This window comes from Aquimarina litoralis (assembly GCF_039523995.1).
GTDB classification, from domain to species: domain Bacteria; phylum Bacteroidota; class Bacteroidia; order Flavobacteriales; family Flavobacteriaceae; genus Aquimarina; species Aquimarina litoralis.
In genome coordinates, this window is sequence record NZ_BAAAGE010000001.1 from 634,385 (window position 1) to 1,095,757 (window position 461,373).

The 461,373-nt window shown below is 33.0% G+C and carries 376 protein-coding genes and 3 tRNA genes (2 of these 379 only partly in view); 228 read left to right on the top strand and 151 right to left on the bottom strand.

Annotated elements, in window-relative coordinates; translation table 11 throughout:
• The 8 genes from ileS to ABD077_RS02460 all read left to right on the top strand — a co-directional run.
• Window positions 1-1,642, top strand: partial view of an isoleucine--tRNA ligase gene (gene ileS / locus ABD077_RS02425; RefSeq protein ID WP_343910145.1) — the 3' portion only. The gene continues 1,763 nt to the left of window position 1, outside the view; only the last 1,642 of its 3,405 coding nucleotides appear in the window; the start codon falls outside the window, past its left edge; the stop codon is at window positions 1,640-1,642.
• A gap of 4 nt (window positions 1,643-1,646) precedes the next feature.
• The gene (locus ABD077_RS02430; RefSeq protein WP_299604843.1) at window positions 1,647-2,030 is read left to right on the top strand and encodes a TraR/DksA family transcriptional regulator; all 384 of its coding nucleotides are present in this window, start codon (window positions 1,647-1,649) and stop codon (window positions 2,028-2,030) included.
• Between the two features lie 123 nt (window positions 2,031-2,153).
• A complete protein-coding gene (locus tag ABD077_RS02435; protein WP_299604841.1) occupies window positions 2,154-2,687 on the top strand; it encodes an RNA polymerase sigma factor in 534 nt (177 codons plus the stop codon).
• Window positions 2,688-2,697: 10 nt separating this feature from the next.
• A complete protein-coding gene (locus tag ABD077_RS02440) occupies window positions 2,698-3,489 on the top strand; it encodes a HEAT repeat domain-containing protein (RefSeq protein ID WP_343910148.1) in 792 nt (263 codons plus the stop codon).
• A 32-nt stretch (window positions 3,490-3,521) separates the two neighbouring features.
• Window positions 3,522-4,280, top strand: coding sequence for a DUF4097 family beta strand repeat-containing protein (locus tag ABD077_RS02445; protein ID WP_343910150.1), 759 nt, complete (start codon window positions 3,522-3,524; stop codon window positions 4,278-4,280).
• A 33-nt stretch (window positions 4,281-4,313) separates the two neighbouring features.
• A complete protein-coding gene (locus tag ABD077_RS02450) occupies window positions 4,314-5,015 on the top strand; it encodes a DUF4097 family beta strand repeat-containing protein (RefSeq protein WP_343910152.1) in 702 nt (233 codons plus the stop codon).
• A gap of 118 nt (window positions 5,016-5,133) precedes the next feature.
• Window positions 5,134-5,754, top strand: coding sequence for a hypothetical protein (locus tag ABD077_RS02455; protein ID WP_343910154.1), 621 nt, complete (start codon window positions 5,134-5,136; stop codon window positions 5,752-5,754).
• A gap of 43 nt (window positions 5,755-5,797) precedes the next feature.
• The gene (locus ABD077_RS02460; protein WP_299902419.1) at window positions 5,798-6,409 is read left to right on the top strand and encodes a lipoprotein signal peptidase; all 612 of its coding nucleotides are present in this window, start codon (window positions 5,798-5,800) and stop codon (window positions 6,407-6,409) included.
• A gap of 42 nt (window positions 6,410-6,451) precedes the next feature.
• On the opposite strand, the gene ABD077_RS02465 is transcribed toward ABD077_RS02460, so the two are convergent.
• Genes ABD077_RS02465 through ABD077_RS02480 form a run of 4 tightly spaced genes read right to left on the bottom strand, consistent with a single transcriptional unit; the run spans window position 6,452 to window position 9,317 of the window.
• Window positions 6,452-7,024, bottom strand: a complete 573-nt coding sequence (locus tag ABD077_RS02465) for a 5-formyltetrahydrofolate cyclo-ligase (protein ID WP_343910157.1) — start codon at window positions 7,022-7,024, stop codon at window positions 6,452-6,454.
• Between the two features lie 5 nt (window positions 7,025-7,029).
• On the bottom strand, window positions 7,030-8,010 hold the full coding sequence (locus ABD077_RS02470) for a succinylglutamate desuccinylase/aspartoacylase family protein (protein ID WP_343910161.1): 981 nt from the start codon (window positions 8,008-8,010) through the stop codon (window positions 7,030-7,032).
• A gap of 6 nt (window positions 8,011-8,016) precedes the next feature.
• A complete protein-coding gene (gene rimK, locus ABD077_RS02475; RefSeq protein WP_343910163.1) occupies window positions 8,017-8,889 on the bottom strand; it encodes a 30S ribosomal protein S6--L-glutamate ligase in 873 nt (290 codons plus the stop codon).
• Window positions 8,889-9,317, bottom strand: a complete 429-nt coding sequence (locus ABD077_RS02480) for an ATP-dependent zinc protease family protein (protein ID WP_343910165.1) — start codon at window positions 9,315-9,317, stop codon at window positions 8,889-8,891. Before ABD077_RS02480 ends, rimK begins: the two co-directional genes overlap by 1 nt.
• 162 nt (window positions 9,318-9,479) lie before the next feature.
• On the opposite strand from ABD077_RS02480, the gene uvrC reads away from it, so the two are divergent.
• From uvrC to ABD077_RS02530, 10 genes are all read left to right on the top strand, one after another.
• Complete coding sequence (uvrC, locus tag ABD077_RS02485; RefSeq protein ID WP_343910167.1) at window positions 9,480-11,279, top strand: excinuclease ABC subunit UvrC; 1,800 nt, start codon at window positions 9,480-9,482, stop codon at window positions 11,277-11,279.
• Between the two features lie 4 nt (window positions 11,280-11,283).
• Window positions 11,284-13,572: a patatin-like phospholipase family protein gene (locus tag ABD077_RS02490; RefSeq protein WP_343910169.1), complete on the top strand. Its 2,289-nt coding sequence runs from the start codon at window positions 11,284-11,286 to the stop codon at window positions 13,570-13,572.
• Between the two features lie 178 nt (window positions 13,573-13,750).
• Complete coding sequence (locus ABD077_RS02495; RefSeq protein WP_343910171.1) at window positions 13,751-14,908, top strand: homogentisate 1,2-dioxygenase; 1,158 nt, start codon at window positions 13,751-13,753, stop codon at window positions 14,906-14,908.
• A gap of 150 nt (window positions 14,909-15,058) precedes the next feature.
• Complete coding sequence (gene hppD, locus ABD077_RS02500) at window positions 15,059-16,198, top strand: 4-hydroxyphenylpyruvate dioxygenase (protein ID WP_343910173.1); 1,140 nt, start codon at window positions 15,059-15,061, stop codon at window positions 16,196-16,198.
• 403 nt (window positions 16,199-16,601) lie between these two features.
• Entirely contained in the window at window positions 16,602-17,378 is a 777-nt protein-coding gene (locus ABD077_RS02505; protein WP_299604807.1) for a DUF3108 domain-containing protein, read from the top strand.
• Window positions 17,378-18,343: a tryptophan 2,3-dioxygenase family protein gene (locus ABD077_RS02510; RefSeq protein WP_343910176.1), complete on the top strand. Its 966-nt coding sequence runs from the start codon at window positions 17,378-17,380 to the stop codon at window positions 18,341-18,343. The genes ABD077_RS02505 and ABD077_RS02510 overlap by 1 nt, the downstream gene beginning before the upstream one ends.
• A gap of 8 nt (window positions 18,344-18,351) precedes the next feature.
• Window positions 18,352-19,608: a peptidoglycan DD-metalloendopeptidase family protein gene (locus ABD077_RS02515; protein WP_343910178.1), complete on the top strand. Its 1,257-nt coding sequence runs from the start codon at window positions 18,352-18,354 to the stop codon at window positions 19,606-19,608.
• A gap of 4 nt (window positions 19,609-19,612) precedes the next feature.
• Window positions 19,613-21,250 (top strand): glucose-6-phosphate isomerase, encoded by a 1,638-nt coding sequence (pgi, locus tag ABD077_RS02520; RefSeq protein ID WP_343910181.1) that lies wholly within the window; start codon window positions 19,613-19,615, stop codon window positions 21,248-21,250.
• Window positions 21,251-21,424: 174 nt separating this feature from the next.
• Window positions 21,425-24,706 carry a TonB-dependent receptor gene (locus ABD077_RS02525; RefSeq protein ID WP_343910183.1) on the top strand — a complete coding sequence of 1,094 codons (3,282 nt, stop codon included), beginning with the start codon at window positions 21,425-21,427 and terminating at the stop codon, window positions 24,704-24,706.
• A gap of 91 nt (window positions 24,707-24,797) precedes the next feature.
• Window positions 24,798-25,235, top strand: coding sequence for a hypothetical protein (locus tag ABD077_RS02530; protein WP_343910185.1), 438 nt, complete (start codon window positions 24,798-24,800; stop codon window positions 25,233-25,235).
• On the opposite strand, the gene ABD077_RS02535 is transcribed toward ABD077_RS02530, so the two are convergent.
• Window positions 25,232-25,654, bottom strand: coding sequence for a secondary thiamine-phosphate synthase enzyme YjbQ (locus ABD077_RS02535; RefSeq protein WP_343910188.1), 423 nt, complete (start codon window positions 25,652-25,654; stop codon window positions 25,232-25,234). The genes ABD077_RS02530 and ABD077_RS02535 overlap by 4 nt on opposite strands.
• A 99-nt stretch (window positions 25,655-25,753) precedes the next feature.
• Here ABD077_RS02535 and ABD077_RS02540 point away from each other — a divergent pair, with 99 nt between their 5' ends.
• A complete protein-coding gene (locus ABD077_RS02540; protein ID WP_343910190.1) occupies window positions 25,754-26,560 on the top strand; it encodes an HAD family hydrolase in 807 nt (268 codons plus the stop codon).
• Between the two features lie 299 nt (window positions 26,561-26,859).
• Here ABD077_RS02540 and lepA read toward each other — a convergent pair whose 3' ends face one another.
• The gene (gene lepA / locus ABD077_RS02545) at window positions 26,860-28,656 is read right to left on the bottom strand and encodes a translation elongation factor 4 (protein WP_343910192.1); all 1,797 of its coding nucleotides are present in this window, start codon (window positions 28,654-28,656) and stop codon (window positions 26,860-26,862) included.
• Between the two features lie 336 nt (window positions 28,657-28,992).
• On the opposite strand from lepA, the gene dusB reads away from it, so the two are divergent.
• Complete coding sequence (gene dusB / locus ABD077_RS02550; RefSeq protein ID WP_219008246.1) at window positions 28,993-29,985, top strand: tRNA dihydrouridine synthase DusB; 993 nt, start codon at window positions 28,993-28,995, stop codon at window positions 29,983-29,985.
• Between the two features lie 12 nt (window positions 29,986-29,997).
• Here the strand turns inward: dusB and ABD077_RS02555 are convergent, their stop codons facing one another.
• Both ABD077_RS02555 and rbfA read right to left on the bottom strand, forming a co-directional pair.
• On the bottom strand, window positions 29,998-31,203 hold the full coding sequence (locus ABD077_RS02555; RefSeq protein ID WP_343910195.1) for an ABC transporter permease: 1,206 nt from the start codon (window positions 31,201-31,203) through the stop codon (window positions 29,998-30,000).
• Between the two features lie 92 nt (window positions 31,204-31,295).
• Window positions 31,296-31,688, bottom strand: a complete 393-nt coding sequence (gene rbfA / locus ABD077_RS02560; protein WP_299604782.1) for a 30S ribosome-binding factor RbfA — start codon at window positions 31,686-31,688, stop codon at window positions 31,296-31,298.
• Window positions 31,689-31,814: 126 nt separating this feature from the next.
• Here rbfA and mce point away from each other — a divergent pair, with 126 nt between their 5' ends.
• Window positions 31,815-32,216, top strand: coding sequence for a methylmalonyl-CoA epimerase (mce, locus tag ABD077_RS02565; RefSeq protein WP_219008245.1), 402 nt, complete (start codon window positions 31,815-31,817; stop codon window positions 32,214-32,216).
• A gap of 57 nt (window positions 32,217-32,273) precedes the next feature.
• A tRNA-Ile gene (locus ABD077_RS02570) sits at window positions 32,274-32,347 on the top strand.
• Between the two features lie 67 nt (window positions 32,348-32,414).
• On the opposite strand, the gene ABD077_RS02575 is transcribed toward ABD077_RS02570, so the two are convergent.
• Both ABD077_RS02575 and ABD077_RS02580 read right to left on the bottom strand, forming a co-directional pair.
• Window positions 32,415-33,161 carry a LytR/AlgR family response regulator transcription factor gene (locus tag ABD077_RS02575; RefSeq protein WP_343910198.1) on the bottom strand — a complete coding sequence of 249 codons (747 nt, stop codon included), beginning with the start codon at window positions 33,159-33,161 and terminating at the stop codon, window positions 32,415-32,417.
• The gene (locus tag ABD077_RS02580; protein WP_343910200.1) at window positions 33,158-34,156 is read right to left on the bottom strand and encodes a sensor histidine kinase; all 999 of its coding nucleotides are present in this window, start codon (window positions 34,154-34,156) and stop codon (window positions 33,158-33,160) included. The genes ABD077_RS02575 and ABD077_RS02580 overlap by 4 nt, the downstream gene beginning before the upstream one ends.
• Before the next feature lie 234 nt (window positions 34,157-34,390).
• Here ABD077_RS02580 and ABD077_RS02585 point away from each other — a divergent pair, with 234 nt between their 5' ends.
• Window positions 34,391-35,260 carry an ABC transporter ATP-binding protein gene (locus ABD077_RS02585; RefSeq protein ID WP_343910202.1) on the top strand — a complete coding sequence of 290 codons (870 nt, stop codon included), beginning with the start codon at window positions 34,391-34,393 and terminating at the stop codon, window positions 35,258-35,260.
• Window positions 35,261-35,272: 12 nt separating this feature from the next.
• A complete protein-coding gene (locus tag ABD077_RS02590) occupies window positions 35,273-38,905 on the top strand; it encodes an ABC transporter permease/M1 family aminopeptidase (protein ID WP_343910204.1) in 3,633 nt (1,210 codons plus the stop codon).
• A gap of 214 nt (window positions 38,906-39,119) precedes the next feature.
• Here ABD077_RS02590 and ABD077_RS02595 read toward each other — a convergent pair whose 3' ends face one another.
• Window positions 39,120-39,686, bottom strand: coding sequence for an outer membrane beta-barrel protein (locus ABD077_RS02595; RefSeq protein WP_343910206.1), 567 nt, complete (start codon window positions 39,684-39,686; stop codon window positions 39,120-39,122).
• A gap of 239 nt (window positions 39,687-39,925) precedes the next feature.
• Window positions 39,926-42,424 (bottom strand): alpha/beta hydrolase family protein, encoded by a 2,499-nt coding sequence (locus ABD077_RS02600; protein ID WP_343910208.1) that lies wholly within the window; start codon window positions 42,422-42,424, stop codon window positions 39,926-39,928.
• Window positions 42,425-43,143: 719 nt separating this feature from the next.
• Between ABD077_RS02600 and ABD077_RS02605 the strand changes: the two genes are divergently transcribed.
• On the top strand, window positions 43,144-43,317 hold the full coding sequence (locus ABD077_RS02605; RefSeq protein WP_343910210.1) for a hypothetical protein: 174 nt from the start codon (window positions 43,144-43,146) through the stop codon (window positions 43,315-43,317).
• A 17-nt stretch (window positions 43,318-43,334) separates the two neighbouring features.
• On the opposite strand, the gene ABD077_RS02610 is transcribed toward ABD077_RS02605, so the two are convergent.
• Entirely contained in the window at window positions 43,335-43,922 is a 588-nt protein-coding gene (locus ABD077_RS02610) for a riboflavin synthase (RefSeq protein ID WP_343910212.1), read from the bottom strand.
• A gap of 85 nt (window positions 43,923-44,007) precedes the next feature.
• On the opposite strand from ABD077_RS02610, the gene pdxA reads away from it, so the two are divergent.
• The 12 genes from pdxA (at window position 44,008) to ABD077_RS02670 (ending at window position 53,917) form a co-directional block, all read left to right on the top strand.
• Window positions 44,008-45,069, top strand: a complete 1,062-nt coding sequence (gene pdxA, locus ABD077_RS02615; protein ID WP_343910214.1) for a 4-hydroxythreonine-4-phosphate dehydrogenase PdxA — start codon at window positions 44,008-44,010, stop codon at window positions 45,067-45,069.
• A gap of 198 nt (window positions 45,070-45,267) precedes the next feature.
• Window positions 45,268-45,807, top strand: a complete 540-nt coding sequence (locus ABD077_RS02620; protein ID WP_343910216.1) for a YceD family protein — start codon at window positions 45,268-45,270, stop codon at window positions 45,805-45,807.
• Window positions 45,808-45,817: 10 nt separating this feature from the next.
• Entirely contained in the window at window positions 45,818-46,015 is a 198-nt protein-coding gene (gene rpmF / locus ABD077_RS02625) for a 50S ribosomal protein L32 (RefSeq protein WP_027394691.1), read from the top strand.
• A gap of 271 nt (window positions 46,016-46,286) precedes the next feature.
• A complete protein-coding gene (locus tag ABD077_RS02630) occupies window positions 46,287-47,282 on the top strand; it encodes a beta-ketoacyl-ACP synthase III (protein WP_343910219.1) in 996 nt (331 codons plus the stop codon).
• A gap of 28 nt (window positions 47,283-47,310) precedes the next feature.
• A complete protein-coding gene (gene accB, locus ABD077_RS02635) occupies window positions 47,311-47,805 on the top strand; it encodes an acetyl-CoA carboxylase biotin carboxyl carrier protein (protein WP_343910221.1) in 495 nt (164 codons plus the stop codon).
• An 89-nt stretch (window positions 47,806-47,894) separates the two neighbouring features.
• Window positions 47,895-49,247, top strand: coding sequence for an acetyl-CoA carboxylase biotin carboxylase subunit (accC, locus tag ABD077_RS02640; RefSeq protein ID WP_299903102.1), 1,353 nt, complete (start codon window positions 47,895-47,897; stop codon window positions 49,245-49,247).
• 43 nt (window positions 49,248-49,290) lie between these two features.
• Window positions 49,291-50,403 (top strand): NAD(P)/FAD-dependent oxidoreductase, encoded by a 1,113-nt coding sequence (locus ABD077_RS02645; RefSeq protein ID WP_343910224.1) that lies wholly within the window; start codon window positions 49,291-49,293, stop codon window positions 50,401-50,403.
• 14 nt (window positions 50,404-50,417) lie between these two features.
• Window positions 50,418-51,095 (top strand): monofunctional biosynthetic peptidoglycan transglycosylase, encoded by a 678-nt coding sequence (gene mtgA, locus ABD077_RS02650; protein WP_343910226.1) that lies wholly within the window; start codon window positions 50,418-50,420, stop codon window positions 51,093-51,095.
• 108 nt (window positions 51,096-51,203) lie between these two features.
• Window positions 51,204-51,584, top strand: a complete 381-nt coding sequence (locus ABD077_RS02655; protein ID WP_299604756.1) for a hypothetical protein — start codon at window positions 51,204-51,206, stop codon at window positions 51,582-51,584.
• A 179-nt stretch (window positions 51,585-51,763) separates the two neighbouring features.
• A complete protein-coding gene (locus ABD077_RS02660; RefSeq protein WP_343910229.1) occupies window positions 51,764-52,321 on the top strand; it encodes a dioxygenase family protein in 558 nt (185 codons plus the stop codon).
• A gap of 87 nt (window positions 52,322-52,408) precedes the next feature.
• On the top strand, window positions 52,409-52,861 hold the full coding sequence (locus ABD077_RS02665) for a 3-oxoacyl-ACP synthase (RefSeq protein WP_343910231.1): 453 nt from the start codon (window positions 52,409-52,411) through the stop codon (window positions 52,859-52,861).
• Between the two features lie 123 nt (window positions 52,862-52,984).
• Window positions 52,985-53,917: an alpha/beta fold hydrolase gene (locus ABD077_RS02670; RefSeq protein ID WP_343910233.1), complete on the top strand. Its 933-nt coding sequence runs from the start codon at window positions 52,985-52,987 to the stop codon at window positions 53,915-53,917.
• Here the strand turns inward: ABD077_RS02670 and ABD077_RS02675 are convergent, their stop codons facing one another.
• Both ABD077_RS02675 and recJ read right to left on the bottom strand, forming a co-directional pair.
• Window positions 53,918-54,271: a hypothetical protein gene (locus tag ABD077_RS02675; RefSeq protein WP_343910235.1), complete on the bottom strand. Its 354-nt coding sequence runs from the start codon at window positions 54,269-54,271 to the stop codon at window positions 53,918-53,920.
• A 60-nt stretch (window positions 54,272-54,331) separates the two neighbouring features.
• Window positions 54,332-56,017, bottom strand: a complete 1,686-nt coding sequence (gene recJ, locus ABD077_RS02680) for a single-stranded-DNA-specific exonuclease RecJ (RefSeq protein WP_343910237.1) — start codon at window positions 56,015-56,017, stop codon at window positions 54,332-54,334.
• Window positions 56,018-56,144: 127 nt separating this feature from the next.
• Here recJ and ABD077_RS02685 point away from each other — a divergent pair, with 127 nt between their 5' ends.
• Window positions 56,145-56,735 (top strand): carboxymuconolactone decarboxylase family protein, encoded by a 591-nt coding sequence (locus ABD077_RS02685; RefSeq protein WP_219011594.1) that lies wholly within the window; start codon window positions 56,145-56,147, stop codon window positions 56,733-56,735.
• Window positions 56,736-56,813: 78 nt separating this feature from the next.
• Here the strand turns inward: ABD077_RS02685 and ABD077_RS02690 are convergent, their stop codons facing one another.
• The gene (locus ABD077_RS02690; RefSeq protein WP_343910240.1) at window positions 56,814-58,706 is read right to left on the bottom strand and encodes an AAA family ATPase; all 1,893 of its coding nucleotides are present in this window, start codon (window positions 58,704-58,706) and stop codon (window positions 56,814-56,816) included.
• A gap of 97 nt (window positions 58,707-58,803) precedes the next feature.
• A complete protein-coding gene (locus tag ABD077_RS02695) occupies window positions 58,804-59,526 on the bottom strand; it encodes a M50 family metallopeptidase (RefSeq protein WP_343911963.1) in 723 nt (240 codons plus the stop codon).
• A gap of 71 nt (window positions 59,527-59,597) precedes the next feature.
• On the opposite strand from ABD077_RS02695, the gene ABD077_RS02700 reads away from it, so the two are divergent.
• Entirely contained in the window at window positions 59,598-59,924 is a 327-nt protein-coding gene (locus ABD077_RS02700) for a hypothetical protein (RefSeq protein WP_343910242.1), read from the top strand.
• 9 nt (window positions 59,925-59,933) lie between these two features.
• Here the strand turns inward: ABD077_RS02700 and ABD077_RS02705 are convergent, their stop codons facing one another.
• The 4 genes from ABD077_RS02705 to ABD077_RS02720 are packed head-to-tail and all read right to left on the bottom strand — an operon-like array spanning window position 59,934 to window position 62,163.
• The gene (locus tag ABD077_RS02705) at window positions 59,934-60,278 is read right to left on the bottom strand and encodes a HopJ type III effector protein (RefSeq protein WP_343910244.1); all 345 of its coding nucleotides are present in this window, start codon (window positions 60,276-60,278) and stop codon (window positions 59,934-59,936) included.
• A 3-nt stretch (window positions 60,279-60,281) separates the two neighbouring features.
• Window positions 60,282-60,953: a 16S rRNA (cytidine(1402)-2'-O)-methyltransferase gene (gene rsmI / locus ABD077_RS02710; protein ID WP_343910246.1), complete on the bottom strand. Its 672-nt coding sequence runs from the start codon at window positions 60,951-60,953 to the stop codon at window positions 60,282-60,284.
• A gap of 7 nt (window positions 60,954-60,960) precedes the next feature.
• Window positions 60,961-61,308, bottom strand: a complete 348-nt coding sequence (locus ABD077_RS02715; protein WP_343910248.1) for a DoxX family protein — start codon at window positions 61,306-61,308, stop codon at window positions 60,961-60,963.
• A gap of 54 nt (window positions 61,309-61,362) precedes the next feature.
• Window positions 61,363-62,163: a hypothetical protein gene (locus tag ABD077_RS02720; RefSeq protein WP_343910250.1), complete on the bottom strand. Its 801-nt coding sequence runs from the start codon at window positions 62,161-62,163 to the stop codon at window positions 61,363-61,365.
• Between the two features lie 172 nt (window positions 62,164-62,335).
• Between ABD077_RS02720 and ABD077_RS02725 the strand changes: the two genes are divergently transcribed.
• From ABD077_RS02725 to ABD077_RS02740, 4 genes are all read left to right on the top strand, one after another.
• Window positions 62,336-62,983, top strand: coding sequence for a thymidine kinase (locus tag ABD077_RS02725; protein ID WP_299604725.1), 648 nt, complete (start codon window positions 62,336-62,338; stop codon window positions 62,981-62,983).
• Window positions 62,976-64,088, top strand: coding sequence for an alanine racemase (gene alr, locus ABD077_RS02730; protein WP_343910253.1), 1,113 nt, complete (start codon window positions 62,976-62,978; stop codon window positions 64,086-64,088). Before ABD077_RS02725 ends, alr begins: the two co-directional genes overlap by 8 nt.
• 100 nt (window positions 64,089-64,188) lie before the next feature.
• On the top strand, window positions 64,189-64,605 hold the full coding sequence (gene mscL, locus ABD077_RS02735; RefSeq protein ID WP_299604719.1) for a large conductance mechanosensitive channel protein MscL: 417 nt from the start codon (window positions 64,189-64,191) through the stop codon (window positions 64,603-64,605).
• 230 nt (window positions 64,606-64,835) lie between these two features.
• Complete coding sequence (locus ABD077_RS02740; protein WP_343910255.1) at window positions 64,836-65,828, top strand: aspartate-semialdehyde dehydrogenase; 993 nt, start codon at window positions 64,836-64,838, stop codon at window positions 65,826-65,828.
• 77 nt (window positions 65,829-65,905) lie between these two features.
• On the opposite strand, the gene ABD077_RS02745 is transcribed toward ABD077_RS02740, so the two are convergent.
• Window positions 65,906-68,452 (bottom strand): M14 metallopeptidase family protein, encoded by a 2,547-nt coding sequence (locus ABD077_RS02745; RefSeq protein WP_343910257.1) that lies wholly within the window; start codon window positions 68,450-68,452, stop codon window positions 65,906-65,908.
• 143 nt (window positions 68,453-68,595) lie between these two features.
• Here ABD077_RS02745 and ABD077_RS02750 point away from each other — a divergent pair, with 143 nt between their 5' ends.
• The 4 genes from ABD077_RS02750 to ABD077_RS02765 all read left to right on the top strand — a co-directional run bounded on the left by ABD077_RS02750 (window position 68,596) and on the right by ABD077_RS02765 (window position 74,252).
• Window positions 68,596-68,967, top strand: a complete 372-nt coding sequence (locus ABD077_RS02750; RefSeq protein ID WP_299604710.1) for a DoxX family protein — start codon at window positions 68,596-68,598, stop codon at window positions 68,965-68,967.
• A gap of 272 nt (window positions 68,968-69,239) precedes the next feature.
• The gene (locus ABD077_RS02755; protein WP_343910259.1) at window positions 69,240-71,408 is read left to right on the top strand and encodes a prolyl oligopeptidase family serine peptidase; all 2,169 of its coding nucleotides are present in this window, start codon (window positions 69,240-69,242) and stop codon (window positions 71,406-71,408) included.
• Window positions 71,409-71,589: 181 nt separating this feature from the next.
• Window positions 71,590-72,564 carry an ABC transporter ATP-binding protein gene (locus ABD077_RS02760; RefSeq protein WP_343910261.1) on the top strand — a complete coding sequence of 325 codons (975 nt, stop codon included), beginning with the start codon at window positions 71,590-71,592 and terminating at the stop codon, window positions 72,562-72,564.
• Window positions 72,565-72,734: 170 nt separating this feature from the next.
• A complete protein-coding gene (locus ABD077_RS02765) occupies window positions 72,735-74,252 on the top strand; it encodes an Ig-like domain-containing protein (RefSeq protein ID WP_343910262.1) in 1,518 nt (505 codons plus the stop codon).
• Window positions 74,253-74,333: 81 nt separating this feature from the next.
• Here the strand turns inward: ABD077_RS02765 and ABD077_RS02770 are convergent, their stop codons facing one another.
• The 3 genes from ABD077_RS02770 to ABD077_RS02780 form a co-directional block, all read right to left on the bottom strand.
• Window positions 74,334-75,098, bottom strand: a complete 765-nt coding sequence (locus tag ABD077_RS02770; protein WP_343911964.1) for a UDP-2,3-diacylglucosamine diphosphatase — start codon at window positions 75,096-75,098, stop codon at window positions 74,334-74,336.
• A gap of 45 nt (window positions 75,099-75,143) precedes the next feature.
• A complete protein-coding gene (locus tag ABD077_RS02775) occupies window positions 75,144-75,599 on the bottom strand; it encodes a 6-pyruvoyl trahydropterin synthase family protein (protein ID WP_343910264.1) in 456 nt (151 codons plus the stop codon).
• Between the two features lie 71 nt (window positions 75,600-75,670).
• A complete protein-coding gene (locus ABD077_RS02780) occupies window positions 75,671-76,021 on the bottom strand; it encodes a winged helix-turn-helix transcriptional regulator (RefSeq protein WP_343910266.1) in 351 nt (116 codons plus the stop codon).
• 124 nt (window positions 76,022-76,145) lie between these two features.
• Here ABD077_RS02780 and ABD077_RS02785 point away from each other — a divergent pair, with 124 nt between their 5' ends.
• Window positions 76,146-76,991 carry an NmrA family NAD(P)-binding protein gene (locus tag ABD077_RS02785; protein ID WP_343910268.1) on the top strand — a complete coding sequence of 282 codons (846 nt, stop codon included), beginning with the start codon at window positions 76,146-76,148 and terminating at the stop codon, window positions 76,989-76,991.
• Window positions 76,992-77,235: 244 nt separating this feature from the next.
• Here ABD077_RS02785 and ABD077_RS02790 read toward each other — a convergent pair whose 3' ends face one another.
• From ABD077_RS02790 to ABD077_RS02800, 3 genes are all read right to left on the bottom strand, one after another.
• Entirely contained in the window at window positions 77,236-78,003 is a 768-nt protein-coding gene (locus ABD077_RS02790) for an enoyl-CoA hydratase/isomerase family protein (protein WP_343910270.1), read from the bottom strand.
• Between the two features lie 345 nt (window positions 78,004-78,348).
• Window positions 78,349-79,680 carry an MATE family efflux transporter gene (locus ABD077_RS02795; protein WP_299609982.1) on the bottom strand — a complete coding sequence of 444 codons (1,332 nt, stop codon included), beginning with the start codon at window positions 79,678-79,680 and terminating at the stop codon, window positions 78,349-78,351.
• The gene (locus ABD077_RS02800; RefSeq protein ID WP_343910273.1) at window positions 79,677-80,174 is read right to left on the bottom strand and encodes a GNAT family N-acetyltransferase; all 498 of its coding nucleotides are present in this window, start codon (window positions 80,172-80,174) and stop codon (window positions 79,677-79,679) included. The genes ABD077_RS02795 and ABD077_RS02800 overlap by 4 nt, the downstream gene beginning before the upstream one ends.
• 188 nt (window positions 80,175-80,362) lie before the next feature.
• Between ABD077_RS02800 and ABD077_RS02805 the strand changes: the two genes are divergently transcribed.
• A complete protein-coding gene (locus ABD077_RS02805) occupies window positions 80,363-81,163 on the top strand; it encodes a universal stress protein (protein ID WP_343910275.1) in 801 nt (266 codons plus the stop codon).
• Window positions 81,164-81,240: 77 nt separating this feature from the next.
• Window positions 81,241-81,314: transfer RNA gene (locus ABD077_RS02810), tRNA-Ala, on the top strand.
• 119 nt (window positions 81,315-81,433) lie between these two features.
• Here the strand turns inward: ABD077_RS02810 and ABD077_RS02815 are convergent.
• From ABD077_RS02815 to ABD077_RS02855, 9 genes are all read right to left on the bottom strand, one after another.
• Window positions 81,434-83,407: a DUF3857 domain-containing protein gene (locus tag ABD077_RS02815; protein WP_343910277.1), complete on the bottom strand. Its 1,974-nt coding sequence runs from the start codon at window positions 83,405-83,407 to the stop codon at window positions 81,434-81,436.
• 36 nt (window positions 83,408-83,443) lie between these two features.
• Window positions 83,444-85,372: a DUF3857 domain-containing protein gene (locus ABD077_RS02820; protein WP_343910279.1), complete on the bottom strand. Its 1,929-nt coding sequence runs from the start codon at window positions 85,370-85,372 to the stop codon at window positions 83,444-83,446.
• 106 nt (window positions 85,373-85,478) lie between these two features.
• On the bottom strand, window positions 85,479-88,760 hold the full coding sequence (locus tag ABD077_RS02825) for a tetratricopeptide repeat protein (RefSeq protein ID WP_343910281.1): 3,282 nt from the start codon (window positions 88,758-88,760) through the stop codon (window positions 85,479-85,481).
• A gap of 248 nt (window positions 88,761-89,008) precedes the next feature.
• The gene (locus tag ABD077_RS02830) at window positions 89,009-90,013 is read right to left on the bottom strand and encodes a hypothetical protein (protein ID WP_343910283.1); all 1,005 of its coding nucleotides are present in this window, start codon (window positions 90,011-90,013) and stop codon (window positions 89,009-89,011) included.
• Window positions 90,014-90,077: 64 nt separating this feature from the next.
• Window positions 90,078-91,055 carry a hypothetical protein gene (locus ABD077_RS02835; RefSeq protein WP_343910285.1) on the bottom strand — a complete coding sequence of 326 codons (978 nt, stop codon included), beginning with the start codon at window positions 91,053-91,055 and terminating at the stop codon, window positions 90,078-90,080.
• 17 nt (window positions 91,056-91,072) lie between these two features.
• On the bottom strand, window positions 91,073-92,713 hold the full coding sequence (locus tag ABD077_RS02840; RefSeq protein ID WP_343910287.1) for a S8 family serine peptidase: 1,641 nt from the start codon (window positions 92,711-92,713) through the stop codon (window positions 91,073-91,075).
• A gap of 243 nt (window positions 92,714-92,956) precedes the next feature.
• Window positions 92,957-95,098, bottom strand: coding sequence for a prolyl oligopeptidase family serine peptidase (locus ABD077_RS02845; protein ID WP_343910289.1), 2,142 nt, complete (start codon window positions 95,096-95,098; stop codon window positions 92,957-92,959).
• 96 nt (window positions 95,099-95,194) lie between these two features.
• Window positions 95,195-95,386 carry a class I lanthipeptide gene (locus ABD077_RS02850; RefSeq protein WP_343910292.1) on the bottom strand — a complete coding sequence of 64 codons (192 nt, stop codon included), beginning with the start codon at window positions 95,384-95,386 and terminating at the stop codon, window positions 95,195-95,197.
• A gap of 129 nt (window positions 95,387-95,515) precedes the next feature.
• Window positions 95,516-97,138 (bottom strand): helix-turn-helix domain-containing protein, encoded by a 1,623-nt coding sequence (locus ABD077_RS02855; RefSeq protein WP_343910295.1) that lies wholly within the window; start codon window positions 97,136-97,138, stop codon window positions 95,516-95,518.
• A 348-nt stretch (window positions 97,139-97,486) separates the two neighbouring features.
• Here ABD077_RS02855 and ABD077_RS02860 point away from each other — a divergent pair, with 348 nt between their 5' ends.
• The 11 genes from ABD077_RS02860 to ABD077_RS02910 all read left to right on the top strand — a co-directional run bounded on the left by ABD077_RS02860 (window position 97,487) and on the right by ABD077_RS02910 (window position 106,021).
• Window positions 97,487-97,972 (top strand): hypothetical protein, encoded by a 486-nt coding sequence (locus ABD077_RS02860; RefSeq protein ID WP_343910297.1) that lies wholly within the window; start codon window positions 97,487-97,489, stop codon window positions 97,970-97,972.
• 536 nt (window positions 97,973-98,508) lie between these two features.
• Window positions 98,509-99,081, top strand: coding sequence for an RNA polymerase sigma factor (locus tag ABD077_RS02865; RefSeq protein ID WP_343910299.1), 573 nt, complete (start codon window positions 98,509-98,511; stop codon window positions 99,079-99,081).
• 245 nt (window positions 99,082-99,326) lie between these two features.
• Window positions 99,327-99,509, top strand: a complete 183-nt coding sequence (locus ABD077_RS02870; RefSeq protein WP_343910301.1) for a hypothetical protein — start codon at window positions 99,327-99,329, stop codon at window positions 99,507-99,509.
• A 26-nt stretch (window positions 99,510-99,535) separates the two neighbouring features.
• The gene (locus tag ABD077_RS02875) at window positions 99,536-99,733 is read left to right on the top strand and encodes a hypothetical protein (RefSeq protein ID WP_343910303.1); all 198 of its coding nucleotides are present in this window, start codon (window positions 99,536-99,538) and stop codon (window positions 99,731-99,733) included.
• 131 nt (window positions 99,734-99,864) lie between these two features.
• On the top strand, window positions 99,865-100,332 hold the full coding sequence (locus ABD077_RS02880) for a hypothetical protein (RefSeq protein ID WP_343910305.1): 468 nt from the start codon (window positions 99,865-99,867) through the stop codon (window positions 100,330-100,332).
• A 7-nt stretch (window positions 100,333-100,339) separates the two neighbouring features.
• A complete protein-coding gene (locus ABD077_RS02885) occupies window positions 100,340-100,840 on the top strand; it encodes a hypothetical protein (RefSeq protein WP_343910307.1) in 501 nt (166 codons plus the stop codon).
• Between the two features lie 14 nt (window positions 100,841-100,854).
• The gene (locus ABD077_RS02890) at window positions 100,855-101,808 is read left to right on the top strand and encodes an ATP-grasp domain-containing protein (protein ID WP_343910309.1); all 954 of its coding nucleotides are present in this window, start codon (window positions 100,855-100,857) and stop codon (window positions 101,806-101,808) included.
• Between the two features lie 189 nt (window positions 101,809-101,997).
• Window positions 101,998-103,083, top strand: a complete 1,086-nt coding sequence (gene gwsS, locus ABD077_RS02895; RefSeq protein ID WP_343910311.1) for a grasp-with-spasm system SPASM domain peptide maturase — start codon at window positions 101,998-102,000, stop codon at window positions 103,081-103,083.
• A gap of 65 nt (window positions 103,084-103,148) precedes the next feature.
• Window positions 103,149-103,904, top strand: a complete 756-nt coding sequence (locus tag ABD077_RS02900) for an ExbD/TolR family protein (protein ID WP_343910313.1) — start codon at window positions 103,149-103,151, stop codon at window positions 103,902-103,904.
• 141 nt (window positions 103,905-104,045) lie between these two features.
• Window positions 104,046-104,879, top strand: coding sequence for a M23 family metallopeptidase (locus ABD077_RS02905; protein WP_343910315.1), 834 nt, complete (start codon window positions 104,046-104,048; stop codon window positions 104,877-104,879).
• Window positions 104,880-104,893: 14 nt separating this feature from the next.
• Entirely contained in the window at window positions 104,894-106,021 is a 1,128-nt protein-coding gene (locus ABD077_RS02910; protein WP_343910317.1) for a hypothetical protein, read from the top strand.
• Between the two features lie 182 nt (window positions 106,022-106,203).
• On the opposite strand, the gene ABD077_RS02915 is transcribed toward ABD077_RS02910, so the two are convergent.
• On the bottom strand, window positions 106,204-106,794 hold the full coding sequence (locus ABD077_RS02915; RefSeq protein WP_343910319.1) for a magnetosome magnetite crystal formation protein family: 591 nt from the start codon (window positions 106,792-106,794) through the stop codon (window positions 106,204-106,206).
• Window positions 106,795-106,947: 153 nt separating this feature from the next.
• Entirely contained in the window at window positions 106,948-108,651 is a 1,704-nt protein-coding gene (locus ABD077_RS02920) for a helix-turn-helix domain-containing protein (RefSeq protein WP_343910321.1), read from the bottom strand.
• Window positions 108,652-108,978: 327 nt separating this feature from the next.
• On the opposite strand from ABD077_RS02920, the gene ABD077_RS02925 reads away from it, so the two are divergent.
• Together ABD077_RS02925 and ABD077_RS02930 are read left to right on the top strand one after the other, a co-directional pair.
• Window positions 108,979-109,527 (top strand): DUF3575 domain-containing protein, encoded by a 549-nt coding sequence (locus tag ABD077_RS02925; RefSeq protein WP_343910323.1) that lies wholly within the window; start codon window positions 108,979-108,981, stop codon window positions 109,525-109,527.
• A 7-nt stretch (window positions 109,528-109,534) separates the two neighbouring features.
• The gene (locus ABD077_RS02930; RefSeq protein WP_343910325.1) at window positions 109,535-110,014 is read left to right on the top strand and encodes a hypothetical protein; all 480 of its coding nucleotides are present in this window, start codon (window positions 109,535-109,537) and stop codon (window positions 110,012-110,014) included.
• Window positions 110,015-110,208: 194 nt separating this feature from the next.
• On the opposite strand, the gene ABD077_RS02935 is transcribed toward ABD077_RS02930, so the two are convergent.
• From ABD077_RS02935 to ABD077_RS03010, 16 genes are all read right to left on the bottom strand, one after another.
• Entirely contained in the window at window positions 110,209-111,171 is a 963-nt protein-coding gene (locus tag ABD077_RS02935) for a sodium-dependent bicarbonate transport family permease (RefSeq protein WP_343910327.1), read from the bottom strand.
• 21 nt (window positions 111,172-111,192) lie between these two features.
• Window positions 111,193-111,483 (bottom strand): hypothetical protein, encoded by a 291-nt coding sequence (locus ABD077_RS02940; RefSeq protein WP_343910329.1) that lies wholly within the window; start codon window positions 111,481-111,483, stop codon window positions 111,193-111,195.
• A 2-nt stretch (window positions 111,484-111,485) separates the two neighbouring features.
• Window positions 111,486-111,758 carry a hypothetical protein gene (locus tag ABD077_RS02945; RefSeq protein WP_343910331.1) on the bottom strand — a complete coding sequence of 91 codons (273 nt, stop codon included), beginning with the start codon at window positions 111,756-111,758 and terminating at the stop codon, window positions 111,486-111,488.
• Window positions 111,759-112,113: 355 nt separating this feature from the next.
• Entirely contained in the window at window positions 112,114-113,394 is a 1,281-nt protein-coding gene (locus ABD077_RS02950) for an FAD-dependent oxidoreductase (RefSeq protein ID WP_343910333.1), read from the bottom strand.
• Between the two features lie 67 nt (window positions 113,395-113,461).
• Window positions 113,462-113,713 (bottom strand): hypothetical protein, encoded by a 252-nt coding sequence (locus ABD077_RS02955; RefSeq protein ID WP_299900145.1) that lies wholly within the window; start codon window positions 113,711-113,713, stop codon window positions 113,462-113,464.
• Between the two features lie 393 nt (window positions 113,714-114,106).
• Window positions 114,107-117,175 carry a glycosyl hydrolase family 8 gene (locus ABD077_RS02960; protein ID WP_343910337.1) on the bottom strand — a complete coding sequence of 1,023 codons (3,069 nt, stop codon included), beginning with the start codon at window positions 117,173-117,175 and terminating at the stop codon, window positions 114,107-114,109.
• A gap of 427 nt (window positions 117,176-117,602) precedes the next feature.
• The gene (locus tag ABD077_RS02965; protein WP_343910339.1) at window positions 117,603-118,529 is read right to left on the bottom strand and encodes a glycoside hydrolase family 16 protein; all 927 of its coding nucleotides are present in this window, start codon (window positions 118,527-118,529) and stop codon (window positions 117,603-117,605) included.
• Window positions 118,530-118,862: 333 nt separating this feature from the next.
• Window positions 118,863-120,242 carry an endo-1,4-beta-xylanase gene (locus ABD077_RS02970; RefSeq protein WP_343910341.1) on the bottom strand — a complete coding sequence of 460 codons (1,380 nt, stop codon included), beginning with the start codon at window positions 120,240-120,242 and terminating at the stop codon, window positions 118,863-118,865.
• Window positions 120,243-120,344: 102 nt separating this feature from the next.
• On the bottom strand, window positions 120,345-121,547 hold the full coding sequence (locus tag ABD077_RS02975) for a hypothetical protein (protein WP_343910343.1): 1,203 nt from the start codon (window positions 121,545-121,547) through the stop codon (window positions 120,345-120,347).
• A gap of 13 nt (window positions 121,548-121,560) precedes the next feature.
• Entirely contained in the window at window positions 121,561-123,111 is a 1,551-nt protein-coding gene (locus ABD077_RS02980; RefSeq protein ID WP_343910345.1) for a RagB/SusD family nutrient uptake outer membrane protein, read from the bottom strand.
• Window positions 123,112-123,138: 27 nt separating this feature from the next.
• Window positions 123,139-126,291 carry a SusC/RagA family TonB-linked outer membrane protein gene (locus ABD077_RS02985; RefSeq protein WP_343910347.1) on the bottom strand — a complete coding sequence of 1,051 codons (3,153 nt, stop codon included), beginning with the start codon at window positions 126,289-126,291 and terminating at the stop codon, window positions 123,139-123,141.
• Between the two features lie 95 nt (window positions 126,292-126,386).
• Window positions 126,387-129,062, bottom strand: coding sequence for a glycoside hydrolase family 3 protein (locus tag ABD077_RS02990; RefSeq protein WP_343910349.1), 2,676 nt, complete (start codon window positions 129,060-129,062; stop codon window positions 126,387-126,389).
• Between the two features lie 446 nt (window positions 129,063-129,508).
• Entirely contained in the window at window positions 129,509-133,774 is a 4,266-nt protein-coding gene (locus tag ABD077_RS02995; RefSeq protein WP_343910351.1) for a hybrid sensor histidine kinase/response regulator transcription factor, read from the bottom strand.
• A 140-nt stretch (window positions 133,775-133,914) separates the two neighbouring features.
• Window positions 133,915-135,531, bottom strand: a complete 1,617-nt coding sequence (locus tag ABD077_RS03000; protein WP_343910353.1) for a sodium:solute symporter — start codon at window positions 135,529-135,531, stop codon at window positions 133,915-133,917.
• Window positions 135,532-135,929: 398 nt separating this feature from the next.
• On the bottom strand, window positions 135,930-136,778 hold the full coding sequence (locus ABD077_RS03005) for a formylglycine-generating enzyme family protein (protein ID WP_343910354.1): 849 nt from the start codon (window positions 136,776-136,778) through the stop codon (window positions 135,930-135,932).
• Window positions 136,779-136,897: 119 nt separating this feature from the next.
• Complete coding sequence (locus ABD077_RS03010; RefSeq protein ID WP_343910356.1) at window positions 136,898-137,614, bottom strand: glycoside hydrolase family 11 protein; 717 nt, start codon at window positions 137,612-137,614, stop codon at window positions 136,898-136,900.
• Between the two features lie 490 nt (window positions 137,615-138,104).
• Between ABD077_RS03010 and ABD077_RS03015 the strand changes: the two genes are divergently transcribed.
• A complete protein-coding gene (locus tag ABD077_RS03015; protein ID WP_299609902.1) occupies window positions 138,105-139,133 on the top strand; it encodes a LacI family DNA-binding transcriptional regulator in 1,029 nt (342 codons plus the stop codon).
• Between the two features lie 33 nt (window positions 139,134-139,166).
• Here ABD077_RS03015 and ABD077_RS03020 read toward each other — a convergent pair whose 3' ends face one another.
• The 10 genes from ABD077_RS03020 to ABD077_RS03065 form a co-directional block, all read right to left on the bottom strand.
• Entirely contained in the window at window positions 139,167-140,195 is a 1,029-nt protein-coding gene (locus ABD077_RS03020) for an aldose epimerase family protein (protein ID WP_343910359.1), read from the bottom strand.
• Window positions 140,196-140,227: 32 nt separating this feature from the next.
• Complete coding sequence (gene xylA, locus ABD077_RS03025; protein WP_343910361.1) at window positions 140,228-141,553, bottom strand: xylose isomerase; 1,326 nt, start codon at window positions 141,551-141,553, stop codon at window positions 140,228-140,230.
• Window positions 141,550-143,043, bottom strand: coding sequence for a xylulokinase (locus ABD077_RS03030; RefSeq protein ID WP_343910363.1), 1,494 nt, complete (start codon window positions 143,041-143,043; stop codon window positions 141,550-141,552). The genes xylA and ABD077_RS03030 overlap by 4 nt, the downstream gene beginning before the upstream one ends.
• 875 nt (window positions 143,044-143,918) lie before the next feature.
• Window positions 143,919-144,491: a type 1 periplasmic binding fold superfamily protein gene (locus ABD077_RS03035; protein WP_343910365.1), complete on the bottom strand. Its 573-nt coding sequence runs from the start codon at window positions 144,489-144,491 to the stop codon at window positions 143,919-143,921.
• A gap of 11 nt (window positions 144,492-144,502) precedes the next feature.
• Window positions 144,503-146,896, bottom strand: coding sequence for a TonB-dependent receptor (locus tag ABD077_RS03040; protein ID WP_343910367.1), 2,394 nt, complete (start codon window positions 146,894-146,896; stop codon window positions 144,503-144,505).
• Window positions 146,897-146,979: 83 nt separating this feature from the next.
• The gene (locus ABD077_RS03045) at window positions 146,980-147,267 is read right to left on the bottom strand and encodes a hypothetical protein (RefSeq protein WP_343910369.1); all 288 of its coding nucleotides are present in this window, start codon (window positions 147,265-147,267) and stop codon (window positions 146,980-146,982) included.
• 57 nt (window positions 147,268-147,324) lie between these two features.
• Window positions 147,325-148,173, bottom strand: a complete 849-nt coding sequence (locus ABD077_RS03050; protein ID WP_343910371.1) for an alpha/beta hydrolase family protein — start codon at window positions 148,171-148,173, stop codon at window positions 147,325-147,327.
• Window positions 148,170-150,905, bottom strand: a complete 2,736-nt coding sequence (locus ABD077_RS03055; RefSeq protein ID WP_343910373.1) for a PD-(D/E)XK nuclease family protein — start codon at window positions 150,903-150,905, stop codon at window positions 148,170-148,172. Before ABD077_RS03055 ends, ABD077_RS03050 begins: the two co-directional genes overlap by 4 nt.
• A gap of 75 nt (window positions 150,906-150,980) precedes the next feature.
• Entirely contained in the window at window positions 150,981-152,375 is a 1,395-nt protein-coding gene (locus tag ABD077_RS03060; protein ID WP_343910375.1) for an OmpA family protein, read from the bottom strand.
• Between the two features lie 284 nt (window positions 152,376-152,659).
• Window positions 152,660-155,812: a UvrD-helicase domain-containing protein gene (locus ABD077_RS03065; protein WP_343910377.1), complete on the bottom strand. Its 3,153-nt coding sequence runs from the start codon at window positions 155,810-155,812 to the stop codon at window positions 152,660-152,662.
• Between the two features lie 198 nt (window positions 155,813-156,010).
• Between ABD077_RS03065 and ABD077_RS03070 the strand changes: the two genes are divergently transcribed.
• Complete coding sequence (locus tag ABD077_RS03070) at window positions 156,011-156,619, top strand: superoxide dismutase (protein WP_343910379.1); 609 nt, start codon at window positions 156,011-156,013, stop codon at window positions 156,617-156,619.
• Window positions 156,620-156,887: 268 nt separating this feature from the next.
• Here ABD077_RS03070 and ABD077_RS03075 read toward each other — a convergent pair whose 3' ends face one another.
• A complete protein-coding gene (locus ABD077_RS03075) occupies window positions 156,888-158,786 on the bottom strand; it encodes an amidophosphoribosyltransferase (protein ID WP_343910381.1) in 1,899 nt (632 codons plus the stop codon).
• 104 nt (window positions 158,787-158,890) lie between these two features.
• Window positions 158,891-159,820 (bottom strand): PfkB family carbohydrate kinase, encoded by a 930-nt coding sequence (locus ABD077_RS03080; protein WP_343910383.1) that lies wholly within the window; start codon window positions 159,818-159,820, stop codon window positions 158,891-158,893.
• A gap of 272 nt (window positions 159,821-160,092) precedes the next feature.
• On the opposite strand from ABD077_RS03080, the gene ABD077_RS03085 reads away from it, so the two are divergent.
• Window positions 160,093-161,151 carry a matrixin family metalloprotease gene (locus ABD077_RS03085; protein WP_343910385.1) on the top strand — a complete coding sequence of 353 codons (1,059 nt, stop codon included), beginning with the start codon at window positions 160,093-160,095 and terminating at the stop codon, window positions 161,149-161,151.
• A 102-nt stretch (window positions 161,152-161,253) separates the two neighbouring features.
• Here ABD077_RS03085 and ABD077_RS03090 read toward each other — a convergent pair whose 3' ends face one another.
• From ABD077_RS03090 to purN, 3 genes are all read right to left on the bottom strand, one after another.
• Complete coding sequence (locus tag ABD077_RS03090) at window positions 161,254-161,859, bottom strand: START domain-containing protein (RefSeq protein ID WP_343910387.1); 606 nt, start codon at window positions 161,857-161,859, stop codon at window positions 161,254-161,256.
• Window positions 161,860-161,964: 105 nt separating this feature from the next.
• Window positions 161,965-162,600 carry a ribonuclease H1 domain-containing protein gene (locus tag ABD077_RS03095; RefSeq protein WP_299609868.1) on the bottom strand — a complete coding sequence of 212 codons (636 nt, stop codon included), beginning with the start codon at window positions 162,598-162,600 and terminating at the stop codon, window positions 161,965-161,967.
• A gap of 43 nt (window positions 162,601-162,643) precedes the next feature.
• A complete protein-coding gene (gene purN / locus ABD077_RS03100; RefSeq protein ID WP_343910391.1) occupies window positions 162,644-163,222 on the bottom strand; it encodes a phosphoribosylglycinamide formyltransferase in 579 nt (192 codons plus the stop codon).
• Between the two features lie 179 nt (window positions 163,223-163,401).
• On the opposite strand from purN, the gene ABD077_RS03105 reads away from it, so the two are divergent.
• The 5 genes from ABD077_RS03105 (at window position 163,402) to pyk (ending at window position 167,767) form a co-directional block, all read left to right on the top strand.
• Complete coding sequence (locus tag ABD077_RS03105; protein ID WP_027394586.1) at window positions 163,402-163,635, top strand: acyl carrier protein; 234 nt, start codon at window positions 163,402-163,404, stop codon at window positions 163,633-163,635.
• 18 nt (window positions 163,636-163,653) lie between these two features.
• Window positions 163,654-164,907 carry a beta-ketoacyl-ACP synthase II gene (gene fabF, locus ABD077_RS03110; protein WP_343910394.1) on the top strand — a complete coding sequence of 418 codons (1,254 nt, stop codon included), beginning with the start codon at window positions 163,654-163,656 and terminating at the stop codon, window positions 164,905-164,907.
• 2 nt (window positions 164,908-164,909) lie between these two features.
• A complete protein-coding gene (rnc, locus tag ABD077_RS03115; RefSeq protein WP_343910396.1) occupies window positions 164,910-165,647 on the top strand; it encodes a ribonuclease III in 738 nt (245 codons plus the stop codon).
• Between the two features lie 198 nt (window positions 165,648-165,845).
• Window positions 165,846-166,340, top strand: a complete 495-nt coding sequence (locus ABD077_RS03120; RefSeq protein ID WP_343910398.1) for an IPExxxVDY family protein — start codon at window positions 165,846-165,848, stop codon at window positions 166,338-166,340.
• The gene (gene pyk / locus ABD077_RS03125; protein ID WP_343910400.1) at window positions 166,340-167,767 is read left to right on the top strand and encodes a pyruvate kinase; all 1,428 of its coding nucleotides are present in this window, start codon (window positions 166,340-166,342) and stop codon (window positions 167,765-167,767) included. Before ABD077_RS03120 ends, pyk begins: the two co-directional genes overlap by 1 nt.
• Before the next feature lie 69 nt (window positions 167,768-167,836).
• On the opposite strand, the gene ABD077_RS03130 is transcribed toward pyk, so the two are convergent.
• The 14 genes from ABD077_RS03130 to ABD077_RS03195 all read right to left on the bottom strand — a co-directional run bounded on the left by ABD077_RS03130 (window position 167,837) and on the right by ABD077_RS03195 (window position 185,547).
• Window positions 167,837-168,247 carry a response regulator gene (locus ABD077_RS03130; protein WP_343910402.1) on the bottom strand — a complete coding sequence of 137 codons (411 nt, stop codon included), beginning with the start codon at window positions 168,245-168,247 and terminating at the stop codon, window positions 167,837-167,839.
• A gap of 19 nt (window positions 168,248-168,266) precedes the next feature.
• Complete coding sequence (locus ABD077_RS03135; protein ID WP_343910404.1) at window positions 168,267-169,718, bottom strand: PAS domain-containing sensor histidine kinase; 1,452 nt, start codon at window positions 169,716-169,718, stop codon at window positions 168,267-168,269.
• 43 nt (window positions 169,719-169,761) lie between these two features.
• Complete coding sequence (locus ABD077_RS03140) at window positions 169,762-170,157, bottom strand: DUF2721 domain-containing protein (RefSeq protein ID WP_299609852.1); 396 nt, start codon at window positions 170,155-170,157, stop codon at window positions 169,762-169,764.
• Between the two features lie 60 nt (window positions 170,158-170,217).
• Entirely contained in the window at window positions 170,218-170,919 is a 702-nt protein-coding gene (locus ABD077_RS03145; RefSeq protein WP_343910406.1) for a hypothetical protein, read from the bottom strand.
• 59 nt (window positions 170,920-170,978) lie between these two features.
• On the bottom strand, window positions 170,979-171,317 hold the full coding sequence (locus tag ABD077_RS03150) for a zinc-ribbon domain-containing protein (RefSeq protein ID WP_343910408.1): 339 nt from the start codon (window positions 171,315-171,317) through the stop codon (window positions 170,979-170,981).
• 109 nt (window positions 171,318-171,426) lie between these two features.
• Complete coding sequence (locus ABD077_RS03155) at window positions 171,427-171,972, bottom strand: hypothetical protein (protein WP_343910410.1); 546 nt, start codon at window positions 171,970-171,972, stop codon at window positions 171,427-171,429.
• 125 nt (window positions 171,973-172,097) lie between these two features.
• Window positions 172,098-172,721: a hypothetical protein gene (locus ABD077_RS03160; RefSeq protein WP_343910412.1), complete on the bottom strand. Its 624-nt coding sequence runs from the start codon at window positions 172,719-172,721 to the stop codon at window positions 172,098-172,100.
• 23 nt (window positions 172,722-172,744) lie between these two features.
• Window positions 172,745-173,290, bottom strand: coding sequence for an SIMPL domain-containing protein (locus tag ABD077_RS03165; RefSeq protein WP_343910414.1), 546 nt, complete (start codon window positions 173,288-173,290; stop codon window positions 172,745-172,747).
• A gap of 439 nt (window positions 173,291-173,729) precedes the next feature.
• Window positions 173,730-174,236: a hypothetical protein gene (locus tag ABD077_RS03170; protein ID WP_343910416.1), complete on the bottom strand. Its 507-nt coding sequence runs from the start codon at window positions 174,234-174,236 to the stop codon at window positions 173,730-173,732.
• Between the two features lie 11 nt (window positions 174,237-174,247).
• The gene (locus ABD077_RS03175) at window positions 174,248-175,552 is read right to left on the bottom strand and encodes a tetratricopeptide repeat protein (protein WP_343910418.1); all 1,305 of its coding nucleotides are present in this window, start codon (window positions 175,550-175,552) and stop codon (window positions 174,248-174,250) included.
• Between the two features lie 453 nt (window positions 175,553-176,005).
• Window positions 176,006-177,271 carry a helix-turn-helix domain-containing protein gene (locus ABD077_RS03180; protein ID WP_343910420.1) on the bottom strand — a complete coding sequence of 422 codons (1,266 nt, stop codon included), beginning with the start codon at window positions 177,269-177,271 and terminating at the stop codon, window positions 176,006-176,008.
• A gap of 195 nt (window positions 177,272-177,466) precedes the next feature.
• The gene (locus ABD077_RS03185) at window positions 177,467-181,375 is read right to left on the bottom strand and encodes a hybrid sensor histidine kinase/response regulator transcription factor (protein ID WP_343910422.1); all 3,909 of its coding nucleotides are present in this window, start codon (window positions 181,373-181,375) and stop codon (window positions 177,467-177,469) included.
• Between the two features lie 81 nt (window positions 181,376-181,456).
• Complete coding sequence (locus ABD077_RS03190) at window positions 181,457-182,587, bottom strand: helix-turn-helix domain-containing protein (RefSeq protein WP_343910424.1); 1,131 nt, start codon at window positions 182,585-182,587, stop codon at window positions 181,457-181,459.
• A gap of 104 nt (window positions 182,588-182,691) precedes the next feature.
• On the bottom strand, window positions 182,692-185,547 hold the full coding sequence (locus tag ABD077_RS03195; protein ID WP_343910426.1) for a VPS10 domain-containing protein: 2,856 nt from the start codon (window positions 185,545-185,547) through the stop codon (window positions 182,692-182,694).
• A 136-nt stretch (window positions 185,548-185,683) separates the two neighbouring features.
• Here ABD077_RS03195 and ABD077_RS03200 point away from each other — a divergent pair, with 136 nt between their 5' ends.
• Together ABD077_RS03200 and ABD077_RS03205 are read left to right on the top strand one after the other, a co-directional pair.
• Window positions 185,684-186,976, top strand: coding sequence for an aminopeptidase P family protein (locus ABD077_RS03200; protein ID WP_343910428.1), 1,293 nt, complete (start codon window positions 185,684-185,686; stop codon window positions 186,974-186,976).
• Window positions 186,977-187,123: 147 nt separating this feature from the next.
• Window positions 187,124-187,498, top strand: a complete 375-nt coding sequence (locus tag ABD077_RS03205; RefSeq protein ID WP_343910430.1) for a VOC family protein — start codon at window positions 187,124-187,126, stop codon at window positions 187,496-187,498.
• Here ABD077_RS03205 and ABD077_RS03210 read toward each other — a convergent pair.
• Together ABD077_RS03210 and brnQ are read right to left on the bottom strand one after the other, a co-directional pair.
• Window positions 187,495-188,835, bottom strand: coding sequence for a cytochrome-c peroxidase (locus ABD077_RS03210; RefSeq protein ID WP_343910432.1), 1,341 nt, complete (start codon window positions 188,833-188,835; stop codon window positions 187,495-187,497). The two genes, ABD077_RS03205 and ABD077_RS03210, sit on opposite strands and share 4 nt — an antisense overlap.
• A 130-nt stretch (window positions 188,836-188,965) precedes the next feature.
• The gene (gene brnQ, locus ABD077_RS03215) at window positions 188,966-190,246 is read right to left on the bottom strand and encodes a branched-chain amino acid transport system II carrier protein (RefSeq protein ID WP_343910434.1); all 1,281 of its coding nucleotides are present in this window, start codon (window positions 190,244-190,246) and stop codon (window positions 188,966-188,968) included.
• A gap of 58 nt (window positions 190,247-190,304) precedes the next feature.
• On the opposite strand from brnQ, the gene ABD077_RS03220 reads away from it, so the two are divergent.
• Both ABD077_RS03220 and ABD077_RS03225 read left to right on the top strand, forming a co-directional pair.
• Window positions 190,305-191,078, top strand: a complete 774-nt coding sequence (locus ABD077_RS03220; protein ID WP_343910436.1) for an alpha/beta fold hydrolase — start codon at window positions 190,305-190,307, stop codon at window positions 191,076-191,078.
• A 227-nt stretch (window positions 191,079-191,305) separates the two neighbouring features.
• Window positions 191,306-191,575 carry a hypothetical protein gene (locus ABD077_RS03225; protein WP_343910438.1) on the top strand — a complete coding sequence of 90 codons (270 nt, stop codon included), beginning with the start codon at window positions 191,306-191,308 and terminating at the stop codon, window positions 191,573-191,575.
• Window position 191,576: 1 nt separating this feature from the next.
• Here the strand turns inward: ABD077_RS03225 and thiL are convergent, their stop codons facing one another.
• Window positions 191,577-192,623, bottom strand: a complete 1,047-nt coding sequence (gene thiL, locus ABD077_RS03230; RefSeq protein WP_343910440.1) for a thiamine-phosphate kinase — start codon at window positions 192,621-192,623, stop codon at window positions 191,577-191,579.
• A gap of 81 nt (window positions 192,624-192,704) precedes the next feature.
• On the bottom strand, window positions 192,705-193,226 hold the full coding sequence (locus tag ABD077_RS03235) for a hypothetical protein (protein ID WP_343910442.1): 522 nt from the start codon (window positions 193,224-193,226) through the stop codon (window positions 192,705-192,707).
• A 174-nt stretch (window positions 193,227-193,400) separates the two neighbouring features.
• Between ABD077_RS03235 and ABD077_RS03240 the strand changes: the two genes are divergently transcribed.
• The 11 genes from ABD077_RS03240 to sufD all read left to right on the top strand — a co-directional run bounded on the left by ABD077_RS03240 (window position 193,401) and on the right by sufD (window position 206,495).
• Window positions 193,401-194,627 (top strand): choice-of-anchor B family protein, encoded by a 1,227-nt coding sequence (locus ABD077_RS03240; RefSeq protein WP_343910444.1) that lies wholly within the window; start codon window positions 193,401-193,403, stop codon window positions 194,625-194,627.
• Between the two features lie 33 nt (window positions 194,628-194,660).
• Entirely contained in the window at window positions 194,661-196,091 is a 1,431-nt protein-coding gene (locus ABD077_RS03245; protein WP_343910446.1) for a choice-of-anchor B family protein, read from the top strand.
• A 222-nt stretch (window positions 196,092-196,313) separates the two neighbouring features.
• Window positions 196,314-198,800 carry a choice-of-anchor B family protein gene (locus tag ABD077_RS03250; protein ID WP_343910448.1) on the top strand — a complete coding sequence of 829 codons (2,487 nt, stop codon included), beginning with the start codon at window positions 196,314-196,316 and terminating at the stop codon, window positions 198,798-198,800.
• Window positions 198,801-198,816: 16 nt separating this feature from the next.
• Window positions 198,817-200,184, top strand: coding sequence for a hypothetical protein (locus tag ABD077_RS03255; protein ID WP_343910450.1), 1,368 nt, complete (start codon window positions 198,817-198,819; stop codon window positions 200,182-200,184).
• Window positions 200,185-200,205: 21 nt separating this feature from the next.
• The gene (locus tag ABD077_RS03260; protein WP_343910452.1) at window positions 200,206-200,955 is read left to right on the top strand and encodes an MbnP family protein; all 750 of its coding nucleotides are present in this window, start codon (window positions 200,206-200,208) and stop codon (window positions 200,953-200,955) included.
• Window positions 200,956-200,967: 12 nt separating this feature from the next.
• Window positions 200,968-202,020 (top strand): cytochrome-c peroxidase, encoded by a 1,053-nt coding sequence (locus ABD077_RS03265; RefSeq protein WP_343910454.1) that lies wholly within the window; start codon window positions 200,968-200,970, stop codon window positions 202,018-202,020.
• Window positions 202,021-202,149: 129 nt separating this feature from the next.
• Window positions 202,150-202,479, top strand: coding sequence for a HesB/IscA family protein (locus tag ABD077_RS03270; protein ID WP_343910456.1), 330 nt, complete (start codon window positions 202,150-202,152; stop codon window positions 202,477-202,479).
• A gap of 44 nt (window positions 202,480-202,523) precedes the next feature.
• Complete coding sequence (gene sufB, locus ABD077_RS03275) at window positions 202,524-203,969, top strand: Fe-S cluster assembly protein SufB (protein ID WP_343910458.1); 1,446 nt, start codon at window positions 202,524-202,526, stop codon at window positions 203,967-203,969.
• 25 nt (window positions 203,970-203,994) lie between these two features.
• Window positions 203,995-204,375, top strand: a complete 381-nt coding sequence (locus tag ABD077_RS03280) for a hypothetical protein (protein ID WP_343910460.1) — start codon at window positions 203,995-203,997, stop codon at window positions 204,373-204,375.
• Between the two features lie 51 nt (window positions 204,376-204,426).
• The gene (gene sufC / locus ABD077_RS03285) at window positions 204,427-205,179 is read left to right on the top strand and encodes a Fe-S cluster assembly ATPase SufC (protein WP_299609783.1); all 753 of its coding nucleotides are present in this window, start codon (window positions 204,427-204,429) and stop codon (window positions 205,177-205,179) included.
• A 2-nt stretch (window positions 205,180-205,181) separates the two neighbouring features.
• Complete coding sequence (sufD, locus tag ABD077_RS03290) at window positions 205,182-206,495, top strand: Fe-S cluster assembly protein SufD (RefSeq protein ID WP_343910463.1); 1,314 nt, start codon at window positions 205,182-205,184, stop codon at window positions 206,493-206,495.
• Between the two features lie 63 nt (window positions 206,496-206,558).
• Here sufD and ABD077_RS03295 read toward each other — a convergent pair whose 3' ends face one another.
• Window positions 206,559-207,911, bottom strand: a complete 1,353-nt coding sequence (locus ABD077_RS03295) for a serine hydrolase domain-containing protein (protein ID WP_343910465.1) — start codon at window positions 207,909-207,911, stop codon at window positions 206,559-206,561.
• Window positions 207,912-207,989: 78 nt separating this feature from the next.
• On the opposite strand from ABD077_RS03295, the gene ABD077_RS03300 reads away from it, so the two are divergent.
• From ABD077_RS03300 to ABD077_RS03325, 6 genes are all read left to right on the top strand, one after another.
• Window positions 207,990-209,204 carry an aminotransferase class V-fold PLP-dependent enzyme gene (locus ABD077_RS03300; RefSeq protein ID WP_343911965.1) on the top strand — a complete coding sequence of 405 codons (1,215 nt, stop codon included), beginning with the start codon at window positions 207,990-207,992 and terminating at the stop codon, window positions 209,202-209,204.
• A 94-nt stretch (window positions 209,205-209,298) separates the two neighbouring features.
• The gene (locus ABD077_RS03305; RefSeq protein WP_343910467.1) at window positions 209,299-209,721 is read left to right on the top strand and encodes a SufE family protein; all 423 of its coding nucleotides are present in this window, start codon (window positions 209,299-209,301) and stop codon (window positions 209,719-209,721) included.
• A 52-nt stretch (window positions 209,722-209,773) separates the two neighbouring features.
• Window positions 209,774-210,100: an SUF system Fe-S cluster assembly protein gene (locus ABD077_RS03310; protein WP_299609769.1), complete on the top strand. Its 327-nt coding sequence runs from the start codon at window positions 209,774-209,776 to the stop codon at window positions 210,098-210,100.
• A gap of 48 nt (window positions 210,101-210,148) precedes the next feature.
• Window positions 210,149-210,589: a PaaI family thioesterase gene (locus tag ABD077_RS03315; protein ID WP_343910470.1), complete on the top strand. Its 441-nt coding sequence runs from the start codon at window positions 210,149-210,151 to the stop codon at window positions 210,587-210,589.
• Between the two features lie 4 nt (window positions 210,590-210,593).
• Window positions 210,594-211,103 carry a DUF2480 family protein gene (locus tag ABD077_RS03320; RefSeq protein ID WP_343910472.1) on the top strand — a complete coding sequence of 170 codons (510 nt, stop codon included), beginning with the start codon at window positions 210,594-210,596 and terminating at the stop codon, window positions 211,101-211,103.
• Between the two features lie 195 nt (window positions 211,104-211,298).
• Window positions 211,299-212,249: a DUF3078 domain-containing protein gene (locus ABD077_RS03325; protein ID WP_343910474.1), complete on the top strand. Its 951-nt coding sequence runs from the start codon at window positions 211,299-211,301 to the stop codon at window positions 212,247-212,249.
• 59 nt (window positions 212,250-212,308) lie between these two features.
• Here ABD077_RS03325 and ABD077_RS03330 read toward each other — a convergent pair whose 3' ends face one another.
• Window positions 212,309-212,740 (bottom strand): GNAT family N-acetyltransferase, encoded by a 432-nt coding sequence (locus tag ABD077_RS03330; protein ID WP_343910476.1) that lies wholly within the window; start codon window positions 212,738-212,740, stop codon window positions 212,309-212,311.
• 259 nt (window positions 212,741-212,999) lie between these two features.
• Between ABD077_RS03330 and ABD077_RS03335 the strand changes: the two genes are divergently transcribed.
• Window positions 213,000-213,923, top strand: coding sequence for a DUF3078 domain-containing protein (locus ABD077_RS03335; protein ID WP_343910478.1), 924 nt, complete (start codon window positions 213,000-213,002; stop codon window positions 213,921-213,923).
• Between the two features lies 1 nt (window position 213,924).
• Here the strand turns inward: ABD077_RS03335 and ABD077_RS03340 are convergent, their stop codons facing one another.
• The gene (locus ABD077_RS03340; RefSeq protein WP_343910480.1) at window positions 213,925-215,268 is read right to left on the bottom strand and encodes a TlpA family protein disulfide reductase; all 1,344 of its coding nucleotides are present in this window, start codon (window positions 215,266-215,268) and stop codon (window positions 213,925-213,927) included.
• A 400-nt stretch (window positions 215,269-215,668) separates the two neighbouring features.
• Complete coding sequence (gene hflX / locus ABD077_RS03345; RefSeq protein ID WP_343910482.1) at window positions 215,669-216,877, bottom strand: GTPase HflX; 1,209 nt, start codon at window positions 216,875-216,877, stop codon at window positions 215,669-215,671.
• A 120-nt stretch (window positions 216,878-216,997) separates the two neighbouring features.
• Between hflX and ABD077_RS03350 the strand changes: the two genes are divergently transcribed.
• Together ABD077_RS03350 and ABD077_RS03355 are read left to right on the top strand one after the other, a co-directional pair.
• Window positions 216,998-217,972, top strand: a complete 975-nt coding sequence (locus tag ABD077_RS03350; protein WP_343910484.1) for an endonuclease/exonuclease/phosphatase family protein — start codon at window positions 216,998-217,000, stop codon at window positions 217,970-217,972.
• Between the two features lie 416 nt (window positions 217,973-218,388).
• Window positions 218,389-219,117: a hypothetical protein gene (locus ABD077_RS03355; RefSeq protein WP_343910486.1), complete on the top strand. Its 729-nt coding sequence runs from the start codon at window positions 218,389-218,391 to the stop codon at window positions 219,115-219,117.
• An 83-nt stretch (window positions 219,118-219,200) separates the two neighbouring features.
• Here the strand turns inward: ABD077_RS03355 and ABD077_RS03360 are convergent, their stop codons facing one another.
• Window positions 219,201-220,700, bottom strand: coding sequence for a DUF5689 domain-containing protein (locus ABD077_RS03360; RefSeq protein ID WP_343910488.1), 1,500 nt, complete (start codon window positions 220,698-220,700; stop codon window positions 219,201-219,203).
• Between the two features lie 29 nt (window positions 220,701-220,729).
• The gene (locus tag ABD077_RS03365; protein ID WP_343910490.1) at window positions 220,730-223,729 is read right to left on the bottom strand and encodes a TonB-dependent receptor; all 3,000 of its coding nucleotides are present in this window, start codon (window positions 223,727-223,729) and stop codon (window positions 220,730-220,732) included.
• A gap of 126 nt (window positions 223,730-223,855) precedes the next feature.
• Here ABD077_RS03365 and ABD077_RS03370 point away from each other — a divergent pair, with 126 nt between their 5' ends.
• Window positions 223,856-224,908: an endonuclease/exonuclease/phosphatase family protein gene (locus ABD077_RS03370; protein ID WP_343910492.1), complete on the top strand. Its 1,053-nt coding sequence runs from the start codon at window positions 223,856-223,858 to the stop codon at window positions 224,906-224,908.
• A 73-nt stretch (window positions 224,909-224,981) separates the two neighbouring features.
• Here the strand turns inward: ABD077_RS03370 and ABD077_RS03375 are convergent, their stop codons facing one another.
• Window positions 224,982-225,269: a hypothetical protein gene (locus tag ABD077_RS03375; protein ID WP_343910494.1), complete on the bottom strand. Its 288-nt coding sequence runs from the start codon at window positions 225,267-225,269 to the stop codon at window positions 224,982-224,984.
• Between the two features lie 96 nt (window positions 225,270-225,365).
• On the bottom strand, window positions 225,366-227,216 hold the full coding sequence (locus tag ABD077_RS03380) for a cation:proton antiporter (RefSeq protein WP_343910496.1): 1,851 nt from the start codon (window positions 227,214-227,216) through the stop codon (window positions 225,366-225,368).
• A 326-nt stretch (window positions 227,217-227,542) separates the two neighbouring features.
• Here ABD077_RS03380 and ABD077_RS03385 point away from each other — a divergent pair, with 326 nt between their 5' ends.
• The 6 genes from ABD077_RS03385 to ABD077_RS03410 all read left to right on the top strand — a co-directional run bounded on the left by ABD077_RS03385 (window position 227,543) and on the right by ABD077_RS03410 (window position 237,005).
• Entirely contained in the window at window positions 227,543-228,403 is an 861-nt protein-coding gene (locus ABD077_RS03385; RefSeq protein ID WP_343910498.1) for an MBL fold metallo-hydrolase, read from the top strand.
• Window positions 228,387-230,090: a S8 family peptidase gene (locus ABD077_RS03390; RefSeq protein ID WP_343910500.1), complete on the top strand. Its 1,704-nt coding sequence runs from the start codon at window positions 228,387-228,389 to the stop codon at window positions 230,088-230,090. Before ABD077_RS03385 ends, ABD077_RS03390 begins: the two co-directional genes overlap by 17 nt.
• 6 nt (window positions 230,091-230,096) lie before the next feature.
• The gene (locus ABD077_RS03395) at window positions 230,097-231,944 is read left to right on the top strand and encodes a M1 family metallopeptidase (RefSeq protein WP_343910502.1); all 1,848 of its coding nucleotides are present in this window, start codon (window positions 230,097-230,099) and stop codon (window positions 231,942-231,944) included.
• A 215-nt stretch (window positions 231,945-232,159) separates the two neighbouring features.
• On the top strand, window positions 232,160-234,868 hold the full coding sequence (locus ABD077_RS03400) for a T9SS type A sorting domain-containing protein (RefSeq protein WP_343910504.1): 2,709 nt from the start codon (window positions 232,160-232,162) through the stop codon (window positions 234,866-234,868).
• Between the two features lie 96 nt (window positions 234,869-234,964).
• On the top strand, window positions 234,965-235,345 hold the full coding sequence (gene rnpA / locus ABD077_RS03405; protein WP_343910506.1) for a ribonuclease P protein component: 381 nt from the start codon (window positions 234,965-234,967) through the stop codon (window positions 235,343-235,345).
• Window positions 235,346-235,382: 37 nt separating this feature from the next.
• A complete protein-coding gene (locus ABD077_RS03410; protein ID WP_343910508.1) occupies window positions 235,383-237,005 on the top strand; it encodes a S41 family peptidase in 1,623 nt (540 codons plus the stop codon).
• A 61-nt stretch (window positions 237,006-237,066) separates the two neighbouring features.
• Here ABD077_RS03410 and ABD077_RS03415 read toward each other — a convergent pair whose 3' ends face one another.
• The 3 genes from ABD077_RS03415 to ABD077_RS03425 all read right to left on the bottom strand — a co-directional run bounded on the left by ABD077_RS03415 (window position 237,067) and on the right by ABD077_RS03425 (window position 238,776).
• Window positions 237,067-237,516 (bottom strand): GNAT family N-acetyltransferase, encoded by a 450-nt coding sequence (locus ABD077_RS03415; RefSeq protein ID WP_343910510.1) that lies wholly within the window; start codon window positions 237,514-237,516, stop codon window positions 237,067-237,069.
• 12 nt (window positions 237,517-237,528) lie between these two features.
• A complete protein-coding gene (gene rpiB, locus ABD077_RS03420; RefSeq protein ID WP_343910512.1) occupies window positions 237,529-237,960 on the bottom strand; it encodes a ribose 5-phosphate isomerase B in 432 nt (143 codons plus the stop codon).
• 576 nt (window positions 237,961-238,536) lie between these two features.
• The gene (locus ABD077_RS03425; protein ID WP_343910514.1) at window positions 238,537-238,776 is read right to left on the bottom strand and encodes a DUF2007 domain-containing protein; all 240 of its coding nucleotides are present in this window, start codon (window positions 238,774-238,776) and stop codon (window positions 238,537-238,539) included.
• Between the two features lie 474 nt (window positions 238,777-239,250).
• On the opposite strand from ABD077_RS03425, the gene rnr reads away from it, so the two are divergent.
• The 3 genes from rnr (at window position 239,251) to ABD077_RS03440 (ending at window position 242,934) form a co-directional block, all read left to right on the top strand.
• A complete protein-coding gene (gene rnr, locus ABD077_RS03430; RefSeq protein ID WP_343910516.1) occupies window positions 239,251-241,455 on the top strand; it encodes a ribonuclease R in 2,205 nt (734 codons plus the stop codon).
• Between the two features lie 67 nt (window positions 241,456-241,522).
• Entirely contained in the window at window positions 241,523-242,197 is a 675-nt protein-coding gene (locus ABD077_RS03435; RefSeq protein WP_343910518.1) for a head GIN domain-containing protein, read from the top strand.
• Between the two features lie 41 nt (window positions 242,198-242,238).
• Window positions 242,239-242,934: a LysE family translocator gene (locus ABD077_RS03440; RefSeq protein ID WP_343910520.1), complete on the top strand. Its 696-nt coding sequence runs from the start codon at window positions 242,239-242,241 to the stop codon at window positions 242,932-242,934.
• 35 nt (window positions 242,935-242,969) lie between these two features.
• Here ABD077_RS03440 and ABD077_RS03445 read toward each other — a convergent pair.
• Together ABD077_RS03445 and folB are read right to left on the bottom strand one after the other, a co-directional pair.
• Window positions 242,970-243,040, bottom strand: a tRNA-Cys gene (locus tag ABD077_RS03445).
• Between the two features lie 54 nt (window positions 243,041-243,094).
• Window positions 243,095-243,451 (bottom strand): dihydroneopterin aldolase, encoded by a 357-nt coding sequence (folB, locus tag ABD077_RS03450; protein WP_299609700.1) that lies wholly within the window; start codon window positions 243,449-243,451, stop codon window positions 243,095-243,097.
• 152 nt (window positions 243,452-243,603) lie between these two features.
• Here folB and ABD077_RS03455 point away from each other — a divergent pair, with 152 nt between their 5' ends.
• On the top strand, window positions 243,604-245,652 hold the full coding sequence (locus tag ABD077_RS03455; protein WP_343910523.1) for a glutamine--tRNA ligase/YqeY domain fusion protein: 2,049 nt from the start codon (window positions 243,604-243,606) through the stop codon (window positions 245,650-245,652).
• A gap of 70 nt (window positions 245,653-245,722) precedes the next feature.
• Here ABD077_RS03455 and ABD077_RS03460 read toward each other — a convergent pair whose 3' ends face one another.
• From ABD077_RS03460 to ABD077_RS03480, 5 genes are all read right to left on the bottom strand, one after another.
• Window positions 245,723-246,232 (bottom strand): hypothetical protein, encoded by a 510-nt coding sequence (locus ABD077_RS03460; RefSeq protein ID WP_343910525.1) that lies wholly within the window; start codon window positions 246,230-246,232, stop codon window positions 245,723-245,725.
• Between the two features lie 287 nt (window positions 246,233-246,519).
• A complete protein-coding gene (locus ABD077_RS03465; protein WP_343910527.1) occupies window positions 246,520-247,464 on the bottom strand; it encodes an SPFH domain-containing protein in 945 nt (314 codons plus the stop codon).
• A 64-nt stretch (window positions 247,465-247,528) separates the two neighbouring features.
• Window positions 247,529-247,708: a DUF4177 domain-containing protein gene (locus tag ABD077_RS03470; protein ID WP_343910529.1), complete on the bottom strand. Its 180-nt coding sequence runs from the start codon at window positions 247,706-247,708 to the stop codon at window positions 247,529-247,531.
• A gap of 122 nt (window positions 247,709-247,830) precedes the next feature.
• Window positions 247,831-249,342 (bottom strand): glutamate--tRNA ligase, encoded by a 1,512-nt coding sequence (gltX, locus tag ABD077_RS03475; RefSeq protein WP_343910531.1) that lies wholly within the window; start codon window positions 249,340-249,342, stop codon window positions 247,831-247,833.
• Between the two features lie 98 nt (window positions 249,343-249,440).
• On the bottom strand, window positions 249,441-250,481 hold the full coding sequence (locus ABD077_RS03480; protein WP_343910533.1) for an alkane 1-monooxygenase: 1,041 nt from the start codon (window positions 250,479-250,481) through the stop codon (window positions 249,441-249,443).
• Window positions 250,482-250,582: 101 nt separating this feature from the next.
• On the opposite strand from ABD077_RS03480, the gene ABD077_RS03485 reads away from it, so the two are divergent.
• From ABD077_RS03485 to ABD077_RS03540, 12 genes are all read left to right on the top strand, one after another.
• Complete coding sequence (locus tag ABD077_RS03485; protein WP_343910535.1) at window positions 250,583-253,954, top strand: hypothetical protein; 3,372 nt, start codon at window positions 250,583-250,585, stop codon at window positions 253,952-253,954.
• Window positions 253,947-254,369 carry an rRNA maturation RNase YbeY gene (ybeY, locus tag ABD077_RS03490; protein ID WP_343910537.1) on the top strand — a complete coding sequence of 141 codons (423 nt, stop codon included), beginning with the start codon at window positions 253,947-253,949 and terminating at the stop codon, window positions 254,367-254,369. The genes ABD077_RS03485 and ybeY overlap by 8 nt, the downstream gene beginning before the upstream one ends.
• Before the next feature lie 79 nt (window positions 254,370-254,448).
• Window positions 254,449-256,320, top strand: coding sequence for a tRNA uridine-5-carboxymethylaminomethyl(34) synthesis enzyme MnmG (mnmG, locus tag ABD077_RS03495; protein ID WP_343910539.1), 1,872 nt, complete (start codon window positions 254,449-254,451; stop codon window positions 256,318-256,320).
• Window positions 256,317-256,799 carry a hypothetical protein gene (locus tag ABD077_RS03500; protein ID WP_343910541.1) on the top strand — a complete coding sequence of 161 codons (483 nt, stop codon included), beginning with the start codon at window positions 256,317-256,319 and terminating at the stop codon, window positions 256,797-256,799. The genes mnmG and ABD077_RS03500 overlap by 4 nt, the downstream gene beginning before the upstream one ends.
• Window positions 256,800-256,921: 122 nt before the next feature.
• The gene (locus ABD077_RS03505; protein ID WP_343910543.1) at window positions 256,922-257,767 is read left to right on the top strand and encodes a class I SAM-dependent methyltransferase; all 846 of its coding nucleotides are present in this window, start codon (window positions 256,922-256,924) and stop codon (window positions 257,765-257,767) included.
• A 228-nt stretch (window positions 257,768-257,995) separates the two neighbouring features.
• Complete coding sequence (locus ABD077_RS03510; RefSeq protein WP_343910545.1) at window positions 257,996-258,526, top strand: OmpH/Skp family outer membrane protein; 531 nt, start codon at window positions 257,996-257,998, stop codon at window positions 258,524-258,526.
• A 757-nt stretch (window positions 258,527-259,283) separates the two neighbouring features.
• Window positions 259,284-261,335 carry an Ig-like domain-containing protein gene (locus ABD077_RS03515; RefSeq protein WP_343910547.1) on the top strand — a complete coding sequence of 684 codons (2,052 nt, stop codon included), beginning with the start codon at window positions 259,284-259,286 and terminating at the stop codon, window positions 261,333-261,335.
• Window positions 261,336-261,338: 3 nt separating this feature from the next.
• Window positions 261,339-264,722: a PorP/SprF family type IX secretion system membrane protein gene (locus ABD077_RS03520; RefSeq protein ID WP_343910549.1), complete on the top strand. Its 3,384-nt coding sequence runs from the start codon at window positions 261,339-261,341 to the stop codon at window positions 264,720-264,722.
• 56 nt (window positions 264,723-264,778) lie between these two features.
• Window positions 264,779-279,718, top strand: a complete 14,940-nt coding sequence (locus tag ABD077_RS03525) for a T9SS type B sorting domain-containing protein (RefSeq protein WP_343910551.1) — start codon at window positions 264,779-264,781, stop codon at window positions 279,716-279,718.
• 5 nt (window positions 279,719-279,723) lie between these two features.
• Window positions 279,724-280,701 carry a PorP/SprF family type IX secretion system membrane protein gene (locus ABD077_RS03530; protein ID WP_343910553.1) on the top strand — a complete coding sequence of 326 codons (978 nt, stop codon included), beginning with the start codon at window positions 279,724-279,726 and terminating at the stop codon, window positions 280,699-280,701.
• Between the two features lie 385 nt (window positions 280,702-281,086).
• Window positions 281,087-281,665 (top strand): hypothetical protein, encoded by a 579-nt coding sequence (locus ABD077_RS03535; protein ID WP_343910555.1) that lies wholly within the window; start codon window positions 281,087-281,089, stop codon window positions 281,663-281,665.
• 258 nt (window positions 281,666-281,923) lie between these two features.
• Window positions 281,924-287,728, top strand: coding sequence for a PA domain-containing protein (locus ABD077_RS03540; RefSeq protein ID WP_343910557.1), 5,805 nt, complete (start codon window positions 281,924-281,926; stop codon window positions 287,726-287,728).
• 59 nt (window positions 287,729-287,787) lie between these two features.
• Here the strand turns inward: ABD077_RS03540 and ABD077_RS03545 are convergent, their stop codons facing one another.
• Together ABD077_RS03545 and ABD077_RS03550 are read right to left on the bottom strand one after the other, a co-directional pair.
• Window positions 287,788-288,174: a DoxX family protein gene (locus ABD077_RS03545; RefSeq protein ID WP_343910559.1), complete on the bottom strand. Its 387-nt coding sequence runs from the start codon at window positions 288,172-288,174 to the stop codon at window positions 287,788-287,790.
• A 90-nt stretch (window positions 288,175-288,264) separates the two neighbouring features.
• The gene (locus ABD077_RS03550; RefSeq protein ID WP_343910561.1) at window positions 288,265-289,419 is read right to left on the bottom strand and encodes a DNA polymerase III subunit; all 1,155 of its coding nucleotides are present in this window, start codon (window positions 289,417-289,419) and stop codon (window positions 288,265-288,267) included.
• A gap of 339 nt (window positions 289,420-289,758) precedes the next feature.
• On the opposite strand from ABD077_RS03550, the gene ABD077_RS03555 reads away from it, so the two are divergent.
• The 6 genes from ABD077_RS03555 (at window position 289,759) to ABD077_RS03580 (ending at window position 300,465) form a co-directional block, all read left to right on the top strand.
• Complete coding sequence (locus tag ABD077_RS03555) at window positions 289,759-290,946, top strand: phosphoglycerate kinase (RefSeq protein ID WP_343910563.1); 1,188 nt, start codon at window positions 289,759-289,761, stop codon at window positions 290,944-290,946.
• Between the two features lie 219 nt (window positions 290,947-291,165).
• Window positions 291,166-292,791: a LysM peptidoglycan-binding domain-containing protein gene (locus ABD077_RS03560; RefSeq protein ID WP_343910565.1), complete on the top strand. Its 1,626-nt coding sequence runs from the start codon at window positions 291,166-291,168 to the stop codon at window positions 292,789-292,791.
• Between the two features lie 31 nt (window positions 292,792-292,822).
• A complete protein-coding gene (locus ABD077_RS03565) occupies window positions 292,823-293,302 on the top strand; it encodes a T9SS type B sorting domain-containing protein (RefSeq protein WP_343910567.1) in 480 nt (159 codons plus the stop codon).
• A 117-nt stretch (window positions 293,303-293,419) separates the two neighbouring features.
• Window positions 293,420-294,403: a DUF4837 family protein gene (locus tag ABD077_RS03570; protein ID WP_343910569.1), complete on the top strand. Its 984-nt coding sequence runs from the start codon at window positions 293,420-293,422 to the stop codon at window positions 294,401-294,403.
• Window positions 294,404-295,153: 750 nt separating this feature from the next.
• Complete coding sequence (locus ABD077_RS03575; RefSeq protein ID WP_343910571.1) at window positions 295,154-298,144, top strand: carboxypeptidase-like regulatory domain-containing protein; 2,991 nt, start codon at window positions 295,154-295,156, stop codon at window positions 298,142-298,144.
• 194 nt (window positions 298,145-298,338) lie between these two features.
• Window positions 298,339-300,465, top strand: coding sequence for a Tex family protein (locus ABD077_RS03580; protein ID WP_343910573.1), 2,127 nt, complete (start codon window positions 298,339-298,341; stop codon window positions 300,463-300,465).
• 76 nt (window positions 300,466-300,541) lie between these two features.
• Here the strand turns inward: ABD077_RS03580 and ABD077_RS03585 are convergent, their stop codons facing one another.
• Together ABD077_RS03585 and ABD077_RS03590 are read right to left on the bottom strand one after the other, a co-directional pair.
• Window positions 300,542-300,883, bottom strand: coding sequence for a hypothetical protein (locus ABD077_RS03585; RefSeq protein WP_343910575.1), 342 nt, complete (start codon window positions 300,881-300,883; stop codon window positions 300,542-300,544).
• Between the two features lie 497 nt (window positions 300,884-301,380).
• Window positions 301,381-301,572 (bottom strand): twin-arginine translocase TatA/TatE family subunit, encoded by a 192-nt coding sequence (locus ABD077_RS03590; RefSeq protein WP_299609150.1) that lies wholly within the window; start codon window positions 301,570-301,572, stop codon window positions 301,381-301,383.
• A 211-nt stretch (window positions 301,573-301,783) separates the two neighbouring features.
• Between ABD077_RS03590 and ABD077_RS03595 the strand changes: the two genes are divergently transcribed.
• The 38 genes from ABD077_RS03595 (at window position 301,784) to purD (ending at window position 347,641) form a co-directional block, all read left to right on the top strand.
• Window positions 301,784-302,653 (top strand): M23 family metallopeptidase, encoded by an 870-nt coding sequence (locus tag ABD077_RS03595; protein WP_343910580.1) that lies wholly within the window; start codon window positions 301,784-301,786, stop codon window positions 302,651-302,653.
• Between the two features lie 9 nt (window positions 302,654-302,662).
• Window positions 302,663-304,162 carry a GH3 auxin-responsive promoter family protein gene (locus ABD077_RS03600; protein ID WP_343910582.1) on the top strand — a complete coding sequence of 500 codons (1,500 nt, stop codon included), beginning with the start codon at window positions 302,663-302,665 and terminating at the stop codon, window positions 304,160-304,162.
• Window positions 304,163-304,188: 26 nt separating this feature from the next.
• Window positions 304,189-305,880: a DUF6909 family protein gene (locus tag ABD077_RS03605; RefSeq protein ID WP_343910584.1), complete on the top strand. Its 1,692-nt coding sequence runs from the start codon at window positions 304,189-304,191 to the stop codon at window positions 305,878-305,880.
• The gene (locus ABD077_RS03610) at window positions 305,881-306,876 is read left to right on the top strand and encodes a hypothetical protein (protein ID WP_343910586.1); all 996 of its coding nucleotides are present in this window, start codon (window positions 305,881-305,883) and stop codon (window positions 306,874-306,876) included.
• A 13-nt stretch (window positions 306,877-306,889) separates the two neighbouring features.
• The gene (gene rfbB, locus ABD077_RS03615) at window positions 306,890-307,903 is read left to right on the top strand and encodes a dTDP-glucose 4,6-dehydratase (protein WP_343910588.1); all 1,014 of its coding nucleotides are present in this window, start codon (window positions 306,890-306,892) and stop codon (window positions 307,901-307,903) included.
• Between the two features lie 60 nt (window positions 307,904-307,963).
• A complete protein-coding gene (gene rfbA / locus ABD077_RS03620) occupies window positions 307,964-308,821 on the top strand; it encodes a glucose-1-phosphate thymidylyltransferase RfbA (RefSeq protein ID WP_343910589.1) in 858 nt (285 codons plus the stop codon).
• Window positions 308,822-308,823: 2 nt separating this feature from the next.
• On the top strand, window positions 308,824-309,366 hold the full coding sequence (gene rfbC, locus ABD077_RS03625) for a dTDP-4-dehydrorhamnose 3,5-epimerase (protein WP_343910590.1): 543 nt from the start codon (window positions 308,824-308,826) through the stop codon (window positions 309,364-309,366).
• A gap of 61 nt (window positions 309,367-309,427) precedes the next feature.
• On the top strand, window positions 309,428-310,474 hold the full coding sequence (locus ABD077_RS03630) for a YveK family protein (protein WP_343910591.1): 1,047 nt from the start codon (window positions 309,428-309,430) through the stop codon (window positions 310,472-310,474).
• 14 nt (window positions 310,475-310,488) lie between these two features.
• A complete protein-coding gene (rfbD, locus tag ABD077_RS03635; RefSeq protein ID WP_343910593.1) occupies window positions 310,489-311,334 on the top strand; it encodes a dTDP-4-dehydrorhamnose reductase in 846 nt (281 codons plus the stop codon).
• 4 nt (window positions 311,335-311,338) lie between these two features.
• Window positions 311,339-311,686 (top strand): hypothetical protein, encoded by a 348-nt coding sequence (locus ABD077_RS03640; protein ID WP_343910595.1) that lies wholly within the window; start codon window positions 311,339-311,341, stop codon window positions 311,684-311,686.
• A gap of 31 nt (window positions 311,687-311,717) precedes the next feature.
• Window positions 311,718-312,743: a mannose-1-phosphate guanylyltransferase gene (locus tag ABD077_RS03645; RefSeq protein WP_343910597.1), complete on the top strand. Its 1,026-nt coding sequence runs from the start codon at window positions 311,718-311,720 to the stop codon at window positions 312,741-312,743.
• Window positions 312,744-312,750: 7 nt separating this feature from the next.
• Window positions 312,751-313,830, top strand: a complete 1,080-nt coding sequence (gmd, locus tag ABD077_RS03650; protein WP_343910599.1) for a GDP-mannose 4,6-dehydratase — start codon at window positions 312,751-312,753, stop codon at window positions 313,828-313,830.
• A gap of 13 nt (window positions 313,831-313,843) precedes the next feature.
• A complete protein-coding gene (locus ABD077_RS03655) occupies window positions 313,844-315,007 on the top strand; it encodes a DegT/DnrJ/EryC1/StrS family aminotransferase (protein ID WP_343910601.1) in 1,164 nt (387 codons plus the stop codon).
• Between the two features lie 15 nt (window positions 315,008-315,022).
• A complete protein-coding gene (locus ABD077_RS03660; RefSeq protein ID WP_343910603.1) occupies window positions 315,023-317,758 on the top strand; it encodes a polysaccharide lyase family 8 super-sandwich domain-containing protein in 2,736 nt (911 codons plus the stop codon).
• Window positions 317,759-317,773: 15 nt separating this feature from the next.
• Window positions 317,774-318,703 (top strand): GDP-L-fucose synthase family protein, encoded by a 930-nt coding sequence (locus ABD077_RS03665; RefSeq protein WP_343910605.1) that lies wholly within the window; start codon window positions 317,774-317,776, stop codon window positions 318,701-318,703.
• Between the two features lie 30 nt (window positions 318,704-318,733).
• Complete coding sequence (locus ABD077_RS03670; RefSeq protein ID WP_343910607.1) at window positions 318,734-319,348, top strand: DNRLRE domain-containing protein; 615 nt, start codon at window positions 318,734-318,736, stop codon at window positions 319,346-319,348.
• A 44-nt stretch (window positions 319,349-319,392) separates the two neighbouring features.
• Entirely contained in the window at window positions 319,393-320,688 is a 1,296-nt protein-coding gene (locus tag ABD077_RS03675) for an O-antigen ligase family protein (protein WP_343910609.1), read from the top strand.
• Complete coding sequence (locus tag ABD077_RS03680) at window positions 320,685-322,160, top strand: oligosaccharide flippase family protein (protein ID WP_343910611.1); 1,476 nt, start codon at window positions 320,685-320,687, stop codon at window positions 322,158-322,160. Before ABD077_RS03675 ends, ABD077_RS03680 begins: the two co-directional genes overlap by 4 nt.
• 1,139 nt (window positions 322,161-323,299) lie before the next feature.
• Entirely contained in the window at window positions 323,300-324,490 is a 1,191-nt protein-coding gene (locus tag ABD077_RS03685) for a glycosyltransferase family 4 protein (protein ID WP_343910613.1), read from the top strand.
• Window positions 324,471-325,673: a hypothetical protein gene (locus ABD077_RS03690; protein WP_343910615.1), complete on the top strand. Its 1,203-nt coding sequence runs from the start codon at window positions 324,471-324,473 to the stop codon at window positions 325,671-325,673. The genes ABD077_RS03685 and ABD077_RS03690 overlap by 20 nt, the downstream gene beginning before the upstream one ends.
• Window positions 325,663-326,409, top strand: coding sequence for a glycosyltransferase family 2 protein (locus ABD077_RS03695; RefSeq protein ID WP_343910617.1), 747 nt, complete (start codon window positions 325,663-325,665; stop codon window positions 326,407-326,409). The genes ABD077_RS03690 and ABD077_RS03695 overlap by 11 nt, the downstream gene beginning before the upstream one ends.
• Before the next feature lie 77 nt (window positions 326,410-326,486).
• Window positions 326,487-327,779, top strand: a complete 1,293-nt coding sequence (locus ABD077_RS03700; protein ID WP_343910619.1) for a hypothetical protein — start codon at window positions 326,487-326,489, stop codon at window positions 327,777-327,779.
• Window positions 327,780-327,795: 16 nt separating this feature from the next.
• A complete protein-coding gene (locus tag ABD077_RS03705; protein ID WP_343910621.1) occupies window positions 327,796-328,893 on the top strand; it encodes a hypothetical protein in 1,098 nt (365 codons plus the stop codon).
• Between the two features lie 18 nt (window positions 328,894-328,911).
• A complete protein-coding gene (locus ABD077_RS03710) occupies window positions 328,912-330,060 on the top strand; it encodes an MraY family glycosyltransferase (protein WP_343910623.1) in 1,149 nt (382 codons plus the stop codon).
• Window positions 330,057-331,385, top strand: a complete 1,329-nt coding sequence (locus ABD077_RS03715) for a UDP-glucose dehydrogenase family protein (RefSeq protein ID WP_343910625.1) — start codon at window positions 330,057-330,059, stop codon at window positions 331,383-331,385. The genes ABD077_RS03710 and ABD077_RS03715 overlap by 4 nt, the downstream gene beginning before the upstream one ends.
• Before the next feature lie 214 nt (window positions 331,386-331,599).
• A complete protein-coding gene (locus ABD077_RS03720; protein WP_343910627.1) occupies window positions 331,600-332,943 on the top strand; it encodes a lipopolysaccharide biosynthesis protein in 1,344 nt (447 codons plus the stop codon).
• Between the two features lie 134 nt (window positions 332,944-333,077).
• The gene (gene wecB, locus ABD077_RS03725; protein WP_343910629.1) at window positions 333,078-334,178 is read left to right on the top strand and encodes a non-hydrolyzing UDP-N-acetylglucosamine 2-epimerase; all 1,101 of its coding nucleotides are present in this window, start codon (window positions 333,078-333,080) and stop codon (window positions 334,176-334,178) included.
• Window positions 334,179-334,186: 8 nt separating this feature from the next.
• Window positions 334,187-335,266 carry a glycosyltransferase family protein gene (locus ABD077_RS03730; protein ID WP_343910631.1) on the top strand — a complete coding sequence of 360 codons (1,080 nt, stop codon included), beginning with the start codon at window positions 334,187-334,189 and terminating at the stop codon, window positions 335,264-335,266.
• Between the two features lies 1 nt (window position 335,267).
• On the top strand, window positions 335,268-336,656 hold the full coding sequence (locus ABD077_RS03735; protein WP_343910633.1) for an O-antigen ligase family protein: 1,389 nt from the start codon (window positions 335,268-335,270) through the stop codon (window positions 336,654-336,656).
• Window positions 336,646-337,446: a glycosyltransferase gene (locus ABD077_RS03740; RefSeq protein WP_343910635.1), complete on the top strand. Its 801-nt coding sequence runs from the start codon at window positions 336,646-336,648 to the stop codon at window positions 337,444-337,446. Before ABD077_RS03735 ends, ABD077_RS03740 begins: the two co-directional genes overlap by 11 nt.
• Before the next feature lie 101 nt (window positions 337,447-337,547).
• The gene (locus tag ABD077_RS03745) at window positions 337,548-338,633 is read left to right on the top strand and encodes a hypothetical protein (protein ID WP_343910637.1); all 1,086 of its coding nucleotides are present in this window, start codon (window positions 337,548-337,550) and stop codon (window positions 338,631-338,633) included.
• 10 nt (window positions 338,634-338,643) lie between these two features.
• Window positions 338,644-339,777, top strand: coding sequence for a glycosyltransferase (locus ABD077_RS03750; protein ID WP_343910639.1), 1,134 nt, complete (start codon window positions 338,644-338,646; stop codon window positions 339,775-339,777).
• A 71-nt stretch (window positions 339,778-339,848) separates the two neighbouring features.
• Window positions 339,849-341,189, top strand: coding sequence for an undecaprenyl-phosphate glucose phosphotransferase (locus ABD077_RS03755; protein ID WP_343910641.1), 1,341 nt, complete (start codon window positions 339,849-339,851; stop codon window positions 341,187-341,189).
• A gap of 90 nt (window positions 341,190-341,279) precedes the next feature.
• Entirely contained in the window at window positions 341,280-342,599 is a 1,320-nt protein-coding gene (locus ABD077_RS03760) for a UDP-glucose dehydrogenase family protein (RefSeq protein ID WP_343910643.1), read from the top strand.
• Entirely contained in the window at window positions 342,596-343,576 is a 981-nt protein-coding gene (locus ABD077_RS03765; RefSeq protein WP_343910645.1) for a UDP-glucuronic acid decarboxylase family protein, read from the top strand. The genes ABD077_RS03760 and ABD077_RS03765 overlap by 4 nt, the downstream gene beginning before the upstream one ends.
• A gap of 6 nt (window positions 343,577-343,582) precedes the next feature.
• Entirely contained in the window at window positions 343,583-344,935 is a 1,353-nt protein-coding gene (locus tag ABD077_RS03770) for an exopolysaccharide biosynthesis polyprenyl glycosylphosphotransferase (protein ID WP_343910647.1), read from the top strand.
• A gap of 31 nt (window positions 344,936-344,966) precedes the next feature.
• Window positions 344,967-346,274 (top strand): O-antigen ligase family protein, encoded by a 1,308-nt coding sequence (locus ABD077_RS03775; protein WP_343910649.1) that lies wholly within the window; start codon window positions 344,967-344,969, stop codon window positions 346,272-346,274.
• 95 nt (window positions 346,275-346,369) lie between these two features.
• Complete coding sequence (gene purD / locus ABD077_RS03780; RefSeq protein WP_343910651.1) at window positions 346,370-347,641, top strand: phosphoribosylamine--glycine ligase; 1,272 nt, start codon at window positions 346,370-346,372, stop codon at window positions 347,639-347,641.
• Window positions 347,642-347,718: 77 nt separating this feature from the next.
• Here purD and ABD077_RS03785 read toward each other — a convergent pair whose 3' ends face one another.
• On the bottom strand, window positions 347,719-347,949 hold the full coding sequence (locus tag ABD077_RS03785) for a DUF6341 family protein (protein WP_299609030.1): 231 nt from the start codon (window positions 347,947-347,949) through the stop codon (window positions 347,719-347,721).
• Between the two features lie 113 nt (window positions 347,950-348,062).
• On the opposite strand from ABD077_RS03785, the gene ABD077_RS03790 reads away from it, so the two are divergent.
• The 4 genes from ABD077_RS03790 (at window position 348,063) to ABD077_RS03805 (ending at window position 351,192) form a co-directional block, all read left to right on the top strand.
• The gene (locus tag ABD077_RS03790; RefSeq protein WP_343910654.1) at window positions 348,063-348,983 is read left to right on the top strand and encodes a DUF6427 family protein; all 921 of its coding nucleotides are present in this window, start codon (window positions 348,063-348,065) and stop codon (window positions 348,981-348,983) included.
• A gap of 128 nt (window positions 348,984-349,111) precedes the next feature.
• Window positions 349,112-349,315, top strand: coding sequence for a DNA adenine methylase (locus ABD077_RS03795; RefSeq protein WP_343910656.1), 204 nt, complete (start codon window positions 349,112-349,114; stop codon window positions 349,313-349,315).
• A gap of 178 nt (window positions 349,316-349,493) precedes the next feature.
• A complete protein-coding gene (locus ABD077_RS03800) occupies window positions 349,494-350,102 on the top strand; it encodes a DUF4254 domain-containing protein (RefSeq protein ID WP_343910658.1) in 609 nt (202 codons plus the stop codon).
• A gap of 10 nt (window positions 350,103-350,112) precedes the next feature.
• Window positions 350,113-351,192 carry a glycosyltransferase family 9 protein gene (locus ABD077_RS03805; RefSeq protein ID WP_343910660.1) on the top strand — a complete coding sequence of 360 codons (1,080 nt, stop codon included), beginning with the start codon at window positions 350,113-350,115 and terminating at the stop codon, window positions 351,190-351,192.
• On the opposite strand, the gene ABD077_RS03810 is transcribed toward ABD077_RS03805, so the two are convergent.
• Genes ABD077_RS03810 through ABD077_RS03825 form a run of 4 tightly spaced genes read right to left on the bottom strand, consistent with a single transcriptional unit; the run spans window position 351,179 to window position 354,939 of the window.
• Window positions 351,179-351,778, bottom strand: a complete 600-nt coding sequence (locus ABD077_RS03810) for a biliverdin-producing heme oxygenase (RefSeq protein WP_343910662.1) — start codon at window positions 351,776-351,778, stop codon at window positions 351,179-351,181. The two genes, ABD077_RS03805 and ABD077_RS03810, sit on opposite strands and share 14 nt — an antisense overlap.
• Complete coding sequence (locus ABD077_RS03815) at window positions 351,778-352,317, bottom strand: response regulator (RefSeq protein WP_343910664.1); 540 nt, start codon at window positions 352,315-352,317, stop codon at window positions 351,778-351,780. The genes ABD077_RS03810 and ABD077_RS03815 overlap by 1 nt, the downstream gene beginning before the upstream one ends.
• Window positions 352,318-352,328: 11 nt before the next feature.
• A complete protein-coding gene (locus tag ABD077_RS03820; protein ID WP_343910666.1) occupies window positions 352,329-352,730 on the bottom strand; it encodes a response regulator in 402 nt (133 codons plus the stop codon).
• Window positions 352,723-354,939: an ATP-binding protein gene (locus ABD077_RS03825; RefSeq protein ID WP_343910668.1), complete on the bottom strand. Its 2,217-nt coding sequence runs from the start codon at window positions 354,937-354,939 to the stop codon at window positions 352,723-352,725. The genes ABD077_RS03820 and ABD077_RS03825 overlap by 8 nt, the downstream gene beginning before the upstream one ends.
• Before the next feature lie 310 nt (window positions 354,940-355,249).
• Here ABD077_RS03825 and ABD077_RS03830 point away from each other — a divergent pair, with 310 nt between their 5' ends.
• A complete protein-coding gene (locus ABD077_RS03830) occupies window positions 355,250-359,272 on the top strand; it encodes a CheR family methyltransferase (protein ID WP_343910670.1) in 4,023 nt (1,340 codons plus the stop codon).
• Window positions 359,247-359,687, top strand: a complete 441-nt coding sequence (locus tag ABD077_RS03835) for a response regulator (RefSeq protein ID WP_343910672.1) — start codon at window positions 359,247-359,249, stop codon at window positions 359,685-359,687. Before ABD077_RS03830 ends, ABD077_RS03835 begins: the two co-directional genes overlap by 26 nt.
• A 4-nt stretch (window positions 359,688-359,691) precedes the next feature.
• Here the strand turns inward: ABD077_RS03835 and ABD077_RS03840 are convergent, their stop codons facing one another.
• The 3 genes from ABD077_RS03840 to ABD077_RS03850 form a co-directional block, all read right to left on the bottom strand.
• Entirely contained in the window at window positions 359,692-360,099 is a 408-nt protein-coding gene (locus ABD077_RS03840; RefSeq protein WP_343910674.1) for a response regulator, read from the bottom strand.
• A 354-nt stretch (window positions 360,100-360,453) separates the two neighbouring features.
• Window positions 360,454-360,669: a BLUF domain-containing protein gene (locus ABD077_RS03845; protein WP_343910676.1), complete on the bottom strand. Its 216-nt coding sequence runs from the start codon at window positions 360,667-360,669 to the stop codon at window positions 360,454-360,456.
• A gap of 70 nt (window positions 360,670-360,739) precedes the next feature.
• Window positions 360,740-361,792: a 2Fe-2S iron-sulfur cluster-binding protein gene (locus tag ABD077_RS03850; protein ID WP_343910678.1), complete on the bottom strand. Its 1,053-nt coding sequence runs from the start codon at window positions 361,790-361,792 to the stop codon at window positions 360,740-360,742.
• Between the two features lie 201 nt (window positions 361,793-361,993).
• Here ABD077_RS03850 and ABD077_RS03855 point away from each other — a divergent pair, with 201 nt between their 5' ends.
• The 4 genes from ABD077_RS03855 to ABD077_RS03870 all read left to right on the top strand — a co-directional run bounded on the left by ABD077_RS03855 (window position 361,994) and on the right by ABD077_RS03870 (window position 365,386).
• A complete protein-coding gene (locus tag ABD077_RS03855; protein WP_343910680.1) occupies window positions 361,994-362,332 on the top strand; it encodes a PadR family transcriptional regulator in 339 nt (112 codons plus the stop codon).
• A 2-nt stretch (window positions 362,333-362,334) separates the two neighbouring features.
• On the top strand, window positions 362,335-362,955 hold the full coding sequence (locus ABD077_RS03860) for a hypothetical protein (protein ID WP_343910682.1): 621 nt from the start codon (window positions 362,335-362,337) through the stop codon (window positions 362,953-362,955).
• Window positions 362,956-363,209: 254 nt separating this feature from the next.
• Window positions 363,210-364,685 (top strand): DUF5687 family protein, encoded by a 1,476-nt coding sequence (locus tag ABD077_RS03865; RefSeq protein ID WP_343910684.1) that lies wholly within the window; start codon window positions 363,210-363,212, stop codon window positions 364,683-364,685.
• Between the two features lie 5 nt (window positions 364,686-364,690).
• Window positions 364,691-365,386 carry an ABC transporter ATP-binding protein gene (locus ABD077_RS03870; RefSeq protein WP_343910686.1) on the top strand — a complete coding sequence of 232 codons (696 nt, stop codon included), beginning with the start codon at window positions 364,691-364,693 and terminating at the stop codon, window positions 365,384-365,386.
• A gap of 67 nt (window positions 365,387-365,453) precedes the next feature.
• Here ABD077_RS03870 and ABD077_RS03875 read toward each other — a convergent pair whose 3' ends face one another.
• Together ABD077_RS03875 and ABD077_RS03880 are read right to left on the bottom strand one after the other, a co-directional pair.
• Entirely contained in the window at window positions 365,454-368,093 is a 2,640-nt protein-coding gene (locus ABD077_RS03875) for a carbohydrate-binding protein (protein ID WP_343910688.1), read from the bottom strand.
• A 151-nt stretch (window positions 368,094-368,244) separates the two neighbouring features.
• Window positions 368,245-369,732, bottom strand: coding sequence for a T9SS type A sorting domain-containing protein (locus tag ABD077_RS03880; RefSeq protein ID WP_343910690.1), 1,488 nt, complete (start codon window positions 369,730-369,732; stop codon window positions 368,245-368,247).
• A gap of 261 nt (window positions 369,733-369,993) precedes the next feature.
• On the opposite strand from ABD077_RS03880, the gene porW reads away from it, so the two are divergent.
• The 21 genes from porW (at window position 369,994) to ABD077_RS03980 (ending at window position 391,132) form a co-directional block, all read left to right on the top strand.
• The gene (porW, locus tag ABD077_RS03885; RefSeq protein ID WP_343910692.1) at window positions 369,994-372,633 is read left to right on the top strand and encodes a type IX secretion system periplasmic lipoprotein PorW/SprE; all 2,640 of its coding nucleotides are present in this window, start codon (window positions 369,994-369,996) and stop codon (window positions 372,631-372,633) included.
• A gap of 25 nt (window positions 372,634-372,658) precedes the next feature.
• Window positions 372,659-373,075 (top strand): bactofilin family protein, encoded by a 417-nt coding sequence (locus tag ABD077_RS03890; RefSeq protein ID WP_343910694.1) that lies wholly within the window; start codon window positions 372,659-372,661, stop codon window positions 373,073-373,075.
• Window positions 373,047-373,274 (top strand): AtpZ/AtpI family protein, encoded by a 228-nt coding sequence (locus ABD077_RS03895; protein WP_343910696.1) that lies wholly within the window; start codon window positions 373,047-373,049, stop codon window positions 373,272-373,274. The genes ABD077_RS03890 and ABD077_RS03895 overlap by 29 nt, the downstream gene beginning before the upstream one ends.
• Before the next feature lie 25 nt (window positions 373,275-373,299).
• Complete coding sequence (locus ABD077_RS25215) at window positions 373,300-373,677, top strand: DUF6168 family protein (RefSeq protein WP_425545853.1); 378 nt, start codon at window positions 373,300-373,302, stop codon at window positions 373,675-373,677.
• A 122-nt stretch (window positions 373,678-373,799) separates the two neighbouring features.
• Entirely contained in the window at window positions 373,800-374,873 is a 1,074-nt protein-coding gene (atpB, locus tag ABD077_RS03900) for a F0F1 ATP synthase subunit A (RefSeq protein ID WP_343910698.1), read from the top strand.
• A 36-nt stretch (window positions 374,874-374,909) separates the two neighbouring features.
• Window positions 374,910-375,098, top strand: coding sequence for an ATP synthase F0 subunit C (gene atpE, locus ABD077_RS03905; protein ID WP_299608973.1), 189 nt, complete (start codon window positions 374,910-374,912; stop codon window positions 375,096-375,098).
• A 91-nt stretch (window positions 375,099-375,189) separates the two neighbouring features.
• Entirely contained in the window at window positions 375,190-375,690 is a 501-nt protein-coding gene (locus tag ABD077_RS03910; RefSeq protein WP_299608969.1) for a F0F1 ATP synthase subunit B, read from the top strand.
• A gap of 8 nt (window positions 375,691-375,698) precedes the next feature.
• Complete coding sequence (atpH, locus tag ABD077_RS03915) at window positions 375,699-376,226, top strand: ATP synthase F1 subunit delta (RefSeq protein WP_343910702.1); 528 nt, start codon at window positions 375,699-375,701, stop codon at window positions 376,224-376,226.
• Between the two features lie 77 nt (window positions 376,227-376,303).
• Window positions 376,304-377,881, top strand: a complete 1,578-nt coding sequence (gene atpA / locus ABD077_RS03920) for a F0F1 ATP synthase subunit alpha (protein WP_299608963.1) — start codon at window positions 376,304-376,306, stop codon at window positions 377,879-377,881.
• A 37-nt stretch (window positions 377,882-377,918) separates the two neighbouring features.
• Window positions 377,919-378,779, top strand: a complete 861-nt coding sequence (atpG, locus tag ABD077_RS03925; RefSeq protein WP_343910705.1) for an ATP synthase F1 subunit gamma — start codon at window positions 377,919-377,921, stop codon at window positions 378,777-378,779.
• A 187-nt stretch (window positions 378,780-378,966) separates the two neighbouring features.
• The gene (locus ABD077_RS03930) at window positions 378,967-380,901 is read left to right on the top strand and encodes a PPC domain-containing protein (RefSeq protein WP_343910707.1); all 1,935 of its coding nucleotides are present in this window, start codon (window positions 378,967-378,969) and stop codon (window positions 380,899-380,901) included.
• 105 nt (window positions 380,902-381,006) lie between these two features.
• On the top strand, window positions 381,007-381,660 hold the full coding sequence (locus tag ABD077_RS03935; protein WP_343910709.1) for a hypothetical protein: 654 nt from the start codon (window positions 381,007-381,009) through the stop codon (window positions 381,658-381,660).
• The gene (locus tag ABD077_RS03940) at window positions 381,645-382,163 is read left to right on the top strand and encodes a hypothetical protein (RefSeq protein WP_343910711.1); all 519 of its coding nucleotides are present in this window, start codon (window positions 381,645-381,647) and stop codon (window positions 382,161-382,163) included. Before ABD077_RS03935 ends, ABD077_RS03940 begins: the two co-directional genes overlap by 16 nt.
• 31 nt (window positions 382,164-382,194) lie before the next feature.
• The gene (locus ABD077_RS03945) at window positions 382,195-383,646 is read left to right on the top strand and encodes a lipopolysaccharide biosynthesis protein (protein WP_343910713.1); all 1,452 of its coding nucleotides are present in this window, start codon (window positions 382,195-382,197) and stop codon (window positions 383,644-383,646) included.
• Window positions 383,647-383,677: 31 nt separating this feature from the next.
• Window positions 383,678-384,112, top strand: a complete 435-nt coding sequence (dut, locus tag ABD077_RS03950; RefSeq protein ID WP_343910715.1) for a dUTP diphosphatase — start codon at window positions 383,678-383,680, stop codon at window positions 384,110-384,112.
• Between the two features lie 26 nt (window positions 384,113-384,138).
• On the top strand, window positions 384,139-385,155 hold the full coding sequence (locus ABD077_RS03955) for a sugar phosphate nucleotidyltransferase (RefSeq protein ID WP_343910717.1): 1,017 nt from the start codon (window positions 384,139-384,141) through the stop codon (window positions 385,153-385,155).
• A gap of 5 nt (window positions 385,156-385,160) precedes the next feature.
• Entirely contained in the window at window positions 385,161-386,537 is a 1,377-nt protein-coding gene (locus ABD077_RS03960; protein WP_343910718.1) for a tetratricopeptide repeat protein, read from the top strand.
• A gap of 6 nt (window positions 386,538-386,543) precedes the next feature.
• The gene (gene lolB1, locus ABD077_RS03965; protein WP_343910719.1) at window positions 386,544-387,317 is read left to right on the top strand and encodes a lipoprotein insertase outer membrane protein LolB1; all 774 of its coding nucleotides are present in this window, start codon (window positions 386,544-386,546) and stop codon (window positions 387,315-387,317) included.
• Entirely contained in the window at window positions 387,314-388,543 is a 1,230-nt protein-coding gene (locus ABD077_RS03970) for a murein hydrolase activator EnvC family protein (protein WP_343910720.1), read from the top strand. The genes lolB1 and ABD077_RS03970 overlap by 4 nt, the downstream gene beginning before the upstream one ends.
• Before the next feature lie 183 nt (window positions 388,544-388,726).
• Entirely contained in the window at window positions 388,727-390,355 is a 1,629-nt protein-coding gene (locus ABD077_RS03975) for a T9SS type A sorting domain-containing protein (protein ID WP_343910722.1), read from the top strand.
• Window positions 390,356-390,358: 3 nt separating this feature from the next.
• Complete coding sequence (locus ABD077_RS03980) at window positions 390,359-391,132, top strand: TSUP family transporter (protein WP_343910723.1); 774 nt, start codon at window positions 390,359-390,361, stop codon at window positions 391,130-391,132.
• A gap of 3 nt (window positions 391,133-391,135) precedes the next feature.
• Here ABD077_RS03980 and ABD077_RS03985 read toward each other — a convergent pair whose 3' ends face one another.
• Entirely contained in the window at window positions 391,136-391,645 is a 510-nt protein-coding gene (locus tag ABD077_RS03985; protein ID WP_343910724.1) for an acyl-CoA thioesterase, read from the bottom strand.
• 204 nt (window positions 391,646-391,849) lie between these two features.
• Window positions 391,850-392,893: an HU domain-containing protein gene (locus ABD077_RS03990; protein ID WP_343910725.1), complete on the bottom strand. Its 1,044-nt coding sequence runs from the start codon at window positions 392,891-392,893 to the stop codon at window positions 391,850-391,852.
• 197 nt (window positions 392,894-393,090) lie between these two features.
• Between ABD077_RS03990 and dprA the strand changes: the two genes are divergently transcribed.
• Window positions 393,091-394,194, top strand: coding sequence for a DNA-processing protein DprA (gene dprA, locus ABD077_RS03995; RefSeq protein ID WP_343910726.1), 1,104 nt, complete (start codon window positions 393,091-393,093; stop codon window positions 394,192-394,194).
• A 3-nt stretch (window positions 394,195-394,197) separates the two neighbouring features.
• Here dprA and ABD077_RS04000 read toward each other — a convergent pair whose 3' ends face one another.
• Entirely contained in the window at window positions 394,198-394,902 is a 705-nt protein-coding gene (locus tag ABD077_RS04000; protein WP_343910727.1) for an SGNH/GDSL hydrolase family protein, read from the bottom strand.
• Between the two features lie 179 nt (window positions 394,903-395,081).
• Between ABD077_RS04000 and ABD077_RS04005 the strand changes: the two genes are divergently transcribed.
• The gene (locus ABD077_RS04005; protein WP_343910728.1) at window positions 395,082-395,249 is read left to right on the top strand and encodes a TIGR04149 family rSAM-modified RiPP; all 168 of its coding nucleotides are present in this window, start codon (window positions 395,082-395,084) and stop codon (window positions 395,247-395,249) included.
• Between the two features lie 209 nt (window positions 395,250-395,458).
• Here ABD077_RS04005 and ABD077_RS04010 read toward each other — a convergent pair whose 3' ends face one another.
• The 5 genes from ABD077_RS04010 to ABD077_RS04030 form a co-directional block, all read right to left on the bottom strand.
• Window positions 395,459-397,615, bottom strand: a complete 2,157-nt coding sequence (locus ABD077_RS04010) for a hybrid sensor histidine kinase/response regulator (RefSeq protein ID WP_343910729.1) — start codon at window positions 397,613-397,615, stop codon at window positions 395,459-395,461.
• Window positions 397,616-398,047: 432 nt separating this feature from the next.
• Complete coding sequence (locus tag ABD077_RS04015) at window positions 398,048-399,145, bottom strand: glycoside hydrolase family 3 N-terminal domain-containing protein (RefSeq protein WP_343910730.1); 1,098 nt, start codon at window positions 399,143-399,145, stop codon at window positions 398,048-398,050.
• Window positions 399,146-399,164: 19 nt separating this feature from the next.
• Window positions 399,165-400,013, bottom strand: a complete 849-nt coding sequence (locus tag ABD077_RS04020) for a sulfurtransferase (RefSeq protein WP_343910731.1) — start codon at window positions 400,011-400,013, stop codon at window positions 399,165-399,167.
• Window positions 400,014-400,016: 3 nt separating this feature from the next.
• The gene (locus ABD077_RS04025; protein WP_343910732.1) at window positions 400,017-400,478 is read right to left on the bottom strand and encodes a nuclear transport factor 2 family protein; all 462 of its coding nucleotides are present in this window, start codon (window positions 400,476-400,478) and stop codon (window positions 400,017-400,019) included.
• Window positions 400,479-400,494: 16 nt separating this feature from the next.
• On the bottom strand, window positions 400,495-401,490 hold the full coding sequence (locus ABD077_RS04030; protein ID WP_299900575.1) for an NAD(P)H-dependent glycerol-3-phosphate dehydrogenase: 996 nt from the start codon (window positions 401,488-401,490) through the stop codon (window positions 400,495-400,497).
• A 125-nt stretch (window positions 401,491-401,615) separates the two neighbouring features.
• Between ABD077_RS04030 and ABD077_RS04035 the strand changes: the two genes are divergently transcribed.
• From ABD077_RS04035 to ABD077_RS04065, 7 genes are all read left to right on the top strand, one after another.
• Window positions 401,616-402,539: a nicotinic acid mononucleotide adenyltransferase gene (locus ABD077_RS04035; RefSeq protein ID WP_299608914.1), complete on the top strand. Its 924-nt coding sequence runs from the start codon at window positions 401,616-401,618 to the stop codon at window positions 402,537-402,539.
• 341 nt (window positions 402,540-402,880) lie between these two features.
• The gene (locus tag ABD077_RS04040) at window positions 402,881-403,093 is read left to right on the top strand and encodes a hypothetical protein (protein WP_343910734.1); all 213 of its coding nucleotides are present in this window, start codon (window positions 402,881-402,883) and stop codon (window positions 403,091-403,093) included.
• 107 nt (window positions 403,094-403,200) lie between these two features.
• Entirely contained in the window at window positions 403,201-403,737 is a 537-nt protein-coding gene (locus ABD077_RS04045; protein WP_343910736.1) for a 3-hydroxyanthranilate 3,4-dioxygenase, read from the top strand.
• Between the two features lie 161 nt (window positions 403,738-403,898).
• Window positions 403,899-405,452, top strand: a complete 1,554-nt coding sequence (gene amaB, locus ABD077_RS04050) for an L-piperidine-6-carboxylate dehydrogenase (RefSeq protein WP_343910738.1) — start codon at window positions 403,899-403,901, stop codon at window positions 405,450-405,452.
• A gap of 167 nt (window positions 405,453-405,619) precedes the next feature.
• Window positions 405,620-406,006, top strand: a complete 387-nt coding sequence (locus ABD077_RS04055) for a hypothetical protein (protein ID WP_343910740.1) — start codon at window positions 405,620-405,622, stop codon at window positions 406,004-406,006.
• 88 nt (window positions 406,007-406,094) lie between these two features.
• On the top strand, window positions 406,095-409,781 hold the full coding sequence (locus ABD077_RS04060) for a T9SS type A sorting domain-containing protein (protein ID WP_343910742.1): 3,687 nt from the start codon (window positions 406,095-406,097) through the stop codon (window positions 409,779-409,781).
• Window positions 409,782-409,861: 80 nt separating this feature from the next.
• Window positions 409,862-410,353: a hypothetical protein gene (locus ABD077_RS04065; RefSeq protein ID WP_343910743.1), complete on the top strand. Its 492-nt coding sequence runs from the start codon at window positions 409,862-409,864 to the stop codon at window positions 410,351-410,353.
• On the opposite strand, the gene ABD077_RS04070 is transcribed toward ABD077_RS04065, so the two are convergent.
• The 4 genes from ABD077_RS04070 to ABD077_RS04085 all read right to left on the bottom strand — a co-directional run bounded on the left by ABD077_RS04070 (window position 410,350) and on the right by ABD077_RS04085 (window position 415,202).
• Window positions 410,350-411,477: a TFIIB-type zinc ribbon-containing protein gene (locus ABD077_RS04070; protein WP_343910744.1), complete on the bottom strand. Its 1,128-nt coding sequence runs from the start codon at window positions 411,475-411,477 to the stop codon at window positions 410,350-410,352. The two genes, ABD077_RS04065 and ABD077_RS04070, sit on opposite strands and share 4 nt — an antisense overlap.
• 93 nt (window positions 411,478-411,570) lie before the next feature.
• Complete coding sequence (locus tag ABD077_RS04075; RefSeq protein ID WP_343910745.1) at window positions 411,571-412,707, bottom strand: SPFH domain-containing protein; 1,137 nt, start codon at window positions 412,705-412,707, stop codon at window positions 411,571-411,573.
• Between the two features lie 179 nt (window positions 412,708-412,886).
• A complete protein-coding gene (locus tag ABD077_RS04080; protein ID WP_343910746.1) occupies window positions 412,887-413,432 on the bottom strand; it encodes a hypothetical protein in 546 nt (181 codons plus the stop codon).
• 81 nt (window positions 413,433-413,513) lie between these two features.
• On the bottom strand, window positions 413,514-415,202 hold the full coding sequence (locus ABD077_RS04085; RefSeq protein WP_343910748.1) for an ABC transporter ATP-binding protein: 1,689 nt from the start codon (window positions 415,200-415,202) through the stop codon (window positions 413,514-413,516).
• 125 nt (window positions 415,203-415,327) lie between these two features.
• Here ABD077_RS04085 and ABD077_RS04090 point away from each other — a divergent pair, with 125 nt between their 5' ends.
• Genes ABD077_RS04090 through ABD077_RS04105 form a run of 4 tightly spaced genes read left to right on the top strand, consistent with a single transcriptional unit; the run spans window position 415,328 to window position 418,377 of the window.
• Entirely contained in the window at window positions 415,328-416,797 is a 1,470-nt protein-coding gene (locus ABD077_RS04090; RefSeq protein ID WP_343910750.1) for a sensor histidine kinase, read from the top strand.
• Window positions 416,798-416,809: 12 nt separating this feature from the next.
• A complete protein-coding gene (locus ABD077_RS04095; RefSeq protein WP_299608883.1) occupies window positions 416,810-417,016 on the top strand; it encodes a DUF4177 domain-containing protein in 207 nt (68 codons plus the stop codon).
• Window positions 417,017-417,031: 15 nt separating this feature from the next.
• Window positions 417,032-417,814: an enoyl-CoA hydratase/isomerase family protein gene (locus ABD077_RS04100; protein ID WP_343911966.1), complete on the top strand. Its 783-nt coding sequence runs from the start codon at window positions 417,032-417,034 to the stop codon at window positions 417,812-417,814.
• A 5-nt stretch (window positions 417,815-417,819) separates the two neighbouring features.
• Entirely contained in the window at window positions 417,820-418,377 is a 558-nt protein-coding gene (locus ABD077_RS04105; RefSeq protein ID WP_343910753.1) for a hypothetical protein, read from the top strand.
• Here the strand turns inward: ABD077_RS04105 and nadD are convergent.
• The 8 genes from nadD to hemH form a co-directional block, all read right to left on the bottom strand.
• Window positions 418,368-418,949 (bottom strand): nicotinate (nicotinamide) nucleotide adenylyltransferase, encoded by a 582-nt coding sequence (gene nadD / locus ABD077_RS04110; protein ID WP_299900610.1) that lies wholly within the window; start codon window positions 418,947-418,949, stop codon window positions 418,368-418,370. The two genes, ABD077_RS04105 and nadD, sit on opposite strands and share 10 nt — an antisense overlap.
• Window positions 418,950-419,003: 54 nt before the next feature.
• Entirely contained in the window at window positions 419,004-419,576 is a 573-nt protein-coding gene (gene gmk, locus ABD077_RS04115) for a guanylate kinase (protein WP_299608875.1), read from the bottom strand.
• A gap of 76 nt (window positions 419,577-419,652) precedes the next feature.
• Window positions 419,653-420,519, bottom strand: coding sequence for a YicC/YloC family endoribonuclease (locus tag ABD077_RS04120; protein ID WP_343910756.1), 867 nt, complete (start codon window positions 420,517-420,519; stop codon window positions 419,653-419,655).
• Window positions 420,520-420,621: 102 nt separating this feature from the next.
• Window positions 420,622-421,191 (bottom strand): GNAT family N-acetyltransferase, encoded by a 570-nt coding sequence (locus tag ABD077_RS04125; protein ID WP_343910758.1) that lies wholly within the window; start codon window positions 421,189-421,191, stop codon window positions 420,622-420,624.
• Window positions 421,192-421,743, bottom strand: a complete 552-nt coding sequence (locus ABD077_RS04130) for a CopD family protein (RefSeq protein ID WP_343910760.1) — start codon at window positions 421,741-421,743, stop codon at window positions 421,192-421,194.
• Window positions 421,744-421,746: 3 nt separating this feature from the next.
• Entirely contained in the window at window positions 421,747-424,854 is a 3,108-nt protein-coding gene (locus tag ABD077_RS04135; protein WP_343910762.1) for a VPS10 domain-containing protein, read from the bottom strand.
• Between the two features lie 158 nt (window positions 424,855-425,012).
• Entirely contained in the window at window positions 425,013-426,401 is a 1,389-nt protein-coding gene (locus tag ABD077_RS04140; protein ID WP_343910764.1) for an MATE family efflux transporter, read from the bottom strand.
• Window positions 426,402-426,404: 3 nt separating this feature from the next.
• The gene (gene hemH, locus ABD077_RS04145) at window positions 426,405-427,439 is read right to left on the bottom strand and encodes a ferrochelatase (protein ID WP_343910766.1); all 1,035 of its coding nucleotides are present in this window, start codon (window positions 427,437-427,439) and stop codon (window positions 426,405-426,407) included.
• Between the two features lie 226 nt (window positions 427,440-427,665).
• Here hemH and ABD077_RS04150 point away from each other — a divergent pair, with 226 nt between their 5' ends.
• Window positions 427,666-427,839, top strand: coding sequence for a hypothetical protein (locus ABD077_RS04150; RefSeq protein WP_343910768.1), 174 nt, complete (start codon window positions 427,666-427,668; stop codon window positions 427,837-427,839).
• Between the two features lie 10 nt (window positions 427,840-427,849).
• Here ABD077_RS04150 and ABD077_RS04155 read toward each other — a convergent pair whose 3' ends face one another.
• Entirely contained in the window at window positions 427,850-428,740 is an 891-nt protein-coding gene (locus tag ABD077_RS04155; RefSeq protein ID WP_343910770.1) for a helix-turn-helix domain-containing protein, read from the bottom strand.
• A gap of 199 nt (window positions 428,741-428,939) precedes the next feature.
• Between ABD077_RS04155 and hemA the strand changes: the two genes are divergently transcribed.
• The 10 genes from hemA (at window position 428,940) to ABD077_RS04205 (ending at window position 437,800) form a co-directional block, all read left to right on the top strand.
• On the top strand, window positions 428,940-430,190 hold the full coding sequence (gene hemA / locus ABD077_RS04160; protein ID WP_343910772.1) for a glutamyl-tRNA reductase: 1,251 nt from the start codon (window positions 428,940-428,942) through the stop codon (window positions 430,188-430,190).
• On the top strand, window positions 430,190-431,104 hold the full coding sequence (gene hemC, locus ABD077_RS04165) for a hydroxymethylbilane synthase (RefSeq protein ID WP_343910774.1): 915 nt from the start codon (window positions 430,190-430,192) through the stop codon (window positions 431,102-431,104). The genes hemA and hemC overlap by 1 nt, the downstream gene beginning before the upstream one ends.
• Window positions 431,105-431,767 carry a uroporphyrinogen-III synthase gene (locus ABD077_RS04170; RefSeq protein ID WP_343910776.1) on the top strand — a complete coding sequence of 221 codons (663 nt, stop codon included), beginning with the start codon at window positions 431,105-431,107 and terminating at the stop codon, window positions 431,765-431,767. It begins immediately after the preceding gene.
• A complete protein-coding gene (gene hemE / locus ABD077_RS04175) occupies window positions 431,764-432,789 on the top strand; it encodes a uroporphyrinogen decarboxylase (RefSeq protein ID WP_343910778.1) in 1,026 nt (341 codons plus the stop codon). Before ABD077_RS04170 ends, hemE begins: the two co-directional genes overlap by 4 nt.
• Before the next feature lie 46 nt (window positions 432,790-432,835).
• Window positions 432,836-433,285 carry a DUF6973 domain-containing protein gene (locus ABD077_RS04180; protein ID WP_343910780.1) on the top strand — a complete coding sequence of 150 codons (450 nt, stop codon included), beginning with the start codon at window positions 432,836-432,838 and terminating at the stop codon, window positions 433,283-433,285.
• A gap of 31 nt (window positions 433,286-433,316) precedes the next feature.
• Window positions 433,317-434,675 (top strand): TrkH family potassium uptake protein, encoded by a 1,359-nt coding sequence (locus ABD077_RS04185; RefSeq protein ID WP_343910782.1) that lies wholly within the window; start codon window positions 433,317-433,319, stop codon window positions 434,673-434,675.
• A gap of 59 nt (window positions 434,676-434,734) precedes the next feature.
• Window positions 434,735-435,526, top strand: a complete 792-nt coding sequence (locus tag ABD077_RS04190) for an EI24 domain-containing protein (protein WP_343910784.1) — start codon at window positions 434,735-434,737, stop codon at window positions 435,524-435,526.
• A 93-nt stretch (window positions 435,527-435,619) separates the two neighbouring features.
• Window positions 435,620-436,522 (top strand): oxygen-dependent coproporphyrinogen oxidase, encoded by a 903-nt coding sequence (hemF, locus tag ABD077_RS04195; RefSeq protein ID WP_343910786.1) that lies wholly within the window; start codon window positions 435,620-435,622, stop codon window positions 436,520-436,522.
• Window positions 436,523-436,683: 161 nt separating this feature from the next.
• Complete coding sequence (locus tag ABD077_RS04200; protein ID WP_343910788.1) at window positions 436,684-437,301, top strand: hypothetical protein; 618 nt, start codon at window positions 436,684-436,686, stop codon at window positions 437,299-437,301.
• Window positions 437,302-437,404: 103 nt separating this feature from the next.
• On the top strand, window positions 437,405-437,800 hold the full coding sequence (locus ABD077_RS04205; RefSeq protein WP_343910790.1) for a hypothetical protein: 396 nt from the start codon (window positions 437,405-437,407) through the stop codon (window positions 437,798-437,800).
• Here ABD077_RS04205 and ABD077_RS04210 read toward each other — a convergent pair.
• The 6 genes from ABD077_RS04210 to ABD077_RS04235 form a co-directional block, all read right to left on the bottom strand.
• Window positions 437,793-438,311, bottom strand: coding sequence for a GNAT family N-acetyltransferase (locus ABD077_RS04210; RefSeq protein ID WP_343910792.1), 519 nt, complete (start codon window positions 438,309-438,311; stop codon window positions 437,793-437,795). The genes ABD077_RS04205 and ABD077_RS04210 overlap by 8 nt on opposite strands.
• Before the next feature lie 30 nt (window positions 438,312-438,341).
• Entirely contained in the window at window positions 438,342-439,850 is a 1,509-nt protein-coding gene (locus ABD077_RS04215) for a carboxypeptidase-like regulatory domain-containing protein (RefSeq protein ID WP_343910794.1), read from the bottom strand.
• A 175-nt stretch (window positions 439,851-440,025) separates the two neighbouring features.
• Window positions 440,026-441,534: a carboxypeptidase-like regulatory domain-containing protein gene (locus tag ABD077_RS04220; protein WP_343910796.1), complete on the bottom strand. Its 1,509-nt coding sequence runs from the start codon at window positions 441,532-441,534 to the stop codon at window positions 440,026-440,028.
• 197 nt (window positions 441,535-441,731) lie between these two features.
• Window positions 441,732-445,331: an ABC transporter permease/M1 family aminopeptidase gene (locus ABD077_RS04225; RefSeq protein WP_343910798.1), complete on the bottom strand. Its 3,600-nt coding sequence runs from the start codon at window positions 445,329-445,331 to the stop codon at window positions 441,732-441,734.
• A 2-nt stretch (window positions 445,332-445,333) separates the two neighbouring features.
• Window positions 445,334-446,215 (bottom strand): ABC transporter ATP-binding protein, encoded by an 882-nt coding sequence (locus tag ABD077_RS04230; RefSeq protein WP_299608820.1) that lies wholly within the window; start codon window positions 446,213-446,215, stop codon window positions 445,334-445,336.
• A gap of 78 nt (window positions 446,216-446,293) precedes the next feature.
• Window positions 446,294-447,382, bottom strand: coding sequence for a serine hydrolase (locus ABD077_RS04235; RefSeq protein ID WP_343910801.1), 1,089 nt, complete (start codon window positions 447,380-447,382; stop codon window positions 446,294-446,296).
• Window positions 447,383-447,532: 150 nt separating this feature from the next.
• Here ABD077_RS04235 and hemB point away from each other — a divergent pair, with 150 nt between their 5' ends.
• The 10 genes from hemB to ABD077_RS04285 all read left to right on the top strand — a co-directional run bounded on the left by hemB (window position 447,533) and on the right by ABD077_RS04285 (window position 456,676).
• Window positions 447,533-448,507, top strand: a complete 975-nt coding sequence (gene hemB, locus ABD077_RS04240) for a porphobilinogen synthase (protein ID WP_343910803.1) — start codon at window positions 447,533-447,535, stop codon at window positions 448,505-448,507.
• A gap of 17 nt (window positions 448,508-448,524) precedes the next feature.
• Entirely contained in the window at window positions 448,525-448,905 is a 381-nt protein-coding gene (locus tag ABD077_RS04245) for a tellurite resistance TerB family protein (protein WP_343910805.1), read from the top strand.
• A 10-nt stretch (window positions 448,906-448,915) separates the two neighbouring features.
• Complete coding sequence (locus ABD077_RS04250; RefSeq protein ID WP_343910807.1) at window positions 448,916-449,314, top strand: c-type cytochrome; 399 nt, start codon at window positions 448,916-448,918, stop codon at window positions 449,312-449,314.
• A 41-nt stretch (window positions 449,315-449,355) separates the two neighbouring features.
• Window positions 449,356-449,829, top strand: coding sequence for a DinB family protein (locus ABD077_RS04255; protein ID WP_343910809.1), 474 nt, complete (start codon window positions 449,356-449,358; stop codon window positions 449,827-449,829).
• Window positions 449,830-449,906: 77 nt separating this feature from the next.
• Window positions 449,907-451,025, top strand: a complete 1,119-nt coding sequence (locus ABD077_RS04260; protein ID WP_343910811.1) for a CNNM domain-containing protein — start codon at window positions 449,907-449,909, stop codon at window positions 451,023-451,025.
• Window positions 451,025-451,501, top strand: coding sequence for a methylated-DNA--[protein]-cysteine S-methyltransferase (locus tag ABD077_RS04265; protein WP_343911967.1), 477 nt, complete (start codon window positions 451,025-451,027; stop codon window positions 451,499-451,501). Before ABD077_RS04260 ends, ABD077_RS04265 begins: the two co-directional genes overlap by 1 nt.
• Entirely contained in the window at window positions 451,501-453,456 is a 1,956-nt protein-coding gene (locus ABD077_RS04270; RefSeq protein WP_343910813.1) for a tetratricopeptide repeat-containing sensor histidine kinase, read from the top strand. The genes ABD077_RS04265 and ABD077_RS04270 overlap by 1 nt, the downstream gene beginning before the upstream one ends.
• Before the next feature lie 3 nt (window positions 453,457-453,459).
• A complete protein-coding gene (locus tag ABD077_RS04275; RefSeq protein WP_299900669.1) occupies window positions 453,460-454,218 on the top strand; it encodes a LytR/AlgR family response regulator transcription factor in 759 nt (252 codons plus the stop codon).
• Between the two features lie 600 nt (window positions 454,219-454,818).
• Window positions 454,819-455,973, top strand: a complete 1,155-nt coding sequence (locus tag ABD077_RS04280) for a serine hydrolase domain-containing protein (protein ID WP_343910816.1) — start codon at window positions 454,819-454,821, stop codon at window positions 455,971-455,973.
• Window positions 455,963-456,676, top strand: a complete 714-nt coding sequence (locus ABD077_RS04285) for a 3'-5' exonuclease (RefSeq protein ID WP_343910818.1) — start codon at window positions 455,963-455,965, stop codon at window positions 456,674-456,676. The genes ABD077_RS04280 and ABD077_RS04285 overlap by 11 nt, the downstream gene beginning before the upstream one ends.
• A gap of 28 nt (window positions 456,677-456,704) precedes the next feature.
• Here ABD077_RS04285 and ABD077_RS04290 read toward each other — a convergent pair whose 3' ends face one another.
• Window positions 456,705-457,394, bottom strand: coding sequence for a TapB family protein (locus ABD077_RS04290; protein WP_343910820.1), 690 nt, complete (start codon window positions 457,392-457,394; stop codon window positions 456,705-456,707).
• Between the two features lie 127 nt (window positions 457,395-457,521).
• Window positions 457,522-458,250, bottom strand: coding sequence for a metallophosphoesterase (locus tag ABD077_RS04295; protein ID WP_343910822.1), 729 nt, complete (start codon window positions 458,248-458,250; stop codon window positions 457,522-457,524).
• A 203-nt stretch (window positions 458,251-458,453) separates the two neighbouring features.
• Here ABD077_RS04295 and ABD077_RS04300 point away from each other — a divergent pair, with 203 nt between their 5' ends.
• Window positions 458,454-459,620 carry a hypothetical protein gene (locus tag ABD077_RS04300; protein ID WP_343910824.1) on the top strand — a complete coding sequence of 389 codons (1,167 nt, stop codon included), beginning with the start codon at window positions 458,454-458,456 and terminating at the stop codon, window positions 459,618-459,620.
• 49 nt (window positions 459,621-459,669) lie between these two features.
• On the opposite strand, the gene ABD077_RS04305 is transcribed toward ABD077_RS04300, so the two are convergent.
• Window positions 459,670-460,806 (bottom strand): ATP-binding protein, encoded by a 1,137-nt coding sequence (locus ABD077_RS04305; RefSeq protein WP_343910826.1) that lies wholly within the window; start codon window positions 460,804-460,806, stop codon window positions 459,670-459,672.
• An 87-nt stretch (window positions 460,807-460,893) separates the two neighbouring features.
• Window positions 460,894-461,373 carry the 3' portion of an SDR family NAD(P)-dependent oxidoreductase gene (locus ABD077_RS04310; protein WP_343910828.1) on the bottom strand. 270 nt of this gene lie beyond the right edge of the window, so 480 of the gene's 750 nt are visible here — the last part of the coding sequence; its start codon lies off the right edge, out of view; it ends in the stop codon at window positions 460,894-460,896.

Here is a 461,373-nt window from a genome sequence, read left to right on the forward strand (position 1 = left end):
TATTTTAGTCTCTCCATCCGGAAAACCAATGAAACGCGAAAGCGATCTTATCGATGTGTGGTTTGATTCTGGTTCTATGCCCTATGCACAATGGCACTATCCTTTTGAGAATAAGGAAAAAGTAGAAGCTGGAGAGCGAAAAGCTGATTTCATTGCAGAAGGTGTGGACCAAACTCGTGGATGGTTCTATACACTGCATGCAATAGGAACAATGATTTTTGATGATATCGCATACAAAAATGTTGTTTCTAATGGTTTAGTATTAGATAAAAATGGGCAAAAAATGTCCAAAAGACTTGGTAATGCTGTTGATCCTTTCGAAACATTAAAAACCTATGGTCCGGATGCTACCAGATGGTATATGATTAGTAATGCAAATCCTTGGGATAATCTTAAATTTGATTCTGAAGGAATTGGTGAGGTACGTAGAAAATTCTTCGGAACCTTATATAATACCTATTCGTTCTTTACGCTCTACGCGAATATTGATAATTTCAATTATTCCGAACCAGAAATACCATTAGCAGATCGTCCAGAAATAGATCGCTGGATTTTGAGCGAACTGCATACACTAATCCAAAGTGTTGATGAATACTATAATGATTACGAACCTACAAAAGCAACAAGAGCTATTTCAGATTTTGTGCAAGAAAACTTAAGTAACTGGTTTGTACGTTTAAGTAGAAGAAGATATTGGAAAGGTGATTACGAACAAGATAAAATCTCAGCATATCAGACATTATACACTTGTATGCTAACAGTTGCAAAACTGGGAGCACCGGTAGCACCATTTTTTATGGATCGCTTATATAAAGACCTTGTTGCTAATTGCGCACAAGAATCTTTTGAAAGTGTGCATTTATCGAATTTCCCAACATTTGATGCTAGCTACGTAGACAAGGCTTTAGAACATAAAATGCAAAAAGCACAGTCTATTTGTTCTTTGGTTCTTTCGTTACGTCAGAAAGAAAAAATAAAAGTGCGTCAACCATTACAGCGAATTATGATTCCTGTTCTTAATGATGCCGATAAAGCTGAGATCAATGACATTGCAGGTTTGATTAAAAGCGAGGTAAATGTAAAGGAGATAGAGTTATTAGACGATGCTTCTGGTATATTAGTGAAACAAATTAAGCCAAATTTCAAAAATTTAGGCCCTCGTTTCGGTAAAGATATGAAGTTGATAGCCAGCAAGATACAGTCTTTTGATCAGGAAGCCATTAAAATTCTTGAACAAACTGGTAGTTTTGACTTAGAAATTAATGATAAAATGATTACTTTAGGTACCGATGATGTAGAAATCAGTTCCCAGGATATTGAGGGTTGGTTGGTTGCAAATTCTGGATCCCTTACCGTTGCTTTGGATATTACCATTACTCCAGAACTTAAAAAAGAAGGAATCGCAAGAGAGCTTGTAAACAGAATTCAAAATATCCGTAAGGATAGCGGATTAGAGGTGACTGATCGTATAGAAATTGTAATTAAGGAAAATAAATCTATACAAGAAGCCGTAGCGACCAATGAGACCTACATCAAGAATGAAACCTTAACCGATACAATTGAGTTTGCAACAGATGTAATAAATGGTACAGAAATTGCGTTTGACGACATTGCGACCCAATTGGTAATAAAAAAACAGTAATTGTATGGCAGAAGATGTAAAAGTAAGGTACAGTGACTCCGATCTAGCAATGTTTAAAGAAATCATTGTGGAAAAGATGGAGAAAGCTAAGAAAGATTTGGAATTACTTCGAAGCGCTTACAAGAATGATGGTAATAACGGTACAGATGATACCTCCCCAACATTCAAGGCTTTTGAAGAAGGAAGCGAGACTATGTCTAAAGAAGCAAATACGCAGTTGGCTATTAGACAAGAGAAATTTGTGCGTGATTTAAAAAACGCATTACTACGTATTGAAAACAAAACATATGGTATTTGTAGAGTAACAGGAAAGTTAATCAACCCAGAAAGATTAAAGCTTGTTCCGCATGCTACACTTAGTATCGAAGCTAAGAATATGCAGAAATAAATATCAAAATATTGTACATTTAAAATGCTTTCCAAATTGGAAAGCATTTTTTTTATGTCCTAATGTAACCTTTTTAAAAAAGACAGGTATTAATAATAGAAGCTAACCAAAAAGAGTAACATCTTGAAAAATTTAACTGACGAAGAATTAATGATTCTGGTATCTGAAGATAATTTGGATATGATGCGTATCCTGTTCGAACGATACCATATTAGAATCTTTAATTTTTTACTAAAAATGACGAACGATAGAGATGCCAGTCAGGATATTGCTCAAGAGGTTTTTTATAAAGCAATCAAGTATAGAAAGTCTTACAATAAAGGAAAGTTTTCATCTTGGATTTATACGATCGCCAGAAATATTTTTTCTGATCATTATCAAAGTAAAAAGAATAAGGATCAACGATTGGATGAAATTGAATATAAAACAGAACAAGAAGGATCTAATGGAATCGAAAAAGACGAAATTAAAGAACAACTAAACCAAGCTTTAAAAAAATTAAATAAGAGTGATAGAGAATTAGTGATCATGAATCGTTATCAAGGAATCAAGTATCAAGAGATTGCAGAAATAACAGGTTCTACAACTGGAGCAGTAAAAACCAAAGTACATCGTGCGATTCATAAGCTAAAAGATCATTACCTACAAAATATATAACACCATGAATATGGATTGCAAACAAATAAAAGAAAAGTTGATCGATTATATCGATAAGAATCTAGATCTAAAAGAGTATGATGCCATTACAGCACATCTTTCTTCTTGCCCTGACTGCCAAGAATCCTTAAACGAATTACAACAAATTTTTAAAGGAATTGAAAATGAAAAAGACGAAGTACCAGATCAAAGCCTTAAAACCAGTTTTGAAGAAATGCTACTAACCGAAAAAGCATTATTACAAGATTCAAAGGTAGTTTCATTACATCAACCATCTAAATCACATTGGAAAACAGCTATTCAGATTGCAGCTACGATTGCATTAATAGTTTCTGCATACTTCTTCGGAAAGCAACAAAATCAGGAATCATTTTATGAGGAAATGGCAGTGTTGCAAAAAGAAAAAAAACAACTAAAACAAGAAGTGACTATATCACTTATCGAAAATGAATCTGCGAGTAAGCGTTTACAAGCTGTTAACTATGCCGAAGAATTCGAAAAACCTAGTAATGACATATTAAAAGCTTTAATAAATAAAATGTTTTATGACGATCATATCAATGTGCGACTGGCTGCAGCAGAAGCACTAGCTAAGTTCTCAGACTCAGAAATGGTTCGTAAATCATTTATAGACGCTTTGGAGATTGAAAAAGATCCAGGCATGCAAATTGAATTAATTCAAATATTAGTTTCCATTCAGGAAAAACGCGCAGTTCCTTCTATGGAAAAGTTACTTCAAAATGAAGAAACACCAAGTTATGTAAAAGATCAAGTAACCATTGGTCTTCCTAATTTAATTTAAAATTTCAATCAAAAAACATTAAAAAAGAACAGATGAAACATATAGCAATCGCAATAGTACTTTTTATTACTATCGGACAATTAAAAGCACAAGAAAACTATACCCAATCTTTGCAAGGAGTAAAAACAGCAGTTGTCGGTTCTGCATCAGGTGTGATTATCAAATCACACGAAAAAAACGAACTTATTATTGTTGGAGAGGGCAGAAAGATGCCAGAAAAAGCAAGAGGCTTAAAAGCTGTTTATGCTGGAGGAAGTGATAATACTGGGTATGGAGTATACGTACAAAAAGAAGGAGGCACCTTAGTGATCAGAAATCTCAAAAGTGCTTATACTGGTATTTTAGAAATCTTTCTTCCAAAAAGTATCAATATTAAAATAGAAAAAAGCAATCTTGGACGGATTGTAGCAGAAGGATTTTCTTCGGAAATAGAAGCTTTAACAAATGTAGGTAACATTACATTCAAAAACGTAACAGGTCCTATCGTAGCCAAAACGGCCACTGGAGAAATTAATATTGTATTTGACAAAGTGAGCCAAAGTTCTCCTATTTCATTAGTTTCTGCTACGGGTGCCATTGATGTTAGCCTTCCATCCAATACAGCAGCAAATTTAGAACTCAAAACAACCATGGGAGAAATTTTTACAGATTTTGACATTAAATTTCCTGTTCCAGAAAGCGATATGAAACTAGTTAGTGGTAAAAGAACAATAAAAACCGAACTTAACGATGGTGGTGTAGAAATTAGCCTTAGATCTTCCACCGGAAATATTTATCTAAGAAAACAATAAAGAGGTCAAACATCAATCAAAAAATCAATAATCATGAAAAATTTCGTAATCCTTATTGCATTTTGTTTCATAGCTATTCAAACGAATGCACAAAAAGTAATTGAAAAAGAAATAACAACGTCTTCTAATCAAATTCGTATAGAATTCAAGTTCGCTGATGATATAGTTATTAAAACCTGGGATAAAAGCAACGTATATGTAAAAGCAGAAGTAGACATTAACAATGGAGAGTTTAATGATTATTTCGAACTTACTATAGACAACTCCTCTTCCTTTTTAAATATCGAATCTAGTTATGGTGATTTATTCAAAAAATGGAATAAAAACAAAAAAGGTAATTGGGGACCTTGTAATAACTTAGAGATGGATGCCAACTATACTCTGTATATCCCAGAAAACATGCGTTTACGTGTTAAAAGTATCTCAGGAAGTGTAGTCTCAGAAAACTACAACGGAGAATTGGAGATAGATATCATTAGTGGAAATATAGATATCAAAAAGTATCAAGGAGATTTAACTCTTAAAACAATCAGCGGCACTATCGATGTGCACATTGCCAAGTCGAGACTTAGAGCAGAAACTGTTACAGGAATGATCTATTCAGATAAAGATCTAGAGTTTGATCAAGGAAAAAATCGAGTTGTGGGCAGTAAAGTAACCGGAACTTTTGGAGATATTAAAAGTGAATTGGAACTCAAAACTGTAAGTGGTGATATTTTTATACGAAAGCAATAATCGATTTTCTTTGTAAGAACACTGATTGTAAGATACTTACAAAACAACACAGTAAAACATCAAAAATTAAAGTTTAGCAATATTGATTGCATCAAGAAAAAAGCTACCTTAGAAATGTATGAGGCGGCTTTTTTCTTTTTTTGTATTACTATTATTTTGGATACCTGGATTTTCGCAATCCACCTTTGATAAAACAATTGATGTAACAGATATATCTGAAATCTTTATTGTCTTAGACAATACTTTTCAGATAGAAGTTATTAATACCTCCGAAAATAAAGTTATCGTTAGTGCCATTTCAGAAGGTGAATATCAAAACAATGTACTAATCAATGTAAAACGCACTCAGAACACCTTGTTTATAGAGGATGATATCCAACCATTTTCCGAAAAACACAATGACAAATTAAGCGCACATAAGGTAATAGCCCTAAAAGTTAAGATACAGCTGCCTCGTCATTTAGATACTACTATTACCTCAAAACTGGCGTCTTTAGACTTAAATGGTTCATTAAAATCATTATTTGTAGAACTAAGTTCTGGAGATTGTTTAGTACAAAAATTTATAGGAAATGCTGTAATCAATACCTTAGGAGGAAATATCGAACTCCACACAAAAAATGCAAAGGTCAAAGCGATAACAAAATCCGGTGTAATTTCCTCAGATAAAATTTCTGGAAAGCATCAAATTGAGCTAAAATCCATAACAGGAAATATAAGTGTCTACAAAACAAAATAAAACACTATTTTTGTCCGTCACTATTCCGAAATCAAAGAAATTTATGTCTTTAAAGAAATCTATTTTAGTCATTATCGTGGTTCTGCTAATTGATCAGATTTCCAAAATATATATCAAAACTAACTTTTCATTACATGAAGAAGTCCCTGTTTTTAGTTGGTTTCGAATTGTATTTGTAGAAAATAAGGGTATGGCTTGGGGGTTTGAACTTCCTGGTAATTATGGTAAGCTCGTGCTTACTTTATTTAGATTAGTGGCAATAACAGGTATTGGATATTGGCTTTATGATTCCGTTCGTAAGAACAGCCCTAAAATTTTAACTTTTTGTATCGCTTTAATATTTGCTGGAGCTTTCGGAAATATTATTGATTCTATATTTTACGGTATTATTTTTAACGAAAGTACTACCACACAAATAGCACAATTCATGCCCGAAGGTGGCGGCTATGAAAGTGTTTTTTATGGCAAAGTAGTAGATATGATACAATTTACGTTTTATGATGACATCCTACCTGAATGGATTCCTTTTTGGGGAGGAAAGCACTTTTCTTTTTTTGATCCTGTTTTTAATATTGCAGACTCAGCAATTAGTATTGGTGTTTTCTTATTACTAGTCTTTAATAAGAAAGCTTTTCCTAAGAAAGAAGAAGCTTAAATTTCTTTTTAGCTTCATTCCATCAGTTACATAGTAGTGTTCTCATTTTTTACTGAAGTCATAAATTTTTTGTGGTGTAACACAAAAATCTAATGCAATGTCGGTTGGCAATACATCTTCAATTTCTTCTTCAGCAGAAAAAAAGGAAAGTCCTATTTTAATAGTTTCAGTTCTACATTTGGATAAAAACTTATCATAAAACCCTTTACCATAACCAACTCTATTTCCTAGCTGATCAAAAGCCAAAAGAGGCACAAAAACTACATCAATCTTAGATTCTGGGATAGGAATACCATCTACAGGTTCTGGAATCCCCCACTGATTTACCTTTAGAATAGTATTGTCAGTAAGTAACATATGTTCCAAACTATTATCCTTAAAATCACTTTTAGAGACCACAATATTCTTATCCTTTCCCTGAAGAATATGTAATATAAATTCTGTATTAATTTCCTTCTGTTTTTGAATAGAAAGAAAAATATGGTAAAATGATTTTTCCCATATATCTAACTGTAGTAAATGATTCGAAATATCCAAACTAAGGTCATCTATCTGATCATCTTCTAACTTTGACCTCAGCGCTTTGTATTTTGCTCTCAATTCATTTTTATTCATCTTTTTTAAGAAGCTAATTGTGTCGTAATTCTGAAAATAGCATCTCCTTTATAAACAATAGGAGCTTCATTCACATTAATAATATACCCTTGATTTGGTGCCTTTACCACATGTCTCATTTTACCATAAGGGTCTGTGATCGTGGCAAGATGTTCTCCTTTTTCAACTAATTTCCCATAGGGTATTTTAATATGCAGTAATCCACTATATTTTGCACGCATCCAGGAACTTTTTTCTACAATAATTGTATCTTTTTTATCTGGGTAAGATAGCTCCACAGAAGGTTTCAACATTTCTAAATGATTAAGTATTCTAAGCACTCCTAAAACCCCTTCTTTGGCAATATCTCTATTACTATTTTGGGATTTCCCTCCTTCGAATAGTAAAATATCAACTCCTTTTTTTGCGCAAGTACCACGATACGATCCCTCCAAATTTTCGGATAATAAAATAAAAGGAGCATTAAAGACTTTTGCTAAGTTCATTAATCTTTCATTTTTTCCATCTACTCTAATATGGGGAGCGTTAAACCTACTGCCACCACCAGTATGAAAATCCAAACAAAAATCTGCTACAGGTAAAATCTCGTTGACAAACTGATATGCAAAACGACTTGCCAAAGAACCATTCTTAGTCCCAGGAAATACTCGATTAAGATCCCTTCCATCTGGAAAAAAACGATTCATACTTAAAAAACCAAAAACATTAAGTAGAGGAATACATATGATAGTCCCTTTTGCTGGTTTATTGATTTTTTTAGAAATAATTTGTCTTACGATCTCTACACCATTAATTTCATCTCCGTGAATTCCTGCTGTAATCAAAACCGTAGGCCCTGATTTTTTAGAACGTTCGATAATAATAGGAATTTCTACTTTAGTAGATGTATAAAGGTTAGCAATATTAAAGTTAATAGTTTTACTTGTTCCCAGCGGAATATTTTCTCCTAATATGCTAAGAACATCGGTTTCTTCAGTCTTTTTCATATAATTCTAAACACTTCGTTCTATAAAACGAATGATTGTTTTAGCGATATCTTTTCCAGTAGCAGTTTCAATTCCTTCTAATCCTGGTGAGGAGTTCACTTCTAAAATTAAAGGACCTCTTTCGCTCTGAAGCATATCTACTCCTGCCACACCAAGTTTTAATGCTTTTGCCGCTTTTATGGCTGCGTTCTCTTCCTCATCGGATAACTGAATAATCTGAGCACTTCCTCCTCTATGAAGGTTGGATCGGAACTCACCTTCTTTACCTTGTCTTTTCATCGCGCCTACTACCTGACCATCCACCACCAATACTCGAATATCTGCTCCTTTGGCTTCCTTGATATACTCCTGAACAATTACTCTAGCTTGCAAACCATTAAAAGCTTCCAGTACCGATTCTGCTGCCGTTTTAGTTTCCGCCAAAACAACCCCTAGACCTTGTGTACCCTCAAGCAATTTTATAATTAATGGTGCTCCTCCTACATGGGAAATCACTTCCGAAACATCTTTGGAATAATTCGTAAATACGGTTTTTGGTAATCCCAAACCAGCTTTAGATAGAATCTGAAGACTTCGTAATTTATCTCTGGAATTTACCAGCGCTTGTGATTGTACAGTAGTAAAAACATTCATCATTTCGAATTGCCTCACTACTGCTGTACCATAAAAAGTAATAGAAGCTCCTATTCTAGGAATTACTGCATCTACATGATCCAGTTTCTTACCACGATAATAAATCTCTGGTTTTTTCTTCTCAATAATAATATCACAATTTAATGGATCAATGACTTGTACATTATGCTTGCGCTTAATCGCCGCCTGAACTAATACGTTAGTAGAATACAAACTCGTACTGCGGGACAAAATTTTTATATTCATTATGATTTTACGTTATAAGACTGATCTTCTAATTGCGGATCTACCAAAAACTTTCCGCTAAGAAATTTACGACCAATTAAAACTGGAAAACGCATATCGTCTCGAGAAGATAATGTTAATGTTATAGGATGTGTCTTATTAAATAATGTGATTTTGGTTCTAATAGCATACCTCACTTCTACCTTTCCATTGCTACTTTTTACAGCGGTAATATCATAATTTTTAAAAGTGAATTTTTTACCATTATATTCAGGATGAGTAGGATCCAAAAATCGACACTCTAAGATTTGACCAACTTCTTTAATCTCTTTGCAATGAATAGATGAGGTGTACGCTCCTGTATCAACTTTTACATCAATATCGCACAAATCCAAAAGCGGAAAATCCACCTTATCTGTTCTTCCAATTATTTTTTTCTGATCTTTCAAAAAAGTACCTTTAAAACAATATAAATACTAAAGTAATAAAAAACCAGATTCATTTTATAGGATAACACTTTTAATACTTAAATTCATTTCTTGTTTTTAACATAATAATATTATGAACCGTATTTATTAATGCTAACAAAGCATTAAATTTACATTTGGAATATGCAACTACCTTCATTAGAAATACAACTTAAAACTTTACCAACAGGACCAGGAGTTTATCAATATTATGATAAAGATGACACGTTATTATATGTTGGAAAAGCAAAAAATCTTAAAAAAAGAGTTACCTCTTACTTTACCAAAAATCACGATAATTATAAGACAAAGGTATTGGTTAAAAAGATCTGTACCATACGTCATATTGTTGTAGAAACGGAGACTGATGCGTTACTCTTAGAAAACAATCTCATTAAAAAACATCAACCTCGTTTTAATGTGATGCTCAAGGATGACAAAACGTATCCTTGGATTTGTATTAAAAAAGAACGCTTTCCAAGGGTCTTCCCTACCAGAACACTTATAAAAGATGGTTCTGAGTATTTTGGGCCTTACACAAATTTTAAAACAGTAAACACCTTATTAGATCTTATAAAAGGGCTCTATCAACTAAGAACTTGTAATTATGATCTATCACAGCAAAAAATTGAAAGTGGTAAATATAAAGTATGTCTCGAATATCATTTAGGAAATTGTAAAGGACCTTGTGAAGGATTACAAGATGAAAAAGAGTATCATGAAAATATTGAGGCCATCAGACAAATTGTAAAAGGTAATTTTAAAGATTCACTGAATAGGTTTCGTAAACAAATGGTGATGCATGCCGAAAAAATGGAGTTTGAAGATGCACAACAGATAAAAGAAAAAATTGAAGTTTTAGAAAAATACCAAGCGAAATCTACTGTGGTGAATCCAAAAATTAGCAACGTAGATGTATTTTCTATTATTTCTGACGAATCCTACGGCTATGTCAATTTTCTTCAATTATCCTATGGTTCTATCATAAGGTCTCACACTACAGAAATTAAAAAGAAGTTAGAAGAAACTGACAAAGAACTACTAGAACTCGCTATTATAGAATTAAGACAACGATTTAATTCGAGATCTAAAGAAATATTTGTACCCATTGATGTGGATTTGGGCGAAGATCTGAAAATTACAATTCCTCAGCTTGGCGATAAAAAGAAAATTGTAGACTTATCATTACGTAATGCCAAATATTATAGACAAGAGCGATTTAAACAAATTAAAATCATTGATCCTGATCGCCATGTAAAACGATTGATGGCTCAAATGAAAAAAGATCTTCGACTACCTGAAGAACCAAGACATATCGAATGTTTTGATAATTCTAACATCCAAGGAACCAATCCAGTCGCAGCTTGTGTAGTCTTTAAAAATGGGAAGCCTAGCAAAAAAGAATATCGGAAATTTAATATCAAAACAGTAGAAGGACCTAATGATTTTGCTTCTATGGAAGAAGTAGTTTACCGAAGATATAAAAGACTACTAGATGAAGAGCAACCATTACCACAACTTGTGATTGTAGATGGTGGAAAAGGGCAATTGTCTTCTGGATTAAAAGCTTTGGAAAGTTTAGATCTAAGAGGAAAAATAACCATTATTGGAATTGCTAAAAGATTAGAAGAGATCTATTATCCTGGTGATTCGATACCATTATATCTAGATAAAAAATCAGAATCTTTAAAAATTATTCAGCATCTCAGAAATGAAGCGCACCGTTTTGGAATTACTTTTCACAGGCAAAAAAGAAGTAAAGCTGCCTTAGACACCGAACTTGATACCATCCCTGGAATTGGAGAAAAAACTGTTGTAGAATTGTTGAAACATTTTAGATCAGTAAAACGAATACGCGAAGCCACAAAAAAAGAACTTATAGAAGTAGTTGGTAATTCTCGCGCAACCAAAGTGTATAATTATTATCTTTCTAAAAAAGAATAAACCTTTGATCTGGAGTACCTCAAATAAGATTCTAAAGACATCATTGCTGATTACTCTACTTTTTGCTTCCAACAATATATCCGCGCAAGAAGTAAATGATTCTATTGTCTATAATATTAAGGAAGATCAAGATGTTAAAGTTGGATTAGTACTAAGTGGAGGTGGTGCCAAAGGACTTGCTCATATCGGAGCTTTAAAAGTAATCGAAGAAGCCGGAATAAGAATAGATTATATCGGAGGAACCAGCATGGGTGCCATTATAGGATCTTTATACGCTTCTGGATATAATGCCAAAGAATTAGACTCTATTTTTAAAACAGTTGATTTTAATGTATTAATTCAGGATGATTTACCAAGAAAAGCAAAAACCTTCTATGAACGCGAAGATTCTGAAAAATATGCATTAACATTACCTTTTGATGATTTTAAAATTGGATTACCTCAAGGGTTATCCAAAGGACAGAATTTTTTTAATGAATTTGCTCGATTAACATCTCATGTTCATGAAATAGATGACTTTAGCAAACTTCCTATTCCTTTTTTCTGTATGTCTACAAATATTGCTACTGGAGAGCAAATTTTATTAGACAAAGGTTATCTGCCCGAAGCAGTTTCTGCGAGTGGCGCATTACCTTCTATTTTTAGTCCCATAGAATTAGATGGAGTTTTAATGACCGATGGTGGAGTTTCTAACAACTATCCTATTAAAGAAATCCGTGCAAAAGGAGCTGATATTGTAATTGGTATTGATGTACAGGACAGTCTTATACCACGTAATCAACTTACCTCAGTTACGAACATCATGTTACAAATCAGCAATTTCAGGACGATCAATGCCATGAAAACTAAAAAACCCGAAACAGATGTGTATGTAAAACCTTCTATTACGGATTTTAACTTAATATCATTTGACCAAGCTGATAAAATTATTGCCAATGGAGAAAAAGCAGCATTTGAGAATTATGAAAAATTAAGAGCTATAAAAAGACTACAGAAATCATCAAAACCTAGAACACTAATTCCTAAAAACTCAGATACACTTCTTATAAAAAGCTTGGTAATTTATGGAAATAAAAGATACACCAGATCCTATATAAAAGGAAAGCTTAAGCTAAAACTAAAAAACCCTAAACTTACTACTTATCAAAGGTTGTATGAAGGCATCAATAACCTATCTGCTACTGGAAATTTTGATAGAGTCAGTCATCGTTTAATAGATAAAGAAGACGGTAAAGAATTAGTTCTTAACGTAAAAGAATCGGATAACACGATGTTGTTAAGGTTTGCACTTCATTATGATGATTTATATCAAACCGCAGCTCTGGTAAACTTTACTAAAAAAAGCCTATTATTTAACAATGATGTTCTTTCATTAGACGTCGCATTAGGCGACAATATAAGATACGACCTCGATTATTATATAGACAAAGGTTTTTATTGGAGTATTGGTGTCAAAAATAGTCTTAACCGGTTTAATAGAAATGTAGCATACGAATTAGTAAGAGAAGATTTTAATTTACCAGATATCGAAGTAAATAAAATCAACTTAGATTATTTAGATTTCAAAACACAAGTTTATGCTGAAACACTTCTAAACCAGACCTTTTCTTTAGGTCTTGGCGCAGAATATAGAAGGTTTAGGCTTATTTCAGAAACTATTGGAGAGGATGAAGATCAATTACCAAGAGTGGTTTTTGACAATAGTAATTATTGGAGTGTTTTATCCTATTTAAAATTTGACAGCTACGACAATAAGTATTTTCCTTCTTCAGGTTTTTTCTTCGATGGAAATATTAATTATTATTTGATTGATGATAACCCAAATAGTCAGGATAGTAATTTTGTAATTGCCAAAGCTGATTTTGGTTATGCCTTTAAACTTCTTAATAAAACCTCGGTTAACCTTGGATTAAGTGCAGGTAATCGATGGGAGGAACAAAACATCAGAAGTCTTAACTTTTTTGTTGGAGGTTTTGGTGCAAGAATGATAAACAATAACATCCCATTTTATGGATACGATTTCTTAAGTATTGTTGGAGACAGTTTTATTAAAGCAAATATGTCTCTAGATTATGAAATATTTCCAAAAAATCACCTCAATATAGCGGCAAATTATGCCAATGTGGGGACGAGATTATTTGATAATGGAGGCTGGTTTGAATCTCCAGAATATTCTGGATATGCATTGGGTTATGGCTTAGAAACTTTTGCGGGTCCTATCCAAGTTAAATATTCATTTTCTCCAGAACAAAAAGAAGGAGAATGGTATTTTAGTATTGGTTTCTGGTTTTAGTAAGAAATACCATAAAAGAAAATAAATATTTACGATATTTGTAATACTATGACTTTGTATTGGCAGGATTTATTATTGCTATTACACTACCTTATTAAGCGCAATCCGGAATAAGGTATCAGATTACTATTGCATTACTTTTTCAAACTTATTAGTTAACAATATAATCTTAAAAATCATGCCTTTTTATCATTCTTTGGGTACTATACCACCTAAAAGACATACCATCTTTAGAAAGCCAGATGGAAATCTTTATTACGAACAATTATTCGGAACAATTGGATTCGATGGAATGTCCACCAATCTATACCATCATCATCGACCTACTCAAGTAAAAGAAATTAAAGGAAGCTATAGTGTAGCTCCCGAAATTGCCATTCATAATAATATCAAATCATATCGATTACACGGATTTAAAGTCCATCCAGAAAAAGATTATTTAGAAAGTAGAAAAAATGTACTTACCAATAGCGATGTGAGTATTATTCTGTCTTCTCCTCAAGAATCTACCTCTGAATACTTTTATAAAAACACGGATGCGGATGAATTAATTTTTATTCATAGAGGAACTGGTAAATTTAGAAGCCATCTTGGAAATATTGATTTTAAGTATGGAGATTACATCCTAATACCTCGAGGAACGATTTACAAATTAGATTTTGACACATCGGATAATCGTTTATTTATTGTTGAATCCAGAAGACCTATTTACACTCCTAAGAGATATAGAAATTGGTTTGGGCAATTATTAGAACATTCTCCTTTTTGTGAGCGTGATCTTCGTGCTCCATATGAACTGGAAAGTAATGACGAAAAAGGTGATTTTCTGATCAAAGTAAAAAAGCAAGACGAAATTTTTGATATGATTTATGCTACACATCCTTTTGATGTCGTAGGATATGACGGATTTAATTTCCCGTATGCATTTTCTATTCATGATTTTGAACCAATTACCGGAAGAATTCACCAACCACCGCCAGTGCACCAAACGTTCGAAACAGATGCATTTGTAGTATGTTCATTTGTTCCGAGATTATACGACTACCATCCAGAAAGTATTCCTGCTCCCTACAACCATAGCAACATCGATAGTGATGAAGTTTTATACTACGTAGATGGTGATTTTATGAGTAGAAACGATATTGCAGCAGGACATATTTCTTTACATCCAGCAGGGATTCCGCATGGACCACACCCTGGAGCCGTAGAAAGAAGTATTGGAAAAACCAAAACAGATGAACTTGCTGTTATGGTTGATACCTTTAAACCTCTTATGGTTACTAAAGAAGCAATGAAAATAGCAGACGAAGATTATCATAAATCTTGGTTAGAATAATTTAAGTTTAGGTCTTTATGTTGAATTATAGAATTGATATTTCTGCCCATCTAAGGGCAATGTGGTAGTGTAAAAAGCATTTGGAAATCAAAAAATCTGAATCAAATATGGTACACCCTAAAATTTCTAATTAAAATTTAAAGCAATATTATGTCAACAAATATAACCTCACAAAATTTAGAAAAAATAATCCCAGACGCTGAAGACTTCTTACCACTTTTAGGTACTGATTATGTAGAACTTTATGTAGGTAACGCCAAGCAAGCTGCTTATTACTACCAAACTGCCTGGGGTTTTCAACCTATTGCATATGCAGGACTAGAAACAGGTTTAAAGGATCGAGTTTCATATGTTTTAAGACAAGATAAAATTACCCTTGTTCTCACTTCACCATTACAACCAGACGGCGAAATTAACAAACATATAAATGCCCATGGAGATGGTGTAAAGGTAGTTGCACTTTGGGTTGATGACGCTACTAAAAGCTACGAAGAAACTACCAAAAGAGGCGCAGAATCTTACATAAAGCCTACCACTAAAGAAGATAAAGATGGTACTGTTGTCTTTTCTGGTATACACACTTATGGAGAAACTGTTCACATATTTGTGGAACGCAAAAATTACAACGGAGCTTTTCTTCCAGGATATAAAGCTTGGGACAAACCCTACACTACCAAAGATACCGGTCTGAAATATATTGACCATATGGTTGGAAATGTAGGGTGGAATGAAATGAATAAGTGGTGTGAGTTTTATGCAAAAGTTATGGGGTTTGCACAGTTAGTATCTTTTGATGATAAAGATATTTCTACAGAATACACTGCCTTGATGAGTAAGGTAATGAGTAATGGGAATGGAAGAATTAAATTTCCAATTAACGAACCCGCTGAAGGAAGAAAAAAATCTCAGATAGAAGAATATATTGATTTCTATAACGGTGCAGGTGTACAACATATGGCTCTGGCTACTGATAACATAATTGAAACCGTATCTTCTCTTCAGGATAGAGGTGTAGAGTTTTTAACGGTACCTGCTACCTATTATGAGACTGTTTTGGATAGAGTTGGCGAAATTGATGAAGATCTAGAACCTTTAAAAGAACTAGGTATTTTAATAGACCGTGATGATGAAGGGTATTTATTACAAATTTTTACCAAACCTGTTCTTGATCGTCCGACAATGTTTTTCGAAATTATTCAACGAAAAGGAGCTCAATCTTTTGGAAAAGGAAACTTTAAAGCATTATTCGAAGCTATCGAAAGAGAACAAGAACAAAGAGGAACTTTATAAATTCAGATTTTTCGTTAATTTCCTTTAAACATTTTAGTTAAGCTATGTTAATAAATTGAGATTATTGAAAAATAATGGATTTCTGCCTAAATTTTTGTTAAATATCATAATAAAAAAACGTTTTCGTTTGATAATTATGCAAAAAAAGCGGATGTTTGTATCATAAGCGGAGTGGTTACCGCTTATACCAAAAACAATAATTATTCTCATAATTTAAGTTTTTAGTTGGTTAATAAAAGTAAAAGAGAGCTGTGGTGGCTCTCTTTTTTATTACTTTTTTTTCAATATTTAGTAATACTCCTTGCTTTTATCTGTTTATATTATGTAGTACTTTTGGAACGGATATTGTAAAAGTCTCATTAGTAGTACCTATATGCAATTAAACAACACCCAAAAATTAGTTATGAAAAGATATATTCTTTTATTGGTTGTCTTATCGACATGTATCTTAAACGCTCAGGATAGTCATAAGTCTTTTGATGATGGAGAATGGTTTAAATTTAAAATCAGATATGGAGTTTTTACAGCCAGCTATGCAACTTTAGAAGTAAAGAATGAAATGTTTAAAGGAAAGCCAGTACATCATATTGTTGGAACTGGAAAATCATCTGGACTTTTAAGTGTGTTTTTTAAAGTAGAAGATTACTATGAAACTTACATAGACAGAAATGAAGTAAAACCTTATCGTTTTATTCGTAAAATAAATGAAGGAGGGCATATCAAAGACATAGAAATTGACTTTGATCACGAAAGCAAAAAGGCTTTAGTTTTTAACAAAAAGTATAATACTAAAAATACGTTTACCATTAAAGACAACATACAGGATATGATGTCTTCCTTTTATTACTTAAGAAATAATATTGACGTATCTTCGCTTAAAGTTGGCGATGAACAATTTGTAAATATGTTTTTCGATAATGAAAACTACTTGTTCAAGCTACGCTTTTTAGGAAGAGAAACAGTAAAAATGAATGGTAACAAAATACGCTGTTTAAAATTTCGTCCAATAGTTCAGGCAGAACGAGTGTTTAAAGAAGAAGAAAGTCTAACGGTATGGGTAAGCGATGATGATAATCGTATGCCAATTAGAATAAAAGCAGACATTCTGGTAGGATCTATTAATGCAGATTTGATAGCGTATAAAGGATTGAAACATCCTCTTAAAATTGTTATAGATTAATGGACGAATCCATACAACCAGAAATTGCTGAAAAAATAAAGCAGCTCGAAAAGAAATTTAAAAACTCTGGTCAAGATTTAGGATCTTATCTAGATGGTCTTTTACATGATCGATACCTTACGTATTGGGACTACATCCATTTAGACACCTTACTAAGTTTACAAATACCTCGAACTCACTTTCCTGATGAAGAAATCTTCATCATGTATCATCAGATCACTGAACTGTATTTTAAGTTGATTATACACGAATTAAAACAGATCATTGATGATAAATTACAAACAGCTGAGTTTTTCACTAAGAAATTAAATCGAATCAACAGGTATTTTAGAGTATTGATTGATTCCTTTGATGTTATGATTAAAGGAATGGATAAGGATCAATTCCTAAAGTATCGAATGTCTTTATTACCAGCTAGTGGATTTCAGTCGGTTCAATTTAGAATGATTGAAATCTATGCAACTCCTTTGGCAAATCTTGTGAATGCCAAGGAAAAAGCACAATTTTCTGAAGACGATCCCTTAGAAGATGTTTACGAACATTTATACTGGAAATCTGGAGCAACGGACATAAAAACCGGTGAAAAAACACTGACTCTTAAGCAATTTGAGTACCGTTATACACCTAGAATGATGCGTATCGCACATCAAGTAAAACAGAGTACCATTTACCATAGATATCTGGAACTTCCAGAAAAAGAGCAAAATAATGTGCACCTTATTAATGCATTGCGTACTTTTGACACCAATGTAAATATTAATTGGTTATTAATGCATATGGGAGCCGCCTACAGGTATCTTAATAGAGATCAAGGTGAGGTATTAGCTACAGGAGGAACTAACTGGAAAAAGTTTCTACCCCCAAGTTTTCAAAGAATTATGTTTTTTCCTAATCTTTGGAGTACAGAGGAAAAAGAAAATTGGGGTCAGCAATGGGTTACCCATCAATTTAATACCACAAAATAAAGTCAGAGTTGAAGAATTTAGGTTGTATACTACTTGTTTTGGTAGTATTTATTTCATGCCAAAAAGAAAAGAAAGAACCCGTAGTTGTTGTTCCAGAAACAAGTAAAGAAATAGTAGAACCTCCTATCATCAAAGAATTTGGATATAATCTTAACGACTTTACTGTTGTTAGAGATACTGTTCGCCCAGGAGATAGTTTTGGAGCTATTTTAGATAGCCATGGAATTACTAGAGCTAAAGTTTTTGAAATTTCAAATAAAATAAAAGATACGTTTAACGTTGCAAGAATTACCGCAGGTAAAGCCTATACCGTTCTAAAATCAAAAGATACTACAGAACAAGCTCAAGTATTTGTGTATCAAAATGGGTTAATAGATTATACAGTTGTAGATTTTAGAGATAGCATTGTCGCGAGAAAAAGCGCTAAACCTGTTAAAATTGTAGAAAGAATAGCATCAGGAACTATAGAAAGTAATCTTTCTCAAACTTTTGACGATATGGATTTAAGCTTTCTTGTTGCCTATAAAATGGCTGATATTTATGCCTGGACGATAGATTTTACGAGACTACAAGCAGGAGATCGATTTAAAGTTATTTATACCGAAAAGTTTATTAATGATACCGTTCCAGCTGGAATCGGAGAAATCAAAGCTTCTTATTTTGAGCATCGAAGCAAACCTCTTTATGCATTCCGATTTAAAGATGATACGATCAATAACTCATCAGATTATTTCGATCAGGAAGCCAATAACTTAAGAAGAGCTTTTTTAAGAGCGCCTGTTCAGTTTAGTAGAATCTCTTCTAGATACAACCTTAAGCGCAGAATAAAATATTACGGAAACAAAATAAGACCCCACCGAGGAACAGATTTTGCAGCTCCAATCGGAACACCAATTTTAGCTACTGCAGATGGAACTGTTACCAAATCCGAACGTAGAGGAGGAAATGGTAAATATGTGAAAATAAGACATAATGCTACCTATGAAACACAATACCTTCACATGAGCAAAAGAGCTGTAAAAGTAGGTGAATTTGTGCGACAAGGAGAAGTTATTGGGTTTATAGGTATGACCGGAAATACAAGTGGACCTCACGTGTGCTATCGCTTCTGGAAAAACGGTAGAGAAGTAGATCCATTTAAAGAAGACTTACCTTCATCTAAGCCACTACAAGATAGTTTAAGACCTGCTTTTTTTAAGCACATAGAACCGATGAAAACAAAATTAGATAGTATCATTTTTAAACCAAAACAAGAAATATTGTAACCACATGGCATTACCAACTATTAATCCCACCACCACCAAAGCCTGGGAAGCACTTAAAAACCATTATGAGACGATCAAAGACACTCATCTAAAAGATCTTTTTAAAAAAGCTCCTAATAGAGCAGATGTGCTTTCGATAGAATGGAACGATTTTTATATAGATTATTCCAAAAATCGAATCGATGAAACAACTAAAAAATTATTAATCGATCTCGCAAAAGAAGTACAACTTGACAAGGCGATTCAAAGCTATTTCGGAGGAGAAATTATTAACGAAACCGAAGAAAGAGCTGTTCTGCATACTGCACTTAGAGTTCCTTCTGACCAAATTGTTGAAGTAGCTGGCAAAAATGTTGTAAACGAAGTATCAGAAGTAAAAAATAAAATCAAAGAATTTTGTAATCAGGTAATTAGCGGAGATCTAAAAGGATATACCGATAAACCTTTTACAGATATTGTAAATATAGGTATCGGAGGATCTGATCTTGGACCTGCTATGATTACAGAGTCCTTAGAATACTATAAAAACCATTTAAACCTTCATTTTATTTCTAATGTAGATGGTGATCATGTACATCAAAGACTAAAAGGACTTGATCCAGAAACTACTTTATTTGTTGTAGTATCTAAAAGTTTTGGAACACAAGAAACATTATCAAATGCAATTACAGCGAGAAACTGGTTTATAAACCAGGCTTCTTCATCTGCAGTTGGCAAGCACTTTGTTGCCGTTTCTAGTAATGTGCAAAAAGTTGTAGATTTTGGAATAGAAGAAACTAACATTTTCCCACTTTGGGATTGGGTTGGTGGCCGTTTCTCTTTGTGGAGTGCTGTTGGACTATCTATTAGTTTATCCATAGGATATGAAAATTTTGAATCCCTGTTAGAAGGTGCTCACCAAATGGACGAACACTTCAAGACAACAAATTTCGAAGAAAACATTCCTGTTATTCTAGGGCTATTAAGTGTATGGTACAACAATTTCTTTGAAGCAGAAAGCGAAGCCATAATACCTTATTCTCAATACCTTCATAGATTACCGGCATATCTACAACAAGGAATCATGGAAAGTAATGGTAAAAGTGTGGATCGTGCAGGAAACCCTATTAGCTATCAAACAGGAACTATTATTTGGGGAGAACCGGGAACCAATGCCCAACATGCATTTTTCCAACTTATTCATCAAGGTACCAAATTGATTCCTGCAGAGTTTATTGGATTTAAAAATCCTTTATTCGGAGACAAAAGCCATCAGGATAAGTTAATGGCTAATTTCTTTGCTCAAACAGAGGCTTTAATGAATGGAAAAAATAAAGAAGAAGTTTTAGAAGAGCTACAATCTAAAAATCTTTCCGAAGAAAAATTAAACCAACTTGTTCCATTCAAAGTTTTCTCTGGAAACAAACCTACAACTACTGTTCTAATTGATAAACTTACCCCAAAAAGTTTAGGCGCTTTAGTTTCTATGTACGAACAGCGAATTTTTGTTCAAGGAGTCGTTTGGAATATCTTCAGTTATGATCAATGGGGCGTAGAACTAGGTAAGCAATTGGCTACAAACATTTTAAATGAAATCGATAATTCGCAGATTTCTGACCATGATTCGTCTACGAAAATGTTAATTAAAAAATACTTAAGCTAAGCATTTTCCGGTTAACAACTTTTTGATATTTCCAATCAACTGAAAACCAATGTTATAAAAATTTGAGTTACCTTAAAACCGTTAAAATATTATGTAAAAATTTTAACGTTTAGATAAACTTAGATTGCACAAAGATTCGTTCTTTTGCGCCAACAATTAACTTAATTCATTATAATGAAAAAGATTACATTTTTATTCGTTGTAATTCTTTTAGCAACAGTGGTAGAAACTTTTGCGCAAGGAGTTACAACATCGTCGATTAATGGTAAAGTTACCGACAATAACGGCGGGGCATTACCAGGGGCGACTGTGATAGCAGTTCACGGTCCTACAGGTACGAAGTATGCTACAACAACTGATTTTGATGGATTTTATCGTATTCAAAATATGCGTGTTGGAGGACCATACAGAATCACTATCACCTATGTTGGATTCAACGGATTTGTACGAGATGGATTATTTCTTCAGTTAGGACAATCCGAAAGAGTAAGTAAACAGCTGGATGAAGCAACAAGTGAGTTAGATGAAGTTATAATTACTGCAACAGGGAACAGTATTTTTGATTCTAACAAAACAGGAGCTGGTAGAAAAGTATCACAACGAGAAATCAGTACATTGCCAAATACTTCAAGATCGGTTGCCGAGTTTGTAAGAGTTACTCCACAAGCTCAGTTAACTGAAGGGAATGATGGATTTTCCATATCTATTGCTGGACAAAACAATAGATTTAATGGTATCTATATTGATGGTGCTGTAAATAATGACGTATTTGGATTAGCCGGATCAGGAACCAATGGTGGGCAAACTGGAATAAATCCATTTTCAATTGATGCTATAGAATCTTTTCAAGTAAACGTAGCTCCTTTTGATGTAAGACAATCTGGTTTTGCCGGTGGTGCAATTAATGCAATTACCAGATCAGGATCTAACAATTGGGAAGGATCAGCTTACACCTTTTTTAAGAACCAAGACTTGGTAGGTAAAACTCCTGTAGATCTAGTAGGAGAGGGAGAAGAAAGAGAAAAAACTGGAGACTTTACAGCTTTAACTTATGGAGTTAGAGTAGGAGGTCCAATTGTAAAAGATAAGCTATTCTTCTTCGCAAATTTAGAAAGAGTTGACAATGAAACTCCTGCTCCTTTTAATATATCAAATTATAGGGGTAATTCAAGCGCTCAAGATCTTGCCAATCTTAGACAAACTATTTTAGATCGTTATAATTATGATGTCGGAGGATACGAAAACAACGCATCTACTTTATTAGGAAACACATTTACAGTTAGATTAGACTGGAATATCAACGATAACAACCAGATCTTTATCAAAAATAACTATGTAAAATCTGAAAACCTTGAAGGAAGAGGATCGTCAAACGGAACAATCAACTTTAGCAATGGATCAGAATTTTTTACTAGTGTTGCGAATACAACAACTTTAGAATGGAACTCTTCAGTAGGAAATAAGTTTTCTAATAACTTAATTTTAGGATATTCTATTGTTAGAGATGATAGAGATCCTGATGGAGATCCGTTCCCTACTGTATTTTTAGATGATGGAGACGGTGGGATTAACTTTGGTGCTGAACGTTTTAGTACAGCAAACCTATTAGATCAAGATGTATTTACTTTAGCGGACAACTTTAGTATCTATGCTGGAAGACATACAGTAACAATCGGTACGCAAAATGAATTTGCTAAAACAAAAAATTTATTCTTCAGAAATAACTTTGGACGTTACAGATACTTCGATGTTTTTGATGACCTAAATAATGATGGAGAAGATGAATTTGTGCAAAGTGGTGTTACTAGTTTCTTAAATAATGAAGCTGTAAGTAGATATGATTACAACTACTCATTAATTCCTGGCGGAGGAATTGGAGATGCTTCAACAGGTGCTGCAGAATTCCAACGTTTAGTATTAGGATTCTATGTACAGGATGAAATTCAGTTTACTGATAACTTAAAAGTTACAGCTGGTTTAAGAGTAGATATTCCTTTCTGGGAAGATGGATTAGCCAATGAAGATTTTAACACTAGAACTGTTGCATTATTAGAAGCGAATGGTAAAGATCTTCAAGGTGCTAGAGTTGGTAAAGCTATAGACCCAAGAGCTCATCTTGCTCCAAGAATTGGTTTCAACTGGGATGTAAAAGGTGATAATACCACTCAGATTAGAGGTGGTTTAGGAATATTCACATCTAGAGTACCATTAGTTTGGGCTGGTGGAACCTACAATAATAATGGAGTTACACAAGGTGTAAGTGACGCTAGAGATTTTACAGATGATATATTCTTTAATCCAGATGTAAATACACAACAAAGACATATTGCTGCAGGACCTGGTAATTTTGGTGGACAAATCGACTTGTTTGCGCCAGATACTAAACTGCCACAAATTATGAAGTATAATCTTGCAATTGATCAAAAATTACCTTGGTGGGGATTAATTGTTTCTGCTGATTTATTATATCAAGATAATATCACTCAATTACAGTATGAAAATCTAAACATTAGAAACACTACTGAAACCTTAAATAATGGTCCTGATGACAGACCACGTTATAATCTTTTTGATAGAATTGATAATACATATGGTTCTGGTATTTATCTTGCTTCGAATACAGGAGAAGGGTATTCTTATAATGCTGCAGTAACTCTTACGAAACCTTTCCAAAATGGTTTCCAAGGTAGTCTTTCTTACTCTTATGGAGATTCTAAGAATATTTTTGATGCTACATCTTCACAAAACAGTTCACAATGGAACAACCAGGTAACTGTAAATGGTAAAAATGCTAGAATTCCTTTGGCTCGTTCTAACTTTTCGGCTGGTCATAGAATTATTAGTAATGTTTCTTATGAGTTAAAGTGGAATGAAAATATCAAAACAACAATAGGATTAGTATATGAAGGATCACAAGCTGGACCGTTCTCATATACCTACGGAAACGAAAATGATGAGTTAATTCTTGCGGATGATTTTGATGATGGTGCTTTGATCTATGTTCCGAACAACGCAAATGAAATTCGTTTTGCTGGAACTCCAGAAGAGCAAGCTGCACAATGGGAAGCTTTTAATAACTATATTGCTAATGACGATTACTTAAGCGACAGAAGAGGACAATACGCTGAGCGTAATGGAGATAGAGGTCCTTGGAATCATATATTTGACCTTAGGTTTATTCAAGACTTCTCAATGAAGATTGGTAATAAAACACATGGATTACAGTTTACTGCGGATATCCTTAATTTTGGAAACCTATTAAACAAAGAATGGGGAGTAAGGAAGTTCATATCTAATGAAGTAAATCTTTTAGATGTAGTAGACATAGATGCAAACAATGTTCCTACTTTCAGTTTAAATCAAAACGTCGTTGATGATGTTGAACAAATTGATGATTTTGGTAATCAATCATCAAGATGGCAAATGCAAGTTGGTTTAAGATATATCTTTAACTAATTTTTATAATACCATAATAAAAACCTCGCTTTAATTGAGCGAGGTTTTTTTATACATAATGTTTACCTTTGGATAAACTAAACATATCATTATGTACGAAGCAATACAAATCGTTCACTCCTATTGGGCTTATCTAGTCGTTCTTGTAGTAACATTAGCTACTTTTAATGCCTTAATCGGTTTTTTTACCAAAAGAGAATATGCACCAAAAGACTTTAGAATATCTCTTTTTGCTTTAATTGTAACACACATACAATTACTAATAGGAATTGTTATATTTTTTGTTTCTCCAACCATTATGTGGTTTAAAGATGTTCCGGTAAAAGATATTATGGGAGACCCTCTGGTTCGTTTGTACAATGTAGAACATCCAACTGTAATGATTTTAACAATTGTATTTATTACGGTTGGTTATTCCAAACATAAAAAGAAACTAACCTCTACACCCAAATTTAAAATGTTGGCTATTTTTTACACGATAGCCTGGATATTGATGCTATCGAGAATTCCTTGGGCAAATTGGTTCTAAGAACCAAAAGCGGTTAGTACTAATTTTCTAGAGCCTCCATAATCTCTGTGCTCGCAAAGATAAATTCCTTGCCACATTCCTAAATTTGGCCGTCCCGCCGTTATTGGTAATTGCACAGAAGTTCCCATTAACGATGCTTTAATATGAGCGGGCATATCATCTGCACCCTCATAGGTGTGTAGATAGTAGGGTGCGTTTTCTGGAACCATTTTATTCATATGACTTTCAAAATCCTGTCGCACAGTTGGATCTGCATTTTCATTAATAGTAAGACTAGCAGAAGTATGTTTGATAAAAACCTGTAATTGCCCAATTGCTATTTTACTAATCTCAGGAATTTCCGAAAGCACTTCTTCTGTAATTAAATGAAAACCTCTTGGATAGGGCTTCAGACTTATTTCTTTTTGAAAGAATTTCATATGGTAATGATTAAAAAAGCAATTTAATACAAATTTTACAGTAATAATCGAACTCCTTATTGTAAACTCTTATACCTTTACGTAGTTTAAAAACCTTGTATGGACTTATCCAAAATAAAATTAGTAGCCACAGATATGGATGGTACGCTTCTCAATTCTAGAGGAGAAGTAAGCCAATCCTTCTTTTATTTATTTGATGAATTAAAAGAACTAGATGTTACTTTCGTTGCTGCCAGCGGGAGACAATATTATAGTATTCTGCATAAATTAAACGCAATCAAAGATGACATGATTGTTATTGCAGAAAATGGTGCTTTGACAATGCATAGAGATCAGGAATTACAAACAACCGAAATTGATAGAGACACCTATTTAGAACTATTAGAAATCACCCAAAAACTAGAAGGATCACAGGTAATATTATGTGGTCGTAAAAAAGCTTATATCGAAGATTATGGAAAACCTTTTGAAAATATGCTCAATGAATTTTACGGCAAATATGAGATTGTAAAAGATCTATCCGAAGTTATTGATGATCAATATTTAAAAATTGCCATTTGTAATGAAAAAGGTTCTGAACAATATTTATATCCTGCTCTAAAACATCTAGAAAACAGATTAAAAGTAAAAGTATCTGGTAAAGTATGGCTGGACTTATCTCATAACAACGCTAATAAGGGACACGCACTAAAGAACGTTCAAAAAAGCTTAGACATCTCTACAGATGAAACTATGGTTTTTGGAGATTACAATAACGACTTAGAAATGATGTCTAGAGCCAAATATAGTTTTGCTATGCAAAATGCACATCCAAATGTAAAAGAAGTGGCGAATTACATGACCAAAAGTAACGATGAGAACGGAGTAGAATATATGCTTTCTAAAATGATAGAAGCTAAAAAATAAACTACACTACAAAATATATTTTGATAAGATTATCCTGTATAATCGATCTTAGGATATGCAAGCTAATACAATAGATATAATAAAGAAGTAAACGTATATCGGTTGTCTTGTTAAAAACTTCTGCATAATAATAGGGGTTATATTAATTAAGTTTTAATGAATAGAGGAACTATATTAGTAATCTATATCCATAGCAAAGATATAAAAAGAAAACAAAAAAACGCATTTTAGCTTAAAAAAATGCGTTTTATCGATATTTTTATTATTTAAAAAGAAGTCTTTTTCTTACTTTATATGATTTAATCGTTCAGTTTTAAAACTGCCATAAAAGCTTCTTGCGGTATTTCCACGTTACCAACAGCTCTCATACGCTTCTTACCTTTTTTCTGCTTTTCTAATAATTTACGCTTACGAGAAATATCACCTCCATAACATTTTGCTGTTACATCTTTACGAAGTGCTTTTACGGTTTCTCTAGCAATAATTTTAGCACCTATAGCAGCCTGAATAGGTATATCAAATTGCTGTCTCGGTATTAATTCTTTTAACTTCTCGCACATCTTTTTACCAATATCATATGCATTATCCTGATGTAATAAAGCGGATAAAGCATCAACCGTATTTGCATTTAATAATACATCTACTTTTACTAGTTTAGATGCTCGCATTCCGATAGGCGCATAATCAAAAGAAGCATATCCTTTGGACACCGTTTTTAATCGATCATAAAAATCAAATACAATCTCCGCAAGTGGCATGTCAAAAGTAAGCTCCACTCTCTCTGTGGTTAAATAGGTTTGATTTGTAATTTCACCTCGTTTTTCTATACATAAAGACATCACAGGTCCAACAAAATCCGCTTTGGTGATAATGGATGCTTTAATGTAAGGCTCTTCTACTCTATTCATTTTTGATGGATCAGGAAGATCCGAAGGATTATTTACAATAATAACCTCATCGGGTTCTTTATTGGTAAACGCGTGGTACGATACGTTAGGTACCGTAGTAATTACAGTCATATTAAACTCTCTCTCCAAGCGCTCCTGAATAATCTCCATATGCAACATTCCCAAAAATCCACATCTAAATCCAAAACCTAAAGCTGCAGAACTTTCTGGTGTAAACACCAAAGAAGCATCATTTAACTGTAATTTTTCCATAGACGCACGAAGTTCTTCATAGTCCTCGGTGTCTACTGGATAAATACCTGCAAATACCATTGGTTTTACATCCTCAAAACCTTCAATCGCATTCTGAGTAGGTGTTTTAGCATCCGTAACAGTATCTCCTACCTTTACTTCACGAGCATCTTTAATACCTGTAATCAGATATCCAACATCTCCTGTTTTAATAACTTGTTTTGGAACTTGATTTAATTTCAAAGTTCCTATTTCATCAGCAAAATAGTTTTTATTAGTAGCTACGAACTTAATCTGTTGCCCTTTTTTAATTTCACCATTAACTACTCTAAAGTATGTTTCTACTCCTCTAAATGGATTATATACAGAATCGAAAATCAATGCTTGTAATGGTTCATTTGGATTTCCTTCTGGTGCTGGAACACGCTCGATGATGGCTTCTAGAATTTCTTCGATTCCAATTCCAGTTTTAGCACTGGCAGGTATCACCTCCTCAGGATCACAACCCAATAGATCTACAATATCATCAGTAACTTCTTCAGGATTCGCACTTGGTAAGTCAATTTTATTTAAAACAGGGATAATTTCTAAATCATTATCCAGTGCAAGGTATAAATTGGATATCGTTTGTGCTTGTATACTTTGCGCAGCATCTACAATAAGCAAAGCACCTTCGCAGGCCGCGATAGACCTAGAAACTTCATAAGAAAAATCTACGTGTCCAGGAGTATCAATGAGGTTTAGAATATATTCTTCTCCTTTATACGTATACTCCATCTGAATTGCATGACTCTTAATCGTAATTCCACGCTCGCGTTCCAAATCCATATTGTCCAACAACTGATTCTGAGCTTCTCTAGCGGTAACAGAACCCGTGTAATCCAACAATCGATCAGCAAGTGTACTCTTACCATGATCAATATGCGCAATAATGCAAAAATTTCTTATGTTCTTCATCATTCTTTTTTTTGGCGGGCTAAACCGGGCTATCCGTTATATCTTTTTTGTTTCCCATCGCTTATTTCTCTTCAAAACAAAAAAGGATATCACTTCTATCCCTGCCCGAATACATTCAATGTTTTACAAGTCCAATCTCTGTACAATTCACAGAAAATTAAACTCCACAATGTGGATAAATCATTGAGTCTGCAAATATAATCGATTTTAGAAGGTTTATATCATCAATACTTGATTTTTAAATGATTCTAGCCTCAGATTTAATCTTTGAATGAAGATTCATTAGAATTCGTACTTTTGCAAAGAATTACGTTTAATATTTATCAAACAAAGGTTTTGGCAAAGATAGGAGACATTGATGTAGGAGAATTTCCTTTACTATTAGCACCGATGGAGGACGTGAGTGATCCACCATTTAGGGCATTATGCAAAGAACAAGGAGCAGATGTAGTATATACCGAATTTATATCTAGTGAAGGATTAATTCGAGATGCAGCAAAGAGTGTAATGAAGTTGGATATTTATGAAAAAGAACGTCCGGTTGGCATTCAAATTTTTGGAGCCAACCTAGATTCTATGCTCAAATCTGTTGAAATTGTAGAAGCATCAGGACCAGATATCATAGATATTAACTTTGGATGTCCCGTAAAAAAAGTAGTCAGCAAAGGAGCTGGAGCTGGTATATTAAAAGATATAGATCTAATGGTTTCTCTGACCAAAGCAATGGTCGAACATACCAAACTACCCGTAACGGTAAAAACCAGATTAGGTTGGGATCATAATTCCATAAAAATTGTAGAAGTAGCAGAACGCTTGCAAGACGTAGGCTGTAAGGCCATTTCTATTCACGGCCGCACAAGAGCCCAGATGTATAAAGGAAATGCAGATTGGAAACCTATTGCCGAAGTAAAGAACAATCCTAGAATGCATATTCCTGTTTTTGGGAATGGGGATGTAGATAGTCCTGAAAGAGCCGTAGAAATGCGTGACCAGTATGGATTGGATGGTGCAATGATTGGTCGTGCCAGTATCGGATATCCTTGGTTCTTCAAAGAAGTAAAACATTACTTCAAAACAGGAGAACATTTGCCACCTCCAACTATCGAAGAACGCGTAATTGCAGCACGCAGACACTTGCAAATGTCGATCGATTGGAAGGGAGAAAAACTAGGAGTTTTTGAAACAAGAAGACATTACACCAATTACTTTAAAGGCATCCCTCATTTTAAAGAATATCGTACCAAAATGGTAACTAGCGATGATTCCAAAGATGTATTTGCTGCTTTTGATGAAGTACAGGAAAAATTTGCAGGATTCGAGTTTGCGTAAACACAATTATTACTAAAAACTCACTAAACGTTGATTTATTCTACTAGAAGCTAGTAACGATGCTACTATACCTATTACAGTAATGGTAAGAAAGACTATAATAAAGCTCATAACTGTAATTTTAGTAGGATACGGAAGGGAAGGGGTAATCATCAATAATCCAAACTGCTGTTGACACACAATGATGATAAAACCTAAAAGCAACCCTAACAATGTTCCTAGAATGGTCATTAAAGAACCTTGAAAAAGAAATACCTGTCGGATTTTAGGTAAAGTAGCACCCAAATTATACAATGTTTGTATGTTCATCTTCTTATCGATGATCATCATAATAATGGCTCCTGCTACGTTAAACAAGGCTATAATTGCTATTAAGGTGATTACTAAATACGAAGCTAAATTCTCTGTATTAAGCATTCTGTATAAAGTGTCATTCAATTGAATACGGTTTTTTACAATAATCTTATCTTCAAAAAGAGCAATCATTTGTTCTCTAACGGTATCTTCATCAGTTCCAGGAGATAGTTTCAATTCGATATTCGTCACTTGATCTTTCGGCAAGTTTAAAAGTTCTCTCGCTTCGTTAATAGTAGCAAAAACATACTTCTTATCGAGATCTTCATTTACCGTATATATTCCAGTATTTACAACAGCTTTTTTTCGAAATGCCTTCGAAGGGTCCTTTGGGATTCCCTTACCTGGTTTCGGAACATAGATATTTAGAAAGTTTGTATAAATCTGCTCCACTCCCATTCCAAGTTCTTTACTAATCCCATAACCTGCTACTACTTGCGCATCATTACCAGTTAGCCACTCTCCTGCAAATACAATACTATCTGTGGCAATTACTTCTTTATAATTGGTATCCACACCTTTTATAAAACCTGTTTTTTGTTTGTCTTTAAATTCTAAAAAAACACGCTCTTCTATAACTTCCGAAAAACTTAGAACACCTTCCAGATCAGATAATTTCTTTTTGTGATCTTCTGTAAATGTAAATGTCTTTCCATTAGAAGGAAACAACTTTAAATCCGGATCAAAATAAGAAGAAAATTGCAAGCTAAAATCCTTAAGTCCAGCAAAACCACACAATACCAGAAACAACGACATAGCTCCTATAACTACACCCGCTGCTGCAATTCCAGTAATAATATTAATTGCATTACTGCTTCCAGGAGAAAACAAATAACGTTTTGCTATGTAAAAAGGAAACTTCAAATTTTTAGTACAAAATCTTAATCAACTATTTTTTTAATAAAGATAATAGATTATGTGGTTATGACCGATTTTATTTACATTAACTTAAATAATTACTTTTTCTTGCGTTTTGGCAATAGATCAGGATTCTCTAAAGGATTGTCTTCTCCCTTAATTGCTTTCTCGATATTATCTATATATTCTAATGAATCATCAATGAAATAGGACAACTCGGGCATGCGACGTAATTGATTTTTTGTGCGTTGTGCCACCTGATGTTTAATTTGAGATTTTACCGCATTAACTTCTTGTAATACTTTTTCTCCTTCATTATGAGGGAATACACTCATATATACTTTAGCAATGGATAGATCTGTGGTAACACTTACCTTGGTAACAGAAACCAAAATCCCTTGTACTCCAGCTTCACGTAAAGCAAGCTGTATTACATCTGCTACATCACGTTGCAATACGCCTCCTATTTTTTTCTGTCTGTTTGTCTCCATAGGTACAAAAATAGCTATTTATGTGATGTATTGATTTTCTTTTGATAGAAAATCCTTTGCATACAGCTATTTTGTACTTTTATCCTCGTTATCTAATAATTACTAAAATTTAAACTTGTGAATCATATCAACAAAATTGAACATATAGGCATTGCTGTAAAAGATATCGAAAAGGCCAATACATTGTACGAACAATTACTTGGTGTTGCTCCATATAAAGAAGAAACGGTAGAAAGTGAAGCGGTGATTACTTCTTTTTTTAAGGTTGGCGAAAATAAGATCGAGCTTTTGGCGAGCACCAGTGAAGATGGTCCTATTGGAAAGTTTATTGCTAAAAAAGGCGAAGGTATACATCATATCGCTTTTGATGTAGACGATATTGAAAAAGAATTAGAAAGACTCGAAAAAGAAGGATTTCAATTGATCAATAAAACCCCTAAAAAAGGAGCTGATAACAAGCTAGTTGCCTTTGTACATCCTAAAACAACAAATGGTGTTTTGGTAGAGCTTTGTCAAGAGATCAATTAAATTATAAAAAATGTTTGGCGTGTTTATATCAATTACTTAAATTTGCCCTCCGTTTTAGGTCCCATAGCTCAGCTGGTTAGAGCACCTGACTCATAATCAGGGGGTCCTTGGTTCGAGCCCAAGTGGGACCACGTAGTGGAAAAGCCTTTGCAAATTGCAAGGGCTTTTTTTATTGAATACTATAAAGTTAAACCAAGCCTATTTTAAAAACTTAGCCAAATTTTGTTTGTAAACACTCCCAACAGGAATATGTTTGTCGCTAATTTTTATACGATTTCCTTCGATAAAATCAATTTTTCTAATCGCAATGATATAGGAACGATGAACCCTTACAAACAAGTTTTGAGGTAGTTTATTTTCAAAATTCGTCAGTCGGTCTAAAGTAATAATGGTCTTATCTTCTACATAAATTTTTACATAACTACCAACACTTTCTAAGTATAAAATAGTATCAAGAGCTACTTGATGTGTTTTTTTATCTCCTTTAATAAAAATATGCTCTTCATGATCATTGACAGAACTGGAATTGACTTTAGGTGAAGTATTAACTGTCATCTCAAGCTCACTTTTGCTTTTAGAAGTCTCTAGTAATTTTTTTTGTTGAGCCGCTTTATTAACAGCTTTTAAAAAACGTTCAAAACTAAAAGGCTTTAGTAAATAATCCTGAATAGCGAGCTCATATCCCTCCATTGCGTATTCCTGATATGCCGAAGTAATAATAATCAAAGGAGGATTGGTTAATGTTCTTAAAAAGTCCAAACCTTTTAATTTTGGCATATTTATATCTAAAAATATCAAATCAACCTGATTTTCATTTAGATAATTAATCGCCTCAAAGGCAGAATAACACTCCTTTTCGATCTCTATAAATGAAAGATTATCACAGTAATTATTAATGACGCTATGCGCAAGTGGTTCATCATCTACTATTAAACATTTCATCATACATATAATTTTAAGTGAACACTAAATAGCGTTTCGTTTCTAACAATTTTAAGTTCGTGCGTATCAGGATATAGCAATGCTAATCTTCTTTTTACATTTTCGAGACCGATTCCTTTTTCATGTTTTTCTGCAGTAGTACCAAAATTATTTTCAATATAAAAATGAAGTGCATTCGCTTCATGTTTTAAACTGATATTAATAAACGCCTCTTTATCTAATAAATCAAAACCGTGCTTAAAAGCATTCTCAATAAACACGATTAAAATCATAGGCGCAATTTTAATATTGGTATCTTGAATGTCATTTTTTAAAGTAATCACACCTCTTTTATGATGTCTCACTTTTTGTAATGCAATAAAGTTTTCCATATAAGTCACTTCACCTTCTAACGAAACTTCTTGTTCCTTGCAATCATAAATGGTATACCGCATCATTTCTGACAGCTTCAGGATGACAGAAGGTGTTTGATCCGATTTTTCTAAAGACAATGCATATAAATTGTTGAGTGTATTAAAGAAGAAATGAGGATTGATTTGATTTTTTAAAGATGACAGTTCTAAATGTAATTGATCATTCTCTATTTGTTTGATTGTCGATAATTGAATAAACCATCGATATGCGATATGAAGTAATGTGGTAATAATTAACAATAAGATGGTTCCTATAATACCAACGCCATAATTTGGTTTTTCATCCGGTTCATTAAACCAATTTCGATCCATCCAAGGTTCTCCAAACCCTAATACAAAACCCCAAATAGCCACTAAAGCAATAACTATAATTCCATACATAAGGTATTTCTTTTTGACTAGAAAATTCGGAATCAACCAATAGATATTGAAATACACTGGTGGTGCTAACAAAAGAAAAATACTTGATGCAGTTTGTAGAAAAAACTCAGGCAATGCATCCACCGAAAGGTTTTCTTTTGAAGAAAAAACCATGAGCATGGATAGTAGAATAGCCATACTTAATAATAGTATTAGATGTATCACAAAACGCTTTTTATGTATCGTAATCATATGACAAAAATAGAATTCACTACCTGAACAACCTATTCTAATCAATGAAAAGCTAAAATTCATCCATGAACTTATGGTTTTTGTAAATGAACTTAGTTGATTGATGATTCACACCTTTTTACGATCTAAAAGGAGGAGTTCGATAAATTAAATAGTTAGAAATCAGCAATTAGAATTTATTTGTTTCCTAATCAAAAACGGAACAAAATGAATCTAATACTCAACAATTTAAATAAAACCTATGCTAACGGAGTCAAAGCGTTAGACAATCTTTCATTAGAAATATCTAGCGGTATGTTCGGCTTATTGGGTCCTAATGGTGCGGGAAAATCATCCTTAATGAGAACCTTATCCACATTACAAGAAGTGGATAGTGGCTCGGCATTTTTAGGAGAAATAGACATCATAAAAAACCCTATCGCTCTGAGAAAAGTACTGGGATATCTACCACAAGAATTTGGTGTTTATCCCAAAATTACAGCTAGGCAATTGTTAGATCATATAGCCATACTAAAAGGAGTATCTGCAAAAAAAGAACGCAAAGAACTTGTAAACTACTTATTACAGAAAGTAAACCTATATGATAAACGCAATAAAGAGGTAAAAGGATTCTCTGGAGGAATGAAGCAAAGAATCGGTATTGCACAAGCACTAATTGGCAATCCAAAACTAATCATTGTCGATGAGCCTACTGCAGGTTTAGATCCAGGCGAAAGAAATAGATTTCATAATCTTTTAGCCAAAGTTGCTAATGATGTTGTTGTTATCCTCTCTACCCACATTGTTGAAGATGTTAGAGAACTATGTCAAAATATGGCGATCATGAATCATGGCCAAATAATTTGTCATGGCAAACCTCAACAAGTTATTGATGAACTACATAATAAAGTTTGGGAAAAACTCATTCACCATCACGAACTGGAAAGCTATCATAACACCCATACTGTAATTTCTAATAAAATGGTTGGAGGGAAACCTTTAATCCATGTTCTCAGCGATGAAAAACCATCAGAAGGTTTTCAGCAAGTATCTCCAACACTAGAGGATGTGTTCTTTTCGAAAATTAACAATAATTAAAATCCCACCACTATGACTATGTTTAAAGCATTCTTTTTACAAGAAATCATCACTGGTTTTAGAAGACCTATGCTGTATATATTCTTATTTATTTTTACCGCGATATCCGCAATAGGTGCCGTTAATTTGGATATTACATTTGGAGGCGCCACCGGCACTGTTTTCAAAAATGCTCCGTATGTAATTAGCATGTATACCGCTAATCTGAGTATCATCGCACTGCTCATTGCAACAGCATATTTTAATAATGCTGCGCTAAAAGATTATCAAAACAATTTTGCAGGAATCCTATTTAGCACATCCATACATAAAGCAAGTTATTATTTCGGTAGATTTTTGGGTAGTTTATGTTTAGCAACAATTCCTTTATTAGGTGTTTTTTTAGGATTTGCTATAGGTACACAAATAGGTCTGGAATATGGAATGGAAGCCACTAAAAAGATCGGCGCTTTAGCTCCTTATGTATTTATCAATAACTTCCTATTGTTCGTTTTGCCAAATATTTTTGTTTTTGGAGCGATCATTTTTGCGATTGCCAACAAATGGAAAAGCACCATCATTTCATTTATTGCTACGATTATCATCATAGTGTTGTATTTACTTTCTGGCACTTTTATGAATGATATTAGCACAGAAGGTTTTGCTGTATTGACTGATGTAACAGGATTAAGAGCATATACTATAGATACCAAATACTTTACTCCAATAGAGAAAAACACAGAAGTAGTCTCTTTTTCTAGCTGGTTGTTTATCAATCGAATGCTTTGGATATCTATAGCAATAGCCACTATAATGATTTCTTATTTTTCTTTTTCGTTTGTTCAAAAACAACAAAAAATCAAACGATCAAAAAAGAAGGTTAACCCTACCAAATCTTCGCAAACATCTTATTTGCCTACCATCAATAGACGTTTTGATATTCATACATTCTGGTTGCAATACAGTAGTTTTTTTAAGAGTAATCTCTATACGATTTTAAAAAGCAACACCTTCAAAATACTACTCTTTTTTGGAGCGCTTATTTTACTAAACAAATTAGTAAATGGATTCGAATATTTTGGATTACAGTCCTATCATGTAACGAGTAAAATAATAGCTTTTAATCGACCTATTAGTATGATCATGGGAATGATTATAACAGTATTTTTTAGTGGTGAATTGGTATGGAGAGAAAGAAAAAGCAACATCAGTCAGGTAATTGACAGCACTCCTCATTCTTCATTAACCGTTCTTTTGGCTAAAATTAGTTCATTAATCGTGACCAGTATATTGTTTGATATCCTATTAATTATCATAGCCATTTTATATCAACTATTTAATGGATACACCAACTTAGAGATCACTGTATACCTACTAGATTTTTTATATACTGGATTACCCACTTATGTTATTTGGTCATGTATCCTCATCAGCCTGCAAATCTTTATCAACAACAAATATCTGGCATATTTTATTTCTATACTGCTCATTTTCCTGATTGAGTTTTTGGTGATCGATATTTTCGGAATCAAATCTTATATGCTAAATCTTGGGTTTTCGCCTAGCTATACGTATTCTGATATGAATGGATTTAGTCGTGTTGTAGTTGCAAAAAACTGGCTCAATCTATACTGGATGCTTTTTGGTTTCTTGTTAGTCACCATTGCTAGTTTATTTTGGATCAGAGGTACTATTAAAGGAATCAAAAACAGGTATAATGTTGCCAAAAAATACATTACCAAAAGATATGCGATTACCTTCTTAACATGTTCACTATTATTTGGAATCATTGCCAGTTTTGTATACTACAACACACAGGTGATCAATACATACCATACCATTACAGACATCAAAAAAATGCAAGCATCGTATGAGAAAAAGTATAAAAAGTATGAACATATTGCACAACCCAAAACCATTGCCATCAAATATGGAGTGGATATCTATCCAAATAAAAGAAATGTAAGTACTACATCCGTTTTAACAATTCAAAACAAAAGCAATACTCCAATCGACTCGCTACATTACTCCTTGTTCTATTTTATAGGAGAAAGGAATGCAGAGGATGTACAGAAATCTAAATGGATCAAAAAACTACATATTCCGAATTCAAAATTAGTGCTGAATGATGAAGAATTAGGATATCAAATTTTCCAGCTCGAAACTCCCTTAGCACCCAACTGTAGTATGGATATCATTTTAGATACAGCATATATCAGTCGTGGTTTCGAAAATGAAATCTCCAATATCAGAGTCGTCGAAAACGGAACTTTTTTTGATTCTATGCATTTATTACCATCAACAGGATATGAATCGTATAATGAGCTAACGAACGAAACAGATCGGAAAGAAGCAGGATTACCACCCAGAAAACCAACAACCACTTTAGCCGAAAAGGATTCTGAATATCTACAAGAAAATTACATTAGCCGAAAAGCATCGGATTGGATTACTATAGAAACCATCATCTCTACGGCAGATGATCAAATCGCAATTTCGCCAGGTTCATTAGTGAAACAATGGAATGAAAATGGAAGAGCTTATTTTCATTATAAAAATGATCATCCATCCTTAAGCTTTACCAATTTTATGTCGGCAAGATATGAGGTTGCCAAGAAAAAATGGAATGATATTGATGTAGAAGTATATTATGATAAATCACATCCTTACAATGTTGCTATGATGCAAGAAGCGGTAGAAAAATCATTAGATTATTATAGTAAGAACTTCGGACCTTATTTTCATAAACAAGCAAGAATCATAGAAATACCAAAGTATTACAATTTTGCACAAGCTTTTCCAGGCACTATGCCTTATACCGAAGGAGGAGGATTTATTACCAATCTCTCTAATAAAAATGACAATAATATTATTTACGCTATTGTTGCTCATGAAATGGCGCATCAATATTGGGCACACCAGCTTATTGGTGCTAATGTTGAAGGAGCAACGATGTTATCCGAAAGTTTTGCAGAATATTCTGCACTCATGGTGATGAAAAATGAGCTAAAAGATGATATGAAAATGAAGCAGTTTTTGGACTATGATTTTGAACGTTATTTAAAAGGAAGAAGTAACGAAACTCAAAAAGAAGTACCCTTACTAAAAGTAAAAGATCAAGGGTATATTCATTATGGCAAAGGAAGTTTAGTGCTGTATGCATTACAAGATTACATTGGCCAAGAAAACTTAAATGAAGCGCTCAGAACATTTCTCAATGCCTATAAATACAAAGAAGGACCGTATCCAACAACTTTGGATTTTATATCCTACTTACAACCTAAAATTCCAACGCATCTGCAGTATCTACTAACAGATTGGTTTCATGAAATTACCTTATATGAATATAGTTTAGCGAAGGCTTCCTATAAAACCTTACCCAAAGGAAATTATGAAGTAGCCGTAGCGATCAATGCTTCCAAAATTAAGGTGGATAGTCTTGGTAACGAAACTAAAGTGCCTCCACATAATTGGGTAGACATCGGTCTTTTTGCTGAAGATAATGAAGAGTTGTTAGTTTCTAAACGCGTTTTGATTGATCAGGAAGAAATGAGTTTTACGTTTGAAATAGACCAGATTCCTGCAAACGCGGTGATCGACCCAAAGCGATTATTAATCGAACTAAATATTGAGGATAATACATATCCAATAGCAAAAAGTAAGTAATTGTCTGTAAAGATTTGTTTCCTCCTAGTCGCAATCTATTTTTAAACAAAAGAGACTATTTTAAAAAGCGATACATCATTGTCAAACTGAGCCTGTCGAAGTTTTTGAACTACAGAGCTTCCAATATGTCTTCGACAAGCTCAGACTGACCAATACAAGTTTGTATTATTTTTAGACCTCTTTTTGTATTCTCTACGAATTACAAATAGTGTAATTATCTATTAATAGGAAAAGAAACTCCTATAGCAAAAGCTCCATTAAATTGTTCTAAAGAAGGATAGAAGTAATAGGATAGTCCCACATCAAAATTATTATTACGTCCTAATGCCAATCCCAATGAAAAAGGTATATGAAGGGTTACACCACTCTCTTTTTCATTGATTAGTGGAGTGACTGTTTCAAAAGATCCTATAGAAGCTCCTAATCCTAATTCTACATAGGGAGCAACCCACGGAATAGGAATCGCGACTTTAGTTTTTCCTCCAACAAAAAATGCTTTAGTAGAAGCTCTTGCTCCTACAAGATTTCCCGAAAGACCATCTTCATCCGTAGAAGTATTGATATAACCAGCATACGGTCTAAGACTAAACCATCTTTTTGGTGCCCATACATATTCTGCTTGTATATAAATACCATTCCCAAATACATCCACATCTTCGTTTGGAGTGGTAATTCCCAAACCTATCGATGCATTTATATATGTTCCTGTTTGTTGCTGGGAAAATACAGTTTGTATAAATATCAACATTATTATTACTGAATATCCGGTGAGTTTTTGCATGGTTTTGCGATTTGTGTTTTATAATAAATGAATTGGTATAGGTAAGTATCATAAATAGGGAAAATGTTACCCTACATAGCTATAATCTTACAACAAATATTGATTAATTTCTTTACTGGAAATAATAGAATTTCCATTACTTTTAGTTGATTAATCATCCCTCAATTTAAAAAACGGGTTCAACCCTTCTAGTCAAACCCGTTTTATATTTTAATATTTAGGATTATGTTTATCCTAGATTATTTGTCAATTCTTTCTTTGACTTCTTTTATATTTCCTTGTTTTTTGACATCACGATTTTTCACGTATTTATCAAACCAGTTCATTTGTTCCCATAATACATGTTCGATCGATTCTTTTGCTCTGTAGCCATGGTCTTCAAATGGTAATAATACCAATCTGGCAGTTCCACCAGAACCTCTTACCGCTTCATAAAATACTTCTGACTGGAAAGTTAGTGTACCTGGATTCGAATCATCATCTCCATGGATAATCAAAATTGGTTCATTTACTTTATCCGCAAAAAAGGTCGGAGAGCAATCGATATAGGATTTGGTAGCTTCAAAAAGAGAACGTCGTTCTCCTTGAAATCCAAAAGGTTGATTGGTTTTGTTATACGAACCACTACGGGCAATTCCTGCACAAAACAAATCTGTATGCGCTAATAAATTAGCCACCATCAAACCTCCATGGCTATGACCAATTACACCAATTCTATCAGGATCAGCGATTCCCATATCTACCGCTTTTTTAACTGCTGCCTCTGCATCTGCTACTAATTGCGGAACAAAAGTATCATATACTGTTTCAGGATCTCCAATCATTGGCATCGCTGTATTATCTAAAACGGCATATCCTCTCATCAAAAAGTATTTATGTGATGCTCCCCAAATTCTCATAAAACGATTCGAAGAACCTCTCACTTGTCCAGCAGTCTTCGCACCCGAATATTCTAAAGGATACGCATATACCACCGTTGGTACTCTAGTGCCTTCTTTATAACCCGGAGGTAATAGTAACTGGAAACTTAATTCTACACCATCATCTCTTTTGTACTTTACAATCTTATTTTCAATCTGTCGTAACTCAGGACTTGGATCTTCAAATTTTGTAATAGGTGTTGATGTAATAGCTTTGGTACTTTCTCCTTTTTCGGCTTCTATAGCTTCTCCAAATTTTCCAAGATGAAAATTAGGTACAGTATTAGAGGATTCGGAACTCATGATAAAGCTATTATCATCTTCTCCAAAACCAACAAAGTATTCATATTTGTCTTTTGGACTTCTAAAAATTCTTTCTACTTCACCGGTTTGAATATTTCTTTTATCCAAAAATGGGCGATCTCCTTCTTTGGTTCCTCCATTCCCCCTAAAATACATAAAATCATCTTCTACTTTGATCACATATCTACCATTTTCTAATTGTGTAAAAAGAGGATATCCTGGATTATTATACCGATCATTTTCGTTTAGATCAAACCATTGTTTAGCAGTTCCTTTGTTTACATCAAGCAACCATACATAACGCCATCTTTTCATACGCTCTCGCTGAGATAATACCAACATTCCATCAGGACCCCACCAAGTGGATTGTATACGGTGTTCTGCTTTAAATACTTCTACCGGTTCACCGGTAAAAGGGGCTTCCCATTTCATCAGTTTATCTCTAAAATCAACTTTTGCTACTGGATTACCTCCATCTAAAGCCTCTTTCCAAAATAAAGTATGTGGCGCTGTTGCTTGCCAGTTTACATTACGAGGTCCTGTATTGACTCCATGTGTTGGCACTTCATTGGCAATAGGATGATTTACAATTGTTTTCACCAATTTCCCTTTAAGATCCCATACTTCAATATCATTAGCAAAACGCCACCAAGCCACTTCATGTGACCATGGTTTTTTTAACCTTTCTACCAATAGGTATTTTCCATCTGGAGAAGCATTAGCCCATAAATAAGAAGCTGCGGGTCCGACAACCTCCATTTTCTTGGTTTTGGTATCATAGATCACCAATTCACTCTGCGTATAATAACTAAACAGTTCGTCATCATAAGCAGTTTCTAATAAGTTTCTTGATTCATAGGTAGATCTTGCTTTTGCACCCGCGTCTTCTAAGATTTTTGGTCCTTTCGGTATGGTAGATTTTTGTGGAGCAGCTCCACGATTAGGAATTTTTCTCAACAATAATTTTTGCTGATCTGGTAACCATTTCGCGGCCTGATCCATCAATGGATTGAGGGTAACTCCTGGTACTTTTTCTACGGTACCATTGATATCCCCCATCCACAATTCGATGCGATCTTCAAATCCTACTGCAATGGCAAAACGTTTTCCATCTGCATTCCAAGAGGTACTCATTACCTCAGCTCCTGCAGGAATTTTTAGTAAAACGATCGAACCATCTTTGATCGTAAGTATTCTAGGATTCGTACCTCCATGTCTACCGTGATAGTAATTGTTTTTTGGATTTACACGAATTCCTGCCAATTTTAACATGGGTCCTGCAAGCTCAGACAAGGTTGGGTATATAATAGGGTCTGATAACAGAATATGTGTTCTTGCCGGAGAGATCGATGTTCTGGGCAGTTGTGGTGCGTGTAAAATTTTAAGAATGTCTTTATCTGGAGATTTCCAGGAATTGTCATTGGCCTCAGTATTTTGTTCCTGAGCCGTAGTGAGCTGACTTGCCAATAAGCAAATACAAGCCATTGATAACAGTGTGCGCGTGATTTGATTCATGAATTTATAATTAAAGAATATTGTCCTTTTATTAGTGTTCTGAAGGTAAGAAATGTTACCCGCATATTCTAATTATTTTAGACAAGCAGAAAGAATCCCACGAACTTGTATATGTTTTCTTACAAAAAGATACAGTATTGCTTATTTTTTGAAAACCAATAGTTTAGAATGCTCTTGATAGAAATCAATGAAAAACAATTCCAATTTTTATAATAGGATATTTTCTTTTATGATGTAGTTTCCATCTCAGAGATAAACGAATACACCTCAAATTATTCTTAAACAAAGTTATAAAAGTGCTTTTTTAGTCAGTTTTGTTTATCTTTAATAAGTGTTTTACTAGGAGAATGACCTAATTAGTTAAACAAAATACAATTTAACCAATATGGCAAGTCGATATTATATTCCCGGGAATATAATCCGTGCCTTCTAAAAATTAGCACAAACTAGGGGGTTGTCAGTTTTTGACAACCCTTTTCTTGTAAAACACTTTAGACTCTATATACAAGACAAACTTGCTTTTAAGCGTTATTTTATTGAGCAATTACAGCTAAAAACCAGTCCTTTAAGTAATTATTGTTAATAAAACCTGATAAAATAATTTTTTCAATTCGAATGTCTATTCTAAATTTACATCCAAAGATCACTACATTATGGTATGTTTTTTGGGGAAAGGACAATCATAATGATTTAGGGAATACAAATGAAAACTTGTGATTATGCAGTATAAAGTAATTGATACTAAAAGCCAGCATTTTGGAAAAGTATTAGATTTCGAATCTTGCGCAAATTCCAATGACTTGGGAGGAGTAATTTTAAAAATAGATGAAAATTCGTTCTCTTTATTTCGTTTTAGTGAAGTAGAAAAGATTGATACTATTTTAGCAAGCTAGCGAGGTTTTGTTGAAATCTATGATAGCTCTGTAATTCTTTTTACATATTTACCGATAACATCAAATTCTAAATTTACAACAGTACCCACTTTAAAGGTATTGAAATTAGTATGTTCATATGTAAAAGGTATAATCGCTACGCTAAACGCATTTTTTTGAGAGTTTACAACCGTTAAACTCACACCGTTTACGGTAACAGAACCTTTTTCTATGGTAATATTACTAAGAGCAGGATCGTATTCAAAAGTAAAATACCAGCTTCCATCTGCTTCCTTAATTTCTGTACAGGTAGCAATTTGATCTACATGACCTTGAACAATATGCCCATCTAAACGAGCTCCAAGTTTCATACCACGCTCTAAATTCACAACACTTCCTGCAGTTAAGTCTTTCAAATTGGTTTTATCCAAAGTTTCCTTGATAGCAGTTACCGTATATAAATCATCCTCTATAGATACCACGGTAAGACATACTCCATTATGAGCAACACTCTGATCAATTTTTAACTCAGAAGTAAAACTCGAGCGAATGGTAATATCTAAATTTTCTTGATCCGTTGAAAGATTTGCAACAATTCCTAATTCTTCGATGATTCCGGTAAACATAAATGCGAATTATTTAATTAAATTTGTGTCCTCAAATTTGAAGTCATTTATACACTTCAAAAATACTTATAAAGTAGTTTACATAATGAAGAAAGAACAAAAAATAAGATTAGGAATTTCTATAGGTGATCTAAATGGTATCGGAAGCGAGGTTATTCTAAAAACTTTCGAGGATAATCGAATGTTAGACTTCTGTACTCCTGTAATTTTTGCTTCAGTTAAAATTCTTTCTTTTCTTAAAAAGCAATACAAAATCAATACAAACCTACATGGTATTGACAAAACTTCTCAAATTTTAGACGGAAAAATCAATGTGCTTAACGTATGGAAAGAAGGAGTTGATATAAATTTCGGTAAAGAAGATGAAAAAGTTGGTGCTTACGCCATAAAATCATTGAGAGCATCAACACAAGCTCTAAAAAATGACGAGATCGATGTACTTGTAACTGCACCTATTAATAAACATAGTATCCAATCCGAAGATTTTAATTTTCCCGGACATACCGATTATTTAAACCAAGAGCTTCAAGGAAATAGTCTTATGTTTATGATTACTGATACCTTAAAAGTTGGGTTACTTACAGACCATGTAGCAGTTAAAGACATTGCAAATACAATTACCCCAGAACTTATCGAACAAAAAGTAGACACTATTTACAATGCTTTGCGACAAGATTTTGGAATTAGTAAACCTAAAATTGCGGTGTTAGGTATCAACCCACACAGTGGAGATAACGGTGTCATCGGAAAAGAAGATGATGAAGTACTAAAACCAACGATTAAAAGAATTAACGAATCCGGTAAACTTGTTTATGGACCTTATGCTGCTGATAGCTTTTTTGGATCTAATAGTTACAAATCATTTGATGCTATTGTAGCATCCTATCATGACCAAGGACTGATTCCTTTTAAAACGTTATCTTTTGGAAAAGGCGTGAATTATACTGCCGGATTAGACAAAATACGCACTTCGCCGGATCATGGAACTGCTTTTGAAATAGCAGGAAAAAACAAGGCAGATAATGGATCTTTTAAAGAAGCTGTATTTGCTGCTTTAAAAATTTATAAAAATAGAGAAGAATATAAAGAGCTCACTAAAAACCCATTAAAAAAACAACCGAGAAAACCTCAGTTTAAAGGGAATTAAGAATTCATAGTTTGGTAAGGTATTGGAGATAAATAAATTGAAAAAATCGATACTTATTTGTTCAAATACTAAAACCTAACGAAGTAAATTCTAACTTTCTGATATAATTTTATTTACAAAAATGCAATCATAACGATTTTTTGTTATCTTTGCACCCGCCTTTTACCAAATTGGTAAAGACTTGAAACTGATGATGAAATGAAACCACTAAAAGAGTATACTATTCCTTTTGTTGGATTGAAGCTAGGATTACATAGTTTTGAGTATGAGATTGGCGATACGTTCTTCGAACATTTTGAGTATGATGAATTTAATACATCTGCTATAAAAGTAGATTTGGAGTTTAACAAGAAAACAACAATGTTAGAACTTCGATTTACTGCTAAGGGTACAGTAAATGTTAATTGTGATGTTACTAATGAACCTTTTGACCTACCAATAGAAAATGAGTTTTTTCTGGTAGTTAAGTTTGGTGAAGAGTTTAATAATGAGAACGAAGAAATTCTTATTATCCCGCACGGAGAATATGAAATCAATGTGCAGCAATACATATATGAACTTATTGTACTTGGGGTACCTTCAAAAAGAGTGCACCCTGGTGTCGAAGATGGAACGTTAAAATCGGACATACTTGATAAACTAGAAGAATTAAGTCCAAAAGAAAAAACATTAGAGAATGATAACGAGGAGATTGATCCTCGTTGGGATAAATTAAAAAACTTATTAAACGATAAATAATAGCTAAGCAATGGCACATCCTAAGAGAAAAATCTCCAAAACTAGAAGAGATAAGAGAAGAACACATTATAAAGCTACTGTACCACAAATAGCTACAGATCCTACAACAGGAGAAGCACATTTATACCACAGAGCTCATTGGTTCGAAGGTAAATTATATTACCGTGGTCAGGTAATTATTGACAACACTGAAGAAGAAGTAGCATAAGCATACTGTTAAAATTATAGAAGAACTCTCACAAAAGTGAGAGTTTTTTTGTTTTTAGTTGAAAATCTGTCAAAATCCAGTTATTTTGCGCCATATTTGCAAGTAATTTAGTATTTTCAACCACTTTTTTACACGTGTTGTGTGAGAAGTAAGAAAATGATCTAATCAATTTATTGATGCTAATTTTTTTAAAGCAAGCATGCCTAAAGGAGATTAGCAAATTCTATCTGCTATTTTATCATGATAAAACGCAGATGACTAAAATAAAGATATGAGTAAAACCACAGCCGCTATAACAGCTGTAGGCGCTTATGTGCCGGATCATGTGTTATCTAATGAGATGTTAGCAACCATGGTCGAAACAAACGATGAATGGATCACCACTCGTACTGGTATTAAAGAACGCAGAATACTAAAGGAAGAAGGTAAAGGAAGTTCTTTCTTAGGTATTAAAGCAGCAGAAGATTTAATTGCTAAAAAGAATCTCGATCCCAAAGAGATTGATATGGTAATTTTTGCGACTGCTACTCCAGATCTTCCCGTAGCTGCAACCGCAGCATATGTTGCTACAGAAATAGGAGCAATCAATGCTTTTTCTTATGACTTACAAGCCGCATGTTCTAGTTTTTTATATGGAATGTCGACTGCAGCTAGTTATATAGAATCCGGAAGGTATAAAAAAGTGTTATTAATAGGAGCAGATAAAATGTCTTCTATTATTGATTACACAGATCGTACTACTTGCATCATTTTTGGAGATGGTGGTGGTGCAGCACTTTTTGAGCCAAATGAAGAAGGTTTAGGCTTACAAGATGAGTACTTACGAACCGATGGTGTAGGACGTCAGTTTTTAAAGATTGAAGCAGGTGGTTCTATCTTACCTCCTTCAGAAGAAACAGTTGCAAAAAGACAACATTTCGTTCAACAAGATGGGAAATCTGTATTTAAGTATGCAGTGTCCAATATGGCCGATGCAAGTAGCAAGATTATGGAACGCAACAACATTACTGGTGATGACGTAGACTGGTTAGTTGCACACCAAGCCAATAAGCGTATTATTGATGCTACGGCCAATCGAATGAATCTAGATGAGAGTAAAGTTCTGATGAATATACATAGATATGGTAATACTACCTCAGCAACTTTACCTTTATTATTAAGCGATTACGAAAAACAACTCAAAAAAGGAGATAATATAGTATTTGCCTCTTTCGGTGGAGGATTTACTTGGGGTTCTATTTATCTAAAATGGGCCTATAATTCCTAAACAACTAAAACACACAATACCCAACATTATGGATTTAAAAGAAATTCAGAATTTAATTAAATTCGTGGCCAAATCTGGGGCTAGCGAAGTAAAATTAGAAATGGAAGATGTGAAGATTACGATCAGAACAACTTCAGACGACAGTAAAGAAACAACAATTGTACAGCAAATACCAATGGGTAGTGCAGTGCCTGCTCCCCAACCAGTGACACAAGTACAAGCTACCGCTCCTGCAGTTGCAGAAACTCCTGCTACCAGTAGCAAAGAAGATGACGATTCTAAATACGTTACAATAAAGTCTCCTATCATTGGAACTTTTTATAGAAAACCATCACCAGACAAGCCTACCTTTGTTGAAGTTGGTGACAGTGTGAAAGAAGGAGATGTCCTTTGTATTATCGAAGCAATGAAACTTTTCAATGAGATTGAGAGTGAAATTTCTGGTAAAGTTGTAAAAGTATTAGTGGATGATAATTCTCCTGTAGAATTTGATCAACCTTTATTCTTAGTAGACCCATCATAACCCAATTTTAAAATTCCAATAAAACAAATCTCTAGATTCATTTATCGAAGCTGGGATTAGGAATTTGAGGTTTTTAAATTTAGAACGTTATGTTTAAAAAAATTCTAATTGCCAATAGAGGTGAGATTGCAATGCGTGTAATCAGAACCTGTAAAGAAATGGGTATTAAGACTGTAGCGGTCTATTCTACTGCAGATGCAGATAGTTTACATGTTCGCTTTGCTGATGAAGCTGTGTGTATAGGACCTGCTCCAAGTACAGAATCATATCTTAAAATGTCCAATATCATCGCTGCTGCAGAAATAACAAATGCAGATGCGATCCATCCAGGATATGGATTTTTATCAGAAAATGCTAAATTCTCAAAAATCTGCGAAGAGCATGATATTAAATTTATCGGCGCTAGTGCGGAAATGATTGAGAAAATGGGAGATAAAGCCACTGCAAAATCAACGATGATTGAAGCTGGTGTGCCATGTGTTCCCGGAAGTGAAGGTGTAATTCCTGATTTTGATACTTGCCTAAAAGTTGCCAAAGAAACTGGATATCCAGTTATGCTAAAAGCTAGTGCTGGTGGTGGTGGTAAAGGAATGCGTGCTGTATGGAAAGAAGAAGATTTATTACCTGCTTGGGAATCTGCTAGACAAGAAAGTAAAGCTGCCTTTGGTAATGATGATATGTATATGGAAAAGCTTATCGAAGAGCCAAGACATATCGAAATTCAAGTAGTTGGTGATAGTAATGGTAGAGCTTGTCACCTATCAGAAAGAGACTGCTCTGTACAAAGAAGGCACCAAAAACTAACCGAAGAAACACCTTCTCCATTCATGACAGATGAATTGAGAGATGAAATGGGTCTGGCAGCAATCAAAGCAGCAGAATATATCAAATATGAAGGTGCAGGAACTGTTGAGTTCTTAGTAGACAAGCATCGTAATTTCTACTTTATGGAAATGAATACTCGTATCCAGGTAGAGCATCCTATTACAGAGCAAGTAGTAGATTACGATCTTATTAGAGAACAAATATTAGTAGCTGCAGGAGTGCCAATTTCTGGTAAGAATTATTACCCGCAATTACACTCTATAGAATGTAGAATTAATGCAGAAGACCCTTATAAAGACTTCCGCCCATCACCTGGAAAGATTACAAACTTACATCTTCCTGGTGGTCACGGAGTACGAATAGATACTCATGTGTATAGTGGTTATATTATTCCACCGAATTATGACTCTATGATTGCCAAGTTAATTACTACTGCCCAAACTCGTGAAGAAGCGATTAATAAAATGAAAAGAGCTCTTGATGAATTTGTAGTAGAAGGAATAAAAACTACGGTTCCATTCCATAGACAATTAATGGATCATCCAGATTATGTAGCTGGAAATTATACCACCAAGTTTATGGAGGATTTTGAAATGAAAGAACCAACAGATAACTAACTAACTTAGGGCCTCAGAAATGAGGCTTTTTTTATATAAAAATATGAGCTTTAGCTATTGGGAATATAAGACTTGGTTGTCTAATGTAGATTTTACCATTATCGGTAGTGGAATTGTAGGGCTTAATTGTGCGATTGAGCTTCGCAAAAAATTTCCAAAAGCTAAAATTCTTATACTCGAAAAAGGAATACTACCTAATGGTGCAAGTACTAAAAATGCTGGATTTGCTTGTTTTGGAAGCCTGTCTGAAATCCTTGACGACTTGCACTCCCATTCTGAAGAAGAAGTTTTACAGTTAATTCAAAAAAGATATAACGGACTCCAATTATTACGAGAAAATCTAGGAGATACTGTAATCGATTATCAACCCAATGGAGGATATGAACTTTTCACAAATGAGGACCACAACCTATTTGAAACCTGTCTTTCAAAAATTGACGATATCAACCATCTCTTGAAACCCATTTTTAAAGGCAATGTTTTCGCAACCGAAACAAACATTTTTAATTTCGAAAAAATACAGCCTGCTTACATCGTAAATCAATTTGAAGGGCAAATTGATACAGGAAATATGATGCAAGCATTATTGCATAAAGCTCAAAAAACTGGAATTCTAATATTAAATAATTGTACAGTAGATGCTATAGAAGATCTCAATGAGCGCGTTGAAATAAAAACAGAACAATTTTCGTTTACTACTAACAAAGTATTGATTGCTACCAATGGTTTTGCATCTCAATTAGGAATTGAAGAAGTACAACCAGCTCGTGCACAAGTCCTCATTACCAAACCAATCAAAAATTTACATATCAAAGGAACCTTTCATCTAGATAAAGGATATTATTATTTTAGAAATATTAATGATAGAATATTGTTTGGAGGAGGTAGAAATTTAGATTTTAAAACCGAAGAAACTGTTGTATTCGGACAAACGGAATTGGTACAACAAACATTAGAACAAATTTTACAAGAAACTATTTTGCCCAATATTAATTTTGAAATCGATCATCGTTGGAGTGGAATTATGGGAGTTGGGAACCAAAAAAAGTCTATTGTAAAACCTATATCCAATAACATCTTTTGTGGTGTACGATTAGGCGGCATGGGAGTAGCTATCGGTAGTTTGGTTGGTAAAGAATTAGCTGATCTTTTATAAGAACCTATATCATAATGTTCAAAAAAGTATTTCGTTTTATATACAAAAGCATCTTAGCTTTTATGCTTATTAGCGTATTATGGGTACTTGTGTATAAGTGGATAAACGTTCCTACAACTCCTTTAATGGTTATTAGAAAGCTACAATCTACTGAAGAAGTTACAGCTAGACACCAATGGGTTCCTATTTCCAAGATTTCTAAGAACCTTCTACTTGCTGTTATCTGTAGTGAGGATCAACATTTTTTAGAACACAGTGGATTTGATACGGAAGCCATACAAAAAGCAATTGATGATCATAAAAACGGTAAAAAACTCAGAGGAGCAAGCACCATCTCGCAACAAACAGCAAAAAATGTATTTCTATGGCCACAACGTAGCTGGATTCGTAAAGGATTAGAAAGTTATTTCACATTTTTAATAGAAGTCTTTTGGAGCAAAGAACGCATTCTGGAAATCTATCTGAATTGTATTGAAATGGGCGATCACATTTATGGAGCTGAAGCTGCTGCTGAATTTTGGTTTAACAAAACTTCTCAAAATCTAAGTATCGATGAAGCAGCTGCCATTGCAGCAATTCTTCCAAACCCTAGAAAATATCTTGCGTATCCTCCTTCGTCATACATCCAACATAGAAAAAAATGGATTCTCCTACAGATGCGCAATTTTGGTCCCTTTTCGATCTCCGAATAAAAAATTTTAAAAAATAATTCAAATCAGGTAGGGTAAATCGCAAGTCTTCTGTTTTAGAGTAGTAAAACTTTAAAACCACATAAATTAACAATTAAAACAAATTAAAAAATGAAAAAACTTGCACTAATCTTAATTTCTTTAGCAGTACTGACTTCTTGTAGCAATGATGACGATGCTACTCCTGAGGCTATACCTGTTACAGTAACATTAAAAGCTGTTGTAAGCGGAGCTCTTAATAACTCACCAGTAATCCAATATAGAGATGCTTCGGGAGATTTAAAATCTGAAACCTTAACTGTAGGTACTTGGGAAAAGTCACTCAATGTAACTAGTGGTTATAATTTATTTCTAAAAACCACAGGAACTATCAATGGAAGTGTTGAGATTACAGCATCTGCCGAAGGAGAAGGGATTTCTTTTGATGATAGCAAATCTTCGACTGCAAATGTTGATGTGGATTTTGAACTTGAGATTTCCAAAACCTTGTAATTATAACATTATGTGAATACTACCTAAATCACATCGTTAGATCAAGGAATGAAAAAGCTAAAACTTAATAAAGACTTACTAGTTGATAAGTAATACAGGAAAAAGTGGAAAAGCATAGGATTACTTTGTCCTGTAACGAAGATATATTAGAAAATAAAACCCGTTAAAGCCCTAGTACTATGGAAAACACCCACAGACATACTCCTGTATTTGAAAAAAATAACTTGATCATTCCTTTTTATTTAAATAATAATTATAAAAATCAATTATCGAATTATTCAGAATATTCTAAGGTAATCGATCTTAATCCCACTAGTCTTCCTGGAATTCCTTTGGTAATTTCAGGAAGAATATATTCTAAAAACAAAGAAGCAGTGCCGAACGCGAAAATTGAAATTTGGCATAGTACTGATACAAATGCTTTTCAAAATGAAAATAATTTTCACTTCGCTTCTCCAAGAACATTATCAGGTTGTCTAAGAACTAATAAAAATGGTGTCTATTCGGTAAAAACGATTCGTCCTGGAGTGCATGGATATAGAGCGAGACACTTTCATTATAAAATCTCGGCAAAAGGTTATCGCACCTTACAAACTCAAATTTACTTTAAAGATGATCCTAGAATTTTAATTGATGAAACAGCCATGATCGCTGAGGATTGTAGAATCATAGATTTTTCATATAATCAAATAGGAATTATGGAAGGAACAGTAGACATCTTTTTGCCAAAGATTTAAAAAAATCATTTTTCTGGTTTGATGAAGTAATAATATTTGTTCAATACCAGAGGTTATTCTATATTGAGTTTCCTAAATTCTATTTTTTTGAAAAGTATTAAAGAGATATTATACGATCATTGTCATCAGTTTGTAGAAGAACGACTTAATCGTATTCATGATAGGATGAATAGTATTCAGGAATCATTAACCTCCGAAACAAAAAGTACTGCTGGTGATAAGCACGAAACCGGAAGAGCTATGCTTCAGCTAGAAAGAGAGAAAACCGGAGTGCAATTATCAGAAGCCAAAAAATTAAACGAAATTTTATCCAAAGTTGATATCTCTTCCAGCTCTAGTGTTGCTCATTTGGGAAGTCTAGTAAGAACCAGCACTGGAAATTATTTCTTAAGTATTTCCGTTGGCGAAATTATTATTGATAAAGTAGCATATTTTGCCATTGGTATCAATACTCCAATAGGTAAATTACTGCTAGGAAAAACAATAGGAGCTCATTTTCTTTTTAATGGAAAAAATGTAGTGATAGAACATATCAATTAACTGATCCATTAAAACAATTCTCAATTCTTATAAAATCCTTAAAACCTACAAGAAATTTGTTAAATGTAATGGTTTAAAAAAATCATTTTAAGTAAATTGCTACTTCACAAATTATCAGTCTGGATGAAAAAACTTTCTCTATTACTTCTTATTGTTATCATTGCTTTTGGGTGTAAACCTTATCAAAACACCAAAATTAGGAAAGGTCAAATGACATATTCGGAGTTCAGAGCTGAACAGCGATCTTTTCCAACTAAAAATGGTATCATAAAGTATATTGATAGAGGAAATGGCCCTGTAATTGTGCTACTTCATGGAGTACCAACTTCGGGCTGGCTATATCGTAAAATGATTGACCCTCTTGTAGCTGGTGGGTATAGGGTAATTGTTCCGGATATGCTAGGATATGGTTCTAGTGATTCTCCAGAAGGGTATAAGATCTATAGCGAAAAAGAACACGCAAAAAGATTGTTAGATCTTATGGATGGTTTGGGAATAGAGTATTGGTCTCATGTGATGCACGATGTTGGAGGTGTATGGACATGGGAACTATTTAACCAAGCACCTAATAGAATCGAAGAACTTATTGTTCTCAATACCTTATTATACGAAGAAGGTTTTTATCCTCCGATACGATTTAGTCCAGGTCCAGCTGCCAAAGCAGCAATGTGGTCTTATCGCAACGGTGTTACTACGAATACGTTACTTAAATCACTTTTTAAGGAAGGCCTAAAAGAGAACACCCTAAATGAACTCGATGTAGAAGGATATAAAACCCCACTATTAGAAGGAAAAACCAATGGGATGTATTATTTCTTTACTAGAACCTGTAACTATTTCCCAGATTACTCCTTGGTTTTTGAAAGTATCGATATTCCTGTGGCAGTTATTTGGGGGATTCATGATACAATGCTGCAATGGACTCCACAACAAACCAAAGTAACGAATGCGCTTAAAGTTGATGAAGCTGACATTCATTTTATTGATGAAAAACACTTTATTCAAGAAACTAAAGCAGAAGAGGTAGCCTATAAAATCCTGGATTTTCTTAAATAATTAATTCAGCCCAGTAGTAGTTACCCATTGTTGTAATTCTATTCTAAAAATAGTTCCATTTATCAATTCCTGTATTTGCTTCAGTTCCTCTTTGTTTACTGCCAAATCAATCTTGTCAGAAGGTGTTCTTAGAAGAAGAGATCTACAATTATGGTGACTAGTACATTGACTACAACATTGCGATTGTTCTGTAATACTACATGCATCTGAAAAATCTTTTAATTCATTGAGCGTAAGCAAAAACCCAATATCTCTAAATACCAATTGTATTTTTGGCAATCCTTTAGGTTGTTGTTTTTTCCAAAAAAAAGATATCCCAACTTTATTACTGTAAATTTTATCTATAGCACCCATTTCGAATCATATTTGATTCAAAAATATTAATTATTTATAATTAATCTAAATAAAAACAAGTTAAATTATATCTTTTAGTTTTAATTGTAATGACACGGTACCATTCCATTCATTTTCATCAACTGTATAGGCAATCTTCGCATGATGACTACTTGTGATTAATTCCTTTTTTGGACCCAAATTAAAACCTATTGCATCTATAGCCAATCCATTTTTTTGCACTTTACATTTCAAATGCTTTTCATCTGCACCAACACACCTTGCATATCCGGTATCCTTAACACCTTCTGTCATAAAAACAGGTGTCATATTTCCAGGGCCAAAAGGAGCAAACTGTTTTAGAATTCTAAAGAACTTCGGTGTTATTTCATGGAATTCTAGCTCAGTATCTATAGTAATTTCTGGAGTCAAAAGCTTTTTATCAATTGAATTGGCTACTACTTCTTCAAATTTTTGTTTAAAAAGCTCATATTGTTCTTCTTTTAATGTTAAGCCTGCTGCATATTTATGTCCTCCAAATTGTTCTATATGTTCCGAACAGTTATCCAATGCATTATACACATCGAATCCTTTTACAGACCTAGCAGATGCTGCTAACTTTTCACCACTTTTGGTAAAAACTAATGTGGGTCGATAATAGGTTTCTGTCAATCTAGAAGCTACAATTCCTATAACTCCTTTATGCCAACTTTCATTATAAACCACAGTAGTAAACCTATGTTCTTCATCATTATCAACAATCTGTTCTAAAGCGGCTTTGGTAATACTCTTATCAGTATCTTTTCGTTCACTATTATAACTTTCTATCTCAGCCGCATATGCCAGAGCGAGTTCAATATTATCTTCTTTTAATAAGTTTACGGCATGCAATCCGTGTTTCATTCTGCCGGCAGCATTAATTCTAGGCGCAAGAATAAATACTACATCTGTTATGGTAAAAGTTTCCTTTTTTACCTGTGCTAACATCGCTTTAAAACCTACTCTTGGATTTTGATTAATTGTTCTTAATCCGTAATACGCTAACACTCTATTCTCTCCAGTAATCGGAACGATATCCGCTCCTATTGCAGTTGCTACAAGATCTAAATAAGACTGCAGATCATAGGCTGTTTGTCCTTTCTTACTAGCGATTGCCTGAATCAACTTAAATCCTACACCGCAACCACATAATTCTTTATAAGGATAAGCGCAGTCCACTCTTTTAGGATCTAAAACCGCTACAGCTTCAGGAATAGTATCACCAGGTCTATGATGATCGCAAATAATAAAGTCAATACCTTTGGATTTAGCATACGCAACTTTTTCAATTGCTTTGATACCACAATCCAATGCTATAATCAGTGAGATGTCATTATCAGAAGCATAATCAATCCCTTGAAAAGACACTCCATAACCTTCGGCATATCGATCAGGAATATAGGTTGTTACCTGTGGTGTAATAGTTTCCAAATAAGAAGACATTAATGACACAGATGTAGTTCCATCTACATCATAATCTCCATACACCAAAATATTTTCCTGATGCACAACTGCTTTTTCAATTCTAGCAACTGCTTTATCCATATCCTTCATTAAAAAAGGATCATGTAAATCCTCTAAAGAAGGTCTGAAAAAACACTTAGCATCCTCAAAAGTTTCAATACCTCGTTGAACTAATAAAGAAGCAATAATTTCATCGACATTTAGAGCTTTGGCTAAGTTAGTGGTAACTGTGCTCGAAGATTTTGGTCTTAGGGTCCATCTCATTGGCAATATCCTTCCTAAATAATTTAAAAATCCAAAGTACAAAAAACATCTTTACTCCTTCTTGTTTGACTTGAGTTTTGTATTTTGCTTTGCTAAATTTCAATTAATTCAAAAAATATATATACCCATGCCATTAGTAACACCTTTATCTGCTGATCATGATTTAGAAACAAAAGAACTTGCAGAATTCTTCAATGAAACTTTAGGGTTTTGTCCTAATTCTGTATTAACGATGCAAAGAAGACCAGCCATCTCTAAAGCTTTTATAAACCTTAATAAAGCTGTCATGGCAAATGAGGGTAGAGTAACTTCAGCTCTAAAACGTATGATCGCATGGGTAAGCAGCAATGCTACTGGTTGCAGATATTGTCAGGCACATGCCATAAGAGCTGCAGAACGATATGGTGCAGAACAAGAACAATTAGATAATATCTGGGAGTATAAAACTCATCCTGCTTTTAGTGATGCTGAGCGTGCAGCCCTTGATTTTTCCTTAGCTGCTTCATTAGTTCCAAATAATGTAGATGAAAGTATTAAAGAAGAATTATACAAATATTGGGACGAAGGAGAAATCGTAGAAATGCTTGGGGTGATTTCTCTATTCGGTTATCTAAATCGCTGGAATGACTCTATGGGTACTACCGTAGAAGAAGGAGCTATCGAATCTGGAGAAAAATATCTGGGTAAACACGGTTGGGAAAAAGGAAAGCACTTGTAGGATTTGTTAGATGATCGGATATTTAGATTGTTAGAATATATAGACCTGTCAGGTTTTAGAAACCTGACAGGTCTTTTTTTAAGTCTTGGGTTTTATAAAATTATAGAGATTTTCAATTAATTTTTTCAAAATATCATTTTCTTCAATAAAAACCTCATACTTATATTCATCATTATTAATAACAAAATCACAAAGTTTTCGTTTGTACTCAGGCTTTATCGTTCCTGAATCGGACTTTACGTCAAATGGTTTTATGTCTGCTTCGGAAATTCCATTATTTTTTAAAAGATCGTATAAAAAACTTCCTAAACCAATTCCTTGGTAGTCATTCATTTTAAACGAAATACTTTCTAGACTCTTTAAATGTTTATCTTTGTTTTTAATCAAATTAGGTAGAAAATCCTTTAATATTTTGACTGGTAGTAGATTTTCAATCTCCTTAACTTCTGTATTTTGATAGAGGAAATTTTCAATTTGTTCAGATAGTTTTTCTAGTTCGAATCTTCTTTTTGCTTTTGCCGAATCTACTTGCGGATTATCATTATCCGCTAAAAGATAAATGTGATTAGATAACGCAAACGAATTAATTTGCTCTCTTACTTCTTCAGGACTCTCAAAGTTTTCATCAAATAAATAATGAGCAATTAAATTCCCTCCATATTCAAAGAAAGCATAATCAATATCCTCCTTTAAGCTAGATTCTTTATAAGTTTTTAACCATTTAGAAATATACTTGCGATCTGTTGGTCCTTCTACCCATATGGAAGAATTTGCGATTAAAACAGATGAACTTGTAACGCCCAACAAATCCAACGCTTCCTTAGACGGTTTTATATTAGTTTTCACATCTATTATTCCTTTGTTTTCTTTTTTAAACTGAAAAATGGAAATATCATCATTAGCTAAAGATTGATCTAAAAAATGATTAGAATGTGTAGAGAAGAATAGCCTAAGGTTTTTCCTTTGTATATACTCATTATTTAATATCGTATCCAAAAATATCCGCTGATAACCAGGGTGAAGATGTGTTTCCGGTTCTTCAATAAACAACCACTCATTCTCTTCCGCCATAAAAATTGGAAAAAGAATTAAAATTAAAGATTGTATTCCATCACCTATATTAAATAATTCGTGTTCCTCTTCCCCAACAGAATACAGTAAAGTTCTATTATCTCTATAAGCGGTGATCTCAACTGATTGATTGTTGAAAAAGCATTTGGATAAAAAACTTTCAAATTTTTTCTTGTTATTTTTTTTGTTTAAACGGGATTCTTGCAAATCTTTAATTTCAGAATAAAGTTCCAATCCATTAAAAACATTACCGCTAATTCCATAACTATTTTCTAGTGCCTCTAAAAAATTTTTATTGGTTATTCCTGGATAGGAATTTGGGCATCTAAGAATTGGAATGTATGTTTTTTTGAATGGTTTATTTTCAACGCTATATCTAATTTTAGGGTCTAAATACAATACGGATTCTACTGCAGAGACAAGATTGGTATATTTTTTTATATTAACTTCCGACAAATTGTCTTTCCAAGATTTTATATCCTCAATGATTGAAGTTTTATTTTTATAATTCAAAATACAATTAAAAGGTTCGGACAATTTTAAAGATTTCAAATTTTTAATAATTTCAAACTCTTCTACATCAAATTGTATTTTTTTTTCTAAATCTCCAATAAGATAATTTATATTACTTATTTCATCAATTAAACATAAATTATCATTCTTAGTTAAGTTTATATTTATGGGTCTTAGTTTAAACAATCCTCTAAGGAATCTGCTTTTGCCAGAATTATTAGCACCTATAAAGAAATTAACCTTACTAACATTTGGCAATATTTTTATAGAATTCGTTATATCATCTTTATCAATAAATAACTTATCATTAATTCTATATCTGGGACGATATAATTCTTCGGGGATCTCATCATCTGACAAATCATGATACTCAACACTAATATTCATACAATCTTAATATTTCAACAATAAAGCTTGAAGATATTAAAACCGAGGTTATGATCTAAATTTTCCCCAAAAAATTATATCATTGATTATTTAGACATTATGAATACCATTCTATTTTCTTAAAATAATACTGGAAACTTTTCCAAAGAAGATATATACTTATTAGAATTATGAATACTGCCCATATCCAATATGTCCCAATGGTGTTTTCTGCTATGGCTTGAGTGTCGGATATCTGAATAGCACCATTTCTCTCGAACTGTTTGGTAAACAGATAATCCAATTGCAAGTATGTTCCTAATACAGATTGCAACCCTAAAAATAATATTGTTATTACCTCCAATTTTCTGTTTTTGAATAGTGTGATAATGAAGAAAAACACTGCAAAACCGCTCATCACTGCAATACCCCAAACAGATCTGATCCACAACAATAAAGAAAGTATGATCAATCCTATCAGAATCCTCAGAGCAATCATGGAACTTTTATGCGATTTTGCAGAGGCAATTAATAGTGCTCCAACAACTGCTGGGCCTAATAATCCTCCTGCTGCTACTAAGGCATTTCCTAGAGATGAAGACAAATAACTTCCTCCCAAATGATAATAAGCAACACCTCCTCCGTTTTCATAGATTTCTAAATGTTGAAAACTGCCTCCCAAAATTACTGCTGTTAGACCATGACCCATCTCATGAAACCATGTTCCCAATAATATAAACGGATACTGAAACCATCCAAAATATGGCAATTTCCATAGTATGATAACTACTACAGCAACGACAATTATGGTATAATCAAAACGTTTAGAGATAGTTGTAATTTTTAAATTATTTTAAAGTCTTTAGATTACAAACCAAAATATGTACTTTTATATTTCTTAAAACACCACTTATGAGTTCTTCTTTACACAAATATTCAATTTTCATTTTAGCTTGTATGCTATCTATTGGTATCTATGGACAAGAAAAAGTTACAGAGACTCAAAATTTTCCTGAAGTTACAGCTAAAAAAGCTGACAAATATTCAAAAATGCCTATACATAATCCTGATTATGCATTGGATGAGCAGATAAAACATTCTTTGATAGACGATACACCTAAGGTAATGCCAATTTTTAAACCTTATCTTTCTTTAGATTTTAAATCTGATTCAAAATTTTCCTTTGCTGACCTGAAGACTGTGGAAGAAATCAAGAAGCGTTTAAAAAAAGGAAAATAGAGTGTGCTACTATATTTTTTCGGTTAATGCCTGATCATTAAATGATAGTTGCTCCCATCCAGTTTTCATAAAATTACGAATATTTTGATGGTTATCACCATCTGGATTTTGTAGTACATCTTTATAATGTTCTCCAAAACAGTACAAGGTTTCTTGTTGAGTAAGTTTTTGCAATCTTGCGAATGAAAACAATTTACAGGATCCAGAATTTTGTCCGGCTTCATTAACTATTTCACCATTAATAAATGAAACAGGTGTGAAGTTATAATTGGTATCGATAACATGCATCGTTTCTTCGAATACAATCGATTCCGGGGTTTCACGTAGTTTATCTATAAATTCTGTAGTGGTCATATTTTATTTTTTTCCAGCAATTACAATAACAATTTCTCCTTTAGGCGGTTTTATCTCGAAATGTGACAATACTTCCTTTGCCGTTCCTCTTACTGTTTCTTCATGAAGTTTACTTAGTTCTCTGGATACCGAAACCATGCGGTCCTCGCCAAAATAGGTTACAAAGTTTCCTAAAGTTTTTATGAGTTTATGTGGTGATTCATAAAATATCATAGTTCTACGCTCTTCTGCCAAAAGCTGTAATCGAGTTTGTCTTCCTTTCTTAACTGGAAGAAATCCTTCGAACACAAACTTATCATTAGGTAATCCACTATTTACCAAAGCTGGTACAAATGCTGTTGCTCCAGGCAAGCATTCTACTGGAATTTCATTTTCTACACAAGCTCTTGTGAGCAAAAATCCAGGATCACTAATCGCAGGTGTTCCTGCATCACTGATTAAAGCAATGGAATCCCCACTTTGCAATCTTCTTACAATACTGTCTACCGTTTTATGTTCATTATGCATATGGTGACTATGCATAGGTGTTACTATCTCATAATGCTTAAGTAGTTTACCACTGGTACGTGTATCTTCGGCAAGAATAAGATCAACTTCTTTGAGCACTTTGATAGCTCTAAAAGTCATATCCTCGAGATTACCAATTGGTGTGGGAACTATAAATAATTTAGACATATGAATGTTATGATCTTACTTTTTTACCAGTAGCATATGATATTACCAGAAAAATTAATCCTAAAGTAGCAAACAGGCCTTGACCATCATCTTTCATATAATGAGCAGTAAACGCTAAAGTCATATCGAAAAAGAATCCAGCGTACGCCCATTCTTTTAACCACTTAATTTTATTGGTAAGAATAACGACAATCCCACCTATTTTGGCAATTGCTAATGGAATTACTAAATATGTTGGATAATCCAAATTTTCGAAAAAACCTCTCACCATCTCTGCTTCCCTAAAATACATCTGTGCAGAAAATAACATAATTCCACACATGGCCACAGTAGCTATCCAATAAATGATTTTCATATAAACTCTTTTAACGATGAAGAAGCTTAGTTACAAAAAAACGATATGCCTTACTTAAAATTCATATTTATTCGTAACAATTTCCATAAATCGTTCTTCGTATTCGCTTTTTCCTTCCCAATTGTTATAATCAGGTTTCACCATGTTCTTTATAAACTGAGTTGCCCCACTTTTACTATTTAATGTATTTAATTGGGAAAGAACACGATTATAATCTGTAGAACTGCCATCAAACAAATGTTTTATAAAAGCCAAGCGATCATTTAATCCGATATGAATTCCTCTTTTAAGTTGGTCATTTAATGATTTAGGTTTGTCATCTTTAGTATTCAAGTTATCCAAAATTGGCATACTTTGCGGCACTGATCCTATATCTTCTTTATCATTTTTTTCATAAACTGGTTCTGATAAAGAGACATTCTCTTCTGTAAACTTAGGCGCCGGAACAAAAAGATCTTCAGTTACTTTTTCATTAATTTTCTCGATAATAATCTCTGGTTTTTGCTCTTCTACATCTTCTTTAGGAGTTTCGAATGTTTTATTACCCAGATTAAACATCGTCTCAGAAGGTTCTTCCACTTCCTTATTCTCGTCCAAACTTATAATAGGTTTGGGTTTAACTTCTTCTACAATTTCTTCTTTAGTTTCTAACACTTTTTCTTCCTCTAAAGCACTCGTTATCTGACCTATGGTAGGTTGTATCCCAGCAAAATGAGATTCTGCAAAATTTAAAATACTCAGTTTTTCATATAACTGTCTAGCCTCTTCTTGCAATTGTGGCAAAGTTGATCTATCTTTAAGCTGTAATATCCTGTGAGCAATACTTATGAGTTCTGCTTCCAACTTCTTCTTCATAACTTTCTTATTCGTTTGGGCTATACTAGTTGTTTTTTAATAAATTTACCTCATCTTAAGAACAATACCTTCATTAAAATCAAAAATGAATATAAAAATTAGATTCATTTCCGAATTAATTAGGTTTTGTTAAGGAGTAGGGTTTCTTTTAAACGATGGTGAAAAATACAAAATGTTTCTCGAAAATACAGTAAATCATAAAGAGCAATTTGGTTGGATAGAGGTGATCTGCGGTTCGATGTTTTCGGGTAAGACCGAAGAATTGATCCGTAGACTAAAACGCGCACAATTTGCAAAACAAAAAGTAGAAATTTTTAAACCTGCAATAGATGTGCGTTATGATGACGAAATGGTGGTGTCTCATGATGCTAATGAAATTCGATCTACTCCTGTTCCCGCTGCAGCAAACATCAGAATTCTAGCAGACACCTGTGATGTGGTTGGTATAGACGAAGCTCAATTTTTTGATGATGAAATAGTAAGCGTTTGTAATGATCTTGCTAATAAAGGTATTCGAGTAATTGTAGCTGGATTAGATATGGATTTTAAAGGAAATCCTTTCGGACCAATGCCTGCTCTTATGGCAACTGCAGAGTATGTAACAAAAGTACACGCCGTTTGCACACGTACGGGAAATCTAGCCCAGTATAGTTACAGAAAATCCAAAAAGGATGATCTTGTACTGCTAGGAGAAACAGATGAGTATGAACCTTTAAGTCGTGCAGCATATTATAAAGCTTCTCTAAAAGAAAAAGTAAAAGGGATAGAGGTAACAGATCCGAAAGAATTAAATAAAAACTCAGAAAAACCAGATGAATAAGGTAAAAGAAACCGTTCTTGAAATTAATCTGGTTCATCTTACTCATAATTACAACTATCTAAAAAGTAAGCTACAGCCAGAGGTTAAATTATTAGCTGTTGTAAAAGCTGCTGGTTATGGAAGTGATGCTGTGATAATAGCGCGACATCTCGAAAAAATTGGAGTTGATTATTTCGCTGTTGCCTATGTTTCGGAAGGTATTGCTTTGCGCGAAGCTGGAATAAAAACACCAATTCTGGTATTACATCCTCAACCCGTAAATTTCGCTTCAGCAATAAAATACAATCTTGAACCAAATATATATAGCGCTCGAATTTTAAAAGAATTTATTAAAGTAGCTGAATCAGAAAATCAAAAAGGATATCCAGTGCACCTAAAATTTAACACTGGGTTAAACAGATTAGGCTTTTGGGAAAATGATGTTGATTATATTATGGATGCATTAGAAGCAACAGAATCTATTAAAATACAATCAATATTATCCCACCTTGCTGCCAGTGAAGATCATAACGAAAAAGAGTTTACCATTACTCAAATTAATTCATTTAAAAAAACATCTTCGGAAATTGTTAAAAGACTTGGCTATGAACCCATAGTACACCAATGTAATACTTCGGGAATATTAAACTATCCCGAAGCTCATTTTACAATGGTTCGTACAGGAATTGGTTTATACGGCTACGGAAATGAAGATATTTATGATCGCCATCTAAAACCTGTAGCTTCCTTAAAATCTGTTATTTCACAAATTCATACGTTGGAACCAGGAGAAACACTAGGATATAACAGAGCCTATACTTCTGACGGATATACTAAAACTGCTACCATTCCTTTAGGACATGCAGATGGTATTGGCAGACATTATGGAAACAAAAATGGGTTTTTTACCGTAAATGGACAAAAAGCATTTATTGTGGGTAATGTATGTATGGATATGATTATGATAGACATTACAGGTATAGATTGCAAAGAAGGAGATGAAGTGATCATCTTTGATCATACAGATACAGCAGCATCTATTGCCGAAAATGCTGGAACCATCTCTTATGAGTTACTTACAGCTATCTCTCCAAGAGTAAAACGTGTTGTTATCGACAATAATTGATCTTCGTCGAAAAAAAGCCTTTACAGACTATAATCAATACCAAATTTGTTTCTTAATTTTTGTTAAATTAGTAGCATACTAATTATCTAAACTAAATAAAATGGGATTTTTTAAGGATTTTAAATCTTTCTTACTAAAAGGAGATATCGTGTCATTAGCTACTGCTGTAGTAATTGGAGGAGCATTTAATAAAATTGTAGGTTCTGCCGTTGCTGATATCATTATGCCAATTGTTGGAATTATAACAGGAGGAACTGATTTTACGCAAAAATTCATCGCGTTAGATGGCGGAGAGTACGCTAATCTAGCAGCAGCTAAAGAAGCCGGAGCAGCTGTAATGACCTATGGAAATTTAATCCAAGCGATTATAAACTTCATTATAGTGGGTCTTTTTATCTTTATCGTTCTTAAAGCTTACGAAAAAAGCAAGAAAAAAGAGGAAGAAGCAGCACCGGCACCGGCAGGTCCTACTCAGGAAGAATTACTTGCTGAAATCAGAGATTTACTTAAAAAATAAATCATACTCTAAATTTGAATTATCTATAGCTACCGCTATACTACATATTCTAACTAAACCGCTCTCTAAAGGAGCGGTTCTTTTTACAAATTGTATATTATATAACAAATTGTTTAAATCAATATTATTTCAATAAAAACTATAATTCTATTATAAATAATCTACACCTTTGCTGGAATTAAAAAAAGACCGATTTTTGTGTCTCTAAAAGTCATTAATAAATAAAGCTGATGAAAGTAGCTGTTGTAGGTGCCACAGGTTTAGTAGGTACCGTAATGTTAAAAGTATTAGAAGAACGTAATTTTCCTGTATCGGAATTAATTCCTGTTGCCTCAGAAAGATCTGTAGGGAAAAAAATATCTTATAAAGATCAAGAATATACGGTTGTTGGCCTTGCCACTGCTGTAGAAATGAAACCTGATGTGGCTTTATTTTCTGCTGGAGGAAGTACTTCTTTAGAATGGGCTCCTAAATTTGCTGAAGCAGGAATTACCGTAATCGATAATTCTTCTGCTTGGAGAATGGATCCTACTAAAAAATTAGTGGTACCAGAAATTAATGCAAAAGATCTAACTAAAGACGATAAGATTATTGCTAATCCTAATTGTTCTACCATACAATTAGTAATGGCACTTGGTCCATTACACTCAAAATATGGAATCAAGCGTGCTATTATATCTACGTATCAGTCTATCACTGGTACTGGAGTAAAAGCCGTGCAGCAATTAGAAAATGAATATGCTGGCGAAAAAGGAGAAATGGCATATCCTTATCCAATTCATCGAAACGCAATTCCACATTGTGATGTGTTCCAGGAAAACGGTTATACTAAAGAAGAGATGAAGCTTGTGAATGAGACTCAAAAAATTCTTGATGACAGAACCATTGCTGTAACCGCAACTGCTATTCGTATCCCAGTGGTTGGCGGGCATAGCGAAAGTGTAAACCTTGAGTTTGAAAATGAATTTCAAGAAAGTGATATTCGTAAAATTTTAAATGATACCTCTGGCGTAACAGTACAAGACAACCCAGATACGAATACGTACCCAATGCCAATTTACGCAGAAGGAAAAAATGATGTTTTTGTTGGAAGAATTAGAAGAGATCACTCCAGAGAAAATGCTTTAAACATGTGGATTGTAGCGGATAACCTTAGAAAAGGAGCTGCTACTAATGCCGTTCAAATTGGAGAATATCTGGTAGAAAATGAATTAATAGGTTAAATAACCAACTATTTTTATAAAAAACCCTTGTTATGATTCTATAACAAGGGTTTTCTTTTTCTACTAATATAAGTCTCTTATTCTCTTACATTCGGAACATAAACATGTTCCCCAAAAAATAAAGCATTCAGGAATAAACGATCTGTTCCATACCATGATCCCCTGAAATTAGGATTATCTGCAAATAAAATTACTCTACCACTTCCTATACTACTTACCACAATAGAGGCAGAAGGTTTCAAATAATTCTCATAATTATTGCTAGAGATATACCCATCGATATGTGCATTCTCTGTGTATTTGGCTACCGTAGCATAAGGGTTCTTACTAGGAGCAATAAAAACCGAATTATTCTTGTAAACAGGAACTGATTTATTTCTATAACCAAAACCTAACGGATGCGTTATATCCAAATCAACTTCGAAAATAGCTCCTCCTACACGTTCTCTACCAATATTTTCACCTGCGTCTACATATGGCAATCGTTTTGTGATTTTTTGTTTAGCACTATCTTTTGCCTTTGTAGTAAGCACCTCACTCACCATTTTCTTATCGATTGCCCACTTAGAAGCATTCCCAATCGTGACCAAAGTATTTCCATAAGAAATCCACTCTTTTATCCTTTTTTGCTGAAGAGAATCTAACTGATGATATCTTCCAGAAACCATTACTAATGTATTATAATCTTTTAATGGCACTGAATTAAACATATTTAATTTTAACTTAGTAATAGGCATATGAACTCTTGTATCCAATAGATGCCATACTTCACCTGCTTCATAAGAATATACACCATCTCCAATTAGTAATAAGGCCTTTGGTGTATCCAATTTTCTAAAATTACCACTTCCTAAATCAATTCCTGAAGTACTAAATCCGGTTTCCGTACTATAGATGGGCACATTAAATTTTTCCTGAGCATTTTTTAAAATACGAAACACTTCATCTTTATTCTTTTTCTGTTTGCTTACTGGAATAAGAATACTTCCATAATTAAAACTCCTATTTCCTTCAGAAGTTTTGATGGTAAAAGGTTTAAAAGCTGATGCCACGAGTAATCCTTTAGACTGCATATAATATAAAGCTGCTGAGGCATTATAATCGTCCCAATCTAGAATATAAGCATAGTTCGATTTTGAAAAATTCGAAGTTTTTACAATTCCATCAGTACTCGTTACTTCAGCTCCAGTACGCAAGGATTTTACTCCTTTGTATTTTATATTGTAAAAATTAGCTAAACTCCAAGCGGAGGCATCATAAAAAACGCTATCTCTATATTTATTATAAGTTTCAAAAACAGTTTGCACCATTCTCTTTTGAGGTTGTTTTACAGGAACAACATATCGATCACCGCTCTTATATACCTTGATTTTATGAAGTAATAATTTATCTATAAAAGCTTTGTTTCTATTTTGATCATAAAGGTCTCCAAATTCATATCCCGCAAAACCATTTTGAGAACCTCCTACTTCCGAAGATTTAAAAAAGTCTTGCTGATATTTACGCAAGGTCGCTTTATTCTCTACCGCAGCTTTAATAGTTGCTATACTAGAAACGTACTGATTACGAATGGTGAAAGGAAAGGAAATGGTGCCATATTGGGTTTTCTGCAAATGACCTCTGGAACTTGCCTGTTCAAATAGCAAAGCTAAAGCACCTTGTAAATCTGGATATGAAGATCCATAACCGGGATATGTTCCATCAAATGCTTCTTTGGTAAAATAAAAAGATCCTATTCGATCCAAAGCACTAGAAAAATAAGGTGCAAATAGATTATTCAAATCTTCATAATTTTCTTTAGGCATTATGGGATCCAAAGAACCAATTGGCTTCATGGGTTCAAAAAAATAGGTGCTATTTGTACCCATCTCATGGAAATCAGTTACTACATTAGGATACCATTCATGATACCAAGTTAATTTTCCACGACTTTCTGGATGAATTCCTAACAACCAATCTCTATTAAGATCAAACCAATAATGATTAGTTCTTCCACGAGGCCAAGTTTCATTATGCTCTGCATCAAAAGGATCACTTACCAACGGTGACCCTTTAAACTGGTTCGCCCATTGTGTATGTCGATCGCGTCCATCCGGATTTATAGTCGGATCAATAAATACAATTGCATTCTCTAAATACGTTTGTACTTCTGGGCTATTAGATGCCACTAATGTATATGCTGTTAGTAATGCTGCTTCGCCTCCAGAGGGCTCATTACCATGAACATTATATCCCAATTGTATAAAAACTGGCACCTCATCATAATTAGTAGGATTATTTGTAGGTTTTGTAAAAGCTAAATGCTTTTTTTTAATATCCTCTAGGTTATTTAAGTTTTTTGGTTTGGAAATAGTGAGTATGATCAATTTTCTATTCTCATAAGTTTTCCCATAGGTTTGTATAGATGCCCGATCGGATAATTCCGCCAATTTGGTAAAATAGGCTAAAATTTGATCATGTCTGGTATGCTGATCTCCTATTGGGTATCCTAAAAACTCTTCGGGTGTAGGAATTTCAGATAAAAAAGGTGCTTGATCTTTCAAAAAATAGTCTTGCCCAAATGTGGGAAATAACACTAAAAAATAGATCAAAGAAGTAAGTACTAGAAGTTGTGTGAGCTTCATTATAGTAATATTAAAAATTAAGTTAATTAGTTCTTTCTCAGAAAGTGTAAGATATTTTTTTAGCTCCGGTTTACAACAACATTTGTAAGGTTTTTAACATTTCTCCTTCTAATACCTCAACTTAATCATAAATAAATACAACAATGAATACTAAAATAATTTTAGCCCTAAGAATATTATTAGGAGCTTTATTGATCATCTTTGGAAGTAATAAATTTATAGGCTTTTTACCAGATTTTGAATTTGCAAATCCAGAAGCTGGTGTTCTTTTTGGAGCATTAGCCAATAGTTATATTCTTAAAACTGTTGGACTCATAGAAATCCTAGTTGGTCTTTTATTAGTAAGCAAAAAAGCAGTGCCATTTGCTTTGGTACTAATGGCTCCAATCTCTGTAAATATTATATTATTTCATGCTACTTTGGATCCAGCAAATATAGGCCCTGGAGCATTTGTTTTTCTTGCGAATGCTTTTTTAATATATAAGAATTGGAATGCTTACAAAAGTATGTTCTAATCAACTACTTATAAACTTTTTACTAGTATAAAAGTAATTTTTTTCGTTTCTTAGAGGACGGAATTTTCCGACTGCTCTACTACAATGATCAACCGAGTTGCTAAACCCCAAAGCAACGCTTTAAATGTGTAATCACTATATGATCGTCGTTAGAGCAGTTTTTTTATATTTTATTTAGCACTTTTCGGGAATAAGTTTTAATAGTTTTGTGACTTGCCTACCCTGTTGTTTAAATACTATGTATATAGTATGAATTTATAAATTAGCTCATCATGAAAAAAACTCTTTTATTAGTTTGTTCGATTGTATCTTTACTTGGATGCAAAAACGAAACAAAAGAAGAAACTATCAAAACCACGATTGCATTGAATTATCCAGAAACTAAAAAAGTAGATACTGTAGATACGTATTTCGAAACAGAAGTTAAAGACCCTTACCGATGGTTAGAAGATGATAGAAGTAAAGAAACTGAAGATTGGGTTAGCGAGCAAAACAAAGTTACTTTTGGATATTTAGATAGTATTCCATTTAGGGATCAATTAAAAAAACGTCTTTCTAGTTTATGGAATTATGAAAAAGTAGGTGCCCCATTTAAAGAAGGTGATTATAGTTATTTTTATAAAAACGATGGTTTACAAAATCAATATGTGATCTATAGATTTAAAGAAGAAGGTGATACTCCTGAAGTTTTTTTAGATCCTAATACTTTTAGTAAAGATGGAACTACTTCCTTAGGAGGTATTAGTTTTTCTGAAAACGGGAAATTACTTGCTTATTCTATTTCTGAAGGTGGTAGTGATTGGAGAAAAGTCATCGTTAAAGATGTAGAAACCAAAGAAATTGTAGAAGACACTCTAGTTGATATCAAATTCTCAGGAATGTCATGGAAAGGAAATGAAGGTTTTTATTACTCTAGCTATGATAAACCCGAAGGAAGTGAGTTATCTGCTAAAACAGACCAACATAAAGTATACTATCATAAATTAGGAACTCCACAAAAAGAAGATCAACTCATATTTGGTGGAACACCAGAAGAAAAACACCGTTATATCGGTGGAAATGTTACTAAAGATAATCGTTATTTGATTATTTCTGCAAGTACATCTACATCTGGAAATAAGCTTTTTATAAAAGACCTTACGAAACCTAATAGTAAATTAGTTACTATTTTAGACAATACAGAAAGTGATACCTATATCATAGAAAATGTTGGATCTAAACTTTTTTTAGTAACCAATTTAAATGCACCTAACAAAAAAATTGTAACAGTTGATGCCGCTAATCCTACTCCAGAAAACTGGAAAGACTTTATTCCGGAAACAGAAAATGTATTAAGTCCTGGTAAGGGTGGTGGATATTTCTTTGCTGAATATATGGTAGATGCAGTATCTAAAGTTTTACAATATGATTATGAAGGCAAATTAGTTCGCGATGTTGAGCTGCCAGGTGTAGGAAGCGTTGGAGGGTTCGGAGCTAAAAAAGAAGAAAAAGAACTATATTATTCCTTTACGAATTATAAAACTCCATCAAGTATCTATAAATATAATATTGCCGAAGGTACTTCTGAGTTATACCGTAAACCTAAAATAGATTTTAACCCGGACAATTACGAAAGTAAACAAGTATTCTACAACTCTAAAGACGGCACTAAAGTTCCTATGATTATTACCTATAAAAAAGGAACAGAACTTACAGGAAAAAACCCAACCATTTTATATGGATATGGTGGTTTTAATATATCTCTTACTCCTTCCTTTAGTATTGCTAATGCAGTATGGATGGAGCAAGGCGGTATCTATGCGGTAGCAAATCTAAGAGGTGGTGGTGAATATGGTAAAAAATGGCATGTAGCCGGAACTAAAATGCAGAAACAAAATGTATTTGATGACTTTATTGCAGCTGCAGAATATCTTATCGAAAACAAATATACTTCTAGTGATTATCTAGCGATACGAGGAGGTTCTAACGGTGGATTATTAGTGGGAGCAACGATGACACAACGCCCAGATTTAATGAAAGTAGCTTTACCTGCTGTGGGAGTTCTAGATATGTTACGTTATCATACTTTTACTGCTGGTGCTGGTTGGGCGTATGATTATGGAACCGCAGAAGACGACAAACAAATGTTTGAATATCTAAAAGGATACTCTCCTGTACACAATGTAAAAGAAGGTGTATCCTATCCAGCAACAATGGTTACCACTGGAGATCATGATGATCGAGTAGTACCTGCACACTCATTTAAGTTTGCCGCAGAACTACAGGCTAAACAAAAGGGTTCGAATCCTACCTTGATCAGAATTGAAACCAATGCAGGTCATGGAGCAGGAACACCTGTAAAAAAGACCATAGAACAATATGCTGATATTTTTAGCTTTACGCTTTTTAATATGGGATATGAAGTTTTACCAGAACAAGTAAATGAAGAAGTAAAAGGATAAAACCTATAAATTATTCTCTATAAAAATAAAGAATCCGTTTTCTAAAAAGAAACGGATTTTTTTATTGAAGTTATTTATATTTGAAATAAACCATAAAAATTAGGGCAAAACACACCTTAAATGATTTTTTGGTGATTCCATCTGACAACCAAAAAAACAACACATATAAAACAGATGAAATATGCTAACAGTTGAAAACCTATCCTTTGCTTATGATACCGTTCCGGTGCTAAAAAATATTAGTTTTACCATCCAAAAAGGTCAGCATATTGCTCTTATCGGTGCTAGTGGTTGTGGAAAAAGTACTTTATTAAAAATTATCTATGGCCTTATGGATGTGGATGAGGGTACTCTTTTTTGGGATGATCAGCAAATTTTAGGTCCAGCATATAATTTAGTGCCAGGACAAGAAAACATGAAATTTCTTTCTCAAGGTTTCGAATTACAAGCCTTTAGAACCGTTGAAGAAAATATCGGCCAATATTTATCTAATTTCGAACCTGAACTAAAACGAGGACGAGTAAATGAACTGTTAGAAATTGTAGAGATGACTGCTTTTGCTAATACAAAAGTAGAAAACCTAAGTGGAGGTCAAAAACAAAGAGTCGCACTAGCTAAGGCGCTTGCCAATAGGCCCGAAGTATTATTACTAGATGAACCTTTTGGAAATATTGATAATTTTAGACGTAGTTCCCTAAGAAGAAATCTTTTTGCTTATCTAAAAAGAAATAAAATCACTAGTATCACCGCTACCCATGACAAAACGGATATCCTTTCCTTTGCAGAAGAAACCATCGTAATTCATAACGGTGAAATCATTGAAAAAGGAAATACACTAGATATCTATAACAATCCTAAAAACTACTATATCGCATCACTTTTTGGTGAGGTAAACGAATTACCTATCCAAAGTGTACTTCCAGAAAAACAAGACTCCGGCATCTTACTTTTCTATCCGCATGAATTACAGATTATCGATAACGCTATTCTTACAGCAAGAGTAAAGAAGTCATATTTTAACGGAAATCATTATCTAATCGAAGCTGTTTTTAAGAACAGCATCATTTTTATTGAACATCCTAAATTCATAGAAAATTCTAAGGAGATTGGCATACAAATTTCAGCAGAAATTGTGGATGCCAGACTTCAAATGTAAATAGCCTATAAACTCCTATAAGCAACACCCACTAATTCATCCTTTACGGATTCTATTTTTCGCATCTTAGATTCATAAGGTTACAGTATCTTTAAAATTGGTCGAATTTATATTTCTTCCGAATAATTATTGTTACCTTATAATAACCTATACTTTTAAAACCAATAACTATGAAACGTAAACTATTAATTTTAAAAATATTAGCATTCCTATTTGTTGCTAATAGTACCAATGCTCAGCAAAATGTACCAGATACCGGTTGTACTGGTCAGGACACCTATGATCAAGGAGTAAGAATAGTTCCTAATGCAAATTCATGGAAGGATAGTTATCAGGCAAATGGCTTTTGTTTCTGTAAATCTTCCTTTGATCACGGCGTAGGTAATTTCAAAATTACTATCAATGGACAAGGCAGAAATATCAAAGATATCTGTGATGAGCTTAAGAAACATCCTTTTTATAGAGATCTTGCCAATGGAGACCCTAGATATAATACCATACAATGTGGTAATGAACCGGGGCATGATGATGCGATTACTATACAAGGTAAGAGAATTAAAGATGAAAAAGTATGTCCTGGTCGTGTAGATCAAGGGAGTCAAGGTTGCCAATGTAAAGGTCCAAAATTTGATATGGAATGGTTGCGTTCCAGACCTAGATTTGGTGGTGGTGGAGACGGAGACAATACTGGTCCAAGTGTTTCTTTTAGTACTCCTGCAAGCAATGCTTCTTTTACAGCTCCAGCTACCTTACAAGTAATTGTCGTAGCTACAGATAGTGATGGAGTGAGCAATGTACGTCTGTATTTAAATAACTCTTTTATCAGACAAGAAAACGTAAGTCCTTATACTTGGAATAATAACAACCAAGATAATGCACTTAAGAATTTATCGGCAGGAACATATACACTAAAGGCCGAGGCCACAGATGCTAAAGGTGCAAAAACTACTGAAACGCTAACCTTTACCGTAGGTGATGACAATGGTGGTGGATCTAATGATGATGTTGTTTCCATTTTAGGACAAACCATCAACAAATATGTCAGTTCAGAAAACGGTAGTGCCTCTATGAATTGTAATAGAAACTCAGTAGGAACTTTAGAGCAATTCATTATGGAACCAGCAGCAAACGGAACTGTAAGTTTTAAAGGAAATAATGGAAAATATGTTAGTTCTGAAAATGGTGGTAAACCGATGAACTGTAATAGAAATGCCGTGGGATCTTGGGAACGATTTACTTTGGAATCCTTGGGAGGAAATGTATATGCCATTAAAGGAAATAATGGAAAATATGTAAGCCATGAAAATGGTAATAAAGCTATGAATTGCAATAGAAATGCCGTCGGTACTTGGGAACGATTTGTTATAGAAGGAGTAAGTGCTTCTAGAATACGAGAAATCACGAAAAATAGTGAAGCTAGTTATTCGGTGGATATTTATCCACTTCCTATACAATCTGATAATATAACACTTAACATCTCGTTATCTAAAAAAGTAAGTACTGCTAGCGCAGAAATTATAGATCTTAAAGGAAATCGCATTGCTTCAAAAAATCTGGGAAGTATAGCTTCTGGAACAAAATCGATAGAGATGAACGACCTTAATACATCCAAATTATCAACAGGATTGTATATACTAAAAGTACGACTAGATAATACTGTAATTACTAAAAAGATAGCAAGGCAATAGTATTTCCTTGAACTTCTACCCTACAAAGCGGATAGTCACTTTATGATTATTCGCTTTTTTATTGCATCTAAACTCTGCAGACTATTCGGGTAAGGTATACTTTTCTAACTCCATTTCATTACCATCAAAAACAGCATAGGTATAATGTATAATCCAATCCCCTAAATTGGTATATTTCGAATTGTCTTTAAGATCAATCTCCATAGGAAGATGTCTATGACCAAAAACAAAATGATCTGTATGTTTTGTTTCCAACTTTCGCTTACAATACTGCACTAACCATTCATTGTCTTCTCCTAGAAAAGTAACGTCATCATCTCCAGAAATTAATTTATTTTTTACCGAAAGATATTGTGCTAATCGCACACCCAAATCTGGATGTAACCATCTAAAGAACCACTTGGCTACAGGATTTGTAAACACTTTTTTCATTCGTTTGTATCCTTTATCGCCTGGACCAAGTCCATCTCCATGACCGATTAAAAAAGTAGTGCTGTTAAAGCTAAATTCTTGTGGTTGATGATATACGGGAATATTTAATTCTTCCTCGAAATATCCATTCATCCATAGATCGTGATTGCCTACAAAATAGTACACCGGAATTCCTGCATCAGTAATCTCGGCGAGCTTACCTAAAGTTCTGGTAAATCCTTTAGGTATTACTGTTTTATATTCGAACCAAAAATCGAAAAGATCTCCTAATAAAAAAATAGCAGCAGCATCTTTCTTTACCTCATCCAACCATCGTACAAAATTTTGCTCTCTCGGAAAGCTTTTCTCCTTTGTGGGAGCTCCCAAATGATTATCTGATGCAAAATATATTTTCTTACCTTCCGGTAAACTTATCTTTTTCATTAGTTTCTATAGATACTATAAGGTGAAAAATATTCCTTATTCGTCATTATCTGATGCATACCACTCTGCATAAGAAGTTTCAGTTTCTTGAAGTTTTAAGGAGTGTAACTTTATATTTTCAGGAAGTTTAGCTTTTATTTTAGCCGCAAAATCGATGATCATGTTTTCGGTAGATGGTTGATAATCCACCAAAATAACATGATGTCCTCTTCTTTTTAACTCTTGAGCTAATTCTAAGTGCGGGGTGTTTTTATTAAAAATAGTAGCATGATCAAATACATCTTCGATATCCTTCTTTACTATTCTCTTTAGATCTCCAAAATCCATAACCATTCCTAACTTTACATGAGATGTATCTGTAATGGGTTCTCCTATAACGGTTACACTTAACTTGTAACTATGCCCATGTAGGTTTTTACATTTACCATCATATCCATACAACGCATGCCCTGCTTCGAAAGTAAACTTCTTGGTAATTCTAATCTTACTCATTTTTTGATCTAACTTTTTTGCAAAGTTAGTGAAGATTATTTTCTATTCTATTTTAAAACGTAAATTAAGAGCTATTTGCTAGTGATTGTTTGTAAATGTCCTGTACCCCAATTTGCCATTTCATTGAGTACAGGAGATAAACTTTTACCATAATCAGATAAACGATACTCTACACGTGGAGGAACTTCGGGATATATTTTCCGTATAATTATACCATCCGTTTCCAACTCTCGTAATTGCTGGGTCAACATTTTCTGAGTAATCGTTCCCAATCTTTTCTTTAATTGACCAAAACGCAATATTTCGTTGTTTTGTAATTCCCATAAAATACCAGGCTTCCATTTACCTCCAATAACGCTAAGTGTTGTCATTACCGGACATTTAATTGGACCTTCGCATTCTTTTTCTGATAAAAAACTCATAAAATTTTATTTTGAAAATACTGATAATCAATATTAGTATATAAAAAGAAACTACTGCACTTTTATGTACCTACTTGCACTAAGATACTAATGTATTTACCTTGTTACAAAAAAGATCATCATTATGTCAACTTATTTTATTACCGGTGCTACAGGTACTATAGGAAGAGAAGTAGTAAACAACCTACTTACTAAAAAGGAACAGGTAATTGCAGGTACACGAAATACTCAAAAAGTCCAAGACGTTTTTGAAAATTCGGTTACCGGAGTATACTTTGATTACGAGGATAAAACATCCTATCAAGAAGTTTTACAGTCAGATGGAATCTTCTTATTAGGTCCTCCATTAAATCCTGGGCTTTATGAATTACTAGAACCTTTTGTGGATTATTTACAAGAAAATTATAAAGGAAGACTCATATACTTATCGGGAAACGGTATGGAAAATCTTGAAGAATTACCTTTTCACAAAAAAATGGAAGAAAAATTAAGAAACTCTTCTTTACAGTGGAATATCGTACGTCCTGGATTTTTTATGCAGAATTTCGGTAACTATGAGCGAGAGAATATACAAGATCGTAACATTATCTTTTCTCCTGCTGGAGAAGGAAAATCATCCTTTGTTTCTTCGAAAGATGTAGGAAATGCTATTGCCAAATTACTTACAGATCAGAACAGAATCAAAGAAACTCATGTACTAACAGGAGCAAAAGCATATTCTCATTTTGATGTGGCCTCTATGCTAAGTAATCTATTAGGAAGAGAAATTACCTATCCTAATCCTGATGAAAACACTTATAAACAGGTATTAAAAGAATCTGGTGCTCCAGATTTTATTGCAGATTATATGATTCCAGTTTATGGTATGATTAAACAAGGAAAAGTAAGCGAAGTAACAACAGCTATAAAGGATCTCACAGGGCAAGAACCGGAAAGTTTAGAAGAAGTTTTAAAAAGAGATTTCTTATAAATAACCAGATATATCAGGCTGTCTAAAAAGTATTGAAAACACGTATTGTCAGTCTGAGCCTGTCGAAGACAAATTGAAAATCAACTGATTAAAAACTTCGACAAGCTCAGTTTGACATTATAAAGTTACTTTTTAGACAGCCTTATCTTCTCCTTCTTTTATTGTAGAAATAAACGACTACTAAGATGATTCCCATAATTATAAATAATCCGTTCCCTCCTAAAAAATTAAGTATTTCCATTTATTATTTTTTAAACTTATGTAAAGCGTTTTTGGTAAACTCAGACAATACCAATTCTCCAGAAACAGCAGCTCTTTCTATCAACAGATCACTCCAATGATCTGTTCCTACCCAGGTTACTTTTTTCATTTGCTGTGTAGCTTGTGGATTATAGCTCGCTAATTTTTCGGCAAATAGTTGTATTTCCTTATCTAGTTCTCCAATCGTTTCGAAAACTCTGGTAAACAATCCACGTTCTTTGGCCCAATAGGCATTTTTCCATTGAGATGCGTCCCAAGCCAAAGCTTCAAAAGCTGCCAATCCTATTTTTCTGGATACCGCAGGTTCAATCACAAAAGGACCAATACCTATGGTTAGTTCGCTTAATTTAATAGCAGCTGCTTCTGTAGCCATGCAGTAATCACAAGCCGCAGCCAATCCTACTCCTCCTCCAACTGTTTTGCCTTGTATTCTACCTATGATCGGTTGCTTGCACCTTCTCATCGCATTAATTACATTGGCAAATCCAGAAAAAAACTGTTTCCCTTCTTCTAGATTGGTAATGGCAATCAATTCATCAAAAGAAGCCCCCGCACAAAAGGCACGTTCTCCTTCTGATTTTAGGATAATCACATGTACAGATGCATCATTGGATAAGGTATCAAATGCTTTGGTTAATCGCTCTAATAATTCTGATGGAAACGAATTGCTAGATGGATGTCCAAACTCTATGGTAGCAATATGGTTTTCGGTATGTGTATACAAACTTCCATTAGTTCGTGTAGTAGTCATTCGGTTTTGATTTTTGATAAAAATAGGTAATATTCCTGATTCATATCATTTTGATCAATTCTTTTGTTTTTATTACAACCCTTTTCTTCACTTCTTCTAACTCCAAAATAACTTTTAAGAAAAAAGTCGCGTTAGGAATTGTAATGAAAAGCCCGACCCGATAGGGTAACGCCCAATCACAACACAAGACTATTCTTACAAAACCCGTAGTTCTACTTATTTATGTTTTCTGCATCATACAGTACTTTTAATTCATGGAAAAAAAGTATCTGGTAAAGTTTAGGTGGGTTGCTATACTGATCTGTTTGTATGTGGTTATTGTAATGGCTATTTTAAAATTCGCATTTAGCTAGTGGCCAAAGGGTAGTACTTTCGTCTAAACTTAATCAATAATGCCAATCCTCGTATAAACATCCATACTGTAATGGCGATCCATACACCATGGAGTTTCCAATCCATATACCTGGCAATCATAAGAGTAGGTATAAATCCTAAAAAAGTAGACCCTAATAGTACATTTCTTAAGAAACCTGTTTCACCCATTCCTTTAAATATTCCATCACCGACAAAGGCTACTGCATTAATTGGCAGGGCGATAACTACAAGGTAGAAGAAGCTTTTAAAAATAGTGATTACTTCTGGATCTTTGGTAAAAATAAGCCCTAACCGCTCTGGAATGAGTACGGCTACGCCCCCTAATATACTAGCAACGATAATTCCATACAGATTTACTTTTTTGGACATGGCAATCAGGTTTTTGTAATCCTTTGCTCCCAATAATCTTCCGCCCAATATATTACCTGCACCGCCATAGCCATCAATGAAAAAAGCGAAAAACAACCACAATTGTATAGCAATACTATGTGCTGCAATATAATTGGTTCCAATACTAGTTGCTTCTCTGGCTGCCAGAATTATGGTGGTGTTTAGCGCAAAAGAACGAATGAACAAATTAAAACTCATGATCATAAATCGTTTCATCTCGGGATGCCATAGTTTTTCTAATCGTAAGGAAACGTCAGTTTTCTTCAATAACAAAATCAGAGATAAAATGGCCATAAGTACCTGAGAACATAAACTGGCCCATGCTGCTCCTTCTAAATACATAGGTTCTAAAATTCCTTCGATTCCATAGACCAAAACAATATCGAATATGATATTGGCAACCACTCCTATTAAGGCAATGATCATAGGCCAAAATGTATTTTGTAATCCTCTGAATATCCCGAAAATCGCAAAAATAAATAAGGTAAGTGGAAATCCCCAAACCCTAATTCTGTAATATGAAATACAATAATCGAGCACTACACCTTCTGCTTTGAGGAGTATAAAAATCTCTTTGATAAAAGGAACCGTGGCTAATAAAATTGCAATACTCAATCCTATATTAAAAAGGATTGCTTGCGCTGGTAATGTTTTAACTTCATCTAATTTTCCTGCTCCAAGATATTGAGAAATAATAGCTGAAATCACTGCTCTGGTTTGTGCCAATATCCAAATAAGTGCGGATAAAAATGATCCTACGATACCTACTGCAGCGAGTGATTCTGTGCCATGTACTGGAATATTACCCACAATAGCAGTATCCGTAGCGGATAATACAGGCTCTGCGATTCCTGCGATAATCGCCGGAACGGCAAGTTTATTAATATTTTTAAAACTTATGATACTACTCACAATACCAATTCATAACAATAAAAAGGATGCTCACTTTGCTTAGGAAAAAATATATTCCCTAATCGCTGATATCCTCGGATTTCATAAAACTTGTGATTTCTTTTGTTCTGGCTAAATGTATCTAAGCGTACCGATGCATACTTCTTTTCTTTTGCCTGAGTTTCTGCCCAATTCATTAACTGCTGAGCATATCCATTACCCCAATAATCCGGATGTACTGCTAATCTATGGACATATAGGCTATTCTCATTTTCTGTTAACCACTGTATAGGAATATACTCATCGTCCATCAGCTCTGTAAGTACAATGATACCTTTGACATGACCTTCTTCGAGAACATACAATTCCTCTAATTCAATATCTTTTTCGAAACGTGATCGGGTAGGATAGTGTTCGTTCCATTGATAAATTCCTTTGGCAATCATTGCTTTAGCACAAGCTTGTGTTAACTTGTGAATCGCATCTAAGTCTGAAGGTGTCGCTTTACGAATCATAATTTTTATCAAGTGGCAAAAATACAAACTATTCTCTCGAAGAGAAGGTTTTAGAAGGCAGCATAATTTATTTTAAAGAAACTTTAAGAAAAGAAATAACAATTAGCTGTGCTATCTATAGACAAAAAAGCCTTTTAACTCATCAAAAGTTGTAATTTTGCTCCCTAGAACACAAATCAGGCTTAGTAATGAAAAACATCCTAGTCCCATTAGGGTTATCCAAAGATTCTGTAAGTATTGCACGATTACAATATGCAATTGATTTTGCAAAAGAGTTAGGCGGAACGGTATATGCAGTACAAGTATTTAAGGAGTTACCAAGATCTGGTAGTCTTCCTTCGGTAAATGAGACGCTAAAAGATATTTCGGCAACTACAATTGAAGAAAAACTAGCACAGGTAGACAAAAAAGGTGTTACTGTTACTGCACTTCCGCTAGAAGGAGATTTATTAGAAGCCATTCCAGAATTTAATCTAAAACATTCTATTGATTTGATTGTGTTAGGTGCGGAGAGTGATGATATTAAAATGCCTTATTTTTTGGGCGAGACTTCCGGGAGTTTGGTTAAGAAAACAGAAATTCCGGTATTGATCATTCCTGAAAATTATGAGTTCAAGCCGATTTCTAAAATATTAATGGCTATTAAGTCTGGTGTTATCAAAAAAGAAACAACTTTAAATCCCATTAAAGAGATTCTAAGTACGTTTAATGCTGACATCAAATTGTTGCAGGTTAAAACGGCAGAGTATTTACCAGAAGATTCGGAATTTCAGAAAGATTTAGCAGCGCTGATAAGTTCATATAAATCATCCGAAAATGGTACTTTATTCCAAGGGGTTTTAGAACACCTTAATGAAAACAATCCTGATTTACTTTGTGTTTTGCGACGTAATAGAGGATTTTTTGGAAAGCTTTGGGAGGATAACAAAGTGCTGAAAAAAGATTTTGAAAGTAGGATTCCGTTGTTAGTCCTGAAAGGAGCTTACTAGAAAGATTTGGGGATGTAGCTTCCTCCTCCGCTACGCTGTGGCGGACAAGCGCTTCGCTCCATCATATTAACAATTTTGGGGATGTAGCTCAGCTGGCTAGAGTGCTTGACTGGCAGTCAAGAGGTCGTGGGTTCGAGTCCCATCTTCTCCACAGATGTATAAAAGCCTGCATAATATGTGCAGGCTTTTTTGTTTTCTAACCAAGGGAATTTTTGCTTGTATTAATACCTTTTCATATAAGAACTGGTATGACTTTAGGTTGTCTAGTATTTAAATCTTTTCTAATACCAACGTAACTTTATTAAAATTAGCGGCGCTATTGATGACCTTTCTGTAGTCTTCATATAGTGCAACATCGATAATGTTTTGATTATAAAATTCTTTGATCGATACGATCAGTTGATTGTCTTTTATCTCGTAAGAGGATGAAAACATAAACAACTCTTTATCGTCCTTGTTATAAGATTCATTGATATTAATCTTATCCAAGTTTTTGAATTGATATCCTGTAGGGATGTCCACGACAATCTTTCGATCGTAACTTCTTTCGAATTCATTTTCTGCGGGAAGCTGTCGTACTTTTTCCTGATACATCTCTTGCTGCGGACCGATGATAGAGCCGATCTTAAACAGGTATTTATTGCCCGCTTTATCTACATAATCTTCAGATTTTAGGTCTGCGATAATCTGTAGTGGTTTGGTTCCAAAGTCTTTAGAAGATGCATTCAGTGCTTTCTTTTCTACAATTTCGATATTAGGATTGATAGATTTAATTACACTTTCAATCATTTCATCCTTGTTTTCCTCTTTGGCAATATCCATAAATGGCTGTATATACACTGCATAATATCCATCCATAACACGATCCATTTTTAGGTCTGTTACCGTGAGATCATCTGGATCAAAACTAACATTCATCACTAAATTATAATTGGTCTTATCATAATTTACTGGTTTGATATATTTAACGCTCCCTACTCCCGATGTAAAACCTCCTAAGGTTACAGGTTTAATAAATAACCCATAATTATCGGTAAAAAATCCAGGCGGGAATCCCAATCTAGACTCTATTTTGGTAGGAGCCATATACATCTTAATCTTAGGAAAGTAGATCAGTGTTTCTAACAAAAAGTTGTACGCCTCAAACCCTTTATCAAACTTCATTTCTCTTCTATCGGTAGTGTATACCAGTTGATGTTTAATGTTTAGGACTTTGCTCAGAGCAAGGTATAGCTTTACAACACCTCTTTCATTAGCCACTTTATTGTCTAATATACTCGAAACATCTTCCAGATCTTCTCGATTTACACTGGCTACATATATATTCGCTTTGATATAATTCTCTAGCGCTCTAATTTTTGTAGCGGTATCTTCATGATCCGCATCCTCGATAGATTTTATAAACTTTGTTATCTTTTTATTGAGCTTTTCATCTACTTCTGGAAATAAGTTTTTATAAATATTTTGCGAGCCTACTCGATACGAAACAATATCATTAGCCGGATTATTGGTGTTTTTCTCTAATTTATAGATCAGATATTTTTTCATGGCTCCATAAGGAGCTTGCTCTTCATTATCAATTGCCTCTAAGGTATCCAGCTCTAGTTTCCAATGATTTTTATCTGTGTTGGTAGTATCCTGAATCACATCGGGAAGCCCATTATAACTTTTGGTTTTAAAGATTAGATTGGTAGGTGCCAACAATTCGAAACTTACATTCTCTTTTTCGAAATCCGATTGTAAGGTTACTCTTTTTCCTGTGTACCCTGGATATCTTTTTACCACAAAAAAGTACTCTATAAAACCTCCTTTTTCTACTCCTTCCAAGGCGTAATATTTTAAGGTACGTTTTGTTTCTTCGTCTTTAGAAGTTAGAATTTTAGAATCATCCAACTCTATAATTTTACCCGATTTAGTAATAACACGGGCTTTATTGGTTACTACTTCGGAGTTGGGGCTCGAAGGAAGATATACCTTGTTATATTTCTCGATATTATCATTAGAATTAAGCCAATACAGCTTATGGATCAGCGCATATTCTACAAAGCTATCGTCCTTCAAAAAATAGAATTCGTTAACTACCTTATCTTTAAAAGCTACGATATCCTTATCCTCATATTTTTTCAAATCAATATTTGTTATTGGATCGTCATCCCAATCGTAGGTTGTATAGTAAGGTTCTTTTTGACTCCACAAATTGCTGGTCAAAAGAATTACAATTGCCAAATATTTTAGTTCTTTCATTTATAATTTTTTAGTTGTCTAATGTGCTGGATTTGTTTACTTTTTATCTTTCAGAATCACCACTTCTTTAAAATTTTTCTCAATCTTTTTAATCAAATTATTGAACTCTTTTTGCTGAGAAACATCTAATAAGATAAAATCCTGATTCATTTCTAATTCATACAGAATAGAAGACCCTTGTTTGGTATAGGTGATGGAACACTGAAAAAAATCATTCTCAATAGAAAAACTTTCAGGAATGTAGGATACTTCTTTATCCTTTGGGATTTCTAGTACCGTTACATTTTTGGTATAGGATTTATATCTATATTCTCTTGCGCTTTTTCGGTCTTTCTTCAGTTTAAAACGACTAATCTCTTTATTGAGATTTAGGTTAATATAGGTTTCATTATCCAAGGTAGTCATGTAATCCTTGATATTGAATGCATAGTTGATAGTAAAATCCTTATCGTAGTCGTACTTATTAATTTCTTCAAAACTTTCGATCAAAAACTTATTGCTTCCTTTTCTAAGTTCTCTGGTATAAATCGACTTTAGATTCTCTTCTTTTTTCTCTCTCTCGAAGGCATTAAAGAAATCTATTTTAGAATATCCAGATAGTTTAAAACTTCCTTTCCCTTTTATCGTTTGGTCTTCAATTTTTAAATAAGTAGAATCGATAAGCGTATTTCTTTTAGCATCTATAACCGGTACTTCTTTGATCTCAAATTCATTTTCGTTTACTGCCACTAATGCTTCTTTTCCCTGGATAAAAGAAGTCGGTAAATCGATAGGAATGTATCTTCCTGTAGCATCTAGATAATATATATCATCACCATCTTTGTAGGTAAGAATCATATGATTATCTACAGAAGGAGTAGGAACCTCTTCGTACTTATAGGGTATGCTACGCGTACCAATCCAGGTTAAGTTTCCTTGCAGGCCTGCAATTTCGAGCATTTCTTGCAGTATACTAGAATTATCCTTGCAGTCTCCATATTTTTTATTAAACACATCATTAGCTTGCCTGGGAACAAAACCTCCTAAAGCATATTCGAAAGCGATGTATTTTATGTTTTCCTGAACCCAATAGTAAATGGCTTTTACCTTTTCGAGATCCGTTTTCTTATCCTGCGTAAGTTGTGCTACGATCTTTTCTAGTTCCTGATCTGGTTCTGATTTATTGATATCTTTTACTAGAGAATAATACCAATCATATAGGTTTGATACTTCGCCCAGCACTTTTACTTTCTTTCCTTTGGATTCATATTCTGTGATCATCGGAATCAAATGTGGTAGTGTACTTCTAAAGTTAGGAGCACCAGGTTCTATTTCGAATTTATCCATTTGGTTTACTTCCCAGGTATATACTTTCTTTCCTCGTTTTTCGGATTCTGAAAAATTTATCGGAAGTTCTCCTATATTAAAATCCTTAAACTTCATAGAGATATTCTTATCCACAGTAATTGTCAGTTTACTTTTTACTGTTGGGTTAAAATCTGCAAAAAAGAAGGTTCCTAGAAATCGCGGATTCTTAATCTTTTCTACATACTTAAGTTTGGATTTAGAGCCTGGTTGTAAATTGGGATAAATAAAATTAATGGACTTAGAATCATCGTAGAAGCTTTGGTCCATCTCATCTTTGGTTACAAAATCTTCTACTTTGATCGTATTATACTTCCCATTTTCATATACCATAGAAGCTGCTTCTATCTCTTCTACTTCTAAAAAAGTAGAATAGTTAATGGATTGTTTTGATTGATAGGTTGCTGCGGTATCTAGGTATAGATTCTCTTCCATTACTTCTTGTGTAATCAGAATCTCTCCATTCTTCAGGCGAATATCTACGTTTCTCTCTTCTAACAATTTTACCGAATATTCTTCGGGATATTTTGCTTTGTATTCTTTAAATAAAGGTGAGGCACTTTGCGCATGTCCTATAAAAGACAGCAGTAGTACCAACACTACTAATTGATTTCTAAGCATATTTTTTATTTTATTGGCACCGCCAAAGGGTATTATACCCAAAAGCCTGCTCTGAAATTAAAAGTTCATGTCCTACAAATGTATCCTGTTTTTGCTCTGAAGTAGTTTACTTTGTAGCTACGTCATTGTAATATACTTTTTCTTTGGTTAGTTTTCCAGCTTTATCATAATATAATGCTTTTCCGCTGCGTTCATTTTGGCGATATATTACCTCTTCTTTGATCTTCCCATTTGGATGATACTTTTTGTATACTCCGTTTAATAGACCATGATCATAGGTCATTTCTTCTTTTACTTTCCCATCGGCATAATATTTAGTGTATTTCCCATCGATATTTCCATATTTGTTCTCACTAATTCGTTCTAACTGACCAGAGTAATAATAGGCTTTAAACTGATTTACAAGCACTCCATTTTTAAACTCTCCCTCCATAGAAGGTTTTCCGTTATCGAAATATGCTTGCAGCTTTCCGCTATAATTATCAATAGGTATCATCGGTAGTAGCTTGCCCTCTTTATCATGATAGCTATACCCTATAATATTATCCAAATGATAATAGCGAACTACCTGTAATTTTCCTTCTGGACTATAAAACTCTCGCTCTCCATACATTTTATCATCGATATACGGAATTTTACGAATTAGAATACCTTCTTCATTATACGATTCATACACTCCGTTTAATTTTCCGGATTCGTAAGAAAATTTCTCATTAATTGTGCCATTTTCGTGATAGGATGTCCATGTTTGATCATATTCTCCATGAAAATAATGCCCTTTTCTATTTATTTCTCCACTATCATAATACCAAGTCCATGAATCGTGTGGCCTATCATTTAGGAAACTACCTTCGATCACTATTTTACCATCAGTATTGTATTTGGTATATTTTCCATTTTTTACACCATATACATATTCGGTAGTGGATTGGGTTTTTCCGTTGTATCCTTTTATAGAAACGGTATAGGATTCTTTGGTAGGATCATAGGTTACTTCTTGTAATACACTGCCATCTGGATGGTACTTTTTTTCTGACACTATATTGCCATATGCATACATACTGGTGGATAGTAATTTTCCTTCTACTCCATAAAATTTCTGTGTGCCGTGTTGTTTTCCTTTGTGATAGAAATTTTCTCTTTTCAGCGTTCCGTCTGGATAGTAGGATTTCCAATCGCCATAAATCAGATTTTTCTGATACCAACCATGCTCTGCCAGCGCTCCATTCTCATGATATCTGCGGTAGTATCCATGAATAGAATCATTTTTATAAGGTGTTATTGATTCTTCTTTCCCAGATCTATAATAGTTATAGTTATCTCCTTGTACCTTATTATCTTCATAAGGTACTTTGTTTGTCATATACTCTTCAGAATAGTATTTCCATTCTCCTACTTTTCCTCCTTTGATATCATATAAACCTTCGGTAACTAAGCTTCCTAAAGGGTCATATCCTTTATAATAAAACTCGCCTTTCTTTTTTCTTCCTTCGCCAATGATCTCCTTGTTTTTATTGTAATATTTAAACGCGATAAACTCATCATTTCTATAGGTAAAGTCGTAGTGTAGCTTTCCGTCTAGATCATACTCCAAATAGGCTTCATTAAGTTCTCCTTTTTTATAGGTAATAGCATTCATTAAGGCTCCGTTTCTATGATATAACTTCCAGTTACCATCATAATATCCTTGTGCAGTAACACCTTCTTCAGATTTTTGTCCATTTCGATAGTAGGAGACATAAGGTCCGTTATACAATCCTTCTTTATACTCGTATTCGCCCATTAACTCTCCTGTATGGTAATACAATTTTTCTGTGCCGTTTACTTTACCATCCAAGAAAGAATGTTTTTTAAACAAAGAACCATCTACATAATATTGTCTAAGCTCTCCTACAGGTTTCCCATCTTTATACATCAGCTCATAATCCTTTGCGCGCTCACCGATTTTATGATACGAAAGGTATTTACCATCCAGCACTCCGTTTTTAAACTGTTTGTGTTCTATGAGTGCTCCTTTATCGTTGTATTTTTTATAGTCTCCGTTTAATTCTCCTGCTACATAATTACATTCGATTTCCTTATTTCCGTTTTTATAAAAATAGGTATACTGTCCTTCTAGCTTTCCGTCTTTATAATGCTCTGATTCAGAAATATTCCCCGATGCATCATACCATTGCCAATCTCCTGTGCGTACCCCATCTTCATTAAATTTTCCGTTTCCTATGCGTTTTCCTTTCTCATCATACACTTCCCAATTTCCTATCTTTTTACCTTCTTTCATGATCCCTACAGCTTGCAAAAAGTTATAGTTTTCGTACGCATAGGTGACCTTTTGTTTTTTCCCTTCGAATACCTCTTCATTATCTGCCTCCATAATGGCCTGCCACTTATCATACGCCACATCGATAAAAGATGTAATCTCCTCTACATTCTTATCTACGATTTTCTTAAAATCTTTATTCTGAATACTATAAGAAATGGTATAGGTAAAAGCATCGAAATGGTTATTCTCTGTGATCCAATTAAAAAATGGCACATATTTACGATCCCAAAACCCTCCATTACCTTCATAATCCTGTAATTGCTCTAATAACGCTTGATTCTGACGCGTTAATCCAATATTGATTTTATTATTTAGTTTAAAATCCTTGTTCATCGCCATTCTACTATCTAACACCAAATCAATATCTTCGAAAGTTTCATCATCCTCAGAAATGGTAATATCTAAGGCTTCTATGTCATTTTTCTGTGAAACTAGGTTATTAACCAGATTAAGTACGCTAAACGAATTTTCTCCATCTGGATTTAAAATCAGATATAGGTTAAAAGCCATCAGTGCTTGTGCTATCTGACCTTCTTTAAAAGATAGTTTACCGATCTCCAGGTGACTTTTCGCATAGAACGGATTGAGCATTACCGATTGTTTATAGTTTTGTAATGCCTTTTCCCATTGTTCCATTTTCTGATATATATATCCCAGATTGTGATACAGCACATTGTTTTTAGGATAGTGTTTAAGCGCATTGGTATATACTTCTATCGCCTGTGGATATTTTTCTGCTTGTATGAACGCCAATCCTTTGTTTAGATAAAAGGAATACTGCTCTGTAGTATCCTCGGCTTGTAGTCCCTGATCACAGATGGCCACTACCTCATCATATTTTTCTAACTGCAGTAGGTAATAGGATTTGGTCACCAAATTAGCGGTATAAATAGAATCGTTTACACTAATCTTATCGAGCTCGGTAAGAATGCCTTCATAGTCTTCTTTTTCTTCTAACTCATATAAGCGTTCTAATATCTGATTATACTCTACTAATGGAATCTCTTCCTGACCATAAAAAATACTCGTGGTTATGATGGCGATGATCACTATTATTCTCTTCACACGTTTACATTTTAGTTGTTACTTGGTTATATGCGATTTTATACCCTATTTAGGGTATGGAAAAGAGTGATGCGATATACTTAGTACATCTGCATACTTTTTTGGTTATTATTTCCCCATTATAATAAGAAAAAGTTTCCCCTTTCTAAAACATAAGGCCCAAAATATTTTGCTTTTCCCTTTATAGTAAGTATCAAAAACCGAGATAATGTTACTATAAAATGGCTTGTTTTTTTGGTGGGAGTTAATTAGTTCTCTACATGAATATTTACAAACTTTAGTCCTTTGTGGTTGGATGATGACAGTACTAAGGTGTCTTGTTCTATCTTGTAGGAGTACAATTCTTTTTGAAAAGGTGTAGAATTATTAATCGTATGGTAATAGTTTCTGATCTCTTTTTTTAAGTTTTTGTCTTGTTGTTGCGCTACCGATACCTTAGCTATACTATCTAGTACAAAATAATTAGCCTCTTCTGAATAGTGACGTGCTTGTAATTGTATTGTTTTTGTTACAGTATCTATTTCGATACTTCCGAAATAGATATTTTTAGCAAAATCTTTAATTTTTAATCCATTATCATAGTCAAAAGTTACTTTGTACAATCGATGTGAATGATCTTTATCATCAGTTACATTTCGCCATACACCAAACAACTCGTTTTTGATAAGAAAATTCTGCTTGCTCTCGTATATATCATTATAGGCATACCAGATCATGACTGGAATAATTAAAAACTTCAACCTATACGCCTGTCTAAATTTGGAAGGCAATATTTGTGGGATGCGTTGAATTTTTTCTAAAGCTCTTAGAAAATACGTCTTAAACCCTTTCCAGTCTGAGAACAGTAAAAAGAATCCTAGTGTAGTAAGTTTAGCTGCATGCCATAAGGCTCCATCGATCTCATAAAAAATATCTACTAATAAAATATTTACCATAAAGCTGAGAAACAAGACGACTCCTAATCGTACTGTTTTTCTAAAGAGCAGTAAAACCCCAGCTGTTATTTGTGTATAGGCAATGATTAATCCGTAGGTGCGAGAATACCCATAATAATACCAGGTAAACAGTAGTCCATTAAAATAATCCAAACCCATGTCAGAGGCATAGCTAAGCCCCATATTAAACTGTGTTTTCAAAATCTTAGTAAAAGCATATGAAAACATATTATAAGCAATGTAATATCTAGCGATAACTCTTAGGACATACAGGATATGAGTTTTGATAAACTGTAAAATGGTTTTTATTGAGCTCATGATAACGTTAATAAAATTTGTTTTACTTCTTTGGCAGAAAGCTATTTAGATAATTTCAACCTAATCAATTTCTATTTGTTTTTCTAAGCAATTTAATATCAATTTGTTGATTAAGATTTTCACCTTTTAGATGTAAAGTATCTCCAGATAATTTGTATGCTAAAGTTAATTTATAAGGTTCTAGGTTATACTTTATGAGATAGTTATCAATTAATTTAGATTTTTCGATTTGTCTATAATATTCTTCTTTTAATCCTGAATTTTTCATTTCTTCCTCAATAAAATGATCAAGTTCCTTCGGGTCATATTCACCATTAGCTTTTATCATACATCTTTGAGTATCAAGACTAGTAATTGAACCTTTGAAAAGTTTATTTGAAGAATTCTTAATTGCAAATTCACTTTTTATATCAAAATAAACTTCTTTAATATTCCCGGGAGTCTCTGAGGGGATTACTTTCCATATACCGTATAGTTCGTTCTTTTTGAGACCTTCGGATTCAGCCTTATTCATAAAAAAATAAACCCCTACTAATAAGGAAGGAAGAAAGATCCATTTTAACTTTCTAATCCTAAAAAAAACATTTGAGGACTTTTTTTCATTCCCTAAAAAGTCATTCCCCCTAAAAAAGCGTTTAAAAAACTCCCAGTCAAATGCAATTAATAGTATTGCAATTATTAATAACAACGTAGAAATAATTTTAAGAGATATATTAAAATCAAAAATAGAATTAATCAAATTTATGTGAATCAAATATGGAACTACTATAACTAACCCTATTCTTTCAGTTTTTCTAAAAAACAGAAAAGTACCTAATAATAATTCCAAAAAAGCTATACTATAAACATAACTAGGTGAGTATCCAAAAAAATACTTAAACAAACGGTTTGAGGTTAATTCAGATAACGATAATTCCTCTATGACCAAAGATACGTTAAACTGCAGACCTAATAGTTTAGAAAATGCGAATAAAAATAAAAATAAAATTAGTACATATTTTACAATTTGTTTAATAATATATTTGACCATAGTCTTTTTCATATAACCACTTCCTAAAGTTATTTATTAAATGATTTTGCCATTTTCAGTGCACTATATGCATTTACGATTTTTCCTGTTTTAGACAATTCAGAAAAAGGGATTGTTATCGTATTATTTTTACTTTTCTCAATTTCTACATCTTTATTAACCGTAGTTCCTGACCTAAGAATAATCTCTTTTACTTCAGAAGCTTTTAAATCTGGATAATAAGATCGGATTAAAGCGGCAACTCCAGATGTTATCGCACAAGCATCAGAAGTTCCACTAGAAAAACGATAGTTGCCCTGTTGGGAACTAGTGGTGGTATAAATTTTTACTGCCGGAGCCATAATATCTACATTAGACCTACCATAATCAGAGTATTTATATGCCAAATTCTTGTCAAATGAATAAGAAGTACCTCCTACTTTTATAAAATTATCTGTTACTTCTTGTTTATTTAAATCGACATCATCTGGATAATCATCAATATAAGGATCATCAAGATTTAAAGCATTATTCCCTGAGGAGTTAACAATCAATACATCTTTTTGTTCTGCCCATTTAATAGCGTCTAATATCCATTGTGGATGTAAAGAAAATTCTTTACCTGTGCTGATATTTATTATTTTGGCTCCATTATCGGCAGCGTATCTAATTGCCAAAGCCATATCTTTATCCTGTTCATCTCCCATCGAGGAAATACTTAAAGGCATTATTTTTACATTTTCTACAATACCATCTATTCCAATATTATTATCTCTGGTAGCGGCAATTACTCCTGCCATCAAAGTTGCATGCTCAAGAAAATCTATATTTTTATTCACAATAGGGCTGCCATAAACTATATCCGCTAGATTTTCTAAATCATCCCCAACTAATTTGCGATCGTTATATTCCAGGTTTAACAGTTTTTCTAACCTTTCATAAGCTTTTCTTGCATATTGATCTATCCACTCCTTAGTAATGTCATATTTTATTAGTCTATCCAAATATTCAAAACCTCTTTTTTTACTATCATCTGACTTAAATATATTTTTAAGACTATCTACTTTGCTCTTCTCCTGTTTCCCTCTAGGAAATTCCATTTTAAAAACATCCCTTACATAATCATAATCCTCAATATGTTTATCGATATAGGTTTTTCTTTCAAAAGCATATTTCATCTGCTCTTGATATTTTTTATATGCTTTTAAATATAATTTATAGATATCTTTCTGGTCATTAGGTATTTCACTGTATATTTTACTAAAAAAAGAATTATTGTATTTCTTCAGAATTCGGGTATATTCATAGTTTACAAATAGTTCACTATCACCCTTTTTATTAGTAATAAAATTCCAACCTTGTATATCATCTACATATCCGTTTTGATCATCATCGATATCATTATTAGGGATTTCATCTTTGTTTTTCCAAATCTTATTTTTTAAATCTTCATGCTGGATATCCATCTCTGTATCTATTACGGCTACAATCACCTCTTCTGATTTCTTATTTTGTAATAGTTCGTTGTAAGCTTTATGAAGACTAATACCTGGAATACTATCATCAGTAAGATCCTTTAGATGCCAACCTTTAAGGTCTGTTTCTGCAATTTCCGAACCAGAAGGTTCTTTCCTTTGTGCACAACTGGCTAATAGAATTAATAGTGATAAAACTAATATATACTTATGCATTGTTTTGTTTTTTAACCTAACAGTCTCGATCTAGTAGAATATCATAGCAAATTTTCTCCTAATAATCTATGGTTTATTTTGTGATTTTATCTATTAGTAAGTGTGCTAAGATAGGATTATGTTACCCCAAATAGTTTATTTTCCTTGCAGTTATTCTTTCTTAATCTCCCTGATATATTAGATCTATCATAACAAAACCAGTATCTGTCAATACTGGTTTTTATTTTAGCTTATTTATTAATGTTAATCTTTCGGCTGATAATCTGGATGACCAGTTTGCCAAAAGGCGAAAGATAAGGACTCTGCAATCATACGATATTCTTTTTCTTTAGGAGATAGCAGACCATGGCCAGAATCGAATTCTGTTTTTATTAATATCTGACTATCAGAACTATTCGATTGTTGTAATTTAGCTCCAAATTTAAAAGAATGCCAAGGAGGAACTCTTGAATCATTTATACCTACTCGCAATAATGTAGCAGGATATTGAACATTACTTTTTAAGTGATTAAAAGAATCCATTGCTAACAAACCTTTTAATTCTATAGAATCTTTTGCTGTCCCAAACTCTTTAGCACTATTTGCTCCATTAATACCTTCTTCAATCCGTTCCATATTGAGCATTCCTCTATCGATAATAACTGCATTATATAGATCAGGCCTTTCAGTCATTGCTCTTCCAATTGTAATACCACCTGCACTACCACTCCAGATAGCAATTTTTCCTTTTGAGCTATACTTTTTATCTATAAGATATTCCGTACATGCAATAAAATCTTTCCAAGTATTGGGTTTTGTTTGTTTAAATCCACCTTTGTACCAAGAATCTCCTTTTTCTCCTCCTCCACGAACGTGAGCTAATGCATAGATTCCTCCTTCTTTCGCATAAAGTAAAAACGGATAGTACGCATTGGGAACCATAGAAGAACCATAAGAACCATAGGCTCTCATTAATACTGGATTAGAACCGTCAAATTTTGTTCCTTTTTTATATACTAGAGATAAAGGGACTTCTTCACCATCGTGAGATTTAACATTTAGTTCTTCAACTACCAAATCATCAAAATTACTTTTTGACGACGATACTTCAGGAAAAAGATCTATTTTCTCTAAATTATTATCAGTATGATTATATACATATCTTTCAGTTGAAGAAAGCCAGCCTTTAATAGCCACAATAATATCTTTGCCTTTCTTATATAATTTAATATCTGCTGATGGTCTAGGAAGAATTATTTCTTTTTCAATACCTTCAGAATAAGAATATAACTTAGCTTGAACACCATTTATAACAGCTGCATATAGTAAGCCAAAATCTGTATTTAAAAAATATTTAATTATTTCATTCTTTTTTTCTGGAATAATAATACTATTTGAATTCAAAACTGGATTGCTAATCAAGGTTTTTCCTATATGAAAATTTGGTGTTCCTTTTGCCGATAAATAATATATCGTATCTCCAATTATATTAAATCTACGAATCTTATCATTTTTTTTAAATAGTCCTTTCCATTTTTTTTTATAATTTGAAAAATCACTTATTGAAGTAGAATATGCATCATAATAGGGAGTTGCTCCGGCAACAGTGCTAATAGCATATTGAGGGAATTGATTTAAAATAAATACGTGAGGAAAATCTTCCGATTCGATAGGGATTTGAGGATTATTTTCTTTTGAAAATATTTCAACAACATCCTTATAAGAACCAACAGTATACCTCACTACTTTGGTGTTTTTTAATACATTATCATCATCGTAAGCAGTTACCGGAATATAATCATAGATCACTGTTCTATTATCAGACATCCATCCTATACCTCCACTTAATGAAGACGGGGAGGCATTTTTCAATAAATCTTTTAGAAGTTCTTTTTTCTTTAAGTCGTAAAAAACAATTTCCGAAAATTCATTACCATTTTTCTCTAGACTAATGGCTACCAGAGTTCCATCCCAATTAGGCTTAAAGTAATTAATAAGATAATCTGCTTCCGCTTTTTTATAATTGTTAGGATCAAAAACTAATATCTCTTTGCCGTTAAGGCTATCCCTACAATATAACTTTGTTGTCTTTTCATCGGAGTTACTTTTTAAATAAAAGTATCGATTATTATTCGTAAATTTTATATTGTTAACTCTGAATTTTTTTGATTGACCATATCTTTTTTGTTTGTTTACTAACTCTTCAACATCAGGAAGTTTATGTAATACATTTTCAGCTTTAACATTTTGATTTTTTATCCAGTTTATAACAGTAGAATCATTAAGGTTTTCTAGACGCTCAAAATTATTTTGCATAATTTGACCATTAATCTCATCATATTGTTTTTTACAGCTTACGTTTAATAATAAAAATAATAGATAATAAAGAAAAAATAACTTTTTCATATTGATTTAAAATTGAAACTAATAAATAACTTATTAAGAAATAAAACTAGACTTAATCGATCTTTTATATTAAGCCTAGTTTGTTTTTACAAATTCTTATTCATCAGGACAATTTCCATCCATAGAAATTACAGTTCCAGCATTTTCACTACAACCTGATCCCGTGTCTCCAGTGTCTGTTGGAAGTGGATTATTATCTCCTCCTCTTATTTTAAGTTTTTGAAATGCATTGAGTTTAGATATTCTAGTCTTACGTAACTCTAATGGATTTTGTTTCGGTTTTTTCATCATTTTTATTAATTATTATTTCTTTTGTAAAAGTATAAACATCTTTAACAATGTTAGTGGTTTTTGCAAACTAAAAGATCAAAATTTATAAATTTTGATCTTAACCAAATCCATTTAACATGTTGTAAATCAATGTTTTTCAATATTTTTAACATACGCTGCTGGATTAACTCCAGTTCTCTCATTAAAAGCAGTCGCAAAAGACTGAATATTATTGAATCCTATTTCTTTAGCAATTGATTTTATAGAATATTGTCTAAACCTTGAGTCATTATTAATCCTTTCAATGCAATAATTAATCCTTAAATCCTTTAAATAAGTGGCAAAATTTTTATTCTTAAATTTATTAATGATAAAAGAAAGGTAGGTCGAGTTGGTTTTTAACATTTTTGCAACTTTCCCTAATGTCAAGTTATTTTTAGTGAACTCTAAGTTATTTTCAAACGTCTCCAACTTTTTTAATATATTTTTTGCTAACTCATCTGATATATCAAGGTCTTTGGATTTCTTTTCTTTTTGTGAACGTAACTCCGTAATAGTTCTTGTTTTTTCACCTAATTCCTGTTTATGTTGGCGATTTCTTTTTCTTAAAAAGTAAAGAAGCACCAAAACAATGGAAATTGTAAGTATGGTTAAAGCTATGATTGTAATTCTTGATTTTTTCTTATCATTATCTAACTTTTGAACAAGCTCATTTCTTTGACGTATTAGACCTGCCTCATCATAATTTTTAACAATTGTATTGTTTAATTTATTGTGCTTTTTATTGTAAATACGATCATATGAAATTAATCTTTCCATTAACTTTAATTGCTCTGTATTATTATCAACATGATTGTAATGATCTATTAGAATAGTAAATGCATCTCGAATTTCTGGCACATAATTTAAACTATCCGTTTTACTTATAACAGTTTTCAAATTATCTAATCCCTCTTTTTTTTGTTGTAATCCAATGAATGATTTACCAAGATACATTTTGGCTATAGAGATATTAGCTGATTTTTGTCTCTTTGACAATAGCAAATGTGACTTTTTCAAGGTATCTAAAGCCATAGAATAATTCTGTCTCAAATATAAATTAATACCATAACCAAGCAACAAATCGGGATAGTAAAAATTAGTTTCTTCATACCCTGTTTTTTCCAAACCTCTTCTCAGATATGTTGCTGCTGAATCAATCTTACCTAAACGATTATATACATCAGAGATTTTGTATAATGAAGCAATATAGTGTGGTTTATACTCTTTTAATGTATCTTGTTTTCTGATATACTGTAAATTTTCTTTAAATACTTCCAACGCTTGAGTACTTTTTCCCAGAATATTTTTTAAAAGAGCAATATTATGTCGTATTGCTATCACATTGGGCATATCGTTTTTTAATTCTGCAAATCTTAACCCCTCCAAATATGATGTTATAGCCAATTCATCTTTATCTAATAAATCTAAAGAATAACCTTTATATAAATAACCTCTCGCAGGATACTTAAAATAATCTTTGTTTTCAGTTATAGCAATAATGGAGTCGGAATATTGCAACATAATTTGAGGATTATGAAGATACATCCTTCCAAAATAAAAATATCCATGAGCAATGTGTAAAGTGTCTTGTTTATCTTTTGCTTTTTTCAAATAAGTATTTGCATAAGATATTGCCTTTAAAGAATCTTTTATGTTCTCATAAAATAATGTTTTAAGTACTTCATAAGATTGTTGAGCATTCTTTTCTTCAACTAAATCTCTATTCACTTTTTGAGAGAATGCAGCAGAACTAATACATGAGATAAATAGTATTAAAAAATAATTAAGAAATGTTATTATAAATTTACTATATGCAATCATATTAGAATATTATTTAAAGCCTATATGCATTATACTTTTTAATTATATTTAAATACTAATAATCATAATTTAACACTGAATTTTAGAGATCAAAATTTATTAATTCTGAACTCAAAATTCATGAATCTAGACCATCTCCCCTTGCACTAACGTAATTCTCGCACATATATTTGTCCTAACAAAAACGTAGTTCAAAAAATCTGATCAGTTACAAAACTACAGTAAAAACCAATAGTAACTTTATAGAATTCCGTAATGGCATTAGAAAATTTAATAAGCATTAGCTTTACAGAAGAAGAATTAACTCAGCTAGATGGGCATTTACTGGGCATTCGCCAGATACTTACTGGTAAAACAGTAAACCTTACTCCTGATCAGCGCAGACAATACGGACGTATTGCCAATCAGAACAAACTAATTGTAGACAAAGCCAAAAATTATATGGAGCAACATCCTAATTGGGTTCCTAGTTTTATCGACAAAGAAGAGTTTGACAAAGATTATCTGGCACGTACACAAGTAGAAAACAGAGTGCAACTCCTAGAAAATCTAACCCAACAACTGGTAGATACCAAAACCCTCTTAGATCATGATAACTATACCAATGCGCTAAGTTTTTATCGCATGAGTCGTTATCTAGCCGGTGAAAATGAACCGGGTGCTAAATCAGTATATGAAGATATGAAGGTGTTGTTTAATAAGACGACATCCAGTATCGATACCACGGATACAACCTCTTAACACCATACATAGCGCTGGTGAGTTAGCCAATAGATCACTTGCCATACCACTCATAAGGAAGATATCAATAGTTGTTACCCCTCCTATGAGCACTTCGAAGGATCAACATACTATTTCGAAGGATTAAATTACTAGTACGAATCCCAAGAAATAGGGTTGATAACCCGTACATCGAAACTTATAAGCCATCGAATACCGCTTATAAGTATCAAATCGATCCTTAGAAGTGCTTGCTACAAGGGTAATACCCAGTAAAATGATTCTTATAAATAGTAATTCAATCCTTAGAAACAGTTTGCCATGGGGTACACCCCTTAGGCAGATGGGGTATATAAAAATATAACAAGATAAATGAAAAAGTAAATAGTACCTGAGAAAGTAACATAGAAATATAATGCATTCGCATGTGGTACAACATACAATTACATAAACACAACAACACATAATCACGCAATATCTGTAGACAACATAATGTCACTCGGAGTATGAAAAAACACTCTGACAAGATTGGTGTGACAAACAACGTATAGGAAAACATGAACTCAACAACAAACAAACACATCATAGCAGGGATTATCACAGGGGATCACCAAGTGCTAAAATCATTTTATAAAAAAGACTTACCAGCGGTAAAAAAGTATATCCTACGCTATCAAGGTACTATAGAAGATGTAGAAGATATTTTTCAGGAAGCAATGGTATTGCTATATCACAAAGCTCGCTCTGGTAGCTTAGCCTCTTTAGAATCTTCTATACACACCTATTTTATTGGAATCTGCAAAAACAAATGGAGAAACCAATGGCGCAGACAGCATGTATTAGCATTTCAGGAACTTCATGAAAACCACACCCTAGACCCTTCGGAATCTGTTATAGAACGGATAAGTAGAGCTGATGAGCAGGATCTATTTAATAAACATTTTACACGATTAAGCACCCAAAGTAAACAGCTATTGCAACTCTTCTTTGAAGGAAAAAGTATGAAAGAAATTGCCAGTTATTTTGGACTAACGGAAGGCTACACTCGCAAAAAGAAACATATTCATAAAGAACGATTAACCCAAATGATCCAAAAAGATCCTGTATATGCAGAATTGGTAGTGAGTTAGGTACTGGGTATGAGGTTTTAGTAGTTGGGTGTTAGGTGTCGGGAAACAGAAGTTAAGGAGTTAAGAATTAGGAATTATGAGTGATTAGTATTGAAAAGCTAATGAATCCAAAACATCTAATTATCAAAGCATCCAAAGATCGAACAATCTAAAAATCTAAAATAAACCGTAGCGCAACGGACCAGGCGGAAACCGAAAAGCCTTTTTAATAGAGTAGGTGCAAATTATTTTAATATCAAAACAACATGGAAAAATTTGAAAGTTTAAAAATCGAACAAAACGGATTGAGCAGTATCTATGGCGGTGTCAGATATATTGACACTTCTTTTGGAAGCGGAGATACAGCACAATGCGACTGCTTAGAAGACTCTAATGATAATGGAAAACCAGATCCAGGAGAGTGTATGGAAATAATTGCTTGTGAATAATGTATTAACTATTAAATCAAATATGTATGAAACGAATTAAAGATTTTCAAAATTCTGAAATGAGCGGTGTTTCCTTAAATCAAATTAGAGGAGGTAATGAAACTTCACACACTGGTTTAAACTCTGATGGTCAATATACAGACGTATGGGAAGATAGTAATGGAGATGGAAAATTTGGTGTAGGAGATATGTTCTGCTTCGTAGAACCATATAATGCTCGCTAAAAACTGTTGAGATGTGTAATAAAAAAGAGGTAAGTATATTCTAGATATTTGCTTATCTCTTTGAATAATAAACTACATTTACAAGAATCCATCTTTTAAAATTTAAAAATATGGCATCAAAATGTCTTCTCATGTTATTTATTTTTTTTACAGCTTCCTGTGGCAAGCCACAACCTACCGATGAAGAAATCGAAAAAGCTTTTCAGGAAATTAATAACGAAAAACTTTGGAAAGAATTGGAAGAAATGGTCTCTAATGATCAATACTATAGAAATCAAAAAAATGGACTCGATAAAAATGCAAAAGATTATCAAATAAAAAGGGATTCATTAATCAAGTTAAGATACCAAAACGATCATACAAATACTAAACGGATTATAGAGATCACTGAAAAATATGGGTTCCCAAATTCAGATAGAACAGGAAAACCTATTGCTCCATGGATATTATTTCATCATGCGCCTGTGGAATACCACGACCAAATTAAACCCTTAATTGAGCGTGAATTTAATGCTAAAAGAATGGATAGTAATACCTATAGATTGCTTAAATGGCATGTAAACGGTAGAATAGGACATCCAGATGAAATAGAATTATAGATAATACATGAAAACATATATAATATTTAGTCTTTGTTTGCTAATCCTAATTTCTTGTAAGCAACATATACAAACAAATGAAGACGTAGAAACCGCATTTCAGAGTCTTGATAAAGTAAGACTGCAAGAGGAATTATCAACAATGGTAAAAAATGACCAACGATATAGAAAACCATTAGACTCTTTATATAGAATTGGAAAACAACCTCCTGAAAAAGAATGGGACTCGCTTTGGAGTATTCAAGAACAGCTAGATGATCAAAATACACAAAAACTCATCATTTTCACTGAACAATATGGTTTTCCTAATCCTCAAAGAAGTGGTAAGCCTATTCCGATTTGGTTGATATTTCAGCACGCAGATGAAAAATACTGTGATCAAATGATGCCATTATTAGATCGTGAGCTAGAAGCAAAGAGAATCACTCCACCAGAATATCACCTAATCCGATGGAATTTAGAGGGACGACAGGAATTATTACCTCTCAAAATTGTAACTAAAAACTAAAAAACATTCTTATTATGGTACTTGTCATTGGTGATACTAGCGATATCACCACTAATATTGCTATGGAGTGGATTCGTCATTACACCAAAAATGTAAAACGAATTAACTTCTCTGACTATACTCCATTAGATAGTCTTAAAATCACAAATCAAAATTGCACTACAAAAATTGCAAGTATTGATACAAGCAAAGTTGAAAAAATATGGCACCGTCGTGGAAGTATACGTTTTTTACCAAGTACACTTAGAAATACGAACTCATCTTTATACACCTATCTAAAAAAGGAGGAAGATAGTTTATTAAAATCGTTAGAAGATATTCTTGGTGATACTAAAGAATATATTGGTAGTTATCATAAGGAGGTTGAAAATTATAAAATTGATTATTTGCTAAAAGCAAAAGATTGCGGTATTAGAATCCCGGATACATTAATAACAACTTCTAAAAAAGAATTACAATCATTTTTTAATACTTATGATCAAATTATTACCAAAGACATTCGGTATGGTATAAAGATAAAAGCTCAGGATTCTGGGATATATTCAGGAGGTACCTTTGTGGTTTCTGAAGATATTATTACCTCCATGAAAGAACATTTTGCTCCCACATTGGTACAAGAAAAGATTGAGAAAACGTATGAAATCCGAGTTTTCTTTTTTAAAACCACCTTGTACCCTATGGCTATCTTATCACAAAACGACTCCAAAACTTCAGTCGATTACCGTAATTATAATAGAGAAAAACCAAATAGAAATGTTCCCGTTCTTTTACCAAAACACATTGAACAACAAATACTAAACTTTATAAAAAAATCTGGACTCTCTACTGGATCTATAGATCTTATCGTAGACAAGTCGGACAATTATATATTCTTGGAAGTAAATCCGCAAGGGCAATTAGACTGGGTTTCAAAACATTGCAATTATTACATCGAAAAGAACATAGCAGAATATTTAGTTTTCAAATAATCAATATTAAAGTAATATGGACCAAATAAAGAAAATACAACCCATCTTGCCCCTTACGTTTCAAAAAGCAGAAATTAAAAAAAATAGAAGTTTCAAACTACAAAATAGTACAATTGCAATTGATTACATAGATACAGATGCAATGACTCCTTATAATTTTTATAGACCCATTTCTAAAATTTTCACCCTATGAAAGTTGAACAAGAAACGCCTTTTAAACTTATTGCAAATTGTATTCCTGTAAAAGGAGCTAAAAGAAGTTCTATCTGTGATCTTCATAGAGGGTCCATACAATTAATTCCTAATGATCTATATAAGCTAATAAAAGAACATGAGGGTAATACCATTGTAGAAATTAAAAAGAAATATGACCATAAGTATGATACCATAATAGATGAATACTTTGAGTTTTTAATTGATCATGAGTTTGTATTTTTTACTACTACTCCAGAATTATTCCCGAAAATGTCAATGAATTGGTATCAACCAAATACAATTACTAATGCAATTATAGATGTCGGAAAACAAAGTGATTATGATATACATCAAGCTTTAGAAAATCTAAACGAACTTCGTTGTAAACATATTGAATTTCGTTTTTTTAAAAAGATTTCTCTCAAAGAAATTAAAACAATTGTAGCATTTTTAGATGATATAAAATCATCTATCATCTCGATAGATTTTACAATACCTTTTGACAATAATTTTAAGATTGAAACAGCTCAGGATTTTATGTATACGTATGCTAGAGTTTCCTCTTTTAGATATTACGGAAGTCATGAAAACAAATTCATCGCTCCAATTGATAATAGAAGAGGATATATTATTATTACAGATACTATTATCAATAACGAAAAATGTTGCGGAGTTATCGACTCAAGTTTGTTTTCCGTGAATATTAATACATTCACAGAATCACAACAATTTAATTCCTGCTTAAACAGAAAAATTTCCATTGACACCAATGGTCATATAAAAAACTGTCCCTCTATGATGAAAAGTTATGGGAGCATAAAAGCTATAAGTCTAAATGAAGTAGTTGAACAAAAAGAGTTTAAAAAGTATTGGAATATCTCTAAAGATAAAATAAATGTATGTAAAGATTGTGAGTTTAGACATGTCTGCACAGATTGCAGAGCATATATCGAAGATCCTGAAAATCTTTATAGTAAACCTCTTAAATGTGGTTATGACCCTTATACCAATACATGGCAAGATTGGTCACAAAATCCCTTAAAGAAAAAAACCATAAAACATTATGAACTTATAGGGTAACACTTTTCTCCTTTATGACACTAAGTAACAGTATACACTTAGATAAAAATTCTAACCCCTATGTTATGAAACATTTGATACCAATTTTCTTTTTACTTTTTATATTCCAAGGTTATGCGCAGCTACCTGATCAAATAGAATTACCGAAACATCGAGGAAAGAAAATAACATATGAACATGAGTTTGCTAAAGCCTTTCTGTATGTGAGTAGTGATAATCGTATGTATGATTTACTAGGTGAACAAATTAAAAATCCTAATGTGATCACCGAAAAACTCAAAAAAATACCAAAAGAAAGTATACATGAGGTCTATATTTTTGCAGATAAAAGAGCTGATTATAAAACTATCGATAAGATAAAAGCCGCAGTAGCCAGATCAGGGATTGATCAGGTAGTACATATGATGCGATTCATATCCGGTTTCAGGTCTGCTTTTGGTTACACAAATAAATTGGATATCCCCAAAAAGGTATTGGACACAAAGAAAACTGCTATTCCTACTACAAAAGAAAAATACAAGAAGCTATCTTATCAGCAAATAAGAATACAAGGAAATAAAAAAGTGAGATTGTTAAACGGTAAAGAATTGGAAATTGATAGTAAGGCCTACAAAAAAATGATCAATTCATCAGATTTGATTGCAGTAGATTATGCATCAAACTTACTTTATGAAGATTATATTTTTTGGTTAAACAAAACTCAAAAAGTTTTAAAAAAGCAGAAAAAAGAGAAGCCTACCCGCATTACAGAACAACTGGTAACGTTGATGAAGTATAGTAATCAAAAAGAAGTAAAAATAACTAGAAACCCAGAGGAATAACTACCGTTTTACCAATAAGAGAATTGTTAGTGCCATCGATAATTTTTGTTTACGCTACTATCGTAAAACTATGATACATTTGCCCATTGAAAAACTAATCCTCTACACTAACCCAAAACCAAAAACTCCGAATAGAAAAATATGATACTAAAAAAACAAAAAAATAATTGGTTGCTTACCATCATGCTATTGTGGTGTGCTATGAATATGAATTCTCAGGAAAAATTTACACCTTCTTACGAAAGGATAACAAATGGGTATAAAATCATAGCCGATAATCCTAACGTTTATCCTATTACAGTACAATTTGAATTTAAACTAAAAAATCTAAAACCCACTACCGGAAAGCAAGATACCTTTGTAGTTCCTGCAAATTCTAAAAATTATGAAATCACCCAATTACTTTGCATAAAAAAAGGGAAGTCCTATACGTTTTCTTACAGCACAAGATATCAGCAAGGAGATCATTTTTTAACTAAATATGATAAGGAATTTGCATACCATTTACCTTTTTCTAAAGATGAAACACATATACTTTATCAAGGATATGATGGTGATTTTTCGCATCAAAAAAAGAATGCTTTAGACTTTACTATGGAGATAGGCACTAAAATCATGGCTGCCAGAGGAGGAACCGTAGTTAAGGTAATTGACTCTAATGATAAGACTTGTCCAAAACCCAAGTGTATGGAATACAATAACTATATCAGAATTTTTCATGCCGATGGAACCTTTGCTGAGTATTTGCATATCAAAAAAGATGGTGCAGTGGTAAAAGTAGGAGATCGAATTGAAAAAGGACAACTGATCGCGTTTAGCGGAAATGTAGGTTTTTCTACTGGGCCTCATTTACATTTCGAAGTATATTTTCAAAGATTAGGGGAACGAGAAAGCCTGAAAACAAAATTTGTAGTAGCTACAGAAGATGCTATTGAAGAACTTGTAGAAAAAAAGGAGTATACCCGAAAATTTTAATCTTGTTATAAGAAATGATGAAAAATATAGCATTGTTTTTAATCTTAATACTGTTTTCCTGTCTGACAAAGGCGCAAAAAGGAGATCGGATTACTATTATAGAGCAACCATCTGATGCTACGATATTAGATATAGTTCCTAAAGAAAATGTAGTTTCTTCTTATAAAGTATCTAATGTAAGACGCATGTATAACAAAGATTCTATCCAAAATGAAGTTAAATTCGAGTTCTTACTTAAAGAAAAAGTAATATCCAAAAATGAGACATCAAGTATCGTAGAGTGGCAGCTAAATCAGGAAGTTTTTAAATATCAAATTTTTACACTTCCTACTTTCAATGCATTAGAAAAAGAGCATCATCCCTTTAAAATCAGATTCGAAATAGGACATCGTGGTGAATTACTAAATATTGTAAATTGTGAAGAGGTACGCAATTATATTGTACAAATGTATAATCTTAATGATGCAATCGCAGATACTATCGAAGGTTTTGTTTTCACTTACGGATATCATTACAAACAACCCTATAAAGAAGATAACACCTGTTTAAACACTAAGAAATTATTTAAAATGATTCTTTTTGATGTGTTTTATGGTTTACACGGAATGCCCCTGGCAAAGGATACATCTTCTTATGTACAGGTAGCAGATACGACATCGATGACTAATCATTATTGGAGAATAAATGGTTATCAACATATTAAAACATCACAAATAACTAAAAATCAGTATAGAATTGAAGATTTATACTACGACAAATCTCCAAAGGCAATAGAAAAATACATATCCGAAAGATCTCCTAAAAACAAAGAAAATGACTCCTTTTCTAAAGAGATGGCAGCATTCTTAACAGCTTTAATGACCGATTTAAAAAACAAAGCCAAGGAAGAAGGATATTCAGACAAGCAGATAGATTCGATTATTTCAGAAATTGAAAATGAACCAATTACACCCTTCACAAAAAAGAAATTCGAGTTTTACAAACCCTTTATTCCGAAGGAAAGATATGTGATTTACAATAGTAAAAAAGAACGAGTAGAAAAAATATACGTAGAAATCAATTCGGATTTTAGCAATGATGAGCTTAGTTATGTTAGATTACAACATAGAATGATGTGTATTGAAAGAGTAGATACTCCTTAAAACTATCTCTAGTTCATATGCTTATGCTATTCCATTTTAGATATGTCTAAAATAAGAGTGTTAAAAACGCAAAGTGATAACAAAAACACCTGCAATCCTAACTACTCTTACCCAAAATCATAAACAGTTTTCTAAGCAGATCTCATGGAGTACAAGATGGTCTACATATTCTAAATCAAACACTATTTCAATAATCTCACCGAAGGATACCAAACGTTTTTGCTTTTAAACATCAGTATAGCGTTGACTACGATAAAGGAAATATTGATAAAATATAATCCTAAAAACAATACAATTATTGGTAAGGAATCAAATGAACTTAGAAAATCTAACTCGATTGTTATGACTCCAAACATTGCCAAAATAAAAAACAAATATGCTAAAAACAGCACTACAGACCAGGTGATCTGAAAATTTAATAGCTTCTTTCCATACGTATCTGCCCCTTTTATTTTATTGCGTTTTGCGATCCACAGAACTAGTGGTGCAATGATGCCTAATAGTGGAAAAATCAGAAACGATAAAGGAGATAATCCCAATAACAAAAGAAATCCTTTATCTTCTTGCTCCGACCAATCTAACAGTTCATCTGGTGATGTTTTTAAGGCGATGGATAATCTTTTTAACGTTTCTCCTCTGGGTTCTGATTCTCCATTTTCGATTCTTTGTACCGTTCTTAATCCTAGATTGGTTTCATAAGCTAATGTTTCCTGAGAAAATCCATGACGTACTCGTAGCTCTTTAATCTTTTTTGCAAGGTTTGCATTTTTCATAATACTAATTTAAAAATTCAACGGTACAAATCTAGAAACGGTCGGTTGTATTGGTATCGCCACTATTACGTCAAATCTACGTCAATTACGCCAAACGTTGATTTTATTGACTTTTTTGATCATCATTACATTCAATAGCACACCTATTCATTTTTATTGTTTCAATAATTCTTTGATAAAATAGGAAGGATAAATACCTGTGTTTTTATAAAAAGCTTTTGAGAAAGACTCCGGATTATTAAATCCTATTTCCTGAGCTAAGGCTACTACGGTATATTTTCTAAAAATGGGATCATTTTTTAATTTATCAATAACATAGGCTACACGAAGGTCGTTGATATATTGAGCAAAGTTTTTTCCTTTGTATTTGTTAATCACTTTAGAAAGATAATTGGAATTAGAATCAAAGCGTTTGGCAAGATTGACCATATTTATATCTGGATCTAAGTATTCTTGTTTATCCTCAAACTGCTGTAAGCATTCTAATAAATGGGCTATAATTTCTTTGCTTATAGCTGCAGTCGCATCTTTTGTATTTGCTTTTTCATTGGTATTAGAAGATTGATCCGCCACCAGTTTTAAAAATCGCTTTTTATACAAGCGTTGTCTGTAAAAATAAAATCCAGCAACTCCTAATGCTAGTAGTAAAAGGCCAGAGATAATAATGTTTTTGGTAGATATTCTGGTATTTTCCTTGGCTAAGGAAGCAATTAATTTTTCTTTTTCTGCTAATAAAATCGGGGTATCAAATTCTTTAGATATTTTAGTATTTAAATTTCTAAAATTAGTACTTAAAATACTATCACTATATAAAAGTCTGTTTATATAAAAAAGCTGATTGTTTTTGTCTTTTTTTGATTTATAATACTTGATAATATGCTGGTATGCCGGTCTTATTTCGGCGGTTAAATAACCCGTATTTTGAACTACAGAATCTACTTTTTTAAAATAAGTAATTGCTTTCTCCTTTTCAAACAAACCAAGATGAGATTTACCTAAATAAAAGTAGATTTCTATAATATCGGATGTATCATAATGATAGATATTCTCAGGTTTTTTAAATTCTGGCAATGATTGATTAAGATTGTATATCGATTCTTTAAAATTTTCCTTATAAAATTCATTGACCCCCTTATTGAAGAAAAACATAAATCTATTAGGAAATCCAATCGCCAACTCCATCCCTTTTCTATTCAGTGAAATCGCCGAATCTATCTCTTCATTTTTTCGATAAATACTAACTAGTGTAGATAATGTATTAAGATACCTTAAACTATCATTCCAAAATCTAATATTATTTGATTCTTCGAATTTTAGGTATTCTTTAAAAATTGATTTAGCTTCATCATAATTTCCAATTTTTATTTTTAAAAGACCTATATTATGTTTTGCAATCCATTCATAATGGATATCTTCCTTTTTCTTAGACCAATTAAGTGCTCTAATATAATTATCCAAAGCAATATTAAACTTCCCCTTTCCTTCATATGCTACTCCTTTTATTATGTAAGCTAAAGTTGGGAAGTATTTATTTTCAGTACTCTGTGTTATATTAATTGCGCTGTCTAAATATTGAATTTTGTGTTCAAAGCTATTAGAATCAAAAGAAGCCATCGCGCAATATCCATAAGCTAGCTTATAGTCTATATCATCAATTTTTGCTTTCTTCAAATAAGCTCTTGCGAATATCTTAGAACTTACCGTATCTATATCCAAATTACGCTCATAACCCTCATAAATAATAGAAGAATCCAATTGTACAAGAGAATCAATATCTGATACAACTAATGAGTCAACTGATTGCCCCATCGCTAAAAGAGTAAATAAAAAGAATAGTATGCTTAGCTTTTGCCTCATAATCCTTGGTTGATTTTGTATGCGTCAAAAGTATTTAATTTCGTTTATGAAGATTGGCGTTTATGGGATAAATCGATCAAAAGCTAGTCGATATTTATGAAAAACCGGTTGTACATCTATACCATGCATGGTATCATACACCCTTGATCAGATAAGAATAACCAATTATTCCCCAAAAGCGGGTAACAAATTTGCCTAAAACTACACTAAAGTAATAGAAACGAAACGTATTACTCATTAATGAAACGAGCCATAACAAAACTTTTACTACACAAAAGCATGAGTATTGGTGCGTTACAGGTGACTTTTACAACAATACTATAAAACATGCAACACAAACTCATGATCCTAGTACTCTTATGTACTACCCTAATGAATGCTCAAAACACCGATGCTGAAACCAGTAAACACTTATTAAAAGGAAATCTGCTAATTACTCCTAGTCTAGAATATGAAAAAAGAGTAACGAATGCTACCACCCTAAGTCTGCAATTAGGTGTAGAACTGGGAACGATAGAAAATGAAATTCTGGATGAAACCCGAGTCGTATTTTATCCTACGCTAGATATCGATTACCGATATTATTACAACTTTAGAAGACGCCAAGAAAAAGGAAAAAATACTACTCATAACTCGGCAAATTATTTTGGATTGGCCAATTCTTTTTCGAATGCCAATACTATTTTTAGTGATCGCAATCCTAGAGATGCTTACTTTGTTACTATTGCCGGAGTTTATGGTTTGCAACGAACCTATTGGAAAAAACTAAATCTCAGATTCGAGTTTGGAGCAGGGTATGGATTTAGTGATATTCAGGAAACGATACTTCCGGTAGTAAATTTCTCTTTGGGATGGGTATTGTGGAATCAATCATAGTAAGAAGATGAAGCAAGAACAACAACTCTTATATAAGGTAATGCGCCATTTTGAAGGAATGCAAAAAATGGAAGTTTTTGATTTTCTACATAAGATCGAAGTAGTATTACATTATGCCAAAAACCCTTTGCGCTTGGAGCATCTAAAGAACATTATTTCTTCTAATATCAATGAGGAAGGAGCTATACATCCTTTTGGGTTTACCATTTTACCCAATGGTAATTTCTGTGAGCTCGAAGGTGCTAATGATTGGATTCATATCTATAAAGAAAATAAAAGAGGTTGGAGTCGATGTATTCCATGGAACACCTATTATTTTAAAACCAAATATGCACCTCTAGAATTAGTAAAGCTTACCAAAAAACATCTGCAAGAAAATGTACATAATACCAAACATGAACATGAGGTAGGAGCATTTTTGGCGGTTTATCATATTACTAAAAAAGACCATGCCAGTGGTAAAATGTCATTGCTGGAGATTGTTTGATTTTTGTAGGTTGGAAAGTTAGATCATTGGATTGTTAGCGGAATAGAATGTTCGACTTTTTTTAGATTCATAACTCTCCTGTTTGCTAATTCGCACAGCCCTAACCCCTCCTTCGACCACACTCAGTACGAGTCTTAAGAGGGGAATAATTTCTTTCTACTTTGTACCTAATACTCGCATCTTTCTTTTTGCTACTAAAAACTTTGAATGACATACATATAAATCGGCATGCCTAAAGTAATATTAAATGGAAATGTAATTGCTAATGCCATTGGCAGATATAAACTAGGATTGGCTTTGGGTGCTGCAATTCTCATCGCTGCTGGTACAGCAATATACGAAGCACTTGCTGCCAAAATAGCTAGTAAAAACCGATCTCCGTCATTAGATAAAAATACTCCCGAAATCTTTGCTACAAATAGACCATTTATCAACGGAATGATGATAGAAAACAAGAAAGCAAACCATCCTTTTTTTAGTAATGCCCCGATTTTTTGTCCGCTGGTAATTCCCATATCTAATAAGAATACTGCCAAAAATCCTTTGAAAATATCTGTTGTAAATGGCTTGATTCCTTCTGCTTGTGCATCGCTGGCTATAAAACCGATCACCAAACTCCCTAGAATCAAAAGAACACTTCCGTTGGTAATGGCATGCTTTACCAATTGGAATAACTCACTAGCAGATTTTTTTCCGTTAGAATATAATCGTAGTAATAATACTCCGATGATAATAGAAGGAGCTTCCATAAGTGCCATCACTGCCACCATATGTCCTCCAAAATCTATTCCTTCCATCTCTAGAAAACTCACTGCCGTTACAAAAGTAACCGCACTTACAGAACCATAGGCCGCAGCAATTGCACCTGCATTTTCTACCGTAAACTTTAATCTTAAAACAAAGAATGTATACACAGGAACTAAAAGTGCCATGACAATTCCGGCAACAATAGCATAGGTAATATCCACATTATACGAACTGTGCGCTAACTCTTGCCCTCCTTTGAAACCGATAGAGAGCAAGAGATATAATGAAATAAATTTGGAAGAGTTTTGAGGAATTTTAAGATCACTTTTTACTTGCGAAGCGATAATTCCTAATACAAAGAAGAGTAGTGCTGGATTGGTTAAATTATCAACCAAAAGATGTAAATTCATCTCTAAATATTAAATAAGGAGTTAGTCAATAATTTCAATGTTTAAAACACCACTTATTTTCACTCTCTTACCACCTAACATTGCTTCTTTATAAATAGGTTTGAAATTTTCTTTTTCCTGTAATAGCTGAGATACTCTGCTGTCATCAAAGTTCGTATCGCTATGCATATCTCCTTCGCAAATGGATAGCCTGTGTAACTTATGAAAATTTACTTTTTCTCTGATTAAACTATTAATCACATCTGATGCTTCTGATGGTGTAAATACTCCATCTACCAATTGTACCTTGTGTGTAACTTCTGTAGATACCATAATTATTCTGATTTTGATTTAAAATTATTCTTTGATTTAAATGCCACGAAAGCAACAAGTCCTAGTATTGTTCCAACTTTTAGAAGCTCTGAAAACAATGCACTATTTGCCATATAACTCATTACAGCGACAACTGCATACAGCAAAACGAATGCAACCAGCGCAATGATTTTGGAAAAAGTAAAGAGTTTGGATTTGTTGATTTGAAGTGTGAGTATCGATTTTTCGTTATGAACTTGTATCGCACTCGAAGACCATTTTATATCTGTTTCCATACTAATAGCTTTTTGATATTATTACTATGTTCTGGGTGTAAAATTACCAAGTCTAATTCATATGTTTTTATTTATATTTATAATAAGAAGCATAAAAATTATTTATGTATATTTAAAAACCATAAAAATACGCTTAGTAAAAATACACTTGTAAGTAATTGAAAAACAAAGATTTAATCTGAACGAAAGACCACTGATGAATTATGAAATACTGTCTATGATTTCCCGAAAAAATTAAAGTAATACGTCGCTAAAAAAATTGAAATTGTATGAAAACCTATCCATTTTCATCTAAATTTTTCAAATTCATGCGAATAAAAAGGAGTACTAAAGGTATTTTTATGAAGTACCAGATTTATATGGAATCTGAGGTAAGTTCTTCTATTACGATTCCATTTTCTAAAGCATCAATAACTCCCATTGCGGCTCTTTCTCCAGATATCATTGCAGCATTTAGAGAGCCATTAAGTTGCTGATCTCCTGCAATAAAAATAGTGGGTGTTAATCGAGTTTCTGAAGGTAACATTTCATACTGTAGATTCGTGATATCAGGTAGGGCATGAGAGATATCGTATCGCTTTATAAATCGATCTACTTGGATAGAACAGTGCTCTGCCAATTCTGCTGTAACCTTTGCTATCAATTCGGTTTCTGATAAGTTATGTGATCTAACTACCGTTACCGACAATAGTTCTTTGCCAGAAATGGTATTAGGTTGTAAAACCGTTGGGTAACAGATATTATTAATTAGCGTTTCCTTATGAGGTATAAGGCCTATTAGTGGTTTATGAATTACTCGATCTTTTGTTTCGAAATAAAGCGTATCACAACTTTTCCAGGTGATTTGCTGATTTTTCAGGTTCGGAATTACAAAACTAGGTTCTGTAGCTATAATGGTAAAATGGCTTTCGATTTCTTTCCCTTCTGTAGTCAAAATTGTACCCTCTGCTACTTTTTCAACTCTTGTATTATATATAAACGAAGTATGATCTAGTGCAGAGACCAATTGATTTGTTATTTCTCCAATACCCAATTTAGGGATAGCGGCATTACCATCTCCAAACATTTTATAAACAAACTTGAACATTCTAGAAGAAGTCTGAAGGTTCTCTTCTAAAAAAATTCCTGTAAAAAAAGGTTTAAAAAACTGATGGATGATCTTATTAGAAAACCCAAAATCTTCTAAAAATGATACCGTGGTTTGTTCTCTTTCTTCGAAGATCTCATGAATGGTTGTTTTTTTTAAAATCTGATTGAGTTTTAAAATCTTTCTCTTATCAGAAAAGCTACCAATATTTGCAGTAATCGTAGGCCATAGTAATGATAGATCTCTCAGAGGATCTCCAATAATTTTCTGTTTGCCATCTTCAAATATTGTGGCCCCTGGTAAAAACTCCTGAAGCGCTAATCTATTAAAATCTAAATATTGTTTTGCTGCTGGATATGAGGTAAGTAATACTTGAAAACCGTGATCAATAGCATATCCTCCTATCTGATCTGTTTTTACTCTACCACCACAACTATCTTCTGATTCGATAATAACGGGATGATACCCAGATTTTTCCAGAACTTGCGCTGCAATTAAACCACTAATCCCAGCTCCAACAATATGAACTTTATATTCAGATTTTTTCAAACTTTTTATTTTTAATTGGTTTTAGATCTACAAATAAGCAACGGGAAATATTATCCCTCTCAGAATACTAGTTCATTCTTAGATTGAAATCTAATATTCTACGGATATTCCTTTTGTACTTATTTCTGCAGTTTTTGATGATCCTTCGTTTTATGATATTGTTTATCTCTCCAGGCTGCACCCATTCCATAAGACCGTAATTGAAAATATTTTTATCATAACTATGTCGAATCATCCCGTTTTTGTAAAACGTGTAACTATCCTCTAGTCCTTTTTTTCCTATTACAACAGTACATAATTCTTCTAATCCTTCTTTCATTTTGTTTAATATTTTTCATTTTACATTAAACAAAAATACAATAATTGCATTAGATTTAAAAATAGGAAGCATGGAGAAACGCTACATATAAATTTGTTTAACAAATATTTACCATTCGTTTTATCGCTGAAATAGGTAAAAAGAGATCAACTAAAAAGGAGTCTTCTTTGAAGTAAAAAATGATACGCTCATATCAAAGTTTCTTATCCGCCATAAGACTCCTAAAAAACAAACAGGCTGTCCAAAAAGTAACTTTATAATGTCAAACTGAGCTTGTCGAAGTTTTTAATCAGTTGATTTTCAATTTATCTTCGACATGCTCAGACTGACAAGTACGTGTTTTCAATACTTTTTAGACAGCCTCTTTGAATCCGTGCTATAATAGGTTCTCTATTAATGAACAATGACTTTCTTAACAATAGGCTTTTGCTTATTATTCACCTTGATGATATAGACACCTTTGCTAAGATTATTGAAACTGTATTCCGTTTGTTGAATATCAGATATACTTCGTATGGTTCTGCCTGAAATATCAAATAGTGTAATATTTCTGATACCATTATATTCGGATAACTGAAGATTTACGGTTCCCTTGCTTGGGTTAGGATACACTTGTACTGTAACTGCTTCATCTTTTACAATCGTTTCATCTACTGCTCGCTGGTCACATCCCGAAGCGAAACTGATCCAATCTAATTGAATATTCCTACTTGCATTATGAAAATACAGATATACTACATGATTCCCTGAAGCAGATACATCAACAGTTTTCTCTACATAAGTATTCCAACTTCCGGTACTTTCTGGGTAGATTTCTGCAATGGTATTGCTCTCCTGATTGTTATCGAGCCTGATTTTCATATAGCCATTTTCGTTATTCCCTTTGGAATATCTGAAGGTAAACTTACCACCTGATACATTTACATTATCAAACTTTAACCAATGCGAATACCCAATATTGGTCATTACTCCATTCGTATTGGTCAGCTGATAAAAATTCTCTACATGATCCTCTGCTTCTATTTTGTCACATGTAGTACCACCTCCAGAATTATCGGATGCTTCAAATTTTATCCAATTCACATTGTACAATCCTCCGGATATATCTAATCGCAAAACCTGATTTGCATTTCCATTGGTGATTTCGACATTAGGTATGATAACATCTTGCCAAGATTGCCATCCATTGGTATTCGGGATTTGGGCAGATCCTAAAACGGATGTTCCTAATTTTAGCGCTATTGATTTCGTATTACTTTGGGTACTGGCTACTCTTAAAACAATATCATAAGTTCCCGTACTAATACTACCAATAGTATACTCTAACCACTCTCCATTAGCAGTCCAGCCTACATTAGTACCTCCATTGGTATCACTGGTATTTTGTATATCTACTCCTTCATTAGCTCTTCCTTGTCCTCCATTATTACTAGCATCGGCATCATTATAAGCAATTCCTTGTCCTCCGTTATCATAATCTTCTGCCTGAATGATTCCAGGAATGCTATGGCTTGTAAAAGGTGTCTGTATTGGATCTACCGGATCACCTTCAGCAATCACTACACTTCCTAAATTAGTAGGACAATCATTGTTACCCCAACGCACCCATACGTTATAATTACCTGAAGAAAGATCATTAAATGTTGCAGATCCTGCATTATCATTTACTTGTAATGGATACGTTGTACCGCCATCGTTACTAAACTCTATAGCACTTCTCCCAGAAACATCCGAGAACGTAAAGGTAATTTTTCCATCATTTGCGCCTAGCGTTGTTTCATTTGTAGCACTAACGGTAGCCGTGGGAAACGGAGTACCGTTACAATCGGGAATATCAATACCATCAGAAAAAGCTTTAAAGTTTCCTGATAAGTGCATAAAACTCATCATATATAATAACCCGTCGTAGTATCTATATTGACCTGCCGGAATAGGGGTATCAAAAAACTCATCGATAAAAGGCCATACTTTTGCATCTTCTAATGCCAAAGCTCCTACAGCATTACAAGCTACTAATCCTGGAGAGTGATCATTATTTCTACTAAAAGATCCATCCAAAGTCCATAAAGAACTATATCCAGGTTTATCTTTAAAGAAATCAATCTGATTATCAATCAACGGCTGAATACTATTTTTACTTTTCTGAAACCATGCAAAGTCAAATCCCATATTCATAATATTTCTCCAGGCATCGAACTCAAAATTACCATGGTTTCCTTGGTTTACTGGTGTACCATCAAACTCTGAATAATCAGGCATTAATCCTGTTTGTGGATGTGCCGCTCTGGGCAATAAATACGTTCTACTTACATTGGCCATCTCTGCCCATAATTGATTGTTATTGTCTGCTTCTAACGCCCATATTTCATAAAAAGCTGGAAGGTGATACGATGGATCTGTAAAACTGGCCGAATTACCACAAATTCCAAATACTATTTGTCGCTCGTCTAGATCTACCAGACCTGTTGGACAAGATCCTGTACTAGGCGCTGGTTTGTTTAGCATACTATCTAAAATGTAATTTGCTTCTGCTCGGTAATTAATACCTCCTGTACTACCCCAAAGTCTATCGGCAAAAAACAAAGCGGTTACAAAATACTCCTCACCATCAGGTGCAGAATTCTGGTCAATCATAGAAAAATTAGTTCTATTTAATTGCCAGGAAAATAAACCTTCTCTTTGAGTACCTTCGGGATGCTGACTATATCTTTTGGCAAAACGCCATAGGTTATCAAACTCAGCCTTTTTACCTAATTGTACACAGATCATCATTCCATAAGACATTCCTTCAGATCGAATATCATTATTTCCTGTATCTAAGATATACGCCATATCATTTCCTACTTCGTAATAAAGCCGTTCATTGTTGCTATCACCGTTAACGAAATATTGATCCCAAATAGCATTCATTTTCTGCGCTACTGCAGCTTCTGTTTTTCCGGATTCTACAAACATATTTCTATAGATTCCAGATTCAAACGATGGTACTGATGGAATTACTGGAGCCGATCTCGGTGGTGGTGGAGATCCTAAAAAAGTAAAAGTGATCCGATCCAAAAAGGTATCGTTAGATCCATTATCTGTAGTTAATTCTAAGGCTAATGTAACAGGATTTGTACCTGATATAGTCACCTCTTTTGTGCTGGTGGACGTTGATGTTCCAGAAAAAGCAAATGAGCCCAAACTATTTCCGGCAAGCATTAAATCGATCCTAGCTTCATTGTTATTGGAAGAAGCTCCTGTAATTTCTACACGGTACAAACCGGGAAGTGTGGAAAGATTTACGGTGCCTTCTGCTTTATCTCCATTGCCATAAAAAGCAACTCCATTAAATGGTGTATCAATAGCTCCGGCATACGGGCCACCAATATTTAGATCTTCGATCTGAATTGTGACTTGCCCTGATACCACCATGACACAGAGCAATAATAATGTGAATAGATTAGTTGTAATTGTTTTCATAAGAAGTTTGTGTTTTAGATAATTAGTTGACCTAAAACTATTATATTTTCTTTCAAACAATTAGTTGGTAATCAAATCCTTAGAAAAAGCGTTAAAAAATTGAGGAAGTAACAAGAGGCTCTTATCTATTAATTTTGCTAACAAATAACGCAAATATTTGATATTCAAGTATTTATTGTGTTGTTTTTTGATGGAAAATTTAGTTTTTTTTTACGAAAACGTTTTCGTTAAAATTTTTACCGATTTCACTATTGTTTTCCTTTATCTAATGGATAAATTTTGAGCCATTTTAGTAGTTATTTAAGCGGTTATAGTGTAATAAAACTCTCAATTAAACGGAATAATATTTATTACATAAATAGGAGGAAAAGCATTTGCAAATTATGGACAAGCAAACGCTTTTCTAAATAAAAAGAAACCTTAGAGACTATATGTTTTTTTTATCCACTCGTACCCAATCAACCCACATAAATGTATTTTTAAAAAGATTGATTCTACCGTTATCAAAAAGGGAATTGTCCGATCCAATGTGCATATTCAGAATTACGTTATGAGGTCCAAAGTTCTCTAATTTTAAATTTGGATTTACCCAATTTCCGTAGTTGGCTACCTGATTATTATCTACAAATACATCTATATATACATTCCCGTTCTGGTTAGTCCAATACATATCATATTTATGCCAGTTGTTATCATTCAAATTATATTTACGCTCCGCACTAGTTCCCATTTCATTTTGCAAGAAGTTTCTTCCGTAGAATAAATTGCTAGAATACTGGCTCCATCCACCGAATGTAAAGCCTTCCATAATGTCAATTTCGCCATGTTGCGGCCATACGCTTTCATCAACCGTCCAGAAAGCTGGCCAAGCTCCATAGGTGTCTTTAAATTGTCTAGTTGCGTTATTATAATCCTGAGCTGTAAATTTTATCATTGCAGATACCCGATACTGCTCATTTCTTTTTGGTTTAAAGTTGAATTTTGACTTTACATGACCCGACTCATAACTATTGTTATTTACTTTATAAGATCGTAATCGAAGACAACTCCTATTATCAAAGTTTTGGATAGAAGAGTTCCAATATTTATAGGCACAAATTCTGGAGTTATAATCATTTCTGCCATGTGTTCGTTCCCACTTGTTTAAATTTCCTCCTTGGTTAAAATTATCAACAAAAACATTGGTCCATTCGTTGTTTTTATTAGATAAGGTATCGCTTTCGCCATCACCATACTGTACGATTAGGTCATTTTTAAGGTCTTCTGAAGTTTGATTTGATCGTTCATCTTTATCACAAGATATAAAGAAGATACTACACATACACCATAAGATAGTTGTTTTAAGAGTTTTCATAATTTATTAATTTATATTGAGTTAGTATTTTTTCGAATTATCATTATCCATGTTACATATCACCAAACACTGATGATTATGTAAAGTGTAATTTTTTAACAATTTAAAAACACAAGTCTCAAATTAATGATTCAAAAAAAGCATATACTATAATATTTGCTGCATTTGTGTGCTAAATTGTAGTAGATAAAAGAAGAAAATATATTCTGTACTCGTCTGGCGTTCATTCCTAGTAGTGAATACTTTTTATACTTACATTTTTTTAGAAAAAAGAAACCCTGTAAACTATATTAATTTACAGGGTTCCTTCGGTTTTAAGGATATATGTGCGTGTTATAGTCCTTCTAAAAATCCTAAATAGGCAGGTTTTCTTTCAAATGATTCATCGAATAAAAGAGGCCATTCTGGTCTTCCATTATTCTCTGGAATTAACCAGGTATCATCATCCTTTAATCCCCAAACAGTAATAGCATATTTTTTATTCTGCGGAATCGCATTAAAAATCTCGACTACTTCTCGTACTCTCTGTCTTTGCGCCTGAGATCGCTCTTCTGTAAGATCTGTTAAATCATTCGCTGCATTCAATTTTACATCTAACTCTGCAAAATGTACCAATACATCTTTTGCTACTAATTCATCCGTAGCTTGTTGTATTTCTTCTTTGGTTGGGAAGTTATAATCAATATGCATTTGATATCCAACACCATCTATAAGATCGCTTGCTAATAGATCATCTACCATATCAAGTACTTTTCCTCTTTTTGTACCATCGAAGGTCATATTGTAATCGTTGTAAAACAATTTTACATTGGGGTCGGCCGCTCTCGCAAAAGCAAAACATTTCTCTACATAATTATCTCCCATTCGCTGCAAGAATAATGTATTTCTCCATTGGATACTCGCATCATCATCGATTGCTTCATTTACAACATCCCAAGAATTAATTCTACCTTGATATCTTGTAAATACATCTGTAATGTACTGTTCTATTAAGTCTTCGAATTCTTGATCTGTTCCGGTAAAATTCTCTAAAGCTTCCGGAATACTTCTATGCCATATTAATGTATGTCCATGTACATTTAAATTATTATCTTCTGCATAATCGATTAACGCATCAATTTTACTCCAATCATAAATAATATTCCCCGAACCATCTATCCCTGTAAAAATAGACGCCATTTTCATATCATTTTCAGCGGTAATACTACTAAACTCCGTAGTATAAAGTTGATCATAAGCAGCGATGTTTGTTCTAGCTTCTGATACTGCTACACCCACAAAGAAATTATTTTCGGTAGCTGATTTTAGGGTTACATCTTCAGGGAACTCTTCATTAGTTTCTACACTTATGGTATTAGAATTTTCTGAAACTTCACCATTAACTATTGCTCTTACTCTATAGTAATATTGAGTGTTTAAAGACAAACCTGATATATCCTGAAATAACTGATTTACTGCCAAACTTTCGTATCCCTGCACAAAAGATCCAAAATTAGGATCTGTTGCTACATCCAACTCATACCCACTAGCCAGAAACACATTATTCCAGTTAGCTGTAAAACTAGTAAAGTTAATTTCAGAAGCTTCTTCTGCAACTGGTGGGATTGCTGAAAAACTTAATGTATTATCATCATCAGAACAAGCCACAAAACTCATTAATGTGATAAAAATTAAGGTATAGAAAACCTTAGTGTATACTTTTTCTATTTTCATAGTAATTATTTTATAGAACACATATCCAGAGGAGTACGACCTATTAAATTATATATGATTCCTCCGGACATGCATTACTGTTATTTTATTTTGAAAAGGGCTTTAGTCTAGCTCTAGCACTTCTAGTCTAAGATTATCGTATCTATATCCTGAAGGTACCACTCCTGTGTCTCCCTCATGACTGATTTGCATTCTTATAGCTACTAGCGTAGCAGGATTAGGATCCCCCATACTTTGATTATTAACATCGAAGCCAAAACCAAAATCGGATAGTCTTAATCTTAGTGTTTGCCATCCTGATCCAGTTAGTGGTACTTTAAAAATCCAGTTATCGGTAGTTGCATCTTTTAGAATAAACTCCATAACAGTTCCTGGATAATCATCTCCATTAATATCGAGAACAACAAAAGCATTTTCAGAATCCGTGGAGGTAGTTACAGGTGCTACTTCTTGATGTCCACTTCCTGTAAATCCGTCAGTACCTGTGTCATCCCAAACAAGTTCTGCTCCACCGCTTCCATCTACTCCTAAACCGTTACTAATTTGGAATATATTATCACCGTAACTAAACCAATCTGCATTATAATCATTATTAATATTTGGTATTCCATTTCCATCAAAATCACTGAATAAGATCTGAACTACTCCCCCAACGATTGGTAAATCTTTAGAAACCATTCCTCCAGCTGTAACTACTGTAAATTCTGTAGTTTCTGTTTTTCCTTCTGGGAAAGTAAACAAGATTTCTTGTGGAGAAACTACTGTAAAATCACCTACTGATTCTCCATCAATAAGTACATCTTCTACATTAAAAAACCAATTTCCAAATGCTCTCATTTCTACACCTGCTTCTCCTTTTGATGGTGAAAATGTGTCCGCTACCGTTAAGGTAGGAGCTGGTTGCTTAATGGTAAACTCTGTGGAAACAGATTCTCCATAAAGGTTTGTAAAGGTTACAGTCTGATTTCCAAAACGACTCCCCTGATCAGCATCAAACGGAACATTAAAAAACAATGCTACACTAGAATTTAATGTAGAGTTAAAAAAGGTGTTCACTGTTCCATCGAAGATAATTTCCTTCATATCATTCAATCCAGTACCTTCTACTCTCACTAGTTCTGCTGGAAATCCTTCATTGATAGCAGGTTCGTCTCCCAGTGATACTATATTTACTATTTGTGGATCTCCAAATTGAAGTCCATCTCCGTTATCATCCCCACAGGATGATATACATATCAATAAGCTAACTACTGAGCACAAAACAAGTAACTTCTTGATATACATCGTTTCTTTATTTTTTTTCATCATTACTTATTTATTAGTCATTAATTACGTAATCTACTGCAGGACTCGCTGTATCTATAAATGATAACTCTGCAGATGGGATTGGCAGCAAAAAGTCATTATCATCAATACCGTCTATAAATAGAGATTCCACATTAAAGGGAACCAAGGTATTCACTGTTCCTCTATCTTGATTTCTAATAATGTCTTTTGCCGTTTCTCTGTCCATTCTTACTAAATCCAACCAGAATTTACCTGCTTCAAAAGCAAATTCGATTCTTCTTTCATCCATAAGAGCTTCTCTTGTAATCATCCCTTTTTCGGATAATCCGGCTCTTCTTCGTATTTGATTAAACGCATCTACAGCAGCTGCATCTCCAGTGGAATCAGCATTACCCATTATGGCTTCGGCATAAATCATCAATACATCTGCATATCTCATTAATTGAGTACTCATGTCGGTTCGCATAAAAAACACATTGGGATGTTCTTCTAGAGAACCAACTACATATTTTCTATATCTTAATCTGGTTGAAGAATCATCTCCATTTTCTGGGAATGTCCACCCTCCTTCACTAGTTAATAACTCAGGATAGAACCTTCCAGGTTCACAAATAATCCATTGTCTACGCAGGTCTTCTTCTCCAGAATCCGTAATCTTATCAAAGGATTGAAACAAATCGATACTCGGGGATACAGAACCAAATGAACCATCATTACCTATGACATCATCGCTTGCTATAAGATATGCCTGATTGGTATTCTGAATACCCCATAATCCATTGATAGATGTCCAAACCCATCTATAGATCCCTTCTCCATTTACACTCGCCGAAGGGTCAATAAACTGATCTTGATAATTAGGTTGTAGACTGTGTATTCCACTATCTATAACCATTTGGGCATAGTCTCTAGCATTATCATAATCTTTTAGCGTTAAATACATTTCTGCGAGATAAGCCCAAGCTGCTGTTTTACCTACTCTTATGGATCCTGCAGAACTTATAGGCAATAATTCTGCTGCTTTTTGTAAATCATTCTCTATAAAAGCGTAAATACTAGAAACTGTATTTAAAGGATACAACGTAGAAGTATCTGAAGTTACCTCATCGATCACTGGAATTTCTCCCCATAAACGCACCAAATAGAAATACGAAAAAGCTCGAACAAATCTTGCTTCACCTTCTACCTGATTTCTGACATCTTCAGAAATCTCCTCATTTAATGGTTGACTTACTACTTTTAATAATTGATTGGCATCTGCAATTCCTTTGTAGAAACCTTCCCAACCTTCCAATAACACCCCGTTATTTACTCCCACAGAGAACAATCTCCACGGCGCATCTCCCTCAAAACCAATAGAATTACCAGATAACATATCCAAAGAATACATAAACTTATCATTGGTAGTAAAAAAGGATTGCCCATACAAAGAGTTCGCACCTGCTAATAACTGCGCATCTGTTTGATAAAAATTATTTTCTGTAATAGCATCTACTACTTGACTTTCTAAAAAATCTTCACCACATGATGAGAATAGGGTCAATACGATAGCACACGTAAAAATTCTCTTAATACTTTTCATACCTAACATATTATTTTCTTTTTCCTGTTAAAATTGTACATTAAGTCCCAGTGTCATTGTTCTTGGAACTGGATATCGACCAAAATCTATACCTTTAAATATCGCTTGTTGATTAAGTGATCCTACTTCAGGATCATATCCCGAATAATTAGTAAATGTGTATAAGTTTTGAATCGTAGCATATACTCTTATCTGATCGAAAAACTTATTTTTTTCTCCAAATGTATCTTTAGGTAATGTACACCCTAAAGTCACGTTTTGAATTCTTAGATAAGAACCGTCTTCTATAAATCTATCAGAAACTCTATTGTTTCCATTTTTATCTCCATCAGAATATCTTGGTAAACTCCCATCGGTATTGGTAGCACTATATCTATCAATTACGGAAGTAGCTTGATTGGCATTAAATCGATTTACACCTTCAATATACGTTCTGGTATAATTATAAATATCATTTCCATAAGTTCCCTGTAAGAATATCGATAAATCAAACATTCCATAGCGGAAATTATTAGTGATACTATAGGTAAAATCTGGATGTGGATTTCCTATAAATGTTCTATCATTATCATCAATCACTCCATCATCATTTAAATCTTTAAATCGTACATCTCCCAGCCAAGTACCATTGGCCTCGTTCACTGAACTTTCTGCAGGTATAGCAGCAGGTTCAGACCCCGTTAGATCATCAATATCCCTAAAAAGTCCATCTGTTACAAAACCAAAAAACATCCCTATAGGTTGACCTACTTCTGATCTAGTTAAATCAGCAATAATCTCCTCATCCCGTAGCGTACCTATAAGAGCATCTCCATCACTAGATAATTCGGTAATTTCATTTCGGTATAAACTAAATACAATATTAGTGTCCCAACTAAACTTTTCGTTGGTAATATTCTTCGTGTTTAAAGTAACATCAATACCATCATTAATCATTTTACCAAAGTTTTCTACAGGTGAGTTTATTCCTATAAAAGATAGGGTATTTAAGCTTCCTAAGAACCCGGGAACAGGTCTGGTAGCCAAGAAATCTTTAGATGTCTTTCGATATACATCTACATCTAATCTAATATTGTTATCTAAGAAACCTAGTTCTACTCCTAAGTTAGGAGAGATTAAGGACTCCCATTGCACATCAGGACTACCAAAATTAGCTAAACTAAATCCTGGGCCAAGCGCAGTATTTTGGTTTCTAAGAAAGCTTAAGAATAAATTATCTCCAATGTCCTGATTTCCACTAGTACCATATCCAGCACGAATTTTAAAATAACTCCAAGCGCTAGAAATACTTTCCATAAACGGTTCATCACTAATCACCCAAGCAGCTGATACCGAAGGAAATAACCCATAACGATTATTTGATCCAAACTTTGAAGACCCATCATATCGTAAAGAAGCTGAAAATAAATACTTTGAATTATAATCGTAATTAATTCTACCAAAATAAGATAATATAGAACTTGTTCCTTCAAAAGATTCTGACAAGGATGTCTCGGCATCTCCAGTATTTAGACCGGGAACATCATTACTTGGAAAGTTAGATCTTTGTCCCGATAATCCCTGAAATTGTACCTTCTGAGCTTCTGTTCCCAATAAGATATCAAAATTATGATTTCCAATACTAGGAGTATAGGTTAAATAATTTTTGAATAGATAATATAAGCCTTCGTTGGCTCCTCTGAATGAAGAATTTAATCTATTAGAAAGTGATCCAAAATCAAAAGTTGGGAAAAAACTTTCTGTTTTAGCAGTATTGTAATCGTATCCTAAGTCAGATCTAAATTTAAGATTGCTTGCTAATCTTAAATCTAAAAAAATATTTCCGTTTACCTTAAATCTTTCTAATGTACTATTTCTTATTTCTGCAGCTGCTACAGGATTTAATGCTCCCGTATTTCCTAAACCGTTTTCTGGAGAACCAAAGGTTCCATCCGGGTTTCTAACGGGCACATTAGGAGTCTGTCTTAAAGCATTGACAATAGTACCGTTTCTAGAGTCATTTAATCCTATTTGCTCTAATGAACTGCTTAGGTTAATATTATGCCCAAACTTAATCCAATCATTATACTTGTAATCTAAGTTTAGTCGCATCCCAAATCTTCTAAGTCCCGAATTAATTACAATACCCTCTTGATCAAAATAATTCGCTGAAGCATAGAATTTTGTTTTTTCTTTACCTCCAGAGATCGATAACTGATGATTTGTTATTGGTGCAGCTCTAAAAATAGCTCTTTGCCAATTTGTTCCATCTCCTAAAATACTTGGATCTTCAAATTGTGGTGCTGGTGGCAAATTCGTTGATGGTGATTGTCTAACCTCGTTGGAATATGCCGCAAACTCTCTAAGATTCATCATATCCAATAATTTAGGTACCGTTTGGATACCACCATAGGTCTCATAACTTATTTTAGCTTTTCCTGCTTTTCCTCTTTTGGTCGTAATTAAAACCACACCATTAGAAGACTGGGAACCATATATGGCTGCAGCCGAAGCGTCTTTTAGTACTGTAATCGACTCAATATCATTAGGATTTAATGCTGATAGAGGACTCAAAGCAGTTTGACCTCCTGTTCCTCCAAAACGAGAAAAATTAAAGGAATTATTTTCTGAACTTTGAACGTTTACTCCATCAATAATATATAATGGCTCATTAGACCCTGTAACCGAAGTTGTACCTCGTATTCTTACTGACACGGCTCCTCCAGGTCGTCCTGTACTTCTAGTTACATTAACACCAGACACTAATCCTTGGATTCCTTGATCAATATTAGTAACTGTTTGTTTTTCCAAAACGTCTCCACCAATTATAGATACAGCAGAGGTAAGATCTTTTTTCCTACTTTGTCCATAACCAATAACCACCACCTGTTCTAAATCTGTAGTTTCTTGAATCATTACGACATCAATTTTCTCTTGTTGCACAACAATTTTCTCTATTGTTTGCATCCCTACATAGGAAAACACTAAAACATCTCCAATAGATATTCCAGTAATTTCATAATTTCCATCAAAGTCTGTTAAAACACCTTTATTGGTGTTTTTGACCGAAACGTTAACTCCTGGTAGGGGCAAACCAGATTGATCAGTGATTGTACCACTAATCACACTTTCTTCTTGCGAAAAAACATGCTGTGTCCCAATTATAAACAATGCAATAATTGCGAGTTTAAGTTTTATCATATATAATTTATTAAGGTTATACTTACTTTTAAAACCAGAACACACTTAAATTTAGTAAGAATATTCTGATAATTACGTTAAATTTTAAGTTTTCTTTAACTTTTGATTTTTACTGTTTTCGTTAAGATTTGTGTCGTACTTGTTTTTATTTTACCAAGACTACTTGGTTGTTTTCCTCCAATATGTAATAGAATATCTCCTGATATAATTTGCTCTTGTCCATCTGTAGTAATCCAAGCATACTGTTTCGGACTAACTGTAAAACTTACTTTTTTGGTTTCCCCAGCTTTAAGGTTGATTCGTTGAAATCCTATAAGAGAATGCGCTGCTCCTTTATACTCTTCATCATTATGTGAGATATATAATTGAACCACCTCATCTCCCATCATCTCTCCTGCATTTGTAACCTGTACGGTTACATTTATATCTTCATTCGCCTTAATTGTTTCTGGAATTTCTACGTTAGCATATGTAAAGTTGGTATAAGACAAACCGTGCCCGAATGGATATAAAGGCTCTCCTGTAAAATACTTATACGTTCTATTGGTCATATCATACGATTTGAAATCTGGAAGATCTTCGACAGATTTGTAAAAGGTTACAGGAAGTCTTCCTGCAGGATTATAATCTCCGAACAAGACATCTGCAATAGCTTTACCTCCAAACTCTCCAGGATACCATGCTTCGAGAATAGCAGGAATGTTTTCATCTGCCCAATTAATAGCAAGTGCACTTCCATTCATCAGCACTAATACCGTTGGCTTTCCTAATGCATGGATCTCTTTCATTAAATTTATTTGTGATTTTGGTAGTGAAATTTCTGACCTGTCACCTTTATCAAAACCTTCTAAGACTACTGGCATTTCTTCTCCTTCGATATCTGGAGATAGTCCAAGACATAACACAACAACTTCTGATTTTTTTGCCGCTGCTATTGCCGGAGCCAAAAGGTCTTGATCTAATTTGGCCCAAACTAACTGTGCCTGTGGATCTGTATGATAATTATAATAGTCGATTTTTATATCATAAGATTCTCCTGCTACCATATTCATATCTAAATACTTCATTTTTGGTTCATGGTCATCTTTAAAATCAACTCTCAACGAATCGTTTACATACAATTTACCAGCACTACTAGCTCTTAATCCTACTCTATAGTTTCCACTTTCTTCTGGAACAATTTTTCCTGTCCACCTCACAGAGAAATTATCAGAAGTAGCATTTTCAAATGGTTTTTTAGATACCCATATAAAGTTTACGATACTGTCGTTTCTGGTTACCTTTGGGGTTCCTTTCCATTCCTTGTTATCAAAATATTCTCCTTTTAATCCATTAGTATCACCATTCTTAAGTACCGAAGATGGTATCGGATGTAATAAAGGCCAACCTTTTGCTATATGACTTCCACTAGCATAGTTTATTTGGGCATTTGGAAGTTTATCTTGAATCGCTTTTAAGGGTGTAATATTATTTAAAGGAGTTCCATGATAATTTCCTAGTAATACTTGTGTTGCATTTGCATTAGGTCCTATTACCGCAATTGATTTAATATCTTTCTTTAAGGGAAGTGTGTTATTCTCATTTTTTAATAACACCATAGATTCTCTTGCCGTTTTTTCGGATAACTGATAGTGCTTTTCACTACATACAACATCATACGATATTTTTGACCAAGACACCATTTCTTCGGGATCAAACATTCCTAGTTTAAATCTTGCTTCCATTAACCTAGCTAAAGCTCGATCTACTTTATCTTCATCTACTAACCCCTGAAGTACTGCATCGTTTAGATTGGGATCAAAAACATCTCCACAATTAAGATCCGTTCCTCTATTTACCGCCAGAGCAGAAGCCTCGGCAGGGGTTTCGACTAATTCATGCTTATTTGGTTCCCAAAAATCATTGATTGCCCAACAATCCGAAACCACATAACCATCAAACCCCCACTCTTTTCGAAGTATATCATTTAATAATAAATTACTTCCACAACAAGCTTCATCTCTATACCTATTATATGCACACATTACTGATTGTACATTAGCTTCTTTAATTGCAGCTTCAAATGCAGGCAAGTATGTTTCTTTTAAATCTCGATCAGATGTATGGTAATTATCTTCATGTCTTGATTTTTCAGGACCGCTATGCACCGCAAAGTGTTTTGCTGTTGCTACTACTTTGAGATAATTTGGGTCATCTCCTTGTAAGCCTTTGATAAAATTAACTCCCATTCTACTAGTGAGGTAAGGATCTTCTCCATAAGTCTCCTGACCTCTTCCCCACCTAGGATCTCTGAAAATATTGATATTAGGAGTCCAAAAAGTCAATCCCTGGTAAATCCCTCTTCTATCTTCTTTGATAAATCGATGATGTTTAGCCCTTGCCTCATCAGAAATTACAGTACCTACATCAAATAATAATGGTGCATCCCAAGTTGCTCCCATCCCAATCGCCTGAGGAAAAACAGTCGCTTTTCCTGCTCTAGCTACTCCATGCAAACATTCGTTCCACCAATTATAAGCAGGAACCCCTAAACGTTCTATAGCGGGAGCGTCATATCGCATCTGTGATACTTTCTCTGAAAGTGTCATATGACTGATTAAATCATTTACTCGCTCACTTGTAGACAATTTAGGGTCCTTATATTTATACTCCTTTTCTTCCTCTTTCTTCGTACTACAACTGATACTCAATTGAAGAAGGATACATACTATAAGGAGGTTATTGATCTTATAAAGATTTTTAAAGATTTTTCTGGAATTCGTGTTTGTCATTATTATTTATTAAACAGATTGTTTTTTATGAGATTAAATCAAGGATGAAAACAAACAATCCCAACACCACTACTATCAAGAATATCTCGGCTAGAATTTTAATGTTAGAGTATTTCTTTCTCATCCTAATTAAACAATTAATAAATTTTTAACAATTTATGTACAGTATCAAAAAAACAGTAGTACATATAAAGCATATACTAAAACATTTGTTGCATTTTGCTCCTAAAACGCCTGTTTTACAACATTCTAAGTAATTTTTGCCTCAATCGTTATAGTGTATGGCTTCTATTGTGAAGGAAATTATTAAGAAACGAAGTTTTGTTTCTCTTTTTTGATGTTTTGGCAAATACAAAGGAGCTCTATTAAAAATATCTCAACAAAAATGAAATCTGGAAAATAGTAAAGACTTGGGATAATGTTAGTGATGTTTTAAAGTAAGATTACTATTCATTCACACTAACTTCTGTAGGCAATATCCCAAATTGTGCTTTGAAACATTTTGTAAAATAGGAGGGAGAGGAGAAACCTACTTTATAGCAAACTTCGCTAACATTAGTAGAACCACTTTCTAAAATTTCCTTTGACTTTTGTAGCCTTATGTTTCTTAAAAACTGATTCGCCGTCTGCCCAGTAAGTGTTTTTATTTTTCTATAAAACTGACTTCTACTAAGATGTAATTCTGATGATAAAGACTCTACACTTAAATTAGGATCACTCAGATTCTCGTAAATATGATTTAAGACTTTCTGAATAAACTCCTTATCTAATGATGTATTATGCTCATTGATTTCTGCATCGCTGATATCACCAAAATATTTATTAAAAAGTATTTGTCGAATGGTAAGCATTTGAGTTAGATATGATTTCAACACCCTCATATCAAATGGTTTGTTTAGATAAACATCTGCACCAGACTCTATACCTTTTAATTTATCATCTTCCATAGTTTTAGCTGTAAGCATAAGTATAGGAATATGACTCGTTTTTATATCTTTTTTTATCCTGGAGCAAAATTCAAAACCATCCATTTCGGGCATAATTACATCTGTAATGATAATATCTGGTGCCTCTTTCTTAGCTATTTCCAGACCTTCATTTCCGTTTTTAGCTTCATACACTTTATAGTGGTTGCTCAATTCATTTTTAAGGTAATTTCTTAATTCTGTATTGTCTTCTACGATAAGTAATCTATTGGATTTTTGTTCCTCTTCTATTTGCTCTTCTAAGCTCTGATTATGAACATGACTTATGAACTTAGTCTTTAATAATACTTCGGAATCTTCTTCTCCAGAGACTACTTCACTTTCCTTAAAATGTGATTTACCTAGTGGCAAGGTTACCGCAAAAGTAGTTCCTTTATTTACTACACTATCTACATCTATCTTACCTTTGTGTAATTCTACAAAACTTCTTACTACTTCTAGACCAATTCCTGTACCCCCATAATACCACTTGTTTAAGTTATCAACCTGATAAAATCGCTGAAATATTTTATCTACTTGTTCCTTTTTAAGTCCTGGTCCAGTATCAGAAATACTGATCTGAAAGCTTTCGTTAGATATGTTATTATCAAGATTATCCAAAAGCAGTTGCCCCGATTTTTTGATTCCAACTGTAATCTTACCTCCTTCTGGAGTTACCTTAAATGCATTAGACAACAGGTTAAAAACAATTTTTTCGAGCATTCCCACATCTACCCATGCAGTAAGCTCATTAACTTCTTTTTGAATATCGAGCGTTATTTCTTTATGCGAAGCTTCTATTAAAAAGTAACTTACTATATCTCTGATGAATGCTATGATATCAACTTTCCTTGCCTTAACATTTAGTTTATTAACCTCTAATTTTCTATAATCCATTAACTCATTTATTAATCGATATAATCGATCCGTATTTTTATGGATTACTAAATGTTTTTCAGTGACTTCTTTAGGAAGATTTAGTTTTTCGTTTTTAAGTATATCTTCTATAGGATTAATGATAAGCGTTAAAGGAGTTCTAAACTCATGAGATATATTGGTAAAAAACTGTAGCTTCTTATTATTTAACTCCTCTTCTTTGGCTCTTTTTTCTCTTTCGTATTTTATTTGTTGTTTTTCTTTAATTCTATTTTGGGTAACTTTATTAAGTATGTATATGCCCAGTAAAAACAGTAAAATATATGAGAATAAAGCAATATTAGTTTTCCACCAAGGAGGTAGGATTTTTATATAAAGTTGTAAAGGTGTTTCGCTCCACTGGCCATCATTATTAGCAACTTTTAAATTAAAAGTATAATCACCTGGATCTAGATTTGTATAAGTTGCACTCCTCATATTCCCCACATAATTCCAAGAATCATCTGCTAATCCTTCTAGATAATAGGCATAAGTGTTTTTTTCTGGACGTGTATAATTAATTCCTGTGTATTCTATGGTAAAAACAGACTGTTCATTACTTAATGAAATACTATCAGTTTCAGAAATAACTTTAGTCAATGGGGATTCAGGATCATTAAGATTTACCTTTTTATTAAATAACTTAAAATCCGTAAGATGTAATTCTGTGGCGCTATTATTAGTTTCTATACGTTCTGGATTGAAATAATCGATACCATCATAATTCCCAAAATAAATAGTTCCTTGTTTGTCTATAAATGCTGCATTAAAATTAAAATCGTTAGATAATAATCCATCATTAATGTTGTAATCTGTAATGTTTCGATTCTTAAGATCTAATTTATGAATTCCGGTATTTCCACTAGTCCAAATATTATTATTCTGATCTTCAATAATAGCAGAAACATTTTCATCTTCCAATCCATATAATTCGTCATACCAAGTAAAACTATATTTTGTAGGATCGTATCTACATAACCCTCCACCTCTGGTTCCAAACCAAACAGAACCATCTGAAGCTTCAAAAATCGATAAGATATGATTAATGTTTGTTGCATTTTGGTTATCATTCTTCATATTACCGCCTAAGAATCTTACGGAAAAACGACCATCATCTTTTTTATTGGCTATATACAAACCGTTTGTTGCTCCTATCCAAAGATTGTTATTAGAGTCAACCAGTACTTTACGAATGTCGCTCGTATGAATTCCATAGGTTGTAAATCCAACCGAATTATGATGCACGAACTTGGAGGTAGATGGATCATATGACATCAAACCTCCAAAAAAGGTTCCGATCCAGATAATACCTTCTTTATCTTCTGCAAAACTTATGATACTATTAGACGAGAGATCTCCATTTGTATTTTCTCTCGTATAATTAATAAATCTAGTTGTTCCTTTTTTGAGTAAAAACAGACCACCACTCCAACTACCTGCCCATACATTTTCCTTACTATCAATAAAAATAGTCTGAATATCGTAAGAAGTCAGGTTTAAATAGTCTTTGGTATTGAGTTTATTAATATGGATAAATTTCTGCGTCTTGGGGTTGTATACATCTATTCCTCCACCATCTGTACCAATCCAAAACAGACCTGATGCATCCTGAACTATTCCTGTTACAGATCCTGACTCTAAAGAATTAGGATTACTGGTAAGACTTTCGATATTTTTGAACTTGTCATATAATTTATCATAAACAGCAATACCTTTATTATAATACCCCAACCATATCCTTTCATTACGATCTAAATACAACGACCATATAGAATTTGACCGAATACTATTTTCATTGTTCTTGTCAAAAAGATAATTTTTAATGATGACACCTTTATCGGTAATATGAAATAATCCGTCATTTTCGGTACCGATAAGAATAGTACCATCGGAATTGGTAATCATCGATAAGATTTTCTTTTTTGAAAAAAGAAAATTCTGAATTGTAAAACTATTTGAATGAATCCTATGGATATTATAGACGCCATCTGATATAGATCCTAGCCAAATATCATCATTAGCAAAAAGAAGTTTCTGCAGAGGTATGTCAATAGATGCTTTCCCATTTTCTGTTTCAAAAGTAGCCAGGCCTAAGGTATTTGAAACGGGATCATATTTTCTTAAACCGTAATTAGTTGCAGCATATAAATTTCCTCTTTGGTCTACTTTTAGGTCATTAATATCTAATAGACTCCCTTTATCGAGGTTTACGTTCTTAATTCGTTCTACGGTTTTCGTTTCAGGATCTAACTTAATCAAGCCTGTTTCGAAAGTTCCAACAAATAAATTTCCTTCTACATCCTCAACAATACTGCTGATTGCAATACTAGCTTGCTGTAATTCTCTTAACTGCTTTAGTATTTTGATTCTGATAAAATGATCCCGTTCTCGATCATAAAGGTCTAAACCATTTTCAGATCCAACCCAAAGTCTATTCTTTTTATCTACATAAGAACAATAAATAAAACTACCTCTTAAGGATGTGGTGTCTTTTAGATTGTGTTTGTAGGACACATAATCAATTCCATCATATCTCTTGATTCCGGCTCCTGCGGTTCCGATCCAAATAAAACCATTCTGATCTTGATTAATTACTGGAACTGCTATTTTAGAAACACCATCTTTGACACTTACAAAATCAAAATGCTCAGATTTTTCTTGTGCTGTAATATAGTTTACAGAAGAAAAGAATAATAGTACATTTAGTATGATCCAGTTAATATGTTCTAACTGGTATAACTTTTTAAAATAACACGTAGCATCTTCCTTGTCAAAACCCATTGACGTTTTTGTTTGTTCTCCTAAATCTAATAAAAAATGTTCTCTTTTCATTTGTAATTGAAAACAACTTGAACTTTATTTCTAGCCGATATATCAAAAAAGTACTATTCTAAAAATAGAATATTTTTCACTTTTCTAAAAAAAAGCTTGAAAGAAGCTGTCTCCAATTGATACACAAATAGGCTTGGTTATCACCCTGTAAAATAAGTTAATATAGAAACAACTACCACTACTAGCAGTACAGACAAAGCAATGTCAATTCCTGTATAACTGTTTTTTGTTTCATTCTTTTGTTCTGATGATAAGGTTCCAAAAGCAAGACCTCGAATGGTAGCATAATCTGGTGCTGTAGTTATCAAACTAGTGCCTATACATACAATTACCGAAAAAATAAACATAAAGATTGCCATATGAGCAAAATTGATGGTTGCAAACTCATAAGCAACGCCTGACAAATCATCTTTTATAATCTCTGAGGTTATTCTGAGTGCTGCAACCAAGAGTCCAGAAAACAAAGTTACTATTGCTGCTTTCGAATTTACCCTTTTCCATATAATCCCCAGAATAAATACAGCTGTTATTGGAGGAGCTATATAAGACTGTACACTTTGTAGATATTGATATAAAACTCCTCCTCCTATTTTATTCATAATCGGAATCCATATGATTCCCAATACTACAACCAAAGCAGTAGCAACTCTTCCGATATTCAACAAATCCTTTTCTGGGGTTTGAGGTTTTAATTTTTTATAAATATCAATAGTAAATATCGTAGAACAAGAGTTAAAAACAGATGCTAAAGAACTCATCAGTGCCGCCATCAAACCTCCTGCTACGAGCCCTTTTAAACCGGTTGGCAATAACGTTTTTACCAATACAGGAAATACCTCATCTGCTTTATCATAAGACAACACTCCTTGTTTAGCCAGAGCAAAAGCTATGATCCCAGGTATTAAAAAAATAAAAATTGGTAATATCTTAAGATATGCTCCGAAAATTGCTCCACGTCTCCCAATTTTTATATTATTTGCGGCTAAGGTACGCTGCACTATATACTGATCAGTACACCAATACCAAATACCCACAATTGTTCCTCCAAATAACAATCCTGTCCATGGGAATTCTGGATCGGACATAGGCCTCCACATATTAAAATGATCAGATCCTGCAGTTGCTTTTAGATTTTCCCATCCACCGACTTCTTGCAATCCTAAATAAGTTATAATGATAGAACCAGCTATTAACACGACTGTTTGTAATGTTTCTGTATAAATTACTGCCTTCATCCCTCCGACAATGGTGTAGGCTCCCGTAAAAACTACGATACCAATAGCTCCATACCAAAAAGGAATCCCTAATAACTCAGATACCACAATACCACCTGCATAAATGGTCACAGAAACTTTAGTTATTACATATCCCGCTAATGAAAAAACAGATAGGAACCAACGTGATCTGCTATCAAACCTTTTCTCCAAAAATTCGGGCATTGTAAATACTTTGCTTCTCATGTAGAAAGGCAAAAACAACCATCCTAGCAATAATACAATCCATGCATGCAATTCGTAATGTGCCATAGGCATACCAGATTCGGCTCCAGTACCTGCTAATCCCACAACGTGCTCAGAACCTATATTAGATGCAAAAATAGAAGCTCCAATTACAAACCAACCTACATTTCGACCTGCTAGAAAATAATCTGCAGTGTCCTTATTTCTTTGTAATATCACCCATACAGCTACTCCAATAAGTGCTAAAAAGTATACTCCTAATACCACCCAATCCAATTGTTCTAAAACTGATTCCATAAATTGTTTTTGGTTATTATATAATTTAATGTTGATTGTTAATTTCAGTAATTTACAAGTAGACAAATGCTTTATATTCCCTTTTGAACAAAAAGGAAACATCATCCAAATGTTGCACTATCTTTAATTTCGAAAAGAATAGTTTAACAATTCATCTAATTTTTACTTAAAATTTTATTAAAGTCAAAACTATCTGTTGGGGTAGCAAACAGGTAGAAAATTTGAAGCGAATGTTGTAAATTATGAAGCATTCTACTCATATATGATAGTTTAAAAAACTATTTATCAGATTTCTATTATAAGGAAGTTTTCAGAATCTGTAATTAGGATGCTTTTTATAGTCGATCCAATTTTATTATCTAGCCATTATAAGTCCAAAAATTTATCATTTTTAAAATCTAACTTTTGTTTCTGCAGATACGAAAACCTTGATCAGGTCCGATGCCACTAGCCTCGAAGTAATCTCGATCACTATTTTTAAAATAAACTTCGAGACCAATCCATCCACCGCCTCTTTGAGCGCGAAATAACCCTCTTGGTATCCGCTCATCTTCATACCAATCATCACACCATTCTCTTACATTTCCAGTCATATCATAAACGCCTAATTCATTTGGTTCTTTATTATTGATAATATGTGTCCTACATTTATTTTTTTCTATAATTATATAATTCCATTGTTGGTCTAAGATAGTATCACCACTATTTCTCCAATACCAAGCGATATCATCGATCTTATTGCTACCGCTATAGATATAATTTTTACTTTGTTGTCCGCCACTCGCTACATATTCCCATTCGATTTCGCTTGGTAAACGATAACCATTTGCCTTTGGATTTCTTTTCACTAACCACTTGATACTATCAAATTGGGAAGTATTAAAAGAATCTGTAGAATCTTTGTAGATTTTATAATATGGTACCAAACCTTTTTGCTCACTTTTTTTGATACAAAACTCAACACAATCATACCAACTTACCATTTCTACAGGCAAACTATCACCTTTAAATTTGGATGGATTGGTTCCCATAATTGCTTTCCATTCTTTTTGCGTCACTTCATGTGCTCCAATATAAAAGTCTTTTACAGATACATTTTTATTATAAAGATTTGACTTGTTATTCTTAACAGAACCACCCTTTATGAATACCAAATTATCTATATCATTTTTATTAAAATCTTCTTGGTTACAGGAAAGGCATACGATGATTATTCCAAGAAAAAAATAACTAAAACCCTTTTGCATATTCTCAATTAAAAATGAATTCTTATTGTTATTTTACTTAATGTGTTTAAAACAAAAAACATAAGATCTATACTCTACAGAATATGGATCCTATGTTTTTAAATCTAATTATATATAATCTACCATATACTGGCGTTGATTCTTCCCCAACCTCCTGTATAAGATTCAATTCCAAATACTTGATAGTCAAAATTTCTTAGATTACCCTGATGACCACCATGCTGATTCCAATGGTTAATATGTGCTTGCATATTTACTTTCTGATTAGACCCTGTTGGAGCATTTCCGTGTTCACTAATATATTGGTAGAATGTTTTTGTTCCCAATATAGATGGAGCATTCGATCTTAATTGTTTTTTGAATTTGTAATTCTTACCGTTGACTCTATAATTTCTATTCTGATTTTGTCCAGGAATACTTCCTTTTTCAACCACGTAGTATTCCATCAATGGTGTTTGCGTCCAACCATATACACCAACAAAATTGTATGATCCTTGTAGGGTTCCTATATTATAATTTATAGTTCTACCATTCCCAGTACGCCATCCTTTTCCACCAACAATATCTTGATTATCCTTATATTCAATTTCGAAATTACCACTATATTGGTTTGCATACGGAAAACGCAATCTACCCCAACCACCTTCTTTATAAATTGTCCAGAAATAACCTTTGTTATATCCATCTGTTCGGTTATCGCTAATATATCCGTTACTATCTATTGACTTTTGTTCTAGTTCTGCAGTTTCTGGAAGATTATCTGCATTTAAATCATCAGAACAACCAGAAAATAAAAACAAACAAAACAAGCAAGAAATACATAAATAAGTTTTCATAATTATATACGTTTTAGTTAAAATAATCCACATCTAATTATCTGCGCAGAATGATTATAAATATGAATGAATTTGTGTTAAAAATTTAGTTAATGCTCAAAATTATGACTCTATAATCGAATAGTTGTTAATAAGCATAGTTTAATAGCAAATTCTACGAAAACTTTTCGTAAACACGTAAACCCCTATAAATCAAATAAATGTTTCTTAATAATTTCGGTTTACACCTATATTTCACTTGTAAGAATAATCCTTTCCATTTATTAATTGCTTAAAAATAAAATACCAACAAGTATTTAACTCTTTCTCAAAAGACTTCTAAAATATTTGAAGCAATATGTGGAAATTTTGTTGCAATCTGAATATGACATCATTGTAGATCGAATTATTAAGATTATTTTACAAAAAGGGAAGTTTACATGAATTTTTATCAACCTTTTGTCCCTATTGGTTTTTAAAAAAGTAGAAGTAAAAAGTATTCACTATCGTCATGAAAAAAAAGAGAATTACATTAAAAGATATTGCTAAAGAATTCAACGTTTCTATTGCTACAGTCTCAAAAGCTCTCAATGATAGCTATGAGATTAGCACCAGAACAAAATCTATGATTCAGGAATATGCAAAAGAATTAGAATACAAATCAAATAATAGCTTTTATAACAACGACAAACAAAGAAATACCAAAACAATAGGAGTGATTATTCCTAATATGCTCAATCATTTCTTTACCAAAGTATTTGTGGGTATCGAAAAAATTGCCACTCAAAAAGGATATAACCTCATAACTTGTATCTCAAATGAATCCCTAGAAAAGGAAATGACAGTAATGGAGCTTCTAAAAAACTCTGATCTAGATGGATTCATTTTATCTATTGCAGAAGAAACTCAAATTAAACAAGATTTTAAACATTTTCAGAATGCAATAAATCAAGGTATTCCTATTGTAATGATTGATAGAGTAACTGATGAGATAGAATGTGATAAAGTTATAGTTAATGATGAAGAAGGTTCTTATAATGCTGTAAATTATTTTATCAAAACTGGTTGTAAAAACATTGCAATTGTTTCTAACATTCATAAACTTAGTGTTGGAAAACTTAGGCTTAGTGGTTACAAAAGAGCCTTATTAGAAGCAGATATTCCTATTGATGACGACTATATTCTAAAAGTTGATGAGTTTAATGATGTTGATACATTACTAAAAATACTATTAGACTCGAAAAAAGTAGATGCGATCTTATGCCTAGAAGAAGATTCTGCTATTAGTACTCTTAAAATGGTACTATACAAAGGATATAAAGTACCCGAAGATATTTCTATTATTGGATTTACGAATGGTGTATTACCTCGCCATGTCACACCTTCTATTACTACCGTTAGTCAACATAGTACGTATCTTGGAGAAGCTGCAGCCAAAATATTAATTGATAAAATAGAAAACGAAAATATAGAAACTTCGCATACTACTAAGGTCATTAAAACAAATCTTATAGAAAGAGAATCTACCAGAAGAATGTAATTATAGCATTGAGCAATAAAAACTCTCCTAAATTTATATTGCTAAAAACTTAAAAATAGTTCTATTCTCATATTTGTCATTTGCTTTTACCAAAGCAGATGGAAAATGATGGTGGTTTGGAGCATCAGGATAATTTTGGCACTCAAAACAAATCGCAGGGAAGCTACCATATATCGATTGATTTTTGAAATTCCAATCAGGAAAACTTTCAGGAGTATAGATAACTACCGCAGGTTGATTCGTCCTTACTTCCATTTTTAACCCACTTTTATCAGATACTAAACTAATTTTTGGAACTTGACTATCCACTTCTTTATTAGTTGAACTAAAAACAAAAGTGTCATCAATGAGTCCATAATTTTCCAAGCTTTGTAAACTCTTAGGTTCCAAAAAATCATACGGAGTTCCCATTACTGATATTAATTTTCCGGTTGGCAATTGAAGTGCATCAACTTCTAAATAATCTGAACAACTTAGTTGCAAAGAATGGTCTAAGATACTTCCTGATCCATCTAAATTAAAATATGCATGATTTGTTAAATTAACAAAAGTATCTCTATCTGTAGTAGCATGATAGGTAATAATGAGTTCATTATCATTAGATAATTGATACATCACTTTTACCTTTAGATTTCCTGGATATCCTTCTTCTAGATGCTTGCTTTCATAAGAAAAAGTAATGGTATTATCTCTTGTACTTTCTAACTTCCAAAACTTTTTATCAAACCCTTTTAAACCGCCATGCAGATGAACTTTATTCTCATGATATAATACATACTGTTCATCGCCTATTTCAATCCCACCTTCTCTAATTCTACCAGCATATCTCCCTATCGAGGCGCCTAGAAACTTTGCACTTGGATGATAGGAAACCTCTTCATAATCTGCTACATTATCTAATCCTGCAATTACGTTGATCAACTCACCCTTTTTATTCGGAATCTCCAGACTTACTATAGATGCTCCATAGTTAGTTACTGTTAATTTAGCACCATTTGCATTACCAAGCACTAGCGAAACGCAATCTGGATCATCCGACGTATATAAGGTATTTTGTATCATCTACATCTATTATAGAAATCGATTGTTTTTGATTAAATATATTGATTGATAATATTCTCGAATAATTCTTGTTTTCCGCTTGTTAAGGAAATTTCACCATTATCCAAAGCAATATTATAAAGATCATTTAATTGTAATGCTCCACTTTCGAATTCTTTCCCTTTTCCTCCATCGAAAGAACTATATCTATCTTTTCTTAATTTGTCATAAGAGGATGATGTAATAATTTTATCGGCTGTTATTAGAGCTCTTGCAAAAATATCCGCTCCTCCAATATGCGCTAAGAAAACATCTTCTATATCTGTTGAGTTTCTTCTGATTTTAGCATCAAAATTAACTCCTCCACCTTGCAACCCACCTGCTTTTAAGAAAACTAACATTGCTTCGGTAACTTCCAAAATATTATTCGGAAACTGATCTGTATCCCATCCATTCTGATAATCTCCTCGATTGGCATCGATACTTCCTAACATACCAGCACCTGCAGCGACTTCTATCTCATGCTGAAATGTATGCTGCGCTAACGTTGCATGATTTACTTCGATATTGATTTTAAAATCCTTATCCAATCCATGTTCTTTTAAAAACCCTATAGATGTTGCTGTATCAAAATCATATTGATGTTTTGTAGGTTCCATTGGTTTCGGTTCTATAAAAAATGTTCCTTTGAAACCTTGAGATCTTGCATAATCCTTGGCCATTGTTAAAAACTGTGCCAAATGATCTAATTCTCGTTTCATGTCTGTATTTAGCAACGACATATAACCCTCTCTACCACCCCAAAAAACGTAATTTTCTCCGTCTAGAGCTATGGTTGCATCCAAGGCTAATTTTACTTGTGCACCAGCTCGTGCTAACACTTTAAAATCTGGATTGGTAGCCGCACCGTTCATATATCTTGGATTCGAAAAACAATTTGCCGTACCCCAAAGTAGTTTTATTCCAGATTCTTTCTTTTTCTCCTTGATATATTCTACAATCGTAGATAATCTCTTTTCTGATTCTAATAATGTAGGTGCTTCCTGTACAAGATCAAAATCATGAAAACAAAAGTAATCAAAACCCATTTTGCTAATGAATTCGAAAGCGGCATCTGCCTTATCTTTTGCAGCTTGAATAGGGTCTGAAGACAAATCCCATCCAAAATTTTGAGTTCCCCAGCCAAATGGATCCGATCCCTGTCCACAGAAGGTATGCCAATAGGCAATCGCAAATTTAAAATGTTCTCTTAATGTTTTTCCAGCTACAACTTTTTCTGGATCATAATATTTAAATGCTAAAGGATTATCAGATTCTTTTCCTTCGTATTTAATTTGATCGATCCCTTTAAAATATTCTTGGTTTCCTAGTAGTATCATTTTTTGTGAATTAAAATTCTATTAAGTTCGTTTTTCCATTTTTCATATGCTAATTGATAATCTTCACTATTTTTAAGTGGGTGAAAAGTCATCACCTTATCATTTTTAGCAATTGTTTTCTCAAAGCTATTACTGGTATTATGGGTTCTTCCAACAGCTCTTGCTGCTCCAATAGCACCAGTAGTATTATAAATTTCTATTTCTTGATTGATTAAGGTGGCTATCGTATTAGAAAATATCTCTGATCTAAATAAGTTATCATTTCCTGCTCTTAGCACTCGTATGTCTGCTCCATCATTCTTTAGGATCTCCATACCATACACAAAAGAAAACGCTATCCCTTCTAATGCTGCTCTACATATATGTGCTTTGGTATGTTTATTAAGGTTTATATTACACAATTGAGTCCCAATAGTGTTATTTTCAAACATCCGCTCGGCACCATTACCAAAAGGTATCAACTGCAAGCCATCGGCTCCCACGGGAGCTTCTGCAGCCAGTGCATTCATGGTTTGATAGGAATCTGATTCTAAGTACAGGTTATTCTTAAGCCATCTATATTGAATTCCGGCACCATTAATACATAATAATTTTCCTATTACCGGCTTATCAGTTTTATAATTTACATGCGCAAAATTATTATACTTCACCGGCTCGTTGCCTTGTAGCTTATCTGCAACGGCATAAATAACGCCTGATGTTCCTCCGGTGAGCGCTACTTCTCCTGGATTAAAAACATTTAAGGATAATGCATTATTGGGTTGGTCACCTGCTCTATAAAAAATAGGTGTGCCTTCTTTAAGTCCACTTTCTTTAGCTCCTTTGGCACTGACCCTACCTTGATTAGAGAACGTATCTACAATATCAGGAATAAGAGTTGGATCAATATCATAATAGTCTAAAAGCCATTCAGCTGGTTTTTGAGATACATAATCCCAAAGTATCCCTTCTGATAAGCCAGATATTGTGGTACAAATAGTATCCGAAAACTTATACGCTATATAATCTCCAGGCAACATAAATTTGTAAACTCTTTTATAGATCTCGGGTTCGTTGTCTCGTACCCATTTCAATTTAGAAGCTGTAAAATTTGCTGGAGAATTGAGTAAATGCTCTTTGCATTTCTGAGCTCCTAGGTCTTCAAAAGCTTTATTACCAATAGCAACCGCTCTACTATCACACCAAATAATAGAATTTCTTAATAACTTACCATCATGATCCACTAATACAAGCCCATGCATCTGATAGGAAATTCCAATACCTAAAACCAATTCTGAAGAGATCGAATTTTCTTTTAATAGTCTTTTGCTTGCAATACATAACTGTTCCCACCAATAATCAGGATCCTGCTCAGCCCAATTACTATTAACAGAGATAATGTTCATTTCCTGTTCTGGTTCATGAATAGAGGCTATGTTTTCACCTGTAGTAGAATGAACTAAAGCAGCTTTTATCGATGAACTCCCAATATCGAATCCTATATAATACATATGCAGGTAAACTTGTTGTTTGTAAAAATCTAAAATCCTTAAAGTATTACTGCTATGGGACTTAAATTATGAACGAAAACTACTTAACAAGTTTTCGTAAAAAATGAAAAATTGTGAGTATAGATACTAAAAGAGAATCTCCTAAAAACGTAACTAAATATATTATGAATTTGTTTTCAATTACGTAAACTTAAAAATACCACTTTATGAAGAAAAAGTTATTATAAAAAAAACAACCCCTAGGTTAACTACTCCTAAGGGTCTGAATTGAAACTAAATTATAATATTTAACACAAACTCAACTTATACAATAATTATGATTGTTTCAATTTTGCTGTTTTTTCGATTAGGTTTTTACGCCGCGAATATAAGATCAAATCTTTATATATTCGAGCAAATTTTAAGTGGTAATGCACATTTAACGATGCCATAATATCTCTTTAAAATTATTGAGATTAACCCACTAAAAATCAGCGTTTACTATATATTAGTATCTTTTGCAGCCATTTTGTTACCATATTCTCAGTTTTTTTTACCTACAAACCCAAAAAATTATTAATTTTTTAATAAAATTTAAGCAAAGTTTATGCCGAATCTTACTTATAATGGTTAAAAATTCCTCAAAAAATAACCCTTAATATTTTTTATACTAAGGGTTTTAATTGAAACAAATCTGTACTAATAATAAATACACAAACTCAACTTTATTATTTATACGTATGATTTATACTGTTTCAATTTTAATTGTGTTTTTGGTAAGATAAATCAAGACCCTCGAGGTAACTACTCCTCAAGAGCCTTGACTTGATAAACAGTTTGTTTTGCAACAAACTCAACTAATCTGTAATAGCTTTGATGATTATGGTATCTAATTATTATTCGATAGTAAGATCAAAAGACTGAGCAATATCAGTATCTCCACCAGCATCAGCTAAAGTTCCATCATTTGGTTTTGTAGGCATATGACGTAAGGTAATAGTTAAACTACCTGTACTAGCAACTGTAGTAACTAATTCAAAAGCTAATCCTACAGGATTTGTACCAGTTAATGGTGGATAGTCAGCTTCAGTATCAGTAGCTGCAGCTGTAGCATTAAGAGTACCTGCTACTTCAAAAAAGAATTGGTGCTCATCTGCTTCCTCTTCTATTTCTTCGTTAATCTCTTCAGCTGGCGTTTCACTTTCGTTTAGTAATTCTATCGCACCTGTATACGTAGTATTCGCTGCTAAAGATCCTGATACTTCTACAACTGGTGCATTAGGTCCGTCAGGTCCATCAAGATCACGTGATGTTAAAGTAACTACATCTGTTCCCGCCGTTAAAGTAACTGTCATTGTTGTGATTACTTCTTCTTCATTTACTACAACAGGGTTGTCATCATCATCTGAACATGAAGATGCGAATAAGCCTGCAATTGCTAACATTGATAAAAATTTACGTGTGTTCATCATTTTAAAATTTAATAGTTAAAAGTTAATCTCAATAAAAAGTTCCGCCCCACTTCATCCGCGAAAAAGCGCTGACGGTTTAAATAGTTTCTATATCTATTATTAGTAATATTATTTATGGTAACACCAATATTTAATTTGTTCTGTTTAATAAACGGTACTGTCATATCTGCATTTAGATGCAAAAGATGATAATCACTTGGTGGTGTATTAATTTCTAGAAGCACATCTTCTTGTTCCTGTGGTGAAAAAACCATGATATTGTCTGGAAATTCATTTTGTCTAAATGTATATTCACTTTCTAGACTTACTACTAGGTCATTCCAATTCTCTTTATGAAAAATTAGTGCATTGCTTACATTAGCCGCTGGTATATTAATCAGAGGAATTTCTGTTTCAATATCTCGCCCTTTTACTAAAGAAAAACTATGGTTGGTTTTCCAATTAGGAAACCATTTTTTATTCAGTTTAGCATCAATTCCTAATAACCTAGCATTTGTTTGTCTATATTCCCAAACTGGAAATGCTCCTCTAATCGACAATTCTACATCGGTGGGCTCTAAAACAATATAATCATTAATAAAATTAGCATATGGAGCTATTTCCCAACCCCAATTTTCATCACTCTTTTGAAAAGAAAATGAAACTTTGTGAGAAGTCTCTTGTTCTATTCTTAAATCTCCTAATTCTATTCTGGAAGCAGAATGATGCAAACCATCACTAAATAGTTCAGCAGGATTCGGAGCTCTTTGAGCCAATGCATAATTACCTCTTAGTTCATAGCTTTCTCCAAAAACATAATTAAAACCTATTGTTGCTGAAATGCTATGATATTCAAATTTAGGATTTGTAAGCCATTGCGTACCTTCATCAGCAATGATAAGATCATTAAACTCTTGGTCATAACCTCGCTCTTCCCATCTAGTTTTTATATAAAACTTTTTAGCGTCTATTTGGTTATAATCATATCTAACCCCTGCATCGATAGTTACATTATCATTGAGGTTGTATTTCCCAGTTACGAATAATCCCGCATCATATTTATCATAATCCGGAATTAACCTTCTTGCTCTTGTGCTGGGATCGGCAAAATTATCCTGATAACGTACTAATAATCCGAAATCTAAATTGTAATCAAATTTAGAATCCAATACGAAATCAGAAGTAAGTGTATGTGTAGTAAGTTCTAAATCTAAACTAGGTATTTTTCTTAATTCTTCCGTTTGTCTAATATCAAACTCAAAACGCTGATTATGTTGAAAATCATATTGTGTGGTCCATTTGCCCAATTTTTCGAAGCGTTTAAAGTAGCGCAGTCTCCCCAAATGATGGGTGACGTCTTGTTTTGGGTTATCAATGGTATATGTAAAATCGTTTATCACAGAAGGTTGTCCGCTATTTATTGATTCTATCAGATCATCTGCATTTCCAATATGAGATGCCGCCAGAACGCCTATTTCATTTTGGTAGTAAGAATAATACACATCCCATCCATTAGTAAATTTATTATTTCCAAAAGATAAAGATCCACCTCTCTCAAAAATACCTGTATTAGACAAAACATAATCAGGAGCTTCTACATCACCAAACTGTTTTAGGGTTCCTTGTGCCTTTAAAAACCATCCTGATTTGTATCCTTTTATAATTTCAGAGGAAACCGTTGTTCCTCTTCCGTTAGAAGCACCTGTAATGATTGTTCTTCCTGTTAATGTATCTTTTGCAGGAACTTTATTAGGCTCCATAACTATAACACCTCCAATAGCATCTCCTCCATAGCGCAGTGCTGCTGCTCCTTTAACGACAGTAAGGTTGCCTGCTGTATTGATATCTACATTGGGGGCATGTTCATCTCCCCATTCCATATCTTGCATTCGAACACCATTATTCATTATTAGCACTCTACTTCCGCTTAAACCTTGTATAATTGGTTTTACAATAGTAGAACCAGTATTCAGCGATGAAACCCCTGTAATTTCCTTAAGAGCATCTCCTAGGGCTGCACTGCTATATTTCTCTATAACATCCTTACTTATTGTCTCTTCTTGAGCAGAAGATGTTTTGGTACGCTTTTTACCAGAAACTTTTACTTCTTGCAATTCGTCTAAATGGTGTTCTAAATAGAAATCTTTCTTAGTTACTTCAGCTACGTCTAGAGTAATCACTTGCGAATTACAATTTGGATGCGAAATGGTAAAAGCATACGCAACAGGACATAGATCAGAAATTATATAATTTCCATCTTTATCAGTGACAATGGTTTGATCGTTAAATGTAATAGTTGCATCTTTTAGGGGGACACCATCATGAAAATCGATTACTCTTCCTGAAATACTAATTGTACAATCCTGAGCTTTCGAAATAAGAGTCCCTAAAATCGATACTAACACTAATGTGTATCTTTTCATGGGTAAAAATAAAACTGAAACTTGCTATCAATACAAGAGGGTAATATCCAAGATATAATGGTGGATATTATGACATAGAGGTATTATACAACAGGAGGAGCTTTGTTGGTTGGTAAGCATCCAAAATAAGAATCAAAATATCTGTTTACATAATTTGTTTTAACAATACCCCAAGAAACCACTTTTGGTTCTGGGATATCAATATCAGAAGAAAATAAAACATAATCATCTTCTGCTTGATCTAAAGTTAACAAACACAATGCACATTCAGAATCTGTATCTTCATGACCGATTATGTGCAATTCTGCTAACTGAATTACACAAAAAAGTGCCAGAAAAACGGACGCAATTATGTGTTTATTTGACTTCATGACAGCAAATAAACGAAAAAAACTTTAATAGATTTTATTTTTTAACCCCAATTCCTGTTAAAATGAAGTGAATTCTATGGATTTTTCAGTAATTATTGTTAAATCTTTAGACATTTTATGGTGGTTCCAAGGATGTTTTGCACCAAAAACATGATCTGCTTCATTAACCAAGAATAACTCACTTTCTGGATTCCATGTGTGTATTTCTTTTGCTTCTTGAACATCAACTGTAGGATCGGCAGTACCATGAATAATCAAATGAGGGATTCTAATGTTCTTTACAGCCCTAGCGATAGTAAGTCTTTCTTTATTTTCTTCATAAGAAGTATAAAACTGAAATTCGTGTGGCATTTTTTGCTTCGTTCTCCCATTCTCTATATAATATACTCCTTCTTTCTTCCAACGATCAAATACCTCTCCTTTTGGGAACCTACTTTCATAATCAGAAACACTAGCCCAAGTGATTAATTTTGAAACTCTTATATCTTCTGAAGCTTTGATTGCCGTAATCCCACCAGCTCTGGAATGCCCTATGAGAATGATTTTTTGAGTATTGATAAACTTTTTGTACAAAGAACCTGAAGCGGCAACCCAATCTAACACCGAGCAAAGATCATCTAACTCGATCAGATAATTATTCTTTCCGAATGCATTTAGATCAGGAAAATCTATAGGTTCTTTGATGGTTCCCCCATTATGAGAAAAATTAAATTTTATAAAGAAAAAACCTGCTTCTGCAAAATTCTCCGCAACTAAATCCCAAGCTCCCCAATCTTTAAAGCCTTTATAGCCATGACAAAAAATCACTACAGCTTGTTCCTTTTTCGTATCATCATAAAATACATCTGTAAGAATTGGTTTGTTATGTTTTCCTTGTACTATCTGATTCTTTACTCTTGTTATCATATTTCTTTTTCTATAAAGGGAAGATCCAAATTAGAGATTTCTGAGATCAATTTTTTGAGTTCGAGTAAGTATTCTTGAAATACTTCGGATGTAACTTCATAATCTACTTTACCTCTTACTGATCTTTTAGTTCCAAATTTCAAAAACCCTTCTTTAAGATTTTTGAATGAAATGATTCCTGCTTTAAAAGGTTCTGATACATTATTCTCATTATATTGCATATAAGCATATGCCAATACTTGTACAGCCTTACTGTATTTATAATCTTCTGTAAGCATGTTCCAATCCATTAATACTACATCGCTTTTTTGAACTTTTCCGGTTTTGTAATCAATAATTCTCAATTCTCCATCCAATTCGTCGATACGATCCACTTTTCCTTTTATAAAAACAGGAAAATCAAGCTCAGGAATCATAAGCTGTGTTTTCAAGTTACTTTCAATTGCAATAATTTTTAGTGTTGATCCTGATGTTAATAGCTTCTCTTCAGACTTCAAAAAATTATAGATATACCTCTTAGCTACTTCAAAAATTAGCAAATTTTTACCTTGTGTAATATCTAATTTCGAATACTCTTTACGAAAGTGGTATTTAATTTCCGTATCAATCTGACCTATCATTGCCTTAATATCCTGAACAGAAACAAATTTATTTTCTAAGGGTTTATATAGATTTTCCAGTGCGTTATGAATTACTGTACCTAAAGTATTTGCCGCAATCGTTTCTTCTACCTGATCACTTTCCTGAATTCCTAATATATATTTATAATAAAAGTCTATAGGATTCCTAATATAAGTAGTCAAAGCAGAGGGAGATAATCCATTAAGCGCTAATTCCTTTATTTTAGCAAGAATAACCTGGTCTTTTTTTATAGTGATTGGTTCTGCTTGTAATTTAGGTATTTCGGAAGATGCTATATAATTGGATATATTATGATTATCAATCTTGTCTATCTCCAATTGATACACAAACCTACTTTTTTCTCCTCCCCCAACTCCTTCGTCCTCGGTATTATAAATGAGATATACTTTTTTAGCTCTCTGAATTAAGCGATAAAAATGGTAGGTATAAATTGCATCTTTTTCCTTATATGTTGGCAAATTGTATGCCCTTTTAAGATCATAAGGTATGAAAGAATTCATGTTTTTTCCAGCTGGCAACACCCCTTCATTAACAGAAGTTATAATTACCGTCTCAAAATCTAAACATCGTGATTCTAGCATCCCCATTAGCTGCAAGCCTCTAAAAGGCTCGCCTCTAAAATCCAGTGTGTCTGAATTCACAACATCTTTGTACAAATAATATAAAGATGCTATTGTATTCACATATTGATATGTACTGCAAAGTGTCAGTAATCTATTAAATACAAGATGAAAATGATAGACATACTCAAGCTCCATCGAATTTTGCTCCTTGTCTAGGTTACCTTTCAATAGTTGAATAATTTTTCTACAATTTGCTAAAGCTTCTTGTGCATTTTTCCAAGGAGAAAAAAGCAATTCTATAACGACTTCTTTAGATTTTACTATATCACTTTGAAGCTTTTCTAATGATATATATACTAAATTCTCTTTGGTAATTTTACCAATAAGATGGTTTCTTACATTTCCTAATAACCATTGCGAAGCTTGATTATTTAATACTTCTAAAACTAGTTTATAATACAATCCTTTAGGGTGCGTTGTTTTATGAAGGGCAAATAGTAACTCGAAAAAAGATGAAACGGGAACCTCCTTTAACGGCAATCCCATGGTTATATTTAATGAATCGATAGAATCTGGTAATGAATTAAGTACAGGTAACAACAATGATTCATCTGCTAATACCAATGCTGTTTTTTCCAGGTCTTTTTGTGGGATACCGTTTAATATTTTACCTGCTAACTTTGCTTGCCCCACATTCTTAGGAACACCAATAAGATTAATCTCTTTATTCGATGAAAAATTATCCCGTATCCATTTAAAAGGATGTTCTTTGTAATAGTTCCAGTTGTTTTTATAATCTCTTAAAAACAAGGAAGCTTCATGATATCTATTGTCTACAAAAAACGAATCTGCATCCCAATATATATCAGCAATATTAGCTTCTAACAGGGATTGAAAAATAATCTGCTCTGCATTATTTAAGGCATTAAAGCCTACTAAAATATGTTTTTGCTCAGCATGTTTTATATAATCGAATATATTTTCTGAAGCTCTTCGATACAACAAACCTTGATAACCAACCTTCCTATTCAAAAGCTTATCTTTAAAGTTGTTGTAATAATCATATAGATTGTTCCAAAAACTTATGTATTTCTGTATGAGTTCTGTTTTCTCCTTTTGAAGATACCAATGATTCAAATCCTGAATACTGGATAGATAAGAAAAAAAGCTTTTTTGATCTATACAATATCTATCGATTTCATTAAAGTCCTGTATGAGTGTTTGCGCCCAACTACTAAATACTTCTAGATTTTCCTTATCAAGATGTGTATGTGTTGTAAGATAAGTTTCATAAAAATCAAACAATGTTTGGATAGCATCTATCTGGCGTAAACCCGATAATTCTGTAATAAATTCTTCTATACTTAATATAATCGGAGCAAAAAATGTTTTATCTACATGCCTTTTTAATAATTCACGTTTGAGAAAAAGTCCTGCTCTTTTACTAGGAAGAATAAAAATAAGATCACTTACATGATCATTCTTTTTTTCGATCTCCGATATGACTTCTTTTAAAAAACTATCCACTTACTAAAAATAAAAAACGTCCCGAATAATCGGGACGTTTTATATATGTATTTATTAATACTTACTAAAGAATAGTTACTTTACTAAGTTGATTTCTACACGTCTGTTTTGAGCTCTACCTTTTCTAGTTTTGTTAGAAGCGATTGGTCTTTCTTCTCCATAACCTACAGCAGATAATCTAAACTGATCAATACCATTTTCAGTTAAGAAAGTTTTTACAGCGTTAGCTCTTGAATCAGATAATCTCTGATTAGCTTTAGCAGCACCTTGGCTATCAGTATGTCCTTCTACAGTAAATTTAGCAGTAGGATACTCTTTTAAGATAGCGATGATATCATTAAGTACTTTCACAGACTGATCTTTGATAGTTGATTTACCAGAATCAAATAATACCTGAGCAGCATACTCATTTAATGTTTTCTGGATCTCTTCAGTTACTTCAGGACATCCGTTGTTAGCAACAGTACCAGCAACATCTGGACAGTTATCATCTTTGTCTAATACTCCGTCACCATCTTTATCTTGGTAAGGACATCCGTTGTTTGCAGCAGGACCTGCTTCGTTTGGACAACCATCTTTAGAATCAGTGATTCCATCACCGTCAGCATCAGGACATCCATTTAAGTTAGCTAAACCAGCAACAGTAGGACACTCATCTTTAGGATCAGGGATTCCGTCACCATCAGTATCAGCACATCCGTTAAATTCTGCAGTACCAGCTACATCTGGACAATCATCTTTAGCATCAGTGATTCCGTCACCGTCAGTATCAGGACATCCGTTAAATTCTGCTAAACCAGGAACATCGATACACTCATCATCTTTGTCAAAAACACCGTCTCCATCAGTATCTTTTCCTCCGAAAGCGAAAGTTAAACCAGCAGAGTGTTGGAAGTGAGTAGGAGGATAGTTTCCGATTTCATAATCTTCGAACACATGCTTATATGTTGTTTGTAAGTTTAAAGCTAAATTTTCAGTTAACCACAAATTAACACCTAAAGAACCATTTAAAGTTCCAGCACCGATTTCATCAACCCAAGTGTAACCTCCACCTACACCTAAGTAAGGATCGAACCATTTAGATTTTAAAGCGTTTTTGAAGCTGTAGCTAATTCTACCGTCAGCAGCGTAGTATGATAAATCATCAACGGTTTGATCAATACCTTCAGCTGTCTCTCCAAATTTCTCAATTCTGTTAACTGTACCTGCAACGGTAAATGTAAATCCATCTCCTATATATCTTCCAATCGATAATTTAGAAACAGATGGAAGAATATTCCAGTGGTCACTAGCGTTAAAAAACTCGTCAAAGATCTCCCCTTGTACAGGTAAATCTCCTCCGGTAGGAAATATATCAACAGCATTAACGCCAATCGATACAGCCCAAGGGTTGTTTTCATCCTGTGCATTCGCAGTACTAAACCCAAGTACTAATAACGAAGCCACTAAAAATCTGCTAAGATGTTTCATATTCAATAATTTAATTTTTAAGTGTTAATTAGAGCAAATGTAATATGTTAAAAATTACTGTCAAAGACAAAACTAATAAATTTTTCTTAATAGGCCAGTGTATATCGACCTTTGCGAAGTTTTTAAGGTTTAATTTTACCTATTCGTGAACCCCTCAAATGTGAAAAAAACCACCTAATTAAGTAAAATTTAAAGCTATAATTTTCTTAATTACGCTACAATTATAAGATAAAAATATTTTTTATCAGTAAAATTCTACTAGTAATTGCGAAAATAATTGTTAATTATACATATTTTAGAATGATTTTATCGTTGAAATACACTAAAATCTTATTTTCAACCTCATATCCCATTTCCTGAAGGAGAAAACCGTAAGTTTCTATTTGCTTTGAATGCGCCGAATTATATTCTCCTGTTTTGTAATCCAGTATTGTCACTTTATTCTCAGAATCTATTTGTACTCTATCTGGTCTATATATATTACCTCCTGAAATAATATCTCTTTCATTTAGTATAGTATATCCTTCAGAAAAATATGTACGTAAATTAGGGTGTTCTATCACCTTTTTAATGTCATTATATATTGAACTCTTCTCCAAATGATTAATTACTCCCGTTTCGAAGGCCCTTTCTACCGCTTTATCTATATCTCCATGAGTAACAATAGAAGCCATCATTTCATGAATGATATTGCCTTTTTCGATAGCCATTTCTTGATCCGTATCCCAAAGCTTGCTAGCATTGGTAACAATATTTACTTTATATTTCTTTCTGGAACTTTGTAGATTACTAAGCGTAAAGTTTTTTGTTTTAGCAATATTTAATTGTTCTTCTTGAAAAGGTTTTTCATCAATTCCAAAAGTATAAATAGATTCTTCATCATTCCATTTACCAATATGTTTTAGATAATTGATAAGCTTACCAGAAAATTTATTAGGATTGGTTTCTCCTTTAGAATTTATTTCAGTTTTAGAAATAATATACAATTGTTCTTCTGCTCTTGTTAATGCAACATATAAGAGATTAAATGCATCTAATTCTAATTGCGATTGACGTTCTTGAACTATTTTTGTTCCTTTAGTTCCAAGTTCTGATAATTCCTTGTTATAACTTATAAAAACTTCTTCGAAAGCATTGAAGTCTTTTTTTGATACTGACAACCAAGTTTTAGGTTCAATCTCTCTATATATATCGATATTCGCATATGGATAAATAACACAAGGAAATTCTAATCCTTTGGATTTATGTATGGTCATAATTCGAATCGCCTCTTCTCCTTCGGGAGCTATGATACTTAGCTTTTCCTTTTTCTGTTCCCAATATGACAAAAAACCAATGATACCTTCGGCTTGCTTTTGAGTGTATCCAAAAACCGTGTCTAAAAAAAACTGAACATAAGCGGGTGATACCTTAGATAATTCAAAAGAGTTAATGATATATTCTACCGCTTCGTAAAAAGGTTTAATTTCTAATTGATAAAAGCTAAATTCAATTCCTAAAATCTTCAATTCATCACAAAATTCCTGCCGACTATTAAAAATCAGTTTATCAAAAAAACTATGTTTTTGTTCTATACAATATTGCTCTGCAATAAAATATAATATATTAGTTTTAGCTGAAAGTTCATGGGGATATATGAACCAAGTGAGCATATTAATTATAAAACCAACTCTTGGATCATTTTTAAGCAACAAAGTTTCGGAAGAAACAATCGGAACACTTTTTTCCGTTAGAAAATCTGCTATTAACGTCCCCTCTTTTTGTTTTCTTGTTAAAATACAAATCTCATTTAGCAGATATCCTTTTTCTTGCAGCTCTAAAACATACTCATATACTTTTTCGGGATAAACCTCATTCTCCTCCGCAATATTGTTGGCTGAAATAAAAGAAAGATGTACAAAACCCTGTTTCTTAGCATTGTACTCTTGATTATTTCCTAATAGATATAATTTTTTATGAAGATCATTACTAAAATCATTCGATAAAAAAGTAAAGAAGTCATTATTGAATTTTATGATTTCTTGATGGCTCCGATAGTTTCTTGGTAAATTTAGGACCTGTTTTTCTTGTACTGAAAACGGATTATGATCTAATGACAAATCAATAAACTGTTCTGCTTTTCCACCTCTCCACCTATAAATTGCTTGTTTAGCATCTCCAACAATTGTTACTTGCCCTCTCTTACCGCTTAACGTTTCTGAAGAAATAGCATTATCAATTAAAGGTATTATGTTATTCCATTGCAATTCGGAAGTGTCTTGGAATTCATCTATAAAATAATCTCTATATCGTTCTCCAAGGCGTTCGTAAATAAAAGGTGCTGGTTGATCCTGGATAGCTTCACTAATAATTTTATTGAATTCAGAAATTAATAAAATACTTCTTTCTTTTTTTATTTCCTGAAGTTCTTTATTAATGAGATTTAGTACAGAAAGGGGAATTAAATTTCTGATAATATTATCATACAACTTTATATGTACTATTTGCTCTTTTGTGCCTAAAAAAGCACGTTCGATATCATCCCGAAGACCGTCTATACTTCTCTTTTTATCATCCTCTAATTTAGCATTGTAGAATGACGCAGAATGAATATTTTGTTTCCAAGCGGCTTTAAAATCAACTTTTATGTCTCCTTCTGCTAATTTTTTAAAATGCCCTGGAATTGATCCTCTAGTAAAATCTTTATGTTCTAGACCTTGCTCTTCTATCTTTTGTAAAACATCCTCAGAACTCGAGATAATATCCGTTTTTAATTTAGAAATTTTTTGTCCCAGACTTTTCTTAAAACTTTCAAAATCCTCAGAGGTTTTTTGAGCAAGTTTATCCAGATGCATTCTATCATTCTCACTAAACAATAAGCGCGCTACTTTGTTTAATTCTACAGTAATATCCCAATTTTTATCGTCTTCCAATTTACTAAGCGCAAAATCGATAATAATATCTGTTAACATTTTATCGTCACCAACCTTAGCAATAACAGCATCCACGGATTCTTCAATCAAGGATTCTGTATCCATTTCAATTTCAAAATTCATAGGAATCCCTAAATCCCGAGCAAAAGTGCGGATAACTCTATGAGTAAAGGTGTCAATAGTGACAATATCAAAAGCAGCATAATTGTGTAAAATACTTTTGAGAATTCTATCTGATTTTTGTTTTATGATATGCTGTTCAATTTTTGTTTCCTGAACAATATCATTTAATAAGTATTCATATTTAGCTACTGGATTTTCCTGACTTATTCCAACAAGATTTTCTAAAACTCTTGTTTTCATTTCTGCAACTGCCTTATTTGTAAAAGTAATTGCCAAAATATTCTTATAAGTATCCTTAAATTCTCCTGTTAAAAGAGCTATTAGGTAAGCTTTAACCAAAGTATAGGTTTTTCCAGCTCCAGCAGCAGCATTATAAATTGTAAAAGGGTACTTAGAATTCAATAGCTTGTTTTTTTACTAAAGTATCAAAAAAGACTATTTTTCAAACAGGAATCACTCGTAAAAATGAATTAGACTACAATATTAATTAATGGAATGTAAAAATTTTGATTTAATTAATTTATAACAAATATTAATTTTTATTCATAACTCTTATTCCTAACTTTGGTTTCATTTTTCTTATTAACTAAAAAATAGATTATGTCATTTGAATTACCAAAATTAAACTATGCCTTTGATGCATTAGAACCTAATATAGACGCACGAACAATGGAAATTCATCATGATAAGCATCATGCTGGATATACAAGTAAATTAAATGCTGCTATTGCCGGTACAGATTTAGAAGGCAAGACTATAGAAAATATCCTTATCAACCTTGATATGTCTAACGGTGCTGTTAGAAATAATGGTGGAGGATATTATAATCACTGCTTATTCTGGGAAGTAATGTCTCCGAACGGAGGAGGAGTTCCATCTGGAGAACTTGCAGAAGCTATCAATAGCGCTTTTGGTTCATTTGATGCATTTAAAGATGCTTTTTCTAAAGCTGCAGCAACACAATTCGGTTCTGGATGGGCATGGTTATGTGTTCATGAAGGAGGTAAAGTAGAAGTATGCGGAACTCCTAATCAGGACAATCCACTAATGCCTAATGTAGGTTGTGGTGGAACTCCAATTCTTGGTTTAGATGTATGGGAGCATGCATATTACTTAAATTATCAAAATCGCAGACCAGATTATATTAGTGCATTCTTTAATGTAATCAACTGGGATGAAGTTTCTACTAGATATGCTCAAGGGAAGTAATATCTAATATATACTACAAAACAAAAAGAGTCATAATAATGTTATGACTCTTTTTTATATATCAATTTTTACAAAATGTTCTAAAATAAAAAAAGGTGGAAAGTCCACCTTTTTTTGCCCCAAATCTACCATGAACTTAACCTACTTATGCTATGGCTCTGCTAATATAAAGCGTTATTTCAATGTGGAAAAATGTTTTAGATGAAAAGCCAAAATACTTGTTGAAATACACAAATTAACTGATTTTAACAACAAGATATTTTATTTTTTAATAGGCTCTTTCATCTTTTCCTTCGAAAAAGTTTATAAATGCCTTATTTACAACTCGATTCCCTCCTGCAGTAGGATAATCTCCAGTAAAGTACCAATCGCCTAGGTTTTTAGGACATGCCTTATGAAGGTTGTCCACGGTTTGATAGATAATTTTTATTTCTGCGCCAACAGTCTCATCACTTAAAAGTTCTGCAATTTTATCACTTATTTCCTGATCTGTGAACCCTTCATATATTTCTTTTACAAAATTATGAACTTTTTCATCTGCTAAGTTTTCTTGTGCTTTACACTTTTTATAAACTTCTTCTACTAATCTATAATTACCATTTTCTTTTAATAACTCTAAAGAAGCCTTAAAAGCAATTAAACCTTCTAGTCTGGCCATATCAATTCCATAACAGTCTGGATAGCGTATTTGTGGTGCCGAGGATACCACTATAATCTTTTTTGGTTTTAACCTATCGAGCATTTTGATAATACTCTTTTTAAGCGTCGTTCCTCTAACTATACTGTCGTCAATAATTACTAAATTATCTTCCGACTTTACTACCCCATAGGTAACATCATATACATGCGCAACTAAATCATCTCTACTACTATCCTCGGTAATAAAGGTTCTGAGTTTAGCATCTTTTATTGCCAATTTCTCCGTTCTCAATCTTGCAGATAGTATTTCGGATAAACGTTCATCAGTCAATGAATCTTTTTCTGCAAGAATCGTCTCGTTCTTTTGTTTATTAAGTTCGTCTTGGGCGGCTTCTACCATTCCGTAGAATGAAGTTTCTGCAGTATTTGGAATAAAAGAAAATACAGTATTTACGGTATCATGGTCTATTTCTTTTAATACCTGTGGCATAATAAGCTTACCAAGATTCTTTCGTTCTTTATATATTTCTGCGTCACTACCTCTAGAAAAATAAATACGTTCAAAAGAACAAGCTTTTCGTTCTAACGGATCTATAATTTTACTTATAGATGTTTTTCCATTTTTCTTAACTATAATTGCTTTACCAGGGTCTAATTCGATTACCTGATCAAAAGGAACATTAAACACTGTTTGAATAACAGGTCTTTCGGAAGCAACCACGACTACTTCATCATCTTGATAGTAATACGCTGGTCTAATTCCTGCTGGGTCTCTAAGAACAAATGCATCTCCATGACCTAACATTCCTGCCATAGCATACCCTCCATCCCAATCTTTAGAAGATTTCTTTAAAATTTTAGCAACGTTTAATCGCTCTACGATTTGTGGAGAAGCATCTACTTTACTGTATCCTTCTTTCTTAAGCTTTTTATATAACTTGGCAACTTCAGAATCCAAAAAGTGACCAATTTTTTCCATTACTGTTACGGTATCCACATGATCCTTAGGATGCTGCCCTAATCTCACTAGATTTTCAAATAAGACATTATTATTTGTCATATTAAAATTACCTGCGACGATAAGATTACGATGCATCCAGTTATTTTGCCTTAAAAAAGGGTGCACACTTTCTACACTATTTTTGCCAAAAGTCCCATAACGTACATGGCCTAAAAGAACTTCTCCTATATACGGTATATTCTTTTTTTGTAAATCAACATTATCCGTATACTCTGGATGTTCTACCAACTCTTTGTTAATTCGATCATTAATCTGAGAAAAAATATCCTGAATAGGCTGGGAAGCACTTGATCGAACTCTACTTATATATCTTTCTCCTGGTGGTCTGTCTAATTTAATACTTGCAAAACCAGCACCATCTTGTCCGCGATTATGCTGTTTTTCCATCATGAGGTACATTTTATTAACTCCGTAAAATGCACTACCATATTTCTCCTTATAATACTCTAATGGTTTCAGTAATCTTATAAATGCTATTCCGCATTCATGTTTTAAGGCATCACTCATTGTATTCCAAAAATTCTATTGTTGTGTTGTAGTAGGTTTACTCTAAATAAATCATTAATTAAAAAAAGCCCTTACTAAAATCGAAAAGGGCTATTTATGGTAAACTATGATAATTCTATTTCGAATTGTGTTAGCTCTTTAAATTGCTTAAGTCGTTTTTGAACTTCGTCTCTTTCTAAATTTTCCATTCTTTCCGTTCCAAATTTCTCTACACAGAACGATGCCAAATTGGATGCGTGAATAATCGCATTTTTCATGTTCTCAAAAGAAAGGTTTCCTGTTTTGGTTAAATACCCTGCAAAACCTCCTGCAAAAGTATCACCTGCTCCCGTAGGGTCAAAAACCTCTTCTAATGGCAATGCTGGTGCAAAGAAAATTTGGTCTTTATGAAATAATAAAGCCCCATGTTCTCCTTTTTTAATTACCACATATTTAGGACCCATTTTCTCTATTGCTCTTGCAGCCTTAACCAAAGAGTACTCTCCACTTAATTGTCTAGCTTCTTCATCATTTATGGTAATAACATCTACTTTAGCAATAACTTTATGCAAGTCATTTATAAAAGCATCCTCCATCCAAAAATTCATAGTATCTAAAATGGCCAATTTAGGCTTCTCCTTAAACTGTTCTAAAACACTAAGCTGTACCAAGGGATTTAAATTTCCTAATACCACAATCTCTGCATCCTTATAATTTTCTGGAACCACTGGTTGAAAATCTGCCAATACATTTAGTTGTGTCTCTAAGGTATCTCTAGAATTCAAATCATTATGATATTTACCACTCCAGAAAAAAGTTTTACCTCCTTCTACAATTTCTATTGCAGATGTATCAATATTTTTTGCTTCTAATGTTTTAAAATAATCCTTAGGAAAATCTTCTCCTACCACAGAAACTATTGCAGATGGAATGTTAAAGTTGGAAGCAGAAAGTGCAATGTACGGAGCCGCTCCGCCTAATATCTTATCTGTTTTGCCAAAAGGTGTCTCAATAGCATCAAAAGCAACGGAACCTACAATAAGTAATTTACTCATAAAATAGCGTAATAATTTTTTGCAAATATACGCTTTACTTTTTACTAAAAACTTTAAAACTATTACTTAGATATGATGCCGTTTTTTATGCAACAAAAAGCCTTGTTTAAACCTTTTTTATATTACATTGCGGCTCATATTTATTTTAAATAGTTTCTACGGATACGCCATAATGATTTTATGTTAAAAACTTCTTTTCTTTCAAAAAAACTTGTGTTCCTACTAAAATAATGTTAAATTTGTCATAACTTTAACATAAACTCAACATAATTATGAAAAAAAGTAAGATAGCTAGACTTGCGCTAGCTGCCCTAATCTCCTTTTCTCTAACTAACTGTGAGAAAGACACAGAAGATGTATTAGAGACGAACGAAATCGACTTTTCAAAATCTGCACATGTATGTATTGCTAAATGGGATGCTCCTAATGGTGCTAAGGCAACTAGTGTAAAGGCTAAACAATGGGAAACTGGACAAACTATTCGTGTAAAATTTTTAAATGGAAATAGTTTTGTACAATCCAAAGTAAGACAGTATGCAGTTGAATGGGAAAAGTATGCAAATTTAAAATTCCAATGGGTTACCTCTGGAAGTGCCAATATAAAAATTGCCTTTAGAGAAGGACAATATGCCGATGAAGCAGGTTCTTGGTCATACCTAGGAACAGATTCTAATAGTTATGCACATAGTATGCACTTTGGATGGTTTAACGATAGCACTAGTGATACTGAATTTAGAAGAACAACTATTCATGAGTTTGGTCATGCTTTAGGATTAATCCATGAACATCAAAATCCTGTTGCTGGAATTAACTGGGATAAAGATGCTGTATATGCATATTATGCTGGTGCTCCTAATTACTGGTCACAAGCTCAAGTAGACAACAATCTTTTTAGACGTTATGATGCAAGTATCAGTAATTATAGTGAATATGATCCATTATCAATTATGCATTATCCAATTCCTGCAGAACATACTCTTGATAGAGTTGCCGTAGGATCAAACTCGCAATTATCTGCAACTGATAAAGCATTTATTGGAACAATCTATCCATTTCCAGATTCTGGAGATATCTGCGCGGGTGTAGCACCTTATAACGGAAACACTTCATATTCTACAGGAGATAAAGTAACTTATAACGGTACACTTTACCAAAGAACTAGTACTGGGTGGAGTAATCTTGGTGAATGTGGTAGCTCGGATCCTTGTGACGGTGTAGCTCCTTATAACGGAAACACATCGTATTCTGTTGGTGACCAAGTAACTTATAACGGAACTCTTTATCAAAGAACTAGTACCGGATGGAGTAATCTAGGACCTTGCGGTGCATAAAAAACAAAGAATAATTCATACAAAAGCTCTAGATACAGATCTAGAGCTTTTTTTATATCAAGTTTACCTTCGAAATATAATTCTAATTTAAACGTTGATTCTTCAAGAATTTAGATTTTCTAAGGTACTTTTAAGATTTTTAAAAGTTCTAAATGGTCCAAGTACTAATAATGAATTCGTGATAAACGAAGGTAAAGTGCCTTCAGGGTTAACATAAAGTTGTTGAGTGACTTGAACATAACCATTTTTCTCTTCTAATAGCCAATGTCCTACCAATTCCTGAACTCTAAGTGTATTTTTTACTTCTGGAACCTCTGTTGATGCAGAACTAATACTTAATTCTACTCTATTATTAGAAATCTTATTCAATTTTAATTTAGAAACCACATCCCTATCCGTCATAGGCCAAGGAAAATCATTCTTTACATAAAAAATATAGTCTTTATTGTCAGATACCTTAACCAAATGACTAACTCCATCTTCGCAGTTGTGATTATACCGTGGAGCCGTTAACAACTCTTGCATTACCTTATCCAACGTAGTTTTAATAGATGTTACCGCTCTATATTCTTTATATCGGCTATTTTCATAATTTCTAACCCATATTTTTATTCCTTCACTATCCTTAGAAAGACTCCAATCATCTTGACTCCATATGGTTAGCGGAATCAAAATGAATAAAAAGAAAGATATATTTTTGATATTCATTTTTTTCATTTCTAAATCATTAGGTTCACTACTCGATAATGATTTAGTAGAAAAAGAATAAATTGAATTACAAAAGGGCCTTGTTAAAGTAGGTTAAATAGGAATTTATTTCCTTCCAAAATCCGCTGGGATCTCACCCCAAGCTTTTGTTTCCCATTTAACAATTTTCGTTGTATACGTGTTTTCTTTAAGCCATATGATCGCCCGATCAACTAAATCAAACATTTGTTTATTTTTAGAACTTCTCTTTAGTTTGGTCTTGCAAGTTTTTTGTTTTACCCAACCCATCGCTATTTTAGAATCCGTATATAAAATCCGATCACTCCCTTTCTTTTTAAGGTATGCAAGACCGTGCACTAACGCCAAAAACTCACCTATGTTATTTGTCCCCTGAGGAAAAGGACCTTGATGAAAAAGTTGTTTTTCTGTCTGAGTATCTACACCTCTGTATTCCATTTTACCCGGATTCCCACTAGAAGCCGCATCAACTGCAATAGAATACAAATTAGGCTCTCCAATTTTTGATAATTGTTCTGGAGTTAAAGAAGATTTTGGCTTGCTTTTTCCTCTATAATCTTCATAATTCCCATTATAAGCTTTTTTGGCTAGGTCAAAAGATTCAAAAGATTTGTATTTAGCATTTGCATACCCTTTTACAGCAGCTTTACAATCATCCCATTTGTTATAAATCCCAGGCTTGTGCCCTTCCCAAACGACATAAAACTTTTCCTTTTTAGCCATGTTTCTAATAACTATAAATGTACTTTTAAATTAAAACTGATTATCAGATTTCCTCTCTTAATCCTAAAACCTTTTCTATAACGACAGGAAAGTATTTATATTCTAAAGTATGGATAGCCTTTGCCAAATCCTCTGCAGTATCCTTTTCGTCTATAGCAGTTTCTGCCTGAAAAATAATTCCACCCTCATCGTAGTGTTCATTTACAAAATGAATGGTAATACCACTCTCTTTTTCCTTATTTCTAATAACCGCTTCGTGTACATGACTTCCATACATCCCTTTTCCTCCATATTTTGGCAATAATGCAGGATGAATATTAATCACTTTATCTGGGAAAACATCAATGATTTTTTTAGGAAATATCCATAAAAAGCCTGCCAATACAATGATATCCGGTTCGGCATCTTTTAGCACATTTAATACATCATTAGAACCATAAAATGACTCTTTGTCAAAGTGCAACGCCTTTACTTTAAGGTCATGAGCCCTTTTTAAAACTTTGGCACGCAGGTTGTTAGAGAACACATGTGTTACCTCGGCATTCTTGCGTTCTTGAAAGTACTTAATAATATTTTCGGCATTGGTACCGGATCCGGAAGCAAAAATTACAATACGCTTCATAGTTATAGAGTGTTAGTTTAGAGAGCACAAAAAAAATAATTATTATCCATTTTTAGGCAGCAAAAAGCCAATACTTCCATATATTTGATAAAATACAAATACATTTTTAGAGGATTATGGGGTTTTAAAATAAAGTTTTTTATTTTTGCGACCTAATTAAAAAATTAAAATTAAACATTATGTCAGACATTGCATCAAGAGTAAAAGCGATAATCGTTGACAAATTAGGAGTAGACGAAAATGAGGTTGTAACTGAGGCTAGCTTCACAAATGACCTAGGCGCTGATTCGTTAGACACTGTAGAGTTGATTATGGAATTCGAAAAAGAATTCGATATTCAAATTCCAGATGATCAAGCTGAAAACATTGCAACAGTTGGTCAAGCAATATCTTATATTGAAGACGCAAAGTAAATAACTTCACAACATTATATGAATCTTAAGCGAGTTGTAGTCACAGGACTAGGGGCATTAACGCCCATCGGTAACAATATTTCAGAGTATTGGGATGCTTTAGCAAACGGTAAAAGCGGATGCGCTCCTATTACTTATTTTGATACTGAAAATTTCAAGACTAAATTTGCTTGCGAAGTCAAAAATTACAATCCCACAGACTATTTTGATAGAAAAGACGCACGCAAATTAGATAAATTTGCGCAGTACGCTATTGTTGCTTCTGAAGAAGCTATAAAAGATGCTGCTATCGACCTTGAGAAGGTTGATAAATTCAGAGTGGGTGTCATCTGGGGTGCTGGTATAGGTGGATTAGAAACTTTTCAAGAAGAAGTTATTGGATATGCTAATGGAAATGGAACTCCTCGTTTCAATCCTTTCTTTATACCAAAAATGATCGCCGATATAGCTCCAGGACATATTTCTATAAGAAATGGTTTTATGGGACCAAACTATACTACTGTTTCAGCCTGTGCTTCTTCTGCAAATTCAATGATAGATGCTTTAAATTATATTCGTTTAGGGCATTGTGATATCATTGTTACAGGAGGAAGTGAAGCAGCTGTGACCATTGCTGGTATGGGAGGATTTAATGCTATGCACGCACTTTCTACAAGAAACGAAAGTCCAGAGTCTGCTTCCAGACCTTTTGATGCAACCAGAGATGGTTTTGTATTAGGAGAAGGTGGTGGTGCTCTAATTCTTGAAGAATATGAACATGCAAAGGCAAGAGGTGCTAAAATCTATGCAGAAGTTGTAGGTGGTGGTATGTCTAGTGATGCATATCATATGACAGCTCCTCATCCTGATGGAATAGGAGTAGAGCGTGTAATGCTCAATTGTTTGAGAGATGCAGGTGTTCAACCAGAACAAGTAGATGCTATAAACACTCATGGAACATCCACACCATTAGGTGATGTTGCAGAATTAAAAGCAATTACTAAGGTATTTGGTGATCACGCGCAGAACATTAATATAAATTCAACAAAATCTATGACCGGACACCTATTAGGTGCTGCAGGTGCTATCGAAGCCATTGCTTCTATACTTGCAATGCAAAATAGTTTGGTGCCTCCGACCATCAATCACACTACTGTGGATGAAAACATAGACCCTACATTGAATTTGACCTTAAACAAAGCTCAAAAGCGTGAAATTACATACGCTATGAGTAATACTTTTGGTTTCGGAGGTCATAACGCATGTGTGTTATTTAAAAAATTAGACGAATAATAATGAGTGTTATTCGCAACATACTAAATTCCCGCTCTGAGAAGAACGGGAATTTTTTTTCTAAAATCCAAAACATATTGGGTTTTAAGCCAAAAAGCATTGGGCCTTACGAAAAGGCTTTTACTCATAGATCCTTAAATCTTAAAGACAAAAAGGGAAATGCAATAAACTATGAGCGTTTAGAATTCCTTGGTGACGCTATGTTAAGTAGTGTTATTGCTGCCCATTTATTTAAAGAGGTTCCAGAAGGAAATGAAGGATACCTTACCAAAATGCGTGCTAAAGTAGTAAGTCGCAAACACTTGAATGAACTAGGCAAAGATCTTAAGTTAATAGATCTTGTTCGTACTAATATTCCAAAATCACAATTTGGTATTAATATCCACGGTAATCTCTTCGAAGCTTTAATTGGAGCCATTTATCTCGATCGAGGATTTGTTTATTGTGAACGTTTTATACATGAATCCGTTATCAATCCATATGTTGATATAGAAAGTTTAGAAGGACAAATAATTAGTTACAAAAGTTTACTGATAGAATGGTGTCAAAAGGTTAAAAAGAATTTTAACTATGAAATTTATGAAGATACCGGAAAAGACGAAATGAAACATTTCGCTGTAAAACTCTGGATCGATGATAAAGTAGTAGCAAAAGCCAGAGCAACTTCAAAGAAAAAAGCTGAAGAAAAAGCATCCAAGAGAGCTTATTTCGCATTTCAGTCAAAAATCAATTTCCCATAAAATCTAACTTTTCTTTCATTTCTGTCTTATTAAGCTGTTAATAGACTATTAAATTCTCATTTTGCAGCAAGTTTAAGGTGTAGATTCCTAAAAGATACTAACTCAATCGTTTTCGTATAATATCTTTATCTTTTATTAAACTTCTAAGGAGATTTTATTTGTATATTTCTCGATAATTTTGGAAAAATGTAAATTCTAATGGCAATCCAAAGGCTGGTTTTAGATGATGTTATTGATGATGATTATGAGCTTATTGCCGTTCATAGTTCAATAGCGACTTACAGATTGGCTTTTATTTTAAATAAACATCTAGACTTACGACTTTTCAGAAAAAAAGAAGATATAAATTTTGAACATGAGACCCATACGGCAAGTTTTCCGATGTTTCAGTATCATGATCAATTTAGATATAATATGTATAGTCTGTTGGGAAATAAATTTAAAACAAAAATTAAATCCGATACGATAGCAGCTGAAGGCTTGTTTGCATCAACTGCTGCAGAACGAGCTATTACAGAATATCTAATTCCTGAACTAAAAAATGTAGATTACTTTTTAAAAGTAGAAGCTGAAACTTCCCAATTTTCAAGTAAAGCTCTCATAGAAAATCTACTTACTATTCCACAAATTGTAACCGCTTACGCCGTGGATTATACTCAACTAAAATCAAAGAACAACTTAATATTTGAATAATGCCAAACTCCAAAAAAACTAAGATAGTGGCAACGCTTGGACCCGCTACAAGCACGAAAGATGTACTAAAAAAAATGCTAGAAGCTGGTGTAAATGTTTTTAGAATCAATTTTTCGCATGCTGATTATGAAGATGTAAAAGAGCGAGTAAAAATGATTCGTGACTTAAATGCCAAACATGGGTTTAATGCTGCTATTTTAGCAGATCTACAAGGTCCAAAATTACGAGTTGGTGTCATGAAAGGTGATATTATTGTTAATGATGGAGATCATATAAATTTTGTTACTGGAGAACCTTTTGAAGGAACTTCCGACAGTGTTTATATGAACTATGCAAACTTTCCAAAAGATGTAAAATCTAGTGAACGAATTTTATTAGATGACGGTAAATTAATTTTTGAAGTTGTTTCTTCTAATAATAAAGACACAGTAAAGACAAAAGTAATTCAGGGAGGTCCTTTAAAGTCTAAAAAAGGAGTTAACTTACCTAATACAAATATCTCTTTACCTGCGCTTACAGAAAAGGATGTAAAAGATGCAATTTTTGCTTGTAGTCTAGAAGTAGATTGGATTGCATTATCATTTGTTAGACATGCTCAGGATCTTATAGAATTACAAGACCTTATAAAGCAACACAGCGAACATAAGATTCCGATTGTAGCAAAAATCGAAAAACCAGAAGGTGTAGAAAATATAGATAAGATTGTTGCTTATTGCGATGGACTTATGGTTGCCAGAGGAGATCTAGGTGTAGAAATTCCTGCTCAAGAGGTTCCTTTAATTCAGAAAAAGTTAGTGCTTAGAGCTAAAACGGCTAGGATACCTGTTATTATAGCAACGCAGATGATGGAAACCATGATTGATAGTTTAACCCCAACTCGTGCAGAAGTAAATGATGTTGCCAACTCGGTAATGGATGGCGCTGATGCAGTTATGTTATCCGGAGAGACTTCGGTAGGTAAATATCCTGTACAAGTTATAGCAACTATGACTAAAATAATTAATAGTGTAGAAAACTCTGAGCTTATTCAGGTTCCTCAGGATCCTCCTCATATAAGAACTAATCGATTCATTACTAAATCTATTTGTTACCATGCCGCACATATGGCTAATGACATTAATGCCAAAGCTATCTGTACGTTAACTAATAGTGGTTATACCGCTTTTCAGATTTCTGCCTGGAGACCAGGAGCTCATATTTTAGTATTTACTAGTAACAAAAGAATATTATCACAACTAAGTCTTCTTTGGGGCGTTAAAGCATTTTATTATGATAAATATGTAAGTACTGACGAAACAGTTCATGACGTTAATAATTTAGCATTAGAACGAGGTTTTGTAGAAAAAGGCGATATGCTTATCAATCTAGCGGCCATGCCTGTAATAGAAAAAGGAATGGTAAATACTTTAAGAGTATCACTTATGTAAAAGAATCTCTTTATCACATAAAATAAACAAAACGACTTCTGATGATTATAATTCAGAAGTCGTTTTATTTTAGGCTGAAGCATTAAAAATACCTTCTAGATCTTCTATAGTTATGGGTTTAATTAAGTAATCTTTTACACCTTTGATTCCTTTTGCTTTATTAATATCTACTGGATTGATAGAAGAACTCACAATATACAGGGTAATCACTTTACCAAACTTATTTTTTATTCCACAAAATTGTTCTAAAAACTGCCATCCATCCATTACTGGCATATTAAGGTCAAGAAATATTATTTCTGGAAGATTTTCCTCATCCATATTACTTAAGATAGCTTCAAAATAGCTTAATGCTTCTTTTCCATTCTCAAAAACTAATAAGTTTTTGCAAAGATGTTTTGCTTCAATTATTCGTTTTACCAAATTTACATAGACACTATCATCATCGATGATACATGCTATTCCTATTTTATCGCCCATTATATAAGAATTGTGTGTTTTAAAATTTTATAGTAAATGTCGTTCCTTCATTTACCTCACTATCAACTGTGATAGTTCCATCCAAAGATTCCACTTGATTTTTGGTCATAAACAACCCAATACCCACTGCATCTTTATTATAGTGGAACGTCTTGTACATACCAAATACTTTATCCTTAAAAAGAGTCAAATCAATCCCTCTTCCGTTATCAGAAACTTTTAAGTACGCGTTTCCATTCTCGTTATATGTTTTAATTACAATCACAGGATCCCGTTCTGGATGTTTATACTTTATAGCGTTGGTAATCAAATTCAGTAAAATACTTTCTAAATAAGCTGGTATGTAATCTATTTGTTCTACTTCGGTAAAATCTGGTCGAATTTGACAATTACTGTTACTAATCATATGACTAATTCCATTAACTACTAACTTTAGTGCCTCATTAAAGTATACAACAACTCGTTCTTGTTTATTGTTTGTTTGTATAGTAACCACCTCATTTAGGTGTTCTATAGTAGTATTTAGATTATCAGAAATTGTCTTTACTTCCTTAATGAGCCCTTCTTTCTCTTTAGGATCTTCTATATCTTCTATGAGTTGAACTAATAGTGATAAGTTGCTTGTATGAGATCTAAGATTATGAGAAACAATATGCGCGAAGTTAAAGAGTCTAGAATTCTGAGCGGCTATAATGTCTACCGATTTCTGTAAACTTATTTCTTTTCTTTTGATTTCATCTATATCCTGAAAAACACCTCGAATACCAATTATTTCTTTCCCTTCATTGTAAATCGGTTTCCCGATTGCTCTTGCCCAAAACTCTCTTTTATTAGCTGTGACCATTTTAATTTCTGTATTAAAAGGAGTTCCCATCATAGCGCAATTAAAAAAACAATCCGCTGCTAATTGTCTATGATCCTCGGCATAATAATCTGCAGAATCCTTTAAAGAGGGTTTATAATCCTCTGGGTATTCTAAAATCCGATAGGTCTCAAAATCCCAATAACTTTTTCTTTTCTGAAAATCCACATACCAACTCCCTGTAGAAGTCATCTGTGCAGTCTCTTTATAATAAAAGTTATCCTTTTTTATCGTTCGGTCAGGCTCTATGTTAGTTTCGAAAAAAAATAAAAACTGTATTCCTGCTTTTATGTTTACAGGTAGTTCATCATTCGTAGCACATCGAAAAAATAGATACTGTCCATTTTTGTTACGAATCTTAATGTGCTGTTTAAAATTGGTGTTATTATTTCTGTAGTTAAGAAAATTGTCTCTAAATAAGGCTACGTCTTCTTCGTGAATGAGTTTTGAGATAAAATAATCAAAATTGGGCTTCACATCTTCTTTGGAATATCCCAATACTTCATAAAATTTATCTGACCAATTTTCTCTATACGGATCCTTTAACAATTGCCAATAACCCGTATTGAAATCTTGCATTACGTTATTAAAAAGTTCATTCTGGAGCATTCGAGGTTGGTTAAAATAAATATGTCTAACAAGATAAGAATTTCTAGTTATTTTCCTCTATTCTGTCTAACCTTATTGATAATGCTTTAGTGGAAATTTGCACTTCTATAAACGATAAAAAAAGTGAAATCATAAGTGCAAAAAGACTGATTCCAAATATTAAATTTGCCAAACTGTTTTTCTCAACATACAATAAAAACATTGTAATTACACTCGTAAGAAAGCTAATAATCGCTATGGCTTGCATATTTCTTATAAGCCATAATCGTTTTCTCAAATTTTTAATCTGTAATCCTGTATTCTTCGATCGAGAATCTAAATACTCCTTATGTAATTGTCTTATGAGTGCTGCAATTGCGAGATATCTAGCGTTATATGCCAGCATCGTAAGAGAAATTGCAGGAAAAAGTAATGCCGGAATACCCATTGTAAGTGTCATAACCAAATGATTTTAGACACTAAGGTACTTTAATTTTATAATAGAATTGCCTAAAATGGATTAGTCGTTCTCAAAACTGAATAGACCCATCACATTTTCAAGTTCGTTATCTTGATTCAACCCTGTTCCCCATCGACCACTAAAATCTCCATTAGAGGCATACATATATCCAACCATTACAATTTCTTGTGGTGGTGTGTCATTGGTAGAAAAATTAACAATTACGGTAGCGCCATCAGCTGTCCAAGTTCCTGCGCCTTCAAAATTAGATTCATCTAATGCTGTTAAACTTGCCGTTCCATCCTCAGATAATAGCATACTGGTATCATTAATAATTTCTGAAAAATTCGGTTCATCAGAAGTATCCGTGTCAAACCCACCAATAAAGAGACCATTTTTAAAATTATTTATCATTGTAATCCTTGTAGTAGCTGTTTGAGTAGCATTAACAGCTGTGATAATAATATCTTTCTCTCCTAAAGGTACTCTGTTATCCCAAGAGATAACTCCAGTGAGTTTGTCTATAAAAACCACTCTACCCACAAAGTCATCATCGCCAGGCGTGGTTAATGTTGTCGCAGAAAAAGTGCCTTCATTCCCAGACCAATTTATTTGAGGAGCAGTAGTTTCTCCTGATTGCCGAAATGTAATTTCGATGATATTTTGATCATAATTAATATTTAAATTGTTTGAAGAGTCATCATCATTACTACAACCAATATGTAAACTAATTAGCAATAGACTTACTAGTATTTTTTTCATCTTTTTTTGATTTATTTTTAATAAGCAATATGGAAGGCCTAATTGTCATAAAAAATAGACTAACCTTGTAGTTTCACAGATAATGCAGCCCAAACAATTGCAACTAGAAGTATGGCTAAACCTACAAATTGCCACAGTGGGCCTTTTGCTTTATTTTTTAATATATTAAACTCTTTTCGTATAGGTGTAGGCATTTCTTTCGTGTAAAGAACATTTTTGCAATGCTGACATTGAGACAATCCCTTTTTTCCTATTGGGAATAATGGAATCCAGAAAATATGAGCATGTCTTCTATAAACACTTAAAACTAAAGATCCTTGTGTTCCACAATTTGGACAAACGGACATTTCTGATCTTTCTGATTTTAGGTGTACTGATTTACTTCCATAAATTATCATCTTCTTCGTTTTTGGTGTTTGATTGTTAAAAAGAAAATATAGTTTTACAGATCTAACAAAACTCCCCAAAGTTCAACTTTAGGGAATTTTAAATAGTAATCTCCAGTATTTATTTTATATCAAATAGAGCTGCTATTTCCTCGTATGACATTTTCTCAAAATCCTGAGCTGACCTTCCTGCTACTTGTCCTCCAGGAATGATTATATATCTAAACGCATCATTTAAGAATGGTGCTCCAATATTATTCGTGCCTACACCTTCTACCCCTATGTTAAGTGTTCCAGCATTGATTACTCTGAAGAAATAATTCTCATTTAATATACCATAAAAAGTAACAGGAACCTGATAGATCGTATTTGAAGTACTTCTGGCATATACTAAAATTGTACCTGAATCTAAGATTTCCTGAGTGATTTCAGGAGCATCAATATTAAAAGCGTCAAAACCATCAGTAATATCATCTTCAAATTCAGACGCTATCCAATCTGAGTAAATAACATTAGCTGTTCCAGGATCTCCTTGATCCCCTTGCGGCCCTTGATCACCTTGTGGTCCCTGTTCACCTTGCGGCCCTACAGCTCCATCTTCTCCTTCACAGGAAATAACACTTGCAGATAGTAATATAACTAATACACATCCCATTAAATTTTTCATTGCTTTCATTTTAAAAAAGTATTTAAAGTTAATGGTACAAACTTAATTAGGTGTTGTTTTAAGGATGTCCGAAATATTTGAAATTCAATAAATCCGGACTTTTTTAGGGGTAAACACCTGAGATATTATTGATATAATTCTCTACAAGAAATCAACTGTTTTAAAGCAGTATCTAATTGATATTTCTTCCACAACGGAATATCTTTTTCTATGGTCAAAGGGTTTTGCTTAGACTGGATATATTCTTTTATGGAAACTACAATAGGGTCATTGTTATCTTCAATTTTAAGTATAGATTTTCCGCCAGGAGTACTATAATTTCCTTCATACTCATAACAAAATACAATAACACTATCTCCTTCTTTAACATCTACATCAGCAAAACAATCTGATATTACATAGTTTTGTTCAAGATATGAGCCGTTTGTGGGCTCTACAGAAGTAAGAACTTCATCCACTCTTATTACTCCTTTCCGAGCTGTGTAGTGAGGTTGTTCTGTTTTATTATAGATCTTATCCACTGTCCCTAAAAAAACCAAGCTATATTTTTCACCACAATTTCCAATAAACGGACCACTTTGTGGCCACCAATATGTATATCCAATCTTTAGGGTGTCTTTTAAATTAACCTCCTCTGAAGTTGATAAAACTATATTCTTTTTAAGCTCTCTTTTAGATTTTTTGTTTTCACACTGAATAAAAAGAAATGACACGCAAACAATAGACGCAAGAACCCTGATCAACTTCATTTTTTGATATATAGCTAAAAATATCATTTAAGAGAAAAAGTTACCGTAACATAATACTTTATTGGCGTTTTTATTGCCATCGAATTAAAATATTTCTGCTTATTATTATGGTTTTCAATTTTAATAATCTCTCCAATATTTCCCCCAATATTCTCAGCAATTTTAGTGGCCGAATTTCTGGCATCATCAATAGCATCTTTACTCAGTCTTCCCATTTCTTCATGGGTCATTTCTTTAGATATAATATCAACTTTTGTATTTGTAACGCCTTCCATACTCTGACTCAAAACCAATTTTACTTCATCTAAAGAGGTTGTTTTATAAAAATAAAACCTCGATGTGTTATAGCTATACGAAGTAATCCTATACAGCTCATCCTCTTCAAAACGACTAAAATCGATATTTACTTTACTTAATGAAGCTGCAAATTCTTTAGCTACATCATCTACTGTCTTTCCTTTTATATTTCTGTAACTATCTCCAACAATCTCTCTAAATTCTACATTTACAATATACTCTTTAGTCTCAGTTTGTATATTAGCTTCTCCTATTACTGTTATTGAATTCATCTTTTGTGCATTTAAAATAGTTTGACATACAAGAAGAATAAGTATTGTTATTTTAATAGATCTCATAATTTTCGATTTAAGTTTTTCCTTTATTTTTAAGTTTCTTTATGGCGTAACAGTTTTTTCAATACACCATTCTTCATTTAAATTCTTATGGTGTTGTATAAATCTTGGATTTCCCAATTGTAGAGGACAAAGTGCTATATTTTGATCATTATTGACTTGAAGTTCAACTCTAATTCCAAAACCTATTGTTGCTAATAAACTACCCATTTTGCACTTGATCTCCTTTATAAATAGTAACCTCCACTACATGATCATATATGATAAGCCAAATAGAATTGTTATTTGGTTTTATTTAAATTTCAAAAGCAAAAATAAAATCAAGCCTTATTTTACATGTCCAAGAAGTTTGAATTTCAAAGAATTCGGATAGTATTCAGTTCTTATCATGAACGGCTTTCTTTTTTAACCACACGTAGATTTTCATTTTATTTACCAGATCTCTGCGCTGCCAAATCGGATTCTCGACACAAAGGCTTTGACAGTGTTCTGGTTTGATCTGTACAGTTTTACTCTCAAAACCTTCTCTATTTTTGACTTGTGTATCTTTTATGGTAATAAATTTTCCATGTAAATTTTGAGCATTTTCAACAAATTTTAACACGTAATAATCATGATATGAAGGGAACTTTCTTAAACCAGGATGATTTGTTATCACCTCATCAATTTTTTGTGCAACCATAAATTTCTTCTTCACATTTTCAACTCCATTAGCATCTGTAATATTAATTGTTACGCCATGAATTTTTTCTCCTGTTTTAATATCACTAACATCTATTATTATAATTGAAGACATATCCCAGAAACAATGCTGTGCCTGAGATCGGCAAACACCTATGAATACCATACATAGCATTACATATTTCATTTTAAAATGTTTCATCTCTAAGAAACTTAGTTCTTCCGGCTTTTTACAACGTAGATAAGAATCATCATCAAAACCGGAATTATAAAATAAATCGCGATAGGTATTTTTGATCTATTAGTGTTTTTTTCGGTTTGTTTTATTTCAGTAATCACATCTTCTTTACTTGCTATAGCTTCATTTAACACGAGAGTGTCTTTGGGAAGGTTTTTTAGAGTGTCTGATGTCTTAGGTTTATACTTATTATAATGACTTTCTACTTTTTCGGTTGGAGTATTTGCTTCTTGTTTTATTTTTCCTACCAAAGGTTTTTTGTAATACTTTTTCGAAAACTCGACCTCTGGGTTTTTTCCATTTGTTATCCATCCTATTTCGGTCTCACGTATTTCTTCATAATACTTTTCTCCTTCTGCAATTTCTTCTTTTAATGATTTTTCTAATGCATCGATCGTAAATCGACTTCCTCCTTTTTTGGTGTATTGGTAATAAAGTGTAAGTGCAATTTTTTGATCATATAATGACTTTGTGGCTTTCTCTTTACTGTGAAAGGAAGCCTTAAAATACGCTCTGGTAGCTAACTGTCTTGCTCCCTTTTTCCAACCATCGGCCATTAATAAATCTCCGAGTGCTTCTAGCAAAACAGGTGAGTCGTAATTCCCGAACTTCATCATCCCCATAACTCCTTTAATTGCTTTTTGAAGCTCTTTATTGGGTAGTGATTTACTTTTTAAATTATCTCCACTCTTGTTATAGTATTTGTTACTTAAAAAAGAATAAAAATTATTAAAAGTCTTTATCGGAAATGTTCCTCTAGAAGTATCAAATCCGGGAGATAACGGTAATATGACTTTTCCATTTTTCATTTTACTTTGTACATATTCTACAAGATATTTTTGATAGATCTCTCTCCCAAAGTGAGCATCTGGATTTATAGTAATTGCCTTATCTATAAATTCAATTCCCTTTTCTAATTGACCATTATGGATATAAAAAGTACCGAGATTAGCATATGTTGTATAATTATTCGGAGCAATCTTATCCTTCATTAGAATAATCTGAATTGCTTTAGAGTCATTTCCAATTTTAGAATAAGCAACTGCAAGATCATCGTATAATTCTAGGCTATCAGAAAACGTTTTAAGCTTTTCTTCTCTGTCTTCTATTCTCCATCGATAAAACTCTGGAGAATGCCTCAAAAATTTTCCAGATATTAATTCGATTACATCAGGAAATTGCATTCTCTCCATTTCGACGGTGTCATAATCCCAGAAACAAGAATATCCAAAAAAACTAGTGGAAAAAGCACAAATCACAAATAATATAAATCTTCTCATATGCAAACCTTATTATTTTCTTAGGTTAAATAATCTTGTAATCTTCGCTTAAATTATTATCCTCTAATTTAAAAAAGGACCCTCAATAAAAATAACTAGAATATTTAATGAGGATCCTATAGTAATGAAAAGCGATTGGACAAAAAAACCTGTCATTACAAACTGCTTTTGCACAAAAAATAACCTAACACTAATTAATACCATCTCTACCGTTAAATTACCCAATTAAAATGTGTCTTTTTGCACTCTACTTCAAAATAAAAATGACTCGTAGCTTTGGCTATGACTAATTTTTCTTTTTCCTATATCACAAAAATCCATTATTTCTCTTATGCGTAATGTAATATCAGAACTGGTATAAAAATGCATGTTATCTATTAACCAGACTAAAAATAATTCTTGTTATAGAATTTAATGTCCCGAAAGTTTGACTTTCAAAAAAACAGGACACTTTTAACCATTTTTTCTATAATCACTTGGTGATATACCGGTAAGCTTTTTAAACGCACTGTAAAATGTAGACTTCGAATTAAATCCAGATTCTAGTGCTATTCCTATAATCGTATAGTTTATAAAATTGTGATTTCTCAATTTCGCTTTTGCATCTTCAACTCTGAAGGTATTGATATAATCTGCAAAATTTTTCCCAGTTAATTTATTTACTAGCTGAGACAAATAATTACTGCTAATTTTTAACTTTTTAGCTACACTGTCTAGTCCTAGATGAGGATCTTGATATATTTTAGCTTCTCTCATTAAAAACTCCAATTCTTTATAATAAATATTATCATCAGTAATTCTGCAAGAAGTATTATTACTACATATTTGTTTTAGTTTTTTCTCAGTAAGCTTGGCAATAAGGTGAAATAAAAATACATGATCATCTGTAAAATAGTCTCGTTCAGAATGTTCAGAATCCAAAATGCCAACAATAGCACCATCAATAAAAATAGGAACCGATAATTCTGATAAACGCGAAACATCATCCACTATATATGTAGCATTTGTTCTAAGATCACCTATTCGCTGGTAGTTTTTAGATTGTGCCACAGCACCAACGACACCATCTCCCACTTTTATTTTTATCGGGCTAACAATTTTCTTTTCGCCATTATTTTTATTCCCAAAAGCAGCTTTTTGAATCAGGTATTCTTTTTCTTTATCGAGCATATAAATCACACAATCTTCTAGATGAAGGTGAGCGATACAATTTTCTACAATATCCCAAAGAACATCATTTACATTATTTTTTTCAAAAAGAGAGGTAGCAAAGTAACTTAATACGGATATCGTTTGGATCGGTGCTCTTTCTAATATATTACTGTCAAAGTCTAAAAACACTTCTTCGAGGTATGGAATGCTTGTTATTTCTTTCGTAGATTCTGGCTCTTCTTGTTTCCCTAGCACATCATTCACTTTTCTTCTTGACTTTGTTACAGAAATTTCGTGGTACTTGTGAAACGGAGATGTAGTCCTCTTTTGCGTCGGATCAAATTCTCTATTTATGTTTTGTAAGACAAAAAGAGGAATGTAACGATCTCTAAACAACCAAAATATCACAAAAGAGATCAAACTAATTACGGTATAGGTAATTAGAGTAAAATCTAACTCTCGAATATTATGTTTTGATATTTTAATAATTATAAATAATAGCAATAATCCAATTAATCCATGAATCGAATTAACAATCCTGTTGTTTTTGTTTTCCTGAATATTCATAACCTTGTTTTTTGTCCTTTACAAAATATGATCTTGACCTTAAGGAGATCTTAAAAATCAATACATCTGATTTTGTCGCTTTAATTATAACAACTAAGGTAAAACGAGATTAAAAAATTGTATTGTACTATGGTTACATAAACTTGTACTCTGGTTACATATAGCCCAAAAACACAGTAAATAAAGGGATTCTAACTATTTGCTTCTAAATTCTGAAGGTGGTTTTCCAAACTCTTCTACATATACTCGTGTAAAATATGCAGGATCTTTGAAACCCGTTTGGTATGCAATCTCGGATATAGATAGCTCATTTCTTAATACGAATTCATGTGCTTTTTGCAAACGAATTTTTCTTATAAACTTAGTTGGTGGTAACCCAGTCAAATTTTTAATTTTTCTAAATAAATGAACTCTACTGATGTGTAATCTTTCTGCTAATCGAGGCACCCCAAATTCGTCATTATCCAACTCCTCTTCAATAATCTGCACAACACCTTTCATAAAATGATCAATCTTTTCATTTTCTGAGGTTATCGTTGTGTCACCTCTTTGGTATTTTTCCTGTAGTTTTTTTCGTGTTTTGATCAGGTTATCAACTCTAATTAGTAATTCGCTTCTATCAAAGGGTTTTGTTAAGTATGCATCGGCTCCAATTTTCAGACCTTCTAACTGATTCGACTGCCCTGATTTTGCAGTTAGTAAAATAAAAGGAATGTGATTGGTTGCTAGATCATTTCTGATTTCAGTTCCTAATCTAATTCCATCCCATTCTGGCATCATTACGTCAGATATTACGAGATCGGGAATATGTTTTTTGCATAGCTCCCATGCAATAAGTCCATTTTCTGCTTCGATAATTGTAAAATCTGGAGATAAACAAAAATGAACATACGATCGTACCTCTTTATGATCTTCGGCTATAAGTACCATAGGTTTATCAGGATCGATAACAAAATCATCTGTTTGCTCTACGGTTTTATTGCTTTCGGGCACTAAATCCAAAGGTGCGGTTATTCTAAAAGAAGTTCCTCTTTCTTTTTTACTATCAACTGTAATTGTTCCTTTTAACAATTGAATTAATTCCTTTGTTAGCGTAAGTCCTAACCCAACACCTTCAGGATTTTCGGTGTTTTCTTTAGAGAAAGGATCAAACATTTTAGAAAGAAACTGTTTGTCAATTCCAACTCCAGTATCACTAATATCAATTTTGACTGTATTATTAATTTTATTAATATTTATGTCAAAAGAAACAGTTCCGTCAATGCGATTGTACTTGATAGCATTAGAAATTAGATTAGAACTGATCTTTCTCCATTTATCTTCATCAAAAGATGCAAAAACGGATTCATCTGAACTTGTAAATTTTAATTCAATACTTTTCTGATCAGCTAATGAGGCAAATGAGTTAAAAAGGTACTTTTGGAAAGCGATAAAATCTCCGTCACTCGCATGAATCTCCAACTGATTGTCCTGCATCTGAGCAATTTCTAAAATCTTTTGAACTTGATTAGATAGATGATGGGTTTGATTTTCAATCTGAGAGAGATGTCCATTGGTATTCTTTTCTGAAGAATTAGTCAGTTTATCTCTAATTTGATCAGTTGCCCCTAAAATTACTGTAAGAGGTGTTCTAAATTCATGAGCAATCTGATTGAACCACCGAGTTTTAGATTGAGATAAGTCTTTTATAAACTCTTTTTCTCTTTCGGCAAGTTTTCTCCTCAATTGTATTTTATAAAATGCAAAAACGATCAATAACAATAAAGAACCGTATAGCAAGTAAGCAAGATTCGTTTTATACCATGGTGGTATTACTGATAATACAATACTATCTCCTATTGCCCAAGCATCATCTATATCAAATGCCTTAACCTTTAGAGTATACTTCCCTTTTGGTAGATAAGATAGCCTAACAACTCCATCAAGTTGAACGGGAAGCCAATCCTGATGAAATCCTTCTAGCCAAAATTGATATCTAACATTTTGTGATCTTTCGAAGGTTAAAGCCCGAAAATCAAATGTAATACTCTGATCTTCTGGATATACTTTAATTTCATTATCAACTAATCCTTGTTTTTTGGGAAACTTAGATACTATAGTTGTATCAGATCTGAATTTCGTGTACGATAACCAGGCTAGGTTTGGTTTTTTTTCAGTTGAAAAAGTCAACCGATCGGGATGGAAATATTGAATACCTCCTTCACTTCCCATCCATACATAACCTTCTTCATCCACGTATGCAAAACCTAAAAGCATAGAGTTATCATACAATCCATCTTGAGTGTCATATGTTTTAAATGTATCTTTATCTGGATCATAAGAGATGATTCCATGACTTATACTACTTAACCATATCACACCACTCTTATCACTAGTAACGTTTAAAATTTTATCATTAGGCATTTTACCACTTCGCAAAAACCTTTTAAACTCTCCGGTTTTTGGATCTAAGCAATTAAGGCCTCCATCAGTTCCTATCCAAAGGAATCCCTTTTGATCCTGATGAATAGATTGAATTAAATTAGAGCTTATACTTTTTGGATCATTTATATCATGTCCATATCGTATAAACTTGACTTTACTGTCTTTTGTAATCTTACTTGCATCTGAAAATTTTAATATTCCTTTCCCTATACTTCCTAACCAAATATTATCTTGATTATCCGGATACAACTCAATTATTCCAGTATTGTTTTCGAAGACAGGAATACCAAAATACTCTTGGCTTTTAAGATCATAAATAATGATATTATCCCATTGACCTATCCACAACCTTTGATTCTTATCTTCAGTAATTTTCCAACTAACACTTAAAGGAAATTTTAAATCTGATAAATAAATTGGTATGGTGCTTTCGTTGTTCGGATTTATTTTTAATAAAGCCGTTTGATCTTTGTCGTCTCTTCCTAAAGCATATAAAAATCCATCACTAGCACAAATTATAGTATTTACTGTACTTTTTTGAACTTTTTTGGGAGGATTGGAAGGGTCTTTATCCCAAGAATAAATACCATCACCTAGTGCAAACCATATTTTATTACCACATTCTACAACTTGCCTCACCTGCCCTAAAGTTCCTAAAAAAGGATGCCTAAAAGGCTTATGAGGTATTAATTGAAATGCTCCTAAATTGGTGCCAATCCAATAATTGTCTTCTCTATCTTGGAATATACAATTTGCCTTAATCTTTTTAGAAGATTTAATATTTAGCAATTCTTGTAAAGGCATTACCACTTGATGCTTAAAATCTGGAGAAAACTTATAGATTTTATCTCCCCCGTTTACCCAAACATATCCTTTTTTATCTTTAAAAATAAAAGGACGTTCTCTCACACTGGTTCTATATTCAGATTCGAAGCCTAATTTTTGAAGGTTCCAAATCGTATCGGATTGCCTCGCTATAAATAGTTCTTTATTAGAATATAATAAGAAACTATCTTTAGAAATAGCAGAGATATTTTTATATCTGTTATTCGGTAAGTTTTGTTTAAAAACTGTATCGCCATCTACGACAAATATTTCTTTGGATATTTGTGTAAGTATATATTTTGATCCATCCTCCGCAATACTAATATTAGAAGAACTTTTATCATAAAATCTTCTTACTGTACTATCTTTTAAATTATAACGGTATATCCCTGCGGTAGAAGAGATCCATAGATTTTCTTTAGCATCCTTCACTATATTGTTTACAATAGAAATATCATCATCTAATGTATCCTTGGAGCTAAAAAGAGAATCAAAATTTTCCTCGTATAAATTCACAATATTTACTCCTCCTCCGAGAGTTCCTAGATACAACTTATCATCTCCTTTTAGCTGAGTGATGCATCGAACCCAATTAGCCCGTAACGTTTTTGCATCTCCAGGAACGTAGGTAAATAATTTAAATCTTTTGCCGTCAAAACGATTTAATCCATATTGAGTAGCAAACCACATAAAACCATCTTGATCCTGATAAATATCTGAAACCCAATTATTAGACAGGCCATTAAAATGAGTATAAGGTTTCACATGATAGGTTACCTCTACTTGCGCAGAAATAGCTATGCTAAAAATTAGAAAACAAGCATTTAATAATATGATTTTATATAGGTACTTCATTAAGGTTTTTACGTGGAAAAAATTACCGCAGATCTATAATTATCAATCTTTTAGTGTAAAAGAACAACTTTTTTTACAAAATCATTTAGTTTCTAATACTGTTGCCCTGTATTCTTTAGGAGAAATACCTGTATATTTTTTAAATGCAGAATAAAATGTTGACTTAGAGTTAAATCCAGAATCTAAACCAATTGCAAGTACAGTATAATTGGAGAATTTTGGGTTTTTGAGTTTAGATTTCGCATCTTCTACTCGAAACTTGTTTACATAATCTACAAAACTAGAACCATTCAATTTAGTAATCATTTGAGAAAGATACTTACTGCTAACCTTTAGCATTTTTGATATCCCTTCTAACCCTAAACTTGCGTCTCTATAAATCTTAGCTTCCTTCATTAAAAAATGAAGTTCTTTAAAATATACATCATCATTAGTAATGTTTGATGTGTTTTTTATATCAATCTGGGCAAGTTTTTTTGCCGTTAACTTAGCTATTAGTTGAAAGAGTAATATATGATGTTCATTAAAAAAACCTTCTTGCGAATGTTCTGAATCTAGCACTCCAACCACCTTATCATCGATTTTTATTGGAACTGCTAGTTCAGAATTACGACTAATATCATCAACAACATACCGATCATCGTAATTCACATTATAAATACACTCATACTCTCCCGATTGTGCCACTTGTCCAACGATTCCCTGACCCAACGAAATTTCAATCGGACTTAATATCGTTCGCCCTCCTTTATCTTTATTACCGTAAGCTGCTTTTTGGATCAGAACTTTTCTCGAATTATCTAATATATATATCACGCAATCTTCTAAATGCAGATGAGAAATACAGTTCTCCAAAATATCCCAGAGAACATCATCTAGATTGTTCTTATCAAATAAAGAGGTAGAAAAATAACTGAGTATACCTGTTATTTGGGATGGCTTATCATAATGAATTAACTCTAATTCTTCTTCAGAAAAAATGTGGTTTAATCCAGACATCCTAAAATTCTGAATAGCTTTTTGAACAGCTTCAGATTCCTCAGTGCTCTTTGACTCAGATTTTTCGATAGAATTATTAGCTCCTAAAAATCTATCTATAAAAGAGCTAGTTTTGTTGTTTTTTTGATATCTATATAACCACCAACATGCTAAAACAAAGGCTGCTAAGCATACAAAAATAATTGTTGCATTATGTAGTAGGTTCGTGTTCATTATGTTGGTTAATAAACGTTTATACAAAGAAATAAAAATAAATTACCTTCTATGCACTTGTGAATATAAATCCTCTACCTAATAAATGCAAGTTTATTTGTAGGTTATTTTACTTCAAAAGGAACCTTTTCCACTTGCCCTCCTTTGTTTATAACTACCTCATACTTTCCTACAGGAAGGTAATATTTTCCATTTTTCTTTTTAGAAACTTCCTCGTCTGGGAACTCTTTTAATAAAGCTTTTCTTCCTTTTTCCGAAATTGTAAGATCATACTCAGCATAATTAAGCCCTTTATCCGAATCTGAATAAAACTCTCTTAGTGTTTTGCCATTAGGAGTATTTATCTTTATTGTAACAGACGCTGCACTATTCGTATAATACTTTACTATTGTAGAAGGTTCATATGCTTCTAACCATTTACTCCAAGAGCTACCCCATCTTGGAGATGCTTTTATCGAACTCATTGGAAAAAGATACAAACTTGATGTAAGCACCTTAGAACTTAACTTTTGTAGTGGCTCTATATTTGTTTTGTAAATACTTCTTCCGTGAGTTCCTAAGAGCAGATCATTTGCTTCTGGTTGTATAACAATATCATGAACAGCTACGTTCGGAATTCCTTTAGAAAAAGCCTGCCATGTCTTTCCCCTATCTAATGAAACATAGGCTCCATTATCAGAACCAACATACAAAACATCCTCATTCTTTGGATCTTCTTTAATCACATTAATCGAGGAGATTGGTAATTCTTTTCCTATGTTTTTCCAAGTTTGTCCATAATCATCACTCATATATACATAAGCACTAAAATCATCCCAGCGATATCCATTAAAGGTCACATATACACGTTCTTTTTTATGAGAAGAAGCGATAACCCTCGATACCCATAAATCTTTTGGTAAACTATTAGAAATTTTAGTCCAATTGCCTCCAGAATTTTTGGTTACATACACTAATCCATCATCACTTCCAGTATATATTAAACCGAACTGAAATATAGATTCTGAAATAGATGTTAATGTTCCGTAAGCTACATTTCCTTTTTTGCCTCCATTAGTAAGGTCTCCAGAAATTGCCGTCCACTCATCTCCTTGATTCATGGATCTCATTAATTTATTTCCTCCAAAGTACAAGATATCTTGATTATGCGGAGACAGTAAAATTGGTGTTTGCCAATTAAATCTATAAGGAGACTCTCCCAACTCATGTTTTGGTTGGATGTATATTTGCTCATCCGTAGATCTATCTAATCTAAAATAGTTTCCAAATTGGAATCCAGTATATACAATATCACTATTTCGATTATCGATTTGTACTTGCATTCCATCTCCACCCATAATACTTTTCCAAGGATAATGACCACTTTGATGCCAGGCTACATTTTCTTTTGCTCTTACAGATCCAACCCAAACACCATTATCCTGTAATCCTCCATAAACGTTATACGGTTTTTCGTGATCTACATTTATTGCATAAAACTGTCCTACACTTGGCTGGTTTGCTTTTATCCAATTTTCTCCATCATCATAGCTAATATTTACACCTCCGTCATTTCCATTAATAAGATGATTTGGATTTTTTGGATTTATCCAAAGCGCATGATGATCTGCATGCACGTTCTCTGCACTTATACTTTTAAAGGTAGCTCCTCCATCTTTTGATTTTAAAATAGGCACTCCAGAAATATAGATATGATCTTTATTTACTGGATTCACCTGTATCTGAGCAAAATAATATCCATAACTGTAAAAAATATCATCTAAATATTCTGTGTGTGTTTTCCCCCAGCTTTTACCGCCATCATCACTTCTATAAACTTCAGCACCGATTACGGGCGTATCAAAAAGTGCAGCATTTGCATTTTCTAAATACTTGGCAAGATCAATAGGTTTTACAGAACCGCTACGAACCATTTGCTTCACGTTTTCTGCTCGATATTTTTCTTGGAAACCGTTTGTTTTTAGATATCGATTTAGTTTTTTATCCTCTAAATTTAAAAAAGTATCAACGGACATCGTTTTAAAATCATCTTTGGTAAGCCCTGTACTTTTATTTGTTTCTTTTCCTTTGTCTCTTCTGAATTGACTGTCGTGTACAGCATAAACTGTATTTTCATCAAAAACAGCTAAACCTATTCTTCCTACTCCATTTCCTGTTGGGAAACCACTTCCATCTAATGAAATTTTATTCCAAGTGTTCCCCGCATCTGTACTCTTGTAAATTCCAGAGCCAGTTCCGTTTCCTTCAAAATTCCATGCTTTTCGATCCTTATCCCAAGCTGCAGCGTACATAATATTAAAATTACCTGGTGCGTAAGCAACATCAATAATTCCGGTTTCATTATTTACAAACAATGTTTTGTTCCAAGTATTACCTCCATCATTTGTTTTATAAATGCCTCTTTCATCATTTGTAGAATATAAATGACCTGTAACTCCAATAACTACCTCATCAGAATTATTTGGATTGATAATAATTCTTCCTATATGATGTGAATCAATTAAGCCTACATTTTTCCATGACTGCCCTTTATCATCAGATTTAAGAATTCCAATTCCGGCATAAGAAGATCTTGATGAATTATTTTCTCCAGTACCTACCCAGATCGTTCCTTCTTTCCAATCTACAGCAATATCACCTACATTAATGGTTTCTGCATTATCTAAAATTGGTTCGAATGTTGTTCCGTTGTTTTTAGTATACCATAATCCTCCCGAAGCGTAACCAACATAAAACTCAGCTGTATTTTGTGGGTTTACATCTACATCTACTACACGACCACTCATTACCGAAGGACCAATGTTTTCGAACGGAACATTTTTTACAATTGATGATTTTTCTAATTGTGCTTTCTGTAGCAATCCTTTCTGTATCTCTTGCGCATTCGTTGCATTTTGTTGAGAGAATGAAGAAATACTTGCAAAAAACAGCAATAAGATAGTTGAGATGTGTGTTTTCATGATGATCGAAATTTAGTTGGCTGAAAGTATAGAATGCTAAAGTAGTGTCAAAATTTTTAGATATTGTTTAACAATACATCTTTTTGGCTTTAGTATTTTTGAAATCACATAATATACATTAAAGACTTTATATCAAATGAAATATCACCAAATAGATAAAAATCTTTTCATTAAAAATAGAAAGAATTTTGCAGCACAGATGAAACCAGACAGTATTGCGGTTTTTAATAGTAACGACATATATCCTATTAGTGCTGATAGCACAATGCCTTTTGAGCAACACAGAGATATTTTTTATTTAAGTGGTGTAGATCAAGAAGAAAGTATTTTGGTGTTATTCCCAGATGCTCCACACGAAAAGCACCGTGAAATGCTTTTTCTCAAAGAAACAAGTGAACTTATTGCTATTTGGGAAGGAGAAAAGTTAACGAAAGAAAAGGCTTTTGAAACTTCTGGAATCAAAACAGTGTATTGGTTGCAGGATCTCGAGAAAATCTTTTTTGAAATTATGACACAATGCGATACTGTTTATGTTAATACCAACGAACATTACAGAGCTAATGTAGAAACAGAGACAAGAGAAGATCGTTTTACCAAATGGTGGAAAGCAAAATATCCTGCTCATTCGGTAGCAAAGAGTAATCCAATTTTACAAAGATTACGTTCTGTGAAAGATCCTATTGAGATTGACCTTATGCAAACCGCCTGTAATATCACTGAAAAAGGGTTTAGAAGATTACTCAGTTTTGTAAAACCTGGTGTTTGGGAATATAATATAGAGGCAGAACTATTGCATGAATTTATTAATCACAGATCTAAAGGTTTTGCGTATACACCTATTATTGCTAGTGGAAACAATGCTAATGTTTTACATTATATAGAGAATAATCAGCAATGTAAGGAAGGGGAGCTTATATTAATGGATATAGCTGCTGAATATGCTAATTACTCTAGTGATTTAAGTAGAACTATTCCTGTTTCTGGTAAATTTACAGATCGTCAGAGAGCTGTATATGATGCTGTATTACGAGTAAAAAATGAAGCTACCAAAATGCTTGTGCCTGGAACGATCTGGGCTGATTATCATGTAGAAGTAGGAAAAATTATGACTTCAGAGTTATTAGACTTAGGACTAATAGACAAAGTAGACGTTCAAAATGAAAATCCAGATTGGCCAGCATATAAGAAATACTTTATGCATGGAACCTCTCATCATATAGGTTTGGATACTCATGATTATGGAATTCTAACAGAGCCGATGCAAGCAAATATGGTATTTACAGTGGAGCCAGGTATTTATATTCCTGATGAAGGTTTTGGAATACGATTAGAAGATGATGTGGTTATTCAGGAAAAAGGAGAACCTTTTAATTTGATGGCTAATATTCCAATAGAAGCTGATGAAATCGAAGACTTAATGAATAAATAATAAACAAAATACACGTATAGAACGTAAAACCCTTGGTGACTTTTTAATCATCAAGGGTTTTTTATGATCTTATTTTGAAAATTTAGAGAATATTTATGTCTGTTTATTCGTTGGATATAAAATATTTAGAGAATACCAATGCAACGAATGAAAATTACAGCAGGTCATCAACAAGCTATGCCATATCTAGTTGTTGAAAATGCGGATGATTTTATTGATTTTATAAGAAAAATATTTAACGCACAAGAAATGATGCGCAAAGTTGATACTTCTTATAAAATTGAACACTCCGAAGTAATGATTGGTGATGCTACCATCATGATTACTGAAGCTTCCAAAGCCTATCCTGCTCAAAACACATCTATGTATGTTTATGTTAAGGATACTGATCAAACATACTTTAATGCTATAGATGCAGGCGCTACTTCGATGATGCAACCTATGCAAGAAGATCATGGAGCTCGAGCTGCAGGCTTTAAAGATCCTTACGGTAATACTTGGTGGATTGCTACACTAAATTAATCACATCCTAAATCTTCCCGAGATGTATCATCATTATTTGGAAAACAACTTCCAGAGATAATAGCATCAGGAACATATCTATTCAATTCCGGATCTCGTAAACTGTTGGTTATAAATGCTGTCATATCATTTATTTCCTCCTCGGTAAGATTAATTGTTCCAAATTGAGATGCCAAATTTTCTAAAGGTACTTCCGCTTTTTGAGGAACACCGTTGTTTTTATACTCTATTACTTCTTTTACAGATGTAAAAGTTCCTCCATGTCCATAAAAACCATTATCTACTAAATTATATAATGTTGGTGTTTTAAATTTATAATAATCATCTGGATTATTGGTAAAACCACCTCTTCCTTTTTTTACTTTATCCATATTGGCATTAAACAATAATAAAGCATCGCTGGTATTCGCAAAATCATCCATTCCATACGCATGAAAACCTTTGTCATTTAGTGCAGGACCCGTATGACATTCATAGCATTTTCCTTTTCCAAAAAACACGATCGCACCTTTTTTCTCCGTCTCATCTAAAGCATTGGAATTTCCTTTTAACCAATCCTGCCAAGGAGATCTATTTGCTAATAGAGTTCTTTCGTATGCTGCCATCGCCAAAGCTCCATTATGTTTAGTATATCTTTCATTTTCTGCTACATCTGGGAATGCAGCATCAAAAAGTTCCTTATAACCAAAAGTATTTACAAAATCATCATCTATTTGTAGTCGATGTACTTTCTGACCTTTAATTGCCTGAACCTCTATTCCTTGTAAACCTAAGAAATTCTCCTCAATCTCAGTCCAACTAGCTTCTGTCCCTGCATTTGTTCCGGTTCCACCAAACTGACCATTCCAAAGCATCACATCCTGATAGGCTACGTTTAAAATTGTCGGTGATTTAATTGGTTGTACATCTATTGAATCAACTGGAACTGAAGTATTCACAATTCTCTCTTCACCTCTTATTCCAAAACCAATACCACATTCTCCTATTCCCTGTCTGATACCTGCTCCAAAACCTGCTGCGGCTTGATGACAGGAAGCACAAGAATAAGTTCCTTTCATAGCATCCATTTTAGGAACTCCTCCAGTAGCCGTTTCATGAAGTAGTTGTTTACCTAAAGCCACTTTTTCCGAAGTAATTGGATTTAAAGGATCTTGTGGAATATTAGCATAATCATCACTCTCTGGTAGTATAAAAAAAGACACACCTTCTCCATCAGAAGCATTATCCAAAGCGTTTAATAATTCAGCATCTAAATTAGACGTAATCGGAATATAATCATCTTTAGTACAAGACGATATCAGCAATATAATTGCTGAAAAAAAAGTTAGTTTTTTCATTAGTTTTTGTTTTCCCTGTTGTTATAAATCCCCAATTCTTTTTAACCTCTATTCTTAAATAAATGTTAAAGAGCGCGAATTTAATAAAAAAACAAATCATAAAGATCTTTTAATGCTTAAAAAACTATACTTACTGTTTAGCATTCAGAAGTTTGATAAAAATTGTACTAATGATAAAAGTTGTTATTGCTGGTAACAACCATGCGAGACTATAGATACCAAGTGGAATAATTTCTAGAATTGGTTGAACTTGATCTTTGAAGCCAATCGAAGCCAAAAAATCTGGCAAACTAAATAATATGGTTACCAAAACTACAGATCTAAAAACAGCAACAGGAGCTAATTTGTCTGGTAAAACATTTAATAAGATTAATACAATAGTTATTGGATAAATAAACATTAATGCGGGAATAGCTACTACAATGATATCATGTACATCAAGCTGTCCCATAACCACTCCAAGAACACAACCAACCACTGCAGTTATTACATATGCTTGATGAGATTCTTTAAAAACACCTTTAATAAAATCTGCAGTCCCTGTTACAATACCTACTGCTGTTGTAAAACATGCTAAAGACACTAAAACACTTAAAAAAGTACTTCCAATATTACCTAAAGTTTGTAAACTCAACCCTGATAACAATTCAGTTCTACTTATTTCTTTTTCAAAAGTTCCATTAAAAAGTGCTCCATTAAATATTAATCCTGCATAAACGATAAACAAACCAATACCAGCAATCAATCCTGCATCTCTAATTAGTCTTCTATTCTCTTCAAAACTTTGTTTTCCTTTCAATTTAAGTGAGATAATAACCACTCCTCCGACAACAACAGCCCCAATAGCATCAAAAGTTTGATACCCTTCTAACAATCCCTTTATAATGGGTGTTTCAAAATCTGAAATATTCATAGGTACATGTTCAGAAAACATTCCAATACATATGATACTTAGAATTACTATAAATATAATTGGAGTCAAAAACTTACCTAGTATAGTAAGAATTTTAGAACGATTAAGTACAAAAAATAAAACAATACTAAAGTAAACACTACTTGTTACCAGAGAGCTAGATCCAAAAAAAGGTTGAATAGCCATTTCATGTGTAACCGACGCAGTTCTTGGTGATGGCAATGAAATGGAAATCGCATATACTGTAAAACAATATAATAAACTAAATGTAGGTGAAACCTTTTTAGCAAAATCTAACATTGTTCCTTGTAACCTCGCATGAGCAAAAATACCAAGCAATGGTAACAACACTGCAGAAATCACAAAACCTATCGTTACCAAAAACCACATATCTCCTGCCTTAAAACCAAGACTTGGTGGTAATATTAGATTACCAGCTCCGAAAAACATAGAGAACAAAGCAAATCCAGTAATAAAAGTTTCTTTATTTAGTCTCATTTGGTTAGGTTTATGTTGTTTTGCAAATAATATGAAAGTTGAAATATAAAATTTCCAGATGACATTAGCATATAAAGGAATTGAAATTAATTATAACATTACTGGGAAAGGTACTCCTTTGGTTTTATTACATGGTTTTCTTGAAAATCTAAAAATGTGGGATGAAATTATTGCAGATATTTCTAAAAAATATACTTGCATTACCATTGATTTATTAGGCCATGGAAATACGGATTGCATTGGTTATATACATAGAATGGAAGATATGGCTCATGCCGTTAAAGCTGTATTGGATATTTCTATAAACACACCCCCTGTATTCATAGGTCATTCTATGGGTGGATATGTTTCCTTAGCATATCTCGATTTGTTTCCTGATAAAATATCAGGACTAATTTTATTGAATTCTACTTCATTTCCTGATAGTGAAGAACGAAAGATAAATCGTAGTAGAGCTATTTCTATTGTTAAAAAAAATCCCAACGCCTATACCAGTATGGCGATCGCAAATCTTTTTGCTGAAATAAATCGTGAAACCTATAAGAATGAAATCGAAAAAATAAAAAATGAAGCCTCTAGAACTCCTCTTCAAGGAATAATAGCTGCCTTAGAAGGAATGAAAATTAGAAAAGACCATACCGAAACATTACATAAATTTGAAGGTGATAAAATCATCTTTAGTGGAAAAAAGGATCCTGTTTTATCTTATCAACAAAGCGTAAACGAATCTGAACTCTGTAAGACAAATTTAATAGTATTAAATGGTGGGCATATGTCACATATAGAAAACAAACAGGATGTCATCAAATCATTACTCGATTTCTTGCCATAAAAAATAGATTATTTCCGCTTTTTTTAACAATTTAACAACTTACAAAAAACACCATGTGAAAATCATAATTTTATCGATGAAATACATTTTAATGGGGTAAAGTTGCTATAAAATACACTTTTTGATCAAAAAAAAGCATTTTTACAAAAAATTTTCTTACAAATTATTGTTAATAACTAAAAAAATGTTATTATTGTATTGATTATGAACTTTTAACCCCCACAAAAATGAAGAAACATACCCCCCGTTCGTCATTCTCCGTATCAAAAATGTATTGCGCTTTATTCGGTCATAATTATGTAATGTCTAAGCATGTTACACACCACATAAAAGAATATACTTGTACTCATTGTGGTGAACAAGCTACTACCAATAGCAGAGGAAGATTGGAAGTTATGACACCAAAATTAAAAGAGATCAATGATGCTTTAGCTTCTGTTCATGAAAAAAAGATAGCTAAAAGTAAAAATAAAATAAACCTACAAGCTGCCTCTTAAACTATTCTTTAATAGGATTCCATCCTTGTGCAGTTAATTGTATTTTTTCATTGGCTCTAGTTATTAGACCCATTCCACTTTTTTTATCCGCTATATGACCTATAACTGTAAGATTAGGGTTTGCTTTAATCTTTGGAAAATCTTCTTGCTTTATTGTAAACAGTAATTCATAATCTTCACCTCCACTAAGAGCAACAGTTGTGCTGTTTAATTTAAATTCCTCACACGTAGAAATAACAACAGGGTCTAAAGGTATTTTTTCTTCATATAAATGTACTCCAACTTCTGATTTTGTGCACAAATGAATAACTTCAGAAGATAAACCATCACTTATATCAATCATACTTGTTGGTTGTACATCTAAGGCTTTTAAAAGTTCTATAATATCTTTTCTTGCCTCAGGTTTTAATTGCCTTTCGATTAAATAAGAATACTGATCTAAATCCGGCTGAGAATTAGGGTTGGCTTTATATACTTGTTTTTCTCTTTCTAAAATTTGTAATCCTAAATACGCAGCTCCTAAATCTCCAGAAACTACTAATAAATCATTTTCTTTAGCACCATCTCTATATACAAGATCTTCTTGATTCGCATAGCCCACAGCAGTAACGCTTATCATTAAACCCGTTGTAGAGGAAGTGGTATCTCCACCTACCACATCTATCTTATATATCTTTGCAGCTGTTTGGATTCCGGCATACAATTCTTCTAATGCTTCCAAAGGAAACCTATTAGAAACAGCGATGGAAACCGTAATTTGTGTAGCAGTAGCATTCATTGCATATACATCAGATAAATTTACCATTACTGCTTTATATCCCAAATGCTTTAGAGGAACATAAGAAAGATCAAAATGTACTCCTTCGATTAGTAAGTCTGTAGTTAAAACACATTTTTTATCTTTAAAATCAAGTACTGCAGCATCATCTCCAATTCCTCGAATTGTAGATTCATGGATAATTTCGAAATGCTTACTTAAATGGTCTATCAATCCAAACTCTCCTAATTCCGCAAGAGAAGTTCTCGGTGTATTTTTATCTTCAATCATACCTGCAAAGGTAGGCAACAAAGAAATTGTATGACATAAAAAAATCCCGAAAAATCGGGATTTCAACATTTAAGAATCTAATTACAGACATTCCCGATCATAATTAATTGCTTCCGTATTCTGAATAATTCCTGATTTATCAATAAACGGTGTATCCGATATAATAGTTACTTTATAACTTCCTTCAGGTCCGGCACTTAATCCCCAATCTCTCGCAACCGAGAAATTATAAATGGCTGTTTCGCTTATAGTAATATTCGTAAGCGAAATTTCTTCGTTCTGATCTGTACAACCATAATAACTTACCTCCCCATTATTTAATAAATTAGGACCTCCAAATTGTCCAAAATCTACCGATAAATCTAAAGATACTGTTGAATTTCCAGTAACATCCTCTACACTAATAGATATTTTAGAGTCTTTTTTTAATTCAAATTGATAAATATGCTCACATGTCTGTCCAAATTCACATAACCACTTTCCCTCTTTTTCCACTAAAGTAACTTCTGGAGTAACTGTAGCTATATCGTCGTCTTTAGAACATGCTATATTTAAAACTATCAAAGATAAAATCCATGTCTTTCTCAAAATTCTTGTGTCCATTTTTTTGATTTTTTTATCGTTTAACGACCTTATATCAACAGTGATTAATTTTTGTTACCTTTTCCAGACATTTTTTAGAAAAAATAAATCGCATATATCTATTAATAGGTTTTTTAGGGTATTCTCGAAGTTATCTGTTATATATATGCATCCTCATTATTTAATAAACTATTTATGAAAAAAGTCTTCAATTTATTAATAAGCACTACGATCTTATTATTATTTCTGAATTGTAGTAATGATGATGATAACAGTAACCCGACAACACCTATTGATCCTATCGGCTGTTCAAACGAAAGTGATGGAGGTATTTATGAAAGCTGTGGTATTGATTTTGTATCATCAATCTCGCTGTCAGAAATGAATGCATCTGAAGGAAATGATAGTTGGGGGTGGACAGATACAACTACAGGAAAAGAATATGCCATTATGTGTCTGGATAATGGGACTGCTTTTATTGATATATCTAATCCCGAAAATCCTATATACCTGGGAAAATTACCAACAGCTACTAACAACAGTCCTTGGCGTGACGCAAAGGTATATCAAAATCATGCTTTTATAGTTAGTGAAGCTTCTGGTCATGGAATGCAGGTTTTTGATTTAACAACCCTTAGAAATGTAACCAATCCTCCACAAACGTTTACTGCTAATACGACTTATACTGGTTTTGGAAATGCGCACAACATAGTAATAAATGAAACGTCTGGATTTGCATATGCGGTAGGAACTTCTACCTTTAGCGGAGGCCCACACTTTGTAAATATTCAAGACCCTACAAATCCAGTTGCAGCAGGTGGTTTTATTTCTACAGGAGGTGATGCCTACAGTCATGATGCGCAAGTGGTCACATATAGCGGACCTGATACAGATTATACGGGAAGAGAAATTCTAATCGGCAGTAATCAAATCGAAATTGTCATAGCAGATATTACTGATAAAGATAATCCACAGACTATATCTACTATTAACTATGATAACATAGGATATACACACCAAGGTTGGTTTACAGAAGACCAAAGATTTTTCCTGTTAGGTGATGAATTGGATGAATCTAGTGTTGGTTTTAATACCAGAACTGTAGTATTTGATTTTGAAGACCTTGATAACCCAAGATTCCATATGAATTATTCTGGCACTACTCCAGCTATTGATCATAATGGATATGTAAAAGGAAATAAATTTTATTTAGCAAACTATACAGCAGGTATAAGAATTATAGATATTTCTTCAATCGCATCACAATCAATGACAGAAATTGGTTATATAGACACCTTTCCATCAAATGATAATACCGGTTTTAGTGGAGCTTGGAATGTGTATCCATACTTTGAGAGTGGAAATATTGTCATTAGTGATATTAATTCTGGATTTATACTTGTTAAAGAAAGTGAAAACTAAAGACTAACTCAACAAATTCTTAAAACTAACTCAATGAAAAAACTACTTTATTTAACGCTACTACTACTTTCATCCTTACAGGTTTACTCACAAACTACTTGTGATAATGGAATAGCCGGATCATTTCCTTGTAATAATTATGATCTTATGTCTGAAATTTCTTTAGCTACCATGAACGCTAATTCAGGGAATGATAGTTGGGGGTGGACAGATCCTACCACAGGAAATGAATATGCTCTTATTGGATTAAATAACGGAACTGCTTTTATTGATATCTCAGATCCTATAAGTCCAATATATTTGGGTAAACTACCAACCGCTACAACAAATAGTTCTTGGAGAGATGTAAAAGTATATGAAAATCATGCTTTTATTGTTAGTGAAGCTTCTAATCATGGAATGCAAGTTTTTGATCTTACCCGACTAAGAAATGTAGCAAATCCTCCACAAACCTTTACTGCAGATCAAAGATATACAGATTTTGGAAATGCTCATAATATAGTAATCAATGAAGATTCTGGGTTTGCATATGCTGTTGGGACTTCTACCTTTAGTGGAGGTCCTCATTTTGTAGATATTAGAGACCCTAAAAATCCTGTAGCAGCAGGAGGTTTTATTTCTTCAGGAGGAGATGCATATAGCCATGATGCCCAAGTAGTTACTTATAATGGTCCAGATGCTGATTATACTGGAAGAGAAATATTTATTGGTAGTAATGAAATAGAAATTGTAATTGCTGATATTACCGATAAAAGTAATCCTACCACGATTTCTACAATTAGTTATTCTAATGTGGGATATACGCATCAAGGGTGGTTTACTGAGGATCAACGCTATTTTCTCTTAGGAGATGAATTTGATGAATCTAGCGTAGGATTTAATACTAGAACAGTGATCTTCGATTTTGCGGATTTAGATAACCCTTCTTTTCATATGGATTATTTTGGTCCAACACCTGCCATCGATCATAATGGGTATGTAAAAGGAAATCTATTTTTCTTAGCGAATTATAGATCAGGACTTCGAGTAGTTGATATTGCGGATATTGCTAATAAGAATATTTCTGAGGTTGGATTTTTCGATACTTTCTCTTCTAGTGATAGTGCTTCTTTTAATGGTGCTTGGAATGTATATCCTTATTTTGATAGTGGGAATATTGTGATTAGTGATATTGAAAGAGGATTCTTATTAGTTAGAGAAAGTAATACGCTAAGTGTTGTTGATAATTTTGAAAGAAATTCAGGTTTTGCACTTTACCCAAATCCCGCTCACTCTAGTGTTACTATACGAAGTGGTAGTTCCAATAGTCTGGAAAAGATAGAAATTTATAATGTTTTAGGTAAAAAAATAACTCAAATTGATAATCTAAACAGTGGTAAAAATGTTACGCTACCTTTAGATTATTCACCTGGGATGTACTTGGTAAAAATTAACGATACTACTAAAAAACTAATCATAAATTGATTCAAAAATTTTAACTAATTGTTGATTTTAAAAAACACAAAAGGTTTAATAATTCATAAAAACAAAAAACAGCATAATAGAATTAAATGCTGATTATAAGATGGTTAAACCAGCGAAATAGTGCGGAAAGCTAGGAACGATTTTGGGATTTTTTAGTTTAATTTTGTGTAAATGGCTAGTTTTTAAAAAACTAGAATAACTAACTTCTAATTACACAAACTCATGAAAAAACTCACCCTAGCCTTAGGCTTTGTGGTATTCACCACTATTTGCCAAAGTCAAACACCATGTACCAATGGATTTGCTGGTTCTTACCCTTGTAACGACTATGATCTTATGTCTAGAATTTCACTTTCTCAAATGAGCGCAAGTTCAGGAAATGATAGTTGGGGATGGACAGATTCTCAAACATCTAAAGAATATGCTATTATTGGCCTCAATAATGGTACGGCATTTATAGATGTTTCTAACCCAACCAATCCTGTTTATCTCGGAAAATTACCCACAGCAACGGGTAATAGTTTATGGAGAGATGTAAAAGTTTATAGCGATCATGCTTTTATAGTAAGTGAAGCATCTGGTCATGGTATGCAGGTTTTTGATCTTACCAGATTACGTAATGTTTCCAATCCACCTGTTACTTTTTCAGCAGATAGTAGATATACAGAATTTGGTAACGCTCATAACATTGTTATCAATGAGGATTCTGGATATGCCTATGTTGTAGGAGCACAAAGAGGATCAGGACCCTACAATGGCGGACCGCTGTTTATAAACATTCAGGACCCTAAAAACCCAGTAAACGCTGGTGGATTTTTATCCGGAGGACAAAGAGCATATACTCACGATGCTCAGGTAGTTACATACAACGGTCCTGACTCAGATTATACTGGTAGAGAAATTCTTATCGGTAGTAATGAAATTGAAGTAGTCATAGCAGATATTACCAACAAATCTAACCCTGTAACTATTTCTACCATTCGATATTCAAATATTGGTTATGTTCATCAAGGTTGGTTTACCGATGATATGAGATACTTCTTATTAGGAGATGAAACAGATGAACAAGGAGTAGGTTTTAATACTCGTACCATTATTTTTGATTTTCAAGATTTGGATAACCCTCAACAGCACATGATCTACAATGGGCCCACGGCGGCTACAGATCATAACGGATATGTAAAAGGAGACAAATTTTATTTAGCAAATTATAGAGCTGGATTTAGAGTAATTGATATTTCGGATATTGGAAATACCAATATTAGTGAAGTCGGATTTTTTGATACTTTTCCTTCAAGTAATAGCGCTTCTTTTAATGGTGTTTGGAATGTATATCCCTATTTTGCTAGTGGAAATATTGTCATTAGCGATATAGAAGGAGGTTTTTTCTTAGTAAGAAAAAGTGAACCAGGAGATGGTGGAGGAGATGATTGTTCATCCGTAGTTACTAACTTCCCATTCGAAGAAAGCTTTGAGTCTAGCTTTGGAGCTTGGGAAAATGCTTCTGGAGATGATCTTAATTGGACAAGAGATTCTGGAGGAACTCCGTCTAATGGCACTGGTCCAAGTACTGCTGCGGATGGGAATACTTATATTTATGTGGAAGCTTCTGGGAATGGAACAGGTTATCCAAATAAAAGTGCAATTCTAAATTCTCCTTGTCTCAATTTCACTAACCTTTCATCCCCAGCTCTTGATTTCCAATACCACATGTTAGGTAGCGCAATTAATTCTTTATCAGTAGAAGCGCGAGTGGATAATCAAGGGAATTGGTCTTCAATTTTTAGTAGAAATGGAGATCAAGGAAATAACTGGAATGCTGCAAACGTTGATCTTTCTGCGTATGCTGGTGAAGCCAGTGTACAATTACGTTTTAGTGTATTAACAGGAAGTGGGAATCAAGGATGGCAGAGTGACATTGCGATTGATGCCATTAGTATTTCTGATGGTACTAATCCTCCTCCAACCTGTGATAGCATAGATTTTAGAGACTTCCAGATTAATTCATTCTCTAATCAAGATGCAGCTGGAGATTTTGAAGTAAGTAGCAGTGGTATTTCTCTTTCTTTAACCAATAATACTTGGAAATATATTCCTTATGATTATACAGTTACTCCTAATACTGTTATTGAATTCGAATTTAGAAGTTCTTCGCAAGGAGAAATTCATGCTGTAGGTTTCGAAAATGATAACAGTTTAACCTCTAGTAGATATTTTAAAGTTCACGGAACTCAGAATTACGGTGTTACCAATTACGATAATTATTCAGGTAGCGGTTTTACAACTTATGTGATTCCTGTAGGAAGTTTTTATACGGGTACCATGGATCGTTTGGTATTTATAAATGATAACGATAGTGGTTCTGGTAATACTTCAGATTTTTCGTTTGTAAAAATTTATGAAGGCTCTTGTACAAGATCTAATAGTGAGCAAGTGGTAACTGCTAATATCATTCCTGTTTTTGGTGATGAAGACGAAGATATTTTGGCTTTAAAAATGTATCCAAATCCAGTATCCGGACAGACTTTAGAAGTATTTTTAAATACGGATCAAACTGCATCTTACGAAATTATATCTGTTTCAGGACAATTGATGAGTCAAGGAACCGTTACCAAAACAATAGATGTTTCAGGTTTGAATCCTGGAGTGTACCTTTTAAAGTTTTTTAATGATACCAACCAAGTTATTAAAAGATTAGTAAAAAGATAAAAATCAACAATAACAAATGCGAAATATTAAGTTCTTTTATAAAATCCTTTTAGTTTTTATCACTTCAATTTCCGTTGGGTGTAGCAGTGATGATGGAGGTACTGATCCTACAATTCCTATCAACCCCGATGATGGTTTTCAGGGAACCGTAGATTGGATTAAAACCTTTGGAGGAAGTCAGGAAGACGAAGCGCTATCTATAGTACAATCTGCCGATGGAGGATATGCCGTTTTTGGATATACCCAAAGTACAGATGGAGATATTACAGATAAAACCGCAACCGATAGTGATTTTTGGGTGTTAAAACTTACTGAAGATGGTGTCATAAGTTGGAGTAAAACCTATGGGGGTACTGGAGATGATCGAGGAGAAAAGATTATACAAACAGCAGACAATGGATATGCTTTGGTTGGATATAATAGAAGCAACGATGGAGACGTAACCGAAAATGCAGGGTTGCAGGACTATTGGATCGTAAAAATAGATGCTTCAGGAAACCTACAATGGGAGAAATCTTTTGGGTTTCCTGGTATTGATCGTGCATTTTCGGTAGTCCAAACAAATGATGGTGGTTATTTTATCACAGGATTTTTAGACGTTACCGCTAGTAATGGCGATGGAAACGATAATAAGACTTTTTTCGAAAAACATGGCGTTGGAGAATTTTGGGGTATTAAACTAGATGCCTCTGGAAATACAGAATGGAGACGTTATTTTGGAGGAACAGATAATGATCGTAGCTATGATGCTGTGCAGACCGAAGATGGAGGCTACCTAATGATTGGCTCTTCAGAAAGTGTGGACTTTGATATTACCAACAGTCAGGGAAGCTATGACTTTTGGTTAGTTAAAGTAAATTCTGAAGGAACAAAAATCTGGGAAAAATCATTCGGCGGTACCGAAATTGATGTGGCATATGCCATTGCTTCAGACGGAAATGGTAAATATGTTATTGTCGGTGACGCTCGTAGTAATGATGGTAACATAACCAATGCCAATGGAAATGCTGATTTATGGATGATTCAGATTGATGGAAATGGTAATCTTATTTGGGAAAAATCTTTAGGAGGAACCCAATTCGATACAGGAAGAGGAATTTATCCCATACAATCCGGAGGCTTTGTAATCACTGGAAATTCGCGTAGCAATGATATTGATGTGGACCAAAACAAAGGACAAAGTGATGTATGGACTATGTTAATTGATAACAACGGAAACGTCATCTGGAAAAACTCTCTTGGAGGAACTGAAGAAGAATTTGCCACAGGTGTCATCCAAACATCGGATAATAAAATTGTTGTGGCAGGAAGTTCTGCTAGTAATGATGGTGATATTACGGAAAATAAAGGGGCAAAAGATGCCGTTATCATAAAATATAAATAAACTAAAATTAAAACCTCACACATGAAAAAAATCATATTTGCACTACTGGCTTTAACTATTGTATTTGCCTGTAAAGATGACAATGAAACAGATACAGTAGAAGCTGGAACTATAAATCTAGAGTTTGCTAATACTATCGACAATAATCCCATTGTACTCAACTCAACTTCGTATAGTAATCAAAGTAACGAAAGCTATACTATTGCGGAATTGAAGTATATCATTAGTAATATTGTTTTCATAAAGGAAAATGGTGATGAATTTACCTATCCAGTAGCCGATAGTTACTTTTTAATTAATGAAGAAGTGCCTGCTTCTAAACAATTCGAACTTAGTAGTATTGACGCTGGAGTATACACCAAAATCAGATTTGGTTTTGGAGTAGATCAAAGTAATTATCCATTAAATGGAGTTGCTAATTTTATACCTACTGCAGAAGAACAAGGAATGTTATGGTCTTGGTCTGCAGGTTATAAATTTCTTAAATTTGAAGGCTCATATACTCCTCAAGGCGGAACCGCGAGTGATTTTATTTTACACATAGGTAGCCATGGAGAAGCGCTAGATAATTATAAAGAAATAACATTAGACTTAATTAGTCCTATTAACGTTAATGGAAATACATCAACAATTAACATTAATGCTGATGTTGCTAAAATATTTGATAGCACGAATACGCATTCATTAGAAGATAAAAGTGATATTCAGGTAGATCCAGAAAACGCACCAAAAATCGCCACGAATGTGCAAACTATGTTCGAAATTCAATAAATAAACTGATAGATGAAATATTTTGTATCAATAGGGATTTTTATATGCTTCTTTACTTCTTGTAGTTCAGATAAAGGAGAATATATCCCTATTGATCAAAATCCAAAACTAGAATTCGAAATTCCATCTAATTTTCCAGATCTTGATTATGATTTAAGTTCTAATCCTCCTACAGAAAAAGGATTTGAGCTTGGTAAAAAACTATTTTATGATGGCAGGCTGGCTTCAGATGGTGTTGTTTCTTGCGGGTTTTGTCATATTCAAGATTTTGCGTTCACACATCATACCCATATCGTAAGTCATGGAGTGGATGGTGCATTGGGAACACGAAATGCACAACCTTTGCACAACCTTGCATTTATGAAAGAATTTACTTGGGATGGAGCTGCCATGCATTTAGATCTACAACCGATAATACCCATAACTGCAGAGGTGGAAATGAATGAAACCTTTTCAAGTATCATCAAAAAAATTGAAGAAGAGCCAGAATACGTTCAACTATTTGAACTAGCTTTTGAAAATAAAGAAATTAATTCTGAAAACATCCTTCGGGCACTCTCACAATTTATGATTATGATGGTTTCCGCAAATACCAAGTATGATAAAATCGAGCGTAATGAAGGTGCTGTTTTTACAGAACAAGAGGCGGCTGGTTTCGAACTATTTAAATCTAAATGTGCCTCTTGCCATGCTGGAACTTTGTTTACTGATCAATCGTACAGAAACAATGGTCTTCCGATCGATGCACAATACAATGATATAGGAAGAAAAAGAGTAACAGGTTTAGAGTCTGACATCTACAAGTTTAAAGTACCAACACTAAGAAATATAGAGCTTACATTTCCGTACATGCACGATGGAAGATTAAAAACATTGCAAGATGTTTTGGATCATTATAGTGATGGTATGGTAGATTCTGAAACCTTGGATCCTACTTTCAAAAATTCAGACAATACGATTAAAGGAATTCCAATGGGTCAAGAAGAAAAAGAACAGATTATTGCCTTTTTAAAGACTCTTACAGATGATGATTTCCTAAATGACAATCGCTTTTCCGAATTTTAATCTCCTTTTTTATATTATAATAGATATTGCCTATTCTAATATATGTTAGATAAATGTTAGGTTATGTAAATAAAACCTACATATGTAGTATATTTGCAATCAATTTAGAATTAATCTATTTATAAGAGTATGATTAAGGTATCAGATAAAGCTAAAAAGAAAGTCGTAGAGTTGATGACAGATGATGGGTACGATGTTTCTTCCGATTATATTCGAGTAGGCGTTAAAAGTGGCGGATGTTCCGGCTTATCATATGACTTGAAGTTTGATAAAAATCAAGAAGAAGGAGATAAAGTTTTTGAGGATAATGGTGTTAAAATAATTGTCGACAAAAAAAGCTTTTTATATCTCATCGGTACTACATTAGAATATTCCGGAGGACTCAATGGAACCGGATTTGTTTTTAATAACCCAAACGCTAACAGAACTTGCGGTTGTGGAGAAAGTTTTTCCCTTTAAACATTTAAAATTTATCCTATAAGCATTGCTTGGGATTTCGTAAGATGGCATATACTGAAGACGACTTAAAAAAAGAACTAGAGACCAAAGAATATGAGTACGGATTTTATACAGATATAGAATCTGATACCTTCCCTGTTGGTTTGAATGAGGATATTGTTCGTGCAATTTCAGAAAAAAAGAATGAACCAGAGTGGATGACCGAATGGCGATTAGAAGCCTTTCGAGTTTGGGAACAAATGGAAGAACCAGAATGGGCTAATGTAAATTACGAAAAGCCTAATTTTCAGGATATCTCCTACTACTCTGCTCCTAATAAAAAGCCAAAGTATAATAGTCTTGATGAAGTAGATCCAGAACTATTGGATACTTTTAAAAAACTTGGAATTTCTTTAGACGAACAAAAAAAATTAGCTGGAGTAGCAGTAGATATCGTTATGGATTCTGTTTCTGTAGCTACTACGTTTAAAGAAACGCTCGCGGAAAAGGGAATTATATTTTGTTCCATTTCTGAAGCTATACAAGAACATCCAGAACTTGTAAAAAAACATATTGGTACTGTTGTGCCACAAAAAGATAATTTCTACGCGGCATTAAACTCAGCTGTTTTTAGTGATGGATCTTTTTGCTACATCCCAAAAGGAGTTAGATGTCCTATGGAATTGTCTACCTATTTTAGAATCAATCAGGCAGGTACTGGTCAGTTTGAAAGAACTTTAGTGGTAGCTGATGAAGGTAGTTATGTGAGTTATCTTGAAGGTTGTACAGCTCCATCAAGAGATGAAAATCAATTACACGCAGCAGTAGTAGAACTAATAGCATTAGATGATGCTGAGATTAAATATTCTACCGTTCAAAACTGGTATCCAGGAAATTCTGAAGGAAAAGGTGGTGTATATAATTTCGTTACCAAACGTGGTATATGTGAAAAAAATGCCAAAATTTCATGGACTCAGGTAGAAACAGGATCTGCTGTAACATGGAAATATCCTTCTTGTGTTCTAAAAGGAGATAATTCTGTTGGAGAATTTTATTCCATTGCTGTGACAAATAATTTTCAGCAAGCGGATACAGGAACGAAAATGATTCATTTAGGAAAAAACACGAAAAGTACTATTATTTCTAAAGGTATTTCGGCCGGAAAATCCCAAAACAGTTATCGTGGTTTAGTGCAAATTAATAGCAGAGCTACAAATGCTAGGAATTTTTCTCAATGTGATTCTTTATTAATGGGCAATGAATGTGGAGCACATACGTTTCCTTATATTGAAGCGAAAAACAAAACCGCTCAAATAGAACATGAAGCGACTACAAGTAAAATTGGTGAAGATCAAATATTTTACTGTAACCAAAGAGGAATCGATACAGAAAAAGCAATTGCTTTAATCGTAAATGGTTTCAGTAAAGAGGTTTTGAACAAATTACCTATGGAATTTGCTGTAGAAGCTCAAAAACTTTTAGAAATTTCTCTAGAAGGTTCTGTTGGATAAAAGTGTAACTAACAAACTCACATAAATGAAAAAATCATTTCTTCTTATCATCTTAAGTCTTTTAATTTTTTCCTGTAAAAACGAAAAATCACAATCCTCAGATGGAGAAACCACTTTAATTCGTGGAGAATTCATCCTAATTGATGATGCAGGTGTTATAAAAGGAAAAGACTTTATATATGGTGTGGTTATAGACGATATAGCCAAAGAACTGAACAGTAAAGTAAAACCATTACAAAGAGAAGAATATGATATGGTTCCTGTAGTTGTAAAAGGGGTTATAAAAGAGAACAAAGGTGAAGGATGGCCGGAAATTGTTGAAATAAAAGAAATCGTAGGTGTGAGCGAGCCAACCTCAGAATTACCAACAAAAATAAAATCTTCAGAAACCGCAGGACAAGAATAAACGGTACTGAAGATATAATGATTAAAAAACTATTTAAAAGAAAGATACGAAATGTTAGAAATTAAGGATTTACACGCTAGCGTTGAAGATAAAGAAATTTTAAAAGGTCTTAATCTTGAAGTAAAGGCCGGAGAAGTTCACGCAATAATGGGTCCTAATGGTGCTGGAAAAAGTACCTTAGCAAGTATTGTTGCTGGAAAAGAGGAATATGAAGTTACCGAAGGTTCTATTCTTTTAGATGGTGAAGATATAGAGGATCTAGCAGCCGAAGAAAGAGCACATAAAGGTGTTTTTCTTTCATTTCAGTATCCAGTAGAAATTCCTGGAGTAACGGTTACCAATTTTATGAAAACCGCTATCAATGAAACCAGAAAGGCCCAAGGATTAGAAGAAATGCCTGCAAAGGATATGCTTAAAAAAATTCGTGAAAAATCCGAATTACTAGACATCGATCGTAAGTTTTTATCTCGTTCACTTAATCAAGGATTCTCTGGAGGAGAAAAAAAGCGTAATGAAATTTTCCAAATGGCAATGATGGAACCTAAACTAGCTATTTTGGATGAAACAGATTCTGGACTAGATATCGATGCTTTACGAATTGTAGCAAATGGAGTTAATAAATTGAAAAGTAAAGACAATGCCGTAATTGTTATTACACATTACCAAAGATTGTTAGATTACATAGTTCCTGATTACGTACACGTTTTATACGATGGTAAAATAGTAAAATCAGGAACCAAAGAATTGGCCTTACAATTAGAAGAAAAAGGATACGATTGGATTAAAGAAGAGATAAACGCATAGTTATGGAGCTGAAAGAAAAATTAGTATCTTCTTTTCTTGCTTTTGAAAACACTGTAGATGTTGATGCTCCTGTTCACGATATCAGAAGCCAAGCTATCAAAGTATTTGAAGAAAAGGGATTCCCAACAAAAAAAGAAGAAGCCTGGAAATACACCTCGCTGAATGCAATACTAAAACATGATTATAGTATTTTTCCAAAAGAAGAAAATGCGTTAGAATTTAAAGATGTAAAGAAGTATTTTCTTCACGATTTAGATACTTATAAGATTGTGTTTATTGATGGTAAGTACTCTTCGCATTTATCAGAAACTACACATGATAAAATCGATGTGTGTTTAATGTCCTCGGCATTAAGTCATGATAAGTATAAGCCGGTTATAGATAATTATTTTAATAAAGTTGCTCAAAAAGATGGGTTAACTTCTTTAAATACTGCTTTTTCTAAAGAAGGAGCTTACATCTATATTCCTAAAAATAAGCTAGCAGATAAACCGATTCAAATTATTCATTTCTCTACAGGAAAAGAATCATCGCAACTTTTACAACCTCGTAATTTAATTGTTGTTGAAGAGAACTCACATGTACAGATAATAGAGCGTCATCAGAGTTTAACACCCAATCCTGTATTGACAAATTCGGTTACAGAAATTTTTGCTGACAAAAGAGCCATTGTAGACTACTACAAAATACAAAATGATAATGAGACTGCTTCTTTAATAGACAACACGTATATACAGCAGCAAGCACAAAGTATCGCATCAGTTCATACGTTTGCTTTTGGAGGTAATATAACTCGAAATAATTTGAATTTCTACCAGCAAGGACAAGGAATAGATTCTATCCTTAATGGAGTTACTATTCTCGAAGGAAAACAACATGTAGATCATAATACGCTAGTACATCATACAGAACCAAATTGTGAAAGTCATCAGGATTATAAAGGAATCTTTGATGAAAAAGCAACGGGTGTATTTAATGGTAAAATCATCGTAAATAAAGAAGCGCAAAAAACTAATGCTTTCCAATCTAATAATAATGTTTTATTAAGTGATAAAGCAACGATCAACTCTAAACCTCAATTAGAGATTTTTGCAGATGATGTAAAATGTTCTCACGGTTGTACTATTGGTCAATTAGATGAACAAGCATTGTTTTACATGAGATCCAGAGGTATTGGAGAAAAAGAAGCAAGAGCATTGTTGATGTATGCCTTTGCCAATAATGTATTAGAAAGTGTAAAAATACCTCAGCTAAAACAGCGAATCAATAAATTAATTGCCAATAAACTAGGAGTAAATATTGGTTTTGATTTATAATATAAACGGAACAATCTAAATAAAAACCTCTTCTAAAATGAAGAGGTTTTTTGTTTAAAACTATTATTTTATTGCATCATTGATGTCTCGTAGAAATGTATTAAAATCTACATCCATTTCTCCTCCTAAGCCAAAACGAACGACAACTAAATCTTTAGATGGAATTATAAAAACTCGTTGTCCCTGAAATCCATTAGCAGAATACATATCTCTAGGTGCATCAGGATAATATCCTCCAGAATTTAACCAAAAATGCCCTCCATAATCACCTTCAGAAGTGGGAGTTGGTGCAGTCACATAATCCACCCATTCTGGATTAAAAATTTGTTCTCCATTCCAGTTACCTCTATGTAGGTATAGCAATCCAAATTTTGCCCAATCCCTTGGTGTACCCCAAGCATAAGAAGAACCAACATAATTTCCGGCCATGTCTGTTTCTATCAGCATAGAATGCATTCCAATTTTGTCTATAAATTCGCGATACGGAAAATCAAGATATTCTTGATAACTATTAAATTGCTGTCTGAGAATGCCTGATAATAAATTAGAAACTCCTGAAGAATAATACCAAAACTCATTCGGCTTATGGATCGCTTTTTTGAAAATTTGAGGTTTCGTCATATCCTCATCCAAGTATAGCATTGTTGTTGCATCAGATATAGACCCATAATCCTCATCCCAAGCCAAACCACAATTCATCTGTAATAAATTATTGATCGTAATTTCTTTTCTATCATCATTTTGCCATTCTTTTATTGGCGCTTTATCCGCTATATTTATTTTACCCTGCTTTTGTAAAATTCCGAAGTTAGTTGCTAAAATACTTTTAGTCATAGACCATCCTAAAAGCACCGAATTTTTATCATACCCTTCGGCATACTTTTCTTCAATGATCTGGTCTTTATAAAGAACTATTACTGCTCTAGTTTTCTTAATACTTTCTTCTTGTGTATCAAATACTGTAGCAACCGAACTTTTTATTTTGTTATAATCAACGTTAGCAAAAACTGTATCGTTCTGGGGTAAGTTTCCATACGGAAAAGGCAAGTTTGTCTTAAATATGGTTCTTTTTGGCTTGGCATAGGGTGCTGTTATATCAAAACCATCATTAATCAATACGCTTCCTAATCCTTCTCTATAGATAGCTTTTCTTTGATTTAATCCAAAAACAGAGGCTACTGCAGATTTTTCATTGGTGTCTACTTCATCTTCAGCCAAATGAACCGGAGCAAAATTATTATCATTGATGTCTGTAAACTCTACAGAACGATTTCCGATAAAAACAGAAGAAGCCATATTTTTGGCAGAATATCCCGAAAGTATCGTAAGCTTAGGGTAATTCCAAAAACCCGCAATCAGAATAAGCCCAACCAATCCAATAAATATAAAACCTAAAATCTTTTTAAATCTTTTCATTGTGTGAAGTGTTAAATCCTTTTAAAAATAAGCAATATCACTTAGAAATAGTTCCTATTTTTGCAGAAAGAAATTGATATGTTTGATGTACAGAAAATACGACAAGATTTTCCTATTTTAGATAGAGAAGTAAACGGAAAACCGCTTGTATATTTTGATAATGCCGCCACCTCACAAACTCCTCAAATAGTGATTGATGCCATAGTGGATTATTATAGTAATTACAATGCTAATATCCACAGAGGTGTGCACACATTATCACAGGAAGCTACGGATGCTTATGAAATTGCTCGTAAAAAAGTAAAAGAACATTTTAATGCAAAACATTCTTACGAAATCATATTAACCTCTGGGACTACCCATAGTATTAATATCGTAGCTACTGGTTTTTCCAACTTACTAAAAGAAGGTGATGAAATCATCGTTTCAGCTTTAGAACACCATTCTAATATTGTTCCATGGCAAATGCTTTGCGAAAGAACCGGAGCTGTTCTTAAGGTGATACCAATGAATGAAGAAGGAGAACTTTTGATGGATGCTTATGATCAATTGTTATCAGAAAGAACCAAATTGGTTTTTACAAATCATATTTCTAATGCTTTAGGAACCATTAATCCTATTGAAGAAATAATAGAAAAAGCCCATAAAGTTGGAGCGGCAGTATTAATAGATGGCGCGCAATCTTGTCCTCATATCAAGCCAGATGTTCAAAAACTAAATGTTGATTTTTATGTAGCCTCTGCACATAAGCTTTGTGGACCTACGGGCGTTGGTTTATTATATGGAAAAGAAGAGTGGCTTAATAAATTACCTCCTTACCAAGGTGGTGGAGAAATGATTGATCAGGTTACGTTCGAGAAAACAACCTACGCTGGTCTTCCTCACAAATTCGAAGCAGGAACACCTAATATTTGCGGAGGTATTGCCTTTGGGGTGGCGTTAGATTATATGAATAGCATTGGTTTTGAAGCTATTGCACAATACGAAAAAGAACTGCTAGACTACGGTACAACGAAACTTCTTGAAATCGAAGGTTTAAAAATCTATGGAACTTCTAAACATAAAACTTCGGTAATTTCCTTTAATGTTGGTGATATCCACCCGTATGATATTGGTTCTATTGTGGATAAATTAGGTGTAGCAGTACGTACCGGTCACCATTGTGCGCAACCTATTATGGATTTTTATAAAATACCAGGAACTATTAGGGCTTCATTTTCTTTCTATAATACAAAAGAAGAAATCGATATTCTTGTAGAGGCAGTTAAAAAAGCGAAAATGATGCTCAGTTAGCATTAGACTGAATCGTTAATACTATCTTATGATTCGCTGAAAGTGTTGAATAGCAAGTATTCTTGTTGTATTTTTGTAAAAAAATTATAGAAATATGTCTATACAAAGACTTCAGGAAGAGATTGTTGATGAATTTAGCATGTTTGATGATTGGATGCAACGCTACGAATACATGATTGATCTTGGTAAATCCCTTCCTCTGATCGAAGAAAAGTATAAAATCGATGAGAATATCATCAAAGGATGCCAAAGTAATGTATGGGTTCATGCAGAAATGAAAGATGAAAAGATAGAATTTACGGCAGATAGTGATGCTATTATTACAAAAGGTATCATTGCGATTCTGATTAGAGTATTTTCTGGTCAGCATCCAAAAGATATCATTGATGCAGACACTGCTTTTATCGATGAGATTGGACTAAAAGAACACTTATCACCTACCAGAGCCAACGGATTGGTAAGCATGATTAAGCAATTAAAAATGTATGCTGTAGCATATCAAACTCAGTTAAATTAATTCGTCTTTTATTAATTAAGTTTATTTAGAAAAAGACGACTAAAAATATACTATGAGCGAAACCCATATAGATACCGCAGAACTAGGAGAAAAAATCGTAAGAGTACTTAAAACAATCTACGATCCAGAAATTCCTGTTGATATATACGAACTAGGATTAATATATGATGTGTTTGTGAATGAAGATAATGATGTAAAAATCCTTATGACATTAACTTCTCCAAATTGTCCAGTGGCAGAATCTCTACCAGAAGAGGTTAGAGAAAAAGTAAAATCATTAGATGCAGTTAATGATGTAGAGTTAGAACTCACTTTTGAGCCTACTTGGTCTCAAGATTTAATGAGTGAAGAGGCAAAATTAGAATTAGGAATGCTGTAAGTAAAGCTTCAAAAAACCATTCTCTCGCATAGCTGATATACAGTAAAAATGAATCTGGAGCATTATAGTAAATTAGAAAAGATGTATCTGAATGCAAATATCAATACAAACATCTTTGATACCACAACAGTTAAGATTTCTGAAGGAATATCAGAAATTGGACTGACTATATCCGATAAATATTTTCATGCACTAGGTGCAATTCATGGTTCTGTATACTTCAAATTATTAGATGATGCAGCGTTTTTTGCTGTAAACTCTTTAGTTGAAGATGTTTTTGTACTAACTACATCTTTCAATATAAATTTAGTGCGTCCTGCAAACAAAGGAGATATTAAAGCTATTGGGAAAATAAAATTCCGATCTCCAAACCTTTATGTTGCAGAATCCGTGTTATATAATGAAGACGGCAAAGAAATAGGTTTTGGAACTGGCAATTTTGCCAAAAGTAAAATAGCGCTAACCGAAAAAATAGGATATAAAATCTAATACCATGGCAGAAGAAATCATTAATAGAGTTGCAAATAACAAAAATCTTATTACCATCGATCTAGAGGATTATTATCCAGAAGGAGATCGAGTAGTATTTGATATAAAAGATTGGCTTTATGAAGGTTTTATTCTCCGCGAAAAGGAATTTAGGCAGCAAGTTTCCGAACATGATTGGAGCCAATACCAGAACGCGTATGTGGCGCTACATTGTTCTAGTGATGCTATTATTCCTGGATGGGCATATTTATTACTCACAACTAAGTTAACTCCGTTTGCCAAACATGTGGCAGTAGGATCATTAAAAGATCTGGAGACTATGCTATTTTCTGATATCATTCGTACACTCGATATCTCAGCATATCAGGATAAGCTATTAATCATAAAAGGTTGTGCTAATAAACCTATTCCCGAAAACGCTTACATACAACTTATCCAAAAATTACAACCAATTGCCAAAAGTATTATGTACGGTGAAGCGTGCTCCTCCGTACCTCTTTTTAAAAGAAAATAACAACTTCATCGTTAAAAAGTGCTTTTTATCGAAAATTCACTCCCGAATACTATTCTTTTATATCGAAGCGCATTACTTCGATTATATTTGCCAACGCAAAATTTTGCATAAACCTTGAACTTGTTTTACCAAAGTTTATTACTAAATTTAGAATATCCTTTGTGATAAACAAACTACTTAAAACTATTATTGATTATGAAAAAAATCGTATTCACATTTATCTTTCTAGTAGCAGGAATCCAAATAGGGCTTGCACAAACAGAAGAAGAATTGAAAACAACCTTAGCTGCAAAAAAAGATTCTATTGCTGCAATACAGGGAAGAGCTGATGCTATCCAAGCACAACTAGATGCTTTACCAGGATGGAAAATCGGTGCTTTTGGTACTATTGGAGGAAGTATTTCTGGGTTCAGAAACTGGTATTCTCAAGGAATTCCTGATAATGATGCTGGTACTATCGGTATAACAGTTAACGGTTATGCTAATTTACTACAGGAAAAATATTTTTGGAGAAATAGTGCTAATGTGAATCTAGCATGGGTAAAATTAGATGATAAAAGTAATGATGACGATACACCTCCAGGAGATGATGAAGATTTTAGAGAGGCTACAGATGTATTTACCCTAACATCATTGTTCGGATACAAACTTACAAATACATTGGCGGTTTCTACTTTAGGAGAATATAGAACTACTGTGCTTAGTAATTTCAATGATCCTGGATATTTAGATTTAGGTGTGGGTATTACCTGGACTCCAATTAACAATCTAGTAGTGGTAGTGCACCCATTAAACTACAACTTTGTGTTTAGTAAAGGGGCGTCTCAATATGAATCTTCTTTAGGTGCTAAAATTGTAGCGGATTATACACGTAAATTTGGTGCCATTAACTTTAAAACCAACTTATCCGCTTTTGTAAGCTATGAAGATCAGGATTACTCTAACTGGACATGGACAAATTCTTTCTCTTATACCTTCTGGAAAGCCATAGGTGTTGGATTTGATTTTGGACTAAGAAAAAACAAACAAGAAGCTTTTAATAATGCTTTAACTTTGGATCCACTGCCAACTCCAACTCCAACGCTGGAGAACACAGATAATGATTTACAACATTTTTGGAATTTAGGATTAAGCTACTCATTTTAAGTAAAAAATAGCATAATAAAAAAAGGTCAACTTAAAAAAGTTGACCTTTTTTTATTATGCTATTTCACGAGTTTCATATAAAACTCATATGAATCTTCATCATAGATGGAAAAACCATTGCGCTCGTATAGAAACTTTGCTGGATTTTCTTTTAGTACTTTTAGTCGTATCTCTTTATTAGTCGCTACAGATTGTTCTATGACATTATTAAGCACATAATTTCCAATTCCTTTTCCCTGTAATTTAGGTGTTATCTGAAGTTGAAGAATTTCGATACTACTATCTGTTTCGATATATTTTAGTACTCCTATCTTTTCTTTCTTATATAAAATTATTTGTGCCTTATCAAAATGAACTCTTACTCTTGCTAAATGCTGTTCTTCTGATAAAAACAACCCTGCTTTTTCCAAATGTTCCATCATCGTTTGCTTTCTTAGTTCCAGCAAAAAAATAACATCATCATCCGTAGCTTTATGCAGTTCAATGTTCATTTTATTTCTAGTTTATTTTTCAAATACATGCATACTAATCTAAAAAAATAATAGTTTACATAATACAATCACTGCTACATTAGGTATTAGGTTACGTCTATATATTTGAATAAGCTATACGCATAAATTATATTTGTGCCCATATCCATTGTTACCCATGCGCAAGATTGTTGTATTTATTTTTCTATGTTTTTTGCTGATTGACACGTTTGGTCAAGAAAAAAAAGAGGTAAAACAACTAGATTCTATACAAGTTCGATTGGAAAGATCATTGGATAGTTTACTCCAAAACACCCCAAAAGAATTAAATGTTATTGTTCTTAAAAAACTCTTGAACAAACTAAACCCTAAGCCTGTTAAAAAGCCTCATATCGGATGGAAATCCTTCGGAAAGTTTTCTTTCTTTTTTAATCAATCTGCATTTAATTACGATTGGCAAGGTGGAGGAACTTCTAACGTAGCAGGAAACCTAGCGCTTAATTATGAGATTAACTACAAAAAGAACAGTTTAACATGGGACAATAAAATTTTAGCAGATTACGGTCTTACTTTTCTTAAAGGTGAAAATTTTGCTCGCAAAACCAATGATCGTCTAGAAATCAACTCTCGTTTAGGACAGAGGATTGCAGAATCCTATTGGAACTACTCCTTATTTGTAAATTTTAGATCTCAATTTGCTAAAGGATATAGTTTCTCCAAAGATCCTGAAACCGACGAAACCATTCGTACCGAGGAGACTCATTTTTTCTCTCCCGCTTTTTTACAAATAGGTCCAGGATTACTGTGGAAAAAAAGCGATAACCTAAACATTAACATAGCACCCGTAACCTCTCGTATGATTTTCGTAGACGATCAGTTTACCACTACTCCAGATTATGTGGATGGAGATTATTTTGGTGTAGACGCTGGCAAAAGCTCGCGATTTGAGTTTGGAGGATCTTTAGCAGCTTATGCCAAGTTTCCTATTCTCAAAAACATAACGATGGAACAGATCCTGAATTTGTACTCTAATTATATCGAGGATCCTTATAATATCGATATTGATTACACGCTAAACATCAACTTAATCGTAAATAAATATATCTCTGGTAGTTTTGCATTCCAAGCCATCTACGATGATAATGCGACAAGCGGATTCCAAATCAGAGAAGTGCTGGGACTAGGATTAAACTATGAGTTCTAAATTAATTTTTTCTCTGTGCTTCTAGAGCATTTATTGTTTCTATAAGTTCTATTGTTCTATTCAATCCTTTTTTGCCCACTCCTCTATATAAGATCTTTAAATCCTTATCAATTAACATAAACGTGGGATAATTATCTACACGTAATTTACTAACAATCTTGGTATGTAATAAACTATCATTTCGCACGCGCTCTACAAACATATGTGTCCAATCCAGTTCTTTTTCTTTGATGTATTGTATACCAGGTTCTTTTTCAAAATCAAAATCTATACCTAGCATAGCCACATTAGGATAACTCTTATGAAACTCTTTTAAATCTGGTGTTAGTTTTAAACAAGGAACACACCAAGTACCCCAAAAATCTATCAATAAAAGATCCTTATCATTTAATAAGTGAGAAATACGTTTTTTGTTCCCCTCTATATCGGTAAAAGCATAATCTCTTAAAGTTTGATCTCTTTTATATCCATGCGGTAATGAAGTAATATCAAGTGTTTTTAGATACACTTTATCCAATGCAGCACCTACACTATCTATTTTAATAAAATGAGAGCCCAGTTGTAAAGTGTCTCCTTTTTCAAACTCTTCGTATTTATCCATATTCCTTCTAGAATAAAACGGGTTACCTTTTTCTGCGAAAATAAAATCCACATCTTCATCATACAATTCAGCTGCTATTCTAAAAGAGTCTTTCTCAATAGAAAAGTTTCCTAATAAATGTTCTGATCTTGCTGCTACCAATAGCAAATCATAATATCTCTTTGTAGCATCAGAAATGTCCTTATCTGAGTAGAAATAATCTTTATAGGGAATCAATCGCACATACTGATCTCTATCTCTAATTTTATTTTTATAATATCTTTTATACTTTAGGTGTAGTAAAGGAAAAGAATCTCTAATACCTGCATCACCTCCTGTCTTTTTTCTTAATTCCGCATCGAAAACATACACCTCGTCATCACTAAAGTCGAAATTATGATTCATATCCAAAATCATAATTTGAGAATCTCCATCTAGTCCCGAAATTCCATAAATCCGATTTGTTAAAGCAGCATATTCTGTAGAATCAATGAGTTTTTTTTCTAATAATGCGGTCATTTTTTTTCTACTATTAAAACCAAAAAATTGTGGAGAATAATATGTTAATTCGGGAACACCTTTAAAGTTTTTGGGCAAAGAATCTATATCGCTAAAAGGCTGTAAGACATTTCCAAAAGGTCCATTACCCGTTTTTTTTATTAAATCAACTACAATGGATGTATTTTTACTAGTCTTTGTTGATTCTTCCTTATTACAAGAAAAACATATAATCAAAAACAAGAAGTATAATTTTCTAGAATTCATATACTTATTTTTTTAACCCAATAATTTATGGTGTATAGGGTTCGCTTTTTAAATAAAAGTAAACAATAATTTACGTATTCGATAAACACATCTATTTAATCTTATTTAAAAAAATAAATGTGTCGTTATATAACCTGTTCTTTGGGTTTAAAATCCTCTTTAAATCATTAAAGTAACCTGATCATAAAACCCAAAATTTCCCGTTACATATTAGTAAGTGTCTTCAAAAGAATAGATGTTACCCCTAGATGGGTAATTTTTATAGAAGTATTTTGAAAAAGGGAATTTTTAGATCTTATCTCTCTTGAAAATAATGCAAATTTCTTCCTGTAAAACTCCAAGACATCACTGTCTTTCAAATTTTATAGCTTCAAAAATAAATAAGAATTTCCAGTAAGAATCACTCCTCCACAAACTCTGGATATAAGAAGTTGTTATAAGGAAAACGGGTTACATGAATATCTCTTACCTCTTTATAAACTCTTTTTCTAAAAGAGTCCATATTTTCTTTATTAATGGCAGATATAAATAAGGCATTATCTCCTATCCTACTCATCCAAGTTTGTTTCCACTCTTCTAGTGTATAGTGAACTTCTGTTTTTTCGGTAGTAAGATCATCCTCATCAATAGTTTTATGCTCGTATGCATCTATTTTATTAAACACCATAATCGTAGGCTTATCCATACTTTCAATCTCACCTAAGATTTTGTTTACAGAAGCGATATGATCTTCAAACTGACCATGAGATATATCTACGACGTGGAGTAATAAATCCGCCTCTCTCACCTCATCTAAAGTACTTTTAAAACTCTCTACCAATTGTGTTGGAAGTTTTCTGATAAACCCTACGGTATCACTTAATAAAAAAGGAAGGTTGCCAATAACCACTTTTCTTACTGTAGTGTCTAAGGTTGCAAAAAGTTTGTTTTCGGCAAATACATTACTTTTTGCTATTACATTCATTAGGGTAGATTTACCCACGTTCGTATATCCTACCAAGGCTACTCGTACCAATTTTCCACGATTACCTCGCTGTGTAGCCATTTGTTTATCGATCGTAAGTAGTTTTTTCTTTAATAAAGAAATACGATCTCTTACAATACGTCTATCGGTTTCGATCTCCGTTTCTCCTGGTCCGCGCATTCCAATACCTCCTCGCTGACGTTCTAAGTGAGTCCATAAACCTGTTAATCGTGGTAACAAATATTGATACTGCGCTAATTCTACCTGTGTACGGGCATAACTTGTCTGAGCACGTTGCGCAAAAATATCTAGAATCAAGTTTGTTCGGTCAATGATCTTAGCTTTTAGGATACGCTCTATATTACGCTGCTGAGCAGGCGTTAATTCATCATCAAAAACAACAGTTCCGATATCATGTTGTTCTACATACGCCAACACCTCTTCCATTTTACCCGATCCGATAAATGTTTTAGAATTGGGTACCTCCATTTTTTGAGTAAATCGCTTCACCACTTCTCCACCAGCAGTATAGGTAAGAAACTCTAACTCATCCAAAAACTCTGTTAGCTTTTCCTCATCCTGATTCTTCGTAACAATACCTATTAGTATTGCTTTTTCGTATTTTGCTTTTTCCTTTTCTAACATCTGCGCCTAATTTTCCTGCGATCTACTTCTTATGTGCTGTTTCAACAATTAATCTACAAAGGTACAATATTGTATGCATTTGAATTTGTACTTTAGGCCTCTACAATAAATTTTTATTTCATGTCTTCGAAGCCTTATTTCAAAAAGAAAGATACAAACCTACATACCATTGCTTTTTATAATCTAGAAAACTTATTTGATACCAAAGATGATCCTAATACTTTGGATGATGATTTCTTACCTGATTCTGAAAAACGATGGAATAAAAAAAGGTATGAGAAGAAGCTATTTAAACTAGGGACCGCTATTTCTAATATTGGATTTGCCAAGTCTGGTAAAGCTCCTGTGATTTTGGGAGTAGCAGAAGTAGAAAACAAAGCTGTTTTAGAAGACCTTGTAAAAACAAAGCACCTGATTCATAAAAACTATGGTGTAATCCATCACGAATCTCCTGATGAACGTGGAATAGATGTTGGTTTGTTATATCAAAAAGAAAAATTTACAGTTACACATTCAGAAAGTGTTCCTTTACTCGTAATGAATGATCATGGAGAAAGAGATTTTACTCGCGATATTTTGTGGGTAACAGGAGAATTGCAGAACGAGGAAATTCACATTCTGGTAAATCACTGGCCGTCTAGAAGAGATGGAGCTGAATTAACAGCTTATAAACGTATTGCAGCTGCAGAAAAAAATCGTGAAATTATTCATCAAATTACCGAAAAAGATCCTAATGCGAAGATTATTATCATGGGTGATTTTAATGATGATCCTAATAATGAAAGTGTGAAACAACATCTTATTGGTCATGATTTCTATAATCCAATGGAAAGATTACACACTAGATTTCGGGGAACATTAAACTATAAAAACCAATGGAATCTATTCGATCAAATCATTTTTAGCAATAACTTCCATAAGTTCGAAAAAGGAACGCATAGTTTTGCTGAGGCTAACATCTTTGATGATAGTTTCTTAAAGATCTACAAAGGACGATACAAAGGCAAGCCCTTTAGAACCTATGCTGGTGGAAAATATAAAGGTGGTTATAGCGATCATTTTCCTGTTTACATATATCTAAAACACCATATGTAATTCCCATACAAAAGCACCCAACAAACACCTTTTTTCTGTAAAGTTATTTCACTTTAAAACGTCGGGACATAAACCCCTTTTTGTTCTGGTAACAAACCCTTTATTTATTTTTAAACAATTGATATTCAATATTTTATTTAGCGGAAATTTCCGCTAAATAAAATATCTCTTTTGCCAATTATACTTACCACTCTACTTTTGGATCCGAATTCAAAAAGAAAATTATGAGTTCACATTTTACTTAAAATGAAAAGAATAGTATTAAGATCATCCATCTCATAGGATTAGAAACATAAAAGGCACCAACAAAAGTTTCAACAGCAATAATCTTCTTTTCAATTAAAAAGTAAAAAATAAGGATACTAAGTATCCAAAAAACTAAACAAGTCAATTAATTATTCTTAAAAACCAAACAAATGAAAAAGTTATTTTATGCATTACCAATTTTTGGATTATTATTCTTTGCTTCCTGTGATAAGGACGAATCCAATGAAATCATTGATGAATCAGCGATAACATCTGATTTTTCTTTAAAAGACATCTATGATTTTCAAAAAGATGTCACGATCAGCTCAGAAGAAGGTAGTACTGGAGTGGTAAGAATTTATGCAAATAACCAATCAGCATTATCCAATTATTCTACTGAAAACCTTAGTTTAATGGAAATTCATTCTAATGAAACTTTACAAGAGAGCCTAGTACGTCATAACATCATGGATCTTACAGAAACTACTATAGATTCTGAAGAAGGAGATGCTAAAGATGCCTCTTTTGAAGAAACTGGTAATGATATCGCCTTTGAATTAGTAAAGCTTACAAAAGCAAATCCAAACTCAAAATATGCGATCAACTTTAACCATCCACAAACGAGTATTGCAAAAGCTGGCTGGAACTATTACACACATTATAGCTCTGTAAATCAAGCTCAAATAGCAGAGATTGCTAGACATTCTGTATGGAGAAGAGTATATTATGGTCTAAAATATAAGGCTAATAGTGGAAGTAGTTGGGCAACTATTCAGAATGAATGGAGAAAAATAAACAATAACCAAAGTTTCTCTCACACTAAGAATCCTTGCTACCAGTTTAGATTCCGTGTAAAAACTAAGAAGAACAGTGCTTATTCGGTAACATTTGATTATTAATAAAATAATTAAAACCAATAAAAAACACCCTTAAGAAGCTTCTTAAGGGTGTTTTATTATTGCTATCTCGATTAAAGAAACTCTTAATTTCCTGAGATCTCTATGTTATCGATATGATATCTTGTAGTTGCACCTGGATCCCCTCCAACATATCTAAAAGCAACATGAATAGTGTCACTAGTCAAACAAGAGATATCAACAGGATCTACTGCTTCAAAACTTCCAAACCCTCCGCTTGGACCTCGAGGTATTTCAACATTGAATCTTTTCCAAGATGTTGTTATTACATCTCCTGTAAAATTCTCTGCAATTAGAACTTCAAGAAGAGTTGTTCCAGTATCAAAATTAGCCTGAACTTCAAATGATAAAACTTCATTAGCTGATCCACTTAAATTAATTTCTGGTGTGACCAACCAAGTATCAACTGAACTTTCATTCGAGCTAAAAGAATTAATTTGTGCGTATTGATTTCCACTAAAACTACCTACTTCATATAAAACTGATCCTCTAGAAATATTTTGATTTACCCATCCATTACTCAAAAGATCATCAATACTTAAACCAGTAAATTCCTCTTCAAAAACAATATTTGAGCCTCCAATATTATTAGTAGGACATTCTGAATCTTCAATAATTAATTCAATATCACAACGCTCCTCATTCTCAAAAACTAATCCCGTTACATCATTAAGCACTAAATTAAAAGTGTCACCAAAGAAGTTCTTAGTTAAAACTCCTTCAAAACTTCCTTTCTGTGATGGTAGTGTTAAAGACTTAAAATCTGCAAAAGTACTTGTGCTCAAAACAGCAGTAGCGCCAGTATCACAACTTTCTAGGTTTCTTTCTCCATCAAACTCATCACTTGGCTCACCTGCAAAAGTTAAAGGACTATCTCCAAAGACATCATCTTTACCGAATTGAACATTATTAATGGTTACAAACAAGTTTGTTAAATCGTCTGAAAAGTCTTCAAAAGTGATTTCTAAAGGTGTAATTTCTGCAACTTCAGAAGATCTAAGAATAACCTCTTCTTGAGAAAAAGAAGGAATCTGATCTACCTCATCACCAGAAAGTACTCCAATAGTAAAAACACCATTTTCTATACCTACAGATAAACCATCTAACTTTACAAAGATCTTACGTCCAAATTCATAGCTTGTAAATAATGGATTTACATCAATTGCTAATCTCACTCCTCTCGTAGGACTATCTGGTCTATCTTGTAAAATTAACTCTTCAAAAAAGTTCCCTGCTTTATCCGTTGATATTACATAACCTGACATGAATCTAGGGTTATTTGGATCATCATTTTCGTAGGTAAATTTAGTCTGTAACCTTAGCGCTTCTATTGCTTCTACATCAAAATCACTATCAAAATCTAAACCTGCATCATCTACAGCATCAGCAAATTCTTGAAACCAAGCATCGTAAACACTAGATAATAATAAAGGTGTACTACCATTTAAGTCTGGTTCTTCAATATCCAATGCGGGTGTTCTAAAATCATCGTCTTGTACGCAAGCAGTCATCGTAACTGCTAAGACTAAAACACTTATTAGTTTCTTTAAATTAATTGAATTCATTTTATAATATTTTTTTGTTGTGTTCATCATTAAAATCTTACATATACATTTAGGTAGTATGAAGTACCAAATCCATAGAAATATCTAGGTCCAAAAACTGGTGTATCACGCTGAGCTTCTTCTAGTGCTAATCTATAATTTGCATTTCTAGCCTGTTCAAAACCGCCCGTTCTATATTCTTTGTCAAATATGTTATTAATAGTGGCAAAGAAACCTATGTAATAATCTTTTACTTTCCAAGATTTACCTCCTACTGCATTTACAAGGATATAGTCATCGAATTGCTCTTGTCTTAATAACTCTCTTGCAATGTTTTCATCATAATCATTAAACGGTAATCCGTCTACATCTTGATTAAAGTTTGATGATCTTGCAAATGGACTTACATCTATATATGCATTTGAAAAATAGTTTGCTGTTGCTCCAAACCACCAGAATTTTGGATCTCTATATTCAAAACCAAACTGCGCAGCGTTTTGTGGTCCCCCAGCAATACGATAATCCTCTAGAGAAGATTTTCCAAAATAACGTACTCTGTCCAGGTTTCCTGTAGTTTCTCCCAAGAAATCACTACTGGTACTTGCTACAAACAAATCAGGATCGTTAGCATATGTAAACTGTCCTATAGCCGCTGCTCCTTTTAGTTTAATCGTAGGAGTAATTTGATACTCGATACCTAATTCTGCTCCTATATGCTGCTTATCTACACCAGTTAGAATCTCCTGTACAAATCCAACATCAGATCCAGAGATTGCTTGAGTGAAAAAGAAAGATAATTCTGTTGCATCCTCTATCTTCGTATAATATCCTGTTAACCTTGCTTTTAATTTCGGGGTTCTTAAGATATAACTGGCATCAAAAGACTGAACTTTCTCACTTTCTTGTTCTGATGAACCAATTCTAATACTTTCTAAGTTTCCATCCAGAACTTCTTGCTCTTCAAAAGCTCTTTCTGCACGTATCAACTGATCAATTGTTCTGTTATTTTGTCTTGAATTTGCAAAAGAGTTACGAATCGTTGGAGCCTTTGTAAAATACGTTCCATTGATATCTATTAAGTTACGCCCATTTATTTTATAGGTGAAACCTCCTTTTGCACCATAATTGGTAAACTCTAATTTATCACTCTTACCAAAAGATCCTAAACGTCCTTCACCAGGAAAATATCCATTTTCGAATAATCCGTTTCTTTGGTAACTTGTTTGAGAAACATTTGCTCCTACAAAAAAGTCTACTCTATTATATTTAAATTGTGCTTGTGCAAATCCACTAACCACATCAGCATCAATTTCGTAATTATAGTCGTATCGATCACCTACTCCAACAACTCTGTTACGGTTTCTTAAATCACTCTGTGCTCTATCCGCCAATTCTTCTGCAGAAAGTCTATCTTCTGGTGCTACATCATTATCTTGTTGAGCTCCGAACAAATCAACATCTAAAAAACCTCTTCCTCCTAATAAATCGGTTACTTCTGCAAAATTCTCACTTTTTAAGGTTCTATAGTTTAAAGCAGCATTTAATGTAATATTATCTGTCAATTGACTGTTTAATATCGAATTAAAAGTCCACTGAGTATCATCTATTCTATCTTCATATAAGATATAGGTAGAATTCACACCTCTTTGTGAGTTTAATTGATTTGTTTGTATTAACTGATTCCAATCTAATTGACCATTTCTAATAAATTCTTGTTGTGCTAAGAAAGCCTTCTGAAAATCTAAGGGTGTAAGGTTAGGGCGACTCAGAAAAGAACTTGGTAAGAAACTTGGGTGAATCGGGTTTGTATCTTGGCTTGCTCCACCTCCTGGATAATAATCTACTCCATTGAAATTCCTTAATTCGGTTCCTCCATTATCGATTCGGCTATTTCCTATTTTACCTGTTTGATAACCTACATTGGTATTTAAAGTTGTTTTATCACTGATATTCCAAAAGTGATTTAACATAAAAACTGGTTCTTCAATTTCTCGAACTCTTGAGTTCTTCTTTTCTCCATCAAAATATCCCCAGTTTGGATTGTATTGCCTTCCTTTTAGTCTAAAAACTTCTTCGGTAATTGCAGTCGATCTACCTCTTCTGTTTGGAGTATAAAAACTAGTTACATTAATGCTGTGTTGGTCATTAATCTTTTTCTCTACTGCAGCAAAAATGGAATTAGCATCGTATAAGGTTCCTTCGATATACCCTTCATTACCCATTCTTCTAGCCAACGAAATAGTATATGCCCAACCATTACTCATTAATCCAGAGCTATAGCTACCCATAATTCTACCAGTGTAGCTTCTATTGGAAGCAGCATATGATAATCGACCTCCTTGTCTGTATTGAGAAGCTCTCATAATAATATTAGTCGATCCAGCTAGATCACCAAATGTATAATCATTGGCAGAAATTCCCATGGAGAACTCCTGATTACGCTGAACATCATTTAGTCCACCCCAGTTACTCCACTGTGGTCTTCCATCGTTCAGTTTGTTCATTTCAATTCCGTTGATCAATACCTTAGCATTTTCGTTACCAAGACCTCTTGGTCGGAAAAATGTAGCGCTAAAATCAAACGCTGCCGCACTAAGGAAAACATCTCTAGATGCTTGCAATAAACCTGATACATTTGCCGATGCATCGTCATCACCTTCATCTAATTCATTATCCGTAAGGCTTATCGTACCTATCTGGATTTGTTCCTGATTTACATCATAATTTAGATCTATTGTTTTTAGATCTAACACACTTCCTTCATTAATAATTATAGGAAAACGCTTGGTAATATATCCATCCTTGGATATAACAGCTATTTGTTCTCCTAATGGTAGTTGTACGCCTCCAAAATCAAACTCTCCTAGATTATTAGTGGTTGCCGAAAGCAAAGTTCCTTCAATCGTAATAAGTACTTGAGTTAGATTTTCATTGGAAGATGCGTCAACAATTTTACCCTTTAATCCTGTTTGCTGTGCATTGGTCATAGCAACAGAACTTAAAAAAATCATTAAAAAGAAAAGATTCTTTTTGAGTTGTGACACTTTCATTCAATAATTGTTTTAGTTAAAAAATTAACATTTCTGCCGCGCAAAAGTACATGTTTTAAATAGAAAAGCTAATTTTGGCTCAAATTTTGGAATGCATTTTACAATAAGTTAATAATCAATTACATAATGAACGCAAAATATCTATTCATTTTTGCTTTTGTACTTAGCCCCTTGTTTACTATTCTTTCTCAAGAAAAGAAAACGTATAAAGTTAATACAATTGCTTTTTATAATGTAGAAAATCTTTTTGATACTCTGGATGATCCTATTACGTATGATGATGATCGTACTCCGAATGGGAAAGACCATTGGACAGAAGAAATTTACAAAGACAAACTTAAAAATATGGCTAAGGTCATTTCCGAAATAGGAGCTAACGTAACAAAAAACGCTCCTGCGATCTTGGGAGTTGCAGAAATAGAAAACAGAAAAGTTTTAGAAGATTTAGCAAACGAGCCTGTTCTTCTGCCTAAAGATTATGGAATTGTACAATTTGATTCGCCAGATCGAAGAGGTATTGATGTTGCATTATTATATCAGAAATCACTATTTAGACCAGTTAATACTAGTGTGCATGAGTTGGTGATTTACAGTAATAATGATGCCAAAAAGCGAGTGTATACAAGAGATCAATTGCTGGTAAGCGGATATTTAGACGGTGATTTAATACATGTAATTGTTAATCATTGGCCTTCTAGAAGTGGTGGAGAAGCAAGAAGTCGATATAAGAGAGAGGAAGCTGCCGCTTTAAACAAAAAGATTATTGACTCCTTATTTGATATAGATCCATACGCCAAAGTTATTACCATGGGTGATCTTAATGACGATCCGGATAATGACAGTGTGAAAAAAGTATTAGGTGCAAAATCTGAGAAAAAGGACGTAAAATTAAAAGGCTTATATAATCCAATGTACAATATGTCTAAAAAAGGAATTGGTTCACTTGCCTGGAGAGATAGCTGGAATCTTTTTGATCAAATTATTGTTTCTAAAGGATTATTAGACAAAGATTATAGTTCGTATAGATATTACAAAGCCGGAGTTTTCAATAAAAATTATCTAGCTAATCCGAGAGGAAGGTATAAAGGTTATCCATACCGAAGTTTTGCTAATGGAGCATATACAGGAGGATATAGTGATCACTTTCCTGTTTATGTATATCTTATTAAAGAAAATTAATCGATAATAAAAGTATAAGTATTAAAAAAAGGAGGCAAATAGCCTCCTTTTCTAAATATATCATATATACATTTTAGTTTCCTTGTCCAACAGTAGAACAATCTTCTGGTAATTCAGCTAAAATTGCATCAAAAGCACCATCTCCACATTCACCGCTCTTATAAGATTCTATAGCTGCTCGAGCTGCTTCACATAATGAACTAGAAGAAGTATCCGCATTATAAGCGTCTATAGATTCTTGAACATCTTCTCTTAATGCATCTCTAGCCTGATCACAAGCAAAATCTACAACATCATCCGCACCACAAGAAGTGAATCCAATAGCCATACCGAAAACGGCAACTAACATAAGTTTTTTCATAATTTGGGTTTTAAAATTTAAATGTGAGCGAATATAGAGTAATATTTTATAATTAACAAAATATTTTGTTAATTTTGAGTATTTTATCGAATTTTCCTACTTTTTATCGATCAAACCTACTTCCTCTACATCTATAGGTTTGCCTATATAAACTAAGAAACTACCCTCATTGATTTGTTCCATTTTTTCGCTATAGGCCGAAATAATTCTAATAGAATTGTTTGCTCCTTTTATAAAAAGAGGAATAATATCTTCGTCTTCTTTTGTTAACTTAATTAATGAATCGTATTGTGTTTCATCATTAATTTTAATCTCTTGAATACTTGGATATTTTTCCGCTAGATTCATCAACGTATTATAATCGTCTGTATGCGAAAACAAACCTTCATCAGGATTATTATTAGGATCTTTCATTTCCTCAGAACTTACAAGTCTAAAAGATCCATTTTCGCCAAACTGATCTTTAAATTGTTGGATCGCAAACTTATTAATATCACTGTTACCAGTAAGTGCCATCAAAAACCCGATATCATTTAATTCTATATTGTTTTTTAATTGGTCATTATAAATACTTCCTTCTAAAGCTTCAAGACCTAGACTTTTGGCTTTCTTTACATTTTCTCTATTACTATCTACTAATACAACATGACGTTGATTCTTTTTTAAATACGAAGCGATTAAACGGGAAACCTTAGAAGCTCCTATGATAAGTATCCCTTCCGACTTTGTTAGAAATACACCAGCTACCTTAGCAAACAATCTTGCAGTTGTAGCGTTTAAAAGAACAGTTCCCAAAACTATCATAAAAACTAATGGTGTAATATATTCCGCTTCCGGAATACCGTTTTTAGCTAATTTTAAGCCAAATAAAGAAGCAATCCCAGCAGCTACTATCCCTCGAGGACCTACCCAACTTATAAACAATTTCTCGTTTGTTTTTAATCCTGAATTCATCGAACTCAGAAAAACTCCCAAAGGTCTTACAATAAAAACAACTGCCGCAAAAAGTAAAATAGCATCCCAATTAAATATTAATTGTAATTCTTCTATGTTGATATTTGCAGAAAGAAGAATAAATAAGATCGAAATTAATAATACACTTAATGATTCTTTGAAGTATAATAATTCATCAAAATTAGGTAGGTTAATATTTCCTAAAACCATACCCATTACTACTACGGATAATAAACCCGATTCATGAGCAAATACATCGGATAAAACAAACACTCCTAAAACCACAGCAAGGGTGAAAACATTTAATAGATAATGCGGAATTATTTTTCTTTTGATTCCAAAAGCTAAAGCATACGCAAACGTAAAACCAAATGTAAAACCAAACAAAACAATCTTACCAAATTCTATAAATGCCTTTTTGGTAAAGGCTTCTCCTTCACCAACACTAATAAATTCAAAAACTAATACCGCAACTAAGGCGCCTATAGGGTCAATTAAAATACCTTCCCATTTTAGAACTGCAGAAATATCCTTTTTTAGAGGTATATTTCTTAAAATAGGAGTAATTACCGTTGGGCCTGTAACAATAATAAGAGATGAAAATAAAAAGGAAATTGGCCAACTAAGATCGAAAATATAGTGCGCTGCAAATCCAGCTCCAAAAAATGTTACCACAACAGCAACTGTAATGAGTTTTAAAATTACAGGACCCACATTAAGAATTTCATCTCTTCTAAGCGTTAATCCTCCCTCAAAAAGTATAATACTAATCGCTAAGGACACAAAATAAAATAAACTCTCTCCAGGAAAAAGTCCTTCGGCACCATTATAAATAGGCTGTATCAGTTTTGTACCATCCTCGGTATATAATGTTGCAATTGGTCCTACTAAGAGACCAATAAGGATAAGAGGTAATATTGCAGGAATCTTAAATTTCCAAGCAACCCATTGTGCCAAAATTCCTAAAATTATAATACCGGCTAATTCAACCATGTTGCATTTATAAGTGTTACGATTAGCAAAATATGAGATTTTTTTTAGAAATTCATACCGCAAATCAAATTTATGATTGCTTAAAAGGTTTCCAAACTTTTTTTAGAAATATCAACCTTAGTGATCTAATAGATTACTTTCGCAAAAAATGTATAGAAATAAAGACCTATTTTATGATTATTGCAGTAAATCTTGGAAAGATTGTTAAAAAGTCGAAAAATTAAATACTGATCCTTAACATTTTTTCTATTTTGCAAAAATTTTGAATCCACTTTAGAATATATATAATTAGTGAATTTGATTTCTAAAACTAATCTTATCAGCAGATGAAACTACACGCTGTAAAAGCAGGAAACTTTAAACTAGATGGAGGAGCAATGTTTGGTGTTGTTCCAAAAGTTTTATGGAATAAAACAAACCCCGCTGATGCAAACAATTTAATAGATATTGCCGCCAGATGTCTCTTAATAGAAGACGGGAATCGATTAATTCTTATTGATTCTGGTATGGGAAATAAACAATCTGATAAATTTTTTGGTTATTATTCTTTGTGGGGAGATGATAATTTAGACAAATCATTGAAAGAAAAGGGATTCCACAGAGATGATATAACCGATGTATTTATTACTCATTTACATTTTGATCATTGTGGAGGTGTAGTAGTGTGGAATAAAGACAAAACAGGTTATGAAATAGCATTTAAAAATGCTAAAATATGGAGTAATGAAAATCACTGGAAATGGGCTGTCGAACCTAACGCTAGAGAAAAAGCATCTTTTCTATCAGAAAATATATTACCCATTCAACAAAGTGGTCATCTTAACTTTATTTCTAGAACTGGAGAAACCTTCCAAAAAGAAACGGAATTAGGTTTTGGCGTACTATTTGCTGATGGTCATACAGAAAAACAAATGATTCCTCATATAATATATAAAGAGCAGACTATCGTATTTATGGCAGATCTATTGCCTACTGCTGGTCATATACCTTTACCTTATGTAATGGGGTATGATACTAGACCTCTATTAACATTACCTGAGAAAAAACTATTTTTGGAAAATGCGGCTAAAAACAATTGGTATTTGTTTATGGAACATGATGCGCATAATGAAATAATAACTGTACAACAAACCGAGAAAGGTGTACGATATAAAGAAACATTTACTTGTAATGAAATATTTAATTAAAAATGCTATGAACCCTAAGTCTAATAAAAAAATTTTTGCTTCCATTGCCTCATCAATGTTGTTTGTAAGTTGTGGAGCTCCTACAATAATTTCTACTCCTATAGAAAATATTGATACAGTTCCTTTAAAAAACATTGTTTTAACCGAAGCACAACTGAAAAACTGGAATTCTGCAGATTTAAAAAAAGACACAATTCCTGGAATGAGTGTAAATAGAGCTTACAATGAATTACTTAAAAACAAAAACGGACAAACGGTTATTGTTGCTGTAATTGATAGTGGTGTTGATATTGAACATGAAGATTTAGATGGTGTTATCTGGACGAACCCGAAAGAGATTAAAAATAATGGTAAAGATGATGACAATAACGGATATATTGATGATATACATGGTTGGAACTTTCTTGGAGATTCTGAAAACGAAAACCTTGAATACACTAGAATCGTAAAAAAACTAAAACCAAAATTTGAAGGAAAAAACTTTGCTTCAGTAAGTGCTTCTGATAAAGAAGAATATCAAACATATATAGAAGCTAAAGCACAACTAGAAGAAGAGTATCAAAAAGCTGTTGGGACCAAAACTAGATATGAGCAGATTATACAGCAGGTGAAACCTTCTCATGAAAAAATAGCTGAAGTTTTAGGAAAAGAAGATTATAATCAAAACGAACTCTTAGGTGTGAAAGCCGAAACCCCTCAAATGCAACAACAAGTTGCTCTGTTATCTCAAATGTTTGGTTTTTTACAAAAAGGAGAAACAATTCCAGATCTGATTCAGAATATAGAAGGAGGTATCAAACATTTTTCCGAACAATTAAACTATCATCTAAACCTAGATTTTGATGGAAGAACAATTGTAAAGGATAATGTAGATGATATTACAGACGTTACTTATGGAAATAACAACGTTATGGGACCTAATCCAGATAAAGAAGGAATAAAACACGGAACACATGTGTCCGGTATTATTGCAGCAGAACGTAATAATGGAAAAGGAGTTAATGGAATTGCTAAAAATGTAAAAATTATGGCAATTAGAGCTGTTCCCAATGGTGATGAATATGACAAAGATATTGCACTTGCTATAAGGTACGCAGTTGATAACGGAGCTAAAGTAATTAATACTAGTTTTGGAAAATACTTCTCTACACATCCTGAGTGGGTTAGAGAAGCCATAAAATATGCTGATGAAAAAGATGTTTTAATTGTTAATGCTGCAGGAAATGAAGGTTTAGATCTAGATCAAAAAGCGGTATATCCAAATGATCAAACAGATAATACCTCTGAAATTTCCAATAACTTTATCACAATTGGTGCTTTAAATTACGAGTACGGTTCTAATTTAGTAGCTAGTTTTTCTAATTACGGGAAAAATAATGTAGATGCTTTCGCTCCAGGAGTAAAAATATGGGCTACTACTCCATCGAATTCTTACGAATATCTCCAAGGTACCTCAATGGCTGCTCCTGCAGTTTCAGGTGTGGCGGCATTAATTAGATCTTATTATCCAAAATTAAAAGCTACACAAGTGAAACAAATTTTAATGGATAGTGGTTTAAGTACAACCGCTACGGTTGTTGTAGGATCAGACGGTATCAAATCTGATAAATTTACCGAATTATCCAAATCCGGTAAAATGGTTAACTTATATAACGCCCTTATTTTGGCTGAAAAACTATCAAAATAAAACAAAATGATCTCTAAAATAATCTCAATTGGATTTTTAATATCCATTTTCAGTGTAAAAGCACAAAATAATACAAGCTACTGGCAACAACACGTTGATTATAAAATGAACGTGGATATGAATGTAAAAAATTTCCAGTATACTGGAACCCAAGAGCTAGTTTATACTAATAATTCTCCAGATACACTAGATCAGGTTTTTTATCATTTATATTTCAATGCGTTCCAACCAGGAAGCGAAATGGATGTAAGATCCCGAACTATTGCCGATCCTGATCCTAGAGTTATGGATAGAATTAGCAAACTATCTCCAGAAGAAATAGGATATCTTAAAGTATCTTCCTTAAAGCAAAATGGAAAAAATGTACAATATGAGGTTGCAGGAACTATTTTGGAGGTACAACTCAATAAGGCAATCGCACCAGGAGAAAAGGTCACCTTCTCAATGAAATTTAATGGTCAAGTTCCTAATCAAATCCGCCGTTCTGGACGTAATAGTAAAGAAGGTGTCGCCTTATCTATGACGCAATGGTATCCTAAAATTGCCGAATATGATTTCGAAGGATGGCATGCAGACCCATATATAGCTAGAGAATTTCATGGTGTTTGGGGTAATTTTGATGTAACTATTAACATTGATAAAAATTATATTCTAGGAGGATCAGGTTATCTTCAAAATCCTGAAGAAATTGGACACGGATATGAAAAACCTGGAACCAAAGTAAAACAAAAAGGAAAAAAACTTGCTTGGCATTTTATTGCTCCAAATGTTCACGATTTTACTTGGGCAGCGGACCCAGAATATATTCATGATGTAGTACAAGTTCCTGATGGTCCTGTTCTTCATTTCTTATATAAGAAAAGTGATGATAAAGCATTTATAGAAAACTGGACAAAGCTACAGCCTAAATCAGTTGATTTAATGAATTATTTTAGTACAACGATAGGAAAATATCCATACGATCAATATTCGATAATACAAGGAGGAGATGGTGGAATGGAATATGCCATGTGTACATTAATAACTGGAAAAAGAAGTTTTGGTAGTTTAGTTGGCGTAACAGCCCATGAAATGGCACATGCATGGTTTCAACATATTTTAGCAACAAATGAAGCTAAACATGAATGGATGGATGAAGGGTTTACTAGTTATATTTCCACTTTAGCAATGGATAAGGTAATGGGACAAAACAAACCAAATCCTATGAAAGGTATGTATCAAGGATATTTTCAATTGGCTACTTCCGGAATAGAGCAACCACAATCAACTCATGCTGATCGTTTCTCTAGAAATGGAGCTTATGGCGCATCTGCTTACGCAAAAGGTGCAGTTTTTATGGCACAACTTGGATATGTTATTGGACAAGAAAACCTAACCAAAACTATTAAAAAATACTATGATCAATGGAAATTTAAACATCCAACACCCAATGATTTTAAACGTATTGCAGAGAAAATTTCAGGAATGCAATTAGACTGGTATTTAACCGATTGGACGCAAACTACAAACACCATTGATTACAGCATTAAAGACGTTTCAGAAAAAGGAAATACTACATCAATAACCTTAGAGCGTTTAGGATTAATGCCAATGCCTATAGACCTTTATGTAGAATATAATGATGGTAGCAAAGAATCATTTTATATTCCTTTAAGGATGATGAGAAAAGAAAAAGAAAACCCTTTTCCTAAAACAAAAAGAGCTGTTCTATCCGATTGGACATGGACTCACCCAACATATACTTTTAATATTTCAAAACCTAAATCTGACATAAAATCACTGAAAATTGATATTACAGAGCAAATGGCGGATGTGGATAAAAAAAATAATGAATATTCTCCAACGGAACCATAAATACTAAAAGTTGGTTTTTTAAAAAGCAAAACCCAGAATTGATGATTTCAATTCTGGGTTTTTACTTTGATCTCATAAAATTCTTACTTTTTTTTAGGGATTTTATAAAGTAAGTTGTTATATCTAAGCACTTAATAAATAAATTTAACTAAGTAAAACACAATAATTTGTTATTTTTGATGCGAAAAATTGAAAAAATGATAAAATCATTACCTATGAAAAAAGTAAAATTACTTATTCCTATTTCATTAGTATTGGTTTCTGTTGCACTTTTATTTAACAATGAAAATAAAAATGAAATAGACAACCAAACATCCAAAGTGTTCGTTCCTTTTAAAAAGGAGGGCCCTAAAAAAATGAAAACACTTGAAGAACGTCGTCGTTTTGCAGAAGAAAGACGTAAACATGAATTTGATTTACAAGCGAATCCTAAAACTGGAAAAATTCCAGTTGAAGAAAAACAAAGTGAAATCTTCGTCTCTAACCAATTGATGGTTCAATCAAAAAATGCAAAATCTGCAAGTAATACTTCTTATATTTCAAGAGGTCCTTCTAATTTAGGTGGAAGAACAAGAACTATCGTATTTGATAGATCTGATAATACTGGAAACACTATCATTGCCGGAGGGGTAAGTAGTGGTGTATTTAGGACTACTGATGGAGGAGCGAACTGGAGTAAGGTATCTTCGAATAATGAAATTCATAACGTTACCACTATAGTACAAGATCCAAGAAACGGTTTTGAAAATATTTGGTATTATGGAACTGGTGAAAGTTTTGGAAATTCTGCTAATGCTGATGGCGCTGCCTTTTTAGGTCAGGGTATATGGCAATCTACAGATAGTGGACAAAGCTGGACTCAATTACCTAGTACAGCATCAGTTCAAGAACAAAATGATTCTCCATTTGATTTTATGTTTAAAATAGCGGTTCATCCAACTACCGGAGATCTTTATGCGGGTGCTGGTGGTGCTATAAGAAGATTCGATGGTACTGATTGGACTGTTGAATTAGATTCTGGTGGAAATTTCTTTTCCGATGTTGTAATAACAAGTACTGGAATAGTATATGCTTCTTTTTCAGGGAACTCCACAACTGCTAATGGGGTTTGGCAATCACCAACAGGTATAGGCTCTTACACTAGAATAGGTTCTAATGTAACACCTGGTTTCGGATCCAATGGTAGAGCAGTGCTTGCTGTAGCACCATCCAATGAGGATATTGTTTATCTTTTACACACTTCTTCTGGTCTCTTTGAAGCTGGTTTATGGCAATGGAATGACTCTACAGATACATGGACAAATAGAACAAACACTATGCCTGATGAGCCAGGTGGTGACTTAGCAGGAAATGATCCTATTGCTGTACAAGGCGGTTATGATCTTGTTGTTGGTGTTAAACCAGATGACGAAAATTTTGTTCTTATCGGAGGAACAAATGCTTATAAGATTGAAGACATCACAACTGATGCTTCTTTTACAAGAATAGGTGGGTATAGAAATAATCAAAGTTATGCATTGTATGATTTAGGAATTGATGCAGACGAACATCATCCAGATATTCATGCATTTGCTTTTCCTCCAAATAATCCAGATGTTTTATTTACCGGAACTGATGGAGGAATTCATAGAACTGATAATATTAATGCAGCTACTGTTTCATGGACTAACCTTAATAATGATTATCAAACCTACCAATATTATCATGTAGCAACAGATCCGAGAGCTACATCCGATATTGTTATTGGTGGAGCACAGGATAATGGAACTACCGGTGGTGGAATAAGTTTTGGTCTTCCGGATGCTACTACAATGTTCGACATTGCCGGTGGTGATGGTGTTGCTGTTGGTGTAGCACCAAGTTTGTATTATTTAGGTGTTCAACGAGGTCCTGTTTTTAGAGTGTCAACCTCTGAATTTTCGGAAATTACTCCAGAGGGTATTATTGTTACAGGACAAAATCCTAGAAGTCAGTTTGTTACTTATTTTTATTTAGATGAGAGTAATAATAATGCCTTATATTATGCTGGACTAAATACTCTTTTTTCTACTTCGGATGCCAGTAATGTTACAGCTACTACATGGAATGACTTAGGAAGTCTTCCTTTTGGAGAAAATATCAAACAAATGAAAGCTACTTGGGGAGCATATGATGCATCTTCCAGTTATTTATTAGTTGGTGGAAATCAAGGATCTTTATTTAGATTAAATGATCCTCAAAATGCTACAGCTTTCACTGATGCTGTAGAAATTACTCCTCCGGGTAGACTTGAAGGAACTGTAAGTGGTATTGCAATACATCCAACAAATAATGATATTGTGATGGTAACCTATTCTAATTATGGAATTACAAATATTTATATTACTACCAATGCAACTTCTGATACTCCTACATGGACAGTAGCCGAAAGAAATTTAGATACATTCTCTATAAGATCAGCAGCTATAACTGAAATTGGTAGTGAAACAAGATACTTTGTAGGAACCGCTAGAGGTTTATACAGTAGTTTAGACCCAGTAAATGAAGATTGGGAAATTGAAGCACCTAATCAAATTGGTTTTGCTGTAGTAAGCGCCTTAGCTTATAAGCCATCAAATAATACATTACTTATAGGAACCCATGGAAATGGAATGTATGAAGGAACAATAGAGGCAACTCTTTCTGTAGAAGAATTTGATACTACTGATTCAAAATTTGTTTTTTGGCCAAACCCAGCCAAAGATGTTATAAATGTTGAAGTAGAAAGTACTTTTGTTAAAGGCGACTTGGATTTTTCTGTTTTCTCTTTTGACGGTAAGGAGATAAAAACAGGTGTTTTAAACAGTAACAAACAAATAAATGTAGATAATATACCTCAGGGTAATTATATACTTCAAATAAGATCTGATCAAACAGAAAAAGCTGTAATTTTTAATAAAAACTAAGTTTTAATAAAACTATTTAAAAAACCATAGTACCAATTAGTGCTATGGTTTTTTTTATGAGAATATCTCAACTCTTATCTGTACATTTACAAGGATATGACAAGAACTTTTGGCTCCAAAGAACGATTAAAAAGTAAAAAAGAGATTGACCTAATTTTTTCCGAAGGTAAGTCTATTGCTAAATATCCTGTGCGTCTCATATATAGAAAAACTTCATCAACAAATGAGCCTTCTATTAAGACAACTGTATCGGTTAGTAAACGCAATTTTAAAAAAGCTGTAGAAAGAAACCGTATAAAACGTTTGCTACGCGAAAGTTATCGAAAAAATAAGTATCTTGTGATCAATAACACTTCTCATCACTTTACTTTTATGTTCTTATATACAGGAAAAGAAATGCCTGATTGTATGCTAATAGAATCTAAAATAAAAGAAATACTACAAAAGTTCGTTGTAAAGGAAATAGAGACTTCTTAGTTTTAATATCCTTTCATTTATTAAAAAAATAAAAAGTATGAAAAAGAAAATCCTTTATTCTACCCTTGCTATAGCTATTTTATTTTCGACTTTCAGTTTTAAATCTGATTTTTTTGAAATAGCAAAGCAGATTGAAATTTTCACTACTATGTTTAAAGAATTAAATATGAACTATGTAGATGAAACCAATCCCGCAGAGCTTATGGATACTGCTATAAAGGCAATGCTAGATGATTTGGATCCATATACCAAATATTGGAATGAACAGGATGTAGAAGCTTCTAAAATTAGAAATGCTGGAGAATATACAGGTATTGGTGCTTCGGTGAAAACGGTAAAAGATAAAATAATCATTGTAGAACCTTATAAGGATTATCCAGCGGACAAAGCCGGTCTTAAAGCTGGAGATGAGATTATTAAAATTGGGGATGTAACAGTATCAGATTTTGAAGAAGATGCCGGAGAACTTCTTAAAGGAGCAAGTGGTACCGAAGTAGAAATTAGTTATAGAAGACAAAATCAAATTAAAACAACCACACTAACTAGAGAAGAAATAGAAGTAAAGGCAGTACCGTTTTTCACTTTGCTAGATGATAATTCTGGATATATCGTACTATCTAAATTTAATAACAAAGCCTCATCAGAAACTGTAGCTGCTTTAAAAGATTTAAAAGCCCAAGGAGCCAATAAGATTATTTTAGATCTTCGAGGGAATCCAGGTGGTTTATTAAGTGAAGCTATAAACGTAACAAATATTTTTGTACCGAAAGGAGAGTTAATTACAACTACAAAATCTGTAGTAAAAAAATATAATAAAGAGTATTTTACTAAAAAAACTCCTATTGATACCGAAATCCCTTTAGTTGTACTGGTAAATGGTCGGAGCGCTTCTGCAAGCGAAATTGTTGCAGGAAGTATTCAAGATTTAGACAGAGGAGTAGTAATAGGAGCCAGAAGCTTTGGAAAAGGATTGGTCCAACGACCAAAAAAGCTGACTTACGGTACACAACTTAAAATTACCATATCTCGATACTATACACCAAGCGGAAGGTGTATTCAAGCACTCGATTACTGGAATCGTGATGAAAATAATAAGGCAGTTAGAATAAATGAAAAAGATTTTAAAGCATTTAAAACAAAAAATGGAAGAACTGTTTATGATGGAGGAGGAATCCAACCAGATATTGAAATGGAAACTTCTAAATTTAGTAATATCACAACTTCCTTATTACAATCAGACGCCATATTTGATTATGGAACAAAGTATTATTATGAGCATCAGAACATGGATGTTAACAACTTTAAGTTTACCGATAAAGATTATGAAGACTTCAAAAAATTTGTAAAAGAAAGTGGTTTTGATTATGAAACTCAAACTGAAAAGTCTCTAAAAAAATCCTTAGAAGTTGCTAGAAGAGACAAGCTGGATACTGATATTAAAGAGAGCTATAATGCGTTACTTGCTACCATAAAAACATCTAAAGCAAAAGGGTTAGATACTTATAAAACTGAAATTGCAAACTTGCTTACAGACGAAATTGTAAAACGTTATTCTTATAGAGAAGGACTATATAATTATTATATCAATAATAATCCCGAAATTAAAAAAAGTAAAGAAATATTGGGTAGTAAATCTAAGTACGAAAGTATATTAAAATAGTTAGTAAACCTTAAAATTAAGCATATAAAAACCCAGCCTTCTTATAGCTGGGTTTTATTTTTTATGAAGTTATCATTGCTATATGAGGAATATCATCTTCTAAATACTCTTTACCTTGTTGTATAAATCCATGTTTTTCATAGAATCTTTTCAAATAACATTGCGCGGAGATCTTTATTTTATTAGTCTTATAATTTTCTTTTATAGCAGAAATACTTTGCTTAATAAGATCATGACCATAACCATATTTTCGTTCTTTTTCTAGAACTACTACTCTACCTATACTAGCTTTATCGAAATAATCACCAGCAGCAAATATTCTTGCATAAGCCACGATATTTTCATCCTTATATCCTATAACATGAAGTGCTTTTTGGTCTTTATTATCTATATCTTGATAAACACAATCTTGTTCTACAACAAAGACTTCTGCGCGTAAGCGCAAAATTTTATACAACTCCTTAGTTGACAATCCATCAAAACGCTTAATTTCAAAATTTATATCACTCATAAAAGAAAATGATTAACACATAGAAATCTTATTTACTCTATTCTCGTGTCTTCCACCCTCGAAATCAGTAGCTAAAAAAGTTTTAACCATTTCAATCGCCTGAGGTAACGATGTATATCTAGCTGGTATACTGATCACATTAGCATTATTGTGTAAGCGTGTCAATTCCGTTATTTCTTTGGTCCAACATAAACCAGCCCTTACATTTTTATATTTATTTGCTGTCATAGAAACACCATTTCCACTTCCACAAATAAGTATTCCATAATCTACAGTACCATTATCAACATCTTTCGCAACCGGATGAACAAAATCTGGATAATCTACGCTACTATTTTCATCTGTTCCGTAATTAACAACTTCTATTCCTTGTGATTTTAAATAAGTTATTATTCCGAATTTATATTCAGTTCCTGCGTGATCATTTCCAATAGCTATTTTCACAACTTTTAAATTTTTATTTTATTAAAGATTTTAGATTTATTATTTGAAAACAAAGATACTTCAAACAAAAAAAGTAAACTTCAAAAAATCAATAAATTACCTTAACGTTACCTCAATGTTAATAACTCCTTACCTTCTGTTAACATTGGATGTGAATAAATAGTTGCTAAATTAAAGAAACTTTATTTGGACATCTTAATTTAAATTAGAATACAAAGGTCTTGACATCAAATCAAAATTTATTAATGACTTTTTCTTGTGAAGTTTTTAAACATTAAGTTATTGTTATCAACTATGATTTTTCAGTAAAAGTATCAATAAAAAGATGTGTTTATAAACTATGAACATCTGTTAATTAAAATTAATTTTAATAAGATTATCAAGTATTTAACCTTTTTATATGTTGTTAATATATTTCTGAAAAATCAATCTAACTTAAAAAACAAAAAAAAAATACAAAAGTTATACCGCTATCAACACTATATTATAATCATCATTTTTATTTTAAATTTTAAAAAAAGAAAAAGATATATATATGATATATGTTGAAAACTATAAAAAGTATGGATAATAGAACTAGATAATTCTTAGATGAGAATTTGTGTTAAGATCATCTATGATTTTTTGAACCCTTATTTTATCCTTGGGATGGATTTTTAGATGGATTCCGCCAAGAGCGTTCGAGTAAAATGGAAAGACACCAATCATTGTTTCATTCTCAAAAAAATAAGAAATTCCTTCTCTTTCCAAAAGAAGTCGTAATATTGCATAATCGTTTGGATATGTAAAGGTTGCTATAGTTATAAAATCTTTCATGAAAAAAGTCCAGATAATTGATGATTTACAATATACAAATTATCTAAAAAAAGACTTAGTTGATTTGTGTTGCTTCCTTATCGGATAGGATCGTACCGTTTATTTCTGATTTTTTATTGGTATCAGTATGTTCGTCCATTGTGTTCCCAATATATACTGTAGCATAATATAAGCCTAATAGGAATATTAGGGTAAACAGAAATATTATCTTATGAATTTTTTTGACTTTAGGTATCATACTACTTAGTACCAAACGAATAATTAACAATCTTCGTATATTAAAATTAAGTAAATTTTAAGAAAAATAACAAGATTTGTTTAAATATTTTAAACGTAAACATTTGATTTACAGATATAATATTTTTTTAACTTTAAACAAGAATAAAATTTAATATTAAATAAAAGTTTATATGGAAAACAGCGAACCTTAAAAGATAAGCTGTAATTTTATATGATAAAATTTAAAAGACATTAATGAAAAGAAAAAGAAGAAGAGGAAGAAGGAAAAAGTCTCCCAAAATTGAAAACATTACACAAGGAATACTTAAGATACTTAAATCAGAACCTAACAAAACTTTTAATTATAAACAGATTGCCGGCAAGTTTGGTGTTGATGATCCTAGTAGTAGGAATCAAATAATTAAAAAGTTAACCCAATTAGCGGCCAAAAAAGAGATAGAGGAAGTAGATAGAGGAAAATTCAAAATAGTTCCTAATATTAACACTTTTACAGGAGTATTAGAATTAACTTCTAAAGGAACAGGATATGTTATCGTAGAAGAATTAGAAGATGATATTTTTGTACCAAATAATAATCTTAACAAAGCGCTAAATGGTGATGAGGTAGAAGTTTATGTATATAAAAGAAAGCGTAGAGGTAAGAGCGAGGGAGAAATTTCTAGAATCATATCAAGAAGTAAAAATGAGTTTGTCGGAGTTATAGAAATACAGAAGAACTATGCATTTGTAAATATGCAGGATTCTAGAATGTATACAGATATTTTTATCCCTAAGAACAAGATAAAAAATGCAGAAGATGGAGATAAGGTATTAGTAAAACTCGAAGATTGGCCAGAAAAAGCAGATTCTCCATTTGGAAAAGTGGTGAAAGTTCTTGGTAAACCAGGAGAACATAATACAGAGATTCATGCAATCTTAGCGCAATATGGGTTACCGTATGAGTTTCCATCCGAAGTTGAAAATTATGCAAATGAATTAGATACTTCCATTCAGGAATCAGAAATCAAAAAAAGGAGAGATATGCGTAAAACACTAACGTTTACTATCGATCCTAAAGATGCTAAAGACTTTGACGATGCACTTTCTTTTGAAATACTAGAAAATGGAAATTACGAAATAGGAATTCATATTGCAGATGTTTCTCATTACGTAAAACCAGGAACTATTCTGGATGACGAAGCTTATGAAAGAGCTACATCAGTGTATTTAGTAGATAGAGTAGTTCCTATGTTACCAGAAGTATTATCAAATAATGCTTGTTCGTTAAGACCTCATGAAGAAAAGTATACGTTTTCTGCTGTTTTTGAATTAAACAATAAAGCAGAAATTATAAAACAATGGTTTGGAAGAACAGTAACCTATTCGGATGCACGTTTTGCGTATGAAGAAGCACAACATATCATCGAGACTGGTAAAAACAGTATTCCGAAAGATATTTCGTTAACTGGAAAAGCATATAGTGCAGACCAAAAAATCGCCGATGCTATATTAAAACTGGACGAATTAGCAAAAATAATGCGGACTCAAAGAATGGGTAAAGGAGCTATTTCTTTTGATAAAGTCGAAGTTAAATTTAGTTTGAATGAAGAAAAGAACCCTGTAGGGGTGTTTTTTAAGACTTCTAAGGACGCTAATAAGCTTATTGAAGAGTTTATGCTATTAGCTAATAAAAAGGTCGCAGAATTCGTTGGAAAACAAAATCCAAAGAAAACATTTGTATATAGAGTACATGATGAACCTAATGATGAAAAACTTGCTGCTTTACAAAACATAATTGGAAGGTTTGGATATAAATTGGATTTGCGAGATCGAAAAACAACCACAAAATCATTAAATGGTTTGTTAAAAGATGTTCAAGGAAAAAAAGAACAAAATTTGGTCGATACCCTTGCAATACGAAGTATGAGTAAAGCAGAATATACTACTCATAATATTGGGCATTATGGATTAGCCTTTGATTATTATTCACATTTTACTTCACCAATTAGAAGATATCCTGATGTTATGGCACATCGTTTGTTACAACATTATTTGGATAACGGAAAAACTGTTGCAGAAGAAGAATATGAAGAAAAGTGTAATCATAGTAGCTCAATGGAGAATTTAGCGGCTAGTGCCGAAAGAGATTCTATTAAATATATGCAGATCAAATTCATGAAGGATCATGAAGATGAAGAATTTTTAGGCGTAATATCTGGAGTAACAGAGTGGGGGATTTATGTAGAAATTATAAATAATAAATGCGAAGGAATGATCAGATTAAAAGATATGAATGATGATCGTTATATTTTTGATCAGGATGAATATGCTATTATTGGCCAGAGTTCTAAAAAAATGTATCAGTTAGGAGATGAAGTGTATGTAAAGGTTAAGAATGCAGATCTAGTGAAGAGACATTTAGATTTTACATTGCTTGGTAGTAAAGAAGAATTAGAATAAAATAAATGTAATGATCGTTTATTAAAATAAAAATCACACAATTATCAAATTTAAAAGTAATAGGGAAATGAAAAAAGTAATAATTCTAACATTCTTATTAGTAGTATCAGGACTGCAAGCACAAAAAGTAATCACTAAAAATGTCGGTGATTTTAGTGAACTAAAAGTTTTTGATAAGATCGAAGTAAAATTATTAAAAGGTTCAGAAAATAAGGTCGAAATTTCTGGGATTAGTAGGAGAGAAGTAGATGTAGTACTTAAGGATGAAGTATTAAAAATAAAAATGTCATTAAGTAATACTTGGGATAATAATAATACAGAAGTAGTTGTGTATTATAAAGAAATATCAAAATTGGATGTGAATGAAGGAGCAAAGATTCGGGTAAAGGAGATTATCTCTGCGGATGAATTAGATTTACGAGCACAAGAAGGAGGTGATATCTATGCGGAAATTAAAACTGGTAGATTGTTAGCAAGAGCTGTTAGTGGTGGTGGATTGCATTTGGAAGGAAGTGCCGAAGAGCAAGAAGTAACTGTAAAAGCTGGAGGACAATTTATGGGAGAGGATTTAAAAACAAAAAGTACTCAGGTAAAAATTAGTGCAGGAGGAAGAGCAAATGTAAATGCAAGTGAATATGTAAAGGCTAATACAGCAGCTGGTGGAACTATTAGAATTTATGGAAATCCGGAAGAGGTCGATGGAAAAAAAGTTTTTGGAGGTAAAATTATTAAGGTAAACTAAGTAGTATTTTCTAACTTTGTAAGAAATATATCTACTTTTTTATGTTTCAGGATGCTCAAGCAGCAATATTTTTAGGTTTTATACTTGCCTTTTTAATTGGACCTGTTTTTTTTGTTTTATTAGAAACTGCCGCAATCAAAGGGTTTAGAGCGGCTTTGGCTGTAGATCTTGGAGTTATTTTTGCAGATATTGTCTTTATTTTAATCGCATATTTTAGTACAAATCAGATATTAGAAAAAATAAAGGATGATCCAGCGCTTTTTGTGTTTGGAGGAATGCTTTTAGCAACTTATGGTGCTATATCTTTTATCAAAGAGCGAAAAAATTATAATAAGCTTAGAGATACCTCCGTAGAAATTATTAATAAAAACAACTATCTAGTACTTTTTATAAAAGGTTTCTTATTAAACTTCATTAATATTGGTGTTTTAGGGTTTTGGATCGGTATCATTGTAGTGGCCGGACCACAAATGGATATGAATACGAATAGAATCATTGTTTTTTTTGCAATGGTTTTAATAACCTATTTATTCGTAGATATACTTAAAATGCTACTTGCTAAGAGATTAAAAAGAAAATTAACACCTAAACGTACTTACTTGATTAAAAGAGGTATTAGTATGATTATGGTTGTTTTTGGAATTTTTTTAATTGTAAAAGGAGTACTTCCTGATACAATGGAGCAGAAAATTCAAGATAGAATAGAGAAAATTACACCAGATTCTGGTTTTAAATAAAAAAAGTCCTGTTATTTTAACAGGACTTTTTTTTGAGGTGTCGAGCGGATTCGAACCGCTGTAGATGGTGTTGCAGACCACTGCCTAGCCACTCGGCCACGACACCCTTTTTAATCTTAGACGGCAAATGTAAAAAAATTTATGAATACTTCAGATGTATTTATCTTTTTTTACTTCTGGTAATTGTAACCATTTGTACATTTCCGCCAATAGGAGGATTAATTTTAGAGACATCTACCGTTGCTTTTTCAACCAATGGTAACTCTTCTAATATACGATTTAAAATTCGTTCAGCGGCATGTTCTAGTAGTTTAGAACGTATAGCCATTTCTTCTTTTACTATAAGATTAAGATGCACATAATCAACAGTATCTGAGAGCTGGTCAGAATGAGCCGATGTGTTCAAATCAGCTTTAACTTTTAGATCAACCCTATAATCAGAACCAATTTTTTTCTCCTCAACAAGGCATCCATGATATGCATAAACCTTGATATTTTTTAGTGTAATTAATCCCACAAATTTTTTTTACAAAGGTAATAGAATCTTTGTAAAGAATATACAAGGAAATACCCCTTTTGCATTAGGTTGTTGAAGCAATTAAACAGTAATTATATAATTGTTGTGTATCATTAGAAATATTAGGTAGTTTTGTGTTTTATTTTTATCAAATGACAGAAGAAAAAAAATCACTTAATTTTTTAGAACATATCGTAGAAGAGGATTTGGCTAATGGAATGGATCAGGAAGATTTACGTTTTCGTTTTCCTCCAGAACCAAATGGATATTTACATATAGGTCATACTAAAGCTATCGGAATTAGTTTTGGTATGGGTTTAAGATATAATGCTCCAGTAAATTTGCGTTTTGATGATACTAATCCTGCTAAAGAAGAGCAAGAATATGTAGATGCTATAAAGGAGGATATTAACTGGTTGGGTTATCAATGGGATAAAGAATGTTACTCTTCTGATTATTTTCAGCAATTATATGATTGGACGGTTCAATTAATAAAGAATGGAAAAGCTTATGTAGATAGCCAATCTTCGGAGGCTATTGCAGAACAGAAGGGTACTACAACAGAACCTGGTATTAATAGTCCATTTAGAGATAGAACGGTAGAAGAGAATTTAGATCTATTCGAAAGGATGAAAAACGGTCATTTTGAAGAGGGAGAACATGTTGTTAGGGCCAAAATAGATATGTCCGATCCCAACATGCTGATGAGGGATCCTTTAATGTATAGAATACTTAAAAAATCTCACCACAGAACGGGTGATAAATGGTGTATTTATCCTATGTATGATTGGACACATGGGGAAAGTGATTATATAGAAAATATATCACATTCTTTATGTTCTCTAGAATTTAAACCACATAGAAAATTGTACGATTGGTTTTTGGATCAAGTGTATGATAATGCAAGTATTAGGCCTAAACAACGGGAGTTTGCTAGACTAAACCTAAGTTATACTATTATGAGTAAACGTAAGTTGCTTAGATTGGTGAATGAAGGTGTAGTGAAAGGATGGGACGATCCTAGAATGCCTACAATTTCTGGATTACGAAGAAGAGGATATACTCCAGCATCAATTAGAAAATTTGTAGATACTGTAGGTGTGGCAAAAAGAGAGAATGTGATAGATGTATCGCTACTTGAATTTTGTGTTCGCGAAGATTTAAATAAAACAGCACCAAGAGTAATGGCGGTTTTGGATCCGGTAAAGCTAGTTATCACTAATTATCCTGATGGTGAAGAAGAATGGTTAGAAGCTGAAAATAATCCAGAAGACGAAGCTGCAGGAAGTAGAAAGGTACCTTTTTCTAAAGAATTATATATAGAGAGAGAAGATTTTAAAGAAGAAGCAGGACGAAAGTATTTTAGGCTTACATTAGACAAGGAAGTACGACTTAAAAACGCATATATTATCAAAGGTGAGAACGTTATAAAGGATAGCAATGGAGTAATAACTGAAATTCATTGTACGTATGACCCTAAGAGCAAATCAGGTAGTGGCACAGAAGAGTCTAAACGTAATGTAAAGGGAACATTACATTGGGTATCTATACACCATTCCATTCCAGCGGAAATAAGGTTGTATGATCGTTTATTTAACGATGAAGCTCCTGACAGTCACAAGGAAAAAGATTTTATGGAATTCTTGAACCCAAACTCTTTAAAAATAATTACGGGTTATGTAGAGCCTAGTTTAAAAGAATCAACACGTTTAGAAAGATTTCAGTTTCAAAGATTAGGTTATTTTAATGTAGATACTGATAGTACTTCGAATAGGTTAATTTTTAATAAGACTGTTGGTCTAAGGGATACTTGGGCTAAAGTTAAACCGGCTACACAGAATACTAGTACAAAAGCTCAAAAGCCTCAGAGTATAAAAATTGAAGTGTCTGCCATTAATGAGATTAAGAGAGCAGGGAAGAAGTATACAAACTTACCAGAAGATAAGAGAGAAGCTCTAAAATCAAAGATTTTGGTTGCTGCTAAGGATGTAGACATTGATGAATTAATTCCTTTGTACGGAACAGCTGCTAAGAAAATTGGAACAAGAATAGTAGTAACATTGGCGCTAGGAGTGGTATTGGAGGAAAAGGGTATTATGCCAGATCAAGATGCTATTGATTTTATAAAAAGAGGAAGAGATGATGCAAATGAGTTATTAAAAGCAGTGGCTGAACAAGTATCAAGCAAATTGGGACTATAAAGTTTTGATTACTTTTATAAATAAAAAAAGACGGATGATAGTCCGTCTTTTTTTGTTCTAATGTATGCTGTTAGAAATCTGCAATTTGCTCATCTTTAGGAATTTCTATATCCGTGTTGAAATTTCGAAATACCTTTTTAGTATCCTCATCGTCTAATAATTTGTTAGCATCTATAAAATACCATTTTTCTTTTTTCTTATTAAAAAATCCGAATAAAGAGGATTTAAATATCACGGTACGACCATTATAGTCCATTTCGATAGTATTTTTTACTAGGCAACGATATTCTTTTTTTTCTTTTCGTATATCAGTGACTTCATCAACTTGTGAGCTAACAATTTTAATTTTTTGAGCACTCATAGTTCTGAAGGTATCTTCTAAGTCTTGTTTCAATTGTTGGTTTCCTATTTTTTTCGATATTTTAGGATGTGTATGAAGCAAGAGCGTATTAACATCTTTTTTAACTGATGCCTCAGATACAATCTTGGCATCCCGTAGAGCTAGTTTTTCTAATTTGGACATGCTTTGGGAAAAAACACTTCCAGAAATAAATAGAAAGAGGAGTAAGTAATTTTTCATGACTTGCAATTATAAATGACTGTTTTTTTTCTTAATAAGAAAAATTTATTAATTATTTTTCTTAATTATTTTTATCTATTATAAACGGGTTTATATAAAAGACTATGAGCTTGAATAAAAGTTGCATAGTATGATTTTATATCTTTTTTCTTAAATGCGCTTAAAACCGTTTATTTTAGTTCTTATACAAAATTAGTAATTTATCTCATTAGATATTTTGAAAATTTGTAAAAAAATAAAATCCGATCACTAATGATGATCGGATTTTATTTTGTAATAAAAAATTCTTATTCTTCGGTATTTTTTCTACCAATACCTTTTTTGGCATTTTGGCGTTTCATTTCTTCTCCTATTTGGTTGGATGCTGTAAAGGATGCAATCATATTGTTCAGCATATCACTTCCTGCCTGTGGAGAGTTTGGTAGTAATATTAAATTACTATTAGTTTCTTCACCTATAGATTGTAAAGTATCATAGTGTTGGGTAACAACGATTAAAGCAGAGGCTTCCTGAGAATTGATTCCTACATTGTTTAAAACATCTACACTTTCTTCCAAACCTCTAGCAATTTCTCTTCGTTGATCTGCTATACCTTGACCTTGTAACCTTTTACTTTCTGCTTCAGCTCTAGCTTTTGCTACAATCTTAATACGTTCTGCTTCAGCTTCATATTCTGCAGCAACTTTTTCTCTTTCAGCGGCGTTAATTCTATTCATTGCTTCTTTTACCTGAAGATCTGGATCAATATCAGTAACAAGAGTTTTTATGATATCATACCCATAATTAACCATCGCTTCATTTAATTCTTGTTTTACAGCGATAGCAATATCGTCTTTTCTTTCAAAAACATCGTCAAGTTTCATCTTTGGTACTTCGGCACGTACTACATCAAACACATAAGATGTAATTTGATCATGTGGATTTTCTAGTTTATAGAAGGCGTCATAAACCTTATCTTTTATAACTTGAAATTGTACTGATATTTTTAAGCGTACAAATACGTCGTCCTTAGTTTTTGTTTCAACAATAACGTCTAATTGCTGTATCCTTAGATTGATACGACCAGCTATTCGATCAAAGACCGGAATTTTGAAATGTAAACCAGAATTGCGAATACTTAAGAATTTACCAAATCTCTCAACAACTGCAGCGGTCTGTTGTTTTACGGTGAATATTCCGGATATAAGTATGATAAATCCGAATATAATTATGGGTATAAAATATAGAGTCATTTGTTTTCAGATTAAATGTTATTAGATACTTTGAATTTACTAATTAATTGTAAATAGATAAATTTTATTTTGCAATAGTAATCATGGCAGTGGACATTCCAGAACTACTCGAGGTACCGAATGCTACAGAAATAATTTCCCATCCTTCTTTGGACGCTTTGTTAAGGGTATCTTCTACCTGTTTGCGTAGTTTTTCGGTTGACCAAAGATTGGATATTTTAAGTACTTTATATTGTTTTTCCATAGATGACAAAGTTTAAGATCGTTACTTTATCTGTATAGTTTTGGCCATAAATGTTACAAAATGAAATAAAATAGCCTGTTAAATTTATAACAGGCTATAGTAGATAACTTGAAAAATGGTAATTATAATCTTTCTATCGTTGCTTCAATTCTTTTAATAGTTTCTTCTTTTGAAATGATCGACATGATGTCAAATAGGTCTGGACCTTGTAAGGATCCAACTAAGGATATTCGGAGAGGCATCATAATTTTACCAAAACCAATTTCTTTCGATTTAATCCAACTTTTAACAATGTTGGAAACATTCTCTGATGAAAAATCACTAATATCACTTAAGATTCTTGTTAGTTCGTGCATGAGAGATGCTGTGTCTTCTTTCCATGCTTTTTTAACTGCTTTTTCATCACATTCAGAAGGAGCAATGAATAAGAATGAGCTAAGATCCCAAAGATCATTTGTAAAAACAGCTCTTTCTTTAATGAGACCAACAACTTTTTTTAAATCAAAGGAGGAAGAGATATTCTTCTTTTGTAGAATATTTTTCAATTGTTCCACGTGTAGAACTTCATCTGTATTCTGAAAATGTTGTTGTTGAAACCATTTTGTTTTTTCAGGGTCAAATTTAGCTCCAGCTTTATTTACTCTCCCAAGATCAAATGCTTGGATAAGTTGTTTTAGGGAGAAGATTTCTTGTTCCGTACCGGGATTCCATCCTAAGAACGCTAGCATGTTAATAACTGCTTCAGGTAGATAACCATCTTCTCTATATCCAGAGGCGATTTCTTTTGTTTTTGGATCTATCCATTGCAAAGGAAACACGGGAAAACCTCCTTTGATACCATCTCTTTTTCCTAATTTACCTTTTCCAGTAGGTTTTAGGATAAGTGGTAGGTGAGAAAAACTAGGAGCGTCCCATCCTAATGATCTATACAATAGTACATGTAATGGTAGAGAAGGTAACCATTCTTCGCCACGAATAACATGAGTGATTTCCATTAGATGATCATCTACGATATTAGCTAAGTGATACGTTGGCATACCATCACTCTTAAAAAGTATTTTATCATCAAGTACATTGGTTTCTATAGTAATCGTACCTCTTACTTCATCTGTAAGTTGAAGAGTTTCGTCTATTGGACACTTAAAACGAATAACATAAGGATCTCCAGAATTAATTTTTTTGGATATTTCATTCTCGGATAATGACAATGAGTTATTTAATTTTTCTCTATTATGCCAATTGTAAATGAATGTCTTTCCGTTTTCTTCATGTTCTTTACGATGTAGATCTAATTCTTCTGAGGTATCGAAAGCATAATAGGCATGACCATTTTGGATAAGTTGGTCTGCATACTGTTTATACAAATGTTTTCGTTCGCTTTGTCTGTAAGGACCATAGTTGCCTTCCTTTCCAGGGCCTTCGTCAAAAGGAATATTACACCAGTTTAGTGCGTCAATTACATAATCTTCAGCTCCTGGAACGTAACGATTTTGATCTGTATCTTCTATACGAAGAACAAAAGTTCCTTTATGTTTTTTAGTAAATAAGTAATTAAATAAAGCAGTTCTTACACCACCAATATGTAGGGGACCGGTAGGACTTGGAGCAAATCGTACACGTGGTTTGTTTGTCATAGTTAAATGTTTTAAACCGTAAGGTTATAAAAGAAATGACAAAGATACGATCTTATGAAAGTGTACAAAAAGGATTTAAAACAATTAATTATGAAAGGTCATATTGGTTTCATTTCACGTGGAACACGTTTATTCATTAACATAAACCATAATGGAGGAAACAATGAAAGTACCATCGAGGTCGGATAGCCAAAGGGTAGTTGTGGACTTTGGTTATGGTGATCAAGAATCTGATATTTTTTAGAAGCTCTATAATGATGATCACTATGGCGAGTAAGTTCAAAAAGAAGAATACGGCCTAATAGATGATTGGAGTTCCATGAATGTATTTCCCGAACTCTTTCGTAACGTCCAGAATTAGTTTTCTTTCGAATAAGGCCATAATGTTCAATGTAATTAATAGTTTCTAAAAGCAAAAAGCCAACAGTACCACAAGATATAACAACCCATAGACCTGTTAAATCGAATGTTAAATAGGTTATACCTAGATAGCATGTTGTGATAATCATATACCAAAACATATCGTTTTTGAATGATAGAAATGAACGATCATTTTTTTTCAGAAGTGTTCGTTGGATTTTCCAAGCACTAAGGTATTGTCCGATTACAGAAGTAATCCAAAAAATGTATACAGGTTGATTATAACGAGCTGTAGCAGGATCATCTGTGGTGGCAGCTTTTAGATGGTGACCAAAATTATGTTCTATATAAAAATGCATGTATAACGACGGAAGTAGAAGAGCTTTAGCGATGAATCTTTCGTTAGAAAATCTATGTCCCAATTCATGACCTACGTTTATTCCATTAGCACCAAGAACTATTCCTGTAGATATAATAATTCCTACAATTTCAAATGTTTTTAACTCATTGGAGGAAATCGTATAAAGAGCATAAAATAGTATTAAATAAATCAAAGGGAGGTTTATATATAAAAGCCAATCGAATAGTTTTTTTTTGGATTTGGTTAATCTAGTATTGGGGTCTAAATTTTCTTCGGATGATGGAGTAAAAAGTTCAATTATTGGTATAATACCAAAAACATAGATAGGGGTTAGGTAGGTATAAATATCCATGAGATAGATACTTAAAATTGCAACTAAGGGTATGCTATAAGCAGATATGTATTTAAGATCTTTCATAACAAGTTATAATCTAGGGTTTTGAATTATAATAAATATAACAAATCTATAAGAAATAAAGTTGTAGTTTTATAAATTACTGAAAAAGAATACGTGAAGTTATGAGCAGTTTTGAGTTAATCAAAAATAAACTAGAAAGTTTTATTAGGAAATATTATACGAATGAATTGATTAAAGGTTTAATTCTCTTTGCTGCTATTGGGTTATTGTATTTCTTGATTACTTTGTTAATTGAGTATGTTTTTTGGTTAAGTAAACTTTGGAGGACAATATTATTTTGGATGTTTATTATTGTAGAGGTAAGTCTGTTTTCGAAGTTTATAGTGATTCCTTTATTTAAATTATTCAAACTTACTAGAGGTATTGATTACGAAAGAGCATCTAAAATTATAGGAGATCATTTTCCAAAAGTAAATGATAAATTATTAAATCTATTGCAGTTAAGTGAAAATAATTCTTCATCTTCTTTATTGTTAGCGAGTATTGAGCAAAAATCCCAAGAGTTAAGTCCGGTTCCATTTAGAACAGCTATAGATTTCAAGAAAAACGCAAAATATCTAAAATATATGGCTATTCCAGTTTGTGTTTTTTTACTAGTAAGTATATTTAATAAAAACAGTTGGTATTCAGAAAGTTATAATAGAGTGGTTAACTATGGGACGGCATATGAACCGCCTGCGCCGTTTCAATTTTTTGTAATAAACGAGAACTTGAATGCATTTGAGAATGAAGATTTTGTTCTAAAGGTACGTACTAGTGGCGATGTGATTCCAGAAAGTGTGAGTATCAATTATGAGGGAGAAACTTACTTTTTGAAAAATAATAAAGAAGCGGAGTATGAATATACTTTTATTCAACCAAAGAAGTCAGTTAGTTTTAGGTTGTCTGCAAGTGACGTGCTTTCTAAGGATTATGAGTTAAATGTTGTTCCCGTACCAACCTTGTTGGATTTTAAAATGAATTTAGATTATCCTGATTATACACAGAAAAAGGATGAAAGCTTAAATAGTTCCGGAAATGCAATTGTCCCAGAGGGAACGAAGGTATCTTGGTCGGTAAATACTAGAAATACTGAGTATGTTAACATGATTTCGAAGGATTCAGTAATAACTTTTAGAAAGGATAAATCTACGTTTAGATATGGAAATAGATTATATGGAAATTGGGATTATCAGATAACATCGTCTAATAAAGATATTAAGAATTATGACAATTTATCTTTTAGTATAAACGTAATCAAGGATCAGTATCCTGAAATCAATTTAAGTTCAGAGAAGGATAGTATAGATAATAGTACACTTTATTTTTTTGGTAGAGTAAGCGATGACTATGGTTTAAGAGGTTTGAATTTGGTGTATTATAATAGTGATAAAGATGATGTAAAAATAAGGAAAACGATAAGTATTAGTTCCGCTACTTTCGATGAATTTATATATGTCTTTCCTGGTGATTTGGATTTGGATAACGGGGTTAATTATGATTTTTATTTTGAATTATATGATAATGACGGTGTGAATGGTAGCAAATCAACAAAAAGTCAAGTGTTTAGTTTTAGGAAATTAACCAATTTAGAGGAGGATAAGAAAAGACTAAATGAACAAAATGAGGCTATTTCTGGTCTGAATAAATCATTAAAGAAATTTAAGGAGCAGGAAAGTGATTTAAGTGAATTGAGTAAAATTCAGAAAGAGAAGAAACAATTAGATTTCAATGATAAAAAGAAATTAGAGGATTATCTAAAGAGACAAAAGGAACAGGAAAAGATGATGCAAAACTTTTCTAAAAAATTAAAAGATAATCTTGATCAATTGGATGAGAAAAAAGAGGAGGAACCTTTTAAAGATGCGTTAAAAGAAATGATGGAGCGTAATGAGGAAAAGCTAAAGAAAAATGAAAAATTATTAGAAGAGATAAATAAGTTGTCAGAGAAGATCCAGAAGGAGGAGTTAACAGAAAAATTGGAGGAGCTGGCTAAAGAAAATAAGAATTTGAAGAAGAATTTAGAACAGCTTTTGGAGCTTACTAAGAGATATTATGTTATTCAGAAACACGAAAAGTTAGTAGAGGAGTTAAATCAGCTTGCTAAAGAACAGGAAGAGTTATCCGAAAAGGAAGAAGGAAACACTAAGGAAGAACAGGATAAACTAAATGAAAAGTTTGAGAAGTTTCAGGAAGAAATGAAGGAATTGAGAAAGGATAATGAGAAGTTGAAGAAACCTATGAATTTAGATCAAGAGCAAAAAGAAGAAGAAAGTATCAAGGAGGAACAGGAGAACGCTAGTGATAATTTAGATAAAAAGAAGAAGTCAGATGCGAAGAAAAATCAGAAAAGTGCTGCTCAGAAAATGAAACAAATGAGTAGTGGAATGCAGATGCAGATGCAAATGTCTGGTGGAGAACAGCAACAAGAAGATATGGAAATGTTAAGGCAAATTCTGGATAATCTAGTAGATTTTTCAATAGAACAAGAAGGGCTAATGAAAGGTTTCAAAGGAATAAATAATAATAATCCAACCTACTCATCAAAGTTGAAAAAGCAGAGTGTTTTAAGAGAGAACTTCATCCATATAGATGATAGTTTATATGCATTGGCGTTACGGCAACCAAAGATATCAGATGAGGTAACTAGTAAATTAACGGATATAGAATTTAATATTGATAAATCATTAGAACGTTTGTCGGAGAATCAAGTCATACAAGGAACAGCAAATCAGCAGTACGCAGTAACAGGTTCAAATGATTTGGCTTATTTTTTAAGTAAGGCGTTAGATCAAATGCAAAACAGTATGTCAGCTTCTGGAAAGGGTAATAGTGGTGATTCAAGAGGATTTCAGTTACCTGATATTATAAAAAAACAAGGTGAATTGAATGACCAGATGAAGGAGGGAACTGAGAAAGGCAAGAAGCAGGGTGAACAACATGGACAACAAGAAGGTCAGTCCAACCAAGGTGGTTCAGGGGAGAATGGAGAAAAAGGCAAAGGAGAAAGCGGAAAAGAAAAAGGAGAAAATAAAGGTGGAAAAAATGGTAATGGAGAATCTGATAGTGAACAAGAGATTGATAATGGAGAATTGTATGAGATATATAAACAACAACAGCAATTAAGAAATGCGCTACAGGATAAACTTAAAAAAGAAGGGATAGGAGGCAGTAAAGGTAGCGCGTTGTTAAAGAAAATAGAGCAAGTGGAAAATGAGTTATTAGAAAAAGGATTTAATAACAACACTCTTAGTAAGATGTTGAATCTAAAACATGAGTTATTAAAGCTAGAAGACGCTACATTGGAACAAGGAGAAGAGGATAGAAGAGAAAGTAAAACAAATCAAACATTGTTTAAAAACGACGCAAACAGTCAACTTCATAAGGCGCAACAATATTTTAATACTACTGAGATATTAAACAGACAAGTGTTACCTTTGCGGCAAAATCACAAAAGAAAGGTTCAAGAATATTTTAAAAAGGAAAATGATTAATTTTTTTTATGAATCGGTAAGCACGAAAATTAATGAGACGCCTACTGTAAGTTGGTTGAACAGAGTGGCTGTTTCCGAGAAGAAGTCAATTGGTGAGATTAGTTTAATATTGTGTTTAGATGATTATTTATTGGACATTAATCAGAAATATTTAAACCATGATACGTATACAGATATAATCAGTTTTGATAATACGATGGGTAATGAACTGTCTGGGGATATTTTTATATCTGTAGATCGGGTAAAGGAGAATGCTGAAATTTTTGATATGAATTTTGAGGAAGAATTAAGACGGGTTATGGTTCATGGACTGTTGCATTTTTGTGGTTACAAAGACAAAACGGAAGATGAAAAATCAGTTATGAGACAAAAAGAAAATGAAAAACTAAAGATGTTCCACGTGGAACATCTTTAGTTTGTTTTTCTAATTTGTTCCACGTGGAACAAATTTTAAAATAGTTAAATGTTCCACGTGGAACAAATGTAAGTGAAATATGTTTGATAAAGAATATGATGTAGTGGTTGTTGGAGGAGGACACGCAGGAAGTGAAGCTGCGGCGTCAGCCGCTAATTTAGGTTGTAGCACATTATTAATTACAATGAATTTGCAAAACATTGCTCAAATGAGTTGTAATCCGGCAATGGGTGGCATAGCAAAAGGACAAATAGTAAGAGAGATTGACGCTTTGGGTGGATACAGTGGAATTGTGAGCGATAGAACTGCTATACAGTTTAAGATGTTGAATAAATCAAAAGGCCCAGCTATGTGGAGTCCAAGAGTCCAAAGTGATAGAATGAGATTTGCAGAAGAATGGAGGTTGCTTTTAGAACAAACACCAAATTTGGACTTCTATCAAGAAATGGTGAATGGATTATTGATCGAAGGAGGAAAGGTTGTGGGTGTAAGAACATCATTGGGAATTGAGGTAAAAGCCAAAACCGTAGTGTTAACGAATGGAACTTTTTTGAATGGTTTGATTCATATCGGAGAAAAACAATTCGGAGGAGGAAGAGCAGGAGAAAGAGCTGCAACTGGTATTACAGAGCAGTTGATAGATTTGGGTTTCGATTCGGGAAGAATGAAAACCGGAACGCCACCTCGTGTAGATGGAAGATCTTTAGATTATTCTAAGATGATGGAACAACCAGGTGACGATAATCCAGAAAAGTTTAGTTATTCTGATTTATCAAAACCACTTACTGAACAAAGGTCTTGTTTTATGACATACACTTCTCCAGAGGTTCACGATTTACTTAGAGAAGGGTTCGATAGGTCTCCAATGTTTAATGGAAGAATTAAAAGTATCGGACCTAGATATTGCCCTTCAATAGAAGATAAGATTAATCGATTTGCCGATAAAGAAAGGCATCAAATGTTTATTGAACCAGAAGGGTGGAATACAGTAGAGGTATATGTAAACGGATTTTCTACATCATTACCGGAAGATGTTCAGTTTAAAGCTTTACGTTCGGTTGTGGGGTTTGAAAATGTAAAATTCTTTAGACCAGGTTATGCAATAGAATATGATTACTTTCCACCTACGCAGTTAACACATACTTTGGAAACAAAGTTAATTGACGGTTTGTTTTTCGCAGGACAAATTAATGGAACTACTGGATACGAGGAAGCAGCTTCTCAGGGTTTAATGGCAGGAATAAATGCGGCGCTAAAAGTTAAAGAAGAGGAGTCATTTATTTTAACTAGAAGCGAAGCTTATATTGGAGTTTTAATTGATGATCTAATAACTAAAGGGACGGAAGAGCCATACAGAATGTTTACATCAAGAGCAGAGTATAGAACTTTATTAAGACAAGATAATGCAGACTTTAGGTTAACTCCTGTTGCTCACAAGATCGGATTGGCTTCCGATGATCGTTTATTAAGAATGGAAGAAAAGCAAAAGAAGTCCGATAATTTTGTTCAGTTTTTTAAGGAGACAAGTGTAACTCCGATTGAGGCGAATCCAGTATTGAAGGAAAAAGGATCTTCTCCGATAAACCAAAGTGGTAAAATGTTTAAGATTTTTGCACGACCTCAAATAAATTTAGAAGATATGAGACGCTTGGAAAAAGTAGCTGACTATATTGAAAAAAATGAATTAGACAAGGAAGTGTTAGAACAAACAGAAATACAGGTTAAATATTCAGGTTATATAGAAAAAGAAAAAAATAATGCTGATAAATTAAACCGATTGGAAAACATTAAGATTCCAAAAGACTTTGATTATACTAAATTGAAGTCATTATCTTATGAAGCATGTGAGAAGATGACGAGAATTAAACCTGCTACGATTTCTCAAGCATCAAGAATTAGTGGAGTATCGCCTAGTGATATATCAGTGCTTTTAGTTTATATGGGTCGATGAGTGATTTTGTAATATGTAAACAAGAAAGAGCGTTAAAGGCAAAAATATTGGTGACAATCGTTTTTGTTTTTTCTGTTTTGATGCTTCTTTTTGGAAAAGAAGAATTGTGGTCAAGAATATGGTTGGTTGTGTTCTCTTCTCTTTTTTTTGGCTTTTCAACCTCTTATAAGATTGATAGGGATTTTGAAAATTATAAATTGTTTTCTGTGTTTGGTTTGGTGTTTTTTAAAACAAAACTGAATTTGGATTTTCCAGATTATGTTTCAGTGTTTTCGGGCAGTTTTGTTCAGAATAATGATTGGAGTTCAGTAAGTGCCATTGGAACAAAAGAAAGACATAATAAATACGTTGTTCGTTTTTTTAAGGAAAATAAAAAAACAACGTTGTTTCGGTCTGAAAAATATGATAAAGCTTTAAAAAAAGCTAATGAGTTAAGTAAACTTTTAAATGTTGAAGTTTTTGATGCTACAAAATCTTAGTTCCACGTGGAACATTCAATACTTGATTATAACTTTTGATATATATAATAAAAACTAATATCATGTCAATTGGTGAAGATTAATAGAAGTAGTTAAGGATTTTAGTTGGTTTAGAATAAATAATGAATAACGAAAAAGAATATTATTTAGAATGTAAAGATTATACAGTTTCAGGAGAGCTGTTTAAATTGTATAAAGATGAAAAATATGATATGCTTGTAACTGTTCCTAAACCATCCGAAGATGTCTTAGGGAGATATTATGAAAGTGATGATTATATTTCTCATACCGATTCAAAAAGAACATTTTTCGAAAAACTATATCACCTTGTAAAGAGTTACTCATTAAGAAAAAAGGTTCGTCTAATAACTGAATTAAATAATCAGCCAGGCACGCTACTAGATATTGGTGCAGGAACTGGAGATTTTTTGATGCAAGCCAAGAAACAGCGATGGGATACAGTAGGGGTTGAACCAAACGATCAAGCTAAAAAACAAGCAAAAAGTAAAGGAATATTGTTAGAAGCGACGACAGCTAACTTATCTTCGAATAATTTTGACGTGATTACCATGTGGCATGTTCTTGAACACGTACCAAATTTGTCTGCTCAAATTAAAGAATTAAAGAGACTCTTAAAACCAAATGGTTACCTTATTATTGCTGTTCCTAATTTTAAGTCGTATGATGCGCAATATTATAATTGTCATTGGGCTGCCTATGATGTGCCTAGGCATTTATGGCATTTTTCTGAAAATGCGATAGAAAACCTTTTTCAGGAAGAAAAAATAAAACTTCAAAAAACATTACCGCTGTTGTTCGACTCTTTTTATGTCTCATTATTATCGGAAAAATATAAAAATGGGAAAATGAATTTTATAAGGGCTATTCGACGAGGTTTTGTTTCTAATCTTAAAGCACGAAGATCAAAGCAGTATTCTTCTCATATTTATGTGCTAAAAAACGATTAATTTGTTTTTTTAGGTTTTTTAAAGACGATTTAAGGACTTTAGTTATCTAACCCATAGGAAATTTATAAAAACAGCTTAAAAAGCTTTATTTTAAGTCTTTTTTAATTGATTTTGATAATTACAAAAGACTTAGTAATTGTTTTTTCTTATGGTGAGTTAATTTGATGATGTTAAAAGGATAACATATACTGAACTTTGATATTTTTGCGCAGAACTAAATTTAGAATAATGAGAAAATTTTTATGCATCGCTATAGGGTTACTTGTAATGACTTCATGTAATCAGCAAACCGAAAAAACAGGATTTGTAAATAACACAAAAGTTGTTTCAGATTTTAAAGAAATGAAAGCTGCTAAAGAAAAATGGACAAAAAAGAATAATGAAGTAAGAGCAGAGTTAGAAGAAAAGGCAAAACAGTTTCAAATTGAAGTTCAGGGATATCAAAATATAATGAAATCCATGACACAGTCTAATAGAGAGAAAAAAGAGCAGGAGTTAATGGTAAAACAGCAAACACTGCAAAGGGAACAGCAAACTAGAATGCAAGAGATTCAAAAAGGTAGTCAGACTGAAATTGATTCAATAATTGCTAAGGTTGAAGATTTTATCAAAGATTATGGTAAAAAGAATGGGTATACTTACATCTATGGTGAAACTGAAGTAAAGAATATCTTTTATGCGAAGGAAGAGTTAGACTTAACCGATAAAATTATTACTGAACTTAACGGAGAAAAGCCTTCAGGAGAAAGTAAAGAATAGTACCAAGTTAAATAAGGTATCAAACCCTATAATATTGATTATAGGGTTTTTTTATGTCTTGTTTTTAACAAACTAATTATAATTGTTTTAGGATTAGAGATAATTCATTGGTGTTTTTACTTGTATAAATGTGCAACATCAGGTTCGAGCTTTTGTTTAATTTACTAGTATAAACATTGTTTTTACGTTGTTAAGCATTCGAATATACATGCTTAAAACGGCTTAACAGAATACATTATTATCATAATTCATTAAGGGAAATTTCCCTTCTTTTTTGTTAATAAGATAATGTCTAAATGATTTATAAAAATATGTTCGAAAAGCGAATAAAAAAAAACACTTAATCGGATAAAGTTGCCGTTTTTAGATTTTTTTTGATCCTACAAAATGTCAGAATATCAACTGTTTTTTTAAGAAATTTGAATTAAAAATTTACTATTATTCAGAATTATCTCTGTTTTTTTGTCTTTTTAGGACTACAATTGTTTTTTAATTAGTATATTTAAGTAATTGGTTAATAGTTATTTACTGTATTAAAGAACATTGTAAGACTACGGTTTTCACACATGTAATTATTGTCTTCAATTTTTAGTAAGAATATTATTACAAAAAAAAATGAAAATTTGGTTTGATATAAATTTTTAATTTATAATTTTATGACTTTAGTATATTTATATTAACAATATTATTAACAAACGCCCCAAATCGTTTGATTAGTAGTGCATATTTTCACACGTATTTAAGTGATATAATCGCTATGAAAAGGAAACTTAACTTAGTCTTCGTCTTGATTGTTTTGGCTCTTGGATTTCAGGAAGCTTTAGCCCAACGAAATATTGAGGCTCCTACTTTGGTATCAGGTGCTCAAGCTTGTGGTACGCTGACAAATAGTTTTGATTTTACTGCAGACATGTCCGCAGGTGTTGCGCTACCTTCAAACAATCAGTTCATTTTACAACTTTCGAATCCTTCCGGAAGCTTTGCAAATGCATCGGAAATTACAGATTTAGGCACAGCGGATGGTCCTAATGAGGCAAGTGGAGCGGGAACCGTTATAGAATTCTTCAATGTTAATGTGCCCCAGGATGCAAATAGTGACGATTATAGATTAAGAGTTATCGCTACTGAAGCTAGTATTATTAGTGATATTTCTGAGCCCATACCTTTTCATTTTTTCGATGATGATAATCTTTTAATTCGCCTGAATGGTGGTGATGACATTATCTTTTGTAATGTAGCGTCTTTTGCGAAACAAGTTTCTGTTGTCGTTTTGGATGAAAATGATAATGAGGTAGATGTTAATAATTTTAATTGGGAATGGTTGAGAGATGGAGCGTTAATTCCTGGAGAAAATAATCCTACTTTATTAATAACCGAAGAAGGTGATTATCAGGCAAGAGTTTCTGTAGGTTTATGTAATAACGTTTTTGTTTTTAATAAATCTAATAGAATATCAGCTTCTTTAGTTAACACAAGTGACATTTCAATTATTACAACGGCACCGGATTTTTCTTTTTGCCCAGATGAAACGAAAGTATTACAGGCTAGTGATATTGATTTTTCTTATAGTTATCAATGGATCAAAGATGGTGTGGAATTAGATGGAGAAACCTCTCCAACTATTACTTTACCCGATAATGATTTTGGTGGTGAATACACTTTAGAAATTGAACTAAGTGAAGATTGTATTTTAGTTACAAATCCAGTAACAGTTACAAATGAAGGATCAAGTATTACGACTCCTTTACCGCCAGGATTGGTATTGCTGCCAACACAAATATTAACATTAACTGTAGAAACGGATGCCCCAGTAGGAAGTACATTTAGGTGGATACGCGATACTAATATTATAATTCAAGGAATAACTACCGGCTCAACCATTACTTTTGATGTTCCGGCTAATGGAGTAGGAGACTATAGATTAGAAATAGATGCTTTATTTCCAGATGACCCTTGTATGTCTGAACTAGTAACAGAAACTGTTGTCGTCGCAGCAGAAAGATTTGATATAACGATTGCTCCTGGAGAGGTCGTCGATTGTGATCAGGACACCATTACTATTTCGTTAGAAGAAATGGTAGGTATAACATCCACGGGCGATCGCGTTCCTTTAACCACAGAACAATTTAGCTTTTTTGATTTCGAGTGGTTTAATGATGGAGTCTCTACAGGTGAGACTTCTTTGTCGTTAGATGTTTCTCGTGCTGATAATGGAGGAAGTTTCGAATTGAGGGCTATTTTTAGTCCTGGAGGTTTACCAGACACTGTTTCTAACAATTTACCTATTGAGTTTTTATCTAATAGTATTGTTCTAGATATTAATCCTCCTGTATTGGAAGCTGGACAAACAGTTACTTTAACAGCACCGGCGAGTACTAATTTCACGTATGAGTGGTACGTAATTCAAAACGGTACAGAGGTATTAATCGATGGAGAGACAACCAATACGTTAACTGTTTCTGAAGAAGGAGATTATTTTGCAAGAATTAGCTCTTCTTTATGTACTACGGACACATTAATCGCAGAGGTTAGAGGTCCGGGCGCATTGTCAGAATTAATACCTAATGTTGTAACACCAGGAGGAAATGCTGCAAACAACGCTTGGGTATTACCAAATTCTTTTACCGACAATGATGTTGAAGTAAGTATATATTCTTCTAACGGACAGTTAGATTTTCAAAAAAATGGTGGTTACAACGCTGATTGGCCAAATGAGTCCGCCTCACAAGCAAGTGAACTTATTTACTATTATATAATATCAAGAAGTAATACAGTAGTTAAAAAGGGGACAATTACAGTAATGAGATAATTTATGATAAAAAAAATACTCTATATATCTATTTTCATTTTTTGTGCACATCTAATATCTGCACAAGATGGATCTTCCAATACATCAGGTATATTACCTTCAGATATTCCGTTACATAACTCCTTAAAATATAATAGGTTTTTGTTTAACCCTACATTCTCTTTGGTAAGAGAAAACAAAAATTCTATAAATATCTACAATAGAAACCCTCGCTCTAGTTTTAGCGATAATTCTCAGACATATTTTCTTAATTATTCCGCGCGATTTGAGGAAAAAACAGGAATTGGAATCGGATTATTTCAACAAAATGTCGGAATTTTTAGGTTTTTTGGGGCTACGTTGAACTATGCTTATAACCTAGAGTTAAATAGAGATATGAATTTTACTTTTGGTGTTAATTTAAATTATTCTCAAAGTGCTTTAAAGAGTAATTTGGACCAAGCACAAGCAGATGATGATATCATAAATAACTACGAAAATAGTTCTGTTTTTCTTCTTAGACCAGGTGTGAATTTTAATTATGGAAATTTTGATGTTGGAGTTTCTGTTGGAAATTTGGTTACCTACAATCTTACTGCTAGTGAATTGCTTACAGATAATTTTGAATACTCAGGGCATGTAATGTATACTACCGAGTTAGATTGGAGAAGAACAGAGAATGAGTTAAGAGGTATGGTATATGCTTCTAAACCAGGAGAACAAGATTTGAGATACGGTGGAAATGTTTTATTTGAAATTCCAAAATATGGATGGGCACAATTGGGATATAACAGTTTTTATGGAGGGTCAATAGGTATAGGAGCTAACATCACTAAAGTGGTTTCTGTTGGGTATACTGTAGAACCTGGAATTGGTGGAGATGCTAGTGTATCAGAGTTCGGTGCTACTCACGAGTTTGGTTTAGCATTTAATTTTGCCAAGGAAGAACGTAGAAGAAAAAGAAGAAACATATCATCAAAAAGTTCTTTACAAAGAGATTCCGAAATAAGAAGATTAAAGAAAGAAATTTTAGATCAAAATAAACTAATAAGAGAACTTCAAAGTACTAGAAATGACTCTCTAAGTCAGGCACAACGAGCTATGAATAAATTAGAGAGATCAATTCAGGAAGCAAAAGAAGAAGAAGCTAGAAAGGCAAGAGAGCTTGCTTTACAAAGAGAAGAAGAAGTAAAATTATTAAATAAGAAAAAAGAAGAAGAACTTGCCGCTCAGAGGAAGTTAGAGCTAGAGATGACGGCTCAAAAAGCCGAAGAAGAAAGATTGGCAGCTCAGCGGAAAATCCAATTAGAATTGGCTGAACAGAAAAGAGCTGAAGAAGAAAAACAGGCTCAAGAAGTAGCGGCTAAAGAAGCTGAAGAAGCTAGAATCGCAGCAGAGGAAGAAGCAGGTAGGCAAGCTGAAGAAGCCAGAATAGCTGCTGAAGAAGCTGCTAGAGAAGCTGAAGCAGAAAGACAAGAGGCAGAAGCAGAAGCGGAAGCTGAAGCGAAAAGACAGGCTGAAGAATTGGCTAAGGAAGAAGAAGCTCGACAAGCACAAATTGCAGAAGCTGAAGCTAAACAGAAAGCTGAAGAAGAAGAACGAATAGCAGCACAGAAAAGGCTTGAGGTAGAAATGGCTGCACAAAAAGCTGAAGAAGAACGATTAGCATCTCAGAGAAAGCTTGAACAAGAAATAGCTGAACAGAAAAGAAGAGAAGAATCTCAGAAAACGTTAGAAAGAGAAGTTTCTGTACAAAAAGATAAAGAAGCAGAAGAGGAGAGATTACGTCAGGAGGCAGAAGCTGCAAGATTAGCAGAAGAGGAGAGATTACGTCAGGAGGCGGAAGCTGCGAGATTAGCAGAAGAAGAGAGATTACGTCAGGAGGCGGAAGCTGCGAGATTAGCAGAAGAAGAGAGATTACGTCAGGAGGCGGAAGCTGCAAGATTAGCAGAAGAGGAGAGATTACGTCAGGAAGCAGAAGCTGCAAGATTAGCAGAAGAGGAGAGATTACGTCAGGAGGCGGAAGCTGCAAGACTAGCTGAAGAAGAGAGATTACGTCAGGAGGCGGAAGCTGCAAGATTAGCAGAAGAGGAGAGATTACGTCAGGAGGCAGAAGCTGCAAGATTAGCAGAAGAGGAGAGATTACGTCAAGAAGCTGAGGCTGCGAGATTGGCTGAGGAAGAAAGACAACGTCAGGAAGCAGAAGCTGCAAGATTAGCAGAAGAGGAGAGATTACGTCAGGAGGCAGAAGCTGCAAGATTAGCAGAAGAGGAGAGATTACGTCAGGAGGCAGAAGCTGCAAGACTAGCTGAAGAAGAAAGATTACGTCAAGAAGCTGAGGCTGCGAGATTGGCTGAGGAAGAAAGACAACGTCAGGAAGCAGAAGCTGCAAGATTAGCAGAAGAGGAGAGATTACGTCAGGAGGCAGAAGCTGCAAGATTAGCAGAAGAAGAGAGACAACGTCAGGAGGCTGAGGCTGCAAGATTAGCAGAAGAAGAGAGACAACGTCAAGAGGCAGAAGCTCAAGAGGATAATGGAGAAGATCTTGAACAGATTCAGCGAGAAATCGATAATAGTAGTAGAATTACAGATAGATTGATCGCATCTAGAGACTCCTTATTAACATCTTCTAAAAACCTAGACAAGAGAGAGTTTAATAGACTATTGGAATCTCTTGTAAATATGAGTGATGAAGCTGAGCAGGTGAAAAATAATCCTGATCCTAGTAGTTCAAAAAAATTAACTTCTAGAAATAGATTTATCAAGTTTGCCGAAGCTACAAGACCAGAAGCTAAATATGCGACCAAATATATTCCAGGATATCCAGAAGGGTTCTATTTGATAGGAAATGTCTTCAGAGGTGGAGTGTATGCAGATAGTTTTACGAATAAGCTAAAAGATCTTGGATTTAATGATGCTCAGGTGATATTGAACCCAGAAAATCAATATCAATATGTAGCAATTACGTATTATGCAAACAAGGAAGAAGCAGCCGAAAACTATTTAAACAATATTGGAAACAAATACTTTGGTGATATGTGGATCTTGAATATTGCTAAAAGTAGAGTGGAATCATTGAAGAGATTAGTACAAGAATCACGTATCATAAAGGATACCGTTAAAGACGATACCGTATTAACAGAGAACCTGTCATATATCGGAGGGCATAATATTGAAAATGGATATTATTTAATTACTAATATTTTTAAAAGAGAAAATTATTTTGAACGAGGAATGAATAAGCTTAAGTCTCAGGGGCTAGAGCCTAAGTTTTTCAGGAATCCAAAAGACAATTACATATATGTGTATTTAGATAGGTTTGATAGTATTGATCAGGCAAAACAGAGTTTATTCTCTAATGTAAATAACACATACGATGGAGATCTATACATTTTAAAGATACAATAGTGAGTAGTACCCCAAAATATACTAGAATGAACAACACAACTCAAACAAAGCAGCTTATGAAAACACTATTACCCAAAAAAGCTGTACTAATAATAGCGGTGATTATTATTAGTACCATAAGCAAGATGAACGCGCAAGTATCCGTTGCTTTTGATACTATACCACGAGCCCAGTTTAATAACCTTAGGGGTAACATGGTAATGGCCGGTAATGATATTGTCGGTGTTATAGAAGACTCGGGAGGTACTGTTTTTACAAATCCTAACAGAAATTACAACGGAACGCAGAATAATGGTGATTATGTCACAGCTTTTATAGATGTGGATAATGATCCAACTACCTTTAGTTCTAGTGAAGCAGGTTTAACAGTGCCAAGAGAAGATTGTAGCCGATTGGTGTATGCTGGGTTATATTGGTCTGCGAATTATTATATGGCCAGAGTAGATACTCCTGTTAATTTTACGGATAATGAAATATCTTCTAATTCAGCTACTGGAACAGCTTTTATCATTAATAATGGCCCTTTAGCAGAAATGTATACGGCTAGAAACTCAGAGTTTGATAATGATAATTCGGATATAGAATATGATCCAGTAACTTCATATTTGGTGGTAGCACAACCAGTGAATGGTTGTGGTATTACTAACGCCACTGAGTTAGCTGGTAATATTGCAGTTATAAGAGATGGTGGTAGCTGTTCCTTACGAGAAAAAGTAGTAAATGCTGAGAGTGCAGGAGCTGTTGGAGTTGTAATAGTAAACGATGGTGGGTTGTTGCCAAGAATGACAGGGAACGGACCAGCGATTAATATTCCATCAGTTTCTATCGGAAATGATGATATCAATAATGCAAATTTCACGGGAGGTGATTTAATACCTTTATTACAAGCACAAACCAATGTCGTATTAGCAACCTTGTCATCAAGTGGTGGTAATGATTGGCTTTCTAACCTTCCTCTTACGGATCCGAGAAAACAGGGTCCTGCTGATTTTAGAGATATAAAATTTAAGGTGCCAGGCGGTTCTTATGTAGATGTAACCGCTAGTAGCGTCGTGTTTGATGGATATCGTAATACACCTACAAATCCATTAGGAGATGTTGCCAATGATGAGGTGCCATATGTATGTTATGCAGATGTAACAGCCTTATTAGATCCAGACAATCCATTTGGTACGTATACAGTTGCAAATATGAATGCTACGCAAGGTTTTACCAGTGGAGGTGATGGAGCTTGTGGAGGATGGTTCTTAGTAGCGTTTTATGAAGATCAACAGGAAACGGCTAAATTCATTAGTACAGACGATGGTTTTGTTCAGATTTTTAGTGGTCAGGATCCCTTACGTTTTTCGTATAGTGGATTTACCACGCCTACTGGAATCAATGAGCCTGTTAGTGTACGATTTGGTACAGCTTCACTAGAAGGAGATACGAGTTTAGGGGGGGATGAATTAAGAATCGTGAATACTGCAGGAACTACCACTGCGTTAGGACAAGGAGCTGCTACAGCAAATCCAACAAATAACTTCTTTAATGGATCCATATCTGTAGATGGTGTTTATACAACAAATAGAACACCGAATTCTCAGAATACACAGGGGTTTGATGCAGATTTATTCGAATTACCAAATGATTCCAAAGATTTAGTAGATAACGGCCAAACATCGGCCACATTTGAGCTATTTACAGATCGGGATCGATATAGTGTGTTTTTCAATGCATTTTCCGTAACTATTATCGAACCAGAATTACGGATCATTAAAAGAGTCTTTGAGTTAGATGGATCTACCGAGATAACAGGTGGAAATGTAGAGTTAGGTGATGAGATATTCTATGATTTAGAAATTGAAAATATAGGTAATGAAGATTTTGTAGATGGAACAGTTACAATTACAGATGTTCTTCCTGCAAATACTAATTTATTAGGAGTAGTCGATGCTACTTTACCTCCAGGAGTTACGTATACGGAGATATCACCAGGGGTTTTACAATTTAATATTCCAGCAGATCTGGTAGAAACACCTAACGATGCTCCTGTTGGAGATGGAGATGCCCCAATTTTTATAAGATTTAGAGCACAGTTGGTTAGCAGTTGTGAGGAACTTAGAGATGCATGTTCTGATGTAATTACGAACTCTGCAACAGCAACGTACACTGGAGCGCAATCAGGAACCATGGGAAGTACTACAAGTAGTTCTCAGGTGGGAGTCTGTGGTGATCAACAAAATGAAGCTTCGAACATACTTGTTAATATACCAGCATGTCAGTTAGATGTTACTTTTTGTGATGATGACTTATTATTAGTCGCAGGTACAGGTTATAATCAGTACACATGGTCTGGACCTGGGATTACAACGCCTGTGGTAACAAATGTTAATTTTTACCAGGTTCCAAATCCACAAACAGGAGTATATACTGTGCTTAAGGAAGATACAGATGGGGTTGACCCTAGTTGTATGTCGCTTACAGAAGAATTTACAGTAACTGCTTTTAGAGATATTACAAACCCAGTTTTAGATTATGTAAATGGAACTACTATTGTAACAGAAGATTGTAGTGGTATACCGATTCCACAAATTCTATTATGTGGTGATCAAACACAATTATTAGAAACTAATTTTGATCCATCTACTTTAGATGATATTTCATGGCAGAGACTAACTCCATCAGGGTCTTGTGTATTAGATCCAAATGATCCATGTTCTTTGTTAGATGGTAACTGTACGGATGCCAATTGGGTAGAAGTAACAGGCGGTGATACACCAAATTATACTGTTTCGGAAGCAGGAGACTACAGAATCTTAGCAGAATTCGATGGAGGATGTATCATTCCTTTCTACTTCAGTGTGTTTAAAAATGATTACCAACCGGATTTAACTATGAATCCTATAGAGTGTGGTAATGATGGTAGTGTTAGTGTGGTTAATGTACCTACAAACTTTGCATTCAGTTTAACTCCTGGAGGCCCATATACAAATACTACAGGAGTTTTTCCAATATCTACTGCTGGTGATGTAACTGTATATGCAATCGATACTACATTCCCTGGATGTGAGTATTCAGAGACGATAAATGTACCTTCTATAGATCCAACTTTTAGTGTAACTGGAGTTGATCCTAGTTGTGTAAATAATGATAATGGTACAGGTGTTGGTAGAATTAATATCAGCGTTACCGGTGGTATACCAGAGTATCAATATACCATTTCTAGTCCTGCGTTAGGAGCTGCAGATCCAATAATAGTTCCTAATAGTAGCGCCAATAATGGTAATTATACACAGAATAATTTACCTCCTGGAACTTATACTGTTGAGGTAATTTCAAACAGACCAACACCAGAATGTATTTTTGACGCAACAGTTACCATCAATCCGGCCCCAGCTTTTGATGCAGAGGTGGTATTATTAGCTCCTGAAACTTGTGATAGTGGAGCATTGGTACAAGTAAACGTATTAAATGGTTCAGGGAATTATTTATTTGATAATGGAGATGGAAATTTCGTTGCTTGTAATATTTTTGAAATACCTTCTCCTGCTGATCCATCTGCTACGTATACTTTTAGAGTAAGTGATCAAAATATTCCTGGTGGAACGGCTGCTTGTATCATATCAGCAAGCATTGACAATATTACACCGTATGAACCTATAGTAATCGATAATGTTACTGTTACTCAGCCCGCTTGTCCAGGAGACACTGGTCAAATTCAGGTAGATGTTTCACCGACAGTAGCAGGTAGATTATATACATATCAACTTTGGGATTGTGCAGGTGACCCTAACTGTGGGAATGCAGATCAAACTACTTGGGATATTACTTTATGGACATTAGTAAATGAAATAGCATCCACAGGAAGTCAAACGATTACTTTTACGGGCATACCAGATGGTAATTCTTATGCAATTGCAGTTTCACATGCAAACACAACACCAACCATAAATAATCCGAATTGTACTTTCCCAGCACCGGAACCAACTATATGTCCGGTAAGGGAATCTATTTTTGCAATTACTTCACCTGCTGGAATTACAGCTGACGTAACTTTAGACAGACCATTAAGCTGTATTGTCGGAAGTGAAGATGCATTGATAGAAGTTGATAATATTGCAGGAGGATCAGGAACATATGAATGGAGTTTGGATAATGTTACTTTTACCAATGTTACTACCACTCCTTTTACGATTCCTGTAAGTACCGATGGATCTTATACAGTGTATATAAGAAATCAAGGTTCAGCAGATTGTGCAGTTCCTTTTCCAGTAGATGTTCCCGCATTGGTTCCAATTACATCAATTACGTTTACTCCAGGTGATGGAGATTGTAATAGTCAAAGCTCAGAAGTTACCTTTGAAGCTCAACCTGCATTATCTGCAGCGGATATTGCGGCAGGAGTTGTATATGAGTATGATGTGTCTCCCGATCCTGCAACAGGAGCGGCGGCAACTGGAAATACAGGTTTTTTAACAACTAATACCTATACAATAACACAAGGAATTACGTATACGGTTACTGCAAGAAGAAGTGATGATCAATGTACATTTAGTGATGATTATAGAGTAGATGTTATAGATCCAATAGAGATTACTAATGCTGTGGAAACAACACCTGTTGTTTGTGTCGGAGATAGTAATGGAGCTTTATCTTTTACGGTTACGAATAGTACTTCTTTTGATTATGTTGTGACATTAACATCTAGTGGAGCAGTTGTAGATTCAGGAAACGGAATTACTACGAGTCCTGTAAGTGTAACCGGACTAGCTGCTGGAAATTACACAATAACTGTTACGGATACCAATCCAGGTGGATCAGGTTCTCCATTAAACTGTTCAGATACGGCAACTGTAGATGTAACCGAACCTGCAACACCACTTACTTTTACTACGGCAGCAACGGATACAAATTGTGGAGCCAATACAGGTACAATTACTGTTACGGCTAATGGTGGTAGAGGAAATTATCAATATAGATTGGTAAATAGTGGAGGAACGGTAATTGTTGATTATCCAAACACTAACAATACTTTTACAGGTTTAGCAGCTGATACATATACTATTTTTGTTAGAGATGGTAGTAATCCTGCTACAGCTTGTGAGATTAGTAATACAGAGACTATTGGAACATTTGCTTCACCTACTATAGCATTAACAGCTGGAGGAGATGTATGTTATGATGGAACGGATCAGGCAAGTCAAATAATTACAATAACTCCAGGAATTGATCCTCCTCTTGGTCCATTTGAATATATTTTGGATAGAGGTACAGGACCAGAAACTCCGGTAGCGATTACGTTAACAACACCACCTTATACATTCGAAATAACAGGATTGACCCCTGGAAATTATACAGTATTTGTTAGAAATACGAACACACAATGTATTACGAATACAGAAAATTTCACAATAAATCCTGAACTTACAATTACAGCAGTTCTAGATAAAGATATCGACTGTAATGGTGATGCTGAAATATCATTTACAGCAGCAGACGGAAGTGGAACATATACTCAATATGACTTATATGTTCAAGGAACACCTCCTGTTTTATCACAGGCTAATATTACATCTGTTCACACAATAGGAACACCTGGTATTTATTTGGTACAGGTAATTGACGATTTAGGATGTACAGCATTTTCTAATCCAGTTACAGTTACTGCTTACGAAGCATTAGCGGCTACACCTTCAGTTACGAATCCAGATTGTCCTGCAGATGGAGGATCAATTACGATTACAACAACAGCAGGTGAAGGACCATTTACTTATGTGTTAGATGGTACTACAACGATTGGCCCTACTAGTGATACTTCTGTAACCTTTAATAATGTTGCAGTGGGTACACACACGGTAGTAGTAACTGATGGTTCAGGAGCAACTCCTGCTTGTACCTTAGATCTTACAAACATTCAAATAACTGCGCCCACACCAATCTCAACTACTGCTAGCGAAACGCAAGAGTATCGTTGTGATGTGGCTGGATCGAGTACGACACCTCAGTTAGGAGAAATCACAGTGGTAGTACCAACTACAGGAACACCACCTTATGAATATAGTATCGATGGAATAAACTGGCAGGCATCCAATGTATTTACAGGTTTAACAGATGGTATTTATACAATTCAGGTAAGAGATGCTGCTACGGTATCATGTCCAGTTACCTTAGCACCAGTTACAATAGATCCATTAGTACAGGTTACTGATTTATCTTTTGCAGTAACACAAGTACAATGTCCAGCACTTACGGGAGATGTTACTATTACTCCTACTTTAAATGGAACAAGTACTGTAGAATATGAAATTACAGCTCCTATAACTGTAGGGCCTCAAGCTTCAAATGTGTTTACTGGCCTTACTTCGGGAACTACCTATACATTCTTAGCAAGAACGGATGTTGATGGTTGTGTATATACAGAAACATTTACTGTACCTACAGTTGATTTTATAGCAGTTAATGCTACTATTGTAAATGAGCCTTTGTGTAATGGACAAAGTAATGGAGAATTGTCTTTTACTGTTTCAGGAATTGATTTAGTTACAGAAACTTATGCATATGAAGTTTCTCTTGGAGGAACAATTGTAGCACAAGCTACGGGTCAGAATACTGCAACTATCCTTACAGGTGATATTTTAGCGGCTGGAACTTATGACATTTTAGTTACCGACGAAAGGACTAACTGTACAGATACTGCGCAGGTGATCATTGGAGAGCCTGACGTTATCACCTTTACAATTGATCCTATTGATCAAGATTGTGTTACAAATACAAATACAGTAACCATTAGTAATGTAATGGGTGGTAGTGGAGTTGGTTATACTTGGGTGCTTAATGATTCTGGAGGAACTCCAGTAGGCCCAAGCCGACCAGTTACAGATCCTTATCTTAATGTTCCTAACGGAACAGGATATGAAATTATAGTTACAGATAGTAATTCTTGTGTATCTGCACCTCAGAATTTAGATATTAATCAATTACCACAAATTGCCGCCACGATAGATGCTGGTTCAGATTTCTGTTTAGATGACGGCGCGGTGAGTTTTACCATAAATATAGATGGAACAAATTCTGGAACACCAGATTACATTTATAATGTTTCACTTGGAGGAACAATAGTAATACCCGATACCAATGTAGGAGCATTAACTACGTTTACTACAACACCTGCATTAACGCAAGCGGGTACATATACAATTACAATTACTGATAGTAATGGATGTCCTGTTACACTTACAGAGACTATAGAAGAAGCTGTAAGCTTAGATGTTACTCAAGTTGCTGATATAACTTGTGATGCCTCAGGTAATCCAGTGGATGCTTCTTTCTCATTCGTGGTAAATGGAGGATACACACCATATGATATTGCTGTATCATTCAACGGAGGAGCATTTGTTGATCATATTACAAATGGAACAGCGCCATTTGCTAATTATGTGGCTACTTCAGGAGCTGGAACATACGTTTTCAGAGTTACTGATGATAGAGGATGTTCTTTTACAACGTCTCCTTTTACAGTAACAGATCCAGTAGCTCCGACAATTACTGCACCAACGGTAAATGTAGATTGTTTTGGAGATACAGGAACAGCTGTGATAACGGTTACAGGAACGGAAACCCCTTATGAAATTGATTTCGGCAATACAGGAACGTTCGTGGCAATTACAGGTACGCAAATAACCTTCCCTAATTTAGCAGAGAATACTTATAACTTTACCGTAAGAAGCAGTAGAGGGTGTTTATATCCTGGAACAGTAGAAATTGCCGCTCCAGATGAGATAGTGGAAGTAAGCAGAGTGGAAACACCTGTTACTTGTGGTGGATCTGTAATAGTAACAGATTTAGGTTCTATAGATTTAGTAATATCAGGAGGAACAGGAACTTACACTTATACACTGGTTGAGGCAAGTAATGTATCTGTTAGGCCTTTAGTACCCGCACCTACTGATGTTTCTACACCAAATCCAGTTAATACTGGTACATCAGTTAGTTTTGATGGACTAGATTTTGGTCAATACTTTATTTTTGTAGAAGATGCAAACGGTTGTGTTTCTAATCCAGACCCTATTGGACCATTTGATATTTTCTCACCTATAAATGATTTAGATCAGGTAATTACTCCTTCGGCAACATGTCCAGGTGGAGTTACATTTGACATAGAAATTGTTGGAGGTTCTGGTATAAATCCACCAGCAAATCCACCACCAGGGTTTGATATTCGTATTGTAGGAGAGCCGTCACCAGGTTTAGGAGATTTTGTTCCTTTAAATGATCTTGTGACTGGACCAACAGCGGTGGATGCAAATACACCGATAAGAAACCATAGATATACAGGATTAGATTTTAATAGAACATATATCTTCGAGGTTAGGGATAATGCTACCAATTGTTTGTATCAGGAATTGGTTGCACCAGAAGCACCGCCATCCGCTCCAAATATTGATAATTTTGTAGCTACTGATGTAACTTGTAATGAGACACCTGCTTTAGATGATGGACAAATTAGTTTTGAGATTTCAGGGTACGATGCTACAGTTACGCAGGTTTCTTGGGAGGTATTTAATCAATTCACAAATGTTTCATTAGGAGCAGCCTTTTCAGGAACTTCAGCAGTTGTAAGTCCTGCGGCTCTTCCAGTGACAATTTCTAACTTCCCTCCAGGAAATTATTACCTGGTAATTAGGGAAGATAATGGAACTTTATGTCCAAACAGACAAGATTTTGTGATTGACATTCCAGATCCTTTAACTTCTGTAGCTACCAACCTTACTGCTGCTAATAGCTGTGGAACAAACGCACAAGTAATTATGGATACAGATGGAGGAACACCTTTTGCCATTCCTCCGACAGCAGATGGATATACATACGCAGTAGTAGCAGATGGAGCAGGTGACCCAGGAACATATCCATTAAATAGCAATGTAATTGATCTAGGTAATGTTGCCGGTGACTTTGACATTTGGGTAGCTGATCTTAACGGATGTAGTTTTGGCCCAGTAGATGTTACTGTGGTGGTAAACCCATTACCAACGGTAGTTGCTAGTTTTATTGATGATTGTGCATACGATAATAGTAATGTAATTGATGTAGATGGAACAGGTTTAGGAACATTATTGTATCAAATAGATGGAGGTACTGCTGTTACAGGTAGTATTGATAACAATAACCATGAGTTTATAGTGTCTACACCAGGAACCTATACAATTACAGTTACAGATGAGTCGGGTTGTTCTGCAAGTACAAGTGTTACAGTATATGATGAATTAGTGATTAGTGCAGCATTTACTACTGCACCAGATTGTGAGAACTCAAATGGTGTTATTACCACTACATTAGTTTCTGGAGTTGTACAAGGTACATTAACATATGTATTACAAGATGGAACAGGAACGCCGACAGGAAATACTACTGGAGATGTAACAGGAATTTATACAGGTGTAGCACCAGGTGATTATATTGTTGTTGCTACGGATGATGGAAGAGGAACAGCTCCTTTCTGTTCATTCTCAGCACCAGTAAGTATCGACGCACCTACACCTCCGGTATTAGTTCCAGAAACAACTTTTGTTACTTGTATTGGTGATACGGATGGAGTAATTACTGCAGCGTTAACAGCTGGTTCTACGGATTCTGATCCAGCAGTAACATATGAATATGAAATTATAGCAGGTCCAGTTACAAGACCATCGCAGACTAGCCCAGTATTCTCAGGTTTAGGTATTGGTACGTATACAGTGCAAGTAACGGTTACTAAACCAAATGGAGCACTAGATGTTATATGTATAGATACAGAAGATTATATAATCGATCAACCTACACTTGCTACAGCTAGTGTTACTTTAGAGTCTCCATATGGATGTACTGGGGCTGATATTAACTTACCTGTAATTACAGTAGATAACTTTAGTGGTGGTAATTCACCATATACTATTTCATATACAGATCCATCTGGAAATGTGGTGGGTCCTGTAGATCCTGCAACATTAGATACAGATTCAGGAACAGCAGGTATTCAGATTATAGCAAATGAAGCAGGTAATTACACATTCACAATCTTTGATACGAATGATTGTCCGAATGTATTAGCGCCATTCCCAATAGCTCCATTCCCAGTAATGACGGATGCAGTTGTTAATCAGGTAACACCAATTGATTGTGCTACTAATACCGAAGAAGTTACCGTTACGGTAACTGGAGGAACAGGACCTTATGATTTTGTTGAAATTAATGGAGCAGTTCCTTCTCAATTAGGAGTTGCATCAGGAGGTGCTACTACCACTAGCGCATCATTCTTCCTTCCTGGAGTTGGTAATTATATCTTTAGAGTTACAGATACAGGAACAGGTTGTTCTATTGAAACGGCACCTTATGAAGTATTGCCATATGATACTATAGAAGCAAATATCGCTGTAGTTACTCCAGATATCTTATGTTTTGGAGATGCTACTGGAAATATTGAACTAACAGTGACAGGGCATACAGGTCCTTATAATTATACAGTAACAAATACTACAACAGGTACTGTTACTGGGCCTATAGGAGCTGATACAACAGTACAAAACCCAATTACGATTACTGGTCTCGAAGCTGGTAATATTCAGGTAACTATAGTGGACCCAGCTTCTAGCTGTGATGATGATTCAAATGTTGTTACTATTAACCAGCCTACAGAAGTATTATTAAGCTTGGTTTCTAATACAAATGCTAATTGTAATAGTGATGGAAGAGTTGTTGTAGAGGCAAATGGAGGAACTTCTCCTTACACATTTACTGCAACCGATGTACCTTTTGGAGGAACATTTACAGCTACGAATAGTACTGGAGAATTCTTACTTCCTGCAGCACCAACTACTGGAACAACCTATAGAATTTCTGTGGTTGATGATAACAGTTGTACATCTAATCCTGCATCAATTGATGTATTGGTGGAAAGAACAGATGATCCAACATTGAATCCATTAACGGTGGATGATGTATGTACTCATGACGGTAGCTATGTGATCACTGCAACAGCAACAAGTAATGTGCCTGCACCACCAGGAACAGGTGCTTTAAGGTTCCAGTTAGATGGAGGTACCATAGTAGATGCAAACAATGGATTAAATTCTCATTTGTTTACAGTCTCTACACCAGGAACGTATCAGGTTACTGCTTATGATGAGAATAACTGTCCGACAAATACAGAATCGATTACTATTTTACCAGAGTTGATTGCTTCAGCGGACTTTACAGGAGATCCTGAATGTAGAACAACAAATAATGGTGAAATTACAGTAACAGTATCAGGAGGTTCTGATTTTGCTACAAACCCAGGTAACTTTACATTTACTTTAAGAGATGAAGCTACGAATGCGATTGTATTAGGACCACAAGTTGGTAACATTATATTTACTCCTGTGGCGGCTGGTGATTATGTAGTAGAAATTACAGATATTAATATACCTGGAGTTTCTCCTTCAGTTCCTTGTACCATAATTGTTGATGTACCTGAATTACCGGTACCGGTGGATCCTATTATTACAGCTGTGGGAGATGCCGTATCTTGTGTGGGTGCTACGGATGGGATAGTTACTATCACATTAACGAATCCAATTCCTGAAGATGCTCCTTATACTTATCAGTTATATGTTGATGATGGTACAGGAAATCCTGATTTAGCTCAACAAATAGGAACCGATCAAATAGACGATCCTATATTTACAGATGTGCCGGTAGGAGATTATGTGGCAGTGGTTACCTCTGATAGATCTTGTGCGGGTCAAGCAACAGTTAACGTTGCAAATGCAAGTCAAGTAACAGCAGTTATTACACAGAGTACTTATGGTTGTGCAGCGGATAATAGCGAGATATTCCCTGTGATTACAGTAACTATTGAAAACGGAACACCACCTTATTCTGTTACTTATGTTACACCATCAGGTAATACAGTTACAGCTGTAGATGTAGCAGATGCTAATGGAAACCCTGCAGATGGAGTACAGTTCGAAATTACTGCAGATGAAGAAGGAGATTACTTTATAACGGTAACGGACTTTAATGGTTGTAGTACAGCACCAAATCCTACGATTACAGAAACGGTGAATCCTTTCCCGATTATGACAAATCCTTCTGTGGCAATTGTTACGGATATTACTTGTGCGGTTGATGAAGAGGTTGCTGTAACTGTTGTTGGAGGTTCAGGGGACTTCTTGTTCGAATTGGTTGATAATACTGGAGCGGTGATTAATCCACCTGCACCTGTAGATACCCCAGCGGGAACATTTACTGCAAACTTTACACTACCAAGAACATTAGGTATATATACCTTCAGAATCACAGATCAAATAACTATGTGTACAATTACAGTAACGCATGAATTAGATGAATTTGATTTTATTGAAGTAATAGCTGCGCAAGAAACTCCTGAGTCATGTTTTGGAGATGCAGATGGTACAATTAACATTTCAATTACCGGATATTCCGGACCATATAACTTTACAATTCTTGATGAGAATGGAAACCCAACGGCATTTACCGGAACAGGAGATACAACAACTGATCCAGATCCTTATGTATTGCCAGTTACATTACCTCAAGGAGTATATATTGTAGAGATTACCGAGACCGCAGATCCATTATGTATTGAAAGGTCTAACGCAATAGCAATTATGGGACCAGCGGCACCAATTGTTACCGCAATATCTCCGATCAATACGGTAGAATCATGTATGCCTGGAGGTGATGGATCTTTCCAAGCTTCAGTTACTGGAGCGCAAGGGACTGTTACTTATACATTAACGCCAGGAGGAGTATCTAATACTACTGGATTGTTTGAGAATCTAACTGCAGGTCTTTACACAGTAACAGCTGAAGATAGCCAAGGATGTACAGATGATGAACAGTTTACAATTCAATCACCAAATGCTATTATAGTAGATCCAATAGCAGATAGTAGTGTAACTTGTTTTGAAGATACAGACGGAAGTATTACTGTAGTAGCTAGTGGAGGTCAAGGACCGGGAACATATTTATATACGTTAACATTCCCTGATGGTGTTACTACGAGTGGACCACAGTCTATTAATGTATTTAATAACCTAGGAGCAGGAACATATACAATTACAGTTTCAGACAACTTAAACTGTACTGCATCCACTACAGCGATTATAAATGAGCCTAATGAAGTTACGGTTAGTATAGATAGTGTGACAGAAGTTACCTGTGATATTAATACTGTCGATGTAACGATAAGTGGTACTAGTGATGTTGCTATTTCCGAGTATTATTATGTTGATCAGGACGGTAATGAGGTTTCTAACGGTGGATCAGGAGTATTTATTGGTCTTGTAGAAGGAGAATATCAATTCTTTGTAGAAGATGTGAACGGATGTAGATCACAATTATCATCACCAGTACCTGTAATTCCTATTAATCAAATAGCTATTACATTAGACACAACTGCTGCAAACATTAACTGTTTCAATGAGTCTACTGGTGTGATTGACGCAACTGTTACTGGCGGAATTGGAGACTACATATTTGAATTAACAAATAATACAACTGGTCAGACCTGGGGTCCACAGATTGATAGTGAATTCACTGATTTACCACCTGGTAATTATACATATGTGGTAAGAAGTGATAGAAACTGTGTTGCTCAAGAGAATTTTGATATCATTAACCCTGCGGAGTTTGAGAATATTCCTCCACAGGTTATAGATGTTGTTTGTTTCGGAGAGGATAATGGTTCGATAACTGTTTTTGCAGCTGGAGGAACGCCTTCATATTCATTCGCTATAAGTACTGATCCAGGTCAGTTCTTTAATGATGAATCTGATGGAGCTGTAGATGGACAGCATACATTTACGGATCTAGCACCAGGTATGTATCAGGTATTTGCTCAGGATTCTAATGGATGTGGTCAGGTATATGATGTTACTATTGGAGAGCCTACTCAATTAATGGCTAATATTGTTGGAGCAATCACTCCAGAGACATGTGCAGACGCTAATGATGGAGCGGTTACCATAGAAGTAACAGGAGGTACACCACCTTATTCTACAAGTCTTACAAATAACAATGATTTTGTAGAAGGAGTATTTACCTTTATGGATTTACCAGGAGGTATCACAACAATTTATGTACGTGATGCAAACAATTGTCCTGTAACGCTTCCAGTTGATATTCCGGAAGGTGCAATCCTTAATGGAGTGATGAGCCCAAGATTGGATTGTCCTATAGTAAATACAGATGGTAGTATTAATCAGCCACCGGTATATTATATAGATGTTATTTTAGGAGATAATTCGGTGAATACTGACATTATTTACAATCTAGTTTCTTTAGATGGAGGAGTTAGTCCGGGTGATAGTTTAGATCCAACATTTATTGTACAACCAGGTCAATATCAAGGTACAATGACGTATACACCTACAAATTGTGTGTTTGATCTAGGTACAATAACAATAGAAGAATATGTTCCGTTATCTACGCCAGTTGCTCAGATGACAAATAATCCTCAAGATCCAAACGAATATGAAATTACCGTTACAGGAGGAAGTGGAGATTATACATTCTTCTTAGCAATTATTCCAGAGGGTCTTACTGTAAACGACCTTACAGATGCAGATTATCGAGAATTAGATGATAATATTTTCTCTATTGATGAAACTGCAGATTACGCTATACGTGTTGTTGATAATTTAGCGTGTGAGGCAATAGGAGTTCAGAGATTAGAGTTTATTAACATTATTATTCCTAATTACTTTACCCCAGATGGAGATGGAACTAATGATGCTTGGTACCCTAGACAGGATCCATTTAGAGACCCATTCTTCTTTGATGACATGGAAGTTAGAGTTTTTGATAGATACGGTAGATTATTAGCCGAATTTATTGGAGACCAAGGACCAAACAACGGATGGGAAGGAGTTTATCAAGGAAAAGAATTGCCGTCAGGAGATTATTGGTTTACCATTATTCTAAATGACGTCGATAACAGAGAATTTACAGGTCACTTTACTTTATATAGATAATAAACATGAGAACGTACACAAGACATATAAAGATAGCTATCGTTCTGATGGTAGTTATAATTGCAAATAAGAGCTACGGTCAGGAGTTTTTTGCGCCTGTTCAGAATCAATATATTGCAGATAACCCTTATTTAATATCAAGCGCGTATGCAGGTATAGGTGATTGTTGGCAGGTAAGAGCATCTGGGTTTGAACAATGGGTTGATATTGCGGATGCCCCAGGAACGCAGTCCTTATCTATAGATGGCCGAATATCAGATAGATCAGGTGTCGGAGCTATTCTATTTAATGATAGAAATGGTGCAACCTCGCAAAAGGGTATTCAGTTGTCATTTGCACACCATTTAACATTAAATGAGTATACCAATCAGTATTTGTCTTTTGGTATTAGTTATAAGTTTACCCAATTTGGAATTGATACATCTCAGTTTAATGACGGTGATCCAAATTTACCACCAAGTGAAGTATTACCAAATGTAACGGTGAACAATTCTAATTTTGATATAGGTGTTTTGTATAGATTAGGTAGGTTTTTCTTAAGTGCGAATGCAGTAAATCTATTACAAAAGCAAATAGATGATTTTAACCCAACAGAGCCTTCAAGTATTCAGAATTATTATGTGTATTCTGGATATACTTTTTATGATCGCTTTAGTGATATAGAAGTGGAACCTACAATACTATATCAAAGTTTTGCTGGTGATGGTAGAAGTACGGCGGATTTAAACCTAAAGGTTAGAAAGCTGCATAGAGGTGATTACTATTGGGCAGGAGTTAGTTTACGATCACTGGTAGATCAAGATTTCAAACCTTTATCAGTGTCACCAATGATTGGGATCAAAAAAGCTAATTTTTATGTAGCATACGGGTATCAGGTAAATGTTAATGAAGTTTTTGATGCAAGTAATGCAGCAGGATCACATATGATTACATTAGGAATTGACTTTGGATGTAGACAAAGTAAGTGTGGTTGTACATACTAGAAGAATATAATTTTAAAAAATAAAAAAGCACCGTTTAAGGTGCTTTTTTATTTTTTAAAAGATTAAGGTTCCTGTTTTAGGATAGCGATGGATCTTAAAAATCTTAAAAAATTTTATTATAACTACTTGGTCGAGAGTTTAATCATAATAGAAAATTAATATAGGAAAGCTGTAAGGTTATTTTAAGGGATATGATACTAAAATTCAAAATATTAATAGTTGTTTTAAAATATTAAAGATCAGATTCTAATAAAGATTTTTTTAATGATGATTTTAGAAGAATGTAATTAAACATTTTTTAAAGTTCTTTTTGGAATATTTTGGGGAATTTTCCGGTATTTGTGTTGAGATATCTTAATATAATAATCTTAAAACCCGAAGAATCATGAAAATTAAATCTTTAAGAAATGTTGGAATTCTATTAGTTTCTCTGTTTTGTATGTATAGTTGTGAAATAGAAGAGAGAGCACATAATGAGGAGTTAAATATTTTGGAACTCGAAAATAAATTAATGCAAACAGTTTTGCCCCAAGATTCCAAGTTACAAGCGTCTAATTCTGTTTTTAGTTATTGGTTTAAAGGAGGAACGACTGTCGAATTAGATGCTAATGGTAAAGTTAAAAAAGGAACACTATTAAATAACACTTGGTTAAGAGCATCAGGATCGAATATTTTTATGTGGTTCAAAGCTAACACTATTGTTGTATTTGAGGGAGATGCTAATGCTAGCTTAAAAGAAGGCGTATTGTTAGAAGATACAAGACTAAGTAGATCGGGACCAAAATATGATATTTGGTTTAAGGGTGGTCAGAGAGTAATTTTTGCTACGGGTCAAGAAGGAAGAGTGAGAACAGGAACGCTAAGGAATAGAACTATACTTCCTAATTCAAATAATATTAGCGTTTTTTATGAATCCATGACAGAATTAACTTTTGATGATTTCGGAAGAGTTATAAACCAATGAAAAGTTTTCTCTAACACCTAATTATTTAATCACCTATGAAAATTTGAAGTAATTATTTTAGAGTTGTTTTAAGTTTTCATAGATGATTTAAAGTAAAAAAAGGAGAATCTGTATTAAAACCAATGAAGATAAAAGCGAATTTCATATTATGTAATTAATCGAAATTTTTAGGTAACATTTTCCTGTTTTTTGACACTAATAAAGGATTCCTGAAACAATCAATAAAATTGATACACAACAACTAAGAATTTTTATCATATGAGTATATTATTACGCAACAAAATTTTAGTAATCATATTATTCCTTGGTGGAGTAATTTATAGCCAAGAAACTGTTCCTTTTTCTAATAGGATATCGTTTCCTAACATAAAAGGAAATCTTACTGTTACTGGGAATGATATTGTGGGGGTTATTGAAGATGCAAATGGCACTAGCTTTACCAATCCAAACAGAAGTTATAACGGTACTGATAACAATGGTAATAATGTTACTGCTTATATCGATGTGGATAACGACCCAACCACCTTTAGTTCTAGTGAAGCAGCCTTAACAGTGCCACGACAAGATTGTAGCCAGTTGGTATATGCTGGATTGTATTGGTCGGCGAATTATTATATGGCTAGAGTAAATACTCCAGTTAATTTTGCGGAAAATGAGATAGCTTCCAATTCAAATACAGGAACGGCATTCATTGTTAACAATGGTCCTTTGGCTCAGCAGTATGTAGTTAGAAACTCGGAGTTTGATAATGATACTTCGGATATCGAGCGTAGTCCTGTTTCTTCCTATCTGGTGGTTGCTCAGCCTGTAAATGGATGTGGTATTACAAATGTAACAGAGTTATCGGGTAATATTGCTGTAGTACAAGATGGAGGTAGTTGTTCTCTACGAGAAAAAGTTGTAAATGCTCAGAATGCTGGTGCTGTAGGTGTCGTTATTGTTAATGATAATGGATTGCTACCAAGAATGATAGGAAATGGACCAGCGATTAATATTCCATCGGTTTCTATAGGAAATGATGATATTAATAATGCTAATTTCACTAATGGGAATTTAATTTCATTACTTCAATTGGAAACTAGTGTTGTGTTAGCAACGTTGTCATCAAGCGGTGCTGATGATTGGATTTCTAATCTGCCCCTTACAGATCCAAGAAAACAAGGTCCAGCGGATTTTAGAAATATAAAATTCAAAGTACCAGGAGGTTCTTATGCAGATGTAACAGCAAGTAGTGTTGTATTTGATGGATATCGCAACACACCTACAAATCCATTGGGGAATGCAGCGAATGATGAGGTGCCTTATGTATGTTATGCTGATGTTACGTCCTTGTTAGACTCCGATAACCCATTTGGTACGTATACAGTGGCGAATATGAATGCTACGCAAGGTTTTACCAGTAGTGGTGATGCAGCTTGTGGAGGATGGGTATTGGTTGCTGTTTATGAAGATTCTAGAGATCAGAATAGATTTATTAGTGTAAGCGATGGGTTTGCACAGATATTTAGTGGAAATGACCCAATAGAATTTAGTTTTAGTGGATTTACCACTCCCCCAGGCAATCAACCAGTAGATGTGCGTTATGCTGTAGCGTCTTTGGAAGGAGATAAAAATTTAAATGGAGACCAACTGCGAATTCTAAGTACAAATAATAATCTAATAGCTTTAGGAGAAAGTTTGGGAACAGTAAATCCATCCGATAACTTTTTTAATAGTTCTATTTCTTCAGATGGTGCTTTTATTACTCAGAGAACACCAAATTCAGAAAATACTCAAGGATTCGATATAGATATTTTTGATCTGCCAAATGATAATAATGTTCTCGTAGGTAATGCACAGACTTCAGCTACGTTTAATATGATGACGGATCGAGATCGATTTAGCGTGTTTTTTAATTCATTTGCAGTTACAATAATGGAGCCTGAGCTTAGAATTGTTAAAAGAGTGTATGATACTGATGGTGTAACTAATATTACGGGTGGTAACGTAGAGTTAGGGGATGAGATATTCTATGATTTGGAAATAGAAAATATTGGAAGCGAAGATTTTGTTGATGGATCCGTTACTATAACAAGTAAACTACCTGATAACACAAATCTACTTGAAGTTGTAGATGCTAGTTTACCTCCTGGAGTGACTTATATAGAAGAGTCACCAGGCGTTTTACAATTTAGTATTCCTTCTAGTATAGTGGAGTCATCTAATCAAGATACACCAATCTTTATAAGATATAAGGCGGCAATAGTTTCAGGTTGTTCTGAATTAAGAGAAGAATGCTCTAGTGAAATTATAAATGAAGTATCTGCTTCTTATACTGGATTGTTTTCTGGAGTAAGCGCGCAAACTAGTAGTATCTCTGGAGTTGGAGTTTGTGGAGAAGCTATTGCAGATATACCTAATATTTTGATTAACGTTCCTCCATGTGAAAAGGACATCAAGGTTTGTAGTGAAGAAATTATACTAGAAGCAAAAACTGGTTTTGATCAATATACATGGTCTGGACCAGGGATTACAACTCCAATAGTTACTCAGGTCAACTTTTTACAAATTCAGAACCCATTGTCTGGAGTTTATAGCGTTATTAAAGAAGATATTGATGGTACTCAACCACAATGTTTAACTGCAACAGAGATTTTTAATGTTGAGGTTTTATTCGAAACAATTCAAAATCCAGTACTAGCTTATGTTAATGGAATCGATGTTACCGCAGAAGAATGTAATTTTACTTCTATTCCACAAATATCATTATGTGGAGATCAAAACTTTTTAATAGAAACAAATTTTGATACATCCAGTCTAACAAGTATTTCTTGGCAGCGATTAATTCCTTCAGGAGCTTGCGTATCAGATCCAAACGATCCATGCTCTTTGTTAAATAATAACTGTACTGATCTTAATTGGGAAGAATTGCCAGAAGGGAATACTCCTAATTATACAGTAAGTGATGCAGGTGATTATAGAATTGTTGCCGAATTTGATAGTGGATGCCTTATACCATTCTATTTTGGAGTGATCAAAAACGATTTTGAATTAGATCTAACTATGAATCCAATTCAATGTGATATAGAAGGAAGCGTTAACGTAATTAGTGTACCTGAAAATTTTGCGTTTAGTTTAACTTCAGGAGGTCCATACACAAATACGACAGGGGTTTTTCCAATTGCCACTGCAGGTGATGTTACCGTTTACGCAATCGATACAATTTTTCCTCAATGCGAATATACAGCAGTTATTAATGTACCTAGTATTGATCCAGTAGTATCCGTAACCGGTGTAGATCCGTTATGTGGAGAACAGTTTGGTAAAATAGAAGTAAGTATTGTAGATGGAACACCTCCCTATACATTTACGTTAGAAGGAATAACCCAAATAGGACCTACACAGGATAACACCGTTGTATTTGATAATTTAAATGGAGGAGATTATCAGGTTCAGGTTTTGGACGCTAATCAATGTGAAACTTTCGAAAGTGTTACTATTAATCAAGAATCTTCGATAATACTGGAGGTTTCTAACATTATAACACCTGTAACTTGTGGTGGATCTACGATTGTAACAGATTTGGGATCAATAGATCTTGAAATTACGGGTGGAATAGGGGATTATGTGTATACTTTAGTAGAAGCGAGTAATCTTTTTGTGAGACCTCTAATTCCGGCAGTTACAATTTCGGCAAATCCAATTCAAACTACATCTACAGAGGTTCGTTTTGAAGGACTTAATTTTGGAGAATATTATATTTTGGTGAGTAACACGGGTGATACCACTGAGTGTAGTCAGGTAACCTTTGGACCTTACGATATAGCATCACCACCTGATGATATACTAACCACAATTACGGTGTCTGCTTCCTGTGCACAAGGAGTTTCTTTAGAGATTATGGTTCAAGGAGGCTCAGGAATTGCTCCACCAACCAACCCACCTCCTGGTTTCGATATACGACTTGTTGGAGAATCAAGCCCTGGTCTTGGAAACTTTATACCACTTAATGATTTAGCTGGTGGATCTACCGCAGTGGATGCCAATACACCAATTAGAGATCATCTATATGAAGGATTAGCTTTTCATAGAAGCTATACAATAGAGATAAGAGATAATATTACTAATTGTATATATAGAGAAGAGATTTCTCCAATTATCCCTCCATTTGGACCAGATATTGTGAATTTTTCAATTACCGATGATATTTGTAATCAAGTACCTGGTTTTGGCTCTGGAAAAGTTGATTTTGAAATTTCTGGATATGATCCTTCTGTATCACAACTTTCTTGGGAAATCTTTGATCAAGTAACAAATGTATCTTTAGGAATAGATTTTACAGGGAATAGTACTAATGTTTCCGGGTCAAATATTCCTGTAGTGATTTCAGGTTTACCAAAAGGTCAGTTTTATGCGCTAGTTAGAGAAGATGATGGAACTATGTGTCCCGCAAGAAAAGATTTTGAAATTTTATCATCGGATATCGCAATTCCTATTACAGCTGATGTTGCAATTACTCAAGATTATAGTTGTAGTGCATCCGGTAGTATAAACGAACCGCAATTTGGAGAAATTACTGTTTCTAATCCAACAGGAGGAAATGGTCAGTACGAGTATAGTTTGGATGCTATAAATTGGTCAACAAATAATCAATTTACAGGGTTGATCGATGGTGTATATTCTATATTTATTAGAGATACAAATACAATAAATTGCCCTGTAAGTTTAGGAGAAATCACTATAGACCCACTTAATCAAGTTATTGATCTTGATTTTTCTGCTTCTGAATTTTTATGTGACAACCCACTTATTACAATTACCCTTACACCTACAGGAAATGGTGGTTCAGATAATTTTGAATATAGAATAAGTGATCCAGTGTTAACTCCTTGGCAATCTTCAGAAGTATTTGTAGATCTAGAACAAGGAAATACCTATACTTTTGAGGCGCGAACAGAAGATAGTTGTGTTTATTCAGAAGATTACACAATAAACTCTATTGATCCACTTCAAGGAACATTGACAATAAATAGTGACGTTCCATGTTTTGGAGGAACAGGTGGAATTGTTAGATTAGCTGTTTCTGGTGGAATACCTCCGTATTCTTTCACATCTTCTATAAATCCTGCATTGTTTTATACGGATAGCTCGGATGGAATAGAAGGAGAACATACTTTTGTTGATATTCCTGCTGGATCTCATGAATTCTTAGTTCAAGATAGTCTAGGGTGTAGTTTTATTATACCCGCTATGATTTTTCAACCATCAGCAATTGTAATATCGAATGAAAGTAATGGAATAGGGGAAATTATTGTGGATGCTTCAGGAGGAACACCTCCATATTCATATGAACTGCTAGCTGCTGATGGGGTAGAAGTAATTTTTCCGATACAAGGAAGTAATAGCTTTTTAGTAGATTCTTCAGGGGATTATATCGTTAGGGTATTAGACGCGAATAATTGCGAAAGTAGCGAACCTATTACGGTAGAAATTAATGATGATAACCCTCTTATCGATAACGCAGATGAAATTCTTTTTTGTGCTCTCACAGGACAAAGCTACCCTGTAATTAATATAGTAAATGAGAATGGAGAGGTTGTCGATGTGCCATTTACCAATGTATTATCAATTGTATGGCAGCAATTGGACGAGATTAATTGTAATGTTTCTTTTGATGAGAATTGCCCAACAACCGATGATAGTTGTAGTTCTGATTGGTTTGATATCGAAATAGGTCAAAATTGTACAATTACGGAGTCTGGTCAATATAGAGTAGTTATTACTTTCATTACAAGATCAAAAAGGCAAAGTATCAAAACATATTATTTTAGAGCGGATACAAACACATTAAGCGTGGATGAAGAAGAGATTTCCAAAATTAACTTTTATCCTAATCCAGCAAATGCATTAGTAAATATTAATGCAACTGTAAAAACGGTGAGAGTTTTTGATATGTCAGGGAAACAAATTTTAGAAACGAATCAAAACACCTTTAATATAAGCCATTTAGAAAGTGGAGTATATTTTACAGAAATTGAAACTGTTTCAGGCGGTAGGAAAATTGTAAAATTACTAAAGGAATAAAAACAAACTAAATATAGAACGAATAGAAAGAGCATCCAGTGGATGCTCTTTCTATTTTATTAAGAGTGCACTACGTATAGTCCAAACACAGCTACTATAAAATAACAAGTGATGGTTAGTGCGCCTTGGTAATCTTTTGCCACTCTTTGTCCAAAAAGAAGCATTAATAGCGTAATACAGGCTAAAAACATTGCAGTGATAGCAAAACTTGTTTGATTATCAGAAATCAATTGATAGATACCTAAAACACAAAATACAGCGGTAACAACTTCGATAAGCAGAACGGTTCCTAAAAGTAACGGGACTAAATTCGCCAAGAAAGTGGCCGAGAAATGCTCTTTTAACCAACTAAGGTTTCCTTTCCAGTCAACTAATTTATCAATACCAGATTGTAAAAAGGTGATTAAAAGGAATAATAAAATAGTGATGGAGACAATGTGAGTCATAAAATTATCCATAAGCCGAATTTGTTTTTGATGTGTAAAAAAGTCTAAAATCGTAATAAACGATAACAATAAAAAATATTAGTAAGAACCTTATGCAGGCTTTTTATGCAGTAACCTTGTAAGTTTAATAGATAGGTCTGTTAAAATAATTTTAGCATTTCCATTTCTTTCTATGTGATAAATAGCATCCTGAAGCTCTTTACTGATATCCATAATATTAGCACCATGAATAAATGGAGCAAAATTTTGAAGTTTAAAACCATTGGTTTTAGGTTCTAAAAACACAAGATCCTCAGCTCCATAATTTAGCAACAATGCTTGTCTAAAAAAATCAAGGCAATAGTTTAAAAATTTTTTTTGTGTTTCTCGTCCAGCACCAGCAATAGACTCACTCCATTTTATTAAATCATTGACAGCAGATTTATTTCCTTTGGCTCTAAAAGCTGTTCGTACCCATTGTATAAACCAGTCTTCAAACTGTTCATCACCACCATCTTGATGTAATAAATGTAACGCTTTATTATAATCACCATTCGCCTGATGCGCTATTTTTAATGCTTCAGTATCGGAAATATTTTCCGAGGTTTTTAGTGCATCTTGTATGACTTGCTCTCCCAATGGAGGGAAATGTAATACCTGACATCTGGATCTAATAGTCTGTATAATTTGTTCTTCTTTTTCAGTAATAAGAATAAAAACAGTTTTTTCGGGTGGCTCTTCTATCAATTTCAGTAGTTTGTTAGAAGCAGCAATATTCATTTTATCAGCCATCCAGATGAGCATCACTTTATAACCACCTTCATAACTCTTTAAAGAGAGTTTTTTAACTACTTCTAGTGCTTCATCCACACCTATTTGACCCTGCTTTTTTTCGATTCCAAGTAAAAGGTACCAATCAAATATACTTCCGTAAGGTGTTTCTTTAACAAAGGTTCTCCACTCTTCTGCAAAATGATTTGCAGTAGGATGCTTTTTAACCTTATCATTAGTAGCCACAGGATAAGCAAAATGTAAGTCTGGATGTGCTAAGTGATTAAATTTTACATTGCAGGCTTGGTTGCCTCCAGTGTTTTCACCTTCTGTATTTTGACATAGGATATATTGGGCATAGGCAATCGCCATGGGTAAAGTCCCACTTCCACTAGATCCTACAAAAAGCTGTGCATGAGGAATACGACCCCTTTCTACACTGGTAGTAAGATAACTTTTGATGTGTGTAAGCCCTAATATTTCTGAAAAAAGCATAAGGCAAATATAAATTAATAATGTTCAATTTGTATGGATGATGAAGGATATAAATGGAATGTGATTTTTTCATTGAAAACCATCTTTTTGCTAAAAATCGATAAAAGTGGAAGTTTGAGGAAAAATACCATCATTTTTTACCATAGTTTTTAAGGTTTTTGACGAAATAAAATTATTTTCGTTTGCGAAAAATCAATCCAATCTGATGAAACGAAGATTAAGAAATTTAAAAATTGATTTTTAAAAGAGAATAGTTAAATTTTTTAATGAGAGAACGAAGTGGTTACACACGTTCTCAATTTTATAATTAAATTAAAACAATTACTAAAATTTAAACGTGTGAAAACAATAAATGATTTCAATTTCGAAAATAAAAAAGCATTAGTTCGAGTAGATTTTAATGTTCCCCTAGATGAAAACTATAAAGTAACTGATAATACTAGAATACAAGCCGCCAAACCAACTATTATTAAGGTTTTAGAAGATGGTGGTAGTGCAGTATTGATGTCCCACTTAGGTCGCCCAAAAGGAGTACAAGAAGAGTTTTCATTACGCCATATTATCGAAGAGGTGGCAGACGTAATAGGTGTACAAGTAAAATTTGCAGCTAATTGTGTTGGAAAAGAAGCAGAAGACGCCGTTGCGCAATTAAATCCAGGTGAAGTATTGCTATTAGAAAATCTTCGATTCCACAAAGAAGAAACTGCTGGTGATGCTGGTTTTGCAGAAGAACTTTCAAAATTGGGAGACGTTTATGTAAATGATGCGTTTGGAACTGCTCATAGAGCACACGCGTCTACAACAATTGTTGCTCAGTTTTTCCCAGAAAATAAATGCTTTGGAAACTTACTTGCAAAAGAGATAGATAGTATTGACAAAGTACTAAAAAGTGGAGAAAAACCAATAACAGCTGTTCTTGGTGGATCTAAAGTTTCTTCAAAGATTACAATTATAGAAAATATCTTGGACAAAGTGGATAATCTAATTATTGGTGGTGGTATGACCTATACCTTTATCAAAGCTCAAGGAGGACAAATTGGAGATTCTATTTGTGAAGATGATAAACAAGAATTGGCTTTAAATATTCTTAAACAAGCGGAAGAAAAAGGTGTTCAAATACATCTACCAGTAGATGTAATTGGCGCAGATGCATTTGATAATGGCGCAAACACAAAAGCCATGAGTGTTGATGCAATTCCGGATGGATGGCAAGGATTAGACGCTGGACCAGAAACACTAAAGAATTTTCATCAGGTAATATTGAATTCTAAAACGATACTTTGGAATGGTCCATTAGGGGTTTTTGAAATGGAAAACTTTGCAAACGGAACCATTGCTTTAGGACATTCCATTGCAGAAGCAACCCAAAATGGAGCTTTCTCTCTAGTAGGAGGTGGAGACTCTGTAGCTGCAGTGAAGCAATTTGGTTTTGGAGACAAAGTTAGTTATGTTTCAACTGGTGGTGGAGCTATGTTAGAAAGTTTGGAAGGAAAAACACTTCCGGGTATTGCTGCGATAGGAAATTAACAAAAGGCATAAAACCCTGTAAGAAAAGTCTTAATAAATACAAAAGTTATTAAAAATCAGTCACTTCGACTGATTTTTTTGTGTTTTTAACTTGTTGATTTTTTGGATTTTAGAAAAAAAATACGATTTTCGCAGCAGTGTTGTTAATAACTTGTACAAACATTATATAAATCGCTCCAAAATATACGTTAATTGGAGTACTCGTAAACAATATTCGAAATGATAAAAAATTGTTGGTTATACCTTGGTTTTCTTTTTTGTATGGCTTCTTATAGTCAGGATACTATTCCGACTTCAATGTCTAATTCAGAAGCTTCCAAAACATTAAAATTGAATAAAGAACTAACAGTTAAAAAAAATACTATTAGGGTAATAGATACCGTTCAAACGACTACCACCGTAGGTGAGCTGAAAACTACCACCTTTACCAAAACAAGTGTAAAAGATAGTGTACAATATACAATCGAAGATCATCCTCAATTAGCAAAATTAGACTCTATCTGGAAACAGGAAATGTATAATTCTAGTTTGTTTGATACCATTTATAAATCGGTTACTGAGTTAACGTATGAACCAGTGGAGTATGTTGATCTTCCAACGGATACACTAAAAGCTAGGTTAGCCGAATTAAATGCTCGAACTCCCTTTAATGTAGAATATAATCCTTCTTTAGAGAGCGTGATAAAAAGATATCTAAAGAATAGACATGAGCATTTAGAAAGACTTATGGCATTGAGTGAGTTTTATTTTCCATTATTCGAACAGGAATTAGACAATCAGAATATTCCTTTAGAAATAAAATATTTAGCCATTGTTGAGTCTGCATTAAAACCTAGAGCAAAATCTAGAGTAGGTGCTACAGGATTATGGCAGTTTATGTTTGGAACAGGAAAAATGTTTGGATTAGAAGTAAGTTCATATGTAGATGAACGTATGGATCCTATTATGGCTACACAAGCTGCTTGTAAATATTTAGCCAGTTTGTACCGTGTCTTTGGAGATTGGGATCTTGCGTTGGCTTCTTATAACTCAGGACCAGGGAATGTAACCAAAGCGATTAGAAGAAGTGGAGGATACACCAATTATTGGAATATTCGTCATAACTTACCGAGAGAAACTGCAGGATATCTACCAGCATTTTTGGCTACGATGTACATTTTTGAATATGCCGAAGAACATGGATTTAAACCTAAAAAACCTGAATTTGCTTATTTCGAAACTGATACCATAAAGGTAAAGCAAATGATTACTTTAGATCAGGTATCTGAAGTTATGGATATTGATATCGAAGAGTTACAGTTTCTAAACCCTTCTTATAAATTAGATATCATCCCACACATAAAAGATGAAAACTACGTGTTGAGATTACCACTGGATCAAGTTGGTAAATTTGTATCTAATGAAGATCAAATCTATGCATTAGCACAAGAAGAATTTAATAAAAGAGAAAAGCCTCTTCCTAAGTTTTTTGAGGCTAATGATCGTATTCGATATAGAGTACGTAGTGGGGATTATCTAGGAAGAATTGCTCGTAGATATGGTGTACGAGTAAGCCAGATAAAACGTTGGAATGGATTAAGAAGTAATAATCTTAGAATCGGACAACGACTTACAATTTATCCAAGAAGGCCAGTAATAGATAGACCTAAAAAAAGCACTTCTAAAAAAGCTGTTGCCACAGTTAATACTGGTAGTTCAGAAACATATACCGTAAAATCAGGAGATACCTTATGGAGCATTTCTCAAAAGTTTAAAGGAATTTCTGTAGAAAATCTCAGAAGCTGGAATAACATCAGCGGAACCGGTATAAAACCGGGAATGAAGCTGAAGCTTTCTAAATCTTAAAATTTCTTATTAATAATCTCTTACTAAATATATGAAAAGACTATTATTAATAGTAGCGTCCTTTATTGTTATAACCAGCTGTAATAGTGGTGATGATAGAATTGAAGAAAAAAATTGCTGTTCGCAGGATTCATATGTTATTGAAGTAAACAATCTGCCAGAAGGTAAAGATATTGAAGCTCCACAATATTTTACTCCGAATGGAGATGGATTTCATGATATCTATTACTTCTCAGGCTTGGAAGAGTTTCCGAACAATTCGGTTAAGTTTTTTCTAAATGAAAATTTGGTTTTTGAAGCAGATAGCTTTAGTATTGAAGATAGTCAGAGTTTTAGCCAAACTATTATAAACGAAGATTTTGATACTCGAGTATATAGGTTTGAACTAGAAATAGATGAAGGAAATATCTTTAAAGCGATAGGTTATATATGTGCAATTAAGGTTCGTACAAATGAAATCAGTTGTCGTTTAGAAGACCCTGAAGACCCAGACCCTGTTATTCTTGATTAAGCAAGATTTTAATATTTCACAATACATTGGAACGGTTTATGATGTTATAACCAGAACTATTTTGGTTATCTAGATAGTATTTTTTTAATATTACCTTATCCCAAGTATATTTGTATTATGAAAAAACTTACACTCATCATATTTTCAGCTGTATGTCTGTTTAGCTGCAAAGAAACTAAAAAGGATTCTTCAGAAAAGATAAATGGTTCACTTGCCCAATCAATCGGTAAAATTAATGAACTAGCCGTAGTTGTTGATAACGATATATGGGCTGGTAGCTTAGGAGACTCTATACGTAAATATTTCGGGGCAGAAGTACCAGGTCTTCCTCAAGAAGAGCCTTTATTTTCTATGAAACAAATTCCCTCTGATGCCTTTACAGGATTATCCAGAAGATATCGATTGTTCCTAAAAGTTCAGCAAGGAGATGAGTCAAAGGTATATCGAGCTAATAACAAATATGCCACACCTCAATTAGGATATGTGATTACGGGAACAACTGATGAGGAGATTGTTAAACTAATCCGAGAACGATCGGCAGATATCGTTGCTAATTATAAGAAAGTAGAGACAAAAGAGAAGCAATATCGAATTAAAAAATCCTTAGAATATATTCCTCAATTAAAGGAAAAAATGGGAATTACACTAAAGATGCCTTCTGCCTACAGAATTGCTAAAGAAGAGGATAAGTTCTTTTGGTTACGAAAAGATGTGACCAATGGGGATATGAATTTGATGATTTATGAATTACCTATGAGAACTGTACCCAAAGATTCCAATACGATAGCCAAAATTATACAGATAAGAGACTCAGTGGGTATGCTGAAAATACCGACAAATTCCGGGAAGTTTATTACGGAAAAGGCGTATGCTCCATATTTATATGAAACCACGTTAGATGATAAATTTACGTTTGAAACAAAAGGTACTTGGGAAATAAAAGATCGATATATGGCAGGTCCATTTGTAAATTATGTAATAGATGATATCGCTAATAATAGACAATTGGTGATCGAAGGGTTTGTATTAGCACCATCGGTAAGAAAAAGAGATTATATGTTCGAATTAGAAGCAATTATTAAGAGTATAAAATTCGAATAGAAATTAGTAACACTATGAGTATTAAAAAAGCCTTCATTCTCAATGAAGGCTTTTTTAGTTTATACCCTTTGTTAATTTAATCCGTTTTATGTAATAAAATTTCGTAATAAAGTTTTGAGGTGCAATAAGTACTGGCTTTTTCTTTATTTCAGCATAGTAGTTTATTCTGAGCTTGAGGGCTATGGTTAGATCAAAAAAAGTAGTGAAGTGGTAGTATTTGCAGTAGCTCAAAGATAGAATAGGTTTTCTACTGCATAAAAAGGGTTTAACGTAATAACTCACGATAAGATACACTTATTTAAGAAAAAATGAACTTACGGAATTCCGTAAGAAGTTACCGAGTAGATGCTATAGTTTTGCCAAGCCTTATAATAGAGGTTTCTCTCTTTTAACAGTAGATAACAATTTTGAAATGTTAAAATTTCAAGTTTATGGTAACAACTTATTTTAAATAGACATATAAGAGTAGAGATTTTTTTTAAATCAATTATAAACAAAAAAGTAAAATAACAAACAATCAGTAAGTGGTTAACAAATGAAAACCACTAAAAATATAATTGGGGAATGCTTTGTATGATTACCTATGCAACAAGTATTGCATAAGTCAACAAACCTCAACAGAAGTTAAATGAATTAAGAGGTACCATTGTATTAAACTGGAATGCGATATCTTTGAATTTTATGGATAAACATATTCCGAAAGAAAATATATAGTGGATTACTTTTAAAAAAAGAGTGTAATTACATAAGATGATACTAACAAGATCAAATATAATATTTAGCCTCATACTTACCTTGCTTATAAGTGCCAGTATCTCGGCGCAATATCAGATTACTATAGATGCGTTTGTAAAGGATAGCAGTACTCAACAACCAATACCTTTTGTTAATGTTGGATTTATAGGAAAAGGAATTGGGACAGTAAGTGATCAGGATGGACGCATTTTTCTTCAGTATGATGAAGGGAATCTGAAACCAAGCGATATCATACAGTTCTCTAGCTTAGGATTTGAAACCGTGCAGTTGTCCATAAATCAGATGTTCGAAATGCTCACAAAAAGCAACACCATCTTTATGAAACCAACAGTTTATGAGTTGGAAGCTGCTGAGGTAGTAGCAGAAAAAAGAAAGAAAAAAACTATTGGAAATGCTTATGAACATACTGGAATCATTGGATATTGGAAAGAAGCACAAGCCTTAGGAGGAGAAATTGCTACAAGAATCAGAGTAAGGCATAAAAACACTAAACTATTAAAACTTAAATTCCATATTCATGAGAATATATCCGATAGTCTTTTAGTACGGGTTAATATATATGAATCTAAAAAAAGAAAACCAGGCAAAAACATATTAACAAGTAATATTTATCACACGATTACGAAAAAGAAAGGAGAAGAAACCATTGATCTTTCTAGATATAACATTAGAGTGCATGATGATATTATAGTAAGTCTGGAGTTAATCAAGGTATATGGAAAGGAAATAGAATTTTCGATCAGCGCTTCTCCAGTGGGAAGGTCATATTTGCGATATATAAGTCAAGATGTTTGGAGAAATTTTAGAAACGTAGGAATGGCGTTTAGGTTAGACATCTCGTACCCTGGTGGAAAGGAAAAATTAAAGAAACGAGAGACTCCAAAAAACATAGTAATGTATTGGGATACATCAATGTCAGCTTCTAAAAATGATGTGGATAAAACTATAGAGTTTCTTAAAAAGTATCTAAAAAAGATAAAAAACACCACTATCACTTTTGTTACTTTTTCTGAAAAAATCCATAAACAGCAACAATTTAGTATACAAAAGGGAAATGGCGATGAGCTATTCAAAGTAATTCGAGAACTAAGCTATAACGGAGCTACAAATTTTGAAGTATTATTTAAAGAAGAAGCACTACCAGATCAGTATCTGGTAATTAGCGATGGGTATGCTAATTACGGCAAATCAAATGTCATGTATGATGTCCCGGTTTTTTATATCAATCATATGGCCGATGCAAATGACCAATCATTGCAAAAAGCAGCAATACTAAGCGAGGGATATTATATCAATCTAAACAAAATTAGTGCAGATTTAGCAATCTCAAACATTTTAAATGAGGTAGATGATACCGTTATCTATGATAATGACAACACAGAAGAACTGGTTAGCGGGATAGTATCTTCTAATGGTGTACCAGTGCAAGGCTGTAAAGTATCCGTAAAAGGAAGTTTGATTCAGACATCTACAAATGCGCAAGGAGCATTTACTATCAATGCTAAAAATCAAGATATCCTACGTTTTGAATTTTTTGGATTAATACCTCAAGAAATTACCTTGGATGCCAGAAAAACAATTTCCATCGATCTCACTTCACAGTATACTGTTTTAGAAGAAGTAGCAATTGATACTAAAAAAACATCTTCTAATGATGAAGAATTTGATACTGGTAGTCAAAAAATAAAGAAAAGAGCCTTAGGATATGCAACCTATACTTTAGAGGCGGATGAATTCCCTAAATCGGCTATTTATTTAGCGGATTTGATCCGAGGAAGATTTCCGGGAGTACAGGTATCAGGTTTTGGAAACGATGCTACCTATCTGATAAGAGGAAATAATTCATTTTTTAATGACAGACAGCCTTTGTTTGTGGTGGATGGCGCCATATTTCAGACAACACCTATATTTTTACAACCAGCCAATATCAAAAGAATATCAGTAATCAATGGTTTAGCAGGTGCTACACGGTATGGCGAAGCAGGAAGAGGAGGCGTTTTTATTATAACTACTACATTAGAAAATAATGTTAAAAATGAAACACCTGTAAATGATTTACTTGTAAAAGGAAATGATTACAATAAATCTACATTTTTACTAGATCAGAATAAAAATCGACCTTCTTATCTAGACACTCTATGGAATAGCACATCATATGTAGAAGCGAAAAAAGTATATTATGAATTAAGAAAAGAATATGAGACTAGTATACCGTTCTATATGTATTGCTCTTCATATTTTAAAATATGGGATATACCTTTTTCAAATGAGATCTTATCTAATATAGCAGAAATAGGACAGGATAATCCACAAGCATTAAGAGTGTTAGCTTTTTCGCTTGAAGCGAATAAAAAATACAAGCATGCAGAGGTAATTTACGAACGGATAAAGGTATTAGCACCTTATGAAGCACAATCGTATTTAGATTTAGCAAGAATTTATGCGGTCATAAAAAAATACCAACCAGCATTTGAGATTTATAAAAAAGTTTTAAGAAACGAAGAATCTGGAATAGATTTTAAAGGAGTAACCGAACAAGCAGAATCAGAAGTAAGACGATTATTGAGTTTATATAGAAATGAGATTACGTATCAGGATGTACCAAAAAGGTTTTTAAAGTTAAAAGAAGTTCCTGTAAGATTAGTATTTGAGTGGAATGACCCTCAATCAGAATTTGAAATACAGTTTGTTAATCCAAAAAATAAATTTTACGAATGGCAATATGAGTACAATAGTAATAAAGAAGAAGTATTGGCAAACATACAATCAGGTGTGTTTTCCAAAGAATTTACTATAGACAAGGCAATACCAGGACAATGGATTATTAACATTCAAGCCTTAGGCGAATTTTCTAAAATAAATCCTGGATATATAAAATATACGGTATATACAAACTACGGCACAACCTATGAAACTAAAAAAGTACAATGTATATCATTATACAATCAAAAGGAAAAGGTAACATTAGATAAAATTCCATTGTAATTATATAAACTTGGTTATAATATATTTTGGTTTTTTGACATAATGAATGATGAATTGTTGTAACACTTTTTGGTAAGGGTGTAATGCTTAACTCCAAATAGTTTATTATCGAATAAAAATAAATCAGATGAAGCTTAATACGTTTTGATTTTAGGCTACGTTTACAATATATTTAGCGGTTCAAAATATAATCCATGAATATTGTTTCTTATATCTCTAAACAGCTACCTATTTCCGAAAAGCAAATTTCTAAAACCATCGAACTATTAAATGATGGAGCTACAATTCCCTTTATTTCCAGATATCGTAAAGAAGCCACAGGAAACCTCGATGAGGTAGCAATAGGAGAAATTGTTAAGCATAAAACAGCGTTTGAAGCACTCCAAAAAAGAAAAGAAAGTGTTTTAGCATCGATAAAAGAACAAGATGCACTTACTGCAGAATTACAGAAACGGATAGAAGTTGCCCAAACGCTTTCTGAGGTAGAAGATTTATACCTTCCTTATAAGAAAAAGAGAAAGACAAAAGCTTCTGTTGCTAAAGAACAAGGGCTAGAACCTTTGGCAAAAGTGATCATGCAACAACGAGAGGAAGAAATCCTCTATGTTGCTTCACAATATCTTAATGATACAATTGTAAATGAAGAATTAGCCTTACAAGGTGCTAGAGATATTATAGCAGAGTGGGTTAATGAGGATGAAAAAGTAAGAAATAGACTAAGAAGGCTATTTCAACGCAAAGCCGCTATTACATCTACAGTAATTAAATCAAAAAAAGAAGATGAAGAAGCTCAAAAGTATCAACAGTATTTTGATTGGGAAGAACCGCTTCATAAATGTCCTTCGCATAGATTACTGGCAATATTAAGAGCCGAAAATGAAAAAATAGTAAGAGTTAAAATTACTGTTCCCGAGAATGATGCATTGGATATTATCGATGATGTTATGATAAAATCTAATGTAGAAGCATGTACAGACCAAATGTTTTTGGCAATTGCGGATGCTTATAAAAGATTATTAGCTCCTGCAATTTCTACAGAAGTATTGAACCAGTCCAAAGAAAAAGCAGATGATAATGCGATTAAAGTATTTGCTCAAAACCTAAAACAATTGTTATTAGCTTCTCCATTAGGACAGAAAAGAATATTAGCATTAGATCCTGGATTTAAATCAGGATGTAAGGTGGTTTGTTTGGATCAGCAAGGCGATTTATTACACAATGAGAATATATATCCACATCCTCCACAACGAGAAACCACCAATGCAATAAAGAAGATAAAATCACTGGTGAACGCTTATAAAGTTGAAGCCATTGCTATCGGAAACGGCACAGCGGCAAGAGAAACAGAGGCATTTATTAAGAAAATACCTTTCGAAAACCAAATTCAGGTTTTTATGGTAAATGAGAGTGGAGCTTCAGTATATTCAGCGTCTAAAATTGCCAGAGCAGAGTTTCCTAATTACGATGTTACGGTCAGAGGAGCTGTATCTATCGGAAGACGGTTAGCTGATCCATTGGCGGAATTGGTAAAGATTGATCCGAAAGCGATAGGAGTTGGGCAATATCAGCATGATGTAGACCAAACAAAACTCAAAAATGAATTGGATACTGTGGTAATGAGTTGTGTAAACAGTGTTGGTATCAATGTAAATACAGCAAGTGCCCCTTTATTAAGTTACGTATCCGGAATAGGAGAGAAACTTGCAGAGAATATTGTGAGCTACAGATCAGAAAATGGCGCATTACAATCTAGGGAAGAATTGAAAAAAGTTCCTAGGCTAGGAGGAAAGGCATATGAACAAGCAGCAGCATTTTTAAGAATAACAGAACCGAGTCACCCGTTGGATAATTCCGCTGTGCATCCAGAGCGATATAAGTTGGTTTCCAAAATGGCTAAAGATGTTGGAATACCGCTAAAAGAATTGATTGGTAATAAAACAGCAATTGCCAAAATTCAATTAAACAATTATACATCAGAAGATGTAGGCCTTCCAACATTAACCGATATTATTAAGGAATTAGAGAAACCTGGAGTAGATCCTCGAAAAAAGGCAACAATTTTTGAGTTTGATCCTAATGTAAAAACAATTAATGATCTCAAAACTGGAATGAAAGTACCTGGAATAGTAAATAACATTACTAATTTTGGATGTTTTGTAGATATTGGAATCAAGGAAAGTGGCTTAATTCATATTTCTAAATTGGCCAATGAATATATAAGTGATGTAAATGCCGTTGTACAGTTAAATCAGCAACTGATGGTAACTGTTTTGGATGTGGATTTAAATAGAAAGAGAATTCAATTGTCACTGGTAGATTAAATGTAGCTAGAATTAAAGCAAAAAAATACTCCTTTCGTTAGAAAGGAGTATCAACTATATTTTTTATATCTCTTTATTATGGTAACAAGCCCACAGTTGCGTTAGTAACAGTGCTTCTTGTGTTTTGTTCTTTGTTGATTATGTTAGTTAATCTTGTTGTCTTTTTAGTATCAGTATTAAAACCGTTTTTTTCTAATAAAAGGTTATAAAATTCTGTCTTAGTAGTATTAGTAACTTCTTTTTTATCTTCTTTGATAGTAATGTCAAAGTTATTCGCTTTAATTAATGCTTTGTAAAAATCTGTTTTAGAAGACTTTACTTCTATAGAAGTATTTGTAGTTTCTATTTGAGCAGTCTCTTGTGCTGAAATAGTAGCGAAAGAAAATAAAATTGCGATTGTAAAAAATATAGTTTTCATAGTTTGGGGCTTTATGAAGTTACTTGTTTGATATACTCAAAGTTAAGACGAAAAAACAGTGTCACAAAACATATGATAAACTTTTAGATAAAGTGGTTTTTAAATTCGATGAAATACACAAATTTTATGGTTTTACCGTAAAAACAAAATGCTTTTTGCCCTAATTTTCTGATTATCAAAGAACAATTATCCAATAAATCGGTACTTTTATTTCGCTAAAAAGTAAATTATCATAGACATACCGTTTTTTTACAAAAAATTAAGAACTGTAATTTTTGGATTACTTAAAATATTTGTAGTTACGTTAATTCCTAAATTGTAGATTGATCCTAAACTAAGAGGTAAAGGATTACAAAACTCAGATCAAATGGTAGATGTGATAAATGAATAAGAACCGATTTGGGCAGCTCGATTAGAATAGCTTACAATATATATACTACAAAAAAATGCCCAGCTTTCTAGCTGGGCATTTATATAATAGATAGTTGTAGAACTATTTATTTCTTTTCTTCAATCTTGTTAGGATCTTCATCTTCTTTAGAAGCATCTTTAAATTCTTTAATACCGCTTCCCAGACCTCTCATCAATTCTGGAATCTTCTTTCCTCCAAATAAAAGTAAAACTGCAGCAACAATTAGCGCAATTTGCCAAGGACCTAACATTCCTAAAAATATACTTAATGACACCATGTTCTTTAATTTAGATTACAAAGTTAACAAGATTTACCTAAAAATGACCTTTTTAAAGCACGAAAAGATAGTTTTAAGATAATATTCACAGCTTGTATCAGTACTATTCACTTCTAGATAACGTTTTAATATAAACTTTAGCATTTTTATCCGTTAAGAGAATATGTATATTTGCGTAACTAATGGAACTGCGGAGATAGCAGACTAATCTATGGCTAAAAAGAAAAAAGAACAAAAGAGAATTACTAAGAAGTTACTAAACAAATATAGATTAGTAATTCTTAATGAGGACACTTTTGAAGAACGAATATCTTTTAAACTTACTAGGTTAAATGTTTTTGTATTGACGAGTATAACATCGATTATTTTAATTTCATGCACGACTATTTTGATTGCATTTACACCATTAAGAGAATATATACCAGGATATTCTTCCACTTCTCTTAATCAAAAAGCTACGAGATTAGTATCTACAGCGGATTCCTTGGAAACGGTACTAGCAGTAAATCAAGAATACTACAATTCGATTAAGAAGGTACTAACTGGAGATGTAAAAACAGTTGAATTTGATATTGATTCTGCAGTACAATCACAAAAACTAAATCCTGATGAGGTAGATTTAAATCCTTCTGAGCAGGATATGCAATTACGAGAAGAAGTTTCTAGAGAAGATAAATATAGTCTTTTTGAAAGTGAAAAATCTAGTACTGATTTTTCGCTATTTCCTCCGGTAAAAGGTAGTGTGACGTCTGGTTATAATGTAAACGAAAGACATTATGCAATTGATGTAGCTGTGCCAAAAGATACCCCAATAAAGGCAGCGGCTGCCGGAACTGTAATTTTTGCCGAATGGACTGCTGAAACGGGACACGTTATTATTTTAGAACATGGAAACGGTTTACTTACCGTTTATAAACATAATGCGTCATTAACGAAACAACAAGGTGAATTAGTAAAAGCTGGAGAGGTAATCGCAACAGCGGGATCAACTGGAGAACTTACTACAGGTCCTCACCTGCATTTCGAGTTATGGAGAGATGGATACCCTACAGATCCGTCGAAATTTATTGATTTTGAATAAAAACATACAATGTCTATTAAATCATTTGGGGCAAAGATTTTTGCAAAACGTATTCGTAAAAAGATAGATAAATGGGCTAATAATCCAATAGAAACTCAAAAAAGAGTATTCGAAGAGTTATTAAAATCAGCAAGTAATACAGCTTTTGGTAGAGATCACAACTTTACCAAAATTCATACACATGATGATTTCGTAAAAGAAGTCCCAATCAGAGATTATGAACAGTTACGTCCGTATGTGGATAGAGTGGTAGCTGGTGAAGATGATATCTTATGGCCTGGAAAGCCTATTTATTTTGCAAAAACTTCGGGTACGACTAGTGGAGTAAAATATATTCCGTTGACTTCTGATTCCATGCCAACGCATATTAAGGCTGCCCGGAATGCCATTTTATGTTATATCGCAGAAAGTGGAAAAGCTTCTTTTGTAGATGGAAAAATGATATTTCTTCAAGGAAGTCCAGAGTTGGTAGAGAAAAACGGAATTAATTTAGGACGTCTATCAGGGATAGTAGCGCATTATGTTCCAAAATATCTTCAGAAGAATAGACTTCCAAGTTGGGAAACAAATTGCATCGATGATTGGGAATCAAAAGTTGACGCTATTGTAGAAGAGACTGCAAATGAGAATATGACAATCATTAGCGGAATTCCACCTTGGGTGCAGATGTATTTCGAAAAGTTGCAAAAGAAAACTGGAAAATCAATAGGTGAACTTTTTAAAAACTTCGAATTGTTTATTTATGGAGGAGTAAATTTTGAGCCCTATAAAGCTACTTTTGAAAAGTTGATAGGAAGAAAAGTGGCAAGTATCGAGTTATATCCTGCTTCAGAAGGTTTTTTTGCTTTTCAGGATGTTCAAGGCGAGAAGGGAATGTTACTTCAATTAGATTCAGGAATGTTTTATGAATTTATAAAGGCAGATGAGTTTTTCGAGGAAAACCCAAAAAGAATTACCATAGCAGATGTAGAGAAAGATATAAATTATGTGATGCTTATTTCTTCTAATGCAGGTTTATGGGCTTATAATATCGGCGATACAGTAATGTTTACTAGTACTTCACCGTACAGAGTTATCGTGTCTGGTAGAATTAAACATTTTATTTCGGCTTTTGGAGAACACGTGATCGGAAAAGAAGTAGAGCAAGCTATGAAAGAAGCTACTGAAGCTACAGGGGCTGTAATTAAAGAGTTTACGGTAGCGCCTCAGATTAACCCAAAGGATTCCGAATTACCATATCATGAATGGTTTATAGAGTTTCAAGAAAGTCCAAAAGATATAGCAGGACTAGAAATCCAAATAGACAATGCTTTACGCAAGCAAAACACCTATTACGATGATTTAATTACTGGAAATGTACTGAGAACATTAAAAGTTCGATCCGTACCAAAAGATGGTTTTAATGAGTATATGAAATCTATTGGAAAACTTGGTGGTCAGAACAAGTTACCTAGACTTTCTAATGATAGAAAGATTGCAGATTCCTTAATGACTGGTATAGGTAAATAAGTTATATATTTGTTAGGAAAAATTTTATGACAAATCTCAAATTAAAAGGAAGAACAAGAGCACAAGAAAGTTCAAGTGCCATAGAACGCATGTACATAACAATGCGACATCTATTTAATAGAGGTTTTTATAAACCAATGGGAGTTTCTGGAGATACTTTAAGAGAAGGATTACTGACACTTCGACCAGAAATATATGGTTCAGTTGCCGAAGAAAAGGTAGAATTAGATGGATTATTGTACGTTATTGATCGATTGCCAATAGGAATCGAAGAATGTCGTTATATTAATCTTACAAGTGAAGAAGGATATAAAAATTCTCATTTTAAACCAATTGTTCCACCAAAACGAAGAAGAAATTGCTACAGGATTGATGAGGAACAAATGAATATTGAGATCACTAGAGGAAGATCAGAAATATATGATATTCTTACACATCTTACTTTTCTATTCATAGAATCGCATAAAATCATGAATCGTGTAGTAATTAATGAAGAAGGAAATGTAACCAGAGATTGGGATAAATTAGAAAAAGCAGTCACTTCCAAAAAAGATCTTACGAAATCTGAACGTGAGGTAGTGCTCACCCATACAGCCAATATATTGGGAAGGACTTTTCAAGAAGTTACTTCGATTTACAATAGTTTTTCTTGTCCAGAAAATAAAGAGCGTTTTATACACATTATTTATTGGTTAGGTAAACTGGCTATAGATGAATCAGTAAACGAAAATAAAAGACTAGTAACCTTTACTCCTGTATTAAGAGAGCGTTTAGGGCATCATATTCATGGAGAACGATGGGCGAATACTATAAAAGGTAAATTACAAGAATTAAATTTAATAGATCGCCCTATACATATTATAAGTGCAAATATGCATAGTGTTATGAATACTATGTACGCTCCTTTAGCACTTAAAACAGAATTAAAAAACAAATCTACTTTTGATATCTACGAATTATTAAGCCAGGATAAGAATGATAAGCTTAGAGCTAAGGTAGAGAAACTAGCACTCCAGAAAGGAATGACTTTTCTAGAAGACGAAAGTGGAACCAATATTGATGTTCAAATTTTCGATACTTCCAAATATAGAAATGGTGTTTTTGAAACAAACGTTTCAAAAAAAGATAGTGAAAATATGCCCGTTATCATCGTAATGGATTACGCATTTGGAGAACAAGCATATGAAACAATGGATGAGCTTTTAAAACCCTTTGAACAATCAGAGAGTAGAAAATACTTAAATGTTAAATCTGTTTCCTTAATGGGAAAAGCAGGTATTCTAGAAGGAGGCAAAGGAGACATTATGATTCCGTCTGCTCATGTATTCGAAGGAACCGCAGACAATTATCCTTTTGACAACGGATTGAAAAAAGAAGATTTAGAAGGTCATGGAATAGATATTTACGAAGGAGCAATGATTACGGTTTTAGGAACCTCATTGCAGAATAGAGACATCCTGAAATTTTTTCATGAATCTACCTGGAACGTGATCGGTTTAGAAATGGAGGGTGCGCATTATCAAAAAGCGATACAATCTGCTTCAAAATTAAGAGGAAGTATCAGTTCTGATGTAAAAGTAAATTATGCATATTACGCTTCTGACAACCCTTTAGAAACAGGAAGTACCTTAGCATCTGGAGGATTAGGTACAACAGGAGTAAAACCTACATATCTAATTACTGAGAAAATATTAGAGCAAATATTTAAGAATCATTAAATGAATATAGAATCTACAGAAGAAGTTAATCTTAATTACATATTTAAGAAATTAGAGAAAGCATTTAAAGCATTTCTAAGAGTTTGTATTTCTATAGTTCAGTTTTACAAAAAGAAATGGTTGTTATTTCTGGGAATAGTAATTATTGGTTTTATTATAGGGTATATTTTGGATAGTAAATATGGGTATTCTAAAAAGTATACTCAGGAAATCATAATCGAACCAAAATACGAATTGAAGAAGTATATATATGATTTTGTAAACTCCTTGAATGATAGAATTAAGGAACCATCTTTTTTAGAAAATCTAAAGTTAGATAGTGACTTAGTAAAAGACCTTATATCAGTTGAAGTTACTCCTGTTATAAGAACAATGGATATCTTAGATAAACTGAATATTAGATATGAGAGTGAAGAAGATTTTCATGAAATTATTAAAGGGTATGATGCTAATATTTTAGAAAATGAAGCATATACTAACTTTTATAGATATCATAAGTTAACATTTAGTTTTAAAACTAATGATAGTAAGAATGAAATCCTTTCAAAAAAGATTCTAGAATATATAGAGTCTAACGTTTATTTTAATAAACTCCTTGCTCAGAACATTAAACAGACAGAAAAAAATTTAAAGAAGAATAAGGAAATATTAAAGTACTTAGATAACTATTTAGAGAAACTAAGTAAAGCGCCTCATAAACAAGGTAAAGATATCATTATGATAGGAGTTGAAAATGAATCTGAGTTATTACCTACTATTTCTACATTATTGGCTAGAAAACAAGAATTGTTAAATTCAATCACAAATCAAGAAAATATATTGGTATTTGATAGTGAACTATTTGATATCGTGGAAAGAGGTGAGATTGTTTTATTAAGAAAAGGTATATCAAGTAAGATGATGGTAAAAATTCCTGTACTGTTTTTCTTAATAGTATCATTTCTTTTTTTAATCAAAAATTTACCTAATAGGATAATACAATATATTAATAGTTAAAACTCTCGATACATTGCTAAAAGAAGTCATTTTAATAACGGGTGGAGCAGGGTTTATAGGATCCAATTATTTAAATCATAAATCTAATGAGAAAGAAATAAAGATTATCAATTTAGATAAACTTACGTATGCAGCTGATTTAAATAATATTGAGGTAGCTGATGATTGTGATTATACCTTTGTTAAGGGTGATATCTGTGATTTGAGTTTGCTAGAGAGAATTTTTGAAGAATATAACATCAACAAAGTAGTCCATTTTGCTGCAGAATCTCATGTTGATAATTCGATAGCGAATCCTGATGAATTCATACAAACAAATATTATAGGCACCTTCAATTTATTACAAGCGGCATTTAGGAATTGGATGGATGCACCTAACGTATTTAAAAAAGGAAAAGAAGACTGTAGGTTTTTACACGTTTCTACAGATGAGGTGTATGGTACTTTGGGAAAAACTGGCTTATTTACTGAAAAAACTTCTTATGCCCCTAATAGTCCATATAGCGCATCCAAGGCATCTTCGGACATGTTGGTCAGAAGTTACTTTCATACATATGGATTACCGGTAATTACAACAAATTGTTCCAATAACTATGGACCTAGACAGCATAAGGAAAAACTAATACCTACAATTATTAGAAAAGCGTTGGCTAAGGAGAATATTCCAATTTATGGAGATGGAAAAAACGTTAGAGATTGGCTATATGTTCTAGATCATTGCAAAGGAATTGATTTAGCATTGAAAATAGGAGAGCTTGGAGAAACCTATAATATTGGAGGGAAAAATGAACGAGAGAATATCTATATAGCCAAAACTATTTGTAAAATTCTAGATACAATAAAACCGCTAGAAGATAAAAGTTCTTATTTAGACCTTATTACTTTTGTGACTGATAGGCCAGGGCATGATTTTAGGTACGCAATTGATGCTTCTAAAATTGAAAACGAACTAGGATGGAATGCAAACGAAAATTTCGAATCTGGAATTGAAAAGACTATAAATTGGTACTTAGAAAAGTTTCGATAATATTTTAAAACCTATTTATCTATAATTATTTGGAAGATAAATAGAATAAAAGCACCTAAAATGAAAGGAATAATACTAGCAGGAGGTTCTGGAACACGATTACATCCGCTTACATTAGCAATTAGTAAGCAGTTGATGCCAGTATACGATAAACCAATGATTTATTATCCACTTTCTACATTAATGTCTGCAGGAATAAAAGAAATTCTAATTATTTCTACCCCATTGGATTTACCTCTATTTGAGAAATTATTAGGTGATGGTAAGAAGTATGGATGCGTTTTTGAGTATGCTGTACAAGAGCAACCTAACGGATTAGCAGAAGCATTTATTATAGGAGAAAATTTTATCGGAGATGATAAAGTAGCATTAATTTTAGGAGATAATATTTTTTACGGATCTGGGTTAGAAAAGCTTTTAGAAAGCAATAATAATCCCAATGGAGGTATTATTTATGCTTATCACGTGCAAGATCCAGAAAGATATGGTGTAGTGGATTTCGATAAGGAAGGAAATGCAATATCGATTGAAGAAAAACCAAAACTTCCAAAATCCAATTACGCTGTTCCAGGCATTTATTTTTATGACAATGAAGTTGTATCCATAGCAAAAAATATAAAACCAAGTAGTAGAGGAGAGTTAGAAATAACAGATGTCAATAATGCTTATTTGCAAAAAGGAAAACTTAAAGTAAGTATATTAGATAAAGGTACAGCATGGTTAGATACAGGAACATTTAATTCACTCATGCAAGCTTCTCAGTTTGTTCAAGTAATAGAAGAGCGTCAGGGGTTAAAAATAGGCGCCATAGAAGAAGTAGCATACAATAAAGGATTTATAACCAAAGCTCAGCTAGAAACGTTGGCTAAACCGTTAATAAAGAGTGGTTATGGGAAATATTTATTACAATTGGATTAAGTATGGAGATTGAGAAAACCCCTTTGGAAGGATGTTTTGTCTTAAAACCAAGGGTTTTTAAAGATGACAGAGGCTCTTTTTTTGAGAGTTTTAATTTAAGGACTTTTAAAAAAAGTACAGGCTTGGAGGTTGATTTTGTTCAGGATAATCAATCAATTTCCTCAAAAGGAGTATTAAGAGGTTTGCATTTTCAGAAAGGAGAATATGCACAAGCAAAGTTGGTTCGGGTAACTAAGGGTAATGTGTTAGACGTAGTGGTAGATTTAAGAAGGGATTCGACTACATTTGGGAATTACTTTTCCATAGAATTAAATGATCAAAACAATTATCAATTATTTGTTCCTAGAGGTTTTGCTCATGGATTTGTTGTGTTAAGCAATGAAGCTATATTTAACTATAAATGTGATAATTTTTATCATAAAGAATCAGAATCCGGAATTAGGTTTAATGATCCTGATCTTAACATTAATTGGAAATTAGATAAGAGAGAGGTTCTTTTGTCAGAAAAAGATCTAATTTTACCTTTTTTCAATGAACTTTTTTAGATATAATTTTTACATAACATAAAAGCACTTACATTTGCTTAGATTTTTATTTTTATAATAGATGAGTACCAAAGAAAACGCTTCGGAAGAAATAGACTTAGGACAATTATTTAAATTAATAGGTAGCGCGCTTAATAAATTATTCTTATTTATTGGAAAGGTTTTTAAGGGAATATTTCGTGGGATTATTCTTTTTCTTTTATTTATCCGAGTACATTTTTTAAAGTTTGTGTTAGCCGGTGCTGTTGGACTTGCCGTAGGTTGGGTTGTGGACTTTATGTCAAAACCGGTCTATCAGTCTTCTATGATTGTTGAACCAAACTTTAATAGTGCTCAACAACTATATAATAATATTGAATTTTATAATGAACTTGCCATAGAAGGAGATTTCAACAACCTAGCTGCAGCATTAAAAATCTCCAACCAAGAAGCTAGTAGTATTAGAGAAGTATCTATTGAATCTTTTACCGATGACAATCAAAAATTAAAACAATTCAGTGATTTTGTAGGAACTCTGGATAGTATCTCTAGAGTAAATTTGAGTTATAAAGAATATTTGGAGAATTTTAATAACATTAATGCTAAATTTCATAAAGTTATAATTAAATCATTAGATCCAAAAGTTGCTAAGAAATCTCAAAATGCTATAGTAAGATCAATTTCAAATAATGAATATTATAAATTACAAAAAAGTACGTATGATTTAAATCTCAAATTGGATGATTCTATAATTAGAAAGCAACTTGAAGAAGTTGACTCTCTAAAGTCTTTTTATCAAAAATTAAAATTACTAGATATTCAAAAAGAACAAGCCTCTTCTAATACTAGTATTAATTTAACTTCTGAGAATAATGATCTGGATAGGTCTGAAATTACGCTACTAAAAGAGTCCAAAACATTAAGCAAAGAAATATTAGCGATAAATAGTAGAAAAGCTAATACGAAGGAAATAATTAATGTTATTTCTAACTTTCCTGACAGGGCGGTATTGTTAAATGATCTTCTTACGCAAAAAAAAGTGTTATTGCCAATTCTTTTTATTGGATTAATGTTTTTGGTTTTAGTAGTACTAAGATTAAATAAATATTTGAAAAATTATAATCAATAGATTTTGATTAATCAATGAAGGTTCTAGTTACAGGTTCGAATGGTCAGTTGGGAAAATGTATTCGTTTATTAGGGAAAAATCATCCGAAGATTGATTTTTTTTTTAATACTTCTCAGGACTTAGATATTACTAAAAAAAATGTTCTAGAAGATTATTTTCTAAGAAATAATATTGATTACGTAATAAATTGTGCGGCATACACCAATGTAGAACAATCAGAAAAGGAACCTGAAAAAGCTATGTTGGTCAACGGATTAGCTGTGAAAAATATAGCTGAGGTTTGTCTAAAGTATGACGTTATTCTAATTCATATTTCTACAGATTACGTTTTTGACGGAAATACAGACATTCCTTACACTGAAGAAAATGTACCAAAACCTATTAATGAATATGGAAAATCGAAGTTATATGGAGAAAAATATATTCAAGAAATACAGGAAAAGTATTTTATAATTCGAACTTCTTGGTTGTACTCCCAATTTGGTAAAAACTTCTACAAAACAATATTGGAAAAGTCAAATACTCAACAGAAATTTACGATTACTACGGCAGAAAAGGGAACCCCTACAAATGCCAATGATTTAGCAAGTTTTTTACTTGGAATTATAGAGGAAAGAAGTGCGAATTATGGCATTTATCATTTTAGTAATCTCGGAGAGGCTACATGGTTTGATTTCGCTAAAGAAATTTTGAGGTTATCGAAGAAACTGGAAGGAATAAAACTTGAAAAAACCGATAATTACCCTACTTTTGCAAAACGTCCTGAATATAGCGTTTTAAGCAAGGAAAAAGCCATAAAAAAATTTGATGCAAAAATTTTGACTTGGCAAGAATCCTTAAAAGAATTAACGACGAATTAGAGTTATGTTATACCCATTAAAATTTCGACCAATTTTAAAAGAAAAAATATGGGGATGGGATATTTTGAAGGCATTATGGAATAAAACTTCAAAAAACAATAAAGAAGTTGAAACTTGGGAACTTTCAACTTTTAAAAATGAGATTCCGGATTTCAAGAATGTAAGTTCAAAAGGAGAAAATTTACTTAAAAGAGATAAAATCAAAAAATGTGGTTCGTATTCTAGAAGAGTAAATAAGAAACGCACCATTGGCAAAGGAATACTTATCGAAGATATTCAACAAACTTTAAATATTACCTATCACTTTAACAATGGAAGGCAAAAAACACCCTTGAAAATACCGCGGCAATAGAATTTCTTGAGATCTGATTAAATAAATAGAGATGAGTAAGATAGTAAACGTAATACTTAGTGGAGGTTCAGGAACTAGACTTTGGCCATTATCAAGAAAAAGCAAACCAAAACAGTTTCTAAAAATTTTTAATGATCAATCACTATTTCAACATACAATAAAAAGGAATACATCATTGGTGGATGACTTCTTACTAATTACTAATAAAGATCAGATAGTAGAAGCAGCGGAACAAACTAAGGAAATTGATCAAAATTTTTCTAAAGTAATTATAGAACCAGTAGGAAGAAATACAGCTCCAGCAATCGCCTTAGCTGCTTTTAGTTTAGAAGCCGAAGACATATTATTTGTGACTCCATGTGATCACATGATTCCCGATGATGATATTTATAGATTAAATTATAACAAGGCTATAGAATTAGCTCGAAAAGGGAATTTAGTTACTTTTGGAATTAAACCGTATGGGCCTGATACAGGTTTTGGATACATTGAATATGAAAACGAAAATGTGATAAGTTTTAGAGAAAAACCGGATTATAAAACAGCTAAAACATTTTTCGAGTCAGGACAGTTCTTGTGGAATAGCGGAATGTTCTGCTTTAAGGCAGAGGTTTTTCTTGAAGAGCTTCAAAAATATAATCCAGCAATTTTTGAAAAAAGTAAGGAAGCTTTTTTTTCTATTAAGGAAGGATATGTAGGAGAGAAAGAAATGCTAGCAATTCCTGAGGATAGTATTGACTACGCTGTTTTCGAAAAAAGTAAAAAGATTAAAACAGTACCATCAAGTTTTGACTGGACTGATCTAGGAACGTTTGATTCGTTGATCACTTATGTACAGAAAAATATCAATGAAGTGGATTGTATTAATAAAATAGATGGTGTTGATACAACCAATTCTTTTTTTGTCGGCACTAAGAAAGCTTTCGGAATTAAGGTTTCGGATTTAATTGTTGTAGATACTGATGATTGTATTTTGATAATGAATGCAGGACAAAGTCAGCAAGTGAAAGCATTATATAATGAGGTTAAAGAAAAAAATAAAGAGTTAATAAACTAATTTAGAAATGAAAAAAGCATTAATTACTGGTATTACGGGTCAGGATGGTTCGTTTTTAGCAGAATTTCTAATAGAAAAGGGATATGAAGTTCATGGTATTATTAGAAGAAGTTCATCCTTTAATACAGAAAGAATAGAACATTTATATATTGATGAGCTAATTAGGGATCTGCATTCCAAAAGAAAGCTGAAGCTGCATTATGGTGATATGACAGACTCTTCGAATTTGATTAGATTAGTTCAGCAAATTCGCCCGGATGAAATTTATAATTTAGCGGCGCAATCTCATGTAAAAGTTTCTTTTGATTTACCAGAATATACGGCCGAAACCGATGCCGTTGGAACACTTAGATTGTTAGAGGCAGTTAGGATATGTGGTCTTGAAAAAACCACAAGAATATACCAAGCATCAACTTCTGAGTTATACGGTAAAGTTAGAGAAATACCTCAAAAAGAAACTACACCATTTCACCCTAGGTCACCTTACGGAGTTGCAAAAATTTATGCGTTTTGGATTACCAAAAACTATAGAGAATCATATGATATGTTCGCAGTTAATGGAATCTTATTTAATCACGAATCTGAGAGAAGAGGTGAAACGTTTGTAACCAGAAAAATAACTCTTGCTGCTGCAAGAATTGCTGAGGGAACTCAAGAAAAGTTATATCTAGGAAACCTAAATTCCCTTAGAGATTGGGGATATGCAAAAGATTATGTTGAATGTATGTGGTTAATGTTGCAACACGATACTCCTGAAGACTTTGTTATTGCAACCGGAGTACAGCATTCTGTTAGATATTTTTCCGAGCTTGCTTTTAAAGAAGCGGGTATAGATATCGAATGGCAAGGAGAAGGTATTGATGAAAAAGGTATTTGTAAGAAAACTGGCAAAGTATTGATTGAGGTAGATCCAAAATATTTTAGACCTGCAGAGGTTGAAACATTATTAGGAGATCCAACGAAAGCAAAAAGTATGCTAAATTGGAACCCTAATAGAACTTCGTTAGAAGAGTTGGTTAAGATCATGATGAAAAATGATATCCAATTGGCAAAGAGAGAACATTCAATAAAAAAATCATTCGATTAATATTATATATAATATGCGTTATACACTATCAGATAATACTTGGGACAATAAAGAGTATGAAGCTCTTCAGGAAGTTATCGATTCCGGGTTTTTCTCAATGGGAGAAAAAGTAAAAGCGTTTGAAGAAGCTTTTGCAAAGAAATTTAACGTTGAATATGCGGTTATGTCTAACTCTGGGTCATCTGCGAACTTGTTGGCGATAGCAGCTTTGGTCTACTCAAATAAACTAAAAAAAGGAGACGAAGTTATTGTTCCCGCTGTTTCTTGGAGTACAACTTATTATCCATTGTCGCAACATAATCTAAAACTTAAGTTTGTTGATATTGATCGAGATACGCTTAATATAGATATTAATAAACTCGAGGAAGCAATTACTCCTAATACTAAGGCTATTTTTGCAGTAAATTTATTAGGAAATCCAAATGATTTTGATGCACTACAGAGAATATGTGACCAGCACAATTTGATCTTGGTTGAAGATAATTGCGAGTCAATGGGAGCAAATTATAAAAACAAGCCTCTAGGAACTATAGGAACGTTAGGAACCTTTTCTACATTTTATTCTCATCATATATGTACCATGGAAGGAGGAGTTACCGTAACCAATGATAAAGAACTATATCATTATATGTTATCCATTAGATCTCATGGTTGGACTCGTCATTTACCCGATGATAGTGATATATATACCAAAAAAGATGATAGTTTTTATGAGAGTTTTAATTTCATTATGCCAGGCTACAATTTAAGGCCTATAGAAATGGAAGGCGCTTTAGGAATTGAACAGTTAAAAAAGCTAGATACCATTATTGATCAGCGTAGAGAAAATGCTAAATATTTTAAAGAACAAATAAAAGATCTAGAAGGTTATATAACTCAGGATGAAATTGAAAGTAGTTCCTGGTTTGGATTTGCTATTTTGATGTCTGGAAAAAATAAAGGAAAACGAGCAGAGCTTATAAAGGTGTTAGATGCAGCTGGGATTGATGTACGACCAATTGTAGCAGGTAATTTTACCAGAAACAGAGCAATTGAGTATATGGATTACGAAATATCTGGAAATTTAGAAAATGCCGATTACATACATGAAGAAGGTTTTTTTGTTGGCAATCACTCCAAAAATAACTTTGATCATATTGATAAATTGATCAGCTGTTTGAAAGATTTTAATAAATAATTAAGCGCCTAACTTGTGCCTAAAGAACATTTTAAAATTTTATTCTTTGGTATTTTTTCATCGATATTTCTTTCTGCAGTAGGACAAGAAATAAAAATAGACTCTGTCTATGTTGGAAATTCAAAGATTGAATTAAAAAATAGCATTGAGTGGACTTATGAAAAGGGAGATACTTTACATTTTTTTATTGTAAAAAAAGAACCTAGCGAGTTAACTGATTACAAAAGAGATACATTTAGCTTTGTTGTTGAAAATGTATCTAATTTAGGCAACAAGTTTGAAGTGCTATTTGGTGGTAAAGACAATAAACCTGTCTTTTCTTTTGAGTTTAACAATAATTTTATTGGTAAACGAAGGGTTATTAGAAGCTTTAGATACGATATGAACAAAACTAATATAAAAGATGTCGTTTCTAGAATAAGTATCGTTACCAAGGAATCAGAAGGAGCAATAAGATTTATATTACCTCTATTACATACAGCAAGGTCTCAAAAAAGAATAAAAACAAATTACAACAATGGAGTAAAAGGTTTTTATAGTGATACTACATATCATTATTATTACAATAAGTCTATTGATGATCATTCACAAGAAAAAAGTACGGATGAGTATGATTATCTGAAGAAAAGATATCTAGACATAATTTATGGATATATTCCAGGAGTTGATTGTAATACTGAACCTAAAATAAAGACGGTAAAAGAGGATGTAATCAATCGTTTAAAGGATTTACTGAAAAACAATAAAATTCTTACACCTGAGAATGTTGGGTTGGATATATCTTTAATTTCTAAAGCTTTACATTACAATAATGGACAAAATTCGAAGCGTAGTGTCGAAATAATTTCCCAGATAATTGAACAAGTTTTTTATAATGGGTTTAGCGATAATACTCAGGATTTATATGGTCAACATAAAATTAGGGAGTATTTTCAGTCTTTGTTATTGACATATCCTTATTTGAATGATAAAGCACAGAATTTAGTAAAGAAAACTTTGAAATGGCATTTAAAAATAAATTCCATTTTGGAAGAAAATCCGAGAGTTGAACCAACAACGTCAGACTTAATCAGGAATAGGTATTTTTACATGCTTGGATATATTCTAGTGATTGAAAAAAACAAAAGTCTTTACCTTAGTAAATTCTCAGACCATTTGTCTTTTCTATTATTGAGTTCAAACTTTAATTCATGGTTAAAAAGAGATGGATCAACATTTCACCATAAATCTCATAATATTCCTTATGCCTATTCTCTAAATGATCTGAAGCTTATTTTAGAGATTTTAAATGGCACTAAATATGAATTGGAAGAACAAGAACTGAATAAATTCGCAGATGCTGTCATATCTACATTTGTGATGTCTAAAAACAATTATTATACAAATAATATAAGCGGAAGACATCCATTTGATACTGAAAATCCTGTTTGTCTAAAATCGTTAGAATCTTTATTACATTTTAACATTGACAATGAAAAGAAAAAGCTTGTCAAAAAAATATTAGAAGACGGCAATAATTTGGAAGGTTTTTGGGCTTTTAATTATAGCAATTTGGCTATATATAAAAAAAACAACTTTCATATTGCAGCCAAAGGTTTTTCTAAGATTTTTTGGGGATCAGAAATTTATAAAGAAGAAAATAGATATGGAAGATATCAGGGATATGGAACCTTGGATATCATAGGTAATGAAGGGTTTGAGAAAAGTGGATTTTCGCACAAAGGTTGGGATTGGAATAGGCCTCCAGGTTCGACGACTATAATTCTTCCTTGGGAAACATTAGAACCAAGCAAAAGCAGGGTAGATGAATATTCTGAAAAGAATTTTGCAGGGGCATTATCATATGGCGAGATAGATGAATTAGAAGTAAGAAAAGCAGGAGTTTTTGGTTTTGATTTTGAAGAAAAATTAAGTTCAAGTCATCATAATACTTCATTTAACTTTAAAAAATCATATCATTTTTTTGACGATTTTGTTGTTGCTTTGGGAAGTAATATAAATGCAGATACAGATGAATATGAAGTAAATACCAATATACTTCAAAAAAAGTCTTTTGTCTCTAGCAAATTATATGTTAATGATATTTTGATAAAACAAAATGATAGTCTAAGTTTTAAAAATGAAACACATGGTAATTTGATAATAAGTGGCGCAAAGGAATCTTATATTTTGTTTGATTATAATGAATTAGTGATTTCGTTATCAAATCAGGGTTCATATCTTGATGATAAAACAGAGTATAATTATGATATTTTCTACAATGCACGTATCAACCATGGAAAATCCCCTAAAAACAATGGTTATGAATATATGATTCTTTTAAAAGAGTTGGATTATAGCGGTTTTAGGAAAAATTATAATCTTTTACAGGAAAAGCCATATATGGTATTACAAAAGGATAAAAAAGCACATATAATCCATATAAATAGGGCGAAAAGGTTTAATTATGTGATTTTTGAGCCTTATCTTTCTAGGCTTGAAAATGATGTTTTATTGTCAACGTCTTTAAGTGCTTTAGTATCTGCAAAAATCAACGAAACGGTGGTTGAAGTTTCTGTAGCTGTTCCTTCGATCAAATTTAACAAAGATAACGGAGTAAAAGAAGAGGAGATTTTACTAAAATTCAAAGGAAAATATAAAGTAAGAAATAACGAAAAAATAGATGTCTCTTATGATTTGGATAATAATACGATTGTAAAACTATTATGTTCTGAAGGTAGAGAGTCTCACTTTAAATTGGAAAATTACTAAAAGAATAAAAGGTCGATGAATATCAATTCAAAAATTTATGTTGCAGGGCACAATGGAATGGTTGGATCTGCTATTATAAGGCAGTTAAAAAAAGAAGGCTATACCAATATTGTAGTTAGAAGCTCTTCAGAACTTGATCTGAAAAATCAAAAAGCGGTTAATGACTTCTTTATTGAAGAACATCCAGAATATGTTTTTTTAGCGGCAGCCAAAGTCGGTGGTATTGGTGCAAATATTGAGAATCCAGCAATCTTTTTGTATGATAATTTAATGATCAATTCAAATGTTATACATGCAGCTTATCAAAGCAAAGTAAAGAAGCTATTGTTTTTAGGAAGTTCCTGTATTTATCCAAGATTGAGTTCTCAACCTATGAAAGAGGATTATTTGTTAGACGGCAAACTTGAACCTACAAATGAAGGGTATGCTTTGGGTAAGATTATTGGGATAAAATTATGTGAATATTATCAAAAGCAGTACGGATGTAATTTTACTTCTGCAATGCCACCTAATTTATATGGAGAAAATGACAATTTTAGTCCAGAACATTCACATGTAATTGCAGCTTTAATACGAAAATTTCATGAAGGTAAAGTACAAAAAAGTAAAGAAGTAATTATTTGGGGTACAGGTAGTGCCAAAAGAGAATTTCTATATGTTGATGATGCAGCAGAGGCTTGTTTATTCTTGATGAAAAATTACAACACCTCTGATCATATTAATATTGGCTCTGGTGAGGATATTAGTATATATGACCTTGCAATTGTCATTAAGGATGTTGTAGGGTATGAAGGAGAAATTGTAAAAGACACTAGTAAACCTGATGGCATGCCTAGGAAGCTAATGGATAATTCAAGAATTGCTAGTCTAGGATGGAATCATAAAATAAGCCTAAAAGAAGGGATTAGAAAGACATATAAGTTTTTTCTGGAAACGTACAATTAAAAAAATAAATTCTTAAACACCTAATTAGTTATGAGAGTACTTCATTTTATTTTAATGATCGTTACTGTTAGCTTTTTATCTTGCAAGGATGATACAATTCATCAAGTATATCAACCAAATGCCGAGGATGGAAAGGATGCTGTAATTTCTGAAGCTTATGGAAATAGAAATTATTCGAAACTTGATAAACTTCATCTATTATCCTTAACCGTTCAAGATACAATTGATAATGATAGTAGATTTTTATTAAGGATAGGTTTTTCAAACATTCCTCAAGAAGCTATTATCGATTCTGCGTTTATTCACTTATCAGCCATCGAACCTGGTCATTTTGGAAAGAATAATGCTTTTCGAGTAGAGGTTATTAAACAAGCATGGAGAAATGATGAAGTAAATTGGGATAATCAACCAAAGACATACAATGAAACTCATATCTCTGTACCTGCAACAGATGATAAATTAAAAAATCAAAAAATTGATGTAACTAAATTTGTATCCGATGTTATTAAAAACAAAAGACCTAATATGGGATTACTTTTTAGGTTAGAAAGTGAAGAAAAGCCTTACAAAGGTGTTAGGTTTTATTCAAGCAATACAAAAGAAGAGTCTAAAAGACCTAAATTAGAAGTTTATTACAAGTTATAATCAAATTCAGTTGAAGACATCAATTTTCCTTGCAAAGTGATCAGATGAAAAGAAATATTTTTAATAAGGAAAAGGCAGTATTTCTTTCAGAAAAAGTGCCTTTTTTTTTGTTTTGCTTTATATGTTTACTACCGATACTTGAGGTCACTCTTGTTTCTAAAGGATTGTTATTCTTTTTTGCGACAGGTATATTATTAAAATATAAAACCGGATTTAAAAATTTAACCAATATTCCTAAAAAACATTTGATTATAAATGTTGCTTTCTATGTATTATTAATCATTACTATATTGTATTCATTTGATACGAAACAAGGTTCAAAAGCTATAGTAAGACAATTGAGTCTTTTCCTTTTTCCTTTTATTATATTTTATTTTTTGGATCTATCTAAAAAGCAAATCATACAGTTGGCAAAGGTTTTTGTTTTTGCCAACGTTATTTCTTCTCTATATCTCATTATATATGTGATTAATTATTATGGAATAGATAACATTGATGGAGTATTGTCATTTTATTCTGGTTTGGATTTTAGATCGGCTATAGAAACAGATTCTTATAAAGAATGGCATCCCGCTTATATTGGGGCCTTTATCATGGCCAGTATATTGATATTAATACATGGGATTTACAGTACTACCAGTAAAAAAGTAAAACTGTCTAACGTGGGGCTAATTGTTTTTTTCATTAGCATGCTATTGCTTCTAAACTCAAGAACCGCATTCTACTCTCTAATAATAATAACTCCAATACAGTTGTTATTAGAAACCAAATCGCTAAAAAATAAAATTGTCATGTTTCTTGTCTACCTGGTTTGTATTGGTGTTTTAGGGTATTTTGTTGTAAACGAATATAGTTTGTATTACCGATTATTATTACAAATCGAAAAGGCTTATGATTGGTTAATAACAGGCGAAATTCTTGAAGTGGCTGTAGACCCAAGATATTATATTTATCAATGTAATTATGAGCTTTTTCTCGAAAAACCTTGGTTAGGTTATGGAATAGGGGATATACAATATAATTTGAATAATTGCTATCTTGATAATGAGTATTTTAAATTATATAACAATGAATTTAATTCTCATAGCAATTATTTCTTTCTACTACTCTCGGGTGGTATTCTGATCTTAGGTTCTTTCCTATTTTTAATTATTCATAATATAAGACATAGTATTCGCAATAAAGACTATCTATTTTTTTCATTTTTGATATTGTTTCTTTTAGTCGGCATTTCTGAGAGTTTTTTGGTGCGATTAAATGGAATTCTCTTTTTTTCGATATTTAATTCTGTTTTGTACTATAGAAATCAAATCCTAAAAAAACAAGATTGCCTCAGATGAGCATAAAGAATAATTTATATAATATATTTGGAGGAGCAGGAAGGGCTGTAATTTTTCTATTCACCATACCGCTGATGGTAAATTATATGGGAGTAGAAAAATTTGGTATTTGGGCATTAATTACCTCAGTTGGTCACTTTGCATTGTTGTTGGATGTGGGTATAGCTTCCACTACAATGCACTTTGTTTCTAGAATTAACTCTTTTAAAAACTCTTCGAGAAGAATTGAAGAAACAAACAATATAGTTCCCGTACTATTTGGTATCAATACTGTTTTTGCTGCTATAATATCTTTCGTTTTTATTTTCTTCACAGAAAGCGTAGCTACCTTCTTCTTGTCTAAAAATTTGATAAATGATTCTTTGCTTTTAGCTATTAAAGGAATTGGTTTGTATTCTTCAACCGTGCTCACGCAACATTTTTTTTCAGGAATAATTCAAGCTAATAATCAGTTTTTGCTGGTTAACATTATCAAATTTTTTAATATCCTTACAACCAACGTAGGTCTGTTAGTTTTGAGTTATCTTAAGAAAGATTTCTATATTCTTTCATTTTACATGTTTTCTGTTAGCTTTATTATTCTTGCGGTCTATGTGTTTTTAGCCTCTAAAAAGATCAATTTTTTAAACATAAAACCTGTTTTTAGAGCAGAAAAAATCAAAGAGATTTTTACATATTGTGGAGCAACCTGGTTAGGATATTTAGGAGGTGTTCTATTTACCCAATTAGATAAAATTATCGTAGGAAAAGTGTCTAATGAACAGATCGTAGGAGTATATGCTGCAATTATTTCCATCACTAGTTATATAAGTTCTATAGCTACGGTCGGTTTGCAACCTATTATTCCAAAGCTAACTCAGTTATGGGTAGGAATAAAAGAAAAAAGGAAAGAATTTGTTGAAGAGTATAAATTGGCTTATCAATTTAATACGTTTATTGTTATTTTCATGTCTTTGTTTTTGCTGGTGGCATTTAAACCATTATTGACCTTAGTGATGAAGATAGACATTAATGTATATCCAGAAGCCGTTTTAGGGTTTCAATTGGCGATTATTATTTACGCATTAAACTCTTTAAGCGTACCTGGATTTTATACTTTAATGGCAATTAAGAAAACTAAACATTTGGGAAAATGGCAAATAACAGGAGCTGTATTTGCATTATTAAGTATTTATTTTTTAGGTAAAGAATATGGTCTATATGGTGTAATTCTAGGTAATTTTGGTTTGATTATTACAGTTATTTTTAACAATATTACCTCAAGAATTGTTACCGAGAATTCCTTTAGATGGGTTCGATTTATATATCAGCCACTTTTAATTTTTCTTTTTGTAATCGTCTTGAAGTTTATCTTTAATAACATCTATTTAGATGTATTGATTACGATCATTGCTTTGGGCTTATTGGTGGCATGGTTTCTAAATCAGCATAAGGAAATTTATTTAAAAATTAAGAAAATCATAGGAAAGTAGTACTTAATGGGATATTTGAGTAAAATAAAATCAATATTGTGTTCAAAATCGTTTTGGTGGATTCTGATTTTAACGTTTTTGCTCTACGGTTTTTCGTATAGATTTCCATTAATATTTTATATAGCTCCTTTATCGGTATTTATAGTTTACTTTCTGCTTAATTTTAGGAAGAAGTTGTCATTATCCTTAGACGCGGTGATTTTGTTTTTTCTAATGGCTGTTTTTGCCATTTTATTGTTTGTAGGAGGTGTTGTTCATTTAGATTTTGATATTAGAGTAAAAACGACCACTTATGTTCTTTTGTTTCTTTTCCCATTATTTCTAATTTTTTATAATGAGATCAAAAAAAACCCAATACAAGTCACTAAAAGGAATTTACTTTTTTCATATTTCCTAATTAGTATTTTACTAATGACACTTTATTTTAATGGATTTATTGCAAGTAATCGTTACCAACATGTAGGTAATGCCATTGGAGCTACAAGTATTTTATTTTTTACACTGAAAAACAAAAAAATGAAATGGGTTTTATCCCTAATTTGGATATTTTTTCTATTATTAGTTGGTTCAAGACAAGCTTTAGTGGGCTTATTATTCTCTGGTTTAATATACATATTCGTTTCAAATTATAAAGTATTTATAACTTTTATTGTATCGTGTTTTCTAATTCTATTGAATAAGGATTTTCTTCTAAAGAATATATATGTGCTTGCTACAAAGTACAATGCCGTAACCATAAATAGAGTAATTCATGCAATCTATAGTGGGGGAGGTAAAAGTGTAGACACTAGGCTGAGTGTTTATTCTAGCTTAGTGGAAAAAGTTGGCTTTTTTCCAAATTTTACATTTTCTCAAACAGATGATTCTTTGTTACCACATAATTTTTTTCTTGAATATTTTATTGTTTGTGGAATACTTATAGGTTCTGTTTTTTTACTATATATCTTATTTTTAATAATTAGATCTATTATGGTAAATAGGTACTCTGTTTTAGTCTATTTCTCGTTATTCTATTTTATTTCTTTTAATGTTTCTACGGGAATAAGCGCTTCAAAATATTTTATTTATTACTGCTTTTTGTTAATTGTGTTGTTGGAAAATAATAGAATAAAAAAGAAGTTTCAAAAAAAATCCAAACAATGAAAATACTTTTAGTAAGTCCTAGCACCAGTAATTCGGGTCATGGTGTTATATACCTAACAAAACTATATGAAAATATAGCAAAAAAACATCAGGTTAAGGTTTATGTGCCTAATGACACAAAATTAAAGTCAGATGATTTTAATGGAGGAGATTTAATTAAAAGCACTATTGAATTTTCTTTTACATCTAGAGAGAAATATGCGAAATATGGTAAATTAGGTCAGATAATAAGAGGATTTAATAGACTAAGAACTGGAATTTCTTTTTTTAAAGGCTTGTTAGAGTTTGTAGAGAAAGAGAAATTTGACGTGATTCATGTCTTGGATGCAGAGTATGTTTCGTATATTTATTTGGCGAATAGAATTAAGAATATTCTAGGGACAAAATTGATATATACAATACACGCTTCTGATTTTAATTTTCAATCTATTTCTGTAAGTACTATATATAAATCAATTGTAGGGAGGTTTCTAAAGAAAGCTTTGGTAAATACAGATTATGTAGTTTGTCATGGAGATTGGATAAAAGAACGATTGGTAAAGTCTTTTCCAAAGATTGAACAAAAAATCTTGGGATATAACTATCCTAGTAATGAATATAAGGAGTATAATAAAGCAGAAATAAGGAACAAATTAGGTATTGATCAGGAAGCTAAAATAATTTCTTTTTTAGGAATGATCCGAAGGGATAAACGAATAGAATTTGCGTTTGAGGTTATAAAATTGTTACCACAAGAATATAAACTGCTGGTTGCTGGTTCACTTTCTGATTATAAAGAGGAGTATATAAGAAAGATGATGAAAGAGATGGGAATAGAAGAAAAAGTAATATCAGATTTTAGATATCTTTCGTTAGAGGAATTTGATTATTATTTTAAAGCAGGTAATATATTTCTTTCAACACATAGCGATAAATTTCCTTCTGCTAGTGGTCCAGTAAGTGATTCAAGAACCTATGGTCTTCCGGTCGTAGTAACTCCAGGTGGGCAGTTAGAGCAATATGTAAATGCAGAAAAAGTTGGGATTGCACCTAACGGTTCTAGTCCACAGGATTTTGTGGATGCTATTGAGGATATTTTTGGGAATGAAGATTTATATACAAAGAAAGTAATAGAGGCGTCAAAAAGATTTTCTTGGGAGTCTTTTGCTAATAAACATGTCGAAGTCTATGAAAAAATTTGTAAATAGTGAGAACAGACTAAAAACATTTTTTGCCTTACTTCTACCATTATTTTTTTCGTATGATTTTATTGCTAAAGTTTTCTATAAAAATGAGGTTACTCGGCTATTTTATGATTATGCTGTGGCATTTAAAATATGTTACATAGTAGTTGGGTTGTTTTTATTCAGGAAATTGATTACCTACAATACTAAAACTTTATACGTAGCTTTTGTATTAGGTATTTGTTATCTTGTTAATCAGCTATTATTGTATGATTTTTTAGATACTAAAAATATATTATTTAATGGATATTATTTTTTAAGCTGTTTTTTTTCTGTTCTTTTTATCGCATTCATAAGTTCGATCAAAGCAGAAGTTCTTAAAAAAGTAATTGATTTTTTTTTAATATTTATAACACTCAATTCTATAGCCGTTTTAGCTGGTTTTATATTTGAAATCAATATTTTTAAAACCTATTTTCGAGGAGATAGATTTGGATACCAAGGATTTCTATTGTACCATAGCGAAGCTGGTTATATCTATTTTCTGAGTTTAATCGGATACGCTCATAAATATGGGAAGGAAAAAAAAGCAAAATATTTTGGAAATATAATATTGATATTTTTTACCGTTTTTTTGATAGGAACTAAAAAGGCAATTTTTTCAGCAGTACTATTTCTTATTTATTTTTTAATAGCAAACAAACATCTTTTCAAATCCAGATTGTTCACTTTTTCTTTTCTTGTTGCCCTTGCAGGAATCGTAGTAGTTTTACAAAATTTGTGGGATAAATTGCTACATAAGTTTATTTTAATATATCAACACCAAAATTTAGTATCTGCTCTTCTTTCTTATCGAGAAATTACATTAAAGGAACATGCCATCCCATTTATGACGGAGAAATGGAATTTTATGAATTATATAATAGGAGGTCCATTATTTAGTAGTGTTAGAGTTGAATTAGAGCTTTTTGATATTTTCTTGTTTTTTGGTATCCTAGGTGTTTTATGCTATGGAGTTATTTTGGTAAAAGTTCTTAAAAACACAAACAAAAGAATATTGCATTTTAGTACTTTTGCGTTGCTAATAGCGACGTTATTTTCAGGGAATCTTGTATCAAGCATGAATGTTATGTTACTGTATTCCATGATGTACGTTTTTATTAATTCCAACGACAAGAATTTTAGGGATATTTCAGATGAATCATAAAGTAACCATAATTACTCCATCATACAATTCTGCAGAATATATATCAGAAACTATAGACTCTGTTATTAAACAAACCTATGAAAATTGGGAAATGTTGATAGTAGATGACTGTTCTAAAGATGATTCGGTTGCTATTATAAATGATTATTGTTTATTAGATAATAGAGTAAGACTGATACAGCTTGAAAAAAATGGAGGAGCTGCAGTAGCAAGAAACAGAGCTATTAAAGAAGCACAAGGAAGGTTCCTTGCGTTTTTAGATAGTGATGATCAATGGCATCCGAAAAAACTGGAAAAACAGGTTGGAATGATGGTTAATAAAAATATTCCTTTCACTTTTACATCCTATCAATTGGTGAGTGAAGAAGGTGAATTAGGAAGAATAATTAAATCCAAGGCGGAGGTATCTTATAGGAATGCAATAATGTCAAATCCCATAGGCTGTTTAACGGTGGTTATTGATATAGATTTTTTTGGAAAAGTTTACATGCCACTTATAAAAAAAAGACAAGATTTGGGATTATGGTTAAAGCTTTTGCGAAAAACTAACGCAATAGGAATTGATGAAAATTTGGCATTGTATAGAGTTAGAAAAGATTCTATTTCGTCGAATAAGTTTAAACTGGTAAAGTATCATTGGATTTTATATAGGGAACATGAGAAAACTTCTTTTTTAAAGAGTATATATTATGTGTTATATTACTCTGTTTCCAAACTATTAAATATTTTACGCTAAACTTAAAGCAAAGTGAATAGTCTATGAAATATTATTCCCATCTTTGCAAGGCACAATAAATTGTTGAAAATTTTTAGATGAAAAATAAATTAATATTATTGGGTTTAAATGAGTTGAATTTCGATTTCATTAGGCACTATATTGATTTGGGGTATTTGAAAAACTTCAAACGAATATTTGAAGAATATGGATATTCGGAGACTACCTCAGAGGATGAATACAAGTTACTTGAACCGTGGATACAATGGGTTACTATACATACAGGTAAGAAATATAGTGACCATGAGGTGTTTAGGTTAGGTGATATTGTGAATAGAAAAGATTTAAAACAAATATTTGAAATAGCTGAAGAGAAAGGATATAGCGTTGGTGCGGTTAGCCCTTTTAATGCAGATAACCGATTAAAAAATCCGAAATTTTTCGTACCTGATCCTTGGACACAAACATCTCCATCTGGCGAAAAATTTGTTAAGGAGGTATCAAAGGCAGTTTCACAAGCAGTAAATGACAATGCGCAAGAAAAAGTTTCCAAAAATTCTATCCTTGCAATATTCAAAGCCTTTTTAAGAGCAGTACCCTTTTCTTCTTATGGCCAATATGTAAAATTAGCAGCTTCTATTAAATCTAAAGTAGGTATTAAAGCCGTAGTTCTTGATAAACTGTTAGGGGATATTTTTGTACATCAATGGAAGAAACATTCTCCGGATTTTTCGAATTTATTTTTAAATACAGGTGCTCATTTTCAACATCATTATATGTTTAATTCATCAGCATATGATGGGGAATTTAAAAACCCTAAGTGGTATTGCCCAGAGGATCAGGATCCTCTTTTTATGATTTTGGATGAATATGATAAAATTATAGGGAGGTTATTAGAGTTAGAAACTCGACTAATTATTTGTACCGGATTACATCAAAAACCGCATAAGCATAATACTTTTTATTGGAGATTAAAAAACCACCAGCCTTTTCTTGAAAATGAACTTGGAATAAAAGGTATTCAAAAGCTTACTCCTAGAATGTCTAGAGATTTTTTAATTGAGTTTGGATCCGAGTCAGATGCTTCTGTAGCTCAAAATATTTTGGAAAAATATGTTTCTGAAAAGGATGGAGCTAAGATTTTTACAGTTGATAATAGAAAAGAAAGTCTGTTTGTCGAACTAACATACCCTAATGACATTGATGATCATTTTTCTATTATAGGTGATAATAAAATTTCTAATTTTAGAAAAAATATCGCATTTGTAGCTATAAAAAATGGAGAACACCATACCATTGGTTATTACATTGATACAGCAAATAAAGTGAAGACCGCGGAACAAAATATCCCATTAAGTCAAGTTTTTGATAATATGGTGGCAGCTTTATAAGTTTAATTTTTTTAGAATGAAAGTATTTAGGTTAATCGTTGTTTTATTTGTCCTGATTTCCTTTCTTAGTGTTTCCTGTGAGAAAGAAAATGTAGATATTCCAGTAATTGGTGATGAAATTGATCAAGAAGAGGATGATCAAAATGAAGGAGACGAAAATGGCGATACCAATAATGAAGAAAATATAGAGACTCTGAATCTCTTAGCTAATACGATTAAATTCTATGATCATGTTTACGGAGGTGGTGTTAGAGAAATAGATATATTAAGTTTTGCCGAAATAGATTTGCCAGAACAAAGCGATGATAATTCAAATCATACATTTACAGGAGTTTTAGGAGGTTCGAGCAAAGTATTTGAGAAAGTTGGTTTTAATTTGAGGCTTCAAAATTTTCAAGATCAATTTGGTTACGAGGGCGCAATATTGCGATTTAAAGACAACCATGGAAATATTTCCGAAGACTTTTATTTTATTGATAAGGAATCTTTTACTGGTACACCCAGTAATCGCCGTTTTGATATATGGGTCTCTTTTAATAATAAAGTATTACCATTAAATGAATTCAGTATTATTTCAACGCCCGTTAAAAATGGAAAGTTGGTTGGTACAAAAGAGTTAGAAATTAAGGTAAAAAAACTAGCTGGAGAACCAAGTATGAACGGAGACTGGAGCGCCGAAAAATTGTTTGCCGATAGTATGATTTATTGGTCAACCTATGTGAGAACTTATTATCCAGAAGTCGAAGAATGTTACACCTACGATACAGGTCCACCAGATTTTAATGATATAACTGTATGTAACACAATGAATTTTACTAATTTAACTTTGTCAGAAGACGGTAGTTTTGTTATAAACACTAGTTTCGATGGTCAAGAAAAAATAAGTAATGGATATTGGGTTGTTTTAGAAAACAATGAGATGCTTTTTATTGCAAAACGTTCTGCTGAAAATATAAATTATCAAATTTTAAGTGATTTTGAAGGCTCTACTACTTTTAAATTCAATCAAGATTTGTTAGAAATAAATGAATCTTATACAGATCCTGATAGAATTGAATTTTTCCCAAATGATAGATACAATAAAAGAATTACGACTTACAAAAAAGTCGATTAAATAAAACAGATCGAAGTTTTGCCAATATATTATCCAATATTATTTTTTTGTGGGGCTTACGTATTAACATTTTTTACGATACCAAAGATTATTGGTTTAGTAGAGAATAAAAAGTTAATGGATGAACCGAACAATAGAAGTTCACATCAAAAAAAAACCCCTACGTTAGGAGGAGTTTCTTTTTTCTATACATTAATATTTACATTGTTTTTTTTGAAATATTGGGATCAGGAATACGAAACGATATATTTCATCCCAGGATTGACAATTTTATTGATTATTGGGTTAAAGGATGACTTATTGGTTTTGTCTCCGTACACAAAGCTTGCTGCTCAATTATGTGCAGTAGGTTTTTTGTTAATGAATAATAATTTGGTAGTTCATTCGTTAAATGGATTTTTAGGAATAGGAGAGATTCCTCTATATTTATACTACTTGATTGCAGGATTCTTTATGCTTACTATAATTAATGCCTATAATTTAATTGATGGAATTGACGGATTAGCAGCAATTGTAGGTATTGTAATCTTGGTGTTGTATACCACTATTTTTTATGTTACAAAACATTATTTCTATATGATTTTATCCCTGTCATTAAATGGATCTTTAATGGCATTTTTGGCTTTTAACTTATCTTCAACACGTAAAATTTTTATGGGTGATACTGGATCGCTTATTGTTGGATTTATAATTAGTATACTTACAATTAAGTTTTTAAGTTTAACTCCAGAGAATTATGAAGATTTACCTTTTTTATTGGAAAATGCTCCATTAATTGCAATTAGTATCCTAATAGTACCGTTGTTTGATACGGCACGGGTTTTTACAATTAGAATAGCCAATAAAAAAAGTCCGTTTTCGCCAGATCGGAATCACATACATCATATTTTAATTGATTACTTGTCGTTATCACATAGAAATGCAAGTTTAATAATCGGAGGGTTTAATTTATTGTTTATTGTTTTATTTGTAGGTTTAGCTAGTACTTCAAAAAATCACTATTTATTAGTTGTTTTAATTTGTTTTATTATTGGTTTGGCTTATTTATTTTTCAGATTGGATTATAGTATAACGAATATAAAAAGAAGAGTTTCTTTTAGGAAAAAAATGAAAAATTTCACTGGCGAAGTGAAACATGGTAGTGAAAAAATAAAAAGAAAAAAATGAAAATATCAGTAATAGGCACGGGTTATGTTGGTTTGGTAACGGGTACTTGTTTGGCAGAGACGGGTAATGAGGTAGTTTGTGTAGACATAGATGAAAACAAAGTAGAAAGGATGCGCAATGGTGAGGTTCCGATCTATGAGCCTCATTTGGATGTACTTTTTGAGCGTAATATAAAGGCGAATAGATTGCAGTTTAGCACCTCACTTAAAGAAGGTATTGATCATGGTGACATTATTTTTTTGGCATTACCTACTCCGGAGGATGAGGATGGTTCGGCTGATTTGTCTTATGTATTAGGCGTATCAGATGAGATAGGTAAGCTTCTTTCAGGTTATAAAGTTATAGTAGACAAGAGTACGGTTCCTGTAGGTACAGCAGAGAAAGTTAGAGCAGCGATATTAAAGAATTCCAAGTTTGATTTTGATGTAGTATCGAATCCAGAGTTTTTAAGAGAGGGATTTGCGGTGGATGATTTTCTAAAGCCAGAGCGTATCGTTGTAGGTTCCTCTTCTGAGCGAGCTACGGATCTTATGAAGAAGTTATATAAGCCTTATGTACGGTCAGGGAATCCGATCATAGTTATGGATGAGAAGTCTGCAGAGCTTACAAAATATGCGGCGAATTCATTTTTAGCGACCAAGATTACGTTTATGAATGAGATTGCTAATTATTGCGAGAAGGTAGGGGCAGATGTAGATAAGGTTCGTATAGGTATGGGTACAGACTCTAGGATTGGTAAGCGATTTTTATTTCCTGGTATTGGTTATGGGGGTTCCTGTTTTCCAAAGGATGTAAAGGCATTGCATAAATCGGGTAAGGAGGATGGCTATGATTTTAAGATTTTGGAGTCGGTTATTGATGTTAATCAAAAGCAGAAGTTGTCCTTACTTCCCAAGATTGAATCGTATTTTGATGGTGATTTAAAAGGGAAGACGTTTGCTATTTGGGGTCTTGCATTTAAGCCAGAGACGGATGATATTCGCGAAGCTCCATCATTGGATATTATATCGAGTTTATTAGATAGAGGAGCAGCGGTACGAGCCTTTGATCCAGAGGCTATGGATAATGTTTCTCGCCGATATGGAGATAGGATTACATTTTCAACATCTATGTATGATGCTTTAGAAGGCTCAGATGTTTTAGTGATATGCACAGAGTGGAGTATATTTAGGACTCCTGATTTTAATAAGATAAAGAATAGTTTAAGGTATCCTGTTATTTTTGATGGAAGAAACCTATATGATCTTATGGATATGGAAAAAGAAGAAATCACATACTTCTCCATTGGAAGAAAGCCAATAAAGAAAACAACCCTTGTGCATTAAGTTTGCTTAAACACAAAGTAAATTATTTGAAAAGGACCTTTTATTCATAGTCGAATTGTTATAATGATAAAATTGAAAATGAATCTAAGGAATAATCTCAAACTAGTGTTTTCTATAAAACGGTTGTTTTACTTTACAAATATTAAAATAAAACATATTGTGAGTTGATTTATATGTTATTAGATTAAGTATTGAATAGTTTTTTTTAATTTAAATGGTAAAATTTATAAAAGAAAAATTTTATAACCTAACCAAAAATGAGTTTTTCAAACATGTTATAACATTAGTTTCTGGGACATCAATTGCTCAGTTTATTCCAATACTTATTTCTCCTTTACTAACTAGATTATATTCCCCAGAGGATTTCTCTATTTTAGGTATATATATTAGTGCCTCAGTGATTTTATCAGAAGTAGTTACTGGCAAATTCGAATTGGCAATAATGAATACTGATAATAAAGATGAAAAAACAAATGTGATATCTCTCACTGTTATTGTTATTAGTTTTTTTAGTCTGTTTTTTGGGATTTTATTTTTTATTTTTTTAGAAAAAATACCGTTTTTCAACTTTTCAGAGAAAGGGTACTGGAATTATTTATTGATACCGACAGTTTTTTTTCTGGGAATAACAAAGCTTTTTACCTTTACTAATATTAAAAAGCGACAGTATAAGCTGATATCTGTGTCTAAAGTGGGTAGGTCGATAGTTCAATCTACACTACAATTGAGCCTTTATTTGTTAAAATATTTGGGATTGATTTTAGGTTTTTTTATTTCTTCAATAGTAGAAGCTATACTTTTACTAAAGGGGAATAAAAAATTTATACAGAGAATAGAATATTCAGTAGCAAAAGCCACAATAAAGAGATATATCAAATTTCCTTTATTTGATATGCCATCAAGCCTTTTTAATATTGGAACTATTCAAGCTCCAATACTATTAATACCAAGTTATTTTGGGTCAGTATATGGCGGACTGTATTTTCATGCATATAAAGTTTTGATGACACCAATATCCATTATGGGTGGTGCTATTGGTCAAGTTTTTTTTGAACAGGGTTCCTTATTAAAAAATGACCCAAAGGCATTTTCTAATCTTGTATTTAAAACACATAAACAATTATTTTTTTTATCTTTTATACCCTTAACATTACTATTTGTTTTTGGAGAAGAGATATTTTCATTTGTCTTTGGAGATGAATGGAAGGTTGCTGGAAATTATGCAAGTGCTATTATACCATGGGCATTCTTTAACTTTTTGGTATCACCAATAACTTTTATTATTACTATTAAGGAAAAGCAACAAATAGGTTTCGTGTTTCTTTGTATAATGTCTGCGCTAAGATTAGTAGCACTTTTACTTGGTATTTTATATTTTAAAGATTCGTATATAACAATAATGTTATTTAGCTGTATAAGTGCAATAAGTTATTTTAGTTATGCTACTTTTATGATTCATAATTATACTACCATCAATATTTTGAAATACTGGTCTATTGTTATCTTTTATGCATTACCATTTTACTTAGCAGTAATCTCTTTAAAGTACTTTCTATAAATTATTGAATATAGCACTATATTCGCACCAATGATCAAAAAACCACTTTATAAATATTATTTTCTATAAGGTCTAATAACAATAAAAAAAATAACGTTATTATTGTTTTAATATGATACTTAAAAGGAATTAAAATGAAAGAAAGGCACGTGATAAAAATTATAACCATCATTGGAGCGAGACCACAGTTTATTAAAGCAGCCACAGTATCAAGAGTTATAAAAAATTTTAAAGACGTTTTTGAAATTATAGTTCATACAGGTCAACATTATGATGATAATATGTCTGCTGTCTTTTTTGAAGAGATGGATATTCCTAAACCACATTATAATTTGGAAATAGGAAGTGGAAATCATGGTAAACAGACCGGAGATATGTTAATCGAAATTGAAAAGGTCATCTTAGAAGAAAAGCCCTCTTTGGTTATGGTTTATGGAGATACAAATAGCACAATAGCAGGAGCTTTAGCAGCAACTAAGTTACATATACCAGTTGTGCATATAGAAGCAGGTTTAAGATCTTTTAATAAAAAAATGCCAGAAGAGATTAATCGAATTTTAACGGATCATGTTTCGGATATATTATTCACGCCTACAAATACAGCAGTAGAAAATTTGGAAAAGGAAGGTATTTCTGGTGATAAAGTTTATAAAGTTGGAGATGTAATGTACGATGCAGCTTTGTTTTATACAGAAAAAGCTAAATCAAATAGTAAAATTATTGAAAGATTAAGTTTAAGAGATACCGATTTTGTTCTAGCTACTGTGCATAGAGCTGAAAATACGGATAACAAAATACGGTTATCTAGAATATTCAATGAATTAGACGAATTAGCAACCAAAATCAAAGTAGTTTTGCCGCTCCATCCAAGAACTAAACAAAAAAAAGAGGAGTTCAAAATAGTGACCAAAAATGTTACTTTTATCGATCCAATAGGTTATATAGACATGGTGATGTTACAAAGAGCTTGTAAAATGATTATTACCGATTCTGGAGGTATACAAAAAGAAGCATTTTTTCATAAAAAGCCATGCATTACATTAAGATCAGAAACAGAGTGGATAGAGTTAGTACAATCTGAATGTAATTTTTTGTGGACAGAGGAATTTAATTTGATTAATTTATATGATAAGTTGATTGGAAAAAAATTAAATTTATCTCACGATTTTTATGGAGATGGAGATGCGGCTTCATTGATAATTGACCGAATTGTAAAGAACTATCAGCAAAGATAATTTTCCTAATGAAGATTCTGTATTTAGTAGATTTCGATATTAATTCCCCAAGCGGTATTTTAAATAAAATTATTCAACAAACTACTATTTGGAAAAAAAATGGACATCAGGTTCAAGTTTTGTCAACTAAACCTTCCAGAGGTATTAATAATAGTGAAATTATCGATGTTGAAAGAAAGAGTTACTATTCTAATAGAAAAAATAGTTCTCTAAATAATTACTTATTTAAGATAAGAAATTCAAACCGTATAAATGAGGATATAAAAAAATATCATCCTGATATAATTTATTACAGACAAGGAATATGGTACCCAGGCGTTACTAAAATTTTTAAAATTTATCAGGTTGTTATGGAAGTCAATACTAACGATTTGATAGAAATTCAAAATGAAACCTTGCCAAGAAGATTAATATATAAGTTTGGAAGAAACAAAATATTAAATCATATGAATGGTTTAATAGCTGTTACTGATGAATTAAACAAATTATATAATCATATAAAGATTCCAAAAGTTACAATAGGTAATGGATATTTATTCGATAATAATCCGATAAAAAAGAATAAAATATATGATAAACCTCAATTGATATTTGTAGGTAGTCCAAATTGTCAATGGCATGGAGTTGATAAAATTTATTATATGGCTAAGAAGTTACCAGAATTTGATTTTCATATAATAGGTATAAAAGAAAAAACTGATATAAATAATTTGAAATTCCATGGTTATTTGGCGTTGGAAAAAATAAAGGAAATATACGCATATTGCGATGTTGCTATTGGAAGTTTATCGCTTTATAAGGCAGGAGTTAATGAAAGTTCTACATTAAAATTACGTGAGTATCTTTGTAATTCACTTCCTGTTATACTTGGAGGATATGATGTAGATATGAAAGGTTCAGATTATATTTTAGAATTACCAAATAAGGAGAACAATGTAACAGATAATATTTCATCTATTAAAAAGTTTGTACTTAATTGGTCAGGAAAAAAAATGGATAGAACCGAAATAATTGAGAAACTTAGTTATGAGACTAAAGAAAACAAAAGATTGGGATTTCTATCGCGGTTCGTAAACGAAAACAAATAATTTGAAAAACCTAGAAAAGATTATTATTCAGGCTTTTATTTTTGGCTTGTTTTTAATTCCCTTTAATTCATATAAAGGCCTATCTTTTATGGGTGAGTTTAGTCAAGATGCTAATGCACTAATATTAATATTTGGGGTTTTACTTTTGTTTTTTAGATTTATTTGGACAAGAAAATTAAGTTTTCCAGTTTCTAGTTTTACCTATCATATATTTCTTATGTTTCTTTTATGGATTATGATAGGCTTTATAATTAATTTGCCAACCATTAGTACTAGTTTTTTTAAACAAACATCAGGATATAATAGGTTTTTACGACAATGCTTTTCCTTGATGCTATCTAGTGTTTTGTTTTTCGCTTTGTTTTATAATGTAATGGGCTATGTAGGAAAGGATAAAATATTAAGATTAATTAGAAGAATTTTTTTATTTTCATTGATTATAGTATCCGCCTATTCGGTTTTAGAAGTGTTGATTCTTAGAGCTGGATTTACTCGGCTAATTCCCATCATAGCTTTATTTGATTACTTGCCTTTTGTTAATCCTCGTTTAGATTATAATAGTCACCGGTTGAGTTCAATTACTTATGAACCACCTGCTTTGGCCATGTACTTAATTACAGTTGCTGCCTGGATGTTTTCATATATTATAACGCAAAAAGGGGTTAAAAGATTTATACCTTCTTTTTTAGTTCTTTTCTTAGCTATTGCTTCTGGTTCTAGAACATCTTTAGTAGTAATTTTATTTCAACTACTACTTTTTTTAGTTCAAATATTTCATTTAAAGAAGTATCATAATCTTATTATGAACGGGTTAAAAATATTCATAGCTTCGTTTTTGATTTTATCTATAGTTAATTACAAGACTCTAGAAAAATTCATATCTGAAAAAGCAACCTCCTTAAATTTCACAAATGTTAATAACAATTATTCTAATCAATCACGGTTAGGAATACAGTATACATCTTTGTTAATATATAAAGAAAACCCTGTGTTTGGAGTAGGGTATGGACAACAAGCTTATCATGCAAAACATAAATATCCATATTGGGCAGTCAAAAACAATTGGGAGTTTGATCGAAAATATCTTAATGAAAAATTAAAATCATTCCCCCCAGGTTACAATATGTATACCAGAATTTTGGCAGAGACAGGTACGATCGGTTTATTATTATTTTTAGGATTTATCAGTGCTTTTTTCTATCAAGCTAATGAACTTAAAAAAGATCCAAAAAATAAGGTAGTTAGTACCATAATAATTGTTTCTTTGGGAGGTTATGTTTTAAATTGGATGCAGATAGATTCATTTAGAATGTATGGTGTTTGGTTATGTTTAGCATTACTTTGCTTTTTTTATAAATTTCACGAAAAAAATAAAACAAATGTCTGCTAAAATAGTTGTTTTAATTCCTTATTATGAAAATAGGTTAGGGTTAATTGATGCTATTAATTCTATACAAGAATCATTTCCTGTGGATCTCATGATTGTTGACGATGGAAGCATAAAAGAACCATTGCAGGTTGATGAAGCGTATAAAATATATGGGGATCGAGGTACAATTATATACGACGTTCTTCCAAAAAATAGAGGAATAGAGAATGCGCTAAATATGGGCTTACAAAACATTTTGGAGAGGGATTATAAATATATAGGTAGACTGGATTGTGGAGATAGATTTCATAAAGGCAAACTTGAAAAACAAATTACTTATTTAGAGGCTAATAAAGAGGTAAAATTGTTAGGTACTTGGGCAAATATTATAGATGATAAGGAAAATTTTATTTACATAGAAAAGCACCCTGTATACTATAATGAGATAAAAAAAAAGATCTATTTAAACACTACATTCATTCACCCTTCAGTAGTTTTTGAAAGTGCTATTTTGTCTCAAATTGGTCTTTATCCTGTATCCTATCCAGCAGCAGAAGACTATGCTTTTTTTATGAGTATAGTAAAAAAATATAAGTCGGAAAATTATCCTGAGGTTTTGATGGATTATGTAGTAGACCCAAACTCAATATCTTCGTTAAAAAGAAAAAGACAAGTAAAAAGTAGAATAAAAGTCATTTTGGAAAATTACTATCTAGGGTGGTACCCCAGCTATGGCTTAATCAGAAACATTTTATTACTTCTAATATCTAGAACGGCTAGTAATAGAATAAAATCGATTATAAGAAAGTGAGACAATCGTTACTTATTAAAGTTTATTTAGGCCTGTTCTGTATTCTTCTGTTTTCACTTCCTTTTAGCGATTTAGCAACATCTTTGCCCAATATTATTTTGGTGACACTATCTGTTTTATTTCCATTTTGTCTTAAAACGGCTAAAAAAGAAGATTTTAAAAACCAAACTGTTTACATATATATAATATTAATACTGTATCTTACTTTTAATATTTTAGGATTTGGTGATCTAAAATCCGAAACATCTCAACTTGGAAAGTTATTTCTTCCAATCGCGTTGTTTATCTTGGCTGTGCCATTAAAGAGTTACTTAAGTACTTTAAAATTAGTTTTTATATCAGGAATATTCTTAGCTGTTGTTATTTCGTTGGTATCTATTTTTATATTCATATATGATTCGGGAGATTTTAGTTTTAGTTCTGGAAAAGCAATTAATGAAGTTTTAATTCTCGAGAGAGTTTATATTGCTTTTTTCTGTGTTTTAAGTTTTATACTTTCCTTAGACCTGTTGCAATCTTATAGAAAGCTTCTATCAATTAATATTTTGGTCTTATTTGTTTTTGTTTTGATGATTGCGGCTAGGATTGCCATAATTACAATTGTTATAATTGCTTTTCTGTATATAATTAAAATACTTGATACGAGAAGAGTTCTATTGATATTAGGTTGTGGAGTATTGTTGATTACTGGGTTTTTTATGATAAATAAGAATTTGCAGAATCGATTTTTTTACAAAGACCAGAATAATTCTTTTATAGAAAATTTAGCTATTTGGGAGCCTAGAATGGTTATTTGGCCTTGCGTCTACAAAGTCACTAAGAATGACAGTTATAATTTTATGAATGGATTGGCATCATATAATTTACAAGAGAAAGAACTATTACATTGTTATAAAGCAAGTATAGATAATGAAGAAAAGAAAAATTGGTTTTTATTTATAAAATATAATACACATAATCAATTTCTAGATTTTTTACTAGTCTCGGGAATTTTAGGTTTACTTTTTTTTGTTCTAGTTTTTGGAAGCACTTTTTGGAGTAACAGGAATGATTTTTTTTCATTTTCATTGGTTGTTTCATTTGTACTTTTGGGGTTAGTAGAGAATTATTTGCACAGGCAAGTAGGCGTATATTGTTTTGGAATATTTCTAATTTTTCTTTTAAAAAATCAAAAGGAAATAGAATAAATAAAATTTTATGGATAAAATAAAAGTTGGTCACGTATTAAATTCTGTTGGTGGAGTAGATGTGTCTTTGAGGTTAATTCTTGAAAATATTGATGCTGAAGTATATGATAGCTTTGTTATTCATGGTCGAAAAGATACTTCTAGGGCATATGTCGATATAAATAAAAAAAAGGTAAAAGACTATAAGATCCCTATTTTACGGGATATTAGTATTATTAATGACATTAGATCAATTATTCATACAGCAAAAATTTTTAGAGATGAAAAGCCAGATATTGTGCATGCACATAGCGCAAAAGGAGGGCTTATAGCAAGAATGGCTTCTGTTTTTTATAAAGTAACCATTTTACATACTCCACAAGCATATTCCTATTTAAGTACGAACAATAGTTTTAAGGAATGGATGATTTTGAATATAGAAAAATTCTTAAAAAACATAAATTCCGTCTTAGTGGCATCCTCAAGATCTGAATTGAAAAGAGGATTGGAAGAAGTAGGTTATAAAAAGGAAAAAACAGAGTTGTTTAACAACTCTATATTACCCATAGAAAATCTAGAAAATGACATTAAGTATCCGGTAAGTTGGCCAGATGATTATATATGTACTGTTGGTCGACCATCGTATCAAAAGAATATTGAAATGATGATTGAGGTTATAAAAGAATTAAGAAATGATATTCCTTCGATCCATCTAGTTTTGATGGGAGTTGGGGAGTACTACCCTAATCTGAAAAAAGTAGAACAATTGATCAATGAATATAATCTAGAGAACAATATTACCTTAGTCAAATGGATAGATAGAAAAGAAATCTTTAAAATAATTTCTAAATCTAAGTTGTATATTTCTACAGCTAGATATGAAGGTTTGCCATATTCAATTATAGAAAGTTTGGCGTTATCAAAGGCATGTGTTGTTACAGATTGTGATGGAAACAGGGACTTAGTAATAAATGAGTACAATGGATATGTAATTAAAAATAATGATATTGTTGAAATGTCAAAAAAGATTTATCTTTTATATACAAACGAAAATTTGAGAAATGAAATGGAACAAAATTCTAAAGAATTGTTTCAAAAGGGATTTAATTTACAAGAGAATATAGGTTTAATAGAAGATATATACCAAAAATATGCACGTATTTAATCATAATTAGATAATTCTATTTACTTTTATTCGTTTGAATTAATAGCACGTAAACAGCTATATACTATTCCATGAATAAAAATCGATATTCTAAATATATTCGCCCTATACTATACTGTATTGATTTATTGATTATATATTTATTGTCATTTTTTCTTTTAACAAGGAGTATTAAAGATCTGATTTTTTTTGTTTTATTTTGGATCTTGCTGTCAATTTTACTTTCATTTTATAAAGTATATCGTTTTACCAAAATTATTGATATTATAGCTTTATTATTTCGGCAAACAGTAATTCTGGTTTTATTAATTACAAGTTATCTATACCTTTCTAAATCTGATATTCCTTGGATTAGTATTTTAGGCTTTTTTATTTGGCTTTTTATAACATTAAATATTTGGAGAATTTTTCTATATGAAATTTTTAAAAGATATAGAATTATTACTGGCAGTAATTATAGAAGTGTTATTGTAATTGGCGCAAATGAATCCACAAAAAAACTAACAAATTTTTTTAATACGATGCCCGGATATGGCTATCGATACAAAGGTTTTTTTACAAATCAAGAGATAACAAATAAAATAGGAACTATTGAACAAAGTTTTGACTATATAATGGACAAGGAGATTGACGAAATCTATTGTTCATTAGATGAGTTAAATGATGATATGGTGAAAAAGTATATTGACTTCTGTGATGTTCAAATGAAAAGCTTGAAGTTCATACCAGATACTAAAGAGATATTTTCTAAAAATTTACATCTTAATTACTATGATTTAGTTCCAATAATTTCTTTAAGAGAAATTCCTCTTGATGATCCAGTAAAGAGTTGGGCAAAAAGACTTTTTGACTTTGTTTTAGCTTTAATAGTAATGATTGGTATTCTTTCATGGCTGATTCCGATTATTGCAATCATCATTAAACTAGAAAGTAAAGGTCCGGTGTTTTTTAAGCAAAATAGACCTGGAATAAAAGAAAAAGGTTTTTTTTGTTACAAGTTTAGATCAATGCATTTAAATTCAGTTTCCGAAAATTCTGCTACTAGAAATGACCCTCGTACTACTAGAGTTGGAAAATTTATTAGAAGAACAAGTATAGACGAGCTACCTCAGTTTATTAATGTATTGTTCGGAGATATGTCGGTTGTTGGTCCTAGACCACATTTATGGAAGCAAAATGAATTGTATGGCACTACAATTTCAAAATATATGGTTCGGCATTTAGTAAAACCTGGTATTACCGGATTAGCTCAGGTCAAAGGATATAGAGGAGGTATTGAAACTAAAGAAGATATTGTTAACAGAACTAAATACGATATCTTTTATATAGAAAACTGGTCGATACTACTGGATATTTATATAATTGTACAAACAATTATTAATGTTTTTAGAGGCGAGGAAAAGGCCTATTAAAAATTATTAAAGTATTAAACATAATATTTTATTCAAAAGGCTTGAAAAATCATTATAAAACACGATTTTTGATCCTAATTTTATTCTTACATGAAAATATCAGTAATAGGCACGGGTTATGTTGGTTTGGTAACGGGTACTTGTTTGGCAGAGACGGGTAATGAGGTAGTTTGTGTAGACATAGATGAAAACAAAGTAGAAAGGATGCGCAATGGCGAGGTTCCGATCTATGAGCCTCATTTGGATGTACTTTTTGAGCGTAATATAAAGGCGAATAGATTGCAGTTTAGCACCTCACTTAAAGAAGGTATTGATCATGGTGACATTATTTTTTTGGCATTACCTACTCCGGAGGATGAGGATGGTTCGGCTGATTTGTCTTATGTATTAGGCGTATCAGATGAGATAGGTAAGCTTCTTTCAGGTTATAAAGTTATAGTAGACAAGAGTACGGTTCCTGTAGGTACAGCAGAGAAAGTTAGAGCAGCGATATTAAAGAATTCCAAGTTTGATTTTGATGTAGTATCGAATCCAGAGTTTTTAAGAGAGGGATTTGCGGTGGATGATTTTCTAAAGCCAGAGCGTATCGTTGTAGGTTCCTCTTCTGAGCGAGCTACGGATCTTATGAAGAAGTTATATAAGCCTTATGTACGGTCAGGGAATCCGATCATAGTTATGGATGAGAAGTCTGCAGAGCTTACAAAGTATGCTGCGAATTCATTTTTAGCGACCAAGATTACGTTTATGAATGAGATTGCTAATTATTGCGAGAAGGTAGGGGCAGATGTAGATAAGGTTCGTATAGGTATGGGTACAGACTCTAGGATTGGTAAGCGATTTTTATTTCCTGGTATTGGTTATGGGGGTTCCTGTTTTCCAAAGGATGTAAAGGCATTGCATAAATCGGGTAAGGAGGATGGCTATGATTTTAAGATTTTGGAGTCGGTTATTGATGTTAATCAAAAGCAGAAGTTGTCCTTACTTCCCAAGATTGAATCGTATTTTGATGGTGATTTAAAAGGGAAGACGTTTGCTATTTGGGGTCTTGCATTTAAGCCAGAGACGGATGATATTCGCGAAGCTCCATCATTGGATATTATATCGAGTTTATTAGATAGAGGAGCAGCGGTACGAGCCTTTGATCCAGAGGCTATGGATAATGTTTCTCGCCGATATGGAGATAGGATTACATTTTCAACATCTATGTATGATGCATTGGAAGGAGCAGATGTTTTAGTGATATGCACAGAGTGGAGTATATTTAGGACTCCTGATTTTAATAAGATAAAGAATAGTTTAAGGTATCCTGTTATTTTTGATGGAAGAAACTTATATGATCTTATGGATATGGAAAAAGAAGAAATCACATACTTCTCCATTGGGAGAAGAGATGTAAAAGTTATATCATGAAAAAAATTTTAATTACAGGAGCAGCGGGTTTTTTAGGATCGCACCTTTGTGATCGATTTATAAAAGAAGGTTATCATGTGATTGCTATGGATAACCTAATAACTGGAGATCTAAAAAACATCGAGCATTTATTCAAACTTAAAAATTTCGAGTTTTATAATCATGATGTTTCAAAATTTGTTCATGTTCCTGGTGATTTAGATTATATCTTGCATTTTGCATCTCCTGCAAGCCCCATAGATTATCTTAAAATCCCTATACAAACACTAAAGGTTGGTTCATTAGGAACACATAACCTTTTAGGATTAGCTAAAGAAAAAAATGCTAGAATATTGATTGCTTCTACAAGTGAAGTGTATGGAGACCCACTGGTTCATCCACAAACTGAAGATTATTATGGTAATGTAAATACTATTGGACCTCGTGGAGTGTATGATGAGGCTAAACGATTTCAGGAATCAATAACAATGGCTTATCATACCTATCATAAAGTAGAAACAAGAATCGTACGAATTTTTAATACGTATGGTCCTAGAATGAGATTGAATGACGGAAGAGTTGTTCCGGCTTTTATTGGGCAAGCATTGCGCGGAGAAGACTTAACAGTTTTCGGAGATGGTTCCCAAACTCGTTCTTTTTGCTATGTAGATGATTTGATAGAAGGGATTTACAGATTGTTATTTAGCGATTATGTATTTCCTGTCAATATTGGTAATCCTAATGAAATTACAATAAAGGATTTTGCCGAAGAGATAATCGGACTAACCGGAACGGACCAAAAAGTAATATACAAACCGCTTCCAGTTAATGACCCTTTGCAAAGACAACCAGATATCTCAAGGGCAAAAGAGATTTTAGATTGGGAACCTAAAATTGATAGATCAGAAGGAATGAAACGCACACTGGAATATTTCAAAAGCCTTTCAGAAGAAGAGTTATATCGAAGTGAGCATAAGGATTTTTCATCTTATTCCTGATCATAAATGCACCACAAAAGAGGAGGATACTCATACTTAATAAGACCAATACTTCTTGTAATTGATCTAATCATTGTATTAACCTCTTCCTTCTTCTTTTTAAATGAGATTGCGAATAATCAATTATATCTGTTTTTATCGTTTACATGGTATATATCTGCGTATTTATTAAATTTTTATGAAGTATATAGGTTTACCAAAGTACTAACTATTATTTCTCTTTTAATAAGGCAAGGTTTACTCGTTCTTGTACTTCTTTTCGCCTATTTTGGGATACTTAAAATAAACGTTTTTTCTATAAAAGACACTTTTTACTTTGTATCAATTGCTATCTTTTCTATTGGTATTATTAAGGTTATTACTTATTATGCATTAAAAAGATATCGCTCTTATCTTGGGGGAAACAATAGAAGAGTTGTAATTATTGGAAATAACAAAAGTGCACAACAACTAAATGTGTTTTTCGAGAAAAGAAAAGATCTAGGGTACCAGGTCTTGCAAGTATTTTCAGATGAATTGACAAATAAGATAGAAGATAGTTTTAGGTTCTTAAAGAATGAAGACGTAGATGAAATCTATTGTTCGATAGATGAGATTTCGGATGAAGATGTAAACGAATATGTAAAATATGCTGATCAGAATTATTGTGTTCTTAAGTTTATACCAAATTCACAAAGAATATTTTCTAAACGATTGAAAACAGATTATTATGAGTATCTACCAGTTCTTTCAATCCCAGAAGTATCATTAAATAACGCTACAAATAGAGCAATAAAAAGAGGATTTGATATTGTTTTTTCTTTAACCATTATAGTTTTTATACTGTCTTGGTTAATTCCTTTGTTGTATGTTTTAATTAAGTTTGAATCAAAAGGTCCATTAATCTATAGACATAGACGCAATGGTATAAATTATAAAGAATTTGTATGTTATAAATTTAGATCTATGAGAGATGAAAATTTCTCGGATTTGGTTCAGGTAAAAAAAGACGATCCTCGTGTTACCAAAATAGGAAAATTTATTAGAAGAACGAGTATAGACGAACTCCCACAATTTTTTAATGTGTTTTTTGGGGATATGTCAGTTGTAGGTCCTAGACCTCATATGATTTCTTATACCAAAGATTACGGTAAAAGAATTGATAAATACAATTTTGTTTTTAGACATTCTGTAAAACCCGGAATAACAGGAATGGCTCAGGTAAAAGGATATAGAGGTGAGGTCGAGAATGATGAAGATATTGTGAATCGTATTAAGTACGACATATTTTATATAGAAAATTGGTCGTTATTACTGGATTCTAAAATAATTTTAGACACCATAGCTAATCTAATTAAAGGTCAGGAAAAGGCATATTAAATAGTTGTTATCATTTGATGAAAGAATAATAATGAGGTTTAGCAAAAAGATAATAGAGCTTTCAGAAATGTTTTATAAACATGATGATGATATTGTACTTACAATTTTCTGGAACAGTCTTTACATAGCATTTTTGTTACTACCTTTAGGAATTAACCTTCCAACTCCTTTTTTTATAGTTTCAATAATACTTGGTGTTGTAAATATATTTAGGTCAAGAAGAAAGTTTGACTTAGATAATAAAATTGTATTACTGTTTCCATTGTACTTTATAGTCATGGTGCTAAGTTTGATTTATACAGATAATCTTTCATATGGATTAGACGTATTGCAAAGATCTGTCTCGTTACTCTTATTTCCCTTGATTTTTCTTTTTGTAAAAGAGGATGCTTCCTCAGTTAGAAAATTATTTGATTTTTTACTTTTAGGGTTGATTATTTCTTTTTTTGTCAATTTATCAATTGCTTTAAATAATTCCGCATCCATTATCAAAGAAGGCTTAATAGCTAAGGTATCCATAAAGGATCTTACCTCGTTTTTAGATGCAATATTGAACGGGTGGAACTATTTGATAAAGAACGAGTTTTCTAAGTTAATAAACCCCAGCTATCTCTCGCTATATATATTACTGGTATTGAGTTTTTATTTAAAAAAGAGTTTAGAAACGAGACTTAGAACAACTATCGTAGTAATATTATTTTTATATCTTTTTCTACTAGCTTCCATAGCAGCCTATTTGATATTATTTATGATGTGTTTACTACTTATTTTTAATATTCCTGATAGAAGTAGAAAACATACTATGATCATTATGTTTTTCCTGGGAGTAATGGTTTTTCTTAATAACCCAAGAGTATTTGACTTTTATGCAAAGGTTAAAAGTTTTGGTATTTCTATCGTGCATTCCAATTCTACTTCAGAGAAAGCAAGGTTATTATCATGGGATGCAAGTTTTAAACTGATAAAAGAAGCACCTTTATTGGGGTATGGTATAGGAGATGCTAATGATGTTTTGATTAAAAAGTATAATGAGCTGAATTATACGTATAATTTGGAAAATAAGTACAACGCCCATAACCAATTTCTTCAAACATTTTTACAAACCGGAATCATTGGAGTCATGGTACTCTGTGGTATTTTTGTTGTCCTTGCGATTCGAATGAGAAGAAGTCGAAATGAGTTTTCTGTTTTTCTGATTCTTCTTATTTCACTTGTCTTTGAATCTATGCTGGTTCGGTTTAATGGAGTTGTATTTTTTTCGATAGTTATGCCATTATTACTTAAGAAGAGAAGTATTCTTAGTAGCAGGATCATCCGTAATAATTTGGTAGCGTCATAAATATTAAAATAGCTTTTAAAATAATTAGTAAGACAGTAGTTAATAAACTATTTTTGAGGCCTGTAAAAATTAGCCAAAACAATAACCCATAAACAATGAATATTTTAGTATTAGGATCTGGAGGTAGAGAACACACTTTTGCATATAAAATTGCTCAGAGTAATTTATGTGAGAAGTTATTTGTAGCACCAGGTAATGCAGGAACTGCAGTTATCGCAACAAATGTATCAATTGCTGTAACCGATTTTAAAGCAATTAAAGACCTGGTATTGAAAGAGAACATAGAAATGGTTGTTGTAGGTCCAGAAGATCCATTAGTACAAGGAATAGCTGATTTTTTTGCTGAAGATGATGATCTTAAAAATATTGCTCTTATAGGCCCTTCTAAAGAAGGAGCAAGATTAGAAGGAAGTAAGGAATATGCCAAGGAATTTTTATTTAGACATAATATTCCAACTGCTGCGTATCAGAGCTTTATATCGGATACCGTTGATGAAGGAAAGCAATTCTTGGAAACACTACAACCTCCTTATGTTTTAAAAGCTGATGGGCTTGCCGCTGGAAAAGGAGTGCTTATTCTTCAGGATATTGATAAGGCTAAAGCAGAGCTGGAAAACATGCTCACAAACAAGAAGTTTGGAGCAGCAAGCGAAAAAGTAGTCATAGAAGAGTTTCTTGATGGAATTGAGTTAAGCGTCTTTGTATTAACCGATGGTAAAAACTATATCACGCTACCAACTGCAAAGGATTATAAGCGTATTGGAGAAGGAGATACTGGATTAAATACTGGTGGTATGGGAGCTATTTCTCCAGTTCCATTTGCGAATAGTTCTTTTATGAAAAAAATAGAGGAACAAATAGTTAAGCCTACCGTAGATGGTCTTGCTAAGGAAGAAATAGATTATAAAGGGTTTATATTTATAGGATTGATAAAGGTTGGTGATGATCCAAAGGTAATCGAGTACAATGTAAGAATGGGAGATCCAGAAACTGAAGTAGTATTACCAAGAGTAAAAACTGATTTGGTTTCTCTTTTTAATCATGTGTCCAACCAGACATTAGACAAAATAGATGTTGAGATTGATCCAAGAAGCGCTACTACGGTGATGACAGTTTCTGGAGGCTATCCAGAAGCATATGAAAAGGGAAAAGAAATTACAGGTATTGAGAAAATAAAAGATTCTATTGTTTTTCATGCAGGTACTACCATAGCAGATGATAAAGTAGTAACAAATGGAGGGCGAGTAATAGCAATAACTTCTTTTGATGATGATTTTAGAAAAGCTTTGGAAAAATCATATCAAAGTATTGAAAAACTTAATTTCGAAAAAATGTACTACAGAAAAGATCTAGGATTCGATCTATAAAACAGGTATAGAAATAATGAATAAAAAAAGCTCAATGTAAATAAACATTGAGCTTTTTTAGTTCGTATGTAAATAATTTAATCCAAAAATGAATGAGCCTTAGGGTCTCTATCTTCTTCATTGTTGTCATTAAATTTTTTCAACTCCTTCATCCAATAAAGAAAAGCTACAAAACCGATTAACATAAATAACCAGTTTATAATATTAGCTGCAGTCCAACTTTCTAATTCTAAAGCTCTAAGAGCATCAAGAGGTGCAAAAAGTACATCTACAAATAAAGATTGTATAGCTTCAAAAAAATCTTTCATAATATGATCTTCATTTTCATTATAAAAAGCTAACAAAAAACTTTTTATAAATTAGTAATATTATAGTTCAAAACAATAATCTATTGTCTGACGCAAAAATATAAAAAATAGTAGTGTTATCAAGCTTTTTTAGTAAATCAAAACCGATAAATTTTATAATAGTAGGCTTATATATGTTTTTGCTATACGTAACAGCGTATTATAAAACAGATTTTAGTCTAGATTATATCAGTATTCTAATGTTCTTAGGAGGTAGTGTTGTCTATATTTTGGCAATGCTAGTATTAAACTTAGTTACTCAGAAAAACGATTTAACCCAAAAAAGTACAAACACCATATTACTTTTTGCTTTTCTAACAGCTTTATTACCCAATTCGCTGATCAACCCTTATATTTTATTAGCTAATTTATTGGTAATTCTAGGTATTAGAAGTACACTTAGTCTTAGAAATGGGAAACATATAAAATCTAAAATTTTAGACGCTTCTCTCTTTATAAGTTTGGCATCTGTAGCCTATTTTTGGAGTATTGGTTTTATGATTTTTGTGTTTTTAGGTATTCTGTTTTTTGAACCCAAAAATTATCGGAACTGGCTCATACCAGGAATTTCTTTAATAGCTACTTATGTACTTTCTAATTGCTTTACTTTATTAGTATATGACAATATTTTTACGATTTTTGACTATGTAGATCCAATATCATTTTCCTTTAACAATTATATAAATCAACAAAGCGTTTTTTCTGTAGGAGTTATTGCCATATGTGCCTTGTTTTTCTTTACCATATACTTTTTAAGGTTTAACCGAAAGTCGACAAAACTGAAACCCATTTTAAGATTAATTATATCACAATGGATAATCGCTTTGGCGATTATAGCGATCGCTCCAAATAAAAACACTTCAGAAATAGTATTCGTGACAGCTCCATTGGCAATTATAGGTACTACTTATCTGGAGATGGATCAAGGTAAACTTGTAAAAGAAATTAATATTTGGATATTTCTTCTATTGCCATTTGTTATCCTATTGTTTTGAGTGATGTTTATTAAATTTTTATCCTATATAATTCTATACTAGCATAAGCCTACAAAAAAGTAACATTTCAAGTTTCTGTAATTAAAAAGTTTATCTGGGAGGATGATGCTAAATTTCAGGATAGTAGTATGTTTATTAAATCTATCAGAGGAGATATTTTATATCTGGATTCACCTTATAATTTTAGGCAATATGGATCAAATTATCATATTTTAAATACTATCGCAAAATATGATACCTTTGTGCCCGTTGGAAAAACGTGTTACCATCATATCAAAGATCCAACTATTGTAAAAAGTGAAGGTATTAGCAGTTTATGGATAGCTAATTAAAAATGCTAAATTCGAATATGTTTTCCTTAGTTATAATAATGAAGGATTGATGGCGACACCAAAAAATAAAACAAATAATGGAGCTTTATCGGGGATGTGATTTAATAATAACGAAAATAGAAATCATAAAGCCTCAGTAACTAAAGAATATTTATACATCTTAGAAAAATAAAACAACATGTTTACAAATAAAGCAAATAAAATTTTTAAAGAAGTTATAGAAAAGTATCATGTGAAGGATCATGTGGATCAAGAATTCTCTAATCCTTACGATAGCAAATCGGAACAAATAGAGCATTTGTTATATCGCAAATGTTGGATCGATACTGTGCAATGGCATTATGAAGATATTATCAGAGATCCAGAAATTGATCCAGTAGCAGCTTTAAAGCTAAAAAGACAGATTGATGCCTCTAATCAGGATAGAACTGATATGGTGGAGTATATCGATAGTTATTTTTTAGAAAAATATAAAGAAGTAGTTGCCAAAGAAGATGCTACTATTAATACCGAAAGTCCAGCTTGGGGAATTGATCGTTTATCAATTCTAGCACTAAAGGTATATCATATGCATGAGGAAACAGTAAGAGAAGGAGCCTCTGATTCGCATAAAGAAGCGTGTCAGAAAAAGTATGATGTATTATTAGAACAACAAGTAGATCTTTCTACAGCAATCGATACTTTACTAAGTGATATTGAAAATGGTGATAAGTATATGAAAGTATACAAGCAGATGAAAATGTATAATGATGATGAGCTAAATCCTGTATTACGAGGAGAAAAATAACATCCTTTTTTTGAGCAAAAAAAAGAACATACAAGAAAATAGTAAAGCCCTTTCTAAGAAGGGCTTTGATGCACATATTCTTGTGATTCGATTATCTGCTATGGGAGATGTAGCCATGACAGTTCCTGTATTACGAGCTTTCCGCGCGGCATATCCTAATGTTAAAATTACGGTACTTACAAGAAAATTTTTCGAACCTATTTTTTCAGATATAGAAAATGTAGACGTATATCATGCAGATGTTACTGGAAAACACAAAGGAATTTTTGGGTTATCAAAGCTTTCTAAAGAACTTAGAAGGACAGGAATTACGGCAGTGGCTGATTTGCATAATGTGCTAAGATCTAATGTGTTAAAAAACTTCTTTGCGTTAAGAGGAATCAAAGTAGTACAGATAGATAAGGGAAGAGCTGAGAAAAAAGCGTTGACCAGATCTGAAAACAAAGAGTTCAAGCAACTAAAAACAACCCATCAACGATATGCAGACGTTTTTGAAAAGTTGGGATATCCCATCGATTTAGATCATCATTCGTTTCCAGAAAAAGCTGCGTTAACCCCAGAAATAGTTGAGCTCACAAAGAATTCTGGCAAAAAATGGCTTGGGATAGCACCGTTTGCCCAATACCAAAGTAAGGTATATCCATTAGAACTACTGATTGAAGTAATAGAAAAACTAAATAGTGAAAATACCTATGAGATCCTAATGTTTGGAGGTGGTAAAAAGGAAATAGCGATTTTAAATAATATCGAAAGTAAGTACCAAAATGTGATCAATGTGGCAGGTAAGTTATCTTTTGAAGATGAATTAAAACTTATCGGTAATTTGGATGGAATGCTATCAATGGATAGTGGTAATGCTCATCTAGCAGCTATGTTCGGAATTCCTACCATCACACTTTGGGGTGTAACGCATCCCTTTGCTGGTTTTATGCCTTTTGGGCAGCCTATGGAAAACGCAATATTACCCAATCTTGCAAAATACGATCAAATTCCTACTTCTATCTATGGCAATAAGTTCCCTCCAGGATACGAAAAAGTAATGTATTCTATCCAACCAGAAACGGTGGTTGAAGCCATCAAAAACTTGTAATTGTTGTTGACGGTGCATAATCCACATTCTGATATTTTTTAAAACACATAAATGCATTTTTAGCAGCTAATGCACCGTGTTGTTGCTGTTCTTCAGAGAATGATAATTCTTCTACTACTTTCGTAAAGGTTTTCCAACGGGTTAATGATTGTTCCGGATTTTTTCCAAAAAAATGAAACTCTTTTACCTCTTCTAAATGCTTACAATTTTTCAAGCGTTTAGAAATTAATAAACCCCCTAGCATAGAACCTTCAATCACATATAGCGCTCCAATAAGCGCCGCAGTCGAGGACACAGAAAATGAAAATTCTTCATCATTCAATAGATCATGATCCGATAAATAGGCTATGTCTTTGTGCAAAGCATCACTTTTTTCATTAGAAATAAAAGATAACAATGTATCAGGAGCTAATTGCTTATTTGCTATTAGCTGTTGTTCTATTTCCAAATAACTGTAATAATTCTGTAGTAAGAAATGAGTATACTTTTCTACAGTAATGGATTGATCTAATATAAATCGGGCCAAACTATTTTTTTCTACTTCTTTATGAAGCTGATCGGTTTCTTTTTTTAAAAATGACAGCATTAATCTTTTAGGTAATTATATTTCTCTAATGTTTTTTTCATTTCTAGATATCCTTGCATAATGGCTTCGTTATCTCGTTTAGCATTTTCGATAAACATTTGCATGGCTTCTAATGTTTTTTCATGACCAGCAGGTAAGGTTTCGGCTTTTTTACTGTTCGCAATCTTTTGAAAATAAGGCAAAAGCTTTGTAGAGAGGGATTTTATATGTTTTTTTAGGATATAACCTGTAGCACCACTAAGAATAGTTTCTGCGGCTAACTCCTCGTCATAAATAGTTCCAGTTACAAATATAAAGTGGCGTATAGTCGTTTCTTTATTTACATAATCCAATACTTCCATACCAGTAAAACCATTTAGTTTGTAGTCAGAAATAATCACGTCCGGATCAAAAAAATGTACAGCTTGTGTAAATTTTTCGAATGTATCGACTTTGCGAATATCAGGTTTTTCTAAAATCTTATTTAGATGGTATTCTATAAGCGAAGCATCGTTGATATTGTCTTCTACAACTAATATTTTAAACTTTTCTTGGATCATTGTTTACAGTTTTAACTCCATTTATTGACTATTTTTGGCAACTCTTCGTTTAGTTTTAGGTATGTTCTAGGTTTTTCTACATAATCATCGCATCCATATGCTCTTGCCTTTTGCTTATCATCTTCTCTATCCGAAGAACTTAGCATTACTACAGGTATATGCTGGTATCTACTATCTCTTTTTAAATCGTTTAATAAATCCAATCCATTCCCTCTAATAAGTTTTATGTCCAATAAGATTAAGTTTGGAAGATTTTCCTCTTGGTATTTAGACGCTAGATAATCTAAGGCTTCATCAGAACTAGGTGTAAAATGTACTTTATGGTCGGGAGTATTTTTTGCAAAAACTCTCTTCATAAGCATGACATCGTTTGGATTATCTTCTACCGAAAGTATGTGATGTTGTTTATTCATGAGACTTTAAATTAAAATAAAACGTAGTTCCTTCATTGAGTTTACTTTCTACCCAGATTTTACCTTTGTGTTTATCGACTACCCGTTTAGCAATGGCTAAGCCAATACCCGAACCACTATATTCATCATTTACCAGTCTATTAAACACACCAAAAATGGTTTTTTGATGTTTCATGTCGAAACCTATTCCATTATCTTTTATGTAATAAATTGTATCTTTTAAGTGGCCAATATTTACCAAAGGTTTTTCCTTCTTAGAGGAATATTTCATAGCGTTTTCTAATAAATTTTTGATTAAAAGAGTGGTAATTGTTTTATCACCTTTTAGGTCAGGCATAGCTTCCTGTATTTCCACCTGAACATTTGGATATATATTTTCGAGATCTACTAACAGGTCTTTGGTAAGTTTTATAAGTGAAAAATGCCTATATTCTACAGGCTTTTTTCCAAGACCAGAGTACTCTAGAATATCATCGATTAAAGTATTCATCTTTTCTACAGAATCGATAATCGTTTTTACAGAGTTTTTTCCAAAATCATCCAAACTATCAAAATATTCTTCTTTGATGATGTGTGCAAAACCATCTATACCTCTTAAGGGAGCACGCAAATCATGGGATACACTATAACTAAAGGATTCTAATTCATCATACGCCATTTTTAGGCGAGCATTCAACTCCTTAACTTCATTGTATTTTTCGATAATAATATCAGAGATACTTTTGTTAAGACTTTTTACTGCGGCTATTTCGTTATCGGTCCAAGGTTCTGAGATTCCTTCTTGTTCTATAGACCATTTTTCAAAAGATTTTCTAGGCGACAAGTGAACGTCTTCATCTATAGAAACAGCCTTTTCTGGATTACCAGCCCAATCTACATTCTGAATAACTTCTGGCTTAAACCAAATGAGCGCATCTTTTTTAGCTTTAGATATAAATTGACATAGTACTCCAGAGGCTATATTTTTATACGCTTTAGCTGTTTCGAACGCTCTACTAATTGAATTAGTTTGATAAAAATTTTCAGTTGTTTGTTCACTAATAAAGTTGATAAGATCTCTTATTTGTTCAATTTCAGGACAAGTACCAATTAACGTAATATCATTATCGATACAAATAGCAGCTCCAGTAGAGTGCGTAAGATCATTAAGAGTAATATCAAATCTGGATAATCCTAATACGATGTCTTTTTCTCTGGTAATTTGATCTATTAAGACACTTCGCGTAATAGAACTCTTTTGTATTTGGTCTAAAACGTTGTTTTTAGAGTCTAATTGAAGACTCGTAGAGAAAATCTGTGCTAAGAATTTACAGCTTAAACGCTGGTAAAAATTGATAAACTTCTGGCTGTAATGATGACAAGCAATAAGTCCCCAAAGAGTGTCATTAAATACAATGGCAGCTGTTAGAGTAGCACCAACTTTCATGTTTTGGAGATACTCAATATGTATAGGAGATACTGCTCTTAGTTCTGATTTGGATAAATCTAAAGGAGGCAGATCAATATTTTTCGTATTTGTGATAATCGGAGTAGAAATTTCATTGACATCATCAATAATTCGCACTCCTTGCTTTAGAAATAATTTACGCGCTTGTTGTGGTATATCTGTTGATGGATAATGCAATCCTAGCCAACTTTCTAAATGTTCCTCTTTGCTTTCGGCAATAATGCTTCCATTCCAATCCGCATCAAACTGATAGATCATAACACGATCATATCCAAGGTATTGTTTGATCAACCTAGCTGCTGAGTTACATTTTTCAGAGATATTCTTCTCTGTATTAATTTTTGTAGCTATTTCCGATAACTGAAGTTGGTATTCAAAAGGATTTAATGCAATCGAATTTGGTTCTAGTTCAATGATATATTCAGTAGCATTTTTATGAGTAATCAGAGTTATCGGCGCTTTATTAATATGAACTTCTTGGTATACAACATCCTTTGTTTCTAATTTGTTTAGTATAGCATGGATATCGATATTGTGAGTTTCGAATAAAAATTCAATGGGTTCATTAAAAATAGCGTCTACACCAATCGAAAATAAATCGACTATATTCTGACTATAACGTAACAATTTCCTTTCTTCGAAACTACAAGTCAGGAGAAACCCTCTTTTTTGTATGTTTCCTATAATATGAATAGGTTCCTTATCACAATTGGTAAGGTCAATTTTTTTAGGATAAAGTTGTGAAGGAGAAAAAGTTGACATTTTTGATAAATTATTTTTAAAAGTATGAATAATCTTGAAATAAAAAAACAAATTATGTTGACGGAAAATTCCCTTGTGATTCTGTTTTCCTGCTTTAGAAAATAAATGATTTAATTCTCTATAAATGCTTATTCATCAATAATAGTAAGGTTTATCCGTAAATTTTAAAATGTTAATAAAAATTTAGGATAAAAGTTAGTATCTTAGGGTAAGATCTCTGATCTAAATTACTATACTTACCCCGATTTTTTGAACATTAATTTTTGTCGATTTATTTTCTATGGTAAAATCTGAGAATAAAGGAAATGAGATGAGTACTAATCAATCATTTCCTATTATAGGTATTGGAAGTTCTGCCGGTGGTTTAAAAGCATTAGAAGAATTTTTTGATCATTGTCCGTCCGACACTGGTTTTGCCTTTGTGATTGTACAACATCTATCTCCAGATTACAAAAGTTTGATGCCCGAACTCCTTTCGCGACATACTAAAATGAAGGTGGCAGAAGCTCAGAGAAATGAGAAAGTGAAACCGGATCATGTGTATCTCATTCCAGGAAATAAAAACATTATCATTAGAGATGGTTATTTGGTACTTACGAAAAGACCACCAAACAATCAGATGAATTTTTCGGTAGATATTTTCTTTAAATCACTAGCTGTAGAAAAAAGGGATAAGGCAATTTGTTTTATTTTATCGGGTACAGGTTCGGACGGTACCAAAGGAGCAAAGTCGATTAAAGAGGTAGGAGGAACCTTGTTTGTACAAAGTCCTGAAAGTGCCAGATTTGATGGGATGCCAAGAAGTGCCATTTCTCAAGGGTTAGCAGATTTTGTTTTATCGCCAGGAGAAATGCCAGCAGAATTGGTGGATTTTGTAGCTCATGATAGCTTTAATATCAGTTCTGTCGATGATCATATAGAAGGTGCTCAATCTTTAGAACGAATTCTTAAAATGATCAAAAGTTATGTAGGGTATGACTTTCTCTCCTATAAAAAGCCAACCTTGTTTAGAAGGACGGCAAAAAGAATGAGTATTACTAAAAATAAGACAGTTGCAGACTATATTAATTATCTCTACGAGTATCCTGAGGAGAAATTTATCTTAGCAAAAGAATTTTTAATAGGAGTGACTAAGTTTTTTAGGGATCAAGAGGCATTTGATGAACTGAAACAAAAGGTGATCCCTAATATTGTTAGAGCGAAACAGGGTAGCGATGAACCTATTAAGGTTTGGGTAGTGGCTTGTTCTACAGGAGAAGAAGCCTATTCTATAGCGATACTATTAGAAGAGTATTTTTATCTAACAAAACAAAAAGGTTCGTATAAGATATTTGCTACGGATATTAATGAAAAAGCGGTAGATATTGCTTCTAAAGGAGTATATAAGGAAAGTATCGCTTCTGAGATACCTCAAACACTATTAAATAAGTATTTCACAGTAACAGAGAACTCTTATCAAATTAACCCTGCGATACGAAGTAACATCATATTCTCTAAACATGATATATTACAAAATCCTCCTTTTAATAAAATGGATTTGGTGTCTTGTCGTAATATGTTGATTTACATGAATAGCGAAATTCAGTTGAAAGTATTAACCAGTATTCATTTTGCTTTAAATGAAAAGGGATATCTGTTCATAGGAAATTCTGAAAATATCGGATTACTAGATAAAAACTTTGATGAGGTTAGTTCGAAATGGAAAATATATAGAAACCTAAAACCAGGCAGACTCGTAAGTCAGTACAATAATGATATTTGGAAAATAGGTGTCAATGCTATCGACTCACGTAATGGTGGTAAAAAGGAAAAGGTTTTTGATAAAATGATTAAGTCCATTAATTCTATGTTAATGGAAGATTTAGGTGTGGTTTGTGCCTGCGTTGATGAAGGTTTTGAAATTATACAAGCTTCTGGGAAATTGAAAAAATATATCGAATTTCCAGAGGAAGGATTTACCAATAATTTGATGAAAATGTTGCCGGACGAATTGGCAATCCCTCTAACCACTATGATCAGAAAAATAGGGAAGAGTGATAATAATTCCAACTCTATAGAACGAATCGTAAAAATTTTGCAAGAGGATATCCTAAAAGAAATTAAACTTGTTGTTAAGGAGTTAAGCTTAGGTTCGGTATATAAAAAAAGCTATCTGATCTTATTTTTTGAACAGAAAGGAATAGAATTAAACGATTTAGGAGAAAATGTAGTGCCATCGGTTTTTGCTAAAACAGCAGAGGTAGAAGAGTTAAAAGAGGCATTGACAGAAACCAGAGAGAATCTTCAGTCTACGATAGAAGAGCTGGAAACTACGAATGAAGAGATGCAGGCAACCAATGAAGAGTTGATGGCATCGAATGAAGAGTTACAAAGTACTAATGAAGAATTACAATCCTTAAATGAAGAATTACATACTGTAAATGCCGAATTACAGGAAAAAAACACACAACTTTTAGAATCTAATTCTGATATCGAAAACCTGATTAAAAATGTAAATATCGGAACAGTGTTTCTGGATCGTAATTTTAATATCAGGAAGTTTACGCCAGCGATTCATCAACATTTTCAGTTGAGAGTAGAAGATATAGGTAGGCCTATCCATCATTTTTCAGGTACGCTAGGAGGACAAGATTTAATGGAATTGTCCAAAACAGTAATTAATACGTTACAATCGTATAAAAGAGAAGTGCAAAGTGCAGATGGCACTTGGTTTTCTATGCAGATCTTCCCGTATAGGAACCAAGAACACGTGATTAGAGGAGTGGTGATTAATTTTATAAATATCCATGAAACCAAAACTGCATTAAAGGAAACAGCAAGAGCCAATGAGTTTTTAACACACCTGATAGATACCAATCCAGGGATTATCTATATCTATGATTTGGTAAAAAAACAAAATATTTATTCAAGCGATAATATTGCTAAAATTGCAGGATATACTGGAGATGAAATTAGAAAATTGGGTGCGAATCTAGCGGAAAAATTATTTCATCCAGATGATTTAAAAGCTATTGAAAAGCACCATAAAAGGCTAAAGTCACTAAATGATGGTGAGATTTTGGAAGTGGAGTATAGGATAAAACATAAGATTTCTAAGGAACCTATATGGATTTATGCTACTGATAAGGTCAACGAACGTGATGAAAATGGCGATGTAATATCTGTATTAGGATTAGCTCAGAATATAGATAAGGTAAAAAGTTTGCAATCGAAGCTGATGGTAAGTGAATCTAGATTACAATTAGCGATAAAAGGAAATCGTGCGGCCTTATGGGAATGGAGTGATTTTATAAAAAATAAAGCTTGGTGGTCCAAAGAATTCTACCAGCTATTAGGATATGATGCTAAATCATTAAAACTATCTTTTTCTTCGTTTATCAATCTAATTCATCCCGAAGATATTACCAAGTTTAGAAAGAGTCTAGAGGAACAGGTAGAGGAACAAGAAGGATTAGACGAGGATGTTCGAATTAAGACGAAAAATGATGGATATCGATGGTATAGAGTAAATGCTAAAGCGCAAAAAGAAATAAACGGAGATATACAAAAGATTGTAGGAACCCTTATCGATATTCATAGCAAGAAACAGTCCGAAAACAAAATGAAACAGCTTAATGTAGAGCTGGAACGATTTGCCTACTTAGCAAGTCATGATCTTAAAGAACCGCTTAGAACGGTGACTAGTTTTACAAAATTATTTAAGCAAGAGTATAGTGAGGTTCTGGATGAAAATGGTCACACCTATTTAGATTTTATAGAAAATGCTTCTGGTAGGATGATCACACTTACCAATGATCTGTTACAGTACTCTCAGTTAGATGATAAATCCCTAAGTTTTGAAACAGTAGATTTGAATCAAATCGTAAAAGAAATTTTGCAGGATTTACAAAAAACAATTGATGATAATAAAGCAAAAATTTTGGTAGAAAAACTCCCCGAAATTACTTGTGATACGGTTCAGATACGTCAGTTATTTCAGAATTTAATTTCCAATAGTCTAAAATATAGAAAACCTGATGTGGCACCGATCATTCAGATTGGTTCTGAGCCCAAAAGAAGAGATTATCAGTTTTTTGTAAAGGATAACGGAATTGGAATTAAAAAAGAATATCACGAAAAGATATTCGAAGTTTTTAAACGTTTACACAGCCAGGAAGAATACGAAGGTACTGGTATCGGATTAGCGAATTGCAAGAGGATAGTAGATAATCATAATGGACGAATTTGGGTAAAATCCGCTTCGGATAAGGGCTCTTCCTTTTATTTTTCCATTGCCAAATTAACTTTAGATAAGAAACATGAAAAAGATGAATTGCATACTGCTGGTAGATGATAGTAAATCCACTAATTTTTATAATAAAAAATTGATAGAAATTAGTGGAGTTGCTGATCAAGTTTTTGAGGCTTATAATGGTCTGGAAGCGTTAGATTATTTAAATAGAACAGGAAAATTCGAGGGCGGCGAAGACGAGTTTCCACGTCCCAATGTTATTTTTCTGGATATCAATATGCCTAAAATGGATGGCTTTGAGTTTTTAGAAGAATATGCTAAACTACCTAAAGAAAGGAGAGGAGATATACTATTAGCATTTCTTACAACTTCTAATTGGGAAAAGGACCGAATAAAAGCTTTCGAAAAAGAAGAATTAGTGCATGATTTTATAGAAAAACCATTAGAAGAAAAGACATTAAAAAGAGTATATGAATTCTATGTTAGTAATCCAGATTTTCATATTGTAGATGCGTAAAAAATTACACAGTTTTTAATAAAGTTGATTTATAGGTTTTATTTACAAAATCATCGATAAATAAATTGTCAATTTCAGAAATGTTGCTTGCTGTAACGTTAGGATAGTTATTGATTTTTATCTCTTCTTCAATATCAAGTTCATTCTTAGTCATTAACACAATATGAATATAGTCGTTGTTATTTTCTGCGCAAGCACATTTTTCTAAGAATTCCCAACCATTAATATTGGGCATATCTTTATTAATTAATATATACACAGGCTTTGAAATAATAGTGTGTAGAGGAGTTAGATAATCGCAAGCATCCTTGGTGTTTTCAAAAAACAACCCTTTTGATATATTATGGGATTTTTCTATATGTTGTGCTAGAAAAAAGTTGGATATTTTGTTGTTGTTGATTACGATAAACATCTGTATTACTTTTATTATCAGAAAGATAGTTGTTGTGTCCTTTTTCCAAGAAAGGGAAAATATAAGAAACACAAAATATCGATAAAAAACAAATTTTATCGATAAAAAACAATAATTCTGTTGCTACATATCCGAATTTTGAAAGAAAGCCAAATTATCAATCAGCTTCCAAAGATTATGGTTTTCAATCGTAATGGGAGAATTGTTACGGACCTTTCTGTACAGTAAGTTTTCGATGATTAGGTCTTCAAACTTGATTTGCATTAACTGATTGGTTTTTAGATCGCCCATATTCCAATTCGGAAACCTTCTTGCATGAAATTGATCATCATAAATACACTCTAAAATTTTATGTCATGTATCTTTTTTCAGGTTCTCTAGTAAAGTATTTACATCATCAGGTGCTCCTTCTAAATATTGAAAAAAGTGATTTTGTTTGTAGTAAAGAAATCCCGTGATACCGTGATTTTTATTTTCTTCTTGTGCTTTGTAAACTAAATGTTTTAAAGAGGTCTCATTAAAAGATTCGTTTTCAATACTTAAATACAGGACACAAGCCAATGGAGCCATAAAAAGATGATGTAATTAGTGGTTTAATGTTATAAAAAGACCGAGTAAAGATCTTTATATAAAGATACTCTTAAACATCATCAAAATCAACTTTTATCGTAGATGATGTTGGATATGCCTGGCATGCTAATACTAATCCTTCTTCTAGTTCAGCATCGGTAAGTATACTATTCTTACCCATTACCGCTTTACCTTCGGTTATTTTGCATATACAAGAACTACAAACTCCTCCCTGACATGAGTACGGTGCATCTATATCTTCTTCTAGAGCAGCATCCAGAATGGTTTTTTTCTGATCCATAACAAAAGACGACTCTTCGTCATCAACCAATATCGTAATTTTTGTTTGACCATCTAAATCAGCTTCTATTTCTGTTGTTTCCGCGCTGCTGGTAAATAATTCGAAATGTATGTCTTCGTTGGCGATATTATTTTCGGTTAAAACCTCAGTAACTGTGTTGATCATAGTTTCTGGACCGCATAGGTAGAAACTTTTAAAAGTAGTATCCTTAAACTTATTTTTAGTGATAAAATTTATGGTAGACTTTTCTATTCTTCCGAAACGAGCGCCGTCTTCCTGACTTCTACTATAAAAGAACTCTATAAACAATCGATTTGGATAGTTGGCTTGTAGTGCTAAAAGCTTTTTGTGAAAAATAGTTTCTGTTGGATTTTGATTACCGTATACTAACACAAAGCTACTATTAGGCTCTTCTTCCATAACACATTTGATCATACTAATGATTGGGGTGATTCCACTTCCTGCTGCAAACGCTGCATAATGATTTTGAGCATTTGGATTAGATTCCAATAGAAAAGAACCTTCTGGAGTATGCACATCCAGAGTATCACCAATTTTTAGTTTATTATTAGCGATCGAAGAAAAGGTACCTCCTTCAATTTCTTTTACTGCTACACGAAGAGATCCACTTTTGGGTGCCGAACATATAGAATAAGCTCTTCTTATTTCATTCCCATCTACTACGGTCTTAATAGTAATATATTGTCCTGCGATAAAATTGTACGCATCGGACAGCGTGCTGGGAATATCAAATTCAATAGAAACAGCTTTAGGAGTTTCGCGAGTAATATCTTTGATAGTTAGTGTGTGAAAATCTGACATAGCAATAAAGTAAATAGTAAGTCGAAAACTTTTTAAGGTTTTTCAGATGAGCATATTAGAATTCTAATTTCTCAATATTAATTTTTGCGCAAAAATACTAAATGCAAAACACCATAGAGTGGTTTTGGGATAAATTTATATACCTAAAAAACTTATGCATAAGAAAATTATGTATATATTTGTAATCTAATAAATAGTGTTATGGGCAATTCTAAATTATATAAAGGTAGTTTAAACACCATTATTCTGAAGCTTTTGGAAGAAAGTGATAAAATGTATGGCTATGAGATTACACAAAAAGTAAAAGAAATTACTAAGGGAGAATTAAACATCACCGAAGGTGCATTATATCCAGCATTACATAAATTGGAAGCAGAGGGTCTATTGGATGTGGAAATGCAAAAAGTGGATAATCGATTGCGCAAATATTATAAATTAACCGAAAAAGGAACCAAAGAAACGGCTAATCGCTTAACAGAATTAGAAGATTACATTCGGACAATGCAAACAATTATTAACCCAAAGTGGAGTATAAGTTAATCATGAGAAAACTAACTTTAGAAGACATACAATTTATAGATACATATTTGCGGAATTCAGATATACACTATGAGGATGTAAGAATTGAAATGATCGATCATGTAGCTTCAGAAATAGAGTATAGAATGAATGAAGGAGATACAAGAGATTTCTATCATATTTTTAAAGAGTATATGGTAGAAAATAAAGCTTCATTGTTGAAAGAAGGAAGTAAACCATTTAATTGGAAGATTTTTAAAAGTGTTTCCATAAAATTCCTAAAGAATTTAGTGACATGGCAGGTACTTTTAGGTAGTATAGGTTGTTTCTGGATTTTTAATGAGATTTACTCGTATTTTTATATAGATAGTGTTTGGGGTTCATTTTTTCCGACATTTTTATTAGTATTGGTAGCATTTATACCGCTGATAGTGTTTGGGAAAAAGAAGTTTTCGTTTATTGGAAATTTTGCAATATTAGTGTCTATATTTTTTTCGTTTAATTACTATTTCATTCCCTATTTAGAAAAACCTTCAACATTCTACTACATTTATCTTGGAGTGTTAACACTATTCTTTGTTGGAAGTTTAAAAACAATGATTTCACTGGTAGTTTTTTATAAAAAACGTATCCAAATGGCATAGCTAGCAGAAAGAACTAAAATGTAAGTGAATGAGATTAGAAGTGTATTATAAAAAAGAACGGAGTCAAATATTTTAATCTACGGATAGCGTTGTTATATCATATTGTATGCGTGGTAGAGGAAAAATGAAAGAAAATATTTTTTTCTATTCTATGGTAATTTGGGATTTTTCTTTCAAAATTGTAACAAAATTTACTTTTTGATTACTAAATAATGTAGGAAGTATTTCCTACTTCTTCTAAAACTAATACAACTATGTTTAAACACTTTATATCCTTACAGTGGAAATCGTTCTGGAGATCTGCTTCTGCTTCATCCGGAGTTTGGATGAAAATTTTTATGGGTTTTTGGGCAGTATACTTTATCCTTATGATGATGGGTGGGAGTTTTTTGGTATACAAATATGCCGAAAAGGAATTATGCCAAAATCCTCTTACAGTAGTAAATAAATTTTTGATCTATTGGTGGGCATTTGATCTTATTTTTAGGTATGCATTACAAAAAATGCCGGTAATTAATATTAAACCACTACTAATTTTGCCGTTTAATAAAAGTAAGATTGTTTCTTTTGGAATAGGAAAGACAATGCTATCTTTTTTTAATATCATTCATGCATTCTTTTTTGTTCCATTTTCCATATTGCTAATTGCTAAAGGAGATGCTCCATTAATTAATGTGCTACTCTGGAATTTAGGATTAATTGGACTTGTTTATGCTAATAATTTTCTAAACATCTTATTAAATAATAAAGATAATTTGATCTATGGCATAGGAGGTGTTATGGCGATTTTAGGAGGATTGCATTATTTTGGATATTTTGATATCACAGTATATACAGCGCCATTTTTTCAAGGTTTATCTGATACTTTATACCTGTTTATACTACCGATAGTTGCAGCAATCGTTCTTTATATAATAGCATTCAAATCTTTTGTAAGTGGTTTATATTTAGATGAAGGTTTAGCAACAAAATCTAAAGATGTTAAGACAGAGAACTTGGATTGGTTAGACCGTTTTGGTAAAACAGCCATATTTCTTAAAAATGATATTAAATTGATCAAAAGGAATAAAAGAGCACGATCTACAGTAATTGTTAGTGTGTTATTTCTTTTTTATGGACTATTATTTTTTACAGGTGCTGTTGAAGCATATGATGGTCCAGCATGGAAAATATTTGCAGGAATATTTGTATCAGGTGGTTTTTTATTAAGTTTTGGTCAATTTGTTCCAAGTTGGGATAGCTCTTATTATCCATTGATGATGAGCCAGAATATTAAATATAGAGAATATTTATCCTCCAAATGGTGGTTAATGGTAATGGCAACATTTGTTTCTGTTATTTTAGCTTCAGGTTACCTGTATTTTGGATGGGAAGCATATTTGGCTGTTATTGTTGGTGGAATTTATAATATGGGAATGAATGCTCATGTGGTATTGTGGGCTGGAGCTTACGTAAAAACACCTATAGATCTTACTAGTAATAAAAAAGCGTTTGGTGATAAGCAATCTTTTAATATGAAAACATTGATGCTTTCATTACCAAAACTAGCATTGCCTGTAGTTCTGTATGCAATAGGTCATTATGCCTATAGTCCATATGCGGGCTATGCATTAGTAGCCGTGGCAGGAATAGCAGGTTTTGCTTTTAGAAATATGGTCTTTGATAAAATCGAAAAAATTTACAAAACAGAAAAATACGCAACTATTTGGGCGTATAAACAAAAAAAATAAGGAAGATGATAGGAGTACATAATATAACAAAAACATACGGAGCTAATACCGTATTGAATATCGAAAATTTAGAAATACCAAAAGGTGACAGTTTTGGATTAGTAGGAAATAATGGAGCCGGAAAAACTACTTTGTTTAGTGCCTTATTGGACCTTATCAGACCCACAACGGGATATATAGAAAATAGTGGAATTAAAGTAAGTGAGAGCGAAGAATGGAAATCTAACACTTCTGCTTTTATCGACGAAACTTTTTTAATAGGATATCTTACTGCCGAAGAATATTTTTATTTCATAGGAGAATTGAGAGGTCAAAATAAAGCGGATGTAGATGCTTTATTAGCTAATTTTGAAGACTTTTTTCACGGAGAAATTCTAGGTCAAAAGAAATATTTAAGAGACCTATCAAAAGGTAATCAGAAGAAGGCAGGAATAGTTGCTGCGCTTATTGGGAATCCAGAAGTAATTATTTTGGACGAACCATTTGCAAATCTGGATCCTACAACGCAGATTCGTTTAAAGAAAATAATTAAAGACTTGGCGGCTGATCCTAATGTAACGGTGCTAGTTTCTAGTCATGATTTGATGCATGTTACTGAAGTATGTGAACGTATTGTTGTACTAGATAAAGGAGAAGTAGTAAAAGATTTGGTGACCTCCGAAGAAACTTTGAAGGAACTAGAAGAGCATTTTAATAAATAAAATGCTTTATATATAATATCCGTCCAGTTTATAGGTATTAAACTGGACGGATCTTTTGTTTAAAAGTTTAGTTTTTTATGATAGTTGATTTTGCAAGTAATGTACCTTTATTGACATCAACAATATGTATGTGATAATAACCAGAAGGTAACCCATATAAGTCTATTATTCTTCGATCTTCTCTAAGTATAATTTCTTTAGCAATCTTACCAGACATACTATATATTTTAATTAGCTTTTTTGTTTTACCGCCCGAAATAGTAAGCATATCTTGGGTTGGGTTAGGAAATACCTTGATTTCTGTATTCCCTTTTTGGCCTTCTTCGGAAATAGTATTAGAATGATTTGTGGATGCCTTAGTATATGTGATCAACAGCTCTGGTTGGCCTTTGGTTTGATGTTCTTTAGAAGCAAATGCAAAATCGTTTCCTGAATCTAATAGTAAAATTAATGACATAGAACCTTTGTCAAAAGCTCCAGGATCTAACGAAATAGTATGAGAGGTGTTGATATCGAAAGTTCCATTAATGCTACCAAGTGGGTCTGAAAGCTTTGGTTTATTAGTGTTAGAAATGGTTTCTTCAGTCCACTGATTAGAGTTTCCTTTGTATATTCTTAGATTTCCTTTACCACTATCTTCTGTTACATTAAATTTTAATTTTACATCTTTAATATTGCCACCAATACCAGAAAGATTAAATTTAAGATAACCAATTCTTTTTCCTTTTTCAATTCTGATAATGTTGTTATTAAAACGCGAAGTGTATTGTAAGTAAGCATCATCAATGGGAGATAAGGCAACTGTTGTTTCTGCGGGTTTTAGCAATGTAGTATTTATGTTGTCAACATTAAATAGATATCCACTGGTTCCTTTAAATAATAATTTAAGTTTTTTAGTACCTTTTTGAAGATTCAATTGTGTCGATTGTTTTTTATAAGAGTGCCAATCACCACTAAAAGGAACAGTTATACTTCCGACTAATTTATTTGCTACATATATCTGTATTTCTCCACCTCTGCCATTACTTGAAGTATAAGCATCAATAATATATTCTCCAGATGCTGTTATGTTTACGTTGTATTCGACATAATCATTGTTTCTTATGAATCCAATATTTTGACCATCTGATGCAGGCGTGTTTTCTATTTTAACACTTCCAGATTTAGTATCATAGTTTTCTGCTTCAAATGCTCCAGGAATTGTTATTTCAGGACTTTCTGTTACCGTAATTTTAACGGCATCAGAAGTTGTCGTTAAACCATCATTATCTGTAGCTTTTGCAGTCAATGTATATGTTCCGGAAACAGATAAAATTTTTTCGATTTGAAATGGAGCTTTATTTTTCTTTCCAATTATATTTCCATTCATATAAAACGCTACCTCTTCTACCTTTTTATCATCAGAAGCCGTTGCTCTTACAGTAATTTTTTCGTTTTTCCTAAAAACTGTATTATTAGATGGTGATACAATTTCAACATCAGGAGCTTCATTTTCATCTCCTAAAATAATCGGATATAAAGTTTTTCCTTTTGGATTAAGCGAAGGATTCACTGATGGAAAATTATTAATCCTTTCATTAATAGATAACCCTAGTTTTTTAGGGCCTTTATAAAGAACTCCTCTTTCGGACCAAGGAGTGGAAGATCCATAATTATGGTTTCGCTGTTCACAGGAATTATTGATAATATAATTAGGCTTCTTAGAATTATCATGTTGAGTCGACCATGGTCCCATAATAGCAAAATAAACAGGTTTATTGGTTGCAATTTCTCTAGGATCACCAGGTAGCAGTTCATCTCGGCTTACTGGAGACATGTCACTGGGAAGTATAATTCTATTGTTTTCGATAAGGTTATTTCCAGCATCACCACTATGAAAACTTACTTCTTGTCTAAAGTCATTATCATAAACCACATTGTATTCTACATTACTTCCTTGAAGTGATATATGTCTTAGATGAGTTACTTTGCAACCGGTAATTAGGTTATAAGCTCCTTGAATAAAAAAATATCCTTGTGCACCTCCAGCTTTTTTATGAGCACCTTTAACATCTAAATTACGTAGTGTAATATGATTCGAAGGAACTCTTATAGGATCTCTACCAGAATTATAAATGTTTACTTCATCTATCCAACAGTCTTCAGATCGTACAATTTTAATAGAAATATTGTCTACATTTCTAAGTTCATCGTTTTTGGAAATACCATAATTCCATTTATATTTTGGTATTCCCCAACCTCCTTCGATGGTTAGACGATAGATCCCTGCATTTTTGACGCGATCAAATCTAAATCCGTTTTTGTTATTTATTTTAATAATGCATTTTACTCCATTTCTACTTTCTCCAATGAGTGCTACATTAGATTTCATCTTGATCTCTTCGTTAATGGTATAAGTACCATTTTTAAGAAGAATACCTACAAGTTTATTCTGTTTTGAAGCATCACTAATAGCCCGATTTATTTGATTACTTGAGGCTCCCGCATTAAGCGTTTTAACAATAGTAATATCTTTTAAAAATGGAATTCCTCCTCGTACACCAGCTTTCTGCCATTCTCTTATTTGTGGATATCTACTGTCGTACTTAGCATTGTCGAATTTGATTCCTGGATCACCAACCTTAAATTGTCCGTAAATGGGTAAGTAAATAATTAAAATAAGTAGCCGTAAGCAACGTATGTTGCTTTTTAAATTAAAATTGTTCATGTTGAGTTTGTTTGTTATGAATAGTTAATCACAAGACTAAGAATTTATAACAGACTGAAGACCCACTAAATAGTAAACGTTCCTTTTGGTTGAGTATATGTATATTTTTATAAAGGAATATTGGGTATATTTAAAATAAGAGATTTGATTATTATTTGATTATTAGTTTTTTAGTAGATATTTGATTGTTTTTATAATCTCTAAACTGTACTAGGTATATTCCCGATGATAAGTTGTCTACCTGTATAGGATTTACTTGATTGGTAGATATATCTTTTTTTGATTTTACAAGCTTTCCAAAAATGTTTCTAATTTCAACGTTAACTTTAGTTTTTGAATTACTCTTCAGATTGATAAAAAACATTTTTGTTGTGGGATTGGGGTATAGGGCAACACCAAAATCGTTTACAAGTTGATCATCGGTAGATAATACTATTGCATTATCTATGGGATATAAAGTTTCTCCGCTAGGATGGAGATTAGATGATACTTCTGGAAAGTTTTGTATCCTTTCATTTATGGTTAGTCCTAATTTAAGGGGTCCTTTATACAGGACACCTGGTGCTGACCAAGGTGTTGTAGATCCATAGTCATGATTTAATTGAAGACAGCTGTTATTGATTATGAAATTAGGTTTTTCAGAATTATCGTGTTGTGTAGACCAAGGTCCCATAATGGCAAAATATACAGGTTTGTTAGTAGCTATTTCTCTTGGATCATCAGGTAAAAGTTCATCTTCGCTTACAGGAGACATGTCTGCTGGAAGTGTAATTTTGTTGTTTTCTATAAGGTTGTTTCCAGCATCACCACTATGAAAACTTACTTCTTGTCTAAAGTCATTGTCATAAACCACATTGTATTCTACATTCCCTCCTTGAAGTGATATATGTCTTAGATGCGTTACTTTACAACCAGTAATTAAATTATAAGCTCCTTGAATAAAAAAATATCCTTGTGCACCACCAGCTTTTTTATGAGCGCCTTTCACATCCAAATCACGTAGTGTAATGTGATTAGAAGGAACTCTGATAGGATCTCTTGCCGAATTATAAATGTTTACCTTGTCTAACCAGCAATCTTCAGATCGTACGATTTTTACGGATATATTATCTATGTTTCTAAGTTCGTCATTTTGTGATAGACTATAATTCCATTTATACTTCGGAGTTCCCCAACTACCTTCTATAGTTAATGTATAAATTCCAGCATTTTTTACATTATCAAATCTAAAGCCATTGCCACTATCCATATTAATGATACATCGAACACCATTTCGACTTTCTCCAATAAGTGCTACGTTGGATTTCATTTTTACGGCATCATCGATAGTGTATGTGCCATTTTTTAATAAAACTCCTACTAATTCATTTTCTTTAGCGGCATCGTTAATTGCTTGATTTATCTGAGAACTATTACTATTGCTATTGAGCGTTGTAAAAATTCTTATGTCGTCTAAATAAGGTATTCCACCTCTTACTCCAGCTTTTTGCCATTCTAGTATTTGAGGATATCTATTGTCGTATTTACTATCATCGAAGGTTACACCAGGATCACCAACCCTTTTTTGGGCATTCGCTTGAGTGCAAATAATGAAAATAAATAATTTGAGGAATTTGTGAGTAAGTAGTAAGTTTTTCATGAGATGACTGTAAAAGGGTAATATCCATATCTTTCTTGTCTCGAAAATCTTTAAAATAGAATTTGACAAGGTCAAATTAGTATTCGTTTTTTTATGATATCCTATAAAAGGTACTATAGTGCCTCAAATGGATAAAAAAATAGAAGGTTAAAGTGTTTTTTACAGAAAGAAATGTATTTTTACATTTCACACCGTATTTTGTGCCGCTCTGATGTACTAAAACGTAAGTTTTTTAGTTATCAGCGTATAAATTATTCAGATTTGAGCAAAAATTTATCACAGATCATCGTTATACTTTTCCTGATTGTCATTGGGTTTAGTTGTTCGCGTAAAAAGGACAAATGGACCAACAGAACTTGGCATGATGTAACTACTAAGAATAATACGCTGTATAATGGAAGAGTAGCGTTTGATAAAGGAAAGCAAGATATTGTTCAGACGTACAAAGATAATTTTTGGGAACTTCTACCTGTAGAAAGATTGATAGTTGGTGAAGATGTAAGACTACCTAATGAAGTTTTAAATCAGAACTTTGATAAAGCTGAAGAAAAAGCTGCGAAAGCAATTCAGAAACATAGTATGCTTATCGATGATAGAGAAAGAAATCCTAAAATCGATGAAGCATTTTTGCTTTTAGGAAAAGCTAGGTATAATGAGCAAAGATTTATTCCTGCCTTAGAAGCTTTTAATTACATTTTATATAAATATCCTACCAGTAATAATATCAACCATGCTAAAGTATGGAGAGCAAAGGCAAATCTTCGATTAGATAATAACGAAAAAGCGATTGAAGATTTGATGAAAATGGTAGAAGAGGAATATATGGAAGCTCAGGACTATTCTGATGCGGTAGCGATGATAGCGCAAGCATATATAAATCTGGAGCAGAAAGATTCTGCGGTTACTTATATTAGCAAAGCTGCTATACATTCTAAAAATAATGAAGAAAAAGGAAGGTACCTCTATATCAAAGGACAATTATTAAATCAATTAGGTTATAAAGACAGTGCAAACTATGCTTTTGATCAGGTGATTGAACTTAATAGAAAAACGCCTAGAAGATATATGCTTAATGCTTACATGGCAAAAGCACGAAACTTCAACTACGAAACAGGCAATAAACAAGAGTTTTTAGAACTCTTAACGGATTTGGAGGAGAATCGAGAAAATCGTCCTTTCCTAGATAAAATCTACAATCAGAAAGCGGTATACTTTAATACACTAGACTCTATAGATCTGGCGGTAGCATTTTACAATAAGTCATTAAGAACAGATACCGATGACAGACATTTACAATCTTTAAATTATAAGGCACTAGGCGACATTAATTTCGATGACAAAGAATATGCCGTTGCTGGAGCCTATTATGATAGTACGTTAGAACGTATGATTGTAGACTCTAAAAAATATCGCGTACTTAAAAAGAAGCGTGTTAACCTGGATGATGTTATATTGTACGAATCAATTGCACAGACGAATGATAGTATTCTAAAGGCGGTAGCGATGTCTCCGGAAGAGCGTTTGGCATATTATTCTGAGTATACGGAGAAGTTAAAAGCAGCGGCTATTGCAGCGCAAGAAGCAGCTGAAATAGAAAGAATAAAAGGAGAATTGCCAAATGAGCAAAGATTTAATCAACCAAAAACTGCTATAGGTCAACCAGGTGGTCCGAATCCTGAAGCAGGAGGAACGTTTTATTTTTACAACCCTACTACTGTTGCTTATGGTAAAACGGCTTTCAAAAGAATTTTTGGAAATAGAGAATTACAAGATAATTGGAGAATATCAAGTATCACAAATCCAAGTGCAGTTTCTAGTGAAGAACAATCTCAACAGGAAGAATATTCAATTGATACAGATCCAACATTTGATCCACAAACATATATTACACAATTACCAACGGATCAAAAAATAATTGATAGCCTGCAAACGGATAGGAATTTTGCCTACTACCAGTTAGGAGTTATTTATAAAGAAAAGTTCCAGGAGTATGGATTATCAACTGATAAGTTTGAAAATTTATTAGAAAGTAATCCGGAAGAAAGGCTTATAATTCCTTCGAAGTATAATCTATACAAGATTTATCTCGTACAGGAGAATGTTGCCAAATCCAATGCAATAAAACAAGATATAATCAATAATCACGGAGATTCTCGATACGCTAAAATCCTTCAAAATCCGGATGAAGCATTACAAGATGACAAGGATAGTCCAGAATCTATGTATAATAGACTGTATAAAGATTTTAGAGATCAGAAATATGCTCAAGTAATTAAGGAAAGTGATGAATTAATAACAAAATTTGGAGGAGAGGATTTCGTTCCAAAATTTGAGTTATTAAAAGCTCAGGCGGTTGGTCGTTATCATGGATTTGAAGCCTACAAAGAAGCACTTAACTACGTTTCTTTGAATTACCCTCAAAGTCCGGAAGGGAAGAAAGCGCAATTGATATATCAGACTACGATTCCTCAAATACAAAACAGTTCGTTCGTTACGGAAGGAGTGGATGAGGGGAATAATCATAAATTGGTATATGCTTTTTCACGATTTGGAGATAATCAAGCACAAGAATTGAAGGAAAGATTACAAGCCATCATAAAAGATCTGAGGTATGATAAAATGATTGTTTCTTTAGATGTATACACAAAAGATCAACAATTTGTTGTGGTACATACTAAGAGAGATAAATTGGGAGCAGAAGGTCTTGCAGAACTTTTAATTCTTGGTAAAATAGAGGATACGAGAGGAGTAGATTTGACTAAATGGAACAGAAGGAAAAAGTATTATCCGAAAGTAGATAATGAGTTTTTTATCATCGCTTCGCCTAATTATAGAATTTTACAAATTCATAAGAATTTAGACAGTTATAGCTATGTACAAGCTAAAATAGAATCAGAATAATAATTTATTTAATCCCCCGATTAGTATGTTTTCAGACAATAAAAAAGGAAAAGATCAAGGCCCAACAGATTTTTCTAGAAACCAGAACAAAATTTCAGAAGGAACTAAAATCGTAGGAGATGTTATTTCCGAAGGTGGTTTTAGAGTAGAAGGAACTATTGAAGGAACTTTCAAAACAACTGGGAAAGTAGTGGTTGGAAAATCAGGGTTTATTCAGGGGACTTTAGAGTGTTCTGATGCAGATTTTGAAGGAAAGTTCTCAGGTAATCTTCAAATTTCTGGAACTTTATCCTTAAAACCAACGGCACATATCGAAGGAGAAGTTTCTGTTGGTAAGCTTGCCGTAGAACCAGGAGCAACTTTTAACGCTTCTTGTGTGATGAAAGGTGGCGTAAAATCATTAGGTAAAACTGATGGACAAAAACAAGGGAAGTCAGCTTAGAAAATATTTAGCACTTACTGGAATAGCTTTTCAAATGGGAGCTATCATATTTTTATGTGCTTATGTAGGTAAAAAGCTCGATGCATATTATGTGTTGGAAAAAAAATGGTTCACAATGGGTTTTATTCTCTTTGGAGTAGCTTCATCACTTTATTTGGTAATTAAGCAATTGAATAAAATTAATAATTCAGAGAAGTAGTATTACCTTATAATCTCAATCATAAATGCCCAAAAGTTTACCAAAGTTTTCGGTTTTGTTTTTACTTGTTCTTACGATCACTTATTTTATTCATAGTACATTAATAAGCTCTACTACTTTAGAAAATAAGACGAGCATTCTAAACTTTTCATATATATTTAACGGGATATATACACTTTGTTTGGTAACCGCTATCATATTGCTGCTTAAAAAGTTAAAGGATCAAATTGGATTTATATTTTTAGCTGGCAGTTTTTTAAAGATTGGTCTTTTTTTAGCGTTTACCAAATTTAATAGTCTCGAAATTGACAAAAGTGTTTTTCTAGACTTTTTTATTCCATATCTGGTTAGTTTGGTTTTGGAAGTGCTTTTTGTTTCTAAAATTTTGAACAATATTAAATAGCTGTAAATCAACTATTTATTTTTTTATTTTTCTTATTTCACTTATTTGTATAAAATAGTTTAAGAATCTAACTTAATTGTGTACATTTGCACCGAAATTTAGGAACCGAAATCTGACTTAGAATGCAAAAAATTAGTGTAGTTAGAATTTTTATGACTTTAGCCTTGATTCTTAGTTCTTTGAATCTGGCAGCAAAAGATACTGAAATAGCAGAAAAAGAAGGAAAAGATGGTTTAAAAGCTGAGATAAAAGAGTTTATCGATCATCACCTTCAAGATTCACACGATTTTACTTTATTTTCTGATAAAGAGTCAGGAAAACATTATGGGTTTCCACTTCCAGTTATACTTTGGGATAATGGATTAAAAGTTTTTTCTTCTTCAAAATTCCACCACGGAGAAACAGTTGCTGAGGTTGATGGTACCTATTACAAGTTATATCACAGCAAAATTTATAAAACGGACGCAGAAGGGACCATTAATTATGATGAGGATCACCATGCTACTAACGAAAAGCCATTAGATTTTTCTATTACAAAAAATGTTGTGAGTATGCTTCTTATAGGATTGCTGATGTTCTTTATGTTTAGAAGTTTAGCTAAATCCTATAAAAAGAACAACGGAATGCCTTCTGGAGTTGGACGATTCCTAGAACCTTTAGTGTTGTTTGTAAGAGACGAGATTGCAAAGCCAAATATTGGGCATAACTATAAGAAATACATGAGTTTCTTGTTAACGATCTTCTTTTTTATATGGTTATTAAACCTTTTAGGAATGACACCGCTAGGAGTAAATGTTACAGGAAATATTGCAGTTACATTTGGATTAGCATTATTAACATTCTTAATAACCAATATAACAGCAAATAAAAACTATTGGGGACATATCTTTTGGATGCCTGGAGTGCCAACTTTTATGAAAGTAGTTTTAGCGCCAATTGAATTATTGGGGGTTTTTATCAAACCTTTCTCATTAATGATTCGTTTATATGCGAACATGACTGCAGGACACGTAGTGATCATGAGTATTGTAGGGATGATGTTCCTGTTTAAAAGTTGGATTGGTAGTCCATTATCATTTGGTTTAGCATTTGTGTTGTCGATATTAGAATTATTGGTGGCGGCATTACAAGCATATATTTTTACGATGTTATCAGCGCTATATTTCGGTATGGCTAATGAAGAAGCACATCACTAATATTTAATTTGAAGTTTAATTTTTAATTATATAGTTATGACAATTCCAGAAATTGTAGGATCAGGTCTAATAGTAATCGGTGTAGGATTAGGTATCGGAAGAATCGGTGGTCAGGCGATGGACGCTATCGCTCGTCAACCAGAAGCTTCAGGAAAAATCCAAACAGCTATGCTTATTGCAGCTGCACTTATTGAAGGTATTGGATTCGCTGCGTTATTCGCATAATATCCAAATGATGCAAACTAAGATTATAACGGTTGGTTATAATCTTAGTTTACTGATTAAAAATTAACTATAATAGAGTAAAACATTACATATGGAAAAGTTATTAAACGATTTTTCATTCGGTCTTTTTTTCTGGCAGATTTTAATTTTTGTAGGTTTAATTTTCTTATTAAGAAAGTTTGCTTGGAAACCTATATTGGATTCTGTTAATAATCGCGAAGAAGGAATTAAAAATGCATTAGAATCTGCAGAAGCTGCAAGAAAGGAAATGCAAAATCTTCAGGCGGATAATGAACGTATTTTAAATGAAGCACGTGCTGAGCGTGATGCAATGTTAAAAGAAGCTAGACAGCTTAAAGAAAATATGATCACTGATGCTAAGTCAGAAGCACAGGCGGAAGCTGATAAAATTGTTGCTCAAGCACAAGCTACTATAGAAAGTGAAAAGAAAGCAGCACTTGCTGAATTAAAAAATCAAGTGGCTGGTCTTTCTGTAGAGATCGCAGAAAAAGTGGTAAGAAACGAATTATCAAACAAAGACAAGCAATTAGAATTGGTTGATTCTATGCTTGGTGATGTTACTTTAAATTAATCAGCAACATGAGTAGAGCAGCAATACGTTATGCCAAAGCAGTGTTGAGTTTAGCTCAGGACAAAAAAGCTACTGAAGACGTTCAAAAAGATATGCTAACTATTATCGATACTGTGGATAACAGTAAAGATTTGAAAATGCTTTTGAATAGTCCTTTAATAAAGAGTGAGGTAAAATTAGCTTCTTTACGTGAAGTATTTAAGAATACAGGTGATCTTACTCAAAAGCTTTTTGATGTGTTAATAGAAAATAAAAGAGTGGATTTGTTAGATAATGTAGCTAAGCAATATTCGATTTTATTTGATCAGTTAAAGAACACACAGATTGCAAAAGTAACAACTGCAGTTCCTTTAAGTAAAGACTTGGAAGCAAAGGTGCTTGCTAAGGTAAAGGAATTGACAGGAAACGAAGCAACAATAGAAAATATCATCGATGAGAATATTATTGGTGGTTTTATTCTAAGGGTTGGAGATTTGCAGTATAATGCAAGTATTTTACATAAACTAACAAGTTTAAAAAGAGAATTGAGTAATTAATATTTAATTATTTCAATCATATATATTTAATAATAAGGAAATGAGAATGAAGTCTCATTTTTACAAACTATTATAAAATGGCAGAAGTGAATCCTGCTGAAGTATCAGCAATATTAAAACAACAATTATCTGGTTTTGAAGCTACAGCTTCTTTAGAAGAAGTAGGTACAGTATTACAGGTTGGTGATGGTATCGCCAGAGTATATGGATTGTCTAACGCTCAGTACGGGGAGTTAGTAGAATTCGATTCTGGATTAGAAGGAATTGTACTGAATCTTGAAGAAGATAATGTTGGGGTAGTACTATTAGGAGCTTCAACAGAGGTAAAAGAAGGTGCAACTGTAAAACGTACACAAAGAATTGCTTCTATAAATGTAGGAGAAGGAATTGTTGGACGTGTAGTTGACACTTTAGGAAATCCAATTGATGGAAAAGGAGCTATTGATGGTGAAACTTTTGAGATGCCATTAGAGCGTAAAGCACCTGGTGTAGTTTTCCGTCAGCCAGTAAATGAGCCATTACAAACAGGTATCAAATCAATTGATGCGATGGTGCCAATCGGAAGAGGACAGCGTGAGTTAGTAATTGGTGACCGTCAAACAGGTAAAACAACAGTATGTATTGATACAATTCTTAATCAAAAAGAATTTTATGATGCAGGTGAGCCTGTTTACTGTATTTATGTTGCAATAGGACAAAAAGCATCTACTGTAGCGAATATTGCAAAAGTATTAGAAGATAAAGGAGCATTAGCATATACAACAATTGTTGCTGCAAACGCTTCCGATCCTGCTCCAATGCAGGTATATGCTCCATTTGCTGGAGCAGCGATTGGTGAGTATTTCCGTGATACTGGTCGTCCTGCTTTGATCATCTATGATGATTTATCAAAACAAGCGGTAGCATATCGTGAGGTATCATTATTATTACGTCGTCCACCAGGTCGTGAGGCATATCCAGGGGATGTATTCTATCTTCACTCTAGATTATTAGAGCGTGCTGCAAAAGTTATTGCAGATGATGGTATCGCTAAGGATATGAATGATCTTCCAGATTCATTAAAGGATAAAGTTAAAGGTGGTGGTTCATTAACAGCTTTACCAATTATTGAAACGCAAGCAGGTGACGTTTCGGCTTATATTCCAACAAACGTTATCTCTATTACAGACGGTCAGATATTCTTAACTTCTGATTTATTTAATTCTGGTGTTCGTCCAGCAATTAACGTGGGTATTTCTGTATCTCGTGTAGGAGGATCAGCTCAGATTAAATCAATGAAGAAAGTAGCGGGTACATTAAAATTAGATCAGGCACAGTTCCGTGAATTAGAAGCATTCGCGAAATTTGGTTCTGATTTGGATGCAGCTACCTTGAATGTAATTGAAAAAGGTAAGCGTAATGTAGAGATCCTAAAGCAAGGGCAAAATGATCCTTACACAGTAGAAGATCAGATTGCTATTATTTATGCTGGATCTAAGAACTTATTAAAGGATGTTCCTGTAAATAAGGTAAAAGAATTCGAAAGCGATTATATCGAGTATTTAAATGCTAAGCACAGAGACGCTTTGGATACTTTAAAAGCAGGAAAACTTACAGATGAAGTAACAGATGTATTACTTTCTGCTTGTAAAGAGATTTCAGCAAAATATAAATAATTCATAATTCTGAATTCAGAATTCATAATTATATAAGATGGCAAATTTAAAAGAATTACGTAGTAGAATTACCTCTGTATCATCAACGATGCAAATTACCAGTGCTATGAAAATGGTATCTGCAGCAAAGTTGAATAAGGCACAGATGGCAATCACCGCTATGCGTCCTTATGCAGATAAACTTACAGAGCTATTACAAAGTTTAAGTGCTTCTTTAGAGGGAGATAGTAGCAGTGCATATTCTGAACAACGTGAAGTAAATAAAGTCTTAGTTGTAGCGATAGCTTCTAACCGTGGTTTAGCAGGAGCTTTTAACTCTAATATCATTAAAGCTTCTAAAGATTTGTACGAAAATGTATATGCTGGTAAGCAGGTAGATTTTTTAGCAATTGGGAAAAAAGTAAATGATATTGTTTCCAAGACCCATACTGTTGTTTCCAATAAAAGTGAAGTTTTTGATGATCTTACTTTTGCTAATGTTGCCGATATTGCACAAGAGTTAATGGAAATGTTTACCAATGGTTCTTATGATAAAGTAGTATTAGTATATAATAAGTTTAAAAATGCTGCTACTCAAATTGTAACAACAGAACAGTTTTTGCCAATCAAACCGATCGAAGGAGAGAGCAATAACAATGTGGATTACATTTTTGAGCCGTCAAAAGAAGAAATTGTAGAACAATTAATTCCAAAGTCTCTTAAAACGCAGTTGTATAAAGCAATACGTGATTCTTTTGCTTCAGAGCATGGTGCACGTATGACAGCAATGCATAAAGCAACAGATAATGCGACAGAATTAAGAGATAGTCTTAAATTACAATATAACAAGGCAAGGCAAGCAGCAATTACTAATGAGATCCTTGAAATCGTTGGTGGTGCTGAAGCATTGAATAATTAATAATAAGTTTCTTAAAAAGAAATTTAAAATATATAATTTTGGAAAAACCTGACATAATATTTGTCGGGTTTTTTTATTTCCTATGGTTTCAAAAAAATATTCATAAAAGTGTGTTTGTAAGGGTAACATTTTCCCTGTTTATGGTACTTACCATAAAGTACTAAACATTAATTTTAAAACCGCTTTTATGAGAAAAATTGTAAACCTTTTTTACCTATGTATTAGTGTTCTAATATTGTCATGTGGGGATGATGATGATGCTATTGGGAATCTTCCACCTATGGAAGTGACGAATATTGAAGCTCAAGTCACCGAAGGAACCTTGGTGCGAATAAGCTGGGAGGAATCCGAAGATATTAATAATGATCAACTATCCTATGATGTAGTTGTTAACGGTAGAGTTGCTGCCGATAGGACCACAGAATTATCCTTGATATATGATGTATCTGACCTTATAGATGATAACTCAAAAAATTCACAAAAAGGCTTAAGTATAGAATTAACAATAAACATTAAAGCTTATGATACCAATGGAGGTGTTTCTGAAGAATCCGAAGTGAAACGAAATGTCTTCGTAAATAGAAATCCAGGAGAATTTGAATTTGCTTCGATTAATTTCGATTTTTCATACTACAATTGGTTAGAAGTTAATTGGTATCCTTCTGTTGATGAAGATGATGATATCTTATCATATGATGTATATCTAAACGACTTAATTCTCAAAGAGAATTATATTATTGGTTCTGATAATTATAATGGTATCGGTTCTGTATACTATAATAATAACTATATTCAGTATATAAATGAAGAAATCGTTATCAAAGTTGTGGCAAATGATAGAGATGGAGGTATAACAGAGATTACTAAAAGCTTTGATTTTAGAGGAACAGATGTAGAGTTAGGAACGCTTACATTGCCTTATAACAATGCTTTTGATTATATGATTAATCAAGATGAAGTGGATGGGAAAATTGGGTATGTTTTTGAAATAGATGAAAATACTGGATATGTAATTAGATCTGATGAGTATACACATCTTAGATTATCTGATGATCAAGGAAATTATATCGCGGGAAGCTCCCAAAGAATTTCAGGAGAATCATTAAGTCCAGGAACGTATTATCTCGAAATAGGTGATTATTATAGTAATACCTTGTCTGGTACGATAACATTCATTCTGAAGGATCCTAAAGAATCGGACATAAATCTTAATACATTATCAGTTCCATATGAAGAAGTGTTAAATTTTGATATACAGAATAATGAACCAGATAATAGAATTGGATATACTTTCGAGATCACTGAAGATACTGGTTTTTCAGCTTTCTCTGATATGGATGTTAGTTTTGAGCTTAAGGATGCAAATGGTTCTTTTATAACCTCTGGATATAGAAGAGCTTCAATAGAAACTATTCAGGCAGGTACTTATTATTTAGAAGTATATCATTACTATTATAACAATGTAGAACCTGGTTCTTTTACTTTGGTTTTAAAGGATCCTAATGAAACGGACATAGATTTAGGATTGTTAAATACCCCTTATAGTAATTCTGTGGATTTTACAGTGACTAGAAATGAACCAGATGGTAAGATTAAACTCTTATTTGAGATCAATGAATCTGTTGGCTATTACTTCGATACACAAATAGGAACATATATGAATTTGTACGATAGTAATAATAATTATATCAATAGTGGTTATCGTGATATCAATGGAGAGAATCTGAATCCAGGAGCGTACTATCTAGAAATTGAGAATCAGAATTATAATGATATTTCAGGAACAATCAGTATGATTCTTAGTAATTCTAATGAATCAGATGTTGATCTTGGTATTTTATCTACTCCTTATGATCAATCATTTGATTTTAATACAACAAACGAAGTGGATAGAAAAATCAGATATCAATTTACAGTAGAGGCTCAAGTGTCTTATGCTTTCCAAATTGTGAATGAAAGTTATGATGATTATATCTATTTATATGATAGTAGCGGAAATTATTTAAATGGAAGTGATTATTATGAAATTAATGGATCTTTGACTCCTGGTACCTACTATGTAGAGGTGGCAGGTTATAGCAATCAAATAGGATCAGGAACATTATTGTTTAACCTTCAATAGTTTTTTTAATAGAATACTAACCCCTTACTTCAACAGTAAGGGGTTTTTTATTTTTTTTATGATAAAGACCATATGCATTGTTTATCTTTAAAGTAAAAAAGAAAAATGAAAAGATTTAAACTTTGTACATTATTGCTTGTTTTATTGGGTATTGTCACCGTGAATTCTCAGGAGTCAGCAACCTTATACGAAGCTGGCGATATTAAAATGGGAATTGCAGCAGTCCCACTTATGGATTTGAATAACGGATTTAGTGGTGTGGCAGTAAGACCAAGTCTTTCTTACTATTTATCCGAACGTTTTGCTGTAAATACTTCAGCTTTTGTATTATTACCTCAGGATATTGAACAAGAAAATGGAAGAGATGCAGAGGTTCAAGCATATGGTTTTATACCTTCTTTTAGAAAACATGCAATTAATAGTGGGAAATTTAGTTTTTATTTAGAGTCTGGTATTGGTCTTGGAGCAATTAGATATGAAGCAAACGATCCTGCAGATGTTGCCATAGAGGATAATAGCGGAGGTTTGTTATTATTTACCGCTGGTGCCGGAATAAATTATAAATTTGCAAAATGCCTAGAGTTAGAATTTGGTCTTCCTTATATGTATGGACTTAATATTACAAATGGAGAAGATACCAAGTTGTTTTCTGGAGTGGCATTTAATCTTGGAATGAATTTTGTTTTCAATACCAGGGATATTAAAAGAATGAAAGAAAAACATAGAGAACGATTAAAAGAAAAATGGAACAAAGAATAAACTTAAAAAAGCTACTTACAAAAATTGGTCTTTTAGGAATTTTAATGACTTTTACACAGTGTGCAACAAGTCAAAAAATTGATAAAACGGCACCGGTGGAATTAAATTCTCCTTATTTTCAGAAATGGGTTTCTGGTATACAGGGTGGAGGTCAGGGTTTTATGCTATATTTCCCAATAGACAAGGAATCTGATGTAGTGTTACACACAGCTTATTTTTATGGAAAGAAAATTGATTTACAATTTAATCAAAAAGAAGCTGTTTACAGAGGTAAATATACGGATCCTCAAAGTGTAAAGAGAGATTTGATAATGAGTGGCGATACCAAAGATGAATATGGTAATAAAGCACCCGAAACAGAAGAAAAAATACCATTTGATCTTAAAGATGGTGAATGTATCTTAGCTTATAGTAAAGCTGGTAAAGAGGGGTATTTTAGATTAGATGAATTACCAGAAAAGGAATTGAAAGCATACCCTATGCAGGTAAGACCGAGGCAATAAAATCGTATTTTAGAGCCTTAATAATTTGCAATTGGGAATTTTTCAGAAACTTTTTAAGCAAACTTTTATATATGGAATGGCAACTGTGCTTCCGCGCATGTTGTCATTTCTTTTGGTACCCCTATATACAAATCAACTGCCTACAGAAGAATATGGTAAGGTTTCTATTATTTTCTCATATTTTGTGCTATTTAATGTGATTCTTGCCTATGGAATGGAAACAGCTTTTTTTAGGTTTTTTAATAAGGAAAAGAATAAGGAAAGCGTAATTAGTACATCAGCAATTTCCATTGCCATTTCATCCATAGTATTTTTAATAATAGCTTTATTGCTAAAACATAAAATATCTGCTTGGACTGATATTGATCTGAAGTATATCAACCTAGTGATTTGGATACTCCTATTAGACGCTTTAGTAATCATTCCTTTTTCTTGGTTACGCGCCAAAGAACGTCCCATCAAATATGCTGTTGTTAAAATTGCCAATGTGGCGATTAATTTTGGCCTTAATATATTTTTCTTGCTCTATCTTAAAGAGCTTTCTTTTCACTTTTCAATATTTGATTGGATATGTAGAGATGATTATGAAATCAGTTATATATTTATTTCAAATCTCATTGCCAGTGGTTTCGCATTAGTGGTACTGTTGCCATTTTATACTAAAATATCATATCATTTTGATAAAGAATTGTGGAAAAAAATGATGACATATGCAATGCCTATTCTGTTAGCTGGTATCGCATATTCCATAAACGAAACGTTTGATAGAATTCTTTTGGATATTTTATTACCAGAAGATGTAGCTGAACATATGGTTGGTGTATATTCTGCCTGCTATAAACTGGCCTTGTTTATGACATTATTTGCTACGGCTTTTAGGTTAGGAATAGAACCATTCTTTTTTAATTATGCGGCTAATAAAAATGCCCCCGAAACCTATGCCAGAATAACCAAGTACTTTGTAATCTTAGGATCATTTATATTTCTTTTTGTCATAGTTTTTGTTCATATTTTGAAAATCACATTTCTTAGAGATAGTTCCTATTGGGAAGCAGTAAAGATTGTACCATTCATTTTATTGGCTAATTTTTGCTTAGGTATTTATCATAATCTTTCGGTTTGGTATAAAGTTACGGATAGAACCAAATTTGGAGCGTATATTTCTGTTTTCGGAGCATTCATTACATTAGCCCTTAACTTTTTATTAATTCCAGAATACACGTACGTTGGTTCAGCTATCGCTACCTTAGCAGCTTATGGTACTATGATGATTATATCCTGGTATTTAGGAAGGAAATATTATCCGATTCCATATGATCTAAAAAAGATAGGAGGGTATATGATATTATCAATTAGCTTTTCGATAATTTCATTTTACGTATTTGATAGTAATTATATAATTTCTGTCCCGCTCTTACTCGTGTTTTTAGTAATTTTGTATGCTTCGGAGAAAAATGAAATAAAGCAATTATTAAAAAGATAACAACGCTTAGTAGAAGTGTAAAAAAATAGATATGCAAATAAATATCATCAACAAATCATCTCATAAATTACCTCATTACGAAACCATAGCTTCTGCTGGAATGGATTTGAGAGCTAATATAATTGAGCCTATCACTCTTAAGCCTTTAGAAAGGGCAATTGTTAAAACAGGATTATTTATAGAGCTTCCTGTAGGTTTTGAAGCTCAAGTACGCCCAAGAAGTGGGTTAGCAGCTAAAAAAGGAATCACGGTCTTAAACGCACCTGGAACGATAGACGCAGATTATAGAGGAGAGATAGGAGTGATATTGGTAAACCTATCCAATGAAGATTTTGTAATCGAAAATGGAGAGCGAGTGGCGCAGTTAGTAATTGCAAAACATGAGAGAGCCGAGTGGAATGAAGTAAATGAATTATCCGAAACGATCAGGGGAGAAGGTGGTTTTGGAAGCACGGGAGTTAAATAATCAACCAATCAAAAAATACGTAAATAATGAAAATTATTGTGCCAATGGCAGGAAGAGGTTCTAGATTAAGGCCTCACACATTAACTGTTCCTAAACCTTTAATCCCTGTAGCGGGAAAACCAATAGTACATCGACTAGTTTCGGATATAGCAAAAGTGTTGGGAGAACCTGTAGACGAAATAGCGTTCGTATTAGGAGACCCTGCTTTTTTTGGAGATGATGTTGTTAAAAGTTTGACAGCACTGGCAGAAGAATTAGGAGCAAAAGCTTCGATATATAGACAAGATCAACCGTTAGGTACAGGTCATGCTATTATGTGTGCAAAAGATTCCTTATCAGGTCCTGCGGTAGTTGCTTATGCAGATACATTAATACGAGCGGATTTTAATCTGGATAAAGATGCAGATGCGGTAATTTGGGTAAAACAAGTAGATCAACCAGAAGCATATGGAGTTGTAAAACTAAATGAGAAGAAAGAAATTGTAGAATTGGTAGAAAAACCAAAAGAATTTGTTTCAGATTTGGCGGTGATAGGAATCTATTATTTCAAAGATATTGGAGTGCTAAAAAATGAATTACAACACGTATTAGATAATAATATTATTAATGGTGGAGAATATCAGATCAATGACGGAATTAAACAAATGATGGACGATGGTAAGGTTTTTGTTACGGGTCAGGTAGATGAATGGATGGATTGTGGAAACAAAAATGTTACTGTTGAAACCAATACTAGAATGCTAGGTTTTTTGGAAAAAGATGGTGAAAATTTGGTAAGTAGTGATGTTACTTTAGAAAATGCCTCTATCATTCCTCCTTGTTGTATTGGTGAAGGCGTTACTATTACAAATGGATCGGTAGGACCTAACGTTTCTATCGGGGATGGTTGTACCATTGAAAATAGTGAAATTAAAAATAGCTTAATACAGAACCAAACTGTCATAAAAAATGCTAACTTAGACAATGCTATGATTGGTAATCACGTTTATTATGACGGGAAATATACTACTATTAGCATTGGAGACTATTCTACATTAGAATAATTTGAATGATTAAACTATATCGACATATTGGATTGAGTATTGTTTTCGCTATTTCTATGGCGAATAATGCTGTTTCCCAAGAAATAGAGTCACTTAAAAAGATAGAGATTTTGGATGACTTGGGAGATGTGTCAGATGTGTTCAGAGAAAGTTTCTTCGAAGCCTTAAAACAAAGGGCAATTACAAATTATGAGAAAGCAATTGATGCACTAGACAGGTGTATAGAAGCAAATCCAAAGCCAGTTGTTTTATACTATGAATTAGGAAGTAATTATTTAGGATTAAAGCAATATGATAAAGCAGCAGATAATTTTAAAAAAGTATTAGAAGAAAGACCAAACGACAGGTATGTGTTAGAGTTACTTTTCGAGGTATATTTTACGCAGAGAAAATACACAGAATCAGTTGAAGTAGTCGAAAAATTAGTCGTTTTTGATACTATGTATAAAGAACAACTAGCAAATCTATACTTTTTAGAATCAAGATATGATGATGCATTACGAGTGGTAGATGAATTGATAGAGGAACTTGGATTAGATGCTTATAGAGACAAATTGCGAAAGAAAATATCCTTAAAAATTAGTAATCCTAATTCACAGATAACAAGATTGCAGGAAAAGATTGCAGCAAACCCAAAAGAAGAACAAAATTACTTGAATCTAATTTATCTCTATAGTCAGGATAATCAAGTAGAAAAAGCATTTGGTACGGCTCAATTACTTTTAGAACAACGGCCAAAATCAGAACTGGCCCATCTAGCACTGTATAAGTTCTATTTGGATGATCAAATGCCTGATGAAGCTATTAAATCAATGAAGATCGTTTTATCAAGCGATAAAGTTGATGAAGAATCAAAGTATAAGGTGATCAATGATTTTCTGATTTATGTGGATAAAAATCCGGTGTATGAGGCTAAATTGGTTGAAGTAACCAAAGTTTTTTCAGAAGATACTGGGAATAGTAAAGTATTTACAGAGATTGGGAATTATTTCTTCGATAAGGATAGAAAGGAGTTGGCATTAAACTATTACGAAAGAGGAATTAAAGATAATGCCAGTAACTTTGGAATTTTAAGAAAAATGTTATTGTTGCAATTAGATCTTAAGAGATATGAAAAAGCAAAAGCAGGAAGTGAATTAGCTATAGAATTATATCCATCACAACCTATTCTTTATTTAGTAAGTGGTGTTTCTCTAATAAATTTAAATGATTACGAAGAAGCAATCGATGTTTTAAGTATTGGGATGGATTATATCATAGACGATTTCAAAATGGAATCAGATTTTTATGATCAAATTGGAGAGGCTTATCTGAAGATGGGTAATGAAACCAAAGCTAAGGAATATAAAGACAGATCAATTCAACTTAAAAAAAAATCTTAGAGAATAATGAATAGACTATTTTATCTATTATGCTTTTCTATGGTTATATTAACTTCTTGTAAAGGAACAAAAGCGGTTTCTGGAACTTCTATCAAGAAATTAAAAGCAGATAAGATTATTTCCAATCATTATTCTAATGATTTTAATTTTTCAACACTTAATGCTAAAGTTAAAGTAAGATATAATGATGGTAAACAGTCATTTAGTCCTAATGTCACCATACGCCTAGAAAAAGACAAGAAGATATGGGTAAGCGCTAAACTTTTAGGGATTACACTAGCCAAAGCATTAATTACTCCAGAGAAAGTAAGCTATTACGAAAAGGTAAATAACACTTATTTTGAAGGTGATTTTAAACTATTAAGTGATTGGCTCGGAACGGATTTGGATTATGAAAAAGTACAGCAATTATTATTGGGTCAGGCGTTATTCGATTTAAAAAATGAAAAATATACTTCTTCTATAGAAAATCAAAAATATAGATTACAACCAAAAAAGGAACTAGAATTGTTTGAGCGGTTATTCATTCTAAATCCTGATAATTTTAAAATGTCTTCGCAGCAGCTCAGACAACCTTTGGAAAATAGAAATTTACTGATTAATTATAAAAGTTATCAGAAAGCGGGAAACCAAGACTTTCCAAAAGAAATTCATATCATGGCTACTGAAGGAATTGCAAAAACCATCATTGAAATTGAATATCGAAGCGTAGATTACAATGCGAAAGTAAGTTTTCCGTTTAAAATACCATCAGGATACGAGGAAGTAACTATAGAATGAGGTTAAAACAGTTGATATATATTATTGGAGCGCTTTTAATAAGTGTTTCATCTTTTTCCCAAAGCACAAAACAGCAGCAGTTAGAGGAGCAACGACGTCGTCTAAAAGCGCAAATCGAAGAAATGAAAGCGCTGCTTGCAGATACCAAGCTCAAAGAAAGATCCGTATTAGATGAAGTAGAAACTTTAAATTCACAAATAAGTACAAGACAAAATCTCATAAAAATTACAAATCAACAAGCTAACCTTCTTACCAGAGAGATTAATGCGAATCTTAAAAAGATGGGATCGTATCGGGATGAATTGAAAGTCCTAAAAGAAGATTATGCTAAGATGGTCGTAAAATCATATAAAAGCAAGTCTCAGAACAGTAAGATCATGTTTTTATTGTCTTCTAAGGACTTTATGCAAGCCTATAAGCGATTGCAATATATGAAACAGTATAATGAGCATCGTAAGGAACAAGCTGAACAAATACAAACAAGAACAGAAGAGCTTCAGACCTTAAATAAAACTTTACTAGAAAGGAAAAAAAATAAGGAACAGCTAATTAATGAAAATAGAGATGCTCAAGAGCAGCTTAAAGAAGAAAAAAAGCAGCAGCAGAGCTTAATGGCGACCATTCGTAAAAAGGAAGGAACCTACAAAAAAGAAATAAAGAAAAAACAAGAACAAGCTAGTGCTATCGATAGAGCGATCGAAAAATTAATACGAGAAGCAATTGCAAAGGCGAATAAAAAAGCGGGTAAGAAAGCTTCCAAAAAGGGTTCGGCAACAACATTCGCGCTAACTCCTGAAGATAAAAAACTTGCAGATAACTTTACCGCAAATAAAGGAAAGTTTCCTTGGCCAGTTGGTACTGGAAAACTTACAAAGAAATATGGGCGCCAACCGCATCCTACACTTCCAAATATTCAGATAAATAGCAGTGGAGTGGAGTTAGAAACCAGACCAGGAGAAAAAGCAAGGGCAATTTTTCAGGGTGAGGTAATGGCGATCCAACAACTTAAAAATGCTGGGAAATTGGTACACGTAAGACATGGTAATTATATTACTGTCTATTACAACTTAGAGAATATTTCTGTAAAAGAAGGTCAAAAAATTTCTACAAAACAAAGTATAGGTGAGGTACGTGTAAATCCGAGAACAGGTCGTGCGATTATGAAATTTTTGATTTTTAAGGACACTAAGAAACTAAATCCTCAATCTTGGATTTATAAAATGTAAATTATTTGAATATTATTATATGCTGAATACAATAACCTTTTGGTTGTTATATTTAGTATACAACTGTAAGCTCTATTTGCTTAACGTTTATTAGCAAAATATTAAAAAAGTTAAAAATAATTAGGTAACAATTTGATGTTTTTTGACACATATAGATGGAATTAAACGAATAAAATATTTGACATGAGTAAACAGTTACTTTTTATAACAACTTTAATTTGTATTATAAGTGTTAAAGCACAAAATATAAGCATAGAAACAAAATTAACGGCATCTGATAGAGCGGCAGTTGATAATTTTGGTTGGTCTATCGATGTAGATAATAATTATGCTGTTATTGGAGCGCCTTTTAAGAATGAATTTGGCAGTGGAGGTGCTGTTCGGGAAGACGTTGGAGCTGTATATATTTTTGAAACCGATAATACGGGTAATTGGAATGAGGTAAATAAGATATCTGCTTCAGATGCACAAATTGACGATAGGTTTGGTTGGACGGTTGCAGTTGATGGTATTTATATTGTGGTTGGTGCACCGTATGAGGATGAAGATGTAAATGGAATGAATACTCTTAATAATGCAGGAGCTATATATATTTACGAGAGAGATGATACTACTGGAATCTGGTCAGAAGTTCAAAAAATTGTGGCTTCGGATAGACAAGAGAATGATAACTTTGGATATGCTGTTGCTATAGATGATGATTTCATTGCGGTCGGATCTTTTCTTGAAGACGAGGATGGAATAGGAAATAATACCATACAAGATGCAGGATCAGTGTATATGATCAAAAAGGGAGCAAATGGAATCTGGGGTGAGTCACAAAAAATAGTAGCTTCGGATAGAGATTTTTTTAATTGGTTTGGAGAGAAAGTTTCAATAAGTAACGATTATCTAGTTGTAGCTGCAAAAGAAGAATCAGAAGATGCTCAAGGAAATAATTATTTGGGTGAAGCTGGCGCTGCTTATATCTTCCATAAGGATGGATCTGATAATTGGAGTCAAACTCAAAAAATCACTGCATCGGATAGATCAGTATTTGCAAATTTTGGAACGGATGTAAGTATTGATGGTAATTTCATTGCTGTAGGAGCTATTTTAGAAGGTGAAGATGCTTTAGGGCAGAATACACTTACAGAAGCTGGTGCTGCCTATATTTTTGAAAAGACAAATTCAGGAATTTGGATTCAAGTTGATAAACTAGTGCCTTCTGATAGGAATACAGGAGATGAATTTGGTATATCTGTATCTATTCACGGAGATCATGTTATTGTAGGAGCTAACAGGGAAGATGAAGATGAAAATGGAGGTAATACATTAAATTCGTCTGGATCAGCTTACATTTATGAAAGAGATAGTTTTGGATCATGGAATCAAATTCAAAAAGTTGTTGCATCGGATAGAAGTAATGTAGATAATTTTGGTTTTGATGTATCGTTAAGTGAAGAATATGCTTTTATAGGAGCAAATTGGGAAAATGAAGATGAAAATGACACCAATAGTTTGAGTAATTCAGGATCTGTATATTTAGTTAATAGATCACCTTTATTAAATGTCATAGAACAACCCGATACCGAAAGTTATTTTTCTCTTTTCCCTAATCCTGTTAAAGAACAGTTGTTTGTAGAGTTTGAAAATATACAAAGTAAGGGAACAATTAAAATTTATGACCTACTAGGTCGAGAGAAGTATATCAAAAACTATAACAATGTTAAGAGAATGAATATTACTTTTGAAGGAGTCGCAGGGTATTATTTTGTTAAAATAGAAGATGTTAATGGAGCTGAGATAATAAAGAAATTTATAAAACTATAGTATGTGGAAATAGTCATTATTTCGGTCGTTGCTTTTTTAGTTTCAATCTTAACCTTTTTTTCTGGTTTTGGTTTAGGAACCATTCTTACGCCTGTTTTGATGATTTTTTTTCCGGTAGAAATTGCCATCGCTTTGACCGGGATAGTACATTTTTTCAATAATGTATTTAAGTTGTTTTTGGTAGGAAAGAATGCCAATAAATCCGTTTTAGTACGTTTTGGAATACCTGCAATAATAGCAGCATTTTTAGGAGCTTGGGTGTTGCTTCGAATTCCCGATGTAAAACCTCTTTTCATATACACACTATTTGGGAATACATTTGAAGTTTATCCTGTAAAATTTGTAATTTCCATTTTGCTCATCGTTTTTGCTAGTATGGATTTAGTTCCCTTTTTCTCTAAGTTAAAATTTGGCGAAGAGAAATTACCATTAGGAGGTTTTCTCAGTGGGTTTTTTGGAGGTCTTTCTGGCAATCAAGGTGCTTTGCGAACTGCGTTTCTTATCAAAGCAGGTCTCTCCAAAGAAGCCTTTATAGGAACTGCTGTAGTAGTTTCTACTTTTGTAGATTTTACCAGATTAAGTGTATACGCCACTAATGTATCACAATCTGGTATCGGTGATAACATTCAATTAGTCGTTTGTGCTACAGCATCTGCCATTGCTGGTGCTTTTCTAGGGAATAAACTACTTAAAAAAGTCACTTTAAAATTCCTGCAGGTTGTAGTAGCAATTATGCTAATCTTAATTTCGGTAGCATTAGGCGCTGGCTTTCTTTAGAGTCTAGGTAAATAGAGCTTTTAATTCAGTAGCATCATCAGGTTTCATTTTACCAGCAAGAACTAAACTAAGCTGTTTACGACGTAGTGCCGCATCGTAACGTTGTTGTTCTAATTCTGTTTCAGGTTTGATAGGAGGGATAGCTACAGGAGCTCCACTTTCATTTACAGCTACAAAAGTATATATCGCTTCATTAGCCTTCGTTTTATCACCACTTTGTCTATCTTCTATCCAAACATCAATAACGACTTCCATAGACGATTTAAAAGCACGAGAAACTTTTGCTTCCACCGTTACCACACTTCCTAGTGGGATAGCTTTACTAAAAGCGACGTGATTTACAGATGCAGTGACTACGATTCTTCTAGAATGTCTTCCTGCAGCGATACCTGCAGCGCGATCCATACGAGCTAGTAATTCTCCTCCAAATAAATTATTTAAAGGATTTGTTTCTCCGGGTAAAACAAGATCAGTTAATACAGTTCGGGATTCTGAAGGGTATCTAGCTTCCATGAATTTTGGTAATTTTTGACAAAGATAGCTAGGTAAGATTAACTTATGGTTATATCGATCTATAAAACTAATACTTTGGGATCCTATAAGGATTGACAAAATTTCAAAGTTTTTCTAAAAATAAATGTACTTTATAAAAATAATCCGGTATCCAATCACTATATATGCAATGGATTATTAGGAAAAGTGAAAACTAAAGAAAAATTATAAGTCTTGAACAAGCAACCAAGCACGGCGATCTTCCTGTTTTTTGATGTTTCGAAGGGCTTTTAATGCCTCTAAACGATTTTCGAAGCTGTAATACACTACTTGATGAAGACCATATTTGTTTACACCGATCAAACGAGCATCAAAACCTTTTGATTTTAACTTATTTACTTTTTTAGTGGCATTGGCTTTTATTCTGTATGCACCAGCAACAATATGATATTTTGATGAAGAACTCGAAGTAGTTTCTTTAGCAATTAAATCTTTAACTTCAGGATTTTCTTCTGCTTTTATAATATTTAAATTAATAGCAGGTAGTGGACTAGCAATTTCGAAGGTAGCTTCTTGAATTCTATTTTCAATCTCTTTTTCAGCATTAACAATAACACGATCATTTTCTAAATTGGTCTGAGTGTTAACCTGCTGTAACGCTAAAGAACCGATAACTACACCAAAAACTAAAATAGCAGCGTATTTCAAATATGGGCGTTGACGTCTTTTTTCGGGTGTAAACGCAATAGGAGTAGTTTCTTCAATAGCTTCAACTTGCTCTTTATAAGTTTCTCTTACAACCTCAGTAGTTGATATTTCAGAAAGCGATTCCTTGATTTCCTTTTCTCTAATAATCGAAGGAGATATAAAAGAATTTAAACCAAAAGCTTCTGCCAGATAATTTGTTTCCTGAGAAGGTTCAAATTGTATTGTATTTTCGACAGAAGTGTAAAAAGAACCGATTCCTTCTAAATCAACACGATTGCCAGCAGACATTTTATCGTTTAACCATAAAACATAACGCTGGATTTTTGCTACAGCATCTGTATAGGATATGTTTTCGGCTGTAGCCATATAATTAGCCAGTAAACCGTCATTGTTTTGTAATTGACTATTAAAAGAAATTATTTTTTGAGGAGGAAAAAAAGCATGTGTAGTATCTTGTATCATAGCAGGCTGACGCTTTGTTAAAAACGCACCAAAACCTGGTAAGATCACACATTCGTATCTATATAATAATTCACTTATGTATTTTGCCGTATTATTCATTTTCCCCTCTCGTAAATGCTATCTATTTATTTTTGATAGATCCTATTCCGTAATCATTAGGAAATGAATCTTCAAAATTTGGTTGTTTTTGAGTATATCAAAATTAAAAAAAATAGACATTACTAATAAGTAGAAGCTTTGATTTTATTAACATTTTTGATTTTTTTCGTTTCTTGTACTGACTTATAATAAATTAGATGACCGAAGAAAAAATTATTGCCTTATTAACGCTTAAGAAAACACCTAATCTTGGAGATAGTTCGATTAAAAAATTGGTTAGAGAGATCGGTTCTGCTGAAGAAGTATTAAAGGAAAAACGAACCAATTTGTTGAAGATTGATGGTATTGGGAGTGTAAAAATTAAGGAGATAAACAATAAAGAAAATAGAATAGCGGCAGAGAATGAATTACAGTTTATGCTGGATAATGACATTCGATACACCGCTTATGATGAAATTGAGTATCCCGAAAAACTGAAATATTGCTTAGATGGACCAGTGGTGCTTTTTAGCAGAGGTACTATTGATATTAACAATAAAAAAATTATCAGTATTGTAGGAACAAGAAAGGTGACAGGTTATGGAGTTCGTTTTTGTGAGGAGTTGATTGAAACACTCGTTCCATTAAATCCAGTAATTATATCTGGTTTCGCTTATGGTGTGGATATTACGGCACATAAGGCAGCTGTAAAGCATGGTTTACAAACAATAGGTTGTCTAGCACATGGATTAAATCAGATTTATCCCAAAGCACATAAAAAGTATGTGAAGCAAGTTGAAGAAAATGGTGGTTTTTATACTGATTTTTGGAGCACAGATACCTTTGACAGGAATAATTTTTTAGGACGTAATAGGGTGATAGCGGGTGTAAGTGAAGCGACTATTGTTATAGAAAGTGCTAATAAAGGAGGCTCTTTGGTAACAGCAGAAATTGCGAATTCTTATAATCGAGATGTTTTTGCAGTACCTGGACGTGCAGGAGATTCATTAAGTGAAGGATGTAATACACTTATTAAAACACAAAGAGCACATATGCTAACCAGCGCTGCAGATTTAATTTATATGCTTAATTGGGAATTAGAAGAGAAAGTACAACCAGCCATACAAAGACAATTGTTTGTGGAACTAGAGGAAGATGAAAAGAAAATATATAATCTCTTAAAAAGTAATGGTAAAGAACTATTGGATGTGATTGCGCTGCAATGTGAGATTCCAACATTTAAAGTAGCTTCTACCTTGTTAAATATGGAACTTAAAGGAGTGATAAGACCTTTACCTGGTAAATTGTTTGAAGCTGTTTGATTATCATTCCAAAATTCCCTGAACTATTGGAAGTATTTCTTCAACCCATAAACGATATTGATTTGCACTTGGGTGCAGATTGTCCGGAGCTAAAGCGCCTTCAGAATCACCAAGATTTCTAGAAATTGTAGTAACATCTATAAAGGGTATTTCTTGCGCCTCACACTGTTGTTGAATGTAGGTGTTATACATGTCTATTTCTTCTGCAATGACATCACTATTATTTGACCCAAAAGGTGTTACTCCATAATCCGGTATAGACACAACAAAAACCTTTTTTTTATTTCCATTGGCTAATGAGATAGCTTTATTTAGTAGAAGATTAAATTCTGATTCAAATACAGTAAAGTCTATTCTTTGAAATTGATTATTCACTCCAATAAGTAGGGAAACAATATCATAATTTTCTGGATCTTGTGTTTCTATGGCAGAGAGTAAATTACAAGTGGTCCATCCGGTTTGTGCAATGACCCTTACCTCTTCAATTTGTTGGGCTTCAGAGGTAAGAATGTTTTGTAACTGAAAAGGCCAACTTTCACTTTCAGTAACTCCTTGACCAATGGTATAAGAATCTCCTAACGCCAAAAATGAAAATTTCTGGATTTCTTCCGGTTGCTCTTCTTCCTCTACTGCCATCTGCAAAGTTTCATCAGAGGAACAACTAAAAACTATTACAAAAAGTAATAAGAAGAGAATATATTTATTCATACAAGATTAATTTTTATTAAAGTTATTGATTTTTGGCTCATTCATTAGAGTAGGTTCAAATCCTACTTTAGAAATAAAAAAATGACAAGAGGTATGTTGGAAAAAATGATCTACGGGTAGTAACATTATATGATATTTATGAAGGTACTATAAAATTATTGATCAATAAACATAGTATTATGAATTTAGAAAAGTTTAAGCAAAAAGAATTGAATTCGAGAGAAATGAATAGTGTTAAGGGGGGAACTTTATTTTGTTATTTAGGAGTGGTAATCGAAGTTGTTGTAGATCAGGTAATTGATGGTTTTACGGATGGTGCGGCTGCTGGGACACAAGGGGATGATTAAATAAAAGGTTTTAAGACTCTCAGAAATTTGTTTCTGGGAGTTTGCTATTGCAAGTATAGCAACTTAAATGATGCCTGCGCAAATTTTCTAGTGTAATATTTTTTACGGATGGTATTACTTGTTTTCATAATTCAGATCTTTTTTAAATGTTTTATGTGTGTTCGATTACCAAACATTAATAAAGGAATGGATGTTATCGGATAAAAATATTAAACCTTACCATTAGTAATATGTTTGGTTAACGTTTCTAGTAAATCTTCTGTTTTGTAGGGTTTTATAATAAAATCATTGATACCGTAATCTTTGAGGTTTCTATTTTCATTAACATAATCGGTGGCGGTAAGTGCTATGATAGGGACGGTTTTATTAAAAGTACGTATCTGCGTACTAGATTCCATCCCATCCATAATGGGCATATTAATATCCATCAAAATGGCATCAAAAGAATCTTCCTCGACGAAAGAAATGGCTTCTAGACCATTTGAAGCAATTTGGTGCTTCATATCATATTGTTCAAGGATTTTACGCGTTACTACCTGATTAATTTTATTGTCATCTACAATTAAAATATGTTTGTTTTTAAGCTTTTCAAATCCTAACAACTCCTCTTTCTCTGCAGTAATATGGTTTCCTGCTTCTAGCCATACATCAAAAAAGAACTCCGAACCTTTGTGCAAAGTACTTTTCAAATTCAATTTACTGTTTAGAGTCAGTAAAATTTTATTCACAATTGCTAATCCTAGTCCGGTTCCTCCTAAATCTTGATTATTTTGTACTTGGGCAAATTCATTAAATATATTGGTTTGTTCTTCTTCCGGAATACCTTTGCCGGTATCTTTTATCATAAATTTAAGAAGATATTGCTCATTTTTATAATCCAAGAATTCAACTCTTACTTCGATTTTTCCATCTTCAGTAAATTTACACGCATTGCTAATCAGGTTCAACAAAACCTGTGATATTTTCATTTTATCCGTATATAATATCTCAGGTACTTTCTCACTTACAGTTATGTTGATTGAATTGTTATTTTTACGATTTAGAAATTCAAAATTTTGTGCAATATTCGATATAAGTTGCCTAATTTTAAAATTGCTTTTATGTATTTGCCTACCTTCAGCAGACGAAAATTTATTAAGATTTAAGACATCATTTACTAAGGACAACAGGTAATCTGCTGAAAACTTTAAAGAACTCAGGTCATCAGAATGTTCATCAAATTTGGGGTCTTTTAAAAATACCGAAGAAAGACCAACAATACCATAAAGAGGAGTTCTTAATTCATGGCTTATGGTAGAAAGAAACTGCGTGTTTTTATTAGCAAGTTTTTCGGATTCTTCCTTCGCTTCAAGATATTGTTGATTTTTGAGTTTTAAGTTCTCTAGTAATAAATTTCTCTTATATCGGGTATAAAAAAGAAATCCTAAAATGGCAATTAGTATAACAGAAGACGCATAAAATATTTTCAATAAGAGGTCACTTTTGGCTTGTTTTTGTAATGAAATTTCGTTTTCTAACTGAGATTGAAGTAATTTTTGCTTGTATTGGTCTAATTTAAATTTTGAAGAGGCAATATTTTGTTGCTTTATCTTTTCTGACTTGTATCGGGCGGTTATTAATGAATCATAGATGTGTCTTATTTCGGTTACATTTTTGTATTGCTCAATATTTTCATAAGCCATCATAAGATTTTCATAATTTTTTATGTGATATCGTTGATCAAACTTACCATATCCTAATTCCAATGATTTTTTTATCGTTTCAATAGCTCTTTCATACTTTTTTTGTTTTAAAAAAATCGCTCCTTGAATATGTAAAGTAACGGCTTCAAACTCCGTTCTCCAATCTGCCGATGAATGCATATCGAGTAATTTCCAACTAATATCGAGATGTTTTTGTGCAACCTCTAGTGTATCTACCCTTTCGTATAATTCAGCTAAGTTAGAATTGACTATAAATTGTGCTCTAGGGTGTTGGACTTTTTGCACTAATGGCGCAGCAGGTTTTAAATAGATTATCGCTTTTAACGGTTCATTTTCAAAATAACAATTACTAAGGTCAATATAACCACTTATGGTAGCAAGAGTATCTTTTTTTAACTTTGCTCTTTCAAGGCCTTCATTAATTAGATCTTCTGCACCTTCAAATTCGTCAAGTTGAATAAATGTATTTGTGATAAGGCTTCTTAATCCACGTTCTTCTCTGAAGAAATTTGTTTTTTCTACATAATCTAATAGGGGAGTACCAAAATCAATAATTTTATGAAACTCTCCTTTATAAAAGCTTTTTCTTAATGCAGCGGTTACAGAGTCTATATCCTGAGCGGTATATTCTTTATCCGCCAAAGAGGATGTATCGTTAATCAATGTTTGCGCCTTACTATTGATTAAAAAAATAAAATTAATCAAAAAAAAGTGAGATAATATGTTTTTTTTGTTTTTGATGAAAAGCATACCCAGTTGCTAATATAATCATAATGAGATAAATAAAAGATTGCTATTGATAAGAACAGCTAATTTGATGAGCGAAACGGGTAATTTCAATATTATGTGGAAGTATCTGTAGAATATGATGTTTACATTTCAAAAGTTTTATTTTAATTTTTGATTATGGGTTCTGATTATTCTAGAGAGCAAAGAATAATTTTGTGCTTCATAGAACTAGAAATACCTTTTTAATAGATGTTTATAGTCGTAAAAGGGCACCAATACAAATAGGTTCAATAGGTTACTATATTCTTTTTTGAGTTTTGCAGAGATATTCGTTTTTGTTTGTGTAAAAATTTGTTTTACAAGGTGTTAGATAGCACCAGCGCACACTTTTAAACGCAAAACTTTTTTTACAGATTGTGCTATTTGTTTCTTATAGGAAGGATCTTCTTTCATGGCTGCGATAATAGCATTTATAGTAGCATTTTCATTTTGAGGCATTAATATTAAATCACACCCTGCCTTAGAGGCCAATAGTGGGGCATTGTCTAAAATAGTAACGGCTTTCATAATATTCAGCGCATCAGAAATAATAACTCCTTTAAAACCCATTTCTTCCTTCAGTAATCCAGTAATTATTTTTCTGGAACAGCTAGAAGGTAAACCGTTCGTTCCATATTTTTCATTATTTTGAATGGTAATATGAGCAATCATAATTGACAATACACCATCTTCTATGATTTTTTTATAATTGGCAACTTCTTGTAAAGGACCATCAATATAAACGCTTTGTTTATGGGTGTCGCCTTTAACTAAACCATGACCTGGAAAATGCTTAGCTGTGGCAATAATTCCACCTTCTTGAGTGCATTTAATAAATTGGTTGGCTAAGGTGATAACTGAATCTTTATTGCTACCATAACTTCTGGATTTTATGGCTTCATTACTAGCGCTAATATCCAAAACAGGAGCATAATTGTGGTGCACACCAATAGCTCTAAGTTCGGTATTAATAGTGTTTACAACCTTATCTGATTGCGCTTCAGTTTTAATATCTATTGTTTTTCCTACATCTTTTGCACCTTTAATTCTACTAGCAAATAAACTTGGTTCTGCATCCATGCTAAATAACAATGGAAGAGACTCATTTTTAGTGGAAATCGCATTTAAGGCGTTAATACTTTCGGTATGTGTTTTTTTACTTCCTTTTAGAAAGACAACACCTCCGATCGAATTACTTTCGGTAAGTTTCTTAATAGTTGCCATGGGTTTGCCTAATTCTCCTGCCGAAGAAATAATCATTTGCGCTACCTGTTGTCGCTCCGAAAGAGAGCGGTATATAGAATCTACTTTATACTCTAATTCAGAATTATAAGAATAGAAATCTTGTAGACTAAACCTTTTAGATTGAGCATTTGTTGTCTTAAAAAATAATGTAGAAAAGAAGAGTAGGATAAGATATCGCATAGTATATGTTTGGGTTGTTTTAAAATTCAATAGGAACGTCGGTAAGTTGTCCCCATTCTGTCCAGGAACCGTCATAAATCCATAGATTGGTATATCCTGCTAATTGAGCAGCTAGCAAAATAATACAGGCAGTAATTCCAGAACCACAGCTAAAGATGAGTTTTTTATTGGCAATATCAAAACCATCAAATATGTTTTTAAGTTGCTCAACCGGAAGCATTTTATCTTGCTCAAGAACTTTGGTGTACGGTAGGTTTAGGGAATTAGGAATATGCCCACCTTTAAGATCAGATCTTGGTTCTGGTTCTATACCTAAATACCTTCCCGAAGAGCGCGCATCCAATATCAATGTTTTTGGATCGTTCATTTCAGATAGAATTTCTTTTGCGTTAACGGTGCATTTGGAACGATCGTTTATTTCGAAATTCCCGAGGTTAAATACATTGTTAGTTGTCTTATTTTCAGTAGGCAACTGCTTTTTGTTCCACTCTGGTAAACCACCATTTAAAACTGCAACATTTGTATGACCCATTCTAGAAAACATCCACCAAGCTCTTGGGCTAGAGTAGATACCAATTGTATCATAAATGATGATTTTGGAATTAGCATTAATACCTAGTTCTTGACAATTTTTTTCAAAAACTTCTGCAGATGGAAGCATGTTGGGCAGATGAGAAGCTTGATCCGAAAAAGACTTTTTTATGTCAAAGAATCGGGCTCCTGGTATCTGGAGATCTTGCGCCAAAGATTCTTTAGATGAGGTTACTTTTTTAATACTTGCATCCAGAATTATCAAATCAGGATGGTCTAAATGTTTATGTAACCATTCTACGGATACCAATAGCCCAGGAAGTTGTAATGTTTCCATATGTTAAGGTTGAAACTTATCTAATAGTATGTTGGTTTGTTGATGTAGTTTTTTCTTAAAGAAATTAGTGCCTCCTAATAATTTTCCTTTCCATCCGATAGCTTGTGACGCCCAGCGATGTAGATTAAAATCATCTGTATGTTTTATAATTTTACCGTCTTTAAATTCAAATTTAGCATCTATGCGATTATGAACTTTTCTGCCGGTTTGACTAAAAGTATACCATGCTTCCCAATGAGCAGATCCACTTTCGTTATCAACTTGGATATTAGAAAATTCCACTTTTAGATCTTTACCATTCTTGCATAGCATTTGCCACATTTTTTTGGCACGATCTCCATGAAGTTGTCCAAAACCAGGATCTTCAAAAACAATGTCAGGATGATAACAAGATACCATCATATCAGCATTTTGCTGACTTAAACCAGTATAGAATGTTTGGATAAGTTCTTTATAATCTGCCATTGTTTTTTTAATTTGGTTAATCCAGTTTTTCGGCTAATTTCTTAAATACTTTTTTCGGATTCTTGTTCTCATATAAGATTCCATGTACAGCATCAATTATTGGTGTTCGAGTATTTTTATTAGCATCCAGTTCATACGCAGTTTTTGCAGCATAATATCCTTCGGCAACCATATTCATTTCCATTTGGGCACTTTTTACCGTATAGCCTTTTCCAATCATATTTCCGAACATTCGATTACGAGAAAAAATGGAGTAACCAGTTACTAACAAATCTCCTAAATAAGCAGAATCATTAATATTACGCTTCATCTTGTGAACCTTTTTAATAAAACGCTTCATTTCGCGAATTGCGTTACTCATTAAAACACTCTGAAAATTATCACCATAACCTAAGCCATGTGCAATGCCTGCAGCAACAGAATAAATATTTTTAAGAACTGCTGCATATTCAGTACCAATAATATCATCACTAACTTTGCATTTGATATATTCACTACTTAGGTTTTTTGCAACAATTTTTGCTTTTTCCTCGTCGTTAGATGCGATTGTTAAATAAGAAAGTCTTTCTAGTGCTACCTCTTCAGCATGACAAGGTCCTGTAATGACTCCAATATCATCAAATGGGATTTGATATTTATCATGAAAATGTTCTCCTACGATTAATCCAGACTCAGGAACAATTCCTTTAATTGCAGAAAATATCACTTTGCCTTCCAGTGAAACTGTTAGTTTTTGTAGTTCTGTATGTAAAAATGCAGAAGGAATAGCAAAAATCAAGTAATCAGCATACGCTACTGCTTCATTTATATCATTGGTAAGTTTAAGCTGATCCAGTTTGAATTCCACAGAACTGAGGTAGTTTGGATTGTGTTGTTGGCGTTTTAGATGTTCTAATGCATATACACTTCGCATATACCAACCAACCTGAGGTAAGTTCTCGGTAAGCATTTTTACGATAGCAGTAGCCCAACTACCACCACCAATCACAGCAAATTTTAAATCTTTATCCATGTAAAATGATTGTGAGTTCAAAAATAAGGAAAATACAAGTCAAATTAAACAGCTGATAATCAATAGTATGTGTTTTTGGCACATGTTTTGGTTTTACCATTATAGAATTGAAAAACACATAGCTTATGAAGACTTTAAAATTACTTTCGGTTTTTATGTTAGGTTCCATCCTTTTAACTTCTTGTGTAGCAGAAGTAGTAGTAGAGGAAGATGTTTTTATAGAAGAGCCTACAATCTCATTAAATCAGTTACTTAATTCTTATGAAATCTGGTATGTGGATATAGAACGTACACAAGGTAATGGGGAAATCCCGTTTCTTCAAAAGGCTTTTACAGTGTCATTTAAAAATGGAACTTTTTATGCTAACAATAACCTGGTAGGTATAGGAAGTAATGGGAATGGTTTTGGATTAGATGTCGGATTTTATAACACTTTTGGTATGGAGGTAGATGTTAGCCATGATATTGATGGAACTTATAGCCTAGATGTAATACAATTATCAAATAACGAAATACGATTGTATGATGGTGTTACAAATACAAGTTATTATCTAATTGGATATCAGAGAAACACGTTTGATTACGATAAAGTGTTTTATGATAACATTCACTACTTTTTACATGAGTATACCGTATGGGAAAAGGTCTATACAAGTGAAATCGGAGCTTTAAATGAGTTTGATAATGAAAATTATCTACAGTTTTTATACTATGGATCTGGTGATAACTTTAGAAGTTCAGAAGATGTTAATGTGTCTAATATCAACGATATATACTATGATTACAATGGATATTATGCTGTCGATGATGTGCCTAATAATTTCTATATGAAAAATTTAACACTTGATTACGATTATTTGGGCAATGAATATTTCGAATTAACCGTTATAAATGATAGTAGAATAGAATTATTACACCCTTCTTCTGGTACAATTTATGAATTTGTGGGTAGAGGATATTTACAATTTAAATCTTCTAAAGATGGTAAGCCATCACAGAATGATAAAAAAAGATTAAAGAAAGCTGATTTTATGAAGCTTACAAAATAGAAAAGTCGCACTAGACGATATAAATTTTTTTGGTTGGTTATTTAGTTGGAAATCGCTCTACAAGAGAAATCTTGTCTGGGCGATTTCTTTTTAGTGAGATAGTATTTTGCAATAGCAAAATGCGTAATCGAACTAATCCCGATGCAAATCGGGATCCAATAAGTTTTTAATTTTTTAAAAATAGAGGTTATTTCCCCAGTTTTACTGTTTAATTTAGGTTTTGTAATTAACTGATAATAAGAACTCAATTTAGATAAAATGAGGTTCTATTTTGATGATAAATTGTAGAAAAGAAACAATATTTCCTAAATTTAAAATTCAACAAATTAAATTATTTAGGTATGCTTAAGAAAATTTTAGACATCGATAACAGTAAAAAACTGAGTAAAACAGCACAAAAAACAATACAAGGAGGAGGCTTTCCTTTTTTTGATGAATGTTGTGCTTGCGTCTTTAGACCTGCCAATAGACCGTTTCCTATTTTGATCACACAATCTTGTTCTGATCCTTGTCCGGTAGATGGAAGTACCGAATATGAAGATACAGGATGCTAAAACTTACAAAGCGAACTTAGGTTCGCTTTTTTTATAGAATAGATTTTCTGGTTTTAGAAAAGATATCCTTTCATTTCCGTAATTTTATAATCAAAATTTATTCAAATATGGGAATTCAGAAACCTTTTAATCTTAATCAATGGATAGAAGAAAATCGTAATCTTCTAAAACCTCCTGTAGGCAACAAAAATCTATATAAAGATGCAGGTGATTATATCGTAATGATTGTTGCTGGTCCAAATGCTCGAAAAGATTATCATTATAACGAAACTGAGGAATTGTTTTACCAGCTAGAAGGAGAAATAGAAGTTCATATACAAGAAGAAGGTGAGAAAAAAACAATGAAATTAGGACCAGGAGATATGTATTTGCACCCTGCTAAAGTTCCCCACTCTCCAGTTAGGCATAAAGATTCGATAGGTCTCGTTATAGAAAGGAAAAGAGCTGACTTAGAAGCAGAAGATGGATTGTTATGGTTTTGTGATAATTGTAATAATAAGTTACACGAGGTATATTTTAAACTAAATAACATTGAGAAAGATTTCTTAAAACATTTTAAAGATTTTTATAGTAGTAAATCGTTAAGAACCTGTAATAAATGTGGTACAGAGATGGCAGTAGATAAACGATTTGTCGCAGATTGAACAAGATCAATTTAGTTTAAAAAAGTTTGTGAAAATGAGATTTTGGTTTTTTTGAAGATGTTTTTGCAAGATTTTGTTTAAAATTAACAATATATCGAGTCAAAATTTAATATATCTTCAAAACGCAGTATCTTTACAACTCAAAAAATAATTTGTAATACATGGCAACTATAGCAATAGATTTTGGAATAGAAGAAGCCCTAAAGCAATTAGGTGTTTCTGACCTAAATAAAGGAACCTCTACAGGATCAGATTGGTTTTCTAATGGAGAAGAAATTTCATCTTTCTCACCAGTTGATGGTAATTTGATCGGAAAAGTTACTACTACCACAAGAGAAGATTATGAGAAAGTAATTACCGCTGCGCAAACTGCATTTAAGTCTTGGAAATTAATGCCTGCTCCTCAACGAGGAGAAATTGTAAGACAATTCGGAGAAGAATTAAGACGTTTAAAAGAACCACTTGGCAAATTGGTTTCTTACGAAATGGGTAAGTCGTATCAAGAAGGATTAGGAGAGGTACAAGAAATGATAGATATCTGTGATTTTGCTGTTGGGTTATCCAGACAATTACATGGACTTACTATGCATTCCGAAAGACCTGGTCATAGAATGTATGAACAATATCATCCCTTAGGAATTGTTGGAATTATTTCTGCTTTTAATTTTCCAGTAGCTGTTTGGTCGTGGAATACTGCATTAGCGTGGATATGTGGAGATGTATGTGTTTGGAAACCAAGTGAAAAAACACCACTTTGTGGAGTAGCTTGCCAAAATATTATAGCCAAAGTTTTAAAAGATAATAACCTTCCAGAAGGAATTTCCTGTTTAGTGAATGGCGATTATAAAGTCGGAGAGTTCATGACAACAGACAAACGTATTCCGTTGATTTCCGCGACAGGATCTACCAGAATGGGTAAAATTGTTGGGGCTACAGTGGGACAGCGTTTAGGAAAATCGTTGTTAGAACTGGGAGGTAATAACGCAATTATAGTTACACCTGATGCGGATATTAAAATGACTGTAATCGGAGCAGTGTTTGGAGCTGTAGGAACGGCTGGACAAAGATGTACATCTACCAGAAGATTGATTATACATGAATCAATTTACGATAAAGTAAAAAATGCTGTAGTAGATGCTTATAAACAATTAAGAATTGGAAATCCATTAGATGAAAATAATCATGTCGGCCCTCTAATTGATACCGATGCAGTTAAAGGGTATCAACAAGCATTAGAAAAAGTAGTGCAAGAAGGCGGTAGTATTGTTGTAGAAGGAGGCGTGCTTTATGGAGAAGGATATGAAAGCGGATGTTATGTAAAACCTGCAATTGCTGAGGCTGATAACTCTTTCGAAATAGTACAACACGAAACATTTGCACCAGTTTTATATCTATTAAAATATAGTGGAGATGTAGAAAATGCCATTGAAGTGCAAAATGGAGTAGCCCAAGGATTATCTTCAGCGATAATGACTAATAATCTTCGTGAAGCTGAACGATTTTTATCGCATGCTGGTTCTGATTGTGGTATAGCGAATGTAAACATTGGTACTTCGGGAGCAGAAATCGGTGGTGCTTTTGGTGGTGAGAAAGAAACTGGTGGAGGAAGAGAATCCGGTTCTGATGCTTGGAAGGTATATATGAGAAGGCAAACTAATACTATAAATTACACAACCGAATTGCCTTTAGCTCAAGGGATTAAGTTTGATTTGTAAAAAATAATTTTTCAAAAAAGCACCTAAATATCTAGGTGCTTTTTTGGTTTTTTTAGGTCAATAATTCTTAGTAAGTCCGTAAAAAAATAGAAGAATGTGTTAGAATGTATATCTTCGCGTTAATAAAGACGCAACCTTATGCATGATAACGCATCTTTGTTACAAATATGAAAAGGATTATGAAGAAATTATTACTTATACTTTTAGTTGTCTGTTCTGCTTGTAATCTGGATGAACAAGAAACATTAGATCCAATTTTTTGTACGGATGAACTTAGGCCAGGTTTGGAAATAACAGTTTTAAGTTCAGTTGATAGTTCTATAATAACTTCTGGAATAACAGTTGTTGCTAAAGACGGGGAATATACGGAGACATTAGTTAATTTTAATGAAACAACAATTTTTGTTGGTGCATTCGAAAGAACGGGTACTTATTTTATAACAATTACAGGAGAAGGTTTTCAGGAATTTTCTTCTACAATGCCCATTATCGTTGATAAAGATATATGTCATGTAATAACTGAGAGTAGGGAAATTATAATTCAATCAAATTAACAATATAGTACTATATTTTGATAATATTTTAACAAATGTTTCGATTTCATTAAGCTAGCTTTGGGATTCACACAAAATTAACTTAAATATGAAATCAACTCTACAAAACCTCACTCGAGGTATTTGTGCTTGTGGATTAATGTTGTCAACACTTACGATAACAGCACAAGTACAACAACTCAAAACTACTCCAGATGAAAAACCAGGTAAAGGTCATCAGTTGTACAAGCAAACAAAAATGTTTGATAGCAAAAAAGGACCGACAGATCCTAGAACACCTATTCAAAGGCAAGCTGATAATGCTATAGAAAGATCTCAATTTGATTTGTTAAGATTGCAAGATCCAGCAACAGGAAGAATACCAGAAGGTATTAGAAAAGCCGAATTAAAATACTCAGGAAAGATTAGTCTTAGTGATGATTCACAAAAATCATTACAAATAGCTGCTAAATCAGGGAGATTCTCTTTTTGGAAAAATAGAGGTCCTTTTAATGTAGGTGGTAGAACACGTGCTTTAGCAATAGACAGAGGAAACGAGAATGTTATTTTGGCCGGAGGAGTATCTGGTGGATTATGGAGAACTGAAAATGGAGGAGAAACTTGGAGAAAAATTACAAGATCCTTCCAAAATCCTAGTATTACCGGAATTATCCAAGATCCAAGACCTAGACACAGCTTTACCTGGTATTATATTTCTGGTGAACGTTGGGGTAACTCTGCTAGTGCAGGAGGAGCTTTTTATCAAGGTAGTGGAGTGTATAAATCCAGAGATGGAGGACGTACATTCGAGCAGTTAAGAGCTACTGTAAATCCTGATGTTGGTATATTTAACACTAACGAGCCTTTTGATTTAATTAACTCTATTGCTATTGATCCTAGAAATGGAGATATTTATTTAGGAACAATTACTGGTATACAAAGATCTCAAGATGGAGGAAACTCTTTTACAGAAGTTTTAGCTGGTGGTTTCGATGCTAAAGCTGAAGTGGCTATTACTTCTACTGGACAAATATATGCTACAATAGATTCTGATAATGATCCAACAGCAGGTTTCTTTACATCTACAGATGGTGATACTTGGACGAATATTACGCCAGAAGGATTTGTGCCAGCTTATGGAAGAACAGTAATGGGTATCGATCCTTCTAATGAAAATACGGTGTATTTCTTTACTCAAAACAATAGTGGAGGAATTCCTGCTTTATTAAACCGATATGACGCTACTGCTGGAACTTGGACAGATTTAAGTGTTAATCTACCTTTTGGTATTGGTGGACCAGTAGGAAACCTAAATTTACAAGGAGAATATAACATGGTAGTTAAAGTACACCCTACAGATAGTAATATGGTATTTGTTGGTGGAACTAATATTTATAGATCAATGGATGGATTTACAACTCCAACAGGACAAGAAAGTTGGATCGCTGGATATTCTCCAATAAATAATGTGAGCTTATATACGAATCAGCATCCCGATCAGCATGTACTTACATTTTTCCCGTCAAATCCTAATAGAGCATTATCAGGAAATGATGGTGGTGTATATGTAACAGAGGATATTACTGCTACTAATGATGGAGTTGAGCCTGTTGCTTGGTCTTCTCTAAACAATGGATACATTACAACACAGCCATATCATGTTGCTTTTGATCCAGAACCAAATACTGATGATCTAGTTGCTGGATTTCAGGATAACGGGACTTGGTTTACTAATTCTACGGATTCTAACGCTATATGGGAATCAGATTTTGGAGGAGATGGTGCTTACAGTGCAATTGCTGATAACGGAAGAACTCGTTATGTTTCTTCACAAAGAGGAAATGTTTTTAGATTTAATTTTGATGAAGAGGGAGTTTTTGAATCTTTCTCCGCTGTAGAGCCAGCAGGTGCTTCTGGTTTTGCTTTTGTGAATCCGTTTATATTGGATCCTAATAATGATAATATTATGTATATGCCAGCAGGAAGCACGATATGGAGAAATAATGATCTTGATGGTTTACCATTATTTACAAATACAAATGCAACAGAAAACTGGGTTAATTTAACAAATACTGCGACACCCGACGGATCTACTATTACAGCTCTAGAAGCTTCTACATTCCCTGTAGCAAATAGGTTATACTACGGTACTAATTCTGGAATAATTTTCAGAATGGATAATGCGAATATAGATAATCAGACAGTAGTAGATATTTCTACTGGTAAAGGTTTACCTGTAGGTTTTGTAAATGATATTAATATTGATCCATCTAATGCGGATCGTGTGATTGCAACATTTTCAAATTACGGAATACCTAGTGTGTTCATTACTGAAGATGGTGGAGATACATGGACTAACATTAGTGGTAATTTAGAAGAAAATGCTGATGGTACAGGAAATGGACCTTCAGTAAGAAGTACTGCATTCTTAGGAAGTAGCTTAGGTAGGTTTGGGGCTCGTTTACAAAGAGTATTCGCAGCTACTAGTACAGGTTTATACTCTACAAGAAGACTTAATGGTCAAAACACTGTTTGGAGAAAAGAAAACTTTGCTATCGGTAATTCTGTTGCTGATGAGGTAGTTACAAGAAAAGATGGATTTATCGCAGTGGCTGCTCACGGAAGTGGTTTATTTAGTGCACGTTTCCCAATTACATCAAATCCATTACCAGAAGCTACATTAAGCACTGCATTTTTACTTGAAGATTTCGGAGTAAGTGAGAACAGTGAAGACACTACTATAGATATCGCTGGATTGTTTGTACAATCACAAGGACTTCCAATTGATATCGAGTTAACAAATTCTAATCCAGAATTGGTTACCGCAGTATTAACAGGAAATACCTTAACGTTATCCTATGCTCCAGATAGTCTAGGGTCTGCGTCAATCGGATTAGTTGCTACTTCTGGCGATGAGCAAGTAGCAGAAGGGTTTACAGTTACTGTAGCAGAACCAACTATTTATGAGCAAACAAATACGCAAGTGTCGGTTATACCATCACAAAACTTTTTGGATTTTGGTGGATTAGCACAATCGGCTGATGATTTTACGGTTCCTAGTGGTACTTCTTGGAATATAGATAGAATTGTTGCTTTTGGGGCTGTTAATGGAAGCCCAGCACTTACCAATGTAAGTATTGTAATTTACGAGAACGAAGGTGGTGTTCCTGGAGCTGAAGTTTATAATAGTGGTGATATTACACCAATTTCAGAACCTAATATTTCTAATTTAAATATTGCTCTTCCGGAAGTTCTTACGTTAGAAAGTGGTGAATACTGGATTTCAGTTTACACTAATTTAGCATTTAATGGAGGAAATCAGTGGTTCTGGGCGTCTCAAGAGAATGTTGTAGGAGGAGTGACTCAATTTAGAGATCCAGTAAATCTTTTTGGAACTGGAGCAATAGATTGGACAGCTATTACAGTGGCATTAGGAAGAGATCCTTTGGACCAGATTTTCCAAATTTATGGAGATATCATTAGTTCTGGTGATGGACCAGTAGAACCAGAGGTAGAAGCCCCTTTAGTGACATTGGATTTAGCAAATGAGATTGCAGTATATCCTAATCCATCAAATAACACTTTCTTCTTTAACTTCGGTGATACTATTGCTAAATCAAGCAGCAAAGTAAATATTGATATTTTTAATAGTACAGGAAACCTTGTACATACGATGTCTGATGTGAATTCAAATGCAAGTGTAAATTGGGATGCTTCTCGTTTAGCTTCTGGTTTATATTATGCAAAGATTTCAGGTACAGGAACAAGTAAAGTAATTAAGTTACTTAAGCAATAGTCATAATTTGACTTTTAAATAACAATTAATTATGAAAAGGGGAGTTGATATAATCAACTCCTTTTTTTATTTTCAACATTATGAATAAGTTAGTATATATAATATTATTTGCAATTTTGGTTTCTTGTAAATCTACTAGTATTGCTCAGGAAAATGAAAAGAAAAGTAGCAACACTGAAAATAAAGTAAAAGCCCGGAAACCTCGTTTTGGAGATTCGAACAACGGAGGGATTAGACCAAATGTCGTTTCACAAAATCAAATAGCACCAAATACAATACATCTTAAAGTAGTTGTTTTAGAAGTTTCGGGAAACAATAATATTTGTGATAAGTCCTATGATAATACAGGTAGGATGCTAGTAAAAAATGTTAAAGGTTATGGATCTGGAATTGTAAATATGATTTCCCAAAATAAAGAACTAATCATAGCATTACGCAAGGGAATTGCGAAGGACATTTCTAGTTTACAGAAGAATATAGACAAAGAAATTTCTATAGTGGTACGAGAAAAACCTTGTACAGATTTTAATCAAACCATGTATGAAACAGTTACTATTTCTAGTATAGATTAGATATTTCCCTGTTGATTTTGATAAGTATCTACTAACCAAAGAATCAATACAATTACAGCAATACTAAATACAACTGTGAAGAATATTTTCCAAAACGAATAAGGTCTTTTTCCAGATATTCGACCAGTTTGACCATTCACAAAGAAATTATATTTTTTGCCGTTATATTGATAGGCACTTATATATACTGGAAGTAAAATATGTTTAAAGGTTTCTTCGGATAAGCTCATATTTATAGAATGTACTCTTTGTGTATCTCCACCAATATCATGTCTAGACCATGATCGAGCAATTTTTTCTGCTTCTTTTGTGGACTCTAAATGACCGTCTTTTAGAGGAATTGTATATTTTTCTGTTACAAATCCTGCCAAAAAACTTGTATTAAATGGAACTAAAGCTTTTAAGTTCCAGTGAGCTATTTTGTTAGGGATAGCGTTTTTGCGTTGATGAGAAGCCTTTATTAATGTGTCATCAACAAAACCGCTTACATTTCCACTGGCAGGTGTCCAGCGCGTTCTGCGTTCTTGTCTCGTTCTTTGAACTGTTTTACCATTTACAGTAGTAGTGTATGGAACGCTTACATAGTAATAATCTCCTCTTTGTCCTGTATAGGTAGCATACAATTGAGCATCGAATGTCCAATAGGGTAAGTACAAACCTTTTGTATATTGAGGATCTAAAGCTGCTTTTTTAAGATTGTTAGGAGCAAACCATAATCCTTGTACCCATTTAGAAAATATTTGATGCGATTTTTTCTGATCAAATTGAAAAGGTAAAACGGCACCAGGAAGAATCCAATCTTCTTTATAAGCATCTTCGATGATCAGAGGCATCGTGCAATATACACAATGCAATGATTTGTAATTCTCTTCGATATGTTGATTTGCGCCACAATTTTTACATTGTAGCATTAGTATCTCCTCAGAATGAGAAAGTGATCCCATCTCTTCCAAGTAGGGTTTTAGCTCCAGCTCTTTAAATCCATCTTCATTCTGAACAATTGTTTCTTCATGACCACAGTAATCACATTTAATTTCTGTAGTTCCTGGTTTATATGTCAATTCTGCACCACAATTGACACACGATTTTTTTTGTTCAGAAAATGCTCTTTTTTCTTCTTCCATTGAGGAGTTACAATACTAAAGGTTGTACAAAATAGATACCTTCTTCCATAGATAAAAATGGAAGAAGGATAAATTTTATGTTATAAATTGTTCTTATGCACCAGGTAATGGAGGAGGAGTGCTACCACCTAAAAAAGGTTTTAGTTCTTCTACATCTTTTATTGCAGTCCAGTTGGCCATTCCTTGCTTCCAAACTAGAGTATCCTTATTTACCGTTCTATTCGCAAATAGTGCTTTGAGCTGATCAAAAGATACAGGTCCAGCTTGCTGTCCATTCACAGCATAATAGTATTGTACTTGCACAGGCATCGGTGGTGGAGCTACAGGAGATGTTTGTTGTGGTTGTACTTGTTGTTGGTTGGTCATCGGGTTCATCATACCGCCCATTTGTTGAGCAAGAACAAATCCCATTCCCATTCCCATTCCTGCACCGGCAGTACCACCTTCATTGGCAGCGGCAGCTTCTATAGCTTTTGCAGTTTTGAATTTAGCTAATTTATCAAGATCTAGCTTGTCAATTCTGCTATACTCGAAGATTTCTTTTTTAAGATCTTCAGGCATGGAAACATTCTCAATAAAGAATTTTTCTAATGAGATCCCTACTGAGTTAAACTCAGGCTGCATTACATCGTTACATGTTTCTGATAGCTCTGTAGTGTTTGCAGCATATAATTCTATCGGAAAATTAGCTTCCCCTACAGTATCCGTAAAACGGGTTGAAATCAGACTTTTTAGATGTTCGTTTATCTCAAAACTAGTAAAATTAGCATCCGTGCCTACAATATCAACTATAAACTTACCTGGGTCATTAATTTTAAAAGCATACGTTCCGAAAGCTCTAATCTCTACCAAACCAAAACGATCATCATTTAAAGTGATTGGGTTTTTAGTTCCCCATTTTTCATCCGTAAAAAGTCGGGTGTTTACAAAATATACCTCTGCTTTAAACGGGCTATTAAAACCGTATTTCCAACCTTTCAAAGTAGTAAGGATAGGAAGGTTTTGAGTGTTTAAGGTATAGGTTCCTGGCTCAAATACATCTGCGAGTTGACCTTCATTTACAAAAACTGCAGTTTGCCCTTCTCTTACAATAAGTTGAGCACCATTTTTTATTTCGTTTTGATATCTTTCGAAGCGATGAACAATCGTATCCTGCGTATTGTCTAACCATTCTACGATATCTATAAATTCATTACTTAGCTTTTTCTTTATTTCGTCAAAAATTCCCATCGGTGAGTTGATTTAAAATTCGTGTTCTAAAACTACGAAATAGGATGGTTGTGTAAAAATTAATTTTCACTTAATTCCTAAAGAAAAACCCCAATATCGAAGATGTATTAGGGTTTTAAGGCACAATTAAGGGGTAGTCGGATAATCAGAGGGTAAAAATTCTGATGTTACCTAATTACTTATAAAGGAACTACTTCTGTATTTTGATTGTCGATATAAATATTCAAAGATTTGGTCACAGTATTAGCAGAACTATCCAATCCTCCGAAGTCCCTAACTAAAAAAGAGAATGATATACTTACAGCATTTCCATTGGTTACTAGTTTTCCAGCTACTATATTTCCTGTTAATGGATTCGTTTCATTTCCATCCCAATAAACTAGACTACTAAGAAAAGAGATAGATGTAGTTTCCCAAGGTGATGGGATTTCTGTAGAAAACTCTATATAATCATGTGGGTATTGCCATGAAATTCGCTCTACACCACCGCTATCGGCTCCAGAAAAGATAAAATCATAGGTAGTATCAGATCGTAAATTTAGTTGTAAGCTTGTAAAATCGTCATCTTGTGTAAAGGTGCGATTAAAGCCATCTCCAGAAATATTAAAGGAAAATGTTGGAGCAGTGTTATCTGTTTCAGGAATATCCGTTTCACAAGAAATCAGAAAGAATATAATAACTATTGAAATTATTCTTTGGGCATTTTTTAAAAAGTCTGTTTTCATCACATTAAGTTTGCTATTTAAACTTAGTGTGGATATAAGTGTTTAGGTAAACATCGAGATGGAATATTGATATTCAGTTTTTTATAATCCCTTAGGAATTGCATCGATCAGTTTTTGAGTATATGATTTCTGAGGGTTTTCATAAATGAAATCTGCATCTCCTTTTTCTTCAATTTTACCTTTATTCATTACTAATAACTGATCTGACATATATTTAACCACGGCAAGATCATGAGAAATGAAGATATAAGTAAATTCAAATTTTTCTTTTAGTTCGTTTAATAAGTTTAATACTTGTGCTTGAACCGAAATATCTAAAGCACTCACAGATTCATCACAAATGATTAGTTTAGGTTGGAGTGCTATTGTTCTTGCAATTCCAATTCTTTGTCGTTGACCTCCACTAAATTCATGAGGGTATCTATTAAAATAAGATGGACTCAATCCTACTCGTTCTAAAAGGCTCAGTACTTTTTCTTTTCTCTCCGTATCATTCTTATACAGTTTATGAGCTTTCATAGGCTCTAGAATTGCTTTGCCAACAGTTAATCGAGGGTTTAGAGAAGCAAAAGGATCCTGAAATATTAATTGTATTTCCTTCCGTAAATTTCGAATTTGAGAGGGTGAAACTTTAGTTAAATCCTGACCGCGATATAGAATCTCTCCTTGGTTGGCTTTTTGTAATTGTAATATTGTATTTCCCAAGGTAGATTTTCCACAGCCGGATTCTCCAACAAGCCCTAAGGTTTCTCCTTCAAATAATTGAAAACTTACATTATCAACTGCTTTGAATTCTTTCTTACCAAATAGTCCTACTTTGGTAAAAAAAGATTTTTCTACATTTTTTACTTCTAATAAAGGAGGTTTACTATATAGTTTTTTGTGTAGTTGTTCGCGATCTTCTTTGCTAATTAACTGTATTTCCTTCTTCTCTTTACTAAGATAATCGGTTATGGTAGGTAATTCTTTAAATCGTACATCTAGCGACGGTCTGGCCGAAATCAAAGCTTTGGTATAGTCTTGTTGAGGATTCTTAAATATTTTTTGAGTGGGACCATATTCTACCATTTTTCCTTGGTATACTACTAATACGTTATCTGCTATTTCGGAAACCAATGACAAATCATGTGAAATAAACAGAATGCTCATTTCAAATTCTTTTTGGAGTTCTTTGAGTAACGCAATGATTTCTTTTTGAACGGTTACATCCAAGGCTGTAGTTGGTTCGTCTGCAATTAGTAATTTGGGCTTGCAGGCAATAGCCATGGCAATCATGATACGCTGTTTCTGACCGCCACTAAGTTCATGAGGATATGAATTATAGGCTCTAGAAATATCAGGAAGTTTTACTTTTTCAAATAAAGAAAGCACTTCGTTTTTTGCCTCAGATTTTGATATTTTGGTATGCTGTAAAAGAATTTCAATTACCTGTTTCCCACATTTCATCGAAGGATTTAAAGAACTCATAGGTTCTTGAAAAATCATAGCAATTTCATTACCACGAAGAGATCGAAGTTTTGATGGATCTAAATCTAGTAAGGATTCATTCTTGTAAAAAATAGTGCCTGAAACAGAAGCAATTTTAGCAGGAAGTAAGCCCATAATGGCTAATGAGGTAACTGATTTTCCGCTTCCAGATTCCCCTACAACTCCTAAAATCTCATTAGGTTTGATATCAAATGAAAGATCATATAATACCTGAGTTTCATTTTTTTGATTAGAAAAAGAAACATTGAGATTTTTAATAGAGAGTATTGAGGAAGTATCCATAAATTCAAAGCTAAGTAAATTTAGTTAATTCTTAGAATTAAAAGCAAGTTGTTATGAAAGCAAACCAATACTGAAGCTGCAATTTTTGGTGTGATATTTGCTATCTTTACGATTCAAAGAATACTATGAAGCTTACCAAACTATCCCTTAGAACTAGGATTTTTATTTCGATGACAGTGTTAGTTCTGTTAGCTTCGGTTTTGGTAGCTGCTATAACCGTGTATCAATACAAAGAAGAGGCAGAAGAATACCATCGCGAACGATTAGAAAGAAAGGAAGAGCGAATAAAAATAGCTATCAATAATGCCTTACTCAGTACCACATATCCAGTAACGGAAGAAAACGTTCTACTAATATTCAAGGAAAAAGATAGAATTCATCAAATCTCTCAAGAGCATACGTTACCAGTAAATATTTATAGTTTATCAGGTAAATTGTTAGTAAAATCAGAAGAAACTTTTGTTAATGATACTGTAGATCGGGTGTTAGACAAGCGTATTATCGACACATTAGGAACCGGGTATGAAAAACGATATTTAGGCGTTTCCGAGAAGAACGGAGAACATTTTCTGTCTTCATACACTTATATCAAAGATAATAAATCAAAACCTTTGGCGATACTTAATTTACCATATTTGGAAGATGACAATTTCTTTTCTAGAGAATTATGGGAATCTCTTAAAAGACTTGGACAAGTGTATTTATTGATGTTGTTGATCGCTATTATTTTAGCATACTTTCTTTCCAAATATATTACACGTTCTCTAAAAACAATTTCTGATACTATCGATCAAACACGATTGGATAAACGAAATAAAAGAATACGTATTGGAGATTCTAGTGATGAGATCTATTCATTGGTAAATGCGTATAACAGTATGATTGATGAATTAGAGGAAAGTGCTGCAATGCTGGCAAAGAGTGAGCGAGAGGCTGCTTGGAGAGAGATGGCAAAACAGGTAGCGCACGAAATTAAAAATCCACTAACACCAATGCGTCTAACTGTTCAGAGTTTTGAGCGAAAATTTAATCCAAGTGATCCTAATATTGAGCAAAAAGTAAAGGAGTATAGTGATACGTTGATTCAACAGATAGATACTATGAGTTCTATAGCTTCTGCTTTTTCTAACTTTGCGCAAATGCCAGCGCAGAAGAGTGAGACATTGAACGTGGTAAAGATTGTGGGACTTGCGTTGGATATATTTAATGAAGGATATATAGTTTTTCCTTCAGAAAAAGAAGAGATTATTGCGAAGTTTGATAGAACACAGTTAATCCGAGTGGTTACAAATTTGGTAAAAAATGCCATTCAGGCAATATCCGAAGATCAAACACCTAAAATTATTGTAAATGTATTTACGGAAAAGGACGACGTAGTAATTACTGTGGCTGATAATGGAGTAGGTATTTCTGAGGAAAATAAGAAGAAAATCTTTGAACCAAAATTTACCACTAAAAATAGTGGTATGGGGTTAGGATTAGGAATGGTAAAAAATATTGTGGAAACCTATAGCGGAAGTATTACCTTTACCTCACAAGAAGGGAAAGGTACTGTTTTTAAGGTGAAGTTTCCGAGAATAAAGTCAGATCTATAAAAAACTAAACCTATGAAAGAGTATAAGCTAGAATCATTGATTTACTATTCTAAACTAACTAGAGATAAAGAGCATATCCTAAAAGCATCTTCAAAGGACATTCAGGAAAAATTAGATGAGTATTCTAAAGATGGATGGAGATTGGTGTCTACTGATGTGGAAGATTTTGGGATAGGAATGTATTTTTACTTATACTTCGAGAGAGATCGAAAATACTAAACAAACAATAGAAATATAATGTATACTAACATTCTCACATCTCAAAATGAAGGTGTAACTACAATTACAATCAATCGACCATCAAAGCTTAACGCATTAAACAAAGAAACCATTCAGGAATTGCACAATGCTTTTGATGCTGCAAATAAAGATGCTAAAACCAAAGTAATTATTGTTACTGGAAGTGGTGAAAAAGCATTTGTAGCTGGTGCTGATATCAGTGAATTCACGAATTTTTCTGTAGAACAAGGAGGTCAATTGGCAGCTAAAGGGCAAGAGTTACTTTTCGATTTTGTAGCAAATCTTTCTACACCTGTAATTGCCGCTGTTAATGGATTTGCACTTGGTGGTGGATTGGAATTAGCAATGGCAGCACATTTTAGAGTTGCTAGTGATAATGCCAAAATGGGATTACCAGAAGTATCACTTGGTGTGATACCAGGATATGGAGGCACTCAAAGATTACCGCAATTAGTTGGTAAAGGAAGGGCTATGGAAATGATTATGACAGCAGGGATGGTGGATGCTAATCAAGCATTGAATTATGGTTTAGTAAATCATGTAGTTCCTCAAGAAGAATTAATTCCTCTTACCGAAAAATTAGCGAGTAAAATTATGAGAAATTCTTCGGTAGCAATAGGAGCAGCAATACATGCTGTAAATGCTGCTTATGAAGATGGTGTAAATGGTTTTGCAACAGAAATTCAAGAGTTTGGAAAATGTTTTGGAACCTTGGACTTTAAAGAAGGAACAACGGCATTCTTGGAAAAGAGAAAAGCTGATTTTCCCGGTAAATAAAAGAGGTGATACATAATACCTTATATTTCGTTTTCTCCGTTTTGTTTTTGGTTTTACCCAGTTATGGACAAGATGAAAATAATATACCTACAAATCCTCAAGATTCGATATCGAATCTTGAGGATTTTAGAGTTAGAGGATATTCCAGTACTTACAAAAGATTCTCGATTAGAGCAGGGGCTGGTTTTCAAGACTCTTTTTATTCAGAAATAGGGATATCACGACATACATGTACCTATAGTGATGTTGGGTTTTTTGCGAATGATTATTACCTTTCTTTAGCTTGGAATTTATCTTCAAGCGATGATATTTTTAGTCTGAAAACAGGTTGTCAAATCAATATAATACCGTTGTTGGCATTGGGACTAGAAACTAAATATCAAACAAATTTTAGTGAAAATGATCTTGTAATTACTCCAAAAATCGGTTTAGGTATTTTTGGTGATGTTTATCTTTTTTATGGATATAATGTATCTACTAATAATTATCCTTTTCCGGATATTGGGAAACATCAATTCTCTTTTGTTTTAAATATACACAAGAACTTTTTACGTTATTTATAAAAGTTCATTTCATCGATATATTCCCATACCTCTTTTGGTAGTAATGGTCTTATATTTTTAGCTTCTGGAATTGCCTTGCGAATAAAAGTGGAAGATATCTCCATAATAGGAGCATTAATTCTATGAATTTTTGGGTGATCTTTGAATTGATGTTCTGTCACTCCTTCAGAAATTCGAGGGTACACATATAGATGATGATTCTCTAGAATCACCTCGTAATTTTTCCACTTATGAAAGCTTTTAAGATTATCCTCTCCCATAATCAAATGAAATATATCATTGGGATACTTTTCCTGAAGATGTGCAAGGGTATGAACCGTATAATTAGGCTGAGGTAATTTAAACTCAATATCACTGGGGCGTAATTTAGGATACGATTCGGTGGCGCGATAGACCATCTCTAAACGATGATTATTATCTAATAGCGAATTTTTCTTTTTAAATGGATTATGAGGAGTAACCACCATCCAAATTTCATCTAGATCAGAATATTCAGCCATATGATTAGCAATCGCTAAATGACCAATATGGATAGGATTAAATGTTCCGAAGTATAAACCTATTTGTTTCATGAAAAATGATAATTTTTCATTCCCTTGAAGACGGGAATATATTCATTATAAGTTTTATCCTAAAATAAATTTTTTAACCAAATGCAGTACTTCTTCTTTGGCTTTTTCTAAATCATCGTTAGTTACGATAGCATCAAATTGAGGCGCAGTAGCCATTTCTGTAGATGCTTTGGCCACACGCATATTGATTTTATCTTCTGATTCTGTTTTACGTTTTTTTAAACGAATTTTTAGTTCTTCAATACTCGGAGGTTTTATAAAAATAGCCAGTGTTCTGTCTGGATAAATTCGTTTAATATCTAATCCTCCCACGACGTCAATATCAAAAATCACATGCTTTCCTTTATCCCAAATTCGTTGTACCTCGGTTTTGAGTGTTCCATAAAAATTGTCACGATACACTTCTTCCCACTCTAAAAACTCATCTGCTTTAATCTTGTCTTTAAACTCTCTTAACGACAAAAAATAATAATCTTTTCCATGTATTTCTCCTCCACGAGGTTCTCGAGAAGCAGCAGATATAGAGAAATCAAGATTTAATTCCTCTTTATGAAGTAAATATTTAACTAATGTAGTTTTACCGCTACCAGAAGGAGCGGATAGAACGATAAGTTTTCCTTGTTTCATTTATATAAATTTTACCAATAGGGTAAAGAATTCGTTTATTTATCAATTTGTTGATTATAATATGATAAACAAATACTTATAAAATATTTAGCAATTGTTCTTTGATTTTCTCTAATTCATCTTTCATCTGTACAACTAACTGTTGCATTGGTGCATAATTAGATTTACTACCAATAGTATTAATTTCTCTTCCGATTTCTTGAGTTATGAAACCTAATTTCTTACCATTAGAATCTTTCGTATTTATGGTAGTTGTAAAGTATTCCAGATGATTTGCTAGTCTTACCTTTTCTTCGGTGATATCAAATTTTTCTAAATAATATACCAGTTCTTGCTCAAATCGATTTTCATCTACTTGTTCTTTCAATTCGGATACCGCTTTATGTAATCGTTCTCTAACAGATTCCATGCGTTCAGGATCTATTTTGATTACTTTTTGTAATAGTTCTCCAATATTTTCGATCCTGATCTTGAAATCTTTTTCTAGTGCTTTACCTTCATCATTTCGATAACTCTCTATAGCATCTAAAGCATCGTTTAAACCTTTTGTTATAGCAACAAATTCTTCTTCATCAATCTCAGCACGTTCTGTTTTTAAAGCATCAGGCATGCGGACAGCCATTTTTATCAATTCCAACTCCTCTTGTTTAGCATATGCGGATATTGACCCTAATTGCCTCATATAATCCTTTACAATATCTTCATTGATTTTAGTGGAATTTTCTTCACCAGTTACCTCCACATATAAGCTAAAATCTACTTTTCCTCTTACCAATGTTTTGGCAATGGTCTTGCGCATTTCTAACTCTTTTTCTCGGTATTGAGAAGGAATCCTAGCATTTAAATCTAGATTTTTGCTGTTAAGAGATTTTACTTCTATCGTGATTTTCTTTGTGGGTAGTTGAAGGATCGACTTCCCAAAACCTGTCATTGATTTAATCATATGCTTATATCGGTACTCGGTTAAAAAATTACACGAAGATACGAACTAATTGTGAATGAAGAATTAGGAATATAAATAGATAGGTGTAAACACTATAAAATTTTATGTTTCAAATAAAGAATCTTCAGAAACTTCCTTATTCATGATAATTTTATCAATATATTTCCCCTTTTCTAGGAAAAAATTAGGCATTCGCCCAACTTCTGTAAATCCTATTTTAGTATATAAAGCTATTCCAGAAATATTAGAAGCATATACTTCTAACCAAATCAAACGTAGGACTGGATTTTTGATAGCCCAATCCAAAACATTCTGTAAGAGTAACGTCCCGATTCCTTGATTTTGCCATTTGGTGTGAATTCCCATACCAATCATAGCGGTGTGTTCCATTTTTTTTCTCCAACTACCTGTAAGATCAATATTACCTACCATATTATTATTTATCATTGCTACAAGAATAATGCTATTCTTTTCTGATAGATACTTTTTGATCATTTCTCTCTCCTGATCGGTGTCATTGGGATATTCGTTTTCGAATAACGGCAAGGTCTCTGTGTTTTTTAAATATTGTAGTTTGAGTTGTAATAGTTCTTGAGCATCATCAGGTATGGCTTGCCTAATGGTAATTTGATGATTGCTTTTGGTGATATATGTTTTTGAAGCGAAATTCAATTAAGCATTTGGATTTTTATCTCTAACTCTTTTGTAAAATTTGATCCCTAACATTAAAAGAACAGCCAATAATAAGATGCCCATAACCCCATAAATCCAATTGACGGCATCTCTTACAATAACCAAAAATATTACTGCAAAAAGAATAATAGTAGCACCTTCATTCCATAATCTCATCTGGTTAGAGGACCATTTTGCAATTCCATTTTGCAGTTGTTTAAAAATCTGATGACTTTTTAGGTGGTATAACCAAAGTAAAACAACGAATCCTAATTTTACATGCATCCATGGCATTTCGAGGAAAACTGGGTTTAATATTAAGAGAATTATTGCAAAAAAAGTTGCTAAAATAGCTGATGGCCATGTAATAATAAACCAAAGGCGCTTGGCCATTAGTTTTAGTTGGTTTCCTAATATTTCCTTATCTGGGGATGGTTTTTCAGAAGCTTCAATTTGATAAATAAAGATTCGTGGAATATAAAAGAGCCCTGCGAACCAGGTAATCACAAAGATTAGGTGCAGGGCCTTTATATAGTTATAATATTCTAGCATAAATTATTCTACAAATAGATAATTAAGCTGCAAGGTATTGAATTCTGTATTAAAGCTTTTTATTTCTTCAGAAATTAATTTATCAAATAGTGTTAATTGAGTTTCTATTTGTTTAGTTAATTCATTTTTTACAGCAATATCTTGTGCGGTCGGTCCAAAATCTCCCATTCCTACCAAAGAGTTTAGGTGACCAAGCTTGTTGGTTAACTTTATTGGGAAATTCAATGGGTCTTGACCACTTCTATTTTTAGTTTGGTATAGTGCTTTTTCAATTTCTCCAAATTGTTTTTGCAGATCTTTAGCTTTAGTTACCAAATCTTTTGTTTTCTCATCATCTTTATATTGTTTGGAGAATGATTTAAGCTGAGTGTTGATCTTTCTAATCTTTTTAATAGACTGATGCGCTTTATCCACGGTTTTATTTACATCAGTAATAAAATCAAACTGTTGTTGCATTTGCTGTGATGTAGCTTCTGCTCTAGGATCTGCTAAAATGGTAAAGGGTTGCGAAGTCTCTTTTCCATTAATATTTAGGCTTACCTTATAAGTTCCTGGAATAGCTTTTGGACCGTCTAGACTTGCCCACCATAAGATCATCCCTTTCAACTTTTCTGCTCCTTTACCGCGCATATTCCAGTTAAATTGATTAGCTCCTTTTTCTAAATCTTTTAACTGATGCTTTTTCTCTTTAGCACTAGTACTAAACGAAGCGATAGTATCTCCTTTGGTATTAAAATAAGTTAATGAAACCGTGTCTTTTTTCTTATCAAACTTTTTAAGGTTGAAATAGGTAATAACTCCACTAGGATGATTGGTTCCTTCGGTTTTAGAATCTTTGAAACTACCACCACGCATTCTATAGGTGTCTTTTGGTTTAAAAAGAGTATAGTTTTCGGTTGCCATGGTGTTATTTAATTGATGAAGAACTGTTAAATCATCAATAATCCAAAGGCTTCTTCCTTGGGTAGCTACTACCAGGTTATTGTCTTTTATGGCTAAATCAGTTATAGGAACAATAGGAAGGTTTAGTTGAAAAGATTTCCAGTTAGCTCCATCATTGAATGAAATGTACATTCCAGTCTCTGTACCTGCATATAATAACCCTTTTCTTTTTGGATCTGCTCGAAGTACTCTGGTAAAATGTTCACTTGGAATTCCTGTTGTGATCTTTGTCCAGGATTGTCCATAATTTGTTGTTTTATATAAATATGGAGCAAAGTCACCAGACTTATATCGTGTACCTGCAATGTAGCAAGTGCCTTCATCAAAAGCACTAGGTTCGATACTATTGATCATCATCCATTCTGGCATTCCTTTCGGAGTTACGTTACTCCAGTTCTTTCCTCCATCTTTACTTACATGAACTAATCCATCATCACTACCTGTCCATAACAATCCTTCTTTCAAAGGACTTTCTGCGGCAGCAAAAATAGTACAGTAGTATTCCACTGAAGTGTTATCTTGTGTGATAGGACCTCCGGAAGACTTCAGTTTACTAGGGTCATTTCTTGTAAGGTCTGGACTGATAACTTCCCAACTTTGCCCTTCGTTTTCAGTTACGTGAACTTGATTAGAGAAGGTGTACAATCTATTTGGATTGTGTTTTGAGAACATAATCGGGAAATTCCATTGAAAACGATATTTCATATCTTCTGCTCCATGTCCCATAGGGTTATCCGGCCATACACTAATGGATCGCACAGTTTCAGTTTTGTGATTTACTCTGGTAAGGAATCCATCATAGCTACCTCCATAAACAATATCATTATTCTTTGGATCTACAGCAATATGTGCAGATTCTCCACCAGCAGTAGACTCCCAATCATCTTCAGAAATGGACCATCCTGTACTTCTGTGATTAATTCGAATAGTAGAATTATCTTGTTGTGCAGCGTATATTCGATATGGGAAACTATTATCTGTAGTTACTCTATAGAATTGTGATGTTGGTTGATTATGATAAGTACTCCAAGTTTCTCCACCATCATAAGTAATCTGGGCACCACCATCATCACCTATGACCATTCGTTTAGGGTTTTCTGGGGCTATCCAAAGATCATGATGATCTCCATGCGGTGCTCTAAAACTACTGAAGTTTTTACCGCCATCTTTACTTTTGTGATAAGAAACATTTACAACATATACTACATCTTTATCTTTAGGATCTGCATAAATCCTAGTGTAATACCAAGCACGCTGACGAAGACTACGATCGCTATTTAAAAGGTTCCAAGTTTCACCACCATCATCACTTCTGTACACTCCACCTTTTTCTTTATTTTCTACAATGGCCCAAACTCTTTCGCTGTTCACTGGAGAAACAGTTACACCGATAATACCAAGAGTGTCTTTGGCAAAACCTTTGTTTTTAGAAATTTCCTTCCATGTTTTACCGCTATCTGTACTTTTCCATAAGGCAGATCCATCACCACCAGAGCTTAAGCTATAAGGTGTTCTTCTGGCGTTCCAGGTAGAAGCATATAAGATTCTAGGGTTGTTAGGGTCCAAAGTTAAATCAACCGCACCAGCATCTTGATTCGAGAAAAGTACTTTATTCCATGTTTTACCACCATCTATACTTTTGTAAACACCTCGATTTTGTGTTGGTTTGTAGATGTTTCCTAAAACTCCCGCGTATACAATATCTGGATTGGTTGGATGAATAGCAATTCTCGGAATATGTCTACTTTTTGGCAAACCTGATTGGGTCCACGTTTTACCTGCGTCAACACTTTTCCATACACCGTATCCAGAGGATACATTTCCTCTAAGTGTTTTTTCGCCACCACCGACGTAGATTATATTTGGGTCACTTTTGGATACCGAAATAGAACCAACAGAACCTCCAAAAAAGCCATCAGATATATTTTTCCAGGTTCTTCCACCATCGGTAGTTTTCCAAACACCACCTCCAGTGGCGCCAAAATAAAATAAATTAGGTTTTCCAGGAACTCCTGTTACTGCAGCGCTTCGACCTCCTCGAAAAGGCCCTACTAATCGATATTCTAAAGCGTCATAAAGTTCTTCTTTATACGTTTGTGCATTTACCAATGAAAAATTACCTATTACAAAAAATGTAATAAGAGTGAGTTTGATGATTCTTGAGTACATTCAGTTGAGTTTATAGTTTATGCCTAGATGTTGATTGATCACAGTGCAGATTTGATGGTCTACTAAAATCAGGAATAAAAGCGTATTGAAAAAGATTTTCACGTAATTTTAACCTTAGTCTACTAGTTAAGATGAAATCGTGTTACAAGAATAATAGACTATATGCCTTTTGGAAGTACTAGTGTTTTTCTAACTTCTCTATTTAGATAATAACCGGTAAGTATTGTAGATAATACATCCGCAATTGGAAAAGCAATCCATACACCTAAAACACCAAGAAAAGGAGGTAGCATCAAGATAAGTGGGATCAGAAAAAAACCTTGTTTTGTTAAGCTTAATAATAAAGCAGGAACTACTTTTCCAATAGATTGGAAATAAGCGGAACCAATTAACTGCACTATGATTACAGGAGTAGCTAAAAACACAATTCTTAGGGCTGACGGCGTTCGCTGAAGAATTTCTTTGTTATTAGCAAGTGTTTCTGGATCCAAAGATGTTTTAGTACTTACGAAAATAGAAATGAATTGGTGTGGAAACACCATTATTATTAGAAATATTATGATAGCTAATATTCCTCCATACGTAATAGATGTATTAATAGATTCTCGAACTCTCTGAAACTTTTCTGCTCCATAATTGTATCCAGCAATTGGCATAAAACCTTGATTTACTCCGATAACTGGAAAAAGTGCAAACATCAATACTGTTCTTATGATACCGTAAGAAGCAATGTCTAATTCATCACCATAATTTCCTAAAACGTTATTAAGTAAAATCCCCAATACCGCAATAGTGCCTTGTCTGGCAAGTGTAACAAAACTAAGTCCACTAATTTCGTTTACAATAGATTTTTTTAGCTTAATGCATTCTGCATTAAGAGGTAATTCACTCTTTGCAATAAAGAACCATAATATAAAACCAAAGCAAATCGCATAGCTTATAAAAGTAGCCCAAGCTGCACCTTCCATTCCGTATCCCATAACATTAATGAGAATGTAGTCTAGAAAAATATTGCCAATAGCTGGTAATATCATTGCTACCATTGCAAAAGTGGGTTTTCCTTCTGCTCGGATCACGTTATTACCCATCATAGACATAGAAAGCATTACAATACCATAGAGTACTATTCTGTAATAGATAAGTGCATAATCTTTAAACGATTCTTCCGCACCCAAAAAACCTATAAAAAAATCTTGAAAAATTAAGCCAATTAAAGCTAATGAACCAGATATTAAAAAAGTTAAGGTGGTTTGATTTCCAAAGACACGTAGCGCTTTATCTCTGTCTCCAGACCCTAATGCTCTTGATAAGACTGAACTACCCCCAATTCCAATAGCTAATCCAATAGCACCAATAAAAAAGGTAAAAGGAATAACCACTTGAACAGCAGAAATTGCAAGACCACCAATCCAGTTACCTAAAAAAGCAGTGTCTACAATCATATTAAGGGACATTACCAGTATTCCAATAGAGGCTGGCACTGCCTGCTGAATAAGAAGTTTTCCGATGGGTTTAGTTCCTAAAGCTTCAGAGCTTATTCTCGCCATTCTTTACACAGGAATTTTTTCTTCAATCCATTCGTTCACCCAGTTTCCAAGTACATCTGCCCAATCGTCTCGATCATTTAAACAAGGAATTGTAGTAAATTCTTTTCCGCCAACTTCATGGAAAATTTCTTCTCCTTCCATGGCAATTTCTTCTAATGTTTCCAGACAATCCGATACGAAGGCAGGAGTAACAATAGCCATTTTTTTAAGACCTTCTTTCCCCATTCTTTCTATAGTTCTATCGGTATATGGCTGTAACCAGGGGTCAAAACCTAATCTGGATTGAAATGTAGTAGAGTAGGTGCCATTTTTTAATCCTAATTTTTTAGCAACCTGAACCGTAGTCATTTCACATTGATGACGATAACAGAATTCATGTTGTACAGACCCTTTCTTAAAACAACATTTGCCATCCATTTTACAATTTCCGTTGCTAATATCGCTTTTTCGGATATGTCTTTCCGGAACACCATGATAACTAAATAAAAGGTGGTCATATTCAACACCTTCTAAATGTTCTGAAATACTATTTGATAGTACATCTATATATTCCTTTTTGTCATAAAAAGCAGGAATATCAGATATTTTCATATGAGGAAAATGCTCTTTTCTTAATTCTTCGGCAAGTACCAAAATTGTTTCTGTAGTTGCCATTGCAAATTGAGGATATAACGGTACAATAAGTACTTCATCGACACCTTTATCATGCAATTCTTGTAATCCTTTATGGATGCTCATGGAACCATATCGCATTGCTAATCCAACCGGAATATTGGTTCTTTCGGCTACTTTTTTCTGTAATCTTTCAGAAAGAACTATTAGAGGAGAACCCTCTTCCCACCATATTTTTTTGTAAGCAGCTGCAGATTTTTTAGGGCGAGTATTTAGAATAATTCCTTTTACCAATAATGTTCTAGCCCATAAAGGAACATCGATAACTCTAGGATCCATCAAAAATTCTCCAAGATATTTCTTTACATCCTTGGGATCTGTACTGTCAGGAGATCCTAAATTAACAAGAAGTACACCTTTGCTCATAGTTTATCTTTTTCGAAACGTAAAAATACAAACTATTCAATGGATAGATCATAAAATTATAATAAGACTTAATGATCTAATAATTGATAATAACAATTTTCTTAATAATTCTTGGAATTCGTTTTGGATTAGTTCTTAAAACAATGTAGAGACAAGTTAAAATGTTTTAAACTAAAAGTTCTCAGATAATATTTTCTTATTTTTATAAGATCAAAAAAGCATTGAAATGAAACGTATTATTGTAGACGTAGAAAATGAAAAGTTACCTTTTATTATAGAATTGTTAGAACATTTTGAATTTGTTTCTGTCTTAGCAGATCCAGATGTTGATGATAGAGGAATGTATGACTCTATTGTTTCTTTACAGAAAGGAGAAGGAATTCCAATGAAAGAATCTTAAAATTCTATATTTAGCTTAGATTCATCACGTACTTTTTGGGAGTGGTGCCAAATTTCTTTTTAAAAGCAGCTATAAAATGGCTTGCTGTGCTATATCCTACTTTTAGTCCAACTTCATTCACATTATGACTTCCAGTTGCTAACAACTGGCGAGCTACTTCCATTTTATAATCGAAAAGAAAGGTATATACTGGTTCACCATAGATTTGCTTAAATCCATCTTTGAGTTTACCCAATGGTAGTCCAATTTCTTTTGACAATTCTTGTAGAGTTGGCGGCTCAGCCATTCTGGAAATAATTATTTCTTTAGCCTGTTTTATTTTGAGCACATTTTCTTCATCCACCAGAAAAGGACACTGGTCAATATCTGCATCTTCAGGTTTGTTGAAATAAAGGCTCAGTAATTCATACGATTTTCCTTTAAAATATAAGAGTTTAATAGAACGGTGTAGATTGTAATTTAGAATTTGATTTAAAATAACGGTCATAGAAGGAGAAATATCGGCATCCGTGTAGTATTTTTTATCACGATTACCTTCTCCCAAGAATGGAATATAATCTGCTTCTTTAGAGAAAAGAGAATGAAATTTTTTGATGGAAATTAATAATGAAATGAGAGATGAGTCTTTTTCCATTTCCAAGTTCATAGGTAAGTCTCTCTGTGGATTATATAATAAAAGAGATTTTTTATCTGGTAAGGGTATCGAATAGCTCCCATTATTAAAATTAAACTTCGTATTTCCTTTGACACAGAAGTGAAATTGAATGTAGCTACTATTAATATCTCGTATAATCTTTTGATTATCATTCGTTTCGTTTTGGAACTTAAGTATAAAGAAACCATCCTCGATCATGGTTTCTTCCATTATGCCTGGAGCGTTACTTTTTAACTGTATTTCCATCTTCTATGTGGTATTTATTTAGAATAAATCTAAATTGATGTTTTTAAAATCTATGGCAGCCATACAAAAATAAGTGTTTTTACGTGATTTTGACTATTTAAAGAGATAAACAACGCATTTCGATACTTTAAAACCTTTAAGCGTTATTTTTTAAACTAGATGTGGGATATTTTTGCTACGGAAAAATTGAGACGGCCCAATGGAACCTCACCTACGTACAAAAGGATCACATTTTTATGCAATTGGTCTCAGCTATAAAAAGGCTGATGCTGAGGTGCGTGGTCATTTTAGTCTTAATGATGAGGCAAAGAGTCTAGTTCTTCAAGAAGCAAAGGATGATGGTATCGAAGGTCTTTTGGTAATGTCTACTTGTAATCGTACAGAATTGTATGGTTTTGCACAACATCCTTTCCAGTTAATAAAGCTTTTATGTAAACATACTGTTGGAACTGTAGAAGAGTTTGAACAGGTTGCTTATGTTCATAAAAATAGCAAAGCTGTACATCATCTTTTTAGAGTTGGGACAGGTTTGGATAGCCAGATTTTAGGTGATTTTGAAATTATCGGACAATTAAAATCCGGATTTAGAGCGTCTAAAAAAATACAAATGATTAATCCGTTTTTAGAGCGTTTGACCAATGCGGTAATTCAGGCAAGCAAAAGGATTAAAAATGAAACTGAAATATCCAGTGGAGCTACTTCTGTAAGTTTTGCAGCAGTACAGTATATTTTAGCTAGAGTTCCGTATGTTTCTGATAAGAACATATTACTTTTTGGGACTGGAAAAATAGGAAGAAATACTTGTGAAAATTTAGTAAAACATACTAAAAATGATCACATTGTATTGATAAATAGGACAAGAGACAAAGCCGAAAAAGTAGCAGGAAAATTTAATCTTATTGTAAAAGATTACGATACGCTAAAAGATGAAGTGAACAAAGCAGATGTTCTAATTGTGGCTACTGGAGCGCAGCAACCTACGATTACCAAGGAAATTATTAACACGGATAAGTCTTTGTTGATTTTAGATTTATCAGTTCCTAAGAATGTTCATTCTAACGTATCTGAATTTCCAAATGTTACTTTAGTACATATGGATGATTTATCAAAAATCACGGATGATACTTTGCAGCGAAGAAGAGTTCATATCCCGAAAGCCGAGGTGATTATAGAAGAAGTGAAGTCGGAATTTGATAGTTGGTTAGAGACTAGAAAGTTTGCTCCTACCATTAAAGCTTTAAGAAATAAATTGGCTTCATTTAAGGATGCTGAAATTAATTTACAGCGAAAGAAGATGGCAGATTTTAATGAAGAACAAGCTACGATCATTAGTGATCGCATCATACAGAAAATAACCAATCATTTTGCTAGTCATCTTAAAGATGAAGACACCGCTTCTGAGGAAAGTATTGAATTGATTCAGAAAGTATTCCAAATACAAAATAAATAGTGACACACAAGAAAATCCGAATTGGAACAAGAGATAGTGAATTAGCACTTTGGCAAGCAAAAACAGTTCAGAATAAATTAGAAAAGCTTGGGCACGAAACGATCTTGGTTCCTGTAAAGTCTACTGGAGATATTATTTTGGATAAACCTTTATATGAATTAGGGATTACAGGTATTTTTACAAAAACATTGGATGTTGCTATGATCAATAATGATATCGATATCGCCGTACATTCCATGAAAGATGTCCCCACGGTCTTGCCCAAAGGTATCATAGAAGGTGCTGTTTTGGAACGTGCAAACAGTAATGATATTTTATTACATAAAGGTGTTGATTTTTTAAACACTAATGGAACGATTGCTACTGGAAGTTTGCGTAGAAAAGCACAATGGTTACATAAATATCCTAAACATGCGGTTGTAGATCTTAGAGGAAATGTAAATACCAGAATGCAAAAGTTACAAGATAGTGATTGGAATGGGGCTATTTTTGCTGCAGCAGGATTAGAAAGAATCAACTTAAAACCTAAGGAATATATTGATCTTGATTGGATGATTCCAGCTCCTGCCCAAGGTGCAATGTTAGTAGTAGCCAAAGAAGATGATACTTATTGTCTAGAAGCGCTTGAAAAGTTAGATCATGAACATTCTAAAATATGTGTTCATGTAGAAAGAGAATTTCTAAGAAAATTAGAAGGTGGTTGTACAGCACCAATTGGAGCTTTGGCCACTATAGAAGAAGATGAATTTCATTTTACGGGAGCATTATTTAGTTTAGATGGTAAGGAGAAGATTGAAGTTGCAGAGACTATTAAATTAGAAGATGTAAATGAATTTGGAATCCGTTGTGCCGAAAAGGTATTGAATAATGGAGGTAAGGAGCTAATGCAAAAAATTAAAGCTGTGTTACAATAATTGAAAGTAGAGCCTACCATATTATCCACAAAAAAATTATCCTATTCGCAAAAAGAATTGTTGTTAAACTCGGGAATCGGATTTGTGGAATATGATGCGATCGAGATTGAATTTTTGAATGTAACCATTGATCAACTCATACAAAATGCAATATTTACCAGCAAGAACGCGGTAAAAGTAATGCTAAATTCTGGAGTCGCGATCCAGAGATGCTTCTGTGTTGGAGATAATACGAAAAAGCTATTGCAGCAAGGAGGAATTGAGGTAATTGAGACAGCTCATAATGCAAAAGATCTTGCCGAAATTATTGTTAAGAATTATCAACAAGAGAAATTTCACTTTTTTTGCGGAAACCTTAGAAGGGATGAACTACCATCTATTCTTTCTCAGAATAAAATAAGTTTAGAAGAAATAGTAGTCTATAAAACACTAAAGAAGTCTACAAAAATTGATAGAGTTTTTGATGGAATACTGTTCTTTAGCCCTTCGGGAGTAGAAAGTTATACTTCTACGAATGAGATTAAAGAGAGTATGGTTTTTTGTATCGGAAGTACAACCGCCTCTGACGCAAAAGCGCATACCGATAATATTATTATTGCCAATAAACCAACCGTAGAGAACGTGATTGTTCAGGCGGTCAAATACTTTGATAAAAGGATATGATAAAAAATGATTTATTTCTTAAAGCTTTAAAAGGAGAAACTGTGGAACGTCCACCTGTTTGGATGATGCGTCAGGCAGGAAGATATTTACCAGAGTTTATGGCTTTGAAGAAAAAATATGACTTCTTTACAAGATGTAGAACGCCAGAATTGGCTTCTGAAATTACTGTACAGCCTATTGATATTGTAGGTCCGGATGCAGCAATACTATTTAGTGATATCTTGGTGATTCCGCAAGCTATGAATATCGAAGTACAGATGAAAGATGGAATTGGTCCTTGGTTACCAAATCCCATTCGAACTCAGGCGGATGTTGATCAAGCGGTAGTTCCAGATGTCGATGAAGAGTTAGGATATGTAATGGACGCTATTACGCTTACGAAAGAGAAATTAGATAATAGAGTGCCCCTTATTGGTTTTGCTGGTTCTCCTTGGACGATACTATGTTATGCAGTGCAAGGACAAGGTTCTAAGAATTTTGATAAAGCGAAAGGATTTTGTTTTACACAACCCGAAGCTGCTCATCAGTTACTGCAGAAAATTACAGATACTACGATTGCTTATTTGAAGAAAAAAGTGGCTACTGGGGTCAATGCAGTGCAAGTTTTTGATAGTTGGGGTGGTATGCTTTCACCTGTAGATTATCAGGAGTTTTCTTGGAAATATATTCAGCAGATAGTAGACTCTTTAAAGGATGAAACTGAAGTAATCGTTTTTGGAAAAGGTTGTTGGTTTGCCTTAGGTGAGATGGCAAAATCTGGTGCATCAGCATTGGGTGTGGATTGGACATGTTCTGCAAGAAATGCGAGATATCTTACAGGAGGAAATATAACATTACAAGGTAATTTTGATCCTTCTAGATTGTTATCACCACCATCAGATATCAAGAAGATGGTAAAACAAATGATCGATGAGTTTGGTAAGGATAAATATGTAGTGAACCTAGGGCATGGAATTTTACCAAATATTCCAGTGGATAATGCAAAGGCATTTGTAGACGCAGTAAAAGAGTACAAAGGGTAAAATCATGACAATAGTTAGCCTAATTAAACGCCTAAATATTAGGCAATTGTTTAAATTAATAGGCTTAGGTTTACAAAAACCGTTGTATATCATACCTACATTCATTGCTACAAAAAGGACCTTGGCTATTTGTGATTCTTTATATGGTGGAGAACATCATTTGCATGGAAAAGCAAATGCGTTTCGACACAGTTTATGGAATGTTCTCATCTGTCAAAGAGTTTTGAAAGTTTCAGGAGATGCTACTAAATCTGAATATTGGGCAAAAATGATAACTGATTTACATGAAAAGTTAGCCCCAAATGAACCTTTGGAACAGGTTATGGATTTACATAACAATGAGCTCGGCAGGATGTATTTTAAAAAATTAAAGGATGCTACAGAAGGAGAAATTATTAGTTTTTTAGAATTAAAAATTAAAAATGCCAAAAAAGTGTTAGAGGTATCTAAATTTCATAACTATTCGAACGATTTGGTTTATATTGAGGAGGATTAACGTATTATCCTAAAAGTATAGTCGTCTACAGATGATGAAGAATAAACTTAAACTTTTTTACAAGAAGTACTTGAGTCTCAAGAAAAGTTGGTCTCCACAACAAAATTTACTATACGGCTTTTTTACTTATGTTCTGGTTGGTTTTTGTTTGCTTTGTTTTCCGTTATTTCAAAAAGTATCTATTCCTGTTCTTGATAATCTTTTCATGGCTACATCTGCAGTTTCTACAACAGGTTTAATTACGGTTGGTATTGCTGATAGTTATAATTTTTTTGGTCAATTCATTATATTGATTCTTTTTCAATTAGGAGGTATTGGTTATTTAACTTTTACAACATTTATGATTCTTTCAACAACCAGAAAGATAACGCATTGGCATAAAACACTATTAACTTCCGAGTTTACCTTGCCTCAAACAATAAGGATAAAAGACTTCTTAAAATCTGTTATTTTCTTTACTTTTTTTATGGAAATTTTGGGAAGTGTTCTGTTTTTTATTGCTTTTAAAATAGAAGGAATGTCTACAGGAATAGCATTGTGGAATGCAGTTTTTCATAGTGTAAGTGCTTTTTGTACAGCTGGGTTTAGTCTGTTTAATACTGGATTTACGGAATATGTTGATAATACTTTTATGAATGCCATTATTGCTTTTTTAGCTATTTCAGGATCTTTGGGTTTTATTGTGGCCACAGATTTTACTCTTAGACTAAAAAAAAAGTCACATAGGATTAGTTTTACTACTAAAATAGTATTGATAGGTTTCATTATCTTATTAAGTTTTGGTTTTGTGTTTTTCTATTTTTTTGAGCCAGAGATATATGGACTTCCAATAAAAGAGAGAGTATTAGCATCTTTCTTTCAAGTTATGAGTGCTATGACTACGGTTGGTTTTAATACAGTTGACTTCGGGGCTTTTGTTTTGCCAATGTTGTTGGTTACTACGATATTGATGTATATTGGAGCTTCTCCTTCAGGAACAGCCGGAGGAATGAAAATAACTACATTAACAGCAGTTTTTTCTATAATGAAAAGTAGATTGAAAGGAAGAAAAAGGATCACCTTTTTAGGACGAACAATTCCTTTTGAAAGATTGTACATAGCAACTTCATCCTTTATTTTTTATACAACTTTAATATTTCTCGGAACATTTATTTTATCTTTTACAGAATCTTTTAGTTTTGAACAAATATTATTTGAAGTTGCATCAGCGCTCGGAACAGTCGGATTAAGTACTGGGATTACCTCAGAACTAAGTGAAATAGGGAAATTGATCATTATAATTTTAATGTTTATAGGTCGATTGGGAGTTCTTACTTTTGGGTTAGCAATATGGTCTAAAAGTGTTGTAAATGGAGAAGATCAAGTACCAGAGGAAGATATTGCTGTGTAAATTTTGAAACAAATTTGTTTAAAACACTACTTATAAGGAGTTAACCAATCTGTAGTATAATGATTAAAAACATAATAAACGGTATTAAAGCATATTTCGGTAGTTTTGGATTGATTTCTAAATTAGGCTTATGGAAGTATTTTGCGATCCCAATTTTGATCAGTTTTCTAACAGGAATCTTATTTTTAGTACTTTCATGGTTTTTATCCGATCCACTAGGTGGATTTATTGCAAAAGCATGGGTATGGGATTGGGGTTCCGAAACCTTTGCAGTCATTAGTAAATACTTTGGCATTTTGTTGATATTAGCGTTAGGACTGGTCTTATACAAACATATTGTAATGGCATTATCAGCACCTTTTATGAGTCCTGTTTCTGAAAAGGTGGAAACACATATTTTAGGAGATCAGCATAAACATCATGCACACCGTAATACATCGTTCAGAGAACAATTAATCCGTGGTATACGTATTAATGTTAGAAATTTATTTAGAGAACTATTGTTTATTATCCCATTACTTATCCTTAGTTGGATACCAGTAGTCGGAATCGTAACTACCATATTGATATTTGTGATCCAAGCCTATTACATTGGTTTTGGCAACATGGATTACACAATGGAGCGTCATTTTAAATATAAAGATAGTATTGAATTTGTTCGTAAAAACAGAGGTACTGCTATTGGAAATGGAATTGTATTTATGTTAATGTTGTTCATTCCAATAGTAGGATTTATCATTACATTACCTATATCTGTAGTGGCTGCTTCTACAGAAACGGTTACGATTTTAGATAAGAAAGGTTTGATTCTTAAGGAAGCTTCTGAAGAAGTTTCAAAAATTGAAGCATAGAAAAGTAAATGAAACGAGCCATAACAGATTTGATATACATCAGAATTAGTAATGATGGGTTTCACATGACTTCTACAATAATTTAAAAAATACATGAAAGAAAAGTTTTATCAGTATATCCAGGATTTACAAGACACCATTACTGCAACACTAGAGAAAATCGATGGAGAGGCAACTTTTAAGGAAGATGTCTGGAAAAGAGAAGAAGGCGGTGGTGGAAGAACTCGAGTGATCGAGAATGGGGCTGTCTTTGCAAAAGGAGGAGTAAATATTTCGGGAGTTCATGGTAAACTGCCAAAAGCAATGCAAAGTTATTTTAATGTAGGAGATGTAGATTTTTTTGCTTGCGGTTTATCGCTGGTTTTACACCCAAATAGTCCAATGGTGCCGACAGTTCATGCAAATTGGAGATATTTTGAGATGTATGATGAAGAAGGTACTATTGTGGATAGTTGGTTTGGTGGAGGACAAGATCTTACTCCTTATTATTTATTCGATGAAGATGCCAAACATTTTCATCAGGTTTGTAAAACTGCATGCGACAAACATGATTTAGATTTCTACCCATTATATAAAAAGAAGTGTGATGAATACTTCTATAATGCGCACAGAGGAGAAGGAAGGGGAGTAGGAGGTTTGTTTTTTGATTACTGCAAAAAAACCGAGAATAAAAACATGTCTCAATGGTATGAGTTTGTAACTGAGGTTGGAAACAGTTTTCTTGATGCTTATATCCCTATTGTTGAGAAAAGAAAGGAAATGTCCTTCTCTACTGATCAAAAAAATTGGCAAGAGATTCGACGAGGTAGATATGTAGAGTTTAATTTGGTGCATGATAAAGGAACATTATTTGGGTTAAAGACAAATGGAAGAATAGAAAGTATTTTAATGAGCTTACCTCCACAGGTACAATGGAAATACGATCATCATCCTTCTAAAGGAAGTGAGGAAGCACGTTTACTGGAAGTGTTAAAAAATCCTATTGAGTGGGTGTAATCTTACGAAAAATGGGTTGAAAAACCGTAATTAGTAAAATTTTAATCGTTAAAGTGCTTAAAAATTGGGATAAAGTGTTGATTATAAGGATTTTTTTATTACCTTGCGTCAACTAATGTGGCTTAATGTATAATTATTAACCGATTAATACCCAAATTTGTATGAAAAAAATTCTACTATTGTTATTAACTGCCATCTGTATTACGGGATGTGAATATTTTTCCGACAGCGGTAGTTCGAAACCCAAATTTGCTAAATTTTCAAAAAATACCATAAAGTTCCGTAAGAACACTATTATGCTTACTAAAGGGTATGAGAAAACAAGCCCTGAGGAATTTAAGGCAAGACTAGATTCACTACAAGATAGTCCTAAATTTAAAAAGATTGCTTTAGAAGAACTAAAGAAAATCGAGAATAAAAATGTGGATTTCCAGTTATTTGTTGATGAAAGAAATGTAGAAAATTACGTTTTTATCTATGCTTGTGATTACTATCAATTAGATGAGCACAGAGCGGCTACAGTGGTAGAAGCTTTAAGTAGACAATTAAAGGACGAGGCTCTGAGTCAAGATGTACGCTACAAAAGAATACACGGAAGATTTTTCTTCACTCCAACTTCAAAAATTGTGAAGTTAAAGTATCTGAAAGGGTATAAAATGGAAAAGAAATATCAAGCAGAATATATCGTTGCTTCTAGATCAGGAGGTATTGGATTACTTATTAGTAATCTTGAAAACGTAGATTTTGAAAATTCTATTAAAAGATTAGCTTCAAAGTAAGAAGCAGAAGAATTTAATTGGGTTTTAATACAACTTATAAGAAAGGTATTGATTTTTATCAGTACCTTTTTTTATTATTAAAGAATTACTAAAATTTAAATACATGAAAAGACTTATTTTATTGATAATATGTATTGGTTTTATAAGTTGTGCTAAAGAAGTGGAACCTACTCCCGACAATATCAATAAAATATTTGCTTCGCAGGATTTTACATTTGAGTTCCATAAAGCTGGTGAGTCCAAAAAATCTATTAGTTTTAGAAATGACTATCTGGTTTATAAAAGTGATGCGCCAACATTTAGGAGAGAGATTACCTATGATGAGGTATTACTTATCAATGACTTTATACAGAATATTGTAAATCTACACCAAAATGATGTAGATGAAGCATCTTCATTCTACGTAGTTAAAAATACTGCTTATACCACTACCATTTTTCCTAAACAGGAGGACTTATACTTCGAAGCATTGTTGAAAACACTAAAGCTAGTTAAGTAATAACTTTCTGCATTACTTTATTTTCGTAGCTATGCATCTCCATATCAAAGAATGCATTACCAATGACTACGAACTGTTGTTTTTCATAAAAGGAAATAGCTCTATTATTTTTTATATACACCCAAAGCCAGTACTCATTGTAGCCTTTGTTCTTCAGTTCTGTTTCAACAGATGTAATCAACCCGTTGCCTATTCCTTTTCCGAAGAACCAATCTAGAACATATAACTTCCCTAATTCTGGATATACTATATTTCTTATTGGACATGTACTATCATATACAATTTCTGCAACCCCTACTGGGTTATCTTTATAGGTAGCAACGATCATTGAGTTCTCTTTTTCAATGGTATTTTTAATTGCTTCTACAGAGAATTTTTGCGATACAAAATTGGCAAACTCGTGGGTGATTCCTTCTACGGCATATGTTTTCATATACACTTGCTTAAAAAGAATAGAAAGTTGTAATGCATCTTCTTTTTGAGCTTTTCTGAAAAGTATTTCATACTTCATATGAGAATATGATTTTATGAATTGTAGGTGTTATTCTTCGATTTCTTCATCGATAGTCTTAAACTGCTTGATAGCGGTATTAGGTTCGATGATATTGTACCCTTTCCAGAAGTCAGGATTGTATTTGGAGAGATATGTAGATTCTACGTTTTTATTTTCTTTACTGCTTTTATATTCGCCTTCGGTAATAGTTTTAGCATCAAATACAATAACCTCGTATTTGTTTTTCGCGTAGCTAATTATATCTAGATCTAACGATACCTGATTTTGCTTGTTTCTTCCTTTTACGTACTTATTTTTTTCGATAATACTTAAAGGTCTATCAACTCCGAATTTGTTTTCTGTTACTTTTTCAATAAACTTCACATCATACTTGCCATCACTTCCCTTTTTAAAGATGGTAGTACCACTGTATCCATTTTCCTGAAAACTAAGTCCAAGTAGGTTAAAGCTTCTTAATCGTTTTACGTTTTGATAATCAATTCGAATTATTGCAAAATCTTCGGTATTTACATATAAAGTACCTTTAAAATCGCCTCTTCTTTTGGGTGTAAACTTAATAACATATACTCCAACATCATCCAAAATGGTATAATCTACACGTTCGAACTCGTATCGCCCCGAATTTTTAATCACATTTAGTTTGGTGTCGGATTGATAAAAAGTCTGATTAAAAAGGTTTTTAAGGTTCATTTTTCTAGATTTAAAAAACAAATTTTCTTTTGGATTTTCAATGCCATCAGCAATATCCTTTGCGTCTTGATTGTTTTTTAAAATAGAATCTACCTGAACTTTTTGGCTAAACAATCCAGATCTAAATTTAATGTAGGAATTAGGTTTAACATTGTCTTTAAAAATCTTCTCCATTTTCTTAAAAATCCCTTCTATAGACCCATTATTATTTTTGTCATACAAGCGTGCTCCTTTAATTACTCTTAGTTTTTGTTTGTCTTCATTTCCATAGAAATCACATAAGGCTTCTGCATAAAAAACAGAATTCTTAGGAATCACTTTAGAGATGCTATCTATCAACTTTTCATCAATCTCTTCAATGGTAGATTTCTTGAATTCGAGATCCATTTTTTTGATGAAGTTGGTATTCGTTTCTCGGAAGAAGAGTCGTTTTTTAGATAAGTCAGAGCGATAATTGTCTTCCATATTATCATCTACATTATCAATGATATCATCAATATCTAGGTTTTTGTTGGATATAAATACACTTTTAAGTTCTATAGCTTTTGGTTCTATATAGATGATACTATCAGTGATGCTTTGCACAGATACACCTACAGTTGCGTATCCCATGGAAGAAATGTAAATAGAGTCTATTTTTTTAGATTGGATATCATCTAGTGTAATATTGAAGCTTCCTTCTTCATTGGTAACCACACCTTCATTTTCTCCAATCTGTATAGTTGCATAAGGGATTGGTTGATTGGTTTTTTTATCGACTACTTTGGAGCGTATCGTTTGCCCAGTTGCGGTAGAAAAAATGAACCCTAAACCAATAAGTAATAATGTAATCTTATTCTTTTTCATAAATCAGTAGATTCGTAAAATTACAGGATAAAAGTCTAACTTCTATTGTATCTATTACATAGTTACAACTAAAAACTATACCAAAATGGTAATTTATTCTTAAAATAAAACGAATCACTTATTGGTCTAAAGGTTTGAGTGGTATAGAAACTAACTAATTAAAATTGATTTATTTCTAAGATTCTCCTTCGATAGCCGTGAATTGTTTGATCGCTGTATTGGGTTCTATGATATTATAACCTTTCCAAAATTCTGGATCATACTTAGACATATATTGTGGTTTTATACTTTTATTCTCTTTACTGTTTTGATATTCAGCTTCTGTAATGGGTTTTGTGTCGAAAACAACTACTTCGTATTTGCTAATTTCACCCGCACCAATATCTAAGCCTAAGGATAGTTCGTTTTGCTTGCGTCTTCCTTTTACAAACTTATTTTTTTCGATGATCTTTAGTGGTCGATCGATTCCGAATACATTTCCTCTCGTTTTTTCTATATAGCGCACACCATATTTGCCATCTTCACCTTTTGCAAAAATTGTTTTTCCTTTATACATGGTATCGTGGAAACTGATTCCCAATAACCCAAAATTTCTTAAGTTTTTTACATTTTCATAATCCACTCTCATAATCGCAAAATCTTCGGTGTTTACATACATAGTACCTTTAAAATCTGCTCCTCGTTTTGGCTCAAAATTGATGATATATACGCTGCTGTCATCCATCGTAGTATAATCGATTAACTCGAATCGATATCTTCCTGATTTATCAATAAAATTCAGCTGAGAGTCTTCCTGAAAGAACATGCTAGATAATAAACTTTTTAAGGAAGATTTTCTGTAGTTTAAGAAGTAATTTTCTTCATTTTTATTTGGTTTTTCGATCTCTTCTTTAACTTCTGCAGCTTCTTCGTTGGCATCAAAAATAGAATCCATCTGTACTTTTGTACCTAGAATCCAACCGGACTTAATTTTTAAATACGAATTTGGTTTTACATTCTTTTTCAGGATATCTTCGAGTTTATCGGAGAGCGCTTCCATAGAACCGTCATTACTCTTGTCATATAACTCTGCTCCTTTAATGATATTCAGTTTTTGTTTATCATAATCACCATATAAGTCACATAATGCTTCGGTATAATACGCGGATTTTCTTGGAATGATAGAGATAACACTATCGATAAATTTTTTATTAAATTCTTTGATCGTAGATTTTTTAAACTTCACATTAATTTTATGTAAATCACTAAAATCGGATTGTCGGTAGAATAGTTTTTTATGAGATAAATCGGTGCTGTAGTTTTGTGCTAGATTATCTTTTACATTATCGATAATCTCATCGATAGTTAGGTTTTTATTAGAGATAAAAACACCGCTAAGCTCAATAGCTTTAGGTTCTATATAGATAATACTATCAGAAATTGCATTTAATGCAATTCCCACTTTTTGATATCCCATAGAAGAGATATAGATAGAGTCTATCTGGGCAAGTTTTTCATCTAAGGTGATGCTAAATTTCCCTTCTTCGTTTGTAATGACTCCTCTATTTTTTGCTAATTCTATAGTAGCGTAAGGAATCGGCTCATTTGTCTTTTTATCGACAACTTTAGAACTGATGGTTTGTGCTGATAGTATAAAACCAGATAATAAGGATATGGAAAATACTGTAAGTTTTTTGATATTCATGATTTGATGATTTCGTTTTTTGATCTATAGGTATAGACGCAGAAATGTCTATAAAGGTTGCCTAAGCAATAACTATATGAAGAAGACGAATGGTAGAATTAATTGTTACAAAATGCGATATAAAAAGAAAATCACAATAGGAGCAAAAGCTTTCTATCGTGATTTTCAGGATTTAACTAACTAAATTCTTACAAGATCTATTCTTCTACGCCTAATAGGTTATCATTAGAGTTTCGATCTATTAATTTATTATATGGATCAATCCCTGCTTTTTCGGGTTTTTGATCTGTGGTAATTGTAAAGGTATTTTCTCCAGGTTGTAACCACTTTCTTTCTAGATAATATGGGTTTTTAAGAGGAACGTCTTGTTCATCGATAATGTCCTCTCCAAACAAACCAATTTCTATATAATTGGTTTTATCATCGGTACGTTCTTCTTTTCCTTCATCATCATAGTAGATTTTTTTAGAATCTACAGTAAAGGTAGTTTCGTATTTTCCGTTATCTAGTTTTTTTGTTTGTGCTTTCTTAACGCGGTTTTCGTACAACACAATCTTTTTAAAACCATCTTCTACAGAATATTTAAGAGAATCTGGCGCTACTTTATAGATAGCATCATATAAATTTTCTGAGGTTGGATACACTCCTTTTTCATAATTTTTATATTCATTTAAGAACCCTTTTAAGGCGGTATTGATTTTTTGTTCGCCAATGATATCCTGTAATTCATACATGATCATAGATCCTTTTCGATACCAGATATAACCTCCTGTTTCAACATTGATTAAAGATCTTTCGGGTTTAAAACTAAAGGCACGACTTCGTAAGTAGGTATCCAAAGAGTACTTAAGAAAGTTTTTTATACCATTTTCTCCATATTCTTTTTTCATCGTCATTAAAGAAGAATATTCTGCTAAGGTTTCTGAAATAATATTAGCTCCAGAAGTTTTACTAGGAGTTACAATATGTCCCCACCATTGATGCGCGACTTCATGAGCTGTAACACGAAATGCATAGTTAAAATCTTCTGCTTTTTCGAAATCTGCTGCAAATCCAAAATCTTCAGAATATGGAATCGTAGTTACAAATGATTGTGCAAACGTAGAATGTGCTGGAAACTCTACAACTCTAATAACAGAATTCGGATATTCATAAAAGTTTCTAGAACAATATTCTAAAGCTACTTTGGTGCCATCTATAAAGTATTGTAAATTCTTTTTGTGTTTTGGAGAATGATAAATCTCTATATCCACCTTTTTGCCGCTAGGAGCTGTCCACGTAGATTTTTCTACATCGTATCTTGCAGAGACGACATTAAAGAAAAGATCTGTTTGGGATTCTAGTTTATAATGAAAGTAAGCTCTTTCACCTTCTTTCCATTCTTTTACCAACTTACCAGGAGCAATGGCAATCTGATCAGAAGAAGTACTTACGACAGCTTCAAAATTGATGTAATTCGCATCTTCGTTAAATAAATTCTTCTTAAGTGCTGTAGAATCAGTTCTCGGTGGAAATAGATAATCTAATTTTTCTAAATCATATTTTTTGCGAATACCATTATCCGAAAGCGTTCGATCATAATGAAAACTAGGAAAAATAGAATTGTTTAAAAATGTACCATTGTTTAGCACCTGCGTTTCCATACTATTCGAGAATCCCTTGGTTTCTGCAGACATAGCAATAGACAACTCTGCCGTTCCTTTTGGTTGCAGGGTATTTGGTAACTTATAAAAATACATTCTATTAACAGTATCAGAAATAACAGGCTTGATATTTTCGCCATTATAGGTGATTTCCTCAAGCTGCGTATGTAATGCAGGATATTGTACATTCAATAGCAAGGTGTCAATAGGAGTGTTATAGTTGTTGATGATACTAAATTCACCAATAGCTTTTAATCCTCTTTCATTAGGGTAAACATCTATGTACGCTTTTAGATCTGTTACTTGTGGATGTGCTTGATTGATCAATCGACCATATTTTTTCTCTGCGTTAGCAGCAATTTCATTAAAATAATCACCATCTTCAATACGATTCAGTACCTTCAGGTTATAATAGCTGTAACCCGCCACCGATGAGAATGCAATTATTACTAAAAGGAAAGCACCTACCAATTTAAAGTTAAGCCTTCTTTTAGCGAGTATAAATCGTTCTTTTGCAGAAGAGAAAAATCCTCGATTCCAGAATAAGGTTCCTACTACCAATAGAATACCCATCATTAAAATCCAGTACACGCTAAGTGTAAAAGCACCATGCATATAATGACCAAAACCGTTAAGGTCACTTAAGAAGAAGGGTGTGGTTCCCGAAAATATAAGTAAAGGATTACTACTTTTAAACGCTAATGCCACTAAAAGAGGAAGCCCGATATATATTAGAATAATGATAAAATGACCTAGAAACTTATTGTTTACCAAAACATGAACAAAAAAGCACAAGAAAATGGTAGCAATGAAACTAGGAAGGATTAATGCGAAGTTGTACAAGGCAGACATTCCTAATTCATAACCAAAATAGCCATTAAAAGTTTGGAATAAAATACCAATAATAATATTTACCAACGCTAATACTACAGCTACTCCAACTAAAGATAGAACTTTAGAAAAGTATAAGCTTGTATTGTTAATAGGTAGTGCATCATAAAATACAAAGGTTTTGTTTTTTCTAGTTCTATGAACAGCTTCACCAGAATAGATGATTAAAATTACTACGGATAAAAGAGAGATTCCTCCAGAGATAAAGGTGACTATAAATCTGGTTAACGGAGAGTTCGGAGTACCATAGGTTTCATTGGCATTAAAAATGGTAATCAAGGATATGATAATACCAATGATGATTAATATGATAAAAACTGGGTCTCTTACGATCGATAAAAACTCAATCTTACTAAGTGATAAAAGATTTCCTCGTTCTGTTTTTTTATCAAATATCTGAGAAATAACACCTACAAAAGATGGTGCTTCCTGATCGCTTTTACTTTTCTTTTCTTTCTTACCAGAAATTAGGAATTTTTTATAATCAAACTTAAACAAAGTCAATAGAAAAAAGAACATCCCAAGAGCAAACCATATCATTCTATTAAGTAAGAACTTACCGTAGATTGGTAATTGGTTTGTATTTAGCTCATTGATAGACCAGTATTTTTTTACATAAGAAAAAACTCTACCACCGAAAGGATCTAGATAAACTGTTAACCACTGATTATCTAAATTGGATAATAGATTTCCTGATATACTATAAAGCAAGAATAAAAAGATACCTCCTAGATAAATGATTGGCATTTTTTTGAAAAAAGCCATCAAACAAAAGAATAGAGATCCAATTAAAAATGCATTTATTTCTAAAATAAATATAAATGGCAGTATGTAAGACGCTAAGTTAAAAGAGTCGTAGCTGCCATAATCAGGTCTATCCAAATACATTCCGGTTGTAAAACCTATAATAGCTCCAATAACGATAAATAGGTTTAAGAACGTAACCACAGCAAAACTTCCAAAAAATCTTCCTAAAACATATGATTTTTGAGTAATCGGAAAGGTAAAATACGTTTGCGCAGTTTTATGATCCTGATCTCTAAAAATAGGAACTCCCATAATTGCTGCATAAAAGAAAATGGAAATAACAGAAATAGGAGCAATAACATCAATAATATTATTAGGACTATTAACAAACTGTGCAGTAATTGATTTCTGAAATACTGCTACTAACAGTGCCATAGCTAAACCTAAACCAGCATAAATCCAAGTAGCTGGTCTACGAAAGCGATATTGTAATTCAAATAAAAATATTTCTTTCATAATTATACGGGTTGCTTTTGATTTTTATTGATACTAAAGAAGTAAAATTCTTCTAAGCCATTTTCCATCTGCTCAAACCCTTCTTCCGGAGTTGTTTCACTATAGATATTGATAAAAAACTGACCACCTCTTAAATAATTAGAGAGTACAGTATAGTTGTTTTGGTAATGCTCTAATTGAGATTTTTCAATTTGTTTTTTAAATATTTTACCGTTAAGTGTGGCAGATAATTCTTGAGGGTTTCCTTGCGCAAGGATCGTTCCTTCATTAAACACTGCCATATGCTTACATAGATTGGTAACATCGTCTACAATATGTGTGGACAGAATTACAACGGCATTTTCTCCTAGTTCACTTAATAAATTATGAAAACGATTACGTTCTAAAGGGTCTAAACCAGCCGTAGGTTCATCTACGATGATAAGTTTTGGATTTCCCAATAATGCCTGTGCAATACCAAAACGTTGTCTCATTCCACCAGAGAAATCGCCAAGATTACGATCTCTAAACTTATATAAATTCACTTTGTTTAATAAATCAGCTACATATCCTTTTCGCTCAGCACTATTGGTAATTCCTTTTACTTTTGCTATATGATTAAGCATCATTTCCGCAGAAACCTTTGGATATACACCAAAATCCTGTGGTAAATATCCTAATATCTTTCTTAGTTCTTCTGGCTGTTTAAATACATCAATTCCATCGAAATTAATAGATCCAGTATCTGCCAATTGTAGGGTAGCGATGGTTCTCATTAATGTTGATTTACCAGCGCCATTGGGTCCTAATAAGCCAAACATTCCTTTTTCTAAAGTAAGATTTACATCATTAAGAGCTTTGGTTCCGTTTGGATATGTTTTGCTTAAATTTTTTATCGTGAGCATAAGTAATTATCATTTATTAAGTTTAGTAATTCGTACAAATTTCTATACTGTACTATATATATAAGTTATTGTTTGTAATTATTTGTTTTTTAATGTTTTAGCAAGTTTATCGCGGAATTCTTTATCCGTTAAAATCTTGAGTTCAAATTGATTCATGCTTGCTCGAATCTTTGTACTTTCCATAATTCCTAAATCATTTAGAAAATAGGCCAACTCTGTAGTATTGCCTTTTTTGTCAGTAGCATAAAGTGCTTTGGTAAGAACAAATGCAGTAGATCCTCCTTTCATACCAGCATGGGAAAGCCATTTTTGGTTTGCAGGATTTTGCATTAGACCTTCCATCACCTCATCCAAATACTCATAAGTTTTTGAATCGAAATATGACTTAGAATTTAACTTTTTCATTAATTGAGTATATTCATTTACAGTAGATGCAGGTAAATTATCTGACCATATTCTTTGAATATTCATTCCTAGATCTCCAATGTCGGCTTTATAAATAGTATCTTTTACTAGTTTTGAATGGATCGTATTGGTAGTTTCTCGATACTCTTCGATGCTCAGATCTCTAAGTTTGTTTTCCAAATCTTTACCTTTGCTATCAGGGAACTTTTCTTTTCCAACAAATAAGGAAGATGCGAGATAGTATATGTCTGTATGATCAGTTATACCTAAGCTATCTATTCTTTGATTAATTTTTTCCAAACCTAACTTTCTACTTAACCATTCGGTATTAGCATTCGAGCTATATCGAATCATTCCTTTAGCAATTTCTCTAATAGATATGCTGTTATTTGTAATTTTTGATTCTACTGATGTTAACCATTGTGGGTGCGCACCACCATCGGTATTAGGTATATAAAACTTTTCTAGTTCTTCGATTGGAATAGCTTCTTCTGGATTTAATCCTCCACTCGCGGATTGAATTGCATATTCAATAGCAAGAATTATTTTAACAGTGCTTGCCAAAGGCATCACCTTATTAATATTTTTTTCAGCGATTATAGAATCATTACGTATAAGTTTTATGGCAGCTCTATCTGGATTTTTCTTTATGAAGTCCAAAACGAAATGTTCATTTGGCTGAGTATAGTATATGCCTACTGCGCCAAGTAATATGACAATACCAACGATAATTCCGATAACAATTAGAATTTTCTTTATCATTTTTCTTCTTTTTAAATGGACTTCAATGAAATTAGTAGTTAATGTGAATAGATTGTTACAAATTAGGTTCAATTTTATGAAAATCTTGAGTTAGAAATTAGGGGATAAGTTGGTATATTTACCATTCTTATTAATTACTAGCACATTGTAATGTATCAACTACGCAGAAATAGAAGATTACGGACTACAGAAGCTATTAGATCTTTGGTTCGAGAACATACTATAACACCCAATGATTTTTTAGTGCCACTTTTTGTGGTTGAAGGAACAAATGTAAAGCAAGAGATACTTTCGATGCCTGGATACTATCGTTATAGCTTGGATTTATTAAAAAATGAAGTCAAAGAGTTGTGGGCAATGGGGCTAAAAGCGGTTTTACTCTTTGTAAAAGTACCCGATAATTTAAAAGATAATCAAGGAACCGAAGCACTCAATGCAGATGGTCTTATGCAACGTGCTATAAAAACAGTAAAAGAAGTAGCTCCCGAAATGTTGGTAATGACCGATGTAGCGTTGGATCCGTACTCTTCTTACGGACACGATGGTATTGTAGAAGATGGATATATTGTAAATGACCCTACTTGCGCAGTCTTAGCCAAAATGTCTTTATCTCATGCACAAGCAGGAGCGGATTTTGTAGCGCCTAGTGATATGATGGACGGAAGAATACTAGCTATCCGAGAATTGCTGGAATCCGAAGGTTATAAAAATACAGGTATCATGAGTTATAGTGCTAAATATGCTTCAGCCTTTTACGGTCCATTTAGAGACGCATTAGATTCGGCACCAGGTTTTGGAGATAAAAAAACATACCAAATGGATTTTGCTAATCGAGATGAGGCAATAAAAGAAACATTGATGGATATTGATGAAGGCGCCGATATTGTGATGGTAAAACCCGGATTAGCTTATCTGGATATTTTGCGAGATGTAAGTGATGCTGTGGATGTACCAGTTGCTGTATATCAAGTTAGTGGAGAGTATGCCATGTTAAAAGCCGCAGCAGAAAAAGGATGGTTGGATCACGATGCTATTATGATGGAACAATTAATAGCATTTAAAAGAGCAGGAGCTAATATCATCGCTAGTTATTTTGCAAAAGATGTAGTTCGACTTTTAGGATAGTTTTAAAGAAAAATTTTATGGTAAGCAGAGATCGATTGTATCAGACTTTTGGAGAACTTTTGTATGTAATTGCAATGAGCGATGGTGTTATTCAAAAAGAAGAAGTCAACGTATTAGAAGAAATTTTAAAAGCACATCCAAAAGGACAAGATATAAAATGGTCTTTTGATTATGAAAATAGGAACGATAGTGATATCGAAACCTTGTATAAAAAAACAATTGAAGTTTTTTCGGATAACGGTCCAGATGAAGAGTACGATTTTATGATCTATGCCTTAACTAGAATTGCTGAAGCTAAAGATGGAATTGAACCTAACGAACAAAAAGTAATCACTAATTTCTCCAAAGACCTTTTAGAGAGATTTAAAAAAGATATAGATAATTTATTTAACACCTAAGATCACACAAATGAAAAACATTGTTATTGCACTTTTAAGCATTGTATGTATCGCTACAAGTTGTCAGTCAGAAAAAAAGCAGGAAAAAGAAAAAATTGTAATCGGTGGGAAGAAAGAAACAGTGTCTCCTGAGTTTGAATTAGGTGAGAAATTATTCAAAGGAAAAGGAAATTGCTACTCTTGCCATAGAATGGATAAAAAATCTGTTGGTCCTAGTGTAACTGCTATTATGAAGATTTATAAAGAACAAAATGGAGATGTAGTTGGGTTTTTGAGACAAAAGAAAGATCCTATTGTAGATCCTGAAAATTATGCTGTAATGAAAACCAATTTTACTAGACTGGAAAAGTTTACAGATGAGGAATTGGAGGCAATTGCTTTGTATATGAATGAAGTGAGTTCTAAGTAATGAAGCATGTATTTTTTCTTTTAGTTTTTATAACATTTCCTATGATGGCACAAAAGTTTACTCCAAAATCTGCATTTTTAGAAAAATGGGAAAACTCTAAAGCATATCTGGTAGCAATGGCAGAATCAATGCCTTATGATAAGTATGCCTTTAGACCTTCAGAGAGAGAAATGGACTTTAAATCTCAGTTACTACATATCTGTGGTAATATGACATGGTTAAGCACAACCTATTTTTCTGAAGAGGAATTTGATAGACAAAAATTTAACGAAAGTGCTCCTGATACCAAAAATGAATTGATACAGTTTGTAAAAGATTCTTTCGATAAGGCGCATGCTCGGATAGAACAGACATCAGAGGAGACTTTAGCAGATAAAGTTGATTTTTTTGCAGGACCTAAATCAAAGCTTCAAATATTAAATTTGTTACAGGATCATGTTACCCATCATAGAGGGCAGCTTATCGTATATCTTAATCTAAATGAAATCAAACCTCCTAAATATGTGGGTTGGTAGCAATAAGTATTCTTGCTTTTTATTTTTACAAATGAATACCAAATCCGTACTTTAGCAAAACCAACTAATAAATAATTATGGCATTACTAATCGTATACGGGGTTGTATCTATTTTCTTTTCTTTCTTGTGTTCTATACTAGAAGCAGTATTATTAAGTATTACTCCAACCTTTATAAACGTTAAGAAAAAGGAAGGTAAAGCGTATGCAACCGCTTTAGAGAAATTAAAAAAAGACGTTGATCGACCGTTGATCGCTATTTTAACACTTAATACCATTGCGCATACGGTTGGTGCAATTCTAGTGGGTGTTCAGGCAAAAGTAGCGTATGCAGAAATTTATGGATCAAAGACTACAACGATTTTGGGCATGGAAATGACCGAAGATCTTATGGTAGGAGTAGTATCATCGATCATGACCATATTAATTTTAGTGGCTTCGGAAATTATTCCAAAGACTATTGGAGCTACCTATTGGAAACAACTTGCTAATTTTACTGCAAAGGCGTTAAATGTTCTGATTTGGCCATTAAAGTGGACAGGTATTCTCTGGATTTTACAATTGACCACAAAACTGATAGGTGGTAAAGGACATCATGGTTCTGTATTAAGTAGAGAAGATTTTACAGCAATGGCTGATATTGCCGAAGAAGAAGGTGTTTTTGAAGAGTCTGAATCTAGAGTCATTAAAAACTTACTAACGTTTAAAGAAGTATTGACTAAAGATGTAATGACGCCAAGAACCGTTATTAAAACAGCTTCAGAAAACACAACGGTGGAACAGTTTTTTAATGAAAATCAAAATCTGCGATTTTCAAGAATTCCTGTATATAAGGATAAAGCTGATAATATTACAGGTCAGGTGCTTAAAGATGATGTTTTTAAGGAAATGGCCAATCAAAATGGTCATAAGCTTTTAGGAGAAATAAAAAGACCTATAATCTTTACAACTAGAAACCTGCCTATTCCTGATTTGTTTAACGAATTAATTCAAACCAAAAATCATATTGCTTTGGTAGTAGATGAGTATGGTTCTGTTAGCGGGTTGGTAACGATGGAAGATGTTATCGAAACACTGTTAGGTCTTGAGATTGTAGATGAAAGTGATAATGAGACTGATATGCAGATTTTGGCTCGTAAAAACTGGGAAATTAGAGCAAGAAAATTGGGTATTCTAACCGAAAAGCAAGAAGAGTGATTACCACTGCCTTCATAGAAACTCCGCTAGGCATTGCTTCTATTACAGGTGATGAAGAGGGGATTTCTGAAATTTCGATTACAAATAATACTGAAGAAGAACATACTAATATTATTCCAGAAACACTTAAAGAAGCTGTGACACAGCTGCAGGATTATTTTGAAGGGAAAAGAGATCACTTTGATGTAAAACTTAATCCATCTGGAACTGATTTTCAGAAAAAAGTATGGAAAGAGCTAACCAAAATTCCGTTTGGTAAAACGGTTACTTATCTAGATATCGCCAAAAATTTAGGAGATCCAAAATGCATTAGAGCTGCTGCTTCTGCAAATGGAAAAAACCCACTTTGGATTGTGATTCCTTGTCATCGTGTAATTGGTAGTGATGGCTCTCTTACAGGTTATGCAGGTGGATTATGGCGTAAAAAGTGGTTGTTAGATCATGAAAGTCCCATAAAACAACAAACTCTTTTTTAATGCTAATCTTTAGATATTATTTTTTCTTTTTCTTATTAGGAGTAAGCTTCCAAATTGTAGGCCAAGATGGTTTAGACAAGGAATTAAAAAAAACATACGATCTAGAGAAGAAATCTATAGAAAAGTTAATAAAAGAAGGCGATAGTCTCTTTAAAGCTAAACAAATCCAAGCGTCTAAAGATTCCTACGACAGAGCTTTTACTTTGATTCAGAATAGTTATGAAGTAGATAGTTTACAACTGTCCATTAAACGAGTTGAATACTTTTTTACCACTAAAACCAGAGAATATATCAGATCATTACAGGTTCTGGATTTTTTAGAGAAAAACTGCAAAGAAACCAATGATGTAGATTGCCTGATTTATATAAAGAGTAGGCTAGGGACTATTCATAATCGAATAGGTGAATACATAAAGGCTTTAGAATATTTTGGAGAAGGTCTGGAACTTTCTCATAAAGAAAATAATACAAAATTTTTATGGGAGCTTTCTTTAAATAGAGGAGTGCTATTTCTGGATATTGGAGATCAAGATCAGGCTAAAATGGATTTTAAAAAGGCATTATCCTATGTTGATTCTGCAGATACGAAGAAAAGAAAACCCACTACGTATCTGAACTTATCAGCTTCATATCCAGATCATCAGGTAGATTCAATTTTGTATTATTCAAGAATGGCATCATTAGGTTGTGAAAAGGAAAAAGTGAACTCACGACATTGTATCATGGTGTATAACAATATTGCCTGGTCTTATTATTTGAAGAACATGCCCAAAGAAGCTTTAGAAGTAATTCGAACTAATATATCATGGGAAAATGATAATCTTACCTATAAAGATGGAGATGACCTATATCCTGGATTAATGCACACTATGGGAGCTATACAAACAGGACTAGGAAATTATGAAAAGGCTTTGGAGTATTTTTTAATCTCTCAGAAATATTTCGAAAGAAAAAAGGATGTTTCGGATCTTATTACAGTAAAAGAAGATCTTTCCAAACTGTATGAAAAAAGAGGAAATATTAAAGCTAGTCTTAAAACGTTGCGAGAGATTAGAGCTTTAGAGTCTCTCCAGCTAAAAGTTAAGGTAAGTAAAGAGGTAGCAAAAAATGAAAGTAAAAATTTACTGCTAGAAAAAGAAGAGGTAATTTCAGGTTTAGAGGAGAAAAACTCTGAGATTGAGAAAGAAGTAAGTAAGTCAAAATGGTTGAGTTATTTATTAGGAATACTGTTATGCATCACTGTTTTGGTTTTTATGTTTAGGGCATACCGAAGTAAAATAAAGTATTATCAGATCAATGAAAAATTAGCACTAACAAGGCTTACTTCATTGAGATCTTCTATGAATCCACATTTCTTGTTTAATACCTTTAGTACACTACAGAATTATATATTGAAAAAAGACAATTTAAAGGCGAATGAATATATGACGGAGCTTTCTGGATTGATTAGAAATGTATTAAACAGCTCAGATAGTGTTTATATTAATTTTAATAAAGAAGTTGAGGTAATTAGGTCATATGTCAGTTTGCAGCGAGGTCGATTTCAAGAAGGTTTTGATGCTGTATTTGATGTAGATCCCATTCTCGAAGATCAGGATCCTAAAATTCCTTCAATGGTAATCCAACCTTATATAGAAAATGCAATTATTCACGGGTTCTCTCACTCTCCCTTTAAAGGAAAATTAAATATAAAACTTAAAAAAGAAAACAATACGGTAGTATGTAACGTTAGAGATAATGGTATTGGTAGGGAAGCCTCAGAAAAATTGAAAAATAAAAAAAATGAAACTTCTCATTTATCAATTGCTACCGAGAATACTTATGAGAGGCTTGAAATCTTAAATGAAATAGTAGCTGCCAAAGCCAATATAATAATAAATGATCTGAAAAATGATGAAGGGTTGCCAGCGGGAACCGAAGTGATTATTACGTTGCCAATTATTAAAGAAAGTTAGCAGATGGAAAATGTTTTGAAATGTTTTATAATTGATGATGAAAAAAAGGATAGAGAAAATATAAGCCTTCTTCTAAAAAATTACTGCCCGCAGGTAGAAATAATAGGCGAAGCTTGGGATAAGAATTCTATTATTGAAGGACTATCAAATGAAAATCCAGATTTGGTATTCCTCGATGTGCAATTAGGGTCGATTACTATTTTTGATATTTTGGAAGAGCTGGAAACTATTGATTTTAAGATTATTTTTGTGTCTGCTTATAATCAATACGCCGTAGAAGGGTATAAATATAATGCCATAGGATATTTGCTAAAGCCTATAGAGCCAAGACTTTTAGTAGAAAACATTAATAAGACAATTCAGTTACAGGAAAAAGTAGAGAGCAAAGAAGAAGTAATTGCCAATTTTAAAGAATTATATTCTAAGATTCATGAGGTTCCAAAAATTTCTATTACTGATTCAAGAGGAACTCATGTAATTAAGATTCCCAGCGTTTTATACTGTATAAGTAACGGAAACTATACAACCTTGATCCGAAAGAACGAAAAAGAAATCGTTATTTCCAAAAATTTAAAATACATAGAATCCAAGCTAGAACCTTTTGGTTTTTTTAGAATTCATAGGTCCTATTTGATCAATTTGGATCAGGTTAATACTTTGGTTAAGGATCAGGGAGGATATGTAGTTATGTCAGATGAGAAATCATTACCTATAGCAAGAGACTCCAAAAAAGAACTTTATCAAAGATTAAATGTGATTTAATTTAATGTTAGACAGTCTCTTTGCTTTATTTGGCAAATAGAATTATAGCTTTTTTCCCACAATAAATGTTATGAATGCATAATATTTTTGGTAGTCCATGTGCAACTTATACATTCAAACATACACTTTATACACTCAGAACTACCAAAAAAATAGTATCGATTTTTATTAGAGAATTATCTTCTAACTTTGATAAGAACAACGTCGGTATATAGCTTTGATGAGAATAATATTGTAAACACACTATGGTTACGTCTGCCGAAACCCCAATTTTCGGTTTGTAGTAAAGTTACAACTTAAGATTGTTATAAATAGAAATATTAAACTGATGTTTCTTTTTGCTTACATATATTGCACAAACTCAACGCTGGTATCTAACAAAGTTAAGTGTAACAGCAATATAGCTTAATCGAATTAAACTAACGTTGAAATAAATGCCTGGATATCATTCAGGCATTTTTTTTATACTTACTTTATTTTCATCTGTTTATATTTATTGTTTTTATGGGTCTGATAAAATAACCATAGAATCTTTTTAATTGGTATCAACACATTAATAATGGCTTATTTCATACCTTAGACATTCAAATATCTATCTGCATGAAAATTATTAAAATATTACTCAAAGGTTTAGTTGCAATTATTTTACTGTGTGTCATACTGCTTTACATATTTGATTATGATTATATTCTTAAAGGAGTTCGTGTTGTGTATATGACAGGACACACAACTGCTTATATCGATGACTACACATATTTTGATAACCATGTTATAAAAAAATCCGATACACCTATTCCCTGGAAATTACATCCCGATTATAACAAAGCTACTCCAACAGAAACATTAAATAGAGTAAATAAAGAAATGGGAACCGTAGCTTTTATGATCATCAAGAATGATGAAATATGGTATGAGAACTATGCGGATGGTTACGGTACAACCTCTAAGACCAATTCATTTTCGATGGCCAAGAGTATTACAACAGCTCTATTAGGAAAGGCTATTATGGATGGATATATTAAAAGTATAGATCAACCTATAGGCGACTTTTTGCCTGCTTTTTCAGAAGGATTAGCAGCTAACGTCACCGTTGGTGATCTTTCTTCTATGTCTTCTGGATTAAATTGGACAGAGCATTATACGAGTCCTTTCTCAATCACAGCCAGAGCGTATTATGATCCAGAATTAAGAGAAGTTATGAATGGCCTAGAAATTATTGATGAACCCGGAAAAGAGTTTGTGTATTTAAGTGGTAATACTCAATTATTGGGAATGGTCATTGAAAAGGCTACACAAAAAACACTATCTGAATATCTAAGTGAAAGCTTTTGGAAACCTATGGGTATGGAAGAAGATGCACTTTGGCAAGTAGATAGTGAAGAGAGTGGAATGGAAAAATCATATTGTTGTATTGCAAGTAATGCGAGAGATTTTGCGCGTTTCGGAGTTCTTTTTAAGAATGATGGAAACTTTGATGGGAAAGAAATACTACCCAAAGAATTTGTGAAGTTGTCTACTCAGAAGCGGTTTGAAAATGATGATATGTATGGCTATGGATTTTGGTTGTCAGATCACTTAGATAAAGATATTTTTGTAATGCGCGGTATTTTAGGTCAATATGTAATTACTATTCCAGAGGATGATGTTATTATTGTAAGATTAGGACACCATCGTGGATTACCAGAAGGTTCTTTTAGTGAAGATTTTTTTATCTACATAGAAGAAGCTTATCAAATGTTAGAAAATGCTTCATAAGATTAATTTAGAACATATACTGTTTCTGGATATAGAAACAGTTCCCGAACAAAAAAACTTTGATCAGTTGACAGATGAAATGAAGTACCTGTGGGCTGATAAAACAAAGTATCAACGTAAAGAAGAATTCTCACCAGAGGAGTTTTACGATCGAGCAGGTATTTGGGCAGAGTTTGGAAAAATTGTTTGTATTTCTGTAGGATATTTTAAGTTTAAAGGTGAAACAAGATCCTTTAGAACGACTTCTTTTTACGGAGAAGAAAAACAGCTACTAGTTGATTTTAAAAACTTGATAGAATCTCACTTTAATACTCCGCATCACTTGCTATGTGCGCATAATGGAAAAGAATTCGATTTTCCATACATCGCTAGAAGAATGATTATCCATAATATAAGTTTGCCTTATAAGCTTAATTTATTTGGTAAAAAACCATGGGAAATTCCTCATTTAGACACCATGGATTTATGGAAATTTGGAGATTATAAACATTATACTTCTCTTAAGTTGCTAACAAATATATTAGGCATTCCTTCTCCAAAAGATGATATCGATGGCAGTCAGGTAAGAAATGTATACTACGAAGAAAATGATATCGATCGCATACTGATTTATTGTGAAAAAGATACTGTGGCGGTAGCTCAGATATTACTTCGACTTCGACAAGAAGAACTTCTCGAGGATAGCGAAATTATATCTGTTTAATGTAATATTTTTCAGGAGAATACCAGCATTAATTTAAGGCTGCTAAAACAGATTTGCTTACCAATTTCCCATTAGGTTTGGAGGTTTCTTGTTGCACCAAACCAACATTTTTGGAAATCCATTGTTTTACTATAAATGTCTGTTTCATTCCCATACTCATAGTAACTTCGTTGGTGTAGCTAATCAGATAACAATCAAAGGATCCTGCTGAGGTTGTAATCGTTTCTTTTGATTGCACTTCTCTATTTAGTAAATTTACTTTCATGTCAATACTCATAACACCAGCGTCGATCGACATAGATACATATCCATCTTCTAGCTGTTGACCAACAGTTAATGAATTGGGAATATCAATACCTTTTCCTTCAATCGTATAATCCATATTCTGATATTGTTTGTATAGCTGAGGAGAAATAATAGTTTCGGGATCAATAGAGGTAACGCCATCTTTACATTCAATAGAAAATTGAGTATCGGTTATTGTTTTTTTCTTTTTTGCATCGGTCATGGACATTTGAATGTTAATTGTTGCTCCTGAATTTGTAGAATTTATATCTATTATTTTGTAGTTTGTTTTAGATGTTAGTTTGTCTTTGTGATTAAAATGATGCAAAGTAATTTCTGTTCCTTTTTTTGAAGGATAGTAAGGACTACAATTGTTTTGAGCGATACAGTTTGTTAAAGCTAAGAATGCAATGATGAATGATAAAGTTTTCATATGTAGGGAATATATTTGTTAATCTTTTATTTATCATTAGTGTACTTACATGGGGTTTGGTAAACATATTGCAAAAAAAATCGCTCCTTAGAGCGATGATTATGTAGTAGATTACTATAAAGAGGTGTTAATTTCTTCCATTTTCATCAGGGTATAATGTATACACAGGATCACTTTGCCAATATTCTTTAGTATCGATATCCATAGCTGTTAAGGGGCCTTTAAAAGCTGCGCCAGTATCGATATTCCAAATACAAGTAGCGTTTACAGGTACGGTTTTGTTTATTCTCGTCACGGGTGTGTGACCAATATAGATTTCATTAAAAAGAAGCAGTCTTTTTGGGTAATTTAAATCTGTTTTTTTTAGTTTAGGATCTATGGCAAGAGCAGTTTCCCAAAGTGTTCGATCCCAATAGAAAAGTTTATCAAAATATTCATGATGAGGACCATGCAAATTTGTAAACCCTGCATGCAAAAATAATCGATTGTGATTATCAATATGATAATTCAATAGCGTTTCATAAAATCTAAGGTGTGCTGTTTTCTCTTCTTTTGATAGTTGGCTATAGGAATCAATAGTCGCCTGACCACCATGCTGCATCCATTTTGGATTATAGGTGTTCTTAGTTAACCAAGTATAGCAGAGTTCATCATGATTGCCTTTAATAAAAATGCAATTATGAGTTTCCTGTAAATCCATAAGAAAAGATATTAATTGAGCGCTGTCGCTCCATCCATCTACATAATCTCCTAGAAAAATTATGGTGTCATCCTTGGTGATGTTAGCTTTTTCAATTAACTGTTGAAGCGCTTTTAAAGCTCCATGAATATCTCCAATAACAATAGTCCTACTCATGTTTAATATTTAAAAAGCCAAGATACTGTTTTGTGATAGTTCATATGTTATAAGAATGTAATTTAAAACATGTTTTTACGAAAATGAATATAAACTTCTTCTTGTAGTAAGAATTACTAAAAAATTTCTGGTAGGGTCTTTTAATGATAATGTGTTTTAGTACACATAGCAATAAAATTCTTCAGAACTAACATTTAGAACTTATGAAAAATAGATTTTTAGTACAATTAATAGTTATTACATTTTTAATCTTTTCCTGTAATAGTGATGATGATTCGACACCCAATATTACTGAAGAAGAGGTAGGAGGTGATTCAATTTCTAGTGTGGATACAAAATTATTAGATCAAATAAAAAAAGCAGGAGACTTATTTATGAATAGTGAACTTTGGAATGGTTATAATCTTAAAGACTATCCTTTGTATTTAGTTCATAAAAATAAAGAAGGTAAAATTGACGGAGGTATTCTTATTAATCCACAATCAAATATTGATGGAGCAAAAAAGCTAAATGATCAAGAAAGTGCTGGGTTAAAAGCGTATCGATATGATAATGATGCAGATCGCGCGTATGCTGCAATAACAGATCCAGATGAAGGTAATGGGTTGTATGATTTTGATTTTGAAATTGATGGCAATGGATATTATATACAAGTGTATAAAGACGAAGAGGCAATAGCTGGCGAAAATATAGCTACTTATCCTGGTGGATTTTTTGATCCTTCAAAAGAAGTTATCGGGTCAATAGACTTTATAATTCACGAAAATTTCCATACATATCAGGATTCCTGGAATTCAAATAAAAATATTTCTAAAACGAAAATTTCTGATAGAAATAATAGAATACCTACTGAGGTTTTAGAGTTAAAAATACTGTTACATCAAATCTTTAAGGATTTCCCAAATGGTAGTTTTGATCAAGCAAGTTTAGAAAAGAAGCTAAAACAATATTTGGCAATTGCAACAGCATTAGGAGTAAATAATTTTGAACCGATAACCGAAACAATGGAAGGAAGTGCACGCTATATCGAACGAATGGCAGTACGTGAAATTTTTCCGAAAAGATCAAACGAGCCATTTATACCTGGTACAGTGCTAGAAGATGATTATGGTATTACCAATCAGGAAACGTTAAGTATGGTTTTTGATTTCGCTTTAACCTATGAAATTGGAGCTTCTGTTTGTTATGCATTAAACGTTGTGGATGCAGATGCCTTAAAACGTATAGAAAATAGAGAAAACCTATTGGAAATAATTAGAAATAAATATAATCTGAATGCTCAGGAGCTAGCGCAATATTTAGAGCAATCCAAAAATGATACTGATTGGGCAGCAATACAAGCTAAGGCTCAAGAGTTCTCACAGTTGTAAGTTTTAGCCTTTTATTTAAAAATGAGATGAATCTATTTTCATCTCATTTTTAATTATATCTCACTTTTCTCAATATTCGCATACTCTCTTTGTACATAGAATATACTTCCGAATTGTATGCTTTAAGATACGGTTTTGCTTCTTCTAATTTATCTTTAGCCTCAGAGAATTCATTCAAATAACAAATAAGATAGGTAGCAGGAAGATTTATCATATCTGCTTTATCATTCTTGGTAAGAGGTATTTTACTTCTTAATTTTTCAATCAAGGCATTATTACTGTTGTACAGATGATAAAGTGTTTTTTTGTCAAATTGTGGGGGTCTAAAGAGTAGCTTGTTATCAATATCGTAACTTCCATTAGCTTTAAAAGTAATGACTACTTCTTCCAAAGGATAATATTCATAAGTATCTTGTAGTCCCATATAAACGTACTCCACAATTTTAAACTGATCTTCTGATAAAGTTATAGATACTTCATCTAATTCTGAATAAAAGAGTTTTACATGTTCATTAATAAGCTCTATATCTACTCTAGAGTAATAGGTGTTGCCATTTTTACGCTTTTCTTTCGCTGCCCAGCATACCACAAAATATTCTTTAAAAACTTTATAAGCAGGACTATAGTCTTTTCGAGAGTTCATAAAATCAAAAACACCGTCAAGAGTCAGTTCTATGTTGTTTTGAGCATGACTTTCAATTGCACTAACGATTTCAGAGTTTACATCTTTGATTTCGATATCAAAAACTTTGGGCATACTAATGCTTCCATCTCTAAAAAAGACGCTACCACCATAGTATTTCCATATGTTTTTTCGAAGTGCGCATAATTTACCTCCCTGTGGTCTTATGGTTACCAAACCTACTACTTTGTCAGATGGCAAGTGCGGAAAAGGAATATTCTCATAGGAAACTATGGGAGGGTTTTGCAAATATGCATTGACTAAATTTTGGATTTTACTATCATCAAAGAAATCTACACCTTCAATTTCATTATCCTCATCTTCTACACCAATAACGATATAAGAATTGTTTTTAGGATTGGAATTGGATAAAGCGCAAATATGTTTTAAAAACTTTGCTTTGCCTTCTTTTTCACCAATATTAAGTTTGCGTTTTTTGTCATAAAAACTGTTTTCGTCATTATGAGCAAGTAGGTTTTTGATAAGAAGGCGTTTATTAATCATTCCATTCGCAAATAGCAGTCCACACGTTTCCCTGTTAAACTTAGTTATTTTTATTGGGTCTGCAATAGGATGATAATAAACAAATTATCAATTTTTGTTCACAATAACACTATTAGCTTGTGCTGTTGGGAGTACAACGAGATCCGAAATATTCATATGATAAGGTCTAGTTACTACAAAGGCAATTATATCAGCAATATCCTCTGGTCTTAGAGGATCAAAACCTTTATATACTCCATCTGCTCTGGTATCATCTCCTTTAAATCTAACATTACTAAATTCTGTTTCTACCAATCCAGGATGTATTGCTCCAACTCTAATTCCGTGAACATTGAGATCGATTAACATTCCTTTGTTGATAGCATCAACAGCGTGTTTACTTGCACAATATACATTTCCGTTAGGGTATACTTCTTTACCAGCAATGGATCCGATATTAATTATATGACCAGACTTTTTAGCAATCATTTTTGGGATTATGGCTTTAGAAACGTACAATAATCCTTTTACATTAATGTCTAGCATGGCATCCCAATCTTCAGTGTCTCCGGTCTGTACGGGATCTAG

Bases quoted from the DNA above. Each gene is read 5' to 3' on its own strand.
- ABD077_RS02430 (WP_299604843.1), top strand. From the start codon at position 1,647: ATGGCAGAAGATGTAAAAGTAAGGTACAGTGACTCCGATCTAGCAATG.
- ABD077_RS02440 (WP_343910148.1), top strand. From the start codon at position 2,698: ATGGATTGCAAACAAATAAAAGAAAAGTTGATCGATTATATCGATAAG.
- ABD077_RS02445 (WP_343910150.1), top strand. From the start codon at position 3,522: ATGAAACATATAGCAATCGCAATAGTACTTTTTATTACTATCGGACAA.
- ABD077_RS02450 (WP_343910152.1), top strand. From the start codon at position 4,314: ATGAAAAATTTCGTAATCCTTATTGCATTTTGTTTCATAGCTATTCAA.
- ABD077_RS02455 (WP_343910154.1), top strand. From the start codon at position 5,134: ATGAGGCGGCTTTTTTCTTTTTTTGTATTACTATTATTTTGGATACCT.
- ABD077_RS02460 (WP_299902419.1), top strand. From the start codon at position 5,798: ATGTCTTTAAAGAAATCTATTTTAGTCATTATCGTGGTTCTGCTAATT.
- ABD077_RS02465 (WP_343910157.1), bottom strand. From the start codon at position 7,024: ATGAATAAAAATGAATTGAGAGCAAAATACAAAGCGCTGAGGTCAAAG.
- ABD077_RS02470 (WP_343910161.1), bottom strand. From the start codon at position 8,010: ATGAAAAAGACTGAAGAAACCGATGTTCTTAGCATATTAGGAGAAAAT.
- rimK (WP_343910163.1), bottom strand. From the start codon at position 8,889: ATGAATATAAAAATTTTGTCCCGCAGTACGAGTTTGTATTCTACTAAC.
- uvrC (WP_343910167.1), top strand. From the start codon at position 9,480: ATGCAACTACCTTCATTAGAAATACAACTTAAAACTTTACCAACAGGA.
- ABD077_RS02495 (WP_343910171.1), top strand. From the start codon at position 13,751: ATGCCTTTTTATCATTCTTTGGGTACTATACCACCTAAAAGACATACC.
- hppD (WP_343910173.1), top strand. From the start codon at position 15,059: ATGTCAACAAATATAACCTCACAAAATTTAGAAAAAATAATCCCAGAC.
- ABD077_RS02505 (WP_299604807.1), top strand. From the start codon at position 16,602: ATGAAAAGATATATTCTTTTATTGGTTGTCTTATCGACATGTATCTTA.
- ABD077_RS02510 (WP_343910176.1), top strand. From the start codon at position 17,378: ATGGACGAATCCATACAACCAGAAATTGCTGAAAAAATAAAGCAGCTC.
- pgi (WP_343910181.1), top strand. From the start codon at position 19,613: ATGGCATTACCAACTATTAATCCCACCACCACCAAAGCCTGGGAAGCA.
- ABD077_RS02525 (WP_343910183.1), top strand. From the start codon at position 21,425: ATGAAAAAGATTACATTTTTATTCGTTGTAATTCTTTTAGCAACAGTG.
- ABD077_RS02530 (WP_343910185.1), top strand. From the start codon at position 24,798: ATGTACGAAGCAATACAAATCGTTCACTCCTATTGGGCTTATCTAGTC.
- ABD077_RS02535 (WP_343910188.1), bottom strand. From the start codon at position 25,654: ATGAAATTCTTTCAAAAAGAAATAAGTCTGAAGCCCTATCCAAGAGGT.
- ABD077_RS02540 (WP_343910190.1), top strand. From the start codon at position 25,754: ATGGACTTATCCAAAATAAAATTAGTAGCCACAGATATGGATGGTACG.
- lepA (WP_343910192.1), bottom strand. From the start codon at position 28,656: ATGAAGAACATAAGAAATTTTTGCATTATTGCGCATATTGATCATGGT.
- rbfA (WP_299604782.1), bottom strand. From the start codon at position 31,688: ATGGAGACAAACAGACAGAAAAAAATAGGAGGCGTATTGCAACGTGAT.
- ABD077_RS02575 (WP_343910198.1), bottom strand. From the start codon at position 33,161: ATGATGAAATGTTTAATAGTAGATGATGAACCACTTGCGCATAGCGTC.
- ABD077_RS02585 (WP_343910202.1), top strand. From the start codon at position 34,391: ATGAATCTAATACTCAACAATTTAAATAAAACCTATGCTAACGGAGTC.
- ABD077_RS02590 (WP_343910204.1), top strand. From the start codon at position 35,273: ATGACTATGTTTAAAGCATTCTTTTTACAAGAAATCATCACTGGTTTT.
- ABD077_RS02595 (WP_343910206.1), bottom strand. From the start codon at position 39,686: ATGCAAAAACTCACCGGATATTCAGTAATAATAATGTTGATATTTATA.
- ABD077_RS02600 (WP_343910208.1), bottom strand. From the start codon at position 42,424: ATGAATCAAATCACGCGCACACTGTTATCAATGGCTTGTATTTGCTTA.
- ABD077_RS02605 (WP_343910210.1), top strand. From the start codon at position 43,144: ATGCAGTATAAAGTAATTGATACTAAAAGCCAGCATTTTGGAAAAGTA.
- ABD077_RS02610 (WP_343910212.1), bottom strand. From the start codon at position 43,922: ATGTTTACCGGAATCATCGAAGAATTAGGAATTGTTGCAAATCTTTCA.
- pdxA (WP_343910214.1), top strand. From the start codon at position 44,008: ATGAAGAAAGAACAAAAAATAAGATTAGGAATTTCTATAGGTGATCTA.
- ABD077_RS02620 (WP_343910216.1), top strand. From the start codon at position 45,268: ATGAAACCACTAAAAGAGTATACTATTCCTTTTGTTGGATTGAAGCTA.
- rpmF (WP_027394691.1), top strand. From the start codon at position 45,818: ATGGCACATCCTAAGAGAAAAATCTCCAAAACTAGAAGAGATAAGAGA.
- ABD077_RS02630 (WP_343910219.1), top strand. From the start codon at position 46,287: ATGAGTAAAACCACAGCCGCTATAACAGCTGTAGGCGCTTATGTGCCG.
- accB (WP_343910221.1), top strand. From the start codon at position 47,311: ATGGATTTAAAAGAAATTCAGAATTTAATTAAATTCGTGGCCAAATCT.
- accC (WP_299903102.1), top strand. From the start codon at position 47,895: ATGTTTAAAAAAATTCTAATTGCCAATAGAGGTGAGATTGCAATGCGT.
- ABD077_RS02645 (WP_343910224.1), top strand. From the start codon at position 49,291: ATGAGCTTTAGCTATTGGGAATATAAGACTTGGTTGTCTAATGTAGAT.
- mtgA (WP_343910226.1), top strand. From the start codon at position 50,418: ATGTTCAAAAAAGTATTTCGTTTTATATACAAAAGCATCTTAGCTTTT.
- ABD077_RS02655 (WP_299604756.1), top strand. From the start codon at position 51,204: ATGAAAAAACTTGCACTAATCTTAATTTCTTTAGCAGTACTGACTTCT.
- ABD077_RS02660 (WP_343910229.1), top strand. From the start codon at position 51,764: ATGGAAAACACCCACAGACATACTCCTGTATTTGAAAAAAATAACTTG.
- ABD077_RS02670 (WP_343910233.1), top strand. From the start codon at position 52,985: ATGAAAAAACTTTCTCTATTACTTCTTATTGTTATCATTGCTTTTGGG.
- ABD077_RS02675 (WP_343910235.1), bottom strand. From the start codon at position 54,271: ATGGGTGCTATAGATAAAATTTACAGTAATAAAGTTGGGATATCTTTT.
- recJ (WP_343910237.1), bottom strand. From the start codon at position 56,017: ATGAGATGGACCCTAAGACCAAAATCTTCGAGCACAGTTACCACTAAC.
- ABD077_RS02685 (WP_219011594.1), top strand. From the start codon at position 56,145: ATGCCATTAGTAACACCTTTATCTGCTGATCATGATTTAGAAACAAAA.
- ABD077_RS02690 (WP_343910240.1), bottom strand. From the start codon at position 58,706: ATGAATATTAGTGTTGAGTATCATGATTTGTCAGATGATGAGATCCCC.
- ABD077_RS02700 (WP_343910242.1), top strand. From the start codon at position 59,598: ATGAGTTCTTCTTTACACAAATATTCAATTTTCATTTTAGCTTGTATG.
- ABD077_RS02705 (WP_343910244.1), bottom strand. From the start codon at position 60,278: ATGACCACTACAGAATTTATAGATAAACTACGTGAAACCCCGGAATCG.
- rsmI (WP_343910246.1), bottom strand. From the start codon at position 60,953: ATGTCTAAATTATTTATAGTTCCCACACCAATTGGTAATCTCGAGGAT.
- ABD077_RS02715 (WP_343910248.1), bottom strand. From the start codon at position 61,308: ATGAAAATCATTTATTGGATAGCTACTGTGGCCATGTGTGGAATTATG.
- ABD077_RS02720 (WP_343910250.1), bottom strand. From the start codon at position 62,163: ATGAAGAAGAAGTTGGAAGCAGAACTCATAAGTATTGCTCACAGGATA.
- ABD077_RS02725 (WP_299604725.1), top strand. From the start codon at position 62,336: ATGTTTCTCGAAAATACAGTAAATCATAAAGAGCAATTTGGTTGGATA.
- alr (WP_343910253.1), top strand. From the start codon at position 62,976: ATGAATAAGGTAAAAGAAACCGTTCTTGAAATTAATCTGGTTCATCTT.
- mscL (WP_299604719.1), top strand. From the start codon at position 64,189: ATGGGATTTTTTAAGGATTTTAAATCTTTCTTACTAAAAGGAGATATC.
- ABD077_RS02740 (WP_343910255.1), top strand. From the start codon at position 64,836: ATGAAAGTAGCTGTTGTAGGTGCCACAGGTTTAGTAGGTACCGTAATG.
- ABD077_RS02745 (WP_343910257.1), bottom strand. From the start codon at position 68,452: ATGAAGCTCACACAACTTCTAGTACTTACTTCTTTGATCTATTTTTTA.
- ABD077_RS02750 (WP_299604710.1), top strand. From the start codon at position 68,596: ATGAATACTAAAATAATTTTAGCCCTAAGAATATTATTAGGAGCTTTA.
- ABD077_RS02755 (WP_343910259.1), top strand. From the start codon at position 69,240: ATGAAAAAAACTCTTTTATTAGTTTGTTCGATTGTATCTTTACTTGGA.
- ABD077_RS02760 (WP_343910261.1), top strand. From the start codon at position 71,590: ATGCTAACAGTTGAAAACCTATCCTTTGCTTATGATACCGTTCCGGTG.
- ABD077_RS02765 (WP_343910262.1), top strand. From the start codon at position 72,735: ATGAAACGTAAACTATTAATTTTAAAAATATTAGCATTCCTATTTGTT.
- ABD077_RS02775 (WP_343910264.1), bottom strand. From the start codon at position 75,599: ATGAGTAAGATTAGAATTACCAAGAAGTTTACTTTCGAAGCAGGGCAT.
- ABD077_RS02780 (WP_343910266.1), bottom strand. From the start codon at position 76,021: ATGAGTTTTTTATCAGAAAAAGAATGCGAAGGTCCAATTAAATGTCCG.
- ABD077_RS02785 (WP_343910268.1), top strand. From the start codon at position 76,146: ATGTCAACTTATTTTATTACCGGTGCTACAGGTACTATAGGAAGAGAA.
- ABD077_RS02790 (WP_343910270.1), bottom strand. From the start codon at position 78,003: ATGACTACTACACGAACTAATGGAAGTTTGTATACACATACCGAAAAC.
- ABD077_RS02800 (WP_343910273.1), bottom strand. From the start codon at position 80,174: ATGATTCGTAAAGCGACACCTTCAGACTTAGATGCGATTCACAAGTTA.
- ABD077_RS02805 (WP_343910275.1), top strand. From the start codon at position 80,363: ATGAAAAACATCCTAGTCCCATTAGGGTTATCCAAAGATTCTGTAAGT.
- ABD077_RS02815 (WP_343910277.1), bottom strand. From the start codon at position 83,407: ATGAAAGAACTAAAATATTTGGCAATTGTAATTCTTTTGACCAGCAAT.
- ABD077_RS02820 (WP_343910279.1), bottom strand. From the start codon at position 85,372: ATGCTTAGAAATCAATTAGTAGTGTTGGTACTACTGCTGTCTTTTATA.
- ABD077_RS02830 (WP_343910283.1), bottom strand. From the start codon at position 90,013: ATGAGCTCAATAAAAACCATTTTACAGTTTATCAAAACTCATATCCTG.
- ABD077_RS02835 (WP_343910285.1), bottom strand. From the start codon at position 91,055: ATGAAAAAGACTATGGTCAAATATATTATTAAACAAATTGTAAAATAT.
- ABD077_RS02840 (WP_343910287.1), bottom strand. From the start codon at position 92,713: ATGCATAAGTATATATTAGTTTTATCACTATTAATTCTATTAGCCAGT.
- ABD077_RS02845 (WP_343910289.1), bottom strand. From the start codon at position 95,098: ATGAAAAAGTTATTTTTTCTTTATTATCTATTATTTTTATTATTAAAC.
- ABD077_RS02850 (WP_343910292.1), bottom strand. From the start codon at position 95,386: ATGAAAAAACCGAAACAAAATCCATTAGAGTTACGTAAGACTAGAATA.
- ABD077_RS02860 (WP_343910297.1), top strand. From the start codon at position 97,487: ATGGCATTAGAAAATTTAATAAGCATTAGCTTTACAGAAGAAGAATTA.
- ABD077_RS02865 (WP_343910299.1), top strand. From the start codon at position 98,509: ATGAACTCAACAACAAACAAACACATCATAGCAGGGATTATCACAGGG.
- ABD077_RS02870 (WP_343910301.1), top strand. From the start codon at position 99,327: ATGGAAAAATTTGAAAGTTTAAAAATCGAACAAAACGGATTGAGCAGT.
- ABD077_RS02875 (WP_343910303.1), top strand. From the start codon at position 99,536: ATGAAACGAATTAAAGATTTTCAAAATTCTGAAATGAGCGGTGTTTCC.
- ABD077_RS02880 (WP_343910305.1), top strand. From the start codon at position 99,865: ATGTTATTTATTTTTTTTACAGCTTCCTGTGGCAAGCCACAACCTACC.
- ABD077_RS02885 (WP_343910307.1), top strand. From the start codon at position 100,340: ATGAAAACATATATAATATTTAGTCTTTGTTTGCTAATCCTAATTTCT.
- ABD077_RS02890 (WP_343910309.1), top strand. From the start codon at position 100,855: ATGGTACTTGTCATTGGTGATACTAGCGATATCACCACTAATATTGCT.
- gwsS (WP_343910311.1), top strand. From the start codon at position 101,998: ATGAAAGTTGAACAAGAAACGCCTTTTAAACTTATTGCAAATTGTATT.
- ABD077_RS02900 (WP_343910313.1), top strand. From the start codon at position 103,149: ATGAAACATTTGATACCAATTTTCTTTTTACTTTTTATATTCCAAGGT.
- ABD077_RS02905 (WP_343910315.1), top strand. From the start codon at position 104,046: ATGATACTAAAAAAACAAAAAAATAATTGGTTGCTTACCATCATGCTA.
- ABD077_RS02910 (WP_343910317.1), top strand. From the start codon at position 104,894: ATGATGAAAAATATAGCATTGTTTTTAATCTTAATACTGTTTTCCTGT.
- ABD077_RS02915 (WP_343910319.1), bottom strand. From the start codon at position 106,794: ATGAAAAATGCAAACCTTGCAAAAAAGATTAAAGAGCTACGAGTACGT.
- ABD077_RS02920 (WP_343910321.1), bottom strand. From the start codon at position 108,651: ATGAGGCAAAAGCTAAGCATACTATTCTTTTTATTTACTCTTTTAGCG.
- ABD077_RS02925 (WP_343910323.1), top strand. From the start codon at position 108,979: ATGCAACACAAACTCATGATCCTAGTACTCTTATGTACTACCCTAATG.
- ABD077_RS02930 (WP_343910325.1), top strand. From the start codon at position 109,535: ATGAAGCAAGAACAACAACTCTTATATAAGGTAATGCGCCATTTTGAA.
- ABD077_RS02935 (WP_343910327.1), bottom strand. From the start codon at position 111,171: ATGAATTTACATCTTTTGGTTGATAATTTAACCAATCCAGCACTACTC.
- ABD077_RS02940 (WP_343910329.1), bottom strand. From the start codon at position 111,483: ATGGTATCTACAGAAGTTACACACAAGGTACAATTGGTAGATGGAGTA.
- ABD077_RS02945 (WP_343910331.1), bottom strand. From the start codon at position 111,758: ATGGAAACAGATATAAAATGGTCTTCGAGTGCGATACAAGTTCATAAC.
- ABD077_RS02955 (WP_299900145.1), bottom strand. From the start codon at position 113,713: ATGAAAGAAGGATTAGAAGAATTATGTACTGTTGTAATAGGAAAAAAA.
- ABD077_RS02960 (WP_343910337.1), bottom strand. From the start codon at position 117,175: ATGAAAACAATTACAACTAATCTATTCACATTATTATTGCTCTGTGTC.
- ABD077_RS02965 (WP_343910339.1), bottom strand. From the start codon at position 118,529: ATGAAAACTCTTAAAACAACTATCTTATGGTGTATGTGTAGTATCTTC.
- ABD077_RS02970 (WP_343910341.1), bottom strand. From the start codon at position 120,242: ATGAAAATAGAAAAAGTATACACTAAGGTTTTCTATACCTTAATTTTT.
- ABD077_RS02975 (WP_343910343.1), bottom strand. From the start codon at position 121,547: ATGAAAAAAAATAAAGAAACGATGTATATCAAGAAGTTACTTGTTTTG.
- ABD077_RS02980 (WP_343910345.1), bottom strand. From the start codon at position 123,111: ATGAAAAGTATTAAGAGAATTTTTACGTGTGCTATCGTATTGACCCTA.
- ABD077_RS02985 (WP_343910347.1), bottom strand. From the start codon at position 126,291: ATGATAAAACTTAAACTCGCAATTATTGCATTGTTTATAATTGGGACA.
- ABD077_RS02990 (WP_343910349.1), bottom strand. From the start codon at position 129,062: ATGACAAACACGAATTCCAGAAAAATCTTTAAAAATCTTTATAAGATC.
- ABD077_RS02995 (WP_343910351.1), bottom strand. From the start codon at position 133,774: ATGAAAAGAGAACATTTTTTATTAGATTTAGGAGAACAAACAAAAACG.
- ABD077_RS03000 (WP_343910353.1), bottom strand. From the start codon at position 135,531: ATGGAATCAGTTTTAGAACAATTGGATTGGGTGGTATTAGGAGTATAC.
- ABD077_RS03005 (WP_343910354.1), bottom strand. From the start codon at position 136,778: ATGCAAAAGGGTTTTAGTTATTTTTTTCTTGGAATAATCATCGTATGC.
- ABD077_RS03010 (WP_343910356.1), bottom strand. From the start codon at position 137,614: ATGAAAACTTATTTATGTATTTCTTGCTTGTTTTGTTTGTTTTTATTT.
- ABD077_RS03015 (WP_299609902.1), top strand. From the start codon at position 138,105: ATGAAAAAAAAGAGAATTACATTAAAAGATATTGCTAAAGAATTCAAC.
- ABD077_RS03020 (WP_343910359.1), bottom strand. From the start codon at position 140,195: ATGATACAAAATACCTTATATACGTCGGATGATCCAGATTGCGTTTCG.
- xylA (WP_343910361.1), bottom strand. From the start codon at position 141,553: ATGATACTACTAGGAAACCAAGAATATTTTAAAGGGATCGATCAAATT.
- ABD077_RS03030 (WP_343910363.1), bottom strand. From the start codon at position 143,043: ATGTATTATATAGGATTCGATATTGGGAGTTCATCGATAAAAGCTGCT.
- ABD077_RS03035 (WP_343910365.1), bottom strand. From the start codon at position 144,491: ATGAACACACGTAAATTTTTATCAATGTTAGCAATTGCAGGCTTATTC.
- ABD077_RS03040 (WP_343910367.1), bottom strand. From the start codon at position 146,896: ATGAAAAGATACACATTAGTGTTAGTATCGATTTTAGGGACTCTTATT.
- ABD077_RS03045 (WP_343910369.1), bottom strand. From the start codon at position 147,267: ATGAAGTCAAATAAACACATAATTGCGTCCGTTTTTCTGGCACTTTTT.
- ABD077_RS03050 (WP_343910371.1), bottom strand. From the start codon at position 148,173: ATGATAACAAGAGTAAAGAATCAGATAGTACAAGGAAAACATAACAAA.
- ABD077_RS03060 (WP_343910375.1), bottom strand. From the start codon at position 152,375: ATGAAACATCTTAGCAGATTTTTAGTGGCTTCGTTATTAGTACTTGGG.
- ABD077_RS03070 (WP_343910379.1), top strand. From the start codon at position 156,011: ATGTCATTTGAATTACCAAAATTAAACTATGCCTTTGATGCATTAGAA.
- ABD077_RS03075 (WP_343910381.1), bottom strand. From the start codon at position 158,786: ATGAGTGATGCCTTAAAACATGAATGCGGAATAGCATTTATAAGATTA.
- ABD077_RS03080 (WP_343910383.1), bottom strand. From the start codon at position 159,820: ATGAGTAAATTACTTATTGTAGGTTCCGTTGCTTTTGATGCTATTGAG.
- ABD077_RS03085 (WP_343910385.1), top strand. From the start codon at position 160,093: ATGAAAAAAAGTAAGATAGCTAGACTTGCGCTAGCTGCCCTAATCTCC.
- ABD077_RS03090 (WP_343910387.1), bottom strand. From the start codon at position 161,859: ATGAATATCAAAAATATATCTTTCTTTTTATTCATTTTGATTCCGCTA.
- ABD077_RS03095 (WP_299609868.1), bottom strand. From the start codon at position 162,600: ATGGCTAAAAAGGAAAAGTTTTATGTCGTTTGGGAAGGGCACAAGCCT.
- purN (WP_343910391.1), bottom strand. From the start codon at position 163,222: ATGAAGCGTATTGTAATTTTTGCTTCCGGATCCGGTACCAATGCCGAA.
- ABD077_RS03105 (WP_027394586.1), top strand. From the start codon at position 163,402: ATGTCAGACATTGCATCAAGAGTAAAAGCGATAATCGTTGACAAATTA.
- fabF (WP_343910394.1), top strand. From the start codon at position 163,654: ATGAATCTTAAGCGAGTTGTAGTCACAGGACTAGGGGCATTAACGCCC.
- rnc (WP_343910396.1), top strand. From the start codon at position 164,910: ATGAGTGTTATTCGCAACATACTAAATTCCCGCTCTGAGAAGAACGGG.
- ABD077_RS03120 (WP_343910398.1), top strand. From the start codon at position 165,846: ATGGCAATCCAAAGGCTGGTTTTAGATGATGTTATTGATGATGATTAT.
- pyk (WP_343910400.1), top strand. From the start codon at position 166,340: ATGCCAAACTCCAAAAAAACTAAGATAGTGGCAACGCTTGGACCCGCT.
- ABD077_RS03130 (WP_343910402.1), bottom strand. From the start codon at position 168,247: ATGGGCGATAAAATAGGAATAGCATGTATCATCGATGATGATAGTGTC.
- ABD077_RS03135 (WP_343910404.1), bottom strand. From the start codon at position 169,718: ATGCTCCAGAATGAACTTTTTAATAACGTAATGCAAGATTTCAATACG.
- ABD077_RS03140 (WP_299609852.1), bottom strand. From the start codon at position 170,157: ATGACACTTACAATGGGTATTCCGGCATTACTTTTTCCTGCAATTTCT.
- ABD077_RS03145 (WP_343910406.1), bottom strand. From the start codon at position 170,919: ATGAAAAAAATACTAGTAAGTCTATTGCTAATTAGTTTACATATTGGT.
- ABD077_RS03150 (WP_343910408.1), bottom strand. From the start codon at position 171,317: ATGATAATTTATGGAAGTAAATCAGTACACCTAAAATCAGAAAGATCA.
- ABD077_RS03155 (WP_343910410.1), bottom strand. From the start codon at position 171,972: ATGAAAAATTTAATGGGATGTGTATTAGTTATATTACTATCTGCAAGT.
- ABD077_RS03160 (WP_343910412.1), bottom strand. From the start codon at position 172,721: ATGAAGTTGATCAGGGTTCTTGCGTCTATTGTTTGCGTGTCATTTCTT.
- ABD077_RS03165 (WP_343910414.1), bottom strand. From the start codon at position 173,290: ATGAATTCAATAACAGTAATAGGAGAAGCTAATATACAAACTGAGACT.
- ABD077_RS03170 (WP_343910416.1), bottom strand. From the start codon at position 174,236: ATGAAACATTTTAAAATGAAATATGTAATGCTATGTATGGTATTCATA.
- ABD077_RS03175 (WP_343910418.1), bottom strand. From the start codon at position 175,552: ATGAGAAGATTTATATTATTTGTGATTTGTGCTTTTTCCACTAGTTTT.
- ABD077_RS03180 (WP_343910420.1), bottom strand. From the start codon at position 177,271: ATGAATATTCAGGAAAACAAAAACAACAGGATTGTTAATTCGATTCAT.
- ABD077_RS03185 (WP_343910422.1), bottom strand. From the start codon at position 181,375: ATGAAGTACCTATATAAAATCATATTATTAAATGCTTGTTTTCTAATT.
- ABD077_RS03190 (WP_343910424.1), bottom strand. From the start codon at position 182,587: ATGAACACGAACCTACTACATAATGCAACAATTATTTTTGTATGCTTA.
- ABD077_RS03195 (WP_343910426.1), bottom strand. From the start codon at position 185,547: ATGAAAACACACATCTCAACTATCTTATTGCTGTTTTTTGCAAGTATT.
- ABD077_RS03200 (WP_343910428.1), top strand. From the start codon at position 185,684: ATGAAATATCACCAAATAGATAAAAATCTTTTCATTAAAAATAGAAAG.
- ABD077_RS03205 (WP_343910430.1), top strand. From the start codon at position 187,124: ATGAAAATTACAGCAGGTCATCAACAAGCTATGCCATATCTAGTTGTT.
- ABD077_RS03210 (WP_343910432.1), bottom strand. From the start codon at position 188,835: ATGAAAAAACTAACTTTTTTTTCAGCAATTATATTGCTGATATCGTCT.
- brnQ (WP_343910434.1), bottom strand. From the start codon at position 190,246: ATGAGACTAAATAAAGAAACTTTTATTACTGGATTTGCTTTGTTCTCT.
- ABD077_RS03220 (WP_343910436.1), top strand. From the start codon at position 190,305: ATGACATTAGCATATAAAGGAATTGAAATTAATTATAACATTACTGGG.
- ABD077_RS03225 (WP_343910438.1), top strand. From the start codon at position 191,306: ATGAAGAAACATACCCCCCGTTCGTCATTCTCCGTATCAAAAATGTAT.
- thiL (WP_343910440.1), bottom strand. From the start codon at position 192,623: ATGATTGAAGATAAAAATACACCGAGAACTTCTCTTGCGGAATTAGGA.
- ABD077_RS03235 (WP_343910442.1), bottom strand. From the start codon at position 193,226: ATGGACACAAGAATTTTGAGAAAGACATGGATTTTATCTTTGATAGTT.
- ABD077_RS03240 (WP_343910444.1), top strand. From the start codon at position 193,401: ATGAAAAAAGTCTTCAATTTATTAATAAGCACTACGATCTTATTATTA.
- ABD077_RS03245 (WP_343910446.1), top strand. From the start codon at position 194,661: ATGAAAAAACTACTTTATTTAACGCTACTACTACTTTCATCCTTACAG.
- ABD077_RS03250 (WP_343910448.1), top strand. From the start codon at position 196,314: ATGAAAAAACTCACCCTAGCCTTAGGCTTTGTGGTATTCACCACTATT.
- ABD077_RS03255 (WP_343910450.1), top strand. From the start codon at position 198,817: ATGCGAAATATTAAGTTCTTTTATAAAATCCTTTTAGTTTTTATCACT.
- ABD077_RS03260 (WP_343910452.1), top strand. From the start codon at position 200,206: ATGAAAAAAATCATATTTGCACTACTGGCTTTAACTATTGTATTTGCC.
- ABD077_RS03265 (WP_343910454.1), top strand. From the start codon at position 200,968: ATGAAATATTTTGTATCAATAGGGATTTTTATATGCTTCTTTACTTCT.
- ABD077_RS03270 (WP_343910456.1), top strand. From the start codon at position 202,150: ATGATTAAGGTATCAGATAAAGCTAAAAAGAAAGTCGTAGAGTTGATG.
- sufB (WP_343910458.1), top strand. From the start codon at position 202,524: ATGGCATATACTGAAGACGACTTAAAAAAAGAACTAGAGACCAAAGAA.
- ABD077_RS03280 (WP_343910460.1), top strand. From the start codon at position 203,995: ATGAAAAAATCATTTCTTCTTATCATCTTAAGTCTTTTAATTTTTTCC.
- sufC (WP_299609783.1), top strand. From the start codon at position 204,427: ATGTTAGAAATTAAGGATTTACACGCTAGCGTTGAAGATAAAGAAATT.
- sufD (WP_343910463.1), top strand. From the start codon at position 205,182: ATGGAGCTGAAAGAAAAATTAGTATCTTCTTTTCTTGCTTTTGAAAAC.
- ABD077_RS03295 (WP_343910465.1), bottom strand. From the start codon at position 207,911: ATGAAAAGATTTAAAAAGATTTTAGGTTTTATATTTATTGGATTGGTT.
- ABD077_RS03300 (WP_343911965.1), top strand. From the start codon at position 207,990: ATGTTTGATGTACAGAAAATACGACAAGATTTTCCTATTTTAGATAGA.
- ABD077_RS03305 (WP_343910467.1), top strand. From the start codon at position 209,299: ATGTCTATACAAAGACTTCAGGAAGAGATTGTTGATGAATTTAGCATG.
- ABD077_RS03310 (WP_299609769.1), top strand. From the start codon at position 209,774: ATGAGCGAAACCCATATAGATACCGCAGAACTAGGAGAAAAAATCGTA.
- ABD077_RS03315 (WP_343910470.1), top strand. From the start codon at position 210,149: ATGAATCTGGAGCATTATAGTAAATTAGAAAAGATGTATCTGAATGCA.
- ABD077_RS03320 (WP_343910472.1), top strand. From the start codon at position 210,594: ATGGCAGAAGAAATCATTAATAGAGTTGCAAATAACAAAAATCTTATT.
- ABD077_RS03325 (WP_343910474.1), top strand. From the start codon at position 211,299: ATGAAAAAAATCGTATTCACATTTATCTTTCTAGTAGCAGGAATCCAA.
- ABD077_RS03330 (WP_343910476.1), bottom strand. From the start codon at position 212,740: ATGAACATTGAACTGCATAAAGCTACGGATGATGATGTTATTTTTTTG.
- ABD077_RS03340 (WP_343910480.1), bottom strand. From the start codon at position 215,268: ATGAATTCTAGAAAATTATACTTCTTGTTTTTGATTATATGTTTTTCT.
- hflX (WP_343910482.1), bottom strand. From the start codon at position 216,877: ATGTTAGAAAAGGAAAAAGCAAAATACGAAAAAGCAATACTAATAGGT.
- ABD077_RS03350 (WP_343910484.1), top strand. From the start codon at position 216,998: ATGTCTTCGAAGCCTTATTTCAAAAAGAAAGATACAAACCTACATACC.
- ABD077_RS03355 (WP_343910486.1), top strand. From the start codon at position 218,389: ATGAAAAAGTTATTTTATGCATTACCAATTTTTGGATTATTATTCTTT.
- ABD077_RS03360 (WP_343910488.1), bottom strand. From the start codon at position 220,700: ATGAATTCAATTAATTTAAAGAAACTAATAAGTGTTTTAGTCTTAGCA.
- ABD077_RS03365 (WP_343910490.1), bottom strand. From the start codon at position 223,729: ATGAAAGTGTCACAACTCAAAAAGAATCTTTTCTTTTTAATGATTTTT.
- ABD077_RS03370 (WP_343910492.1), top strand. From the start codon at position 223,856: ATGAACGCAAAATATCTATTCATTTTTGCTTTTGTACTTAGCCCCTTG.
- ABD077_RS03375 (WP_343910494.1), bottom strand. From the start codon at position 225,269: ATGAAAAAACTTATGTTAGTTGCCGTTTTCGGTATGGCTATTGGATTC.
- ABD077_RS03380 (WP_343910496.1), bottom strand. From the start codon at position 227,216: ATGGTTGAATTAGCCGGTATTATAATTTTAGGAATTTTGGCACAATGG.
- ABD077_RS03385 (WP_343910498.1), top strand. From the start codon at position 227,543: ATGAAACTACACGCTGTAAAAGCAGGAAACTTTAAACTAGATGGAGGA.
- ABD077_RS03390 (WP_343910500.1), top strand. From the start codon at position 228,387: ATGAAATATTTAATTAAAAATGCTATGAACCCTAAGTCTAATAAAAAA.
- ABD077_RS03395 (WP_343910502.1), top strand. From the start codon at position 230,097: ATGATCTCTAAAATAATCTCAATTGGATTTTTAATATCCATTTTCAGT.
- ABD077_RS03400 (WP_343910504.1), top strand. From the start codon at position 232,160: ATGAAAAAAGTAAAATTACTTATTCCTATTTCATTAGTATTGGTTTCT.
- rnpA (WP_343910506.1), top strand. From the start codon at position 234,965: ATGACAAGAACTTTTGGCTCCAAAGAACGATTAAAAAGTAAAAAAGAG.
- ABD077_RS03410 (WP_343910508.1), top strand. From the start codon at position 235,383: ATGAAAAAGAAAATCCTTTATTCTACCCTTGCTATAGCTATTTTATTT.
- ABD077_RS03415 (WP_343910510.1), bottom strand. From the start codon at position 237,516: ATGAGTGATATAAATTTTGAAATTAAGCGTTTTGATGGATTGTCAACT.
- ABD077_RS03425 (WP_343910514.1), bottom strand. From the start codon at position 238,776: ATGAAAGATTTTATAACTATAGCAACCTTTACATATCCAAACGATTAT.
- rnr (WP_343910516.1), top strand. From the start codon at position 239,251: ATGAAAAGAAAAAGAAGAAGAGGAAGAAGGAAAAAGTCTCCCAAAATT.
- ABD077_RS03435 (WP_343910518.1), top strand. From the start codon at position 241,523: ATGAAAAAAGTAATAATTCTAACATTCTTATTAGTAGTATCAGGACTG.
- ABD077_RS03440 (WP_343910520.1), top strand. From the start codon at position 242,239: ATGTTTCAGGATGCTCAAGCAGCAATATTTTTAGGTTTTATACTTGCC.
- ABD077_RS03455 (WP_343910523.1), top strand. From the start codon at position 243,604: ATGACAGAAGAAAAAAAATCACTTAATTTTTTAGAACATATCGTAGAA.
- ABD077_RS03460 (WP_343910525.1), bottom strand. From the start codon at position 246,232: ATGAAAAATTACTTACTCCTCTTTCTATTTATTTCTGGAAGTGTTTTT.
- ABD077_RS03465 (WP_343910527.1), bottom strand. From the start codon at position 247,464: ATGACTCTATATTTTATACCCATAATTATATTCGGATTTATCATACTT.
- ABD077_RS03470 (WP_343910529.1), bottom strand. From the start codon at position 247,708: ATGGAAAAACAATATAAAGTACTTAAAATATCCAATCTTTGGTCAACC.
- gltX (WP_343910531.1), bottom strand. From the start codon at position 249,342: ATGACAAACAAACCACGTGTACGATTTGCTCCAAGTCCTACCGGTCCC.
- ABD077_RS03480 (WP_343910533.1), bottom strand. From the start codon at position 250,481: ATGAAAGATCTTAAATACATATCTGCTTATAGCATACCCTTAGTTGCA.
- ABD077_RS03485 (WP_343910535.1), top strand. From the start codon at position 250,583: ATGAGCAGTTTTGAGTTAATCAAAAATAAACTAGAAAGTTTTATTAGG.
- ybeY (WP_343910537.1), top strand. From the start codon at position 253,947: ATGATTAATTTTTTTTATGAATCGGTAAGCACGAAAATTAATGAGACG.
- mnmG (WP_343910539.1), top strand. From the start codon at position 254,449: ATGTTTGATAAAGAATATGATGTAGTGGTTGTTGGAGGAGGACACGCA.
- ABD077_RS03500 (WP_343910541.1), top strand. From the start codon at position 256,317: ATGAGTGATTTTGTAATATGTAAACAAGAAAGAGCGTTAAAGGCAAAA.
- ABD077_RS03505 (WP_343910543.1), top strand. From the start codon at position 256,922: ATGAATAACGAAAAAGAATATTATTTAGAATGTAAAGATTATACAGTT.
- ABD077_RS03510 (WP_343910545.1), top strand. From the start codon at position 257,996: ATGAGAAAATTTTTATGCATCGCTATAGGGTTACTTGTAATGACTTCA.
- ABD077_RS03515 (WP_343910547.1), top strand. From the start codon at position 259,284: ATGAAAAGGAAACTTAACTTAGTCTTCGTCTTGATTGTTTTGGCTCTT.
- ABD077_RS03520 (WP_343910549.1), top strand. From the start codon at position 261,339: ATGATAAAAAAAATACTCTATATATCTATTTTCATTTTTTGTGCACAT.
- ABD077_RS03525 (WP_343910551.1), top strand. From the start codon at position 264,779: ATGAAAACACTATTACCCAAAAAAGCTGTACTAATAATAGCGGTGATT.
- ABD077_RS03530 (WP_343910553.1), top strand. From the start codon at position 279,724: ATGAGAACGTACACAAGACATATAAAGATAGCTATCGTTCTGATGGTA.
- ABD077_RS03535 (WP_343910555.1), top strand. From the start codon at position 281,087: ATGAAAATTAAATCTTTAAGAAATGTTGGAATTCTATTAGTTTCTCTG.
- ABD077_RS03540 (WP_343910557.1), top strand. From the start codon at position 281,924: ATGAGTATATTATTACGCAACAAAATTTTAGTAATCATATTATTCCTT.
- ABD077_RS03545 (WP_343910559.1), bottom strand. From the start codon at position 288,174: ATGACTCACATTGTCTCCATCACTATTTTATTATTCCTTTTAATCACC.
- ABD077_RS03550 (WP_343910561.1), bottom strand. From the start codon at position 289,419: ATGCTTTTTTCAGAAATATTAGGGCTTACACACATCAAAAGTTATCTT.
- ABD077_RS03560 (WP_343910565.1), top strand. From the start codon at position 291,166: ATGATAAAAAATTGTTGGTTATACCTTGGTTTTCTTTTTTGTATGGCT.
- ABD077_RS03565 (WP_343910567.1), top strand. From the start codon at position 292,823: ATGAAAAGACTATTATTAATAGTAGCGTCCTTTATTGTTATAACCAGC.
- ABD077_RS03570 (WP_343910569.1), top strand. From the start codon at position 293,420: ATGAAAAAACTTACACTCATCATATTTTCAGCTGTATGTCTGTTTAGC.
- ABD077_RS03575 (WP_343910571.1), top strand. From the start codon at position 295,154: ATGATACTAACAAGATCAAATATAATATTTAGCCTCATACTTACCTTG.
- ABD077_RS03580 (WP_343910573.1), top strand. From the start codon at position 298,339: ATGAATATTGTTTCTTATATCTCTAAACAGCTACCTATTTCCGAAAAG.
- ABD077_RS03585 (WP_343910575.1), bottom strand. From the start codon at position 300,883: ATGAAAACTATATTTTTTACAATCGCAATTTTATTTTCTTTCGCTACT.
- ABD077_RS03590 (WP_299609150.1), bottom strand. From the start codon at position 301,572: ATGGTGTCATTAAGTATATTTTTAGGAATGTTAGGTCCTTGGCAAATT.
- ABD077_RS03595 (WP_343910580.1), top strand. From the start codon at position 301,784: ATGGCTAAAAAGAAAAAAGAACAAAAGAGAATTACTAAGAAGTTACTA.
- ABD077_RS03600 (WP_343910582.1), top strand. From the start codon at position 302,663: ATGTCTATTAAATCATTTGGGGCAAAGATTTTTGCAAAACGTATTCGT.
- ABD077_RS03605 (WP_343910584.1), top strand. From the start codon at position 304,189: ATGACAAATCTCAAATTAAAAGGAAGAACAAGAGCACAAGAAAGTTCA.
- ABD077_RS03610 (WP_343910586.1), top strand. From the start codon at position 305,881: ATGAATATAGAATCTACAGAAGAAGTTAATCTTAATTACATATTTAAG.
- rfbA (WP_343910589.1), top strand. From the start codon at position 307,964: ATGAAAGGAATAATACTAGCAGGAGGTTCTGGAACACGATTACATCCG.
- rfbC (WP_343910590.1), top strand. From the start codon at position 308,824: ATGGAGATTGAGAAAACCCCTTTGGAAGGATGTTTTGTCTTAAAACCA.
- ABD077_RS03630 (WP_343910591.1), top strand. From the start codon at position 309,428: ATGAGTACCAAAGAAAACGCTTCGGAAGAAATAGACTTAGGACAATTA.
- rfbD (WP_343910593.1), top strand. From the start codon at position 310,489: ATGAAGGTTCTAGTTACAGGTTCGAATGGTCAGTTGGGAAAATGTATT.
- ABD077_RS03640 (WP_343910595.1), top strand. From the start codon at position 311,339: ATGTTATACCCATTAAAATTTCGACCAATTTTAAAAGAAAAAATATGG.
- ABD077_RS03645 (WP_343910597.1), top strand. From the start codon at position 311,718: ATGAGTAAGATAGTAAACGTAATACTTAGTGGAGGTTCAGGAACTAGA.
- gmd (WP_343910599.1), top strand. From the start codon at position 312,751: ATGAAAAAAGCATTAATTACTGGTATTACGGGTCAGGATGGTTCGTTT.
- ABD077_RS03655 (WP_343910601.1), top strand. From the start codon at position 313,844: ATGCGTTATACACTATCAGATAATACTTGGGACAATAAAGAGTATGAA.
- ABD077_RS03665 (WP_343910605.1), top strand. From the start codon at position 317,774: ATGAATATCAATTCAAAAATTTATGTTGCAGGGCACAATGGAATGGTT.
- ABD077_RS03670 (WP_343910607.1), top strand. From the start codon at position 318,734: ATGAGAGTACTTCATTTTATTTTAATGATCGTTACTGTTAGCTTTTTA.
- ABD077_RS03675 (WP_343910609.1), top strand. From the start codon at position 319,393: ATGAAAAGAAATATTTTTAATAAGGAAAAGGCAGTATTTCTTTCAGAA.
- ABD077_RS03680 (WP_343910611.1), top strand. From the start codon at position 320,685: ATGAGCATAAAGAATAATTTATATAATATATTTGGAGGAGCAGGAAGG.
- ABD077_RS03685 (WP_343910613.1), top strand. From the start codon at position 323,300: ATGAAAATACTTTTAGTAAGTCCTAGCACCAGTAATTCGGGTCATGGT.
- ABD077_RS03690 (WP_343910615.1), top strand. From the start codon at position 324,471: ATGAAAAAATTTGTAAATAGTGAGAACAGACTAAAAACATTTTTTGCC.
- ABD077_RS03695 (WP_343910617.1), top strand. From the start codon at position 325,663: ATGAATCATAAAGTAACCATAATTACTCCATCATACAATTCTGCAGAA.
- ABD077_RS03700 (WP_343910619.1), top strand. From the start codon at position 326,487: ATGAAAAATAAATTAATATTATTGGGTTTAAATGAGTTGAATTTCGAT.
- ABD077_RS03705 (WP_343910621.1), top strand. From the start codon at position 327,796: ATGAAAGTATTTAGGTTAATCGTTGTTTTATTTGTCCTGATTTCCTTT.
- ABD077_RS03715 (WP_343910625.1), top strand. From the start codon at position 330,057: ATGAAAATATCAGTAATAGGCACGGGTTATGTTGGTTTGGTAACGGGT.
- ABD077_RS03720 (WP_343910627.1), top strand. From the start codon at position 331,600: ATGGTAAAATTTATAAAAGAAAAATTTTATAACCTAACCAAAAATGAG.
- wecB (WP_343910629.1), top strand. From the start codon at position 333,078: ATGAAAGAAAGGCACGTGATAAAAATTATAACCATCATTGGAGCGAGA.
- ABD077_RS03730 (WP_343910631.1), top strand. From the start codon at position 334,187: ATGAAGATTCTGTATTTAGTAGATTTCGATATTAATTCCCCAAGCGGT.
- ABD077_RS03740 (WP_343910635.1), top strand. From the start codon at position 336,646: ATGTCTGCTAAAATAGTTGTTTTAATTCCTTATTATGAAAATAGGTTA.
- ABD077_RS03750 (WP_343910639.1), top strand. From the start codon at position 338,644: ATGGATAAAATAAAAGTTGGTCACGTATTAAATTCTGTTGGTGGAGTA.
- ABD077_RS03755 (WP_343910641.1), top strand. From the start codon at position 339,849: ATGAATAAAAATCGATATTCTAAATATATTCGCCCTATACTATACTGT.
- ABD077_RS03760 (WP_343910643.1), top strand. From the start codon at position 341,280: ATGAAAATATCAGTAATAGGCACGGGTTATGTTGGTTTGGTAACGGGT.
- ABD077_RS03765 (WP_343910645.1), top strand. From the start codon at position 342,596: ATGAAAAAAATTTTAATTACAGGAGCAGCGGGTTTTTTAGGATCGCAC.
- ABD077_RS03770 (WP_343910647.1), top strand. From the start codon at position 343,583: ATGCACCACAAAAGAGGAGGATACTCATACTTAATAAGACCAATACTT.
- ABD077_RS03775 (WP_343910649.1), top strand. From the start codon at position 344,967: ATGAGGTTTAGCAAAAAGATAATAGAGCTTTCAGAAATGTTTTATAAA.
- purD (WP_343910651.1), top strand. From the start codon at position 346,370: ATGAATATTTTAGTATTAGGATCTGGAGGTAGAGAACACACTTTTGCA.
- ABD077_RS03785 (WP_299609030.1), bottom strand. From the start codon at position 347,949: ATGAAAGATTTTTTTGAAGCTATACAATCTTTATTTGTAGATGTACTT.
- ABD077_RS03795 (WP_343910656.1), top strand. From the start codon at position 349,112: ATGTTTATTAAATCTATCAGAGGAGATATTTTATATCTGGATTCACCT.
- ABD077_RS03800 (WP_343910658.1), top strand. From the start codon at position 349,494: ATGTTTACAAATAAAGCAAATAAAATTTTTAAAGAAGTTATAGAAAAG.
- ABD077_RS03810 (WP_343910662.1), bottom strand. From the start codon at position 351,778: ATGCTGTCATTTTTAAAAAAAGAAACCGATCAGCTTCATAAAGAAGTA.
- ABD077_RS03815 (WP_343910664.1), bottom strand. From the start codon at position 352,317: ATGATCCAAGAAAAGTTTAAAATATTAGTTGTAGAAGACAATATCAAC.
- ABD077_RS03820 (WP_343910666.1), bottom strand. From the start codon at position 352,730: ATGAATAAACAACATCACATACTTTCGGTAGAAGATAATCCAAACGAT.
- ABD077_RS03825 (WP_343910668.1), bottom strand. From the start codon at position 354,939: ATGTCAACTTTTTCTCCTTCACAACTTTATCCTAAAAAAATTGACCTT.
- ABD077_RS03830 (WP_343910670.1), top strand. From the start codon at position 355,250: ATGAGTACTAATCAATCATTTCCTATTATAGGTATTGGAAGTTCTGCC.
- ABD077_RS03835 (WP_343910672.1), top strand. From the start codon at position 359,247: ATGAATTGCATACTGCTGGTAGATGATAGTAAATCCACTAATTTTTAT.
- ABD077_RS03840 (WP_343910674.1), bottom strand. From the start codon at position 360,099: ATGTTTATCGTAATCAACAACAACAAAATATCCAACTTTTTTCTAGCA.
- ABD077_RS03845 (WP_343910676.1), bottom strand. From the start codon at position 360,669: ATGGCTCCATTGGCTTGTGTCCTGTATTTAAGTATTGAAAACGAATCT.
- ABD077_RS03850 (WP_343910678.1), bottom strand. From the start codon at position 361,792: ATGTCAGATTTTCACACACTAACTATCAAAGATATTACTCGCGAAACT.
- ABD077_RS03855 (WP_343910680.1), top strand. From the start codon at position 361,994: ATGGGCAATTCTAAATTATATAAAGGTAGTTTAAACACCATTATTCTG.
- ABD077_RS03860 (WP_343910682.1), top strand. From the start codon at position 362,335: ATGAGAAAACTAACTTTAGAAGACATACAATTTATAGATACATATTTG.
- ABD077_RS03865 (WP_343910684.1), top strand. From the start codon at position 363,210: ATGTTTAAACACTTTATATCCTTACAGTGGAAATCGTTCTGGAGATCT.
- ABD077_RS03870 (WP_343910686.1), top strand. From the start codon at position 364,691: ATGATAGGAGTACATAATATAACAAAAACATACGGAGCTAATACCGTA.
- ABD077_RS03875 (WP_343910688.1), bottom strand. From the start codon at position 368,093: ATGAACAATTTTAATTTAAAAAGCAACATACGTTGCTTACGGCTACTT.
- ABD077_RS03880 (WP_343910690.1), bottom strand. From the start codon at position 369,732: ATGAAAAACTTACTACTTACTCACAAATTCCTCAAATTATTTATTTTC.
- ABD077_RS03890 (WP_343910694.1), top strand. From the start codon at position 372,659: ATGTTTTCAGACAATAAAAAAGGAAAAGATCAAGGCCCAACAGATTTT.
- ABD077_RS03895 (WP_343910696.1), top strand. From the start codon at position 373,047: ATGGACAAAAACAAGGGAAGTCAGCTTAGAAAATATTTAGCACTTACT.
- ABD077_RS25215 (WP_425545853.1), top strand. From the start codon at position 373,300: ATGCCCAAAAGTTTACCAAAGTTTTCGGTTTTGTTTTTACTTGTTCTT.
- atpB (WP_343910698.1), top strand. From the start codon at position 373,800: ATGCAAAAAATTAGTGTAGTTAGAATTTTTATGACTTTAGCCTTGATT.
- atpE (WP_299608973.1), top strand. From the start codon at position 374,910: ATGACAATTCCAGAAATTGTAGGATCAGGTCTAATAGTAATCGGTGTA.
- ABD077_RS03910 (WP_299608969.1), top strand. From the start codon at position 375,190: ATGGAAAAGTTATTAAACGATTTTTCATTCGGTCTTTTTTTCTGGCAG.
- atpH (WP_343910702.1), top strand. From the start codon at position 375,699: ATGAGTAGAGCAGCAATACGTTATGCCAAAGCAGTGTTGAGTTTAGCT.
- atpA (WP_299608963.1), top strand. From the start codon at position 376,304: ATGGCAGAAGTGAATCCTGCTGAAGTATCAGCAATATTAAAACAACAA.
- atpG (WP_343910705.1), top strand. From the start codon at position 377,919: ATGGCAAATTTAAAAGAATTACGTAGTAGAATTACCTCTGTATCATCA.
- ABD077_RS03930 (WP_343910707.1), top strand. From the start codon at position 378,967: ATGAGAAAAATTGTAAACCTTTTTTACCTATGTATTAGTGTTCTAATA.
- ABD077_RS03935 (WP_343910709.1), top strand. From the start codon at position 381,007: ATGAAAAGATTTAAACTTTGTACATTATTGCTTGTTTTATTGGGTATT.
- ABD077_RS03940 (WP_343910711.1), top strand. From the start codon at position 381,645: ATGGAACAAAGAATAAACTTAAAAAAGCTACTTACAAAAATTGGTCTT.
- dut (WP_343910715.1), top strand. From the start codon at position 383,678: ATGCAAATAAATATCATCAACAAATCATCTCATAAATTACCTCATTAC.
- ABD077_RS03955 (WP_343910717.1), top strand. From the start codon at position 384,139: ATGAAAATTATTGTGCCAATGGCAGGAAGAGGTTCTAGATTAAGGCCT.
- ABD077_RS03960 (WP_343910718.1), top strand. From the start codon at position 385,161: ATGATTAAACTATATCGACATATTGGATTGAGTATTGTTTTCGCTATT.
- lolB1 (WP_343910719.1), top strand. From the start codon at position 386,544: ATGAATAGACTATTTTATCTATTATGCTTTTCTATGGTTATATTAACT.
- ABD077_RS03970 (WP_343910720.1), top strand. From the start codon at position 387,314: ATGAGGTTAAAACAGTTGATATATATTATTGGAGCGCTTTTAATAAGT.
- ABD077_RS03975 (WP_343910722.1), top strand. From the start codon at position 388,727: ATGAGTAAACAGTTACTTTTTATAACAACTTTAATTTGTATTATAAGT.
- ABD077_RS03985 (WP_343910724.1), bottom strand. From the start codon at position 391,645: ATGGAAGCTAGATACCCTTCAGAATCCCGAACTGTATTAACTGATCTT.
- ABD077_RS03990 (WP_343910725.1), bottom strand. From the start codon at position 392,893: ATGAATAATACGGCAAAATACATAAGTGAATTATTATATAGATACGAA.
- dprA (WP_343910726.1), top strand. From the start codon at position 393,091: ATGACCGAAGAAAAAATTATTGCCTTATTAACGCTTAAGAAAACACCT.
- ABD077_RS04000 (WP_343910727.1), bottom strand. From the start codon at position 394,902: ATGAATAAATATATTCTCTTCTTATTACTTTTTGTAATAGTTTTTAGT.
- ABD077_RS04005 (WP_343910728.1), top strand. From the start codon at position 395,082: ATGAATTTAGAAAAGTTTAAGCAAAAAGAATTGAATTCGAGAGAAATG.
- ABD077_RS04015 (WP_343910730.1), bottom strand. From the start codon at position 399,145: ATGCGATATCTTATCCTACTCTTCTTTTCTACATTATTTTTTAAGACA.
- ABD077_RS04020 (WP_343910731.1), bottom strand. From the start codon at position 400,013: ATGGAAACATTACAACTTCCTGGGCTATTGGTATCCGTAGAATGGTTA.
- ABD077_RS04025 (WP_343910732.1), bottom strand. From the start codon at position 400,478: ATGGCAGATTATAAAGAACTTATCCAAACATTCTATACTGGTTTAAGT.
- ABD077_RS04030 (WP_299900575.1), bottom strand. From the start codon at position 401,490: ATGGATAAAGATTTAAAATTTGCTGTGATTGGTGGTGGTAGTTGGGCT.
- ABD077_RS04035 (WP_299608914.1), top strand. From the start codon at position 401,616: ATGAAGACTTTAAAATTACTTTCGGTTTTTATGTTAGGTTCCATCCTT.
- ABD077_RS04040 (WP_343910734.1), top strand. From the start codon at position 402,881: ATGCTTAAGAAAATTTTAGACATCGATAACAGTAAAAAACTGAGTAAA.
- ABD077_RS04045 (WP_343910736.1), top strand. From the start codon at position 403,201: ATGGGAATTCAGAAACCTTTTAATCTTAATCAATGGATAGAAGAAAAT.
- amaB (WP_343910738.1), top strand. From the start codon at position 403,899: ATGGCAACTATAGCAATAGATTTTGGAATAGAAGAAGCCCTAAAGCAA.
- ABD077_RS04055 (WP_343910740.1), top strand. From the start codon at position 405,620: ATGAAAAGGATTATGAAGAAATTATTACTTATACTTTTAGTTGTCTGT.
- ABD077_RS04060 (WP_343910742.1), top strand. From the start codon at position 406,095: ATGAAATCAACTCTACAAAACCTCACTCGAGGTATTTGTGCTTGTGGA.
- ABD077_RS04065 (WP_343910743.1), top strand. From the start codon at position 409,862: ATGAATAAGTTAGTATATATAATATTATTTGCAATTTTGGTTTCTTGT.
- ABD077_RS04070 (WP_343910744.1), bottom strand. From the start codon at position 411,477: ATGGAAGAAGAAAAAAGAGCATTTTCTGAACAAAAAAAATCGTGTGTC.
- ABD077_RS04075 (WP_343910745.1), bottom strand. From the start codon at position 412,707: ATGGGAATTTTTGACGAAATAAAGAAAAAGCTAAGTAATGAATTTATA.
- ABD077_RS04080 (WP_343910746.1), bottom strand. From the start codon at position 413,432: ATGAAAACAGACTTTTTAAAAAATGCCCAAAGAATAATTTCAATAGTT.
- ABD077_RS04085 (WP_343910748.1), bottom strand. From the start codon at position 415,202: ATGGATACTTCCTCAATACTCTCTATTAAAAATCTCAATGTTTCTTTT.
- ABD077_RS04090 (WP_343910750.1), top strand. From the start codon at position 415,328: ATGAAGCTTACCAAACTATCCCTTAGAACTAGGATTTTTATTTCGATG.
- ABD077_RS04095 (WP_299608883.1), top strand. From the start codon at position 416,810: ATGAAAGAGTATAAGCTAGAATCATTGATTTACTATTCTAAACTAACT.
- nadD (WP_299900610.1), bottom strand. From the start codon at position 418,949: ATGAAACAAATAGGTTTATACTTCGGAACATTTAATCCTATCCATATT.
- gmk (WP_299608875.1), bottom strand. From the start codon at position 419,576: ATGAAACAAGGAAAACTTATCGTTCTATCCGCTCCTTCTGGTAGCGGT.
- ABD077_RS04120 (WP_343910756.1), bottom strand. From the start codon at position 420,519: ATGATTAAATCAATGACAGGTTTTGGGAAGTCGATCCTTCAACTACCC.
- ABD077_RS04130 (WP_343910760.1), bottom strand. From the start codon at position 421,743: ATGCTAGAATATTATAACTATATAAAGGCCCTGCACCTAATCTTTGTG.
- ABD077_RS04135 (WP_343910762.1), bottom strand. From the start codon at position 424,854: ATGTACTCAAGAATCATCAAACTCACTCTTATTACATTTTTTGTAATA.
- ABD077_RS04140 (WP_343910764.1), bottom strand. From the start codon at position 426,401: ATGGCGAGAATAAGCTCTGAAGCTTTAGGAACTAAACCCATCGGAAAA.
- hemH (WP_343910766.1), bottom strand. From the start codon at position 427,439: ATGAGCAAAGGTGTACTTCTTGTTAATTTAGGATCTCCTGACAGTACA.
- ABD077_RS04150 (WP_343910768.1), top strand. From the start codon at position 427,666: ATGAAACGTATTATTGTAGACGTAGAAAATGAAAAGTTACCTTTTATT.
- ABD077_RS04155 (WP_343910770.1), bottom strand. From the start codon at position 428,740: ATGGAAATACAGTTAAAAAGTAACGCTCCAGGCATAATGGAAGAAACC.
- hemA (WP_343910772.1), top strand. From the start codon at position 428,940: ATGGAACCTCACCTACGTACAAAAGGATCACATTTTTATGCAATTGGT.
- hemE (WP_343910778.1), top strand. From the start codon at position 431,764: ATGATAAAAAATGATTTATTTCTTAAAGCTTTAAAAGGAGAAACTGTG.
- ABD077_RS04185 (WP_343910782.1), top strand. From the start codon at position 433,317: ATGATGAAGAATAAACTTAAACTTTTTTACAAGAAGTACTTGAGTCTC.
- ABD077_RS04190 (WP_343910784.1), top strand. From the start codon at position 434,735: ATGATTAAAAACATAATAAACGGTATTAAAGCATATTTCGGTAGTTTT.
- hemF (WP_343910786.1), top strand. From the start codon at position 435,620: ATGAAAGAAAAGTTTTATCAGTATATCCAGGATTTACAAGACACCATT.
- ABD077_RS04200 (WP_343910788.1), top strand. From the start codon at position 436,684: ATGAAAAAAATTCTACTATTGTTATTAACTGCCATCTGTATTACGGGA.
- ABD077_RS04205 (WP_343910790.1), top strand. From the start codon at position 437,405: ATGAAAAGACTTATTTTATTGATAATATGTATTGGTTTTATAAGTTGT.
- ABD077_RS04210 (WP_343910792.1), bottom strand. From the start codon at position 438,311: ATGAAGTATGAAATACTTTTCAGAAAAGCTCAAAAAGAAGATGCATTA.
- ABD077_RS04215 (WP_343910794.1), bottom strand. From the start codon at position 439,850: ATGAAAAAGAATAAGATTACATTATTACTTATTGGTTTAGGGTTCATT.
- ABD077_RS04220 (WP_343910796.1), bottom strand. From the start codon at position 441,534: ATGAATATCAAAAAACTTACAGTATTTTCCATATCCTTATTATCTGGT.
- ABD077_RS04225 (WP_343910798.1), bottom strand. From the start codon at position 445,331: ATGAAAGAAATATTTTTATTTGAATTACAATATCGCTTTCGTAGACCA.
- ABD077_RS04230 (WP_299608820.1), bottom strand. From the start codon at position 446,215: ATGCTCACGATAAAAAATTTAAGCAAAACATATCCAAACGGAACCAAA.
- ABD077_RS04235 (WP_343910801.1), bottom strand. From the start codon at position 447,382: ATGATAAAGAAAATTCTAATTGTTATCGGAATTATCGTTGGTATTGTC.
- hemB (WP_343910803.1), top strand. From the start codon at position 447,533: ATGTATCAACTACGCAGAAATAGAAGATTACGGACTACAGAAGCTATT.
- ABD077_RS04245 (WP_343910805.1), top strand. From the start codon at position 448,525: ATGGTAAGCAGAGATCGATTGTATCAGACTTTTGGAGAACTTTTGTAT.
- ABD077_RS04250 (WP_343910807.1), top strand. From the start codon at position 448,916: ATGAAAAACATTGTTATTGCACTTTTAAGCATTGTATGTATCGCTACA.
- ABD077_RS04255 (WP_343910809.1), top strand. From the start codon at position 449,356: ATGATGGCACAAAAGTTTACTCCAAAATCTGCATTTTTAGAAAAATGG.
- ABD077_RS04260 (WP_343910811.1), top strand. From the start codon at position 449,907: ATGGCATTACTAATCGTATACGGGGTTGTATCTATTTTCTTTTCTTTC.
- ABD077_RS04270 (WP_343910813.1), top strand. From the start codon at position 451,501: ATGCTAATCTTTAGATATTATTTTTTCTTTTTCTTATTAGGAGTAAGC.
- ABD077_RS04275 (WP_299900669.1), top strand. From the start codon at position 453,460: ATGGAAAATGTTTTGAAATGTTTTATAATTGATGATGAAAAAAAGGAT.
- ABD077_RS04280 (WP_343910816.1), top strand. From the start codon at position 454,819: ATGAAAATTATTAAAATATTACTCAAAGGTTTAGTTGCAATTATTTTA.
- ABD077_RS04285 (WP_343910818.1), top strand. From the start codon at position 455,963: ATGCTTCATAAGATTAATTTAGAACATATACTGTTTCTGGATATAGAA.
- ABD077_RS04290 (WP_343910820.1), bottom strand. From the start codon at position 457,394: ATGAAAACTTTATCATTCATCATTGCATTCTTAGCTTTAACAAACTGT.
- ABD077_RS04295 (WP_343910822.1), bottom strand. From the start codon at position 458,250: ATGAGTAGGACTATTGTTATTGGAGATATTCATGGAGCTTTAAAAGCG.
- ABD077_RS04300 (WP_343910824.1), top strand. From the start codon at position 458,454: ATGAAAAATAGATTTTTAGTACAATTAATAGTTATTACATTTTTAATC.
- ABD077_RS04305 (WP_343910826.1), bottom strand. From the start codon at position 460,806: ATGATTAATAAACGCCTTCTTATCAAAAACCTACTTGCTCATAATGAC.